This is a genomic window from Rhizobium ruizarguesonis (genome assembly GCF_017357285.1).
Taxonomy (GTDB): domain Bacteria; phylum Pseudomonadota; class Alphaproteobacteria; order Rhizobiales; family Rhizobiaceae; genus Rhizobium; species Rhizobium ruizarguesonis.
Genome location: NZ_CP071680.1, coordinates 339,426 through 683,263 on the forward strand (window position 1 = coordinate 339,426; position 343,838 = coordinate 683,263).

Annotated in this window: 321 protein-coding genes, 8 pseudogenes and 1 riboswitch (1 of these 330 only partly in view); of the genes and pseudogenes, 136 read left to right on the top strand and 193 right to left on the bottom strand. The window is 61.4% G+C overall.

Features of this window, described 5'->3' with window-relative positions; all coding sequences use genetic code 11:
* The 4 genes from J3P73_RS29650 to J3P73_RS29665 all read right to left on the bottom strand — a co-directional run.
* Window positions 1-1,547, bottom strand: the 5' portion of a protein-coding gene (locus J3P73_RS29650) for an ABC transporter substrate-binding protein (protein ID WP_130690562.1). The gene continues 358 nt to the left of window position 1, outside the view; the window shows 1,547 of its 1,905 coding nt (coding positions 1-1,547); the start codon lies at window positions 1,545-1,547; its stop codon lies beyond the left edge, outside the window.
* Between the two features lie 200 nt (window positions 1,548-1,747).
* A complete protein-coding gene (gene arfA / locus J3P73_RS29655) occupies window positions 1,748-3,256 on the bottom strand; it encodes an arabinosylfuranosidase ArfA (RefSeq protein WP_130690563.1) in 1,509 nt (502 codons plus the stop codon).
* 210 nt (window positions 3,257-3,466) lie between these two features.
* Window positions 3,467-4,393, bottom strand: coding sequence for an ArsR/SmtB family transcription factor (locus tag J3P73_RS29660; protein ID WP_011655028.1), 927 nt, complete (start codon window positions 4,391-4,393; stop codon window positions 3,467-3,469).
* Between the two features lie 167 nt (window positions 4,394-4,560).
* Window positions 4,561-5,850 (bottom strand): cytochrome-c peroxidase, encoded by a 1,290-nt coding sequence (locus tag J3P73_RS29665; RefSeq protein ID WP_130774478.1) that lies wholly within the window; start codon window positions 5,848-5,850, stop codon window positions 4,561-4,563.
* A 198-nt stretch (window positions 5,851-6,048) separates the two neighbouring features.
* On the opposite strand from J3P73_RS29665, the gene J3P73_RS29670 reads away from it, so the two are divergent.
* Window positions 6,049-7,593 carry an acid phosphatase gene (locus tag J3P73_RS29670; RefSeq protein ID WP_130774479.1) on the top strand — a complete coding sequence of 515 codons (1,545 nt, stop codon included), beginning with the start codon at window positions 6,049-6,051 and terminating at the stop codon, window positions 7,591-7,593.
* A 53-nt stretch (window positions 7,594-7,646) separates the two neighbouring features.
* Here the strand turns inward: J3P73_RS29670 and J3P73_RS29675 are convergent, their stop codons facing one another.
* Complete coding sequence (locus tag J3P73_RS29675) at window positions 7,647-8,405, bottom strand: IclR family transcriptional regulator domain-containing protein (protein WP_027690255.1); 759 nt, start codon at window positions 8,403-8,405, stop codon at window positions 7,647-7,649.
* A gap of 159 nt (window positions 8,406-8,564) precedes the next feature.
* Between J3P73_RS29675 and J3P73_RS29680 the strand changes: the two genes are divergently transcribed.
* From J3P73_RS29680 to ligD, 9 genes are all read left to right on the top strand, one after another.
* Window positions 8,565-9,272, top strand: coding sequence for a 3-oxoacid CoA-transferase subunit A (locus J3P73_RS29680; protein WP_018071052.1), 708 nt, complete (start codon window positions 8,565-8,567; stop codon window positions 9,270-9,272).
* A complete protein-coding gene (locus J3P73_RS29685; protein ID WP_024319951.1) occupies window positions 9,269-9,973 on the top strand; it encodes a CoA transferase subunit B in 705 nt (234 codons plus the stop codon). Before J3P73_RS29680 ends, J3P73_RS29685 begins: the two co-directional genes overlap by 4 nt.
* Window positions 9,974-9,982: 9 nt before the next feature.
* A complete protein-coding gene (pcaF, locus tag J3P73_RS29690; protein ID WP_024319952.1) occupies window positions 9,983-11,188 on the top strand; it encodes a 3-oxoadipyl-CoA thiolase in 1,206 nt (401 codons plus the stop codon).
* Between the two features lie 76 nt (window positions 11,189-11,264).
* Window positions 11,265-11,747 (top strand): GNAT family N-acetyltransferase, encoded by a 483-nt coding sequence (locus J3P73_RS29695; protein WP_075225846.1) that lies wholly within the window; start codon window positions 11,265-11,267, stop codon window positions 11,745-11,747.
* A gap of 142 nt (window positions 11,748-11,889) precedes the next feature.
* Window positions 11,890-13,104: an MFS transporter gene (locus J3P73_RS29700; protein ID WP_018071056.1), complete on the top strand. Its 1,215-nt coding sequence runs from the start codon at window positions 11,890-11,892 to the stop codon at window positions 13,102-13,104.
* Between the two features lie 199 nt (window positions 13,105-13,303).
* A complete protein-coding gene (locus J3P73_RS29705; protein ID WP_020397468.1) occupies window positions 13,304-14,098 on the top strand; it encodes an SDR family NAD(P)-dependent oxidoreductase in 795 nt (264 codons plus the stop codon).
* A 103-nt stretch (window positions 14,099-14,201) separates the two neighbouring features.
* A complete protein-coding gene (glgX, locus tag J3P73_RS29710) occupies window positions 14,202-16,358 on the top strand; it encodes a glycogen debranching protein GlgX (RefSeq protein WP_130774480.1) in 2,157 nt (718 codons plus the stop codon).
* A gap of 15 nt (window positions 16,359-16,373) precedes the next feature.
* Window positions 16,374-17,381, top strand: a complete 1,008-nt coding sequence (locus tag J3P73_RS29715; RefSeq protein WP_130688807.1) for a DNA topoisomerase IB — start codon at window positions 16,374-16,376, stop codon at window positions 17,379-17,381.
* Window positions 17,378-18,256 carry a non-homologous end-joining DNA ligase gene (gene ligD / locus J3P73_RS29720; RefSeq protein ID WP_024319958.1) on the top strand — a complete coding sequence of 293 codons (879 nt, stop codon included), beginning with the start codon at window positions 17,378-17,380 and terminating at the stop codon, window positions 18,254-18,256. The genes J3P73_RS29715 and ligD overlap by 4 nt, the downstream gene beginning before the upstream one ends.
* 12 nt (window positions 18,257-18,268) lie before the next feature.
* Here ligD and J3P73_RS29725 read toward each other — a convergent pair whose 3' ends face one another.
* From J3P73_RS29725 to J3P73_RS29735, 3 genes are read right to left on the bottom strand one after another with little or no spacing between them, the layout of a single operon-like run.
* A complete protein-coding gene (locus J3P73_RS29725) occupies window positions 18,269-18,994 on the bottom strand; it encodes a glutathione S-transferase (RefSeq protein ID WP_075225848.1) in 726 nt (241 codons plus the stop codon).
* 6 nt (window positions 18,995-19,000) lie between these two features.
* Window positions 19,001-19,291: a DUF3175 domain-containing protein gene (locus J3P73_RS29730; protein WP_018071062.1), complete on the bottom strand. Its 291-nt coding sequence runs from the start codon at window positions 19,289-19,291 to the stop codon at window positions 19,001-19,003.
* 50 nt (window positions 19,292-19,341) lie between these two features.
* Window positions 19,342-19,656: a plasmid stabilization protein gene (locus tag J3P73_RS29735; protein WP_130688809.1), complete on the bottom strand. Its 315-nt coding sequence runs from the start codon at window positions 19,654-19,656 to the stop codon at window positions 19,342-19,344.
* Window positions 19,657-19,809: 153 nt separating this feature from the next.
* Between J3P73_RS29735 and J3P73_RS29740 the strand changes: the two genes are divergently transcribed.
* Window positions 19,810-20,187, top strand: coding sequence for a hypothetical protein (locus tag J3P73_RS29740; protein WP_075225850.1), 378 nt, complete (start codon window positions 19,810-19,812; stop codon window positions 20,185-20,187).
* A 45-nt stretch (window positions 20,188-20,232) separates the two neighbouring features.
* Here J3P73_RS29740 and J3P73_RS29745 read toward each other — a convergent pair whose 3' ends face one another.
* The 5 genes from J3P73_RS29745 to J3P73_RS29765 all read right to left on the bottom strand — a co-directional run bounded on the left by J3P73_RS29745 (window position 20,233) and on the right by J3P73_RS29765 (window position 24,653).
* Complete coding sequence (locus tag J3P73_RS29745; protein ID WP_130688810.1) at window positions 20,233-22,950, bottom strand: hybrid sensor histidine kinase/response regulator; 2,718 nt, start codon at window positions 22,948-22,950, stop codon at window positions 20,233-20,235.
* A 171-nt stretch (window positions 22,951-23,121) separates the two neighbouring features.
* Window positions 23,122-23,295 carry a hypothetical protein gene (locus J3P73_RS29750; protein ID WP_018071066.1) on the bottom strand — a complete coding sequence of 58 codons (174 nt, stop codon included), beginning with the start codon at window positions 23,293-23,295 and terminating at the stop codon, window positions 23,122-23,124.
* 9 nt (window positions 23,296-23,304) lie between these two features.
* The gene (locus J3P73_RS29755) at window positions 23,305-23,475 is read right to left on the bottom strand and encodes a hypothetical protein (RefSeq protein WP_018071067.1); all 171 of its coding nucleotides are present in this window, start codon (window positions 23,473-23,475) and stop codon (window positions 23,305-23,307) included.
* Window positions 23,476-23,614: 139 nt separating this feature from the next.
* Window positions 23,615-23,869: a DUF2934 domain-containing protein gene (locus tag J3P73_RS29760; protein WP_024319964.1), complete on the bottom strand. Its 255-nt coding sequence runs from the start codon at window positions 23,867-23,869 to the stop codon at window positions 23,615-23,617.
* Window positions 23,870-24,011: 142 nt separating this feature from the next.
* Window positions 24,012-24,653 carry a UdgX family uracil-DNA binding protein gene (locus J3P73_RS29765; protein WP_130699131.1) on the bottom strand — a complete coding sequence of 214 codons (642 nt, stop codon included), beginning with the start codon at window positions 24,651-24,653 and terminating at the stop codon, window positions 24,012-24,014.
* A 214-nt stretch (window positions 24,654-24,867) separates the two neighbouring features.
* Between J3P73_RS29765 and J3P73_RS29770 the strand changes: the two genes are divergently transcribed.
* The 3 genes from J3P73_RS29770 to J3P73_RS29780 all read left to right on the top strand — a co-directional run bounded on the left by J3P73_RS29770 (window position 24,868) and on the right by J3P73_RS29780 (window position 28,341).
* Window positions 24,868-26,331: a phospholipase D-like domain-containing protein gene (locus tag J3P73_RS29770; protein ID WP_024319966.1), complete on the top strand. Its 1,464-nt coding sequence runs from the start codon at window positions 24,868-24,870 to the stop codon at window positions 26,329-26,331.
* A gap of 93 nt (window positions 26,332-26,424) precedes the next feature.
* On the top strand, window positions 26,425-27,240 hold the full coding sequence (locus tag J3P73_RS29775) for an endonuclease/exonuclease/phosphatase family protein (RefSeq protein WP_130683164.1): 816 nt from the start codon (window positions 26,425-26,427) through the stop codon (window positions 27,238-27,240).
* Window positions 27,241-27,450: 210 nt separating this feature from the next.
* Window positions 27,451-28,341 (top strand): LysR substrate-binding domain-containing protein, encoded by an 891-nt coding sequence (locus J3P73_RS29780; RefSeq protein ID WP_075225853.1) that lies wholly within the window; start codon window positions 27,451-27,453, stop codon window positions 28,339-28,341.
* A 20-nt stretch (window positions 28,342-28,361) separates the two neighbouring features.
* Here J3P73_RS29780 and J3P73_RS29785 read toward each other — a convergent pair.
* Window positions 28,362-28,565 (bottom strand): annotated as a pseudogene (locus J3P73_RS29785) (LysR substrate-binding domain-containing protein); the annotation flags it as partial.
* Window positions 28,566-29,305: 740 nt separating this feature from the next.
* Here J3P73_RS29785 and J3P73_RS38095 point away from each other — a divergent pair.
* The 14 genes from J3P73_RS38095 to J3P73_RS29855 all read left to right on the top strand — a co-directional run bounded on the left by J3P73_RS38095 (window position 29,306) and on the right by J3P73_RS29855 (window position 44,004).
* Window positions 29,306-31,129, top strand: a complete 1,824-nt coding sequence (locus J3P73_RS38095; protein ID WP_130688812.1) for a HAMP domain-containing methyl-accepting chemotaxis protein — start codon at window positions 29,306-29,308, stop codon at window positions 31,127-31,129.
* A 1,036-nt stretch (window positions 31,130-32,165) separates the two neighbouring features.
* Complete coding sequence (locus J3P73_RS29795; protein WP_130688813.1) at window positions 32,166-32,498, top strand: Dabb family protein; 333 nt, start codon at window positions 32,166-32,168, stop codon at window positions 32,496-32,498.
* A 21-nt stretch (window positions 32,499-32,519) separates the two neighbouring features.
* Window positions 32,520-33,143: an ATP-binding cassette domain-containing protein gene (locus J3P73_RS29800; RefSeq protein ID WP_130699130.1), complete on the top strand. Its 624-nt coding sequence runs from the start codon at window positions 32,520-32,522 to the stop codon at window positions 33,141-33,143.
* Window positions 33,144-33,263: 120 nt separating this feature from the next.
* Complete coding sequence (locus J3P73_RS29805; RefSeq protein ID WP_075225858.1) at window positions 33,264-33,548, top strand: YciI family protein; 285 nt, start codon at window positions 33,264-33,266, stop codon at window positions 33,546-33,548.
* Between the two features lie 48 nt (window positions 33,549-33,596).
* Window positions 33,597-34,658, top strand: a complete 1,062-nt coding sequence (locus J3P73_RS29810) for a maleylacetate reductase (protein WP_207580037.1) — start codon at window positions 33,597-33,599, stop codon at window positions 34,656-34,658.
* A gap of 42 nt (window positions 34,659-34,700) precedes the next feature.
* On the top strand, window positions 34,701-35,615 hold the full coding sequence (locus J3P73_RS29815; protein WP_207580038.1) for an intradiol ring-cleavage dioxygenase: 915 nt from the start codon (window positions 34,701-34,703) through the stop codon (window positions 35,613-35,615).
* A gap of 2 nt (window positions 35,616-35,617) precedes the next feature.
* Window positions 35,618-36,409 carry an SDR family NAD(P)-dependent oxidoreductase gene (locus J3P73_RS29820; protein WP_163884394.1) on the top strand — a complete coding sequence of 264 codons (792 nt, stop codon included), beginning with the start codon at window positions 35,618-35,620 and terminating at the stop codon, window positions 36,407-36,409.
* A gap of 40 nt (window positions 36,410-36,449) precedes the next feature.
* Window positions 36,450-37,247 carry an SDR family NAD(P)-dependent oxidoreductase gene (locus J3P73_RS29825; RefSeq protein WP_130764229.1) on the top strand — a complete coding sequence of 266 codons (798 nt, stop codon included), beginning with the start codon at window positions 36,450-36,452 and terminating at the stop codon, window positions 37,245-37,247.
* Window positions 37,248-37,370: 123 nt separating this feature from the next.
* The gene (locus J3P73_RS29830) at window positions 37,371-38,255 is read left to right on the top strand and encodes a sugar phosphate isomerase/epimerase family protein (protein ID WP_075225864.1); all 885 of its coding nucleotides are present in this window, start codon (window positions 37,371-37,373) and stop codon (window positions 38,253-38,255) included.
* A 14-nt stretch (window positions 38,256-38,269) separates the two neighbouring features.
* Window positions 38,270-39,142: a sugar phosphate isomerase/epimerase family protein gene (locus J3P73_RS29835; protein ID WP_130655451.1), complete on the top strand. Its 873-nt coding sequence runs from the start codon at window positions 38,270-38,272 to the stop codon at window positions 39,140-39,142.
* Between the two features lie 98 nt (window positions 39,143-39,240).
* Complete coding sequence (locus J3P73_RS29840; protein ID WP_130663463.1) at window positions 39,241-39,963, top strand: SDR family NAD(P)-dependent oxidoreductase; 723 nt, start codon at window positions 39,241-39,243, stop codon at window positions 39,961-39,963.
* 458 nt (window positions 39,964-40,421) lie between these two features.
* Window positions 40,422-41,432: a sugar ABC transporter substrate-binding protein gene (locus J3P73_RS29845; RefSeq protein WP_075225868.1), complete on the top strand. Its 1,011-nt coding sequence runs from the start codon at window positions 40,422-40,424 to the stop codon at window positions 41,430-41,432.
* A 29-nt stretch (window positions 41,433-41,461) separates the two neighbouring features.
* The gene (locus tag J3P73_RS29850) at window positions 41,462-42,991 is read left to right on the top strand and encodes a sugar ABC transporter ATP-binding protein (protein WP_130663464.1); all 1,530 of its coding nucleotides are present in this window, start codon (window positions 41,462-41,464) and stop codon (window positions 42,989-42,991) included.
* The gene (locus tag J3P73_RS29855) at window positions 42,988-44,004 is read left to right on the top strand and encodes an ABC transporter permease (protein ID WP_130663465.1); all 1,017 of its coding nucleotides are present in this window, start codon (window positions 42,988-42,990) and stop codon (window positions 44,002-44,004) included. Before J3P73_RS29850 ends, J3P73_RS29855 begins: the two co-directional genes overlap by 4 nt.
* A gap of 251 nt (window positions 44,005-44,255) precedes the next feature.
* On the opposite strand, the pseudogene J3P73_RS29860 reads toward J3P73_RS29855, so the two are convergent.
* The 3 genes and pseudogenes from J3P73_RS29860 to J3P73_RS29870 form a co-directional block, all read right to left on the bottom strand.
* Window positions 44,256-44,993, bottom strand: a pseudogene (locus J3P73_RS29860) (CoA-transferase subunit beta); the annotation flags it as partial.
* A 164-nt stretch (window positions 44,994-45,157) separates the two neighbouring features.
* Window positions 45,158-46,216, bottom strand: coding sequence for a zinc-binding dehydrogenase (locus J3P73_RS29865; protein WP_245483863.1), 1,059 nt, complete (start codon window positions 46,214-46,216; stop codon window positions 45,158-45,160).
* 354 nt (window positions 46,217-46,570) lie between these two features.
* The gene (locus J3P73_RS29870) at window positions 46,571-47,482 is read right to left on the bottom strand and encodes a LysR family transcriptional regulator (protein WP_130683184.1); all 912 of its coding nucleotides are present in this window, start codon (window positions 47,480-47,482) and stop codon (window positions 46,571-46,573) included.
* 136 nt (window positions 47,483-47,618) lie between these two features.
* Here J3P73_RS29870 and J3P73_RS29875 point away from each other — a divergent pair, with 136 nt between their 5' ends.
* The 4 genes from J3P73_RS29875 to istB all read left to right on the top strand — a co-directional run bounded on the left by J3P73_RS29875 (window position 47,619) and on the right by istB (window position 52,162).
* Complete coding sequence (locus tag J3P73_RS29875; protein WP_130655455.1) at window positions 47,619-48,533, top strand: LysR family transcriptional regulator; 915 nt, start codon at window positions 47,619-47,621, stop codon at window positions 48,531-48,533.
* 633 nt (window positions 48,534-49,166) lie between these two features.
* Window positions 49,167-49,742 carry a dual specificity protein phosphatase family protein gene (locus J3P73_RS29880; RefSeq protein ID WP_130655458.1) on the top strand — a complete coding sequence of 192 codons (576 nt, stop codon included), beginning with the start codon at window positions 49,167-49,169 and terminating at the stop codon, window positions 49,740-49,742.
* A gap of 330 nt (window positions 49,743-50,072) precedes the next feature.
* A complete protein-coding gene (gene istA / locus J3P73_RS29885; protein WP_130718813.1) occupies window positions 50,073-51,362 on the top strand; it encodes an IS21 family transposase in 1,290 nt (429 codons plus the stop codon).
* Window positions 51,362-52,162, top strand: coding sequence for an IS21-like element ISSme2 family helper ATPase IstB (gene istB, locus J3P73_RS29890; RefSeq protein ID WP_130693048.1), 801 nt, complete (start codon window positions 51,362-51,364; stop codon window positions 52,160-52,162). Before istA ends, istB begins: the two co-directional genes overlap by 1 nt.
* A 678-nt stretch (window positions 52,163-52,840) precedes the next feature.
* Here istB and J3P73_RS29895 read toward each other — a convergent pair.
* Window positions 52,841-53,107 carry a hypothetical protein gene (locus tag J3P73_RS29895; RefSeq protein ID WP_130688820.1) on the bottom strand — a complete coding sequence of 89 codons (267 nt, stop codon included), beginning with the start codon at window positions 53,105-53,107 and terminating at the stop codon, window positions 52,841-52,843.
* A gap of 126 nt (window positions 53,108-53,233) precedes the next feature.
* Here J3P73_RS29895 and J3P73_RS38450 point away from each other — a divergent pair.
* Window positions 53,234-53,344, top strand: a pseudogene (locus J3P73_RS38450) (non-homologous end-joining DNA ligase); the annotation flags it as partial.
* Window positions 53,345-53,831: 487 nt separating this feature from the next.
* On the opposite strand, the gene J3P73_RS29900 reads toward J3P73_RS38450, so the two are convergent.
* A complete protein-coding gene (locus tag J3P73_RS29900; RefSeq protein WP_018071082.1) occupies window positions 53,832-54,098 on the bottom strand; it encodes a DUF982 domain-containing protein in 267 nt (88 codons plus the stop codon).
* Between the two features lie 398 nt (window positions 54,099-54,496).
* Here J3P73_RS29900 and J3P73_RS29905 point away from each other — a divergent pair, with 398 nt between their 5' ends.
* Together J3P73_RS29905 and J3P73_RS29910 are read left to right on the top strand one after the other, a co-directional pair.
* Window positions 54,497-55,048: a GrpB family protein gene (locus J3P73_RS29905; RefSeq protein ID WP_245002749.1), complete on the top strand. Its 552-nt coding sequence runs from the start codon at window positions 54,497-54,499 to the stop codon at window positions 55,046-55,048.
* Window positions 55,049-55,096: 48 nt separating this feature from the next.
* Window positions 55,097-55,702, top strand: a complete 606-nt coding sequence (locus J3P73_RS29910) for a nucleotidyltransferase family protein (protein ID WP_130688822.1) — start codon at window positions 55,097-55,099, stop codon at window positions 55,700-55,702.
* Window positions 55,703-55,978: 276 nt separating this feature from the next.
* On the opposite strand, the gene J3P73_RS29915 is transcribed toward J3P73_RS29910, so the two are convergent.
* A complete protein-coding gene (locus J3P73_RS29915) occupies window positions 55,979-56,272 on the bottom strand; it encodes a hypothetical protein (protein ID WP_024319978.1) in 294 nt (97 codons plus the stop codon).
* Window positions 56,273-56,456: 184 nt separating this feature from the next.
* Window positions 56,457-56,768, bottom strand: a complete 312-nt coding sequence (locus J3P73_RS29920; RefSeq protein WP_130688823.1) for a DUF982 domain-containing protein — start codon at window positions 56,766-56,768, stop codon at window positions 56,457-56,459.
* Window positions 56,769-57,415: 647 nt separating this feature from the next.
* On the opposite strand from J3P73_RS29920, the gene J3P73_RS29925 reads away from it, so the two are divergent.
* The gene (locus J3P73_RS29925) at window positions 57,416-57,610 is read left to right on the top strand and encodes a hypothetical protein (protein ID WP_003577126.1); all 195 of its coding nucleotides are present in this window, start codon (window positions 57,416-57,418) and stop codon (window positions 57,608-57,610) included.
* A gap of 285 nt (window positions 57,611-57,895) precedes the next feature.
* Here J3P73_RS29925 and J3P73_RS29930 read toward each other — a convergent pair whose 3' ends face one another.
* Window positions 57,896-58,135: a hypothetical protein gene (locus J3P73_RS29930; protein ID WP_064246549.1), complete on the bottom strand. Its 240-nt coding sequence runs from the start codon at window positions 58,133-58,135 to the stop codon at window positions 57,896-57,898.
* Window positions 58,136-58,344: 209 nt separating this feature from the next.
* On the opposite strand from J3P73_RS29930, the gene J3P73_RS29935 reads away from it, so the two are divergent.
* Window positions 58,345-58,905 (top strand): hypothetical protein, encoded by a 561-nt coding sequence (locus J3P73_RS29935; protein WP_185828613.1) that lies wholly within the window; start codon window positions 58,345-58,347, stop codon window positions 58,903-58,905.
* A gap of 48 nt (window positions 58,906-58,953) precedes the next feature.
* Here the strand turns inward: J3P73_RS29935 and J3P73_RS29940 are convergent, their stop codons facing one another.
* Window positions 58,954-59,274, bottom strand: coding sequence for a hypothetical protein (locus J3P73_RS29940; protein ID WP_185828614.1), 321 nt, complete (start codon window positions 59,272-59,274; stop codon window positions 58,954-58,956).
* Window positions 59,275-59,563: 289 nt separating this feature from the next.
* Here J3P73_RS29940 and J3P73_RS29945 point away from each other — a divergent pair, with 289 nt between their 5' ends.
* The 8 genes from J3P73_RS29945 (at window position 59,564) to pepT (ending at window position 67,845) form a co-directional block, all read left to right on the top strand.
* Window positions 59,564-60,286 (top strand): FadR/GntR family transcriptional regulator, encoded by a 723-nt coding sequence (locus tag J3P73_RS29945; protein ID WP_130690094.1) that lies wholly within the window; start codon window positions 59,564-59,566, stop codon window positions 60,284-60,286.
* Window positions 60,283-61,455, top strand: coding sequence for a PLP-dependent transferase (locus J3P73_RS29950; RefSeq protein ID WP_018071089.1), 1,173 nt, complete (start codon window positions 60,283-60,285; stop codon window positions 61,453-61,455). The genes J3P73_RS29945 and J3P73_RS29950 overlap by 4 nt, the downstream gene beginning before the upstream one ends.
* A gap of 35 nt (window positions 61,456-61,490) precedes the next feature.
* Entirely contained in the window at window positions 61,491-62,750 is a 1,260-nt protein-coding gene (locus J3P73_RS29955) for an ABC transporter substrate-binding protein (protein WP_018071090.1), read from the top strand.
* A 99-nt stretch (window positions 62,751-62,849) separates the two neighbouring features.
* A complete protein-coding gene (locus tag J3P73_RS29960) occupies window positions 62,850-63,785 on the top strand; it encodes a carbohydrate ABC transporter permease (RefSeq protein ID WP_024319982.1) in 936 nt (311 codons plus the stop codon).
* Between the two features lie 4 nt (window positions 63,786-63,789).
* A complete protein-coding gene (locus J3P73_RS29965) occupies window positions 63,790-64,620 on the top strand; it encodes a carbohydrate ABC transporter permease (protein ID WP_018071092.1) in 831 nt (276 codons plus the stop codon).
* A 4-nt stretch (window positions 64,621-64,624) separates the two neighbouring features.
* Window positions 64,625-65,683 (top strand): ABC transporter ATP-binding protein, encoded by a 1,059-nt coding sequence (locus J3P73_RS29970; protein ID WP_075225506.1) that lies wholly within the window; start codon window positions 64,625-64,627, stop codon window positions 65,681-65,683.
* 72 nt (window positions 65,684-65,755) lie between these two features.
* Complete coding sequence (locus J3P73_RS29975) at window positions 65,756-66,508, top strand: metallophosphoesterase (RefSeq protein ID WP_130683190.1); 753 nt, start codon at window positions 65,756-65,758, stop codon at window positions 66,506-66,508.
* A 104-nt stretch (window positions 66,509-66,612) separates the two neighbouring features.
* Window positions 66,613-67,845, top strand: a complete 1,233-nt coding sequence (gene pepT / locus J3P73_RS29980; protein WP_130688826.1) for a peptidase T — start codon at window positions 66,613-66,615, stop codon at window positions 67,843-67,845.
* A gap of 146 nt (window positions 67,846-67,991) precedes the next feature.
* Here the strand turns inward: pepT and J3P73_RS29985 are convergent, their stop codons facing one another.
* The 5 genes from J3P73_RS29985 to J3P73_RS30005 all read right to left on the bottom strand — a co-directional run bounded on the left by J3P73_RS29985 (window position 67,992) and on the right by J3P73_RS30005 (window position 72,899).
* Window positions 67,992-68,828: a cell wall hydrolase gene (locus J3P73_RS29985; protein ID WP_018071096.1), complete on the bottom strand. Its 837-nt coding sequence runs from the start codon at window positions 68,826-68,828 to the stop codon at window positions 67,992-67,994.
* A 266-nt stretch (window positions 68,829-69,094) separates the two neighbouring features.
* Window positions 69,095-70,135 (bottom strand): sulfate/molybdate ABC transporter ATP-binding protein, encoded by a 1,041-nt coding sequence (locus tag J3P73_RS29990; protein ID WP_024319985.1) that lies wholly within the window; start codon window positions 70,133-70,135, stop codon window positions 69,095-69,097.
* A 10-nt stretch (window positions 70,136-70,145) separates the two neighbouring features.
* Window positions 70,146-71,018: a sulfate ABC transporter permease subunit CysW gene (gene cysW / locus J3P73_RS29995; protein WP_024319986.1), complete on the bottom strand. Its 873-nt coding sequence runs from the start codon at window positions 71,016-71,018 to the stop codon at window positions 70,146-70,148.
* On the bottom strand, window positions 71,008-71,865 hold the full coding sequence (gene cysT / locus J3P73_RS30000) for a sulfate ABC transporter permease subunit CysT (RefSeq protein ID WP_018071099.1): 858 nt from the start codon (window positions 71,863-71,865) through the stop codon (window positions 71,008-71,010). The genes cysW and cysT overlap by 11 nt, the downstream gene beginning before the upstream one ends.
* Window positions 71,866-71,873: 8 nt before the next feature.
* Window positions 71,874-72,899, bottom strand: a complete 1,026-nt coding sequence (locus J3P73_RS30005; protein WP_018071100.1) for a sulfate ABC transporter substrate-binding protein — start codon at window positions 72,897-72,899, stop codon at window positions 71,874-71,876.
* A 364-nt stretch (window positions 72,900-73,263) separates the two neighbouring features.
* Between J3P73_RS30005 and J3P73_RS30010 the strand changes: the two genes are divergently transcribed.
* Window positions 73,264-74,280 carry a porin gene (locus J3P73_RS30010; RefSeq protein ID WP_018071101.1) on the top strand — a complete coding sequence of 339 codons (1,017 nt, stop codon included), beginning with the start codon at window positions 73,264-73,266 and terminating at the stop codon, window positions 74,278-74,280.
* Between the two features lie 68 nt (window positions 74,281-74,348).
* On the opposite strand, the gene J3P73_RS30015 is transcribed toward J3P73_RS30010, so the two are convergent.
* From J3P73_RS30015 to J3P73_RS30050, 8 genes are all read right to left on the bottom strand, one after another.
* Window positions 74,349-74,804 (bottom strand): PTS sugar transporter subunit IIA, encoded by a 456-nt coding sequence (locus J3P73_RS30015; RefSeq protein WP_018071102.1) that lies wholly within the window; start codon window positions 74,802-74,804, stop codon window positions 74,349-74,351.
* A 57-nt stretch (window positions 74,805-74,861) separates the two neighbouring features.
* Window positions 74,862-75,554, bottom strand: a complete 693-nt coding sequence (locus tag J3P73_RS30020; protein WP_027690231.1) for a response regulator transcription factor — start codon at window positions 75,552-75,554, stop codon at window positions 74,862-74,864.
* Complete coding sequence (locus J3P73_RS30025; protein ID WP_130772924.1) at window positions 75,551-78,259, bottom strand: sensor histidine kinase; 2,709 nt, start codon at window positions 78,257-78,259, stop codon at window positions 75,551-75,553. The genes J3P73_RS30020 and J3P73_RS30025 overlap by 4 nt, the downstream gene beginning before the upstream one ends.
* A gap of 81 nt (window positions 78,260-78,340) precedes the next feature.
* The gene (kdpC, locus tag J3P73_RS30030) at window positions 78,341-78,910 is read right to left on the bottom strand and encodes a potassium-transporting ATPase subunit KdpC (protein ID WP_027690229.1); all 570 of its coding nucleotides are present in this window, start codon (window positions 78,908-78,910) and stop codon (window positions 78,341-78,343) included.
* Between the two features lie 75 nt (window positions 78,911-78,985).
* Window positions 78,986-81,046: a potassium-transporting ATPase subunit KdpB gene (gene kdpB, locus J3P73_RS30035; RefSeq protein ID WP_018483394.1), complete on the bottom strand. Its 2,061-nt coding sequence runs from the start codon at window positions 81,044-81,046 to the stop codon at window positions 78,986-78,988.
* A 44-nt stretch (window positions 81,047-81,090) separates the two neighbouring features.
* Window positions 81,091-81,246: a hypothetical protein gene (locus J3P73_RS30040; RefSeq protein ID WP_018071107.1), complete on the bottom strand. Its 156-nt coding sequence runs from the start codon at window positions 81,244-81,246 to the stop codon at window positions 81,091-81,093.
* A gap of 9 nt (window positions 81,247-81,255) precedes the next feature.
* Complete coding sequence (gene kdpA, locus J3P73_RS30045) at window positions 81,256-82,959, bottom strand: potassium-transporting ATPase subunit KdpA (protein ID WP_027690228.1); 1,704 nt, start codon at window positions 82,957-82,959, stop codon at window positions 81,256-81,258.
* 69 nt (window positions 82,960-83,028) lie between these two features.
* Entirely contained in the window at window positions 83,029-83,118 is a 90-nt protein-coding gene (locus tag J3P73_RS30050) for a K(+)-transporting ATPase subunit F (protein WP_003547774.1), read from the bottom strand.
* Between the two features lie 490 nt (window positions 83,119-83,608).
* Here J3P73_RS30050 and J3P73_RS30055 point away from each other — a divergent pair, with 490 nt between their 5' ends.
* Complete coding sequence (locus J3P73_RS30055; protein WP_018071109.1) at window positions 83,609-84,652, top strand: NAD(P)-dependent alcohol dehydrogenase; 1,044 nt, start codon at window positions 83,609-83,611, stop codon at window positions 84,650-84,652.
* A 125-nt stretch (window positions 84,653-84,777) separates the two neighbouring features.
* Here J3P73_RS30055 and J3P73_RS30060 read toward each other — a convergent pair whose 3' ends face one another.
* The 4 genes from J3P73_RS30060 to J3P73_RS30075 all read right to left on the bottom strand — a co-directional run bounded on the left by J3P73_RS30060 (window position 84,778) and on the right by J3P73_RS30075 (window position 88,485).
* Window positions 84,778-85,347, bottom strand: coding sequence for a DedA family protein (locus tag J3P73_RS30060; protein WP_027690227.1), 570 nt, complete (start codon window positions 85,345-85,347; stop codon window positions 84,778-84,780).
* 43 nt (window positions 85,348-85,390) lie between these two features.
* Window positions 85,391-86,752 (bottom strand): FAD-containing oxidoreductase, encoded by a 1,362-nt coding sequence (locus J3P73_RS30065; protein WP_130688831.1) that lies wholly within the window; start codon window positions 86,750-86,752, stop codon window positions 85,391-85,393.
* The gene (locus J3P73_RS30070) at window positions 86,749-87,207 is read right to left on the bottom strand and encodes a DUF4126 family protein (protein WP_130688832.1); all 459 of its coding nucleotides are present in this window, start codon (window positions 87,205-87,207) and stop codon (window positions 86,749-86,751) included. The genes J3P73_RS30065 and J3P73_RS30070 overlap by 4 nt, the downstream gene beginning before the upstream one ends.
* 90 nt (window positions 87,208-87,297) lie before the next feature.
* The gene (locus J3P73_RS30075) at window positions 87,298-88,485 is read right to left on the bottom strand and encodes an acyl-CoA dehydrogenase (RefSeq protein WP_207580039.1); all 1,188 of its coding nucleotides are present in this window, start codon (window positions 88,483-88,485) and stop codon (window positions 87,298-87,300) included.
* Between the two features lie 163 nt (window positions 88,486-88,648).
* Here J3P73_RS30075 and J3P73_RS30080 point away from each other — a divergent pair, with 163 nt between their 5' ends.
* Entirely contained in the window at window positions 88,649-88,987 is a 339-nt protein-coding gene (locus J3P73_RS30080) for a cupin domain-containing protein (protein WP_024319997.1), read from the top strand.
* A gap of 22 nt (window positions 88,988-89,009) precedes the next feature.
* Here the strand turns inward: J3P73_RS30080 and J3P73_RS30085 are convergent, their stop codons facing one another.
* Complete coding sequence (locus tag J3P73_RS30085; RefSeq protein ID WP_018071115.1) at window positions 89,010-89,963, bottom strand: LysR family transcriptional regulator; 954 nt, start codon at window positions 89,961-89,963, stop codon at window positions 89,010-89,012.
* 197 nt (window positions 89,964-90,160) lie between these two features.
* Here J3P73_RS30085 and J3P73_RS30090 point away from each other — a divergent pair, with 197 nt between their 5' ends.
* From J3P73_RS30090 to mmsB, 18 genes are all read left to right on the top strand, one after another.
* Window positions 90,161-90,301, top strand: a complete 141-nt coding sequence (locus tag J3P73_RS30090; protein WP_018497159.1) for a hypothetical protein — start codon at window positions 90,161-90,163, stop codon at window positions 90,299-90,301.
* A gap of 138 nt (window positions 90,302-90,439) precedes the next feature.
* On the top strand, window positions 90,440-91,780 hold the full coding sequence (locus J3P73_RS30095; RefSeq protein WP_032491765.1) for a polysaccharide biosynthesis/export family protein: 1,341 nt from the start codon (window positions 90,440-90,442) through the stop codon (window positions 91,778-91,780).
* A 116-nt stretch (window positions 91,781-91,896) separates the two neighbouring features.
* Complete coding sequence (locus J3P73_RS30100; RefSeq protein ID WP_018497161.1) at window positions 91,897-92,670, top strand: glycosyltransferase family 2 protein; 774 nt, start codon at window positions 91,897-91,899, stop codon at window positions 92,668-92,670.
* 25 nt (window positions 92,671-92,695) lie between these two features.
* Window positions 92,696-93,856 (top strand): glycosyltransferase family 4 protein, encoded by a 1,161-nt coding sequence (locus tag J3P73_RS30105; protein ID WP_130688834.1) that lies wholly within the window; start codon window positions 92,696-92,698, stop codon window positions 93,854-93,856.
* Window positions 93,843-95,939, top strand: coding sequence for a hypothetical protein (locus tag J3P73_RS30110; RefSeq protein WP_130688835.1), 2,097 nt, complete (start codon window positions 93,843-93,845; stop codon window positions 95,937-95,939). Before J3P73_RS30105 ends, J3P73_RS30110 begins: the two co-directional genes overlap by 14 nt.
* Window positions 95,936-96,823, top strand: a complete 888-nt coding sequence (locus J3P73_RS30115; protein WP_130688836.1) for a DUF6492 family protein — start codon at window positions 95,936-95,938, stop codon at window positions 96,821-96,823. The genes J3P73_RS30110 and J3P73_RS30115 overlap by 4 nt, the downstream gene beginning before the upstream one ends.
* Window positions 96,820-97,650, top strand: a complete 831-nt coding sequence (locus tag J3P73_RS30120) for a hypothetical protein (RefSeq protein WP_207580040.1) — start codon at window positions 96,820-96,822, stop codon at window positions 97,648-97,650. Before J3P73_RS30115 ends, J3P73_RS30120 begins: the two co-directional genes overlap by 4 nt.
* Window positions 97,643-98,644, top strand: a complete 1,002-nt coding sequence (locus J3P73_RS30125; protein ID WP_130683206.1) for a glycosyltransferase family 2 protein — start codon at window positions 97,643-97,645, stop codon at window positions 98,642-98,644. The genes J3P73_RS30120 and J3P73_RS30125 overlap by 8 nt, the downstream gene beginning before the upstream one ends.
* Before the next feature lie 2 nt (window positions 98,645-98,646).
* Entirely contained in the window at window positions 98,647-100,026 is a 1,380-nt protein-coding gene (locus J3P73_RS30130; protein WP_130688838.1) for a polysaccharide biosynthesis protein, read from the top strand.
* A gap of 16 nt (window positions 100,027-100,042) precedes the next feature.
* Window positions 100,043-101,227: a glycoside hydrolase 5 family protein gene (locus tag J3P73_RS30135; protein ID WP_130737130.1), complete on the top strand. Its 1,185-nt coding sequence runs from the start codon at window positions 100,043-100,045 to the stop codon at window positions 101,225-101,227.
* A gap of 465 nt (window positions 101,228-101,692) precedes the next feature.
* The gene (locus tag J3P73_RS30140) at window positions 101,693-102,196 is read left to right on the top strand and encodes a hypothetical protein (protein ID WP_020397476.1); all 504 of its coding nucleotides are present in this window, start codon (window positions 101,693-101,695) and stop codon (window positions 102,194-102,196) included.
* Between the two features lie 474 nt (window positions 102,197-102,670).
* On the top strand, window positions 102,671-103,876 hold the full coding sequence (locus tag J3P73_RS30145) for an ABC transporter substrate-binding protein (protein ID WP_130683210.1): 1,206 nt from the start codon (window positions 102,671-102,673) through the stop codon (window positions 103,874-103,876).
* Between the two features lie 5 nt (window positions 103,877-103,881).
* Window positions 103,882-104,664 (top strand): ABC transporter ATP-binding protein, encoded by a 783-nt coding sequence (locus tag J3P73_RS30150; protein WP_018483414.1) that lies wholly within the window; start codon window positions 103,882-103,884, stop codon window positions 104,662-104,664.
* On the top strand, window positions 104,664-105,365 hold the full coding sequence (locus tag J3P73_RS30155; RefSeq protein WP_020397477.1) for an ABC transporter ATP-binding protein: 702 nt from the start codon (window positions 104,664-104,666) through the stop codon (window positions 105,363-105,365). The genes J3P73_RS30150 and J3P73_RS30155 overlap by 1 nt, the downstream gene beginning before the upstream one ends.
* Window positions 105,366-105,369: 4 nt before the next feature.
* Window positions 105,370-106,257: a branched-chain amino acid ABC transporter permease gene (locus J3P73_RS30160; RefSeq protein WP_018071130.1), complete on the top strand. Its 888-nt coding sequence runs from the start codon at window positions 105,370-105,372 to the stop codon at window positions 106,255-106,257.
* Between the two features lies 1 nt (window position 106,258).
* A complete protein-coding gene (locus tag J3P73_RS30165; RefSeq protein WP_027690213.1) occupies window positions 106,259-107,248 on the top strand; it encodes a branched-chain amino acid ABC transporter permease in 990 nt (329 codons plus the stop codon).
* 133 nt (window positions 107,249-107,381) lie between these two features.
* On the top strand, window positions 107,382-108,977 hold the full coding sequence (locus J3P73_RS30170; RefSeq protein WP_018071132.1) for a GMC family oxidoreductase: 1,596 nt from the start codon (window positions 107,382-107,384) through the stop codon (window positions 108,975-108,977).
* Between the two features lie 9 nt (window positions 108,978-108,986).
* On the top strand, window positions 108,987-109,868 hold the full coding sequence (mmsB, locus tag J3P73_RS30175) for a 3-hydroxyisobutyrate dehydrogenase (protein ID WP_207580041.1): 882 nt from the start codon (window positions 108,987-108,989) through the stop codon (window positions 109,866-109,868).
* A gap of 16 nt (window positions 109,869-109,884) precedes the next feature.
* Here mmsB and J3P73_RS30180 read toward each other — a convergent pair whose 3' ends face one another.
* The 8 genes from J3P73_RS30180 to J3P73_RS30215 all read right to left on the bottom strand — a co-directional run bounded on the left by J3P73_RS30180 (window position 109,885) and on the right by J3P73_RS30215 (window position 117,929).
* Window positions 109,885-110,643 carry a fumarylacetoacetate hydrolase family protein gene (locus J3P73_RS30180; protein WP_018071134.1) on the bottom strand — a complete coding sequence of 253 codons (759 nt, stop codon included), beginning with the start codon at window positions 110,641-110,643 and terminating at the stop codon, window positions 109,885-109,887.
* Window positions 110,644-110,722: 79 nt separating this feature from the next.
* On the bottom strand, window positions 110,723-112,102 hold the full coding sequence (locus J3P73_RS30185; RefSeq protein WP_018071135.1) for an FGGY-family carbohydrate kinase: 1,380 nt from the start codon (window positions 112,100-112,102) through the stop codon (window positions 110,723-110,725).
* The gene (gene rhaM / locus J3P73_RS30190) at window positions 112,099-112,419 is read right to left on the bottom strand and encodes an L-rhamnose mutarotase (protein ID WP_003547822.1); all 321 of its coding nucleotides are present in this window, start codon (window positions 112,417-112,419) and stop codon (window positions 112,099-112,101) included. The genes J3P73_RS30185 and rhaM overlap by 4 nt, the downstream gene beginning before the upstream one ends.
* Window positions 112,416-113,423: an ABC transporter permease gene (locus J3P73_RS30195; protein WP_018071136.1), complete on the bottom strand. Its 1,008-nt coding sequence runs from the start codon at window positions 113,421-113,423 to the stop codon at window positions 112,416-112,418. The genes rhaM and J3P73_RS30195 overlap by 4 nt, the downstream gene beginning before the upstream one ends.
* Window positions 113,420-114,421, bottom strand: a complete 1,002-nt coding sequence (locus J3P73_RS30200; protein WP_017968377.1) for an ABC transporter permease — start codon at window positions 114,419-114,421, stop codon at window positions 113,420-113,422. The genes J3P73_RS30195 and J3P73_RS30200 overlap by 4 nt, the downstream gene beginning before the upstream one ends.
* Before the next feature lie 42 nt (window positions 114,422-114,463).
* Window positions 114,464-115,999, bottom strand: a complete 1,536-nt coding sequence (locus tag J3P73_RS30205; protein WP_018071137.1) for a sugar ABC transporter ATP-binding protein — start codon at window positions 115,997-115,999, stop codon at window positions 114,464-114,466.
* A gap of 73 nt (window positions 116,000-116,072) precedes the next feature.
* Complete coding sequence (rhaS, locus tag J3P73_RS30210; RefSeq protein WP_024320014.1) at window positions 116,073-117,068, bottom strand: rhamnose ABC transporter substrate-binding protein; 996 nt, start codon at window positions 117,066-117,068, stop codon at window positions 116,073-116,075.
* A gap of 48 nt (window positions 117,069-117,116) precedes the next feature.
* Window positions 117,117-117,929 carry a DeoR/GlpR family DNA-binding transcription regulator gene (locus J3P73_RS30215; protein WP_018071139.1) on the bottom strand — a complete coding sequence of 271 codons (813 nt, stop codon included), beginning with the start codon at window positions 117,927-117,929 and terminating at the stop codon, window positions 117,117-117,119.
* A gap of 198 nt (window positions 117,930-118,127) precedes the next feature.
* Between J3P73_RS30215 and J3P73_RS30220 the strand changes: the two genes are divergently transcribed.
* Window positions 118,128-120,224: a bifunctional rhamnulose-1-phosphate aldolase/short-chain dehydrogenase gene (locus J3P73_RS30220; RefSeq protein ID WP_018071140.1), complete on the top strand. Its 2,097-nt coding sequence runs from the start codon at window positions 118,128-118,130 to the stop codon at window positions 120,222-120,224.
* 64 nt (window positions 120,225-120,288) lie between these two features.
* Here the strand turns inward: J3P73_RS30220 and J3P73_RS30225 are convergent, their stop codons facing one another.
* Window positions 120,289-120,447, bottom strand: a complete 159-nt coding sequence (locus J3P73_RS30225; RefSeq protein WP_003547831.1) for a YqaE/Pmp3 family membrane protein — start codon at window positions 120,445-120,447, stop codon at window positions 120,289-120,291.
* A 77-nt stretch (window positions 120,448-120,524) separates the two neighbouring features.
* Between J3P73_RS30225 and rhaI the strand changes: the two genes are divergently transcribed.
* Entirely contained in the window at window positions 120,525-121,817 is a 1,293-nt protein-coding gene (rhaI, locus tag J3P73_RS30230; protein ID WP_018071141.1) for an L-rhamnose catabolism isomerase, read from the top strand.
* Window positions 121,818-121,911: 94 nt separating this feature from the next.
* Here the strand turns inward: rhaI and J3P73_RS30235 are convergent, their stop codons facing one another.
* Window positions 121,912-122,370, bottom strand: a complete 459-nt coding sequence (locus J3P73_RS30235) for a carboxymuconolactone decarboxylase family protein (RefSeq protein WP_026170823.1) — start codon at window positions 122,368-122,370, stop codon at window positions 121,912-121,914.
* Between the two features lie 126 nt (window positions 122,371-122,496).
* Here J3P73_RS30235 and J3P73_RS30240 point away from each other — a divergent pair, with 126 nt between their 5' ends.
* Together J3P73_RS30240 and J3P73_RS30245 are read left to right on the top strand one after the other, a co-directional pair.
* On the top strand, window positions 122,497-123,366 hold the full coding sequence (locus tag J3P73_RS30240; RefSeq protein WP_018071143.1) for a sigma-70 family RNA polymerase sigma factor: 870 nt from the start codon (window positions 122,497-122,499) through the stop codon (window positions 123,364-123,366).
* A gap of 265 nt (window positions 123,367-123,631) precedes the next feature.
* A complete protein-coding gene (locus J3P73_RS30245) occupies window positions 123,632-124,849 on the top strand; it encodes an amidohydrolase/deacetylase family metallohydrolase (RefSeq protein ID WP_018071144.1) in 1,218 nt (405 codons plus the stop codon).
* Between the two features lie 21 nt (window positions 124,850-124,870).
* Here J3P73_RS30245 and J3P73_RS30250 read toward each other — a convergent pair whose 3' ends face one another.
* Window positions 124,871-125,710, bottom strand: a complete 840-nt coding sequence (locus J3P73_RS30250) for an IclR family transcriptional regulator (protein WP_018497184.1) — start codon at window positions 125,708-125,710, stop codon at window positions 124,871-124,873.
* Between the two features lie 315 nt (window positions 125,711-126,025).
* Between J3P73_RS30250 and J3P73_RS30255 the strand changes: the two genes are divergently transcribed.
* Complete coding sequence (locus J3P73_RS30255) at window positions 126,026-126,883, top strand: SDR family oxidoreductase (protein ID WP_026170824.1); 858 nt, start codon at window positions 126,026-126,028, stop codon at window positions 126,881-126,883.
* Window positions 126,884-127,070: 187 nt separating this feature from the next.
* On the opposite strand, the gene J3P73_RS30260 is transcribed toward J3P73_RS30255, so the two are convergent.
* On the bottom strand, window positions 127,071-127,286 hold the full coding sequence (locus J3P73_RS30260) for a hypothetical protein (protein ID WP_024320020.1): 216 nt from the start codon (window positions 127,284-127,286) through the stop codon (window positions 127,071-127,073).
* Window positions 127,287-127,413: 127 nt separating this feature from the next.
* Here J3P73_RS30260 and J3P73_RS30265 point away from each other — a divergent pair, with 127 nt between their 5' ends.
* Together J3P73_RS30265 and J3P73_RS30270 are read left to right on the top strand one after the other, a co-directional pair.
* Window positions 127,414-128,037: a TetR/AcrR family transcriptional regulator gene (locus J3P73_RS30265; protein ID WP_018071148.1), complete on the top strand. Its 624-nt coding sequence runs from the start codon at window positions 127,414-127,416 to the stop codon at window positions 128,035-128,037.
* A 73-nt stretch (window positions 128,038-128,110) separates the two neighbouring features.
* A complete protein-coding gene (locus J3P73_RS30270; RefSeq protein ID WP_018071149.1) occupies window positions 128,111-128,299 on the top strand; it encodes a hypothetical protein in 189 nt (62 codons plus the stop codon).
* Between the two features lie 49 nt (window positions 128,300-128,348).
* Here the strand turns inward: J3P73_RS30270 and J3P73_RS30275 are convergent, their stop codons facing one another.
* Complete coding sequence (locus tag J3P73_RS30275) at window positions 128,349-128,789, bottom strand: DUF1810 domain-containing protein (protein ID WP_207580042.1); 441 nt, start codon at window positions 128,787-128,789, stop codon at window positions 128,349-128,351.
* Window positions 128,790-128,965: 176 nt separating this feature from the next.
* Window positions 128,966-129,244 (bottom strand): hypothetical protein, encoded by a 279-nt coding sequence (locus J3P73_RS30280; RefSeq protein WP_018071151.1) that lies wholly within the window; start codon window positions 129,242-129,244, stop codon window positions 128,966-128,968.
* Window positions 129,245-129,519: 275 nt separating this feature from the next.
* On the opposite strand from J3P73_RS30280, the gene J3P73_RS30285 reads away from it, so the two are divergent.
* A complete protein-coding gene (locus J3P73_RS30285) occupies window positions 129,520-130,890 on the top strand; it encodes an amidase (protein ID WP_018071152.1) in 1,371 nt (456 codons plus the stop codon).
* 66 nt (window positions 130,891-130,956) lie between these two features.
* Window positions 130,957-131,817: a sugar phosphate isomerase/epimerase family protein gene (locus tag J3P73_RS30290; RefSeq protein ID WP_024320025.1), complete on the top strand. Its 861-nt coding sequence runs from the start codon at window positions 130,957-130,959 to the stop codon at window positions 131,815-131,817.
* Between the two features lie 137 nt (window positions 131,818-131,954).
* On the opposite strand, the gene betC is transcribed toward J3P73_RS30290, so the two are convergent.
* Entirely contained in the window at window positions 131,955-133,463 is a 1,509-nt protein-coding gene (gene betC / locus J3P73_RS30295) for a choline-sulfatase (RefSeq protein ID WP_018071154.1), read from the bottom strand.
* Window positions 133,464-133,603: 140 nt separating this feature from the next.
* Between betC and J3P73_RS30300 the strand changes: the two genes are divergently transcribed.
* The 3 genes from J3P73_RS30300 to J3P73_RS30310 all read left to right on the top strand — a co-directional run bounded on the left by J3P73_RS30300 (window position 133,604) and on the right by J3P73_RS30310 (window position 135,722).
* Window positions 133,604-134,506: a choline sulfate utilization transcriptional regulator gene (locus tag J3P73_RS30300; RefSeq protein WP_018071155.1), complete on the top strand. Its 903-nt coding sequence runs from the start codon at window positions 133,604-133,606 to the stop codon at window positions 134,504-134,506.
* A gap of 120 nt (window positions 134,507-134,626) precedes the next feature.
* Window positions 134,627-134,824, top strand: coding sequence for a hypothetical protein (locus tag J3P73_RS30305; RefSeq protein WP_024320027.1), 198 nt, complete (start codon window positions 134,627-134,629; stop codon window positions 134,822-134,824).
* A gap of 106 nt (window positions 134,825-134,930) precedes the next feature.
* Window positions 134,931-135,722 (top strand): HpcH/HpaI aldolase family protein, encoded by a 792-nt coding sequence (locus tag J3P73_RS30310; RefSeq protein WP_018071157.1) that lies wholly within the window; start codon window positions 134,931-134,933, stop codon window positions 135,720-135,722.
* 3 nt (window positions 135,723-135,725) lie between these two features.
* On the opposite strand, the gene J3P73_RS30315 is transcribed toward J3P73_RS30310, so the two are convergent.
* From J3P73_RS30315 to J3P73_RS30405, 19 genes are all read right to left on the bottom strand, one after another.
* Entirely contained in the window at window positions 135,726-136,406 is a 681-nt protein-coding gene (locus tag J3P73_RS30315; protein ID WP_018071158.1) for a spermidine synthase, read from the bottom strand.
* Between the two features lie 70 nt (window positions 136,407-136,476).
* Window positions 136,477-137,376 (bottom strand): ABC transporter ATP-binding protein, encoded by a 900-nt coding sequence (locus J3P73_RS30320; protein WP_018071159.1) that lies wholly within the window; start codon window positions 137,374-137,376, stop codon window positions 136,477-136,479.
* Window positions 137,373-138,176: an ABC transporter ATP-binding protein gene (locus J3P73_RS30325; protein ID WP_018071160.1), complete on the bottom strand. Its 804-nt coding sequence runs from the start codon at window positions 138,174-138,176 to the stop codon at window positions 137,373-137,375. Before J3P73_RS30325 ends, J3P73_RS30320 begins: the two co-directional genes overlap by 4 nt.
* A complete protein-coding gene (locus J3P73_RS30330) occupies window positions 138,173-139,051 on the bottom strand; it encodes an ABC transporter permease (RefSeq protein WP_024320030.1) in 879 nt (292 codons plus the stop codon). Before J3P73_RS30330 ends, J3P73_RS30325 begins: the two co-directional genes overlap by 4 nt.
* 1 nt (window position 139,052) lies before the next feature.
* A complete protein-coding gene (locus J3P73_RS30335; protein ID WP_018071162.1) occupies window positions 139,053-140,030 on the bottom strand; it encodes an ABC transporter permease in 978 nt (325 codons plus the stop codon).
* Between the two features lie 56 nt (window positions 140,031-140,086).
* On the bottom strand, window positions 140,087-141,733 hold the full coding sequence (locus J3P73_RS30340) for an ABC transporter substrate-binding protein (protein ID WP_018071163.1): 1,647 nt from the start codon (window positions 141,731-141,733) through the stop codon (window positions 140,087-140,089).
* 43 nt (window positions 141,734-141,776) lie between these two features.
* Window positions 141,777-142,799, bottom strand: a complete 1,023-nt coding sequence (locus J3P73_RS30345; RefSeq protein WP_018071164.1) for a glycoside hydrolase family 3 N-terminal domain-containing protein — start codon at window positions 142,797-142,799, stop codon at window positions 141,777-141,779.
* Between the two features lie 24 nt (window positions 142,800-142,823).
* The gene (locus J3P73_RS30350) at window positions 142,824-143,303 is read right to left on the bottom strand and encodes a GNAT family N-acetyltransferase (protein ID WP_018071165.1); all 480 of its coding nucleotides are present in this window, start codon (window positions 143,301-143,303) and stop codon (window positions 142,824-142,826) included.
* A gap of 219 nt (window positions 143,304-143,522) precedes the next feature.
* The gene (gene thiD / locus J3P73_RS30355) at window positions 143,523-144,332 is read right to left on the bottom strand and encodes a bifunctional hydroxymethylpyrimidine kinase/phosphomethylpyrimidine kinase (protein ID WP_018071166.1); all 810 of its coding nucleotides are present in this window, start codon (window positions 144,330-144,332) and stop codon (window positions 143,523-143,525) included.
* Window positions 144,329-144,964: a thiamine phosphate synthase gene (gene thiE / locus J3P73_RS30360; protein WP_018071167.1), complete on the bottom strand. Its 636-nt coding sequence runs from the start codon at window positions 144,962-144,964 to the stop codon at window positions 144,329-144,331. Before thiE ends, thiD begins: the two co-directional genes overlap by 4 nt.
* Window positions 144,961-145,764, bottom strand: a complete 804-nt coding sequence (gene thiM / locus J3P73_RS30365; protein ID WP_018071168.1) for a hydroxyethylthiazole kinase — start codon at window positions 145,762-145,764, stop codon at window positions 144,961-144,963. Before thiM ends, thiE begins: the two co-directional genes overlap by 4 nt.
* 50 nt (window positions 145,765-145,814) lie before the next feature.
* Window positions 145,815-145,911: riboswitch (TPP riboswitch) on the bottom strand.
* A 144-nt stretch (window positions 145,912-146,055) separates the two neighbouring features.
* The gene (locus tag J3P73_RS30370) at window positions 146,056-147,744 is read right to left on the bottom strand and encodes an ABC transporter ATP-binding protein (protein WP_018071169.1); all 1,689 of its coding nucleotides are present in this window, start codon (window positions 147,742-147,744) and stop codon (window positions 146,056-146,058) included.
* On the bottom strand, window positions 147,741-148,685 hold the full coding sequence (locus J3P73_RS30375; protein WP_018071170.1) for an acetamidase/formamidase family protein: 945 nt from the start codon (window positions 148,683-148,685) through the stop codon (window positions 147,741-147,743). Before J3P73_RS30375 ends, J3P73_RS30370 begins: the two co-directional genes overlap by 4 nt.
* A 67-nt stretch (window positions 148,686-148,752) precedes the next feature.
* Complete coding sequence (locus J3P73_RS30380) at window positions 148,753-150,372, bottom strand: ABC transporter substrate-binding protein (RefSeq protein WP_164567627.1); 1,620 nt, start codon at window positions 150,370-150,372, stop codon at window positions 148,753-148,755.
* A gap of 25 nt (window positions 150,373-150,397) precedes the next feature.
* Window positions 150,398-151,318: an ABC transporter permease gene (locus J3P73_RS30385; RefSeq protein WP_024320038.1), complete on the bottom strand. Its 921-nt coding sequence runs from the start codon at window positions 151,316-151,318 to the stop codon at window positions 150,398-150,400.
* Window positions 151,318-152,166, bottom strand: coding sequence for an ABC transporter permease (locus tag J3P73_RS30390; protein WP_027690184.1), 849 nt, complete (start codon window positions 152,164-152,166; stop codon window positions 151,318-151,320). Before J3P73_RS30390 ends, J3P73_RS30385 begins: the two co-directional genes overlap by 1 nt.
* The gene (locus tag J3P73_RS30395; protein ID WP_164567626.1) at window positions 152,166-152,747 is read right to left on the bottom strand and encodes an ANTAR domain-containing response regulator; all 582 of its coding nucleotides are present in this window, start codon (window positions 152,745-152,747) and stop codon (window positions 152,166-152,168) included. The genes J3P73_RS30390 and J3P73_RS30395 overlap by 1 nt, the downstream gene beginning before the upstream one ends.
* Window positions 152,744-153,877, bottom strand: a complete 1,134-nt coding sequence (locus J3P73_RS30400; RefSeq protein ID WP_207580043.1) for a transporter substrate-binding protein — start codon at window positions 153,875-153,877, stop codon at window positions 152,744-152,746. The genes J3P73_RS30395 and J3P73_RS30400 overlap by 4 nt, the downstream gene beginning before the upstream one ends.
* Window positions 153,878-154,102: 225 nt before the next feature.
* The gene (locus J3P73_RS30405) at window positions 154,103-154,687 is read right to left on the bottom strand and encodes a DUF1349 domain-containing protein (RefSeq protein WP_024320042.1); all 585 of its coding nucleotides are present in this window, start codon (window positions 154,685-154,687) and stop codon (window positions 154,103-154,105) included.
* A 226-nt stretch (window positions 154,688-154,913) separates the two neighbouring features.
* Between J3P73_RS30405 and J3P73_RS30410 the strand changes: the two genes are divergently transcribed.
* From J3P73_RS30410 to J3P73_RS30435, 6 genes are all read left to right on the top strand, one after another.
* Complete coding sequence (locus tag J3P73_RS30410; RefSeq protein ID WP_018483465.1) at window positions 154,914-156,440, top strand: ABC transporter substrate-binding protein; 1,527 nt, start codon at window positions 154,914-154,916, stop codon at window positions 156,438-156,440.
* A gap of 80 nt (window positions 156,441-156,520) precedes the next feature.
* The gene (locus J3P73_RS30415) at window positions 156,521-157,462 is read left to right on the top strand and encodes an ABC transporter permease (protein ID WP_164034466.1); all 942 of its coding nucleotides are present in this window, start codon (window positions 156,521-156,523) and stop codon (window positions 157,460-157,462) included.
* Entirely contained in the window at window positions 157,462-158,331 is an 870-nt protein-coding gene (locus J3P73_RS30420; protein ID WP_130666324.1) for an ABC transporter permease, read from the top strand. The genes J3P73_RS30415 and J3P73_RS30420 overlap by 1 nt, the downstream gene beginning before the upstream one ends.
* A 50-nt stretch (window positions 158,332-158,381) precedes the next feature.
* Window positions 158,382-158,894, top strand: a complete 513-nt coding sequence (locus tag J3P73_RS30425) for a RidA family protein (RefSeq protein WP_024320046.1) — start codon at window positions 158,382-158,384, stop codon at window positions 158,892-158,894.
* Between the two features lie 68 nt (window positions 158,895-158,962).
* A complete protein-coding gene (locus J3P73_RS30430) occupies window positions 158,963-160,159 on the top strand; it encodes an aminotransferase class V-fold PLP-dependent enzyme (protein ID WP_130699188.1) in 1,197 nt (398 codons plus the stop codon).
* A 35-nt stretch (window positions 160,160-160,194) separates the two neighbouring features.
* Window positions 160,195-162,030 carry an ABC transporter ATP-binding protein gene (locus J3P73_RS30435; RefSeq protein ID WP_207580044.1) on the top strand — a complete coding sequence of 612 codons (1,836 nt, stop codon included), beginning with the start codon at window positions 160,195-160,197 and terminating at the stop codon, window positions 162,028-162,030.
* 31 nt (window positions 162,031-162,061) lie between these two features.
* On the opposite strand, the gene J3P73_RS30440 is transcribed toward J3P73_RS30435, so the two are convergent.
* Window positions 162,062-163,276, bottom strand: a complete 1,215-nt coding sequence (locus J3P73_RS30440) for a polyhydroxyalkanoate depolymerase (protein ID WP_026170827.1) — start codon at window positions 163,274-163,276, stop codon at window positions 162,062-162,064.
* Between the two features lie 123 nt (window positions 163,277-163,399).
* Between J3P73_RS30440 and J3P73_RS30445 the strand changes: the two genes are divergently transcribed.
* From J3P73_RS30445 to J3P73_RS30460, 4 genes are all read left to right on the top strand, one after another.
* Entirely contained in the window at window positions 163,400-164,053 is a 654-nt protein-coding gene (locus tag J3P73_RS30445; RefSeq protein WP_130666327.1) for a glutathione S-transferase, read from the top strand.
* Between the two features lie 115 nt (window positions 164,054-164,168).
* A complete protein-coding gene (locus J3P73_RS30450; RefSeq protein ID WP_207580045.1) occupies window positions 164,169-164,990 on the top strand; it encodes a bifunctional allantoicase/(S)-ureidoglycine aminohydrolase in 822 nt (273 codons plus the stop codon).
* A 19-nt stretch (window positions 164,991-165,009) separates the two neighbouring features.
* The gene (locus J3P73_RS30455; RefSeq protein WP_018071185.1) at window positions 165,010-165,531 is read left to right on the top strand and encodes a GNAT family N-acetyltransferase; all 522 of its coding nucleotides are present in this window, start codon (window positions 165,010-165,012) and stop codon (window positions 165,529-165,531) included.
* A gap of 31 nt (window positions 165,532-165,562) precedes the next feature.
* Window positions 165,563-165,928 carry a type II toxin-antitoxin system RelE/ParE family toxin gene (locus J3P73_RS30460; RefSeq protein WP_020397480.1) on the top strand — a complete coding sequence of 122 codons (366 nt, stop codon included), beginning with the start codon at window positions 165,563-165,565 and terminating at the stop codon, window positions 165,926-165,928.
* Between the two features lie 16 nt (window positions 165,929-165,944).
* On the opposite strand, the gene J3P73_RS30465 is transcribed toward J3P73_RS30460, so the two are convergent.
* From J3P73_RS30465 to mug, 6 genes and pseudogenes are all read right to left on the bottom strand, one after another.
* A complete protein-coding gene (locus tag J3P73_RS30465; RefSeq protein ID WP_018071187.1) occupies window positions 165,945-166,259 on the bottom strand; it encodes a helix-turn-helix domain-containing protein in 315 nt (104 codons plus the stop codon).
* Between the two features lie 630 nt (window positions 166,260-166,889).
* Window positions 166,890-167,230, bottom strand: a pseudogene (locus J3P73_RS37805) (PIN domain-containing protein); the annotation flags it as partial.
* A gap of 73 nt (window positions 167,231-167,303) precedes the next feature.
* Complete coding sequence (locus J3P73_RS30470; RefSeq protein WP_003547964.1) at window positions 167,304-167,522, bottom strand: hypothetical protein; 219 nt, start codon at window positions 167,520-167,522, stop codon at window positions 167,304-167,306.
* Window positions 167,523-167,582: 60 nt separating this feature from the next.
* Window positions 167,583-168,428, bottom strand: a complete 846-nt coding sequence (locus tag J3P73_RS30475; RefSeq protein ID WP_018071189.1) for a pirin family protein — start codon at window positions 168,426-168,428, stop codon at window positions 167,583-167,585.
* Between the two features lie 95 nt (window positions 168,429-168,523).
* Entirely contained in the window at window positions 168,524-170,284 is a 1,761-nt protein-coding gene (locus tag J3P73_RS30480) for an MOSC and FAD-binding oxidoreductase domain-containing protein (protein WP_024320057.1), read from the bottom strand.
* 52 nt (window positions 170,285-170,336) lie between these two features.
* Complete coding sequence (mug, locus tag J3P73_RS30485; RefSeq protein ID WP_018071191.1) at window positions 170,337-170,879, bottom strand: G/U mismatch-specific DNA glycosylase; 543 nt, start codon at window positions 170,877-170,879, stop codon at window positions 170,337-170,339.
* 164 nt (window positions 170,880-171,043) lie between these two features.
* On the opposite strand from mug, the gene J3P73_RS30490 reads away from it, so the two are divergent.
* The gene (locus J3P73_RS30490) at window positions 171,044-171,529 is read left to right on the top strand and encodes a DMT family transporter (RefSeq protein ID WP_018071192.1); all 486 of its coding nucleotides are present in this window, start codon (window positions 171,044-171,046) and stop codon (window positions 171,527-171,529) included.
* Entirely contained in the window at window positions 171,526-171,963 is a 438-nt protein-coding gene (locus J3P73_RS30495) for a DMT family transporter (protein ID WP_018071193.1), read from the top strand. Before J3P73_RS30490 ends, J3P73_RS30495 begins: the two co-directional genes overlap by 4 nt.
* Before the next feature lie 88 nt (window positions 171,964-172,051).
* Here J3P73_RS30495 and J3P73_RS30500 read toward each other — a convergent pair whose 3' ends face one another.
* From J3P73_RS30500 to J3P73_RS30575, 16 genes are all read right to left on the bottom strand, one after another.
* Window positions 172,052-173,212 (bottom strand): amidase family protein, encoded by a 1,161-nt coding sequence (locus J3P73_RS30500; protein ID WP_018071194.1) that lies wholly within the window; start codon window positions 173,210-173,212, stop codon window positions 172,052-172,054.
* Between the two features lie 13 nt (window positions 173,213-173,225).
* The gene (locus J3P73_RS30505) at window positions 173,226-173,933 is read right to left on the bottom strand and encodes an ABC transporter ATP-binding protein (RefSeq protein ID WP_024320058.1); all 708 of its coding nucleotides are present in this window, start codon (window positions 173,931-173,933) and stop codon (window positions 173,226-173,228) included.
* Window positions 173,926-175,683, bottom strand: a complete 1,758-nt coding sequence (locus J3P73_RS30510) for a branched-chain amino acid ABC transporter ATP-binding protein/permease (RefSeq protein ID WP_075225699.1) — start codon at window positions 175,681-175,683, stop codon at window positions 173,926-173,928. Before J3P73_RS30510 ends, J3P73_RS30505 begins: the two co-directional genes overlap by 8 nt.
* Complete coding sequence (locus J3P73_RS30515; protein ID WP_024320060.1) at window positions 175,676-176,509, bottom strand: branched-chain amino acid ABC transporter permease; 834 nt, start codon at window positions 176,507-176,509, stop codon at window positions 175,676-175,678. The genes J3P73_RS30510 and J3P73_RS30515 overlap by 8 nt, the downstream gene beginning before the upstream one ends.
* Window positions 176,510-176,560: 51 nt before the next feature.
* Complete coding sequence (locus J3P73_RS30520) at window positions 176,561-177,709, bottom strand: substrate-binding protein (RefSeq protein WP_024320061.1); 1,149 nt, start codon at window positions 177,707-177,709, stop codon at window positions 176,561-176,563.
* Between the two features lie 29 nt (window positions 177,710-177,738).
* A complete protein-coding gene (locus tag J3P73_RS30525; protein WP_018071199.1) occupies window positions 177,739-178,584 on the bottom strand; it encodes a nitrilase family protein in 846 nt (281 codons plus the stop codon).
* A gap of 188 nt (window positions 178,585-178,772) precedes the next feature.
* Entirely contained in the window at window positions 178,773-179,396 is a 624-nt protein-coding gene (locus J3P73_RS30530; RefSeq protein WP_018071200.1) for an ANTAR domain-containing response regulator, read from the bottom strand.
* Window position 179,397: 1 nt separating this feature from the next.
* Window positions 179,398-180,531, bottom strand: a complete 1,134-nt coding sequence (locus tag J3P73_RS30535; RefSeq protein WP_027687522.1) for a transporter substrate-binding domain-containing protein — start codon at window positions 180,529-180,531, stop codon at window positions 179,398-179,400.
* Between the two features lie 145 nt (window positions 180,532-180,676).
* Window positions 180,677-182,125 (bottom strand): M20 family metallopeptidase, encoded by a 1,449-nt coding sequence (locus J3P73_RS30540; RefSeq protein WP_026170828.1) that lies wholly within the window; start codon window positions 182,123-182,125, stop codon window positions 180,677-180,679.
* 134 nt (window positions 182,126-182,259) lie between these two features.
* Entirely contained in the window at window positions 182,260-183,804 is a 1,545-nt protein-coding gene (locus tag J3P73_RS30545; RefSeq protein WP_018071202.1) for an ABC transporter substrate-binding protein, read from the bottom strand.
* Window positions 183,805-183,829: 25 nt separating this feature from the next.
* Window positions 183,830-184,693 carry a serine hydrolase gene (locus tag J3P73_RS30550; RefSeq protein WP_018071203.1) on the bottom strand — a complete coding sequence of 288 codons (864 nt, stop codon included), beginning with the start codon at window positions 184,691-184,693 and terminating at the stop codon, window positions 183,830-183,832.
* Window position 184,694: 1 nt separating this feature from the next.
* Window positions 184,695-186,323, bottom strand: coding sequence for an ABC transporter ATP-binding protein (locus tag J3P73_RS30555; protein ID WP_024320067.1), 1,629 nt, complete (start codon window positions 186,321-186,323; stop codon window positions 184,695-184,697).
* Window positions 186,320-187,138, bottom strand: coding sequence for an ABC transporter permease (locus tag J3P73_RS30560; RefSeq protein ID WP_017992060.1), 819 nt, complete (start codon window positions 187,136-187,138; stop codon window positions 186,320-186,322). The genes J3P73_RS30555 and J3P73_RS30560 overlap by 4 nt, the downstream gene beginning before the upstream one ends.
* Window positions 187,135-188,079, bottom strand: coding sequence for an ABC transporter permease (locus tag J3P73_RS30565; RefSeq protein WP_027690170.1), 945 nt, complete (start codon window positions 188,077-188,079; stop codon window positions 187,135-187,137). Before J3P73_RS30565 ends, J3P73_RS30560 begins: the two co-directional genes overlap by 4 nt.
* A gap of 178 nt (window positions 188,080-188,257) precedes the next feature.
* On the bottom strand, window positions 188,258-189,163 hold the full coding sequence (locus tag J3P73_RS30570; RefSeq protein WP_024320070.1) for a LysR family transcriptional regulator: 906 nt from the start codon (window positions 189,161-189,163) through the stop codon (window positions 188,258-188,260).
* A 37-nt stretch (window positions 189,164-189,200) separates the two neighbouring features.
* The gene (locus tag J3P73_RS30575) at window positions 189,201-190,175 is read right to left on the bottom strand and encodes a LysR family transcriptional regulator (RefSeq protein WP_197726922.1); all 975 of its coding nucleotides are present in this window, start codon (window positions 190,173-190,175) and stop codon (window positions 189,201-189,203) included.
* 39 nt (window positions 190,176-190,214) lie between these two features.
* Between J3P73_RS30575 and J3P73_RS30580 the strand changes: the two genes are divergently transcribed.
* The gene (locus J3P73_RS30580; RefSeq protein ID WP_027690168.1) at window positions 190,215-191,579 is read left to right on the top strand and encodes an MmgE/PrpD family protein; all 1,365 of its coding nucleotides are present in this window, start codon (window positions 190,215-190,217) and stop codon (window positions 191,577-191,579) included.
* Between the two features lie 79 nt (window positions 191,580-191,658).
* Here the strand turns inward: J3P73_RS30580 and yghX are convergent, their stop codons facing one another.
* Window positions 191,659-192,546: a YghX family hydrolase gene (yghX, locus tag J3P73_RS30585; RefSeq protein WP_027690167.1), complete on the bottom strand. Its 888-nt coding sequence runs from the start codon at window positions 192,544-192,546 to the stop codon at window positions 191,659-191,661.
* 329 nt (window positions 192,547-192,875) lie between these two features.
* Here yghX and J3P73_RS30590 point away from each other — a divergent pair, with 329 nt between their 5' ends.
* The 5 genes from J3P73_RS30590 to J3P73_RS30610 all read left to right on the top strand — a co-directional run bounded on the left by J3P73_RS30590 (window position 192,876) and on the right by J3P73_RS30610 (window position 198,400).
* On the top strand, window positions 192,876-194,033 hold the full coding sequence (locus J3P73_RS30590; protein WP_024320074.1) for a Gfo/Idh/MocA family protein: 1,158 nt from the start codon (window positions 192,876-192,878) through the stop codon (window positions 194,031-194,033).
* A gap of 13 nt (window positions 194,034-194,046) precedes the next feature.
* Entirely contained in the window at window positions 194,047-194,931 is an 885-nt protein-coding gene (locus J3P73_RS30595) for a carbohydrate ABC transporter permease (protein ID WP_024320075.1), read from the top strand.
* Window positions 194,928-195,785, top strand: a complete 858-nt coding sequence (locus J3P73_RS30600) for a carbohydrate ABC transporter permease (RefSeq protein ID WP_018071212.1) — start codon at window positions 194,928-194,930, stop codon at window positions 195,783-195,785. Before J3P73_RS30595 ends, J3P73_RS30600 begins: the two co-directional genes overlap by 4 nt.
* A 73-nt stretch (window positions 195,786-195,858) precedes the next feature.
* Complete coding sequence (locus J3P73_RS30605) at window positions 195,859-197,064, top strand: ABC transporter substrate-binding protein (RefSeq protein WP_207580082.1); 1,206 nt, start codon at window positions 195,859-195,861, stop codon at window positions 197,062-197,064.
* A gap of 202 nt (window positions 197,065-197,266) precedes the next feature.
* On the top strand, window positions 197,267-198,400 hold the full coding sequence (locus J3P73_RS30610; RefSeq protein ID WP_024320076.1) for an ABC transporter ATP-binding protein: 1,134 nt from the start codon (window positions 197,267-197,269) through the stop codon (window positions 198,398-198,400).
* Between the two features lie 312 nt (window positions 198,401-198,712).
* On the opposite strand, the gene J3P73_RS30615 is transcribed toward J3P73_RS30610, so the two are convergent.
* From J3P73_RS30615 to J3P73_RS30625, 3 genes are all read right to left on the bottom strand, one after another.
* Window positions 198,713-199,822: a sulfite oxidase gene (locus tag J3P73_RS30615; protein WP_024320077.1), complete on the bottom strand. Its 1,110-nt coding sequence runs from the start codon at window positions 199,820-199,822 to the stop codon at window positions 198,713-198,715.
* Between the two features lie 393 nt (window positions 199,823-200,215).
* Window positions 200,216-200,593 carry a hypothetical protein gene (locus tag J3P73_RS30620; RefSeq protein ID WP_024320078.1) on the bottom strand — a complete coding sequence of 126 codons (378 nt, stop codon included), beginning with the start codon at window positions 200,591-200,593 and terminating at the stop codon, window positions 200,216-200,218.
* 1 nt (window position 200,594) lies between these two features.
* Window positions 200,595-201,044, bottom strand: coding sequence for a cupin domain-containing protein (locus tag J3P73_RS30625; protein WP_130687767.1), 450 nt, complete (start codon window positions 201,042-201,044; stop codon window positions 200,595-200,597).
* A gap of 100 nt (window positions 201,045-201,144) precedes the next feature.
* Between J3P73_RS30625 and J3P73_RS30630 the strand changes: the two genes are divergently transcribed.
* The gene (locus tag J3P73_RS30630) at window positions 201,145-202,128 is read left to right on the top strand and encodes a LysR family transcriptional regulator (RefSeq protein ID WP_207580046.1); all 984 of its coding nucleotides are present in this window, start codon (window positions 201,145-201,147) and stop codon (window positions 202,126-202,128) included.
* A gap of 386 nt (window positions 202,129-202,514) precedes the next feature.
* Here J3P73_RS30630 and J3P73_RS30635 read toward each other — a convergent pair whose 3' ends face one another.
* The 5 genes from J3P73_RS30635 to J3P73_RS30655 all read right to left on the bottom strand — a co-directional run bounded on the left by J3P73_RS30635 (window position 202,515) and on the right by J3P73_RS30655 (window position 208,027).
* Window positions 202,515-203,708, bottom strand: a complete 1,194-nt coding sequence (locus tag J3P73_RS30635; RefSeq protein WP_130691466.1) for an IS91 family transposase — start codon at window positions 203,706-203,708, stop codon at window positions 202,515-202,517.
* 3 nt (window positions 203,709-203,711) lie between these two features.
* Window positions 203,712-204,620, bottom strand: a complete 909-nt coding sequence (locus J3P73_RS30640) for a tyrosine-type recombinase/integrase (protein WP_130691464.1) — start codon at window positions 204,618-204,620, stop codon at window positions 203,712-203,714.
* Between the two features lie 317 nt (window positions 204,621-204,937).
* On the bottom strand, window positions 204,938-206,038 hold the full coding sequence (locus J3P73_RS30645) for a D-TA family PLP-dependent enzyme (protein ID WP_130665900.1): 1,101 nt from the start codon (window positions 206,036-206,038) through the stop codon (window positions 204,938-204,940).
* Window positions 206,039-207,514: a M81 family metallopeptidase gene (locus tag J3P73_RS30650; RefSeq protein WP_207580047.1), complete on the bottom strand. Its 1,476-nt coding sequence runs from the start codon at window positions 207,512-207,514 to the stop codon at window positions 206,039-206,041.
* Between the two features lie 30 nt (window positions 207,515-207,544).
* Window positions 207,545-208,027, bottom strand: a complete 483-nt coding sequence (locus tag J3P73_RS30655; protein WP_130687761.1) for a hypothetical protein — start codon at window positions 208,025-208,027, stop codon at window positions 207,545-207,547.
* Window positions 208,028-208,138: 111 nt separating this feature from the next.
* Here J3P73_RS30655 and J3P73_RS30660 point away from each other — a divergent pair, with 111 nt between their 5' ends.
* The 5 genes from J3P73_RS30660 (at window position 208,139) to J3P73_RS30680 (ending at window position 212,966) form a co-directional block, all read left to right on the top strand.
* A complete protein-coding gene (locus J3P73_RS30660) occupies window positions 208,139-208,528 on the top strand; it encodes a RidA family protein (RefSeq protein WP_207580048.1) in 390 nt (129 codons plus the stop codon).
* 21 nt (window positions 208,529-208,549) lie between these two features.
* Window positions 208,550-209,413, top strand: a complete 864-nt coding sequence (locus tag J3P73_RS30665) for a MurR/RpiR family transcriptional regulator (RefSeq protein WP_018071221.1) — start codon at window positions 208,550-208,552, stop codon at window positions 209,411-209,413.
* 25 nt (window positions 209,414-209,438) lie between these two features.
* Window positions 209,439-210,215: an SDR family oxidoreductase gene (locus tag J3P73_RS30670; protein ID WP_207580049.1), complete on the top strand. Its 777-nt coding sequence runs from the start codon at window positions 209,439-209,441 to the stop codon at window positions 210,213-210,215.
* A 162-nt stretch (window positions 210,216-210,377) separates the two neighbouring features.
* A complete protein-coding gene (locus J3P73_RS30675; protein ID WP_207580050.1) occupies window positions 210,378-211,577 on the top strand; it encodes an MFS transporter in 1,200 nt (399 codons plus the stop codon).
* 186 nt (window positions 211,578-211,763) lie between these two features.
* Window positions 211,764-212,966 (top strand): ROK family transcriptional regulator, encoded by a 1,203-nt coding sequence (locus J3P73_RS30680; RefSeq protein WP_024320086.1) that lies wholly within the window; start codon window positions 211,764-211,766, stop codon window positions 212,964-212,966.
* Between the two features lie 36 nt (window positions 212,967-213,002).
* On the opposite strand, the gene J3P73_RS30685 is transcribed toward J3P73_RS30680, so the two are convergent.
* Window positions 213,003-213,917, bottom strand: coding sequence for a DMT family transporter (locus tag J3P73_RS30685; RefSeq protein ID WP_207580051.1), 915 nt, complete (start codon window positions 213,915-213,917; stop codon window positions 213,003-213,005).
* A 154-nt stretch (window positions 213,918-214,071) separates the two neighbouring features.
* Here J3P73_RS30685 and J3P73_RS30690 point away from each other — a divergent pair, with 154 nt between their 5' ends.
* Window positions 214,072-214,935 carry a helix-turn-helix domain-containing protein gene (locus tag J3P73_RS30690; protein WP_483408114.1) on the top strand — a complete coding sequence of 288 codons (864 nt, stop codon included), beginning with the start codon at window positions 214,072-214,074 and terminating at the stop codon, window positions 214,933-214,935.
* A gap of 112 nt (window positions 214,936-215,047) precedes the next feature.
* Here J3P73_RS30690 and J3P73_RS30695 read toward each other — a convergent pair.
* Both J3P73_RS30695 and J3P73_RS30700 read right to left on the bottom strand, forming a co-directional pair.
* A pseudogene (locus J3P73_RS30695) lies at window positions 215,048-215,848 on the bottom strand (NADP-dependent oxidoreductase); the annotation flags it as partial.
* 48 nt (window positions 215,849-215,896) lie between these two features.
* A complete protein-coding gene (locus J3P73_RS30700; protein ID WP_207580053.1) occupies window positions 215,897-216,712 on the bottom strand; it encodes an oxidoreductase in 816 nt (271 codons plus the stop codon).
* Between the two features lie 89 nt (window positions 216,713-216,801).
* On the opposite strand from J3P73_RS30700, the gene J3P73_RS30705 reads away from it, so the two are divergent.
* Window positions 216,802-217,278, top strand: coding sequence for a winged helix-turn-helix transcriptional regulator (locus J3P73_RS30705; protein ID WP_130657295.1), 477 nt, complete (start codon window positions 216,802-216,804; stop codon window positions 217,276-217,278).
* An 86-nt stretch (window positions 217,279-217,364) separates the two neighbouring features.
* Here J3P73_RS30705 and J3P73_RS30710 read toward each other — a convergent pair whose 3' ends face one another.
* From J3P73_RS30710 to J3P73_RS30740, 7 genes are read right to left on the bottom strand one after another with little or no spacing between them, the layout of a single operon-like run.
* The gene (locus J3P73_RS30710) at window positions 217,365-219,386 is read right to left on the bottom strand and encodes a beta-N-acetylhexosaminidase (RefSeq protein WP_185828643.1); all 2,022 of its coding nucleotides are present in this window, start codon (window positions 219,384-219,386) and stop codon (window positions 217,365-217,367) included.
* Between the two features lie 55 nt (window positions 219,387-219,441).
* A complete protein-coding gene (locus J3P73_RS30715; protein WP_130657293.1) occupies window positions 219,442-219,912 on the bottom strand; it encodes a GNAT family N-acetyltransferase in 471 nt (156 codons plus the stop codon).
* A gap of 11 nt (window positions 219,913-219,923) precedes the next feature.
* The gene (locus J3P73_RS30720; RefSeq protein WP_185828644.1) at window positions 219,924-220,850 is read right to left on the bottom strand and encodes an ABC transporter ATP-binding protein; all 927 of its coding nucleotides are present in this window, start codon (window positions 220,848-220,850) and stop codon (window positions 219,924-219,926) included.
* Window positions 220,847-221,662, bottom strand: a complete 816-nt coding sequence (locus J3P73_RS30725; RefSeq protein WP_185828645.1) for an ABC transporter ATP-binding protein — start codon at window positions 221,660-221,662, stop codon at window positions 220,847-220,849. Before J3P73_RS30725 ends, J3P73_RS30720 begins: the two co-directional genes overlap by 4 nt.
* A complete protein-coding gene (locus J3P73_RS30730; protein ID WP_024320095.1) occupies window positions 221,659-222,561 on the bottom strand; it encodes an ABC transporter permease in 903 nt (300 codons plus the stop codon). Before J3P73_RS30730 ends, J3P73_RS30725 begins: the two co-directional genes overlap by 4 nt.
* Window positions 222,561-223,541 (bottom strand): ABC transporter permease, encoded by a 981-nt coding sequence (locus J3P73_RS30735; protein WP_207580054.1) that lies wholly within the window; start codon window positions 223,539-223,541, stop codon window positions 222,561-222,563. Before J3P73_RS30735 ends, J3P73_RS30730 begins: the two co-directional genes overlap by 1 nt.
* Before the next feature lie 20 nt (window positions 223,542-223,561).
* Complete coding sequence (locus J3P73_RS30740; protein WP_024320097.1) at window positions 223,562-225,253, bottom strand: ABC transporter substrate-binding protein; 1,692 nt, start codon at window positions 225,251-225,253, stop codon at window positions 223,562-223,564.
* Window positions 225,254-225,563: 310 nt separating this feature from the next.
* Between J3P73_RS30740 and J3P73_RS30745 the strand changes: the two genes are divergently transcribed.
* Window positions 225,564-226,472 carry a flagellin N-terminal helical domain-containing protein gene (locus tag J3P73_RS30745; protein WP_018495121.1) on the top strand — a complete coding sequence of 303 codons (909 nt, stop codon included), beginning with the start codon at window positions 225,564-225,566 and terminating at the stop codon, window positions 226,470-226,472.
* Window positions 226,473-226,739: 267 nt separating this feature from the next.
* Window positions 226,740-228,281 (top strand): DHA2 family efflux MFS transporter permease subunit, encoded by a 1,542-nt coding sequence (locus J3P73_RS30750; protein WP_207580055.1) that lies wholly within the window; start codon window positions 226,740-226,742, stop codon window positions 228,279-228,281.
* 169 nt (window positions 228,282-228,450) lie between these two features.
* Here the strand turns inward: J3P73_RS30750 and J3P73_RS30755 are convergent.
* A pseudogene (locus J3P73_RS30755) lies at window positions 228,451-229,044 on the bottom strand (MFS transporter); the annotation flags it as partial.
* A gap of 461 nt (window positions 229,045-229,505) precedes the next feature.
* Complete coding sequence (locus J3P73_RS30760; RefSeq protein ID WP_207580056.1) at window positions 229,506-230,174, bottom strand: hypothetical protein; 669 nt, start codon at window positions 230,172-230,174, stop codon at window positions 229,506-229,508.
* Between the two features lie 342 nt (window positions 230,175-230,516).
* Between J3P73_RS30760 and J3P73_RS30765 the strand changes: the two genes are divergently transcribed.
* Window positions 230,517-233,804, top strand: a complete 3,288-nt coding sequence (locus J3P73_RS30765) for a GH36-type glycosyl hydrolase domain-containing protein (RefSeq protein WP_185828648.1) — start codon at window positions 230,517-230,519, stop codon at window positions 233,802-233,804.
* A 29-nt stretch (window positions 233,805-233,833) separates the two neighbouring features.
* On the opposite strand, the gene J3P73_RS30770 is transcribed toward J3P73_RS30765, so the two are convergent.
* The 12 genes and pseudogenes from J3P73_RS30770 to J3P73_RS30825 all read right to left on the bottom strand — a co-directional run bounded on the left by J3P73_RS30770 (window position 233,834) and on the right by J3P73_RS30825 (window position 246,408).
* A complete protein-coding gene (locus J3P73_RS30770) occupies window positions 233,834-234,574 on the bottom strand; it encodes a FadR/GntR family transcriptional regulator (protein ID WP_018246116.1) in 741 nt (246 codons plus the stop codon).
* 209 nt (window positions 234,575-234,783) lie between these two features.
* A pseudogene (locus J3P73_RS30775) lies at window positions 234,784-235,121 on the bottom strand (transposase family protein).
* 159 nt (window positions 235,122-235,280) lie between these two features.
* Window positions 235,281-236,996 carry a SulP family inorganic anion transporter gene (locus tag J3P73_RS30780; protein ID WP_027690142.1) on the bottom strand — a complete coding sequence of 572 codons (1,716 nt, stop codon included), beginning with the start codon at window positions 236,994-236,996 and terminating at the stop codon, window positions 235,281-235,283.
* A 23-nt stretch (window positions 236,997-237,019) separates the two neighbouring features.
* On the bottom strand, window positions 237,020-238,423 hold the full coding sequence (locus tag J3P73_RS30785; protein WP_130773950.1) for a DUF2252 domain-containing protein: 1,404 nt from the start codon (window positions 238,421-238,423) through the stop codon (window positions 237,020-237,022).
* 615 nt (window positions 238,424-239,038) lie between these two features.
* Entirely contained in the window at window positions 239,039-239,803 is a 765-nt protein-coding gene (kduD, locus tag J3P73_RS30790) for a 2-dehydro-3-deoxy-D-gluconate 5-dehydrogenase KduD (RefSeq protein WP_274599129.1), read from the bottom strand.
* The gene (gene kduI / locus J3P73_RS30795) at window positions 239,800-240,636 is read right to left on the bottom strand and encodes a 5-dehydro-4-deoxy-D-glucuronate isomerase (protein WP_130773948.1); all 837 of its coding nucleotides are present in this window, start codon (window positions 240,634-240,636) and stop codon (window positions 239,800-239,802) included. Before kduI ends, kduD begins: the two co-directional genes overlap by 4 nt.
* 624 nt (window positions 240,637-241,260) lie before the next feature.
* Window positions 241,261-241,407: a DUF1127 domain-containing protein gene (locus J3P73_RS30800; RefSeq protein ID WP_003548073.1), complete on the bottom strand. Its 147-nt coding sequence runs from the start codon at window positions 241,405-241,407 to the stop codon at window positions 241,261-241,263.
* 167 nt (window positions 241,408-241,574) lie between these two features.
* Complete coding sequence (locus J3P73_RS30805; RefSeq protein WP_130773947.1) at window positions 241,575-242,555, bottom strand: 3'-5' exonuclease; 981 nt, start codon at window positions 242,553-242,555, stop codon at window positions 241,575-241,577.
* Between the two features lie 92 nt (window positions 242,556-242,647).
* Complete coding sequence (locus J3P73_RS30810) at window positions 242,648-244,027, bottom strand: ATP-binding protein (RefSeq protein ID WP_185828649.1); 1,380 nt, start codon at window positions 244,025-244,027, stop codon at window positions 242,648-242,650.
* On the bottom strand, window positions 244,024-244,698 hold the full coding sequence (locus J3P73_RS30815) for a response regulator transcription factor (RefSeq protein ID WP_018071245.1): 675 nt from the start codon (window positions 244,696-244,698) through the stop codon (window positions 244,024-244,026). Before J3P73_RS30815 ends, J3P73_RS30810 begins: the two co-directional genes overlap by 4 nt.
* A 123-nt stretch (window positions 244,699-244,821) precedes the next feature.
* Window positions 244,822-245,421 (bottom strand): class I SAM-dependent methyltransferase, encoded by a 600-nt coding sequence (locus tag J3P73_RS30820; protein WP_130822280.1) that lies wholly within the window; start codon window positions 245,419-245,421, stop codon window positions 244,822-244,824.
* Between the two features lie 96 nt (window positions 245,422-245,517).
* Window positions 245,518-246,408 (bottom strand): haloalkane dehalogenase, encoded by an 891-nt coding sequence (locus J3P73_RS30825; RefSeq protein ID WP_130773944.1) that lies wholly within the window; start codon window positions 246,406-246,408, stop codon window positions 245,518-245,520.
* On the opposite strand from J3P73_RS30825, the gene J3P73_RS30830 reads away from it, so the two are divergent.
* The 3 genes from J3P73_RS30830 to J3P73_RS30840 all read left to right on the top strand — a co-directional run bounded on the left by J3P73_RS30830 (window position 246,409) and on the right by J3P73_RS30840 (window position 249,519).
* Entirely contained in the window at window positions 246,409-246,921 is a 513-nt protein-coding gene (locus J3P73_RS30830) for a MarR family winged helix-turn-helix transcriptional regulator (RefSeq protein ID WP_018071248.1), read from the top strand.
* A gap of 64 nt (window positions 246,922-246,985) precedes the next feature.
* A complete protein-coding gene (locus tag J3P73_RS30835) occupies window positions 246,986-248,257 on the top strand; it encodes a flavin monoamine oxidase family protein (RefSeq protein ID WP_130773943.1) in 1,272 nt (423 codons plus the stop codon).
* Window positions 248,258-248,487: 230 nt separating this feature from the next.
* Window positions 248,488-249,519: an aldo/keto reductase gene (locus J3P73_RS30840; RefSeq protein ID WP_130665878.1), complete on the top strand. Its 1,032-nt coding sequence runs from the start codon at window positions 248,488-248,490 to the stop codon at window positions 249,517-249,519.
* A 109-nt stretch (window positions 249,520-249,628) separates the two neighbouring features.
* Here the strand turns inward: J3P73_RS30840 and J3P73_RS30845 are convergent, their stop codons facing one another.
* Window positions 249,629-251,413, bottom strand: a complete 1,785-nt coding sequence (locus J3P73_RS30845) for a trimethylamine N-oxide permease (protein WP_207580057.1) — start codon at window positions 251,411-251,413, stop codon at window positions 249,629-249,631.
* Window positions 251,414-251,661: 248 nt separating this feature from the next.
* On the opposite strand from J3P73_RS30845, the gene J3P73_RS30850 reads away from it, so the two are divergent.
* From J3P73_RS30850 to J3P73_RS30865, 4 genes are all read left to right on the top strand, one after another.
* Window positions 251,662-254,031, top strand: a complete 2,370-nt coding sequence (locus tag J3P73_RS30850) for a trimethylamine N-oxide demethylase (protein WP_207580058.1) — start codon at window positions 251,662-251,664, stop codon at window positions 254,029-254,031.
* Window positions 254,032-254,301: 270 nt separating this feature from the next.
* Window positions 254,302-254,511: a cold-shock protein gene (locus J3P73_RS30855; protein WP_003548109.1), complete on the top strand. Its 210-nt coding sequence runs from the start codon at window positions 254,302-254,304 to the stop codon at window positions 254,509-254,511.
* A gap of 228 nt (window positions 254,512-254,739) precedes the next feature.
* Window positions 254,740-254,964, top strand: coding sequence for a hypothetical protein (locus tag J3P73_RS30860; protein WP_018071674.1), 225 nt, complete (start codon window positions 254,740-254,742; stop codon window positions 254,962-254,964).
* Between the two features lie 250 nt (window positions 254,965-255,214).
* On the top strand, window positions 255,215-255,595 hold the full coding sequence (locus J3P73_RS30865; RefSeq protein WP_018071673.1) for a DUF6481 family protein: 381 nt from the start codon (window positions 255,215-255,217) through the stop codon (window positions 255,593-255,595).
* Window positions 255,596-255,638: 43 nt separating this feature from the next.
* Here the strand turns inward: J3P73_RS30865 and minE are convergent, their stop codons facing one another.
* The 16 genes from minE to J3P73_RS30945 form a co-directional block, all read right to left on the bottom strand.
* On the bottom strand, window positions 255,639-255,899 hold the full coding sequence (minE, locus tag J3P73_RS30870; protein ID WP_018071672.1) for a cell division topological specificity factor MinE: 261 nt from the start codon (window positions 255,897-255,899) through the stop codon (window positions 255,639-255,641).
* Window positions 255,896-256,711: a septum site-determining protein MinD gene (gene minD, locus J3P73_RS30875; RefSeq protein ID WP_018448670.1), complete on the bottom strand. Its 816-nt coding sequence runs from the start codon at window positions 256,709-256,711 to the stop codon at window positions 255,896-255,898. Before minD ends, minE begins: the two co-directional genes overlap by 4 nt.
* Window positions 256,712-256,796: 85 nt before the next feature.
* The gene (minC, locus tag J3P73_RS30880) at window positions 256,797-257,516 is read right to left on the bottom strand and encodes a septum site-determining protein MinC (protein WP_018071671.1); all 720 of its coding nucleotides are present in this window, start codon (window positions 257,514-257,516) and stop codon (window positions 256,797-256,799) included.
* A gap of 209 nt (window positions 257,517-257,725) precedes the next feature.
* The gene (locus J3P73_RS30885; protein WP_017968473.1) at window positions 257,726-258,328 is read right to left on the bottom strand and encodes a methyl-accepting chemotaxis protein; all 603 of its coding nucleotides are present in this window, start codon (window positions 258,326-258,328) and stop codon (window positions 257,726-257,728) included.
* Between the two features lie 121 nt (window positions 258,329-258,449).
* Window positions 258,450-259,787, bottom strand: coding sequence for an NAD(P)-binding domain-containing protein (locus J3P73_RS30890; RefSeq protein ID WP_018071670.1), 1,338 nt, complete (start codon window positions 259,785-259,787; stop codon window positions 258,450-258,452).
* Between the two features lie 50 nt (window positions 259,788-259,837).
* On the bottom strand, window positions 259,838-260,878 hold the full coding sequence (locus tag J3P73_RS30895) for a heme-dependent oxidative N-demethylase family protein (protein ID WP_018496065.1): 1,041 nt from the start codon (window positions 260,876-260,878) through the stop codon (window positions 259,838-259,840).
* 31 nt (window positions 260,879-260,909) lie between these two features.
* Complete coding sequence (locus J3P73_RS30900; protein ID WP_024321769.1) at window positions 260,910-261,875, bottom strand: PDR/VanB family oxidoreductase; 966 nt, start codon at window positions 261,873-261,875, stop codon at window positions 260,910-260,912.
* Window positions 261,872-262,477: a dimethylamine monooxygenase subunit DmmA family protein gene (locus J3P73_RS30905; protein WP_075224575.1), complete on the bottom strand. Its 606-nt coding sequence runs from the start codon at window positions 262,475-262,477 to the stop codon at window positions 261,872-261,874. The genes J3P73_RS30900 and J3P73_RS30905 overlap by 4 nt, the downstream gene beginning before the upstream one ends.
* Window positions 262,478-262,488: 11 nt before the next feature.
* Window positions 262,489-263,622, bottom strand: a complete 1,134-nt coding sequence (locus J3P73_RS30910; RefSeq protein ID WP_018071666.1) for an aminomethyl transferase family protein — start codon at window positions 263,620-263,622, stop codon at window positions 262,489-262,491.
* Between the two features lie 174 nt (window positions 263,623-263,796).
* Window positions 263,797-264,681 (bottom strand): formyltetrahydrofolate deformylase, encoded by an 885-nt coding sequence (gene purU, locus J3P73_RS30915; RefSeq protein ID WP_003548134.1) that lies wholly within the window; start codon window positions 264,679-264,681, stop codon window positions 263,797-263,799.
* Window positions 264,682-264,775: 94 nt separating this feature from the next.
* Window positions 264,776-266,083 carry a type III glutamate--ammonia ligase gene (gene glnT / locus J3P73_RS30920; RefSeq protein WP_018071665.1) on the bottom strand — a complete coding sequence of 436 codons (1,308 nt, stop codon included), beginning with the start codon at window positions 266,081-266,083 and terminating at the stop codon, window positions 264,776-264,778.
* A gap of 80 nt (window positions 266,084-266,163) precedes the next feature.
* The gene (locus tag J3P73_RS30925) at window positions 266,164-267,492 is read right to left on the bottom strand and encodes an FMN-binding glutamate synthase family protein (protein WP_003548137.1); all 1,329 of its coding nucleotides are present in this window, start codon (window positions 267,490-267,492) and stop codon (window positions 266,164-266,166) included.
* Window positions 267,493-267,506: 14 nt separating this feature from the next.
* Window positions 267,507-268,193, bottom strand: a complete 687-nt coding sequence (locus J3P73_RS30930; RefSeq protein WP_185828650.1) for a GltB/FmdC/FwdC-like GXGXG domain-containing protein — start codon at window positions 268,191-268,193, stop codon at window positions 267,507-267,509.
* Between the two features lie 38 nt (window positions 268,194-268,231).
* Complete coding sequence (locus tag J3P73_RS30935) at window positions 268,232-269,140, bottom strand: class II glutamine amidotransferase (RefSeq protein ID WP_075224577.1); 909 nt, start codon at window positions 269,138-269,140, stop codon at window positions 268,232-268,234.
* 88 nt (window positions 269,141-269,228) lie between these two features.
* Complete coding sequence (locus tag J3P73_RS30940; RefSeq protein ID WP_185828651.1) at window positions 269,229-269,912, bottom strand: helix-turn-helix domain-containing protein; 684 nt, start codon at window positions 269,910-269,912, stop codon at window positions 269,229-269,231.
* A gap of 79 nt (window positions 269,913-269,991) precedes the next feature.
* Complete coding sequence (locus tag J3P73_RS30945; RefSeq protein ID WP_075224579.1) at window positions 269,992-270,951, bottom strand: GlxA family transcriptional regulator; 960 nt, start codon at window positions 270,949-270,951, stop codon at window positions 269,992-269,994.
* A gap of 87 nt (window positions 270,952-271,038) precedes the next feature.
* Between J3P73_RS30945 and J3P73_RS30950 the strand changes: the two genes are divergently transcribed.
* Genes J3P73_RS30950 through J3P73_RS30965 form a run of 4 tightly spaced genes read left to right on the top strand, consistent with a single transcriptional unit; the run spans window position 271,039 to window position 276,075 of the window.
* Window positions 271,039-272,289, top strand: a complete 1,251-nt coding sequence (locus J3P73_RS30950; protein WP_024321764.1) for a sarcosine oxidase subunit beta family protein — start codon at window positions 271,039-271,041, stop codon at window positions 272,287-272,289.
* A gap of 12 nt (window positions 272,290-272,301) precedes the next feature.
* The gene (locus J3P73_RS30955; protein ID WP_027690120.1) at window positions 272,302-272,583 is read left to right on the top strand and encodes a sarcosine oxidase subunit delta; all 282 of its coding nucleotides are present in this window, start codon (window positions 272,302-272,304) and stop codon (window positions 272,581-272,583) included.
* Window positions 272,580-275,537 (top strand): sarcosine oxidase subunit alpha family protein, encoded by a 2,958-nt coding sequence (locus J3P73_RS30960; protein WP_207580059.1) that lies wholly within the window; start codon window positions 272,580-272,582, stop codon window positions 275,535-275,537. The genes J3P73_RS30955 and J3P73_RS30960 overlap by 4 nt, the downstream gene beginning before the upstream one ends.
* Window positions 275,530-276,075, top strand: a complete 546-nt coding sequence (locus J3P73_RS30965; protein WP_185828653.1) for a sarcosine oxidase subunit gamma — start codon at window positions 275,530-275,532, stop codon at window positions 276,073-276,075. The genes J3P73_RS30960 and J3P73_RS30965 overlap by 8 nt, the downstream gene beginning before the upstream one ends.
* 88 nt (window positions 276,076-276,163) lie before the next feature.
* On the opposite strand, the gene J3P73_RS30970 is transcribed toward J3P73_RS30965, so the two are convergent.
* A complete protein-coding gene (locus J3P73_RS30970; RefSeq protein WP_032982691.1) occupies window positions 276,164-277,306 on the bottom strand; it encodes a TadA family conjugal transfer-associated ATPase in 1,143 nt (380 codons plus the stop codon).
* A complete protein-coding gene (locus J3P73_RS38100) occupies window positions 277,306-277,437 on the bottom strand; it encodes a hypothetical protein (protein WP_012763633.1) in 132 nt (43 codons plus the stop codon). Before J3P73_RS38100 ends, J3P73_RS30970 begins: the two co-directional genes overlap by 1 nt.
* A gap of 508 nt (window positions 277,438-277,945) precedes the next feature.
* On the opposite strand from J3P73_RS38100, the gene J3P73_RS30975 reads away from it, so the two are divergent.
* From J3P73_RS30975 to J3P73_RS31025, 11 genes are read left to right on the top strand one after another with little or no spacing between them, the layout of a single operon-like run.
* Window positions 277,946-278,149 (top strand): hypothetical protein, encoded by a 204-nt coding sequence (locus J3P73_RS30975; protein WP_018246152.1) that lies wholly within the window; start codon window positions 277,946-277,948, stop codon window positions 278,147-278,149.
* A 13-nt stretch (window positions 278,150-278,162) separates the two neighbouring features.
* Window positions 278,163-278,726 carry an A24 family peptidase gene (locus tag J3P73_RS30980; protein WP_017968491.1) on the top strand — a complete coding sequence of 188 codons (564 nt, stop codon included), beginning with the start codon at window positions 278,163-278,165 and terminating at the stop codon, window positions 278,724-278,726.
* 5 nt (window positions 278,727-278,731) lie between these two features.
* Window positions 278,732-279,529, top strand: a complete 798-nt coding sequence (locus tag J3P73_RS30985; protein ID WP_018071654.1) for a TadE/TadG family type IV pilus assembly protein — start codon at window positions 278,732-278,734, stop codon at window positions 279,527-279,529.
* Window positions 279,526-281,166, top strand: coding sequence for a TadE/TadG family type IV pilus assembly protein (locus J3P73_RS30990; protein ID WP_018071653.1), 1,641 nt, complete (start codon window positions 279,526-279,528; stop codon window positions 281,164-281,166). The genes J3P73_RS30985 and J3P73_RS30990 overlap by 4 nt, the downstream gene beginning before the upstream one ends.
* Complete coding sequence (locus J3P73_RS30995) at window positions 281,138-281,818, top strand: TadE/TadG family type IV pilus assembly protein (RefSeq protein WP_018071652.1); 681 nt, start codon at window positions 281,138-281,140, stop codon at window positions 281,816-281,818. The genes J3P73_RS30990 and J3P73_RS30995 overlap by 29 nt, the downstream gene beginning before the upstream one ends.
* Window position 281,819: 1 nt before the next feature.
* Window positions 281,820-282,734 carry a hypothetical protein gene (locus tag J3P73_RS31000; RefSeq protein ID WP_018071651.1) on the top strand — a complete coding sequence of 305 codons (915 nt, stop codon included), beginning with the start codon at window positions 281,820-281,822 and terminating at the stop codon, window positions 282,732-282,734.
* A complete protein-coding gene (cpaB, locus tag J3P73_RS31005; protein ID WP_018071650.1) occupies window positions 282,731-283,687 on the top strand; it encodes a Flp pilus assembly protein CpaB in 957 nt (318 codons plus the stop codon). The genes J3P73_RS31000 and cpaB overlap by 4 nt, the downstream gene beginning before the upstream one ends.
* A 20-nt stretch (window positions 283,688-283,707) precedes the next feature.
* Window positions 283,708-285,606, top strand: a complete 1,899-nt coding sequence (locus tag J3P73_RS31010) for a TadA family conjugal transfer-associated ATPase (protein WP_130764164.1) — start codon at window positions 283,708-283,710, stop codon at window positions 285,604-285,606.
* 11 nt (window positions 285,607-285,617) lie between these two features.
* A complete protein-coding gene (locus J3P73_RS31015) occupies window positions 285,618-286,481 on the top strand; it encodes a type II secretion system F family protein (RefSeq protein WP_130720167.1) in 864 nt (287 codons plus the stop codon).
* Window positions 286,481-287,383, top strand: coding sequence for a type II secretion system F family protein (locus J3P73_RS31020; protein ID WP_185828656.1), 903 nt, complete (start codon window positions 286,481-286,483; stop codon window positions 287,381-287,383). Before J3P73_RS31015 ends, J3P73_RS31020 begins: the two co-directional genes overlap by 1 nt.
* Window positions 287,384-287,385: 2 nt before the next feature.
* On the top strand, window positions 287,386-288,261 hold the full coding sequence (locus J3P73_RS31025) for an FHA domain-containing protein (protein WP_130773004.1): 876 nt from the start codon (window positions 287,386-287,388) through the stop codon (window positions 288,259-288,261).
* Window positions 288,262-288,327: 66 nt separating this feature from the next.
* Here the strand turns inward: J3P73_RS31025 and J3P73_RS31030 are convergent, their stop codons facing one another.
* From J3P73_RS31030 to J3P73_RS31075, 10 genes and pseudogenes are all read right to left on the bottom strand, one after another.
* The gene (locus tag J3P73_RS31030) at window positions 288,328-290,256 is read right to left on the bottom strand and encodes an adenylate/guanylate cyclase domain-containing protein (RefSeq protein ID WP_130773177.1); all 1,929 of its coding nucleotides are present in this window, start codon (window positions 290,254-290,256) and stop codon (window positions 288,328-288,330) included.
* Window positions 290,257-290,500: 244 nt separating this feature from the next.
* Window positions 290,501-290,928 (bottom strand): annotated as a pseudogene (locus J3P73_RS31035) (transposase); the annotation flags it as partial.
* 125 nt (window positions 290,929-291,053) lie between these two features.
* Window positions 291,054-291,365 (bottom strand): DUF982 domain-containing protein, encoded by a 312-nt coding sequence (locus J3P73_RS31040; protein WP_011655309.1) that lies wholly within the window; start codon window positions 291,363-291,365, stop codon window positions 291,054-291,056.
* A 270-nt stretch (window positions 291,366-291,635) separates the two neighbouring features.
* Window positions 291,636-294,041: a protein kinase domain-containing protein gene (locus J3P73_RS31045; RefSeq protein ID WP_185828657.1), complete on the bottom strand. Its 2,406-nt coding sequence runs from the start codon at window positions 294,039-294,041 to the stop codon at window positions 291,636-291,638.
* 42 nt (window positions 294,042-294,083) lie between these two features.
* Window positions 294,084-295,268, bottom strand: a complete 1,185-nt coding sequence (locus tag J3P73_RS31050; protein WP_185828658.1) for a serpin family protein — start codon at window positions 295,266-295,268, stop codon at window positions 294,084-294,086.
* Window positions 295,269-295,281: 13 nt separating this feature from the next.
* The gene (locus J3P73_RS31055) at window positions 295,282-297,798 is read right to left on the bottom strand and encodes a trypsin-like serine protease (RefSeq protein ID WP_185828659.1); all 2,517 of its coding nucleotides are present in this window, start codon (window positions 297,796-297,798) and stop codon (window positions 295,282-295,284) included.
* Window positions 297,795-299,411, bottom strand: coding sequence for a caspase family protein (locus tag J3P73_RS31060; protein ID WP_185828660.1), 1,617 nt, complete (start codon window positions 299,409-299,411; stop codon window positions 297,795-297,797). Before J3P73_RS31060 ends, J3P73_RS31055 begins: the two co-directional genes overlap by 4 nt.
* 22 nt (window positions 299,412-299,433) lie before the next feature.
* Window positions 299,434-301,371, bottom strand: coding sequence for a DUF4384 domain-containing protein (locus tag J3P73_RS31065; RefSeq protein WP_185828661.1), 1,938 nt, complete (start codon window positions 301,369-301,371; stop codon window positions 299,434-299,436).
* A gap of 211 nt (window positions 301,372-301,582) precedes the next feature.
* Complete coding sequence (locus tag J3P73_RS31070; RefSeq protein WP_020397511.1) at window positions 301,583-301,960, bottom strand: hypothetical protein; 378 nt, start codon at window positions 301,958-301,960, stop codon at window positions 301,583-301,585.
* Between the two features lie 197 nt (window positions 301,961-302,157).
* Window positions 302,158-302,748 carry a hypothetical protein gene (locus J3P73_RS31075; RefSeq protein ID WP_018071626.1) on the bottom strand — a complete coding sequence of 197 codons (591 nt, stop codon included), beginning with the start codon at window positions 302,746-302,748 and terminating at the stop codon, window positions 302,158-302,160.
* Window positions 302,749-302,898: 150 nt separating this feature from the next.
* Here J3P73_RS31075 and J3P73_RS31080 point away from each other — a divergent pair, with 150 nt between their 5' ends.
* The gene (locus tag J3P73_RS31080; protein WP_130673909.1) at window positions 302,899-304,506 is read left to right on the top strand and encodes an NHL repeat-containing protein; all 1,608 of its coding nucleotides are present in this window, start codon (window positions 302,899-302,901) and stop codon (window positions 304,504-304,506) included.
* Between the two features lie 108 nt (window positions 304,507-304,614).
* Here the strand turns inward: J3P73_RS31080 and J3P73_RS31085 are convergent, their stop codons facing one another.
* From J3P73_RS31085 to J3P73_RS31105, 5 genes are all read right to left on the bottom strand, one after another.
* A complete protein-coding gene (locus J3P73_RS31085) occupies window positions 304,615-305,877 on the bottom strand; it encodes a methyltransferase family protein (protein ID WP_207580083.1) in 1,263 nt (420 codons plus the stop codon).
* A 17-nt stretch (window positions 305,878-305,894) separates the two neighbouring features.
* Window positions 305,895-306,515 (bottom strand): tail fiber domain-containing protein, encoded by a 621-nt coding sequence (locus tag J3P73_RS31090; RefSeq protein ID WP_185828662.1) that lies wholly within the window; start codon window positions 306,513-306,515, stop codon window positions 305,895-305,897.
* A 24-nt stretch (window positions 306,516-306,539) separates the two neighbouring features.
* A complete protein-coding gene (locus J3P73_RS31095) occupies window positions 306,540-309,119 on the bottom strand; it encodes a caspase family protein (RefSeq protein ID WP_024321742.1) in 2,580 nt (859 codons plus the stop codon).
* Window positions 309,120-309,342: 223 nt separating this feature from the next.
* Window positions 309,343-310,620, bottom strand: coding sequence for an L-fuconate dehydratase (locus tag J3P73_RS31100; RefSeq protein WP_168307189.1), 1,278 nt, complete (start codon window positions 310,618-310,620; stop codon window positions 309,343-309,345).
* A gap of 96 nt (window positions 310,621-310,716) precedes the next feature.
* The gene (locus J3P73_RS31105; RefSeq protein WP_018071619.1) at window positions 310,717-311,451 is read right to left on the bottom strand and encodes an SDR family oxidoreductase; all 735 of its coding nucleotides are present in this window, start codon (window positions 311,449-311,451) and stop codon (window positions 310,717-310,719) included.
* 405 nt (window positions 311,452-311,856) lie between these two features.
* Here J3P73_RS31105 and J3P73_RS31110 point away from each other — a divergent pair, with 405 nt between their 5' ends.
* The 3 genes from J3P73_RS31110 (at window position 311,857) to J3P73_RS31120 (ending at window position 314,164) form a co-directional block, all read left to right on the top strand.
* Window positions 311,857-312,642, top strand: coding sequence for an IclR family transcriptional regulator (locus J3P73_RS31110; protein ID WP_018071618.1), 786 nt, complete (start codon window positions 311,857-311,859; stop codon window positions 312,640-312,642).
* Window positions 312,643-312,719: 77 nt separating this feature from the next.
* Window positions 312,720-313,556 (top strand): amidohydrolase family protein, encoded by an 837-nt coding sequence (locus J3P73_RS31115; protein WP_185828663.1) that lies wholly within the window; start codon window positions 312,720-312,722, stop codon window positions 313,554-313,556.
* Between the two features lie 203 nt (window positions 313,557-313,759).
* Window positions 313,760-314,164 carry a helix-turn-helix domain-containing protein gene (locus tag J3P73_RS31120; RefSeq protein WP_018071616.1) on the top strand — a complete coding sequence of 135 codons (405 nt, stop codon included), beginning with the start codon at window positions 313,760-313,762 and terminating at the stop codon, window positions 314,162-314,164.
* A 69-nt stretch (window positions 314,165-314,233) separates the two neighbouring features.
* Here the strand turns inward: J3P73_RS31120 and J3P73_RS31125 are convergent, their stop codons facing one another.
* From J3P73_RS31125 to J3P73_RS31225, 21 genes are all read right to left on the bottom strand, one after another.
* A complete protein-coding gene (locus J3P73_RS31125) occupies window positions 314,234-314,500 on the bottom strand; it encodes a hypothetical protein (RefSeq protein ID WP_018071615.1) in 267 nt (88 codons plus the stop codon).
* A gap of 66 nt (window positions 314,501-314,566) precedes the next feature.
* On the bottom strand, window positions 314,567-315,310 hold the full coding sequence (locus J3P73_RS31130) for a TfuA-like protein (RefSeq protein WP_018071614.1): 744 nt from the start codon (window positions 315,308-315,310) through the stop codon (window positions 314,567-314,569).
* Entirely contained in the window at window positions 315,307-316,569 is a 1,263-nt protein-coding gene (locus J3P73_RS31135; RefSeq protein ID WP_018071613.1) for a YcaO-like family protein, read from the bottom strand. Before J3P73_RS31135 ends, J3P73_RS31130 begins: the two co-directional genes overlap by 4 nt.
* 13 nt (window positions 316,570-316,582) lie before the next feature.
* Entirely contained in the window at window positions 316,583-316,726 is a 144-nt protein-coding gene (locus tag J3P73_RS31140) for a hypothetical protein (protein WP_207580060.1), read from the bottom strand.
* 105 nt (window positions 316,727-316,831) lie between these two features.
* Window positions 316,832-318,778, bottom strand: a complete 1,947-nt coding sequence (locus tag J3P73_RS31145) for an AfsR/SARP family transcriptional regulator (RefSeq protein WP_050566552.1) — start codon at window positions 318,776-318,778, stop codon at window positions 316,832-316,834.
* Window positions 318,779-318,995: 217 nt separating this feature from the next.
* Window positions 318,996-319,223, bottom strand: a complete 228-nt coding sequence (locus J3P73_RS31150) for a hypothetical protein (RefSeq protein WP_244666069.1) — start codon at window positions 319,221-319,223, stop codon at window positions 318,996-318,998.
* Between the two features lie 186 nt (window positions 319,224-319,409).
* Entirely contained in the window at window positions 319,410-320,762 is a 1,353-nt protein-coding gene (locus J3P73_RS31155) for a cytosine deaminase (protein WP_185828664.1), read from the bottom strand.
* A gap of 32 nt (window positions 320,763-320,794) precedes the next feature.
* Window positions 320,795-321,766, bottom strand: coding sequence for a LysR family transcriptional regulator (locus tag J3P73_RS31160; RefSeq protein ID WP_020397509.1), 972 nt, complete (start codon window positions 321,764-321,766; stop codon window positions 320,795-320,797).
* 2 nt (window positions 321,767-321,768) lie between these two features.
* Window positions 321,769-322,764 carry an isopenicillin N synthase family dioxygenase gene (locus J3P73_RS31165; protein WP_024321734.1) on the bottom strand — a complete coding sequence of 332 codons (996 nt, stop codon included), beginning with the start codon at window positions 322,762-322,764 and terminating at the stop codon, window positions 321,769-321,771.
* An 86-nt stretch (window positions 322,765-322,850) separates the two neighbouring features.
* Entirely contained in the window at window positions 322,851-323,645 is a 795-nt protein-coding gene (locus J3P73_RS31170; RefSeq protein WP_018071608.1) for an ABC transporter permease, read from the bottom strand.
* A gap of 4 nt (window positions 323,646-323,649) precedes the next feature.
* A complete protein-coding gene (locus J3P73_RS31175) occupies window positions 323,650-324,423 on the bottom strand; it encodes an ABC transporter ATP-binding protein (protein ID WP_018071607.1) in 774 nt (257 codons plus the stop codon).
* Between the two features lie 5 nt (window positions 324,424-324,428).
* The gene (locus J3P73_RS31180; protein ID WP_130673901.1) at window positions 324,429-325,418 is read right to left on the bottom strand and encodes an ABC transporter substrate-binding protein; all 990 of its coding nucleotides are present in this window, start codon (window positions 325,416-325,418) and stop codon (window positions 324,429-324,431) included.
* Window positions 325,419-325,435: 17 nt separating this feature from the next.
* The gene (locus J3P73_RS31185) at window positions 325,436-325,639 is read right to left on the bottom strand and encodes a hypothetical protein (RefSeq protein WP_163857230.1); all 204 of its coding nucleotides are present in this window, start codon (window positions 325,637-325,639) and stop codon (window positions 325,436-325,438) included.
* Between the two features lie 690 nt (window positions 325,640-326,329).
* Window positions 326,330-327,253, bottom strand: a complete 924-nt coding sequence (gene nadC, locus J3P73_RS31190) for a carboxylating nicotinate-nucleotide diphosphorylase (protein ID WP_130693219.1) — start codon at window positions 327,251-327,253, stop codon at window positions 326,330-326,332.
* Window positions 327,231-328,772: an L-aspartate oxidase gene (locus J3P73_RS31195; protein ID WP_185828666.1), complete on the bottom strand. Its 1,542-nt coding sequence runs from the start codon at window positions 328,770-328,772 to the stop codon at window positions 327,231-327,233. The genes nadC and J3P73_RS31195 overlap by 23 nt, the downstream gene beginning before the upstream one ends.
* Entirely contained in the window at window positions 328,769-329,740 is a 972-nt protein-coding gene (nadA, locus tag J3P73_RS31200; RefSeq protein ID WP_130706813.1) for a quinolinate synthase NadA, read from the bottom strand. Before nadA ends, J3P73_RS31195 begins: the two co-directional genes overlap by 4 nt.
* A 69-nt stretch (window positions 329,741-329,809) precedes the next feature.
* Complete coding sequence (locus tag J3P73_RS31205; RefSeq protein WP_185828667.1) at window positions 329,810-330,808, bottom strand: NUDIX hydrolase; 999 nt, start codon at window positions 330,806-330,808, stop codon at window positions 329,810-329,812.
* Window positions 330,809-330,837: 29 nt separating this feature from the next.
* Window positions 330,838-331,653, bottom strand: a complete 816-nt coding sequence (locus J3P73_RS31210; RefSeq protein WP_185828668.1) for a 3-methyl-2-oxobutanoate hydroxymethyltransferase — start codon at window positions 331,651-331,653, stop codon at window positions 330,838-330,840.
* A gap of 26 nt (window positions 331,654-331,679) precedes the next feature.
* Window positions 331,680-332,906, bottom strand: coding sequence for an NAD(P)/FAD-dependent oxidoreductase (locus tag J3P73_RS31215; protein WP_130764152.1), 1,227 nt, complete (start codon window positions 332,904-332,906; stop codon window positions 331,680-331,682).
* A gap of 11 nt (window positions 332,907-332,917) precedes the next feature.
* Complete coding sequence (locus tag J3P73_RS31220; protein WP_003548266.1) at window positions 332,918-333,232, bottom strand: MocE family 2Fe-2S type ferredoxin; 315 nt, start codon at window positions 333,230-333,232, stop codon at window positions 332,918-332,920.
* 21 nt (window positions 333,233-333,253) lie between these two features.
* Entirely contained in the window at window positions 333,254-334,342 is a 1,089-nt protein-coding gene (locus tag J3P73_RS31225; protein ID WP_185828669.1) for a fatty acid desaturase family protein, read from the bottom strand.
* 132 nt (window positions 334,343-334,474) lie between these two features.
* On the opposite strand from J3P73_RS31225, the gene J3P73_RS31230 reads away from it, so the two are divergent.
* Together J3P73_RS31230 and J3P73_RS31235 are read left to right on the top strand one after the other, a co-directional pair.
* Entirely contained in the window at window positions 334,475-335,503 is a 1,029-nt protein-coding gene (locus tag J3P73_RS31230; protein WP_185828670.1) for a LacI family DNA-binding transcriptional regulator, read from the top strand.
* A 161-nt stretch (window positions 335,504-335,664) separates the two neighbouring features.
* Window positions 335,665-336,477 carry a TIM barrel protein gene (locus J3P73_RS31235; RefSeq protein WP_130764149.1) on the top strand — a complete coding sequence of 271 codons (813 nt, stop codon included), beginning with the start codon at window positions 335,665-335,667 and terminating at the stop codon, window positions 336,475-336,477.
* A 98-nt stretch (window positions 336,478-336,575) separates the two neighbouring features.
* Here J3P73_RS31235 and cobM read toward each other — a convergent pair whose 3' ends face one another.
* On the bottom strand, window positions 336,576-337,334 hold the full coding sequence (gene cobM / locus J3P73_RS31240) for a precorrin-4 C(11)-methyltransferase (RefSeq protein WP_018482258.1): 759 nt from the start codon (window positions 337,332-337,334) through the stop codon (window positions 336,576-336,578).
* Between the two features lie 4 nt (window positions 337,335-337,338).
* The gene (gene cbiE, locus J3P73_RS31245; protein WP_168575054.1) at window positions 337,339-338,571 is read right to left on the bottom strand and encodes a precorrin-6y C5,15-methyltransferase (decarboxylating) subunit CbiE; all 1,233 of its coding nucleotides are present in this window, start codon (window positions 338,569-338,571) and stop codon (window positions 337,339-337,341) included.
* On the opposite strand from cbiE, the gene J3P73_RS31250 reads away from it, so the two are divergent.
* A complete protein-coding gene (locus J3P73_RS31250; protein ID WP_168575053.1) occupies window positions 338,570-339,340 on the top strand; it encodes a cobalt-precorrin-6A reductase in 771 nt (256 codons plus the stop codon). The genes cbiE and J3P73_RS31250 overlap by 2 nt on opposite strands.
* On the opposite strand, the gene J3P73_RS31255 is transcribed toward J3P73_RS31250, so the two are convergent.
* The 5 genes from J3P73_RS31255 to cobF form a co-directional block, all read right to left on the bottom strand.
* Complete coding sequence (locus J3P73_RS31255) at window positions 339,304-340,068, bottom strand: precorrin-3B C(17)-methyltransferase (protein WP_130698974.1); 765 nt, start codon at window positions 340,066-340,068, stop codon at window positions 339,304-339,306. The two genes, J3P73_RS31250 and J3P73_RS31255, sit on opposite strands and share 37 nt — an antisense overlap.
* Window positions 340,065-340,796 (bottom strand): precorrin-2 C(20)-methyltransferase, encoded by a 732-nt coding sequence (locus J3P73_RS31260; RefSeq protein ID WP_024321717.1) that lies wholly within the window; start codon window positions 340,794-340,796, stop codon window positions 340,065-340,067. Before J3P73_RS31260 ends, J3P73_RS31255 begins: the two co-directional genes overlap by 4 nt.
* Entirely contained in the window at window positions 340,793-341,425 is a 633-nt protein-coding gene (locus tag J3P73_RS31265) for a precorrin-8X methylmutase (RefSeq protein WP_027665409.1), read from the bottom strand. Before J3P73_RS31265 ends, J3P73_RS31260 begins: the two co-directional genes overlap by 4 nt.
* Before the next feature lie 2 nt (window positions 341,426-341,427).
* The gene (gene cobG, locus J3P73_RS31270) at window positions 341,428-342,810 is read right to left on the bottom strand and encodes a precorrin-3B synthase (protein WP_130764146.1); all 1,383 of its coding nucleotides are present in this window, start codon (window positions 342,808-342,810) and stop codon (window positions 341,428-341,430) included.
* 70 nt (window positions 342,811-342,880) lie between these two features.
* Entirely contained in the window at window positions 342,881-343,645 is a 765-nt protein-coding gene (gene cobF, locus J3P73_RS31275) for a precorrin-6A synthase (deacetylating) (RefSeq protein ID WP_130698977.1), read from the bottom strand.
* Window positions 343,646-343,838 lie beyond the last annotated feature (193 nt).

Below are 343,838 nucleotides of genomic sequence, written 5' to 3' on the forward strand. Positions count from 1 at the left end.
GGATCGCCGCCCCAGGTCTCGACGCTCCAGGCAATCGCCACCTGGAAATCGCCGGGCTGGAGCGCCGTCTGCCAAAGTTTCGCGGCCGGCACGGCTTTGGCGTCGATGCCGAATGCGGCCCATTGCTGTGCGATCAGCGTCCCGGCGCGGGTGAAGACCGAGCGTGTGTCGCCTTCCACCGTCATCCGGATCTTGAAGGGCTGTCCATCAGGGGTCAGCCATTTGCCGCCGGATTTCTTGAAGCCTGCCTTCTCCAGCAGTTCGCCGGCAGCCTTCGGATCCGGTTTCCACCAGCCATAGCCGAAGGCACCGCTGATTGCCTGCGGGTCGGTCGGGATCTGGTCCTTGAACTTCGGCTGCTTGCGCAGGATATCGGCGATCTGTTGCCCGACCGTCGGGTCATAAGGCTTGATCTTGCTCTTGCCGGTATCGATCTCGAAATTCTTCAGCCAATCCTGCATCGGCGCCTGATAGTCCTCCATCGTGGCCGCCGTCGGCGGCACGCCGAGCGCCGAAAGCGTCGCTGCCCCGCGATAGCTCGCCATATCAACCGCCTTGATGTCGATCAGCAGGGCAAGCGCCCAGCGTACATCGGCGTTGTCGAACGGCGGATTCTGGGTGTTGAAGATCACGGCTGGAAGCGTCGGGTCCGGATGGGCGAAGGGGAAGCCCGGGAACCAGGTTTCGATCGACTTGGATTTCTCCTTAAGGGTGAACATGCCCTCCGGCGTGTTGTCGTGGATGATATCGAGATTGTGCTCGAGCTGGGCGATCGTCCGCTTATCCGGCGGGCCGGGATCGGTATAGGTTACATATTTCGGGGCCGGCTCGCCGAAGCGGGCAAGCGAGGTCCGCTGCCAGTCGTCGCGCTTCTCCCAGGTATACCACTTGCCCTGGGGGTCAAACGCCTTGAGTTTGTAGGCGCCGAGCGAGACGGGATTGGCGAAATCATAACGCAGCGGATCTTCGACTTTCTCGAAGACATGCTTGGGCATGATCCAGGCGCCGTTCCAGCGAACGGTGAAGATGGCGTGGAAGCGCGAATTGGGCTTCTTCAGCTTGAATACGACAGTCGAGGGGTCGGTCGCCTCGACGCTTGCCACCTGCACCGAGAAGGCAGCACTCCAGACCATGCCGGGGTGATCCATCTGCGTCTTGACGGTGTAGACCACGTCGTCTGCCGTGAACTCCACGCCGTCGCTCCAGAAGAGCCCCTTGCGCAGTTTCACGGTCATCTCGGTGAAGTCGGCATTATATTGCGGCTTGTCGGCAGCCAGCGAATTGTCCCAGGTCGCGCCGCCAAGTCCTTGTTCGGGGTCGATATACCAGAGCGTATCCATGGTCAGTTGCTGCAGGCCGGTCGATACGCCGCCCCCGCCATTGACCCAGATGTTGAACCAGCCGGGATTTTTGATCGTCCCTTCCGGATTTTCGACGATGAGCGTCTCCTTGCGCGGCAAGGAGGTGTAGTCATCGGCTTTGGCCGCCGCAGTCAGGCCGAGTGCGGCCAGCGCGACGCCAAATGCGAGCCTCTTCCACTGTTGCATGAACTCCTCCCTAGAAAGCGACGATACGGCGGCCGCAAAGGCACGCATGGGCACGTCGCGGTTGTCGGTTCGCAGAGGCCTCAGGACTTGAACAGTCAGATCCAGAGCTTCGGAGAACCATCTCTCCTGCTCCCTGCCTCCTCGCAGCGAGCCGAATATCTTCAGCCGGGGCGCCCCAATGGGCTACCCGGCGGTAGCTGTCACACTGACAGCCGGATGACGTTGTAGGAGAACGGTTTCAACGCCGCCCTCAGCCGTCCATCCTCGATCTTTGCACTCTCGGCATTGACCGGAACGACCGCTGTCGGCCGCGCAGCCGTATTGACGGCTTCCAGATCGCCATGGGTCATCTCCACCTGCTCGACCACCCGGGCATTTCCGAACCCTTCCAGCCGCACATCGAGATCGAGCGCCGTGCTCGGATGGCGGTTGACGGCAAAGAAGGTCAGCGTCTTGCCGTCCTCGGAATGGACCGCCGATACGTCGAGATAGGGGACGTCGTTCTCTTCGTCGCTGTCATAGGTCGGGCCATCGACGACCAGCTGTAATGCCGAGCCGCGACCATATCTGGAGGCGTAATAGAACGGGTAATAAATAGTCTGGCGCCAGGCCGCACCGCCGTCCTCGGTCATGATCGGGGCGATGACGTTGACGAGCTGCGCGATGCAGGCGATGCGCACGCGGTCGGAGCGACGGATGAAGGTGTTCAAGATGCCGCCGACCTGCAGCACGTCCTCGAAATTGTAGATATCTTCCAAGAGATGCGGCGCATCCGGCCACTCGTCGCGCGCCAGGATCTCCTTGTCCTGCTGGTTGGAATGATACCAGACATTCCATTCGTCGAAGGAAATGCCGATCGTCTTCTTCGAGCGCTTTTTCGCCTTGATGTAGTCGATCACGCCGCCGATCGTGGTGATGTAGCGGTCGAGCTTCGTTGCGCGGGCGAGATAGTTGAGCGTATTTTTCTCGCGGTTGGCAAAATACATATGCAGCGAGATATGGTCGGCGCTGTCATAGCACTGCTCGAGAACCTGGGCTTCCCACTCGGGATAGGTCTTCATGTCGGAATTGGATGAGCCGCAGACCACGAGTTCGAGCGACTTGTCGAAGCCGCGCATGGCCTTCGCCGTCTCATCCGCCAGCCGGCCATATTCATAGGCCGACTTGTGGCCGACCTGCCAGGGACCATCCATCTCGTTGCCGAGGCACCACAATTTGACGTCGTGCGGATTGGACCAGCCGTGCTTGCGGCGCAGATCCGACCAGTAGGTGCCGCCCGGATGATTGCAGTATTCCAGGAAATTGCGGGCGGCATCCAGGCCGCGTGATCCGAGATTGACGGCAAGCATCGGCTTGGTGTTGGCCTTCTTGCACCAGTCGACGAATTCATTGACGCCGATCTGGTTGGCTTCGCGGGTGCGCCAGGCAAGGTCGAGGCGAACCGGGCGCTCCGCACGGGGGCCGACGCCGTCTTCCCAATTATAGGCCGAGACAAAATTGCCGCCGGGATAGCGGCAATATGGCGTGTCGAGCTCACGGACCAGATCAAGGACATCCTGGCGGAATCCGTCCTCATCGGCCGTCGGGTGCCCGGGCTCATAGATGCCCCCGTAGATCGCCCTGCCGAGATGCTCGAGAAATGAGCTGTAGAGCCTGGAGTCAATGGTCGCGATGCGGAAATCGCGGTGGACAACGACGTTCGTCTTCAACGGATCCTCCCGTTTATATATCAGATTTTTTGTTTTCTTGCCTCTAACTTGATATCAGGAATGTTGTTCTGTCAACTGAGTTGCGTTTTTAATCATACTAATGAGGATTTGTGAGAAAATTGTTTTTTTTCAGTATGTTGGCGTATTTTTTCGATCATCAGAACTGGAAAGAAGCGTGATATTTAAATCAAGATTTCCGATTTTGATTTTTCAGACGTGCAGCCGCATGATGATATCGCGTCCGTGATTTCCGAAGCCGCGGCCGAAAATATTGACGCCGCCGGTATGGCCGGCATTCTCGGCGATACCGACCCGGAGCCGGATGGAGGAATGCTGGGCAAGCGCGAGATCGCTGAGCGTGACATTCGATGCGGCGATACCGTCGATGAAGGTTCCGCGCGTGGAGATGCGCCAGGTCTTCATCATCCCATATTGCGAGCCCTCGAGCTTCCACCATGCCGGCGTGAAGGCGCCGCGCTTGTCGCCGTAGTCGCCAGGAGACGTCCAGGTTCCAATGGCCATTCCATTGACCCAGAGCGTTATGTCCGAGGGCCAGTCCGGATTGGTGCCCGGCACCTCGGACGACAGCTCCAGCGAAAACTCGATGGCGCGGATATCCTTGTTCAACACCTTGGCGTTGTTGGGGAATTTATATTCCACATATCCCCTGCCGAACCAGACGAGCCCGGCCTGCATGCGCTGCGGATCCAGGAAATAGTCAGGGACATCGAGCGGGCCGATGACGCTCTCGGTGGAGCAAAGACCGCATGGCGCATGGACGTCACAACTGGTGTAGAGCCCGACCGGCATCTCGACTTCGATAATATTATTGGCCCTTTGGGCGGCACTTTCCTCAAAGCTGATCAGAATTTCGCTGTAGATCGCAGAGCAGATCTTCTGGTTTCCCTTGCGCGCCTTCGTCAGCTGGGAATCCACAAGCCGGGCGTCTTCCAAGATCTGGATCCCGGTGGCGACGGTCGATTGAGGAAGAGAAAGAGCACGCGCGATGTCGTTGATATTCATCGGCCCTTTGGCGCAAAGCAGCTTGAGCATCTCGAGCCGGGCCGGTGCGGAAAGCGCACGTATCGCATCATTATTCTCGCCGGCGGCAATCGTCAAAAACGAGCGTTCCATCATTCCCCCACTATTTCCGATGAAATGATGTATATCGGAAATTATGATACATCAAGTGGGAATACTTCGCCCGTTTGATTGTTATTGTTGAGAAAGACGTCATTGGTCCCTGAGCGCGGCAGATGCCCCGCTCAGTCTCGCGGCGGGCATTTCTTAAAACTCCAGATGTCCTAGTGCCCGGTCGCCTCGGCCTCCAGATCGGCATCGGTCAGGGTCCCCAGGAACGCGACGATGTCGTCGATCTCGGGATCGGCGAGGGCGGGTGCATCGCCCGGCTTCCTGCCGAAGGGCGGATCCTGGTTGACGTTGTCCCAATAAGCCTGCGGCAGGTCGTCATATTTCCGGATCGTGCCGTCTGAATTTTTCGGGTACCAACGGCCGGGATCGCTGTCGCGCGTCGCATAGAAGGAGACGACGTCGCGCAGCGAGTGGAAATAGCCGTTGTGGAAGAAGCTCTTCTTCAGCGCGACATTGCGCAGCGTCGGGGTGCGGAACAGGCCGCAATATTCGCGGCGTCCGGCAAAGTCGGTGCGCTGGGGGCCGCAAAGACCGAGATCGTGATAGGTGGGGTCACTGTTGGCCGGTATCGCCATGTTGCGGGGTGCGGCGAGCCCGAGGAAGCCGAAATCGGAAAATTGCGGCGGCTCGCCGTCATTGGCGGGCTCGCTTAAGTGACAGCTCGAACAGTTGCCCTTGGCGGGATCCTCGAACAATTGTCGTCCGTGCAGCTCCTGCGCCGTCAGCGTTGCCTTGCCGGCGAGAAAGGCGTCGTAGCGGCTGGAATAGGGATAGAAATCCAGGCCGCTCTGTTCGAACGTGGCGAGCGCCTCGGCGGCGGCATCGAAGGCGTCCTCAGGATTGTCGAACACCGTCTCGCCGAAGGCAGCCTTGATATCGCCGGCATAGGCAGCCTTCTGCAGCTTCGCCGCCACCTCGGCTGCATCCTTGTTGCCCATCTCGAAGGGTGAGAGCAGCGGGATCTTCGCCTGATCGGCGCCGTGATCGACCCGGCCGTCCCAGGTCAGGCCGCCCGTCGGGCCATTGTCGACGCTCTCGTCGCCCTCGTCCTCGGAATCGTAGTAATGCTCGGTGAAGGACGGCACCGATTGCAGGTAACGCAGCGTCGGAACGGCCCGCAGCCCCGGCTGGTCCCGATGCTCGCCGCCCATTTCGACCGGCATGGCCGATGCTGGGCCGGAGGCGTGAGCCGGATCATGGCAGGACGCGCAGGCCTGGAGCCCCGAGGCCGACAGCGAGGGATCTGAGAATATCTTGCGGCCGAGCGCGCCGAGCGTTTCGGCCCGGGCAAAGGCCTCGGTGCGCGACATCGGCCCGGGATGAACGCCGGCGGCAGCCGCCGCGCTGCTTTGCCGCAGGGGAAGAAGGGCAAGACCAAGCGCCACGGCACCCATGCTGACGGCCAGGCCGGACCGCACAAGCCAGATGGTCTTCGTCGTCATGATAAGGATTCCAATAAGTTGGGGCCGGTTTGCGCTATGATCGAACCCCGCTGCAACAAATTGATGACGGCCATCCTCCTGCGGCATCACGGCAAGTCCTGATGTCACAAAGTTGATAGACGGCGGGAATAGCGTCAGCGCGCCCCCGAGCGTTCTCCGCTCCCTCTAGCCAACGCCCCTAGCCATGAGGTACTCCCCGTGAAAAGACTGAAACTCCTCCATTCCATCTGTCTCGCCGGATCGGCCATCGTGCCGTTTGCCATGGCGACGGCAGCCCATGCGGCGCCCGCCGGTTACGACAAGATCGACAATGTCGTCGTCATCTATGCCGAAAACCGCAGCTTCGATAATCTCTACGGCAGCTTTCCCGGCGCCGATGGGCTCTCGAACGCGACCGCCGATCGCGCCCGCCAGCTCGACCGCGACGGCCAGCCGCTGTCCGAACTGCCGCCGGCCTGGGGCGGGCTGACCGCCAAGGGTGTCTCGCCTGCCGTCACCGAGGCACAGTCGGCCCATCTTGCCAACGCCTCCTTCGCGATCGACGATCCGAAGGGTTTCGCAGAGGCGCCTTCGGTCATCACCCGCGACCTCTGGCATCGCTTCTACCAGGAGCAGATGCAGATCGACGGCGGCAAGAACGACAAGTTCGTCGCCTGGGCCGATTCCGGCAGCCTCGTCATGGGCCATTACGACGGCTCCATCCTGCCGATGTGGCAGGTTGCCAAGAAATACGTCATGGCCGACAACTTCTTCCAGGGCGCCTTCGGCGGTTCGTTCCTCAACCACTTCGCGCTGGTCTGCGCCTGCGCGCCCTATTATCCGGATGCCGACAAGAGCCCGGCCAAGCCCACCATCGCCAAGGTCGACGCGGACGGCACGTCGCTGACCGTGGCGGAAAACGCCCCGAAGTCGGCGCTGGAGGGCGCACCGAAATTCGTCTCCGACGGCACGCTGACGCCTGACTTATACGCCGTCAACACCATGCAGCCGCCCTACCAGCCGAGCGCCAATCCGCCGGCCAAGGACGGCGATCCGGCCTATGCCGATCCCGCCGCCGCAACGACGCTGCCGCCGCAGCATGAAATCACCATCGGCGATCTCATGTCGCTGAAGGGCGTCAGCTGGGCCTGGTATAGCGGCGCCTGGCAGGCAGCCCTGGATGGCAAGAATGCCACCCCGGTACCGAATTTCCAGTTCCATCACCAGCCGTTCAATTATTTCGCCAATTTCGCGCCCGGCACGCCTGCGCGTGCCGAACATCTGAAAGATGGCGGCCTTGCCGGCGAAGCCTTCCTTAGGGATATCGACGATGGCAAGCTGCCGGCGGTTTCTTTCTACAAGCCGCAGGGCAACCTCAACGAACATGGCGGCTACGCCGATGTTTCGAGCGGCGACCAGCATCTTGCCGATATCGTTTCCCACCTCGAGAAGAGCCCGCAATGGGCCCATATGCTCGTCATCGTCACTTATGACGAGAATGGCGGCTTCTGGGATCACGTCGCGCCGCCGAAGGCCGATCGCTGGGGTCCGGGCAACCGTATTCCGGCCTTCATCATCTCGCCCTTCGCCAAGGGCGGGATGGTCGATCACACCCAGTACGACACGACGTCGATCATCCGCTTCATCACCGCGCGCTACGATCTGCCGGTGCTGCCCGGCATCCTCGCCCGCGACAAGGCGCTTGGCAATAACGACCGGCCGCCGATGGGCGACCTCACAGCTGCGCTCGACCTGACGCATTGACCGATTACGAGCGGCCCCGGCGCTGACTGGGGCCGCTCTGTCCCAATTTGCTGTCAGCGCCGCAGCAGCGGACGCAACGCGGCCTGCGTTTCCTTCAGCAGTGGCAGATAGCGTTCCTTCATCTCCGCCGCCGGGACGAGGGCGGCCGGCGCGCCGATGTTTATTGCCGCGACCGTTTCGCCGCGGTCGTTGTCAACAGGCACGGCAATGGAGCAGAGGCCGATCTCCAGCTCCTGATCGATGATGGCGTAACCCTCAGTGCGGACGCGGCGGAATTCGGCGATCAGCTCGTCCGGATCGGTCTTCGTATTCACAGTGTTTTGCTTCAGCTCGCTGCGGGCAACGATGGCGCGCGCTTCGCTCTCTGGAAGGGCTGCAAGCAGCACACGGCCCATCGAGGCGCAATAGGCGGGCAGGCGGCTGCCGGGGGTCAAGTTGATCGACATGACACGGCGCTGCGAGGCGCGGGCGATATAGACAATATCTGTGCCGTCGAGCACCGAGGCCGAGGCGCTCTGGCCGGCCTTCTCCGAGAGATGATCGAGATGCGGCTGCAACAGCGCCGGCAGCGGCGTCGCCGCGAGATAGGCATGGCCAAGACGCAGGATCTTCGGCGACAGCGTGAAAAACTTGCCGTCATAATCGGCATAACCGAGCTCGGCGAGCGTTAGCAGAGAGCGACGCACAGTGGCGCGGTCAAGCTCCGTCAGCTTGGCGGCCTCGGCGATGGAAAGCCGCTGCCGCGTTTCGCCGAAAGCTTCGATGACCTTCAGGCCGCGGGCGAAGCCGCTGACGAAATCCGTTTCGCGCATGGGTCCAGTCTCCAATGGATTCATTTCATTTTGTGCGATATATGAACAAATGTCAAATATCGCACAAATACATTGCCGGCTGGCACGCCGCCCTTTATGTCTAGGGGAAAGGACGGGATGGAGAGTTCCCGGCCGCATCTAGCCAAGGAGAGATCCCGCATGGACAAGACAGTCGGGAGCACGGCGGAAGCCGTCTCTGAGATCGGGGATGGCGCGACCGTCATGATCGGTGGTTTTGGTGGCTCGGGCGCGCCGATCGAGCTTATTCATGCCTTGATCGACAAGGGCTCGAAGGGCCTCACTGTGATCAACAACAATGCCGGCAACGGGCGCATCGGTATCGCCGCGATGATCGATGCCGGCATGGTCAGAAAGATGATCTGCTCTTTCCCGCGTTCGTCGGATCCGCGCGCCTTTACCGATAAATATCTGGCCGGCGAAATCGAGCTCGAGCTGGTGCCGCAGGGAACGCTTGCCGAGCGCATCCGCGCCGGCGGGGCCGGCATCCCGGCCTTTTATACGCCGACGGCCTACGGCACCGAACTTGCCAACGGCAAGGTCATCGCCGAATTCGATGGCCGTCATTACGTGCAAGAGCGCTGGCTGAAGGCCGACTTCGCGATCGTCAAGGCTGCGATCGGCGACATCCAGGGCAATCTCACCTACAACAAGGCTGGCCGCAACTTCAATCCGCTGATGTGCATGGCGGCGGCGAAGACCATCGTCCAGGTCTCATCCATCGTACCGGCCGGCGGCATCGATCCCGAACAGGTGGTGACACCAGGCATCTTCGTCGACCGCGTCGTCGCTGTTCCCAATCCCCAGCAGGAAGAAGAGCTCATTCGAGCCGGAGTGGCCTACGTATGACCATCGACACTCGCCCCATTAACACCCGTGAAGACATCAAGCTTTCCAATGCGCAGATCGCCTGGCGCGCCGCGCAGGACATCGCCGACGGCGCCTATGTCAACCTCGGCATCGGCTTTCCCGAAATGGTCGCCCGTTATCAGCCGCCTGGCCGTCAGGCGATCTTCCACACCGAAAACGGCATCCTGAATTTCGGCGAGCCGCCGGCGGCAGGCGAGGAAGACTGGGACCTGATCAACGCCGGCAAGAAGGCGGTGACGCTGAAGCCGGGCGCTTCCTTCTTCCATCACGCCGACAGCTTCGCCATGGTGCGCGGCGGCCATCTCGACGTCGCAATCCTCGGCGCCTATCAGGTCGCCCAGAATGGCGACCTCGCCAACTGGCGGGTGGGCACCAAGGGCGTGCCGGCCGTCGGCGGCGCAATGGACCTGGTGCACGGCGCCAAGCAGGTCTGCGTCATCACCGAGCACGTCACCAAAACAGGTGAGCCGAAGCTGGTGGAGACATGCACATTCCCGCTGACTGGCGTCGCCTGCATCACACGCGTCTATACCAGCCATGCCGTCATCGACATCGTCAAGGGACGCTTCGTCCTGCGCGAGAAGCTTGCTGCGATGTCGCAAGAGGAATTGCAGGCGATGACCGGCGCGCCGCTGCATGTCGACGGGCCGGTCGGCGATCTCGTCGTCCCCAAACTCTGAGGAAAAGCCATGACCGAAGCCTTTATCTGCGACTATGTCAGAACGCCGATCGGCCGTTTCGCCGGCTCGCTGTCCCAGGTGCGCGCCGACGATCTCGGCGCAATCCCGCTGAAGGTGCTGATGCAACGAAATGCCGCCGTCGATTGGGACGCCGTCGACGATGTGATCTTCGGCTGCGCCAACCAGGCGGGTGAGGATAACCGCAATGTCGCGCGCATGTCGGCCCTGCTGGCCGGCCTGCCGATCGCCGTCCCCGGCACGACGATCAACCGGCTCTGCGGCTCCGGCATGGATGCGGTGATCACCGCGGCGCGCGCCATCCGCGCCGGCGAGGCCGAGCTGATGGTCGCTGGCGGCGTCGAGAGCATGTCGCGCGCGCCGTTCGTCATGCCGAAGGCCGAGACGGCCTTTTCACGTGCGGCCGAAATCCATGACACGACGATCGGCTGGCGTTTCGTCAACCCGCTGATGAAGAAGCAGTACGGCGTCGATTCCATGCCGGAGACCGGCGAGAATGTCGCTGAGGACTATCATGTCAGCCGCGAGGATCAGGATGCGTTTGCCGTGCGAAGCCAGGCGAAGGCAGCCGCCGCCCAGGCGAACGGACGGCTGGCGAAGGAGATCACCCCGGTGAGCATTCCGCAGCGCAAGGGTGATCCCGTTGTCGTCGACAAGGACGAGCATCCGCGTGCCACGACGATCGAAACGCTGGCGAAACTCGCGACACCTTTCAAGAAGGAAGGCGGCACGGTGACGGCAGGCAATGCCTCCGGCGTCAATGACGGGGCGGCGGCGCTGATCGTCGCCTCCGAAGCGGCGGCGCGGAAATACGGCCTGACGCCGATCGCGCGCATCCTCGGCGGCGCGGCTGCCGCGGTTCCGCCAAGGGTGATGGGTGTCGGGCCGATCCCGGCCTCGCGCAAGCTGATGGCTCGGCTCGGCATGACCGCGGAGCAGTTCGACGTGATCGAACTCAACGAGGCCTTCGCCAGCCAGGGGCTGGCGGTGCTGCGCGCGCTGGGCGTTGCCGATGATGACGCGCGGGTGAACCGCAATGGCGGCGCGATCGCGCTCGGCCATCCGCTTGGCATGTCGGGCGCACGCATCACCGGCACGGCAGCACTTGAGCTTCTGGAGACCGGCGGAAAATACTCGCTGTCGACCATGTGCATCGGCGTCGGGCAGGGGATTGCGATAGCACTTGAAAGGGTTTGAGGTCGGGACGTTTCCAGCTTTTGCCGGAGGCTTTCGACCCGTTGCTCGGCGCGCCCGGTTTCGCTAGAAATCGGACATGCTGATCCGACCCGCAGACAAGAATGATCAAGGCGCCATCTGGAGGATCATCGGTCCGACGATCCGCGCCGGCGAAACCTATGCGCTCGATCGCGATCTGAGCGAAGCCGATGCGCTGGCCTACTGGATGGGACCGGACCGCGAGACCTTCGTCGCCGAAGAGGATGGCGTGATCCTCGGCACATATTACATCAAGGCCAATCAGGCAGGCGGCGGCCGGCATGTCTGCAATTGCGGTTACATGACCGATGCTGCGGCAAGCGGCCGTGGCGTCGCCCGGCTGATGCATGAGCATTCCCTGGACCATGCCCGCTTGCGGGGCTTTCGGGCGATGCAGTTCAATTTCGTCGTCAGCAGCAATGAGCGTGCGGTGGCGCTGTGGCAATCTCTCGGCTTCGATATCATCGGCCGGCTTCCTGGTGTCTTCCTTCATCCCACCGAGGGTTACGTCGACGCATTGGTGATGTTTCGCACGCTTTAGCGGCCACATCGTGCGGCGAAAAAAGATGTGAGCGCGCTGTCGAAATCGCAATCGCCCAAACGTCTTTAGATCGCAGGCGCGAAATGCGGTAGGCTTGCCGCATGCGTCGCGATCACTCTGTCGGCATGGAGGTTATGAAGCCATGAGTGTTTCCTATCGTTGGGTCATCGTCGCTGCGGGCGCATTGATGACATGTGTTGCGCTCGGCGCGATGTTCTCGCTGGCGATTTTCCAGGAGCCGATCGCCACGGCGACCGGCTGGTCGCATGTCGGCATAGCGAGCGCAATGACGCTGAATTTCATCGTCATGGGTTTCGGCGGCTTCTTCTGGGGTGCGGCAAGCGACCGTTTCGGCCCGCGCGTGGTCGTGCTGATAGGCTCCGTTCTGCTCGGCCTGGCGCTGGTCCTGGCGAGCCGCGCCGAGACGCTGCTGCAGTTTCAACTGACCTACGGCATCCTCGTCGGACTGGCCGCCAGCACGTTTTTCGCGCCGATGATCGCGGCGACGACCGCCTGGTTCGACGAAAATCGCGGCCTTGCGGTGTCGCTGGTCTCCGCCGGCATGGGCGTCGCGCCGATGACGATCTCACCTTTCGCGCGTTGGCTGATCTCAACCTATGAATGGCGGCCTGCCATGCTGATCATCGGCGTTGCCGCCTGGGTGCTGCTGGTGCCGGCGGCACTTCTCGTCAGGCGCCCGCCTGCCGAGACCGCCGATACCGGAACCGAGTTCGCGGCCGACGGCGCCCGGCCGCAACTGTCGAAAGTATTTCGATCGCCGCAATTCATCGTGCTTGGCCTGACCTTCGCAGCTTGCTGCGCAGCACATTCCGGGCCGATCTTCCACATGGTGAACTATGCGACAATCTGCGGCGTAGCACCTATGGCCGCTGTCAGCATCTACAGCGTCGAGGGCCTGGCGGGACTGGGCGGCCGGCTGCTCTATGGCAGCCTTGCCGACAGGATCGGGGTGAAGCCGGTGCTGGTCGCCGGGCTGCTGGTGCAGGCGGCAGCGCTGGCGACCTATCTCTTGGTCAGCCAGCTCGGCGAATTCTACGCGCTCGCCATCGTCTTCGGCAGCGCCTATGGCGGTGTAATGCCGCTCTATGCCGTGCTGGCGCGGGAATATTTCGGGCCACGCATCATCGGCACGGTCTTCGGTGCGGCGACGATGCTCTCCAGCCTCGGCATGGCCTTCGGCCCTCTCATCGGCGGCTGGATATTCGACACTTTTGCCAATTATTCCTGGCTGTTCATCGGTTCCGCCATGGTCGGGCTGGGGGCTGCGGCGATAGCGCTGGCATTCCCGCCTCTCGCCCGGCAAAAGCCGCAGCCGGCCTTTGGCGTGGCTCCGTAACGAGACCCTTTTCGGTTCTCGCAGGCAACCGCAGGCGGCCGTCGGTGACGATGGCCGTTTGCATGAAGACCGCCTAACGCTCCTATGGCGATGCAATCTCCCGCTTTCGTGCATTGCCCTTCGTCGATTTCCCCTGATAAGTCTTCTCCTATTCGTTTCATCACCTATGTCTTTGGTTTTTCGGGAGGCAATCGTCGCCATGGTCGAACTTGCGCAATCGCTCGCATCCATCAAGCTGCCGGACTTGTCCGGCAAAGCCGTGCTGATCACCGGCGCCTCGACCGGGATCGGCGCGGCACTCGCCCGCGCCTTTGCGGCTCAAGGGGCCAAGGTCGGTGTGCATTACAATGCCAGCCGCGAACCGGCGGAGAAGCTTGCCGACGAGATCCGGGCTGCCGGCGGCACCGTGCATCTGATCCAGGGCGACGTGTCGAGGGAAGGTGAGACCGAGCGTGTCGTCGAGGAGACGGCGAAGACCTTCGGTCATCTCGACGGGCTCATCAACAATGCCGGCGGCATGCTGGGGCGCAAGCCGACCTCGGACTATACCGATGCGCATTATGCCGCGGTTATGGATCTCAACGCCCGCTCGGTGCTTGCGGCAACGCGTGCGGCGCATCCGTGGCTGAAAAAGCAGGGTGGCTTCATCATCAACACCACCTCGATCGCCGCGCGCAATGGCGGCGGCAATGGCGCGATCCTGTATGCGGCGTCGAAAGGGTTCGTCTCGACGATCACGCGCGGTCATGCCAAGGAATTCGTCGCCGACGGAATCCGAGTCAACGCGGTGGCGCCGGGCGTTATCGCCACGCCCTTCCACGAGCGTTATACCAATGACGAGCAGATGGAGCTGCAGCGCAAATCGATCCCGATGGGTTTCGTCGGCACATCAGAGGATTGCGTCGGCGCCTATCTGTTTCTGGCTTCGCCGACGCTGTCGGGCTACATCACCGGCCAGATCATCGAGGTCAATGGCGGCCAACTGATGCCGTAGGACCGTCCTTCGGCGCGCAACATCGTTCCCTTTTGCCTTTCATGAGGGAACTTTCGAACCGCCGTTACGTTATCCGCTTGGTCTTTTTACCAAGCGGGGCATTATGAGCTACTCATTTTCGGAACTCGACTTCCTCAAGCCGGAGCTCGGGGCGGAATATATTGGCTCGGGCACCCATTTCGCCATCTTCTCGGCCCATGCGGAGCAGATTGAGCTCTGCCTCTTCTCGCCTGATGGAAAGAAGGAGGTCGCCCGGTTGCCGCTGCCAAAGCGCGAAGGCGACATCTGGTCCGGATATATTGCCGGCGTCGGACCGGGCACGGTCTACGGCTATCGCGCTCATGGTCCCTACGATCCTGCCGCCGGCCATCGCTTCAATCCGAACAAGCTGCTGCTCGATCCCTATGCCAAACAGGTCACGGGCGAGCTGATGTGGGACGATGCGCTGTTCGGTTATCAGATCGGCGAGGACGACCTTTCCTTCGACGAGCGCGACAGCGCCCCCTTCATGGTCAAGGGCGTGGTGCAGGATCCGGATTTCGACTGGGCGGGGGAAGAGGCGATCCGCCGTCCCTGGCCCGACACCATCATCTACGAAGCGCATGTGCGCGGCCTGATGATGACGCATCCAAAGGTGCCCGACCGGCTGCGCGGCACCTTCCTCGGCATGTGCAGCGATCCGATCATCGACCATCTCGTCAAGCTCGGCATCTCGGCGATCGAGCTGCTGCCGATCCAGTATTTCCTCGACGATCGCTATCTCCTGGAAAACAACCTCAGCAACTATTGGGGCTACCAGACGCTCGGCTTCTTCGCACCGCAATCGCGCTACATGTCCGGCGACAAGATCACCGAGATCAAGACCATGGTGAAGAAGTTTCATGCCGCCGGCATCGAAGTCATCATGGACGTGGTCTATAACCACACCGCCGAAGGCAGCGAAAAAGGCCCGACACTGTCCTTCCGCGGGCTCGACAATGCGAGCTATTACATTCTCTCCCCCGATGATCCGCGCCATACCTTCGATACGACGGGTACCGGCAATACGCTGAATGTCGCCAACCCGATGGTCATGCGCATGGTGCTCGACAGCCTGCGCTACTGGGTGGGCGTCATGCACATCGACGGCTTCCGTTTCGATCTCGCCAGCACGCTCGGGCGGCAGGATCTGGAATTCGATCGCCAAGGCGGCTTCTTCGGCGCCATCCGGCAGGATCCGATGCTGTCGGGCGTCAAGTTGATCGCCGAACCCTGGGATATCGGCGAGGGCGGTTATCAGGTCGGCGGCTTCCCGCATCCCTTCCGCGAATGGAACGACAAGTTCCGCGACGATGTCCGCCGCTTCTGGAAGGGTGATGGCGGCATGGTGTCGGAACTGGCGGCGCGCGTCACCGGCTCGGCGCCGCAGTTCAACCATTCCGACCGGGGAGCGACCTCCTCGATCAATCTTCTGTCGGCCCATGACGGCTTCACGCTGATGGACACGGTCTCCTTCAACGACAAGCACAACGAGGCGAATGGCGAGGATAACCGGGACGGCCATTCGGATAATCATTCCGACAATATGGGTGCCGAGGGTGCGACCGATAATGCCGATATCAACGCCGCGCGGGCACGGCGGCGGCGCAACATGATGGCGACGCTGATGCTCTCCCAGGGCGTGCCGATGATCCTCGCCGGCGACGAGCTCGGCAACAGCCAGGACGGCAACAACAACGCCTATTGCCAGGACAACGAAATCGGCTGGACCGATTGGGCAGGGCTCGACGATCCTTTCCTCGATTTCTGCCGGCAGGCAGTCGCCTTCCGCAAGGCCCATCCCGTTCTGCGGCAGGAGCGGTTCCTGACCGGCGAAACCGGCGAGGACGGCCGCATCGAGATCGCCTGGTACAGACCGGACGGCGGCTTCATGGATGACGGTGCCTGGAACGATGATGAGCTGCGGGTGCTCGGCGTCTATCTCTCGAAGAGCGCGAATGCGCCCGAGACCGAGACGATGGATGACCTCTTCCTCATCTTCAATGCCGGCGGCGACTGCGAATTCCACGTGCCGGAGGTAAATGGACTGACGAAATGGTCGCGGATTGCCGACACCGGGGCGGAGAGGGATGCCTTTAAGGTTCGCGATCAGGATAATCCGGTCATGGTCTATGCCCAGAGCGTGGCCGTCTTTGCGCCGGAGGGGCAGACCGAGCCGCTGAAGGACATGACCAAGGCCGGGCGCCGGTGGTGGTTTCAGTTCGGCCGCAGGAGCAAGTAACGGGTCGCAGAGAACATGAATGCCGAAGCCATCACCGACCTTGGTCTCGTCTATGTCAGCGATACTGAACCAGGCATCCGCAGACGAAGGAAAGGCAAGGGCTTCAGTTATGTGATGCCCGACGGCACGACGCTGGCCGACGAGTTGCAGCGGGCGCGCATCGGCGCGCTCGGCCTGCCGCCGGCCTACGAGAATGTCTGGATCTGCCTCTACGAAAACGGCCATCTGCAGGCGACGGGCTTCGATGCGCGCGGGCGCAAGCAATACCGCTACCACAAGGAATGGCAATCCTTCCGAAGTGCGGGAAAATTCCATCAGCTGATCGAGTTCGGCCGGGCGCTGCCTCGGATACGCCGTACCGTGTTGCGACATCTCGACACCGGTGCGGAGGATGTCAACGGCGTGCTTGCGGCTTTGACGACGCTGCTTGACGAGGCGCACTTACGCGTCGGCAACCAGGCCTATGTCAGGGAGAACGGCACCTATGGCGCAACGACGCTGCTGAAGCGCCACCTGAAGATCGTCGACGGGCAGATAGAGCTGAAATTCCGCGCCAAGGGTGGCAAGCGCGTCCAGCGCAGCCTCAAGCACCCCAGGCTGCAGAAGATCCTGGAGGAGATAGCGGACCTGCCCGGCCGCCAGCTCTTCGTCTGGAAGGACGAAAGCGGGACGCTGAAGCCAATCGATTCCGGACGGTTGAACGCCTACCTCGCCGAGATATCGGGGGTTCCCATTTCGGCGAAGACCTTCCGCACCTGGGCAGGCTCGCTGGCGGCCTTTGGAGCGGCGCGCGAGGCGATTGTCGGCGGCGGCCGGCCGACGGTAAAGCAGATGTCGGAGGCCGCGGCAGAGGCGCTGCACAACACACCTGCGATCTCGCGCTCGAGCTATATCCATCCCGCGATCATCGCGCTCGCCGGCAACGATCATCCGCTGATCGAGAGCGGCAACGAACCATTGCGGGGCTTGCGGGCCGAGGAAAACAGGCTACTTGATTTCCTCAAAAGCGAGATCGAAGAATGAGCCCCAGACACCCACCGGCATCTGATGTATCGCTGACACATCCCGACCGGCTCTACTGGCCGGACGAAGGCGTGACCAAGCAGGCGCTGGTGGATTACTACATCGCGGTCTGGCCATTCATGGCGCCTTATGTCGTCAACCGGCCCTTAGCACTGCTGCGCCTGCCGGACGGGATAAAAAGCCACCAGCGGTTTTTCCAGAAACATGCCTGGAAGGGCATGAATCCGCATATCGAGGAGATTGCCGACCCAGAGGATCGGGACGGCGAAAAGCTGCTGCGCATTGCCGATTTCAACGGCCTCATTGCGCTGGTGCAGTCGGCCGTGCTCGAAATTCATCCCTGGGGCGTCACGACCGACGATTGGGAACAACCCGATATGATCACCATGGACCTCGATCCCGGGGAGGACGTGGCCTGGAGCGCTGTGATTTCAGCAGCGCTTGAATTGAAGGCGCGGCTGGAAGCACGTGGGCTGGCCGCCTTCGTCAAGACGTCAGGCGGCAAGGGGCTGCATGTGGTGACGCCGCTTGCGCCGAAGGCCGGCTGGGCCGAGGTGAAGGATTTCGCCCATTCACTGGCCGAAAGCATGTCGGCCGACGCGCCGGAAAAATATCTGGCAACCGCGACGAAGGCAAAACGCGGTGGACATATCTACATCGATTATCTCCGCAACGGCCGCGGCAACACGGCGGTCGCGGCCTACTCGACGCGGGCGCGATCGGGTGCGCCGGTTTCGATGCCGCTGGATTGGTCAGAATTGAACGAGGTGAGCGGTCCTGCCGCTTTCACGCTCGGCAACGTGCCGCGGCGATTGGAGACGCGACCGAAGGACCCGTGGGGAAATTTCTTCGAAGCGGCCGTGCCGCTGGAATGAACGGCTCTTGCCTCAGCCCGCACTGTCGAGCTCAGGATAGTGCCTGAAAATCCCTTCCTCGTTGAAGGCGAGGCGGCGGGGGGAGGCGAGATAGCGGACGATATTCGGACGCTTAGCCACCGCATCATGCAGAGCCAGCAGGGCGGGATATTCCGCCTTGCATTTCGTCATGGCTTTCGGAAAGGCGTAGGTCAGGCCCTCGATCACCTGGAAGAGCGAGAGGTCGACATAGGTGAGCGCATCGCCGACCAGATGGTTGAGGCCTTTCGGGTTCTGCCGCAGCACGCGCTCGAAATAGCCGAGGAATTTCGGAATACGTTCGCGGATGAAGGCAGCTGAGCGGGCTTTTGCCTCTGGCTTCTGGTCCTCGTAATAGAGCGACATGTCGATCGGGTGATGCGTATCGTGCACTTCGGCGACGAAATCGGTGACGGTCAGCTGCAGGCCGTTGATGACATGGCGAAGGCCTTCATCCTCGGGCGCAAGGCCGAGCTTCGGACCGAGATAAAACAGGATGTTGGCGACATGCGGGATAGTGAGGTCGCCGTCCTTCAGGAAGGGCGGGGCGAAAGGAATGTGCGGTTCGCTTTCGCTCTCCATGATGTCGAACATGGCGCCGGTGCCGCGCCCGGGCTGGCGGGTGATGTCGACATAGTCGGCGCCGGCTTCTTCCAGCGCCAATCGCACGAATTCGCCGCGGCCTTGAATGCCGTCCCAATAATAAAGTTCGTATGCCATGAGCGCTCAATCCTTCGGTTGACGACCGAAGTCTTTTCGCAGTTCGTCCTTGGCCTTTTCAAGGGTGCCACGCCGCTTTTTCGTCAGCTGTTCGCCGGCGCGGTTGATGTAGAAGGTCAGCATCGACATGGCGGCGCGAAAGGGGCTCGACTTGCGGCGATCGCTCTCCTCGGCGGAGTGCTTGACGGAGCGGGCAATCTTCTTCGGATCGTCCGATTTGAACACGCCTTGCTTCAGGTCCATCGCATCGCTGTGTTCGGTGACATCCTGCGACCATTTCTTCTTCGATTTGGCCATGGGTGAAACTCCCTGTGCGGTTGGCGGAAAGCCTCCGGTCCTATCCCTCGTTAGTGGTGGCTGTGGTGTTCATTGCGCTTACGCGTGGCAGCGGCCTTCTTTGCGGAAGCCGAACGTTCCGCCTTCGAGCGTGCGGCCGATGCCGCGCCGCCGATGCGGCCGCCCTTTTCGGAGGATTCATGCGTGTCCTTCTTGCCGCGGCCGGAACCGGATTTGTTGCCGCCACCGCTTTCCTTGTTGACAGTCGCCCAGGCACGCCGTTCGGCTTCCTTCTCGGAGACGCCGCGATCCTCGTAGCCCTCCTCGATATGCTCGGCCTTGCGTATCTGCTTGTCGGTATAGTCGGATTTGTCACCTTTCGGCATTTTTGCCTCCTCTGGTTTTCAAAGGAATTGAACCGGTAGGGAGGCCAAAAGTTCCGGTCATACGGTTATGGTCTGCAGGCTCCGGATTCGGAACAAAAGCCGATTTTATCAGGTTTCCGATGAGAAAGCCTGATACAGGAAGGAACCGAGAACATGGAAAAACACATCGTCAAAGCCGATGGAAACGGCGCGATCGACGTGAACGGCCAGGGATCGCCGGTCACCTATACCGTCAGCCTCAAGCAAGGGAAGGGGCGTTCCTACGAGGTCGACATCCGCCTGATGGCGCCGCGTGACTGGCTGCTGCAGAGGGGCTTCGAGCGGGATGCCGTGCTGGTCATTCAGAGCGGCGCGCGCATTCTCGTCTATCACGATGGCGGCAGCCATAACGATGATAGCAGTCGTCACGACGTTGGCCGTCTCGATGCTGCCGACACGATCTCGATCGAACTGACGGCGCGCGACGACAGCTGCACCAGCGAGGTGGATCTGATGCGCAAATATCTCGAGTTCAACGGCGCCGACGCATAACGCAGAAGCTGCAGCATTCCGTGACTGGCAGAAAACAGAGATACTCTAGGCGCCAGGCCGCTGCTGGACGGCGTTCTTGACCGCCTGGCCGAGCGCAGCGCTGCTGAAAGGTTTCGACAGCACCACCGAACCGGGGAGACGGTTTGCCTCCGGCAGGCTGCTGTTGCCGGTGGCAAAGACCAGGCCGACCGACGGAAAGGCCTCGCGGGCCTTGGCGGCGAAGGCCTGACCCGACATGCCGGGCAGACCGACATCGGCAACGATGATGTCGACGATGGTGTGTCCGATGATTTCCACGCCCCGTTCGCCGCTATCAGCCTCGATGACGTCATAGCCGAGATCCTGCAGAATCTCGGCAGTATCCATGCGGATGAAGGCGTCGTCTTCCACAAGCAGCAGCTTCAGCTTTTCGCGGGCGATCTCGGGGTGTTTGGCAGGGGCCACTGCGGCATCGCTCGCCCCTTGGCGGCGTTGCGTCCGGTTGGCAAGCACGTGGCGGATCTTGCGGGCGAGTTCCTCGCGCGTATAGGGCTTGGAGAGCAGTTCGAGACCTGGGTCGAGCCTGCCGCCATGGACGATCGAATTTTCGGTATAGCCCGATGTGTAGAGCACGGCGATATCAGGCAGGCGCTCGCGCGCCATGCGCGCAAGCTCCGGGCTCCTCAACGGGCCGGGCATGACGACATCGGTAAAGAGCAGATCGATATGGGCGCCGCTTTCGATAACGGTGAGCGCGCTTTGCGCATCCTTGGACTTCAACACGTAGTAGCCGAGATCCGTCAGCATCTCGACGACAGTCGTGCGCACACCCTCGTCATCCTCAGCGACAAGGATGGTTTCCGTGCCCCCTGTTGCCGGCACGCTGTCGACATTGGTGATGCAATCCTCGCTCTGGAACGAGCGGGGCAGGTAGAGCTTGACGGTCGTGCCTTCGCTGATCTCACTGTAGATCTTCACGTGGCCGCCGGACTGCTTGACAAAGCCATAGACCATCGACAGGCCAAGACCGGTACCCTTGCCTTCCGGCTTGGTCGAGAAAAAGGGCTCGAATGCCTGTTCTATTATCTCCTGCATCATGCCGGAGCCGGTATCGGTGACTGCCAGCACGACATATTGGCCGGCGGTAACTTCAGGATGGGTACGGCTGTAGGAATCGTCGAGGAAAGCGTTGCCGACCTCGATCGTCAACTTGCCGGCGCCATCCATCGCGTCCCGGGAGTTGATCGCAAGGTTGAGCAGGGCGTTCTCGATCTGCGTCGGATCGGCAAAGCTGTTCCAGAGGCCACCGGAAACCATGGTCTCGACTTCGATCTCTTCGCCGAGCGCGCGGCGAAGCATGTCGTCCATGCCGGTGACGAGACGGCCGATATTGACGACCTTCGGTTCCAGCGGTTGGCGGCGGCCGAAGGCGAGCAACTGGCTTGCCAGCCGCGAGCCGCGTCCGACGGCAGCAAGCGCGTTGGATATGCGTTCCTTGGCCCGGCCGTTATCAGCCACGTCCTTGCCGAGAAGCTGCAGGTTGCCGGAGATCACCTGCAACAGATTATTGAAGTCATGGGCGACGCCGCCGGTAAGCTTGCCGATCGATTCCATCTTCTGCGACTGCTGGAGTGCTGCTTCGGCCTGCTGGCGCTCGGCAATCTCGGCCGCGACGCGGACCTCTAGCATTTCATTGAGTTTCCGCAGCTGATCTTCCATATCGCGGCGCTGGTCGATTTCGACTTTGGCGGCACGGAAGAGCCGGATATTGTCGATCGCGACGGCTGATTGGCCAGCAAGGCTGACGAGGCTTGCCTCCGCCGCTTGGGAAAAACGGCCGGGCTGGCCGTGGCCGAAGAACAAGCCGCCGATGACGCTGCCGTCGCGTGATTTCACCGGCACGGCAAGATAGCTCCTGACCGGCAGATGCCCCTTCGGCATGCCTGCATGCGGCGCATTCTGCCCGTAGCGCGGGTCGAGCAGGATGTCGTCGGAGCGCACGATGCCTTCGCCGTTGAAGGTCGGCGCGAAGACCTTGGTATTGCGTGGCATCGGGAATTTCTCGAAGTTCTTCCGATCGACGCCGGACAGCGCATAGAGCATGTAGCTGCCGCGCTCGCCGTCATCGACATTGTAGAAGAAGGCGCCGAATTCTGCGCCGGTCAGCGTCACGCCGGCATCGACGACAATCTGGGTGAGGCGATCGACACTGGGCTCGGCGGTGATCGCGGCACCCGCCTGGTTGACGACCGCAAGCGCTTCCGATTTGGCTCGCAGCTCTTCCAGCGCCGTCTCTTCGCCGCGCTTGGCCGTCACCTGGTCGGTGACATCAAGGGTCGCACAGAGGATGCCGGCGACCATGCCGTCATCGTCGCGCAGCGGGGTGTAGGAGAAGGTGAACCAGGTGTCCTCGGTGCGGCCGTCGCGGCGCATCGGGATGAGCAGCTCTTTGAAGAGCTGCGAACTGCCTTGGAGCGTGGTGGCGATGATCGGCGAGAACTGTTCCCAGATATCCCCCCAGACCTCGCGGAAGGGTCTTCCGAGCGCATCCGGATGCCGCTCCGGGAAAACAGGCACATAGGCGTCATTGTAGAGAAAGGCGAGATCCGGACCCCAGGCGACGAATTTGGGCTGGCGGGAATTCAATACCATTTCGGCGATATGCTTGAGAGAGGCAGGCCAGCTTTCGACCGGACCGAGGCCGACGGCGTGGAAAGCCGGATGCCGTAACAATTCGCCGATTTCGCCGCCACCTCTCGGCCAGCCGTCCCCGACGCTTCCCATTCAAAATCGCTTCCTAGTCGTCCGCCGCACCAGTGTCATTGGTCGCCTCGGGGTTCGAACCTTCCAAACCTCAACATAGAGGCTTCCGATGGGAGGGAAAGGGCGTGGTCGAAATATCCTTAACTGCCGGGTGTTGAACACTTTTAACAGTTTGCCAGGATCACCAGGAGGTTATTTTCGATAGAGTTTTTGCGATGCGGCGAAGGCGCGGCCGATGTAGACGGAGACCAACTGCACCGGCGCGCGCGGATCGCGAAAAACCAGTCCGACGAGGTTATCGACGACAAGGATGAACCCGAGCGCGAGACCGAGGTAAAGCAGCGCGGCGATGATGAGGAGCGACATCTCCATCCCTCACACGATCGCGATCGAGGCGCGGTTGCTGGCTAAAAAGAGGATTTCGGTATGACCGGCGTTCATGGCAACTTCCCCTGTTCCGCCATAAACCGTCATCGTATCTTCTTGTTCCCGGTTATCGGGCGAAGGTACGATTTTTTTTGGAAGCCTCAAAGCTTGCAGCGTCATCCGGCCTCTGTTCACCCCCGCATGGAAGCCCCACCTCTGAAATTCCATAAAGCATAACTAATTCAGAGATATGACAAAGAAGGAGCGAAGGGCGTCGCGACGACGCCCTTTTTAATCGACGTGCTCGGTATTCCGGTATTCAGGACGCCGTTTTACGGCTCGCGGTGCGCTTCGGTGCCGGTGTCACGACGCCGTTCGTCTTGCTGCCCGTGACGCTGCGTTTCGCCTTGGGCTTGACTTCCTTGCCGTCGGAAGACGCAGCAGAGCCCTCGAGCGTTTCGCGCTCGTGCCGTGCCTGTTCCCAATGGATGGAATCTCGCCCCGTCGGATAACCCTCTTCTTCCCAGAGGGCGTATGCACGTTTTTTGATCCACTCTTCCCGAGTTTCTGCCATCGCTGATCTCCAGTCACATGATGCCGTCGTTCGAACGCGATACTGCTTTGATGGTTCCAGAGGAGTGGGGCTCTTTCAAGCGAAATCGCGCCGCAACCGGAAATATTTCGCATCGCAGCATATTAGGGTTGAGAATCGGCACTCATGAAGGCCGAAATGCCGCCGCCTTGTGCAGATCTGATACGAACTCCCGGCGCTGCCGTTGCTGCTCTTCTTTGTCTCGGATGCGCAAGAGATAGGAGGGGTGGATGGTGACCAGGATAGGCGGACGGTTTGCCGGATACAGAATATGGCCGCGCTCTGGCATCAGCTTCGCCTTCGGCCCGAGCAACGCATAAAGCGCGCTTGCGCCGAGCGTCACGACGAGTTTCGGCTGCAGGATGTTGAGCTCGGCGCCGAGCCACCAGGCGCAACGCCTGATCTCGCCGGCATTCGGTTTTGAATGCAGCCGCCGTTTGCCGCGCGACGTGAACTTGAAGTGCTTGACGGCATTGGTGACAAAGCAGCGCTGACGGTCGAGGCCGGCCTCATCGAGGCAGTGATCGAGCAGCCGGCCGGCGGGGCCGACAAAGGGCCTGCCGGTCAGATCCTCCTGGTCGCCCGGCTGCTCGCCGATAAGCACGATCTCGGCTTTGACAGAACCTTCGCCGAAGACGATTTGCGTGGCATTTCTGTAGAGGTCACAACGGGTACAGCCTTCGGCCTGATGCCGGAGTTCGGGAATGCTGTCGGCATCGGCGACTTCGAGCGCCAGGGCAGGGCCGACATTTGCAGCTATGTTCATGATGGTGATCCTCAGTCTTCTTGGGGTCAATCGATCTGTGCCGGCATTGTTCCCGTCGGGAATGGGCAGCGCGCTTTTGAAATCTGCGGGCCCATTCCGGAACCTTTCGCGATCGGTCCCCGAGCCGGCAAAATGGTCACGGTGAAAAATTTCGCGTCATGGGAGAGCGGTGGCGCGATTGAACGCCGCCGTTTCGGGGCTATATTCGCCAGCGATGTTCTATCTCCTGTCGACCTACTGGCCGCATATCCTCTTTGTCGTTTCGATCGCCATGGGGGCCGCGGCGGCGATCCATGCCGCCATGACCAAGGAAGAGGTGCGTGCCGCGACCGGCTGGGTCGGCGTCATCATGCTCTCCCCGATCATTGGCGCGCTGCTCTATGCGATTGCCGGCATCAACCGCATCCGACGCAAATCGCTGAGTGTCCGCCGCGACGCGCTGCTGCTGGCGGCCGAATTCGACGAGTTGGAGACATTCGATGCCGAGGCCGAGACGGTGATCAGCCAGTTCGGCCGCCGCTTTGCGGCGCTGCAGACGTTGGGCGACCGGGTGACGCGCAATCCGATGACGACAGGCAATACAATCGACATGCTGGAGACCGGCGACGAGGCCTATGCGGCGATGAAATCGATCATCGACGCGGCGACGCGCAGTATCCTGCTCGAAACCTATATTTTCGACCGCGATGCGGTTGGCCTTCGCATTGCCGATGCGCTGATTGCGGCGGTCAGGCGTGGTGTGGAGGTCCGGGTGCTGATCGACGCGGTCGGGGCACGTTATTCGGTGCCGAGCATTCTCGGCCATTTCAGGGAGAACGGCGTCACGGTCGCCGTCTTCAACGGCAATGTCATCATGGGCTTGCGGCTGCCCTATGCCAATCTGCGCACCCACCGCAAGATCCTGATTGTCGACGGGAAAATTGCGCTGACGGGCGGGATGAACATCAGGGCGGGCTTCAGCGAGGAGGCGACAGGCGAGAGCTTTGCCCACGACACGCATTTCAGCGTCACCGGCCCTGTCGTTGCCGACCTCTTCGACCTCGCCGCCGAAGACTGGCGCTTTTCGACGCAGGAGTTGTTGAACGACGAGCCCTGGCGCATCGAACCGCCAGAGCGCAGCCCCGGTGATCCCATCCTGATGCGTGTTGTCGCCTCCGGCCCGGACCGCAGCGTCGAGACCAACCATAAGATGCTGATGGGCGCCTTTTCCGTGGCGCGCCAATCGATCCGCATCATGTCGCCCTATTTCCTGCCGGACCGCGAACTCATCAGCGCCCTGGTGACGGCAGCGCGGCGCGGCGTCGAAGTCGATATCGTCGTGCCTGCGGTCAACAACCTCGTGTTGGTCGACCGGGCGATGACGGCGCAATTCGATCAGATCCTCAAGAATTACTGCCGCATCTGGCGCTCCACCGGCAGTTTCAGCCATTCGAAGCTGCTGACGATCGACGGCACCTGGGCCTATGTCGGCTCTTCCAATCTCGACCCGCGTTCGCTGCGGCTGAATTTCGAGGTTGATCTCGAAGTGCTGAACGAGGGCTTTGCCGCCGAGATCGACGAGCATATCGAGGAAACCCTGAAAACGGCAGTGCCGGTGACGCTTGAGGGGCTGCAGGCGCGACCCTTCGCAGTGCGGTTGATCGAAAAGGTGCTATGGCTTGGGTCGCCTTATCTCTGAAGGATTTTTTGTGATCGGACGTGGCAAGTCCGGCTTGCCTGCCTATACTGCTGAGACAAGCCTCTTCGATCAACGGAACAAGTGCGCCTGCCGATGCACGCCAGAAAAGACAGCCTTCCCGCCAGCATTCTTGCCTCGATCCGGAGCAGGAAAAAACGGCTCGATGCAGCCTATACAGAGGCAAGGCCGCGCAGTGCGGGAACGCTGATCGCCTCCTACAACGTGCACAAGTGCATCGGCACCGACCGCCGCTTCGATCCGGAACGCACCAGCCGGGTGATCCATGAAATCGGCGCCGACGTGATCGCGCTGCAGGAGGCCGACACCCGCTTCGGCGAACGCACCGGCATTCTCGATCTCGGCCGGCTGGAGCGGGAGACGGGACTGATCCCGGTGCCGATTGCCGGCATGGCGAAGGCGCATGGCTGGCACGGCAATGTCGTGCTCTTCAAGAAGGGGCTGGTGCATGACGTGCATCAGGTCAAGCTGCCGGGGCTGGAGCCGCGCGGGGCGCTGGTTGCCGAAATCGAGCTCGAGCAGGGCGGGGTGCTGCGCATCATCGCCGCGCATTTCGGATTGCTGCGCCATAGCAGAGCCCAGCAGGCGCGCACGCTCGTCGAACTGATCAACGACAGGCTCGAGATGCCGACCATCCTGCTTGGCGACCTCAACGAATGGCGGCTCGGCGACCGGTCTTCGCTCAACACGTTCCAATCCGCCTTCGGACCGCTGCCGCCCGCTGTCCCGAGTTTCCCCGCCGGCCTGCCGCTTCTGGCCCTCGACCGGATCATCGCCAACCGCAAGGGGATCATTTCGGAGGTGGAAGCGCATGACACGCCACTGGCGCGCATCGCCTCCGACCACCTGCCGATCAAGGCGCTTGTCGATCTGGAACCGGTGCCTGGCTGATGTCATGGCGACAGTGGGTGCCGTCGCCTTTGTCACTTCGCCCGGCGCTTTCACTCAGGCATGGCTGAAACGTTACCAGCCGGATGACGTTCAATATGATCTCGAATATCCGCTTGCGCATTGATATCTCTCCTTCGCGATCATATGCCGCCTCTTGCCTGGCGCCTTCAAACGAGTTTATCGTCGGCCTCGAATGACTTGAGGTTATGGATGAAACGCGGGCGCCTGCCACTGACGGCTTTGCGGAGTTTCGAGGTCGCCGGCCGCCTCGAAAGCTTCACGCTGGCGGCGCAGGAGCTGTTCATCTCGCAGGCAGCGGTCAGCCGGCAGATCCGCGAGCTGGAGACGTCGCTGGGCGAAGCGCTCTTCGAGCGCCGCCATCGCAGCGTCCGTCTCACCGCTTCCGGGGCCAGGCTGCAGGCGATCCTGACATTATCCTTCGACCAGATCGATGAATGCCTGGAGGAGATCCGCGGCCGGTCGACGGCTGCCGCGGTCACAATCAGTGCGGAACCTTCCTTCGCGGCATGTTGGCTCGTTCCCCGCCTGCCGGAGTTTCGCGAGCGGCATCCCGAGATCGAGGTGACGATCGACTCCGATCCACGCCTCGCCGAGTTCCGCAGTGGTCAGGCCGAAATCGCCATCCGCCACAGCGCGGTCGCCACCGCCTGGCCGAGGACCGAGAGCGAGAATCTCGCCGATGTCAGGATGATAGCGGTCGCAGCGCCTGCCTTGCTCAAGATGGGGCCGGCGATCAAGCGGCCGGAGGACATTCTGCGCCATACGCTGCTGCACGAGGAAAACCGGGACGTGTGGTCGAGATGGTTCGAGACGGCTGATGTCGCCAAGCCGGAGACAGCGCGGGGACCGATCTATGCCGATGGCGGCCTGGTGATGCAGGCGGTCCTGCGCGGGCAGGGCGTCGCGCTGATGGACGAGATCTTCGCCGAGGAGGAGATCAAGGCAGGCCGGCTGCTTCGCCTCTTCGATCTTGCCATTCCTCACGGCGCCTACTGGCTCGTTGCGCGCAGTTTCGAACGGCTCAGCCCATCTGCCTCGCTCTTCGTCCGCTGGATCGGGTCCCGGATCGGGGGATTCTGAAGGGGGTGGGCGAGGGCGATCTATTGTCTGTGCCGCTCGACTTCGGTGAGCACCGTGATGAAGGCCCGCAAACCTTGCGGCACGTGACGGTGGCCGGGATAATAGAGACAGAGACCCGGAATGGCGGGACACCAGTCGTCAAGCACGGTGACGAGCGCGCCGCTTTCGAGAAAAGGCCGGGCGGTGCGATCCGAGACATAGGCGATGCCGAGCCCTTTGCCACTCCGCGTGCTTCAAAACAAACGCAATCTACGCTTCCAAAACCTCGGGGCTTCATAGAGCGGAAAATTCCAGTTCAAAATCGCCTAAGTTAAGGTGGGCACGTCACCTTCTTTTCGAAAAGGTCACTGGCTTTTTTAAGCGCTTCTCCCGCGCCTTCCTTGATCGCGTTCGCGTCGTCAACGTCGGCCTTGCCGTTCTACGCGTCCTGGACACAGCCGAGCGCCCGCGACAGAAGACTAAAGGTCGGCACGCCGACCGAGCCATCCCGATCTCTTCACCAAGCCCGATGATCCAAAATTTGTTGGCCCGGTGGGAAAGGCAGAGTGTTTTTTCCTTGAGGGTTTCGGGTGCTACCGCCAGTAACTCGGACGCGATGACGGTCATCAATTCCGATTTCGCCTCGTCGAAGCCCTGATAAAGCCGTGCGTCAAATTCGTGGTTAGCGCAGCTGTGCATAATCACGATTAGGATCCGTGGGTGATTATGGTCACCGGTGACGGGCTCGAGGAATACTCAGCTCGGGTCAATCGAGCTGCGCATAATCCGTCCAGCTTTGCTGGCCGAATTGCCTTCGGCAGATTGCTCGAAACGAGCATTAATACCGCTTTTTGGCGAGCGCCAAAGTCAAGCACACTAACTGCGGGCTTGACGTTTAATTAAACAGAAATCCCTAAAATTCATACAATGCTTACCAAGAGCCAAGTTTGTGACCTGGCCTGACATCGTTCCAAGGAGTGAATACATGCGCAGGCCTACCGTCCGAACCTCCCTGATCGTCATCAATCTGACATTTGCGTCCATTTTTCTCGGCTTCGCATTGTTCTCGCTGAGTAGCGTGCGAGCGGTAAACGAGGACACTACCGCCATCGCCAGGAATTGGCTGCCAAGCGTTTCCGTTGTCAGGAATATTCAACTCCAACTTCAGAAGATGAAGTTCGCATATGCCAATCACATCATGTCCATCAGTGACGAAGCGATCGCGGCCGCTGAAAAACAGGTTACCGTACAGAGGGAGGAACTGGCAAAATCGATCGAAGCCTATAACGCGTTGATATCATCGCCCCACGAGAAAGAATTACTGGAACAGATCGCCAAAGGCGCAACCGACTACGCGGCTGCAGCCGAGCCGATGCTCGAGAAATCTCGTAAGAACGACAACGATGCGGCGAAGGTCATTTTCTACAATGGTATGGAGCCCATCATCCAAGAAGCAGACAAAGACGCTAGCGAGCTGCTTTACATCAACGTGAAGGGTTCGGATGCCTCATACGAGAGCAGCGAGCTAACCTATGGTACGATCCTCTGGAGCACCTGGGGTCTTATTGCCTCAGTCTTGGCGATCGTCGCTGGCGCGATTGTCTACGTTGCCGCACAGATCGCCCGTCCAATCAACGCGATTACGGGTTCGATGACCGGGCTTGCTGCAGGAGACACAGCGGCAATCATACCCTATGTCAGCCGAACGGACGAAATCGGATCGATGGCCGGAGCGGTCGAAGTTTTCAGGCAGACGGCATTGGCTAAGATCAAAGCGGATCAGGAAATCGAGGTAAGTCGCGCGCTTTCAGAAGGTGAACGCCAGAGACGTGAGGAAATTGACCGTGCGCGAGCGGCGGCGATGGCCAAGGCTACGAGCGGATTGGCCGGTAATCTAAAGAAGCTGGCTGATGGCGATCTCACAATCCAGATCAGCGAGCCGTTCGATGCTGATTTCGAGGCGCTAAGAAGTGACTTCAACGGTGCCGTGGCCCAGCTCTGTCGCACACTGGCCAAAGTGGCCGGCTCGACAGTGGGTATCGACAGCGGATCGAACGAGATCGCCAACAGTGCGAATGATCTCGCAAGACGCACGGAGCAGCAGGCGGCGGCTTTGGAACAAACGGCGGCCGCGCTGGATGAAATCACAGCAAATGTCGCCTCATCCTCCAGACGCGCCGAAGAAGCCCGGAAGGTTGCCGCTGAGGCCAACGCCAGCGCAGCGACGTCCGGTCAGATTGTCACCCAAGCAGTCGAAGCGATGAGCCGCATCGAGCAATCTTCCAACGAGATATCGACCATTATCGGTGTCATTGACGAAATCGCCTTTCAGACGAACCTCCTTGCGTTGAACGCAGGTGTTGAAGCTGCACGCGCGGGCGAGGCTGGCAAGGGTTTCGCAGTCGTTGCCCAGGAGGTACGCGAGCTGGCGCAACGCTCAGCAAAGGCGGCGAAGGAAATCAAAGCGCTCATTCAAACATCGAGCGGGGAGGTGGCGTCAGGTGTCGAGTTGGTCTCGAAAACCGGCGCTGCCTTGAAGCAGATCGGTGAACTCGTGGTTACAATGAACCAACACGTCGAAGCGATCGCAGTATCGTCGCGCGAGCAGTCGACGGGTCTCGCGGAGATAAACACGGCGATTAACAGCCTCGATCAGACGACCCAACAGAATGCCGCAATGGTCGAGGAGGCGAGTGCCGCCTCCACGTCGCTAGCGAACGAGACCGTCACGCTACGCGAGCTGATTGGTCAATTCAAAGTGGATGACGCAACGGGACACCAAACCTATGCTTTCCGCAAGACTGCGTAGTTCACCGTCATCGATCGGACTGAAGTTCACTCGATGATTATAACACCGTGAACGCACCGTTGCGTCCGTCAGATCTGGGTTCTGATGCCGATTCTCGGTCAACTGGCGTACAAATGGGCGATTGATGGGTAGCGCTTCCCGCGTGATGTCCAGCCAAGCCGCTTGAGAAGCCCGGCGCGGAAGCGGATTTGAGGCAGAAATCCGCTTATCTATCGTCCGGACTCTCTGGATCATCGTCGACAGCGGGACCGTTGTGACCTTGAAGCCGTCGTGGGAAAGCAACAGGGATCGTCCTTGATCGCGTTCCGGGGCGATCAGGCGTAGCTTCCTGGGGCATGGGGCCGGCCGTTGCGATTGATCGTTATCCGAAGGTAGCACGGCGAAGGTGCCCTTGACGCGAGACCGCACGTCGAGCGCTAACCTATTGTCCGCCCAGTTTTCCAACTGTCCCCAGACGGGCAGGCCACGCGCCGGAAAGTTCTCGCCCCAATGCGAGTACGAACGCCAGCAGGGCGAGCGGGCCTCAGCACGACTTCGGAAGTTGGTCGCCCGCGGCAGTGGCCGGCTGACGAAGGTCGCGCGCGCGTGTAGGCACTGAGGGTGCCGCAAATTTGAACAGTTGGCCGCCGGTGTGCAGGTCGTGGGTAGGGCCAGGCTTTCGCTGGTTCCAGCCCTGATTTCCGTAGACGTAGAAATAGCCCGATCGTCCCACCTGCACTCTCAGAACATAAGCGGCGTCGGTTTAACGGCGCTGCGTAGCGTAGCACCTTTAGCCGAGCTGTTTCTTGCGCAGAGCGCGAAAGTGTTTCCCTTTGTGAGGTCTTTTTCCCGAAGTTCAAGAAGTTAAGTTTCGACCCACGGCGGAGGAAACAGCCGTTGGGAGGATTTCATGAGCTTCAATTTGTTTTGCCGTGTCGGCCTTGTTGAGCCTGCCTAAGCAGGACGTCGAGCCCCTGAGTCGGGAGACGCGGTTTCCCGACCTCAACCGAGCCGGTCCTCCGGCAGTCCGAAACTCAGAAATCAAAGAAGTAGATCGATGATCAAGCATATCGTCATGTGGGACGTCCGTGGGGAAAGCGACGAGGAAAAGCAGGCCGCCGCCTTCGACCTCAAGGCAAAGTTCGAGAGCCTCCGCGGGGAAATTCCCGGACTGTTGTTCCTTGAGGTCGGCATCGACTTCTCTCGGGTCGATTACGCCTGCGATGTCGTGCTCTATTCCGAGTTCACGGACGAAGCGTCCCTTGAGGGCTACGCCACTCATCCCGCGCACTTGCGGGTCAGGGATTCCCTGAAGGACGTCCGGATCGCCCGACACCAAGTCGACTATTCCCCGATTAAGAGCGCCAGCGCGCATGCAAGCGCCGACTGAGGCGTGACGGAGGAGGAACCTATGACCACGACGATCACGCAGTCCCAAGACCTCATGTCGTCGCCCGTCCTGAACGTCCGAGGACTCCGCAAGACCTACCGCGGCGTCGTCGCTCTGAAGGGTGTCGACTTCGACCTGATGCCGGGCGAAATCCACGGGCTGTGCGGGGAAAACGGAGCCGGCAAATCGACTTTGGTCAAGATCCTCGGTGGTCTTGTCGCCCCGACGGAGGGAGAAATCACAGTCGACGGCGCCGCATTCAAGGGCCGAACCGACCCTCGGCTGATCTCGATCGTCCATCAAGAGCTATCGATCATTCCGGACCTCTCGGTGCTCGACAACGTTCTCCTCGGCGACCAATCTATCGGCGAGTTCCTTTTCCGGGGCCGTTACCGCGCTGCCATTCGTCGTCAGCTTGACGACATCGGGCTCTCCCACGTCGATCTCGATCAGCCAGCTCGCGAGCTTGGTCTCGCTGAGCAACAGCTGATCGAGATCGCACGGGGGGGCAGTATGCGAGCGTGCTCCAGTCGCCGATCGACGATGGCGCCTACGCTGCCCAGGCCGTCGCTGACGTCCTCGACGGCAAGACGGTGGAGAAGACCCGCTTCCTGCCGCATGAGATCATTACGAAGGACAACGTGAAGGATTGCTACCCGGCCAACGGGAAGTGATCGACGCAGACTCGGTGGCGGCGTCCGAGCCGCTATCACTCCCTCCGAGCTGACCTTTGAGGGAGAGCGATGACGATGAAAGGAAAAGTCCATGCTTTTTGCGGTTCATTGCCTTGACCATGCGGATGGCCTGCCACGCCGCCTGGCGAACTACGACGCCCACAAGGCGTATCTCTTCGCGGGCGCGGTGAAGACCATAATCTCAGGACCGCTTGTCGCCGATGACGGCGAGACCATGATCGGCTCGCTCTTCGTCTTCGAGGCCGACAAGATCGACGACGTGATCGCGTTCAACAACGACGACCCGTTCGCCCACGCCAATGTCTGGCGGCAAGTGGACATCAACCCGTTCTTGAAGCGCGTCGACAATCGCTAGGAACGCAGGAAGTCCGGTCCGATCGAGGCCGGAATTCGAGGAGCCGACATGCAGTCTTTCGTCTATAACGGCCAGTCGGCCAGAGTGATTTTCGGGTCAGGAACGTTGGCCCAGCTTCCCGCGGAAGTCGATCGTCTCGGGCTGAAGCGGGTCTTGGTACTGGCGACGCCGCCGCAGGCCGAGGATGCGGAGAATCTTTCCGCGCTTCTTGGCGCGCGTTCGGTCGGTGTCTATTCCCGAGCGACCATGCACACACCCGTCGACGTAACCGAGGACGCGATGAGGGTCGTGGCCGACAAGAACGTCGACGGCCTGATCGCAGTCGGTGGCGGATCGACCACAGGGTTGGCCAAGGCGATCGCGCTGCGGACCGATCTGCCTCAGATCGTCGCCCCGACCACTTATGCCGGATCGGAAATGACCCCGATCCTTGGCGAGACCAAGGACGGGCAGAAGGTCACGCAGAGCAGCCCGAAGATTCTTCCGGAGGTCGTCATCTACGATGTGGACCTCACCCTCACCCTTCCCGTCGGCATGTCGGGCACCAGCGGCATGAACGCCATCGCCCATGCGGTCGAGGCGCTCTACGCGAAGGAGCGGAATCCGGTGGTGTCACTGATGGCGCTGGAGGCGATCCGGGCCTTGGCACGGTCGCTGCCGCTTATCCACGACGATCCAGCCGATCGCGACGCGCGGGCCGACGCGCTCTATGGCGCGTGGCTCTCCGGCATCTGTTTGGGTTCGGTCGGCATGGCTCTCCATCATAAGCTCTGCCACACGCTGGGCGGCTCGTTCGATTTGCCACATGCGGAGACCCACACCGTCGTCCTGCCGCACGCGCTCGCCTACACCGCGCCCGCTATCCCCGAGGTGATCGAAAAACTCCGGGACGTACTTGGCCACCACGACCCCGCTGCGGCGCTTTTCGAACTCGCGGGACGGATCGGCGCGCCGAGGTCTCTGAGAGAGATCGGCATGCCAGAACACGGTGTCGAGGTGGCGACCGAGCGCGCACTGGCCAACCCGTACTGGAACCCCCAACCATTGGAGCGCGACGGCATCCGCGCGCTCATCGCCCGCGCCTATGCGGGCGAGGCTCCGGCCATTTGATAGCGAGCAATTCGGGCCGAGGAGGATAGAAAATTGTCTGAGATGAGCAAAACCGAAAGGTCGAAGCCCAAGTATCCCTATTTCGAGGAAGAGACTTCGGTCGACGTCGTCAACGCGAGAATGGGGCCGGCCGTCGATCCACGCCTGCGCGAGGTCATGTCCGTTCTGGTGAAGCACCTCCACGCGGCGATCAAGGAGATCGAGCCCACGCACGAGGAATGGCTCCAGGGGATCAAATTCCTCACCGAGGTCGGGCAGATGTGCTCGGATTGGCGTCAGGAGTTCATCCTGCTTTCCGACACCCTCGGCGTCTCGATGCTGGTCGACTCCATCAACCATCGCCGCCCCAACGGTGCGACGGAGAACACGATCCTCGGGCCGTTCTATGTTCCAGCGGCTCCGCGCTACGCCAACGGGACCAACATCTGCCTGGACGGCAAGGGCGAGCCGATGGTCGTGTGCGGACATGTCGTCGACACCGATGGCAAGCCGATCGCCGGCGCTCTCGTCGACGTCTGGCAAACCAATGACGACGGCTTCTATGACGTGCAGCAAAAGGACGTGCAACCCGACTGGAACCTCCGCGGCGTATTCACCACGGAAAACGACGGCTCTTACTGGTACCGGGCGGTCAAACCCCGCTACTACCCAATCCCCGACGACGGTCCGGTGGGCAAACTGCTGGGTCACCTGGGCAGACATCCCAACCGAGCCGCGCATATCCACTTCATCGTGAGCGCGCCGGGCTATGACCCGGTCATCACCCACATCTTCGAGCCGAGTTGCCAGTACTTGGCCGAGGACGCGGTTTTCGGCGTGAAGGACTCGCTGATCGCGGACTTCGAGAAGGTGACCGATCCCGCACGGGCGTACGAACTCGGCTTTGGAGGCCCGTTCTGGTCGGTCGACTGGGACTTCGTGCTCGCCGCCAAAAATGCCGCCGCCAAGGAGAAATGACGATGCCGCAACTCACCTTCGAGCTTCCCGACACCGTCGTGGTAACAGGGGCATCGTCCGGCCTCGGGCATGAACTTTGCAGTCTGCTCGTCGAAGCGGGTGTGGCGACCGTCGGAGTCGATCTCTCGGCTGCTCAGGACGATCTCGCCGCTCTTGCGGGGTATCACCATGTCGCGGGAGATGTCGCCGGCGAGGCGACCTGGGACAAGGTCGTCGCCCGTCTGAGGTCTTCGGACGCGAAACGCATCGGTCTCGTGACGTCGGCAGCCATCCTAGACGTCGGCACGATCTTGGACGCCACGCCTGCGATCATCTCCCGGGCGCTCAACGTGAACGTCGTGGGCACTGCCCTGGCGATCAAATCCCTGCTGCCGCTGATGATCGAGGCCCATGTTGGGGCGATTGTGGCTGTGGCCAGCGTCAACGCCACTTTGGCAGAACAGCAGCTTGGCATCTACAACGCCACGAAAGCAGCGGTGCGGCAGTTGGCCCGCACGGTCGCGCTCGACCACTCCCGAAGTGGCGTCCGCGTCAATGTTCTCAGCCCCGGACCCATGTTGGCCGGCCTCTTCAAGCGTCACCTCGAATCCGCCACGGACAGCGACAGGTTCCTGGCGACGCGATCAGCGCGCCAGCCCGGCGGCCGCATCCTGGAGGCGCGCGAAGTCGCCCAGGCCGCGATGTTCCTTTTGTCGAGTGGCTCGACGGCGGTTCTAGGCGCGGACCTCGTCGCCGACGGGGGACTGACCACCAGCTTTGATTTCCGAACTGGGGAGGAAGGCGCTTCGATCTGACGCGCCCGCCATATTTGAAACGATCCAAGGGACTAGAGAAATGGAAACTGGACTGAAGGGTAAAATTGTTTTCATCACAGGTGCCGCCAACGGCATCGGTCGTGCGACCGCGGTGGCGTTCGCACGGGAAGGCGCAACGTTGGGCCTCGTAGACATCGACGAGAAGGCCTTGGCCGAGGTCAAGGTCGAAGTCGCCGCAGCGGGCGGCATGGCCCACACCGCGAAAGCGGACCTGTCCACGGGGGCCGGCGTATCGGCGGGCCTGGACGAGTTGCTCAAGGCGACGGGCGGCGCGGTAGACGTGCTGGTGAACAATGTCGGCTCAGGCGCGATCCGCACCTTCGACCAGCTGACCGACGAGGAATGGGAGAAAACCTTCTCCCTCAATTTCATGAGCTATGTCCGGGCTACGCGGAAGCTGCTTCCGATCCTCCGCGAGCGGAAGGGTGTAATCGTCAACAACGGTTCCGATCTCGCCCGTCAGCCCGAGCCCGTGCCGATCGACTACTCGGCGTCGAAGGCCGCCGTGCTCGCCCTCACAAAGGGCCTCGCGCGCGCCGAGGGCAAGGCGGTGCGGGTCAACGCGGTCGCTCCGGGACCCATCTGGACCCCGTTCTGGACCAAGCCTGGCGGCTTCGCCGAGACGATGGGCGCGTTCCACAAGATGGAGCCGCAGGCGGCTGTCGAGCACGAGATGAAGCTGCGGCAGCTTCCCCTCGAACGTCTCGGGACGCCCGAAGAGGTCGCCAACGTGGTGGTCTTCCTTGCGTCCGACCTTGCCAGTTTCGTCACGTCGGCTGTTTGGGGCGTGGACGGCGGCAGCATCCGATCGATCTGACCCCATCATTGTATATCTATAGGATACAATGTTGATCTCCAGCGCGCAATTTATCGCGCCGGCGCTCCAGTATATAAAAAGACAATTCAAACGCATGCGGCGCGTGGCCGCTGGAGTATGGCAATGACTGGGAAAAACGGCATCGAGTTGCTGGCGGCGTTCTTCACTCTCGGAGGCGACGTCTATCCGTTCGGTCCGACCGAAATCAGTCCGATCCCCTTCAAGGATCGCGTCGAGGCGGCCGCCAAGGTCGGCTACAAGGGCATGGGCCTGATCCACGCAGACGTTCAGGCGACGGCCGCCCAGATCGGTCTCAAGGAAATGAAGCGGATCGTCGACGACAACGACATCAAATACCTCGAGTACGAGTTCCTCTCCGGCTGGTATCTCGACGGCGAGCGCCGGGCGAAGTCGGACGTCATGCGGACGGAGATGCTTGAGGTGGCGCAGCGTCTCGGAGTCCGAAATCTCAAGATTGCTCCCGGCCTCGGAAGCGATCTCTACGCGCCGACCGAAGCGGAAATGACGCCCGACGTCGACCGCATGCGCGAGGCATTCGCCGGAGTGTGCCGCGATGCGGCCGAATACGGCGTCAGGGTGGTCATGGAGATCATGCCGTTCTCCAACGTCAGGACGCTGGAAGTGGCGCGCGCGATCGTGGAAGGGGCGGATCAGCCCAATGGCGGCTTGCTCATCGACATCTGGCACATGGCGCGCGGCGGCATCCCCTACAAGGACATCGAGAAGATCCCGTCCAGGTTCATCGGGTCGATCGAGCTGGACGACGCCGACGCCGACGTGAAGGGCCTCCTTTGGGAAGACACCATCTACCATCGCCGCCTGCCCGGCGAAGGTGTGCTGAAACCCAAGGAGTTCATCCAAGCCGTCAAGAACGCCGGTTACGAAGGCCCGTGGGGCGTCGAGATCATCAGCGAGACCTACCGGAAGCTTCCGCTGGCCGAACAGGCCAAGCGTTCCTTCGAAACCACCATGGCCCAGTTTAAGTAAAGAAGGAAGACAAGATGAAATACCCCACCGAAAAGCGGATGCTATGGTTGTCCCAGGTCCGCAGCGTCCCTTATCGGCAGCGCGTGGAGCTTGCGGCAAAGAATGGCTTCGGTTGGCTTAGCACTTCTCCGATGGATTACAAGAACACGCGCGCGGGCGGGCTGTCGGACAAGGACATCCGTTCGATCGCCGCCGACAACGACGTCCGGCTGAGCTACCTTGACCCGCTCACGAGCTGGGTCCCCGACGGCCTGACCCCTGGCGAAGACCCCGACATCAAGCCCTACCTCGAAACGACGCCGGACGACTTCTTCCGGATCGCCGAGGCCTTGCAGGTCGACCGCATCCACCTGATCGGCAGCTTTCCGGAGGGTCGTTACACCCTCGACGAGCTCACTGGCCACTACGCGGCGCTGTGCGACCGCGCCGCCGAGAACGGACTCAAGTGCCTTATCGAGGCAATGCCGCTCTGGGGCCTGAAGACCGTGGACGAAGTCTGGACGATCGTCAGGGACGCCGGCCGGAAAAACAGCGGGATCATCTTCGACACCTGGCACTATGTCCGCGGCGGCCGCAACGATGCGCTTCTCAAGGAAATCCCGGTCGGAACGTTTGACACCGTACAGATCGCCGATGGTCCCCTTGTCTGCCCGCCGGGGCGCTCGATGAAGCGGGACTGCCTCTCCTACCGGGTGCCGATCGGTCAGGGAGAAATCCCCAACCTTGAAATTCTCAAAATCCTCAAGGACGCCGGGCATATCGAAAGCGTAGGCCCCGAAATCTTCTCCGACGCGCTCGACAAGCTCGAAGGCGACGAGATCATGTCGCGCCTGATGCCGGGTTTCGAAGCCCTTCTCCAAGAACTCGCCAGGCATGAACCATTGTAGCCGGCGGCAGGATGTCCCTGCCGCCGGCCCGACGTTTCCCCCGCCGACCAGACATAGCAGTCGGGCGCTCAAACGACACATCACCGAGGAGGAAGAATATGGGTAGGCTTCAAGGCAAGGTGGCAATCGTCACCGGCGCGGCTCAAGGCATCGGGCGCGCCGTCGCCGAGCTGTTCGCGGCGGAAGGCGCGCAGGTTATCGCTGGAGACGTCAAGCAGCAGCCAGTGGCTCTCGCAGGCATCATGAACCAAGACCTGGATGTCTCCGACGAAGCCAATTGGAAGGCCGTCGTCGACTTCACACTCCAGGCTCATGGCCGGATCGACGTTCTCGTGAACAACGCGGGAATCGTCTTCAACTATGGGCAGATACTCGACACTAGCCTTGCTGATTGGAACAAGGTAATCGGCGTCAACCTGACCGGATCGTTCCTGGGCATGCAGGCCGTGCTGCCCGCGATGCGCAAGGCCCGCTCGGGGTCGATCGTCAATTTCTCCTCGATCTGGGGGAATGTGGGTGTTCCCGGTGCTGCCGCCTACAACGCCGCGAAGGGCGGCGTCCGCAACATGACCAAGAACGCCGCGGTGTCCTATGCGCCAGACAACGTTCGCGTGAATTCCGTCCATCCCGGGCTCATCCGCACTCCGCTGGTCACGGCCCAGTCCGAGGAGATGAACAACGGCATCATCAGCAACACGCCGATGGGTCGCATGGGAACGCCAGAAGAAGTGGCTCAATGCTGCCTGTTCCTGGCGAGCGACGACTCCTCGTTCGTCACAGGAAGCGAGCTGGTCGTCGACGGCGGCTATCTCGCTCAGTAGTTTCGCGAACCCGAGGTCACGGAAATGGTGAACAGCCAGATCGAACCAACGATCTACTACGGTGGCAGCTGCAAGACTTCATGGTCCCCAAGGTGTCGATGCGGGCTCTTGCATTCGCGGCGAGTTTCCATTTCTTCCCCGCGCTTCTATCGGTAGGCGTGGTTCACCAAGAACCACGCTCGATGAATTTGCCGAACGCGCCCAAGTGGGCCGCGATGACATCTCGGGTCCTTGATTTGTAAGCATGAAATACGAGCTGAGACCTGAGCATTTACGCGCGATCGGCTTCGAATGCTCTTGATTTGTGGCTGCCCACTTAGCCGTTTCGCGTGGCGCACCAGAACGACCGTACGGCGGACGCCTTTTTCCCACGGAACGCAAAACTGTTTCCCCCAAGCGCGTCTTTATCCCACTTCGCGACACTAGCATAACCATGGCCGAGGGAAGAGGAGGAAAATATGTTCAATACCCTTAGACTAGCTTTCGCCACCAGCATTTCCATTTCTGCCGTTATGATCGGAAGCGCCAGCTACGCCGAAACGATGAAGCTTGGTCTCTCGATGCCGACACTCAATACACCGTTTTTCACGGTATTGGTGAACGCGGCGACCGAACAGGCCAAGTCGTCCGGCGGGGATGTGGTTCAGACGACCAACGCCAACCGCGACGCAAGCCAGCAGGTCACTGACTTCCGTAATCTGATTAACGCAGGTTCCAACGTCATCCTGGCCGGCGTGGTCGATCGTGCCGCTATCAAGCCCGCTCTGGACTACGCGAAAAGCAAGAATGTTCCCGTCGTCATAGTCGACGACAAGCCAGCGGCCGGTGACGTCTACGCAGTGGTGCGGGCCGACAATCTTGCCATGGGCGCGCGTGCCGCGGAAGCACTCGCGGCCGCGATGGTCGACAAGAACGCGACGGTTCTCAACATCACTGGCGGACTGACAACGACCAACGGCCGAGACCGCAAGAATGGTTTCGACGAGGCCTTCAAGAAAATCTCGACCGCAACGGTGATCGAGCAGACGGCCAACTGGGATGGCCCGCAGGCCGCCAATGTCGCCTCGACGGTGATGAGCGGCAATTCAGAAATCGCTGGCATCTATCTGGCGACGGACACACTCTACTATGATCCGGTTGCCGCCGCGTTGAAGTCTCGTGGCCGCCTCGCAAAGGTCGGTGAGGTTGGTCACATTGCAGTCGTCGCAATCGACGGCGGTGCGAGCGCTCTCAAAGCCATCCGCGACGGCTATCTGGATGCGACGGTTTCGCAGCCGGTCACCGATTATGCCAAGTACGGCGTCATGTATCTCCAGGACGCTCTGGACGGCAAGGAGATGAAGGAAGGTCCGACCGATCACGACAGCACCGTGGTCAAGGACGGTAAGTACTTCGTGGACAATCTGCAGTCTCCCGTCGTGACGAAGCAGAATGTCGACGACAAGGGCCTCTGGGGCAACGCCAAATAGTCACAACATTTGTCCTGGAGTGCTGAATTATGCTGGAAAGCCCGTCGGAACAACTTGTCGCAATCGACAGCGCCGTAAAGCGTTTCGGAGGGACCGTTGCTCTGAACGGGCTTTCCATATCGATAAAAAAGGGGGAATCTCACGCCCTGATCGGTCGGAACGGTGCTGGCAAATCTACCCTGGTATCAATCCTGACCGGGTTGCGAGCGATCGATTCAGGGTCCTTTCTCCTGAATGGTGCCGCTCCCCCCGCGTTGAACGATCGAAACGCTTGGCGCGAGGCGGTGGCGTGCGTCTACCAGCACCGAACTCTCGTGCCGGATTTGACCGTGGCCGAGAATCTCTATCTCGGACGGTATCAGGGCAAACAGATGATCTCGTGGCGCGGCCTCAACCGCCAAGCGGCGGCCGCGCTCGAAAGCTGGGATATTCCGATCCTGCCTACCACTCCGGTCCGCGAATTGGGGGTTGGAGAGGCCCAGATGGTGGAAATCGCCCGCGCCCTTAGCCAGGGCTCAAGGTTCGTCATCCTGGACGAGCCGACCGCGCAGCTGATTTCCAGCGAGATCGACCATCTGATCGAGCGGGTGAACGAACTGCGCGCCAAGGGGATCACCTTCCTTTTCATCTCACACCACCTCGACGAGGTCCCGAAGGTTTGCGACGCGGTCACCGTGCTGCGAAACGGGCGCGACGTATTGCATGGCAACGCGAGCAAACTCACGACAGCCGAAATCGTTTCCGCGATGGTGGGCGACGAGGGGGCGGGCAAAGCGCTCACCTCCAGTGAGAAAGTGTGCCGCCCAGCCTTGCCCACGAGCACGCCGGTGGTACTCGAAGCGAACCTGCGGCTTGATGCATGCGAGGACCCTCTCGGTCTCGCGTTGCGGGCGGGCGAGGTCGTGGGTTTCGCCGGACACTCGGGGTCAGGTACCCGTCAAATCGCGCTTGCCCTCGCTGGCCACTATTCAAAATGGTCCGGTGCGATCAAATTGAACGGAAGGGAAATTCCGAAGCCCTGGAAACCGCCAACGGCGGTGAAAAATGGGGTCGCACTCCTACCGGAGGACCGGATAAAGACGGGCCTGGTCGGCGAAATGTCGATCGAAGACAATATGACCCTGCCGAGCCTGAAGGCATTCACCAACCGCGTACTTTTGAACGGCAAGGCGCGTCGGAAGTTCGCGGAGGACAATCGGTCCGAGCTCGGCGTTGTCTGTCATTCCGTCAGACAAAATGTCGGTGAGCTGAGTGGCGGCAATCAGCAGAAGGTACTTCTGGGGTCCGCATTGAGCACGAACCCCAGCGTACTAATTCTCCTGCACCCGACCGCGGGCGTCGACATCGCGTCAAAGGCAACCATTCTCGACATCGTTGAGCAACGACGACGTCGAGGACTTGCAGTCATTCTCGTCAGTGACGAGCCAGAAGAACTCGCGTTCTGCGACCGAGTACAGGTCTGGGTTCGCGGCAAGAAAGTCGTCGAGAAAAGCGGCATGAACGAGGAAGAGCTCGTGTCCGCCATGGAAGGCTTTCACATATCTCGGGAGGAAAAATGACCCACACTCAAACAACAGGCGTCACCGGAACGGACCTCCGTTCCCGCCGGCTCCTCAGCGACCTGTTCCAACCTGAATGGGCGATCGTGCCGGTTCTGGTTGTCGTCATGATCGTAGGCACGCTTCTCAACAACGCGTTCCTCTCGTACGACAACTTTTACGGCGTAGTGCAGCAGGCCAGCGAACTCGGCGTGCTCACGATGGGACTTACCCTGGTTCTGATCGCCGGCAAGTTCGACTTGTCACTCGAGTCGACCTTCGGCCTTGCGCCGATGGTGGGTGTGTACTGCCTCCTCGAAGCAGGTGGCTCGGGCCTCAATCTTGCGAATTCGCCGCTTCTGGCGCTCCTGGTGATCTTCGCTGTGGGTGCCCTTATTGGCGCGTTCAATGGATTGCTGGTGATCTATCTTCGGTTCAACGCCTTCATCGCAACCTTGGCGACGCTGATCCTCCTGCGCGGCATCAGCCTCGGATTGACTCGCGGCGAGACACTCTCCGATCTGCCTGTGCTCCTCACATTCCCAGGAGACTCCACGTTCCTGGGTGTGCCTGTCTCCTTCCTGCTTGCGTTGACCTTGCTCGCCGTTCTTACGGTCCTCCTGTCGCGGCACCGGGTTGGAAGAATGCTTTATGCCGTCGGTGGAAACCAGCAAGCAGCTCGGGTCGCCGGCATCCCGGTGGAGCGTGTCTTGATGGGAGTCTTCATCGTTGCGGGCATCCTTGCTGCGCTGGCGGGGTTGCTGCAGGCGGGCCGGATCGCGTCCATTCCTTCTTCGCTCGGGCAAAACCTGATCTTCAACGCATTTGCGGCCGCGGTCCTCGGTGGAGTCAGTCTCAACGGAGGGCGAGGCACGATCGCTGGTGCGTGTGGCGGTGTGCTGCTGCTTGTCCTCATTCAGGATGTTTTGGTTCTCTCCCAAGTACCCGCCTATTGGATCAACGCGACAACAGGCGGCATCATCCTGATCGCTCTATACATCAGTAAAATTAGTGGGGCGGATAAAGGCAACTGAATAACTCCGCTGGCTCATTCAAGCTTGAAATGGCGGCCGGTTGGCCGCCGTTCTATTTCACACCCTCCGCTGGTCGGAAGATGTGACCGTCCCCTTCAATTATCGCGAGACGAGGTCGACGGTCCCAATACACGCTGCAGCAGCTATCGGATGATCAGCGTCGTCACGCCTTCAACTTCTTCGATGGCGCAGCGACTGCTCAGCTCTCGTCGCTGTGCTGTGGTAGGTAGCGGTGCTGCAGCGATGCTGGACTCGCCCTTGTGGGCAGCGTTGGTTCTGGCTTTGAGATCGCGCAGGGTCTTCAACTCCAGTTCGCTTGGAGCCGGCGTGACATCCAGGTTCTCCGCGAACTGACCTTCCACCGCAAGTCTCCTGCACATTCTCTCTGGTCACACCGGGATGAAGCGACATGACGGTGAATTCCTTGGTCACCAGGTCGGGCCTCCAGATCGCTAGGTCTTTAATCAGCAGCGTGGATCCTTTGGTCGCGATGCCGAGGCGTTCGCGGTGATCGCCACCTTCGCGGGTGTCCGAAGAAGGTAACGAAGTCGATTTTATCGACCACGCCGCGGGTCGACTGAGCCATGGTGATGTAGATTTCGCCGCACGACCTTGCGATCTCGGGCGCTCCGCCGCCGGGCAGCCGGGTCTTCGGTTTTTCGTAGCCGCCGATGACGGTCGTGTTGATGTTGCCGAACTTATCGAACTGCGCCGCACCGAGGAAGCCAATCGTGACGCGGCCGCCCTGAAGCCAATAGCGAAACATCTCAGGGACCGAGACCGTCGTCACCGACGTCTCGCAAAGGTCGCCGTCGCCGATGGAGAGAGGCAGAACGGTGGGAGCCGTCCCGGATCGTACCGGATTCATAAATGGGCGTGATGTCGGGAGCGTGGGTCAGCCGGGCGACGTTGCATGCCGCGGAAGGCGCTCCGGTCCCGACGAAGCAGACGTCGGAATTGGACCGCGCCCTGGCGGCCGTGACGGTCATGGTCTCGTTTGAGTGAATGGCCCGTACATTTGGCGGACCTCAGATGTGCGACGCGTCGTTCGAAGTCTTCGCGCGTCGCCGACAGGACTTCGCCCTTGATTGCGCGATCCCCAAAGCAGGGTTGCCAGCGCTATACCGCAGTGGCGCTTGCGATCGGCTCAGTTTCATTCCATCGACACCAGTATCTTCATCTTTCCGCCGCTTGGATCGAGGAGTTCGCGGAAGCCCTTTTGCACGACGTCTTCCATCGCGATTTCGGCGTCGACGATCTTCTCGGCCGGATAAAGTCCTGTCCTCATCATCTCGAAGATTCTAGGCCAGATGGTCAGCGGGTAGTTCAGCGAGCCCCGCAGCGTGATGTCTCGCATCGTCAGGTCGAACGGGCTGATCTCGGCGGGGCCGCCCATCAAGCCCACCTGGACGACGGTGCCCTGTGCGCGCACCGCCTGGAGGCAGGCGTGCAGCGCGCGGGGATGGCCTGCGCATTCGATGGCGGCGTCAACCCCGACACCCTCTTCGGTGCCGTCCTTGATCGTGGACAGGAAGTCCGAGGAACCAGGATCGAGGATTGTGACATCGTTCGAGAGCGCCGCGATACGCGCCCGACGGTTGGTGTTCGGCTCGCTCACAAAAATCCGGGTGACACCTGCGGCAATAGCGGCGAGAACCACCAGCGCCCCGATCGGGCCTGCGCCCGTGATAAGGAGCGTGCCACCAGGCTTCAAACCTGACCGATCAACGGCATGCACCGCGACCGCTGCGGGTTCGACAAGCGCACCTTGCTGGTCGGTCACGTCGTCGGGCATGCGGATCGCATTGTATTCGTGGACGATGGCGCGCTTCGCCATGCCGCCCCATGGCCAATTAAGGCCGACGACTGAGGCCCTTGGCCCCAGGAAGGAGAGATTGCGGCTGCCGAAATAGTCTGCTCTTGGGCCGATCTGCGGCTGGATCGACACGCGGTCTCCAGGCTTCAGCGTCTCGACGCCAGGGCCGACCGAGGTCACACGTCCCGCGAACTCATGCCCCAGGATTTGGGGCAGGATTGCCCCGCTATAGGCATTCGGCGTTCTTGGCGTGAAGATTGGGCCGGACTCATATTCATGCAGGTCGGTGCCGCAGATGCCGCAGAATGTCGGCTCGACGATGACCTGACCGTGCTGCGGTGTCTGGGGCTCCGGCGCGTCCTCGACGCGGACGTCATGCCTTCCGTAATAGCGCACTGCCTTCAAAGCGATCTCCTGTCGATTGCGACAGCCGCATGGCTTCGCGATCGTGACGTTCCTCGGCCGTCCTTTGCAGAAGGACAGCGACGTCGGGCTTTAATCCTGGGGAGATCGTTCATTCGCGAAAAAGGCAGATGACCTACCTGGTCGAACCTCCCTCCGGCTCCCACTCCGGCGTTGGGTGAGATAATAGCTTTGCCGCAGGCGGCAAAAAGGGATCAAAGCGGAAAACACTTTCCCGCTCGCCGCGAAAATCGACGCGCTAAGGCGGCTTGCGGCGGACTATCCGTCTTGTCCATTTTCAGCCAACTGGTTGGATCACGGAAACCTTGTCGATATAGGGGGCAATGTCTAGTCGAGTTCTCCCTGCCGCCCCTTTTCCGCGAGGAAGTCCACGACCGTCCTGACGCGTGGCAGCAGGTGTCGGGTTACGGGCCAGACGGCATAGACAGACACTGGGACATCTGCGATCTCATCGAGGACCGAGACCAACGCGCCTGTCTCTAGGTGAGCTCTCACGAGCGAACGAGGCATCTGGCACATCCCCAAACCCGCCAACGTCGCCGCTACGATAGCCTCTCCGTCTCCGAACTGGTGCGACACGGGTGGCAAGTAGCGGATCGGGGCACCGTTGGAGTCCTTGATGCGCCAGCTCGCGGAGTTGTCTCGCCCAAATCCGCAAATGCAGTCGTGACGCTGGAGGTCCGCCACGCTCTGAGGGGTTCCTCGTGTTTCCAGGTACGATGGCGCGGCGACCACAACGGATGGCTGCTCGGTGAGCTTCTTCGAAATCAGTCCGGTGCAGTCGCGTGTTTCGCCGAACCGAACCGTGAGATCGACACCCTCTTCGACGGGATCGACGATCTTGTCGGTGAACGAGAGCGACAGCGTCAAGCCCGAGTAGCGTCGCGAAAAGTCCAGCAGTAAGGGCATGAGAATCTGGCGACCGAACGCTGCGGGGGCGTCGATCCTCAACCTTCCGGATATGGCTTGGCTTTTCGACAGCAAGGTGGTCTCCGCCGCCTCGATCTCGCCAAGCGCATGTCGAAGGCTCGCGAAATAGGCCTCTCCGTCCGGAGTGAGGCTCAAGCTCCTGGTGCTTCGATGGAGAAGCTTGATCCCGAGTCGCTCTTCCAGTTTCGTGACGCTTTTGCCGACTGCGGACTTCGTGATGCCCAGTTTGGCGGCGGCTGCCGTGAAGCTGAGAGCTTCAGCGGAATGCACGAATGCGATGACTCCGTTCAACTGGTCGACCTGAGTCATTGTAAACCTGTGTTCCACACACTGGAGAGATATGAAGCCTTCTGTTCCCTGAGGGTTACATTATTCTACAGCGCACGCGCAAGCAAACCCGAACATCGACAATCGCTTTCGCGCCAAACGCAAGATTGTGCGGGTCATGGATCGCCTAACCGAGATCGAAGTGTTCATTCAGATAGCGGAGCACGGCAGCATCACCAAGGCTGCCGATGCGCTCGACATGTCGGTGTCGGCCACAAGCAGAAACCTGCAATCCCTCGAGGAGCGCCTCAATGCCAGGCTGGTGCAGCGCACGACCCGGCAACTCAGCCTGACAAGCGAAGGGGAGCACTTCTACCAGCGGGGCAAGGAGCTCATCACCGGAATGCTCGACGCCGAAGCGAGCGTCAGCGCGGGAGCGATGAGCCCGAGCGGGCTGCTCCGCATCAGCGCCTCGCTATCATTTTGCCTTCTGCATCTCAGTCCTCTGATCCCTTCGTTTACTCAGCGATATCCGAAGGTGAGGGTCGAGGTCGTCGTCTCGAACCGCTACTACGATCTCATTGAAAACGGCGTCGACCTCGCGATCCGCACCCGCCGCGTGGAGGCGGACTCATCGATCACTATCCGTCGGCTCGCGGAGACACGGCGGTTGCTGGCAGCGTCGCCCGACTATCTGGCACGGCGCGGAGTGCCGACCAATCCAGGCGACCTCGCAAACCATGACCTCCTGCTCTATACGCTCGCCGACAACTGGAACCACCTGACCTTCCGGAAGAACGGTGAGGCTGTCACGATTTCGGTGGCTGGCCTCCTGAACTCCAATGACGGACAGATAATAAGAAAGGCCGCCTTGGACGGCCTCGGAATTTTGGCGCAGCCGACATATATCATCAACGAGGACCTCCAGTCCGGTCGACTTGTCCGAATCATGGATGATTGGGATTTGCCGCGCCTGACGATGAATATCGCATATCCGACGCGGCATCATCTCCCAGCAAAGACCCGCCTCTTCATCGATTACCTCGTCAAAGAATTCAAGGACAAGGACTACGAGGCGCTGTGGACCGCGTAGTCGCTTGGAAGCCCATTTTTTGATATCGAAAGTTCAGCGAGCCGCATCAGTGTTTTTCGCGAGATTTCGCAATATTCGCAGCGCCTTGCCATAGCCAGCATTAGAGAGGCGATACCGTCGAATACCTTTCGAGGGATCAAATTCTATCTCGTATGCCCAGGCGATTTCACCAGGTTACCTATCACGAGACATCCCCTGGACTCTGCCAGCGCGCAAATGCGGCGGTATCGATCAATCCTGTGATCTCGGTGCTCAAAGCGATATCTCCCACCCCGGTATTGGGTTGTGAGGTAGATGTCCCAAGAGCGTCCACCGGACTGTGTCAACCCCATGCCGTAACGTGCGAGCGCCATCAATGCATATTGCTGGCAAAACAATGATTACCGGTGTTCGGATAGCAAGCTTCCAGCAGCAGAAAAGGGCCCGGATTGGGACAAATTGTTAAGTCACTGCCCTGAAGCCGACGATCTGCTCAAGGTTATGGTGAGCGCTTAGCAGCGTGCTGACGGCGCTCGCGGCCTGGTCCCAGCCGCCAAATGCCTTAACCGCTCGCGCGGATGCGACATGCCAGTTAGGCTGAAAGTTCGCGCAAGTCGCCGTTCGGCATGAACTCACACAACGTTGGAAGTCACGATGAACCATTTCAGGCAGAACTTGCTATTTACAGCGCTTACTCTCGGGCTTTTGTTTCCGCTGACCGCCGCCGGATTTGCGAAGGAAACGGTGCGAAACGGTGATTGGGCGATGTCGGTTGTGCCGTCGGTGAATCTATATCGCATAACTCCAACCTTTTTTCGCAGCGCGCAGATCCGCAAGAATGATGTGAGAGCCATTCGCTCGCTTGGCATTAAGACGATCGTCAGTCTTCGCGCATTTCATTCCGATCGTAACTTGCCAGGACTTGACAAAATCAAGCTTGTCGGCGTCCCGATGAACACTTGGCATATCGAGGATGAGGACATTATCGCGGCGCTACGCGCCATCAGAAACGCCGAGAAACTCGGTCCCGTACTTTTGCATTGCCAACACGGGGCCGATCGCACTGGAGTCGTCACGGCAATGTACAGGATAGTTTTCCAGAAATGGAGCAAGGAAAAAGCTTTGGACGAACTCCAGAGCGGTGGTTTCGGCTACCACGCAATTTGGGCGAACATCCCACGGTACCTACGTACGGTCGATGTAGATAAGATCAGACATGCAGTGAACTGATTCCTTCAAGGGATGATCTCGCGAAAGCGGGCAAAGCCTCGATTGTAAGGCGGGTGGCGGGTCTCGCAGATCAGCGGATTAGGCGACCCAATGCTAAGGCATTGCCGGCATGACAAAGCCGGCTTTGGGGAAGGACGCGCGGCAAGCGGGAGGGTGAAAGCCCCTCAGCGGACTGACTTGCCTCGGTGAAGGTCTAGGAAATGCGGGTTAATTTCTACCGTGGGCTTCCCATCTCGGCAATACACCCGGTCCCTTTGTCGGGCGAAATGAGAAATTGACCCCCTAACGAAACGAAGAACTGACCCCTCGTATCAAAACGAGGAGAGATGGATGACGAACGAGATTTCGACGCATCCTGCATTGTCGCGAACGATGCAGGACGGGGATATGCTTCAGGCTGATGAGGTGGTGGCAATGTTGCGGCTGCATGAGCTGGGTTGGGGCGCCAAGCGCTTATCGAAGGAATTCGGCTGTGCCCGTAATACGGTTCGGCGATATCTACGAGAGGGCGGCGCAACACCTTTCAAAAGGCCGGTTCGTCGAACTGCTTTCGATGGACTTGATGACTGGCTACGCGAGCGCTTTTTCCGGCACGATGGCAACTCAGATGTAATCCGTCAGGAGTTGGCGAGTGAGCACGGCATCATCATCGGCCTGCGCTCAGTGGAATTGAGAGTTCGTCATTGGCGGCGGGAATTGAAGGCGCAGAAACGTGCGACAGTTCGCTTTGAGACGGCTCCTGGCCATCAAATGCAGATCGACTTTGGCGACACGAAGGTGTGGATCGGGGGCGAGCGGGTTCGCATCCACGTGTTCGTCGGAACGCTCAGTTACTCGCGTCGTTTGCACACGCGTGTCTCGCTCAGGGAGCGCCAAACGGACTGGTTCGAAGGAATGGAAGGCGCTTTCCTGCGGTTCGGGGGAATTCCCGCGGAAGTGCTGATCGACAATGCCAAGGCTCTGGTCGAGCATCATGATGCGGTGACGCGTGAGGTGAGATTCAATGAGCGTCTGCATGCCTTCGCTCGGTACTGGGGCTTCATGCCACGGGCTTGCGCACCATATCGAGCCCGCACGAAAGGCAAGGACGAGCGCGGGGTTGGTTACGTCAAGAAGAACGCAATCGCTGGTCGCCGCTTCGAGAGCTGGGCCGCATTTGAGGCACATCTAGATCGGTGGACACGCGAGGTTGCCGATCAGCGCGAGCACGGGACCACCGGCATCAAACCGGCAGATCGGTTTGGCGATGAGGCGAAGGCGCTACGCCCCCTGGCGGGTCGGGCACCGTTTGGACAGTTGCGGGATCTCGTTCGCAAAGTTCAGTCAGATTGCGCCGTCGACCTCGACACGAACAGCTATTCGGTTCCCTGGCGCCTGATCGGCGAGAGTGTTCAGGTAGTGGTGTTGGCTGGCCGCGTCATCATACGACATGCCGGCCAGGTGGTGGCCGATCATGCGGTTTGCGCAGGACGGCGACAACGGATCGTAGACCGGGCTCATTTTGTCGGCGTGGCCGGAGCAGATGGACTGGTGCGAGCCATCGCACCCGTTGAGCTTCCGCTTCCCGCTCTTTTGCGTCCGCTTGCGGAATACGAAGCTGTCGTCGGAGGAGGATGGTGATGGCAAACGTTGACCACGACTTGCTGATCGCAACTCTCGATCGGCTGAAGTTGACGGCAATCCGCGACCAGCTCGATACGCTGCTGGATGAGGCGGCCCGTTCAAAGATGAACCTGCGTGAAGCGTTAGCGTTCCTGGTGTCGCGCGAAATCGCACGGCGAGATGAGCGGCGCATCTCCATGTCAAGCAAGCTGGCACAGTTCCCTTTCGTGCGTGAACTGGACGGCTTCGACTTCGAGGCGCAGCCATCGCTGGATCCAGGTCAGATCAGGGAACTGGCAACTTGCCGCTGGATCGCCCACGGCGATACGGTTCTGTTCCTCGGGCCGCCTGGAACGGGAAAGACCCATCTGGCCGTGAGCCTCGGCCGCGAGGCGATCCGTCAGAATTACAACGTTCAGTTCGTCACGGCAGCTACCTTGGTGGCGATGCTGGCCAAGGCCCACAGCGACGGCACGCTCGACAAACAGCTGACACTCCTGTCGCGACCGAAGCTGCTGATCATCGACGAACTGGGCTATCTTCCCTTCGAGGCCAACGCCGCCCATCTGTTCTTCCAACTTGTATCCCGGCGCTATGAGAAAGGTTCGGTCCTGATCACCTCAAACCGCTCCGTCGGCGAATGGGGGAGTGTTTTTGGAGACCCCGTCGTAGCCACCGCAATATTGGACAGACTGCTTCACCATTCGACGGTGATGACCATCCGAGGGGACAGCTACCGGCTTCGCGAAAAGCGCCGCTCCGGTCTTCTGCAGAAGACCGGAGCGGCGCTCGAAACCAACGAAACCACAAACAAATGACGGGGGTCAGTTCTTCAATTCGGCAAGGGGGTCAATTCTTCGCTTCGCTTGACACCCTTGAAATGCGTGAGCGTCCAGGGGGGGCCAACACTGTTGATGCTCTTCGTAGCGACGAAAGACACATTCCCTCAGCTGTTTCTTCGACCGGTCATTTGAACGTAATTTCGCGAGGGCAATGATCTGACAGACGTGTCTTGTCTGCCGGCCCCGATGCGATCGGCGTGCCGTCGGGTCAACACTTTCCTGATTTTGTTGAGGACATCTGACGGCTCCATTCCCGGGGACAGAACGAAGTAATCAATCGCTATCCGTTCCTGAGGCGGTTGATCTGACCAACACGCTTTGCCAGTCGCCGTCGTCTCCCCCCGCGGCAGATGGGTTAGTGCGATGTCGTCACCGGCTTTCGCGGTCTCGGAGCCTGTAACGATGGGCCACAGGTCTGGCGATTTGTTATCCAGTAACTCGAGGTCGAGGCGTCTGTTGAGGTCGCCTGCAATGATGAAGTCCTCTCCGGCCGCCGCACAGAAGAGACGAGAAAAGGCCAATGCCTTGACCAAAGCCTGATCAGAAAACCATACTCAGAAGTGGCTCACTTCTCGGTGGAAAAACCGGCTCAGTTCCGCGTGGAAACCAACATGGAAGCCCAGCACCAATCGAGACGAACACTGCGAGAGGTCGTTACTCGCGAACTTCGAGACTGTCTCCGTATTTCAGGGCGAGCCGTCTGCAATCTTCGCAATCAAGCTCGATGCCGTCCAGTGTGACTGTCGCAGCCGCCGTGCTGCAAACAGGCTGATCCAACCTGGCGACACGAAGAATGGCGTTACCAAGCAGCATATCACATGGAGCATGTTCTACTTCAGGGCCGCCGACGCTATGCGTGACAATACCCCGCACCGTGGCAAGCCATTTTCGCTTTCGTATGATATTTCTGTCCTCGACCATGAGCGTGCCTCTACCGGAAACCCGGTTAGCTCACCTCGACCTGACCGAGTCACTGCTAGGAAAACCCGTTTAAGAAATCCTTGTTCCGGGGGCAACCACTCTCGATCAGCTCGATTGAACCATTGCATCGCCGAGATTGAGTACCGCGCCTGGGCACACGATGGGAACCTGCGACACGCCTCGTACAAGGGCTCGCGCGAGCGCCAGAACAGGCCGCCGTTTACACGATTGCGTTAATATCGAAATTGGGGGTCGGGGCAGGGATTCGAACCCCGCGTCACAGCTCGAAGGCTGGAAGCAACCTCGGATACCCGAGGGATGGGGAGAGCGCCGCGCTCCGATTACGCTTACGCCCGACTGAACCATTAACTCGTGGCCCTTGCAATTGTTCCAGATAGGCGGCCAACCCACGAGCCCAGCATTGGCCACCGAGCTTTCCCAGGCTACGTCGCCGAACTTTTGTTTTTTGGAGCAGAGGCGTCAAGGTCGGCGGTCAACATCAATGGATGGTCTGGTCACTGATTGCGCTCGGGTTCCGGGGAGTTATCCTATCGCGTGATCTTGACACCTGTGCATCGGCTGAGCGTGGTGAACCATCCGCTCTCGGGTGCGCCCATAAGCGGATTTCGCAGGCCTACCATTGAGAATGCCGAGGCGCACCAGAGCGACGTTGAGCGTGCCATAGGCATCAATTGGGCCCCGCACCCGCTACTTTTACTCGTTGTCATCGCTGAACGACAGTCAGCGCGGCGATACCTGCCTCATCGGCCGCACGCAGAAACGCGTCCCAAAATTGCTCCGGAGCGATCTGACCACTGATCACGTCGACGCAAGCCTTCACCGCAGTGACATATTCTTCGCCGTCATCGGAAGGCCAGTCCTTGAGCAGCATACATGCGGCGTCGCGGAGGGTGCGGACGATCCTATGAGCTGGCTGACCGCGCAGAGCCAGCCCAACGGGTGTGAATGCAGACGTTGCGTCCCAGTCCATTGTCGTCGACCTCAGGTCAGGGATCGCTATCCCGGAGGGGTAATATACGCGTGTATTCCAAAATCGTAATTGACGATTGGTTACCCGGAGTGACGGGGTGTGAAGGCATGCCGCTGAAAAGGAGTGGGCGCTCTACGACGTCGAATCGGAGCGCCCCAAGCTGCATCGGGCTCGTCTCAATCTTGGGTGACAGCAAGGCTTGCGTCCGGATGGTTGATGGATCATCGTTGATGCTGCGAGAGACAATCCGATGTCGAGGAAAGAACTGCGGACCGCTGCCTATGTGGCCGCAGCTTGGTCGATCTCGCGTCGCGACCGTCCGCCTCTTTGAACCCGAGCCAACAAAGTTTTTGGCACGACCATTGGTTAGCCGTTCTATTGTATCGTTGGAGCAGCCAGTGAAATCGAGTGAGCCGATCGAGATATGTGACTGGTCTGCCGAATGGGCGGAGAAATTCCGCGTGATGGCGGCCCTGATCCGCACCGCGCTCGGTGCTCGCGCGAAGCGCATCGATCATATCGGATCGACTGCCATTAACGGCCTCGCGGCCAAGCCGATCATCGACATTCAAGTATCGGTCGTTGACTTTAACCCTTTGGACAGCCTGGTCGAACCCTTGAAAGCCATTGGTTATGTTTGGCGATCTTCCAATCCGGAGCTGGCAAAGCGATATTTTCGGGAGAGCCCAGGCCAGGAACGGACACATATTCATGTCCGGCGTCTAGGGAGTTGGCACGAGCAGTGGCCGCTGCTGTTTCGAGACTATATGCGCATCCATGTCGAGGAGCACGAACCGTACGTCGACTTGAAGCGCAGACTGGCTGCGCGGTTCCAAAACGACCGGGTGGCTTACACTACAGGCAAAGAGGATCACCTTTGGCAGATTATTCGCCGTGCGGACCGTTGGGCGGCTGCGACCGGGTGGATGTCGCGTGTTTCCGACGCCTAGTCGAGAGAACTTGATTTCCTGAAGCCTTGGCAAACTTCGAGAGATGATATGGAAGAACATCTTCGTTACGCAGATATTGATGACAACCAGCAACGCTCTCGTTTGGTGTCCCTGATATTGCAGGTTCCAGAACTGGTGAAGGTTCTCCGGCACCTGGAGGCGATGAGACTGCCGGACTACCTCGTTGGGGGAGGCGCAATCTACCAGACGGTTTGGAACGCGCTGACAGGACGGCCCCGCTGGTATGGCGTCAAGGATATCGATGTCATCTATTTCGACGATAGCGACCTGTCCTACGAGGCCGAAGACCGTGTTATCCGTGCGGTACTCCCTGTCGCAAGGGACTTGCCGATCCCGGTTCAGATCAGAAACCAGGCGCGTGTCCACCTCTGGTTCGAGGAGCGATTTGGTTTTTCGGTGGAGCCACTAACGTGTTCGAAAGACGCTCTCCTTCGATACTCGACAAAGACGCATTCTGTCGCCGTGCGATTGGCGGACCACGACCAATTGCACATCGAAGCCCCCTTCGGTCTAAATGACATGTTTTCATTCCGGGTCGTGCCAAACTATGCATTGGATAACCGAAACACTCACGAGGAGAAGGCTGCGAGGGCAAAAACACTGTGGCCGGAGGTAAGCGTCCATCACTGGTGAAGAGACTGAACGATTTCAGCTTGTATTTGAGTCGAGTGATCGTAAGCCTCCGTTGAGGCCGCAGGTTCGGCCGCTTGATCGTTGAGCCTAGTGCGGCTGCCAATTCCACGGAGTACATTTGTCGAATGACGGTGGGTTCTCAAGAGGGTTTTCAACCCGGTCGTTATCTCCATCCGATGGAGGCGCGTGAACGAATCTACCCTTTCTCGCGTAAGTGATAACCTTCAGCTAAATTCGAGACGATCAGAATTTCGCTAGAATGCGGACGTATTCGCGCTATGATGAGTCGGTTGGTATTTGGGTGCCAGCTTGGGAGATGTTTACGCTCTCTGCCTCTGTCTGCGGGGGTGGGAATTGGGCCTGCTTTCTGATTTCGCGATTGACATTGACGATCTCGAATTCCTCCAGGAGATACTCGTCGACGCATGCAATGAGCTGAAGATTCCTCCAGACCATCAGGGCTTCGTGGCACGGGTTGTAGACCTGCGCTTCCAAGGTCACTCCCGGGAGGAAATCCTTCGAAGCCTTAGGGCGGAGTTCGCGAGTCTCCCTGACCGTGGGCAGAAACATGCCGCCATTAATCCATGAGGACCTTGACGGCGGCGGACCAAGACGCTTCGCGAACTGATCCAGAGTGCGAGTGGCCGGAGCCGATCATCTAAGGAGGCTGCGCGCAGGGTCTTTGACACTCACAGGGCTCAAGTTGCCCGCCCGTGTCATTGCCAGATAGGTCTTCGACCATGAGGATCGTGGTCTATCTGCGAACCGGTGACGGCAGGTGCGGTCGTCGCGCTCTTACACTCTTCTGGACGAAGTTCAGTGTGACTATGCCTGCCTCATCGGCCGCACGCAAAAACACTTCCCGGAATCGTTCTGGCGCAAGTTTCCCTTCGATTGCATCGACGCAGGCTTTCGCGGCGGCGATATATTCGTCTCCATCATTCCGAGGCCAGTCCCTCATCAGGACACGTGCCGCATCTCCCAGAGTCCGTACGATCTTGCTTGTCGCTGGGTCACGCAAAGCAAGCCCGACCGGCGTGAATGCCGACGATGTATTCCAGCACATGTTCCCGCCCCAACGCACAGGCACGGCGTTTCCTGCCTGCAGTATAACGGCACATTTTATACGTTGAATTTTAAGAATATGTGAGGGGACTGCTTGGCCGCGAAGATTTCCACTTACAGAAGAAGAGCAGTCTGCACGTTATTCGGCCGCGATGAGCTGTGTCGAAGATTGTTGCCTACCAGAAGCGCCACAAGGGGCGCTTTGAAAGCGGTGGCGGCGAAGTTGAAACCATTTCCCAAATCCGATTGCCGTCCGGACCGTATGCTCTCCGTCGTCGCCTTGGCCTTCGACTATGGGGTCGGACGAACGTACATCATTTATTACTTCGCACCTGCGGTAATTGTCATACGATTCAAAACGCTAAATAATAACAAAAATCAGTTGCTTACTCGAACTTTCTCGACTACGTTTTTTAAAGAAGAGTTCCGAAATAACCGGCCCTCGCCGGCGATACTCAGTGGTCGTTTGACTCGCTTGAGGGAGGATGATGACTTTGTTTGTCGGACTTCGTTTCTTCGCAATGGTGCAGCGAGTGCGTGATCTCGTCTCGATCCGATACCGACCTACGACGGCAATCTGACGCGTCGTAAACCCTTTGTTCCACTTTTCTAAGATGGTGCTCCCGTGTGGCGCGCCCGAGGTTTGTTATGCAAAAGCAAGCTGTCGTATTCAACGGTCAGGAAGTCGGGATCGCGGTCCCTGTCGAAAACCGCCTCAAATTCATCGCTGTCCGCTTCAATGTCATCGACTTGGACAACAGGCTCTTCGACACGGTTACCGAAATCCGGCGCGCCATTACCGAGCATCTCGCGTCCAGCGGTCGTGCGATCACCTCGCACTGACTGTCAGGAGATATTCTTCAACGCCACGGCAGAACTGGGATTGCAGGCTCGTTTATGAAACCCTGCAAAGCTGCCGCTTCACAACGCTGCGCGTTTGCGAGAACTCAAAGGTGAATATCGCGCTTGCCCCACCACCCACTGCATCCTGATGCTTAGCGCGATGCGGGTTATCGTGCCGTGACGCGATTGTCGTCGAAGTGGAAAGAAGCTCGACCACAATCCCGATCGAGCTTGTGACGTGCCGAGGACCGATATCGGCCCGTTTGGCGTGACTGCGCGGACGGGTTACCGTGGCGGACGCTTCCCAGAGAGCAGTTCCCAAGCACGACGTATCTTCTCGAGCCTGGAGGAAATCCGCTCCTTTGCGGGAGGAATCAACATGCCGTTGCGGAAATCGGCCAGGGCTTGGGCTTCCAACCTGGTCCTATCGCTTGCCCCCTCACGGTCAGCGATCGGCTTGCCGGTCTGGCGATCCATGACCGACCACATCCCGTTCTCAAGTGCTTGTATTTCGAAGCGCTGCATATTGAAGCCCTGGTGTAAGCGTCCACGTCAGCCTGAAATCCCTTTGAAATCAACTGGGGCGGCGGATTGCTTCACACATATTTCGGTGAGATGGTGAACCGCGGGTTACCCGTGGACAAGCCTGGAATGAATCTCCATACCCGTGTCCGCGACGGTGCCAAGGAGGTGTGCTAGGTCCGTGGCGGCAGCTTCTTTCTCAGGAGAATGACATGATCACTCGACGCTCCGCCCTGATAGTATTTGCGAGCGCTGTGTTCTCCGGCGGCGTATACGCACAGGATCAGGTTACCGACGGCCGGTCTCCAGGGTCGCTTGCCTTCAAGATCACCCAGCTGCCCGTTAAATCGGACACCGATGACCTCGCCTTGATGGCGTCGTATGGTGATGGCGACTACCAAACGAAATTCGCTATCGAACTGCAGAGCGAATCGCGTGGTAGGTTTCTCCATGTTGCAGGCGGCGCGCGACCCACGCATTTCATTTCCGAACTGGCCAAAGCCCTGGAAGCGAGCGATCTTCGCCTTTCAAACGCCAAACAGGACACGCTAGCATTCGATATAGCATTTCTCGGACCACCGACCGTCCGCTCCTCGGGAGGCGGTTTCGGCGGCGGCCCCGGAGACTGGTACACTACCAAGATTTTCTTCGGGGAAGATCAAGCCGAGGTCTACCTTAACTTCAATCTCGTGTCCGGTGAGGCGGAGTTCAGCATCAAGGACGAGAGCTATGGCAACGCTGTCCTCTCCGAACTGTCCAAGGTGATCTGGTAGGGGCAATGCCGATTCAGCGGTTTGCGAGGCCAATGCCGGATCCACCACCTAGGCGCGGGCTGATGGCATATCGGGAATGGCGGGGGTCAAACCTTCCGCCACCGTGGACAGCAGCCGGGAGACATCGTGGAGTTTGCTGTCGCTCTGCTGCCATCTGGCCACAGTCTTGGCAACTTCTTCCGCACGCTCCATTCGCTCAGACAGAAGCGACAGATCGAGTGTGCCATACTCACCATAAGCAATCTGATCCGCCTCAGCCTGTGACTTTGCTCGCATTATCTCGTGAGACGCTTTGTGCATCCGCAGCCTCATCTTGATCGAAAGTTCGCGGAATCGTTCTGAGTGATTGTCTGGCCTGCCATGTTTCATCGCGTGGTTTCCTCGTTTCACAGACAATGCTCCACGAGCTTGCAAGAGACGAAACGGCAAAATCCTCACAACGCTCCCGCTGAATTCAACCCCTCTAATCGCCCTTTCAAGGTGCCGAAAACCCTCTTGGCCACGCCAGACCTCCTTTTGGGACACCAACCCCGCGGTCTGGGCCATGCGAGAGTGCCTTACACAAACAAACACGACTTGACGTCTGTCGCTCTTTGAGAAATGCTAAGATGTCAGACCAATTTCAGGGCCTGACTGCCTGATAAGAAAATGGGGAACCATGAAGGCAAATCGTAGCGACAGGCCGGTGATCCGGCCGCTTCCGGTCATGGACCGCGCGCGTCAGGTGACCGATGCACTGGCGGATTATGTGGAGGAAGCGCGGTTGAAGGCGGGCGATCGGCTGCCGGCCGAGCGCGAGCTGATGGCAGCCCTTGCCGTCGGCCGCTCGACCATTCGCGAGGCGATCCGCCACTTCCAGGCGCTCGGCGTCATCGAGACGCGCAAGGGCAGCGGCACCTATCTGCTGAAGCCGGTTTCCAGGGCGACGATCCACATGCCGCTGTCGCTCGACACGGTCCATTTACGCGACGCGCTGCTGCAGACGCTAGAGGTTCGCCGCGGCATCGAATGCGAGGCGGGCATGGTTGCGGCCCGGCGGCGCACGAGCACGGATCTCGTTGTCATCGAGGAAAAGCTGGACGCGATGGAACGGGTGCACTTGGAGAAGGGCACCTCCGGGCCGGAGGATCTTGCCTTCCATCTCGCCGTCTACGACGCCACCCACAATCCGCTGTTTCGCCAGCTTCTCGAACAGATGCGCGAGACCTTCGAACGCTTCTGGGAACATCCGTTCGACCGGCAGGATTTCGCGCGCCGGTCCTTTCCCTTTCACCGCACGCTTTTCAACGCGATCGCTGCCGGGGATCCCGAGGCGGCGCGCGCCGAAACATTGAAAATTCTCGATATCGTCGAGGAAGACATCAAGGAAATGTCCAAATGAGCAACGGCTCTGAACCGTTCGATCTTGCTTCCCTCATCACGGCGCATGACGAAGGCAACTTCGCAGACGCCGTCGTGCCGCCGATTTTCCAGACCTCGCTTTTCACCTTTTCCGATTACGACGACATGATCGCCTCTTATCGCGGCGAGAAGGTGCGGCCGATCTATACGCGCGGCCTGAACCCCACAGTGCGTGCCTTCGAAGAAATGCTCGCCAAGCTCGAAGGGGCGGAGGATGCGTTGGGTTTTGCAAGCGGCATGGCGGCGATCTCGTCGGCGGTCTTAAGCTTCGTAGAGCCGGGCGACCGCATCGTTGCGGTCAAGCACGTCTATCCCGATGCCTTTCGCCTGTTCGGCACTATCCTGAAGCGGATGAAGATCGAGGTGACCTATGTCGACGGGCGCGACGAGGAAGCGGTCGCCAAGGCGCTGCCCGGCGCCAAGCTCTTCTACATGGAAAGCCCGACGAGCTGGGTGATGGAGGCCCATGACGTCGGTGCGCTCGCAGCACTCGCCAGGCAACACGGCATCGTCTCGATGATCGACAACAGCTGGGCGAGCCCGTTCTTCCAGCGGCCACTGACGCTCGGCGTCGATCTCGTCATCCATTCGGCCTCGAAATATCTCGGCGGCCACAGCGATGTGGTGGCCGGCGTCATCGCCGGCTCGAAGGCGATGATCGCGCGCGTCAAGGCCGAGGCCTATCCCTATCTCGGCGGCAAGCTTTCGCCGTTCGACGCCTGGCTGCTGATCCGCGGGTTGCGCACGCTGCCGCTGCGCATGCGGGCCCACGAGACATCGGCGCTTGAAATCGCCAGGCGCCTGCAGAAGCTCGACGTGGTGGAGACAGTCTGCCATCCGGGGCTTACCAACCGCTTGCCCGCCGGGCTCAACGGCACCTCGGGCCTGTTTTCCTTCATATTCCGCGAAGGCGTCGATATCCGAACCTTCGCCGATCACCTCAAGCTCTTCAAACTGGGTGTAAGCTGGGGTGGACATGAAAGCCTGATCGTACCGGGCGAGGTGGTGCTCCAGCAGAAGGCACAGCCAAATTCCGCACATGCCTTCGGCATCCATGCGCGATCCGTACGTCTCCATGTCGGCCTCGAAGGAACCGAGGCCCTGTGGAGAGACATCGAGGAGGCGCTCGCCGCCGCCTCACAATCCTGAAACCCGAGAGAAACCTAATAAGGGGGAACTGAGCCATGAAAAAACTAATAATCTCGACGCTCTTTGCTTCGATGATGGCGGGTACGGCCTTTGCCGATACGACGCTCAAGCTTGTCGAAGTCATCACCAGCCCGGAGCGCACCGAAACGCTGAAATCGATCGTCGGCAAATTCGAAGCCGCCAATCCCGGCACCAAGGTCGACATCATCTCGCTGCCCTGGAACGAAGCGTTCCAGAAGTTCGCGACCATGGTGTCGGCCGGCGACGTGCCCGATGTGATGGAAATGCCCGATACCTGGCTGTCGCTCTATGCCAATAACGGCATGCTCGAGAGCCTGGAGCCCTACCTCGAAAAGTGGGAACACACCAAGGAGCTGACGCCGCGCGCGCTTGAGCTCGGCCGCGACGTCAAGAATACCGCCTATATGCTGCCCTACGGCTTCTATCTCAGGGCGATGTTCTACAACAAGAAGCTGCTTTCGGAAGCCGGCGTCGCCGCGCCGCCGAAGACGTTGGAAGAATTTACCGCCGCTTCGGAGAAGGTTTCCAAACTGTCCGGCAAATACGGCTACTGCATGCGTGGCGGCCCGGGCGGCCTCAATGGCTGGATGATCTTTGCCGCCTCGATGGCCGGCTCGAACAAGTATTTCAACGATGACGGCACCTCGACGATGAACAGCCCCGGCTGGGCCAAGGGCATCGAATGGATGGTCGATCTCTACAAGAAGGGCTATGCGCCAAAGGACAGCGTCAACTGGGGCTTCAACGAAGTCGTCGCCGGCTTCTATTCCGGCACCTGCGCTTTCCTCGACCAGGATCCCGATGCGCTGATCGCCATCGCCGAACGCATGAACAAGGACGATTTCGGCGTCATGCCGCTGCCGAAGGGCCCTGACGGCAAGTCCTTCCCGACGATCGGCTATGGCGGTTGGTCGATGTTCACGACCAGCGGCAACAAGGATCTCTCCTGGAAGCTGATTGCCACCCTCGAAGGGCCGGAAGGCAATATCGAGTGGAACAAGCGCATCGGCGCCCTGCCGGCCTATACGGCGGCCGAGAAGGATCCTTTCTATGCCGGTGACCAGTTCAAGGGCTGGTTCGAGGAACTGGCGGACCCGAACACGGTACCGACCGTCATGCCGACCTACCTCGAGGAATTCGCCTTCTTCAAGGATTCGCTGGCGATCAAGACCTCGCAGCAGGCATTGCTCGGCGATATCTCGGCAAAGGATCTGGCCGACCAGTGGGCGGACTACCTCACCAAGGCACAGCAGAAGTTCCTCGCCAAGAAATAAGTGACGGACTGACGGCGGCGGCTCTTCGAGACGGGGCCGCCGTCGCTTTTTGGATGACACAGACGGCGCATGAACGCCGCGAATGGGAACTTCTGGCCGATGACCATTTCCGCCGATACGCTCGACATGCGTCGCGACCGCAGGCCATGGCTGCGTCGCGTTGCCGATGCTTCGGAGCCCTATCTCTATAGCGCGCCGTCGCTGATCCTGATCATTGCGGTCATGCTGGTGCCGCTGACGGTCGGCATTTCCTACGCCTTCCGCGATATCCAGCTGCTCAATCCGTTTTCCGGCGGCTTCATCGGGCTCGACCATTTCCGCGAGCTTGCCGGCGATGCCGCCTTCTATGGCGCGCTGAGGAACACGCTCTGGTGGACAGGCGCCTCCGTCGTCCTGCAGTTCGTCTTCGGGCTGATCCTGGCGCTGCTGCTCGACAAGCCGTTTAAAGGCAGAGCAATCGCGCAGGCGCTGGTCTTCCTGCCCTGGGCCGTGCCGTCTTTTCTCGCCGGCCTCAACTGGGCCTGGCTGTTCAATCCCGTCATCGGCCCGATCCCGCACTGGCTCTTCGCCCTCGGGCTGATGCATGAGCCAGGCAATATTCTCTCCGATCCCAACTATGCGATGTGGGGGCCGATCGTCGCCAATGTCTGGTGGGGCATTCCCTTCTTCGCGATTACGCTGCTGGCCGCCTTGCAGGCGATCCCGCGCGATCTCTATGAGGCGGCATCGATCGACGGCGCCGGCTGGTTCCAGCGTTTCCGCTCGATCACCCTGCCGTTTCTGGCGCCCACGATCGCCATCACCGTGCTGCTGCGCACCGTGTGGATTTCCAATTTCGCCGATCTCATCGTCGTCATGACCAGTGGCGGGCCGGCCGATCGCACGCAGATCGTCGCCAGCTATATCTTCACGACAGCCTTCAGGCGGCTCGATTTCGGTTATGCCTCGGCGATCGCGCTGGTGCTGCTCGTACTGCTGCTTGCCTATTCGATGCTGATCATCCTGCTCCGGCAGACGTTGCTGAACAAGGATTGAGATCATGAGACGATCCGTCATTCCCACCATCGCACACCGTCTGGCGATCCTCTGCTATATCGCCTTCGCACTCTTTCCGCTGTTCTGGCTGCTCAAGGTCTCGGTGACGCCGAACGACCTGCTCTATAGCGAAGGCGTGCGGATGTGGCCGTCGCGCACGACATGGGATCACTATGCCTTCGTGCTGCGCCACAGCGCCTTTCCGACCTTCTTCAAGAACAGCCTGATCGTCTCGGCCTCGACGGCAGTGACTGTAACGGTCTGCGCTTCGCTGTCGGGATATGCGCTGTCGCGTTTCAACTTCCGGGCAAAATACTGGATCGTCGCCCTGATGCTGCTGACCCAGATGTTCCCGCTGGTCATGCTGGTGGCGCCGATCTTCAAGATCCTCTCGCCTCTGCATCTGACCAACAGCCTGACCGGGCTCGTCATCGTCTACACCGCCTTCAACGTGCCTTTCGCCACCTTCCTGATGCAGTCCTTCTTCGACGGCATTCCGAGGGATCTCGAAGAGGCGGCGAAGATCGACGGGGCGACGCAGTTCACGGCGTTTCGCCAGATCATCCTGCCGCTGACGCTGCCGGGGATCGCCGCCACCCTCGGCTTCGTTTTCACGGCCGCCTGGAGCGAGCTGCTCTTCGCGCTGATGCTGATCAACGGCAATGACGCGGCGACCTTCCCGGTCGGCCTTCTCACCTTCGTTTCGAAATTCTCGGTGGATTTCGGGCAGATGATGGCGGCGGGCGTCATGGCGCTCATTCCGGCCGGCCTCTTCTTCCTGCTCATCCAGCGCTATCTCGTCCAGGGCCTGACGGCCGGCGCGGTCAAGGGTTAAACAAATGGCATCGATCGATATCCGGAATATCCGCAAAGCCTATGGCCATGTGCAGGTGCTGCACGGCGTCGACCTCGAAATCCGGGACGGCGAATTCGTCGTGCTCGTTGGCCCGTCCGGCTGCGGCAAGTCCACGCTGCTGCGCATGATCGCCGGGCTGGAGGAGGTCACATCAGGTGAGATCCGCATCGCCGGCAATAGGGTGAACGAACTGCATCCCAAGGACCGCGATATCGCCATGGTGTTCCAGTCCTATGCGCTTTACCCGCATATGAACGTCGCCGGCAATATGAGCTACAGCCTCAGGCTCCGGAAGGTGGCGAAGGAGAAGATTGCAAGCGCGGTGGCCGCGGCCGCCGCCAAGCTCGGCCTCGATCCTTTGCTCGAACGAAGGCCGAAGGCGCTTTCTGGCGGCCAGCGCCAGCGCGTCGCCATGGGTCGCGCCATCGTGCGCCAGCCGAAGGCCTTCCTGTTCGACGAACCACTGTCCAACCTCGATGCGCGCCTGCGCGAACAGATGCGCGCCGAAATCAAGAAACTGCATGGCGATCTGAAGGCGACCTCGATCTACGTGACCCATGACCAGATCGAGGCAATGACGCTGGCGGACCGGATCGTTGCCATGCATGGCGGGGTGGTCCAGCAGGTCGGCAGTCCCCTGGAACTCTACGACCGCCCCGCCAATCTCTTTGTAGCCGGCTTTATCGGCTCGCCGGGGATGAATTTCCTCGAGGCCGGCTATGATGCCGGCGGCGTGAAGCTGAAGGATGGCACGATCGTGCCGCTTGCAAAGCCTTTGCCGCTTTCAGACGGCGCAAAGGTGACGCTCGGCATCCGGCCGGAGCATGTGCTGATGAGCGACGGCGGGGCGGGGCTTGCGGCGGATGTGGAACTCGTCGAACCCACAGGCTTCGGCATCATCCTGCACCTTGCCCTGCATGGCCTGCCATTCAAGATCTTCACGCTGAACCGCGACGCGCTGAAAGCGGGGCCGAAGGTCAATGTGGCCTTCCCGGCCCAGTATCTGCATGTGTTCGACGCCGAGGGAAAACGCGTCGACTGAATGGTCGGAGGCCGGTAGCCTGACGCTATCGGTTTCGGCATATTGTCTCCAGCAGAGGCGAGGAGGCAGAATATGCTCGTTGCGCAGATATCCGATATCCATGCAGGGCCAGACCTTTCGTCGGTGCGGACGCTGGAGCGGGCGATAGCGTGGCTGAAGACGTTCCGCCCGGATGTGCTTGTTGTCACCGGAGATCTGGTGGACGACGGCTGGCGGCACGGCTATCGCCTTGTCGCCGAAAGCCTGCGGTCGCTGGACTGCCCTGTCCACCTGTTGCCGGGCAATGGTGACGATGTGCAATTGATGCGTTCCGAACTTGCCGCCGTCGGCCCATGGATCAATGCGACCGGACCGATGCATTTCCGGACAGCCGTCGATGGGCTGACCCTCTTCGGTGTCGATGTAACCGTCGCCGGTCAGAGCTACGGCGACGTCCTGCCGCATCTGCCGTGGCTGATGAGCGCGCTTGCCGACGTGACGACGCCTGCTCTTCTGTTCATGCATCAGCCGCCATTCAAGATCGGCATCGAGACGCTGGACCAGATCGGATGCAGGAACGGCAGTGCGCTTCTCGGCACCCTGGAGACGATGCACAGGCTGCCGCTGGCGATTCTCTGCGGCCATGTCCACCGACCTGCATTCGGTCGGTTGGGATTGATCCCTGTCCAGACCTGCGGCTCCCTCTGCCCGCCCAATCCGCTTCTGCTGGAAGGCCGTGCGGATCTTTCGGTGATCGATGCTCCGTCCTTCCTCGTGCATGAGGTCAGCGATGGCAGGCTTGTTTCACATGTGGTCTCTGTTCCGGTATCCGACAGAGGTGCATGAAAAGGATTGAACGGTCATTCCTCACGTGCTGCGAGCGGAAAAATCTTTTGCCGCATCGCCCGGGAGGGCTATATCGTCCGTGTGATCTTGCTGGACTGGATGCCATGACCGACACTGTTCTCGACCGCTTTCTCCGTTATGTCGTTATCGACACGCAATCCGACCCTGCCTCGTCGACGCAGCCGACCACCGGCAAGCAGAAGGATCTCGGACGGGTTCTGGTCGATGAGCTGCTGAAGATCGGTCTTGCCGACGCGCATCTCGATGAGCACGGCTATGTCTACGCGACCATTCCGGCCAATAGCGACAAGGCGGTGCCGGTCATCTGTTTCTGCTCGCACATGGATACGGCGCCCGATTTCAGCGGCACTGACGTCAAGCCGCAGATCGTCAGGAACTATGCCGGCGGTGACATCAGCCTTCCCGGTGTCACCGGCCGGGTGATCCGCGTCAGCGATCATCCCGAGCTGCAGAACCAGATCGGCAACGACATCGTCACGACCGATGGGACGACATTGCTCGGCGCCGACGACAAGGCGGGACTGGCCGAAATCATGGCCGCGGCTGCGATGCTCGTCGGCAATCCAGATATCAGGCACGGGACGATCAAGATCCTGTTCACGCCCGACGAGGAAGTCGGGCGCGGCGTCAACAAGGTCGACCTGAAGAAACTCGGTGCCGACTTTGCCTATACGATGGACGGCGAGACGGCCGGCCATATCGAGGATGAGACGTTTTCGGCCGACGGCGTCGAGATCAGCATATCAGGCGTGGCGATCCATCCCGGCTTTGCCAAGGACCGCATGGAAAACGCCATCAAGATCGCCGGCGCCATCATCGACCGGCTGCCAAGGGATATTGCCCCCGAGACCACGGAAGGCCAGCAGGGCTTCATCCATCCCACCGGCGTGACCGGTTCGATGGAGAAGGCGTCGCTGAGTTTCATCATCCGTGACTTCACCGACAAGGGTCTCACGGAAAAGGAAACGATGCTCGAAGCCATCGTCAAGGAGGTGATGGCTGTCTATCCCGGCTCGACCTATCGTTTTGAGGTGAAGGAGCAGTATCGCAACATGAAGGTGGTGCTCGATCGTCACCCGGAGATCGTCGACAACGCTATCGAAGCGGTGCGCCGGGCCGGCATGACGCCGGTGCGCGGCAGCATCCGCGGCGGCACGGATGGCTCGCGCCTTTCCTTCATGGGATTGCCCTGCCCGAACATTTTCGCCGGCGGTCATGCCTTCCACTCGCCGCTCGAATGGGTGAGCCGCCAGGACATGGAAAAGGCGGTCAAGACGATCGTGGAACTGGCGAGGGTCTGGGAAGAGCGCGCCTAAAGCGCGTCGCGGCAATCCGGATTCATGCGACGCGCTTCAGATCATTGATTCATGCATGTCGTTATCCCGAAACCGCTTCGCACTTTCGCGTCCGATATTGCGCGGAAACAAAAACATGCTTCCACCACATAACCAGGAAGGGCGGTTTAACCGCCGTTCGCCGGAAGGCTTTCACGCAGCATAACGCTGTCATAGGCGGGGCGGGGAATAGGGATCGCGATGGGCATTCCCGGCTCGGGCTCGACCGATGTTACCGGTGATGTTTCCGGCGCGGTCACCGGCGCCGTTATCCGCATCTGCCCCGTGCTCGCCGTCGCCATGGGATCTGGAGCCGGCAGAGGAACGGGAACTGCCGAGGGTATCAGTGCCTCGAATTGCGGCGGCAGCATGCTTTCGCCGGGCACATAGTTCATCGCCACCTCGTAGGAGGGCAGCGGCGGCGGCGTTTCAAGCATGCCGTTGGAGTCGCGCTTCTCGTAGAAGGCGTTGCCGCCGGCAACCGTCACATAGTGCATGTTGTCGTAAGGGAATTTCAGCCCATCCGTGTGGAAGAACATCGCATCCTTCACCGCAGGATGGCGTGCGCCTTTAACAAGGATTGCATCGGCAGCGCTGGCAAGCTCAGTTTCCGCCTGCGGCTTGACTTCGCGCGTCATCACGCCGGGCGCGAACTGCCTTTTCTGGGCCACGACGCCGCAGATCGATGTGGGATAGGCGCCGGAGGTGAGCCTGTTCATGACGACGGTCCCGACAGCCATGTAGCCGTCTTCGTCCGAATGCTGCGATTCGAAATACATCGCGCGCTGCAGGCACTCGCGGTCTTTGGCCGTATAATTGAACGTGACTTTCGCCGCTTGGCCCTGCTTCGTCTTGGTATTCGCCGCCGTTCCCGCCGGTTTCGATGTCGTTGTGCAGCTTGCTGCTGCCAGTCCTACGAACAAAATCCCGATCAGGGATTTTCCAAAGGAAATCTCCGCCCTCAACGCCAGGTGCCTCCTATGGGATTAGTCCAGCCCTTAATGATTAAGCGAAAACGTTTTACTCGTCATATGACTGAAATACAAACAACCTTAGATAACAAAAACCTTAAGAGACTCTCGCCAAATACGATTCCGGCGGCGAGCCATTGCAAAATTCTTGAGATCGGAATCGATCCAAGGATAAAATTATCCCAGCAATTCAAAGTGTTACAGCGTCTTTTGCGGCTCTCAAAAAGTCGCGGCGCTGTGGGCGGGAGGCCCAATCTCCATCAGCTGCGGAACAGTTTCCAGCGGGTTGGCTTGAAGGCTACCCGGTTGCGGTCAAGCCTTTCAGCTTCGCTCGGCGGCAATTCGATCTCGATATGCGGGCGGTCGTTGCCGATATCCAATTCGATATGGCGGGTGCCTGCCACGCGGCGGCTTGAGACCGGCTGGCCGGCGATACAGTTTTCGGCTGATTCGCAGAGCCTGACATCGTGCGGGCGGAAGTAGAGCTGCGCCGTGCCATCCGGTTCGCCCTCGGCATTGAGGCCGAGCGAGCGGCCTTCGAATCGAATGTCGCCGTCTGATATCTCGACCTGCAGGCAGTTCGACTGGCCGATGAAGCCGAAGACGAAGGGAGAATTCGGATTGTCGTAGACTTGGTCCGGTGTGCCGACCTGTTCGATCGCGCCCTGGCTCATGACGACGACGCGGTCGGCAAGCTCCAGCGCCTCATCCTGGTCGTGGGTGACGAAGACGGTGGTGTGGCCGGTACGGTCGTGGATATCGCGCAGCCATTTGCGCAGATCCTTGCGCACCTGGGCGTCGAGCGCGCCGAAGGGTTCGTCGAGCAGCAGCACGTTCGGCTCGACGGCCATGGCGCGGGCGAGCGCCACGCGCTGGCGCTGGCCGCCGGAAAGCTGGGCCGGGTAGCGTTTTTCGAGACCGGAAAGCTGGACGAGGTCGAGCAGTTCGAGCGCCCGCCTGCGGATATCGGCCTTCGGCGGCCGCCGCGCGCTGTTTCTGACCTTGAGGCCGAAGGAGACGTTTTCGAGCACCGTCATGTAGCGGAAAAGTGCATAGTGCTGGAAGACGAAGCCGATATTGCGCTGCTGCACAGTCTTCTTCGAGGCATCCTCGTCGCCGAAGAAGATCAGCCCCTCCGTCGGGCTTTCGAGGCCGGCGATCAGCCGCAGCAATGTCGTTTTGCCGGAGCCCGAAGGGCCGAGCAGTGCGATCAGCTCGCCGGAGCGGATGTCGAGCGAGACATCGTGCAGCGCCGGAAAACGATCGAATTCCTTGCGAATGTTTTGAACGCGTACTTCCATTCCAATTCCTTCAGTGCCGCCGGCTGGCGGCGATTTCCGCGCTATAGCGCATTTCCAGCAGCGTCTTCAAAACAAGAGTCACGAGCGCGAGCAAGGCCAAAAGTGTCGCGACAGCAAAAGCGCCGGTGAAATTATACTCGTTGTAGAGAATTTCCACCTGCAGCGGCATGGTGTTCGTCTGGCCGCGGATGTGGCCCGACACCACCGAGACCGCGCCGAATTCGCCCATGGCGCGGGCGTTGCAGAGAAGCACGCCATAGAGCAGGCCCCATTTGATATTCGGCAGCGTCACGTGCCAGAAGGTCTGCCAGCCGCTGGCGCCGAGCGAAAGGGCAGCCTCCTCGTCGGCCGTTCCCTGTTCCTGCATCAGCGGGATCAGCTCGCGGGCGACGAAGGGGAAGGTGACGAACATGGTGGCGAGGATCAACCCCGGGACGGCAAACAGGATCTTGATGTCGTGAGCGCTGAACCACTGGCCGAGCCAGGTATTGGCGCCGAACAGCAGAACGAAGACCAGGCCCGATATGACAGGTGAGACCGAGAAGGGCAGGTCGATCAGCGTCGTCAGGAAGGCCTTGCCCTTGAACTCGAATTTGGCGATCGCCCAGGCGGCGACGACCCCGAAGACGAGGTTGAGAGGCACGCTGACGCCGGCAACGATCAGCGTCAGGCGGATCGCCGAGAAGGTCTCGGCGTCTGCGAGCGCTTCGAAAAAAGGGCCGGCTCCCTTGCGGAAGGCCTCGACGAAGACGGCGGCGAGCGGCAGAAGCAGGATCAGCAGCAGGAAGACCAGCGAGAGGATGATCAGGGTGAAGCGCGCGATCCTGTTTTCGGTGGTCACCGACCGCAGCTTCGCCGGTTGAGCGGTCGCATCAAGCGCCATAGCCGTACCTCCGCCTGCTCCAGCTCTGGATGAGATTGATGACGAGCAGCAGGGCGAACGAGAGGACCAGCATGATCGCCGCAATGCCCGTCGCTGCCGCGTAATTATATTCTTCGAGTTTGATGATGATCAGCAGCGGCGCGATCTCCGATTTGAACGGCAGGTTGCCGGCGATGAAGATGACCGAGCCGTATTCGCCAACGCCGCGGGCAAAGGCGAGCGCGAAGCCGGTGAGCACGGCGGGCGCCAGCCCCGGCAGCAGCACGCGGAAAATCGTCTGGAAGCGGTTGGCGCCGAGCGTTGCCGCTGCCTCCTCCACTTCCTTGTCGATTTCCTCCATGACGGGCTGCACGGTGCGCACCACGAAGGGCAGGCCGACGAAGATCAGCGCCACGACGATACCGGCAGGCGTGAAGGCGATCTTGATGCCGAGCGGCGTCAGGAACTGGCCGATCCAGCCGTTCGGCGCGTAGAGCGTCGCCAGTGCGATGCCGGCAACGGCGGTCGGCAGCGCGAAGGGCAGGTCGACCATGGCATCGATGATGCGCTTGCCGGGGAAACGGTAACGGACCAGCACCCAGGCGAGGACGATGCCAAACACGGCATTGACGATCGCGGCGATGAAGGCGCTGCCGAAGCTGATGCGCAGTGCGTTCAGCGTGCGCTGATCGAGCGCGATCGACCAGAATTTCTCCCAGCCGAGCGCGCTCGACCGGACGGCAAGGCCGGAGAGCGGGATGAGGATCAGAAGGGTGAGCCAGGTCAAGGTAAGGCCGAGCGCCATTCCGAAACCCGGAATGACGCTCGGCCGTTTGAACCGCCACCGCGTGGGGCTATGTGCTTTCATGAAGTCTATTATTGGGCCGGCTTGTAGATTTGGTCAAATACGCCGCCGTCGCCGAAGAATTTAGGCTGTGCGCTCTTCCAGCCGCCGAAGTCGTCGATGGTCGCCAGCGTCAGCTTCGGGAAGCGGGCGATGTCAGCCGGATCGGCAGCTTCCGGCTTGATCGGCCGATAGTAGTGCTTGGCGGCAATCTTCTGGCCTTCGTCCGAATAAAGGTAGTTGAGATAGGCTTCGGCGACCTTGCGCGTGCCCTTCTTGTCCACATTGCCGTCGACGATGGCCACTGGCGGGTCGGCGCGGATGGAGAAAGCCGGGGTCACGATCTCGAACTGGTCGGGACCGAGCTCTTTGAGCGAAAGATAGGCTTCGTTTTCCCAGGCGAGCAGCACATCGCCGAGGCCGCGCTGGACGAAGGTGGTCGTGGCGCCGCGAGCGCCGGTGTCGAGAACCGGGACGTGCTGAAGCAGCTTGGAAACGTAATCCTGCGCCTTGGCTTCGTCGCCGCCATTCGCCTGCTTGGCCCAGGCCCAGGCGGCAAGGAAGTTCCAGCGGGCGCCGCCCGATGTCTTCGGGTTCGGGGTGATGACCTGCACGTCGTCCTTGACCAGGTCGCCCCAATCCTTGATGCCTTTCGGGTTGCCCTTGCGGACGAGGAAGACGATCGTCGACGTATAAGGCGTCGAATTGTTGGGGAACTTGGTCTTCCAGTCGGCCGGGATCTTGCCGGTCGCCTTGGCGATGGCGTCGATATCGCCTTCGAGGGCAAGCGTCACGACGTCGGCGTCGAGGCCGTCGATGACGGAGCGGGCCTGGGCGCCGGAACCGCCATGCGAAGCCTGGATCGTCACCGTTTCACCGCTGTCCTTTTGCCACTTGGCGGCAAAGGCGGCATTGAAATCCTTATATAATTCGCGAGTCGGATCGTAGGAAACGTTAAGCAGCGTCTGATCCGCGAACGCCGGAGCAATGCTTCCGATCGCGAAGCTACCTGCCATCACCGCCGCCGCGAGGAGCCGGGTGAGCCGTTGTGTCTGCATGGGGAACCCTCCTGTTTTCTGTCTAAACTCTATCAAGTCAGTCGTATAATGAAACAAAGGTTCTTCCCGTTCCGGCATGGCTGTTAGAATGCCATTCCATTTAACAGGCAATTTGGAAATGGACGTGCCGAAGTTGGCCGCGGCCAATTGGCCGCCATGCCGTACCGCCGCAGAGTAGTCGTGTTTTTTTGGCCACAGTTCCTCCACGAAAACGACATGGTACTGCTGATTTTTGCCAAGATTTTGCCGCGATGGCACTTGCGGATTCCTATATGGCCTCCGTTGCGGTCGTATTCGCCGACCCAACGCGGGGGCAACCCTTGAAGTGCGCCTCGCATTCCAAACCTGTTAAGGGCCATTCAAAATGAATATCAGAACTATCCTTTTTGCCTCCGTTGCCGCCCTTGCCGCGGCCTCCGGAGCCCGCGCAGCCGACGCCATCGTGGCGGCGGAACCCGAGCCCGTGGAATATGTTCGCGTTTGCGACGCCTACGGTACCGGCTATTTTTATATTCCGGGGACGGAAACATGCCTTTCGATCGGCGGTTACATTCGTACCGAAGTGCGTTTCGGTGACCATATTTCCGGCGATTCCGACGTAGACTTCTGGACTCGCGGTCAGGTCACCTTCCAGGCCAAGAACGACACCGAGTATGGCACGCTCACCGGCGTCATCACGTTGCGTTACAATGTCGACGATGCCTCGGACCAGGAAGCATTGCTCGATGAGGGCTACATCGATATCGCCGGTTTCCGCGTCGGTATGCTGTACAGCTGGTGGGACGACGACATGAGCGGCGAGACCGATACGCTCGCCAGCAACGAGACGAACCACAACTCGATCCGTTATCAGTACGAGAATGGCGCTTTCGCAGCCGGCATCTCGGTCGACGAGTTGGAAGAAGACTACGCCACCAAGCCGGGCGACGGCCCGAACAACTATGGTGTCGCAGGCCAGGTCTCCTACAAGGCCGGCGCCATCAGCGCTTACCTGCTTGCCGGTTATGACACCGACACCAGCGAAGTCGCTGTCCGCGGTATCGTCTATGCCGACATCGGCCCGGGCACGCTCGGCATTGCCGGCGTATGGGCAAGCGGCGCCAACTACTACTACGAAGAGTCCGAATGGACGATCGCAGCAGAGTATGCCTTGAAGATCAACGACAAGTGGAAGGTCACTCCCGGCTTCCAGTACTTCGAAAACATCGCTCTCGAGGCTGACGGCAACGGCTTCACCGGCGGCAGCGCCTATACCACCGGTGTCACCATCGACTACCAGATCGTCGATGATCTGCGTACGAAGCTCAGCGTGCAATATCACGATGAGGACGAAGGCGACGACGACGTGTTCGGCTTCCTGCGCTTCCAGCGCGATTTTTAAGACAGTCTGATTGCAGACGAGAGGGCGCGACCTTCGGGCCGCGCCTTTTTTAATTTAGAACAATGCCGTCACCCCCGTGAATCGGCGATGAAATCGGAATAGAATTCGTCGACCGTCCTTGCCTTTCGCATGGCGGCAAGCACACCATCCGATTGCAGCCGCCTGGCGATGGCGGAAAGCACGTTCAGATATTCGCCGCGATTGTTTTCTCCGAAGAGCAGCACGAAGGCGATGTCGGTCGGGATATCGTCGATCGCCTCGAAATCCAGCGGCTGGGCGAAGCGGAGGAGAAGGCCGCGCGGGCTGGTCATGCTGTCGATTGCCGCATGCGGGATGGCGATACCGTTGCCGATGCCGGTGGAGCCGAGCTTCTCACGCGCTTCGAGCGCCTTCAGGATGGTCTGGCCGTCGACGGAGAAAGCCTTGGCGGCCTTGTCGGCGATGGTCTGCAGCGCGCGCCATTTGGTCGGCGCCGACACGCCGATGAAGGTGTGTTCCGGCCGGATGATGTTGGGAAGGTTCATGTCATTCTCGATGCTGTTCGGGCTCGATACTGTTCGGGCAGCGGGAGGGAAGGGAGGTCAGTCCGGTTCCCTGAGCCGGTAGCCGACGCCGGTCTCGGTGGTGATATAGTGCGGCTGGTCCGGAAGCTGCTCGACCTTTTGCCGCAGCTGCCTGATATAGACGCGCAGATACTGCACGTCAGCCGCCGGCCCCCATACCTGCTTTAGAAGAAACTGGTGTGTCAGCACCTTGCCGGCATGCTGGGCGAGCACGCGCAGGATGTCGTATTCCTTCGGCGACAGCTTTATTTCCGTGCCGTCGATCTTGACGATGCGCTTGACAAGATCGATCGACAGTCCGCCGGTCTGGAAGATCGCCTTTTCGCCCTGCTGCTGCAGGCGGTGGCGCAGCGCCACGCGGATGCGAGCGCCGAGCTCGTTGATGCCGAAGGGCTTGGTGACGTAATCGTCGGCCCCGCTTTCCAGCGCCTTGACGATACCGGCCTCGTCGGTGCGGCTGGACAGAATGACGACGGGCATGGAAAGCCCTTCGTCGCGCCACTCCTGCAAGAGGTCATGCCCGGGCGTGTCGGGCAGGCCGAGGTCAAGCACGATGAGATCGGGCATGTCATCGGCGACCGACTGCCGGGCGGCGCTGGCGTTTGGCGCCTCGCGCACCTCGTAGCCCTGCGCGTTCAGGCCGACGCGAAGCAGCTTGCGGATCGGAGGCTCGTCGTCGACGACGAGGATTTTGACGGCTGAACCGGTCATTTGAGTTCATCCAGTTTCGGAATGTCGTTGGGTTTCGGCAGGCGGATGGTGAAGACGGCGCCCGGACGGCCCGTTCGGTTGCCGGCGGTGATCGTGCCGCCCATCGCCTCGATGAAGCCGCGGCAGATGGAAAGGCCAAGCCCTGTGCCGGCGCGCACCTGATCGCCCTTGCGCACGCGGTAGAAGGTATCGAAGACGCGGTTAAGATCGGCCGGCGGAATACCCGGGCCTTCGTCCGAGACCTGCACGACGACGTTGTCGGCATCGGCCCAGCCCTCGATGTGGATGACCGATCCCTCGGGCGCGTATTTCGCCGCATTGTCGAGCAGGTTGAACATCACCTGCTCGAAGAGAACAGGATCGACGCGCACCATCGGCAGGTCGGCGGGAATGCTCATCTCGGCCTTGTGGTGATCGAGGATTTTTGCGGCCCGGCGCAGCGCGCTGCCGACGATGTCTCCGGCATAATGCAGCGCGGAGTTCGGCTCCATCGCGCCGGACTCGATCTTGGTCATGTCGAGCAGGTTGGCGATGAAGCGGTTGAGGCGTTCGGATTCGTCGACGACGGTCGAGAGCAGATCGGCGCGATCCTCCTCCGACATCGAGGCGAAATAATCGCGTAGCGTGCCGGCGGCGCCGAGGATGGCGGCAAGCGGTGTCTTCAGGTCATGCGAGATCGAAGTCAGCAGCGCCGAGCGCAGCCGGTCGGCTTCGGCCCCAAGTCTTGCCCGGTCGACATCGGCGACAAGCTGGATGCGTTCGATGGCAAGGGCCGCCTGGTCTGCCAGCGCATCGAGCAGCCGCTGTTGCTCCGGCGTCAGCAGCGGCCCGTCGCGGCGGTCGCTGTCGAGGCCGATGACGCCGACGGCGGTGCGCCCGGTTCTGAGCGGCACGTAGAGGCGCTTGGCGCCGGGCAGGGTGTCGGCGCCACGGCCGGCGGCGTGATTGTGTTCCCAGGCCCAGCGGGCGGCGGCGATATCGGCATCGTCGAGCGTGTCGTCGGGCGGATAACCGGCCTTGACCGCAATGGTGCCGTCTTCCGGCAGCAGCAGCACGACGCGGACCTTCAGCATCGAGGCGAGCTGGAAGGCGGTCGCCCAGAGCACGTCGTCGAGCGTGCCGGTGCCGGCGAGCTTTTTCGAGAAGAGATAGAGGTCTTCGGTCGTGCGCGCCCGCTGGCGGGCGGCGGCGGCCTGGCGCTGCACGGTTGCGGTCAGGTTGCTGGCGATGATCGCCACGCCCAGGAAGAAGAACAGGGCAAGCACGCTTTCCGGATCGCTGATCGTCAACGTGTAGCGCGGCGGCAGGAAGAAGAAGTTGAAGGACAGCGCGCTGAGGATGCAGCTGTAAAGGGCCGGCCGCAGGCCGTGGAGGACGGCCGAAGTCAGCACCGCCATCAGGAAGACGAGGGCGAGGTTGCGCACGTCGAGCACCTGGTCGAGCACGACGCTAACGCCGAGCGCGATAGCGACATAGCCGGTTGCCAGCAGGTAGGCCCTGAAATCCAGTGGCGGCGGGGTGACGGCGGCCTTGACGCCGCGCGTGGTGGTGCCGTCCTTCTCGTTGCCTGAAATGACGTGGACGCTGATCTCTCCGGCCCTGCGGATCAACTCGTCGGTGATCGAGCGGCTCCACCAGTCGCGCCATGTCGGCTTCTTCGGGGCGCCGATGACGATGTGGGTGACGTTATTGGCGGTGGCGTGACCGACGAGCTCTTCGGCGACCTCGCGGCCGGGAAGGGTGATCGCCTCGCCGCCGAGCTGCTCGGCAAGGCGCAGCGTCGATGCGACCGTGTCACGCTCGGCCTCGCTCAGATTGATCGAGCGGTTGGTCTCGATATAGACGGCGGCCCAGGGCGCGCGCAGGCGCGAGGCCATGCGGGCGGCGTAGCGCACCAGTGACGCTGAGCGCGGATGGTGGTCGACCGAGACGAGTACGCGCTCGCTCGCCGCCCAGGGGCCGGATATGGCATGGGCCTGCATATGGGTGAGCAACTGATCGTCGACGCGCTGGGCAGTTTTGCGCAGCGCGAGTTCCCTCAGCGCCGTCAGGTTGCCGGGGGTGAAGTAGTTGGTGAGCGCCCGCTCGGCCGTGCGCGCCATATAGACCTTGCCGTCATGCAGCCGCTTGATCAAATCATCCGGCGTCAGATCGATGATCTCGACGTCGTCGGCAAGGTCGATGATCGAGTCCGGCACCGTCTCGCGCACGCGGATGCGGGTAATCTGTGAAACGACGTCGTTCAGGCTCTCGACATGCTGAATGTTCAGCGTCGTATAGACGTCGACGCCGCGATCGAGCAATTCCTTGACGTCGAGGTAGCGCTTCGGATGGCGGCTGCCCTCGGCATTGGTGTGGGCGAGTTCGTCGACCAGCACGAGATCCGGCCGGCGGGCGAGGATGCCGTCGAGGTCCATTTCCTCGAGCGGCCGGCCCTTGTAGCTGATTTCGACGCGGGGGATGATCTCGAAGCCGGCGACGAGCGCCTCGGTCTCCTTGCGGCCGTGGGTTTCGACGACGCCGATGACGACATCGAGACCATCGGCGATCTTGGCGCGGCCGGAGACGAGCATCTCATAGGTCTTGCCGACACCGGGGGCGGCACCCAGAAAGATCTTCAGACGGCCGCGCGTTTCAGCCCGGGCTTTTTCGAGAAGCGCATCGGGCGAGGGCCTGCCGGCCTGGTCGCGATTGTCGTCTGGCATGCGTATGGTCTTTCTGCAAATGCCTGCCGGGGCGGGCGCTACCGCGGATGGGAATGAACGGGTGCGCCCAACCTGGCAGGGTCACTGAGTCATAGAAGCATCAAGGGTCTGGTTCAACGCCAGAACATTGACTGTAGGTTCGCCGAGAATGCCGAGTTCGCGGGCTTGAACGGCGCCGTCGACCAGTGCCTTGACCTTGGCTTCATCCATGCTGCGTGCCTTGGCGACGCGCGGTACCTGGAAATAGGCCGCTTCCGGCGAGATATGGGGGTCGAGGCCGCTGCCCGAAGCGGTGACGAGGTCGGCGGGGACTTCGGCCGTCGGGTTCGCCGCCTTGGCTGCCTCGTAATCACCCTTGACGCGGTCGATCAGCTTCTGGCTGGTCGGGCCGAGGTTAGAGCCGCTGGAGGCGGCCGCATTGTAGCCGTCGCCGGCGGCCGAAGGGCGGCCGTGGAAATACTTGTCGCTGGTGAAGGCCTGACCGATCAGCGTCGAGCCGATCACCTGGCCGTTCTTCTCGATCAGGCTGCCGTTCGCCTGGGTCGGGAAGAGGGCCTGGGCAGCACCCGTCATGGCGAGCGGATAGAGAAGGCCGGTTATGGCGGTGGTGGCGACGATCATCACGATTGCCGGACGAAGTTCTTTCAGCATTGTCTTACTCCTTGGAGTGTTCTTTTGCGAAGAGCTCCGGTTCCGATCCTCTCGGAACCGGGATGGCTCCAGGCCTTAGGCGAGGCCGAGGGCTGCGACAGCCATGTCGATCGCCTTGATGCCGATGAAGGGGACGATGATGCCGCCGGCACCATAAATCAGCAGGTTGCGCGACAGCAGCGCGCCGGCGCCGATCGGACGGTAGCGGACACCCTTCAATGACAGCGGGATCAGTGCGATGATGATCAGCGCATTGAAGATGATCGCCGAGAGGATGGCGCTTTGCGGCGTCGACAATCCCATGATGTTGAGCACGCCGAGCTGCGGGTAGAAGGTCAGGAACATCGCCGGGATGATGGCGAAGTACTTGGCAATGTCGTTGGCGATCGAAAACGTCGTCAGCGCGCCGCGCGTCATCAGGAGCTGCTTGCCGATCTCGACGATCTCGATGAGCTTCGTCGGATCGCTATCGAGATCGACCATGTTGCCGGCCTCGCGGGCGGCGACGGTGCCGGTGTTCATGGCGACGCCGACATCGGCCTGGGCAAGTGCGGGCGCATCGTTGGTGCCGTCGCCGCACATGGCGACAAGCTTGCCCTTCGACTGTTCCTCGCGCATCAGCGCCAGCTTCATCTCCGGCGTCGCCTGGGCGAGGAAGTCGTCGACGCCGGCTTCGGCTGCGATGGCGGCTGCCGTCAGCGGGTTATCGCCTGTGATCATCACGGTGCGGATGCCCATGCGACGCAGCTCGGTGAAGCGCTCGCGGATGCCGCCCTTGACGATATCCTTGAGCTGGATGACGCCGAGCAGCCTGCCGTCGCGGGCAACGGCCAGCGGCGTGCCGCCTGATTTGGCGACTTCGTCGGCGATCGACTGCAGTTCGCGCACGACCTCGCTGCCGTTTTTCGAGGATGAATCGCCATTGACATAGGTCAGCACGGCATCGACCGCACCCTTGCGGATCGAGGCTCCTTCGAGATCGACGCCGCTCATGCGGGTCTGGGCGGTGAAGGGCACGAAGGTTGCTTTCAGGCTTGCCATGTCGCGGCCGCGGATCGCGTATTTCTCCTTGGCGAGCACGACGATGGAACGGCCTTCCGGCGTTTCGTCGGCAAGCGAGGCGAGCTGGGCGGCATCGGCAAGATCCTGTTCGGAAACGCCGCGGACCGGACGGAAGGTCGTCGCCTGGCGATTGCCGAGCGTGATCGTGCCCGTCTTGTCGAGCAGCAGTGTGTCGACGTCGCCGGCGGCTTCGACCGCGCGGCCGGACATGGCGAGCACGTTGAAGCGGACGAGGCGGTCCATGCCGGCAATGCCGATTGCCGAGAGCAGTGCGCCGATCGTCGTCGGGATCAGGGTGACGAAGAGGGCGACGAGCACGATGATCGGGATCGAGCCGCCGGCATAGATGGCAAAGCTCGGGATCGTCGCGGTGGCAAGCACGAAGATCAGCGTCATGCCGGCGAGCAGGATGTTAAGCGCGATCTCGTTCGGCGTCTTCTGGCGTTCGGCGCCTTCGACGAGCGCAATCATCCGGTCGATGAAGGTCGAGCCGGCAGCCGCGGTGATGCGGACACGTATCCAGTCGGACAGCACCTGCGTGCCGCCGGTGACGGCCGAGCGGTCGCCGCCGGATTCGCGGATGACAGGGGCGGATTCGCCTGTTATCGCCGCTTCGTTGACGGAGGCCACACCTTCGATCACTTCGCCGTCCGAGGGGATGATGTCGCCGGCCTCGACCAGCACGAGATCGCCGACCTTGAGGCTGGTGCCCGGCACCATGCGGTAGCCACTGCCATTGTTGGCGGTGAGCAGCTTCGCCTGGGTTTCGGTGCGCGCCTTGCGCAGCGAATCCGCCTGCGCCTTGCCGCGGCCTTCGGCGACGGCTTCGGCGAAGTTGGCAAAGAGCACGGTGAACCAGAGCCAGAGATTGATCTGGAACGAGAAGCCGAGATTGCCGTTGCCTGCTACGAGATCGCGCAGGAAGAGGACGGTGGTCAGCACCGAGACCGTGGCCACGACGAACATGACCGGGTTTCTGGCAAGCGCGCGGGGGTTCAGCTTCTTGAAAGCGGCGCCCACGGCCGGAATGAGGATGCGACTATCCATGATACTCGCGGATTTTGCCTGGCTCATAAGAGACTCCAGCTTTGAAACGAGGGTGGCGAACCGGCGGCCGGTCAGCCCTGTAAGATCTTGAATGCGGCGACGATGACGAGGAGGCCTGCCATCATCACCAGGATGATGTCGGAGGCGCGGGCCGTCGGGCCATTCCCTCGTCCCGGCGCACCGGGACGAGGGTGGAAGGCGTTGCGAAGCCTGTGACGGAGGATCATGGCATCACCTCAGAAGGTCTGGCCGGCGATCATGACCAGGTGCTCGACGACAGGGCCGAGCGCGAGTGCCGGGAAGAAGGTCAGACCGCCGACGATCAGGATCGTGCCGACGAGAAGGCCGACGAAGAGCGGACCGTCCGTCGGGAAGGTGCCCGCCGAGGCTGGGACCGTCTTCTTGGCGATCAGCGAGCCGGCGATTGCAAGCGCCGGGATGATGACCAGGAAGCGGCCAGCGAGCATGCCGATGCCGAGAGTGATGTTGTACCAGGGCGTATTGCCGGTCAGGCCGCCGAATGCCGAGCCGTTGTTGGCCGCAGCCGACGTATAGGCATAGAGAATCTCGGAGAAACCGTGCGGGCCGGCGGTGCCGACGGAGGCGACGGCGGAAGGCAGCACGGTGGCGATCGCGGTGAAGACCAGCATGGCGAGCGGCAGGCAGAGGATGGCGAGAACGGCCATTTTCATTTCCTTCGCCTCGATCTTCTTGCCGAGATATTCCGGCGTGCGGCCGACCATCAGGCCGGCGACGAAGACGGCGACGATGATGAAGAGCAGGATGCCGTAGAAGCCCGCGCCGACACCGCCGACGATGATCTCGCCGAGCTGCATGTTGATTAGCGGGATCAGGCCGCCAAGCGCGGTAAAGCTGCCATGCATGGCATTGACCGCGCCGCAGGAGGCGGCCGTGGTAATGACCGCAAACAGCGATGACAGGGCGACGCCGAAGCGGACTTCCTTGCCTTCCATATTGCCGCCGCCAAGACCGAAGGCATGCATCAGCGGGTTGCCGGCAGCTTCAGCCCAATAGGTCACGATGACGCCTGCGACGAACAGCACGCCCATCGTGGCAAGGATCGCCCAGCCCTGGCGCTGGTTGCCGACCATGCGGCCGAAGACGTTGGTCAAAGCCGCGCCGATCGCGAAGATCGAGACCATCTGGATGAGATTGGAGATCGCGTCGGGATTTTCGAACGGATGGGCCGAATTGGCGTTGAAGAAGCCGCCGCCATTGGTGCCGAGCATCTTGATCGCAAGCTGCGAGGCGACGGGGCCGACGGCAATCGTCTGCTGCGCGCCTTCGAGCGTGGTCGCATTGACATAAGCGCCAAGCGTCTGCGGTACGCCGAGATAGACGTAGACGATGGTCAGCACGATGCAGATCGGCAGCAGGATGTAGAACGTGCCGCGGATCATATCGACCCAGAAATTGCCGATCGCCTTGCCCGACGCCCGTGCGAAGGCACGGATGAAGGCGACAGCGATCGCCATGCCGGTCGCGGCCGACAGGAAGTTCTGCACCGTGAAGCCGGCCATCTGGGTCAGATACGACATGGTGCTTTCGCCGCCGTAATTCTGCCAGTTGGTGTTGGTGGGAAAGCTGACGGCGGTGTTGAACGAAAGCTCCGGCGGGACGGCGGCCATGCCGGCCGGATTATAGGGCAGGACGTCCTGCAGGCGCAGGAGCGCGTAGAGGATAAGCACACCGAGCAGGTTGAACATCAGCATCGCGAAGGCATAGGAGGTCCAATGCTGCTCCTCGCGCTCGCTGGTGCCGGCAATGGCGTAAAGCCCCCGTTCGATCGGAACGAGGACCGGGGAGAGGAATGTGCGCTCGCCATTGTAGACACGCGTCATGTAACCGCCGAGCGGTTTGACGAGCACGAGGACGATCCCGCAGTAAAGCAGGATCTGAAGCCATCCGTTGAGGGTCATTTGGGGTAACTTTCAATTCCCGGCTGCTTCTCGGTCGCGGATGCGCGACCTCAGAAGCGCCAGTTCTCTTCAAAAGCGTTCTGGGCGAAGGAGAGCGTAGGTGAGGTAAACGGTGAGAAACACGGTTACGGCACCGCTCAAGACATAATCGAGGGTCATCGTCGTTTCTCCTGTCAAAGCCTGTCGCAGGCTCGGGTGTAGGCAAAGCACAGCGCAAAGAATATGATCGCCGTGCCAAGTAGAATGATATCCATCATGATCGTGACTCCTGTTGTTCTTCTTGGAGTCAGACAAGACAAAGGGCGCTGGGAGGCCGCCTTTCATGCTTTCTGGCGTGGAGATGATCTTTCGATCTCTCGGCCATGAATATGGAGCCGAAGCGCATAAAGGTTCGAGACGGACGACAGGCCATCTATATAAAAATCTTATAAATGCCCTTATGGGGCCGCTCGCCGTCGGATCAGGCTGGTGCAGGTTTCGGACGGGCCGCTGCCGTCACTGAGCCTCGGGAAGTACGAGTGAGCATTTTTTCATTTGTTGAGCAAAAGCCTTCGCAATCTGGTTGAATTGGGAAGGCTTCGGGCTTTATAGTCAGCTGCAACACTGCCCGATGGAGTCATGGGCAAGCCACTAGGGAAGGAAACCGACGATGACCAAAGTCCGCGCGCTTGTCCTCGAGCGCCAGCATGAGCTTGCGCTCCGCGATATCGATCTGCCGCTCGAAACCGGCCCCGGCGAGGTGAAGATCAGGATCCACACGGTCGGCGTCTGCGGTTCGGACGTGCATTATTACACGCACGGCAAGATCGGCCCCTTCGTCGTCAACGCGCCGATGGTGCTCGGCCATGAGGCGGCGGGCACGGTGGTCGAGGTCGGCGCCGGCGTCACCCATCTGAAAGTCGGCGACCGCGTCTGCATGGAGCCTGGCATTCCCGATCCGAATTCCAAGGCAAGCCGGCTCGGCATGTACAATATCGACCCGGCCGTCACCTTCTGGGCGACCCCGCCAATCCACGGCGTGCTGACGCCGGAGGTCGTGCATCCCGCCAATTACACCTTCAAGCTGCCCGACAATGTCAGCTTTGCCGAAGGCGCCATGGTCGAGCCCTTTGCCGTCGGCATGCAGGCGGCGAGCAAGGCGAAAATTGTGCCGGGCGACACTGCCGTCATCCTCGGCGCCGGGCCGATCGGCACGATGGTGGCGATCGCGGCCCTTGCCGGCGGCTGCTCCCGCGCGATCGTTGCCGATCTCGCCCAGCCGAAGCTCGATATCGCCGCACAGTACCAGGGTGTCATTCCGGTCAATATCCGCGAGAAGAACCTGGTCGAAGAGGTCGGCCGGCTGACCGACGGCTGGGGCGCCGATGTCGTCTTCGAATGCTCCGGTTCGCCGAAGGCCTGGGAGACGATCATGGCGCTGCCGCGCCCGGGCGGCGTCATCGTCGTCGTCGGCCTGCCGGTCAACCCGATCGGCTTCGACGTCTCGACGGCATCCACCAAGGAAATCCGCATCGAGACGGTGTTCCGCTATGCGCACCAGTATGAGCGCTCTATCGCGCTGCTCGGCTCGGGACGCGTCGATCTGAAGCCGCTGATATCAGAGACCTTCAAATTCGAGGACTCGATCACGGCGTTTGATCGCGCCGTCGAGGCGCGGCCAAGCGACGTGAAGCTGCAGATCGTGATGGACTAGAGCATGATGCCGAAAAGTGTGATCGGTTTTCGGACGACATCATGCTCCAACTATATAATTTAGAACAGGATTCAGATTTTAGGCCGACCCGGCCTAAAATTATCCTGTTCTAGGACGCCATACCGCTATGAGTGCCTGGCGCTCAGTTTCATCTTGCGAAAGGCAAGAGCCGCGGCTGCGACGACAGCCGCGGCTCCGACTGCGATCAACAGGTGGCGGTGAAGCGGAAGGTGGCCCAATGTCTGTTCGATGCCGTGCCCGAACACATAACCGAGCGCCGTGAACAGCTGCCCCCACACCAGCGCGGCCACGGCATTCAGGATGATGAATTTCCCGGTCGCAATTCGCGTTGTCCCGATGACGATCGGGCTGATCGTCCGCAACCCCACCAGGAAACGAAACGCAAGGATGAAGCCTGTGGGATATCTTTCCAGGAGCCGGGTTGCGCGCGCCAGCGCCGGTGTTTCCATCAGCCGGCGGACGAGACCCCATCGAGCCGCATAGCGGCCGGCGAAGAACCAGAACTGATCGCCGGCGAAGGATCCTGCCGTTGCCGCAAGCGACGCCGACCAATAGGTCAGCAGCCCGCGGTGGGAAATGACGCCGCCAAGGAAGGCGGCTGTTTCGCCTTCGAAGGCTGCACCCAGAAATATCGCCAAAAGGCCGTAGTGCTCGATCAGCAGTTCGATAGACACTCAGCCCGCCTCCAGCTGTCGCTTTCCAAGCATCAATTCATCGCTAAACCGGCTTCAAATCCCCAAGCAGCGTCGGGATCAGCTCCGACACCGTTGGATGGATCGGCACCGACCATTGCAATGCCGGATAGGTCGTTCCCGCATTCATCGCGTCTATGATGCCGTGGATCACCTCGTCGCCTTCGATGCCGAGGATCGCCGCACCGAGGATTTTTTTAGTCTCGGCGTCGGCGATCACCTTCATGAAGCCCTTGGTCTCGCCGCGCTCGTTGGCGCGGCCGACGCGGCTCATCGGCCGGGTCGAGATCATGATCTTGCGTCCGGAGGCACGCGCCTGCTTTTCCGTCATGCCGACGCGCCCAAGCGGCGGGTCGATATAGAGCGCATAGGCCAGGATGCGGCTTGAGACCTTGCGGTCGTCGCCGTCGAGCAGATTGGCGGCGGCGATCTCGAAATCATTGTAGGAGGTGTGGGTGAAGGCGCCGTGGCCATTGCAGTCGCCGAGCGCCCAGATGCCGTCGACATTGGTGGCAAGCCTGTCGTCGACGGTGATATAGCCATGCTTGTCGGTGACGACGCCGGCGGCATCGAGGCCGAGATCGTCGGTGTTCGGCTTGCGGCCGGTGGCGATCAGCACATGGCTCGCATCGATCCTCGCTGAATCGGTGGCGACCGTTATTCCGTCGCTGTTCCTGGAAAAGGCGATGTCGCTGGCGCCGGTATGAATGTCGATGCCCTCCGAGCGCAGGACATCGGCGATCGCATCGGATATATCCTCATCCTCACGCGATGCGAGCTTCGGGCCATGCTCGATGACGCTGACTTCGGCGCCGAAGCGGCGATACATCTGCGCGAACTCCAGCCCGATATAGCTGCCGCCGATGACGGCCAGATGCCGTGGCAGCGTGTCGAGATGGATGATCGAGGTGCTGGTGAGATAGTCGATATCGTTGATCCCGGGCAGGTCGGGGATGACCGGCCGCGCGCCGACATTGAGGAAGATGCGCGGTGCGGTCAGCGTCTCGCCGTTGACGCTGACGGTCTTCGGGTCCTCGAAACGGGCGTGGCCGTAGATTACGGTCATGCCGTCCATGCCGGCGAACCAGCCGATCAGGCCGTTGCGGGCATTCATGGTCACGGTTTCGGCACGGGCCCTGACCACCTTCATGTCGATGGCGATCTCGCCTGGGATATTGACGCCGTAAACCGCGCCCCTTCTTGCGACATGGGCGGCGCGGGCGCTGGCGACCAGCGTCTTCGTCGGCATGCAGCCGGCATTGACGCAGGTGCCGCCGAGGAACTTGCGCTCGATCAGCGCCACCTTCATGCCCTTTTCGACCATGCGGGCGGCGAGGAAAGGGCCGGCCTGGCCGCCCCCGATAACGATGGCGTCGAAGCTCTTCATGACACGACCACGATCAGCAGCGCGCCGATGACGGCGACGGCATCTTCGATGAGAGCGGCCGGCAGGTCCTTGCCGAAGGACGCCGCAAGCCTGCTGCGGACGGCGGCGCCACCATATGTGCCGATGACGGCGCCGATCACGCCGGCAATCAGCCCGCCGAAGAGCAGGCTGCTGGCGGCGCCAATCGTGGCGCCGGCCAGCGCACCCATGACGATGCGGGCGCCGAACTGCACCGGCACCTTGCGCGACGGCGTGGATGGCAGTTGATCGGTGATCAGTTCGACGACGGCGAGGATCGTAAAGATCCACGGCGTCCACTGGTAACCCATGAACGCAAGCGGCGTCTGCGAGACATCGAACGAGCCAAGTGCGGCGCCCCAGGCGATGGCGGCCGGAGCGGTCATGGCGCGAAGGCCTGATATGACACCGATCAGCAATGCAAGAAGCAGAAACATATGCGATCCCTCTTTTGCAGGCTCCTCTGCCGCAGTCGAAAGGTTGCACATTGTCAGGCGCGTGGCAAATCGCCCTTTCGCGCCAAGGGACTAGTTCGCAAAGGCGGCAATGCCTGTGATCGCCCGGCCGATGATCAGCGCGTGGATGTCGTGCGTGCCCTCATAGGTGTTGACCACTTCGAGGTTGACGAGGTGACGGGCGATGCCGAATTCGTCGGAGATGCCGTTGCCGCCGAGCATGTCGCGGGCCGCCCGCGCCATCTCCAGCGCCTTGCCGCAGCTGTTGCGCTTGAGGATCGAGGTCAGCTCCACCGGCGGATGGCCTTCCTCCTTCATGCGGCCAAGCCGCAGGCAGCCCTGAAGGCCGAGCGCGATCTCCGCCGCCATGTCGGCGAGCTTCTTCTGGATCAGCTGGTTGGCGGCTAGCGGCCGGCCGAACTGCTTGCGCTCCAGCGTATATTGCCGGGCTCTCGCATAACAATCCTCGGCAGCACCGAGTGCGCCCCAGGCGATGCCGAAGCGGGCCGAGTTGAGGCAGGTGAACGGCCCTTTGAGTCCTGTCACATCAGGCAGAAGGTTTTCCTCAGGCACGAAGACCCCGTCCATCACCACTTCGCCGGTGATCGAGGCGCGCAGTCCCACCTTGCCGTGGATGGCGGGAGCCGAAAGCCCTTTCCAGCCCTTTTCGAGAATGAAGCCGCGAATGAGGCCATCCTCGGTCTTTGCCCAGACGACGAAGACATCGGCGATCGGTGCGTTGGAGATCCAGGTCTTCGAGCCGGTCAGGCTGTAGCCGCCGTCGACCTTTTTGGCACGTGTGGCCATCGAGCCGGGGTCGGAGCCGTGATCCGGTTCGGTCAGGCCGAAGCAGCCGATCCATTCGCCGGTTGCGAGTTTCGGCAGGTATTTCAGCTTCTGCGCCTGCGACCCGAAGGTTTCGATCGGCACCATCACAAGCGAGGACTGCACGCTCATCATCGAACGATAGCCACTATCGACCTTTTCGACCTCGCGGGCGATCAGGCCGTAGGCAACGTAACCGAGGCCGGCGCCGCCATAATCCGGCGAGATCGTCGGGCCGAGCAGGCCGAGTTCGCCCATTTCGCGGAAGATCTCAGGATCGGTCTTTTCATTGCGGAAGGCGCCGAGAACGCGGGGGGCAAGCTTTTCCTGCGCATAGGCGTGGGCAGTCTCCTGCACCATGCGCTCTTCGCTGGTCAGCTGCTCCACCAGGCGGAACGGATCGGCCCAGTCGAAAACTTCGCGCGTATGCTGCATGGCGGTGTCTCCTCAGCTTGCCTCGCTCAAGTTGGCCATAGACCCGCCAGCCGACCGCGTCAACAGAAGGTGGTCGCACCGAAAAGACGGGCCACGCCATCTTTTCAAAAGCGTCGGCATGATCCACTTTGCCCGCGATCGATTCTGGAACGAGGAGGCGGAAATGTCGTCAAGCGATCTGTTCGTATCGGCCGAAGGCGCCGAATGGGTCAATCCCGAGCCCGGCGTCGTCAGGCGCATCATGACCTATCTGCCCGAGATGATGATGGTGGAAGTGGCCTTCGAAAGCGGCGCCGTGGGTGCGGCCCATTCGCATCCGCACATCCAGGCGAGCTATGTCGCCGAAGGCAGTTTCGAAGTGACGATCGATGGCCGGACCGAGGTGCTCAAGCAGGGCGGCAGCTTCATCGTGCCCCCCAATCTCATCCACGGCGTCAAGGCGCTGGAAAAGGGCCGGCTGATCGATGCATTCACTCCGCACCGGGCCGAATTCCTGAAATAGCTGGCATGATGCCACTCATGATCTAAACGTCCGCTCTTGTCCGGCGCGCCGGGCCGGCGGCAGTGACATAGGGCGGCACGAAGCGTGCATCCTCGCCGCGCACCGCCTCGCGCAGGAAATCGATGACGGCGCGCACGCGCGGCGCCTGTTTCAGGTCGCGGTGGCAGGTGATCCAGTAATGGCGCTTGAGGTCGATCTCGTCTGGCAGCACGCGCACGAGTTCGGGATAACGGCTGGCGAAGAAATAGGGCAGGATGCAGAGGCCGAGGCCGTTTCTCGTGGCGGTCAGCTGCGCAAAGATGCTCGAGCTCTGGAATTGCGGCTTGATGCGCGGGTGCACGTCGCCAAGGTAATCGAGGCCCGGCGCGAAGATCATTTCCTCGATATAGCTGACGAAGGGATGGCTGAGCAGGTCTTCGCGGGAGTTGATGTCGGGCGCCTTGGCCAGATAATCGCGCGAGCCGTAGACCTGCAGGTGATAATCCGTCAGCTTCTCGGCGAAATAAGCCCCGCCCTTCGGTTCGTCGAGCACGACGGAAAGATCGGCCTCCTTGCGCGACAGCGACATGATCTGCTGGATCGTCACCAGTTCGAGCGCCAGGTGCGGATGCTGGGCGGCAAACTGCGGCAAGACGGTTGCGAAGAAGAAATTGGCAAAACCCTCCGGCGCGCTGAGCCGCACGAGGCCGCGCTGCGCCATTGAGCCGTCGGCGAGGTCGGCACGCAGCCGTTCGGTCTCCTGCTCCATCTTCTCGGCCGTCTCGACGAAGCGCGTGCCCATGGCAGTCAGCACGTAGCCGCGCGGATTGCGCTCGAACAGCTTGACCTTGAGGGTGAACTCCAGCCGGTCGATGCGGCGCGAGACGGTGGCATGGCTGGAGCGCAGCTGGCGGGCCGCCGTCGACAGCTGTCCAGTGCGGGCGACGGCTAGAAAAAACTGCAGATCGTCCCACGTAAACTGCGGTGGATTGTTCATCGCGGTCCCCTCTATTCAAAAACCAATAATGAATTGCGCAATTTTCCGCACCTGCCATCCCGTCATCATCGCTATGGCAGAAGGCCGATGCGACGCCGTTCAAACTCGCACAGTAAAAACCCCCGTGGCTTAACAGACCATGGCTAAGACTTCCCCGCGAACTTCTTCGATTATACGAGCAAAAGGAGTTCGCCCCCATGTTTGCGGATAGTACGGTTTTCATGGTTGGTGCCGGGGCAAGCGTTGAGAAAAAATCAACCGTTTCGGCCGAAGCCTGGATCATCATCGCTTACATCAGCATCCTCACCCGACGCCTGGCAAGATACTACATTCATTGAATTCTTTTCGAGGCAGGCTCTGAGGTTTCTTGGAGGATATATTAATTCTGCTTAAGTACTATTGAATATGGTTAATATTATGTTAACCTTAAAGAGATCCGAGGAGATTAGTACCTTTTCAAGCCGGAAATTTGAAACATGAAGCTTTCGCAAATAATATCTCCAGCTATGTCTGAATATAGGCTGAGAAGTGGTTCTCGCCTAAATCAAACAATACTGTGCGTGGTATTTGCGGCAATTGTTCCATTGACGCCGGCGGCAGAAGAGTTACCTGCGCCCACGGAACCGGTCTCGGTTGTGACATCCGGTGAGACTTTGGCCCGGCAGCCGCAATTATTGCGTGACGTTCTTCGCTCAGGCGATAAATTGAATCTCGCATTTTACGAAAGCCTGGCCTCCGTAGAAGATCGCTGGACGGGCTCACAGGGAACGGTTCCCTGGAACTTTTACCAGCGGCCCGAGCTCACTGGCGAATACGTCGTTGAAGCCGACGGAACGATTTCGGTTCCGCTATTGGGACGCTTCCCGGTTCGAGGGCTTCCTCCGGCGGATGTGGAGGCGATAATTCTGCCGTCGTACGAAAGTTTGGTCGGCAGAAAGGGGTTCGTGAATATCGTCAAGATTGAGCACCAGCCTATTTATATTACCGGCCCGGTTCGTAATCCTGGCTCGTTTCGATATGTTGATGGCATGACTGTTCTGCATGCCGTTGCGCAAGCGGGTGGCATGGCGGCGAAGACCATTGAGCCATGGCAGAGTGTGGAAATTACACGCCAGATCGAGCGGTTGAAAGTTGGGCTGGCCGATCTGAAGCGGCTTGCGTCGCGAACCGAGGTGCTCAGGGCGAAGCGCGATTCCGTACAAATTGCCAGCATTGGCACACCTGTTCTCGGTCCCGATCCCGATGCTCAACGGTTGCTGGATGATGAGACATGGCAGCGCCAGTTGGTAACGACGAGCAAGGATGCGCAGAGCAGCGCTTACGTAAAATCTGTTGCCGATGCTCAGACCGATCTCGATCTGCGTCAGGCACGCGTCGGCAATTATGATGCCACCATTCGGGTCCGTCAGGATCGGCTGGCAAGTATCGAGAATTTGGCCAAAAACAAACTTGTCACCAGCATTGAGTTGACAAGGGCACAAAGCGAACTGACCGAGTCGGAAGATCGAAAGCAGCAAGCCGTCATCGATGTCGAGAGTGCAAAGCAACGGCTGGCGGCAGCAAAACAGGACGTTGAGCGCGATCGTATCGAACGCAAGATCGAGATCGAAAAGTCGGCAGCGGATGCTGAAAGAGGCCTATCCACGGCGTTGCAGACGACCGAGAGCGATCTTGAAATTTTCCAGTCCATGGTATCGTCGAACGATAGCGCCGATGTTGAATTCGAAATCGTTCGGCCTGGACCGAATGGTGTCATCGTCGAACCTGCGACCGAAGAAACGGTCTTGCAGCCTGGCGATCTGATCAAAGTACATTGAGGCTTAACCAGATACTCTTCCCGAGTGGGAGAGTTTAGTCCTCCTCTCGGCCAAAGAGCTCAGGGGCATCGTCGATTTGCGATTTGTCACGCGGTCCAAAACGCCATGGAGAGCTTATGTCTACAATCGAAGCTTTAGAATCCTCGCATTCCTCAATGCCGGTCCAAGGTCCGATGTTCAATTTGCCAAGGACCTCACTCGTCATTCCAACCTTGAACGAAGCGGAAAACATTAAGCTGCTTTTGCCCCGCATACCGACATGGGTGCATGAAATCATCATCGTCGATGGGCGATCGACAGACGGAACGCCGGATATAGCGCGAAGCATGCGCGACGATGTCAAGATCGTACTTCAGCCCAAGAAGGGCAAAGGTATCGCATTGCGGACGGGCTTCGAAGCCGCATCTGGTGATATGATCGTGATGCTTGATGCCGACGGATCGATGGATCCTTACGAAATCATCTTGTTCGTCGCGGCTCTTGTTGCAGGTGCGGATTTCGTCAAGGGTTCGCGCTTTATGCAGGGTGGCGGCACCAGCGACATGACGGTCATCCGCCGTTTCGGCAATCTGGGTCTGACCCTGCTGGTCCGGATGCTCTATGGCAGCTCTTTCAGCGACCTGTGCTACGGCTATATGGGCTTTTGGAAACGGCATGTTCCCTTGCTGCGTGCCGATTGCGACGGCTTCGAAATCGAGACGCTGATCAATTTGCGGGCCCTGAAGAACAAGCTCAAAATCATGGAGGTCGCGAGCTTTGAATCGGAGCGCGTCTTCGGCGTCAGCAATCTGCGTGCGCTTCCGGATGGCTGGCGCGTGCTGAAGACGATCTTCCGAGAACGCGTCAGTACACCGACCGGCGTCCAAGTCCTCGAGCAGAGCATTTCCTGAGGTCTGGATTAATTGGCGAGGCCGCATGATGCGCATCTTGATGCTCAGCGCGAGATACCTGCCTTTTGCCGGAGGGACGGAAACCCATGTAAGCGAGGTCGCAACCCGGCTCGTGCGCAAGGGGCATACGGTGACGGTATTGACGGGCAATCCCGACGGCCTTCTTCCGGCAGTGGAAACCCGAGACGGCGTGCAGATTGTCAGGCTGAAGACGTTTCCCCGCGGGCGGGATTGGTGCTTCGCCCCCGGCGTCTTCAGGGCGGTTGCCGAAGGGGATTGGGACCTGATGCATGTTCAGGGCTACCACACCTTCCTGGCACCGTTGGGAATGGCCGCCGCATCGCGCAAGGGGCTTCCCTTCGTGGTGACCTTTCACAGCGGTGGCCATTCGTCACGATTTCGGTCCTCGGTCCGGCGCTTCCAACATAGAATGCTTGCGCCTCTGGCTGCTAGGGCTGCGCAACTCATTGGCGTGTCGCGATTCGAAGCGGATCTATTCAGCCAGAATATGGCAATCGCGAGAGACCGGTTCATCGTTATCCCCAATGGCGCGCGCCTGCCGGAAACGTCCGGGCGGCGACCGGCTTCACCTCACGACAGGCCGCTGATTGTCTCGCTCGGCAGGCTGGAGCGTTATAAAGGTCATCATCGGGCGCTTGCTGCATTTAATGTGCTGGCAACAAAATTCCCCGATATGCGCCTTCGGATCCTGGGAGAAGGGCCCTATGAGGCGAAGCTGCACCAGCAGGTGGCCGAACTCGGGCTCGGCAACCGTGTCGAGATCGGGGTAATTCCGCCGACCGACCGGTCCGCAATGGCCGATCTTTTGTCTTCAGCCGCTCTTGTCGTGCTCCTCAGCGATTATGAAGCTCATCCCGTGGCCGTTATGGAGGCGCTTTCGGTCAAGGCTCCCGTACTGACCACCGACACATCCGGCTTTCGGGAGCTGGCTGAGGAGGGCCTCGTGCGATCCATTCCGCTCAACGCTTCGCCAGACTTCACCGCGCGTGAAATGCTCGCCGCCATGGACGCGGGGCCGATCTCAATTGAGACGAGATTGCCGGACTGGGACGATTGCACGGACCGGCTGCTGATGGTGTACAGGCGCGTACTTTCGCATCCGCAGCCTGAACTGCGAACCGGTCCAGCACTGCTTGGAGATTTGAAGCACGATGACCGTTGTTAAGGGGCGGACTTCTCCAGATGAGCAGAAGGCCTACCAGGACGAAGCTTATCGTCATGGCTATACAGGAAGCGTTGCCATTCCACGTGTCGATCTGTGGATCGCCGCGTTTCTGGGCCTGCGCAGGCAGGACAGCGCGGTTGGAGGTGTTGCCGATCCTTCGTCGCTGGGGATGTCGCCGGTCTTTGCCTTCCTATGCAGCTGCGCCCTTGTTGTGGCCGCTCTTGCTGCAAATGCCAGTCGGCTGGGAGAGGGCTGGGCGGTTCCGACGTTCTATTGCGCAATCGCTGTGATCTTTCTCCCCGCGGCGGCGCGAATCATCCATCCGCGCGCCAGCCGCCTGGAGCGCCTGGCGCTCATAGTGATCGTGACCTCAGCCCTCTTCGTGGTGCGCGTCATCCGCGCGCCCGTCGCCTTCATAGACCATGACGAATTCCTGCACTGGGCGACGGTGAACGACATTCTGGAGGCGGGGCGACTGTTCCTGCCCAATCCCCTTTTGCCGGTCAGCCCCCTCTATCCCGGGCTAGAGCTCATAACGTCCGCCTTGGTCAACCTGTCTGGACTGTCCGTCTTCGCGGCAGGCCTCATCGTGTTGGCGACGGCACGGATGATGCTGATGCTTGCGCTATTCCTGCTCTTTGAGAAGATCACGGATTCTGCACGGATCGCCTCCATCGCCTGCCTGATCTACATGGGCTCGTCCACGTTTTTGCTGTTCGACGTCCACTACTCCTATGAAAGCCTGGCGATCCCCATGCTTGCGGCGGTGCTGTTGGCTTCGGAAAGCCAACGCATGGAGCCAAGCGACGCGGCAGGCTGGCCGACGGTCGTCGCCACCGTGGTCCTGATCCTGGCGCTCGCGGCTACTCATCATCTCACCTCCTATTTTTGCACGGCCCTTTTGTGCGGCACGGCGGTGATGGAATGCCTGAGACAGGGTGCGTCCGCTATGCAGAAGCGGCGGGCGATCCTGCTGGCCTCGATCGCCGTGATTGCTCCGGTCGCCTGGTCGAAGATCGTCGGGAACCCCACCGGCAGCTACATCCTTCCCGTCCTGGAAGGCGGCATACACGAGGTAGCGCAACTCGTATCGAGTTCGACCTCGACGCGTAAGCTTTTCGTGTCGGACACGGGAGCCTTGGCGCCTGCCTGGCAACGTTACCTGACGATGGCGGGCGTCGCGCTGATCTGCCTGGGACTTCTCACCGGCTTTCTCCGCTCGCTCGTTTTCAACGGGCAGCACCGGAATGCGAGCATCCTCTGGCCGCCGACCAGATGGCGCCTATGGCGGTCAAGCCTTCTCCAGATCCTCGTTTTGGTGACGCTGGCCTATCCCGTCAGTATCATCTTCCGCCTGACGCGCAGTGGGTGGGAGATTGGCAACCGCATCGGCTCGCTATCCTTCCTCGGCGTCGCAATTGTCGTCGCAGTGGCCGTCGCGGCGTTCTGGCACGGCACGTCGCGTGGCTGGCTGCGCGCAACGGCGCTTGCCGCCGCCGCAACGACGGTGCTGATTGCTGGCGTCATCAGCTCCGAGGGACCACGTATCCTAGTTCCGGCCGGCTATGAAGTGTCGGCCGACTCCTCGTCGATAGAACCGATGGGCATCAGCGCCGCAAGGTGGACCAGGCAATGGTTGGGCGGCCAGCATTTCGCAGCCGACCGGATCAATCGCCTGCTCCTGTCCACCTATGGCCGGCAAAGGGTCTCGACCACGCTTGAGAGTGGGCAGGATACAAGCATGGCCATCACCGCAGCCGATCTCGGCCCGATGGAACGCAAGCTGCTGATCGGCTCGGGCGTCGGTTTCGTCATGGTCGACCTGCGCTTGACCACCGGCCTGCCCGGCGTCGGCGTCTATTTCGACGGCGGCGCGCAGGACCGAAACCACACGGTCCCCCTCCAGTCATCGTCGCTGCTCAAGTTCAATTCCGAGCCCGATGTCGACCGCACCTTCGACAACGGCTTCATGGTCATTTTCGACGTCGGGCGGCTCGGGAAAGCACGGCAGCCCGCCGTCCCTCGTAAGCGGACCGGAGAGCCGGTGCAATCCTTGGAACGAACAGACGGAGATTTGCAATGATCGATAGCCGTATCGACGCTTTCATGTGCGTCCATTCGCGGGACATCGAATATTTGCTCGAAGCGTCCCTTCGCTCCTACCAGCAGCATTTCCCCGACAAGGGAAACCTGACCATGGTCACCGACAACCCGGCCGCTTTAAGAGCCTTCCTCGACGCGAAGGGTCTCGTGCCTGGCGCCGCCGTCACCGGCGACAACGACTGGCTTTCGGCCAGCGAACTGGAACTTCCCGGCTGGTTTCGGCAGCAGATCATCAAGCTGCGCGCCTTCGAATTCTGCCGGACCGAGCATTTCTGTAATCTCGGTGCGGATACACTGCTGCTGCGGCCCATCGCGACGACCGATCTCATCGACCGGCGCGAGCCGGTTCTCTATTATTCCAGCCACAGGCTTCCCGATCTGCACTACCGTTTCGAGAAGCAACGGGTGCGCAATGTTGCAAAGATCCTCGGCGTCGAGCCGGCCCGGTCTTTTCGCTACGTCGATTTCATCAACGATTTCTTCTGCTTCAAGCGCGAATGGCTCATCGCGCTGAATAACTACATCGCGTCGAAATACGGCTCAAAACCCTACGTCGAGCTGCTCAAGGGTCTGAGCGCGTCAAAAGACCAGACACGGTTCGGGGAATGGACGCTCTATTCCGTTTTTCTGCTTGATGTGATGCACCAGTCGCCGACGATGCGCGATGCGCGCGGGGCCTATCTGACCCAGATCCATAGCCGCCTCGGCCTCACTCTGAGCCGGCTGGACAGCAAGATCGTTCATCTCGTCCAGAAATCCTTCGACCCGAACGTGATCCGCCAGAAGCTCATGAAGGTGAACCCGGGCGCCGCTCAGATCATCGGCGCAACGGCATGGGCGGATGCAGGAGCTCGTCCCCGATGATGGCCCGCCGTGTCTTTCTGGGAATCCTTCCGCTGTGGGTTCTTGCCGCTGCCTTGGCCGTAACGTGGCTGCCCGAAACCTTTTCGACCTGGGAGAAGGCGGTCCGCCTGGCGCTCTGCGCGCCGCTGACACTGTATCTCCCGGGCCGCATGCTGGTGGATACCCTGCGCATAGAGGGCGATATGGTCACGCGGGGGACGCTCTCGGTGTTCCTGAGCTTCGCGGCCTGCATTTTTTGTGGGCTTCTGCTGCATGTCGTCGGGCATCTCGATGCGCGAGGCTGGGTATACGCGCTGGGCCTGACGACTTTCGCCGTTCGGTGGCTGAATGTCGTTTTGCAGCTCGCAAGGCCGGTTCCGGCCATTCCCTGGGCTTGGCCCGGCCGCCGTTTTTTGACCTTCGCAGCTTCCATGATCTTGGCGACGAGTTCCGTCCTCGTGGCGCGCCCGGTCGCGCTCGAACGCAAGCCGTTTCATTTCACCGAGCTTTGGATGGTGCCCAAATGGAACTGGACGAACAATGTGGTAACGGTCGGCGTGCGCAATTCGGAAGACGCCAAGACGGTTTACAGTCTTGACCTTGTTCTGGGCGGCACGCTGATTGGAAAGATGCCAACCTTCGAACTGGCGCCTTCCTCCAGCCAAACCTTCGAATTCTCGGTACCGACAAAAACGCGCCCTCCCGCACGGCTGGAAGCCTGGCTCTTCAAGGGCGGCGACAGGGGAACGATCTACCGCAAAGTCTGGATGACCATCGACCCACTCCAGTCCCCGGCATCCACCGGAATAAGGCTGCAATTCGCCGATCCGGAGATGAAAAATGGATAATTTCCAGCACCCCGTGCCCGGCAAGCTCACGACGGCAATCGTCATCTGCTGCTATTCCGACAAGCGCTGGGACATCCTCAACAAAGCAATCGAGGCGGCAGCGCGCCAAGTCCCGGCCGCGGACGAGATCGTCGTCATCGTCGATCACAATCCGGCGCTCGAGCTGCGTCTGCGCGCCAAGCGCTTCGAAACCCCGCTCAGGATTGTCGAGAATATTCATCCGCCCGGTCTCTCCGGTGCCCGCAACACGGGGATTTCTGTCAGCCGCGGCGAGGTCATCCTGTTTCTCGACGACGACGCCGTGTCGGATCAAGATTTGCTGGCGACCCTGGTGCGGCAACTGGAGGATCCCTCGGTTCTGGGCGCCGTGTCCGCTATCCGCCCGTTGTGGGAAACAGACCGTCCGTCCTGGTTTCCCGACGAATTCCTGTGGACCCTCGGCTGCACCTATCGCGGCCTTCATCCCGGGCCGGTGCGCAATCTCATCGGCGCGTCGATGTGCATCCGCCGAGACGTCTTCGATCATACGGGCGGCTTCGATTCCGGCCTGGGTCGAACAGCCAAGGCTTTGCCGCTCGGATGTGAGGAAACCGAACTCTGCATCCGTGCAACCAAGGCCTTGCCGCATGGCCGTTTCGTCTTCGAGCCGTCGAGCGGCAGCGATCACGCCATACCCGCCGATCGCGCGACGTGGAAATATTTCCTTCACCGATGCTGGGCCGAAGGGCTTTCAAAGGCCAGCCTATCGTTGATGGCAGGCTCCGGCGAGGCGCTGGCGTCGGAAAAGACCTATATGACGAGGACGTTGCCCCAAGGGGTTATGCGGGGATTCGCGGATGTGTTGCTTGGCCAGCCGAGCGGCCTTCTGCGGGTCGTGGCGCTGGGCGCCGGCCTGGCGGCCACCGCAGCCGGCTTCGCTCTCGGCCGGACCCGCGCTGCCCTTAAGCGACCGTTCACCTCCGTTCCTGCTCGCGCTCTCGAACCGGTGGAATAGGCATGATGACCGTCAGCGCCGCCATTGCCAAGGTCCGCAGTCTCCTGATGAATCAGGCGGTTTTGCTCCTCAATGCAGGCATGCTGGGCCTTGGAACGCTGATGACGGCCATTCTCGGCTTCGTCTACTGGTGGTTGGCGGCGCGATCCTTCTCGGCCGAAGCTGTCGGGCTCGCCGCCGCCGCCATATCATTGATGAATCTCCTCGCGAATCTCGGTGAAGTCGGTCTCGGGCCCTTCCTGATGGGCGAGATAGGCCGTCAGAAGAGAGCAGGCCCTTTTCTGACGGGCGCCCTCCTGGCCTCGTTCAGCGCCTCCATCGTCGTCGGGCTGATCTATCTTGTTATCGCAGCCCGTACATCGACGCAGCTTGGCTCGATCGTCGGTTCCTCCGCGAGCGATCTCTTCTTCGTCGCTGGTTGCGCTCTGACGGCCGTGACCCTCGTGCTCGACCAAGCCCTGGTTGGCCTTTTGCGCAGCGGCCTTCAACTGACCCGGAATGTCGTCTTCGCCGCCAGCAAGCTTCTTTTGCTGATCGCTCTCGGTCTGACACTTGGCCGGGCGACCAGCGGACTGGCGATCTTCACCACCTGGTTTGCCGGGCAGCTTGTCTCGCTGGTCGTCGTGGCCGGGCTTCTTGTTTATGCCGGCAGGCGCGTTTTCCACCGGCCGGAGACCCACGCCTTCCGACCGGTGCTCGGCCAGGTTTTCGGCCATCATGCGCTCAGCATGGCTGTTCAGGCGCCAGCGCTGCTGCTGCCCGTCGTCGTCACCGTGATGCTGTCGGCTGAGATCAACGCCGCCTTCTATGCCGCCTGGACGGTGCTGAACGTTGCGCTTCTCGTCCCTGCGTCACTCGCCTCGGTGTTGTTTGCCATCGCTGTGCGGGAGCCGGAGCTATTTCCTTCGCGCCTGCGCCTGTCGCTCGGCTTGTCGATGCTCGTTTGCGCTGCGACCGCCTTGGCGTTCCTCTTCCTGTCACGCTTCATGCTCTGGATATTCAATCCGGCCTATGCTGCGATTGCAGGAAATGGCCTCCAGTTTCTGGGCGTTGCCGCTTTCGCAATGGCGTTGAAGTATCATTATCTGGCGGTTCAACGTGTCCGACGGCGCCTGGGTTTTGCCACCCTCGTTCTGATCGGCGGGGCGGTGCTGGAGATCGTGGCCGCCGCAGGTGGTACGCAATTCGGGATCGCGGGCACAGCCAACTTCTGGGTCATTGCTGTTTCACTGGAAGGCCTGTTTCTGTGCCCGGCATTGTATTGGGCCACACGGCGCATTGCGACGCCGTCCACCACCGTGCCACCAGCGGCTGCCGGTGTCTCGACATGTGGCAATTCCCTCGACGAGACAGACCAAATCGGAATTGCGTCACGGGCTTGAAAGGGAGTTTCTTCGCATGAGACGTATTCACCGTTTTAGGAATTTCGCTGTCGGCGCTGTGGCGCTGGCGCTTTGTTGGTCTGCTCAACTCGGATCTGCGGACGCCCAGTCATCTTCGCAGCAATCTTTCGTCACGACGAAAGAGGGGGGCTTCCTGCTGGACGGCAAGCCATTTCGCGTGGCCGGCGTAAACAACCATTATCTGACATTTGGCTCTTCAGCCGAGGTCACCCGCGTATTGGACGACGCCACGGCAATGGGTGCCAATGTGGTGCGCACCTTCCTGCAACCGGTCATAGGGTCGCTGGACGGCCAGGTGCCGACGATCTGGAATTCAAAAAGCAAGGCCGATTCCAGCAATCTGGGAACCAAGGGCATCTACATGATGAGTTGGGATCCGATAACCAACAAGATGGTTCCCAACGACGGACCTGACGGCCTGCAAAAGGTCGATTTCCTCATCGCGGAAGCGGCGAAGCGCAAGCTTAAGCTGATCCTCGCTTTCGTCGATTTCTGGGCCTACACGGGCGGTGCCCAGCAGATGAACGCCTGGTACGGGAGTTCGGACAAATACACCTTTTTTGCCGCTGATCCGCGAACCCGACGCGATTACAAGGAATGGGTTCGGCATGTTCTGTCGCGCGTCAACACGATTACTGGTGTGCGCTATTCCGATGACCCCACCATATTTGCCTGGGATCTGGCCAACGAACCTGACATCCATCCCAAACCGCTCCTTCATGACTGGGTGTCGGAAATGTCAGCCTATGTCAAATCCCTGGCACCGAAACAGCTCGTAACGACCGGCCATGGGAATATGGATCAGAAGCTGTCGGATATGAACATTCCGAGCGTCGATTTCGGCACGTGGCATGGCTACCCATCCTACGCCAAAATGAGCCATTCCGATTTCGATGCCCGCATTCGCGAATATTGCGCGATCGGACGAGATGTCGGGAAACCCGTAATCCTGGAGGAATTTGGAGTTCCGCGATCCGATGCCGATCAGGCAAATGCCTATGGAACTTGGCTGAACACGATCGCCACGTCGGATTGCGGAGGCTGGGTGGTCTGGCGGCTCGTCAGCACACAGGACTCGGGCCTCTATCCCCAGGACGACTACGACAAATTCGACATCCATAATGATGGAAGCCCCGCTTGGCAGGCTCTGCGCGACGCCGCCCTCAAGCTACAAAATTAGGCCGACCGAGCCATTCCGCCGTCCAGCACTCGTCGTCTCGGGCGTGGACCGGGGTATAGCACGGGGTGTTGTCATTCGAATTGCTGGCCGCCGACAACATGTAGCATGTTGCTCAAGACGAAAATATGCGTGACACGAAGAGCGGAAGCGCCTGCGAACCGGGATGGTTACGCGTTCTTTCCCCTAGGGGCATTGTCTGCAACATCGTCGCATACTAACAGACGACTGAGAGCGATCTCAACACGTCAGAGTATTGACCTAAATGCCTCCATATTTTCTTGCGATCTAAACTGGGTCTCCAGCTTCGCCAAACATTCGCGGTATATCCAGGATATCGGGGACAAACCGGAGATTTTCGCAGGTCGGCATTTGGTAATATGAATAATGCGGACGGCTCGCTCCCAGATGCGATATTGTAAATTGAATGATCATCGGGCTACCCGATTCAAAACAGGGATTGCGGCAGTGAACTCTTCACGCTTTCTTCAATCAATCGCTGAAGCCGAATCCGATGATACGCGGTTGAATTTCGCCCGCGCCGCGATTTTTCAGCTTTATAGTGCTTGCCTGCCAACCGGTTCTGCGCCGGCTCAGTTTTCCGTCCAACTCTCTCTATCTGAAGGAGAAGCGGTCACGCTTGTCGTGCGGCCGTTCGTCAATAAAATCGAAGCACTTGGCGGCCTTGTGAAATCCCTGTTTTCGACAAAGGCGGAGACCGTACTGCGAGTCCTGCCATGCAGGGTGGAGGATAAGATTGGATCCGGCATTGGATTGATACTTTTCGTCGACGATGAGCCGATGATTACCATCGGATCTCTTGCAGATGATAGCGGACTGTTTCTTCGCCAAATCGAGTCCGCATCCAGGAATACTTCCGGGGCCCCGACAATCGGTACTGTGGTAGGCAAACGACTTGCCAGCGTGGTTCCTCTTCCGACTGGATCTCTCGATCTGCGTAAGCCGAAATAACTGTCGCTTGCACCTTCGCTTGTGTGGTGCGGATCAGCTCTGCCGCAAATCGCACGCTCGATCGCCTTCCGGCGGTTGATCTGACCTTCGCCTGGTCGTTGCGCCGCTGTGGCTTGACGCCATTGCGAGCGGGCTCTCGCGCAGAACGCGAGCAAAACGCTCGACGACGGGAAGACCCGATCTCATGCGATTGGTCTTTTGTCTAATGCTGTCAGGCCTGCCGAAGCTTCGAAACTGCCCTAGTTATAACGGTAAATGCTTACCACTTCGCGCTTTTTAGGAGCGCCGACTAGAATTGTCTAATTCACCCTCTGTTCAAAAATGCACAGATGCTGTTTGGAATTAGTTGTAAACCACCCGTTGCCTCAGGGCGGGATTTCCGTGATCGTAAGGTGAGGGTCCGCCGTCCTGAGGAGTGCGGCTGGCCAAATTTGAACAGATCCGCAATCTGGCCAATCTCTGGGAGGAGATCATATGCGAAAGAATCTCATTGCATCAGTTGCATTTCTGCTTGCAAGCAGCACAGCGGTGCTCGCGCAGAGCGCGACCGACGGCAAGGTCAAGATCGGCATCCTGAACGACCAGTCGGGTGTCTATGCCGATTTCGGCGGCAAGTCCTCCGTCGAGGCCGCCAAGATGGCAGTCGAGGATTTCGGCGGCAAAGTGCTTGATGTGCCGGTCGAGATCGTCGATGCCGACCACCAGAACAAGGCGGATATCGCCTCCAACATCGCCCGCCAGTGGTACGACACCGAGCAGGTGGATGCGATCATGGAACTGACGACCTCGTCGGTGGCGCTTGCCGTGCAGGCGATCGCCAAGGAGAAGAAGAAGATCGACATCGTCACCGGTGCGGCGACGACGGATCTGACCGGCAAGGCCTGCTCGCCTTATGGCTTCCATTGGGCCTATGACACGCATGCGCTCGCCGTCGGCACCGGTGGCGCGCTCGTCAAGCAGGGCGGCGACAGCTGGTTCTTCCTGACCGCCGACTATGCCTTCGGCTACTCGCTGGAGCAGCAGACCAGCGATTACGTCAAGGCGAGCGGCGGCAAGGTCGTCGGCGCCGTGCGCCATCCGCTGTCGACACAGGACTTCTCGTCCTTCCTGCTGCAGGCGCAATCGTCCGGCGCCAAGGTGATCGGGCTTGCCAATGCCGGCCTCGACACGTCGAACGCCATCAAGCAGGCGGCCGAATTCGGCATCACCCAGGGCGGCCAGCATCTGGCGGCGCTGCTCTTCACATTGGCCGAAGTCCACGGCCTCGGCCTTGAGGCGGCACAGGGCCTGACGCTGACGGAAGGCTATTACTGGAACCGCGACGACGAAAGCCGCGCCTTCGCCAAGAAGTTCTTTGCCCGCACCGGCAAGATGCCGAACATGATCCATACCGGCACCTATTCGGCGGTGACGCAATATCTGAAAGCGGTGCAGAAGGCCGGCACCGACGAGACGGAAGCCGTCGCCAAGCAGCTGCATGAAATGCCGGTCGACGACGTCTTCGGCCGCGGCGGTACGGTCGGCGCCAATGGCCGCATGATCCACGATATGTACCTGCTGCAGGTCAAGAAGCCTGCCGAAAGCAAGGAGCCGTGGGATTACTTCAACGTGCTCGCCACCATTCCCGGCAAGGAAGCCTATATCGATCCCGCCAAGAGCGGTTGCGATCTGGTGAAGTAAGCACGATGGCGGTTTCCGCAATTGAAACTCAGGAAAAGCCGCGGGTGGTGTTGTCCGCCCGCGGCCTGCGCCGCGATTTCGGCGGCTTCACGGCCGTCAAGAACGTCGATCTCGATGTGCATGACGCAAGCGTGCATGCGCTGATCGGCCCGAACGGCGCCGGCAAGACGACGGTCTTCAACCTGCTGACCAAGTTCCTGCAGCCGACATCAGGCACGATCACCCTGATGGGCGTTGACATCACGAAGACGCCGCCCGACAAGGTGGCGCGCATGGGGCTTGTGCGCTCTTTCCAGATCTCGGCGGTCTTTCCGCATCTGAGCGTTCTCGACAATGTGCGCGTGGCGCTGCAGCGGCCGAACAATCTTTCCACACAGTTCTGGCGGCCGCTTTCGGCACTCGATCGGTTGAACGAGCGCGCCGAGCAACTGCTCGCCAGTGTCGGGCTTTCCAAGGAGCGCGATCACATCGCCGCCGATCTTTCCTACGGCCGCAAGCGCGTGCTAGAGATCGCCACCACGCTGGCATTGGATCCGAAGGTGCTGCTGCTCGACGAGCCGATGGCCGGCATGGGGCAGGAGGATGTCGGCGTCGTCTCCTCGATCATCCGCGAGGTCGCCCGCGACCGCGCCGTATTGATGGTCGAGCACAATCTGTCCGTCGTCGCCAATATCTGCCAGCATGTCACCGTATTGCAGCGCGGCGAGATCCTCGCCGAGGGCGATTATGCCACCGTCAGCCAGGACGAGCGCGTGCGTGTGGCCTATATGGGCACGGAGGAGCATTGATGGCCGCTCTCCTCGAAGTCCAGGGGCTCAATGCCTGGTACGGCGAAAGCCACATATTGCATGGCGTCGACATGCGTGTGGCCGAAGGCGAGACGATCACCATTCTCGGCCGCAACGGCGTCGGCAAGACGACGACGCTGCGCACCATCACCGGCATCGTGCGAACCCGCAAGGGCAAGATCAGCTTTGCCGGCAGCGACATGATGCAGGTGCCGCTGCACAAGACGGCGCGTCGGGGCATCGGCTTCGTGCCGGAGGAGCGCGGTATCTTCTCGACGCTTACCGTTTCGGAAAACCTGCTGCTGCCGCCTGTCGTAGCCGAAGGCGGCATGACACTCGACGAAATCTACGAGCTCTTCCCCAATCTCTACGAGCGCCGCGGCAGCCCGGGCACCAAACTGTCAGGCGGCGAGCAGCAGATGCTGGCGATCGCCCGGATCCTGCGCACCGGCGTCAGGCTGCTCATTCTCGACGAACCGACGGAAGGGCTTGCCCCCGTGATCGTCCAGCGCATCGGCGAGGTGCTGAAGACGCTGAAGGAGCGCGGCATGACGATCCTGCTCGTCGAGCAGAATTTCCGTTTCGCCAGCCGTATTGCCGATCGCTTCTATCTGATGGATCATGGGCAGATGGTGGCGGAATTCCCGGTTGGTGAACTGCCGCAGCGCATGGACACGCTGCACAAGGTTCTGGGAGTGTGACCAGATGACGATGATCTTCGGCATTCCCCTGCAGGCGCTGTTCGGCCAGCTGCTGATCGGTCTGATCAACGGCTCGTTCTACGCGCTGCTCAGCCTCGGCCTCGCCATCATCTTCGGCCTGCTTAGGGTGATCAACTTCGCCCATGGCGCGCAATATATGCTTGGCGCCTTCGTCGCCTACCTGCTGCTGACCTATGCCGGCATCGGCTACTGGCCGTCCCTGATCGTGGCGCCCGTTATCGTCGGCCTTGCAGGGGCTGTCATCGAGCGGCTGTTCCTGCGCCGGCTCTATGATCTCGATCCGCTCTACGGCCTGCTCTTCACCTTCGGGCTGGCGCTCGCGGTCGAGGGCACCTTCCGTTATCTCTACGGCTCCTCCGGCCAGCCCTATGCGACGCCGGCAGCGCTCGCCGGCGGGGCCAATCTCGGCTTCATGTTCCTGCCGATCTATCGCGGCTGGGTGGTCGTCGTCTCGCTGGTCGTCTGCCTCGGCACATGGCTGCTGATCGAGAAGACCAAGCTCGGTGCCTATCTCAGGGCCGCCACCGAAAACGCCGTGCTGGTTCAGGTCTTCGGCGTCAACGTGCCGGTGCTCCTAACGCTCACCTATGCGCTGGGCGCCGGTCTCGCCGCCTTTGCCGGCGTGCTGGCGGCGCCGATCTACCAGGTCTCGCCGCTGATGGGATCGAACATGATCATCGTCGTCTTCGCCGTCGTCGTCGTCGGCGGCATGGGATCGATCATGGGCGCGATCATCACCGGGTATGTACTCGGCATCGCCGAGGGCCTGACCAAGGTCTTCTATCCCGAGGCTTCCAACATCGTGATCTTCGTCATCATGGCGATCGTGCTTCTCATCAGGCCCGCGGGCCTCTTCGGACGGGATGCCTGACATGGCTGACATCACCGAAACCATCCGAACAGAAAAAAACCGCACCGCCCTTTCGGTGCAGGCGGGTTTCCTGCTCGCGGGGCTGCTGCTTCTGCTGCTGGCGCCGTTTTTCTTCTATCCGATCTTCCTGATGAAGCTGCTCTGCTTCGCGCTCTTTGCCTGCGCCTTCAACCTGCTGCTCGGCTATACCGGCCTGCTTTCCTTCGGCCATGCCACCTTCTTCGGCGGGGCGGCCTATTTCACTGCCTATACGGTGAAGGCATGGGGCCTGCCGCCGGAACTCGGCATTCTGATCGGGGTGGTGGGTGCGGCGTTTCTCGGCCTCGTCATGGGCTTCTTCGCCATCCGCCGCCAGGGCATCTATTTCGCGATGATCACGCTGGCGCTGTCGCAGATGTTCTTCTTCTTCTGCCTGCAGGCGAAGTTCACCGAAGGCGAGGATGGCATCCAGTCCGTGCCGCGCGGCCATCTCTTCGGCTTCATCGATCTGAACAGCTCGACCAACATGTATTATTTCGTGCTTGCCGTGTTCATCATCGGCGTGCTGATCATCTGGCGCTTCATCAATTCGCCCTTCGGCATGATCCTGAAATCGATCCGCGAAAACGAGCAGCGGGCAATCTCGCTCGGTTATTCCGTGGCGCGTTACAAGCTTGGCGCCTTCGTCATGTCGGCAGCCCTTGCCGGGCTTGCGGGCGCGGTGAAATCGATCGTCTTCCAGTTTGCAACGCTGACCGACGTCGCCTGGCAGATGTCGGGCGAGGTGATCCTGATGACGCTGCTTGGCGGCATCGGCACGCTGATCGGTCCGCTCTTCGGCGCCGGGCTGGTGGTGGCGCTGGAAAACTACCTCGCCACGTCGGAATTCCCGGTGACGATCATCACCGGCATCGTCTTCATGGTCTGCGTGCTGATCTTCCGCCGCGGCATCATCGGCGAATTCTACGCCTCTCGGCTGGGGCGGAAACTGGGCTTCGTCTATCGCCGCTGAACGGGCGGACCTCTCTCTTTCCGGAAGGAAACCCTCTTTCCCGGGAAAAGAGACGGGCGGCGGCGCTGCGACTGTCCCTCTCCCCGTGCTGCGGGGAGGGGGAAGCGGCAAGCATCTGGAGTCTCGTCGGGGCATGGATCGTTACGACTACATCATCATCGGGGCAGGCAGCGCCGGCTGCGTGCTCGCCAACCGGCTGTCGGCCGATGGCAGGAGCCGGGTGCTGCTGCTCGAAGCCGGCGGCAGCGATAATTATCACTGGATCCACATTCCGGTCGGTTATCTCTATTGCATCAACAATCCGCGCACCGACTGGTGCTTCACCACGGCGCCGGAAGCGGGGCTGAACGGCCGGGCGCTGAGCTATCCGCGCGGCAAGGTGCTCGGTGGCTCCTCGTCGATCAACGGCATGATCTACATGCGCGGCCAGGCACGCGATTACGATCTCTGGCGGCAGATGGGCTGCACCGGGTGGGGCTGGGACGATGTTCTGCCCTTCTTCCGCCAGTCCGAGGATTTTTATCGCGGCGAAGACGAGATGCATGGTGCCGGCGGCGAATGGCGCATCGAGAAGGCGCGCGTGCGCTGGGCCGTGCTCGATGCCTTCCAACAGGCGGCCAAGGAAGCCGGCATTCCGGAGACCGCGGATTTCAACCGCGGCAGCAACGAGGGTTCCGGCTATTTCGACGTCAATCAGCGTTCCGGCATCCGCTGGAACACCTCGAAGGCCTTCCTGCGCCCGGCGATGAAACGCTCCAACCTGACTGTGCTGATCAAGGCACAGGTCCGGCGGCTGCTGGTGGAAGAGGGCGCCGTTGCCGGCGTCGAGTTCCAGCACGGCGGTGTGGCGAAACGCGCCTATGCCGCGAAAGAAACCGTCCTTTCGGCCGGTTCGATCGGTTCGCCGCATATCCTCGAACTGTCAGGCATCGGCAGGGGCGAGGTTCTCAGCCAAGCGGGCGTCGATGTCGTCACCGAGGTGAAGGGTGTCGGTGAGAACCTGCAGGACCATCTGCAACTGCGTCTGGCCTATAAGGTGACAGGCGTTCCGACACTGAACGAGAAGGCGACCAAGCTGATCGGGAAGGCGGCGATCGGGCTCGAATATCTCGTCCGCCGCTCCGGGCCGATGGCGATGGCGCCGAGCCAGCTCGGCATCTTCACCCGATCGGGTCCGGACCGCGAAACGCCTGATCTGCAATATCACGTGCAGCCGGTGTCGCTGGAGAAGTTCGGCGATCCCGTCCATCCTTTCCCGGCGATCACCGCGAGCGTCTGCAATCTGAGGCCGGAAAGCCGGGGTTCGGTGCACCTGTCGAGCCCGGATTTTGCTGCCCAGCCGACGATCAGCCCGAAATACCTCTCGACGCAGCGCGATCGTGACATAGCTGTCCGTTCAATACGGTTGACGCGCAAGATCGTCGCGCAGCCTTCATTTGCCCGTTTCAGGCCGGAGGAATTCAAGCCGGGGCCTGCCTATCAGACGGAGGCCGATCTGGAACGGGCGGCGGGCGACATCGGCACGACGATCTTCCACCCTGTCGGCACCTGCCGCATGGGCGCCGACAGGGATAGCGTCGTCGATCCGAGGCTGAGATTCAGGGCGCTCGGCAAGCTCAGGATCGCCGACGCCTCGGTGATGCCGTCGATCACCTCGGGCAACACCAATTCGCCGACGATCATGATCGCCGAAAAGGCGGCAGCGATGATCCTCGAAGACAATCGATAGGAGAAGACTATGGCAAGGATCGCATTCATCGGGCTTGGCAACATGGGCGGGCCGATGGCCGCCAATCTGGTCAAATCAGGTCATGAGGTCTTCGGCTTCGACCTCGCGGCTTCGGTGCTGAAGGCGGCCGAGGAGAGCGGCGTCAAGCCGGCAAGCCATGCCAGCCAGGCGGTCAAGGATGCCGAGATCATCATCACCATGCTGCCGCAGGGCAGACACGTGCTGACAGCCTGGACCGATATCCTGCAGACCGCGGCACAGGGCACGCTGGTCATCGATTGCTCGACCATCGATGTCGAAAGCAGCCGCAAGGCGCATGAAATGGCCAAGGCCTCAAGCTGCCTGTCGCTCGATGCCCCCGTCTCCGGCGGCACGGGCGGGGCAACCGCGGGTACGCTGACCTTCATGGCCGGCGGCTCGGAAGACGCCTTCGCCAGGGCAAAGCCGATCCTCGAGGCGATGGGAAAGAAGATCGTCCATTGCGGCGAGGCCGGCGCCGGCCAGGCAGCGAAGATCTGCAACAACATGATCCTCGGCATTTCGATGGTGGGCGTCTGCGAGGCCTTCGTGCTCGCCGAAAAGCTTGGTCTCTCGCATCAGGCGCTGTTCGACGTCGCCTCGACCTCGTCTGGCCAGTGCTGGTCGATCAATGCCTATTGCCCGGTGCCCGGACCGGTCCCGACCTCGCCGGCGAATAATGACTACAGACCGGGTTTTGCCGCAGCCTTGATGCTGAAGGATCTCAGGCTTTCGCAGGAGGCGGCGCTGGCGAGCGGCGCCTCCACCCCGCTCGGCGCGGAAGCAGCACAGCTTTATGCGCTTTTCGAAAAACAGGGCAATGGCGGGAGGGACTTTTCCGCCATCATCGAGATGTTCCGCGAGAAGGCGTGAGCACCGCGGCGCCGAATCAACCCTTCGACACCGAGAAGCTGAGCCTGCTATTGCCGAGTTCGATGTCGATCTCGCCGGGTTCGGTCAGTTCGATCGCGCCGCTCAACGTGCCTGTGGTGATGAGCGCGCCTGCCTTCAGCGATGTCTCCGGGCGCAAGCCGTCATTGGCGTAATCGACAAGCCAGGTGAGAACGTCGCCCTTCGGATGCTGTGCCGGACCATCATAGATCGTGCGGGCGGCATGGGTGACCTTGAGCGGCGTGCCGCCGACGGTGTCGACGACGCTCTTTTCGAGCTTCGGACCGAGCACATAGCCGCTATTGCCGAGGCGGTCGGCGACGAACAGCAGAAACGAAACGTTGCCGCTTTCCCTAACGGCACTCACCAGCAGCTCGGCACCGAGATGGACAGCGGAGATTGCCTCGACCACCTCAGTGCGGCTGTAGGGAGCGCCCGTGCGGACCGGCAGGTCACTGCCAAGATGGACGGCGATCTCGGTTTCGAATTTCAGGCCCGGATACCAGGGAATGTCAGCGCCCGAGATGGCTTCGACATAGGGATGCAGCGGAGCGGTGACCGCCTGGCCCTGCGGCGAGACCGTCACTTTCCAGGCATTGCTCGAAATACTGTCCGCGGCGGCAAGCAAATCCTGCGCCTCCATCGCCTGATGGAGATCGGCTGGCAGCGCGAAAGTGTCCGTTGCCTCCTGCCGGCCGGCCTGTCGCAGGCTGTGCAGCCCGGCTGCAATGGCGCGCGGATCGAATGTCTCTGTCATGCTATCTCCTCGACCTGATTTTCGAGGAGCCACACTAACGAGAAGGCAGGGACGAACAAGGTCGCTTTTGGAAAGACTCCTATTCCATCGCCGCGTACCAGCGAGTGCGATAGGCGGCCAGCCCCGGGATATTGGTCGGCGGAACATGCGTCTCGGCGCCCGACACCGGCCGGATGCCGGTGAGAAGGGCCGCACCCTGGCTGGTGCCGGTCGACCCCGGAAGGGCCATGACCCCGCGACTGGTTAGGGCGGCAAGCAGCTTGAGATAGGTCTCATTCAGCGCAAAAGGCCCCTCGACGATCACAGGGCCCTTGGCGCCGATCAGTCCGAGGCAGGCATCGGTCATCAAAGCGAGATAGAGGCAGGCAGCGGCAGAGCGCTCCTCGCGGCTTGCCTCTTCGGCACCGATCCAGCGGCTTTCCTTTCCGGGAAAGGGCCCGGAACCGGGGGCAATATTCGGCAGCAGCATCATGCCTTTGTCGATGACCGAGCCGATTGCCGCCTGGGCGGCTTTTTCGTCAACGGGGCCGATCTCGGCCGAAAGGATCTCGAATTCACGGCCGCCCATGAAGCGGGAGGAGGGGACAGCCCGGCCATAGGCATCGACATTGGCGAGCGCATCGCGTTTCGGATCGAGATGGGCAAGATCGCCGCCGACGCCGAAATTGATGACCCATGTGCCGGTGGAGACGACGGCGAAGGGTGCGGCCCGATGAACCAGATGCGGCAGCAGCGAAGCATTGGAATCGTGAATGCCGCAATAGACCGGCACGGGTGCGGCAAGGCCGAGCTCAGCGGCGATATCCGGCAGGACCGGGCCGAGCGCATCGAAGGCAGAACGGATCGGCGCCATGAGGTCGCCGATGGCGAGCCTGTCGACGAGCGAGGAATAGCGACCGGCCCTCGGGTTCCAGAGGTCGGTGTGACAGCCGAGCGAGGTCAGCTCATTGGCGGCAACACCCGTCAGCCGCGCCGTCCAATATTGCGCATAGGTGAGGATGGTCGCCACCTCGGCGAATTCCTCGGGAAAGGCGCTCTTCTGGTAGTGCAGCTGCGCGCCGACATTGAGACCCATCGCGAGGCGCGGCGAGAAGGTTTCGTCGAAGGAGGGGCGCAGTGCCGTATAGGCATCGCGGATGTCCTGCGGATATTCGTGTTCATAGTCGATGACAGGCATGGCAAGCGTGCCGTCCCGGGCAAGCAGTGCTGCGGAGGCGCCATGGGTGGTGATCGAAATGGCGTCGAAGCCGGGCTCGCGCGCAAGGCTCTTCAGCGCATCGAGCGCAAAGGACCACAGAGCCTCTACGTCGTAATGCGGATAGAGACCGGTTTTGATCGCGATATTCGGCCGTTTCAACACGGCGATCTCGGCGCCCGTCTCGCTGTCGAGCACAACGACCTTGGCATTGGTCTTGCCGATGTCGAGGACGGCGATGCGGCGATAGGAGGTGGCGTTCATGGCATATGGAAGACGGTGACCAGGTCGCTCTGGACCGGTGAATTGTCGGGATTGGTCGCCATGATATCGGCCATATAAGCCCACCATTTTTTCACGACGGGATGCTCCGGCAGGCTCGCCATCGTATGGTCGGCGGGCCGCGTCAACACGCCGAACAGCGTGTTGGTCTCGCGGTCGAGATGAATGGAATAGTCGCTGGCGCCTGACTTGTGCAGGAGATCGACCAGTTCCGGCCAGATCTCGTCATGCCGCCTGCGGTATTCGGCTTCCATGCCGGGATTGAGCTGCATTTTGAAGGCGTGTTTTTCTAAAGTCATCGGGAGCTCATGACCTTGATGCGGCGGGCGATGATCGGGATGGCGATGGTGATGATCAGAAGCAGGCCGATGAAGATCGACATGACGATGCCGGGCACGTTCAACAGGCCGAGGCCAAAGGTGACGAGGCCCATGACGAAGGCGGCGATGACGACGCCGACGATCGTGCCGGAACCGCCGAGGATCGAGATGCCGCCGAGCACGACCATGGTGACGACCTCGAGCTCCCAGCCCTGAGCGATCGACGGCCGGGTCGAGCCGAGGCGTGAGGTCAGGCAGACGGCGGCGATGCCGCTCATGATGCCGGTCAGCAGGAATAGGATGAATTTGACGCGCTCGACCGGAATACCGGAAAAGCGGGCGGCGAAGTCATTGTTGCCGATCGCATAGACCTGCCGGCCGAAATTCGTCGCATGCAAGAGGACGGCGAAGAGGATCGCCAGCACGATGAAGAGCACGAATTCGAAGGAGAATACCCAGGCGACATAGCCCTGGCCGAAATAGGCGAAATCAGCAGGGTATTTGCCATAGGCCTGATCACCAAGCACGATATAGGAAATGCCGCGGAAAAGGCTCATCGTGCCGATGGTGACGACGATCGACGGCAGTTTCAGCACCGAGACCAGAACGCCGTTGAAGATGCCGCAGGCAAGGCCGGTGCCGATGCCGATCACGACCAGGCCCGGTGTGCCGATGCCGACCTGGGCTGCCGCGCCCATTGCCGTCGAGGCGAGCGCGATGATCGCGGCGACCGAGAGGTCGATCTCGCCTGATATGACGAGCAGCGCCATGGCGAAGGCAATCATCGCCTTTTCAGTGAAATTGAAGGTGGCGTCCGAAAGGTTCCAGGCATCGAGGAAATAGGGCGAGGCGAGCGAATTGAAGATGAAGATCAGCACGGCGACGGCAAAAAGCAGCACCTCCCAGCTGGCGAGAATGCGGCGGAAGGGTGTGCCGAGGCGGTCCGGGATGATCCGCTTTTCGTGAGTGGACACGGTGCTCATGCTGCGGCCTCCGTTCTGATCTCGGCTGCGGCGCGGTCGCGCAGGATGATGCGGCCGCGGTTGCGTTCACGCCTGGCGTTGAAGGCGACGGCGAGAATGATGACGGTTCCGGAGATCGCCATCTGCGTGAAGGGTGAAATGCCGATCACCGGCAATGCATTCTTGATGACACCGAGGAAAAGCGCGCCGAGCACGGTGCCGGCGACCGAGCCGACGCCGCCGGCAATCGAGATGCCGCCAATGACGCAAGCCGCGACGCTGTCGAGTTCGAAGCCGTTGGCGATATCGACATAGGCGACGGCATAGCGCGACACCCAGAGATAGCTTGCAAGACCGGCTAAGGCGCCCGACAGAACGAAGGCCAGGAATTTCGTCCAGCCCGTATCGATGCCGGCATAGACGGCCGCGGTCGGATTGCCGCCGGTCGCATAGGCCGAGCGGCCGAACTGGGTGTATCTGAGCAGGACATACATCAGAAGCACGATGACGATGCCGACCCAGCCGAGAACCGGCAGGCCGAGGATCGGCGTGCGCGGCACCGACAGAAAGATCGGCGTCATCTGGTGGGCGTTGACCCATGCCCCGCCCGAAAGCACGAAGGCCATGCCGCGATAGATGGTCAGCGTGCCGAGTGTCACGACGATCGGCGGGATTTCGAGCGCCCAGACGAGAAAGCCGTTGATGGCGCCGAGGCAGGCGCCGATGACGATCGCGGCAAGGATGAGCACGACGAGCGGCAGGTCGGGATAGGCGGCATTCATCATCGCGATCGCCATGCCGGTGAAGGCGAGGTTGGCGGCAACCGACAGGTCGATCGATTTCGTCAGGATGACCGTCATCTGCGCCAGCGCCAGGATGATCAGGATGGAGGTATCGTTGAAAATGCCGGCGAGATTCTCTGGCGTTGCGAAATCGGCAGCGCGTGTCGAAAAGATCGCGATCATCACGACGATGATGAGGAACAGCAGGGTTTCGCGTTTTCTGATCAGTCTTGCCATGCTCTTACCTTATGAATTGCTGGGCCTTATGCATTGCGGGCCTCATGCATTGCCGGTGGCGGCGCGCACCAGCGCTTCCGGCGACAGCTCGGCGCGGTCGAAAATTCCGGCGGCGAGACCCTCCTTCATCACCAGGACGCGGTCCGACATGCCGATGATCTCGGGCAGTTCGGACGAGACCATGATGATCGACAGGCCCTCGGCGGCGAGTTCGCTGATGAAGCCGTGCACGGCTGCCTTCGAGCCGATGTCGATGCCCTTTGTGGGCTCATCGAGAATGATGACCTTCGGCGCCGTCGCCAGCCATTTGCCGATGACGACCTTCTGCTGGTTGCCGCCCGACAGCGTGCCGACCGGGACGGAAAGGGCGGCCGCGCGCAGGTCCAGCCGCTCGGCATATTTGCGGGCGAGCGCGAATTCTTCTGCCGCCCTGAGGAAGCCCCGGCGCGAGGTGCGGGTAAGCGAAGGCAGCGTCATGTTCTGGAAGATCGGCATCGGCAGCGCCAACCCGTGGCGGCCGCGTTCCTCCGGCACGTAGACGATGCCGGCGCGGATCGCATCCTGCGGCGAATGGATGGTGATTTCGCGGCCGTCGAGCATCATGGTGCCGGACAGTGGCCGGGTGATGCCGAAAAGCGATTGGGACAGTTCCGAACGCCCGGCGCCGATCAGACCGTAAATACCGAGAATTTCGCCCTGGCGCAGGGTGAAGGAGATGTCGCGAAATTCGGTGCGATGGCTGTAGTTGCGGATCTCCAGAACCGGGCCGCCGATGGCGACATCGACCTTCGGAAAGGCATTCTCGACGTCGCGGCCGACCATCATGCGGACGATCTCGTCCTGCGGCGTTTCCTTGAGCCGGCCCTGGCCAACGGCGCGGCCGTCGCGGAAGACAACGAAATCGTCGGCGATCTCGTAGACCTCGTCGAACTTGTGGCTGATGAAGAGGATCGCCTTGCCCTTTTCCTTCAGGCCCCGGACGATGCGGAAGAGATCGTCGATCTCCTTGCGGGAAAGGGCTGCCGTCGGTTCGTCCATGATGACGATGCGGGCCTCGATCGACAGAGCGCGCGCAATCGCCACCAGATGGCGCTGCGCGATCGAGAGGTCCTTCAGCCGGATCGTCGGATCGATATTGCTTTCAAGCGCGGTCAGCAGCGCCTTCGCGCGGCTGTTCATCACCTGCCAGTCGATGGTGCGCAAACGCGTGCGCGGCGCATGGCCGAGGAAAATGTTTTCGGCAACCGTCAACTCGTCGAACAGCACGGTTTCCTGATGGATGGCGGTAACGCCGGCATCGATTGCGGCCTGGGCGTTGGCAAAGGTCACCGGCTGGCCGTCGACCAGGATCTCGCCTTCGTTCGGCCTGTAGATGCCGGTCAGGATCTTCACCAGCGTCGATTTGCCGGCGCCGTTTTCGCCGATCAGCGCAGTCACCGTGCCGGGATGCAGCGCGATGCTGACATTGTCGAGCGCCTTCACGCCCGGAAAGATCTGGGAGATGCCGCGCATTTCCAGAATGGCGGGCGCATCACCGGTTTTGCTGTCCGTGGCGGTTTGTTGAAAGGCGGCGTTCATCGAGCTTCTACCAGTGTCGAATGAGAATCCCGGCGGCCATCAGGCCGCCGGGCTTTTATGCGTCGGCTCCAGATCAGAAGACCTTGGAGAACTGGTCGATATTCGAAGCATTGTAGACGAAGGGATCGGCCATGGCGGCTTCACCGTTGTCGCCGACCTTGATCTTGCCCATGCGGCCGACTTCGATCTCGCTGCCCGGCTTGCCGTCGGTCTCGCCCTTGACGAGGCGATAGGCGATCTGCGTTGCTGAGTAGCCGAGATCGATCGGGTTCCAGATGGCGAATTCCTTCGTGGCGCCCGACTTGATCGCGCCGGCCATTTCCGACGGCAGGCCAAGGCCGGTGACGTAGACCTTGCCGACAAGGCCCTTGTCTTCGACGACCTTCGACGCGGCGAGAACGCCGACCGTCGTCGGAGCGACGATGACCTTGATGTTCGGGTTGGCCTTCAAGAGGCCCTCGGCTTCACGATAGGACTTGTCCGAGAGGTCGTCGCCATAGACCGTGGTGACGAGGTTGAGGCCCGGGAAATCCTTGAGCTGCTTCTTCATCTGGTCGATCCAGATGTTCTGGTTGGTCGAGGTGGTCGTGGCCGACAGGATGGCGAAGTCACCCTTGCCGCCGTCGAGATGGTCCTTGACGAGCGTCAGGCACATCTTGCCGATCAGTTCGTTGGACGACGGGTTGAGCTGCAGGATACGGCCTTCAGGTGCGACGCCGGAATCCCAGGAGATGACCTTGATGCCGCGCTGTGTCGCTTTCTTCAGCGCCGGAACGAGCGCGTCGGGATCGTTGGCCGAAACGGCGATGGCACTGACGCCCTGGGCGATCAGCGAATTGATGACTTCGATCTGGCCTTCGGCCGTCGTCGTCGTCGGACCGGTATAGATGACCTCTACGCCGCCGAGTTCCTTGGCGGCTTCCTGCGCACCCTTGTTGGCAGCATCGAAGAAGCCGTTGCCGAGCGACTTGACGACGAGACCGATCTTGATGTCGGCAGCACTGGCTGTCCCGGCCATCATGGCGACGGCAAATGCCACGCCGATTGCGAGTTTCTTTGCGAGTTTCATGCTTTCATCCTCCCACTTGATTGACACTCTTCACACCTCCCCGGCGCCTTATGCGACCGACGAGGAATCCTCCTTGATTGCCTGGGTGACCGGGCTCGCGACAATGAGCCTGATGCCGGCATTCTCGATCATCCTGACGGCTTCCTCTGGAATGCCGTCATCGGTGATGATTGTAGACACACGCTCGAGCGGGCACAGAATGAGGCTCGACCGGCGATGGAACTTGCTGGAATCAGCCATGACGACCAATTCGTCGGCCTGATGCATCAGCTTCTGTTCGCTCTGGATGATCAGCGCGTCGGCTTCCATGATGCCGAGCGGGCCGATACCCTGCGCGCCGATGAAGAAGCGGCGGGCGTAGAAATTGCGGATAGCATCATTGTCGAAAGGGGAGAGGATCAGGCTCTGTTCGCGATAGATCGCGCCGCCCGGCACCGTTACCGTGTTCTTCGAATGCTTGACCAGATGTTCGGCGATCGCGAAGGAATTGGTCATCACCTGCAGGCGGTGCGCCGCCATGAAATGCACCATCTGGAAGGTGGTCGTGCCGCCGTTGATGATGATCGCGTCGCCCGGATCGCATAGCTCGACGGCCTGGCGGGCGATTGCGCGTTTCTTGTCGATATTGACCGATTCCGAAACACGGAAGGGGCGGCCGGCGAGATTGCCGAGCTGCGGCGGATGCACGGCCTCGGCGCCGCCGCGCACACGCCGGATCTTGCCCTGGACATGAAGAGCCGCGATGTCGCGCCGGATCGTCGCCTCGGAAGCCTCGGTCAGTTCGGAAATATCCTGAACCGTCACGACGGACTTTTCCTGAACGGCGCTCAGAATGATGCGATGGCGTTCGCGTTCGTGCATGGGGCTCCTCCTTGGACCGTTTATTTCGCACATATGACAATGTGTCAATCAAAAACGATCATAAATTTTCATATTGCGCTGCACAATAATCGAATTTGATCGTTTTCGATTGACAACCTCCATTTTGATGAGCGATACCGTCAGCGAAAAGGGGCGCGAACTTTGTGTCTCGATGAAGATTTCATATGGGAGGATGACATGGCGGCGAACGTCCGGCTTCTGGAAAACCGGTGGGATGATGCTTACGCGGCAGGCCTCGATGAGCCTGGCAAGCTGCTCTATCGTTCCAACCTGCTCGGCGCCGACAAGCGCATCACCAATTATGGCGGCGGCAACACCTCGGCGAAGGTGATGGAAACCGATCCGCTTACCGGCGGCAAGGTGAAGGTACTTTGGGTCAAGGGCTCGGGCGGCGACGTCGGCACGATCAAGCTCGACGGTTTCGCGACGCTCTACCAGGACAAGCTGGAATCGCTGAAGGGCATCTACAAGGGTGTCGAGGACGAGGACCGCATGGTCGGCTTCCTGCCGCACTGCACCTTCAACCTGAATGCCCGTGCCGCCTCGATCGACACACCGCTGCACGGTTTCGTGCCTTTCACCCATGTCGACCACATGCATCCCGACGCGATCATCGCGATTGCCGCGTCGAAGAATTCGAAGGAATTGACGCAGCAGATCTTCGGCGACGAGATCGGCTGGCTGCCCTGGCGCCGTCCGGGCTTCCAGCTCGGCCTCGACCTTGGCGCTTTCGTTGCAGCCAATCCGAATGCCAAGGGTGTCGTGCTCGAAAGCCACGGCCTCTTCACCTGGGCGAATGATGCCAAGGCCTGCTACGAGCTGACGCTCGATATCATCAACAAGGCGATCGTCTGGTTCGCTGAAAAGACCGACGGCAAGACGATTTTCGGCGGCGCGGTCGCTCAGAGCCTGGCCGTTGCCGAACGCCGCGCCATCGCCGCCCGGCTGATGCCGGAGATCCGCGGCCGCATCGGCAAGCAAGAGCGCAAGCTCGGGCATTTCGACGATCAGGACGCCGTGCTCGAATTCGTCAATTCCGGCGATTTGCGTCCGCTCGGCGCGCTCGGCACCAGCTGCCCCGATCATTTCCTGCGCACCAAGATCCGCCCGCTGATCGTCGATTTCGACCCGGCCAAGCCGGATGTCGACGCGATCGTCGCCGGTCTCGACAAGGCGCTGGAGGACTACCGCGCCGACTACGCCCGCTATTATAACGACTGCAAGCATGACAATTCGCCCGCCATGCGCGACGCCAATCCCGTCATCTTCCTCGTTCCCGGCGTCGGCATGCTGTCCTTTGCCCGCGACAAGGCGACGGCTCGCATTGCCAGCGAATTCTACGTCAACGCCATCAACGTCATGCGCGGCGCCTCGACGGTCTCCGAATATCAGGGCCTGCCCGAGCAGGAAGCCTTCGATATCGAATATTGGCTGCTCGAAGAGGCGAAGCTCCAGCGCATGCCGAAGCCGAAGAGCCTTGCCGGCCGCGTCGCCTTCGTCACCGGCGGCGCCGGCGGCATCGGCCGGGCGACGGCCGCACGCCTCGTCGGCGAAGGTGCCTGCGTGGTGCTTGCCGATATCGACCAGGCAGCGCTCGAAGGCACCGAAGCCGATTTCGTCAAGAAGTTCGGCGCTGACGCCGTGCGCAGCGTCCGGCTCGACGTCACCAAGGAAGATGCGGTGATCGCCTCCTTCGCGGAAGCCTGCGTCGAATTCGGCGGCATCGATATCCTCGTCTCGAATGCCGGCATTGCCTCCTCCGCACCGATCGAAGCGACCGAACTGTCGACGTGGAACCGCAATATCGATATTCTGGCGACTGGCTATTTCCTCGTCTCGCGCGAAGCCTTCCGCCTGTTTCGCCGTCAGACGCTCGGTGGCAACGTCGTCTTCGTCGCTTCGAAGAACGGTCTGGCCGCTTCGCCGAATGCGGCTGCCTATTGCACCGCCAAGGCTGCCGAAATCCATCTCGCCCGCTGCCTGGCGCTCGAAGGCGCGGATGCCGGCATCCGCGTCAACACCGTCAATCCGGATGCCGTCCTGCGCGGCTCGAAGATCTGGAGCGGCGAATGGCGCGAGCAGCGCGCCGCCTCGTCCAAGATCGAGGTGGACGATCTCGAGGAACATTACCGCAAGCGGTCGATGCTGAAACTCAACGTGTTTCCGGAAGATATCGCCGAGGCGATCTATTTCCTCGCATCGGACCTTTCGGCAAAATCGACCGGCAACATCATCAACGTCGATGCCGGCAACGTGCAGAGTTTTACGCGCTAGAGCAATTCCAGCAGCAGTGTGCAGGGGTTTTGCGTCCGGAATTGCGTAGAGCAAACGGAGGGAGCTATTTCCGGAGGATCACCCATATCGCGTGGATGATCCCCGGCACATAGCCGCAGAGTGTCAGCAATATATTGAGCCAGAAATGCAGGCCGATCCCGACCTGCAAAAATACGCCAAGGGGCGGCAGGATGATCGCAAGAAGAATGCGGACAACGTCCATCGTCGCTCCTTAGTTTAAAGACATGTAAGCGTTTGAACGCGAACCGTGCCCTATGGTTCGCGACCAGGGAGGAATAGATGACAGAATCCAGGATTGCGCCAGATCTGGTCGCGACGGACAACGACAAGCGGGCAATCGCGCTGAAAGCCGATTACGAGGCGCTGGGTGCGACGCTTGCCCGTCGCGACGTCGATATCGAAGCAGTCACCCGGAAGGTTGGGGAATTCTTCGTTGCCGTTCCCTCCTGGGGCGTCGGCACCGGCGGCACGCGGTTTGCCCGTTTCCCCGGCACCGGCGAGCCGCGCGGCATCTTCGACAAACTCGACGATTGCGCCGTCATCAACCAGCTGACGCAGGCGACGCCGAACGTCTCGCTGCACATTCCCTGGGACAAGGCGGATGCCAGGGAGTTGAGGGCCAAGGGTGATACGCTCGGCCTCGGCTTCGATGCGATGAATTCCAACACCTTTTCCGATGCGCCCGGCCAGGCCCATTCCTATAAATACGGCTCGCTCAGCCACACCGACGTAGCAACACGGGCGCAGGCGGTCGAGCACAATCTCGAATGCATCGAGATCGGCAAGGCGCTCGGCTCCAAGGCGCTGACAGTGTGGATCGGCGACGGCTCGAACTTCCCCGGCCAGAGCCATTTCACCAAGGCTTTCGAGCGTTACCTCGCCTCGATGGCTGACATTTACAAGGCGCTGCCCGACGATTGGAAGCTCTTCTCCGAGCACAAGATGTACGAGCCGGCCTTCTATTCCACAATCGTGCAGGATTGGGGCACCAACTACCTGATCGCCCAGACGCTCGGCCCCAAGGCCTATTGCCTCGTCGATCTCGGCCACCATGCGCCGAACACCAATATCGAGATGATCGTCGCCCGCCTGATCCAGTTCGGCAAGCTCGGCGGCTTCCACTTCAACGATTCGAAATATGGCGATGACGATCTCGACGCCGGCGCGATCGATCCCTACCGGCTGTTCCTCGTCTTCAACGAACTGGTCGATGCCGAGCAGCGCGGCGTCAACGACTTCAACCCGGCCCATATGATCGACCAGTCGCACAACGTCACCGACCCGATCGAAAGCCTGATCAACAGCGCCAACGAAATCCGCCGCGCCTATGCGCAGGCGCTGCTCGTCGACCGCAAGGCGCTCTCCGGTTACCAGGACGACAACGACGCGCTGATGGCGTCGGAAACGCTGAAGCGCGCCTATCGCGCCGATGTCGAACCGATTCTGGCCGAAGCCCGCCGCAGGGCCGGCGGCGCAATCGACCCGATCGCCGTCTACCGCGCCAGCGGCTATCGCAGACAAGTGGCGGCCGAGCGTCCGGCATCCGCTGCCGGCGGCGGCGGCATCATCTGAACGACTGATTGTCTCGCATGGCCTGAAGCCATGCTGATCAGGGATGAGGGTTGCCGGCAGCGCAGGGGTGACGCGCTGCCGGCAACCTCGCCGTTTACGGCTTCCAGGCCCCGGCGATCTGGCGGGTGGCGATGTTCAGCCGGTTCCAGACATTGATGTTGGCGATGGCGATGACGAGTGCCGCAAGGCTCTTGCCGTCATAATGCCGGGTCGCCTCGTCCCAGATATCATCCGGCACCGGGTCGGCGCGGTCGCTGATGCGGGTCACCGCCTCGGTCAGCGCAAGGGCTGCCCGCTCGGCATCGCTGAAATAGGGCGAGTCGCGCCAGGCGCCGATGGCAAAGAGCCTTTCGTCGGTTTCGCCGAGCTTCTTTGCAATGCGGGGATGACCGTCGACACAGACGCTGCAGCCGTTGATCTGGCTGGCGCGCAGGTTGACGAGTTCGAGCAGCTTCGGTGAAAGGCCGGTTTCGGCCGGCACCTTGCTGAGAGCATTGAGCGCCTGCATGGCTGCGGGAAGGACGAGGGCGGGATTTCCCATTCGCTCCTGCATGACCATTTTTTCCTGCATGGTATGTCTCCTTGATGCGTTTATGGTTCGACGATCCGCCGGCGTTGTCACATCGGCCGGGTTTCATTCGTCATGGCCTTGACGGAACGCAGCGGAGGAATGTGACAAATGGACGAGAAAAAATGGCTGGCCGATGAGTTCGAGGCAAACAGAGCGCATCTGAGGGCCGCAGCCTATCGCATGCTCGGCTCGCGCAGCGAGGCGGAGGATGCCGTTCAGGAGGCCTGGCTGCGGCTCAGCCGCACGGACACGACAGGGGTCGGCAATCTCGGCGGCTGGCTGACGACGGTGGTGGCGCGCATCTGCCTCGACATGCTGCGCACCCGCAAGACCCGGCGCGAGGAGCCGCTGGAGGCGCCGGTTCATGGTGGGATCGCCGATCCCGCGAACGATCCCGAGCGCGAAGCCGCCTTTGCCGATTCGGTCGGTCTGGCGCTGCTCGTCGTGCTGCAGACGCTGGCGCCCGCCGAACGTGTCGCCTTCGTGCTGCATGACATGTTCGATCTGCCCTTCGACGAGATCGCGCCGATCATCGGCCGTTCGTCCGGTGCCACCCGTCAGCTCGCAAGCCGCGCCCGCCGCCGGGTGCAGGGGGTGGACGAAGCGCCTGATGTCGATTTCGGCCGCAAGCGGACGATCGCCGAGGCCTTTCTGACGGCCTCGCGCAACGGCGATCTGGAAGGGTTGCTCGCGGTGCTTGCCCCTGATGTCGTCTTCCGGCCGGATGCGACGGCGGCCCGCTTCGGCACCATTGGCGAAACGCGCGGCGCGGCTCACGTGGCCGAAGCCTTCAAGGGTCGGGCGCAGGCGGCAGAAATCGCCATCGTCGACGGCGAGCTCGGATTCGTCGTGCAGATCAAGGGCCAGCTCCGCGTCGTGGTGGCGCTGACGATCGCCGATGGCAGGATCGCCGCGATCGACGCCATCGCCGATCCAGATCACCTGGAACGGCTTGACTATTCGATTCTTCGGGATTGAAAACAAAGGCGAATTTGCCGGATCTTCGAGACAGGTGCGCTTCGCAAGGAGCGCACCGCTTACGTTTCCTCGATGGCGACGACCGCGTCATTTTCCTTGACAGCTTCGTCTTCGGCTTTATTCTATTATAAAGCCTTATGTATCATAGTTATGGAATTTCCGGTACGGCGCCCTGAGAGGCCATCTCTAGCTTCCCCATTACTCTTCCATAATGACCCGCAGACGGATGGCCGAGGAGTGATCCCGGTCCGAGACTTCGAAAGGAATGCATGTCATGCCCGGCGACCAGACGAAGAAGCCGCTTCTCCTCACCAATGTCAAACCGATGGCTTTTGGTGCGGGCACACAAGAGGGGGCAATCGACATTCTCGTCAATGCCGACGGTAGGATCGCCGAGATCGGTCCGTCGCTCGCGGTCTCGCAGGATGTTGCGCGCATCGACGGCAAGGGCGCCTTCATTTCGCCGGGCTGGGTCGATCTGCACGTGCATATCTGGCACGGCGGCACCGATATTTCCATCCGTCCGTCCGAATGCGGCGTCGAGCGCGGCGTCACCACGCTGGTCGATGCCGGTTCGGCCGGGGAGGCGAACTTCCATGGCTTCCGGGAATATATCATCGAGCCCTCGCGCGAACGCATCAAGGCCTTCCTCAATCTCGGCTCGATCGGTCTTGTGGCCTGCAACCGGGTCGCGGAATTGCGGGATATCCGCGATATCGATCTCGATCGCATCCTTGAAGTCTATGCCGAAAACAGCGAGCACATCGTCGGCATCAAGGTGCGCGCCAGCCATGTCATCACCGGGTCCTGGGGCGTCACGCCGGTGAAGCTCGGCAAGAAGATCGCCAAGATCTTGAAAGTGCCGATGATGGTGCATGTCGGCGAGCCGCCGGCGCTCTATGACGAAGTGCTCGAGATCCTCGGCCCCGGCGACGTCGTCACCCACTGCTTCAACGGCAAGGCCGGTTCGAGCATCATGGAAGACGAGGACCTCTTTGCTCTCGCCGAGCGCTGCGCCTCCGAAGGCATCCGCCTCGACATCGGCCATGGCGGCGCCTCCTTCTCGTTCAAGGTCGCCGAGGCGGCGATCGCGCGCGGGCTTCTGCCGTTCTCGATCTCGACCGACCTGCACGGCCATTCGATGAATTTCCCGGTCTGGGATCTGGCGACGACGATGTCGAAGCTGCTCAGCGTCGGCATGCCCTTCGACAAGGTGGTGGAGGCCGTCACCCATGCGCCGGCATCCGTCATCAAGCTGTCGATGGAGAACCGACTTTCGGTTGGCTCGCAAGCGGAATTCACTATTTTCGACCTGGTCGATTCCGATCTCGAGGCGACGGATTCCAACGGCGACGTCTCGGTCCTCAACAAGCTGTTCGAGCCGCGCTATGCGGTGATGGGCGCCGATGCCTTCGCCGCCAGCCGCTACGTGCCGCGGGCGCGCAAGCTGGTGCGCCACAGCCACGGCTATTCCTACAGATAGGATCGGCTGACGCGGCAAGCGTCAGCGGTTGCGCCAGCCCATCAGCTTTTCGATCCGTTCCGCTGAACTGCGCACATGCGCCGTATAGTGGTTCTCGTCGGAAAAGGCCTTCTGTTCCGGCAGCACGATGGAAATGGTGGCGACGCACTGGCCGTCGCGATCGCAGATCGGCGAGGCGATGCAGGCAACCGCGTAATCCGATTCCCCCGCCTGGATCGACAGGCGCGATTCGAAGGCCTTGCCGGCGGCTTCCGACAGCGTGCCCGGATCGATCTCGGCGCGGCCGGTCGGTGAAGAGCGGGCGCACCGCTTGAACAGTTCGATGCGCTCTTCCTCGGCCAGGTGACCGACAAGCAGGCGGCCGGAGGCCGTCCAGTTCAGCGGCACCCTTGTGCCGACGCGGGACGCCACCTGAAAATGGCTCGGGCCGTCAGCCATGGCCAGTACCAGCATATAGTCGCCGTCGCGACCGCAGACCTGCACGGTTTCGCCGGCCTGGCGGCAGAGATCGTGCATCTCATGGGTGGCGATGCTCATGAAATCCAGCGACCGCGCATAGGCGAGGCCGTAATGGTAGAGCCGGGCGCCGAGCCAGATCGAGCCGTCCGCCTGGCGCGTCAGCATGTTCTTCTCGACGAGATCGTCGACGATGACGTAAACGGTCGACAGCGGCGCCTTCACCGCCTTGGCGATCGCATAGACGCCGGCGGGCGATCCGGTCTCGTAAAGATGGTCGATCACCTGAAGCGCCCGGTCGATGCCGCTGACGCGAGCGCGACGCGCACCCTTGCCGGCGGCTTCGTCGGCAACGCCCTGATCTTCGGAGTAAACTGCGGATGATGTCTTTCCGTCCAATTCCAGCACCTCATGAAAACTGCGATCATGTTACATTACTATGGCATAGCCGTCGCCGTGGCAAATCGCAACATTTTGCGGGTTGATAGTGTCGGGTGAATGCGACAGCGGCATGTAGGCCAATTGGGCCGACCAGGTGAGCAGGCTCCGTTTTCCAATAATCAGCCAGGGCAACGCGCCGACAATGAGGGGAAATTCGGGTTGCGGCGACGGCCGTGAGCGTGCTCCGCGAGCGGCGATTGACCAAGAAGTCACCCCGTCGAAAGGCGTGGAACAACAAGCTTCAGCCCGAGTTTGATCTCTGAAACCCAGGAGGTCATGATGACGAATTACCCGACACCCCCTTTCCCATCCCAGAAACAACCGATGCCGGGTTTTACCGCGCAGATGGACCCAATTCCCGATCACGGCGAGGAGAGCTACCGCGGCGCCGACAGGCTGAAAGGCAAGCGGGCGATCATCACCGGCGGCGATAGCGGCATCGGCCGGGCGGTGGCAATCGCCTATGCCAGAGAAGGTGCCGACCTGGTGATCTCCTATCTCGACGAGGATGAGGATGCCGATGAGACGAAACGGCTCGTCGAGCAGGCCGGACGCAAGGCTGTCCTTGTCAGCGGCGACATCCAGGATCCGGCCCATTGCAGGCAGATCGTCGAGACGGCGGTCAAGGAACTCGGAGGTATCGACATTCTCGTCAACAACGCCGCGCACCAGGCAAGCTTCAAGAGCATCGACGAGATCAGCGATGAAGAGTGGGAACTGACCTTCAAGGTCAATATCCATTCGATGTTCTACCTGACCAAGGCAGCTGTCGCTCATATGAAACCCGGCAGCGCCATCATCAACACGGCCTCGATCAATTCGGACAGTCCGAACCCGACGCTGCTTGCCTATGCGACGACCAAGGGCGCGATCCAGAATTTCACCGCCGGTCTTGCCCAGCTTCTGGCCGAGAAAGGCATTCGCGCCAATGCGGTGGCGCCTGGCCCGATCTGGACACCGCTCATCCCTTCGACACTGCCTGAAGAAAGCGTCAGCAATTTCGGCAAGCAGGTGCCGATGAAACGGCCGGGACAGCCGGCCGAGCTGGCGACAGCCTACGTGATGCTGGCCGATCCCTTGTCGAGCTATGTCTCCGGCACGACAATTGCGGTCACCGGCGGCAAGCCGATCCTGTAAGGCGCGTCGCGATCTTTCAGATTCGCTCCTTGCGCTTTAGGTCTTTGTTTTTACGCAATGTCGTTAGCGCAAAACCGCTGCACAGTTTTGAGCGACATGCCTGAAAGCGGCAAGGGCCGCCGTCTGGTTGTGACGGCAGCCCTTGACGGGGGCAGGGAGAGATCCCCAAGCTGGTCAGGCGGCTTGTTCAGCCGAAGCAGGGCATCGCCGGCAGATTGGCGCGGTTTGCGAGTGCTCCGATCATATTGCCCACCGAATTCGAACGCGGTTCGCGTTTGCGGGCGGCCGTCTCCAGGAGTTGCTTGAAGTCTTCAAGCTTTACGCCGTCGGCGCGCAACACCATGGCGATCAGGGGGTCGCGAAGGGCTTCGGATATCGTCAGGTCTTCTCTGGTCTTTGTCATGGTTGTCCTCCTTTCGTGGGCGGTCGCCCGTGTTCCACTTTCCGCTGTCATGCCCTCGGCATTGACTTTCGCGTTTCGTGGTGTTACCGGTAAGTAACAATGCATTTGTTACCGATCGGTCACATTGATGTCAAGGACTACGTCCGCAAAAAAATCAGAAACTTCGAATGAAATCTCCGCAGCCGTTCCAGAAGATCGCATCCCGCCGCGGGAGCGTATCGTCTCGACCGCCTCGGAGCTTTTCCGCGAACGCGGCATCCGCGGCATCGGCGTCGATGCCATTGCCGACGCGGCTCTGACCAACAAGATGACGCTCTACCGGCATTTCGGCTCGAAGGATGAACTGGTCTGCGAGACGCTGCGCCGCGCTTCCGAAAAGGCGGGTACCATCTGGCGCGATCTGGAAGCAGCCTATCCCGGCAATCCGCGCGCCCAGCTGGACGCCTGGGTGGAGATGCGGGCGCAATGTCTGAACGGCGAGCCCGCCGGTTGCGATCTCGCCAATGCCGCCATCGAGCTGAAGGGCGAGGGCCATCCCGCCCACGAAATGATCGAGCGGCACAAGGCCGAACAGCGTGATCGCTTGGCCGAGCTCTGTTCGGCGGCCGGCGCGCGCGAACCCCAGCTTCTTGCCGATACGTTGACGCTGCTGCTCGAAGGCGCGCGCGTCAGTCGCCAGGCCATGGGCGCTGCCGGCTGCTGCGGTCATTTCGCCAAGGCCTGCCACGCGGCGATCGCTTCTTTCGCCTGATCGCCTCTTTCGGGGGAACCTTTACCGCTTCCATGCCGTTTTCCCATGACCGGGGCGATGTGGAGGCAGGGAGATGAACTACGTCTATCTCAAGCGCCTATATGACAAACGCGCCGAGCTCGAAGCCAAGCTGGAGCTTCATGATGCGCGCTATTGTTTCGGCGAGGAAGAGGTCGATGATGGCACCGACAGCGATCTGCGTCAGCGGTTGAGCGAGATCTCCGAGGAAATCGCCACGCTGGAGAGCAGGCCGGGCCGCTAACTGTTTCATTTGGGAACGGGTTCAGATTTCAGGCCGGCCTGGCTTAAAGTCATCCTGTGTTGGCACTGAGGATTTCCATCGTCCGTTCGTCGAATTTTCCCTGATAGAAATGCTCGATCACCCGGTGGAAGGGCGAACCGTGATCGCCGATCGCGGCAAACAAGGTCATCGACGAGCGCAGCTTGAGGTCGTCGGGCGAGCCCAGGATTTCGTGCGCCGATCTGCCGCCAACAGACAGGATCGCCTCGACGCAGCGCAGCAGCCGGCTTGAGAGAATAGGATCGGCGAGATAGGCGGTGGCTTCCTCGGCCGAGCGGATCGCATATTTTTCGGCCATCACCGACGTGCCGAGACCGGCGATCTGCGGGAAGATGAACCACATCCAGTGGGACGTCTTGCGTCCCGCTTTCAGCTCTGAGAGCGCCTGTTCATAGACGCCGTTCTGGGCATCGATGAAGCGATCGAGATTATAATCGATTTCACCGGCCATGGTCCTTTTCCCTTTTCCTGCTGTCGATGCAGCCTGGGCCAAGGTCTCCATGCCCGGCGAGCTACAGCGCCGCGCGTCTTTTGAGACGCGCAAAGGACGCTGTAGCACTTTAAATTACCGCATAATTTTATCCTTAAATCGATTCCGATTTAAGGAATTATGCGGTGGCTTTCCTGTTAGCAGACCCTCTCAGCGTAGGGGCTGCTGTCGCGGCAATGGCCGTAAGCCGGATGCGGCGGCGTGTTATCGCCGGCGGGGGCGGCAATGGCCGATGTCGTCATCGGGTCCGTATTGCCGGAAGAATAGGCGGCAAAACCCGCAAAGCTCAAGAGAACCAGCGCTCCGACCACGACAATGCGCTCGAAGGCCGAAAGTTTCTGGGCGCTGACATGGTCCACATAATCGCGCTCGCCTAAACCGGCGGTTTCATCCTCTTTTACATGGAGGGTCACCATATCCTGGCGACGGCTTAAAGTTTCACAATCTGTCATTTCAATTACTCCTGCAACACATGCGGCGACGGTCTCTCTAGAGCAAACTCTCACCCTCGTGCCGAACCGCGTCCGCATGCGAGCAGCATGTGTGTCTTCGATCGTGGCAATTGAAGGGGCGATATTCAAACTCAGTGTTCAAAAAATCGTACCAATAAATGCAAAATATCGTGAAGCTCTGGTTCACCGGAATGATCCGGGGTAGTCCAGAGAGGAACATCTTTCTTCTGGATAGTCCCATGAGCAAATCCTTCGGCGCGATGTCGGTCGCGCAACTTTCCGCCCTCATTCAAGCTGGCGCGGCCGATCCGGCCGAGGTGGCCGAGGCGATCTTCGAGTCCATCGCGAATTATGCCGACAAGGCGGTTTTCACGACACTGCTCGAAAGCCGGGCGATGGCAGAGGCGCGTGCCTCTTCGCGACGTCTGCGGGAAGGGCGCTCGCTTGGATTGCTGGACGGCATTCCGATTGCCTGGAAGGATCTTTTCGACATTGAAGGCCTGCCAACGACAGCGGGTTCCGTCGTTCTGGCAAAGGACATGCCGGCCAAGCGCGATGCTGTTGTCGTCGCTTTGCTTAGGCAGGCCGGCATGGTCGCCGTCGGGCGCACCAATATGAGCGAATTCGCCTTTTCCGGCCTCGGCATCAATCCGCATTACGGCACGCCGGTAAATCCGCGCGGCGCCGATCTCCCGCGCATTCCGGGCGGCTCGTCCTCAGGTGCTGGTGTCGTCGTCGCGGCTGGGTTGGTTCCGGTCGCGATGGGCACCGATACCGGCGGCTCGGTGCGTATTCCCGCCGCCTTCAACGGCATCGTCGGCTACAAGGCGACGCGCGGCCGCCACGCAATGGCTGGCGTCTATCCGCTGGCAAAGAGCCTGGATTCGTTGGGACCGCTCTGCCGCAGCGTCAGGGACGCGGTCTGGATCGATGCGGCGATGCGCGGCTTGACGGCGCCTGATGTCGCCACGCGTCCCCTGCAAGGGCTGGAACTCATCGTGCCTGAAAACGTCGTCTTCGACGGAGCGGAACCCGGCGTCGTCGCCGCGTTCGAGGCAGCTTTGGAACGTCTTCAAAAGGCCGGCGCGCATGTTGCCCGCACCGTCATTCCCGCCTTCGACGAGATATTCGATCTGATGACGAAATATGGTCCGCTGGTCACGGCGGAGGCTTTCGCACTTCACCGCGAACGCTTGGCCGGACCGGACGCGGACAGGATGGATCACCGTGTCGTCATGCGTACCCGTCTCGGAAGCAAGACGACGCTGCCCGATTACCTGGCAATCCTCGAGGCGCGTAGCCGCCTGATCGCCGATGTCGAGCGCCTCGTCGGCGACCGGCTGCTCGCCTTTCCCACCGTTGCCCATGTCGCGCCGCCGATCGGGCCGCTTGCGCAGGATGACGAGCTGTTCTTTGCGACGAACAACAAGACGTTGCGCAACACCGCGCTCGGCAATTTCCTCGACTGGTGCGGCGTTTCCATTCCCTGCGGCAGCGGCGAGGCTGGCATGCCGGTCGGCCTGCTGCTTTCGGCCACCGCCCATCGCGATGAGGCGCTGCTGGGGATCGCCCTTGCCGCCGAGCCGGTCATCCGCGACGATTTTGGCTGAATTGGCAATTGAACCGCCGGGATTTAGTTGCCATTGATGGCATGAGGAGATCCCGGAGGAAAGCAAGTGCAGGTTTTGCAAAACGGACGTTTCGCGGTTTCGACATGGTCGCTGCATCGGCTGCTTGGCGCCGTTCATGCCTATAGTCCCGATCCTGACAAAAGCGCTGCGCCGAAAGAACCCTATGGCCCGGGTGCTGCGGCACTGATCGACGTGCCGGCGGCGCTTGCTGCACGCGGCGTCAACCGGTTGGAGGTCTGTTCCTTCCATCTGCCGAGCCTTAATGCCGCCTATATAAGCGAATTGCGCGAGGCGATGGCGGCCTCGAACGTGTTGTTCCAGACGCTGCTCGTCGAGGACGGTGATCCGAGCCATCCGGAGACGGCCGAACGCGACGTCAAATGGATGGCGGAGTGGATCGACATCGCCGCAGCCCTCGGGGCTGAGAGGATGCGCGTCATTGCCGGCAAGCAGAAGCCGACGGAGGAAAACCTTACCCGCGCCGCCCGCCATCTGAACTGGCTGGCCGGAAAGGCGGAAGGCAGCGGCGTGCGTGTCGTCGTCGAGAACTGGTTCGACCTGCTGCCGTCACCGGTCGAAATGAACTGGCTGCTGGACCGGCTGGACGGCAAGGTCGGCCTCAACGGCGACCTCGGCAACTGGGCGGCGCCAGCGAAATATGAGGGTCTTGCCGATATCATGGGCCGGGCGGAAATCTGCCATGCCAAAGCCGATTACGGCGTTACCGGCCTCGATGCTGAGGATTACCGCACGTGCCTGGAGATGTGCGAGAGAGCCGGTTATGCCGGTCCCTTCACGCTGATCTATGACTCACCCTTCTTCCCTGATGAATGGGACGGCATCCTGCTGCAAAAGGCGTTCATCGAGGATTTCCTGCGCGAGGCGCCGGCGCGCAAGATGGCTTAAATCAGAAGCGCTTCTTGCTCATTCCTAGAGCATGATGCCGAAAAGTGTGAGCGGTTTTCGGACGACATCATGCTCTAACTATATAATGGAGAACAGGATTCAGATTTTAGGCCGACCCGGCCTAAAATCATCCTGTTCTAGCGCGGGAACCTTTGGTTTTCCTCCAGCACGTTCAGATCCATGTGGTTGCGCATATAGCGCTCCGAGGCTTTCTGCAGCGGCTGATAATCCCATGGATAATAGGCCCCATTGCGTAGCGCCGCATAGACCACCCAGCGGCGCGCCTGGCTTTCGCGCACGGCTGCGTCGAAATCGGAAAGGTTCCAGCGCCGGCCGGCCTGTTCGACAAGTCTTGCCAAGGTCTCGGCATGCGCCGGGCCGTCCGCCAGATTGTCGAGTTCTTGGGGATCGGTCTCGAGATCAAACAGCATCGGCGGGTCCTTCTCGCAGAGCGAGAGTTTGTATCGTCCGTCCCGGATACAGACGAGCGGCGCCTCGGAACCCTCCGCGGCATATTCCATCGGCACCGGGCTGCGGCTGCCGGTGCCTTCGGCAAGCGCTGCCAGATCCTCGCCCTCGGTCCACGGCTTCAACGAGGCGATATCGATCCCGGCAAGGCCGGCAAGCGTCGGCGTCACGTCGAGGGTAGAGACAGGCTGGTCGATCCGTTTGGGCTTCCAGCCGGGTGCCGCGATCATCAGCGGAACGCGGGCCGATCCTTCGAAGAAGTTCATCTTGAACCAGAGGCCGCGATCACCGAGCATGTCGCCATGGTCGGACGCAAAGAGGATGATCGTGTTTTCGGCCATGCGGGTCCGGTCGAGGACGCCGAGAATGTCGCCGATCTTCTCGTCGACATAGGAGATATTGGCGAAATAGCCGCGCCTTGCCCGCCTGATCTGCTCATCGCTGATGTTGAAAGCATCGTGGTCGCAGGCTTTCATCAGACGCTGCGAGTGCGCGTCCTGCAGCTCGAAGGCAATCGGCGCAACCGCCGGATCAAGCGCCGGGCAATCTTCATAGAGATCCCAGAATTTGCGGCGCGCGACATAGGGGTCGTGCGGATGGGTGAAGCTGACGGTCAGGCACCAGGGGCGCTCGTCGTGTCCGCGCGACAGATCGAACAGCTTGCGGCCGGCGTGGTAGGCGACCTCGTCGTCATACTCCATCTGGTTGGTGATCTCGGCAATGCCGGCGCCGGTGACCGAGCCCAGATTGTGATACCACCAGTCTATGCGCTCGCCGGGCTTGCTATAGTCCGGCGTCCAGCCGAAGTCGGCCGGGTAGATGTCCGTCGTCAGGCGCTCTTCGAACCCATGCAACTGGTCGGGGCCGACGAAATGCATCTTGCCGGAAAGTGCGGTCTGGTATCCGGCCGCGCGCAGATGATGCGCATAGGTCGGAATGTCAGAGGCAAATTCCGCCGCATTATCATAGACGTGGGTTCGGCTCGGCAATTGTCCGGACATGAAGGAGGCCCGCGCCGGTGCGCAGAGCGGGCTTGCGGTATAGGCGTTGGTGAAACGCACGGAACGCTCCGCCAATGATTTCAGATGCGGCGCATGCAGAAAATCGGCAGGGCCGTCGGGAAAGAAAGTGCCATTCAACTGATCGACCATCAGGATGAGGATATTCGGACGCGCCATGTGAAATTGTCTCCTGTGGTCTCAAAGGCCGGGGGGCCGATGAAGGGAACGTCCCTCTTGCTATTTGCAGATCTTATCAAAGCCAGTATCATCGTGCCTGTAAAGCTGGCTTTTTTCGATGGTTGTCAAAAGGAATTTTTATGCCAGACCGCCCGCCTGAGCTGGGATGGATGCGCATTTTCGCGGAGGTCGCAAGGCTCGGCAGCTTTTCGGCCGCGGCGGCAGGTCTCGGCCTTACGCAGCCGGCCGTCAGCTATCAGATTCGGCGGCTGGAAGAGCAGTTCGGCGTCGCCCTGCTGCGCCGCCAGCACCGCGGCGTCGAGTTGACCGCGGAAGGAGAGCGGCTTTTCCAGGTCGCCGCCAAAACGGTCGGTGATATCGATGCCCTGGCGCGCAGTTTCCGCACTGAGGCTCAAAGGCCGGTCGTCAGACTGAGAACCGACTATGCCTTTTCAGCGCTTTGGCTGATCCCGCGCATGCACGGCTTTCGCCTGCTTCACCCGGAAGCGGATATACAGATCGTCGCGACCCAGAGGCTTGAGCCCGGCTTTCGCGACGACGCAGATGTGGTGGTGGTTTTTGGGACGCGGGCGGAATTCGGCGCTATCGGATCGCTTCTGCTGCAGGAAAAGGTCGTGCCCGTCTGCACGAAAGGCTTTCTCGATCGCAACGGCCCGTTCGACGATCCGCAGCTTCTTGCCAAGGCGGTCCTGATCCATCTCGACTCGCCGACGCCACCGCCCTGGTTCGATTGGCGAAGTTATCTTGCCGAATTCTCCGTTACTCGCGATCTCCATGCCGGCCGCGGTGATGTCAGTTTCAATACCTACTCGCTGGTCGTCCAGGCCGCTCTCAGCGAGCAGGGCGTGGCGATCGGCTGGATGGGGCTGGTCGATACGCTTCTCTCCACACATATGCTGGTGGAAGCCGGGCCGCCGCTCGAGGCACCCGACCGCGGTTACTGGCTGATACCGCCGCGATCGGCAAATATTGATAGCGAGAGGCTCAGCACCTGGCTGGTGGATGAAGTCGGCAGGACCTGACATTCGGACCGAGGCCAGCGCGCCGTTGCATCCGGAATATGTTCGCGCTCAGGAGAGAAGCCTTGTCATGACCGACGCCGATCGACATTGTGGCATCGATTCATAGGGAAGGGCCGAAGCATGTCGCGAACCGTCGGATACGTCGTTGGACTGCTCATGATCTTCTTGGGACTGATCTGGATCGCACAGGGAAGCGGCTATTTTCCCTATCCGTCATCCAGTTTCATGATCAACCAAAGCATCTGGGTTCTTTGGGGAGGCATCATGGCTGTGGCGGGGATCGCCGTGACGGTCATTATTTCGCGGCTGCGCCGGTGAGGATGAGCCGGCAACCCGTGCATGGCTTTGAGGGAATTCGACATCGACGAGTTCCTCGAGGTGAAATCTCTGGCCGCTGGCGGCCTGTCGAACTGAGGAGAATGGCATGAGCGCAGCTGAAATCGACGGCTTTGCGGACCGGATCAGGCAGCACCGGGGTGGCATGATCTCCGCCTGGATCGGTATTCCCGACGCCACGCTCGCCAACCACCTGGCGCAGGAGGCCTTCGACACCATCGTGCTGGATATGCAGCACGGCATGTGGGACATGCCCTCGGCAGCGAACGCCGTCGCCCAGGTGCGCCTTGCCGGCAAGCCAGCGCTGGCACGCATACCGGTCGGTGATTTCGCGTCCGCCTCGCGCCTGCTCGATGCCGGAGCCTCCGGCATCATCGCGCCGATGATCAATTCGGCCGAAGACGCCCAAGCCTTCGTCAAGGCCACCAAATACCCGCCTCTCGGCGAACGCAGCTGGGGACCGTCGCTGGCGCTGAACCATACCGGCCTGTCGGCCGATGATTATCTGAAGAACGCCAATGCGCTCACCGTCGCCATCGCCATGGTCGAGACCCGGGCAGCACTCGAGGCGATCGACGACATTCTCGGCGTTGCCGGCATCGATGGCATTTTCATCGGTCCCTCCGACCTTTCGATCGCACTCTCGAACGGCGACCAGGTGGCGCCGAACGCCGCCGAGATCGACAGCGCCATGCAGCATGCGGTTTCGCGCTGCCGCGCCCACGGCAAATTCGCCTGCGCCTTCGCCGGCGACGGCGAACGGGCCGGCGAGCTGCTGAAATTCGGTTTCGATCTGGTCATTGCCGGTGCGGAGACCGCGCAACTGCGCTCCGGCGCTCGCCGCGCCATCAATGCCGCCCGCCGGATCGCTTCGGCTTGAACGTCATTTCACCGGCTTGACGGCCAGCCAGATGACGTGGCGGGCGCCGCCGCGTTTGCCGTTGGCGCGCGTATTGACGGCGTCAACGGAAAAACCGCTGCCCTTGAGACGTCGCGTGAAATCGGGATCGGGACCGGACGACCAGACGGCGAGCACGCCACCGGGGCGCAGCGCGTCGCTGGCGGCGCGAAGGCCGGCAAAATCGTAGAGCCGGTCGTTGGATTTGCGGGTCAGGCCGTCCGGGCCGTTGTCGACATCGAGCAGGATCGCATCATAGGCGCCTTTACCGGAACGGATCGCTTCGCCGACATCGCCCTGATGGATGCCGACCCGCGGATCATCGAGACAACCCTTGAAGACCTCGGCCATCGGCCCGCGGGCCCAGGCGATTACGGCTGGCACCAGTTCGGCGACGGTGACGCCGGCATCTTCCGGGAGGACGGCGAGAGCGGCGCGCAGGGTAAAGCCCATGCCGAGCCCGCCGATCAGCATTCTTGGCTTCCGGTGCGACTTGATGCGATCCCAGGAAAGGGTCGCCAGCGCTTCCTCCGAACCGCTGAGACGGCTGTTCATCAGCTCATTGGCGCCAAGCATGATCGAGAACTCGCTGCCGCGCTGCTTTAGCCGCAATTCGCCGTTTTCACCGGGAATGGTCGCGGAATCGAGCTGGATCCAGGGCAGCATGACGGCTTCGCCTCATATGAAAGGGACCGTCCCCTAGCATAGGGCACGCGACGAGGCCAGCAAGCCGGCCTCAGATCATCCGCATGAAATGGTCCTGCTCGAATTCGACGATGTCGTCCTGCGGCACGGCCGAACGGCGGCGGATATCTTCCACCTCGTCGGGCCTCAGCCGGGCCTTCGGGTCGTCGAAGCGGACATCCGGATCGGGCACGGCCGAGAGCAGCAGCCGGGTATAGGGATGCAGCGGATTGTCGATCACCTTGGCGACGCTGCCCCATTCGACGATCTGGCCGGCATACATCACGGCGATATCTTCCGCGACGTAACGGGCGGTGGCGATATCATGGGTGATGTAGAGCAGGCCGAGATTCAGCTCCCGCTTCATCTCGTTCAGGAGGTTCAGCACGCCGAGGCGCACCGAGACGTCGAGCATCGAGGTCGGTTCGTCGGCGACGATGACCTCCGGCTTGACGGCCAAGGCGCGAGCGATGTTGACGCGCTGGCGCTGGCCGCCGGAGAGTTCATGCGGATATTTCGGCGCGACGAGATCGGGATCGAGCCTGACGCGCTGCAGCAATTCGCGGACCGCGACGTCGATCTCGGCTCCCTTGATCTCCGGGCGATGCAGCTTCAGCGGCCGCCTGAGATGATGGGCGATGGTGTGGGCGGGGTTCAGCGAGGCAAAGGGGTCCTGGAAGATCATCTGCACCGAGCGGCGGTAGCGGGCGATCTCGGCGGATTTCGCCGCCTCGACAGGCCGGCCCTTGTAGAGAATCCGGCCCGATGTCGGCAGATATTCGCGCATCGCCATGCGGGCGCAGGTGGTCTTGCCGCTGCCGGATTCGCCAACCAACGCCAGCGCCCGGCCGGCATGCAGCGAAAAAGAGATGGCGCGCGCCGCATGCACGACCCCGGAGCCATGGCCGAAGGTCTTCGTCACCTGGTCGAGTGCGAGAATGGCGTCGGTCATAGCAGCACTCCTCCATGCAGCGAGGGGAAGGAGGCCCAGAGCTTCTTCGTGTAGTCGTGCTTTGGCGTCCTGTAGATCGCCTCGGCCGTGTTCTGCTCCACCAGCCGGCCGGCAAGCATGATGCCGATGCGGTCGCAAAACTGCACCATCAGCCCGAGATCATGGGTGATGAACAGCACGGAAAAGCCGAAGCTGCGGCGCAATTCGTTGATGCGCTGCAGGATTTCGCGCTGGACGACGACGTCTAGCGCCGTCGTCGGTTCGTCCATGACGACGAGCTTCGGATCGAGCGCCATGCAGATGGCGATGACGATGCGCTGGCGCATGCCGCCGGAAAACTGGTGGGGATAGTCGCGCATGCGATCAGGCGCAATGTCGACGAGCGTCAGCATCTCGGCGGTGCGCTCGCGGGCTTCCGCACGGCTCATGTTCTTGTGGGTGCGCAGCATGTCGTAGAATTGCGCCTCGATGCGCAGCACCGGGTTCAGCGAGTTCATGGCGCTCTGGAACACCATGGCAACCTCGCGCCAGCGGAAGGCGCTGAGCGCCTGCCGGTCGAGGCCGAGCACGTCGCGGCCATCGAGCAGGATGCGGCTCTCCTTGCGGATCAGCGCCGGCGGCTTGTGCAGGCGGCTGATGGCAAACGCGATGGTGCTCTTGCCGCAGCCGGATTCGCCGGCAAGGCCGAAGACCTCGCCGGGCGCGACGTCGAAGCTGACATCGTTCACGGCGCGAAAATCCTTCTCCTCGCCGATATAGTCGATGGTGAGGTTCCTCACCGACAGCAGCGGCTGCGTCACAGGCGGCCCTCCCCGGAACGGACGAGCAGGGACCAGCGCTTCAGGTGATTGCCGGTGCGCAGCCGCGGATTGGCGATCTCGTCGACGGCGAAGTTCAGCAATGACATGCCGATGCCGAGGAAGGCGAGCGCGAAGCAGGGGGTGAGGATATCCCACCAGGCGCCGACCGAAAGAGCCGAGGCCTTCTGCGCGTTGTAGAGCATGGTGCCCCAGGAGATCGCTCTCGGATCGCCGAGACCGAGGAATTCCAGCGTCGCCTCGGTAATGATCGCGAAGATGACGCTGCCGATGAAATTGATGCCGACGATTGAAATCACGTTGGGAAAGATCTCGAATGTCATGATGCGCCATTGCGGCTCACCCATCATCTCGGCCGATTTGACGAAATCCTTCTGCTTGACGGAGAGCGTTTCGGCACGGGTGACGCGTGCGCCCCAGGCCCAGGAGGTGGCGCCGAGGATGAGGGCGATGACGAGGGGGCTTGCCTGGCCGATGAAGGCGGCAAGCACGAGCAGCAGCGGCAGGTTCGGGACGACCAGCACCATATTGGTGAAGAAGCTGATGATCTCGTCGGTCTTGCCGCCGCGATAGCCGGAGATGATGCCGAGCGCGGTACCGACGAGCGTGATCAGCAGGCCGGCGCCGAAGCCGACGGCAAGCGAGGTGCGGGCACCGTAGATCAGCCGGGCAAAGACATCCTGGCCGATGCGGGTCGTGCCGAGGATATGGTCTAGCGACGGCGGCTGGTGCGGTCGTCCGGTGCGGGCGGCGGGATCGTACTGCGTCAGCAGCGGCGCTGCGATCGCGACGAGGACGATGAAGGCGATGATGACGAGACCGACGAGCGCCTTGCGGTTTCGAAGCAGGGTCTTCATCTCACGCTCCCTTCAGCCGCGGGTCGAGCATGACATAGCTGACGTCGACGATAAAATTGGCGATCAGCATGGTCGCGGTCATGATGAGGAGCTGGCCCTGAATGACGGGGTAATCGCGGGCGAGGATCGCCTGGTAGAGAATATTGCCGAGGCCGGGGTAGTTATAGACGACCTCCGTCACCAGCGAGCCGCCAAGGATGGTGCCGATGGCGATGGCAAGGCTGGAGACGGTCGGCAGCAGGGCGTTGCGCGCAGCGTACCAGAGCATCACATGCCGGTCCGAAAGGCCCTTGGCGCGGGCCATGACGATATAGTCCTCGCCGAGCAGGTTGATCATGTTGTTGCGCATGGTGACGGTGAAGCCGCCGATCAGCACAGTGCAGAGCGTCACCATCGGCAGGATGCCATGATAGGCGAGGCTACCGACATATTGCAGGCTGAAGGCCGGATCGAGCGACGGGTCGGCGGCATAACCGTTCGGAAACCAGCCGAGCGTGAAGCCGAAGATGAAGAGCACGATCAGCGAGGTGACGACGGCCGGTACCGAGGTGGCGAAGATCGCGCCGACGGAGACGACGACATCGAACCTGCTGCCGCGGCGCCAGGCGGCGACGATGCCGAGGAAGGTGCCGAGCGCGAAGCTCACGATCGTCGCCGTGCCCATCAGGCCGACGGTCCAGACCAGCGCATGGCCGAGCACCGATGTGACCGGCAGCGGGAAATATTTGATCGAGCGGCCGAGATCGCCGGTGAAGATGCTGCCGAGATAGGTGAGGTACTGTTGCCAGAGCGGACCGTCGACGAAGCCGAAGGTGAGCTTCAGCGCCTGCAGGCTTTCCGGCGGCAATTCGGTGCCGGCGCTGGAGAACATGATCTGCACCGGATCGCCCGGCATCAGACGCGGCAGGAAGAAATTGATCGTCGCTGCCGCGATGAAGGCTGCCATGTAGAAGACGAGGCGGCGAAGCAGGAAAGCCATGGGAACTCCGTCGTGACGGAAGCGGCGCTTTACGCCGCTCCCGAGGATTGCGATGCTTACTTGACCGGCTCGAGGGCCAGGAGGTTCAGCAGGCGTGCCGGATTGGTCCGCGAGATCGACGGATTGACGAAGGGGTTTTCCTTGGTCGACCAGCCGGTGAAGCGCTTGGTGTTGTACTGATACCAGTTCGGATTGTTGAACACCGGAATCACAGGCATGTTTTCGGCGACGATGCGCTGCGCCTTGTTCATCGCGTCCTTCTGCTTGGTAAGATCGGCGGTCTGGGTGAACTCGGTGACGAGTTTTTCGACCTCCGGGTTGAACCAGCGCTGCGCGGTGAAGCGGGTCTTGCCCTTGTCCGAGGCGCTGAAGGCGCGCTTGTAGGGGTAATAGGGCGAAGCCGATGCCGGCAGGCTGTTGATCGCCGCATCGAAGGTGCCGTTGATGAGGTTGCCGGTCCAGACGGCTTCCTCCGGCGTTTCGATCTTGGCGTCGATGCCGACCGCCTGCATGCCTTCGACGGCGAGGTTGACGGTGTCGATCCAGTCCGTCCAGGCGCTCGGGACGATGATCGAGAAGGAGATCTTGGTGCCGTCGGGATTGTCGCGGAAACCGTCGCCGTCCTTGTCCTTGTAGCCCGCCTCGTCGAGCAGGGCCTTGGCGGCATCGGCATCATAGGTTGCGAATTTGCCGAAGTCGGCCTTGACGGACGGGTCCGCCCAGCTCTTGTAGAGCTCGCCCATCAGTCCGGGGTCTTCGTTCAGCGTCGGATAGCCGTAGCCGGCGACATCGATCATCGTCTTGCGGTCGAGCGCCATCGAGACAGCCCGGCGGAACTTCAGATCGTTGAAGGCCTTCTTGTTGTTCTCGTTCGCCGTTTCCAGGTTGAACAGGAAGGCAACCATGCTGCTTGGCGAATACCAGTAGTGGAAATGCGCCGGATCCTTGGAAACATAGACATTGTCGATATCGGGAATGAAGGAGACGCCCCAGTCGAGCGTGCCGTCGGCCGTTGCGGTCAGCATCTGGTTGTTGTCGGCAAGCTGCGGGAAGCGCATGCAATCGACCTTCAGGTGCTCGTTATCCCAGTAGTTCGGGTTGCGGCACTGGTCGTAGGTCTGGCCGGTGAAGCGCGGCACCTCCGTCAGCGGACCGCTGCCAACCGGGGTCTCGTTGGCGAAGGTGACGGGATCGGCAACGTCCTTCCAGACATGTTCGGGAACGATCGGCAGCTGCGAGATCTGCTCGGCGGCAAGCGAGCTCGGATTGGCGAGCGTGAAGCGGACCGTCTGGCCGTCGACGGCCTGGACATCGGTGATGAAGGTCCAGATGCTGACGAAATCGAGCGCCGGGAACTTCTTCAGGTAATCATAGGTGAACTTGACGTCGGCTGCTGTCAGCGGCTTGCCATCCGACCATTTCAGGTTCGGACGCAGCTTGAAATCGATGCTCTTCAGGTCGTCGGAGAGTTTGAAGCTTTCAGCCAGGCGATAGACCGGCTTGTTGCTGTCGAAGCGATTGAAGACGACCAGCGGCTCGTAGATGAAGTCGAGCGTCGACTGGCGCGACGAGGTCTGGTTGAACGGGTTGAAGTTGCGAACCCAGGTCGTCGCCGGTTCGATATTCACTGTGAGGATCGTCTGCGCCACGGCGGATCCCGAAAGCAGCGTTAATGCTGCGGCTGCAAGAAGATATTTTTTCATGTCTTATTCCCCTTTTTTTATCCGGTGAGAGATGAGGCGCTGGTCAGGAGACCAGCGCGCTTGCAAACATGTCTTCGACTTCTGCATGAGCGGCGCGGACATCGATCTTGAGATTGCCGAGGCGGGCCTTGCCGGCAGCGATCCGCTTGAGGGCGGCTTCCGTCAGCGGGCGGGCGGCCTTGGCGGCTGCTTCGCTTTCCGGGATGTCGCCGTGGCTGTGGAGCGCGATGTCGAAGCCTGCGTCGAGCACCTGTTTGACGCGTTCCGGCAGGGTGCCGGAGAGCGACTGCATGAAGATGCAGTCGGAAATCAGCACGCCCTCATAGCCCATGTCCTTGCGGATCACGTCGTGCATAACAGGCGAGACGGACGCCGGCAGCTCGGCGTCATAGGCCGAGTAGACGACATGGGCGACCATGGCCCAGGGCGTATCCTTCAGCGCCACGAAGGGCTTGAAATCGGTCGCGGTGAGCGTCTCGCGGCTGGCGTCGACCACCGGACGCTCCTTGTGGGAGTCGAGCGTCGCGCGGCCATGGCCGGGAATGTGCTTGATAACAGGCATGTTGCCGGTCTCGAGCAGGCCATCGACCACCTCGCGGCCGAGGGCAGCGATGAAATCGGGATCAGGGCCGAAGGAGCGGGCGCCGATGACCGCGCTCGTCGTCTCGAAGACGAGGTCGAGAACGGGCGAGCAGCCGCTGGAAAGGCCGAGTTCCGTCATCATCGCGCCCATGGCCTGGGAGGAAAGGCGCAATGCTTTTTTGCCGAGATCGAAATCGCGGCGCGCAAGTTCGGCGAACTGGCCGAAGCTGCGAAAGAGCGGCCAGGGGCCGGCATCGAGATGCTGGACGCGGCCGCCTTCCTGGTCGGTGAAGACGAGCGCGTCGTCGCGGCCGACGGCTTCGCGGAAGCGGTCGATCAGCCGCCTCGTCTGCTCCGGCTCGCGCTGATTGCGCCGGCCGACGAACAGGCCGAGTGGATTGGTTTCGCGAAAGAGGGCGAATTCATCATCCGAAATAGTGGGATTCGGAAGGCCGACGAAAAGAGCGAGCGGGGTCGAGGACAATTCTGTAACTCCGGGATCAGATGGTCATTTCGGCGTGCTTCTCAGCATGCCTTCGTAGATGCCCTTGTCGGGGGCGGGGATGGCGATTGCGGCTGCGGTCTTGGCGTAGAAATCGACCGGGCCGGCATCGCCGATGAAGGCATAGGCGTGGCCGAGCGTCTTCATGGTCTGAAGGCAGGCGGAAAAAAGGGCGAGCCCGATGCCCTTGCCGCGCGCTTGCGGGTCGACGCCGGTCGGGCCGAAGAAGCCCCGCGCCGTCGTGTCATAACAGGCAAAGCCCAGGAGCTTGCCGCCTTCAACGGCGATCAGGCAGGCAACGGGCTGGCGGGAGAAGGCGACTGTGACTTCGCTTGCCCAGTTCTCGCTGAACTGTTCGCGAACCCAGTTGGCGATGAGATGCAGTTCCGGGGGGAGGGCCGGACGGATGGTGATGCCGATATCGTCGGCTTTCTGTTTCAGGTCGGCGAGCTCAGTGGAGTATAAGCTCACAAGCAGGTCTGGCACCTGTCACTCCTCCAGTTATTCCGTTATTGCGGAATGTATCCCCTTTTAGTGTCATAGACTTGGCCATCTGGCCGGGCTTGTCAACAGGGTTTTTCAAAGGGGCAAGGGGACGACCCGACGCAGTCGCCGCGGTTTCAACGCAAAGTAGGTGCCGAACGCAAAAACGGCCCGGGAAGGCCGGGCCGTTTTCGATTGGCGGCATGTTCGCTGAGCGAGCGCTTATATGCCGTGTTTCCAGAGCGCATGAAAATGCTGCACCGGGCCGTGGCCGGAGCCGACGGTGAGGCTTCCGGCAGCCGCGACCGCGCCGGCGAGGTAGTCCTTCGCGATGGCGACCGCCTCCTGCGCCGAAGCGCCCTTGGCGAGTTCGGCCGCCAGCGCGCTGGACAGCGTGCAGCCGGTGCCGTGGGTGTTTTTGGTCGGCACGCGCCTGGCTTCGAACCAGTGCAGGCCGGCGGCCGTGGCAAGCACGTCAGGGCTCTCGTCGCTGTCGAGATGGCCGCCCTTGACCAGCACCGCGACCGGGCCAAGTGCGCGCAGGCGCTCGGCCTGCGCCGCCATGTCAGCGCGGTTTGTCGCCACCGGCTGGTGCAGCAGGGCGGCGGCTTCGGGCAGGTTCGGGGTCAGAAGTGTGGCAAGCGGCAGCAGCCGGCGGGTCAATACGTCGACCGCTTCGGGCGCAAGCAGGGCGGCTCCACCCTTGGCGATCATGACCGGATCGATGACGATCGGAATGTCGCGGTGGTCCGACAGCGCACCGGCAACGGCATCGGCGATGCCGGCATTGGCGATCATGCCGATCTTGACGGCATCGACGCGGACATCGGCAAAGACGGCATTGATCTGGTCGGCGACGAATTGCGGCGGCACCAGATGCACGCCGCTGACACCTTGCGTGTTCTGCGCCGTCAGCGCGGTCAGCACCGCCATGCCGTAGACGCCGCGGGCGGAAAAGGCCTTGAGATCGGCCTGGATGCCGGCGCCGCCCGAGGGATCGGAGCCGGCGATCGAGAGAACGTTGCGGATCATGCGCTGACCTTTCGAATTTCTGCGGCGATGCGGCGCGTGGCCGCTTCCGGGTCGGGCGTGCCGCAGATGGCGGAAACGACGGCAAGCCCCTTGGCGCCGGCGGCGAACACTTGGGCGACATGATCCGCCTTGAGCCCGCCGATCGCGACCGACGGCACTGGCGAGGCCTTCACCAGCTTGGCAAGACCGTCAAAACCGATCGGCTGCTTGTGGTCGGCCTTGGTCGGCGTCGCAAACACTGGCCCGACGCCGGTGTAGTCGATGAGATCAGGATCGACGGCACCGGCGAGCGCCTCGTTCTCGACCGACAGGCCAAGGATCATGTCGGGGCCGATCATCGTCCGCGCTCTCATCGCATCCATGTCCTCCTGGCCGATATGCAACCCGTCGGCGCCGATGGCGATTGCCGCCTCGACATCGTCGTTGACGATGAGAAGGGCGCCGGTCCCATTCAGCGCCTGTTTCAAGGCACGGCCGGTCTCGATCATCCCGATGGTGCCGGCATGTTTGTCGCGCAGTTGCACCATGGTGGCGCCGCCGGCAACGGCAAGGCGCGCGGTTTCGACCATGCCGATCCCGGCGCAGAGATCGGGGTCAAGGACGAGATAGAGCGAAAGGTCGAAGGCCTTCATGCGGCCGATATCCTTGCCCTGGCGTCAAGCGTTTCGGCGTCGAGCGCGGCCAGCGCATCGAGGAAGCGCCAGGAGAAGGAGCCGGGGCCGGCCGCCCCAAGTGCTGCCTCCTCGCCGGCGATGGCAAAGGTTGCAAGTGCCGCAACCGTCGCGCCGAAGATATCCTCAGGTGCCGTCGCGGCAAAGGCGCCGACGAGGCAGGTGAGCGAGCAGCCGAGTGCTGTGACTTGCGGCATCAAGGCCGAGCCGCCTTCGATGCGCACGGCCCGCTCGCCGTCGGTGACGAAATCGACGGCGCCGGTAACGGCGACGACCGCCCGCTGACGCTCAGCGAGCCATCGCGCCGAACCTTCCGCCTGTTCGACCGGATCGCGGCTGTCGACCCCCTGGCCACGGCTCTCTCCGCCGGCCAACGCGATGATTTCGGAAGCGTTGCCGCGGATGATGGCTGGACGGAGCGCCAGGAGGTCGGCGACCGCGTTGCGGCGGAAGGCAGTGGCATAATGGGCGACCGGATCGAGCACCCAGGGTTTGCCGGCTGACGTCGCCGCCTTCGCCGCCGCCTGCATGCCGTCGATCCATTGCGTCGACAGCGTGCCGATATTGATTGTCAGCGCACTGGCGATCCCGGCGAACTCGCCGGCTTCTTCTGCGGCATGCACCATGGCGGGCGAGGCGCCTGATGCAAGCAGAACATTTGCGGCGATGTTCATGGCGACGTAATTGGTGATGCATTGAACGAGCGGCGGCTTCTCGCGCATCGCCTTCAGCATCGCTCCTGGTGTGGTCTTGGTCTGCATGTGGCCCCTTTCAGGCGGGGGCGGGCACGGGGCGGTTCGTGCGGGCTGTGCCGCGACCCCGAGCGACTCCCTCCGCCGGCATTATCCGGTTCAGGTTCGAAGGGTGCTTCTCAGCCCGTCGGTCGACGAACGCCCCTGTCTCTCATCGCGCTCTTTTTCGCAGAGAACGGGGCTGATGTCACCTCGAAAATGACAATCCTGCGACCGGCGCGGCGGCGCGTCTCTTTTACGAAACGCGGTCAGCCGACGAGGCGCTCCTCGTCGACATTCTAGTCAGTCTCAAACCTTCAATCACGCATGCGCTTCCCTGCCGCGATAGACCTCCGGATCGGGGATCGGAACCGCGGCGATCAGCGCGCGGGTATAGTCATCCCTCGGGTTCTCGAAGATATCCCGCCGCGTGCCGGTTTCGATGATGCGGCCGGCGCGCATGACGGCGACGTTGTGGGACATGCGCTCGACGACGGCCATGTCGTGGGAGATGAAGAGATAAGCGAGCCCCATGGTTTCCTGCAGTTCGAGCAGCAGGTCGAGCACCCGGGCGCGGACGGAGACGTCAAGCGCTGCGACGCTCTCGTCGGCGACGATCAGCTTTGGCTCCAGTGCCAGCGCCCGGGCGATGCAGATGCGCTGGCGCTGGCCGCCTGAAAACTCGTGCGGATAGCGCGTCGCTGCATCAGGCGTCAGGCCGACCCGGCGCAGCAGTTCGGCGACGCGGTCTTGCCGTTCGCTGTGGTTGCCGATGCCGTGGATGAGCATCGGTTCGCCGATCGCCTTGCCGACGGCCATGCGCGGGTCGAGCGAGGCATAGGGATCCTGGAAGATCATCTGCGCCGAGCGGCGCACGGGCCGCATCTCGCGCTGGCTGAGGCCGGCGATATTGCGGCCGTCGATCAGGACATTGCCCTTGAAGGGGATGAGGCCGAGCACGGCCTTGCCTGTCGTCGATTTGCCCGAGCCGCTTTCGCCGACGAGACCTAGCGTTTCACCCGGCAGGATATCGAAGGAGACGCCGTCTACGGCTGCAACCGGCGGCTTGCCCTTGAAAAACCGGCTTGCGGCATTGCCATAGGTGACGGTGAGGTCGCGCACGTTCAGAACCGGCGTGCGGTCCGGATGCAGCGTCTCGACGGCGCGCTGCGTGATGCGCGGTGGATGATCGGTGCCGGCAAGCGCGCCGAGCCGCGGGACGGCGGCCAGCAATTGCTGCGTATAGGCTTCCTTCGGCCGCTGGAAGACGGCGAGCGCCGTTCCCTGCTCGACGATCCTGCCATTCTGCATGATGACGACGCGATCGGCCATTTCGGCGACAACGCCCATGTCGTGAGTGATCAGGATGATCGAGGCGCCGAATTCGCGCTTCAACTCGCGCATCAGCCTGAGGATTTGCGCCTGCACGGTGACGTCGAGTGCCGTCGTCGGCTCGTCGGCAATCAGCACCTTCGGCCGGCAGGAGAGCGCCATGGCGATCATCACCCGCTGGCGCATGCCGCCGGAAAGCTCGTGCGGATATTGCTTCAGCCGCCGGGCCGGCTCGGTGATCTGCACGGCATCGAGCATCTTCAGTGCCACCGCCTCGGCATTGTCGCTGCCCTGGTGCGCGCGGATTGCCTCGGTCAGCTGGTTGCCGACCGACATGACCGGGTTCAGCGAGGTCATCGGCTCCTGGAACACCATGGCGATATCGCCGCCGCGCACGCTGCGCATCGCCCGGTCGGAAAGCCTGAGCAGGTCGCGCTCGCCAAGCAGCACGCTGCCGGAGGCGACCTTCAGCGAGGCCTTCGGCAAGAGCCCCATGATCGACAGCGAGGTGACCGACTTGCCGGAACCGGATTCGCCGGCAATGCAGAGCGTTTCGCCGCTTGCAAGCGCGAAGCTGACATCCTGCAGCACCGGCTTGCGGCCTTCGGGTGTGCGGGCATCGACGCTCAGATTGCGAAGGCTGAGCACCGGTGCTGCGGCGGGCATGGCTTCGTTCACGCGAACACGATCCTCGGGAAGTAGAAGGAAACCACCCAGTTCGGCTGGTCGACGATCTCGCTGATGCGCAGATCGCCGCAGACCGAGCAGAGCAGATAGGCATCGATGGCGCTCATGCCATGTTCGGCGCCGAGAAGATCGATCATGCGCATGACGCTTTCGCGCGCCCCGGTCATCAGGTCAGGGCCGATGCCTGTCGTGACCTCGTAGCCGGCGCCGTCGAGATGGCGCGTCACCGGTTCGGTCGTGGTGAAGCGCGGCGTCTGCAGCCTGGCGTCCTTGACGAGCTCGATCGTCGCTTCGACGTTCATCTGGCTTTCGATCGCCGTGCCGCAGACTTCGCCATCACCCTGGGCGGCATGGGTATCACCGATCGAAAACAGCGCGCCGTCGACCTCGACGGGCAGGTAGAGCGTTACCCCCGCCGTCAGGTCGCGGATGTCCATGTTGCCGCCGACGCGACGCGGGGGAACGACGGAGTGGGTGCCGGGCTCGGCGGGTGCGACGCCGATCGTGCCGGCAAAAGGCTTCAGCGGCACGCGGCCGCCCGGACCGTAAAGGGCTGGCACCATGCTGTTGGCGTCATAAGACCAGACATGCAGCGCCGGGTCCTTGAACTGGTCGGCAAGCAGGCCGAAGCCCGGGATATTGGCCGTCCAGCCGACGCCCGAGGGAATGAACTTGCGTAGCGTCACCTTCAGCGCATCGCCGGGTTTCGCGCCTTCGATATAGACCGGGCCGGAGACCGGGTTGATCTTGCCGAAATCGAGCGCGTTCAGCGTTTCCAGCGTCGCGTCGCTTCCGATCTGGCCACCGGATGAATCCATGCACTCGAAGTGGATCGTCTCGCCAGGCTTGGCGACGACGGCGGGGGCGAAATCCTTGTTCCAGCCGAAATTATGCTGGGCGCGGTGGATGGTGTGGGTGCAGGCGATGCACATGTCATATCTCCCTCGATTTTATGACGCCTTCCCGGCGTGGACCGGGAAGGCTTTGTTTCTTCAGGGCTTATTGCTTGACGTAGATCGCGTCGTAATTGATGACGCGGGTCGGATCGATGTAGATGTTGTCGGCACCGCCCATGCGCAGCGACTTGGCGACGACGCGGCGTTCGTTGATCACAGGGATCCACGGCGCATCGGCCATGATGTCGGTGAAGACCTTGCCCCAGGCGGCAGTACGCTCGGCTGCCTTTGCCGGGTCGGACATCGAGTCAGCGGCAACGGCGCGCTTGTCGAGATCGGCGTTGCAGTACCATGACCAGTTCCAGCCGCCCGGAACCGCGCCGGCGCAGCCGAGGATCGGGCCGTAGAAGTTGGACGGGTCCGGGAAGTCGGCGATCCAGGCCATGCCGCCCGACCAGATCATCGGCGCTTCGCCTTCCGTGCCGCCGGCCGAGATGACGTTTGCCTGGGCGAGCGCCCGGACTTCGGCCTTGACGCCGACAGCGGCCAGATCCTGCTGGATCGCCTGGGCGATACGCGGCTGCGGGTCGGTGTTGGTGGAGTAGAGCACGGTTTCGAAGCCGTCGGGATAGCCGGCTTCGGCAAGCAGCGCCTTGGCTTTTGCCACGTCATAGGCATAGCCGGTGAAGGCCTTGTCGTAGCCCGGCATCAGCGGCGGCAGCGGCTGGTTGGCAGGCGTTGCGCGGCCGTTGAGGATGCGGGTGATGCGGTCCTTGTTGATTGCCATGTTCAGCGCCTGGCGAACCTTGACGTTGTCGAAGGGCTTCACCTTGGTGTTCAGCGTGATGTAGCCGGTGTGCAGCTGTTCGCCGTCGACGATCATCTGTGCGCCGTCTGCCGAGTTCTTGATTTCGAGGAATTTCGCCGGCGGAATGCCGTCGCCGGCAATGTCGACCTCACCCTTCTGCAGGCGCAGCAATGCGACGAGCGGCTCCTGGCCGACCTCGACCTTGAAGCTGTCGATATAGGGAACGCCCTTGACGAAATAATCCTTGTTGCGCTCGAAAACGAGCTGCTGGCCGATCGTCCAATCCTTCAGGATGAAGGTGCCGGAGCCGACGGGCTTCTTGCCGAAGTCGCCGGCGGCCGCCTCGACGGCTTCCTTCGGCACGACCGAGGCGAAGTTGATGGCAAGCACGTGCAGGAAGGTGGCGTCGGGACGCGAGAGATTGAAGATGACGGTGCTGTCATCCGGCGTCTCGATGCCGGAGAGCGTCGTCGTCTTGCCGCCGGTTTCATCCTCGAAGCCCTTGATGGCGCCGAAGAAGCCGGCGCCAGGCCCCTGCGTCTTCGGGTCGACGGCGCGTTCGATCGAATATTTCACGTCGGAGGCGACGACCTCGCGGCCGTTCGAGAACTTCACGCCCTTGTGCAGCTTGAAGGTATAGATCAAGCCGTCGGGCGAAACGGTGAAGCTCTCGGCAAGCGAGGGCACCGGGTTCGGCGTGCCGGGCGCATAATCCATCAGGCGGGAATAAAGGCTTTTGATCATCGACCAGTTGACCCAGTCGTAGCCGACCGCGGGGTCGAGCGTGGTGATGTCGTCCTTGTAGGTGACGACGATATCGCCGCCCTGCTTGGGCGTTTCCTCGGCCATGACGGACAATGGGGCGAGCGCCACCATCGTTGCCATGGTCGTCTGTTGCAGCCAGCGTTTGAACATCTTGGTTCCCCTTCTTTGGTTGCTGTCAGCGTGTGCGGATGCGCGGATCGATGACCGGCGCGACGAGGTCGGCAAGCAGGTTGCCGATGATGATGGCCAGCGCCGACGTCAGCGTGACGCCCATGATGATCGGGATATCGACCTGCTGGATCGCCTGCCAGGCGAGCTGGCCGATGCCGGGCCAGCCATAGACCGCTTCGACCACGACCACGCCGCCCATGAACTGGCCGATATCGATGCCGATCATCGCGATGATCGGCAGCACGGCATTGGGCAGCGCATGCCGCAGGATGACGCGCTTCGAGGAAAGGCCCTTGGCGCGCGCCGTGCGGACATAATCCTGGTTCAGCACGTCGATCATCGACGAGCGCACCATGCGGGCGTACCAGCCGGCGCCGCAGATGCCGAGTGTTACAGCCGGCAGGACGAGATGCGAGAAGCTGCCGTAGCCGCTCATCGGAAACCAGCCGAGCGTTGCCGCCAGCAGGTAGAGCAGCAGCAGGGCAACGAGGAACTGCGGCGCCGAGGTGCCGACAAAGCTGGCCATCATCACCAGCCGGTCGACGAAGCCGCCGCGCCGCACGGCGGCGATGGTGCCGAGCGTCAGGCCGAGCACCACCTCGACGAAGATGCCGGCAAGCATCAGCGTCAGCGTCGCCGGCAGGCGGGCGGCGATCAGCGTCCAGACATCGGTCTTCTGCGCATAGGAGCGGCCGAGATTGCCGTGCAGCAGATTGCCGAGATAGGTGCCGAACTGGACCAGCAGCGGCTGGTCGAGGCCGAGCTCATGGCGGATGTTGGCGACCGTCTGGGCGGTGGCGCTGCGGCCGGCGATCATGCGGGCCGGATCGGCCGGAAGGGCGTAGAGCAGCACGAAGGTGATGGCAGCGACGCCGAGCAGGATGAGGGCCGCCTGCGCCAGCCGGCGCAGCATGAGTGACGCCATCAGCCCCTCCCGCGCTGGGTCGGGTCGAGAATGTCGCGCAGCGCGTCGCCCACCAGATTGAAGGAAAGCGCCGTCAGAAGGATGATCGCGCCCGGAATGAAGACCAGCCAGGGAGCGGCCTGGAAATAGCTTTGGCTCTCGAAGATGATGTTGCCCCAGGAGGGCTGCGGCGGCTGGACACCGACGCCGAGGAAGGAGAGTGTGGCCTCGAGCAGCACGGTGGTGGCGATGCCGAGCGTTCCCCAGACGATTGCCGTCGGCATGAGATGCGGCAGGATATGCATGAAGAGCACGCGCATATGGCCGGCGCCGAGCGAGCGTTCGGCCATGATGAAATCGCGCTCCACCAGGCCGCGAGTCTCGGTATAGACGATGCGGGCGACCTGCACCCAGTTGACCAGCGCGATCACCATGGCGACGATCCAGAGGCTCGGCTTCAAAAGGGCCGCCAGCACGATGGCGAGCAGCAGCGCCGGAAAGGCCATCATCAGATCGGTGAAGCGCATCAGGATGTTGCCCGGCAATCCGCGGAGATAACCGGCAACGATGCCGACGAAGAGGCCGATTGCTACCGCGATGCCATTGGCGACAAGGCCGATGATCAGCGAGGTGCGGGCGCCAAAGAGCAGGCGCGAGAAGAGGTCGCGGCCGAGTGTGTCGGTGCCCAGCAGATAGGGACCGCCCGGCGGCAGCGGCGCGCCTTCGAGCGAGAGGCCGTCAAACATCTGCTCGTCGGGGCTGAACGGCGCGATCCACGGCGCTGCGATGGCGAGCCCGATGACGAGTGTGACGACGATCAGGCCGAAGAGGGCCGTCGGCTGGCGGATCATCTGTTTCAGCACATGCATCAGCCCGCCTCCGGCAGGGGTTCGGCACCCGCCAGGATGAAGGCTGATATCTGCTCCATCGGCAGGCGGCGGCGCATGGCGCAATTGCGCAGGATTGCGTAAGCGCTCTCCTCGTCGATGCCGTGTGCGGCCTGCAGCTTTTCGACGGCGGCGTGAACAAGCGGCCGCAGCCGGACGCGCTCTTCGAGATATTGCAGCTTTTCCGCAGTCGCCCTGCGCTCCTGATGAATGGAGACGGCCATGACAAGCGCCGGATAGACGGCCGATGTGGCGATCGGCTTGGCGATGATCGCGCCGGCACCCTGTCCGAGCGCCCAGGCGATGCGGCCGGGCGCTTCCGAACCAAGCAAGGCGACGACGGGGCAAGCAGGCGTTTCGCCGTTCCAGGGCAGCAGATCGTCCCAGCCCTGGTCGGCATCGACGATGACGAGATCGGGCAGTGCCGCAGCCGAAAGCGGCGCCCATTGCAGCGTTGCATGGATGCCGAGCAGGCGAAGCTGGCGGATCAGCTTTTCGGTGTTGCCGTCCTCGCGATGCAGGACCATCGCCTGCCAGCCGGTGAAATTGGGTGTCTCTCTCATGACACCACCCTTAGCCGTGGAAAGGCCTGGCGGTTGCGGCCGGTCAGATAGGGGTCGGCAGCGAGCGGCGGCCGTGAGGCGACGACATCGAAGCCGTTGTCGGCGTTGATCCGGCCGAGATGGAAGGGCAGGGCGGCATGATTGGTCTCGCGGTCGATCGAAAGCGTGCCGAACGGGGTCGGCCAGGATCGATTGTAGAGCTCGCGCCGGACGGCGTCGGGCTCGTCACCGCCGGCAGCGACGATCGCGTCGACGCAGAGCCGGACGGCCGTATAGGCGCTGGCAAAGACGCTGGAGACACGCCGCTCGGCGCCGTGACGCTCAGTGACACGGGCCTTGAAGGCGGCATTTTCGGGGGTCGCGATACTGTCGAAATAGGAAGCGGCGCAAAGCTGGCCGGCAGCAGCTCCGGCGGCGATATCGTCGAGTTCGCATTCCATCAGGTCGCAGCTGACCACCGGGCAGTTTTCCGCGCGGAAGGCCGGGTCGCGATCACCGAGGGCCTTGATCGCCTCCAGGAAGGCGTAGCTCGAGGGGCCGATCAGATTGTTGAGGATGAAGCTCGGGCGGCGTTGTGCGATCTCGGCGACAATGCGCTCGACGGCGGTCTCCTCAAGCGGAAGATAGCGTTCGCCAAGTATTTCGCCGCCGGCATTGGTAATGAGTTCGCGGCCGAGCCGGTTCATCTCCCAGCCCCAGACATAGTTTGCGCCGACGAGATAGGGCCTTGCGCCGAAACGCGGGATCAGGTGCTCGAACAGCGGCAGCAGATGCTGGTTGGGACAGCCGCCGACATAGATGACGTTCTCGTTGGCCTCGAAGCCTTCATAGGGGCACATGTACCAGAGCAGGCCGTCATGTTTCTCGACGAGCGGGATGACTTCCTTGCGTGCCGCAGAGGTGATCGTGCCGACGATATGGCGGCAGCCGGCGCGCAGAAGATGGCGCGCGCCATCGAGATAGGCGGCAAGATCGGCATGCGGATCGAAGAAGACGGGTTCGATCGCCAGCCCTTCGACGCCGGCATATTCGGCCATCGCGAAATCGGCGCCGTCGCGCGCGTCGCGGCCCATCGAGCCGTAAGGCCCGGTGGTCGAATAGAGGATGCCGATTTTCAGCGTGTCGTTCATGAAGTGACCACATCAAAAACCCCACGACGCTGGTCCCATCGAGCGATGAGGCGTCATGGGGCGAAACTGCCCAGAGACTATCGGAGTCATGTCAATGCGGCCGGCCTTTTGCCTATTCCGCAGGCTTGAGTAAAATACAGGCAGCTTGTCTTTGTCAAGTGTGCTGCGCTGCACTCGCAGTCATTTGATCTTGTTCTTTCGGTAGAGCCGTGAAGGGACGCTCTTCTAGCTCAAATCATGCAGATCCCTGGTAATTGCCGGCCCAATCGAGAATTCGGAGAAGCGGACTGCCAACCCGCTGCGCTCAGGCGTGCAGGCCGTGGGTCCGACCTCGTAGTGATCGGCAGCCGGGAAGGGGGCGAGCCGCAGCAGCGGCCAGAAACTGCCATCGCGCGAAGCCTGGATGCGCATCGCGCCGTTGGCGACGGTGACGCGGATGTAGAAATCCTCCAATTCCCTGAAAGGCTGCGCCACGGACCAGTCGGACTTGCCGTCGGTGACGACGGTGCTGAGGAAGGCTTCGCCGTCGGTGAACTCGACGCCTGTTTTCACCCAGCGTTTCTCGTCGATGCGCACCATCAGGCCGGCCTGGTCGTAGAGGGTGCGGAATTCGCCCTGGACGCGGATCTGCGCGGTGAAGCCGTCGGTGGTGGGAAAGGCGAGGAAATGGCCGCTGTCGCGGGTGAAGCCATAATGGGTTTCCCGCCAGAAATCGGTATTCTCGTCGGTCGTCAGGGTGAGACCTGCGTCGGCCGCCCGCCATTGAGCCGGCTCGTTCAGCCATTTTCCGTCGTTGAAATCGATGCTCATCCTGTTCTCCCGTTCCCTTGAAGCTTGACTCAGGGCGATCGCCTCACCTTGGCACAATGCGCGGCCGTGGTGCAGGCGGGCGCAGCCGAAGATTGTGTATTTTTCCGGCGTCCGGGTATCCGCCCCAGGCATAATCCGTCGCTCGTGCTTGACAGGATCGATCCATCTCCTATTCTGTTACAAAAAGATGAATTACATAATTGTGGAACTAAGCGGGAGCCATCACATGAAAACACTGGTCGCATTCCTTCTCGGCACTGCGCTCGTCGCCCTGCCTTCGACACTCCTTGCCCAGGAAAAGGGTGGCGTCATCAATGTCGCGACGATCGGCGAACCGCCGACGCTCGATCCGATGTCGTCGACGGCCGATCTGGTCGGCATCGTCACGCAGCACATTTTCGAAACGCTCTACACCTTCGACAAGAGCTGGAACGTCACGCCGCTTCTGGCCGAAAGCCTGCCTGAGATCAGCGCCGACGGCAAAACCTATACGATCAAGCTCAGGACCGGCATCAAGTTCCACGACAATACCGATATGACCTCGGAAGATGTCGTCGCCTCGCTTGGCCGTTGGATGAAGATCGCCTCGCGCGGCAAGCAGGTGGCCGGCTTCATCGAATCCGTTACCGCCGTCGATCCGGCGACCGTCAAGATTGCGCTGAAGCAGCCCTATGCGCCGCTGACCTCGCTGCTCGCCTTCAACAATTCGGCCGCGATCATCATCCCGTCGGAAAAGCAGGACGAGCCGATGAAGGACTTCATCGGCACCGGTCCCTATATGCTGAAGGAGCGCAAGGCCGACCAGTATATCCAGCTCGTCCGTTTCGATGGCTATAAGTCCCGCGAAGGCGACAGCAATGGTTACGGCGGCGCCCGTCATCAATATCTCGATGAGATCCGCTTCGTGCCGGTGCCGGATCCGAACACCCGCGTCGAAGCCGCCGTTTCCGGCCAGTATGATTATGTTGACTCGATCCCTGTGGAATCCTACGACAAGTTGAAGGCCTCCACCGCCTCGCAGCCGATCATCCTGAAGCCCTTCGGTTATCCCGTCTTCGTCTTCAACACGAAGGAGGGGAGTGCTGGGAATGTCGAGGTTCGCAAGGCGATTCGCCAGGCGCTCAGCATGGAAGACATGCTGGCCGCGGCTTTCGGCAGCAAGGATTTTTATGCGCTCGACGGCGCCATCTATCCCAAGACCTTTGCCTGGTCGACGGATGCTGGCGTCGAGGGCGCCTATAACGTCGCCGATCCGGAAGGGGCGGCGGCTGCCGCCAAGAAGGCCGGCTACAATGGCGAGCCGATCCGTATCCTGACCAGCCGCCAGTACGAGTTCCACTACAAGATGGCGCAGGTCGCCGCCGAATATCTGAAGCTTGCCGGCTTCACCGTCGATATGCAGGTTGTGGATTGGGCGACGCTGACGCAGCGCCGCACCGATCCGAAGCTCTGGGATATCTACATCACCCATAGCCCCTTCCTGCCGGAGCCTGCCCTCATCGGCTCGCTCTCGACCAGCTCGCCGGGCTGGTGGGATACGCCGGCCCGCAAGGCCGCTGTCGATGCCTTCACCTCGGAAGTCGATCCGAAGAAGCGCGTGGCGCTCTGGGCCGATGTCCAGAAGGCGATCTATGCCGACGCCCCCTTCATGAAGATCGGCGACTTCAACGCCGTTTCGGCGGAATCGACCAAGCTTGAAGGCGTCGATCCGGCTCCGTGGCCGTATTTCTGGAATGCTTCGATCAAGAAGTAAGCATCGCCACCGGTGCCGGCCATCCCTGGCCGGTACCGGTCTTCTTTTTTGCAGCATCTGCAAGGGTTTGCCAGGCATTCATGATACGCTACATCCTCCAGCGCCTGTTCGGCATGATCGTCGTGATGTTTCTCGTCGTCACGATCGTCTTCGTCATCGTGCGCGTGACCCCGGGCGATCCGGCCGCCGTCATGCTCGGGCCGGATGCGACGCCGCAGGATATTGCCGACCTCAGGGCCCGGCTCGGCCTCGATCAGTCGCTCGCCCTGCAATATGTCTATTATATCGGCCAGATGCTGAGAGGTGATCTCGGCCAGTCGATCTTCCTCAACATGCCTGTCACCTCGGCTCTGCTCGACCGGGCCGAGCCGACCTTTTTCCTGACTTTATTTTCGCTCGCAATCGCCAGCATCATCGCCTTGCCGATCGGTATTTATGCCGCCTATCGGCGCGGCTCCTTTGTCGACCAGGCGGCAACGACGCTCGCGATGTTTGCCGCCAGCATTCCAAGCTTCTGGCTCGGCCTGATCCTGATGCAGTTCTTCGCCGTCAGGCTGAACCTCTTCCCGGTCTCGGGCTATGGCGGTCCGGGCTCGACCTTCTTCGAGCGCATGTATCATCTGACGCTGCCGGCCTTTGCGCTCGGCATCGTTTCCTCCGCGCTGATCCTGCGTTTCACCCGCGCGTCGATGCTCGACGTGCTCGGCGACGACTATATCCGCACCGCCCGCGCCAAGGGGCTGATCGAGCGCCGGGTCATCCTCAAGCACGCGCTGAAGAATGCGCTGATCCCGATCCTGACTGTGATCGGCCTGACGGCGGCGGTGCTGATTTCAGGCGCCGTCGTCACCGAGACCGTCTTCGGCCTGCCGGGTGTCGGCAATCTCGTCGTCTCGGCGGTCCTGCGCCGTGACTATCCCGTCATCCAGGGCGCGCTGCTCGTCATCGCCGCCCTCTATGTGCTGATCAATTTTGCGATCGACATGCTCTATCTGCTGATTGATCCGAGGGTGCGCTACTGATGGCCGATATTGCAATCAAATCAGCCGAAGGCGAGGGCAGCAAATTCGCCAGGCGCCTCCTGAAGCGCAAGACGGTTGCCTGCGGCCTGTTGATCCTGACGATCTTCGTGCTTCTGGCAGTCTTTGCGCCTGTTGTCGCGCCCTATTCGCCGTCGAAGCTTTCCATCGTCAACCGGCTGAAACCGCCGAGCGGCACCTTTGTCTTCGGCACGGATGAGTTCGGCCGCGACGTCTTCTCACGCACCATCTTCGCCGGCCGCCTGTCGCTGCTCGTCGGTGTTGCGGTCGTGACCTTGTCGGCCGTGATCGGCGTGACGCTCGGCCTGCTTGCCGGCTTCTTCCAGAAGCTCGACACGCCGATCGCCCGGCTGATCGACGCGATGATGGCGTTTCCGGATATTCTGCTGGCGATCGCGCTCGTTGCTGCCCTCGGCCCGTCGCTGACCACTGTCATCATCGCGCTATCGATCGTCTATGCGCCGCGCCTTGCCCGCATCGTTCGCGCTTCGACGCTGGTCATTCGCGAGCTGCCCTATGTCGAGGCGGCGAGGGCGCTCGGCATCTCGACCTTCCATATCATGACGCGGCATGTGCTGCGCAATCTGCTGTCGCCGATCCTTGTGCAGGCGACGTTCCTCTTCGCCAGCGCCATGCTTGCCGAAGCCGGCCTGTCTTTCCTCGGCCTCGGCGTCAGCCCCGAAATACCGACCTGGGGAACGATGATCGCTGCCGGCCGCCAGTATATCGGCCAGGCGGACTGGATGACGCTGTTTCCGGGCGTCGCCATCATCCTCTCCGTGCTGTCGCTGCAGATGGTCGGCGATGGCCTCAGGGACATGCTCGATCCAAGACTTCGCAAGGATCTTTAATCCGCCGACCAAGCGTTGGCCCAATCGAAATTCGCTAAATCGAAAATTGCATGACAGGAGTTTGCGTGAATCAGTTTCCCACCGCCGCCGGCAAGGTCGAGAACTCGCCTTACGAACGGCTTGCCGCCCTCGGTATTGCGCTTCCGCCGCCGCCGCCGCCGATCGCCAATTTCGTGACGCACGTAATCGAAGGCAACATGCTCTACCTCTCCGGCCAGGGACCGCGCGAGGCCGACGGCCTCATGCATGCCGGCAAGGTCGGCGCCGGCATCAGTGTCGAGGAGGCCTATGGCCATGCGCGGCTGACCGGCATCAACCTGCTTGCCGTCATGCAGGATGCGCTCGGTGATCTCACCCGGGTCAAGCGGGTGGTCAAGCTGCTCGGCATGGTCAATGCCGTGCCTGAGTTCGAGGATCATCCGAGCGTCATCAACGGCTGTTCGGATCTGCTGATTGCAGTCTTCGGGCCGGCCGGCGAACATGCCCGCTCGGCCGTCGGCTTCGGCTCGCTGCCCGGCAACATCACCGTCGAGATCGAGGCGATCGTCGCCTTGCACGGCTGACGGGAACTCGACACACTTGATCGACCGCCCCATGTTTCGTTTTTCGACCCAGAATCCTGGAGATCTCCATGTCCACTGATATCCGCCCGTCGCTTGGCCTTCGCCCTGTCATCAATGTATCGGGCACCATGACCAGCCTCGGCGCCTCGATCGTCGTTCCAGAAGCGATCAGCGCGATGGCATCGATGCTGCCGCACTTCGTCGAGATCAACGATCTGCAGCGCAAGGCAAGCGCCGTCATCGCCCGGCTGACCGGCGGCGAGGCGGGCTTCGTCACCGCCTCCTGCTCGGCCGGTATTTCGCTCGCCGTTGCCGGCGCAATCACCGGCAACAATCTGCTGGCGATCGAGAGGCTGCCGGATGTCGTGTCGGAGAAGAACGAAGTGCTGGTGCAGATGGGCCATGTCGTCAGCTACGGCGCCCCGGTCGACCAGGCAATCCGGCTTGCCGGCGGCAAGGTCGTTCTTGTCGGGCAGGCGACCTCGACGCATCGCTTCCACGTGGAAAACGCCATCACCGACAAGACCGCCGCCGCCGTCTATATCGTCTCCCACCATGTCGTCGACTACGGCCTGTTGAATCTCAAGGAATTCGTCGAGATCGCCCATGCCAAGGGCGTGCCGGTCATCGTCGATGCGGCCTCGGAATATGACCTGCGCATCTTTCTCGAACAGGGCGCGGATATCGCGCTTTATTCCGGCCACAAATTCCTCGGCGGCCCGACCTCGGGCATCGTTGCCGGCAGGAAGGAGCTGGTGCGCCATGCCTTCCTGCAGAATATGGGCATCGGCCGCGGCATGAAGGTCGGCAAGGAGAGCATCTTTGGCGTCATGGCAGCACTCGAAGCCTGGGAAAACCGCGACCATGCCGGCATCCGGGAACGCGAGACCGGCTATCTCAACTTGTGGAAGCGCACGCTCGACGGCCGCCCTGGCCTCACAGCGCTGATCGAGCCCGATCCGACCAATAATCCGCTCGATCGGCTGCGCCTGATCGTCGATCCCGAGCAAGCCCATATCACCGCCTGGGATCTGGCCGATGCGCTTGCCAAGGGCAGCCCGCCGATCATCGTGCGCGATCACGAGGTGGAGCACCGCTATTTCTACCTCGACCCGTGCAATCTGCACCCGGGCGAGGAGAAGATTGTCGCGGAGCGCCTGGCGCAGGAACTCGACAAGGCGCGCGCCTCCAACGAGATCATCGCAACGCCGATCGAGAACCGCAGCAGGCACCGCTTCGACGGTGCGCTGCGCTGGCCGGATTGATCCGCCGACGCTCATCTGTCGCTAGAGGAACCACCATGGCCAGTGTCCAAACCCAACCGATCCAGACGACGACCGACGTTCTTTCTGTCGAAGGTCTGACGACCTCCTTCCTGGTGGACGGCGTCTGGAAACCGGTCGTGCGCGATGTTTCCTTCACGGTGGCGCCGGCCGAGACGGTGGCGATCGTCGGCGAATCCGGCTCGGGCAAGAGCGTCACCTCTCTCTCGATCATGCGGCTGCTGCAGGCGGATACCAGCCGCGTCGAGGGCCGCGTCATGCTCGGCGGACGCGACCTCCTGGCATTGCCGGAAAATGCCATGCGGCAGGTGCGCGGCAACGAGGTGGCGATGATCTTCCAGGAGCCGATGACATCGCTCAATCCGCTCTTCACCATCGGCGACCAGATATCCGAAGCACTGCTTTGCCATTCCGATATGAGCAGGGCCGATGCCAAAGCCGAAACGATAAGGCTGCTGGAAAAGGTCCGCATTCCCTCGGCTGCCTCGCGCTTCGGCGAATATCCGCATCGTTTTTCCGGCGGCATGCGCCAGCGGGTGATGATCGCCATGGCGCTCGCCAGCCGGCCGAAGCTGTTGATCGCCGACGAGCCGACGACGGCGCTCGACGTGACGATCCAGGGCCAGATCCTCGATCTCATCAAGATGCTGCAGGACGAGGAGGGGACCTCCGTTCTCTTCATCACCCATGACATGGGTGTCGTCGCCGAGATCGCCGACAGGACGGTGGTGATGTATCGCGGCGAACAGGTGGAAAGCGGCGCCACCGCCGATATCTTCCACCGCGGCAAACACCCCTATACGAGAGCGCTACTTTCAGCCGTGCCGGTGCTCGGCTCGATGCAGGGCAGGCAAAGGCCGCTGCGCTTTCCCGTGGTCAATACCGCAACGGGTGAATCGGACATTCCTGCCGAGGTTGCCGATACCGTCGCTGCAACACCGGTCCTGCAGGTGAAGAACCTCACCAAGCGCTTCGACATTCATTCCGGCCTGTTCGGCCGGCTGACCAGCCGGGTGCATGCCGTCGAAAACGTTTCCTTCGATCTTCATGCCGGCGAGACGCTGTCGCTCGTCGGCGAATCCGGCTGCGGCAAATCGACGACCGGGCGCGCCATCATGCGGCTTATCGAGCCGCAGGCCGGTTCCGTTCTCGTCGAGGGCAGGGAGGTGCTCGGCCTCGACAGGAAGGATCTGCGCGAGATGCGCAAATCCGTGCAGATGATCTTCCAGGATCCCTTTGCCAGCCTCAATCCGCGCATGACAGTTGGTGCGGCGATCGCCGAACCCTATCTCGAGCACAAGATGGGCAACGCGAAACAGGCAAAGGATGTCGTCGCCGATCTGCTGGTGAAGGTCGGTCTGTCCTCGGATATGGCCGCGCGCTATCCGCATGAATTTTCCGGCGGCCAGCGCCAGCGCATCTGCATCGCCCGCGCGCTTGCCTTGCAGCCGAAGGTCATCGTCGCCGACGAAAGCGTCTCGGCGCTCGACGTCTCGATCAAGGCGCAAGTCATCAACCTGATGCTCGACCTGCAGCAGAGCCTCAACCTTGCCTTCCTGTTCATCTCGCACGACATGGCCGTGGTCGAGCGCGTCAGCCATCGCGTGGCGGTGATGTATCTCGGAGAGATCGTCGAGATCGGCCCGCGGGCCGCGGTCTTCGAAAATCCGCAGCATCCCTATACGAAGAAACTCATTGCGGCAGTGCCCGTGCCGGATCCCGACCGTCGCCACGAAAAGCGGATGGTGGCGAATGACGAAATCAAGAGCCCGATGCGTGCCGTCGACTATCAGCCTGCAAGCACGTCTTATCGCGAAGTCGGACCTGGCCACCTGGTCATGGCCGATCGGTAGACTTGCCATCGCGTTTCGGATCTGACGGGCGCTATTCCATCGCCAGGATCATGTTGCGCACGACGGGGTAGATTTCCCCCTCCCAGCGGCGGCCGCTGAAGACGCCGTAATGTCCGACATTGGCCTGAAGATGATGGCGCTTCAGATGCGGGCGCAGTGCACGACAGAGATCGTGCGCGGCCGACGTCTGGCCGAGCGCGCAGATGTCGTCGCGGCCGCCCTCGACGGTCAAGAGCGCCGTGTTGCGGATCTGGCCCGGGTCGACCTTGCGGCCATGGTGTGTCAAGTCGCCGGTTGCGAGTTCCGCCTTCTGGAAGACGCGTTCGATGGTTTCGATGTAGAATTCTTCGGTAAGGTCGAGCACGGCGAAATATTCGTCGTAGAACTTCTTGATCTTGCCGGCTTCGGCCGTCTCGCCCTTCGCCAAATGGTCGTAGAGCTTGCGATGGGCGTCCTGATGGCGCTGCATGTTCATCGACATGAAGGCGACGAGCTGGAGGAAGCCGGGATAGACCCGCCGCCCGGCGCCCCGATAACGCCAGGGAACGCCCGTGATCAGCGAGTTCTCGAACCAAGCGAGCGACTTCGATACGGCAAGTTCGTTGACCTTCGTCGGGCTCTCGCGCGGATCGATCGGCCCGGCCATCAGCGTCATGGTGCGCGGGGTGGCGGGATGCCGCTCTTCCGACATCACGGCAACGGCGGCCAGCGCCTGGACGCAGGGCTGGCAGACGGCGAGGATATGAGCGCCGGGGCCGATTTCCTCCAGGAAATGCATGATATAATCGACATAGTCGTCCATGCCGAAGCGTCCGGCCGACAGCGGCACGTCGCGGGCGTTCGCCCAGTCGGTAATATAGACGTCGTGATCGCGCAGCAGGGTCTGCACCGTGCCGCGCAGGAGTGTTGCGAAATGGCCGGACAGCGGGGCGACGACCAGCACCCGCGGCCGCTTTGTATCGGTGTCCGTTGCAAAGCGCAGCAGCGTGCCGAAGGGCATGTCGAGTACGGTCTCGACGGTGACGGGCACCACGCGATTGCCGATCATGACCGAGTCTATGTCGAAATCCGGACGTTGGTGGGTGATCTCGAAGCGTGAGATCATCTCCAGCGCGGCGGCGAAGTGCCGTCCCATTTCGCTGCCGGATCCCCAGAGCGCTGTCGCGGAGAAGATTTGCAAGCGCCGCGCCAGATCGCGGAGCGGCGCGATGAGATCATCCTGGAACTGGTAGGCCTGGTAGAGCATGCCCGAAATCTCCCGCACTGCCGCATCGATGCGGCGGTGCAAAAAATGCTAGTGGAATATGTCCTGCCATGCGAGAAGATTATCGAGGAAGAAGCAACATTGTCCGGCAAGGATACGAGCGCGATGTCGCAAGCTGCACTGACGATTTCCTCGAAGAACTACTCCTCATGGTCTCTGCGCGGCTGGTTGCTGTGCCGGATGGCCGGGCTGGACTTCGCCGAAGTCCTTGTGGAGATGGATGACGAGGCGCGTCAGGAACTGCTTCTGCTTTCACCATCGGTCCTGGTGCCGAGGCTGACCCATGACGACGTGACTGTCTGGGACACGCTGGCGATTGCCGAATATCTCCATGAGGTCGTGCCGGATGCCAGGCTCTGGCCCACTGAGCGCGCGGCGCGCGCCCGCTGCCGGTCGGTCTCGGGCGAGATGCATTCGGGTTTCCATAACCTGCGCTCGGCATTGCCGATGAACCTCAAGGCGCGGCATGCGAGCTTCAAGATATTTTCGGGCGCGCGGCCCGATGTCGAGCGCGTCAAGGCGATCTGGACCGAATGCCTCGAGGCAAGCGGCGGGCCCTGGCTGTTCGGCACCACGCCGAGCGTGGCCGATGCGATGTATGCGCCGGTCTGCACCCGGTTCCGCACCTATGCGGTGGAGCTCGAACCGCAGCTCGAAGCCTATGTGGAAACGGTGCTGTCCTGGCCGCTGATGGGCGAATGGACGGAAGGGGCGATGGCCGAGCCGGACGAGATCGTCGAGTTGGAAGTCGAGTTCTGAAGGGAACGCGGCGGTGCGGCTCCGTATCGACTTTCACGCGACGAATTAAGAGTTGCCTGGAAGGTGAGCGGCGCATAAATCAGATGCAGTGCCACATGCCGCGAAATCTGGACCGATGAACAATAACGACTATTATTCCAAACTCGGCGGACTGCCGCCGCAGACCGAGCTGCTTTCCAGCAAGGCCGTTTTCACCACAGCCTACGCGGTCATCCCGCGCAGCGTCATGACCGATATCGTCACCAGCGTCCTTCCTCACTGGACGGGGACACGGGCATGGGTTCTCTCCCGGCCGCTTTCCGGTTTCTCCGAGACCTTCTCGCAATATGTGATGGAGGTTCGGCCCGGCGGCGGAAGCGATCGGCCGGAGCCCAACAAGCGGGCCGAAGCGGTCCTGTTCGTCGTCGAAGGCGAGATGACCGTGGAGCTCGACGGCAACAGCCATGCGCTGCGCGCCGGTTCGTTCGCCTATCTTCCGGCGGGCTCGGTCTGGCGCCTGAAAAATAGCGGCTCGACCGCGGCAAAATTCCACTGGATTCGAAAGGCCTTTCAGGAGGTCGAGGGGCTGGAGCCGCCGCCGGCGATCTTCACGCATGAGGACCAGCATCCCATCTCGGCAATGCCCGATACCGATGGACGCTGGGGGACGACCCGGTTCATCGATCCGGCCGATGTCCGCTACGATATGCACGTGAATATCGTGACTTTGGAGCCGGGTGCCGTGATTCCCTTCATGGAGACCCATGTCATGGAGCATGGTCTCTACGTGCTGGAGGGCAAGGCCGTCTATCGGCTGAACCAGGATTGGGTCGAGGTCGAGGCCGGCGACTTCATGTGGCTGCGCTCCTTCTGCCCGCAGGCATGTTATGCCGGCGGCCCCGGCCGGTTCCGCTACCTGCTCTACAAGGACGTCAACCGTCACATGACGCTCTGGTAGGATCTGTCGCAGAGGAACGATGCAGCTCGAAACTGAACGCCTGATTTTGAGACCCTGGCGACAGCAGGATCGCAAACCCTTCGCTGCGATCAATGCCGAGCCCGACGTCGTCAGATATCTCAATCCTCTGACCGACGAACAGTCGGATGCGATGCTCGACCGCATCGACCGGCACTTCGAGGATCATGGCTGGGGGCTTTGGGCGCTGGAGGAGAAGGCAAGCGGCCAGTTGATCGGCATGTGCGGCCTCGCCAAGGTTTCGCCGGCTATGCCATTTGCCCCGGCAGTCGAAATCGGTTGGCGGCTTTCAGCGTCGCGGCACGGCGCCGGATATGCGCGCGAGGCCGCGGAACGGTCTCTCGACTTTGCGTTCAACGATTTGAAGCTTGACCGCATCGTCAGCTTCACGGTGCCCGCAAACAGCAATTCCTGGGGTTTGATGAGACGACTGGGGATGAACCGGATCGGTGAGTTCGATCATCCCAATTTGGCCGAAGGGCATCCGTTGCGCCGTCACGTCCTCTACGAGAAGGTCAGCTAGAAAGAGGGCTATCCTGAAGTGATGAGGGAAAATGTCCAAAAAAATGAATTTAGAGTACGTGAATAACTCCGCGATGAAGGCGATGAAGGCTCTCCCAAAGGAGATCGCACTCCAATTTGCGACGGACCTGCAGAGGGTACAAGAAGGCAAGAGCCCCCTGTCGGATTTTAAACATTTAAAGGGTATCGGGCAGGGCGGGGTAATCGAGTTAATCGAAAACGGCAGCCCGGCTTATCGAGCAGTCTACTGCGCCAAGTATGAAGATACGGTCTTCGTATTGCACGCATTCACCAAGACCACGAACGGGGTCGACAGGACCGCAATGAAGACGGTGGAGGAGCGCTACAAGGCCATGATGGCCGAGGTTAACGCGCGAAAGAAGCAAAAGAAGAAGTGAGACAACTGAGGCCGCGTTAGGCGGCCTCTGTCATTTCCACATCACATATGATTCTGTGATGTTCAAAGGATGGTTTGAAGCGAACGCCGAGGCGAGCCAGGTAGCCTATGAGCCGATCAGCGGAGAACAGATGAACCTTCCCTCGCATCAGCTCACTAACTCGTGGCTGTGGAATGCCTAGTGCTTCTGCCACATCTGCTTGCTTCCAACCGCGATCCTCGAAGAGATCGACGAGAGCGGAGATCAACGATGCGCGGAAGCTCAAGTCGGCGGCTTCATCCTTGTCGTCAACGAGTGACTCGAAGACGTTATCGTAGACAAGCCGTTCCATATGATAACCCCTTTATACAGGTTCCAGTATATAGGTCGAAATGACGGGACCGTCAAGCGGTTCGGTTCATCGCTTTTCACCCTGCCTAGGAAAAGCTGATGCGTCATCGCACAGTCAGCTGCACGGTGCCGGCAAACATCAAATTCTGAGGGTTATGAGACGACTGGGGATGAGGATCGGTCAGTTCAATTATCCCAATTTCGCCGAGGGGCATCGGTTGCGCGATCACGCGCTACGAACTGCGATTATCAAACGGTATTGACCCCACGCATCCAAAGCAACCGAAGAGAGCACTATCATTAATTAGCAATCGCTAGTGGCAAAAGTGGCGTAATCTATCTTATGGAACAGATGGAACTATAGGCGCTGCGTGGTTTTGGGTTATCCGCAGTCCTGTGACATTTGCCTGCTCCACGGCCGCCGTCGGGGATCTGGTTTAATGTAGGTCGAGGGACGTACGCGGCGCGCGACCGCGATGATCCAATGCGCCGGCGCTCAACATCGAGGCTGATACCTTCCATCCGTGACCAATGATTCTTTTGGTTGGTCCGGAGTGCAAGGCCGGATCCCAGGTAAGAAGGAACACGCCAGGACAAATCGGCATTGAATTTCCAAAATGGCTTATGGCAATCAAACCAGCCAGTTTTCGACCCGCAAGGCGCGAATAGGCATGAACTCGCCAACGTTCGCCGTCACTAGAACCGCTCCGAGGGCAGATGCGTGGGCGGCGATGAATAGGTCATTCGGACCGATAGGCTTGCCAGCGGCCTCCAGTTCAGCCCGGATGCCGCGGTAGCAGCATCGGCGGGCACATCCAGCGCAAGCACCGGTACCTTGCCAAGGATGGCTTCGATCTGGGCGAGTAGTTTTGGTGATCCCTTCTTGGCGCACCCGTAGCGCAACTCCGATGCCGTGATAATGCTGACGCAGATTGCATCGGGCCCAACTTCGGCGATGCGTTGGGCGACTGCCTTGTTGGTTTCCTATCTGATAGAACCGGAAGGTGCTTTGCCAACCTCGCAGCCGATCTTGTCGGTTTCTCGGTCAGGCCGTTCGTCCAAGCGTGGAAAGTGCATCCTGCAGTCTGAGCGCCGCCAATGCCTCGGTTGCCTCATCCGAAGACCATCCCGCTTCCAGCGCCGCAGACAGGACCAGCGATTCCGTTTGAAGCTCGAGCTTCTCATATAGCGGCTCGATGGCTTCGCGGGCTGTTACAACGTGCTGGTCTGGTGGGGTGATGGGTGTGGCGGCAACCGTAGGCATGAAATGCTCCTCCTATTGAACGCTAAGGTTCGAAACCCATTCAGGGCATCCTTGTTCCATTCATATCGCCTTTTCGGTCTTCGAGCGGCGATGCGAAAGATGACGACGCCACATATGGCGAAATTTCCTCCATCGCAGGAACGCGCGAATGATGATTGCCGGCGGGATCTTCTTGTGGTCGCCGACAGTCCCCTGCCTGGTGATAGATGCGTTCGGGTCGAGCAGAAACGCGACCAACGTGCTTGCACTCTGCGCCTCTACTTCGAGCTTGTCATCCGATAAATGCAGCCCCTGCTCGCCTTCGGCGAACGTCTGCCTATTGACGACAACGGAACCGCTAAAGACATAGAAATAGAGATCTCGGCCTTGTTTCTGCGGGAATTCCACCCGTACGCCCGCGTCCAGCCGCATGTCGAAGACGTCGATTGCGCTGCGGACATAGAAGGGCGCGCCCTCCCCTTCCGGCCCGACCAGGTGTCGCCACACGTTTGCCGCGGCAGCTGGCATCGGCCCGTGCTGGATCTTCGGCTCGAGATCAACCGCATAAGGGCGAACGAGGATCTGCAGCATTCGCAGAGGCGGATCGGATGCCAGCGTCTCTTCGGAATGCCAAAAGCTTGCTCCGGCATTCATCACCATCAGATGATCGCGGTCGATCACCAGTCGGCCAGCGGCTTTGTCGTCGTGACGCATGACACCTTCGGGCACCCAGGAAATAATCTCGTCATTCCTGTGCTCGTGCATGGCGATCAAGCGGCCGGGATCGAGGATGGATTCAACGACCATGGCGAGAGGGCCTTGGCCGTGATCGGTCGGCTTCGGCTTCAACCAGCCCGGCATGTTGAGATGTGCGACGAAGCCTCCCATATCCCGCACCACGAATGTTCGTTCGCCCTTGAGCAGCATCGCATCCTCCATGCTTGCAAGGCAGTGACGACACCAGGCCATTGCCGCGCCGCGCATCATGAGCAAGAATCACGGTCGGCGCGTTCGTCCAGGCATTACAAATCAATCACGATGTCGCCCTTAGGTTTTGCGCAGCAAATCAGCACATTGCCATCCGCCGGAGCATCGACAGGGTCCGGCCGGTAGCCCACACTGCCCTCCACAAGTCCGGTCTCGCAAGTGTGACAGACGCCGGTTCGGCACGACCATCGCACTGGCACGTCGCAGGCCTCGGCCAGTTCGAGCAAGCTCTGGAATGTCGGCTCCCAGCGTACATTGAGACCCGTGCGGGCAAACGACACCATCGGCCCAGAGCCTGGAAGCCCTGCCGGCAAATGTGGTGGCCGGCGGGGCGAAGCTGCTATGCCGGGGGTCATCGCAGGACCAGCGCCGAACATCTCGGTGTGGATGCGATCCGGCGCGATACCCAACGCAACAAGGCCGAGGGTCAGATCGCTCATGAAGCTCGATGGTCCGCAGACATAGACGTCGCAATCGCGCGGCAGGTTGAGCGACTTGAGCGCCTGCGCATCAAGATGGCCGCGAGCGTCAAAATCGATATCGGGCCGATCCTTGGGGTCGGGAGAGCTGTAGCAAATGTGGCTGTGATGGTGAGCGAGCGCCTTGAGCAGGCCGCGCGCCTCCTCGGCAAACGGATGTTCGCGGCCGTTGCGGGTTCCGTATAACCACCAGACTTCCCGGGTCGATGCTTTGGCGGCCAAAACATGAAGCATCGCGAGCACCGGCGTCACTCCGATCCCGGCACTCAACAGAACAACCGGCGTATCGCCTGGCCGTAATGTGAAACTGCCGCGTGCCGCACTTGCCTGCACGATGTCGCCGACCTGCAGCTCGTTGTCGATGTAGCCGCTGGCTGCGCCATGGACCTCCCGCTTGACGCTGACGCGATAATGCGTGGCGCTGGGCTCGCCCGACAGCGAATAGCTGCGCATCAGCGCCGGCGCCGAATCCCGTCCGAGCCGCAGCACCACGAACTGCCCGGGGAGTGCGGCGGCAACAGGCTGGCCATCCGCCGGTTCGAGCACGAGGGAAACCACGCTGCCGCTTTCGCGCACCTTGCGGGACACACGCAGCGGGCGGAACCCGCGCCATGCCGGAGGCAGGCCGGGAGCAGCTGTCAGCCCGGCATTTCCTGTCGTCGCGCCCTCCTTCCGCTCCTGCTTGAGCAGGGCCTCGAAAGAATGACGCCAGCCTGCGCTCAGCGCCGGGAGGCGCAGCGCGCGCTCCAACTGATCGCGCGGGTGACCCGGCATATAAAGCAGCGCGTTGATCTCGAAAACGCTCATACCCTCAGGCCCGGACGCCACCTTCGTGATCTCGTCGCCGGACTGCACTTCCCCTTCCTCCAGCACACGGAAATAGAAACCAGGTCGACCATGTTTGACCACCAGTGCGGCCATCTCCGGCTCGTCCATGCGTATGCCGAGCCGGTAGCAGGTGACGCGCGGTTGCGTCACCTCGAACAAAGCGCCGCCGATCCGGTAACGGTCTCCAATGCAGACCTCTGCATCCGGCAACCCATCGACGGTGAAATTCTCGCCGAACTGTCCGTAAACGAAGTCGTCTCGGCGCAATTCCTCCTGCCAGTACCGATAGGAATCGATCTGATAGACAAAGACTGCGCGGCGTTCGCCGCCGTGGCCAGCCAGATCGCCCTGTCCATCGCCGTCCACGTTCAGGCGCCGCACCATACGCGGGCCGTCGACCGGCGTCTTCCAAATGGCAGTGTTGACGATCTTGCCTTGCCAGGTGACGTCGCGTGGCAGGCCCACATTGACCGAAAGCAAGCGTACCATGACATTTCTCCCGAATGACGATGATCGCAATTTCGAGATCGACGCAGGATGACTACAGCGTCAATCTCAGTTCGAGATAGTGTTCGGTCAAAGTCGTCAAGGTGAAGGCTCTGTTGAGGCCGCTCGGATTTGGCAACAGCCAGACGCACGCGCCGGCAAATTCCTCGGGCTGCCGACCCCATTCAACATTGGCTCGAAGACTGATAGCCGCGTATGCCGCCTTTCCAAGAAAGGCCAGATTGGCTGGCGCAAACTTTCGTATCTTGTTTTCCAGGACGGGCGCGGCGCTGAGATAATCCTGCCTCTTGAGCTCGCTTGCGCTTTTCGTGGGGCGTGAAACCGCCGATGTCAGACCACAGCCATATTGCAATAGCGCGCGCTCTTCATCGGCCCGCAGCAGACGCGGTGTAAATCCAGCCAGATGCAATACCCGCCAAAAACGGTTGCTCGGGTTCGAGAAATTATGCCCGTCGCGAACGGCAGATAGAGCCGGATTCAATCCGCAGAAAACCACGGAAAGGCCAGGAGCGAGGATTTCCGACAATCCGGCTTTCGGCATCGTGGAGGCGTCTGGACCATCGAGTTCCGCGGACATGGCATCATCTTGCATTATGGGACATCGCTCGAATTTAGCCTGTCAAATACACCAACCATGCGTCGATCGGACGGTGCTAATCATCTTGCTGAAAATGCCGATGAATGGCCTTAGTGGCAATTTGAAAAATATCGGGCGCAATCGATTCTTTGACGGGATCTACAATGACCACCGAAGCAGCGCGTAATTCGCATCCCATCTATTTCATCGGAGCTTTTGCCACGGGTGGGCTCCTGACGTTCATGGTGCACCTCAATGGGGAGTTGGCCCGTTATGGGAATCCCCTGTTCTCATCGTGGACCGCTCACGGCACAGGCATCATAGCAGCCGTCGTTCTTCTCCTGGTGGTCCACCGCCGACGCACGCCGAGGCCAGAAAAAGCCCCTAGCGCGCCTTGGTGGGCTTACTTCGGTGGGATATCCGGCGCGGCAACGGTCATTCTGACTTCGACCGCGGTCAACTCACCGCTCGGGCTCTCCGGCACGTTGGCTTTGGGTTTGGCAGGCCAGGTCGCTTTCAGCGTCGCGGCCGACAGTTGGGGATTGTTTGGTCTGCCAAAGCGGCATCCGGATACGCAAGACATCGTAGCACTCGGCTTGGTCGTCACGGGGGCTGCACTCATTATCCTGTTTGGCCGAGGTGCGGCGTGACGGTGTTCATTCTCCTGGCTTGCCTGGGCGGTGTGCTCGTCGGCCTCAGTCGTCAGCTCAATGGGCGGTTGAGCATATCCACCACGCCGCTGATCGCATCTTTCTGGAATCATGCCATAGGCTTTGCTGTCCTCACCTGCCTTGGTCTCTTTGCCGGGGGCCTGCTCCCTGCGGGCGCTGCCGAGGCGCCTTGGTATGCCTATCTGGGCGGCTCGATCGGCGTTATTTTCGTGGCGGCGGGCAGTTGGGTCATTGCCCGAATAGGTGCGGTTAATTCGGCTCTGCTGATCATCGGCGGCCAGATGGTAACAGGGGTAGCGTTTGATTATATCAGCGCCGTTCCAGCGTCATTTTGGGCGAACGCGGCCGGAATTGTTCTCATCGTCGGCGGAATGATGATCAGCCGCCGACGCAAAGCCGGCGGCTCGCAATAGCCAAGCGCTGCGTTGCTATTCTGGTGCCATCGCTGGCCGAACAATTTCATCGGCCGGTCGCAAGCCACGGGACGGCCGCATTTTCTCTTCACTCAGCCCTTAGTCGCCGGGCGACATTCATAAGCATCCTGTCGGCGCTCCTTGCGCCCAACAAGGAAAGCGAAACGTTTCCCGCACAATTGACAATGGGAAAAGCCAGTTGCGGGCAGCCGCTAAGGCCTGAGAGACACAGAAGCTTGATGCAGGCGGAACGAAATACGGCGAAGCTTTCCGGTTCAGCATCGCGCCTTGGCGGGCTCTTGGCCAAGGTCGGAAGAGCGACAATCACGTTTTCGCAGAGCAATCGGTCGATCTGCTGGGAAAACAGGGCGGCGATCCTGCGTGCCTCGCGCACCTCCTCGTCCTCCACGCGAGATCCTGACAGAAGACGCTCAGCAATATCGGGCGCGATGGCTTCAGGGCTCCGCTCGAAAAGTGCTTTATTGCTTTCCCAGGCTTCTCTTTGCAGGATGGTGATGAACGCCAAAGCAAGATCCGCGAGGCTGAACGAGGCGATCGCATCGGTCCTGCGAATAGGCATGGCCACTGATTGGAGGCTGGCGATCATCTCGTCGGCGACCGCGTCGTCGATGGTTTCGAAGACATTCTCGGCAATGAGAATAGATGGCGGTCGGTCATTTGCCGCGGGCATGCCGACGGCGCTCATCACCGCGGCCATTGGTTCCAGGCTTCTCGTCATGAAGCCCGGCACATCAAAGCTTGGCGCCAGCGGACGCAATGTGTTGTTGTCGAGGTTTCCATGTGTCGGCCGCCAGCCGATGAGGCCGTTGACGGCGGCGGGCAGCCGGATGGAGCCGGACGTATCTGTTCCAAGGCCGATATCCGCCAGGCCAGCGGCAACCGCGACGGCCGAGCCCGACGACGATCCGCCGGGGATGAGGTCGGGATCGCGCGGATTGATCGGCATTCCGAAATGGATGTTGCCGCCGATCAGGGAATAGGCGAGCTCATCCGTATTGGTTTTGCCGACGAAACAGGCGCCGGCATCGAGCAGCGTCTGGACCAGGGGCGCCGTCGATGTCTTGATGCCGGAGGCTGCGAGCACCGCGGCATTGCCGGCTGCGGTCGGATAGCCGGCAACGTCGAAAAGGTCCTTGACCGCCAGGCGAAGGCCGGAAAGCCGGCCGATGGCCGCGTGCCCGACATCCGCATCCGGATAGGGCATGAAAGCGTTCCATGGGTCTCGCACTTGCCCCGGCTCCCTAGATCTTCAGATGTTGCAGCACACGGCTGCGACTATCTGGACCATTGGGGCTTTCGTCTTCGATCGCCCCCAGTTTGAGAATGGCCCAGCGGTCTGCCACCGAAAGGGCGAAATCCAGGTTCTGTTCGACCAGCAGAATGGTCGTGCCGCGCCTTTCGCGGTCGGCCCTTAATGCTTTGGCGATGTTCTGAACGACGGAGGGCTGCAGGCCTTCGGAGATTTCGTCGATCAACAGTAGTTTTGGCCGCAGCATCAGTGCCCGCGCGAGGATCAGCATTTTCTGCTCCCCGCCCGACAAGGTGCCGGCCTTCTGTGCGAGCCGGTCTTTGAGGAAAGGGAAATAACCGTAAACCCGCTCCAGGGCGGATGCCAGATCCCGATCGCCCTTCAGCGCGAGGCGCAGATTGTCGCGGATGGAGAGATCCTGAAACAACGGCAATTCCTGAGGGGCATAGCCGATGCCGGAAGCGATCAACTCGGCGGGTTTCCTGTCGGTGATGACAGCACCGTCGACCTCGATCTTGCCTTTGCCGACACGCAGGAAGCCAAGGATCGTCTTCAGCAGGGTCGTTTTCCCCATGCCGTTCTTGCCCATGAGGGCGAAGATTTCGCCCGGCCGGATGGCGAGCGACACGCCATTGACGACATCGACCGCGCCATACCCGCTCGATACGGCGCTGAGCTTGAGTTTGAACGCGTCAGCCATGGGCGCCTCCTGCGTAGATGGTGCGAACCGTTTCGGAATTGACCACGTCATTCACCGTGCCGTCGAGAACGAGCTTGCCCTGGTGGAGAACCACGATGCGGCTCGATATGTCGCGCACGAAATCCAGATCGTGTTCGACCAGGATGGCGGCGAAACCCATCTCGTCCGTCAGCTTCTTGAGGATGGTTCCGATGGTCATGCGCTCGGTCTTGGTAAGACCCGCAGTCGGCTCGTCGAGAAGAATGATGCGTGGTTCCAGAGCGACGACCATCGCCAGTTCGAGGGCCTGCCTTTGACCGTGCGACAGCAGCGACACCGGCTTGTCCAGCATGTCAGCCATGCCGGTGAGCGTCAGGATCTCGGCCGCAGCGGCCGGCAGCATGATCTCGGCGAGCGATCGCATCGGGTCGGGCCTCTCGCGGCTGAAACGCGCCATCTTGAGGCATTCGCCGATGGTCATGCTGTCGAAGATGCTGGCGACCTGGAATTTTCGGCCGACGCCGAGGGCGACGATCCGTTCGGGTGCACGACCGGCAATATTCGTGCCGATGATATCCACTTGACCTTCGATCTGCTGGGTACCGTCTGACAGACAACGCATCAGCGTGGTCTTGCCGGCGCCGTTCGGGCCGACCAGGCTGACGAGTTCTCCGGCGCCGATTTCAAGGTCGATGCCCTTGAGGACGGAAAAGCTGCCATAGGACTTGCCGAGACCGCGGATCGACAACAGGCTTTTGCCTGCCAATGCACCATCCTTGGCGACGATACGCGTCGGCAAGGATTTCAGAGTGCTGCTGGAGTTCGCCGACTGCAGGGATCGCGTCAGCAGGGAGGCGAGGCCGCCCGGCAAAAGGATGATCATGGCGACGAAGAGCGCACCGATGATCAGTTGCCACAGGAAGGGCAGATCGCCCGAAAGACTGGCGCTCAGGTAATCGATGCCGATTGCGCCGAACAAGGGTCCGATGATCGTTCCCCGGCCACCGAGCGCCGTCCAGACGACGAGTTCGGTTCCGAATACGAAACCGGTGTTTTCAGGCGCGACGACACCGGAGGCGTTGGCATAAAGGAAGCCTGCCAGGCCGCATACGCCGGCGAGAACGCCTGTCAGGACGATCTTCAGCCGAGCGGGGTTCATGCCGAGATAGGCGATGCGGGCTTCGTTGTCGCGGATTGCGACGAGCAGACGGCCGGCGTCCGACCGGACGAAGACGATGGCAAGAACGGCCAAGACCAGCAGGCACGCGCCCGACAGGCGGAAATAGCCGGGAAGCCCGAGCGGGAGGGTTTCGTAACCGACGAGGCCGCTCGAGGAACCGGTCCAGGTACCGCCTGAAAAGATGAGCTGTGTGATGACGATCGGCACGACGAGTGAGATCACGGTGGCATAGAGCGCTGTCGATCCGTGATAGAACGACAGCCAGCCGACGGCGAGACCAAGCGCGAGCGGAACGAGCACGGCGGCGGCAAGGGCGACGACGAAAAGCGCCGGGCTTGCGCCGATATGGGTGAGAACCATGGCGGTGGCATAGGCGCCCACGCCAAAGAATGCCGCCTGCCCGAAGGTGAGAACACCCGTATAGCCCCAAAGCAAGTCGACGGTGATCGCCAGCATGGCGTAGATCATCGAACGCGTCAGTACGTTGAGGCTGAAGCGACCGAGAAACATCGGCCCGAAGACGATCAGCAGGAGAGCTGTGAGCGCCAGCGCCAGAAGAAGGACAAGCCGGAGTTTTTGTCTGTCAGGCACGGGCAAATCCCTTCGGACGTATGCGCAGTGTGATTGCGCAGAGGACGGCTACGGTGATGCCGCCGAGGATTGGACTGAAATAGGTGCTGACGAGCACCTGAGCGGCCCCGAAGATGAGACAGGCGGCAGCAAGCGCGGCGAAAGAAGAGCCTGCGACCATCACCAGCATGAAGGCGCCTGTCAGCCAGGCGACGCCCATATTGGGATCGACGCTGGTCAGCGGCGCGAGCAGCACGCCGGCAAGGGCGGCAAGGCCCGTGCCGATCATGAAGGTCGCGAGCCGAACCTTTTCGGTATCGATACCGAGTCCGCGCGCCAGCGTTTCATTCATGATGACCGCCCGAGCGGAAAGACCAAGCCTTGTCCCATCGAGCAGCAAGGTGAAGCCGAGCCCCATACCGACGGCGGCGACAATGGCGAAAAGACGGTAGGCCGAGTAGCCAGTCCCAAAGAGATCGAAGGTGCCGGGCAGCAGCGCCGGCGTGAACTGGACATCACGGCCGAACCAGAGCGTGATCAGCTGGCCGATGACGATGCCAAGGCCCCAGGTTGCAAGAATGGCGTCGAGCGGGCGGCGATAGAGAGGCCGCACGATGAACCGTTCGGCAACACCGCCGAGGATCGCGCCGACGAGAAACGCGAAGGGAATGGCAAGCCACGGATTGAGGCCGAACCCGCTGACGACGACAGCGCAGTAGGCCCCGATGGTCAGCCATGCGCCATGCGCGAAATTGATGATCTTCAGCACGCCGAAGATCGCAAGCAGCCCGGCGGCAACGATGAAGAGAATGGCCGCAGTGCTGACAATATCGAGAAAGAGCGTCATTTCTAGAACTCCGATGCTGGAGGCGGGGCGCCCTGCCCCGCCACGCTGGTTTCAGAGATTCGGGCACTGATCGCCGGGATTGACGTCCTTGAAGCTATCGACGACTGCAACGCTGCCGCCGTCCTTGACCTGGCCAAGATACATCGTCAGCGGCGCATGGTGCTGCTTGTTCATGGAGATCTTGCCGCGCGGACCGGTGAAGGACACGTCAGGAAGGGCTTTGAGCACGTCCGCCGTATCGGTGCTGCCGGCCTTTTCGACGGCTGCCTTGTAAAGGTAGATCGCTTCATATTGGGGCACGGAAAGATCGTTCGGCGTGCGCAATTCCTTGCCGAACTTCTTGTCCATGGCCGAGAGAAAAGCCTTGTTTTCCGGGCTGTCGATGCCGGTGACGTAGGATGCGGAGAGGAAGATGTCCTTGGCATCCGCGCCCATGCTCTTGGCGGTGCCTTCGTCGACCGCGAGATTGCCGTAAGGCAGGGTGACGCCAGACGAGCGCAACTGCTTGGTCAAGGTCACGTTCGGTGCGCCGCCGGCCGTCGAGGTGATAATGGCATCGGCGCCGGAGGAGCGGACCTTGGAGATGATGGCCGTCCAGTCGCTGCCATCCATCGGCAGATATTCTTCGCCGACGATCTGAGCGCCGGCCTTTTCGATATAGCCCTTGGCGAAGGTCAGCATGCCGCGTCCGAAAGCGTAATCCGAACCGATCAGGAAGAACTTCTTTGCGCCCTGTTTGCTGATGAAATTGTCGACGACAGGCGGCACCTGCTGTTCCGGAACCCAGGCATCGACGAAAAGATTGGCATTGCAGGATTTGCCTTCATAGAAGGACGTGTAGATGTATGGCACGTCACCCTTGGAAATGATCGGCAGCCCGGCATTGCGCGCAGCACTCGTCTCCATCGAGATGACGACGTTCACCTCCTTCTGGAAAACCAGGGAATCGAAGGCCTTTTGCGCGCCGGCCGCCCCTGATGCATCGTCGGCGATCTCAAGCTCCAATGGCCGCCCGAGCACGCCGCCTTTGGCATTGATTTCTTCGACGGCGAGCTCCGCAGCTTGGACGACGGACGGCGCGACCACGCTGTTTGCGCCTGACAGCCCCACGGGTACGCCGATTTTGATCGGGTCTTCGGCGAAAGCTGCGGTGGCGAATGCTGCAGATGCCAGTGTAAGAATTATGGTTTTCATTTGCATTTTGTTCCCCTTTCTTGAGTGGGTCGATGTTACCCGTAGACATCGGCTCGGCGGTCGCCGAGCAGATGATTGAAGCTGTTGAGTGTGCGGGTTTCCGTCACGCTCGACAGATCGATTTGCGCCAGGAGGATTTCCTCGCGATCGGCACTGGCCGGACCAGATATCGGCCAGCCCTGCGGGCCGACGATCAGGCTGCGGCCGATGAAGGACTGGCCGCGCTCGACGCCGATCCGATCGGCGCAGACGATGTAGAGGCCATTGGTGTGGGCCGCCGCCTTGTGGAGGATATTGGCCATCGGCTCGGCAATACTTTCCGCACCGGCCATCGGTACCCAGTTCGTGGGCACGCAGACCAGTTCGGCGCCGGCCAGCGCCAACTGACGAAACGTTTCCGGAAACCAGCCGTCGTAGCAGATGGCAATGCCGATACGGCCGAAGGGCAGGTCGAATACCGGCAGCCCGAGATCGCCTTTTCTGAAAAGACGGTTTTCGTTGTTCCACAGATGAAGCTTACGGTATTTGCCGATATATCCCCCGGGACCGCAAAGAAGAGCGCTGTTGTAAAACCGGTCGCCATCCTGCTCGGCAACGCCGCTGACGATGTAAAGGCCAAGCTCCTTGGCAAGGCGGCAGAGCGTCTCGGCACTCGGGCCGCCGGGTACCGGGCCGGCCAATGCGGCGACCTCGTCGCCGTCACGGAAGCTATAGCCGCTATCGGCCAGTTCCGGCAGAACGACGATCTCCGCGCCCCTGGTCTTTGCCGACCTCACCAGCCGCTCGATAGCCGCGAGATTACCGGCGCGATCACCGACGATCGGTTCGAATTGGACGGTTGCGACGGTTACCGTCCGTGCGGCTGAGGTCTTGACGGTCAATCTTGTCTCCAAACGCAAAAAACCTCTGGCACGGAATTCAATCCGTGAACCAGAGGCTACATAGCCATGATGTGAATGCGGCAGCCCTGCCGCCGAGCAAACCTGCTCGTTGTCTTTAGGCTTGCACGAAAGAATGTGACCGTCAAGCGGCTTTAGCAGGCATCTTCAGGGCGCACAGGTTCGGCGACCTAAGGTTGAGTTTCTGCGCCGATGGAAAGTCCGAGGCTTTTCATCGTGTCTTGCGCGGCAATTATGGATTCGGCGATCGTCGCCATCGGAACGCGCTTCGACGTCGCCTGATCGCGCAAGAGCTTATAGGCCGCCTCCTCGTCGAGACCATTCATGACCCGCAGCGCCGAAACGGCTTTTTCGACCAGCCGGCGACTTTTCAAGGTTTCCTCGAGTTTCTGCACCTTGCCGGCGAGCCGTTTTTCGTAGCTATGCCGATAGCGTGCAAGCGCAAATTGCGTCAGGATGCCGAGCGGCCGCAACGGTTTGCTGATAACGCCGTGAGCGTTGAGATCGATGATCGCCTGGAGCGCTGTCGGGCTCTCATATGTGACGATCGCGATGATCGCCGTCTGCTGGAGGTCGATAATCTGCAGCGCGTGCTCGACATGCACATCCTCGACATGCAGGAAGACGGTGTCTACGTCGGGAGGCAAAGCTGGCGGAAGCGGCCAAGTGGCCCGAACCTCGCAGCCAAGGCGCTTGAGATGGGCGATCAACACGTCGCCGTCCTCGTCGCGCGGATGGACGACCAGAACGCGTGCACGCCGCAGATCCTGAACGATCCTGCTCGGTCCCGCCATCTCAGGCCTCCAGCCAAACGTCTTCGAACCGCGACGCCGTCAGGTACGGGTCCGGCCGGATCGGGCCAGGCGCCTGCCAGGCAATGTCGAAAAGCCCATCGGCCCGCGCCACGCCGATGCGGGGATGCAACCAGAGATGACGGGTATCGGCGTCGAAGTTGATCCGGCCTTCCGGAGCCAGAAAATCTTCCAGGAGAATTTCTTCGGAAATGCGATGGGTCTCGAGCGAGCCGGCCCGGGCAAGCGCGCGGGCAAAAAGGTGAACCTGCGCATAGGCCGGCTGCGACCAGACGCTCGTGGTGAACTCCTGGCCGAAACGGGCTTTGAATGCTCCCACGAAGCGCTCATTTGCCTCGTTCTCGACCGTCTGGAAATAGGTCGCCGAGAGAATATGGCCGGTGCAAGCGTCGGCTCCGATCTCGCGAATCTCGCTCTCGGCCATGGTCAGACTGGCAATCGGAACCCGCGTTCGATCGATTCCGGCCTCGGCATACATGCGGTAAAAACGCTGCGCCGGCCGGCCGATGATTGTCGAGAAAATGGCATCAGGCTTGAGACGAACGATATCGGAAATAACCGAACGCAAGGTTTGTTCGTCGGCATGAAGAGGAAGATATCGCTCGCTGACGACTTCACCGCCCTTTGCCTCTACCACATCGCGCATGACCCGATTGGATTCGCGCGGATAAATATAATCCGCACCGACGAAGAAGATCCGGCGTCCATGGTGGCGGAGAAGGTATTCTGCGAGCGCGAAAGTATTCTGATTAAGGGTGGCGCCGGTATAGACCACATTTTCCGAATATTCGAAACCTTCATACATCGACGGATAAAACAGCAGTCCGTTGTGCCGCTCGACGATCGGCAGCACCGCCTTTCGGCTGGCTGACATCGACGCACCGAAAATGATGTTGACGTCGTCATCGGCCAGAAGGCGCCGTGCCAGATTGCGATAGGCGGTTTGATCGCCGCCCGGATCATAGGCAATCGGAACGATGGGCTTGCCAAGCACGCCCCCCGCCGCATTGACTTCCTCGATCGCAAGTGCGGTGCCAAGAAAGTGCTCGGTTTCCGTAATTTCGCTAATTCCGCTTCTGGAAAACAGCACTCCCACCCGCCATTCGGAGCTTGTCATCTTTGCCTTTTCCGACGTGTTGGAGGTTCGAAAGCGGTGAATGCCTCAGTTCCGCGCTTTCGACTTCCATACCCTTAGTGCTTTTTCATGGGATCCTGCAAGCGGGTGCGATGCAGGTCGCTCTCACAGCAGACTGAGACGGGAACTACCGACTGTGAGCCGTTGCAGGCATCACATCGTCGGGGATCGGGCACACATAGGCTTTGCCGCTGGTCTTTTCCCGCCACTCTGCCGTCGCGGCTGCCAGGAGGTCGGATGACGACATCAAGGCGAGACCCGTGGTCGCAAGCGTCTTGGCCGCATGCGCCATGGCTTTGTGCGCGGCCGGGCTCTTTCCCTGCGCGACGACCTGCCAGGTGTGGGGATTGGTGCCGATCGCCCAGGCTGGCGCCCAGCATTGCGCGGTCGGCGTCACCCAGCTGACGTCGCCGACATCGGTCGATCCGGCCCGGAAATGCGATTGTCCCTCGAAATCGCGCAGACCGGTGTGCAAGGGCGTCGAGCCATCGACCTTGGCGTTGGAGAATACGTCGCCCTTGATCTGGTAGAGGCGGATGCTGCTCCTGATCGCTTCCTGCGAGAAGGTTTCCTGGATCTTCCGGGCGAAGGCCATGTCGGCATCGTCGAAGGCTATCGGCCCGAGCGTGACCATGTTCTCGTGCATTGCCGTTTCGAGCGTGATGTTGGGAAGAAGGTTCGTCGAGGCGGTGTCGAACACGATCTCGACCGCGGTTTCGGTCATCATCGCCGCACCTCGTGCAACTTTCTCGACGCGCCCTGCAAGCTCAAGCGCCTGTGGCATGTCAGGCGCCCTGATCAGATAGAGAACCTCGGCGCTGGCCTGCACGACATTGGCGGCCCTGCCGCCGGTGTCGGTGATCGCGTAGTGAACGCGACAATCCTGCGGCATGTGTTCACGCAGGAAATTGACGCCGACATTCATGAGTTCGACCGCATCGAGCGCCGAACGGCCGAGATGGGCGCTGTTGGCAGCATGTGCCGCGACACCCCTGAAGCGATAGTAATATTCGAGAACGGCAAGATTGTTCGTTGAACGAACACCGTTGAACGGAGCCGGATGCCAGGTCAGGGCGGCATCGACGTCATCGAATGCGCCGGCGCGAACCATGAAGGTCTTGCCGGAGCCGCCCTCCTCCCCCGGGCAGCCGTAATAGCGCACCGTTCCGGGCAGGTTGTTCGCCTTGAGGTGGCCGGCAAGCGCAACCGCCGCCATCAGCGATCCGACGCCAAGCAGATTGTGCCCGCAGCCGTGACCGGTTGCTCCCGCCGCCTCGGGAAGAGGCTCGGCCACGTCGGCGGTCTGGCTCATTCCGGCCAGGGCATCGAATTCGCCGAGGAAAGCAATCACCGGCTTGCCGCTGCCGGATTCGCCGATGAAGGCCGTTTCCATGTCTGCGACGCCGCGGCGCACGGCAAAGCCGTTTTCCTCGAGTGTCCTAGCCAGCGATTGCGACGAGCGCCGCTCCTCGAACTTCAACTCCGCGAAATCCCAGATACTGTCGCTGAGAGCGATATAATCCGGCTTCATCTTTTCGATCGTCGCGGCAATGGAGCCGATCGCGTCAAGATTCATGGCATTTCCTCGCTGTCTGTCCTGCCGCCACAGGGACGTGTTGCACCGGATCCGGCAGGATTGCCTGCCGGATCTCCTGTTGACTGTCGAAGCGGGATGGCGGCGCCCGACCTACCGGGCCCGGCAGTTCAGGCTCAATTGTCGAGCGAAACTTCCCAAAGACGGGCATTCGATTGCCAGACGGGCTGGCCCTTCAGCTTCTTGGTCGCGCCCCAGACATCGACCATGTCATAGAGGAAGATGCCCGGCATTTCCTTGAGCATCAGCGTGTGAAACTCGTCGAACATCGCCTGACGCTTTGTCTGGTCGGCTTCCGCATAGGCGGCCTTCATCAACTCGACGGCCTTCGGGTCATCCCACATCAAAGAAGCGTTCTTGTCCTTGTTACCGACATAGAAGCCGTACATCAGCGCCGGATCGAGCCGCGGTGCGACCGATTGCGAGATGATCTGGTAGTTGCCGGACCGGCGGCGATCGACCTGCGTCGCATAGTCGAGCACCTCGATCTGCACATTGAGACCTGCCTGCTGCATCATGGCCTGCGCCATCACCGCGGCCGGGAAGCTTGGCACGTTGCTGCGCTTGTTGGCGATGATGGTAATCGGCTCGCCCTTATAGCCGGCCGTCGCAAGCTCTTTCTTCGCGGCCTCGATGTCGTAGGGCAGACGCTCCTTCTGGACATCGTCGAAATAGAGCGAGTCTTGCGAAACCATCGAACCGTTGGCTGCGCCGGTGCCATTGGAGGCGGCCTCGACGAGCTGGTCGAGATCGAGTGCCATCGCCATGGCGCGACGCACGCCGGGATTGCTCAGAACCTTGTCGCGCGTCTGGATGTAGAAGAGGTTTTTGCCGTTGTTGCGCGCCACGATCAGCTGCATCGTGTCGCTCGTCTTGAATTCGGGAATGAGATCCGGCGAAATCTCGGCGGTGTCGAGCACGCCGGACTGAAGGCCGGCCTTTACGGTCGAAGCATCGGGAATGACCATGAACTTGATGCCATCGACGAGAGGGCGCTTGGAACCGACCATGCCGTCGGGCTTGCCGTCATTCTCTGGCGAGACATAATCGTCGAACTTGGCGAGATGGATATACTCGCCCTTCTTCCATTCATCCCATTTGAAGGGACCGGTGCCGATCGGCTTGATGAAGCTTCCGTCCGCGCCGACCGATTCCGGGGAAATCATCCCGGTGTAACCGCATTCCGGGCGCGACATCAGGCCAAGGAAAACTGCGGATGGCTTTTCCAGCGTGATGCTGACTGTGGAAGCATCGACTGCCTTGACCCCCGTAACATGCACGCTGCCGCTGCCGTCGAAGTCGGGAAGGCAGGTCCATTTCGTTTCGGGCTTGAGATAACGGTTCCAGTTCCACACGACGTCATCGGCGGTCAATGTCTTGCCGTTGTGGAATTTGACGTCGTCACGCAGTTTGAAGCTGTAGTTCAGCCCATCGGCCGAGACTTCAAAACTCTTTGCCAGCAGCGGCTTGACCTCGCCGTTGTTGGCATAGCCGACGAGCCCCTCGACGATATGCAGGATGACGCCATCGGTATTGCCGTCGCGATTGACGCCCGGATTGTTGCTGCGCAGATCGGAACTTTGAGCCACGACGATGTCGCGGGCGTTGACCACGCCGGTCATCGCCATCAACATGGTGCCTGCAAGAAGAAGCTTGTGCATTGTTCTACCCTCTTTTTATGGATTGTTAGGATCGGAGTTCATCCCAGCAGGCGCGCGAAAGCCTGCCGATGGTTTCAAGCGCGACCGTGTAGCCAGGGGTGCCGTCCGGCATTTCCTGCGGCACCTCGTCGGTATAGGCGGCGATGATGTAGAAGGGGGAACCCTCGCGATAGACGATACCGGCATTCATGCGGCCGCGCTTTCCTGTGCCGCCCTTGTGGGCGACGAGCACACCGAAGGGTAGCCGGGAGGGAATGGCATAACGCAGGATCTGGTTCTTCAGGGTTTGAAGCGCGTAAGCGCTGAGCGCCTGCGAGCAGCCGAGCCGGTCTGCGGCTTCCCGCGAATCCTGCGCATCCAGGATGGTCTGCAGCAGATAGACCTGATCCCGCGCCGTCGTCGTGGTGACGGCCTTCAATGAATGATCGGGCGACAGCGCCAAGGGAGGGATGAGGAAGCGATGGTTGGTGCCCGTCATGCCGATCGACTTGCAATAGCTGTCGACCTCTTCGAGCGTCAGCCTTTCGAAGACCATCTTGGTGCAGACATTGTCGCTCAGCACCATCATGCCGGTGATGGCATCGCGCAGCGATATGACGATACCAGGCGTCAGATAGCGGAACATCCCGCTCGCCACTTCCTCAGCGAAACGTTTTTCGTAGGTGATCTGTTCGTCCAGGTCCAGGCGGCCTTCATGGGCGGCCTTCAGGGCCGCCATCATGATCGAGGTCTTTCGGGTGCTGGCGGAAGGGGTTTCCTCGTCCGCGCCTCTGCCGATCGTTTCGCCGCTGCCAAGTGCACGCACCATGAAGCGCGTCACGAACGGCTGGGTATCGCAGATCGCGTTCAATCGCTCCGCGAGCTTTGCGGATTCAATCATCGTCGTCATGTCAGTTCTCCAGGCGCCATTTGAGGATCACGCCGCCCTGAGCATTGTGGTCCAGAGCGGGGATGGCCGAGAGAAGCCTTTGCGTATAGGCCTCCTTCGGGCTGTCGAAAACCGTATCGCGGTCGCCCTCTTCGATGATCCGGCCGTCCTGCATGACGACGACGCGATCGGCCACCTGTTCGACCACGCCGAGATCGTGGCTGATGAACAGGCAGGAAAAGCCGTAGCGTTTTTGCAGATCGGACAGGAGTTCGAGCACCTGCGCCCGGACCGTCACGTCAAGCGCCGATACCGGCTCGTCGGCGATCAGGAATTTCGGCCGGCGCGCAATGGCCCGGGCAATCGCCACGCGCTGACGCTGGCCGCCTGAAAGCTCATGCGGATAGCGCCCGGCGTAGTCGGCCCCAAGGCCGACCTCCTCCAGCGTCTCCAGGGCGCGCTTGCGCTTAGCCATAGCGTCGAGATCGGCAACGAGCCGCAGCGCTTCTTCCACAAGCGCGAGGATGGTCATGCGCGGATTGAGCGAGGAATAAGGATCCTGAAAAACCATCTGGCAATTCAGCCGATAATCCATCCAATCGTCGTTGCGGCTGCGTCCCTTGAACCGGATATCGCCTTCGCTCTCGCGGACCAGCCCGGCAATGGTGCGGCCGAGCGTGGTCTTGCCGGAACCCGAACCGCCGACCAGTGCCACGACTTCGCCCTCGTGGATATCGATGCTGACGCCATGCAGCGCCCGTTTCGGCGTTGCCTTCTTCATCAGCGACCGCCGGCCCGCATAGTCGACGACAATATCCCGCGCCGAAACCATCGGCGCCTTGGTCTTGTCGATCGTCCGCGTCTCTCCGCGGAACGGCAGGGAGGAAAGCAGCTTCTTCGTATAGGCACGCTGCGGTGCGTCGAGCAGATCGGCGGTGCGCCCTTCTTCGACGATCACGCCCTTTTCCATGACGACGATGCGGTTCGTGTAGCGGGCAACCATCGGCAGATCGTGACTGATCAGCAGCACGGCGGTGCCTTCCGCCTGCGTCAGCTCCACCATCAATTCCATGACATCGCGCTGGATCACGGCATCGAGCGCGGTCGTCGGCTCGTCGGCGATCAAGAGCGCCGGTTTCAGCAGCATGACGGATGCCAGCATGATGCGCTGGCGCATGCCGCCCGAGAATTCGTGCGGATAGGCAGTGAGCGCCCCGGCGGGATCGTGGATTCCGACCCGGTTCAGCATGTCGAGGATCCGGCTGCGCCGCTCTTCCTTCGAAAGTTTCGTATGCAGCTGCAGCCCTTCTTCGAGTTGGCGGCCGACGGTCATCGAGGGATTGAGCGAGGTCATCGGCTCCTGGAAGACGACACCGACTTCTGCACCACGCAATTGGCGCAATTGCGCGCCGTTCATGGAAAGCACGTCGCGTCCCTTGTAGGCAACGGAGCCGCCGATCACCTTGATGGGCGCCGGCAGCAGCGAGATCAGGGCGCGTGTTGCCAGCGTCTTGCCCGATCCGCTTTCTCCGACGATGCCGAAGATCTCGCCGGGCGCGATGTCGAAGCTGACGTCCTTGACAACCTGCACACCGGTTCCGGTGACCTGAAGCGACAGGTTGCGGACATTCAAAAGCGTTCTATTGGTCATTTCAGCCCCCTCATCCGCGGATCAAGCTTGTCCCGAAGAGCGTCGCCCAGAAGATTGATGCCGAGGAGCGTCAGGGCGATCGCCAGGCCCGGGAAGAGACCCAGCCAGACCGCCTGCTCGATGAATGGCCGGCCGGCGGCCAGCATGTTGCCCCAGGTCGGTGCCGGTGGCGGAACGCCGAGGCCGAGAAAGCTGAGCGCGCTTTCGGAAAGGATCGCCCAGCCGAACATCGAGGTCGCCAGCACGGTGATCGGAGCGATGCAATTGGGGAGGATATGGCGGAACATGGTGTAGAGCTCGCCATTGCCCATCACCTTGGAGGCCTCGATGAATTCCCGCTCGCGCAGTGACAGGACGGCACCCCGGACAACGCGGGCCATGGAGGGAGAATAGGCAATGCCCAGCGCGAAGATGATGCCATATTGGTTGGCGCCGAAGACGGCGAGCAATCCCAGCGCCAGAAGGATGCCCGGAAAGGCAAGAAGCGCATTGTTAACGGCCATGATGACCGCATCGATCCAACCGCGGGCGTAGCCGCTGACGAGACCGATCAGCGTGCCGCAGACCGTCGCGAATGTGACCGTCAAGGTGCCGATCCAGACGCTCGCCCGGGCGCCGACGATCAGGCGGCTGAGCACGTCGCGGCCGAATTCGTCGGTTCCGAGCCAGTGGGCGCTGCTTGGTGCCGCCAGCCGTGCCGTGAAGCCGAGCTTCATCGGATCATAGGGGGTCCAGAAAAGGCCGATCGCAGCGGAGATCAGCAATGCGGCAATCAGAATGCTGCCGATGAAGCCGTTGAACGTGACGTTTTTCATTCGGCGACGACCCGCGGATCGAACAGGGGATAGAGCAGGTCGACGACCAAATTGACCAGCACATAGGATAGCGAGACGAACAGCAGGCAGCCCTGGATCACGGGGTAATCGCGGGCAAAAATGCTGTCGACCATCAGTCGCCCGAGCCCCGGAATGGTGAAGACCGTCTCGATGACGGCAATGCCGCCGAGCAGATTGCCGAGGATCAGACCGATGACTGTCCAGGTCGGGCCGAAGGCATTCTTGAAGGCGTGCCGCCAAAGGACGGCGCTTTCGGAAAGACCCTTGGCCCGGGCGTGGGTGATATAGTCGAGGCGCAGCACTTCCAGCGTCGAGGCGCGTGCCATGCGGATCAACACACCCATCTCGTGAACGACCAGGGTCATGATCGGCAGCACGAGGTAGACCAGGCCGCCGGTAACGTTGCTGCCTATCGAGACATAGCCGAGGACCGGTAACCAGCCGAGTTTCAAGCCGAAGAAAAGCAGAAGCAGGAGTCCGAGCCAGAATGTCGGGATCGACAGCAGGATCGTGGCCGTGCCGACCAGCGCCAGGTCCGTCAGACTGTTCTGCCGCCAGGCGGCGATGACACCCGCCGGCACGGCGATGAGGCTCGCCAGAAGGACGGCGACGACAACGATTTCGGCGCTGACCAGAAAGCGTGATGCGACGAGCGGCAGAACCGGCTCGTCATTGACGATCGAGCGGCCGAAATCACCCTGGACGACATTGGCGGTCCAGATCAGGAACTGTTGCGGCAGCGATTTGTCGAGGCCGAGTTCCGAGCGCATCGCCGCGATCTGCTCCGGCTCAGCCATATCGCCCAGCATCAGTGCCGCCGGATCGCCGGGTATGAAGCGGATCAGCGTGAAGACAGTCACCGAGACGAGGGCGATCGTCGGCAATGCCATCAGCAGGCGGTTCAGAACGAATTTCAGCATTTTTGTTCCCCGCGATGGGCAACGGACAGTACCCGGCGCCATCGGTTTCGTTGCTGCAGACTATGATCGAATGAAGAAATATCCGCAATATTATGCGATTCTGTCATAAGTCTATGCGGAATATGACCGCAACCAAAGCGGCTGCGTTGGTGTAAGAGTTCAGGCTAAAAATTTGATTTTAAATGTCTTTTTGCGAAAGCTTAATCTGTCGCTTTAAGGCATCGCTCAGAGCATGGGCGGCAATCGAGAGTGGCGTCCCAACCGCCCTCGCCAATCCGAATTCCTGGGTCGCGCGTGGCACGAAAGGACGGTGGACCACCGGCAGATGGCGATAGAGATTTGCATAAAAGCTGCTGATGATCGTGACCCCGAGGCCATGCGCGACGTAGGAACAGGCGGAACTGTTGGTATGCGTCTCGATCTTGACGATCTGCTTGATGCCGGCCCGTCGGAAGGTCTGGTCGAGCGCCATGCGGTTCGGCCGTTGGCGGCCGATCAGAATGAGAGGAACGTCGCGCAAATTCCTGACCGTGATTTCCTCCAGTTTCGCAAGAGCATGATCCTTCGGAACGACGCAGACGCTTTCGCCGGTGGCGACGCGCTCGACCTCGATGCCCGGTCCGCTCTCGCCCTCCATGCGCAGAAAGCCGAAATCGATCACCCGCTGCTCGACGAGCTTGTTGATCGCGGTCGTCGTCTCGAAGAAGGTTTCGATCCGCACACCTGGGAAATCGCTGATGTAATCGGCCAGCATTGCCGGCGCGAAATGCTCCCACATGCTGCTCGGCAGGCCGATGCGGACGATCTCCGGGCCGGCGGCGCCGCTTCTTAAGTCCTCCGCGTGGCCCGACATCCGATCGACCGCGAGCAAGATGTTTTCGGCATCGCGGGCAAGAAGCAGGGCCTCGGGGGTGGGGATGAGACGGCCTTTGTCGCGCACGAAAAGCGACATCGAAAGGTCCGCCTCGAGCTGCTGCAGGAGGCGGCTGACGCCGGACTGACTGAGCCCCATCGTCTTTGCCGTGGCAATCGTCGACCCTGTCGCCAGAAGCGTGCGCAGGACTTCCAGTTGCTTGATATTCATGTGTTTGCGATCCCCCGGGACGGTTCAGGCACCGTCATCATGCCCAGTCCGAAATGCTTTGAAGGAAGAGGCTGGCGGCCTTGGGCATCGGAAATTTCTCGCCGCTGATCAGCGCGTAGGCAACCGGCAGTTCCGGTTCGAGCGGAATGAACTGCAGCGGCAGCGTCGCATATTCGCGGGCGATGATCTCGCCGACCAGCGCAATGCCGAGCCCCTGCGTGGCCAGCGCGCAGGCACTCGCCACCGAATGCGCTTCGAGCAAGGGGCGTTGGCGGATGCCGTCCTTGTAGAACAACGCCTCCAGCTCATGGCGAACCGGTCGCTCCCTGTTCAGCATGATCAGATCCTGCCCCTTCAGATCGCCGACCGACAATTGCCGGCTGCCGGCGTTCGGATGATCGTTGTGCAGGACGCAAATGATCCGCGACGACAGGATCTTCTCCTGTTTCAATCCCGGGCTCATCAGCGGCAGACGCGCGAAGCCGAGATCGGCCTCGCCGTCGGCCACCATCCGTTCAATTGCGAGATAGCTGCCGGATGCGACTTCGACGCGCATCGGACCATTCGCTGCAAGAAAGTTCTTCACCAGCTTCGGAATGCGCGTCGAGGAAAGACTGGAGGGAAAGGCGAGCCGCAGCATGATCTCGCGCGATCGACCGCTCTCGAGCTCCATCGCCGCCGTTTTCAAGGCGCGCAGCCGGTCTGAAATGGCACGGATTTCCGGGCCGAGCTGCAGCCCCTCGCGGGTCGGTTGAAGCCGGTTCTTTTCCCGGTCGAAAAGCCGGACGCCGAGATAGTCTTCCAGTTGCTGCAATAAGCGGCTGGCATTCGATTGCGAGATACCAAGCTCGACGGAAGCGGCGATCGTCGAGCCTGTCGCGGCGATGGCGTCATAGGCTTCGATATGCTTCAGGCTGATCGCCGCACTCGTGTCGCGCGCCATTCTATCTCCAATGTCGATAGCCCTACCCGCAAACCGCATAAGATTGCGGACCTGCGGAAAGTTGAACATTTTCCGCTGAGAACCAAACTCACGGAAAGACTTTCGTCAATGGCCACCATTCTCCGGAAGATCGCGGAACAGGTCCTGTCGCGAACGACGTTCTCGAACGTCGCCATGGACCGGGCAAGAGATGCTGTGGTGGACACGATCGGCTGCATGATTGCAGGCAGTGGCGATGAAAGCGTTGCTGCGCTCACCCGCGCCTTCGACCGGGAAATCGCCGGAGGCGGCAAAGCGCGGCTTATCACCGGCGGCTCCGCCTCGCCCTCTTTCGCCGCACTCATCAACGCAACGGCGGCTCATGCGCTCGATTTCGATGACAATTTCCATCCGGCAAGGGCGCATGCTTCCGCGGTGCTGGTGCCGGCGCTGCTGGCGGTTCTGACGAGCGGCAAGGTGACAAGCGGAAGACGGTTTCTCGAGGCCTACCTGGCCGGGCTGGAAGCGCAGGCGGCTGTCGGCTTTGGCGTCAATCCCTCTCACTACAACAGGGGCTGGCACGCGACGGCGACGGTCGGCAGCATCGGGGCCGCGGCTGGCGTGGCACGGCTTCTCGGCGCCGACGAAGAGAGCCTAACCGCGGCGATGAGCCTCGCGACGAGCTTCGCCTGCGGCCCGAAAGGGCAATTCGGCACGAGCGCCAAACCGCTTCATGCCGGCATTGCAGCGCGCAATGCCGTGGACGCGGCGCGCATGGCGCTTGCGGGCATGAGCGGACGGGCGGATATCCTCGAACGGCCGCAAGGCTTCCTCGATCTTTTCGGGGGCGATGATGCCAAGGGCTGGGACGACCTGACATTCGAGAAGGAGCATATCATCGAAAGCCGGGGCGTGGTGACCAAGCGCCATCCCTGCTGCGCCTCGACCCATCGCGCAATCGACGCGCTTCTGGATCTGAAGCAGGAGCATGGGCTTTTGGCGGGCGACATTGCCAGGATCGAGGCGAAAGTCGGCATATCCGCTGTCCGCAACCTCGCTTATCCCGACCCTGCCGACGAGATGCAGGCACGCTTCTCGATGCAGTATTGCCTGGCGACAGCTTTCCTCAAAGGCTCCCTTAGCCTTTCGGATTTTACACGGCAGGAGATTGGGCGGCCGGAAATCCGGGAATTCATGCCGCGCATCGACATGCGGTCCTATTCGGCTGATGAGGAAAAAGGCGTGGAGCGCCTCCCGCATGTCGTCACGGTCATGATGCGCGACGGGCGCATTTTGAACAAATCCCGCTTGCATGCGAAGGGATCGCTCGAAGCGCCGATGAGCGTTCATGAACGTGAAGTCAAATTCATCGACTGCTTGCGCTGGGGAAGTCGGACTGCGTCCGGCGCCTCTTTCCTGCAGCTTCGCAAGCTTGCCGATGTTGAAAACCTGTCTGGCGACGATCTCTTCTGGAGCCTGATTGCAGACCGTTAGTCGCCTTGACAAGCCGTGGGGACGGACAGGCGGCGGGGAACGCCTCCCCGGCCGCATCATCGTTCAGGCGGCAGCCTTCTCAGGCGAGGTATTTCGTAAACCAGTCGACCGTTCGCTGCCAGGCGAGCTTGGCTGCTGCTTCGTCGTAGCGGGGCGTGGAATCATTGTGAAAACCGTGATTGACGTCAGGGTAGATGTAGGCCTCAAATGTCTTTCCAGCTGACTTCAGCGCAGCTTCATAGGCCGGCCAGCCTTCGTTGATTCCCTTGTCCAGCCCGGCATAATGGAGAAGCAACGGCGCCTTGATCTTCGGCACGTCTTCGGCGCGCGGCTGCCTGCCGTAAAAGGGCACGGCTGCGGCAAGTTCCGGATAGGCCACCGCCGCGGCGTTGGCGACGCCGCCGCCATAGCAGAAGCCGGTGATGCCGACCTTGCCGGTGGTGAGATCGCTGTGCATCAAAAATTCGACCGCCGCGAAGAAATCGTTCATCAGCTTTTCCGGGTCGACCTTCTGCTGGAGTTCCCGCCCCTTTTCATCGTTGCCGGGGTAGCCTCCGACCGACGTGAGCCCATCGGGCGCAAGGGCTATGAAGCCTGCCTTTGCCACGCGCCGCGCCACATCCTCGATGTAGGGGTTCAGACCTCTGTTTTCGTGAACGACCACCACGGCCGCGACTTTGCCGGCGGCTTTTGCAGGGCGGACGAGATAGCCGCGGACATCTCCATTTCCTTTTGGCGAGGGATAGGTGATGTATTCGGCTGATATATCGGGATCGGTGAACTCGACCTGGGTCGCCAGCGCATAGTCGGGGCTCAGTGACGCAAGAATGGCGGCTGCCGTGACGCCGCCGACAGCGAATTTGCCGGCCCGGTCGAGAAACTCGCGCTTGGTAATTCTCCCGTGCGCGTAATAATCGTAGAGTTCGAGAAGTTCCTGAGGGAAATCCTTGGCTGTCATGCGGGTCATGATGGCTCCTCCTTGCCTTCGGGTCTCGCACTATCCTACACACGTAAACTCGCGGCTCTTTTCAACATTTCGCGAGTTCTGCGTGAGCTTGCCGGGGCGATCGTTGGCTGCGCCAACAGTCGCTGAATTCGCCGCCCCGGCGTCAAGAGATGCGGCCTATTCCCTTTGGCAATCGGCGTCCGGCCGGTCGCAGCCAGCAATCGACCGCCGGCTACCGATCTATGAAAATTAATTTCATGCTCGCGCTTTGAGGCCCGTTTTCTATTGACGCCTCGCGATTTTTGTCCCAACTTAAAGAAAATAAATTACTAAATGGGAACTTGATCGGCATGAAAGTGGGAATCATCGGGCTAGGATTCCGGCTCGGCTATCTCGGCTATGTTTTCAAGGCAATCGATAGCAGCTTCGACATTGTAGGCTATGTGGATCCGGAACCAGCCGGACTTCCCGGATTGACGGAAAAGGGAATTTCGGTCGGCAAGGCCTATGGTTCGCCGGAGGAGCTCCTTGCCTCCGAAAAGCTCGATCTCCTGATGATCGGCTCCCCCAATCACCTGCATCTCGACCACATCAGGCTCGGGCTTCAAGCCGGTCTCAAGGTCTTCTGCGAAAAGCCGATCGTCACCACGATCGCTGAAAGCATCGAACTTGCCCATCTGATGGCAAAATTCGGCCACGAGCGACTGATGGTCGGTCTCGTCTTGCGCTATTCTCCTCTTTATAAGGATCTCCGCGCTATCCAGGCCGAGGGCAAGCTTGGTCAGATCGTGTCGATCGAGGCCTCCGAACATATCGAGCCTTATCACGGTGCCTTCTTCATGCGCGACTGGCGCCGCTATGAGCGCTATTCCGGCAGCTTCATGCTGGAGAAATGCTGCCACGACCTCGATCTTTACAATGGTGTCGCCGGCGCAAGGCCGGAACGCGTCGCAAGTTTCGGTGGCCGCAAGAGCTTCATTCCGGCAAACGACCCGGCGCGCGAGGGCATCAACGACCTCGAGCTTTTCCACCGCAAGCCGAGCGGGTGGATGGGATCGGACAAGGTCTTCGACAGCGATGCCGATATCATCGACTATCAGGTGGCGATCGTCGAATATGCCAATGGCGTCGGCATGAACTTTCACACCAATCTGAATGTGCCCGATCAATTCCGCCGTTTTGCCATCATGGGTTCGCGCGGCATGGCCGAAGGCGATTTCGTGCGCGGCTATCTCGACGTTCACGAACAGCTGACCGGCAACAAGATTGTCGAAAACAAATATGCCGCCACGGAGCTCTCCCAGCACTACGGCGCCGATGAACAGATGGCGAGCGATCTGCTTGAAAGCGTGCGCACCGGGCTCGAACTTCCTGTTTCCACGCTGAATGCGCTCGAAGCCGGTATCCTCGCCTTGGCGATGGACGAAGCGAGGATGAAGAAAGCGGTCATCGATCTGCGTCCCATCTGGGACCGCTTCGACGAAGCCCTTCACGCAAGAGCGGCTTGAGGAGGGCGGCAAGATGAGTGTTCAAAGAAGCACCTTCATCTTCGCTTGCATCCTTCTTCTTCCGGCTGTGCTCTATGTTCTGGCGATCGTCGCCTATCCGCTGGTCGATACCTTCATTCTCTCCTTCACCGATGCATCCCTTAAGAAGACCACCAATTGGGTGGGCTGGGTCAACTACGAGAAAATCTTCAACGAGCGGTTTGCAGAAGTCATCATCCGTACGTTCATCTGGACATTCTTCTCGGTCGCCCTGAAAATGGTGATCGGCACTTTCGGTGCGACCATGTTGAATGCCGCGGTCCCCGGCCGCTCGCTGTTCCGGCTTTTGACCATGCCGCCATGGATCGTGCCGATGGCGATCGGCATCTTCATGTGGGGCTGGATGTATAATGGCCAGTTCGGGATGATATCAGGCATGTTGCAGCGCTTCGGTCTCGTCGACGGTCCGGTCGCCTTCCTCGCTTATGGAAGCACCGCTTTCTGGGCAACGATCGTCACCGACGTGTGGATCGGCGTGCCGCTGGTGACGATCTACTTCCTGGCCGCGATCCAATCCATTCCGAAGGATCTCTACGAGGCCGCCTGGACCGACGGCGCCGGCCGCTGGTACCGCTTCCGCCGCATCACGCTGCCGCTGATGGTTCCGGCGATCATCACCATGTCGATGCTGTCGCTGATCGCCACCTTCAACTCGTTCGACATCATCTGGATCCTGACGCAGGGCGGACCGAGCGGCGAGACCACGACGATGATCATCGATACCTATCAGACCGCGATCGGCTCGAAGAAATACGGTGAAGGTGCCGCGCGCGCCGTTTTGATCTGCATCTTCCTGTCGCTCTTCTGCTTCGCCTATTTCCGCGTCACCCGCCGTCTCAACCCGGAGAAGCGCGCATGAGCAATGCAGCCATGATCGACCGTTACCGCTGGTGGGAAATCATCCTGATCTATTGCGGCATCGCGCTGTTTCTTTTCTTTGTGCTGTCGCCCTTCGTCGAAGGTTTCCTGGTTTCGCTGAAGCCGCTCAGCCAGCTCTTCTCTTCGCCCTACCGCTTCTGGCCGGAGAACGGCTCGTTTGAAGCCTATCGGACGATGTGGATCAGCGTGCCGGGCTTCGGGCGCTATATTTTCAACTCGTTCTTCATCTCGATCATCGTCACGCTGATCGTGCTCTGCCTCGTCATTCCGGCGGCCTATGCCTTTGCGAAGTTCGAATTCAAGGGCATGGGGATCCTGCTCGGCGCGTTCCTGACGGTGAACATGTTCTCCGGCGCCGTGCTGTTGATCCCGCTCTTCCGGCTGATGCGCAGCATCGGCGTGCTCAACACCTATCTCGCCATGATCGTGCCGGGCGTCGCCTTCTTGATTCCGTCGGCGATCTGGCTGCTGCGCACTTACATGATCCGCATTCCACAGGAACTCAACGAAGCGGCCTACATGGATGGCGCCAGCCATTTCTATACGCTTCGCCGTGTCATCCTGCCCATTGCGATGCCGGGGATTATCGTCGTCGCCATTACCACCTTCATCGGCGCTTACGCTCAGCAATTCATCTTCGCGCTGACGTTCAACTCGAAGACCGAATACATGCCCTTGCCGGTGGGGCTCTTTGCTTACTTCGGCAAGCAGGAGGTCATCTGGAACGAACTGATGGCGGCTTCCTTCGTCGGTATCGCGCCGGCAATGGTCGTCATCTTCTTCCTTCAGCGCTACCTTGTCGGCGGGCTGACCGCCGGTGCGGTGAAACAATAAGACCAAAAAACGAGTGAACAGCTAACACAAGAATGGGAGTCACGACGTGAGCATTACCATCAAGACAGGCCTTATGGCGCTCGCCCTGCTCGGTTCGACGGCACTGACCGCCGTCACTGCCCAGGCGGCCGACAAGGAAATCAGCTGGATCTATTGCGGCGACACGATCGACCCGGTCCACACCAAATACATCAAGCAGTGGGAAGAAAAGAACGCAGGCTGGAAGATCGCCCCCGAGGTCGTCGGATGGGCGCAGTGCCAGGACAAGGCAACGACGCTCGCCGCCGCCGGCACGCCGGTGGCGATGGCCTATGTCGGTTCGCGCACGCTGAAGGAATTCGCGCAGAACGACCTCATCGTTCCGGTGCCGATGACAGACGACGAGAAGAAGACCTACTATCCGCACATCGTCGACACGGTCACCTTCGAGGGCTCACAGTGGGGCGTTCCGATCGCCTTCTCCACCAAGGCGCTCTACTGGAACAAGGATCTCTTCAAGCAGGCCGGCCTCGATCCCGAGACGCCGCCGAAGACCTGGGCTGAAGAAATCGCGATGGCAAAGACCATCAAGGAAAAGACCGGCATTCCGGGCTACGGTCTCTCCGCCAAGACCTTCGACAATACGATGCACCAGTTCATGCATTGGGTTTACACCAATAATGGCGCGGTGATCGATGCCGACGGCAAGGTCACGCTCGACAGCCCTGAGATTCTTTCTGCGCTGAAGGCCTACAAGGATATCGTTCCCTACTCCGAAGAAGGTCCGACCGCCTACGAGCAGAACGAAGTCCGCGCCATCTTCCTCGACGGCAAGGTCGCCATGATCCAGGCAGGTTCGGGTGCGGCCGACCGCCTGAAGAAAACGAAGATCAGCTGGGGCATCACGACGCTGCCGCTCGGTCCCGACGCTAAGGGCCCCGGCACGCTGCTGATCACCGACAGCCTGGCGATCTTCAAGGGTTCGGGGGTCGAGGACAAGGCGACGGAATTTGCCAAGTTCATCACCTCGCCCGACGTGCAGTCGGAATACGAACTGCAGGGCGGCGCCGGTCTCACTCCCCTGCGTCCGTCAGCCAAGGTCGACGAGTTCGTCGCCAAGGATCCTTACTGGAAGCCCTTGATCGACGGCATCAGCTATGGTGGTCCCGAGCCGCTCTTCACCGACTATAAGGGCTTCCAGAACTCGATGATCGAGATGATCCAGTCCGTGGTCACGGGTAAGGCCGAGCCGGAAGCGGCGCTCAAGAAGGCTGCTGGCGAAGTCGAGGCGTTCAAGTAAGCTTTTTGGGCCCCTGGGATCGCGGACGGCAACAGCCCGCGATCCCTTCCCTACAGCCCCGTGCGTCTGTTCCACAGCCGCAAGGGAACGTTGTAACACTTTGAATTGCTGCATAATTTCATCTCTAAATCGAATCCGATTTAAGGAATATGCAGGAACGATGATCGAATGTGCGACGAAGGCCGCCGGTGGAGACAGATTTTTGGGACAGCTCTTTCTCAACAAAGTTCAGAAGTTCTATGGCGACTACGAAGTTCTGAAGGGCGTGCAGCTCGATGTGAAGAACGGCGAATTCGTCGTCTTCGTCGGCCCGTCAGGCTGCGGCAAATCCACCCTGCTGCGCATGATTGCCGGTCTCGACGCGACGAGCGCGGGCGACATCGTTATCGATGGTATCAGGGTCAATGACCTGCCGCCGGTCAAGCGCGGCATCGCCATGGTGTTCCAGTCCTACGCGCTTTACCCGCACATGACAGTCTTCGAGAACATCGCCTTTCCGCTTCGCGTCGAAAGGATGGAAGAGGAAAAGCTCAAGGCCAAGGTAGAAAATGCAGCGCGCATCCTTCACCTCGAACAGCGGCTGCAGCAGAAACCCGGTATGCTTTCCGGCGGCCAGCGCCAACGCGTCGCGATCGGCCGCGCGATCGTGCGCGAACCCAAGATATTCCTGTTCGACGAGCCGCTGTCCAACCTCGACGCGGCGTTGCGCGCCGACATGCGCATCGAGCTTGCCAAGCTGCACAGGCAGTTGAAGGCGACGATGATCTATGTGACGCACGACCAGGTCGAGGCGATGACCATGGCCGATCGTATCGTCGTGCTGGATTCCGGCGATATCTCCCAGACGGGGGCGCCGCTGGAGCTTTATCACAAGCCCGCGAACCAGTTCGTCGCCGGCTTCATCGGCAATCCGAAAATGAATTTTCTTCCTGTGACCTGTAAAAGCGTCAGCGCCAATGGCGTCGAGGTGGATTATCAGGGCCAGACAGCCCTTTTGCCCGTGGCGCCGCGCGACGGCATTGTCGGCAAGGCTTTGACGCTCGGCATCCGGCCGGAGCATATCCAGCTTAACGGCGGCGATATCGTCTTTACCGTGACGCCGACGGTTATCGAGCGCCTCGGGGCAAATACGGTCGCTTACGCCTCGCTCAACGGAGAGGCCGAAAATTTCTGCGCCATGCTGCCGGGCAGCGTCGGCATCCGCGCGGACGTGCCGGTTGCAACCGGCATCAATGCCGCAGATTGCCACCTCTTCGACGAGGCGGGCATAGCTTTCGAGCGGCGCGTGGAACTGACCGAAATCGATATGAACGTGATCAATCCGACGGCGGCCTGAGCCGACTGGCCCTGTTTCGGCGGTTGGTCCTGCCAGGGGTCGGATTCGGCTAGGCGCGAATGACACCCTAAGCAATTACGCCTGCCCGCCGGCATGATTTCGGGGTGCTTCTCACTCCACGAACGTCTTTGGACAATCTCCTGCAGATAGCAGAGTCCGGCCCTCGAAGGTGCCTGTTGCTCCAGTTGCTGCTGGTAAATCCAAGATCGGTGGTAAGCGGTAGGATCAGCCTTCCGCCATTGTTGAGCCGGTCCAGCCAGATACCTGCTGGTCGAGTTGCGCCGGCCTTCATGTTCCACCCCATGCGGGTGATTAGATCACGAATTCCTCCTCGTACGTCTGTGGCTCGGGAACGACCGTAACCTCCACCGGAACGATCCAATTGGCTGCGTAGCTCTCGCAGTCAGAACGCTGGAGCTCGGGCTGCACGCACCCCGCCCCATCGATCGCGCGACATCGCAGTATATATTGCCCCACTTCTTCAGGGGTCCACATGTACTCCCACAAGCGCCATGCAAAGGGACGTTCTGTTTCGAGGAGCCTTCCCTCGCGCCAGCCCCTGCCATCTCCGGTGCACACCTGCACCTGCCGGATAACAGCCTCTCCGCTCCAGGCGGCTCCGAAAATCCGGTACGGTTGGCCGGCGATGAGACGCGCCCCCTGTACGGGACGCGCGATCTGCGCTTTGACCTCCATCTCCGCAAGGGGGACCAGCCTGGGTTCCCCGAGGCTGCGCTCCCAACGGAAATAGTCGCGCGCCTGCCAGTAGCCAAGGAACGGTTGCTCCACAACCGTGATATCAGTGATCCACTTGACCCAAGCCATGCCGAACCAGCCACCCACGACCGCGCGTAGCGGGTAGCCGTGATCGCGCGTCAACGGCTCCTCGTTCATCGAATAGGCAAGGATCGTGCTGTCAGCGATGGCCTTCTCAAGCGGTAAACTGCGCGCAAAAGCGATGGGGCCGGGAGAAGCCGTTTTCTTGTTTGTGTCGACGACGCCGCTGTCGGCGCCTGCGAGAAGTACCTCACGTGCGGTTCGTTTAACGCCCGCCATTTCCAAAATCTCGCGCAGAAGAACACCTGTCCACGCGGCATTGCCGACGGCTCCGTTCTGCCACTGCAACCCCTCCTTCGGCGGCTCATAGTAGACGCGCCCGTTCCCTGCACACTCGACGACGGCGGTGAAAGTCGTGCTCCGCATCGCCTTGATGCTGTCGAGGTCAAGTTCGATCGGCCGCTCCACCGCCCCGCCAACGCGCAATCTCCAGTCTCGCGCATCGAGGTCCGGCGACGGGAAATGGTTTCGCACGAAGAACAGCTCGGTTGGGATCAGCCAATCGGAGAGCGACGCAAACGGAAACTCGATGTTCTGTGGGGATTTCTGTCGAACTATTAGACTGGGTTGCTGTGGTGTCGGCATCGTCCTCGTCTCCCCTTTCAAGAGCACAACGTCGGCTCTCGGTTGCGCGAATTCCGGTACGATCACACCGTCCCTCGCAGTGCGTCCGTCGCATTCCGCCTTCAGGCCGCATTCTAGCACATACCGCACGTTCCTCGGATCGACCTCGAACGGCAGCAAAGGGGCCGACGGCGGTCTTGACCGCTTTGCGCCCTTATGTCGGACATTGAGATTTTTTAGCCGCACCCGCAAAGCGGACATTTGCCCGAACTGGCGAGACAGCAGGTGATGCGGCCACAGGACCTCTGGCAATCGGACGGCAGTTCTCGCGGCGTTCGGTCCGCTTCTCTTATAATGCCCGGAGGCTAAACCAAGCCTTTTGACCGCGGGCGTTGCGAAGCCCGCGGTCAGTCGTCACGCCTCTGCACCAAATCCGTGGCGGGCAACGGTCACCAGAAACAGCAGCATCGAGGCCAAAGTCAGTATCGCGCCGGCACTCGCCAGAGCGGGCGGACCTCCGGCCATGACCATGGCAATACCTGGGACCATGAGAGCGACACCGAGGATGGCAAGTCCGGCGTGAACGCGGGGAAGTATCCCCCGCGCTGCAGTGGGGGTCAGCCGGTAGTACAGGCCAAACAACGCCAGCGTCGTCCATCCCACCAGGTTGAGATGCGCATGGGCCGGCGCCAGCAAGTGGTCCTCGCTGATTGCCATCTGGATCCCCCAAACCATGCCAGAGGTGACACACACGACCGCCGCGAGAAAAAAGATAAAGGCGATGTCACGCATATCAGCCTCTCTGCGCCAGCCCGGGGCCGGTAAACTGCGAGCCATAGCGTGCCGCACATTCGGCAACCGCGGCGATGTCACGCGGTATTTGAAAACCGGCTGCGGCGACTTCTTCGAAAAAACCTTCAAAGCCACCCGGCGTCAGCACGGCGATGCAAACAGCGCCGTCGGGACCGGTGCGGAAGCTATGACGCTTGCCACGTGGGATATGCGCAGTCTCCATCGGACCGCGCCGAAACACGGTACCCTCAAGTTCGAAATCAATGACGCCTTCCAGCACAAGGAAAGTTTCGTCCTCGGCCTCATGGATGTGCGAAGGCGGGCCCTCAAGCGGGCCGGCAACGCCGTGGACGATGGACATGGCGCCTTGCGTTTCGGCGGAGGACAACAGGATGCGATGGGTGGTGCCGTTCCAGCTATGAGACTGCTGTGGCTGGGTATATACGTTCATGATACAGGGACCTTCGTGGTTGGTTGATCGGAAGGCCCCCGAAATAGCGCACCGCCGGGCTTGTGATAAATTGGATGATTATATCGACTGAATTGATCCCATGAATTTATCCGCCTTCGACCTTAACCTATTGAAAGTGCTGGATGCCTTGTTGCGCGAACGGTCTACCGTGCGCGCCGGGGAGCGGATTGGCCTATCGCAGCCGGCCGTGTCGGCGGCCCTTGGGCGGTTGCGCGCCGCCTTCGGCGATCCACTGCTGATGCGTGATGGCCAGCAAATGCGCCCGACCGAATTTGCACTTGCTTTGGTGTTGCCGCTGACGCAACTGCTTGAGGATTCAAGCCGCCTCTTAAACCCGGCAAGCTTCGATCCAGCGAGTGCGGTGCAGACTTTCCGCATTGCAGCGTCGGATTTTTTCACCGAGATGATGCTACCCGGCCTAATGGCTAACCTGGAACAGCGGGCACCGGGCATTTCGCTGCGCTATACCGACTCGCTCAATCTTCAGACCATGGACGACCTACGAGAAGCCAGGCTGGATCTGATCTTGTTGCCTGCGGGCAATTTTTCGCCCTGGGTCGATTGGCGACCGATCTTTCATGCCAGTTACGTTGTTGTTGCGCGGCAGGATCATCCGGTTCTACGCCAGCACGGTGTTACGCCGGCGGCGGCGATGCCCGTCGAACTGTATTGCAGTCTGCGCCACGCCGCCTTCCGCGTCATCGAGATGGCGCCCGATCGAGAAACTGCCGCACTTGCTGCATTGGGCCTGCAACGTGAGGTCGTCCTCTCGGTACCGACCTTTACGGCCGTCTTGCGGTCTGTGGCCGCGACAAACCTTGTCGGAATTGTACCGCGCCGGATGGCCGTGAAAGTGGCCATCGCAGAGGGGCTTGCCATTCATCCGCTGCCCTTTGCTTTGCCGCCAACACTGTTGGCAATGATTTGGCACCGGCGCAATTCGGCCTCCCGTGCACACACTTGGCTGCGCGATCAGGTCTCCGAAATACTCACGCCACTCGATGATCTTGAACAATCCAGCGTCGGTAGTTTGGTATTGGGAAGCGCTGGCAATCTCGATTGATTGCGGGCTAGGTTTGCGTCCCGTATCGGGTGCTATGGAACGGCTGCTCTCTCAATACTTAGAAGCCGAAAACCGACCGTCAGTTTCCGTGAAGAGTTTCGGGCGCCGGCAGGCGTACGAAAGTCCCCGAGGAAGGAACCCGCGGGCCACAGTCGGAGGCTATGGGGATTTCGATCTGGGGCTGATATCGGCGATGGCGCGACCGCGGCCAGGAAGTGGGGTGCTGGATGCGGACAGGCCGCTTCGTTGCGCCTCCGCGCGGTTTAGCCGGCCCGGCAGCCGGCTCGACGCGACCCTGTTGGCGGCGATAATCACCATGAACGCGCGTGGGTCGGTTGCCGGAGGCGGGGCGCCCGCGGCTGAGGTCTGGATCATGCCATGCCGGGTCATGAAGCAGTCTCCCGGTTCGTCGCCGTCGCATCCGGCGGTCCGCGCGGCTGCCTCCGGCGTTCGAACACCTCGATGACGATCATTCGTCCGCCGCAGCAGGGGCATGGCGGGCGGAAGTCATCCGGTTCGCCTGGTGTGTTGTCATCGGCCGGTGCGGCGACGTCCAGGAGTTCGCGGGCGAGCGCCAGATTGGCCTTGCGGGCGGAGCCGGCGAGCAGGCCGTAGTGCCGGATGCGATGGAAGCCGCGCGGCAAGACATGGAGCAGGAAGCGGCGGATGAACTCATCGACCGCGAGCGTCATGATCTGCTGCCGGTCGCGGCCGTCGCGGCGGTAGTCCTTATAGCGGAAGGTGACGCCAGTTTCGTCGAAGGTGATCAGGCGGCGGTTCGAGATTGCGACCCGGTGGGTATAGCGCGACAGATAGGCAAGAACGGCCTCAGGACCCGCGAACGGCGCCTTCGCATAGACCACCCAGCGTTTCTTTCGGACCGGCGATAGATGCCGCAAGAATGCCTGCCGCTCGGTGAGATGAGCAAGTGCGCCAAAGAAGCAGAGCCGCTCGGCGTCGTGCAGAGCGACCAGCCGGGTGAGGAACAGTCGTCGGAACAGTTTGCCGAGTACGCGTACGGGAAGCAGGAAGGCCGGGCGCGACGAGATCCATCGACTTCCGTCTGGCGTGATGCCGCCGCCCGGAACGATCATGTGCACATGCGGATGGTGCGTCATCGCCGATCCCCAGGTGTGGAGCACGGCGGTGATGCCGATGCGCGCGCCGAGATGCTTGCGATCGGCCGCGATGGTCAGCATCGTCTCCGACGCCGCCTTGAACAGCAGGTCGTAGACGAGCGCCTTGTTCTGGAACGCTATGTCGGCGACCTCGGCCGGCAGGGTGAATACGACGTGGAAGTAGCCGACCGGAAGCAGATCGGCCTCGCGTTCGGCAAGCCATGTCCGTGCCGCCGCGCCCTGGCACTTTGGGCAGTGCCGATTGCGGCAGGAGTTGTAGGCGATCCGCCACTGGCCGCAGTCCTCGCAGGCCTCGACGTGACCGCCGAGGGCCGCAGTGCGGCAGTTCTCGATCGCCGACATCACCTTCAGTTGCGGCAGGCTCATATGTTCAGCATGCGCGCGCCGGTACGCCGCGCCGGCAGCACGGAAGATGTCGGCGACCTCGATCGAGGCACGCAAGGCTCAACCGTCGGGGAAGGCTTCTTCCGGCTTGAACAGGCCGAGTTTGTCGAGCGGACTCGTAACTGTGCGGACCGTCCTGGTCGCCACCTTGGCGTAGAGGGCGGTGTTGTTGAGTTTTGCGTGCCCGAGCAGGACCTGGATGATCCGAATGTCCGTGCCGTCCTCCAGCAGGTGGGTGGCGAAGCTGTGGCGCAGCGTATGCGGCCCGACCCGCTTGGCGATGTCGGCGGCCTGGGCCGCCTCAACGACGATCCGATAGAGCTGCCGCGTGCTGATCGGCTTCATTGCGTGTTGGCCAGGGAATAACCAGCCGTCGCGATGCATCACACCCTGCTGCCGGCCCACCTTCCACCACTGGCGCAGCAGGGTGAGCAGGTCCTCCGAAAGCATGGCATTGCGATAGCGCCCGCCCTTGCCACGCTCGACGCGCAGCAGCATGCGCTCGCTGTCGACGTCGGCGACCTTCAGCATCGACACCTCCGCGACACGTAGGCCCGCGCCATAGGCGACCGACAATGCCGCCTGGTGCTTGAGGCAGGTGGTGGCATTGAGCAACCGGGCAACCTCGTCGCGGCTCAGCACCACGGGCAGGTTACGCGGATGCGCCAGCCGGATGAGCCTGCGCGCCAGGTCCGGGCGGTCGAGGGTCTGGGTGAAGAAGAAGCGTAGCGCCGACACGACGCTGTTCATCGTCGGAACGGGAACGCCATCCTCCTGCTGCTCGATCTGGAACCGGCGCAGGTCGTCGGCGGTCGCCGTGTCTGGTGAACGCCCGAGGAAGGTCGCCAGGCGTCCGATGTCGCGGAGATAGTTGCGTTGCGTTTCGCGTGAGAAACGCCGCATGTTCATGTCGTCGATCAACCGCTGGCGCAGCGGGCTGACGGGCGTATCGAGATGGGGGTGCTGCATGGTCAGGCTCCTTGTTGAAGAAGCCCGTCATGCTCTGCCGTTGCCGGACGACGCTCAATGCAGGCGCAACGTCCGGCCTGTGCCCTCTACCTCAACCGCAGGCGCCCTCCCGCGCAGCGGGTTCGTTCTCCGGCCCAAATCGGTCATCCGTCGGTGCTGAGCTGATGTCTGTTATTGGCGCAACGAAATCATCCGCCACGCGCATGTCTTGCGATATCAGCGACTGCATTCTTGCTGATACCGAGACCGCGAGCAATCAGCCAATCACTGCGGTCGTCGGTGATCAGGGCCACTTCGCCTTCAATCGGAACCGACCCCTACCAGACGAGGCCGCGGGCGGCGACTTCCTCGACGCGGGTGACGATGCCGCCCCGATGGAAGACCATCGTATCGAACAGATTGGACACGACGCATGTGTGGTTCGGGATGATGAAGAGCTTCTGACCGATCTGCGGCCGGGGGCCGGTGCAGTTCGACAGGTCGATCACGCCGTGTTCTTCCGAGAGGCTGCTGATCCGCGCCTCGGGATAACCGACGATCAGCCCGTAATCGCTGAAACCCTGAAGATCCGATGTCAGCGCCTTCGACCCGGCATCGATGACGGCGCGGTCGGCGTTTGGCCGCGACACGACGGTCGCCAGCACATGCATGGCGCAATCGTCCTCGGTGCAATGGCCCATGCGCACCATCTGGCGATCATTATAGATATAGGTGCCGGCGCGGTGTTCCGTGGCCGATTTGACGAGATGCGCCTCGAAGAGGCTTGGCGTTCCGCCATTGCTGACAATCGGGCAGGTTATGCCTTCCGTTTTCAGCTGTTCGAGCGTCTCGGCGATGAAGGCTTCGACGGCGGCAGCCGATTGCGGTTTCGGATAGGTCACGATGCCGCCGAAGGTGAGGCCGTCGGCAGCGGCGATGCGCTTGGCGAGCGAAGCCGCTTCTGCCGGTGTCTGCACGCCGCAGCGGCTGCCGCCGGTATCGCATTCGACCAGCACGTTCAGCGGCTTGTGGCCGGAGAAATGTGCTGCGAGCCCGTCGACCGTCACTTCGCTGTCGGCGACGACCTTGAGGGCCGAAATTCTCTCGTTCAACTTGGCCAGCCGCTCGAGCTTCTGCGGTCCGAGGATGTTGAAGGTGATGAGGATGTCCTCGAAGCCGGCTTCGGCAAAGACTTCGGCTTCCGTCACCTTCTGGCAATTGATGCCCTTGGCGCCGGCGGCAACCTGCGCGACGGCGAGAGCCGGGATCTTGTGCGTCTTGATATGCGGGCGGAAGTTCAACCCGTGCTGATCCATATAGGATTGAACGCGGCCTATGTTTGCAGCCAGCCTGTCTTCGTCGATCACAGGACGCGGCGTCGAGAGATCGGCGATCCTGTCTCCTGCCTTGGCGATGACGGCAAACCGGTTGTCATGCATCTAGGCGGCTCCGCGTTCTGGTCGGTGTGGATCGGCGACGATCGGCCATATGGTCTTCGGTGCGCGCCGGTACGGCGTCGTCGCCGGATTATTGGGATAGGGCGTTCCGGCGGAGCAGTAAAGGATCTCTGCCGCGATCTTCGAGAAGGACGCGAAGAAGTGGTTGGTGGATTTGATCACCAGGATCTTCTGCCTGGCGGGATCGATGCCCATCGCCGAGAAAAGGCTCGGATCAAAGCTTTGGGCGCGCGTCGAATTGAGGATGATGTCGAGGCCGTCAAGCACGATATGTACGGCATCGCCGAAAGGTGCGAGGCTCTCGCCGAACTGCATCTCGGCATTCTTCACGAGCTTGACGATCTTGACGGTGCCATCGACGGGATTGCCGGTGCCGGGCGCCGACTTGGCGCCGAAGCGCAACGGAATTTCCGCCCCCTCGCCCGCCGCAAAGCAAATCTGGACGGCCACCGGATCCCAGATGGTGCCGATCGCAGCACTCGTCACGCCGCGGGCCATGAGTTCCCCGAGGATGACAGTCGCGTCCCCTGCCGTGCCGCCACCCGGATTATCCCAGACATCGGCGATGACAACCGGCCATGCGGTTGCGGCAAGCGCGCGCGTGACGGCTTCCTTCTCGTCGATCTGCGGAACCATGAAGGTGCCGCGCTTCGAAAACAGCTCGAGGCCGAGTTCGCGCGCCAAAGCCGCGCCCTTCTCCGGCTTATTGTCCGTCACGACAAGCAGCTTCGTTCCCATTTCGGGAACGTCGCCCACCATGAAACCGTGGATCACCGAGATCGACAGGATGTCAGGATCATCCGTCTCGATCTGCATGATCTTGTCGACGAAGGAACGCATGGGCTCGCGCGATGTCGGGAAGACGTCGATCATCTTGCAGTCGAACACCGACATATCAGGCTTGATCCGGCCTTCGAGCGTTTCGACCGTCATGCGCCAGAGATCCTCGGCGCGGTCGACGAAGTCCGTATGCGGAAACTCCTTGAAATAGACAGCGAAATCGAGCGCAGCGACGCGTTTTGCGGTGAGATGGCTGTGCGGATCGAGTTCGGCGCAGATGAGGACATCAGGCCCGACGATCTCCCGCATGCGCGAGAGAAGATCGCCTTCAGTATCCTCGTATCCGGCAGCCACCATGGCGCCATGCAGGCCCATGACAACGGCGTCGACAGGCATTGCCGCGTTGAGTTGCCCGAGGATTTCGTCACGCAATTCCTCGTAGGTCCCCCGGTTGACGAGGCCTGCGGGATCGGCCCAGGTGGCGGTTCCCTCAATCAGTTCCCAACCCTTTTCTCGGGTGACGCGCCTTCCGACGGTGATCGGCGCGGTGCAGAGCGTCGGCGTCTCGGGATGCTGGCCGGGCGGAGCATAAAGAGAGGCTTCGAATGCGCGACGATCCACGCAGATCGGGGAAAAGGTGTTGGTCTCGGTCGCCAGTGCTGCCGTGAAAATGCGCAAGAAAGTGGCCTTCGTATTGTCGGCCCCGCGTCAACCCATCGGGTTCGGCAGGTAGCCGGTGAAACCTGAGATCTTCCAGCGTCCTTCGTGAAGCCTGCAATAATAGAGCGTCTGCCATTGCATGACGTCTCGGGTGCCGTCAGGCTTGGAAATGCCGCCATCGAATTTCTTGCGAACAAGCGCCATGTCGCCTTCGATTTCGATATCGTCCAGCGTCGTCGTGGTGAAGATCGCCGTGCGCGCATCTTCTGCGAAACTCTGTTTGGCGAAATCCTCTGCCTGCCTCAGCCATTCCTGGCGATAGGCCGACAGCGTCGGAAATGCGAGGCGCCACTTGTCGGGGCTGACTTCCTTTCGGCCGTCGATGCCGATGAAACCCTCTTCCACAAAGTCATGCTCGACCATCGACCAATCGGCGGCCAGAAAGGCATCGATATCGCGCGAAACGAGCATCTCCCAGATAGCGTGCCGGGCGCTGTCGGACGGGAAAGGATTCTTGAAAGGATCGCGCATATCTGCCCCGGATTGAAATTCTTTTCATAAAACGTGTTTTTCACTAGTCAAATTCTGCTTTCTATGGTCACTTGTCAACTTATCAAGAAAATAATTTGCAAGGACTTCAGCATGCCCATCAAGCGCTATGGCACTGTTCAAACGGGCGCCGGCGGCAAGGCGCTGCCTTTCGCGCGGGCGGTCGAAGCCGACGGATGGCTGTATGTTTCCGGCCAGGTTGCGATGGAAGATGGCGAAATCATCGATGGCAACATCATTGCCCAGACCCACAAGACGATTGCCAATGTCCTGGCGATCCTCGACGAGGCCGGATACGGCGTCGAAGACGTCGTGCGCGTCGGCGTCTGGCTCGATGATCCGCGCGACTTCTGGACCTTCAATAGAATCTACCAGGAGTATTTCGGCGAACATCCACCGGCCCGCGCCTGTGTGCAATCGTCGATGATGGTTGATTGCAAGGTTGAGATCGACTGCGTGGCCTATAAGAAGAAGGATAAATAGAGAACCATCGGGGGGACGGGCTTGGATATCTTTTCAACGCTGCAGGAAGACAAGGGTCGGCTCTCTCCCTCCGAGGGCCGCATCGCGGAGATCATCGTCAACGATTTCGAGTTTGCCGTGAATGCCTCGATCATCGAGCTCGCGGAACGGGCCAAGGTATCGCCGCCGACCGTCACCCGTTTTTGCCGGCGGCTCGGTTGCGAGAGCTTTTCCGACTTCAAGGTGCAGCTCGCTCGCACCGCCCATATCGGCGTGCGGTATCTGAAACCTGAATCGAAAAGCACTGATCCGGCTGATGTCGCACAGGATATCATCACCAAGGCCCAGAACGCGCTCTTTCTCCTGCATCGGTCGCTCGATCTTGCCGCGATCGAAGCCGCCGTTTCGCATATCGCCAAGGCCGATATGATCTATGCGTTCGGATCGGGCGGCAATTCGTCAATGATCGCCGACGAGCTCCAGAACCGCCTCTTCCGTCTCGGGCTTCGCATCACGGCAAGTTCCGACCACAGCATGCAGTTGATGATGGCTGCCGCGGCAAAGCCGGGCGACGTGTTGATCGGCTCGTCCTTCTCAGGGCGCAATATGGAGCTGGTGCGGGCCTTCGAGCTTGCCCGCCAGACCAAGGTGAAGACGATCGCGCTCACCCAGACGGACAGCCCTGTTGCCAAGGCTGCCGAAATCGTCGTGCCGATCGATCTTCCCGAAGGCAGCAATATCTATCGCCCGACCTCGACGCGCATCGCCTACATCGCGACGGTCGATATCCTGTCGAGCCTGGTCGCCTACGCCGTTCAGCCAAAGGCGACGACCACGCTTCGGCGCATCAAGCAACAGCTGGTCATTCACCGCGACGGCGACGACCGGCAATTGCTTGGAGATTGAGGTTCATGAACGGGAGCGACAGAAAATGACGCAGTCGATAGCCATCGTTACCGGCGCTGCAGGCGATATCGGCGCGGCGATCGCCGCACGGCTCGCCGATGACCACGACATCGTGTTTCTCGCCGACATCGATGCTGCGGCTGCGGCTGCCGTGGCATTGAAGCTCGGGCCGGGCAATCGCTTCGTCGCCGTCCAATGCGATGTGACCAGCGAGACGAGCATTGCCGAATTGGCAAGACGCGCAGCAGACGTCGGCGTGGTTCGAACCCTGGTCAACAATGCGGGTGCTGCCCGCGCCACCAGCCTGCACGACACGACGCCCGAGATCTGGCGGGCGGACAATGCGCTTAATCTCGAAGCGGCATTCTTATGTTTCCGCGCATTCGAGCCCATGCTGACGGTTTCCAAGGGTTCCGTCGTCAACATCGCCTCGGTCAACGGCATGCATGTCTTCGGACACCCGGCCTATAGCGCCGCCAAGGCAGGCCTTCTGCATTTCACCCGGCTGGTCGCCGTGGAATACGGCAAGTTCGGGATCCGGTCCAACGCCGTCGCACCCGGCACGGTGAAGACGCAGGCCTGGGAAGCCCGTGCGAGCGCCAATCCCAACGTTTTCGAGGAAGCACGCCGCTGGTATCCGCTACAGCGGGTCGTCGACCCGAAAGATGTTGCCAATGCCGTGGCCTTCCTCGCCGGTCCCCAGGCCGCCTCTATCACCGGCGTCTGCCTGCCAGTCGACTGTGGCCTCACGGCAGGCCAGGCCGAGCTCGCGCGGACCTTCTCGCAATCGGAACACTACTGAAATCCAGAGCGGTTCAACTTTTCATGGAACCGCAGAACCGCTCTAACTTTTTGTTTTTACGCAATTCCGGACGAAAAACCGCTTTGCACTTTCCTGGAATTGCTCCAGAGGAAGACGAGAGGAGCAGGTTGTGAAGCCGGCTTACTTCTGATCGATGACCGCATGAGCCGACTTTTTCCCGACGTCTTCCGTAATCCGGCGATCCGCGCCAGCATGATCGCTATTTTCACCTTCGGAATGGCGGGGGCGATGACGGCTCCCTATCGTTCGGTCGTGGGTATCCGCGAATTGGGCTTGAGCGACGGCGTCTATTCCTTCCTGAGTTTCCTCTCGGCGGCGGTGAACGTCGTCATCAGCATCCTGCTCGGCAATCTCGCCGACCGGCTGGGCGAGTACCGGTCGACGATGATCGGCGCCTGCCTGTTCGGCATCGTCGGCTACGGCATGGTCTACGCCTTTCCCAGCGCCGCCGTCTTCGTCATCGCCGGCTTGCTGCCCCTGCCGATCTACGGGGCGCTGAACTCGCTGCTATTTGCCAATGCGCGTGCGGCGATGCACGGCATGAACCGAAGCGACATGGTGACGGCCAACTCCGGCGTACGCGCCATGATCTCGCTGTCCTGGGTGTTGATCCCCGGCATCACCGGCCTGGTTCTCTCGGGCGCATCGAGCATGCTGCCGGCCTACCTCTTTGCCAGCATCTCATGTCTGCTCTGCCAGGGGATCATCGTCTTCGCCCTGCCGAAGCGGACGGGAACGGAGATGGCAGCAGTTCATCATCTCAGCTATCTCGGCGCGCTTCGCCAGGTGGTTTCGCCGCGCATCTCGGCGCATATTTGTGGGGTAGCGCTGATTACCAGCACGCTGCATCTCAATGACGCCCTTCTGCCGTTGATCGCCACCGGTGCTGCTCATGGTTCGCTGAGCGACGTCGGCATTCTTGTCGGCATCGTCGCATTGCTGGAAGTCGTCTTCATCATTGTCTGGTCGCGGATCGCACGGAAGGCCGGCCAGATGACGGCGCTTGCCGCCGGCACCATCATCTATGCCGTGTTCCTCAGCCTTCTCGGCTTTGCCTCTGAGCCGTGGCACCTCTATGCGCTCACCCTGCTTGCCGGCATCGGAGCGTCGGCGATCATCACCATTCCGATCACCTATCTGCAGGATCTGATCGCCGACCGGCCGGGCCTCGGCAGCGCACTGATCTCCGTCAATATCTTTGCCAGCGCCGGGATCGGCGCGCTGGTCTTTGCCGCCGGCACCTATGTGACTGGCTATTCGGGAACCGCGATCCTGAGCGCCGTCACCGGATTGTCGGGGATCGCGATCATCGGCCTCTTGCATAGGGGCAAAGCCCGCTAAAGCGCGTCGCGATCGTTCGGATTCGCTTGTCGCGCTTTAGGTCTTTGTTCTTACGCATGTCGTTGTCGCAAAACCGCAGCACAGTTTTGCGCGACATGCTTTCGTCCAGGGACGTGGTGAAGAATGTGGCTTTCATCGGTGTTCGTCTTGTGACAAGGGTGACGCACCATTTCCTTTGAAGGCGACATGAAGGCAATCTCCGGCACGAATCTCGAGCAGGCCAAGTCTCACAACCGGCGTGTGGTGATCGAGGCTGTCCGCACGAACGGTCCCTTGTCGCGCGCGGCGATCGCCCGGATGACGGCGCTGACTGCCCAGACCGTATCGAACATCGTCGAGGAGCTGGAGCGATCGCACCTTCTCGTTCCGGCCGAGGCGCAGAAGCTGGCGCGCGGCCAGCCGATCATCCCCTACTCCATCAATCCACGCGGCGCCTATTCGATCGGCCTCGAACTTGGTCGCCAGCGCGCCAGCGGGGTCCTGACGGATCTCTCCGGCGCCGTCTGCGCACGCATCGAGCGCCACGTCGAACATCCCGATCCGCAACGGGCGATGCCGGCTCTCCAGTCCATCGTCGAGGATCTTCAGCAGGCCTTCGCATTCGACCGGAACAGGTTGCTCGGCGTCGGGATGGCCCTGCCCGGCCGCTATGCCGATGGCGGCACCACGTCGCTCAGTCCGCTGAACCTGCCCGGCTGGCAGGGTTTTCCCGTCGGGCATGAGCTGGAACAGCGGGTAAAAGTGCCGGTGCTTGTCGAAAACGACGCGACGGCAGCGGCGATCGGCGAGCGCCTGCATGGCGTCGCCCGCGGTTTGGGCAGCTTCGTCTATCTGTTTCTCGCCGGCGGCGGCGGCATCGGCGCCGGGATGTTCCTCGACGGTCACCTCTACAAGGGTAGCCGCAACAATGCCGGCGAGATCGGTCACATCATCGTCGAACCGCATGGCAAGCTCTGCAGTTGCGGCAAGCGCGGCTGTCTGGATCGCTACATCTCGCCGGCCGTTGCCTACGAATTCATGGGCATTGCCAACGCCGAGGAGCTGTCGCCCGACGATCTCGATGCGCTGATCGCCAAGGGCGGCGAAGGTCTCGATACCTGGCTGGATCAGGCCGTCCAACCGCTGCGGCAGACCCTCGATTTTCTGGAACTGGCCTTCGACCCGCAGACCATCGTGCTTGGCGGCAGCATATCGACATCGCTGATGCTTCGGCTTGCAGAGCGGCTGGAGCCGCTGCACACCCCGATCGATCCCAACCAGCAGCGGACGGTGCCTCGCGTCATGATCGGCATGACCGGCAAGGATACGGCAATTCTCGGCGCCGCCGCCCTGCCGATCTTTTCCGAAACCAATCCGCGCTTCGACGTGCTGCAAAAGCCGCTCGGCTAGTGCACCTCTGCCCGGGAGATTGCCTGGGCCGGCCTCTCATCCGCCTGCCGGCAACCTCGCATCTGACTGCGGCGGGCGACGGGCCAGAGGTCGCGCAAAGATGACCACGTTGCCGAGAAGCGTCAGCGCCAGGCCGATCAGGCCCAGACCGGTCCAGTGGTAGCCCTCGAAGACCGTCGACAACGACAGGGCGACGATCGGGAACAAGACGGTGGCATAGGCAGCGCGTGAGGAGCCGATGCGCGACACCAGCATCAGGTAGGTTGTGAAGCCGATCACCGATCCGATTGCCGCGAGATAGAGCATGGCGGCAAGATAGGTGATGTTGGGCGGTGCGACGATCGGCGTTTGCGTCACGGCAATCAGGACGAGGAGGACGATCGCGCCATAGATCATGCCCCAGGCATTAGCGGTCAGCGGTGAGATTCCAACCGCGCTGTTTCGACGCGATGCCATATTGCCCAGCGAGAAGAACAGCGTGCCAAGCGCTGCGAGCCCGATCCCTTTCAACGTGCCCATATCGAAATCGACGACGACGTCCTGTCCGAAAAGGAGGAGAAGGCCGGTTGCTCCGAGCGCCGCTGCGAGAAGCGTGCGGCCGGTAATGCGGTCGCCGAAGAAGAGACGCGCATTGACGGCATTGTAGATCGTTGCGAGCGAGAAGATCACGGAGATCAGCCCGGACGGGATAGAGGCGGCGGCGTTGTAGAAGCAGATGAAATTGAGGCTGAACAGGCAGAGCGCTTGCGCAAGGATGAAAGGCTGATCGCGCAAGGCAGGGAGCTTGAGCCGCCGCATGACGGCCAGGATGGCGACGAGGATCACTGCTGCGACCGCAAATCTGTAAAAGACCGAGACCAAGACCGGCACGGGACCGACCTGCATCGCAATGGCGATCCAAGTCGTCCCCCATATAAGGACGGTGGCGATGAAGAGAGCGGCATTTGCCATGGAGTGATCCTCGTTTTCCCGACCAATAGGCGAACCGCGAGCAGGTCTCTTGCAGATTCTTGCTATGAAATCGATTTGCCCGGACTTCCGGCTCGCCATGCGGGTCGTCCGCCGGTATTGTTCGCGCGGCATGGTCAGGTGTGGGGAAGAATTGGTGAAATATAGTCACCCCTCGGTTTTCAGGTTTTTGTCCGCATCTCCCACTGCGCGGATGTCACAGTCCATCGATTTGGGGTTCGGGCGATCAGCTGCCATCTGGAGCAATGCACACGACAGGATGAGCTATCAGCGGCCGAACGGCCATACGTTCAGTCTTTATCTCAGGGGCGGCGCCGGAACGCGACGTCTGGATGGCAGCCCCGCCGCGCGCGGCCGTCCGGGAGTGCTGTGCATCATGCCACAGGAGCACTGGTCCGAATGGGAAATCACCGACTTCTCCCAATTCGTCCATCTGTATGTTCCCGATGATGAGTTGCGCCGGATGTTTGCGGAGACGTTTGACCGCGATGCTCGGCTCATGGCTCTTCCCGAAGTGACCTTCGCAGATGCACCCCCCTTGGCGCGCACGCTTCGGCAGATGACGCAAGCGATCGTGGCGGGCAGTCATCTGCAGGCTGAAGAAGCGATGGCACAGACGATCAACGATTTCTTCGTTGATCCGCGTTATGGCGGGACGCGTCCCTGCGCGATCAGCGGCGGGCTCGCTTCTCATGTGCGGCGCCGGAGTCTGGAGTATATCGAGGCCCATCTCGGTGAGACAATCCGCTTGCAGGATCTGGCGGCGATCGGGCAGCTCAGCGCCTTTCATTTTCAGCGGATGTTCCGGGCAAGCTATGGTGTGTCCCCACATGGCTGGGTGGCTCACCGGCGTATCGAGCGCGCCAAATCGATGTTATCAGGCATGGACCCGATCGCGCAGATCGCTTCGGCCTGCGGCTTCAGCAGCCAGAGCCACATGACACGGGCATTCAAGTTGGGCACAGGCGTCACACCCGCTGCCTACCGGCAAAGACAGTGAAACCCGTCGCTCGACCGCACTTCTCCTTTCCGAAACCAATCCGTGCTTCGACGTCCTGCAAAGCCGCTCGGCTAAACCGAGGGCTATTCCGGGCTATTCGGCCTTCCAGACCTCACTTCACCGCGATGACGACTTTGCCCTTCGCGCGTCCCGTTTCCACATAGTCCAGTGCCTCGTTGGTCTTCTCGAACGGGAAGGCCCGGTCGATGACGGGGCGGATGGCGCCTGCCTCGATCAGCGATGTGATCTTGCCGAGCTGGGCGCCGTTTGCCGTCATGAAGAGGAAGGAATAGCCGATCCCCCGACGTTTCGATTTCCGCCGGATGCCGAAGCTCAAGAAGCGCATGACCTGCTGCAGCAGCCAGCCGAAGCCGTTTTCCCGGGCGAAATCGGGATCGGGCGGACCCGATATCGAGATCAGCTTGCCGCCGGGCTTCAGGACGGCGAGCGATTTTTCCAGCGTATCCTTGCCGAGGCTGTTCAGCACGACGTCATAGCCCTTCAGCACCTTTTCGAAGTCGTCCTTCTTGTAATCGACCACCACGTCGGCGCCGAGGCTTTTCACCAGATCGATACTTGCCGTGCTCACGGTCGTCGCCACGTGGGCGCCGAGATGTTTGGCAAGCTGGATCGCGATGGTGCCGACGCCGCCGGAGCCCGCATGGATCAGCGCCCTCTGCCCCTTCTGCAGCTTGGCGCGCTCGACCAGTGCCTGCCATGCGGTCAGCGCCACAAGCGGAATGGATGCGGCCTCTTCCATGCTGAGATTGGCGGGCTTCAGGGCGATATCGGCAGCGTCGATGGCGATATACTCGGCGAAGGTGCCGATGCGATCCTTGCCGGGACGCGCATAGACCGCGTCGCCGGGTTTGAATTGCCGGACATTGGCGCCGACCCGGACCACGACACCAGCGGGCGAACTTTCGTTTTTGCGATGAGCCGACAATGCGGCAAGCCAGGATCAATCGGGAAGTTTGTTGAATTTCCGGAGGCTCTTGTCGACAAAGGACTCGGGCAGGAAGCGGCGGATGAAACGCACTTGTCCTGCTGCTTTCCCGGCTGTGTAGCGTCTCTTCGGCGATGGCGCATTGGCGGCCTTGACGACGGTTGCGGCGACCACCTCGGGCGCATCGCCTTTTGAGACGATCTCGCGCATCAGCTTCTCCGCATCGGCGCGCACTGCGTCATAGACGGCAAGCGGCCGGTCGGGGCGCGTGATGTTCTCCTCGAAGGAGGTGCGGGTGACACCCGGTTCGACGAGCACGACGCGGATGCCCTGTGTGCGCACTTCATGATCGAGGGATTCCGAATAGCCTTCGATCGCGTGTTTGGTCGCTGCGTAGAGCGCGTTGAAGGGCGCCGGGATCAGCCCGAGGATCGAGCTCAGGTTGATGATCCGGCCGCTGCGCTGCCGCCGCATCACCGGCAGCACCGCATTGGTCATGCGCATCGTGCCGAAGACGTTGACGTCGAACACGGCTTTGGCCTGCGCCGTCGTCGATTCCTCGGCGCCGCCGAGCAGGCCGATCCCGGCATTGTTGACCAGCAGATCGATCCGTCCCGTGCGTTTCAGAACTTCGTCGACGACGCTCTGCACCGATTGATCGTCGATGACGTCGCAGACCAGCATGGTGATGCCGTCGGCAGTGTCGGCCATCGGCTTTCGGCTGGTGCCGAACACCCGGTAACCGTCGCGCCGCAGCGCCTTCGCCGTCACCAGCCCGATGCCGGAGGAAGCCCCGGTGACCAGGGCAATGCCGCGTTCTGTCTTGCTCATTGCGTATGCCTTCGTTTTTGTCGTGGAACATCCATGCGCATTCTGTTACTATCAAAAAGATAGCAAGTCACTACTAAAAAGATATCGACATGAAGAATCTTTCCGAACAGCCCTGCCTGATCGCCCGCAGCCTGGCGCTCGTCGGCGATGCGTGGAGCATGCTGATCATGCGCGACGCCCATGCGGGGCTGACCCGCTTCGATGAATTTCGCAAAAGCCTCGGCATCGTCCCGACAATGCTGACGGGGCGGCTGTCATCGCTGACCGAGGAAGGATTGCTGGAAAAGCGCCGCTATTCCGAGCGTCCGCCGCGCGACGAATATGTGCTGACGGAAGCCGGCCGCGACTTTCTGCCGGTGCTGTTTGCAATCGGCGCCTGGGGCCGCAAGCACCGCAGCGGCGGTGCAGTCACCCGCTTCTTCGACGCCGAGACCGGAACCGAGGTCGATCCCGTCACCATCGACCGCGCGACCGGCGCGCCGATTGGAACTCGTCCTATTCGTATCGCCGCACCCGAATGCGAGCTGCCCGCGGCAGATGAAGCGGCACCTGACACCGCCCTTTGAAAGCGATGTCAGTATCCCCCGCCATCACCGCCTCCGGCGATGGCGAGGGTGATCCTCAAATCAAAACCCGCGGCCCGATCCGGGCGCTACGACTGCTGCAGCCCGTAGAGCAGCGGCATCAGTCCTGCCAGCGCCCTGAAGCGCTCCCACGACTTGGACGACGGCTTCGTCCAGCCGGTTTCAGCAAGTGCGGAAATGCGCGGAAAGACGAGGCGGTCGAAAACGGCACGATCCGTCATCGGCTCGGACCAGATGCAGGCCTGGATGCCGAGGAGTTTCTGCTTCTGTGCTGCCGTCCAGCCGCCGATGGGGTCGAAATTGTAGAGCTTCTCCGCGTCGGAGGTGCCTGCCCAGCTGGCGCCGGGTTCATCCCAGTCGGGCCTGAGCGCCATGTCGAGGTAGTAGACCTGTCCCGGGCAGACGACGATTTCGTAGCCGCGCTCGGCAAGTTCGGCCGAGACCTCGACATTGCGCCAGCTGCAGAGATAGCTCTTTGATTTGTCGATGACATCGCCGTGGGCCGCCTCTTCCCAGCCGCCGGTGATGCAGCCCTTGCTCGCAAGGAAGCGCTGGACACGGTTCAGGAACTCCGCCTGCAGGATGGCGGCACCCGAGCCGTGGATATCGTCGGCGCCATGGGTATTGGTCACGACGTTCAGCCGCTTGGCATGCGCATCGGCAACCTCGTCGCCCGCGACGCTACGCAGGCGCTCGAGCGCTTCCGGCGAGCCGGACCACGCGCCGAGCGGAACTTCGTCAGCGCCGAGATGGATGGTCTTGAACGGAAAGAGCTCGATGAGTTCCAAGAGGATCGTCTCGATGATCTCATAGGTCTTCTCGCGGGCCGGATTGATGCAATTGTCGGGAAAGCCCTGAACCGAATAGTAGCTGCCGACCTCGGCTGGATCACGCAACTCCGGGATCGCCTGCAGCATGGCGTAGCAATGGCCGGGGACATCGATCTCCGGCACGATCTCCACGCCGAAGCTCTTGGCATGGGCGACGATCTCGCGGATGGCAGCCTTGGTGTAATAACCGCCGGTGCGGGCCGGGCTCGAACCGAGCAGCGGCGGAACGGCCAGACCGTGGCCGCGCCAGGCACCGACCGCGGTCAAATCAGGATAGGCGTCGATCTCGACGCGCCAGGCTTCATCGTCGGAAAGGTGCCAGTGGAAGCGGTTGAGCTTGTTCCAGGCAAGCACCGCCACCAGCTTCTTGACCTCGGCCGCACCGTAGAACTGGCGGGCAACGTCGAGGTGCAGGCCGCGCCAGCCCATCGATGGCTCATCGACGATCTCGCCGGAAGCCGGAAACTGGAAGACCTCGGGATGCAGCCTTGCACCGCGCCAGATCTGGCCGAGCGTGACAAGGCCGTAGAGGAAGCCGGTCTGGCTGCTTGCCTCGATCGTGATCGTCTCACCCTCGAAGCTCAGCCGATAGGCCTCCGGCCCGAAGCCGGCGGCATCCTTCAGGGCAACCGGAACCGCGCCTTCCGCCTCGCTCCGCACGATGCCTTCGACGGCGAAGAGATGCTCGACCAGCGCTGCGAAGCCGCGTGCTGCCGCCTCCCCTGCAGCGCTCCGCGCCTGCGGCGCAAAACCGGCCGGCAGCGGACGTCGGGAAGTGACGGACACATGGTTCGGCCAGGGGATGATCGACACCTGAACGGGCGCATTGGCGGGAACCGGATAGATCTCGGCGCCACGCTTCAATGGCGCGTTGCTGACCGAAGATCGCGTCGGCTCGATGGTGAGCACGATCGTGCTGCCGTCGGAAAGCGCGAGATAGCCGCTCGTCGCGCCGTCCGTCCAGTGGCGGAACTGCCAGCTCAGCGCATAGACCGATATCGTCCACGTCTCGCCGGCGCCGAGAACGAAATTGGCCGGCGGCTGGAATTCGGTGAAATTCGACAACCGCTGCGAAACCGTGGCGCCTTCGACGCGCCCGGCCGGATCGACACGACCCGGGCCGCTGACGCACAGCGAGAAATTCGAAAGCGGTTCGGTGCCGAGGTTCTTGAGGCGCAGGACGTAGGAGAATTCCTTGCCGTCCGCAGGCGGGTTCCAAAGGGTTTCAAGCCGCAGGGCTTTCGGTCGTGATGTGGACATGGTCACTCTTTCCTTTTGAAGATCTGGCCTTTTTGACGATCGGGCCTTTTGAAAATCAGCTCTTGAGCATTCCGGCGTAAATGCCGGGAGCGGAATTGGGGATCGGCATGGCCCCGACCGCCTTTTCGTAAAAGGCAGAGGGGCCGACGTCGCCGATGATCGCATAGGCATAGCCCATCGCTTTCAGGTCGTTCAGGCTGGCAAAAAGCAATGCCCGGCCGATGCCGAGCCCGCGAAGGCCTTCGTCGACGCCGGTCGGTCCGAAGAAGCCGCGCGCCGTGGCTTCATGGCAGGAAAAACCGACGAGCTTCTGCTCGCGTGTGGCGATGAAACAGCTCGGCGGCTGGCGGGTCATCGCGACGGAGGCCTCGCTCGCCCATCCCTCGCCGAATTGTTCTGCGATCCAGCCGGTGATCAGCCGGAATTCCGGCGGCAAGGCCCGGCGGATCGTCACGCCCTCGCTGGCCATTCGTTCGGCCGACTGCGTGTCTTGCGGCAGGGTGGAGAGGTTGACGAGATAATCCATTTTGCCATCCTTCAGCTGGAAGCGCCGAGTGCGCGCATGAAATGGTTGGAGCCGACCTGCTCGATGACAGTCGATTCAGGACGGCTGAGCGAGCGTACCTTTTCCGCCTGTTCGAGGAAACGTGCGCTTCCGCCGGTCACGAAGGGTCTGCTGCCGTCCGGAACGGCTGAAAGCAGCAATCTTGTATAGGGATGGCGCGGATCGGACAGAACCGTATCGGTGTCGCCCCATTCGACCATCTGGCCGGCGAACATGACGACGATCTCTTCGGCCACGTGCGCTGCCGTTGCGATGTCGTGCGTGATATAGAGCATGGCCAGGTCGTTTTCGCGTTTCACTGTCGCGAGCAGATGGAGAATGTCCTTGCGGATGGAAACATCGAGCATCGAGGTCGGCTCATCGGCCACCAGCACGCTCGGCGCAACGGCTAGCGCCCGCGCGATATTCACCCGCTGCCGCTGGCCGCCCGAGAGCTCATGCGGGAATTTCTGCCTGGTCAAATCGGGCTCCAGCCCGACGCTTGTCAGCAGGCGGGCAATCTCTTCGGCAAGATCCGTCCTGGAGCCGCTCTGTCGATGCAATTGCAGCGGCCGCGCCAGATGATGGCTGACCGTAAAGGCCGGATTGAGCGACGAGAACGGATCCTGGAAGACCATCTGTACCGCCCTGCGGTACTGATGCTCATCCTTCGCCTCGCCGCGGGCGGTCAGGTCCTGCCCGCGGAAAAACAGCCTGCCGCCCGTCGGCTTGTCCAAGCGCGCAATGATGCGGGCGCAGGTCGTCTTGCCGCAGCCGGATTCGCCGACCAGCGCCAATGCCCGACCGGGAAAAAGCGAGAAGGACACACCTTTCAACGCGTGTACCGGGCCGAAATTACGCTGGATATTTTCGAGCCGGATCACGGCGTCGGTGACAACAGGATTTGCCTCCGCCTTCATGCCAAGACTCCCGAGTGATGCGGATTGCCTGGAAGCTGGGGAATGGCATTCCAAAGCTTGCGGGTGTAATCGTGCAGCGGCGCCTCTGCGACCTGGCGCACCTCGCCGACTTCGACGAGTTCGCCCTTCAGCATGACGCCGATGCGCTGGCAGAGCTGCGCCATCAGATGCAGGTCATGGGTGATGAAGAGCACCGAGAAACCATAGGTCCGCTGCAGGTCGAGGACCTGCTCGAGGATCTCCCGCTGCACGACCACGTCGAGGGCGGTCGTCGGCTCGTCCATGATGATAAGCTCGGGCCTCAGCGCCAGGCAGATGGCGATGACGATGCGCTGGCGCATGCCACCGGAGAACTGGTGCGGGTAATCGCCGATGCGATGCGTGGGAATGCCGACGAGGCGGAACATCTCCTTAGCCCGAGTCCTTGATTCCTCATGCGAGCAACCGGTGTGCCGGCGCAGAACGTCATGGAACTGCGCCTCGACCCGCATCAGCGGATTGAGCGAATTCATCGCGCTCTGGAAGACCATGCCGATGCGCTTCCAGCGGATTCTCTGCAACTCGCGTTCCGGCAGCCTCAAAAGATCCTGTCCATCGAGCCTTATGCTGCCGCCGCTGATCCAGGCGGGTGCCTTGGAAAGACGGGTGATGGCATAGGCAATCGTGCTCTTGCCGCAACCGGATTCGCCGGCGAGCCCGAAGATCTCGCCGCGGCCGATATTGAAAGAGACATCCTTCACGGCGCGGAACTCTCCCTTGTCGACGAGGTAGTCGACGTTGAGCTTGTCGATTTCCAGAAGATTGTCGCTCATCGGCCGAGCTCCAGTTCCCGGTTGCGGGCGCGGGTGAGACGGAACCAGCGCGTCAGCGCCGGGCCGGAGCGAAGCTGCGGGTTGGCGATCTCGTCGAAGGTGAAATTCAAAAGCGCAAGGCCAAGCCCCGTCACCGCGATGCCGAGCGCCGGCACGCCGATATCCCACCATGCGCCGACCATGATTGCCGAAGAATTCTGGGCATTGTAGAGCATCGTGCCCCAGGAGACTTTCAGGGGATCGCCGAAGCCGAGATATTCAAGCGTCGTCTGGGCAACGATGGCGTAGATGATGCTGCCGACGAGATTGATGCCGATCAGCGTCGTCAGGTTCGGCAGGATTTCCACGAAGATGATACGCCAGGCCGGCTCTCCGATCATCTGGGAGGCCGTGACGAAATCGCGATTGCGAAGCGCCATCGTCTGCGACCGCGTCATGCGGGCGCCCCAGGGCCAGGAGGTCAGCGCGATGATCGTCATGATGGTCATCGGCCCCACGGTGCCGGCGAAGGAGGCGAGCAGGATCAAAAGCGGCATGTTCGGGATGACCAGGACGGCATTGGTCGCAAGGTCGAGCACCGCATCGGTTCTGCCTCCGACATAACCGGCGATGAGGCCGATGGCCGTGCCGAGAACGGTGATGGCAATGCCCGTGGCAAAACCGACGGAGAGCGAGCTGCGAGCGCCCCAGACGAACTGGCGATAGACATCCCGCCCCATCTTCGTCGTGCCCATGACATGTTCGATCGACGGTGGCTGATGCGAGCGACCGACACGCGCGCCGGGCTCGCCGGGCGCAACGACCGGCGCAAACAGCGCCATCAGCCACAGGACCGCAATGATGACGAGGCCGGCCAGCGCCTTCTTCTGGTTGAGGACAGACCTTAGCCCGAAGTTCATTAGACCGCCTCCCGCAATCTCGGATCGACGAGCCCGTAGATGATGTCGACGAGGAAATTGGCGCCGAGCGTTGCGAGCGTCATCAGCAGCAACTGTCCCTGGATGACGGGGTAATCGCGGGCGATGCTCGCGGTATAAAGCGTTAGCCCCAATCCGGGATAGTTGAAGACGATCTCGGTGACGATCGAACCGCCGAAGACGGCGCCGAGCATCAGCGCCAGGTTGGTCAAAACGGGAAGCATGGCATTGCGCGCGCCGTAGCCGAACATGACCTGAAGGTGGCTGAGCCCCTTGGCACGGCCCATGGTCACGTAATCTTCGCCGAGCACCGAGATCATCGACGAGCGCATCGTCGTCTGGAATTCGCCGATCAGGAATGGCGAAAGCGTCAGGACCGGCAGGATGGCATGCATGAACACGCTGCCAACGAAGGTGAAATTGAAGGCGGGATCGAGGTTCGGATCATAGGCGTAGCCGACCGGAAACCAGCGCAGCGAGACCGCAAAGACGAACAAAGTCGTCAGCGCCACGATAACGGGCGGCACCGAAATCATGATCACGGAGAGCGGCGAGACGATCGTGTCGAAGCGTCCGCCGCGACGCCAGGCCGAGATCGCGCCCAGCACGACGCCGACGCAGAGCGAAAAGATGATCGCGGTGGTGACGAGGAAGACCGTCCAGAGCGTCGAACGGCCGAGAACCTGGACGACGGTCTGGGGGTAGTATTTGACCGAGACGCCGAGATCGAGGGTCGCCAACCCCTTCACGTAATCGACGAACTGCCAGAGCATCGGCTGGTCGACCGCGCCGAAGCGCGCTTTGATCGCCTCGATCGCGGCCGGGGTTGCCCGCGGGCCGAGTTGGGCAACCATGGCATCGACGGGGCTCCCCGGCATAAGCCGGGGAAGAATGAAGTTCACGACGATCGCAAACGCCAAGGCGACTGCATAGACGCCGAGGCGCCGGCCCGAAACACGCATGTCTGCACCTCCCGCGAGGTTTATTGGACCGGGGTGAGGCGCAGCAGATGCATCAGGCGCATGCGGTTATTGTCATGATCCTCCGGATTCATGACGGGATCCTTGTCGGTGACCCAGCCGGTGAAGCGCTTGCTCGAGAACTGATACCAGGTCGGCCCGTTGAAGACAGGCACAACGGGGAAGTCGTCGGCGACCAGCAGCTGGATGTCGTTGAAGATCTTCTTGTGATCGTCCTCCGACGTCGCCTTCAGATACTGATCGAAAAGGGCGTCCAGCTTCGGGTTCGAATAGCGCGAGGGCGCGCCGGTGATGCGCCCGCCATAGGCGGTCGAAAGGTTCTGGTAATAGCCGCGGAACGGCGTTGCGGCATCGGCGCGGGAGTTCATGACGACCTCGAAGCTGCCGTCGAGGATCTGCTTGCGCCACTGCTCATATTCGGGCGTGGTGACGGATGCGTTGATGCCGGCGGCACGCAGTCCTTCGACGGCGATCTGAACGGCGTCGATCCAGTCCGTCCAGCCATTCGGAACGATGATCGGGAAGGCGATCGGCTTGCCGCTCGGCGTCGCGCGGAAGCCGTCGGCACCCTTCTTGTAGCCGGCATCATCGAGAATCTTGTTGGCTTTCTCGGTATCGAAGCCCATGAAGGCATCCTTGTCGCCCTCGGCATCCTTGTTGCGCCAGCTCTCAAAACGCGGCGGCAGGCCGGACGCATGCTCATTGACGACGGGATAGCCGAAGCCCGCGATATCGACCATCGACGTGCGGTCCATGGCAAGGCTGAAGGCATGGCGGAAGTTCAGGTCCTTGTAGGCTTCGAGGTTGCCTTCATTGCCGCTCTTGAAGTTCATCTGGAAGGCGACGGTCTCGGCCGGCGGCTGCCAATAGCCGTTATGATCCGGATCGAGGGCAACGAAGGTCTTGTCGATTTGCGGAATGAAGGAGCCGATCCAATCCATGTTGCCTTCCGGCAGGATGGCAAGCATCTGGTCGTTGCCGGAGATCTGCGGCAGCCTGAGGCAATCGACATGCAGCGAGGCGGCATCCCAGTAGTTCGGGTTGCGGCATTGCTCGTAGACCTGCGGCGTGAACCGGCGCAGCTCCGTCATCGGCCCGGAACCGACCGGCTTCTCGTTCTTGAAGGCGACCGGATCGGAAACGTCCTTCCAGACATGCTCGGGAACGACGGCGAGGTCGGCAAGCGATTCCGGGAAATCGGAGTTCACGGCCTTCAGATTGATCTTGACCTCGGTCGCCGACGGCGCCTCGACGGAGGCAACGGTCTCTCCGACGCCGACAGTGTCGAGCGCGGCGTTCTTCAGCATCAGATCGATGGTGTATTTCATGTCGGCCGAGGTCAGCGGCTGCCCGTCGGACCATTTGACGCCGGGACGAAGCTCGTAGGTGATCGACTTCATGTCATCGGAGAATTTATAGCTGGTCGCCAGGCGAAACACTGGTTTGCCACCATCCTCGGCATTGAAGATCACCAGGGGCTCGTAGATGAAATCCATCGTGCTCTGCCGGCGGCCGGCAAGGTCGAACGGATTGAAGTTCTGAACCCAGCTGCTCTGCTCCTCGATATGCATCGTCAGCACCGACTCTGCGGCTGCACCGCCGGCCGCGAAAGCGACGAGCGCCGTCAGAGCGGTTGCCGCCGCCAAGCCAGCGCGCATGGAATTGTTGCGGATTGCACTCTTGCTCAATCTCATTCCATCGTTCCCCTTGTTGTTTATTTTTGAAGTCAATCAAATTGATTTAATATTGATAGTCAGTTTCCTGCCGACACGTCAATTGGCGATCTCAAACTTTTTGCACCGGCCTCCTGGCCGGTTCACTGCGTTGTTTTATAAAGATAATTCCGGCGTTAATAATTAATGTACCTTTAAGTACCATAATTGTTTCAACGATGGCGAATCGACCTGCTCGAACATTGGTCGATAAGCATGAGGCTGCTCGCCACGGCCGGGATGCCACCCGGGATGCAACACATTCAACTTCTAAGAGCGGGTCGAATTTCCCATGACGAGCATCAATACGAACAATTCAGCGATGTCTGCCCTTCAGACGCTGCGTAGCATCAACTCCAATCTCGAAACGACACAGAATAGTGTTTCTACCGGTTATCGGGTCGATACAGCATCCGATAACGCCGCTTACTGGTCGATCGCAACCACGATGCGGTCCGACAACAAGGCGCTCTCCGCCGTGTCCGACGCCCTTGGCCTCGGCGCAGCAAAGGTCGATACTGCCTATACGGCGATGGACAATGCGATCGACGTCGTCGACGAGATCAAATCCAAGCTCGTCGCAGCGACCGAAGACGGTGTCGACAAGTCCAAGGTCCAGGAAGAAATCAGTCAGCTTCAGGAACAGCTGCTGAGCATTGCCCAGTCGGCGTCATTCTCGGGTGAAAACTGGGTCGCGGGCGCGGATGGCACGAAAAGTGTCGTATCGTCCTTCGTTCGCGACGGCTCCGGCGCCGTTTCCGTTAAAATGACGGAATACGCTCTGGATACCAGCTCCACGGGCAATGTGTTGTTCGGCATGAGCAGCGGGACGATCGATACCTCGGCCGGCATCCTCGGAACGGCCGATGCAAATGGCGATTCCGTCTATTCGCTTGATATCACCGACTTCACCACCGGTCAGATCCAGTCGGCGCTGTCGACCATCGAATCCGCACTGTCGGCAATGACCTCCGCCGGTGCGCAACTCGGTTCGATCTCGACGCGCATCGATCTGCAGGAAGACTTCGTCAGTGCGCTATCCGACTCAATCGACTCGGGTGTGGGCCGGCTGGTCGACGCCGACATGGAGGAGGAGTCGAGCAAACTCTCTGCCTTGCAAACACAACAGCAGCTTGCGATCCAGTCGCTGTCGATTGCGAATTCGTCGTCGCAGAATATCCTGTCGCTCTTCCGCAGCTAAGCGCAGGTCAGATAGGACGCTCGGACCAAATCCGTTGACCACACGATCGAGCCTGGCCTTCCCGGTCAGGCTCGATCGCGTTCAACTCACTCCTGCAAATTTGTGCCGGCGGGTCCCTATCGCTTCCGTCCTCATCCGAACTATGGTGTCGCGATCGACGAAATCGCGGTTCACTTCTGAGCCATGCTGTCCGTCGTCTCGATCGCAACCACGATCGGCCTTAGTCTTCGCACCCGAGGCGGAGAACGCAGCGCGCGGGATCATCGCATGTCGGAACGACTTGAATCTGCCCGTCCTGACGAAACGCCCGCCATCGTCTGGCTCGGCTTTATGGCGATGTGCGTCGGCATGTTCATGGCCATCCTCGACGTCCAGGTGGTGGCGACCTCGCTGCCGACCATCCAGTCCGCGCTGGGCATCGATCCGGATCAGATGAGCTGGATACAGACGGCCTATCTCATCGCCGAAGTGGTCGCGATCCCGCTCACCGGCTTCTTGACGCGACTGCTGACGATGCGGTGGCTGTTCGTTACCGCCATCAGCCTGTTCGTCGCAGCCTCCGCCGGTTGTGCGGCGAGCGGCAGCTTCGGTGAGTTGGTAGCCTGGCGGGTGCTGCAGGGTTTTTCCGGCGGAACCCTGATCCCATCGGTTTTTTCAGCCGTGTTCATCCTTTTCCCGAACGAGCGGCAGGCGCTGGCGACGACGATTGCCGGCGTTCTTGCGGTGCTGGCACCCACCGTCGGACCGATCGTCGGCGGATGGCTGACGCAGACCTATTCCTGGCACTGGCTGTTCCTGATCAACATCATCCCCGGCATCGTCTCGGCAATCCTGGCGGCACGGTCCTTGCCGCGGCAGGCGACCGATCTGTCCGAACTCAGGCATCTCGATGGCCTGTCGCTTCTTCTGATGGCGACCGCGCTGACGAGCCTGGAACTCAGCCTCAAAGAGGCGCCGACGAGCGGCTGGATCTCGGCCTATGTCCTCAGCCTGCTAACGGTCTGCCTTGCATCGGGAGGCGTCTTCGTCTGGCGAACGCTGCGCAGAAACCGGCCGATCGTCGATCTTGGCAATTTCGGCGATCGGAACTTTCTCGTCGGCTCGGTTCTGAGCTTCGTGCTCGGCATCGGCCTCTTCGGCTCGGTCTATCTCATGCCGGTCTTTCTCGCTTTCATCAGAGGACACGACGCTCTCCAAATCGGCATGACGATGCTGGTCACCGGCGTCGCGCAATTGATCACGGCGCCGATCGCGGTCGCGCTGGAGAAGCGCATGGACGCGCGATTGCTGTCGGCTGTCGGTTTCGCGCTGTTTGCGATCGGTGTCGGGATGAGCGCCTTTCAGGATCCTCGCACGGACTACGACGCGATGTTCTGGCCGCAGATCGTGCGCGGCGTCGCCATCATGTTCTGCCTGCTGCCGCCGACGCGGCTGGCGCTCGGCACTCTGCCGCCAGACCGCATTCCCGATGCGAGCGGACTTTTCAACCTGATGCGCAATCTCGGCGGGGCCATCGGCATCGCGCTGATCGACACCATCATCTACACGCGCTCGGAACCGCTCGGACAAGCCCTTTGGACCCGTCTTCAAACCGGCGACATCGAGGCTGCGACATTCGTCGGCGCACCTCTTCAGACCATATCGGGGCATAGCGGCAGCTTCGATGCGGATACAACGGCGCTACTCGATCCGCTGGTCCAGACAGCGGCAAGCGTCCAGGCGATCAACGAAGCCTGGATGGTGATTGCCGTCCTGACCGGCTGCGCCCTGCTCTCAGTGCCCTTTGCCAGGCGGCCAACGTCAACTTGAAAACCAGGGTTGACGAAACCGCTCTAAAGAGAATCAACTAAGTTGTTGAAAAACCTGGAGCCGAGACTGCACTAGCGCCACCTTCGCCACAAAAATCTATTCTGCGACAAGGTCAGAACCCTACCCCGCGATCCTGAGATGGAAGCCCAACGCATCGGCCAAACGGCTTCTAGGCCAGCTTAGCACTGCGCGTCTCGGCATCGATGAAATAGGCTGCAGCACCTGCCAACAGCAGCAAAGCAGCGAAAATCCCGATGACCAGGCCGAAATCTTTCGTCACAAAAAGACCGATCAACGATGGCGCAAGCAGCCCTCCAAGCCGAGCCATAGCACCGGCGGCACCCATTCCTGTTGCCCTAGACGCAGTAGGATAAAGCTCTGGTGTATAGGCGTAGAGTGCACCCCACGTACCAAGTAGCGCGAAACTCATAATTAGCAGTGACGACGCTACCAAGAGTGCGGATGAGCCGACGACAAACAAAATGGATCCCATCGCGGAAAGGATGCAAAATGCCACAAGCGTTGGACGCCGCCCCCACTTTTCGACGCCGTAGGCAGCGAGCGCATACCCAGGAATCTGGGCAAGCGCGATCAGCACAAGAAAACCGTAGCCTCGAACGAAGCCAAAGCCGTCCCCGGCAAGTTTCGGAGGCATCCAAGTGAAGACACCATAGTAAGAAATGGACACCAGAAACCAAACCGCGAGGATCAGAAGGGTTCGACGCCGCAGAGCGTGGGAGAATATTCCGATACTACGCGTCGGTGTCGCCATGCATAAACGACCATTGGCAGCGCCACTTCAAATCGCCTGCCGACTCGTTGGTTTTGGCGCTTTGAGCAACAAAAGGGGCGCTCCCCGGGGAATTGGAGCCGGTCAATCAAACCCGGCGGCAACGCGTGATTTTCGCAGACAAAAAAAGAGGGCCGACGGAGAACCGTGGCCCATTAATTGTGAAGGTATAAACCTCCAGAGGGGAACAGCTGAAACGACGGAACTGGGAGGAAAGCCGCCGTGTTGCATCAGCTGTGATCGCTATGCTCCTTTTTTGACCAGTTGGAAAACATTTTTTGTGCAATGCAGCTATGCAATAGCGGACCATCCAGCCGAAAGTAGTCCGTAGAGGATCTGCGGACTAGGCCGCAATGAAACGAGCCATCCAGTGGAGAAGAGGCCATGCGTGAGGACGCGATGCCTTTGATCGGGTTCGACGATTTCGCTTGATTTTACTCGGCGTCGTCGTTCGCCTTTGGGAACAGTTGCAGCACATTTGACCCACTCGGGTGCGCGAGAGTGCGCGCCTTTGGGCGCCGCGGGTTGTTTTCTCCAGCCTTTTGGACAGCTGAAACGAGACCTTCCCGCTGGCGATAATAATCTGGCTTGGGAGGCAGGGTGAGGTCAAACTCTTCGAGCATACGCTCAATAATGTCCATCGCTTCAGCCGCCAGACCAGCATAACCTTCTTGGCGTCGCTCGAAGAAGCCATCGTATCCGGGCCTGGAAAGGTCGAGACTATCCAACGCATAAGAAAGGGTCTTCACTCGGTTCGACAACCACAAAATTTCTTCTGAAAGCCCGGTACTAAAAAGCCCCCAGTTTGCGTCCTGCGGAAGTGCAAGGGTTGGATCGCGAACGTGAAACGCGAATTCGCCTTCATCCATGGGATTGAATTCGGGCATGTCGTGAACGGCCGCATAGCTGGCTCCGACAAAATCGTCTAGGGCCAGTACCGTCAGCATCGCTAGGTTTCTAACCTCGGCTTTCGGGCGCCGGTTGATCCCAGACTTCGCAAGTCGAATGACGATGGGAAGCAAGGAGCCAGCGGCTAAACCGCCAGCGCCGATGAACGCTCCCATTGCCATGATCCCTCGGGTGGTTTCGAAGGAGTGCGTCAATAGTCACCTCGTTGAATGGGAGCTGCGAGTTGCGTCAAGAAGCATGCACAGACGGAATCAGCGCTTTCCGTCCCAGTTTGCCTTGAACTTAAATGATAGGGAACTCCGTTCCCGCCGTGTGGCGCCATTGAGCAACCTGACGGCATCATCGTCACCGGCGACCTCAGTTCCTTTGACGCCTTGGCAATGACCTCTCGGTGCAACTTTCGAATTAAACACCAAGTGATATCGGCTGGCCTGTCTTTCAAGGACCTAATCGAGAACCGGCGATTGTGGTAAGATTACTCTCAATCATTTTGCGTCATCCTCCAGTTCCCTCTGAAGCCAATCGACGAGATCTCAATGGCCCCGGTCCTCACGCGCAGTTTTCAAATGCCCCGACGCGAAGAGCTTGGCCTCTTCACGATCAGCAACGGTTCCGGCCTGTCGATATCGGCCTTGCCGAACGGCACGCTGTTTGCCATCGAATATGCCGACGCTCTGGGATCGGTGCAGATCAACCAGATCCAGGGCTCTCCGCTCGTCGGCGGCATCGGTCGCCTCTATCTGCGCGTTGGCGGCGCGAAACCTGACGTCGTCGAGATTGTCGGGCCTCGCGCGAATGGCAGTTTCGGGCACGATGCGACGACCCTCTCCTGGAGCGGCAAGACCGGGCATCTCAGCTATAACGTCCGCCTCGAACTCCATCCTGTCGAAACAGCCTGGTTCTGGCGTGTGTCAGTCCAGCATCTGAAGGATGGAACACTGCCGGTCGATCTGGTGCTGATCCAGGATATCGGCCTCGGTGACCGGGGCTTCCTCATGAACAGCGAAGCCTATGCCTCGCAATATGTCGATCATCACATCGCCGATCACCAGACATTCGGTCCCGTCGTGATGAACCGGCAAAATCTCAAGCAGTCGGGTGCCCGCAACCCCTGGCTCGCGCAAGGCTGCCTCGATGGGGCGGCTGCCTATGCCACGGATGCGATCCAGCTGGTGCAGGCGAGGGACCGCCTCGGCGATCTGCTGGTCGGGCCTTTCGGCACCAGCCTGCCGAGCAAACGGCGGCAGCAGGAGACGGCATGTCCCGCCATCCAGTCGAGACCGCTCTCCGTGCCGGCGAGCGGGGTGACCGCGACCTTCTTTGCCGTCTTCGCCGCCGAACATCCCGAGGCGTCGAGCGATGCCGATCTTTCGCGGCTCGACGGGCTGGTAACGATAAAAGTTGCGGCAGCCGATATAGCAGAGGCGGCGCCGGTCCGCAGCCTGCTGCAGGATGCCCCTCTGCTGAAGGCCGAGGCGCTTGATAAAAAGGCGATCGGCCAGCTTTATCCGGAGCGGAGCCTGGAAGAGCGCGCTGAGGGAAAGCTGCTTTCGTTTTTCGTCTCCGACGGCGCCTTGAACCGCCATGTGGTCCTGCGCGAAAAGGAACTCCTGGTAGCGCGCCGTCACGGCGCGATCGTCCGCAGCGGTGAGAATATGCTGCTCGATGATGCGACGCTTGCCGCGACCTGCTGGATGCAGGGCATTTTCGCGGCCCAGCTGACGATCGGCAACACCTCCTTTCACAAGCTCTTTTCCGTCTCCCGTGACCCCTACAATCTGACGCGCGCCAGCGGGCTGCGCATCATGGCGGATGTCGGCGCCGGCTGGCAGCTTCTGGCGGTGCCGTCGGCTTTCGAAATGGGGCTCAGCGATTGCCGCTGGATCTATCGCCTCCCCGAACGCACGATCATCGTGTCGGCGGTCGCCTCTGGCGAGGATGCGGCGATGCAGTGGACCGTCTCCGTCGAGGGAAAGCCGTGCCGCTTCCTGGTGTTCGGTCACGTCGTCCTCGGCGAGCGCGAATATGACGCGGGTGGGCAAATCGAATTCGATACGGCAGGCAAACGCATGCTTTTCCGGCCGGACCCGGCCTGGCTCTGGGGCGAGCGTTATCCCGATGCCGGCTATTGGCTGGTGAGTTCGACGCCCGATGCCATCGATGAGATCGGCGGCGACGAACTGCTCTACAGCGATGGGATTGCGCGCAACGGCGCCTTCGTCGCGCTCAGATCCCGGCCGACACAGGCGCTCTCTTTCGCCGTCGTCGGCTCGATGACCGATGCGGCGGAAGCCGAACGACTGGCGCAACATTATGAGGCCGGCGTCACCGATGAAGCCATGCTTGCACCGGCATCAAAATTCTGGCGGAACGCCGTGCGCGGTATAACGATCGGCAGCACCTCGCCCGACCTTGCCGCGCAGATGACCCTGCTGCCCTGGCTCGCGCATGACGCGATCGTGCATCTCAGCGTACCGCACGGCCTCGAGCAATATACGGGTGCCGCCTGGGGCACACGCGACGCCTGCCAGGGCCCGATCGAATTCCTGCTCGCCTACGAGCATGACCGCGAGGCCAAGGAGGTGCTGAAGACCGTCTTCAGCGAACAATACCTTGACAAAGGCGACTGGCCGCAATGGTTCATGCTGGAGCCCTATGCCAACATCCGGGCGGGCGATAGTCACGGCGACATCGTCGTCTGGCCGCTGAAGGCGCTCTGCGATTATATCGAATCGACCGGCGATCTCGCCATTCTCGACGAGAAAGTCTCCTGGCGCGATGAAAAGACGATGGCCAGGGCGCCGGAGCCCGACACCATCGCAATCCATGTCGAGAAGCTGCTCGATACCGTTCGCGAAGCTTTCATCCCGGGAACGCATCTGATCCGCTATGGCGAGGGAGACTGGAACGATTCCCTGCAGCCGGCCGATCCGCATCTGCGCGACTGGATGGTCAGCAGTTGGACCGTTGCCCTGCTCTACGAGCAGATCGTCCGTTATTCCGCGATCCTGCGGCGCCTCGGTCATGGCAACAAGGCCAAGGGCTTGAGGAAGATAGCAACGGCGATGCGCCGGGATTTCAACCGCCATCTCGTGCGTGACGGCGTCGTTGCCGGCTACGGTATCTTCGATCCCAGCCATGACGGCGTCGAATTGCTGCTGCACCCGAGCGACCAGCGCACCGGCCTGCATTTTTCGCTGATCTCGATGACGCAGGCGATGCTTGGCGGGCTGTTCACGCCGGCTCAGAGACGCGATCATATGAAGCTGATTAAAGAGCATCTGCTCTTCCCCGACGGCGTGCGCCTGATAGAGAAGCCCGCGACCTATGCCGGCGGCCCCGAGACGCTGTTTCGCCGCGCCGAATCCTCCTCCTTCTTCGGTCGCGAGATCGGGCTGATGTATGTGCATGCGCATCTGCGTTATTGCGAGACGTTGGCGCTCCAAGCCGAGGCGGAAGAGCTCTGGAAGGCGATCGCCGTCGTGAACCCGATTTCAGCCACATCAGCGCTGCCGCATGCATCGCTGCGCCAGCGCAATACCTATTTCAGCAGCAGCGATGCAGCGTTCCATGACCGTTATCAGGCAATGGCCGAATGGGAGCGCGTCAAGGCGGGAGAGATCGCCGTCGACGGCGGATGGCGCATCTATTCAAGCGGCCCCGGGCTCTACACCAGAAGCTTCGTCGAAAATATCCTGGGCTTCAAACGGCGCTTCGGCCGGCGCAAACGCAAACCGCTTCTTCCCGCGATCCACGCCTCAGCCGATCTGCACACCGACCATGCCGCTTGGCGGCGGCTGATGAAGCCGAAGCTTGAGGTGTAAAGCGCGCGCGTGCCCCGCGCACTGCTGCATCATGCGGTAGCGTCGCGTAGCTCCTCGAACCGTGCGGCACTTTTCGACAGGTGGCTTCGGATGGCGCGGCGCGCGGCAGGCTCGTCGCGGTCGCGGATTGCCGCGAATATGGCATGGTGTTCCCTGCGCATGCGTGCCGCATGGCGCTTGCGCTCGGCTGATGTCATCTTGTCCAAACGCGCCCATTGCCGCGGCACCATGATGTTGCCGAACGTGTCGAAGAGGCGGCCGTAATAGGAGTTCTGCGTCGCGACCAGGATGGATCTGTGGAAGGCGTAGTCCTCTTGCGCGCCATATCCACCCTCCTCGAGCGCCTTGTCGAGGGCATCGAGACGGTCCTGCATGCGGTCGATGTCCTCCTGCGTGCGCCGCAGCGCGGCAAGACCGGCGGCTTCGTATTCGATCCCCATGCGCAGCTCCAGCACGCGCAGAACCTCGTCGATCGACTGCAGGTCGTTCGGAATAATCGAGAAGGATCTGGGCGTCGGATCGTTCGAGACGAAAGCCCCAAGGCCTTGCCGCGTGGTGATCAACCCCTTTGCGCGCAGTGCGGCGAGTGCTTCGCGAACGATCGTCCGGCTGACGCCGGTCGCCGTCATGATCGCCTGCTCGGTCGGCAGGCGCTGGCCGGGCTTCAGGTCACCGGACTCGATTTGCGCCGTCAACATATCGGCAAGGTTGCTGCGCAGGTTCGGCGCCTGCTGAATGGTATTGAAGACTGCGTTGTCCTTATCTGCCATCCGGTTTCGAAATCCTGGTGTCGAGGTGGCTGCGCCGACCCCGTTTCCTGTTCGCATTCCGTATCCACGCCGATGCGGTGGGCAGCAGCCCTAGCGCATAACCCCGAAAACCGGAATCGATTTTCGGGGTTATACGGAAAATCAAAGCGATACAGTGTCCTTAGCGCGTCTCAAAGGACACACGGTGCTCTAGGCTCAGGACTCATCGATCAAAGCCAAAAGATGACGGTTGGAGCGATGCATATTGCCGAGAAGAAGGTGTGTGCGCATCGGTCGTAACGGGTTGCGGTGCGCCGCCAGTCCTTGAGCTTACAACGCGTGGAGAACGAGCCGTGCGCCTTTGTGGTCGCTCATCTGGCCTTCACTGAGCAGCATGACGATTGGGCGGCCGCGGGCCGTAGTCCTTTGGCGCATCCTTCCACTGCAGGCCGTGCTTGATGGCGCTGGTCACCCGACGGTCGTCTGCCTGCGGACTGCCATGCACCAGGGGGAAGTGCGGCTCGATCCGAGCCATCTGGCGCTCGCTCAACAAAAACATATCGCTCATCCCGGCCTCCTGTCGGAAACGGTGAATCACAGCTCAATCCAAATTAATAGGTCCCGAGCCTAGTCTCGGTCTCCGCTTACACCGCAGACATGAGCTCTTAGTTTGGATTGTGCATTTTGTTCATCGTTTTCTCCACTGTCTAACGGCGTCAGGGTGCATTCATTGCTTGATGCTTGGGTTGGCTGCGCCAAAGCTCTTGAGCAGGTCGTCGAGGGAACGGCCTTCGACGCCGCCGAGCTTCTCTTCGAGGTTGTCGGCTTGCAGGAGATCCCTAGTCCGGCCGCGGGCGCCCACGACACGCAATGGAACCTTTTGCGTTGCGAGCTCGGCATGGAGCTTGTGAAGCATACCCGAGCCAGCCAGATCCAGCAGGGGAGATGCCGAGAGGTCGCACACGACGAGCTCGAGGTCGTTGACCTTTTCCGCCTCGACTCGTTCGAGGACAGCTTGCAGGACCGTATCCGCATTCACGTAGATCAGGTTGCTTTCCGGGCGGAACGCGATGGCATGACCCAGCGGTTCATTTTCCGGATGAAGGTCGACGTCCGAGTAATCACAGGTGCCCGGAATACGTCCCAGGAAGGCAACATGCGGCCGGGAGGCGCGGATCAACAGCATGATGATGGATGCGAGAGCCGCAAGCAAGATTCCCTGCAGGATGCCGAGCAGCAGGACAGCAACCAGCGCAATGGTGGCCGCATAGAAATCGACCCGGCTGACGCGCGACATCCGACGAAGCTCCGGAAAGTTGATCAGGCCTGCGACCGCGGTGAGAACGACGGCAGCGAGAACCGCCTTGGGCAGGTTTTCCAAGAGGCCGGTGAGAAAAAGCAGGCAGATCGCAAGCGTAATCGAGGCAAAGACGAGCGCAAGCGGACTGCGGGCTCCCGCCTTGTCATTGACCGCGGACTGGGACAGTCCGCCGGCCACCGGATAGCCCTGTCCCAGCCCGGCAAAGAGGTTGGCGGCGCCGATGCCGAGGAACTCCTGTCGCGGATCCAGCGCATAGCCGTGTTTGGCGGCAAAACTGCGGGCAGCGGAGACGCCTTCGATATAGGCCAGCAGCAGGACCCCACCCGCCAGTGGCACAATTCCCTCGACGTCGCGGAGTCTCAGCGAGGGACCGTGGAGTGATGGCAGACCCGATGGAATTGCGCCAGTGATCGGCACGCCCATGCCGGGGAGGCCGAGCAGCGTTGCGGCGGCGATCGAGATGCAGACGACGGCCAGTGCAACCGGCCGTCCGGGAAACAGTCGATCGCCCGCGACGATTGCCAGTATCGCCGTTAGGCCGACAGCCAGAACGATCGGGTTCGTTCCGCCGAGCTGACCCAGGATCAGCAAGAGGCGCTCGAAGAAATTATGGCCTCCGCCTGTCACGCCGAACAGGCTTGGAAGCTGTGTCATGGCAATGGTGAGGCCCGCACCTGTCTTGAAACCGACCAGAATACTGTCGCTGATCAGCCTGACCAGGACACTCAACCGAAGCGCCCAGGAGATGAGGGCAAGTCCGGCGACGGTGAATGCCGCAAGGCTTGCGATCTGGGCGTAGCGCAGCGCATCGTCACCCGCCATCAACGCGATTGAACTGGCGATCATCAGCGAGATGGCCGACGTCGGTCCGACCGCCAATTGGCGCGACGAGCCGAGCAGGGCGTAGCCCAACCCGCCAAGGAGATAGCCATAGATGCCGACCTGCGGCTGCAACCCCGCGAGTGTCGCGTAAGCCAGCGAAACCGGGATGGCATAGGCTGCAAGCGTGATTCCCGCTACCACATCAGATCCCAGGTAGGATGGGCTGTAGTGCGGCAGCCATTGCGTCGGAGGCAGGAAAGAGAGCCACTTCGGCAGGCCGTGATTTTCCGTCTTCTCCATGATGCTGAGATCCCCAGAGGTGGCTAGGCCTCCGTTAACACATTGATCTTGCCCTTCTTCACAGCCGACTTGAGGGCTGCGTGGTCACGCTCCGCCTGGTCGGCATAGGCGATCGCGAAGCCCGCTATTGCCTTGTCGAAGACATCGTTCGTTGCACCGAGATAGCCGGCTATCGCCGTCACGTTGCTTCCTTTGGAATGGGCGCGGGCAAGGACCCAGCCGCAGGCCTTCGCATAGGCCTCCATCCACTCAGCATCGAAACTCTCGATCAGCGGCTTGATCTTGGCGTCGCGGAGCTGGCGGACATAGAACTGCCGGCCGTTCGGTGCCGTCACCCAACCGAGGAAGATGTCCGAGACGGGCTGCATCAACCGTTGGCCCATGACGACCCGCTGGCCCGAATGGCCATAGGCACTCTCGCCGGCAAAACGCTCAAGCGCCGATGGTCCCGCCTCTTTGAACTGTAGGAACAGCGGATCGTTGCTCGCCGACATCAGGAGGGCAATCCAGCATCTGCGTCCGACACTGCCTATACCGACGACCTTGATGGCCGCATCGATGACCTGGTGCCGGTCCAGAAGGACGCGCAGGTCGTCAGACAATGTCTTGCGATAGTCGTTGAAGACGGCCTCGAGAACGCTCTGAAACTCGGGCGCTGTGGCCTGCTCGGGGTGAAAGATCAGGGGCGGCTGTTCGCGAATGCGGACCCTGCCGCCGACGGTGCCGGCGAGCTTCGGGAAGTCGAGTTCCGATCCGCTGCCTGCGGCAACCTTGTCAATGCGATCTCGGACAAACTTTTGCACGCCGGGAGGCAGGCTCTGTATCACGTCCGTGTCGGTGACTTTCTGATACCATGCTTCCAACGGACCGAGTTCCGAGAATTTGCATAGGCGTTTGCGATAGCTGCGGGCACTGGCCTCGGCACAATTTTGCGCCTTGATATCCGACAGGCCGATAGAGCGGGCGGCCAGAACGACGGAGGCTGCCAGCCGCTTGACGTCCCATTCCCATGGCGCAGGCAGGGTCTCATCGAAGTCGTTGATGTCGAAGATGATGTTGCGCTCCGGTGTGGCAAAGCCCCCGAAGTTTGCAAGGTGACAATCGCCGCAGCACTGTACCTTGAGCCCTGACGCCGGCGTGTGCGCCAAGTCGGAGGCCATGACCGCGGCGGCGCCGCGATAGAAGGCGAAGGGCGACTGCAGCATGCGGCCATATTTGATGGGTACCAGCTCTTCGAAACGATCCGCGTCCGTTTCCTGCAGGATGGAGATCGGATCCGGCCGGTCATGCTGCGCCTTCCATAGACGATGATCGGCACGCTGCACTTTATCGCGCAGAGCCTTTCCGGCTGCCAGCCGGTCCTCCCGAGAGGAAATGCGTGCGATGTCAATTGACGCGACGGCCTTGGAAGATTGAACGTCATTCATGACCTAACCTCCGCCCTGCATAAGTTGCCAATACCGCAGATTGTAAATGTGCCTCTAAGTACGGCAGTAGATAACGTCGGTCGCAACAAGGGCCTATTATAGCACCTTTGTCGCTTCAGGGTGCGTAGCATCACGTAGCATCACGTAGTATCTGTGGTACTTAGTGGCGGCGGCGCCGTCTCAATGAACCTGACTGAGGCCGACCCTGTCTCCGCAAGGGACACAACGACGTTTAGCGGCGGAGTGGTAGCATGGTATGCGGGCAGGGAACGGGTGGCCGAAGGCCTTGCCGCCTGTCTCGTGATTCGCCTGTCGTTGTACTAACGCCGCCCCGGCTTCTGCCCGGGGACACCAGAATCCGTAACTCATTTCCCACTTTCGTCGTTTGCGCGCCGTTTCAACGACCGACACCAACGCCTGAGGTCAGGTATGCCCCGACATCTAACTCTCCGTCACAAGGACTTAATGCGGGAAATGCGGCGATATCCGCGCCATCTGGCGCTCGCTAAGCAGGAACAAATCACCCATCACGGCCTCCTTCTCAGAAACCGTGAATCACATCTTAAAGCAAATTAATAGGTCCTGAGCCTAGGCCTGATCGGTTGGTGAGACCGATCAGCGCGCCAGCCAACCGCCATCGACGGGCAGCACCGTTCCATGCACGTAGTCGGATGCCGACGATGCCAGGAATACGGCCGCACCGCCGAGTTCGGAGGGCGTTCCCCAGCGCCCGGCCGGGATGCGGGCAAGGATGGCGCCACTGCGGTCGGCATCCTCGCGCAGCGCCGTGGTGTTGTTGGTCACGAAGTAACCGGGGGCGATGGCGTTGACGTTGACGCCTTTGCCGGCCCATTCGCAGGCAAGCAGCTTGGTCAGTCCAGCGAGGCCACTTTTCGAGGCAGTATAAGACGGGATCCGGATGCCGCCCTGGAAGGATAGCAGCGAGGCGATGTTGATGATCTTGCCCCTGCCCTTGTCGACCATGTGGCGGCCGGCTGCCTGCGACAGGAAGAAGGCGGTCTTCAGGTTGACGTCGATTACCGCGTCCCAGTCTTCCTCGGTGAAGTCGAGCGCATTGGCGCGGCGGATGATGCCGGCATTGTTGACGAGGATGTCGAGGCCGCCGAAGGTCTGGATGGTCTCAGTGACGATCCCCTTGACCGGTTCGATGCTGGCGAGATCGGCCTTGACGACATGAAAGCGGCTTCCCGCTTCCTTCACCAGCGCCTCGGTTTCGTCCATCGAGGAGCGTCCGACGGCGACGATCGACGCACCGGCCTGCGCCAACGCTGCCGCGATGGCCTGGCCGAGCCCTGTATTGGCGCCGGTGACGACGGCGACCCGGCCGGAAAGGTCGAAGGGATTTGCCACGACGCTCACCTCAGATCCGCAATGGCGATATGGTCCATGTCGGTGAAGCTCTTATTGTCGCCCGCCATCGCCCAGATGAAGCTGTAGTTCTTGGTGCCGGCGCCCGAATGGATCGACCAGGGCGGCGAGATGACCGCCTGTTCGTTGGCGACAAGCATATGCCGGGTCTGCTGCGGCTCGCCCATGAAGTGGAAGACACGCTGCTCCGCTTCCAGATCGAAATAGAGATAGGCTTCCATGCGGCGGTCATGCGTATGGGCCGGCATTGTGTTCCAGACGCTGCCCGCCTCGATCATGGTGAAGCCCAGGGTGAGTTGGCAGGACTGGCAGACCTCAGGATGGATGAACTGGTAGATCGACCGTTTGTTGGCTGTTGCGGCTTCCCCCGGCGTCAGGTGACGGGCCTTTTCGCGGGTGAGCAACACGGTCGGGTGCGCTTGATGCGCCGGCGTCGAGACCAGATAGAACTTTGCCGGATTGGCCGCATCCGCACTCTCGAACCTGATGTCCTTGGCACCCTTGCCGACATAGAGGCAATCATATTTGGCAAGATCGTAGTTCGTGCCGTCGACGATGATGCGGCCGGCGCCGCCGATGTTCAGGGCGCCGAGTTCGCGCTCGGCAAGGAAGGTTTCCTGTCCGATTGCCGTCGGCGCGGTCAGCGTCAGCCCGGGGCCGAGCGGCGTCGCGCCGCCGATGACCATCCGGTCGTAATGCGAATATGTCAGCCGGATCTCGCCGCTCGCGAAGACGGTTTCCACCAGAAAGTGACGCCGCAGCGTCTCCGTGTCGAAATCGCGCACGGCCTCGGGATGGGAGGCGTGCCTCACGTCGATCAGCATGTCAATTTTCCTTCCGCTTCATTGTCGCCAGGGGTCGTCGCTATTGCGGAAGCCGATCTTGTCCGGCCTGTTCCGCCGCGGCGGTATCCATCCGGTTACATAGTTGTACGACAAGTTTGGTGTCAACAGGTTTGTCGGTGCGCGCTTGAGGAGACGCAAGGCCCGCAAGAGCACGAAATAAAATCTGGGTATCGACAGGAGAATTTCCGGAGATGACGACGCCATCATCAAGCGATGATCGCAAGTGGTCGCTTCGGCGCGGTCCGGAATTTTCTTGGGCCAAAACGAAAAAGCCTGCCGCGGGAGGAGGTGCGGCAGGCTTTCGAAAAAAACCGAACGACAGCTGGGAGGAGGAGTGCTGTCATTCCACAGACGACCCTGGGAGGAGGATGGGGCGCCTGTACATCGAAGGGATGCGGGAGGAGGTGCATCGCTTCGATAGAAATAATCATACTTATTTCTTGCTCAGTTGATAGGCATTTCTTTGCAGGGCAGCTATGCGTTATGCGAAAAGCGGGCGGCTTGATCAGCCTGCTCCATCTGCCGCAGACACAAAAGCAAAGCGCCCGCTTGGGAGGAAGCAGGCGCTGGCATAGTCTCGAAGATGCTTGATCTAAGCTGCCGTTAGCGGGCGATGGCTGCGCGGGCGACGTTGCGGATTTCGCTGCGGCCGATGCCGAGGTCGTCCAGTTCGCGTGCGGACATACGACCCAGTTCAGCGACCGTCTGACGATACTTGCGCCAGTTATTAAAAGAGCGTGCTACGTTCATGATGATCCCCTTTCGTGGGCTTTCGAAGCTTAGCTGCCAGTCCTTGGCGCTTCGTTCGCTTCGATGAGCTGTATATAGTATGAGACCCCTGACTATTGCAGCGCCAATGCATCACTGCACCTATGCGGCAATTGCATGGATCATCAAATCTGGTAGCGATTTCCCGATTATGCTTTGAAACGATCGAAGGCCGTCAGCCGCACGATCGGCGGCTCCGCCTCGGCCCAGCGGTAAATATCCGAGCGCAGATAGGAAAGCTCGTCGTCGAGATCCTCTTCGCCGACTTCGATCCACCAGGACTTCAGGCGGCCGTCGCTTCCGTCCGACCAGCGATAACCCCTCGCCTTCAGATGATCCTTCATCTCGAACGGGCTGTGTTCGGCAAAGATACGGATGCGTGAGCGCTGGCTGGCGCGGTAAAGCTCGGTGAACGGGCTTTCACCGTCGCGCTGCTCTCGATCGAGGATTTCCAGCAGTGCGTGGCAGTCGTCCACGGCGCGATGGCCTTCGTGGAAATACCCAGCCTGGCCGACGAGATAGCCGAGCTTGGTACCCTCGAAGCCGCGGTCGCTCCAGTCGATCTCCGAAACCGAGCATGCCCAGGCCTTGCCGGTGAAAATCTTTGAGAAAGCCTCGCAGAACGGCCGGTCGAACCCAGCATTATGGGCAATGATCAGATCGGCCGGCTCGATCAGAGTTCTCAGCGATTGGATATCGATGAGCTGTCCTTCGACCATCGCATCGTTGATACCCGTCAGCCGGGTGATCTCGGGCGGGATCGGCCGGGACGGCTGTTGCAGGCCGCCGTAAATGCCGACGATATCGCCGATCGCGCCGTCATCGTTGAAGGTAAAGGCGACGGCGCCGATTTCGATGATCTCGTCGCTGCGGTGGTTGAGACCGGTGGTCTCCGTATCGAGAATGACGCCGAGCCGCGAAAACTCCGGCCGTCTGACTGATGCAATCGGCCGGGCCGCCAGTTTTCTCAAGATGCGATAGTTGCCGCTCTCTTCCAGCGTCCGCGCCATGTCTTCATCAGAGTAGGCGGTCGGTTGGGAAGGTTGCCGGCGCGATGGAACGCGCACCTTGGCAATCGCGGGCGATGCCTTGGCAAACATGTCGAGTTGCGAATCTCTGTGCACGCTCATCGGATCTATATGTCACGGAGACGCGATTTAATCCATCACGCGACAACGCCGAGCGTCCGTCAGATGCGCAAAGGACGCTATAGCCCTTTGAATTACGCAGTCGCCAGGCGCGGCGGCGTGTGAACGCCTGCCGTTTTGTCCGGTGGGAAGCTCAGCCGGCAGATCGCGCCGGGATTGCGGTTGTCGATCGTCACCTCGCCGCCGTGCATGCGCAGGATGTCACGAACGAGATTGAGGCCGAGGCCGGCGCCGCGTCCGTCGTGATGGCGCTTGAAGAACGGCTCGAATATGCGATCCCGCATACCGGCGGGGATACCCGGTCCCTCGTCGCTGACCTCGATCCAGTGGCAGCCGGCGGTCAGCGAGATGATGCCTTTCCTGCCGCCGTGGTTGATCGCATTTTGCAGGATGTTCATCAGGGCGCGCTGCAGCGCCAGAAGATCGCCCTCGATCTCGCCGGCACCCTCGACATCGAACTGCACCGTATAACCGGCGGCAAAGGCCAGCGGCGCCATCTCGATGATAACCTTCCTCGCCAGCTGCCCCAAATCGACCTTGGTGAACTGGACCTTGCCCTGTTTCAGCCGCTGAAGATCGAGCATCTGCTCGGTGAGAACGGCAAGCCTTGCGGCATCTTCCAAGAGGTCGGTCTTGATCGAACTGTGCGGCAGGGATCCAATTCGCGTATTCAGAATGGCGATCGGCGTGCGCAGCTCATGGGCAGCGTCGGTCAAAAACCGTTCCTGCCGCTCATAACCCTCGTCGAGACGGCCGAGCGCGCGGTTGACGGCGTGCACCAGCGGCGCGATCTCTTCCGGAATATCGTTTTCCGACAACCGGCCGCCGCGCTGGTCGATATCGATCGTATCGGCCTGGAGTGCCGCCTGGTCGATCCCGACCAGCGACCTTCGCACGACGAGCGGCGTTGCGATCAGCGCGCCCAACGCCATCACTGCGACGATGGGGATAACAATTTTCATAAGGATCAATGAAACGCGAAACAGAATGAAGGCGAGTGAGTTCGGGCCGTCGGTGCCCGTCAGAAACTGCACCTGTCCCCAATCCATCGCAATCCACATCATCCGGGCAGCCGGACGGTCGTGGTCGCCGAGATCCGAGCCGAACCTTGCCTGGCCGACATGATCGAGCGTATTGCCGATGGTGGCATATTCTTCCGGAATCCGGCCCTCGGTCAAAACATGTCCCTGCATGTCGCGAATGGTGTACCAGAGATCGGGCTCATCTTTCCGCAGCTGTCGCAAATCCTCGGTCTCCCTCAGGCTCAACTCTCCGGTGGGCTGGCGGAAGACGGCCTGGCGCAGGATCTCGATCGTACCCTCTGTCGACCTGTAATCGGTTATCTTGCCCACCGAAATCAGTACGATCATCACCAGGATGAGCACGACCGACTGTACGGCAAGAAGCCGCCAGAGCAGGCGCTTGCGCAGCGAATAGGAGCATCGTTTGTTCATGATGCTTCACGCAGGAGATAACCCACGCCCCGGATGACGTTGATGACCACGCCCGCATGCGACGCTGCCAGCTTGCGCCGCAGCCGCGATATATGGGAATCGAGCGCATTCGACTGGATCTCGTCGTCGAAGCCGAAAACCGCTTCCATCAGGGCCGGCCGCGGCACCATGCGACCGGCCCGCCGCACCAGGCATTCGAGCACCAGTGCCTCCCGGCGCGGCATCTCCAGACGCTGGCCGGAGACGATGATGTCGCAATAGGTCGGATCGAATAAAAGCCGGCCCACCGAGATCAGCGCCGGGCGCAAAGTTTCGGAGCGGCGCATGACGGCACGCAGCCGCGCCAGAAGTTCGTCGAAGACGAACGGCTTGGCGAGGTAATCGTCGGCGCCGGTCTCAAGCCCAGTGATCCTGTCTGGAACCTCTCCCTTGGCGGTGATGACGATGATTGGCAGCGTCAACCCCTTTTTGCGGATCTTCGGAATGAGTTCAAGGCCGTCGCCGTCCGGCAGTTGCCGATCCAGGAGGACGGCGTCGTAGGCGCCGTCGCCGATCACCAGCTCGGCGTCGCATAGGGTCGAAACATGGTCCATCACCATGTCGTGCCGGGTCAGGGCGCCCCTGAGCGCCACGGCCATTTGAGGTTCGTCCTCGATCAGTAATATACGCATCTCACATTCCTATCGGGGCCGTCGATCCACAGGAGGAGACCATATCACCTCATCGACGCCCGCAGCAGCGGTAGCGCATCGAACGCCGGATTGCTGCCTCGAAGCAAAGGATCCTATCTCTCATCATGCGTGGCGCTGCTCGATCAGAGCCATTGGCTGGTACCTGCGGCTGATGCGATAAACCGCAGCCGGCGGGATATTGCGCAACGTCCAGCCGATCCTCTTTGAGGCTAGACCGAGGGAGTCGAGGATTTCGACGGGCACTGGGCATTTTGGGCCGTAGGTGAATTGATAGAAGGCACCATGCGGTCTGAGGTTGGAAAAGCAGCCCTCGAGCAGCGCCTGAACATCGTCCGGCCGCATGGCAAGAAGCGGAAGGCCGCTGACGACGCCACCGAAGAAACTTCTGGAAAGCGCCGTCTTCCACATCTCCCGCACGTCCAGCTGCAGCACCCTGGCATCGGGAAAGCGATCTTGAAGCAGCGTGGCGAAATCCCGTTCGTATTCGATCAGAGTCAGATCGCGCTCTGCAATGCCGCGTTCCAAAAGGGCCGCGGTGAAAACCCCGGTGCCTGGGCCGAGTTCGAGAATCGGCCCGGTTAGCGTAGAAATTTCCTTGGTCATCAGGCCCGCAAGGCGGGGGCCTGACGGTGTGATCGAGGCGATGCGCAGCGGCGCGCGAAGCCAGGCAAGAAGAAAGCGTCGGCGATCGAAACGTGGCATGGGACCTTCACGGTGGCTGATTGTTCCCACCCATGAACCGGCTCAACATTGCAACAGTCTGTCATGTCGCAGTCACGGTGCCGCAGACGCAGATTTTTATGCCTGAGACGCGACCTTCCGGTGCGCTGCTCTCAGCCCCCTCCTGTCGATCCAGCTTTTGATTTCGGCGGCAATCGCCTCGGGCTGGTCCTCGGGGGCAATGTGGCGCGCCGGCCCACAACCCCTGATCTCCAGGCCGGCGACGTTGTCGCGGCACCACGAAATCATCTCGCTGCCGATCAACAGCGTTTCGGAGGGACCGTCGAAGGTCAGCAACAGCTTGGGAGTCAAAGGACTGGCGGAAAGCCAGCGGTCATAGGCCTCGATTCTGGTGACCACGTCGGCCGGCTCCCCGTTGATCGGCATGGCGCGCGGCCATTCCAGCAGCGGGCGTCGGCTGTCACGGTCCGGATAGGGTGCGCGGTAGACATCCCAGTCGAAATCGCTGAGCCCTTTCAGCGTGGTCGCGCGCAAGGCCTGTTCGATGAAGAAATTTTCGTCGAGGACCTTGGCCTCGCCGGTTCCCGCACCCCGCAACAGCTCATAACGCGCCTTTCCTCCGCCCGGCAAATCCTCCCAGCCCATCGGCCGCAGGATGGTTTCCATGAAGGCGATGCCGCGCACCCGCTCGGCGTGGCGCGAGGCCCAGTCGAATGCCAGCGCGCCGCCCCAGTCGTGGCCGACGAGCACGACGTCGTCGAGGTCAAGCGCATCGAACCAGGCGTCGAGATAGGCGATGTGATCGCCATAGCGATAGCCGATATCGGGTTTGCCGGAGCGTCCCATGCCGATGAGATCGGGCGCCAGGCAGCGGCCGGCCCCGATGCCGGGCATGATGTTCCGCCAGAGATGCGATGAGGTGGGATTGCCGTGAAGGAAGACGATCGGGTCGCCCTCCCCCAATTCCTCGTAGGAGATGAACGAGGTGAGGATATCGATGGTCGGCATATGGAGCTCCACGCTTTCGTGCTATATAGGCAGGCGACTGTCCATTTATCATATAGACAGGTAACTGTCTATATCGCTGCGCGGGGTTTCATGTCGTCTTCTTCCCTTGGCCTGTTGTTGCGTCTGGTCCATCAGCATTGGACACAGGCCGTCGAAGCGGCACTCGATGAGGCCGGCTACGGCGATATCCGCCCGCCGCACGCCAATGTCTTCACCTTCGCGCGGCCCGAGGGCATCCAGGTCAGCGAGCTGACCAAGCTCGCCCGTGTTCGCAAGCAGACGATGACGCAGGCCGTCGAAGAACTCGAGCGCTTGGGTTATGTCGAGCGCCGGCCCGATCCGAATGACCGGCGCGGCCGGCTGGTGTTTCTGACGGAAAAAGGCCAGGGGGTCAGGCCAATAGCGATGGCGGCCGGCCGGCGCGTCGATGAAAGCTGGGCCGCCCTGACCAGCCAGCAGCAGATGGACGATCTGCGGACAGCACTCCGGCGGCTGCTGGAACAGCTGCAATAGCAAAGCGGGGCTGGCATGAGAGCAACTCTTTCCACTTAACCATCGCGCGACCGAAGGAGAATGTATGCCTGGTGACAAAAGCAAGGGCGCCAAGGAGGATGTCGTCGTCATCGGCGCCGGTGCCGCCGGCATTGCCGCCGCCCGCCGCCTGCAGGCAATCCGTCCGGATCTTTCCATCCTCCTGCTTGAAGCCGGCGATCGTCTCGGCGGTCGCGCCTGGACGGCCAGCCTGCCTGAAGCCGCCGATATCGGGCTCGATCTTGGCTGCGGCTGGCTACATGGCGCGCAGACCAATGCCTGGACTGCGATCGCCGGCGAGGTCGGACTGGCGGTCGACCGCACGCCTGCACCCTGGAACGATGGCGGACGGCGGCTTCAGCGGGATGACGCGGCGGCGCGTGCCGCAAGGGAGGCGATCGGCGCCTATTTCGAGCGCCTCGAGAGCCACGAAGGGAATGACGCAGCCCTGGCCGATATGCTCGAGCCCGGCAATCCCTGGAACGGCCAGATCCGGGCAATCGGCACCTATATCACCGGTGCCGAACTGGAGCGGTCGTCGGTCGTCGATTACAACAGATACGATCCCGGCCCTGGCCCTGACTGGCGGGTGCGCGAGGGCTATGGGACGCTGGTCTCGCTTTACGGCAAGCCGGTTCGGGCAAGGCTCGGCACCGAGGTCACGCGCATCGACCATCGTCATGCCGGCCGTATCGCCATCGAAACGAACCAGGGTGTGCTCAGTGCCCGCGCCGTGCTGGTGACCGTTTCGACGAATGTGCTTGCCGCCGGCAAGATCGCCTTCGACCCGCCTTTGCCTGACAAGATCGAGGCAGCAGCCCGTTTGCCGCTCGGGCTTGCCGACAAGCTGTTCTTGAGGCTCGTAAATCGGGAGGCGTTGCCGGCGGATACGCACATGCTCGGCTCTACCCGTCGCGGCGCAACCGGCACCTATCAGCTCCGGCCGTTCGGCGCTCCTGTTGTCGAGGCCTATTTTGCCGGCGACCTCGCGCATGATCTGGAGGGGCAAGGCAGAGAGGCTGCCTTCTCCTTCGCTGGAGACGAACTGGCGGCACATTTCGGCGCGGATATCCGCAAGGAATTGTCGGTGGCGGCAATGTCGGCCTGGGCAGCTGCGCCGCATATCGGCGGCTCCTATTCCTACGCCGAACCTGGCGCCTCCGATCTGCGCGGACGTCTTGCCGCGCCGCATGACGAGCGGATCTTCTTTGCCGGCGAAGCCTGTTCGACGTCGCGTTATTCGACGGCGCACGGCGCCTACGAGACCGGCGTCGCTGCAGCTGAGCTGATCGCGGGGTCGTTCTCGCAAAGTCCGTGATCCTCGCCGGCTGCGATGGCAGGCAGGAATATTTTTTTCTCACTTGGTAGCGCGGGCGGGATTGGTTATGCTGCCCTCGCCCCTGTGCTCCCAGTTCAGGGCGCTACACGTCATCCGGCGGCGAGCGGCCGCCTCAAGCACAATATTGTCATTGTCATTGATTGCAGGAGCCCCGGCTTCTACCCCGGCGTTTGCACGTCGGCTGCGGGTATCCGCATGAGGAGGAAGAAATGGATTATCGCAAGCTCGGTCCCAGCGGGACCGTCGTCACCGCCTATTGCCTCGGCACCATGACCTTCGGCGCGGAGGCCGATGAGGCCGCCTCGCACAAGCTGCTCGACGATTATTTCGCCTGGGGCGGCAATTTCATCGATACCGCTGATGTTTACAGCGCCGGCAAGTCGGAAGAGATCATCGGACGCTGGCTGAAGGCGCGCCCGACCGAGGCCCGCCAGGCAATCGTCGCCACCAAGGGGCGCTTTCCGATGGGCAACGGCCCCAACGACATCGGCCTGTCGCGCCGGCATCTTAGCCAGGCGCTCGACGATTCGCTCCGCCGCCTCGGCCTCGAGCAGATCGACCTCTACCAGATGCATGCCTGGGATGCGTTGACGCCGATCGAGGAGACGCTGCGTTTCCTCGACGATGCGGTCTCATCCGGCAAGATCGGCTATTACGGCTTCTCCAATTATGTCGGCTGGCATATCGCCAAGGCCTCGGAGATCGCCAAGGCGCGCGGCTACACCCGCCCGGTGACGCTGCAGCCGCAATATAACCTGCTGGTGCGCGACATCGAGCTCGAGATTGTCGCGGCCTGCCAGGATGCCGGCATGGGCTTGTTGCCGTGGTCGCCGCTCGGCGGCGGCTGGCTGACCGGCAAGTACAAGCGCGACGAGATGCCGACCGGCGCCACCCGCCTCGGTGAAAACCCCAATCGCGGCGGCGAATCCTATGCGCCGCGTAATGCGCTGGAACGAACCTGGGCGATCATCGGCGTCGTCGAGGAGATCGCCAAGGCGCATGGCGTCAGCATGGCGCAGGTGGCGCTCGGCTGGACTGCTGCGCAGCCGGCGATCACATCCGTCATCCTCGGCGCCCGCACACCGGAACAGCTCGCCGACAATTTGGGCGCCATGAAACTCAAGCTCTCCGATGACGACATGGCGCGGCTCAACGAGGTGAGTGCGCCCCAGCCTTTGGACTATCCCTATGGCAAGGGCGGTATCAACCAGCGCCATCGCAAGATCGAGGGCGGCCGCTGAGCCTTCCTTCTATAACCGGATGAGTCGTCTCGCCCGGTCTGCAACCACCAATGAAAAAGCCGCCATGTTTCCATGGCGGCTTAGCGGCCTTTCTGCTTGGGAGGCGATTTTAGGCCGGAAGCTGGAAGATGACGTTGGCGATCAGGACGATCGCCAGCCCGCCGGCGAGCGCGAGATAAGGCAGGATGCCGGCTTTCTTGACGCCGAGATCCTGGCCGACGAGACCGAGATCCTCCATCGCGCCGGCCGGGAATTTGCCGCCGTCGCGCACATAGTGGCGATAGGCGAAGACCGGCAGGATCAGGGCGGCGAAGATGAAGCCGACCCAGAGCGCATTGGAATAACCCCAGACCTTGGCACCCGCACCGAGGAAGAGCGCGTTGACGAAGGCCAGCACGGTGTTGAGGCCGATCAGCCAGGTCGGCGCCTTCCAGGGGCGTTCGATATGACCGGAATCCATCCGGTGGATCCAGCCGGAATTGAGGTTCAGGAAGTTGAAGATGATGTAGCCGACATTCGAGACGGCGAGCACGAAGAAGTAGCCGCCGACATCTGAGGCGATCGCCAGCAGGAAGAGATTGAAGGCGAAATCGGTCCACATCGCCCGAGTCGGCGCGCCGTGCTCGTTGACGTGGTCGAGATATTTCGGCAGCCAGCCGTCCTTCGAGCCCTGGTAGAGCGTGCGCGAGGAACCGGCCATCGCCGTCATGATGGCGAGGAAGAGCGCCATGATCATCAGTACGACGAGCAATTGGGTGACGACGCGGCCGGCGCCGATCAGGCCGCCGAGCGCTTCGGCAACACCCGTGCCATCAACGATGCCGGGGGCCAGCATGCCTGCATGGCCGAGGACGCCCTGGAAGGCGAAGGGCACGAGGAAGAAGAACAGGCAGCAGGCAAGGCCGGAATAGAAGATCGCCTTGAAGGTGTCGGTCTTCGGGTTCTTGAGTTCGCGGGTGTAGCAGACGGCCGTCTCGAAGCCATAGGTCGACCAGGCGGCGATATAGAGGCCGCCGAGGAAGAGTGTCCAGCCGCCGTTGCTCCAGGTGCCGTCGACAGCGGCATAGGCGGCTGTCGGCGGCACGAGACCGGTGACGTTGGTGGCAAGGATCTGGCCGCTGACGATCGGGTAGAGGCCGATGATGAGCAGCGGCACCAGCACGATGATGGCCAGCCACTTCTGCACGCTTGCCGTTTCGGAAATGCCGCGATGCTGGATCGCGAAGATGATCAGCATCAGGATGCCGCCGATGAAGAAGGTGGCGTTGATATTGGCGGTGGCAAGGAAGGGAATGTTGAAGCTCAAGAGCGACCAGCTGCGGATCGCCGGCGTCAGGGCGGCGATACCGTCGGTGCCGAGCAATGCCTTGACGGCGTCATCCGGCGTCGTGCCGGCATGGGCTGCGATATATTCGGCGACGCGGGGGCTGTCGGCCGTGATGGAAGCGGCATGCGCTGAGATCCAGTCGAGGACCATTTGCGAATCGGCTGCAGGAATCGGGTAGAATGCGTTGAGGATGTAACCGGCGGCGATGGCGCAGCCGAGCGACAGCACCGGCGACCAGGCAAACCAGTTGCACCAGACGGACAGCGGCGCGATGAATTTCGAATAGCGCAACCAGGCGGTGGCGCCGTAGACCGAAGCGCCGCCGGATTTGTTGGCGAACATGCCGGCGATCTCGGCATAGGTGAAGGATTGCAGGAAACCCATCACCATCGAGAAGATCCAGACGACGAAGGCAAGCTTGCCCGTCGTGCCCGCAATGCCGCCGATGGAGAAAAGAACAAGCGGCGGCACGCCCGCAGCCACCCAGAATGCGCCCTTCCAATCGAGCGCGCGTACAAGCTTACCTTCGGTGCCGGATGCAATCCCGGCCTCCACAATGTCTGTCATCAGTGAAATTCCCCATTCTATTTGTTCCGGACGTATCTTTGTACGTCTCCCTGAACGTGTCTCCCTGACAGTCTCAAGCCCGCCCGGATGATTTTGGCGATCCGTGTTCCCGACGGATTCCCGAGTCTGAACTCTTTATGCATAGTGAAGATATTTTCTTTTTAGTCAACATCACTTTACTTTCCACAGCCATTTTGTAAACCTGTGTCCGCATGCCTGAGGGCATGCCCGATCCCCATGAGGGCAGAATGCGAGAACTTCATCCTGCTATGACAGGCCTGCGGCCGGCCGCTCCGAGCCTCGTGCATTATCCCGGCATTCCTACCCTGCCGGAGGGAACCGAGCGCTACAGGGCAAAGGGCGGTGGATCGGTCGTTATGCGCGTCGAGCCGGGCGACCGGGTCAGTGTCATCGACAGCGAGGGCGGGCAGGTCTGTGAGATCTCGTTCCTCGATGAGAAAGGCCGCTTCCTGGCCGCCGGTCTCGGAACGGCATTCAGCAATTCAGCCGAGGGTTTGAAGGCCATTCTTCAAGCGGAGGATGAGAGTGCTGCCCGCACGCGTGCAGCGCTTCAGCGTCGCGGCGCCGATCTGGCAGTGGCCGGTGCGCTCTGTATCTTCGGGGCGGGTTCGACCCCGGGCAGCCGGGCGGATTTCACGATTTCCATGAAGGGCCTGCTGATCGTCGCAGCACCCGCCATCGCCATGTCGCCGGAGGCACAGGATACGGCGACGCCGATCGAGATCAGGATCAAGCGCAGCCTGCTGATCCGCGATTACGCTTCCGCCTTGCCGGAACCGGCCGCCGATCCGGTCGAGGATATCCGCATCCGGGCGGCGACCGCGGCCGCCTATTTCGTGCGTGCCGGCGAATTCATCCAGATCATCGACGTCTATGGACGCCAGTGCACCGATTTCCAGGCTTTTGCCGCCCGCAAGGTCGACAAGGGTCTCGACCTCGCGCTTGATTCCACCGTCACCCGCACGCTGCTCGGCCGCAGCTATCCGATGCCGGGTCTCCCCTCCAAGGCCTTCGACCGCGACTTCGAACCGCTGGTCGAAATCGTCCAGGATACGGTCGGGCGTCACGACGCTTTCGCGACTGCCTGCAATTCGCGCTATTACGACGACATGGGTTATCCCGGCCACGTCAACTGTACGGATAATTTCAACGCTGCGCTGGCGCCCTACGGCATTGCCGGCCGCAAGGGCTGGGAAGCGCTGAACTATTTCTACAACACCAATATCGACCACAACAACCAGCTCTATCTCGACGAGCCCTGGTCGCGCCCTGGTGATTACGTGCTGATGCGGGCGCTGACCGACCTCGTCTGCGTCTCCTCGTCCTGCCCTGACGATATCGACGCTGCGAACGGCTGGGATCCGACGGATATCCACGTCCGCACCTTTTCCGGAAAAGAGAAATTCTCACGAGCGGTAGCCTATCGCATGACCCCAGATGCTGACGCCGAACTGACACGCGAAACCGCCTTCCATCCCCGCCTCTCCGCGTTGACGCGGGACTACACCGAATATCGCGGCTACTGGCTGCCGAACCGCTTTTCCAGCGAAGGGCCGGTCGAGGAATACTGGGCCTGCCGCGAGCGCGCTGCCGTCATCGACCTCTCGCCCTTGCGGAAATTCGAGGTGACGGGGCCGGATGCCGAGGAACTGCTGCAATATTGCCTGACGCGCGACGTGCGCAAGCTGTCGACCGGCCAGGTCGTCTATTCGGCCATGTGCTACGAAAACGGCGGCATGATCGATGATGGCACGCTGTTCCGGCTCGGCGACAAGAACTTCCGCTGGATCGGCGGCGATGATTTCAGCGGCATATGGCTGCGCCAGCAGGCGGAGAAGAAGGGCTTCAAGGCCTGGGTCCGCTCTTCGACCGACCAGATGCACAATATCGCCCTGCAAGGTCCGAAGAGCCGCGATATCCTGAAGGAGATCATCTGGACGGCGCCGCGCCAGCCGACGATCGGCGAGCTCGAATGGTTCCGCTTCACCGTCGGCCGCATCGGCGGCTTCGAGGGTGTTCCAATCGTCGTCTCGCGCACGGGCTACACAGGCGAGCTCGGCTACGAGATCTTCTGTCATCCGAAGGATGCGCTGACGGTGTTTGACGCCGTCTGGGAGGCAGGCCAGCCGCACGGATTGAAGCCGATGGGGCTGGAGGCGCTCGACATGGTCCGCATCGAGGCGGGCCTGATCTTTGCCCATCACGAGTTCACCGACCAGACGGACCCGTTCGAGGCCGGGATCGGCTTCACGGTGCCGCTGAAATCCAAGCAGGACGATTTCATCGGCCGCGAGGCGCTGATCCGGCGCAAGGAGCATCCGCGCCATCTGCTCGTCGGCCTCGATATCAAGGCGAACGAAGCGGTCGGTCATGGCGATTGCATCCATATCGGCCAGGCCCAGGTGGGCGTTATCACCAGCGCCACGCGTTCGCCGATCCTCGGCAAGACGATCGCGCTCGCCCGCATCGACGTCATGCATGCAAGCCCCGGCATCGAGGTCGAGATCGGCAAGCTCGACGGCCACCAGAAGCGCCTGCCGGCGACGATCGTCCCGCTTTCGCATTACGACCCGCAGAAGACGCGGCCGCGCTCGTAATGCCTGCTTTTGTGGTCGAGGCCGGCGATTGGGTGTCCCGGCATGCAAGGCGACCGAGATGCAACCTGATGATGAGTGAGCGGCCCTGAAAAACTAAAAGTTGACAAATTCGGGTTGAGTGTCTATATCTCGATAGTCGATATTGCTTGTTTGACTTTTGTTATCGCACGCTGGCAACGTGCCCTGGACGAACTTCCCTCTTCAAAATCGAGATCATCATCCGTCGTGCTTCCGCACGTGCGGTCGTCAATTGCTATGAAAGGGTTTGTTATGACCACTGGCACAGTTAAATGGTTCAATTCCACCAAGGGTTTCGGCTTTATTCAGCCTGATGACGGCGGCGCTGACGCCTTCGTCCACATCTCTGCCGTCGAACGCGCCGGAATGCGCGAAATCGTCGAAGGCCAGAAGATCGGCTACGAGCTTGAGCGCGATAACAAGTCGGGCAAAATGTCCGCTTGCAATCTCCAAGCTGCCTAAACTGAAATCTGCTTTCCTTTGACCGCGGATGTACCGGCACTGTCGAAAGTATGATACTATTAAGGTCAGGCACGTTGCCTGGCCTTTTTTGCTGAGTCGGCCAGCGGGCTGCTGCATAATTTCCTAAACGCGGAATCGCTTTAAGGAATTATGCAGTAATTCAAAGCGTTACAGCGTCCTTTGCGCGTCTGAAAGACGCGCGGCGCTGTGATAAAATCCAGGATTGATATGACAGAGTCACACAGCAAATCACGCAAGCAGGCGGAGATTGCCTTCGGAAACGCGCAATCGCAGTTCCTGGCGCGAAGCCGCGCGGTCGAAGAGATCGATTCGACCGTACGTGCCCGCGAGGAAAAAACCTTGCGGTTACGCGAAGCGCGTGAGGCCAAGGAATTGCAGGATCGCTTGACAGGGGTTACTGCTCCTGCCGCGAAGCGAAAAAAGAAAATCTGACCCCTACTGCATAATTCCTTAAATCGGATTCGATTTCAGGATAAAACCATGCAGCAGTTCAAAGTATTACAGCGCCCTTTGCGCGTCCGATGACGTGCGGCGCCATAGAACAGGATGATTTTAGGCCGGATCGGCCTAATCTCTGAGTCCTGTTCTAAATTAAAGAGTTGGAGCATGATGTCGTCCGAAAACTGCGCACAGTTTTCGGCATCATGCTCTAGAGTCGAAGTCAAACAGTCAGGAAACAGATTTGAAAAACGCCAGAAACAACGAGCTTTCCGATCGCCGCAGCGCCGCTGCCGAAGCCAAGGCGGCTCTCCTCAATGCGTATCGTAACGCCAAGGATTCAGCCGAACCCACAAGGCTGGCAAAGCAGGCGGAGCGTCAAGCCATTGCCGCGGCCAGGGAAGAACGTCGCGCTCAGCGAGAACGGGTCAAGCTCGAGGAACTGGAGCGGGCTCAGGCTGCAGAAGCCGAACGCCAGGCTGCCGCCGAGGCCGCAGCACGCGCCGATGCCGACGCGCGCGAAGCGGCTGACAAAGACCGGATCGCTCGCGTGATTGCCGATGAAGCCGCCCGAAAGGCCGAACGCGACCTGCGTTACGCCAATCGCAAAGCCAGAAAGTCCTGATCGTCAGCGCTGCCTGTTGTCGCAACAGGCAGCGCGTTGTCGTTCACGCGGCCTGCACGGCTGCATTCAGCGGAATTTCGACGTCGATCTCGAGCGTCGAGACGTACTCGTTGCGATCGATCGTCACCTGCACCTTGTCGTGGTCGAGCTGCACGTGCTTTGCGATCACCGCAAGGATTTCCTCGCGCAGCAGGGAGACCAGGTCCGACCCCGCCGAGGAACGTTCATGGGCGAGAAGGACCTGCAGCCGTTCGCGGGCGGCCGGTGCGGTTCTGTGCTTGTTGAAAAGACGGAAAATATTCATGCCGCCCTCCGTCCGAAGATCTTGCCGAAAATATTCCTCTTTTCCTCTGGGATCGCGATCGGCACCGTCTCGCCCGCAAGCCGGCGAGCGGCATCGAAATAGGCCATAGCAGCCGCGCTGCGGCTGTCTGCCAGAGTGACCGGCGCACCGATGTTGGATGCCCGCAGAACATCCATGCTTTCGGGTATGATACCGAGGAGCGGGATGGAAAGGATTTCCAGGACGTCGTCGACCTTGAGCATGTCGCCGCGTTCGGCGCGGTTGGCGTCGTAGCGGGTGAGCAGCAGGTGCTTTTCCATCCGTTCGCCACGTTCGGCCTTGGCGGTCTTGGCATCCAGCAGGCCGATGATGCGATCTGAATCGCGCACCGACGAGACCTCGGGATTGGTGACGACCACGGCAACATCGGCGTGGCGCATGGCGAGCGTTGCCCCACGCTCGATCCCGGCGGGGCTGTCGCAGATGATCCAGTCGAAATAACGCTTCAGGTCGTTGATGACGCGCTCGACGCCCTCGGCCGTCAGGTTGTCCTTGTCGCGCGTCTGCGAAGCCGGCAGCAGGAACAGCGTCTCCAGCCGCTTGTCGCGGATCAGCGCCTGGGTAAGCTTGGCGTCGCCCTGGATGACATTGATCAGGTCGTAGACGACCCTGCGTTCGGCGCCCATCACGAGGTCGAGATTGCGTAAGCCCACGTCGAAATCGACGACGACGACTTTTTCATTGCGTTGCGCCAGCGCCGCTCCCAACGCGGCGGTCGAGGTCGTCTTGCCAACCCCGCCCTTGCCTGACGTGACGACGATCACTTTCCCCATCATTGTCTCTCCTTTGCCGTGGCCCCAGTAATTCAAGGTGTTAAAGCGTCCTTTGCGGCTCTCGATGAGGCGCGCGGCGCTGTCGTCAGATCAGTTTCTCTGCCATGATCGCGTCGTCTTCGAGCCAGAGCTGAACAGCCTGTCCGCGAAGATTGGGCGCCATGTCTTCCGCCATTTTGTAGATGCCGTCGATTGCAACCAGTTCGGCCTCGAGCTTGCGGCAAAAGATCCGCGCCGATGCGTTTCCGATGGACCCCGCCATGGCTCGGCCACGCAAGGCGCCATAGATATGGACGGACCCGCCGGCGATGACCTCGGCACCCGAGGCGACCGAACCGATGACGGTGACGTCGCCTTCCGGAAAGATTACCGATTGCCCCGAGCGCACCGGCTCCCGGATGACGATCGATTGCATTGGCGGGCGGGTCTCCGCCACTGCCGGTTTGCCGGGCGGATCGGCAGGCTCCTTTGCCTGAACCTCGATATCGGAAACCGACCGACCGCCTTTGAGGGCGGGCGGCATGCCGGAGCCGAGGATCGAAGGCCGAGCGCCCTCGATGCCCATGATGCTGACATTGCGCTTGGCAAGTTCGGCAATCAGGTCCTTCAACTGCGAGCGGTCGATTTGCAGGTCCGTCAGGTCGAGCACGACAGGCCGTCCGAGGAAGAAGCCGGCCGAACGCGCAGCCAGATCGTCCAGCCTGATCAACCAATCATCGATCGGAAGATCTGGAGACAGCATGACCGCGAGGAAAGAGCGGCCCTTGATGCGGATAGAGCGAGCGTCTGTTAGCACTTTGGTCATCTATGTGAAGAAATCGTTGACCATGTCTACCGCTGCTATGGTTAACAAAAAGTTAACGCGGCCCTAATATTACCCACAATCACAGGAGATTCTTCAGACACAGGATTGCCGCAAGCCATTGGAAAGGCCGTGCAATTTCCGGAAGAACGGAACGGTTAATAATGCGGCTTCGAACGTGAGCCGCAAATCTGCCGCTGCTTGGGCAGCGCTCAGCCTTCCGCCTTGCGTTGCGCGTTGGAAATGGCGCGTGCGGCCTCTTCAGACGAGTTGGCGAGCGTGCGCATCTCGGCGGCAAGCACCGCAAAGCCCGATCCGGCCGTGCCGGCGCGGGCGGCCTCGATGCCGGCATTGACGGCCAGCAGCTTCAGGTAGCGCAGCGATTGCAGGATTTCATTGGTCTTCGAGGCGGTGATGCGCATATCGGCGGTCTGGTCATCGATTCGCTGATAGAGCGATTCGATGTTGATGATGCTGCCTTCGAGATAGAGAAGCTCACCCTTCTCGTCCCAGATGCCGCCGCCCGTCTCGGTCACCCAGATGAGATGACCCATGGCATGGCGGATGCGGTACTCCATCGTCCAGTCCGTGCGCTTCTCCAGCGCCCGTCCGACGATCTCGTCCATCAGAGGCACGTCTTCCTCGTACATGATCGAGGTAAAGGTCCGCGTGCGGTTGCCGATGATTTCGTCGACGGGATAACCGAAGATGCGCTCGATGCCATTGGTCATCTCAAGCATCGTATAGTTTTCATCGGCACGGCAGCGATAGAGAAAACCACTCATGCGCCCGAGAATGCTCGTTTGAAAATCCATGAAGGCCACATCCGAAGAGAAGAGTTGCAGATGGATTTATGTCGTCTCATTTAAAAAGGCGCACGTCACAATGCCGGAAGAGAGCATGAATACCCTCCTCCGGCAATGCAGGTCCGCCTCATCAGTTGCGCAGATATTCCTCCATGGAATCGTCGAGCGCCTCGACCCAGGGCGTGTGGTGCGTCGGCGACATGTTGCCGGTCATCAGCGATCGATAGGCATGATCGCGGAAGCCCATGATGTTGTGGGCCTTGTGATGCTCCCACTCCATGAAGGTCTGGTTGGTCCCCTCGATGTCAAAGCTCGGATAATCGGTTTCGGCAAGCAGTTCCTTCACATAGTCGCCCTGATACCAGATCATCTGCTCGGCATCTTCGAGCGTCTCCTCGCGGGCGCGCCACATGTCAAAATTGGCCTTCAGCTCCTCTTCAGGCGGCAGGGTGATGCGGCCCATCATCACGTCGCGCGCCCACCAGGCCTGCACATCGAACATGTTGAAGGTGTAGAACTGGTCCTGCATGCCGATATAGAAAAGCTGCGGGTTCTTGTCGAAGATCACCCCCTTGTAGAGGCTGTCAGCCCAGAGGCGGTTGGCCGTCTTCAGCCGGAGATCGTCGGGCAGGAAGGGGAAATGGTGCTGGTATCCGGTGCAGAGGATCACGGCATCGACCTCCTTGGTCGAGCCGTCGAGGAAATGCGCCGTGCGGTTTTCGAGCTTGGTCAGCAGCGGCCGCTCCTCGAAATTCTCCGGCCATTTGAAGCCCATCGGCTTCGAGCGGTAGCTCGTGGTTACCGATTTCGCGCCGTATTTCCAGCATTGTGAGCCGATGTCCTCGGCCGAATAGCTGCGGCCGACGAGCAGGATGTCCTTGCCCTTGAACTCAAGCGCGTCGCGGAAGTCGTGGGCATGCAGCACGCGGCCGTTGAAGGTCTTCACACCCTCGAAATAGGGCACATTCGGCGTCGAGAAGTGACCTGATGCCACGACGACATAGTCGAACTCCTCGTCATACATCCGGTCCTCGACGCGGTTATGCGCCGTTACCGTGAATTTCTTCGTCTGATCGTCGAAACGGACCATGCGCACCGGCGTGCTGAAGCGCACCCAGTGGCGGACATTCGCCTTCTCGACGCGGCCCTTGATGTAATCCCAGAGCACGGCGCGCGGCGGATAGGAAGCGATCGGTTTGCCGAAATGCTCCTCGAAGGAATAATCGGCGAATTCGAGGCATTCCTTCGGGCCGTTCGACCAGAGGTAACGATACATGCTGCCGTGGACCGGCTCGCCATATTCGTCGAGCCCGGTGCGCCAGGTATAGTTCCAGAGCCCACCCCAGTCCGACTGCTTTTCGAAGCAGACGATCTCCGGGATCTCGGCGCCCTTCTGGGCGGCCGATTGAAAGGCGCGCAGCTGCGCCAGTCCGGAAGGACCGGCACCGATGACGGCTACTCTAGTCATGAAGCATTCCCCTCTTGATTATATCGCATTGCCTGACGCATCGCTGCGCCTCAGTCCGGATAGATGCCGGGGCTGGTCGGCGCCCCGTCGTCATATTTGGAAAACCAGTCGATCGTCGTCTCACGGAAGCGGGTGAGGCCCTTGTAGTCGATGAGCTCAGGCGGCAGCGTCTTCAGCACGCGCGGGAAGCGTCGCGCCCATTTCGGCACGGTGGCGAGCTCTTCCATGTTCATCAGGTAGCAGCGGATGACGAAAAGGATGGCGTTGGAGCGCGGCAGGCGCCAGAGGCTCTGCAATTCGACGCGCAGATGCACCTTCTCGCCAACATTCTCCGGCGTCACCGTGGTGCGGTCAGGACCCCATTTGTGATAATTCTCCGGGCTGGTGTCGAGCCGCGGATTGATCGTCATCGTCCAGTTGAAGCGCCGTGTCGGCTTGCCCTGCTGCAGGTTCAACAGGAATTTCAGCGCCCGGTCGAAGACGCCGATCTGGTGGGCGAGCGGCACCGGTCCGTGCCATTCCATGAAGTTCATGCCGATATCGAAATCGAGCGACCAGTCGGCCTGCGTCGTCACCATGCCGGCATCCATCCAGAGATTGCCGTCGCGTTGGTCGACGATGCAGAAGTCGCCCTGGGCCTGGCGGGTGATATATTCGAAGGGCTCATAGGGCAGCGTCGAGGCATCGCCAAAGGTGAAGCTGTCGTCGATGCCGAGCGGGCGGTTGATCCAGCGCCACTGGTCGCCGTTGCGGATCAGGGTGAAATGGTCTGGGTAACCCGCCGCCTGCTCTTCCATCAAAAGTTCGAGCGTGTCCCATTGGGCGCTCATCATGTGCGGCAGCGCCTGGTAGCGCAGCGGATCTTCCTTCAGGACCAGCGCCCGGTCGTGCATCTCGGCGACGTAATGCTCGTCGACGTCAATCAGGCTTTCGTAGACGGTTCCCGCCCGGCCGTGCACATGCGGCTCCATATTGACCGAATACATGTATTCGTCGCGGTCGAAGGGAAACGGGAAACGCCGGATGTTTTCGGGGCTGTTCCGATAGCTGAAATCGTTCCGGAAGGTTTCCTGCTTGAAGACGATTGCCATGTCCGGTCTCCTTGTTCCGCTTCCGATGCCGCTAGAGATCAAGATGCAGCGTGTTTCCCTCGAAGCGGGAAACGCAGATCATCACCTTGCGGCCGGATGCTTTTTCTTCGTTCGTCAGATAGACGTCATGGTGCAGCAGCTTGCCGTCGCAGGTGACGACCCCGGTCTCGCATTGACCGCAGGCGCCGCCGCGACAGAGGAAGGGCGCGTCGACGCCCGCCGCCTCGATCGCCTCCAGCATGCTTTCGTGATGACCGACCTTCACGGTCTTGCCGGACCGCAGGAGTTCGATCGCGAAGGGCTTGCCGGGCAGCGACGACAGGAACCGTTCCGAATGCAGGTTCTGCTCCGGCCAGCCGGCGTCCAGCCCCGTTTTCAGCACGCCGTCGATCATCCCGGATGGGCCGCAGACATAGAGATGCGTGCCGAGCGGCTGGCTGTCGAGCAGGCGCGGCAGGGGGATGGCGCCACCTTCGGCGTCGCAATAGATCTTGATGCGATGTCTGCCATAGCGCTCGACGAGTTGCTGCCAATAGGCGCCGCGGTCGCGCGTGCGGATGGCGTAATGCAGCTCGAAATTGGCGCCCTCGCGGGAAAATTGCTCCATCATCGCGATGAAGGGGGTAATGCCGATGCCGCCGGCGATCAGAAGGTGCTTGCGCCCGCGCCAGTCCGGCTGGAACAGGTTGACGGGATAGCTGACCTTGAGCTCGTCGCCTTCGCTGAGCTTCTCATGCATGAAGGTGGAGCCGCCGCGCGAATCCTCGACGTGCAGCACGCTGATTTCATAGGCTGCGCAATCATGCGGCGGCGACATCAGCGAATAAGCATTGCGGCGCATATGGCCGCCATCGTTCATCAAAACGATGACGTGGGCGCCGCCGGAAAAATAAGGCATCGGCTTGCCGTCAAGGCGCTCGAAACGGAAGCGCTTGACGCGCTCGGCGATCGGCGTGATCCGCGTCACGCGGACAGGAATTTCAGTACCACCGCTCAAAGGAACAACTCCTCCGGATCAGGCGCGCTACCCGGTTCTTCCGCATCGATATTGACGCCCTGGAAGGCGGCGAGCCGGCGCGAATAATGGTCGCGCACCAGAAGCGGCAGCCCGCAATGGCTACAGGTGAAAGGGCTGGTGGTGACGTCGTCGGTGATGCCCTTGCAATGGACGCATTGCACACGCCGGGCCAGCGAGCCGCGATGCTCGGTGATGACGGAGGCATGGTCCATGCCGTAATCGAGCGCCACCAGCATTGCCTGGCCGATGAAACCTTCCGTGCCCGACAGATAAAGCCGCGTGCCCATGTGGGCGGTGGCGAGCGAACCCTTCAATCGGAAGAGCAGCGTGGCAATCGTCGGCGCCGTGAAGAACATGTCGGCGCCGAGGCGGGCGAGCGCCTCGTCCAGGCCGGTACCCTGCGAGCCGCGGGCGACATAGAGGATCTCGCTGCGGGAAAGAGCCGTTTCGTCCAGCCCCGGCTGCTGATCGAGCAGAGCCTTGGCGCCCTCCCCTTCGAGCGCGAAAATGTGCCGCCGGGCGCGCGGCTGGATGGTCAGGCCCGTGTAGACTGGTCGGCTCTTGATGCCTGCAACGAGCATTTGCGTGCTCCTTAACCTACGGCAATCCTCTTCTTCTTCTCCGGATCGTCGAAAGGAAGCGTGTGGGCGGTGGCGCCTGCCTTCACGGTCTTGCCGCGGACCTCGAGTTTCGTCCCATGCACCGCCTTGTCAACGTCCAGACGGGCAATCGCCATGGATTTCTTCGTCAGCGATGAATAGCTCGGGCAGGTAATGACGCCGACCTTTTTGCCGTCGGCAAAGACTTCGTCGCCAAGATCGGCCGGTCCGTCGGCATCGATCAGCATGCCGAAGATCTTGAAGCGTTCCTTGCCTTTGAGGCGGGCATGTTCCTCGGCGCCGCGGAAGCCCGTCTTGCCGGGGCTGACGGTGAAGTCCAGGCCGAGTTCCCAGAGGCTGTCGCCGGGCGGCTGATCGGCGAAGGGATACATCTGCGAATTGTCGTAGGGGTAGAAGAGCAGGTAGCTTTCGACCCGCAGCATGTCGAGAACCGAGAAGCAGCAGGGGATGATGCCCATCTCCTTGCCTTCCTCGACGATCCGGTCCCAGACCATGACGGCGTCCTGGCCGCGCACGAAGATCTCGTAGCCGCGCTCGCCGGTATAGCCGGTGCGCGAGATCATCACCGGTGCGCCGAACAGTGTCGTCTGCATATGATGGAAATATTTGAGGTCGCGGATGCCGGGGACATATTTGGCGAGATAATCGACCGCGATCGGCCCCTGCAGCGACAGGTCATGCAGGTCGTCGTCGAAGAGCACCGCGCAATTGCGGCCTGCCGCCTGCTTGACGAGTTCCTCGTGGCCGGAGCCGGAGCCATGCACCAGCATCCAGGAATTCGGGCCGGTGCGATAGACGATGCAGTCGTCGGTAAAGTGGCCGCGCTCGTTCAGCATGGTCGCGTAGACCGACCGGCCGGGGTAAATCTTCGTCAGGTCGCGGGTGGTGATGGAGTCAAGCACGGCGATGGCGTGCGGGCCGACCAGGTGCACCTTCTTCAGGCCCGAGACATCCATGATGCCGGCCTTGGTGCGGACGGCGACATGTTCTTCCGACATGTCCTTGTCGTAGGTCCAGGCGGTGCCCATGCCGCTCCAGTCCTCGAGCTTCGATCCCAGAGCGCGATGCCGATCCGCCAAGACGGAGAAACGCCATGATAAAGCCATTGTCCGTTCCCTTTTGTTTCCTCTACGGAATATTTATTTCCTGACTATATAAGTCTTTCGCGCCGTGGCAACCCCGCCCGGCATGCATTTCCCAAACTTTTGACGGCGCTTGCTGCAACCTTAACCATCTGAACAACGGATGCGGCTACGTTTTTGCCGTCCCCCAAGCCGTCTCTAACCCATGCGTTCGGAGGCGTAGCTGCCGGGGCTTGCCGGGAAGACCACGGTGCGATTGCCGTTGATGAAAGTACGGTGATGGATATGGGCGTGGATGGCACGGGCCAGCACCTGGCTTTCGACGTCGCGGCCGATCGAGACATAGTCGTCGGGCGACTGCGCATGGGTGATGCGCGCCGTGTCCTGCTCGATGATCGGGCCTTCGTCGAGATCGGCGGTGACGTAATGCGCGGTTGCCCCGATCAGCTTAACGCCGCGGCCGTAGGCCTGTTTGTAAGGGTTTGCGCCCTTGAAGCTCGGCAGGAAGGAATGGTGGATATTGATGATCTTCCCGGACATTTTCTGGCACATCTCGTCCGAGAGGATCTGCATGTAACGCGCGAGCACGATCAGTTCGGTGCCGGTCTGCTCGGCCACTTCCATGATGCGGGCCTCGGCCTGCACCTTGTTGGCCTTGGTGACCGGAATATGGTGGAAGGGGATGTCGTGATTGACCACGACCTTCTGGTAGTCGAAATGGTTGGAGACGACGCCGACGATGTCGATCGGCAGCGCGCCGATCTTCCAGCGATAAAGCAGGTCGTTGAGGCAATGGCCGAAGCGCGACACCATCAGCAGCACCTTCATGCGCTTCTCGCTGTCGTGAAAATCGTAATCCATTTCGAAAGGAGCGGCGACGGCTGCAAAACCGGTGTCGATATCGGCGCCCGAAAGACCCTCTTCCGAAATGAAGCTGACGCGCATGAAGAACTTGCCGGTATCGAGATCGTCGAACTGCGAGCTGTCGATGATGTTGCAGCCCTTGTCGGCCAGATAGCTCGAAATCGCCGCCACGATGCCGCGCGTCGACTTGCAGGATACGGTGAGTACGAAGTTCTTCATGCTGTCACTTTCTTCGCCATATCAAGTGCAGGGGACCCGATCACGCCGGAGCCTGTTCGCCCCGGCGCGTCAGTGATTGGAGGCGTCCAGCCACTCAGATGTCGAGCGTACTGTCGCGTTCCCACTGGGTGAAATGCGAGCAGTAGGCATTCCATTCCTGGTGCTTGAGCTTGAGATAGGCGGCGGAAAACTCAGCCCCGATCGCTTGCTTCAATCCCTCGTCGGCATCATAGGCACGCAGCGCGTCGAGCAGGTTGAGCGGCAGACGCGGCGCGTCCTTCACCAGATGCCCCTCGGCATACATGTCGATATCGTAATGCCGGCCGGGATCGGCCTGGCTGCGGATGCCGTCAAGGCCGGCCGCGATGATGATCGCCTGCAGCAGATACGGGTTGACCGCACCGTCCGGCAGGCGCAGCTCGAAACGTCCCGGTCCCGGCACGCGCACCATGTGGGTGCGGTTGTTGCCCGTCCAGGTGACCGTGTTCGGCGACCAGGTCGCGCCCGATGTGGTGCGCGGCGCGTTGATGCGCTTGTAGGAATTGACCGTCGGATTGGTGATCGCGGCCAACGCGGAGGCGTGTTTCATGATGCCGCCGAGGAAGGTCTTACCCTGAGCGGAGAGCCCAAAGGCCATTTCCTTGTCCGCGAAGGCGTTGACCTTGCCATCGATGTCCCAGACCGAGATATGGGCATGGCAGCCGTTTCCGGTCAGGCCTTTGAATGGCTTTGGCATGAAGGTGGCGCGAAGGCCGTGCTTTTCGGCGACCGACTTGACCATGAACTTGAAGAAGGAGTGCTTGTCGGCTGTCTGAAGCGCGTCGTCATATTCCCAGTTCATCTCGAACTGGCCGTTCGCGTCCTCGTGGTCGTTCTGATAGGGCTTCCAGCCGAGCTCGAGCATGTAGTCGCAGATCTCGGCGATGACATCATAGCGACGCATCACGGCCTGCTGATCGTAGCAGGGCTTTTCGGCTGTATCGAACTGGTCCGAAATCACCGAGCCGTCCGAGGAGATGAGAAAGAACTCGGGCTCTACGCCGGTTTTGACCCGGAGCCCTTCTTTCGCAGCTTCAGCGACCAGTCTTTTCAGCAGCACACGCGGTGCCTGTTCGACAGGCCGATCGTCCATGACGCAGTCGGCAGCAACCCATGCGACGTCTTTCTTCCAGGGTAGCTGGATGACGGAGGAAGCATCGGGAACCGCAAACAGGTCGGGATGGGCAGGCGTCAGATCGAGCCAGGTTGCAAAGCCCGCAAAGCCGGCGCCATCTTTCTGCATATCGGCGATGGCTTCTGCGGGGACCAGCTTGGCGCGTTGGCCGCCGAACAGGTCGGTATAGCTGATCATGAAATATTTGATGCCTTTGTCTCTGGCAAAAGCAGCAAGGTCCAGTGTCATTCTCGTTCCCCTTTGGATTTCTTGGAGACACTTTGGTTATGGATGCGAGACGGCCGGGACGTTTGCCCGGCCGGTAGAAATCAGTAGCCTCCCTTGCCGGGATACCAGTTCGTGCCGGCGAGCGGGATCTGGGCCATGGCGGCGGCCTCCATCGTCAGCGCGCAAAGATCTTCCGGTTCCAGGTTATGCAGGTGGTTCTTGCCGCAGGCGCGCGCGATGGTCTGGGCTTCCAGCGTCATAACCTTCAGATAGTTGGCAAGACGGCGGCCAGCGGCGATCGGATCAAGCCGCTTCATCAGCTCCGGGTCCTGCGTCGTGATGCCAGCCGGGTCCTTGCCTTCGTGCCAGTCGTCATAGGCACCGGCCGTCGTGCCGAGCTTTTGGTATTCTTCTTCCCAGTGCGGATCGTTGTCGCCGATCGCAACAAGCGCCGCCGTGCCGATGGCAACGGCATCGGCGCCCAGCGCCAGTGCCTTGGCCACGTCGGCGCCCGAACGGATGCCGCCCGAGATGATCAGTTGCACCTTGCGATGCATGCCGAGATCCTGCAGCGCCTGGACAGCGGGGCGGATGCAGGCAAGCGTCGGCATGCCGACATTCTCGATGAAGACATCCTGTGTCGCGGCGGTTCCGCCCTGCATGCCGTCTAGCACCACCACGTCGGCACCGGCCTTCACGGCAAGCGCTGTATCGTAATAGGGACGCGCGCCGCCGACCTTCACATAGATCGGCTTTTCCCAGTCGGTGATCTCGCGCAGTTCCAGGATCTTGATTTCGAGGTCGTCCGGGCCGGTCCAATCCGGATGGCGGCAGGCCGAGCGCTGGTCGATGCCCTTCGGCAGATTGCGCATGTTGGCGACGCGATCGGAGATCTTCTGGCCGAGCAGCATGCCGCCGCCGCCGGGCTTTGCGCCCTGACCGACAACCACCTCGATCGCATCGGCGCGACGCAGGTCCTTGGGATTCATGCCGTATCGCGACGGCAGATACTGGTAGACCAGCGTCTGTGAATGGCCGCGCTCTTCATCGGTCATCCCGCCGTCGCCTGTTGTGGTGGAGGTTCCGGCAATCGTCGCGCCGCGTCCGAGCGCTTCCTTGGCATTGCCGGAGAGCGCGCCGAAGCTCATGCCGGCAATGGTGATCGGCGTCTTCAGGTGAATGGGTTTTTTGGCGAAGCGCGCGCCGAGGACGACTGACGTGTCGCACTTCTCGCGGTAACCTTCGAGCGGATAGCGCGAGATCGATGCGCCGAGAAACAGCAGGTCATCGAAATGCGGAACCTTCCGTTTGGTGCCGGCGCCACGGATGTCGTAAATGCCGGTCGCCGCAGCACGGCGGATTTCCGCCAGCGTGTAATCGTCGAAGGTCGCGGACTTGCGCGGCGGGGTATAGGGGTTGTGATAGCTCATGATGGTCCCTCGCCTTAATATGCGTCAGCGTTGTCGATATTGAAATTGTAAAGCTTGCGGGCGGAGCCGTAACGCTTGAATTCCTCGGGCCGCACTTCGGTCACCCCCGCCCTTTCGAGAAGTTCGGCCAGCTTCGTCAGATGCTCGGGACGCAGCTCCTTTTCGATGCAATCGGCACCCAGGCTCTTGACCGAACCGCGCACGAAGAGCTTCGCCTCGTAGAGCGAATCCCCAAGCGCGTCGCCGGCATCGCCGAGCACCACAAGGTGGCCGGACTGGCCCATGAAGGCGGACATGTGGCCGATATTGCCATGAACGACGATGTCGATGCCCTTCATCGAGATGCCGCAGCGTGACGCCGCATTGCCCTTGATGACAAGGAGGCCACCGCGGCCGGTTGCGCCGGCATACTGGCTGGCATCGCCCTCGATGACGACTGTTCCAGACATCATGTTTTCCGCAACACCCGGACCTGCCGAACCATGAACGGTGACGGTCCCGCCGTCGTTCATCCCGGCGCAATAATAGCCGACGGACCCCTTCACGTCGACCGTGACGGGTGCATCGATGCCGACGGCAACCGAATGGCTGCCACGCGGATTGACGACTTCGAAGGAAAGATCGTTCGAAGCGTTCTGGATGTTGTGCAGGGCGCTGTTGAGTTCACGCAACGGCGTAGTGGCAAGATCAATGACAGGCATGTTTCGATAACCCTTGGAGAATGCGCATGAGGTGCCGGTCAAGCGACCTTCTGGTGATCCCAGAAATAGACGGTTGCAGGCTCCGGCTCCCAGACCCGGGCATTCTCGATGCCGGGCAGATTGACGAGCGCCCTGTATTCCGAACCGAATGCGACATACTGGTCCGTTTCGGCCATGACAGCGGGCTTGCAGGCAATCGCGTCGCGCACGACGCCGAAGCCGGACTTCGTGCCGACGACGAAGGTGAAGAAGCCGTCGAGGTCATCCACCGCGCCTTCCAGCGCCTGGCCGAGATTCTTGCCCTTGGCCATCTCTGCCGTCAGATAGGCGGCGGCGACCTCGGTGTCGTTTTCCGTTTCGAAGGTCATGCCTTCGCGCTTCAGCTCGCGGCGCAGATTGTTGTGGTTGGACAGCGAGCCATTATGCACCAGGCATTGGTCGGAGCCGGTGGAAAAAGGATGGGCGCCGAGCGTCGTGACGGCCGATTCCGTCGCCATGCGGGTATGGCCGATGCCGTGGGTGCCGGCCATTGAATTGACCGCGAAGCGGGAGACAACATCCTTCGGCAGGCCGGTTTCCTTATAGATCTCGATGGCGTCGCCGCTGCTCATGATGCGAACGTTCGGACGCAGTTCCGCAACGGCTGCCTTGCCCGCGTCGAGCAGGTCCCTCGCAAGCGTGATGACGGCATGCGTGCTCTTCACCTGGATGGCGACCCGTGCGCCAACCGCCTGGCCGAGTTCGGCCTCGAGGCCGGCGAAATCCTTCTTCGGATTGGCCGACTGGATGGTGATCTTGGCATTGCTGCCGCTGGCGTCGCCATAGATCGCGATCCCGGCGCTGTCCGGCCCCCGATCCGTCATCGTCACCAGCATGGAGGACAGCAGCGCGCCGAGCTCCGGTTCGAGACTTTTATCCTTGAGGAAGAGACCCACAATTCCGCACATGACCAGACCTCCGTTCGTGTTGAGAAAGAACTAGCAGGTCTGTTTTGGGATTTCAACTCGGAAGAAAGATTTTTTCTTTTAAGGCAAGTCAGCCTTTCGAGCTGCGCTGAGGATAGGTGATGATCGAAAGGTACTTGCTCGGGAGTTTCACCAGTTGTTCCGGCCCATGCGGCGCATCGGCATCGAAGAACAGGCTGTCGCCCGGCTGCATCTGGAAAAGCTGGTCGCCGTGACGGTAGACCACCTCGCCTTCGAGCATGTAGAGGAATTCCATGCCCTCGTGCTGGAAGGTCGGGAAGATGTCGGAATCGGCCGTCAGCGTGATGAGATAGGGCTCGACGATGACGCCGCTGGTATTGTTGTCGATATGGCCGAGCAGATTATATTGATGGCCGGCGCGCGTGCCGCGCCGTTCGAGCTCGATGCCCTGCCCCGCCTTGACAAAGACGGCATTGCGCGGTTCCTCGAAGCGGCGGAAAAACGCGGTCAGCGGCACGCCGAGCGCCCGTGATAGGGATTGCAGCGTCGTCAGCGACGGCGAGATGTTGCCGTTTTCGATCTTCGACAGCATGCCGAGTGAAATGCCGGTCGCGGCCGCCAGATCGGTGACCGTGATGCCGAGTTTCTTGCGGTAGGCGCGCACCTCGTGGCCGATCGCCATTTCGAGGTTGTTTTCCTTCGGCTCGCGGACGGCGTGCGGATCCTGGGAAAGGGCCGCGCGTCCACTATGGGCCTGTTCCGGTTGCTCTGCCGCTTCACGCTTTAATTTCATGGGTTTTCCACTGCCGCCTTGTCTTTTGTCTGAAGGCAACCCTATCGTCATAGTGAAAATTTCTCAACCGTGAAGAAAACTATTCCCGCCGCGCCGCGCGCGGAGCGATGCCGTAGACCGCGCGGAACATCCGGGAAAAATGGCTCAGACTGGAAAAACCGGTGGCCACCGCGATTTCCGAGACGGAAAGCGGGCTCTGTTTCAGCAGGCGATGGGCATGCTGCAGCCTGATCCTGCGGTACTGATCGAGGAAGGTGGTATTGAGCTGGGCAGCAAAGAGCCGGTCGAGATGGCGGGTGGTGACGCCGGCGATGCGCGCCATGGCGGCACGCTCGAGCGGCATCTCGATCGTCTCCTCCATTCGTTCGAGAACGCTGAGCAGGCCTGGATGATGGACGCCATAGCGCTCCGCCAGCGAGGCGCGCTGCGGGGCTGCGGGTTCGTTGACCTCTGTATGAAGATACCAGTCGCTGACGCGGCGGGCGAAATCCGGCCCCATGCGCTCGGCGATCAGCACGTGCATCATGTCGAGCGGTGCGATGCCGCCGCCGCAGGTAATCCTGTTGCCGTCGATCATGAAGCGCGCCTGACGCGGCGTGAGGTCCGGGAAGGCTTCGAGAAGCGCTGAGGCATGCTCCCAGTGGATGGTGAAGTCGCGGCCGCCAAGCAGTCCGGCGGCGGCCATCAGATACGGACCGCCCGAGATGCCGCCGATCCTCACACCTTCGCGCGACAGCTGCCTCAAACAGGAAAGGACGCCGGGATACCGCCAGTCCCGGGGCAAGCCGCCGGCGCAGACGAAGGCCGTTCCGAGCCCCGCGCCCCTGACGGGCAGAGGTTCGGCCGGGACGCTGACGCCCGAGGAGGAAAGCGCCGGTGCGCCATCCGGCGAGAAGATCTGCAGCCGATAGATCTCACGTCCCGCCAAGAGATTTGCCGCCCTGAGCGGTTCGGTCGCCGAGGCATAGGACATCAGCGCAAATCCCGGGATAAGGATGAAACCGATCGTCTGGGCATTTCTGCTATCAAGGGAGGACATGTCTCCTTCTTAGCCATTTATGTCCCTAACGTGCAAGTCTGTCCGCTTCTTTCTGGCATCATGCAGCTGTTCATTTCGGATTGACCCATGCGCTATTCCGCTCTTTCGATTTTCCTGAACGGCCTTCGCGGCAACAAAAGCTGGTCGCCTGCCTGGCGCGACCCGGCGCCGAAGCCGCATTACGACGTCATCATCGTCGGTGGCGGCGGCCATGGTCTTGCCACCGCTTATTATCTTGCCAAGGAATTCGGCGTCACCAATGTCGCCGTCCTCGAAAAGGGCTACCTCGGCTCCGGCAATATCGGCAGGAACACGACGATCATCCGCTCGAACTACCTGTTGCCGGGCAATAATCCCTTCTACGAGTTGTCGATGAAGCTGTGGGAAGGGCTGGAGCAGGACTTCAACTTCAACGCCATGGTCTCGCAGCGCGGCGTGCTCAACCTCTTCCATTCCGACGCGCAGCGCGACGCCTATACGCGCCGCGGCAATGCCATGCGGCTGCACGGCGTCGACGCCGAGCTTCTCGACCGGCAGGCGGTGCGCAAGAAATTGCCCTTCCTCGATTTCGACAATGCCCGTTTCCCTGTGATGGGCGGCCTGTTCCACCCGCGCGGCGGCACGGTGCGTCACGATGCGGTCGCCTGGGGTTATGCGCGCGGCGCCGATCAACGCGGTGTCGACATCATCACCCAGTGCGAGGTGACCGGCATCCGCAGCGAAAATGGTCAGATTACCGGCGTCGAGACCAGCAAGGGCTTCATCGGTTGCGGCAAGCTGGCGCTTGCGGCCGCCGGCAATTCCACCGTCGTTGCCGATATGGCCGGCCTTCGCCTGCCGATCGAAAGCCATGTGCTGCAGGCCTTTGTTTCAGAGGGGCTGAAGCCGTTCATCGACACGGTCGTCACCTTCGGCGCCGGGCATTTCTACGTGTCCCAGTCGGACAAGGGCGGCCTGGTCTTCGGTGGCGATATCGACGGCTATAATTCCTATGCCCAGCGCGGCAATCTCGCTTCGGTCGAACATGTCGCCGAAGCCGGGCTGGCGATGATCCCTTCCTTGTCGCGCGTGCGCTATCTGCGCTCCTGGGGTGGCGTCATGGATATGAGCATGGACGGCTCGCCGATCATCGACCGCACCCATATCGACAATCTCTATCTCAACGCCGGCTGGTGTTACGGCGGCTTCAAGGCGACACCCGCCTCCGGCTTCTGCTACGCCCATCTGATTGCCCGCAATGCGCCGCATCAGACCGCCCGCGCCTTCCGGCTCGACCGCTTCGCGCGCGGCTACCCGATCGACGAAAAGGGCGTCGGCGCCCAGCCCAATCTGCACTGAGGACATTTGACGATGGCAAGCCTGATTTCCTGTCCTCATTGCGGCGCCCGACCGAAGGAGGAATTCTCGATCCGCGGCGATGCCGGCCTTGCTCGGCCGGCGCCGGATGCCGGTGCGGAGGCGTGGTTCGATTATGTCTATCTGCGTGACAATCCGCGCGGCCGGCACAGCGAATACTGGCACCACTCTTCCGGATGCCGCCGCTGGCTGATCGTCGAACGCGATACCGTCACCCATGCGGTCCACGGCGTCAGGGATGCTGCCCTTTCCAAGCTCGGCGGAGAACCGGCATGACGAGCTTCCGTCTTTCCTCCGGCGGCCGCATCGATCGCACCACGTCGCTCGGCTTTACTTTCGACGGCAGGCCCCTTGAAGGCCATCCGGGCGATACGCTTGCCTCGGCGCTGCTTGCCAACGGCGTCCAGCTCGTCGGCCGCAGCTTCAAATATCACCGCCCGCGCGGCATCCTGACGGCGGGGGCCGCCGAACCGAACGCGCTGGTGACGACAGGCAACGGCGGGCGCACCGAACCGAATACGCGCGCGACGATGATCGAGCTTTACCAGGGGCTGACAGCAAAGAGCCAGAACCGCTGGCCTTCGCTCGGCTTCGATGTCGGCGCGGTCAACGGGCTGCTGTCGCCCTTCCTCAGCGCCGGCTTCTACTACAAGACCTTCATGTGGCCGGCGGCGCTTTGGGAAAAACTCTACGAGCCGGTGATCCGCAAGGCGGCGGGCCTCGGCAGGGCGTCCTACGAGGCCGATCCCGATAGCTACGAGAAATGCTGGGCGCATTGCGATCTGCTGGTGATCGGCGCGGGCCCTGCCGGTCTTGCCGCAGCGCTGACCGCCGGCCGCGCCGGTGCGCGCGTCATCCTCGCCGACGAGGGACCCGAACTGGGCGGCAGCCTGCTTTCCGACAGCGGTTCTATTGACGGCAAGCCGGCAGACGCGCTTCTCGGTGAGCTGCTTGCCGAACTGGAGGGTCTTCCGAATGTGCGGCGTCTGCCGCGCATGACGGTGTTCGGCTGGTACGACGACAATGTCTTCGGCGCGGTCGAACGGGTGCAGAAGCATGTGGCGATGCCCGATCCGGAACGCCCGGTCGAAAGATTGTGGCGCATCGTCGCCCGCCAGGCGATCCTTGCGACCGGCGCCGAGGAGCGGCCACTCGTCTTCGGCGGCAACGATATTCCCGGTGTGATGATGGCGGGCGCCATGCGCAGCTATCTCAACCGGCAGGCGGTAGCACCTGGCAGAAGCACGGTCATCTTCACCACTAACGACACCGGATACCGCACCGCAGCCGATCTTGAAACAGCCGGCCTCGCGGTCGCGGCGATCGTCGACAGCCGCGGGGATGCGGCCGCGAGCTGGCAGGGCCGCGCCGAGGTGCTGAAGGGCGCCAGGCTCATCGATGCTTTCGGCGGCAAGCGCCTGCGCGGCGTCAGCGTCGAGGCAGCAACCGGCACCCGTCGGATCGAAGCGGATGCGCTTGCCATGTCGGGCGGCTGGAGCCCGATCATTCATCTTGCCTGCCATCGCGGTGCAAAACCGCAATGGTCGGACGAGGCATCGGCGTTTCTGGCGCCTGCTCAGCAGGAAGGTCTGATCGTTGCCGGCTCGGCCGCCGGCCTTGCGCAAACGGCGACCTGCCTCGGCGATGGCGCCGCAAAGGCAGCTGCCGCGTTGAAGACGATCGGCTTCGCGGCGGCGGAACCGGCCTTTACTGTGGCCTCCGAGGCGGCTGCACAGGCAAAGCCGCTCTGGTCGGTCAAAGACTCGAAGGGCAAGGCTTTCGTCGATTACCAGAACGACGTGCATCTCAAGGATTTGGGCCTCGCCGTCCGCGAAGGCTACGGCCATGTCGAGCTCGCCAAGCGTTACACCACATCAGGCATGGCGACCGACCAGGGCAAGCTTTCCAACATCAACGCCATCGGCATCCTTGCCGAGGCGCGCGGCGTGTCGCCGGCCGAGGTGGGAACGACGACCTTTCGGCCCTTCTACACGCCGGTTTCCTTCGGCGCCTTGACCGGGACATCGCGCGGCAAACATTTCCAGCCGGCGCGCAAATCGCCGCTGCATGGCTGGGCCGAGAAGAACGGCGTGGTCTTCGTCGAAACCGGCCTCTGGTACCGGTCCTCCTGGTTTCCGCGTGCCGGCGAGACGACGTGGCGCGAAAGCGTCGACCGCGAGGTGCTGAACATCCGGAAAAATGCCGGCCTCTGCGACGTCTCGACCCTCGGCAAGATCGAGATTTTCGGGAAGGATGCCGCGACCTTCCTCGACCGCATCTATTGCAACGGCTTCGCCAAGCTTGCTGTGGGAAAGGCGCGTTACGGCATCATGCTGCGCGAGGACGGCTTCATCTATGATGACGGCACCACCAGCCGGTTCAGTGACGAGCATTTCTTCATGACGACGACGACCGCACTTGCCGCCGGCGTGCTCACCCATCTCGAATTCTGCGCCCAGACGCTCTGGCCGGAACTCGACGTCTGCTTCGCCTCCTCGACCGATCAATGGGCGCAGATGGCCGTTGCCGGGCCGAAGTCGCGCGCCATTCTTGAGGAGATCGTCGACGAGGACTTGTCGGATGCGGCCTTCCCCTTCATGAGCGCCCGCAAGGTCTCCCTCTTCGGCGGCCGCCTCGAAGGCCGGCTCTTCCGGATCTCCTTCTCCGGTGAACTCGCCTACGAGCTTGCAGTACCGGCCGGCTACGGCGAAGGTGTCGCCGATGCGATCATGGCGGCGGGCGAGAAACATGGCATCTGCGCCTATGGCGCCGAAGCGCTCGGCGTCATGCGCATCGAAAAGGGTCATGTCACTCATGCCGAAATCAACGGCACGGTAACGCCCGGCGATCTCGGCTTCGGCCGCATGGTTTCATCCACCAAGCCGGATTTCATCGGCAAGGCAATGCTTGCCCGCGAAGGACTGCAGGACCCTGAGCGGCCGCGCCTCGTCGGCGTCAAGCCGCTCGATCCGGCAAGCGGTTTCCGCACCGGCTCGCATATTCTTGCCGACGGCGTTGCGGCGACGCTCGAGAACGACCAGGGCTACGTGACATCAAGCGCCTTTTCGCCGGGGCTCGGCCATACGATCGGCCTGGCGCTCGTCAGGCGTGGGCCGGAGCGCATCGGTGAAAAGGTGACGGTCTGGAACGGCCTGCGCAACGAATTCACCGATGCGGTGCTCTGCCATCCCGTCTTCATCGATCCTGAAAACGAGAAGCTCCATGCCTGATCTTCCGCAGCACAAACCGGTTCTGGCCGGCACGGCATATAACAGCATCTCAGGGGCAGGCGTCCGGCTGGAAGCCTTGCCGGAGGGCCATCTCATGCTTGTGCTCGGCGCAATCGAGCCAACCGCGCTCGCTGCGGAATTGCTGAAAGCAGGCTTTGCGAAAACTTCGATCCGCAAGGCGGGTTTCCGGCAATGGTTCGTCGCCGGCGACGAGCCGCTTGTCCCTGCCAACCTCGATGCTCTCGCGGCAGCGCTTGCGGGAAAGGCCTTCGTCATGGACCAGAGCCACGGGCGCGTGCGGATCGGCGTTTCCGGCCGTTCTTCGCGGGCGCTTCTCTCAAGGGGTACCGCCGTCGATCTCGATCCTTCCGTCTTCCCGGACGGCCATTCGGCGATGACGATGGTCGGTCATCTCTCTGTGCAGATCGTCCGCACCGGCAAAGACAGCTTCGAGCTTACGGTTCTGCGCAGTTTTGCCGAAAGCCTCTGGGACGATCTCACCCATATGGCGGCGAGCGCTGAAAAGGATAGCGTCTGACAGAGCATGATGCCGAAAAGTGTGAGCGGTTTTCGGATGATATCATGCTCCAACTATAGGATGTTCTAGAGGCAGGTTTCGATCGTTTTTAAGCTGTATGCAGCGCGGCGGCACCGACCCATTCGGGGCGCTCCGCGCCTTGCAGCTCTTCCACCGCATCGGCGGCAAAGCTCGGCACGACACCGGTCCAGAGCAGTGCGCCGTCGGGATTGGAATGACCGTCGCCCTCGAGCTTGTAGATGCTTTCGACGATATACTGGCCGTCATTGTTCAGGCCCTTGATCTCGGAAATCTCGATCACCCGGCGCCGGCCGGTGCGCTTGAAGCGGGCGATCTGCACGACGACGTCGACTGCCGAGGCGATCTGGGCGCGCAGCGGCCGAAGCGGCATGTCGATATCAGACATCAGCGCCAGCGTTTCCAGCCGGTGCAGGGAGTCATAGGGGGTGTTCGCGTGCACCGTCGAAAGGCTGCCGCTGTGGCCCGACGTCATCGCCTGAATCATATCGAGCGCCTCGCCGCCGCGGCACTCGCCGACGATGATCCGGTCGGGCCGCATGCGCAGCGACGAGCGGAACAGGTCGCGGATGCTGGCGCCGCCGCGACCGAAACGGTCGGGTTTCGTCACTTCGAGATAGACCACGTGTTCCTTGCGGATCTGCAGTTCGGACGTGTCCTCGATGACGATGACGCGCTCGTGGTCGGCAAAGGCTTCCGACAGCGCGTTCAGCATCGTCGTCTTGCCGGTGCCGGTGCCGCCGGAGATGATGACATTCTTCTGCAGCCCGACGGCCGCCTGCAGCAGCGACAGCGATTCCTCCGTCAGGCTGCCCTGGGTGACGAGGTCGCGGATGCTGCGATGTTCTTTCAGGAAGCGGCGAATGGAGATGCAGAGCCCGGTGCGGGCGGCCGGCGGCTGGATCATCTGCACGCGCGAACCATCCGGCAGACGGGCCTCGATGCTCGGCTCCTCGGGCGTCAGCCGCTTGCCTGAGAATTGCGCGATGCTGCGCGCGGCCGATTCCAGGTCCTCGCGACTGGCAAAACGCGTATCGGCGCGTTCGAGCTTGCCTCGCCTTTCGACGAAGATGTCGGATGTCCCGTTGATCAGGATTTCGGACACGCTCGGATCGTCGAGGAGAAAACGGATCGGCCCGAGCAGTTTGTCCAGCGCCCGGGTCAGGACCTGGAAGGTTGCCTGTTCGGCAGCGTCGTCGGAAACGGCTTTCATCAGAGCGGCATCCCGACCAGGACCGTGCTCATGCCGAACAGTGTCGCCATCATCTGAACCGCGGTCGGAAAGAACATCATCAGTGGAATAAGGACCAATCCAAGTATCAAGATGCTGCTCATCGTTTCCATCGTTCTCTCTCCGGATCGACCGGCGGGCGATACCCACCATTTGACGAAAGCTTAATCCAGATCGCCAAACAACGCCATGGCCGGGCCTCGCGCAGGCAGTCATTATGATCGCCACACGCCGTTTCTTCTATCGCGTTGAAAGAATTGACCAATTATGGAGCAGTAGACGAGGCCTTGCCAGGTTGACAAAAACTTCGGCCATTCAGCTAAAATCTTAGCCTGTTCAAGAGGTTAGTTGAAAAAACATGACGTCAACTGCGATCGTGCCGGCGACGCCTCCAAGACAATTGGAACCCTTCGTTTCGTTTGCTTGACGGAGGGCTGGCCTTGGGCGCACTCTTGGGTCTTAATGGTGTTGTTCAACAAACGTTGGCAGCCGGGGAAGATAAGCTGAAGCAGAAAATATCATTGGATCGAGCAACATGCTCATTCAGATCGATAGCGTATGCTTGGTTCATCTTCACCAGGGCTTCGAACCGAAACAAACCTGGGAATGAGGAGTAATCACATGTTTGGTAAACTCAAGACTCTCGCAATTGCACTTCACAAGGACGAGCGCGGCGACATGGCCCAGATCGTCCTGGCCGTCGCCCTGATCGTCATTCCGCTGATGCTGCTTCTGCTCGCATTCGGCAAGCAGATCGGCGAATGGTTCAACGAAAAGAACACGGCGCTCTCGGATGCCGAGAGAATTCCTGAGCCGGGTCAATAAGCGGGTCGGGATCATGGATACGACCTATGATCTGACCCTGATGCCTGCAGCGGCGGCTCTTGCCGTCGCCTGCACCATGACCGCGGCGGTGCTCGACCATCGCCACGGTCATATCCCGAACGCCGTCACCTATCCCTGCCTGCTTGGCGGGTTCATGTTGGCGGCAGTCAGCGGCGGTCTCGCAGGAATAGGGCTTGCCTTCGCCGGCCTCCTTGCAGCCGGCCTGATCTTTTTCATCGCCTTCGCAGCCGGAAGCTGCGGCGGCGGCGACGTCAAGCTGATGGCGGCGCTCGGCGCCATTCTTGGCCTCTGGCCCGCCATCGACGTCACCCTTGCATCGCTCATGGTCGGCGGCGTGATCGCCGTTTTCTCCATGGCGCGGCGTGTTCAGTGGAGCGTGCTGGCCCGAACGGTCGGACTGTTTGCGCTTCTCCTGCCCGCCGGTTTCCGCGACGCCGCTTCGGTGCTGAAGCCGCGCGAGACACATCATACCGTGCGCTTCGGCGTTGCCGCTGCACTCGGACTTCTCTGGTGCCTTTTCATGCCTGATTTCACCCCTCTTTCACTCGTGAGGTAACGGCAATGCGCGCGGAACTCGAACGCCCCATCTTCGACGGTGCCTTCTGGAGTTCGATCCTGCACTCACGGACCTTCTGGTTCCCTGAGGATCACGGCGCGCTCCTCGGTACCTTTGCGATCGCCATGATGCTGCTTGCCTCGATGCTGCTGCTGCCGCGGCTTTCCGCCCGCCGGCGCCGGATATCGGAGCTGCACGGCGATACCTCCGGCAGCACGACGATGATGGATTTCGTACTTGTCACGCCGGTCTTCGTCTTCTTCATGTTCGTGGTCTTCCAGTTCACGATCCTGGCCAAGAACCACCTCTTCACCCACTATGCAGCCTATGCGGCGGCCCGCAGCGCCCGCGTCTATTTCTGCCCGGCTTTTCCGATCACGCTGCGAAGCATCATCGACGTGAAGACCTGCGATGACGATGCTGCCGCCGGCAAGGCCGATCTTGCCGCCCGCCTGGCGCTGATCCCGGCCGCACCCTACGACCAGCTGAAATGCGTCGGCGCCTGCCAGCCGCCGGAAGATGCGCTGAAAAGCCTTGCCGACGCTTCCGGCCTTTCGAAGAACTGGCGGGCGATGCGCAACCAGGCCCGCTACATGTTCGATCCGCAGAACGTTACCGTGACCGTCGATCGCGCGCCGATGGCAATCTATGCCGCCATCAACCGTTCGCCGCATGTGCCTGTCACCGCCAAGGTGGAAGCCCGCTTCCTGCTGCTCGAATATGCCGGCTGGGTCTTTGCCCGCGGCCAGAGGAAGGACGGCCGCTACTACACGATCTCGACGGCGGAGGTGAACCTGCTATGACACCGACCCTCATTAAGCGCCTGCACCGCGACGAACGCGGCTTCCTGTCGCCGATCATTCTCTACATGACGATCGCGCTCGCCCTGATGATCGTCTGGATCCTGAATACGGGACAGATGATCTACGACAAGCAGCGCACGCAGGATACGGCCGATGCCGCAGCACTCGTCCATGCCGACTGGGAAGCGCGCTATCTCAACATCATGGCGATGAACAATGTTGCCTCGTCGCAGGCAACCGTCGTCATGGCGACGTCGGTCGCCTTCCAGCTGACGACGGCCGAACTCGCCCTGCGCTCGGGCGTCATTCTGGCGAAACTCGCCGAATATTCTTTCACGGAAGGCTTCGGCCCGGCGTCGCTCGTGCCGCCGATGCCGCCGATGCCCTATTGCCCGGGCTGGCAGAAGATTCCGATCGTCGGCGGCATCATCTACGGTGCTTGCCTGGCGTTCCAGGGAGTCCGGGCGATAGGAGCCACCAAGGCGCTTGCATATACGGTAAAAGCACAGATCGATTACGATCCCTGGGGCCTCATCGTGAAGTCCAGCGACATCATCGACGCCATGAATGATCTCAACGACTACCTCGTCGAGAGCTTTCCGCAGCGGGTCGGCAATGAAGCCTTGCATCTGGTGCGCCTGAACAAGTCGGACCATGTCGTCTTCCACCCGCCGTGCGAATCCTGCGACGACGCCGGAGAAGGTGCGGGCGGTAACCTGCCGGTCGATCGTGACGGCGTCAATCCCGCTGCGGCCTATGCTGAAATGTGCCTGGCGATGAGCAATGGCACGCAAGGGCAGGACCCGTTTCTCATGCGCGGCGAGTTTGCCAATCGCGGCTTCCCCAACGGCAAGGGTCCGTTGACCGCAGGCGGCGTCGACGGCAGCCATATCCGCGACTGGGTCAACCACGAGAGCGGCATCGACGATGCTTTAGTGGACTTCTACATCTTTTATGAAGCCTTCGGCCCGGCCTATTTGAGCAAGGTTCCGTTCAAGGCGATCATCGAGCAATTTGGCGATCTCAGCTGGTGGCAGGAACTGGTCCTCGATGGCAGCTTCTTTGTCGCCGAGGAATTCTTCGGCATCGAGTTCGGCGTCGTGAACCCCTTCCAGCTGCCGATCGACGTGCCGCCGCGCTATTCCGACAAGCAGACAAAAGACGAGAACGATTTCACCCGCAAGTTCGACATGATCTGGAACCAGGTCTGCGGCCCAGCCGGTGGCGCGATTTCCGTGGCGGGTGCTCCCCTGCCCGTCATCTCCTTCCCGAAGCCTTACTGGCTGAAAGGACGCATACCGTTTAACTTCACGCCCTTCGGCGGCGAGCAGCTCGACGACTACCAGACGCTGGCGATCGTTTCGCGGGCCCCGCGCGCCAGGCTGCAGATCCGCATCTTCAAGGACAAGACACCCTCCGCCTATGCGCTCGCGCAGAGCTGGGTCCACAATTACACGGCCTTCGACCTCTACACCCAGGACTGGCTGGCATCGCTTGCGCCCGCCACGCTTGCCGACGATATCGGCGAGGTTTCCAACACCATCAAGCAGAGCCCTGCGGCCGACAGTTTTACCGGCTTGACCCGCGTCTTCGACCGAGGAGGAGCCAATGCCTGGGCTGCCGTCAACACACACTGAGCCTATGGGTGGTCCTCCAGGCCGCGGGCTGCTGATGCGGCTGCACCGCGACAGGCGCGGTCTTGCCTCGATCGAATTCGTGCTCGCCGCGCCTGTTATCTTGCTGATCGTGATTTTCGTCATCCACGCGAACAAGATTTCCACCAAGAAGGTCGGAACCATGCTTGCGATGCGCAACGCCGCCTTCGCCGAGGCAAATGGGCTGGACTGCACGTCGGATTTCTCGAATGTCTTCCCGATCCCGGCTCTGCCGGCACTGCCCGGGGGCGACGCCATCAACTGCTCGCGCACACCATCGCATGAAGGCGATGGCGACCCGCAGCGCACCTTTGTCTGGGACGATGTTCAAAATACCTTGAAGAGCGACGGCCGCGACTTCGGCGACATGGTCGGCGACCTCGCCAATGAGAAGCCGCAGCTCGTCACCGCGACAGCCGACCGCGTCTACAAGTTCAGGGATTCCGACGATCTCGATACGATCAGGAGCCTCCGCTGGAAGGATGCGTTCACGGTTGATGATTCGACGCTGTTTGCCTCGCACAACAATGACACCACGAGCCACGGCTACGATCCGACGCTGCGCCGGGAAATTCGCGATGTCGCCGACGATTCCGGCGATCTCTTCGACGGCGTCTTTCCGGGAGCGAAATAAGATGAGACAAGGGCCCCGCATCTCTGTTCATCTCGCCGGTTTGGCGCTCGTCATCGGGTTCGCCGCCGCCATGGCCACACCGGGCCGTGCCGAGATCTACAAGGACTTGAGAGTGACGCTGAATTCGATGCTGGCCGGTATCGTCGGCGCGCCGGAACGGGCGCCGCGCGATCTCGTCATCAACGGCCAACCGCTTGAATTCACGCCCTATCAGAGCGATCGCAGCATTTCCGATATCACCGACGAATGGCTGCGGGTGTTGGCCGTCAATACCCGCCCTGCCCTGCCGAAAGCCAACGACAGGCAAGAGCTGACTGCCGTCATTGCCGCCAATATGCTGATCGTGCCAAAGACCAGCCGCATCCGCGACGATCTTGCCGTGGTGGTTCAGTTCTTCGACGGCGACGGCGAGGCAGCCCTCGACTATCTCAGACGCCAGGACCCGACCAATCCTTCCGCGAGAGCGCCGATTCCCGGCGTCTCGATCATGATCCGTCGTCCGGCCGATGCGCCGATGACCGAAGTGCTGATGAGCCGCTTTGACGATGTCGCTTCGACGCTTCCGGCCTTCGCGGCTCCAGCCGATGTCAGCAAGCTGCCGATGTCGCTGCGTCCGCCGGCCGGTGTCGAGGTGCTGAGCGATATCGGCGATCGCGACAAGGGCCACACCTCGCGCACGGTCGTGTCGAAAGGCACGCTGTCGGCCACGCGCTGGTCGGATCAGCGCGCCGATCTGCTTGTCCGCGATGGCTTCACCATCGAGACACCGCCAGCGCAGCACGGCCGGGTCACAGCACTTTATGGCCGCCGCGGCAGCGTCGAGGCCAATGTCTTGTACACCCGCAGTAAAACCGACGGCCGGACCGTCGAAGTCATTCAAATCAGGCAACCCTTCGTCGAAGGAATAACACCATGAACTGGAAGCTCATCGCGGCCGTCATCGTCGGGCTCATCACCGGCGTTCTGCTCTACTTCTGGACCGAGAGCGTCAAGAACGAGCAGGTGGCCTATGCCTTCATGCGGCTCCAGCCCGACAGGAAGGTGACGCGAGGTCAGGCGATCACGCCCGACATGCTCGCCGAACCGGTGATGCTGCCGGAAAGCTTCGGGGCGCTCGCCAAGCTCGCGGTTCCCGCGGCCAGCGCCTATCAGGAATGGCTGAAGGACAGGACGGCTGCCAGCGACATTCCGGCCGGCTCGGTGCTGCTCTTTCAGTATTTCGACGATACCGATGGCGGGCGCCTGACGACGATGATCGCACCCGGCAAGCGGGCACTGACCCTTCCCGTGAACGCCGCCTCGGCTGTCGGCCATTTCGTCGAGCCGGGCAGCTATGTCGATATCCTCGGTACGGTCGACGAACCGGTCGAGCCCGTGGCGCCGGCCGCAGCAGCCCAGCCGGGAGCCCCCGGCCAGCCCGCTGCCGTGCCAGGTCAGCCTGCGGTCCCGGGCCAGGCGCCGGCCGCAGCCGGACAGCCGCAGGCTCCAGCCCAGCCGCAGTCGCCGGTCGAGCAGATGCTGAAGAACTATCTCACCCAGTATCCGGGCGCCGACGAGAACGATGTCAACGCCTACCGCAAACAAGCGCAGGACTATAAACTCGGCATCAGCTCGCGCACCCGCGTCGTCACCCGCACCTTCCTGCAGAATGTCAAAGTGCTGGCCGTCGGCGCGGCGACGACGGCGGAGGGTGCAGTCACCAAGGCCAACAGCACCTACAACAATGTGACCGTCGAAGTGACACCGTCGGAAGCTGAGATGCTGATTTTTGCCATGGGCCAGTCGAACGGCAGCCTGAACCTGGTGCTGCGCAATCCGGCCGACAATACCGTCGAGGACCTGCCAAGCATCAACTGGACGCGCATGTGACCGTCGCGGGGGAATGAGCCATGCTGTTGAAGATTTCCTATGAGGACGGCAGCGGTCGGGAGGTGATCCCGCTCTCGGCGAACGAGACCTATTTCGTTGGCGAAAGCAGCACGCTGACGCTGCCCGCCGGCGCGGGCGTCGTGCGGCTGCGCGGCAGCCACGTCTCTTCGCCGCAATTCGTGCTGCGGAAATCGGGCCAGGGATGGTCGGTGCAGCATCACGGCCGCAACCCGACGCGCGTCGACGATCAGCCGCTTCGAGCCGGCACGCCGGTTGCGGTATCGGCCGGCATGTCGATCTGGGTGCCGAACGTCACGATCGAGCTCGTCGAGCCGGCCGCGGCCCCCGTAGCGGTCACGCAGTTTCCCGATCAGGAACGCGTGCTCGCCCTGCAGATGGAAATTCACGAGCGCCTGCTGAAGGACACGCAGTATGACCGGCTGGTGAAATCCGCCGATTTCGGCCGCGAGGAGACGCGCACCCGCATCCGCGAACGCCTCGATATGTTCATCAAGGAGGCGCTCGACGCTGCGCCGCAGGATCTCGTCATCCTTGTCATCAAGAACGCCGTCTATCGGTGGCTGGCCAAACGCATTGCCCGTACGGGGCGTCGTGACGCCTCGTCGAATGCAGCAAGCCTCGCGCGCGAGGAGCAGGACAATCGCCGCCTCTTCGACGTCGGCAAGGCGCTGATTTCGGCGCTGCAGCTCAAGCTCAACTTCGAATCCACCCGCTCGGACTTCGCCCAGCTCGATACGCGGTTCAGCGCCGCCTTCCAGTCCCGGCAGGCCCTTTTCAACGCCGGCGACCGCTATGAGATCGCCCATATGCACCTGCGCTCCAGCATCGAGGAGCTGATGTATCGCTGGGGGACGATCTCCGAGCTGATGGATCTCGACGTCATCTCGGAAATCATGGTGACGCGCTACGACGAGATCTACGTCGAAAAATTCGGCCTACTGGAGCGGTATCCTTTCGCCTTCGCCAATGAGCGGCAGCTGATGAAGGTGATCGAGCGCATCGCCGTCGATTCCAACCGCTCGATCAACGAGAGCGAGGCGATGGCCGACTTCCGCATGCCGGACGGCTCACGCGTCAACGCCGTCATTCCGCCGCTGGCGGTCAAGGGCGCCTGCCTCACCATCCGCAAGTTCGGCGGCAAGTCGCGGCTCGATATCAGCAAGCTGGTGACCGCCGGTGCGCTCAGCGAGCCGATGCGCGCCTTCCTCGAGGCGGCCGTCCGCTCGCGCAAGAACATCGTCGTCTCAGGCGGTACCGGCTCCGGCAAGACGACGCTCTTGAACAGCCTGTCGCAGTTCATCCCGATCGGCGAGCGCGTCGTTGCCGTCGAGGATACGTCGGAACTGCAACTCGACGGGATCCATGTCGTCTATCTGCAATCGCGGCCGAAGACGGCGGAGTCCGAGACCAGTGTCACCATCCGCGATCTCGTGCGCAACGCGCTGCGCATGCGGCCCGACCGCATCATCGTGGGCGAGTGCCGCGGTGCGGAGGCGATCGACATGCTGCAGGCGATGAACACCGGCCATGCCGGCTCGATGACGACGGCGCATGCCAACACACCACAGGACATGATGACCCGCCTGGAGGTGATGGTGCTGCAGGGGCAGAGCTCTCTGCCTGTCATGGCGATCCGCCAGCAGATCGTTGCCGCCGTCGAGCTCGTCGTGCAGCTGAACCGCCTGGCGAACGGCCGGCGCGCGGTGACCGAAATATCCGAGGTGATCGGCATCGATCCGGATAGCGGCCTCATCATTGTCGAGCCGATCTTCAATCTCGTCGGGCGCGCCGGCGGACAGGCCGTGCATGCCTTCACCGGCTATCTGCCGAGCTTCGTCGCCGAGCTCGTCGAGTTCGGCGAGGACGGCGAGATCGAAAAACTGGACATGTTCGTCTGAGGGGGGAAGCGATGAATATCAGCATTCTGCAGATCTTTACGGTCGCCCTCGGCGCAGTGACGGCCGGACTGCTCGTCTGGGGCGCGCCGGTGCGCTGGCCGGCGCCGCTCTTACGCGCAACCGAACGTGACATCGCGCTCGCCAGCGAGGCAGCGCAGGTCTTCGGGCGCGATGCCGTTCCGCCCTATACGATGATCCTCGCCTACGGCATCACGGCGATCGTCGTCTTCATCGTGGTCTCGCTGATATTCGGGCCGATCTTCGGCTTCGTCGTCGCCATCCCGGTCGCCGTCTTCCTGCCCAAGGGCGTGATCCGTTATTTTCTGCAGCGCCGCTGGCTGCAGATCGAATCCCAGCTTCCCTATGCCGTCGACCAGATCGTCTCGGCGGTGCGCACCGGCAAGCCGCTTGCCATCGCCGTCAATGCGGTGGCCGATACCGGCCAGATGCCGGCCTCGCGCGAGTTCGAGCGCATCGCCCGCGAGCAGAAGCTCGGCATCGGCCTGGTGGAGGCGCTCGATCGCCATGGCCGCAACGTACCGAGCCTGCATTTCAAGATGGTCGACGCGGCCCTTGGTCTTTTTGCCCGCCAGGGCGGCGACATTTCCGAGCCGCTGACGGAAATGTCGAAATCCTTCAAGGAAATCTGGAAGCTCGATCAGAAGATCACGACCTCGTCGTCGCAGGCGCGCATGAATTTCCGCGTCGTCAACGGCGGTGCGCTGTTCATGATCCTGATGATCTTCTTCGGCCAGCCCGAACTGATCGACAAGGTGTTCGGCAACGCCATCGGCATCGTCATCGCGATCGTCGGCGCCATACTTTACGCCACCGGTTTCTTCTGGATGCGCTCGATGATGAAGGTGTCGGTCTGATGTCTCAGATACCCCTTGGCCTCATCGCCGTCGTCTTTGCCGGGATCACCGCTGCGCTGTTCGTCTGGTGGATCGGCGACATGCTCGGCAGCATTCAGGTGGTGCGCCGGTCCGCAGGCGGCGATGGTCCGCCGCCGAATATCGTCGACAGCATCGGCATGCGCACGCCGGTCGAATTTGTGCTGACGCATTTCGAGACCCTCCTGGCCGATTACGGCGCACAGCTCGAGCAGAAGTTGATCTATGGCGGCCGGCCGTTCGGCGGCGTGACGGGGCGGGAATATATCGCGCTTCTCGTCGTTCTGAGCCTCTTCGGTTTCGTCGTGCTCGGCCTGCTGTTCGGGATTGCCAGCGGCAGCGTGATCGGCGGGCTGGTGGCCGGGCTGATCCTCGGCCTGATCCCCGCCATCTATTTCTGGGTCGTCGCCGACGACAAGGCGCAGGATCGCAAGGAACGCATTTCGCGCGAGTTTCCCTACTTCCTCGATCTTGTCGTCATGACGCAGCAGGCGCAGGCGACCTTGCCGGAAAGCCTGAGGCTCTATGCCGAGGCGGCACCCGGCACCGTCATGAGCGAGGAGATCGAACAGACGCTGAAGGACGTGGCGCTCGGCACCGGCATGATCGAGGCGCTGCAGCGGCTGGAGCGCCGCATGACCGCCGAAGAAGTCATCCGCGTCATCCGCGCCGTGATCCAGGGTGAAGTCGAGGGCAGCAACCGCGTCGAGCTGTTGCGCGAACATGCGCGCGACCTGCGCTTCCGCCGCTGGGAAAAGGCCGACAGGGCCAGTGAAAAGCTGAAGGCCAAGATCGTCATGCCGGCGATGATGATCGTCGTGTCGATCCTGCTTCTGGTGCTGGCCCCGGCAATAGTCGAGATGATGTCGAGTGGGATGTTCTGATCATGGTCTTTTCCTTCTTTCGCGGAAACAAGCCAAGCCTTCTGCAGACCGGTCCCGGCGGCCAGAGCCGCAGTCATGTGCTCGACCGGCCAGAAATGTCGATCGGCCGGGCTTCCAATGCCGATATCGTCGTCGACGATCCGTTCCTGGCGCCGATCCATGCGCGCATCGAGCGTCAGAGCGACGGTGGCTTCATCATTCGCCGCATGGGACTGAACCCGATCATGCTGCGCGGCGAAGCGCTGTTGCAGACGGCGTCGCTGAAGGCCGGCGACAGCTTCCGTCTCGGCAAGGACGTCGAATTCCAGTTCGTCGTCAAGGCCGCCGCCAAGGAGGCGCCGAAGAAGGAGGCTTCCAAGGTCGGTGACGACAAGCCGAAGAAGTCGTTGCTCAAACAGCCGGCCTTCCTGGCCGGCATGGGGGTCGCCTATCTCGCCATCGTCGGCATCATCGGCTACGTGATCCTGTCCGGCGGCGGCAGCGCGGAAAGTGGCCCGACGGCAGAGCGCATCAATGCGGAAGCTGGCCGCATTCCGACATGCATCAAGAATGCCAGGCGCATGCGCCAGGTCTCCGAGCAAAGTTTCAACGGGGCCGTCGGCGGCCGTGTCGGCAGGGATGGCGAGGCAACCTATGCCGCCCTTTCGCTTGCAGCCGAACCGGCTGACGACGCCGCGCTGGCAAAGGCCGCCGAGCCGATCGTCGAGGCCTACAAGCGCACGGCACTCGCAGCCCTTGCCTCGGAAAACCGCGGCAACAACACACTGGCGCGGAGCCTCTACCAGCAGACCTACGATCTCGTCCCCGACATCAACTGCTCGGCCGCGCGCTTCGCGCTGCAGCGCCGTGCCGCCACGAAGCCGATTGCTAGACGGTGAGCGCAGGCCTGTAGCAGGCAATGCTCGCCGGTGCTGGGGTGATCAGCCGCGCGCGCGTTGGCTGCTCTATCGCTGCCCGAGGGGCTTGGCCTTCCCCGCCTCGCATTCCGGCAGTCGCACAGGTTTGGCGAGGTTCGCCAGCGCCTCGGGCTTGGCGCATGCCGGGAAGCCAGCGAGCGGCATTGTCTCTATGAACCGATTGCGCTCGATTATGCTTAGGCCGGGTTCACTGATCATGCTCTCGACAGTCACCTCGGGGTGCTGCTTGAGAGTTTCCATAGCTGAAGCATGCGCCTCATCAGTTCGACCCAGTGCCGCAAGCGAGCTGCTACGGACCACCCAAGTCCACCTTTGGTAGTTGTTAGGCGTCATGCGCTCCAACATCGTCACCGCGTCTTCATACCGCCCCGCCATAAAATAGGCAGGTGCGAAGAAGTTGGACGCCCACATCGGATAATTCGGGTCGAGCCGCATGACCTTGTCGACCATTTGAGCACCGCGTTCTGGTTCGCCGAAGCGTGCTGCATAGCCGCTGTAAAAAGTCAGGATTTCGGACGAACCCGGAGCGAGACGAAGGGCCGTGTCGAATTCGGCCTTCCCGCGGCCCATATCGCCCCTATTGGCAAGGCTCATACCAAACACCGCATGGGCTTCAGCGTCGCTCGGATCAAGCCGCACCGCGCGTTCGGCCACATCGGCGGCCACCTTGCGGTTGCTCTCGGGATTGACGCCAAACACACCCATCAGATCATGAGCATGGTAAAGCTCTACCCAGGCCCGTGCCAGCCCCGGGTCCAGCTCGACGGCGCGGTTGAGAAACGTGATGGCCTCCTCGTCATCGGCTTTGGTGAGCTTTTCGATCTTCTCGGACCCGAGTAGATAGTAATCATAGGCATTCAGGTTTTCAGGCCGCTTGCGTTTGGCTGCAGCCCGCCCGGCCTCTTGAATCAGTCCCACTCCGCCGCCGAGGCGGTTGGCGACCTGTTCTGCGATTTCGGTCTGAACGGCGAACACGTCCTCGGCGGGCCGGTCCCAATTCTCCGACCAAAGATGGTGGCCGGTTTTTGCATCGATCAACTGTGCTGTGATCCGTACCCGGCCACTCTGCCGCTGGATCGAGCCTTCCAGCACAAAGCCGACATGGAGCGCGCTTGCGACCTGGCGGGCATCCACGGGCTTGCTTTTATAAAATTCCGTCGAATTCCGCGCCACCACCTCGAATTCGGGAAACCGCGCGAGGTCGGTGATGATGTCCTCAGTCAGGCCATCGGCCAGACGCCCGCTGGCCTCGTCGCCGCCATAATTGTTGAAGGGCAGCACCGCCACCGAAGGCTTGCCACTCAAAGGTTCCGGCTGCAAGAACCACCAGACCCCGCCGCCCGCCAGAGCAAGCGCCACGATCGACGCCGCAGCCGTTTTAGCCCAGCGCGGTATCATTTTGAGAAGGGGCCGACGCGCCCGTTTGCCGTCGAGTCTCAGCCGATACATCCGTACCGGGCGGCTGATGTTCTTGACCTGCTGCTCTCCGGCGAAATCGAGCGGCCAGTCGAGTTTGCCCTGGAGATGATCGTATGCCGTGCCCGACACCACCACGCCGCCCGGCTCCGCCAAATGCTCCAGCCGCGCGGCGACATTCACCCCATCCCCATAGACATCGCCATCCACCAAGGCCACATCGCCCAGATTGATCCCGACGCGAAATACGATGCGCTCAGGCTCCGGTAGGTCGGCGTTGCGCGCCGCCACGACATTCTGAAACTCCGCGGCGCAGGCAACCGCATCAACCACGCTGTCGAAGGCGACGAGCGTGCCGTCACCCATCAGCTTGATAACGGTGCCATGGCGCTGGGAGATGGCGGGATTGATCAGTTCGGCGCGGATGGCCTTCAGTCGCTTGATGGTGCCGGCCTCATCGGCCTCCATCGCCTTCGAGTAGCCGACCATATCCGCCGCTAGGATCGCGAGCAGCTTCCGGTCAAGCGTGGGGGTACCCATCATCATTGCCTTGCATGAACATGCAATAGTGTCCGCAGTCTACACCCATCGACGCGCCGCAACTAGCACACCGCCAAAACGGCATGTCTGCTTGTGGTGCTATCCGGCCCAGAGCCGAAGCAGACCTCACGCGTCCCAAAGGGACGCTCCGCATCCGCACAACGACGCTGCCATAAATGATCTTCATCGAGGGAGGCATGATGATGCAGAAGAATGCGGCGGACTTCAGCCTTGAGGGCGAGGTGACGGCGAACCCTTCGGCTTTGACCAGTCCCTGAGAAAGGCAGCGCTCCGCCACCGTTTCGAATATATGTCGCAGGATATCGCTTTGGCGGAGTCTACCATGCCGGTTCTTAGAGAAACTGGAATGGTCCGGCAGCCTGCCATCGGGGCCAAGTCGGCAAAAACCAACGATGGGCGAGATTGAGATGCACCTCCTCGCACAGCCGCCGCTCGGAACGGATGCCCATGCAACTGCCAATGATCAGCATTCGCATCATCAACTCGGGATCAACGGACCCACGCCCTGTGTTGCCGCAGAACGGCCTCAACTGCCCTCGAACGCTATCGAGATCGAGGTGTCTATCAATACCACGCAGCAGAGGAAGGGACATGATCACCGAGGCTGAAGTCGTAGAAGAGCTACGCCGGAGTCTCCTGACATCCCATCATGGCTCAATCCTCCGCAAATCGATGCGATGATTTAATCACGGTCCTGCTGCACGACAATCCTGAGTTTTTCAACGCTATCGGCGCAAACGTGACGTCGAAAGGCGAGTAGCCCCTCGAAATTCGGACTATCTTTGCGCGCTTGAGGGCAGGTCCGGTCGTCGCTCTCCAACTCCCTGCCGGACGAGACTTAGAGCTGCGATACCCGCCTCATCGGCCGCACGCAGAAGCGCTTCCCGGAATTGTTCCGGGGCAATCTTCCCGCTCAACGCGTCGACGCAGGCTTTGACGGCAGCCACATATTCCTCGCCGTCATCGCAAGGCCAGTCGTTGATCAGGAGACGCGCCGCGTCGCCCAGCGTCCATACGATCTTGCGAGACGCCGGGCCTCGCAAAGCAAACCCAACCGGCGTGAATGCTGATGATGTATTCCAGCACATTGTCCTCGACCCCTCAAGGCACGGATACCGCAGTTCCCACGTTCAATATACGCGCGTAATTTGTAATTTGGAATTGAAAAGTGTTGAGGTGTGCGGCTTGAACGCGAGCAGCCGGATGAAGAAGAAGGGGCGCCTTGGAACCTTATGTCGGAGCGCCCTGCGCTCCGTCGAAATGTTGCACTGATGGACGCATTCCGGGTTCGCAGCAGTTTACCCCGCCCGGGTGTCAGCGGCGCACGCTTCCCTATTCGGTCCCACGTTTCGCTGCGCTCACCGCAATTCGGCGGTGACGCGGAAGATGCCGCCAGCGGAGGCGTCGGAGCAGACGACGAAGGTCGAGCCCTCTTGCGCCATGAAGGCGACATTGCCGCCGGCCTCGCAGGGAGTGGCGCTCCATTGCAGGATGATATCGCCATTGTCGGGCAGTTTCTCCGGTGTGATCTTCGCCGCACTTGCCATCCATTCCGTCGCCGACGGCAGGTGGACGGGCGCGTTCAACTGCTTCGACAGCCAGGCCGTATAGTTCTGCGCCACGGCAAGCGGCACGTCGTCGGCCGGCTGCTGCGGATTGTCGGCATAGGCCTGTGCTGCGGCGGGATCGGCATTGGCGGTGTAATATTCCGCCATCTCCGCACGGGTGACCGCCTTCGTCTGCATGCAGAAGGACTTGTCGATCTTCACGGCGTCATTGGCAACGCCAAGCATGCCGCCGAGCTCCTTCATCGAGGAGGTCATCAGCCGGACGTTCTCCAACGAATAACTCCCCGCCGGGACGGTCTCGAAGGCAAGCGTCTGCGAAACCGGGCAGAAGCCGCGCGCCGACAACGCCTCGAGATCGGCAAGGATCGGCTGGTAGGCAACGACCGCCAGCTTATAGGCCTCCGCGCTGTAGCGGCCGTCGGCTTCGCCGATCTTCGGGGCGAGGGCTGCAAGCGTCGGCTCCGCAGCGCCTGCGCGTGTCGCGATCGAGGCGCTGAGATCGGTGACTTTCTGCTTCAGCGCCGTCGCCTCGTCCTTTGCCGCCATGACGTCGGCGATGACGACGTCGAAAAGTTTGGCGGCGTCGCCATAGCCAGACGTCGCGGCCGGCATCTGCCATTGCTCGGCCTTGGCCTTGGCATCCGTCATCAGCCCGCTCGCCTTTTTGACGTCGGGACTGTCGCCGGCGCCGATGCGATCGACTGTTTCGCGTTTTGCCGTCGCGTCCTTTTCGGCCGCGGCAAGTGCGGTGAGCGCCTTGGCGAGATCGTCAAACGTCGTTTTCGATGCGTCGTAGGCGTCGACCGCAGCATGCATCTGCTTGGCAGTGGCGGCGTCGGCGGCAGTCTTCATCTTGGCGTCGGCCTCGGCAAAGCCTGGCGCCTTGTCGCCGCCTGCGGCAGACGCGGCAGCCTTCGCCTTCTCGGCATTCTCTTTCGAGATGCCGATCAGCGCATTGCCGAGATTGATGGCGGCCGTCTGGAAACCCGGAAGCGCCTTTTCGTAATCTTCGTCCTTGAGCAGTGCATCGGCAGACGTCAGCGCCGCGGCACCCGTGTCATAAGCAAGCTTTGCCTGGTCACCGGAAGGGCGCTCCGGCGCCTTGGCGGCGATCGCCTTCTGCTTGCGGCTTTCGGCCTCCTTCTTCCAGGTGCCGACATCGGCGACAAGCTTCGGATCCGGGCGAAGAAGTTTCGGAATGGTGACGACACCGACGCCGATGCAGATGAGGAGCAGTGCGCCGATCATGGAGAGCTTGGCAAGCGTCCACTTTTTCGGTTTCGGCGCCTCCTGCTGCTGTTGCATGCCGCCGCGCGGATCCCACGACATCGGCTGGATGCCCGTGGTCACCCGGGCGAATTCGCCCAGCGCATCGGCGCCCATGCGCGGTCGCTGGGCCGGGTCGCGGCTCAGCATCCTTTCCACCAGGCTTGCAAGGCCCTCGGGAAAACCGGGGATCAGCACGTCCAGGCGGGGAAAGACGTTGGAAGGGTCGAGATGGATGTTCTTCCAGCTCTGCTCGCGCTGGTGCTCGTCTTCCCAGACCATGACGCTGTCGAAGACGCTGGCATAAGTCTGCCGCGGCAGGAAGAGCTTGTAGGCGATCATGCCCATGGCATAGATGTCGAGCGCCGATGAGGCGGAGAAAGTGCCGCTGGCATAGATTTCCGGCGCCCCGAATTCCGGCACGTAGGGCGGGATGATGTGCTCGCCGATCGTCGAGATCAGGTGCAGGTTGCCGATCCGGACAGAGAGGCCGGAATAATCCTCGGAGACATAGATGCACTGGTCCGTCAGCGCATTGTGGGCGTAACCGGCGCCGTGCAGCGTCGCCAGCCCCTCGAGGATGTGGCGGCCGATCTCGACGGCGCGCTCGTAAGCCACCATTTCCGTTTCGTCGAGATATTGGTGCAGCGTTTTCGATGGCCGCTTCTCGACGATATAAAAATTGTCGTCTTCCGGCGACGGCGGAATGAGGTCTTCGATTTCGACGAAGCGCCGCGCCGTCAACGATTTGGCCTCGTTGATGGAGGTCCAGACCCGCTCGAAACGAGCTTTGTCCAGTTTCAGCGCCACATCGGGCGTGACGATGAAGACCGCATGGTCCATCCGCTTGTCCTGAGCGGGATAGACGATGAACTCGTTTTCATAGATCGGCTCGCCGATCGTGTAGCGGGCGATCAGATCACTTCTCATGCACGTGTCCCCCTGCATTCATTACATTCATGAAACCGAATTCTATTCGCCTGCCAGTAATGGATCGCCGATCAGGCCTGCAGCGAGCAGCAGGCCACTTCTCGTATCGCGAAGCGCGAAGGCAAAACGGGCATCGGCGACCACGCGAACAAGCTTCGGATCGATGCTGCGTTCCGTGATAACAGCCGTGGCTGCCGCCGCCTCCGTCCCGTTTTCGTCAACCTTGATCATCGTCTTCTGCAGGACGCGCGACAAGCGGATGTTTTCCTTGGTGAAACTCGGGAACCCCGCATCCTTGGCCTTCTCGGGCGCCACTCCCATCGCATTGAGTACCGGCATCAAATCACGCCCGTCGTTCAGGGAAAAGCGGGGCAGGAAGATTTCGCCCTTGGCCGCTTCGAATTTCTCGCCCTGAAGCCAGGAAGCGAGCGTCTTCAGGTCCGCGCCGCCCACACCCTTGCCGGAGCGCGCCGCCACCACGACCATGCTGTAGCCCTCGCCGGCATAGGCGAGATCGACGGCCGAGAACTTCTCGTCGGAGCGGAACCTCTGCCCGTCACTGGCAAGATGCATCATCGGTACCGAAATCGTCGAGCCATCCGGCCGCTGAAAGGGGCTGGCCGGGCTCTCCTTCTCGAACGACGTCTTCCAGCGCGCCTTGAAGGAAAGCGCACCGAGGCTGACGAAGCCGCCGCCGGGCGGTGCGTCGAGGATTGACGGAATGGCGCCCCTCGTTGCGTCCTTGACCCAGCCGTTGATGTGCTCGACCGATTTCGGTCCGTCGAGATCCTCGATCGAAGGCTTGATGTGGTGACCGGCGAGCATGGCGAGTGCGTCGGGGACGAGCACCAGCTTGTCGTCGAAGACGATCGCGACCGCCGTCGCCAAAGGCGCATCCGCCGCTGCCGGCTTTTCCGGGGACATTGCCTCAAGCGCCGTCTCCGGTCCCTTTACCGCACCGCCGAAGCCGAGGCCTTTGGCGATCGAGGCCTTGCCCGCATCGGAGGCGCCGAGGCCTGCGAGACCGAGTGCTGCGGCAAGGCTTGCCGGCGACACCATGATATTGGCAGCACCCTCCTTTGCCAGCGTGCGATCGATCAGTTCGGCGGCAAGCCCGGCTTGTGCGGCAAGCATCGCCTTGCTGTCGCCGGAGTTGCCGGCATGGGCGGCCGGGGCAAGCGTCATCAGGGAAGCGGCAAGACCCGCCAGCAGAGTGGATTTCGGCATGGTTCGCTCCTGTTCAGCGGACGCGATAGAATTTGGAATCGAACGACCATTTGCCTTGGGCGCCGGTCTCGTCGTCGCCGACGATCCTGAGGCTTCGAGCGAGATCGTAGACATAGTTGAAGGCGGCGCGCTGGCCGACGAGCGGCGTCGGCACATCGGGCAGATCGAGCACTTCGATCGGCTTGTCGCTGAGGATGGCAACGACCATGCCGACGCCCGCCGGTCCCTCCACCACATATTCGAAGCCGGTATAGGGATTGCGCGCATCGGGCACCACGACCGGCCTGGCCGGATCAAGCCGGTTGTCGCCGCTTTTGGCGGTCGGTTTCAGGCCCATCGAGCGCTTGTTCGGGTAAAGCTGCGTCAGCTTGCCGGAGGCGTCGATATCGACCAGGATCAGGTAACCGGACTTCTTGGTGGAGACGCGCATCGCCACCTTGTCGCCGATGCTGACCGCGGTGCCGGGCAGCACGTCGACGGCAACGCCGGCCTCATTGTCGCTCTTCAGCGTATTCTCGACGGCGGCGACCGCCGTCTTCGCCTCCTCGCCGGTAATCACATCCCGGCCGAGCGCATCCGGCTGGCCATAAAATTGCGGCACCGGCGTGAAGCGGCAATCCTCAGCATGCGTCCGGCAATATTCGTCCGATTTGCGCCGGACATAGTCGAGAAGGGCGGCATTGCTGACATTCGGCTTGTCGGCGGCGCGTGCCACGCCATCCTGCACGCCTTCGATGAAGCGGCGGGTGAAGACGCCGACCGGCGGCTTGGCTTCGCGATCGACAAGGGCCCACTGCCCCGCGTTGACGGCCGACCAGACCATGGCGCTTTCGCCGCCGAAGGAGAATTTCGCTTCCTTGCCTGACTTGTTCGGCGGTTCGAGCGCTGCCAGCGCCGGGCCGAGGCACCGCACCGTGCCGGAGGGCGCTGCCACCGCGCTGCGGCTGCCGGGCCCGACATGGCAGGCATCGATCAGCAACGTGACGCGGCGATCCTTGAGGCTGTTCAGCCGTGCGGCGATTTCGGTTTCGCGGATCTGGTTGGTGACGGTCACCTTGCCGGCCTCGCGCACCAGCTTGGCATCGACTGCCACCAGCGTCGGGCTGGTCGTTTCCTCGGCGCCCATTTCTTCCGACCCCTGGCCGCTGAAATAGAGGAAGACGCGGCTTCCGGGCGTCGACTGGCGCACCAGCCAGTCGTCGATCTCGGCAAGGATTGCTTCGCGGGTCGCCTTGCGGTTGGTCAGCGTGTGGATCTGTTCCGGGCGGTAGGCGAGCGTCTTGACGAGGAAGACCTGCATCGCCTTCACATCGGTGGCGGAGCCGGTCAGTTTGGCTTCACGCATTTCGTAATCGTCGATGCCGATCAACAGCGCACGGTCGCCGGGCGAGCTTTCGATCACCGGCGTCTTGACAACAGGTGGCTGAACGGCGGGTTCGTCGGCGACGGGCTTGTCAGCCGGCGGAGTATCGTCAGCAGCAGGAGCGTCGGTGGTGCCGGCCGGCGCTGTATCGCCGGCAGGCGGCGTGATGGCGAGATTGGCCTCTTCCTGCCCGGACTGCCTCTGCTTCGTCCCGCCACCGCTCGTGGTGGACGCGACCTGATCGTCGGCAGCAGGCTCTTCAACGTTTGGCACGTCGCCATCGGTCTTTGCGGCGATCCAGTCGCGGAAGGCGGCAACACGGGTATACACACCGTAATGTTCGGCCTCGGCGCAGCCGGCACCCCAGCTGACGATGCCGAGCTGGATCCAGCGCTTGTCGGGACGCTGGGCGACGAGCGGTCCGCCGCTGTCGCCCTGGCAGGCATCCTTGCCGCCCTCGGCGTAGCCTGCGCAGACATTGCGCTCGTCGATCGGGTTCATCCGCATCGAGCTGTCGCGATAGGCGGCGCGGCAGTCCTCGCGCGGGACGATCGGCAGCTCGACTTCCTGCAGCTCGGTCGGCAGGTATTTGTCGTCCCAGCCGTGATCGGCTTTGGTGTAACCCCAGCCGGTGACGACGGCCGGGTGGCCGGCGGCCTCCACTTCGTCATCCGAGGCCGAGGCAAGGATCGCCGGCTTCGATTTGGCGGGTTCGCTCAGCTTGATGAGGGCGATGTCGTTGGCGAAGACCTTGCGATCGAAATCCTCGTGAATGATCACGTCTTCGACGGCAAGACCCGGCTTGTCGGGCCCGTCGACGGAGATCACCTTGTCGATCTTCGACTTGCCCTCGACGATCAGCAGGTCGCGGGCGAAGAGATCCTGCTTGCCGGAGCGGCCGCTGGTGACGCAATGGGCGGCCGTCAATATCCAGCGCGGTGCGATCAGCGAGCCGCCGCAATGGCCGCCGAAGCGGCCGCGCTGTTCGGGGTCGGGCGCCAGGATCTTCACCTGCCAGGGCCATTCGCCCTTCTTGGCCGCCTGGCCGCCGATGACACGCCCGCCATCCTCGCCGGCAAAATCGGTGTCCTGCTGCGCCAGCACCGGAGCAGCCAGAAGCAGCATGACGGACGCAATATTGAGGACCCTGCTGATCGACGTGCTCATAGCTTGGCTCCGGCGGAGGTATAGAGGACCGTAAATCCGACACGTGCGCCCTCGGGCAGGAATTCGCCGAAACGCTTGGCGATATTGCCGGCGGTGCGGCGCCTGTCGTTCTGTTTCAGGAATTCCACAAGTTCGGGCATCGGGGTTTCAGAGGTGACGGCGACGAGCAGGTCCGTGCCGAAAGGTGCGACGACGGAAAGATCGAGATCGAAGGTCTGAGACATCGCAGCATCGACCTCCTTCTCGTTGGGATAGAGGAACTGTACGGTTCCATCGCCGGTGACGTCGAAGAGCACCAGCTTGCGATTGGCAATATCCGAAACCGTGACGCCGACCCGCTCGCTTTCGCGATGGACGGCGTCGGAAGGCGTCACGCGCACGGTTTGCGGGTTTGTCTCGGACAGCCGCTTGAGGGTATCGAGCGCGGCCATCCGGTCGACGACGAAAGGCATGTCGCCGGCGCCGATGGCGGATGCGACGACATCGCCGCCGGCGATCGCCTCGCGTTTTTCCGGATCGAAGACGAGTTCGGCATCAGCACCCTCCGTCAGCTTGAACGGCGTGACGGCAGGATCGATCCCCTGCAGCACCGGCTCGGAGCCGAGGGCGGCAACGCTGATCGGCGCGGGCTCGGCAGGCAGCGGAGCGTTTGATTTCTCCGTCGCCGCCTGCGCTCCCGCCCCTTCGTAATTATAGACAACGGCGCGATCGAGATCGGTTCCCGGCGGGCTTTCGGTAAAGATGTTCTGCCGCTGGTCGGTGAACTGGTAGACCGCCTGGCGCACATATTCGAACAGCTCGCGGCGGCTGACGGCGCCGTCGCCGTTGCGATCGGCCGCCCCTTCGAAAGCGCGGGCGGTGGCATAGCTCAGCGCGCCGCGTTTTTGCGGAATTCCGGGAATTGATATCTCGGGGGACTTGGTGTTCTCGTCAACGGCGGCAAGAAAGGTCAGCCGCTTGAAATCGAAGCCGGTGGACAGTGCATCCGCCGTGGTCGAGATCGGCGCGAGGTCGTCCTCCTCGATCGTATAGGACGGCGCCTGGCGCCAGGTGATCTCGGCGCCGCGCGGATCGACGTCGCGGGTCATGCCGCCGGCATGGCAGGTATCGGCGATGAAGACGACATCGGCGCCCTTGGTCTCCAGATTGCGAATCAGCGCCTTGAACTCGTCTCCGAAGATGCGTTCCCGTGATCCGGGCAGCCGAGTGTCGAAACCGGCAAGCACATAGACCTCGTCGCGGCCGCTCGGTTTCGAGCCCTTGACGCGTTCCGGCTCACTCGACCCGTGGCCGGCAATGCCGAGCACGACGAGGTCGCCAGGCCCCGCCCTTTCCGTCACGGCCTCGATCGCATTGAAGATGCCCTCGCGGTCGGCCGCACCATTTTTCAGCAGCGTCATGTCCTCGACGCCGACCGAGCGCAGTGAAAGCGAAAGGTCCTCGGCATCGGCGACGGCGCCATGCAGCGGCGGAACGTTGCGGTAGAGGTCGATGCCGATCAGCACCGCCCTGACCGCGCCGCGCTCCGGCGCTTCGATCACCCTTGCCAGGCTATCGGTGGCCGCCATGGTGAGGAGGGCAAGTGCTGCGGCCATGGAAATGGATGCGGACATGGCCAAACTCCCCTCGCCCCAGCTATTCGCGGCGCCATTCGACGCGGCGGTTCAGCGCATCGACGTCGTCTTCGGTGAGGTTTGCGGTTGCCGTCACGTCCACCGGCTCGGATGCGCCGCGGCCCTCGGCGTCGATTGTCGCGTCGATGCCGTTGCTTTTCAGGAAATCGGCGACGGCCTGGGCGCGGCGTTCGGAAAGCTTCTGATTGTAGTCGTCACCGCCGCGCCGGTCGGTATGGCCGATGAGGATGACGCGTCCGGGCTTCTGCTCCTTCAGCGCCTCCAGCAGTTCCTCAGCGGCTTCGGTGCCGATCGAGGTGAAGCTCGACTTGTTGAAATCGAAGGTGATCGGAACCGGAATGGAGACCGGCACGATGCCGCGCACATTCTCGGAATAGATGCCGCCGAGCACGCCGCTGCGGTGATCCTTCTCGGCCGGCACGAAGCTGCCTTCGGGATGGTCGCTGGTCGGGTTGGCGGCAAGGATGCGGGCCTGGGCGGCGCGCTGGATGAGATCGGAAATCGTCTCGGCCGGCGGCGCCTTCGGCGTGCGGGTCTCGTTCTTGATGATCTCGATCGCCTGCTGGTAGTCGGCAGCGGCATCGGCGAAGCGGCGGGCGGAGAAATAGATCTCGCCGAGCGTGGCGGAAGCCTGCCAGAGCACCTGCGGGCTATCGGCGGCGATAAGCAGCGGCTCGTAATCGGCGACCGGCTGGTTGGCGGCCATCATCTCCTGGGCAGCGGAAAGCCTGAGGGCTGCCACGCGGCGCTGAGCGTTCACCTGGAACTGCCCGCAATCGGCGCTGACGGCGATCGTGTCGGCTTCAGCGGCGGCAGCCGTGATATCCTTGGCGGCAACGGCCGTGTTCAGCTTGTCGAGAAGAGCGGTGCAAACCGGCGTATCGGCATTTGCCACCTCGATCTCTTCGCCGGCACCGGCGGCTTCGCCAGGTTCGGCCGAACGGCCGAGGTTCAGCTGCGGCATCTTGATGCTGAAGCCGCCGGGCAGCTTGAATTGCGGCATCTTGATCTGCGGCATCGGCAGTTTCGGCATCTTCGTCTGGGACGTCTGGGCCGGCTGCTTATACTGCGTGGTCGGCTGCTTGTATTGGGTCGGCTTGGTGGATGAGGTGGTGTCGGCTGGACCGATCAGTTGCAGTTCGTCGGCGGCAAGCTCCTGGCCGGGCGCCAGATTGGTGACGATCTTGTATTTCTTCGGCGGCTGTTGTGTTGCCTGCTCGACAGGCTTCGGCGCCACCTTTTTCGGCTTTTCCACCACCGTTTCCGGCTTCTTCACCGGCTTTGGCTTCGGCGTGACCGCAGGCTTGGTCGATTCGACTGGCTGTTTTGCCGCCTGCTCGACCGGTGCCGGTTTTGCCGTGGGAGCGGCTGCGACGGGCGGGGCGGCGGGCAAGCTGTCGACCGTCGTCAGCGTCAGCGTCTTGCTGCTGATCTTGGTGCCGAGGCTGCGGGCTTCTTCGAGACTGCGGGAGACGGCTTCCATGCCGCCGTCGACGGAGCGGAACATGCCGGCGCCGCTGCCGCCGAGATCCGCGAAGATCGTCAGCGGCTTGGAGGAATAGAAGACCTTGATCTGCTCCTGGCCGACCGGGCCAGAAACCTGCAGCCTGGCCCCGCTTGCCGGATCCGGCACCTGCACGCGCTTGCCGGCGCCAACGAGCGCGTCGGTCTGATATTTGTTCGGGAAAAGCTTCACCACAGAACCGTTCGGCGAGACGTTCAGCACCGTGACATAGCTGTTCTCGGTCGATTGGATGAAGAGGCCGACAACTTCGCCGATGGCGTATTTGGCTTCAGCGCGATCGAAGGTGATGCTGACAGGCCCGGTTTGTGCCGGCGCTTCGGTCAATGTGCGTTCGTTCTGCGCCTCGACGGCGGGAACCACCGAAAAGAACGAAAGAAAGGTGGCTGCGGCTAGGATGGCTTTGCGGTTCGGCATTGGAAAACCTCCTCTTCGAACAATCTCACACTGTGTTGAAGATGAGAATAGCACTGACCGGCGAAATTGGGATGGCTTTGCCTGTCTTGCTTGAGGGAGGGTTACAAATTATTTGGAGCCTGGAAGAATCCACCAAGGCAAAGACGTGAGCAAGACTCACGCTCGGCAATATCCGGCGCCTTTTATAGTCCGTTCGACTGCAAGGTGACGGTTAGTTCTTGGGTTTTTGCCCGGCCGATTTCAAAATCGAGATCAGGTCGCTCATTCCTTCGGGCGAGGAATTGTAGAGCCAGAGAATATCCGGATTGTCGACCGTGAATTCCTTGCCGGGGCCTGAACCCATGTCGCGGCCGGGCGAGGTCGCGTCGGGCAGCTTGTCCTCGCCGGGTGCCAGCCCCTTGGCGGTTTCGTGTTTGGCGATGATCGCAGTCGCCGCAGCAAAGGCCTTTTCGTCATGTTGGCGCAGCGCTGCCAGCGACGGGTTTCGCGCCGCAAGCGCGTCCTCAGCCGGGCCGGAATAGGCAAGCCGGGGTATCTGCAGTGCCAGCAGAAGGCCGATCGACAAGGTTATGAGCCAGGATTTCGTCATCGTCGTCAAATCCGTTATCAACCTGATGCGCCGCAATAGGGCAAGCAGCACGACAATAGGGAGGGGCCGGAAGGATGGCAACGGCGCTCAGTGCCAATCGATTGGGAGGGTTGAAATCGACTGGCCAAGGCGCTTTCGCTCCTTGTTTTATGCATGTCGTTAACCCGGAACCGCTGCACACTTCCGGGCGACATGCATCAGAGGATCTTCAATTGCTGCAGGCTAAGGCGCAGGTCGCGCAGCATCTCGCCGAAGATCTCCTCGATCATTCCCGTCGACCAGACGACCATGGTGCCGTAGGGCGAGCGCTTGCGCTGCATGAAGCCCGCCGTCTCGAAATCGATCAGCGTCTTGCGGCAGGTCTCGCTCGACATCACGGCGACCAGGAAACGGGCGAGATTGGACTGGTCGATCGCGCCGGCTTTCTCCGCCCAATTCTGGATCAGCCGCGGCTTGGTGTCGGCGGTGAACATCGAGGCGAGCGCCCGATCCTGCGAGAGCCCCAGGCGCTGCAGCTTGGCCGGATCGCGGGTGAGCGAAACCACATAGTCATTGTGCAGATCGGCGAAGCGTTCGATATCCTCGGCGGTGCTGATGCCGAAGACCTTCATCGAATAGAGGAACTCGGCCATCAGATAGGTCGGCTCCGAGCGCAGCTGCGCCAGATGCTTGTCGTCCTTGCTGGCCGAGGCCGCGCAGACGCGATCGGAGAAGTTGATCCTTGCCGCGCGAACCTGCTCCAGCAAGCTTATATCGAGCGCCAGTTCGTCACCGTTCCATTCCAGCATAAGCATTCCCTGCCGACAAATCTTCGAGACGATGTTCTTGTACTATCGCCGGTGCAGATCTCCAAATCGTTTGGAAAGCAACGGCTTGCTGAGAAGCCATATCTAGCCTACCATTTTTGAAAGGCATGACGGTCCTTGGGGGTCGAGGCAATGCGTAGTTTTGGGTCGCATATTTTGTTTGCCGCGACACTTGCGGTCGCCTCGCCGGTTTTCGCCAAAGACACGACGATCATAGAGCTTCGCGGCGGCGACGGCGCTCGTTCGGTCGGCATCATTTCTTCCAACGAGGAGGTCGAGGCATCCGGGCCGGCGGCGATCACCGTGGGGGATGACGGCACCATCTACATCCTCGACCAGAACAACGGCCGCGTGCTCGCCATCGATGCCGAACGCTCGCAGGCAGAGCCTGAGATCCTGCCGCTGCCGGAAAATGCCGCGCCGGAGGATCTCGCCGTCGTCCACAACGAACTCTACCTCTGGTCGGACGGTGTCATGCCGCTCGAGCGCTCCACCGATGCCGACGGCCGGTCGCAGACCCTGCGCGCCGTCGACGGCGGCGATGCCGACGACTACACCCGCTCGGTCTTCGCCTCGATGGGCTCGGTATCGCCCGGTCCGCTGAACAGCATCATCGACGAGATCGGCCGCAGCACCAGCCGGCCCGAGGCCCGCCCGCCGGTCATTCAGTATGTGCCGAGCCGCGGGCTCGGCGATATCGTCGCCGAGGTCTCGGCTGCTGCAAACGACAAGGCGGAAATCCTGCTGCGGCGCAGCAGCTCGGAGGAGAATTTCCTCTCGCTACAGCTCGCCTCGGAAGGCCGCATCGGCACCGTCGAGCTTCTCGACATCGACACGACAGGTAGGCCCTATGCGCTGGTCGAACTCGTGCCCGCCGACCGGCCCGAGCGCACCGGCATGCTGGTGGTGCGCTTCACGCCGAATGGGGCGATGGACCGGGTCTACGACCTGCCGATCGAACCGGGAACGGTGTTCTCCAGGCGCTTCGTGGCAATCGGCCCACGCGGCGACGTGCTCTATCTGCGCTCGCAGGAAAGCCGGGCGCAGGTGCTGCGGCTCGACGGCCGGGAGCCCGGCCGCAAGCTCGCCGCCGCCCTGCCCGCGAAACAGTTGAATGCTGGTAAGCCCGGCAAGACGCCGAAGGTGGCGATCGTGCCGAAATCGCGCAGCGACGTCATCGAGCGGGCCATCGGCTTCGAGACGCTGAACTGGCTGGTGACGCCGGCTGCTTACGGCAGGGATCCGGGTCCGGGCTGCGTCAACATGAACCGGCTGCGCCGTCCGATCTATCTGATCGGTAAGCGCGGCCAGACGGTCAAGGGTGTTCCCTATTGCTGGGGCTGCAAGACGCCGCTCGAGAATTTCATCGGCGGCGTCGAAAAGGGCCAGACCGCCGGCAATGTCTGCACCAAGAGCGCGCCGCAATCCAACGTCCTCGGCGTCGACTGCTCCGGCTTCGTCAGCGACGCCTGGGGCCTGAAGATGCATGTCTCGACGCGCGCCATCCCCGGGATCACCAAGCGGCTCTCCGACCCCTGGTCGATGCGGCCGGGCGACGCGCTGAACAAGCCGGGCTCACATGTGCTGTTGTTCATGCGCTTCACCGATGATCGCAAGGTGGAAGTGATGGAGGCCTCGCCGAATGCCTGCAAGGGCCGCGTCTGCCGCAATACCTATTCGCTCGGCAGCCTGTTGATGCGCGGCTACCAGCCGGTGCGCTTCAAGGGCCTCGACGGCTGAACGCTCGGAGCCTCACGCCGCCGGCCCACTGCATAATTCCTCAAATCGGGATCGATTTAAGGAATCATACAGCAATTCAAAGCGTTACAGCGTTCTTTTCGCGTCTTTTCAGAGGCGCGGCGCTGTCGACGCCAACCGCCGCTTCGCCATTGCCAAAAGCCCGTGTGCCGCGACGCTCTCGGCATAGTCCCGATAAGCGGGATCCCGGCTCAGCATGCGTTCTTCGGCGCGGGCGCGCATGACGTAGATAAGACTGACGATCGCCAGCATCCCTGCCCGGGCAAGCCCTTCTGCAAGGCCACTGGCGATGAAGCTCGGAGCCGCAAACAGCCACCAGGCGATGTTCTTCGAGACATAGGCCGGATGTTTGATGAAGCGATAGGGGCCTGATGTGATGATGCCGCGATGGGTAAGGTTGGAAAATCGCGGCCCGAAGGCGACAGTCGCCCAGACATAGATCACGGTGCAAAACAGCGTCGCGATGCTCCAGAGGATGAAGACGGCCGAACCTTCCTGGATCACGGTCTCCCAACCCGGCCCCTCGCCATAAGGCACGAAGGCGTGCGAGATCGCAGGGAAGAACGGCTCATAGCAGATGAGGCAGACAAGCCAGCCGAGTGCTGTCGTCTCCGTTGCTCTGACATGCCATCCGAAAAGCTTGAAGGTGGCGATATAACCGCCGGCGGCAAGCACGGTGTCGAGAAGAAAGGCAAGCCGCAACAGGCCTTCGAACCAGGCAGCCGAGAGCGGAGGAAATGCCCAGGCCGCTTTGTCGGCGAGATCGGAAAGCGCCGCCATGCCGCCTGAAAACATCAGCACGAGAAAGAAGCATTTGATTGTGAGCAGGCGCAATGCGAACAGCGCGTCCTCCTCGCGAAAATCCTGCATCAGCACCGCACGCCCGACCTGATTGAGATAATCGTCGGGCTCTTCGGCGACCAGATCGGTGACCACAACGTAGAGAATGGTGGCGCCGGCAAGCGCGATGAAGATCGGGATGGTCGTGTGGCCGGCCTCGATTATCCATTGGACTGCCGACGACTGTGTGAAAAACGGAAAGACCGAGCAGGCGATGACGACCACCCCAAAAAGCGCGGCGAGACCGACAAGTTTGGTTCCGATGCGCCGCCAGAAGATGGCGGGAGCCTCGTCTCGTCTCGCTCTCGATGCCCATCGCCAACGAGCAGCGAGCGTGCCATCGACGACGATCCACGCCAGGAGAAGGCAGAACACCGCAAACGCCATTGCCTTGCCGGGCTCAAGCTGCAGATAGGTCGGGAGTGCAATGCCGACGAGAACGCCGACAAGGGTTGCAGCCTGACTGACGAGAGGGCTCCCGGTCACGGTATCCCTGTCCTGCGATATCGGCACGCGCTCGGCTTTCTCGATCACATTGCCAGCTGGACGGAGCCCCGAGAGCGTATCCGTGTCGCCTGCGCTGCAAGCGCCAACGCTGCTTCAGCCGTCAGCGGAGACACATCTTCCGGCAGCGAGACCATCGCAATATCGAGCTTGTCGTAATCGACCATGTAGTAACCCGATTCGGTTTCGATAACTGCCTCGGGCCTGATCGCCAGCAGATCCTGCGCCATCGTGCCGACGAACATCGGGCCGCCCCAGATGTAGCGGAAGGCATAGACCGGTATGCCCTGAGCCGAGGTGCCGAGCCGACGAATATCGGTCTTCAAGCGGCGATCGGACCAGCCCCCGCTGGAGCTCGAGGAACTGCTCGAACCAGAAGAACCGCTAGAGCCAGAGCCACCGCCCATGCCGCCGCCAGAGTTGGAATTCCCACCGGAACTGTTCTCAGAGCGGGCGAAAGCCGGTTGATTGCTCTTTGCCGCCACTTTTTTGACGGTGGGCGTGGGTTTCCTGGCAGGCGTGGCCGGCTCTTCAGTGGCGAACAGTGTTCTGGCGCCTGGGTCGAAGATGCAGCTCTGCAGGATTGCGCCTGAGCCTGCGATGAATGTCGAGCACAAGAGAATACGGATGATGAGCTTGCTGTTCATGTAGGGCGCCCCCAGACCGCCGTTTTAGAAGAGATCGTACCTCGGATTTCGCTTTACCCATGTCGCCTTGGCAAGTTGAACGAGCCTGTCGTCGAGCGACTTGGTCTTCGGAAGCGCCTTTTGCTCCTGAGTGGTCAACTCGGCAACGAAGGTTTTTTCCGCTTTCTTCTTTGCAGCACTAGGCAAGGTCTTGAGTGCCGCCTTTGCCTGGTTCTTCGGGTCGCCGCTGCCCGGCATATTGATGGCGGTCGCCAGCGCGAAATAACGCGCCGCCGTTGCAAGGCTGTCAGCGTCCGCACCCTCTTCCTTCGCCAGCATGGCGCGGTCGAGCGCACCCCAATAGTCGCCGCGTTCCGCGCCCATCTCCAGCCACTTCACCGCTTCGGCTTTGTCCGCGGCAACGCCGACGCCGTCGCGGTACATGCGTCCGAGATTGGTCGGGGCATAGGGCTGACCGCCCTCTGCCGCCCGGGTGAAAAGGTCGAGCGCTTTCGGGAGATCCTCCGGAGCGCCTTTTCCGAAACGGTAGACGAGTGCAAGATTGTTCAGCGAGTAGATGTCGTTGCGCTGGACACCGGCTTCGTAGAAGCGGATAGCGCGCTCGGGGTCGGCCGGAACGTTGATGCCGTTCAGGAAGATATAACCGAGCTCGTTCATTGCATAAGTATGACCGAGATCGGCCGCCTGCAGCATCAAGCGCAACCCCAGTTGCTGGTCGCCCTTGGTGCCGCGGCCGTAGTAGAGGGCCTTGCCGTAGCTGTGCAGGGCAAAGGGATCACCCTTGGCCGCACCACCCTTGGCGATCTCGCTTGCCTTGGCGGCGTCGCGTGGGACAGAGGCGCCGAACTCGTAAAGGCTCGACAGTTCATAGATCGCCCGGACATGCCCGGCATCCATCGCCTTCTTGATCGTCGCAAAAGCTGTTTTCGCGTCACGGTTGGCAAGCTGGGCTCGGCCGAGCTGATAAACAAAGCGCTCGACCTCGGGATAGGCCTTTATTGCCTCCGTGCAGGCGGGCAGTGCAACATTCGGGTCGATCTCGTTCGGCAGTTTGCCCGATGTCACGCCCTGCAGGTCGAGGGGGGCTGCGGCTGATGTGTCGCAGGCGTCGAGCACCGGTTTGAAGGTGACGGTGGCCGGCGGCAGATCGTCATTGGCGGCTTGCAGCGTCAGGGCGTAAGGCTGGTTTTCCGTGCCGATCTGCGGCTCGTAGGAAAGGGCCGGAATATCGGCTGCTTCGAGCACGTGACCGAGCCCGATCACCCGGTCTCCGGCGCGTAGCGTGCCCTTGTCGGGCAGGGCTGCGACCTTGAAGGTCATCTCCGCAACCGATGCCGGCACGACCGGCAGACTGGCTTCAACAGGGCCGACGCCGATCGTCGTGCTCACGTCACGCGGCAGGGTCTTCAGATAGGCGTCGGCATCGGCCAACCGCACCTGCTTTTCCTGTTCGAGCTGGGCGAGCTTGGCGCCGGCATCCGCCGAGACGGTGATCGCGACGACGCCCTGCGTCGCCTGACCATAGGGGTCGCTGACGGTATAGCCGATCAGGCCGACGGTTCCGGCGGCAACGCCTGATGAATCATAGGTCAGCGCCGTCAGTGCCGCGACGGGCATCTTCGCGCCTTGCTCGACCGGCTTGCCGTCGAAGCTGAGCTTGCCGGTCTTGGGAAGCTGGTTGAGGGTGACGAGCAGCGCCGAGCCGGTTTCGTCATGCGGCGGGGCGATCGGCAATTTGGTCGTGGCCGCACCCTCCGGCACGCTTACCTGCTGCATCGATTCGACACTTGGCGGCGGCGGCGCCGGAATGAAATAGAAGCTGTCCATCAGTGAGGAATTTTCCCAAGGGACCTGCTTGCCGCCGGTCATGGCGATCACATCACGGCGCACGTCGGTCAGCACCTGGCGGATTTCCTTGTTGGGTTCGCTCGCCCGCTTGATGAAGGATTCGGAATAGGGGCTCAGCGCCCCGGTGCCATCGAGCGCCACCTGACCCGGTTCTGTGGAAAAGGCGATCAGACTGCCGAGGTCGCTATCGATACGCGCAAGTCCGCGTGTGGCGCCGACCGGTTCCAGCTTTTCCGCCATCCAGAACTTCTGGGCGTTGAAGGGATTGTTGCGGCAGGCGTCGAGGAAGATCAGCTGCACCCGCGAATTCTGCTTGAGATGGTTCAGAATGAGGTCGAGCGGCATGGTCTGCGTCTCGACGTCATAAGGCGTCTCCAGTGTCGCATCGACCGGTACAAGGAAATTCTGACCGCCCACCTGGATGCCGTGGCCCGAATAATAGATCAGGCCGGCCTCGGCATTGCTGGTCGAACGCAGGAAGCGGCGCACCGTATCCTCGAGCCCGATGCGGTCGACATTGACACCGATCGTCACATCGAAACCGGCCGCACGCAATGTGCTGGCGACCTCTTCGACATCATTGGCAGGATTGGGAAGCGAAGGCAGCGTCTTATAGACCGAGTTCCCGATGACGAGGGCGACGCGGCGTCCGCTCTCTTCTGTGATGGCGGCAAATGCCGTGCCGATCGATAGCAGCATTGCCGCGACGATCAGCAGATAAGCGCACAGTCTCTTGACGTGGTGAAACTTGGGCATGGCTCGATCGCAAACATTCTATTGTCTAAGTTCAATAAAATTTGCTGGCCTGCTGGTGCTCGGCCCCCTCCGCATTCACAGTCCAAAACTATTCCTCGGCGCTTTAAAAAGCAAGCTTCGCCGCCTCCAAGTCAATTGGAGCAGTCCCGTCAGATTGGAAGCCCGTCGCCGACAAGAAAGACTGTCGAAATCAGGAATTTAACATGCGCCCGGCGAAGTTTCCTTAACCTCGAAACGTATAGTTGCTGATCGAGGCCGGTTTCATCTCGATGGAGAAGCCCGGCAGGGTCGGCGGCATGTAGGCGGCGTTCTCGATCAGGCAGGGGTCGAGGAAGTGTTCGTGCAGATGATCGACATATTCGATGACGCGGCCGTCCTTGGTGCCCGACACCGCGACGTAATCGATCATCGACAGATGCTGCACATATTCGCACAGGCCGACGCCGCCGGCATGCGGCCAGACCGGCAGGCCGAACTTGGCGGCAATCAGCAGCACGGAGAGGACCTCGTTCAGCCCGCCCATCCGGCAGGAATCGATCTGCACGATGTCGATTGCGCCCTCGGCGATGAACTGCTTGAACATGATGCGGTTCTGGCACATCTCGCCGGTCGCGACCTTCACCGGACCGATCGCCTGGCGGATCTTGCGGTGGCCGGCGACATCGTCGGGACTTGTGGGTTCCTCGATGAAGAAGGGCTTGGCGAAGGAGAGCGCCTTGACCCAGTCGATCGCCTGGCCGACGTCCCATACCTGGTTGGCGTCGATCATCAGGTAACGATCGGGACCGATCACCTCGCGGGCAATCCTCAGACGGCGGATATCGTCTTCGAGATCGCGGCCGACCTTCATCTTGATATGGTTGAAGCCGGCGTCGATTGCCTCCTGGCAAAGGCGGCGCAGCTTTTCGTCGCCGTAGCCGAGCCAGCCGGCCGAGGTCGTGTAGCAGGCGTAGCCCTCCTTTTCGAGGATGGCGATGCGTTCCGCCTTGCCCGCCTCGGCGCGCTTCAGGATCTCGACCGCTTCAGCGCGCGTCAGCACGTCGGTGAGATAGCGGTAATCGACGATATCGGCGATCTCTTCCGGCGACATCTCAGCGACGAGGCGCCAGACGGGCTTGCCGGCCTGTTTGGCGAGCAGATCCCAGACGGCATTGACGACCGCGCCGGTCGCCAGGTGAATGGCGCCCTTTTCCGGGCCGATCCAGCGCAGTTGGCTATCGCTCGTCAGATGCCGCCAGAACGCGCCGGGATGGGCGAGAACCTCGGCGAGGTCGGCGCCGACGATGAGGTGGCGCATCGCTTCGATCGCCATGCAGCAAATGTCGTTGCCGCGGCCGATGGTGAAGGTCAGGCCGTGGCCGGCAAGATCAGGCGCATCCGTATCAAGAATGACGTAGGCGGCCGAATAATCCGGATCGGGATTCATCGCATCGGATCCATCCAGGCTTTGCGACGTGGGAAAGCGGAGATCGAAGACACGAAGGTCGGTGATGCGGGTCATGGTTGTTCCTCCCGATTATATGGGCCGATTATATAGAGCCGATTGCAGTGGCCGGGACGGCCGGCAAGACTGCCGGGCCGGCCGCACCAGCTGAAATCAGATCGTCCAGCCGCCGTCGATGGCGATCGCCTGGCCCGACGTGTAGGTCGCTCCGGCGAGATAGACGGCGAGATCGGCGATCTCCTCCGGTGAGCCGAGCCGGCCCATCGGCTGGCGGGCGATGAAGGCGGCGCGCGCCGCATCGTAATCGCCCTGCGCGCGCATGCGGTCCTGCAGCGACGGGCTTTCCACCGTGCCGGGGCAGATGGCGTTGCAGCGGATACCTTGGCCGACATAATCGGCGGCGACGGCTTTGGTGAGCCCGATCACCGCCGCCTTGGTGACGCCGTAGGCGAAGCGGTTCGGCACGCCCTTGATGCTGGAGGCGACGGAGGCCATGTTGATGATCGCTCCGTCCTTGCGTTCGATCATGCCCGGCAACACGGCGCGGATGGTGCGGATCATCGCCTTGACGTTGAGGTCGAAGGCGAATTCGAGATCGGAATCCTTCATCTCGAGGATCGAGCCGGCATGGACGAAGCCGGCGCAGTTGAACAGCACGTCGACCGCGCCGATCTCGGCGACGAGGGCCCTGACCGCATCCTCTTCGAGCACGTTCAGCTTATGGGTGGAAACGCCGGTTTCGGCGGCAAGCGTCGCCAACGCCTCGGTGTTGATATCCGTCGCGTGGACCTTGGCGCCGATCGCGGCAAAGGCTGCCGCCGTCGCCCGGCCGATGCCCTGACCGGCGGCGGTGATGAGAACGGTCTTGCCGGAAAGTCTGTTTGTCATGTCACGGGCCTTTTCTGAAATTGTCTACGCTGGACGATGGAGTGTACCGGTCTGCTTCCGCAGGTGCGCGGCTCTCTGCGTTAAATGGAGGAGTTGGCGCTGTTGCACAGGCAGATCAGCGGGAGATTCAGCCGATTGGCTGCGATTTTGGCGATCTCCGCCGGCGGCAGGGCCGATGACCATTCCCATACGCTGCACGGTCTTCCTCCCTGTCCCCGGCTTGCTTATGATCCTGCCGCTCGGGGCGCCTTCGGTCCTTCCGTCGTTCGCTTTCGATCGACCTTTTTCAGTGATGATTTGTCTGTTTATAGACAAACAGACGATTGGCCAAGGGTCAAGTGCGAAGTTTTCCTTTTCCGGCTGCGGTTCTGCGTATATGCAGAATAATATTCACAGGAGGAAGGAATGGAGACCGACGAGTCCGACCGCTACCGCGCTCCTGCCCTCGACAAGGGCCTCGATATCCTGGAATTGCTCGCCGGCGTCGACAGTGGCCTGACCCAGGCCGAAATCGCCAAGCGACTCGACCGCAGCCCCAACGAATTCTACCGCATGCTCGACCGGCTGGTGCGCCGCGGTTACGTCACCCGGCTGGATGGCGACCGCTATTCGCTGACACTGAAGCTCTTCGGTCTTGCCCAACTGCACGCGCCGGTGCGCCGGCTCGCCTCCTATGCCACGCCGCTGATGCGCGATCTCGCCCAGCGCACGCGCCAGGCCAATCATCTTGCCGTCTTCGATCGTGGCGCGGCTGTCGTCATCGCCCAGCAGGAGGCGCCGGACTATTGGGGATTCTCGATCCGCATCGGCGCCCATATCAGCCTCTTCGACACCGGCTCAGGACATGTGCTGCTTGCCTTCCGTAGCGAGGAGGAGCGGGAGATGATGATCTCGGAACATGTGCGGAGCCGCTCGGAGATCGAACTCGGGCCCGAATTCTACGATCGTCTCCACCAGATCCGCGAGCGCGGCTACGAGATGATGGCGAGCGCCCAGACATCAGGCGTCTACAATCTTTCCGCTCCTGTTCTTGGACCGGACCGCCGCTGCATCGCCGCCCTCACCTGCCCCTTTATCGCGCTCGTCAATGCGCCGTCCGCTCCCGACATCACGCAGGCGATCACACTGGTGCAGAAGACCGCCGCCCAGCTTTCGCTGCTTGCCGGCGCCGATGTCGTTAACCCCGACTGAGGCCTAAGAATTTCTATTTGAACAATCCATTCACCAGGAATAGGTTTGCCATAAAACCACTCTGGGAGGAGAAGAGCGTGTTCATCGACACCCATCTGCACATCATCGATCGATCGGCCCTGCCTTATCCCTGGCTCTCTGGCGTGCCCGCTCTCGATCATGATTTCCTCTACGAGACCTATGCGGCTGAGGCCGGGCGCTGCGGCATCACCACGGCGCTGCATATGGAGGTCGACGTCGATCCCGCCGCCATGCAGGCCGAGACCAATCACGTCGCCGGCATCGCCAACAAGGAAGGCAGTCTGATTACCGGCGCCATCGTCTCCTGCCGGCCGGAAGAGGAAGGCTTTGCCGCCTATCTCGAGCGGCAAAAGGCCGATCCCTTCGTCAAGGGGTTCCGCCGCGTGCTGCATGTCGTGCCTGATGATGTCTCCGAAGGCGCCCTGTTTCGCGAAAACATCAGGCGCATCAGCGGCAGCGGCCTGACCTTCGACCTTTGCACATTGCCGCATCAAGCGGGCCGTGTGACCGCCCTCGTCGATCTTGCGCCCGACGTGCAGTTCGTGCTCGACCATTGCGGCGTGCCGGATATCCGCTCTGATGCCTTCCAGCCATGGAAGGCCGGCATATCAGAGATTGCCCGGCGGCCGAACGTCGTCTGCAAGGTCTCCGGCGTGGTCGCCTATGCCGATGCGAAGACATGGACGGCGCAAACGCTGTGGCCCTATATCGAACATGTGATCGCAAGTTTCGGCTGGGACCGCGTCGTCTGGGGCAGCGATTGGCCGGTCTGCACGCTCGGTGGCGGCCTCTCTACCTGGGTCGCGGCAACCCATGCGATGCTTTCCGGCGTGAGCGAGGCAGAGCGCTCGAAGTTGCTTTTCGCCAACGCACAGCGCCTCTGGTCGCTCTGACGTCACAAAATAAAGCGACCGGTCTCCTGGTCGTGCCATTTCGGCATGTTTTTTGTACCATTCCGGGACAAAAAACGCCCGTTTTTCGGCCTTAACGCTATCTACATGCAAGCAATTGCTAGCCTTATTTATCTCGGCTAAAAGTTGTTGACACGGATATGGCGAATACCCCCTTGTCCGCTGCCTTCAGAAGGGAAAATGAGATGAAAGAAGCACCGCATTCCGTCGATGTTCACGTCGGAAAGACGATCCGTATCCAGCGTCTGTTGAGGAAAGTTTCTCAGACGGAACTGGGCGATCGTGTCGGCGTAACGTTCCAGCAGATCCAGAAATACGAAAAGGGTTCCAACCGCGTTTCCGCCAGCATGCTGGTCGAAATCGCCGGCGCGCTGAAGGTCGACGTCAGGACATTTTTCGACGACATGTCGACTCCTGATACGGCCAACGACAACCCCGCTCCGAGCGAGGAATTCGTTATTTCGCGTGAAGGCGTGCTTCTCAATGCGGCGTTCTTTTCGATCAAGAACGAAGCGCTTCGCAAGAAGATCCTGAAGCTCGTCCAGGCGATTGCCCACACCGAACAGTTGGACTCTGAAGCGGCTGAGTAAAGTCCTTCACGCGATCCAAACGGACCGCATGAGGCATCAGGCATGAGGATCAATAGCAATCGATCGGGCTCAATGGCGATCGATCAGGATTAGATTCTCGCTGGCATCCTTCATTGCGATCTTGGCTTTGCTGCCGAGCAGTTTCTCGAGATTGACGTCAAGCTCCCTGTCGGGATCTAAGCCGTCCCAATCGATGACGACCTGCAGCAGCGCCATGTTCGTCAGGTGCATCAGGTTACGCAGCTGAAGCTTTTCAGCCTCATCCTTGGCTGCCGACAGCAGCCGGAAGATCCTTGCGTATTCGCTGCCGGTACCCTCGTTGTATTGATCAAACATCGTTCCCGCCTCTTTGGTCGTGGAACCCTACGATTCCAACTGTGCTGCATCTTTCCGCCGCGACCGTTATTCAAGCGTTACAGGAACCGAATTGCGCGTGACTTCGGCATGCAGAAGCTCCCAATGTGAGGTCGCGGCAAAGCGCCAGTCACGGTTGACGGGGAGGAATTTATCCCGGCGCAGCCAGTCCAGCACCAGTCGCGCGTCGTTGCGCTTGCGCTCGACGCGGCTGCCGCGGATGGCGGCGAGGATATGGTCGCGGCGCGGCTTGCGGAAATGGCACTCGTCGGCCACCTTCGCATAGGTGCGCTCGGAGAAATGCAAAAACCGGCCGGCCAGCAACAGCTTCTTGCGCTCGCCGGGCGTAATCTCGCCGCTGGCGTAAAGCGCATCGATCGTCGGCTCGAAATCGACCCAGGGAACGGAAAGCGGCAGCCAGCCGAGCTCCTGCGGCGCATGCACCAACGCGACGGCCTCATCGTCGAGCAGCCGTCCGGACTCGTAATCTTCGAAGATCGAGCCGAGCCCGACCATACCGAAGGGGGCGCATTCTGCTGCCCGCAACGCCCCCATGCTGGCCCCGCCGGCAACGGCGACATCATGTTCGAGTGCGTACAATATTTCCTTGTGCCAGACCGAAGGCAGATCGCCGAAATAGCCGTCGACGAGGCCGATCGCGGTGGCGCCGTCCCGAACGGCCTTCAGGATGTCTCCGGCGGCGGCCGGCGGCCGGAAATCGATGCAAGGAGACATGGCTCTCGCCGCGGCAAGATCACTGCCAAGGCTCGGGCCGACGAACAGCACCTTCATGATTCAGCTCCTCTGATGGTGTTGACCGCGCGCATGCCGAGCTGAATGTATTGGCCTGATATATCGACCTCCAGTCCCGGCACGATCACTCTGACGACCGAGATCGGCAGGGCTCGATGCGGAAACGGCACGACGACGATTTGCTCGATGCCGGTCGCCGTCAGCCGATCGGCAATATGGCCGATGGATTCCTGGATCGTCGCCGGGCGGCGATGGCGGGCCTGGAACGAGCGCATCCGGCCATCGCCCTCGCAGAGTTCGACCACCTGCTGCATCGCCGCACTCCGGTCGAGCCGCTGATAGATGCGCGGCGAGAAATCGTCGCGGCTGCCGGCGATCGCGGTCAGCCGGCTCTGCGCCGCTTCGGTGATGGCACGCAGCGCGGCGCGCACGGGATCGGGGTGGCAGCCGCAGCCACCGCAAACATGCGACCAGCGCGCGTCGACACGGTCGGAAAGATTTCCTGGCATGATGACGGCCAGAAAGGCGGGAACGCCGATATCCGTCGTCATGTCGAGCAGCAGCAGTTTCATGCCGGCGCGCGTGATCCGGTCGGTCATGACGTCGATGACCGCATCGCCGAAGGAGGCGGGGTCGATGCGGCTCTCCCTCAGCCGCTCAGGCGATTTCAGCTGGGTCAAGGCCCAGGCGTCGCGCTCCACCAGCTCACAAAGCCCATGCAGGACCGCTTCGGACGGCGTGTTGCCGGAGGCGAGCCCATCGCTCGACTGCTCGAAGCCCGCCGGCCTCTCGCCGCGATGGTCGAGTCCGACGAGCCACCACGGCACGAAGACGCTGCTGCCGGAAAGGATGTCGAGCCCCGTGCACCAGGCAATAGGACTGCTGCCGATCTCGTCGGGCGCGCAGCGTGCGACATTGTCGAGATCGACCATCGCCGCATGCTCCGCCCGCATGCTGTCGACCGTCGCCTGCGTCAGGTCGGCGGGGGCAATTTCGGCGATCCGCGTCTCGACCGCTTCCATCGCCGCCGAGGTCATGGCGGCATCATTGTCGATACCCTTGCCCTGAAACACCGAGAGCGTATGGCTGTTCGGCCTCGTTGCGAAGGCGACGGGGATGTTCAAGACGTCGAGTGCTGTCAGCAGACCGACGCGCGTGATGCCGAATTCGCGCAGATGCGGCCTGATGGCCGCGAGGGTCTGAGCCGGCGTGACCGCGCGGTCATGATAATCGCTGACACCGGCCGATGATCGTTTAAGGTCACCGGCAAGCGTTTCAAGGTCGGTGAAAGCGGACATAACGATCTGTTCCTTAGCGGAACCTCAGCGCATGCGTCAGGCTCTCGAGCGCATTGGCGGAAACGTTGAGTTCGTCCTGCTTCAGGGCTGCCCTGGCGGCGGCAGTAAAGCGCAGCGACTGTGTCTGAGCTGCGGTGGTTTCAGCATTCGTCTTCATGTTCCATCTCCGATTGGTTGGGCAGCGCCTTGCTGCCGTTAACCATCGGAAAGAAACATTGCCTCCGTCATTTAAGCGTTACAGGCTTCGTTAAAAGGCCGTGCATCACGGAAGACCAGCAAGTTGCAGGCCCTTTATCAGCGGTTCCGTATAGGCGGGATCGCGATCGGGGACGAAATGGCGGATCTCCTCGCTGCGGAAATCGGGGAAGTTTTCCAGCACCACCCTGGCGTAATTCCTGGCTTTGCCCGTATCGCCTGCCATGGCATGCGACGCGGCGAGCAGACGGGCTGTTGCCTGCTTCGCCTTCACCGGCTCCAGCGCCTCGATCGCCATTTCATATTCTTCGCGCATGAAGTGGATGCCGCCGAGGTTCCAGTAATAATAGTCTGGCGGCAGCGGATTGAGTTTGAAGGCAGCACGGCTGAGCTCCAGTGCTCGATCGAAATCGCCATCATGGGATAGCGCGTCGGCGAAATCGGCGAGGATATCGGCATCGTTTGGATTGAGATCCTGGGCCTGCTGGAAATATTCCAGGCTTTCGTCGAAGCGGCGGCGATAAAGCGCCACGAAGCCGAGCTCGCGGTAAGCCCGGCCGCTGTTCGGGTCGGATTGCTGCGCCTGCCGGGCAGCACCGTTCGCCTCGTCGAGCAGTTCCTTGTCCCGCATGCCGCGGATCAGCCATTCCATGCCGAGCGCGCGCGACATGCCGGCATGGGCGGCAGAGAAATGTTCATAACGATTGAGCGAGGATTTGAACCATTTGCGCGCCTGGCGCAGATGCTGCAGATCGGTCTGGGCAATCAGCCGCTTGCCTTCCAGGTAGAGACGGTAGGCGGACGGCGGCGCCTCGCCGATCGGTATCGCCAGTTCGTGACGCTCGATCGTGTCGGCGAGCGACGAGACGATCCGCCGCGTCAGATGCGCGAAGGATTCGCTGATCTTCTGCATGACCAGCGGCAGTTCGATGGCCCAGATTACCTCAGATGTCGTTGTCCGCGTCAGCCGGCAGGTCGCAAAGACATCCTCGTCGCGGCCCTGGATGGTGACGTAGACCGCATAGTCGAAGCTGAGGTCGAGCGGACCGGGCACGGCACGCGACGGATCGATCGAACGGCTGAGGATCTCCAGGCTGGTATGCGCCGCGATCACCTTGAAGCCGCGCTGCTGGCTAAGGCCGATGGTGACGTCTTCGAGAAGGGCCCTGCCGACGCGCTCCATCAGCGGATCTGTGAAAATGCTTTCCGGCGGCAGGATGATGATACGCGGCTGACCAAGCGGACCGACGGAAAGGTTAAGCGCCGACTGAGGATGTCCCGACGTCGCCTGTGCTGCCGGCGCCAGGTTAAGTTCGCGGGCAAGAGCGGTAGTGCTTTCTTCCGGCTCGGTGTCGAAATCGTCCTTCAGCTGGCTCTTGCACTTCAGATAGGCCTGACGCGCCGCTGCCGGATCGTTCATCCTGACATAGGTGCGCATCAAGGCGCGATAGGCCGTCTCGCTGGCAGGGTCGAGTTCCAGCAGGCGCCTGGCAAGCGTGACCTGCTCTTCATCCGATCTGTCTTCCGATATCTCGACCAGCCGGGTGAGATGGGTTGAGCGCAGTTCACCGACACGCTGGCGCTCATAGGTCAGCCAGTCCTCGGCGCCCTGCGTCGGCGATTTGACGCCTTCGAGCAATTCGCCGTTCAGCAGGCCGCCGTCTTCGGGTGCAAGCGGCCCTTTCTGTTTCAGGATATGAACGTCGACCTCCCAGCCATCGGCAAGGCCGATATGGGTACGGGTCGCGGCAAGCAGCGGTGGAAGGCCGGCGGGAACGCTCTGCTCGATGCGCGCCAGCAGCTGGCGCAGGCTGCCGGCTCGTTTTTCCGGCAGCTCCGATTGCCAGAGCTGTCGCCTGACGGTTTCGCGGTCGAGTTCGAAATTGGGTTCGGCGGCGAGCATGGCGAGGAGAAAATAAGACTTCTCCGGCAAGGGGAGTTCCTTCCCCGCCGCCAGCAATCGCGGTCTTCCGAGCAGGCACAGCCTGTTCGTCAGCATCTTCCGGATGTCCATCGCATCTCGGTTCTCACCCCTGAAAGCCAAGGCGCACAAGCGCACCGACCAATCAAAGACATGTTAGAGCCATAAGAGCCCGGCGCATAGCGGTTTTGCTTTAAAAAGCAGAAATTTCGTCGAATATTTGCATATTCGCGTGTCACTCGCGCGGGGGATGCTTGATCAACACTGTCATCAGGATACGGTTTGCGTTCCCTGGCGGCAGGTTATTGAGCTATTGACGGTCCGTATCACGGGCTGTTCTCGACCAAATTGCAGCCACCGTGTAGTCCGAGCGCTTTGATGGCTCGATCGAAGGCCGGGCGAAGCGGCGCCAATCGGCCGGATTGTCATGCTCGGTGACGATATGCTCAGCCTTTATCTCGCGGGAAAGTGGTACGAGCATCGTAAACTTAACGATCTCACAGCGAAGTCCACCCTTCGTTAAGTTGACGATGCCCATCAACGCGATCCTGGTCGGCCAGTACATCAAGCTCTATTTCTTCCTGTTCAGGAAGATCCAGGCACGGAAAGCGGCCCCAGCACCGGGAGGTCTGGTATCGGCGGTCATTAGCGGACATCGGGACTGAACAGACAAGGGGGACCGGTGGGCTTCGCCAGTCCCTTTTTTTGCTCCCTAGAGAGCGGCTCACGCGGTCTGGAAATCTGTGAGCATGCTGTAGGAGGGCAATGTCCTGTTGGCGAAGATCCCCTTGCGGAGGAGGACGCGGTCGGAGTGCGGACGGGCGATAACCTGGTCGAGGCTCCAGGCTTCCAGGATCATCAGGTCTGCCGGACGATCGACGCCGATCGTACCGGCGTCGATGCCCATGATGCCAGCGGGAGCCGGGCCGGCAAGAGCGGGCGCATCCGCGTAAGGGTGGTCGAGATGCAGGATGCGCACCGCTTGCCGCCAGGTGTCCAGCATGTCGTGATCGCCATAGGCAAAGAACGGATCGCGGCAATTGTCGCCGGCCGCAGCGACCGGAATGCCAGCCGCCTGCAATTCCTGCACGGGCGTGACCCCGCGCCAGCGCGGCGTGCGGCCGTTTTCGCGATCCTGGAGATACATGTTGACGGTTGGCAGCGTGATGATCGAGAGGCCGGCATCGGCGATCAGCGCGATCGTGTCGCGCAATTCTTGCTCGCCCAGAAGCGCAAGCGAACAGCAGTGGCCGCACGTCACGCGCCCCTCGTAACCGTGGCGGATGGCGGCACGCGCCACATGCGGCAGGGCATCGGCCTGTGCCGCCTCGTCGACATGTAGATCGACATCCAGTTCCCGTTCCTTTGCCAGCGCAAACAACCGGTCGAGCAGCAGGTCGATGTCGTCGAGGCCTGACCCATGGGTGCCCCCGGAGGCGCGGGTGACGCCGCCGAGCAAGCCGCCGTGGACGGCAACGATATCGGCAAGGCGGGTGCCATAGTCGTCGCGATAGGCATCGAGCGGCACGAGGCCGGCAGCCTGCAAGGTGATGCAGCCTTTCCAACGTTCGCGCGTTTCGGCAAACGCGCTCCAGGTGATTTCCGCCTGCCCCTCGTGACTGTCGAGATGGGTGCGAATAGCGGCCACGCCATGGGCGTCAGCCGTTGCAAGAGCGAATTCCATCCGCCGCAGGAGGTCGTCGGCATTCCAGTGGGCAAGCCGGTCCGCCGTCGTCGCGGCGCGCGCGCCGGGATGCGTGCCGCCAGAATCGGGCGCACGTCCCATGGTGTGGCCCTTGTCGAGATGGGCGTGCGCGTCGATCAGAAGCGGCCAGACATGGCGGCCGTCGAGCGCGACTGCATCTTCGCCACCATCGGCAAGGGCCGGCGTTATCGCTGCGATCCTGCCGTTCTCGACCAGAATATCGACGAGGGCGGAACCGTCCCGGTCTACCTCCCCACCACCAGGCACGTCAGCTGCAAGCAGCGCGACCGGGACGCGCGCCTTCGCAAGACGAACGCGCTCCTGTCTCGCCAGACGGGCGGCAAGGGTGGGAAACAGGGAAAGATCGTTCATGGTGGGTCTCTATCGGATGGCTTGCCGAGCGGTCAGCTCTCGTCGAACGAGGCGAGCAGACGCTCCTGCGCGAATTGCATAAAATGGCTGCCGGCGGGTGAAAGCGAGCCGCGGGCGCGGTGGAGGATATTGAGCCGTTGCAGCGAGCCGGTTCCCGTCAGCGGAATGAAGACCAGGTCGCCGGTCGCCATTTCGCGGTCGACATCGAGCCGGTTGAGGAAGGTTATGTGAGGCGTTGTCCGGGCAAGGCGCTTCATCAGTTCCATCGAATTGGTCTCGACGACGGGAACAAGGGTGGCACGCGCCGGGGCAGTCGCCTCGACGACCTCGCGCAGCGACAGCGATCGATCCGCCAGAACCAGCGGATAGAGCAGGCAATCGGACATGCGCACGGTCTTGCGGTTTGCGAGGGGATGGGCGGGCGCGACGACGGCTCCCAGCGCATGGCGGAATTCGGCGGCGCGTTGCAGCCGGGTATCGTCCGGCAGGTTGTAGGCAATGGCGAGATCGGCCTGGCCGAGCGCAACCATCTCCGCAACAGTCGTCCGGTCGCCGACCATGATCCGCAGGCTGACCTGCGGATGTTTTTCTCGGTAGGCGGCAACGATCTCGGCAACCCGGCCCGCAGCGAGCGTTGCCATGGTCGCCAGCACCACCTCGCCGCGATTGAGCCCCTTGAGGGACTGGATCTGCGCCCGCATCCGCTGATGCGCCTGCAGTGTCTCGCGAATGTGCTGGATGAGGATCTCGCCGGAACTCGTCAGTTTCAGGCCGCGCGGCAGGCGCTCGAAAATGGGTGCCTGCAGCTCTTCCTCAAGCTCCAGGATATAGCGGTTCACCGCAGAGGCGGCGACATGCAATGTCTTTGCCGCCTTGCGGATGGAGCCCTGTCGGGCCACCTCGTCGATATAACGCAGCGCGCGTCCATGAAGCATGATGGGTCCGTTGCCTGACGGGAGTCGGATTGACTGTTCCACGATGTCACCGCAACGGACCATCTTCAACGTTACTTCTTGGCGAAATTGGCGTTGATGCGCCGGGTCAGGTATTCGCCGGCGGTGATCGCCTCGTATTTGCCGAGCGGACCCTGCATGACGGCATCGCGGTTTGCCTGGCAGAAGAAGGGCAGTGACAGTCGGCGGCCCATGTACTCATTCTCGCGCGGCATGCGCACCCGGTGCAGCGTCGACTGCAGCTGGTCGTCCGACCAGCGCATCAGCATGTCGCCAATGTTGCAGGTGATGTAGCCCTTGCGCGGTGGAACATCCGTCCATTCCTTCAGGGCTGCATCCTTGCCCGGGCACACCTGGAGCCCGCCTTCGCCCTCCTTCTGGTGAAGGATGGTCAAGCAATCGAAGTCCGAATGCGCGCCGGCACGCCACGACGAGAAGTCTTCCGGCTTGGCGCCTTCCATCGACATGTAATGGATGAGGCGCAGCGTCGATTGATACTGGTCCGAAGACGGGTCATGCGCCTTGGTGAAGAAATCCTCGGCAAAGCCCATCTTCAGCGCGAAGCAGGAGAGGATGCGCATGCCGAGTTCCCAGTTCTGTCGCTCGAAGCGGAGCATCTTTTCCCGGAAGCCCGGAAGATCGTCTTCGCTCGGCCACAGGTTGAGGCGGATCATGTCCGGCCGGGTGAGCTGGAAGCTCTCCTTGTTATCCGGCGTACCGGTGGAGGGGCGGACCTGCGCCTTGAATTCCCAGCCGGCATTGATGCCCTTCGGCATCGGGGTTTTCGCCTTAACCTCCGCCGGCAGTGCGAAGAATGTCCAGGCCGTTTCGAAGGCCGCGTCGATATCGTCCTGGGCGATGCCGTGATTGTAGACCTGGAAGAAACCGATATCGACCGAGGCCTGCCAGAGTGCATCAGCGATCTCGTGCTTGCGGATGTCGAAGTCAGAAAGGTCGATGACGGGGATTTCCCGGTCAACGGTCGTGCCCATGCCGCCGATGGTCGCTTCCTTGGCGAGTTCCGCGAGGGTGTCTGTCTGGATATTCATATCATTCTCCTTACGTGAATGCCGGCGAACCGGCGGTTGAGGAGCAATGTCCGGGCAAGGCCGGACTGCTTCTACTCCGGATGGGTTCAGCCGTTTTTCGGCAGACTCCAGGGAAAGAGGAGCTTCTGCGTCAGGACCACGGCCTGAAACAGCAAGAGCGACATGGCGGCGAGCACCAGCAAGCCGGCCCAGGCCTGTGGCAGCTTGAACAGGGAGGTCGACAGCTGGATGAAATAGCCGACGCCGGCTTCGGATGCGCAGAACTCCGCAACCACGGCGCCGATGACGGCAAGCGTGATCGAGATTTTCAGCGCCGAGAAGATGTAGGGCACCGCAAACGGCAGGCGGATCTGGGTGATCTCGCGGAAGCCCGAGGCGCGCAGGCTTCGCGACAGCTCGATCAGCTCCGGCGGGGTTGCCGCAAGGCCCGTTGCGGTGGATACGACGAGCGGAAAGAAGGTGATGAGACAGGTGATAACGATGCGTGGCGCATCGCCGGCCCCGAGCACGACGATGATGATCGGCGCAATCGCCACCACCGGCGTCGACTGCACTACGACGAGCAGCGGATAGAGCGTTCGCGACAGGAATGGCGATCGCATCATGACCACCGCGAGTGGAATGGCGATAACGATGGACATCGCATAACCGATCAGCGCCACCCGCAACGTCGCGGCGATGTGACCCATCCAGCGCTCGAAGCCGATGGAGGAGAACGAGCCGAGGATCGCGCTTGGCGGCGGCAGCAGATAGGTCGGGATCGACAGGAGCCGCGCCGCCGCTTCCCATAGCAGCACCGTGCCGATCAGGGCCGCGGCGGTCGTGATGCCCGGCAATGCCAGCAGCTGCTTGAGGAGCGCGACCGGCGTACGGCTCTGCATGGCCTCACGCCGCATGACGGGTGAGGAGGAGATCGCGGAGGTAATCGGAGAGGTCATGGATCGCCTTGTCCTTTGCAGTTTCAGGGCCGCGTGGCCGGCCGACGGGAACGGTGACTTCGGTCAGGATCGAGCCCGGCCGTCCGGTCATCACCAAAACGCGGTCGGACAGAAGCGCCGCCTCGCTGACGGAGTGGGTGATGAAGACCACGGTCTTCGGACGTTCGGAGAAGATGTGCAGCAGATCGAAGCCCATCACCTCGCGCGTCAGGGCATCCAGCGCCGAGAAGGGTTCGTCCATCAGCAGGATATCCGGGTCCATCAGCAGCGCGCGGGCGATGCCGACACGCTGCTGCATGCCGCCGGACAGTTCGTCCGGCAGGCGCTTCTCGAAGCCGGCAAGCCCGACCATGCTCAGCAATTCACCCGCCCGCCCGCGCTCCTCTGCCGTTACCCGGCCGGTCTTGTGGCGGGCGGGAAACACGACATTGTCTTCCACAGTCGCCCAGGGAAGCAGCGTCGGCTTCTGGAAGACGATTCCGATGTCGTCACGCGGGGCCGTCACCGGCAGACCGAAGACGTCTACCGAGCCGGACGTGGGCTTCAACAGGCCGGCGATCATGCGCAGTAGGGTCGATTTCCCGCAGCCCGAAGGGCCGAGGATCGAGACAAACTCATGCCGGGCCACATCGAAACTGACGTCGCGCAGGGCTTCCGTGCGCCCGGATCGGGTTTCGAAAACCTGTCCAAGCCTGTCGAAGCGGATAGCGGGCATCGCCATGGCGGTTACTCCGCTACGGCGAAGGTGCGGTTGACCGTGGTTTCCGGATCGAGCTTGGCCGGATCGATGTCCTGCGCTTCAGAGACACGGCGCCAGGTTTCGGCGAGGCGGGCGGTTTCGAAGGCACCGAGGCCGTCCTTCTCCGTCACCTCGTTGAAGATCAACGGCAGCGTGTCCTTGAGGGAACCCTGGACATCTTCCGAGCCGAGTTCCGGTACGATGGCGGTGACAGCAGCGGCAGCCTTCTCCGGATTCGCCTTGGCGAACTCGACGGATTTCTTGTAGGCGGCGATAAAGCGGGCGGCGACCTGCGGACGCTTGGCGAGGAAATCGTCGCTGGCGATGAGAGATGCGGAATAAAGCTCGAGCCCGGCTGCCGACCATGGCAGGGCAACGATCTCCTTGCCAGCTTCCTTGCCCTGGTTGCTATAGCGCGTCAGGTCGGTCATCCAGGCGATGATGCCATCGGCGTTGCCGGTCATCAGCATCGGGCCGAGTGCGCCGGGATCGGCCTTGATAAGCTTGATATCCGCCATGTCGATGCCGGCATCCTTGAGCACCAGCGGCAGGTAGACATTCGAGGATGTGAAGGGCGAGGTCGCGATCGTCTTGCCCTTGACGTCAGCGACACTTGCGATCGAACCGCCCTTGGCGACGTAGAAGGCATGCGGCCCCTTGTTAAACAGCGACATGACGGCGGTTACCTTCACGCCTTCATTGGCGCGGGCGGCCATCAGGGCGCCGATATCGGAAACACCGATGTCGGAGGACGCGGCGGCAAGGCGCGAGATGGCGTCGGTCGAGCCGCGACCGGAGGCGATCTCCACCTCAAGGCCGGCGTCCGAACAGAAACCTTCCTGGATGCAGACGTAGATCGGCGCCTTGTCGCCACCCGGCAGCCAATCGAGCTGAAAGATCACCTTGTCGGCGGCGGAGGTGGCGCCGGCAGAAAGGGTTGCGGCAAGTGCATAGAAGGCAAGCTTGGTGCGGGACATGGGTCGACCTTTCGCAACTAGTGTTCGGTTTTTAAGGACGGATAGTGATTGGCGACGCGCTCCGGATCGAAGCCATCCGCGACGAGCCTGGCAATTGCGCAATCGCGTTTTTCAGAACGCTTGCTGCTCAGGCATGCAAAGCAACGATGCGCGCGAAGGTGACCAGCTCCAGCGTCGATCTCTGCGGATTTCGGGGCGAGATCACTGGTTTTTCCCTGCATTAGGACATCTCCTCGACAGATTTACCCGTCGAGCAATGTCCAGAACCGAGGCTCAGACCGCTTCTACTCGCAGGTCTTTTGTCTCATGAATTTCCGGCGTTCTGCAAGATTTTAAACGCTTCAATTCTCGTGCTGAAAAAACAGGCGAAATTCACAGCATTGAGGTTGAGGTGGGCAGGCACGTCATCTATTGGATTGAAATCAAAGCATAAATTCCTCTGCAGCCGAGCGGGGCGGCGGCTGAAGAAATAAGCGTTCTAATATTTAGAGCGCTTAGCTCGTAATTTTCTTGTCGCACCTTCAGCTTGCATCTGCGTTTTCCGGCGCATTTTTTCTTGTGAGCGACCCGCATCTGGACGGTTTCCAATGCCTCCTTCGTATGCAGGCGATCGCCCATTGCCTTGGGCCGTCAGCATGTCTGAAGTTGAACTCGAGCATATGCCGAAGCGCACGAGATCGCCCAGATGATCATGAATTGGCGTTTCAGCCGCAGTCGAGAAGGGAACTTTGGGGCCGTCACCTTTACGATTCAGCTGTTTCAACGGCTGAGGGACCCGCATATCTCTAGCGACGGCATCGTCAGTCCACGGACGCTATGCCTATTACGACACGGTGCCCGATCTCGCCGTGATGATCGAACTGCTGGAATTCGACAGCGACAAGGAGGTCCAGCCGAAACACGCCTGAGGATTACAGCACCTGTGCAATCCGTCTTGGGCTTACTTCCGTAGCGGTTGTGGCCTCTACGAAATCAAGCCCGATATCCAGCACCGGCGCACTGTGCGTCAACCAGCCGACCGAAATGAGGTCGACACCGGAAGCCGCGATGGCGGCGGCCGTTGCCGGCGTGACGCGGCCGGACGCTTCGGTGATGGCCCGGCCGGCGACGATGGCGACGGCCTCGCGCAGTTGATCCGGCGTCATATTGTCGAGCAGCACGGCGTCGACGCCGGTCTCCATCGCTTCATGCAACTGATCGAGGGTGTCTACTTCGACCTCGATCTTTACCATATGGCCGACGCCTGCCCGCGCCCGGCGGATCGCCTCAGTGACGCCGCCGGCGATGGCGACGTGATTATCCTTGATCAGCACCGCGTCATAAAGCGCGAAACGGTGGTTCATACCGCCGCCGGCCCGCACCGCATATTTCTCCAGCGCCCTCAGCCCCGGCGTCGTCTTGCGCGTGCAGGCAACGGAAGCCCTGGTGCCCCGAATGGCAGCGGCAACCTCAGCCGTCACAGTCGCTATGCCGGAGAGGTGGCCGAGGAAATTCAACGCGGTGCGCTCGCCGCTCAGCAGGCCACGCGAGGGCCCCTCGATGGTGGCGATCACATCGCCGGGCTTGACCGCATCGCCATCCTGAAGATGGCGGCGCATGACGATCTCGGGATCGACGAGGGTGAAGGCGAGTTCGGCGGCATCGAGACCGGCGATCACGCCCGGCTGACGGGCCGCCATCACCACCGTGGAACGGTGATCGCGAGGAATGACCGAGGCCGAGGTGATGTCACCGGCAAGACCCAGATCTTCGAGCAGGGCCGCCCGCACCAGCGGCTCGACGATCAGGCGCGGAAGGGGAACGAGGCTCATCTCAGGCACTCCTTGCAAGGGCATAGGGCGGCGTCGCGCGGGCGATCTCCAGAACATCGGAAAGGCACATCCGGCGCCGGTTGGCATTGGCGAGCTTCAGCGGAAAATCGGTGCGGGCATGGGCGCCGCGCGATTCCATCCGCAGGCTGGCAAAGACGGCGATCAGCAGCGCGACGATGGCCGGATCGGCGGCAGGGCCGTTGCCTTCGGCAAGCGGCAGCAGTGCGGCGATCGCGCCATGAATGGCGCCGGCATTGCGCAGCACGCCGAGATGGCGCGAGACGATCGGCCGGACGAGCGATGCATCGGCAGCCGCCGGCAGTCTCTCGGCGAAGCTGGTGCTGATGGCACCTGCGGGCACGCCTGATATGTCGCGCGCCGCCCGCATGCCCATGACAGCCGCCTCCAGCAGCGAATTGCTGGCAAGCCGGTTTGCGCCGTGCAGGCCGGTCGAAGCCGCCTCTCCGGCGACCCAGAGACCTGGAACCGAGCTGCGGCCATTTGCATCCGTGGCCACACCGCCCATGTGATAGTGAACGGCCGGACGCACAGGAACGAGGTCTTTCGCCGGATCGATGCCGGCCTCGCCGCAAAGGCTCGAGATGACAGGAAAGCGTGTGGCAAAGCGGCTGCCGAGAGCATCGCGGGCATCGAGAAAGACTCGTCCGCCGCGGGCGATTTCGGCGCTGATCGCACGCGCCACCACGTCACGCGGTGCAAGCTCGGCGCCGGATATGCGGGCCATGAACCGTTCGCCGCGTTCGTTGACGAGCAAAGCCCCCTCCCCGCGCACCGCCTCGCTGATGAGCGCCAGCGGCCTGCGGCGTGAATCGAGCGCGGTCGGGTGGAACTGGACGAATTCCATATCGGCGAGCGCGGCACCCGCCCTTGCTGCGAGCGCGATCCCCTGGCCGAAGTTACCCATCGGATTGGTGGTCGCGTCGTAAAGCCCGCCGATGCCACCAGTGGCGAGCACCACCTTCGAGGTCGGCAGAATGGCGGCTTCATTCGCGGTCGCGCAAAGCAGGCCGGCGACTTGCTCGCCGTCCATCAGAATCCGCCGCGCCTCGAAACCTTCGAGCACTGATATGGCCGGCGTTTCCATCACCGCCTTGATCAGCGCGGCGATGATCGCCGCACCTGAGCCGTCGCCTTCGGCATGGACGATACGGCGGCGATTATGGGCTGCCTCCAGGCCGAGCGAGAGGTCTCCTGCGGTATTCCTGTCGAAACGCACGCCGGCTTGCTCCAACGCGGCGATCGCCGCCGGGGCCTCGGCGATGATGCCGGCGGCAATGGCCGGATCGCAGAGCCCGTCGCCGGCCGCAAGCGTATCGGCAAGATGTAGCGCTGCGCTGTCGTCGGCGCCCATGCTGGCGGCGATGCCACCCTGCGCCCAGGCGCTCGATGTCTCCGCGCCAAGGGCCGCGCGGGTGACGATGATGGAGGGTTCAGGCGCCAGTGTCAGCGCGGTCATCAACCCCGCAATGCCGCTGCCGACGATCACCGTGCGTCCAGTGAGATGCTCGAGTATCTCGGTCATATCGCCAGCATCCTCTCGACGGCGCGCCGCGCGGCCACCGCAATTGCCGGATCGACCGTGACCTCGTGGCGATTTTCCTCGAGTGCGGCGCGGATATTGGCCAGCGTGATCCGCTTCATATGCGGGCAGAGATTGCAGGGGCGAATGAACTCGACATCAGGGTGATGCACGGCGACATTGTCGCTCATCGAGCATTCGGTCAGCAGCACGACGCGCGCCGGCTTCTGCCTGCCGACATAGTCCGACATCACGGCGGTGGAGCCGGCGAAATCGGCTTCGGCCACCACCTCGGGCGGGCATTCCGGATGGGCGAGTACTGTGACGCCCGGATGGTTTTCGCGCAGCTGGCGCACATCCTCGGCGGTGAAGAGTTCGTGCACCTCGCAATGGCCATGCCAGGCGATGATCTCGACATTAGTTTCGCGGGCGACGTTGCGTGCCAGATATTCGTCCGGGATCATCAGCACCTTCGGCACGCCGAGCGATTCTACTACCTGCTTGGCATTGCCCGAGGTGCAGCAGATGTCGGAGGCAGCCTTCACCGCGGCCGAGGTGTTGACATAGGTGACGATGGGCACGCCGGGATGGGCCTGGCGCAGCAGGGCGATATCCTCCGGCGTGATCGAATCCGCCAGCGAACAGCCGGCGCCGAGATCGGGGATCAATACTGTTTTCCCGGGGTTCAGCAGCTTGGCGGTCTCGGCCATGAAATGCACGCCGGCAAGCACGATGATATCGGCGTCGACCTCGATCGCCTTGCGGGCAAGTGCCAGGCTGTCGCCGACAATATCGGCCACGCCGTGGAAGATCTCCGGTGTCTGATAGTTGTGCGCGAGAATGACGGCGTTGCGGCGGCGCTTGAGCTCGAGGATCGCGTCGACGTCATTTTCGAATGTCATCCATTCGGCTTTGGGAATGACGCGGCTAACGCGCTCGTAGAGCGAGGATGCGGAAACAGGATAATTCATGACCGGCTCCTAATTATGCTCCACTTGAGCATATCATAGGCCAAGAGATATTCTCACGGTGAGCATATGTCAATTGCGGGAGAGCGGTAATTTCGTTCCTGCCAGCGCCCGTTCTTCGAGAACGGTATGGCGAAAGCGGAAGAGCTTGGCCGGCCGGCCGCCGGTTTCGCTTTCGGTTCCGCCGGTTTCCTCGACGAGATCCTGCTGTTCGATGAGGCGGCGGAAATTCTGCTTGTGCAGCGTCAGCCCTGCCAAGGCTTCGATGGTGCGCTGCAGCCTCAGCAGCGTGAAGTTCTCCGGCATCAGCTCGAAGACGACGGGGCGGTATTTAATCTTGGCGCGCAGCCTGGCGATGCCGGTCGCGAGAATGCGGCGATGATCGGCAAACATTGCCCGGCCGAGATTGGCCTCCGCCCCGCATCCGGCTTCCGCGACGAGCCCCGCCTCGTAAAGAAGTTCGTAGCGCTGCAGGGCCAGATCCTCGTTCCAGCCGCCGCCATCAAGGCCGAAGGTGAAATCCGCCCGGCGATGGCGATGGTCGCGTCTTGCCGGATCGGCATCGGCCCAGCTCCCCAGACGCGCCATGATCTCGTCAAGCACGGCCGGCCGTCCCTGCCGATGGTCTTCCCAGGGGAAATATTCGTACCAGCCGTGCCATCCCGGCCGGCCGGCGCCCGACTGCTCGTTGACGAGGCCGAGATAGCTGATCGAGATCGTCCGCCCGCCGGGGATGTCGTTGTTCCGGTCGCGGTCAGCGAAGGTATAGAGCTGTTCGAGATAGCCGACGGGATGTTCCGTCTGCTCCTGCACCCATTCGCGCAGGCCCGATTGCAGGGTGCGATGCCCCATCTCGAAAGGGCCTGATGGCAGCGCGTTGCCGGAGCGGATGGTCATCACACGCGGTTCGTCCCCCGTCACCGCGACGAGCACCGCAATCAATTCCGCATGCGCAAAGCCGATCGTCACAGGGGACCGAATACTCCGTTCCGAATGAATCGAACGGATAATTCCTGACACAGGCCGGGACGGAAGCCAATGGTGAGGAAGCGCCTTTGCGGCGCTTCCCACATCATCGAGGCAATGGAGCGCGTTTGCCTTCAGCTGTTGCCCGTCTCGCTTTTCAGCCCCTGCAGGAAGATTTCCAGTTCCGCATCATCGATACCGACAAGATGGCGCTTTTCCGGATAGGCGCCGGTCCTGACATCCTCGGCAAATTCGGTGAAGGCGGCGATGCGCTCGCGCTGCAGCCGGTCGTGTTCGGCGGCGAAGTCGCGATAGATCTTGGCATGGCGCGGAGTGTGGTCGCGATTGGCGCCGAGCACGTCGTCGGCGAAGAGATATTGGGCGTCGCAGCCGCTGCCTGCCCCCATCGAGATCATCAGCATCGAGGTGTTGCTGTTGATGGCGGCAGCGACATCCCCTGGGACGACTTCGATTTCGGCGGCGAAGGCGCCGGCCTCTTCCAGGGCCTTGGTCTGCCGCCAGATTTCGGCCGCACTCGCCGCCGTCTTGCCGACGGCACGGAAGCCGCCCGTCCAGGTCGCTTTTGAAGGGATCAGCCCGAGATGGCCGCAGACGGGAATGCCTTCATCGCGCATGCGCCGGATCGTCTGCAGGCTTGCGGCGCAATAGACCGCATCGCCGCCTGCCTTCAGTGCCGCGAAGGCCGCACGCAGATAGTCCTCGGCTGAGACATGGTCGCCATATTCGAGCCCCGGAATGGCAAAGAGAGTGGGGGCGATTTCGCGAAAGACCGGCCCGAGCAGCGAGGGCGGCACCGAGGCGATGTCGATCCCCGCTTTTTCGGCGGCGTCCGCCTCCTCCAGCGAGGTGACGCGCAGCATGGTGAGCTGGCGCTTGCCTTTTTCCGCAAGCAGATCGGCGACGGTTGCGCGTCTATGTTTCTTCATCATCAATTCCTTTGAAAATATCGGAGAGCTCAGGCGGCCAGCAGGGATTTCAGCTTGATGTCGCTGGCTGCCAGTGCTGCCGGGTTCGGATGGGCGCGCGCTGCGATCAGCATTTCGGCGAGCCTGATATCGCGCGCCACCGCATTGCCCGGTCCGATGCCGCTTGCGGCGATCAAGCGTCCGTCGGCGTCGAGATGGAAAAGAATGAAGGCGCCTGCGCCGAGATCGCGGCGCTGATGCATGGCTGCCCCTTCGGCAAGGCCCGATATCTGCAGCGTCATGTCGTATTGATCCGACCAGAACCACGGCACTGATGAAACGGCTTCGTTAAAGCCGAGCATGTTGGCCGCGGCCAATGTGCCCTGCTCCTGGGCATTGCGCCAGGATTCCAGCCGCACCCGCCGGCCGCCATAGATCGGCAGCGGAAAGGAGCAGCAGTCGCCGGCCGCAAAGACATCAGCTGCTGAAGTCCGGAGATAAGTGTCGACGGCAATGCCATTGTCGATGGCGAGGCCCGCCCTTTCGGCGATCTCGACATTCGGCCGTGCGCCGATGCCGACGAGGACGAGATCGGCTTCGATCACCTCTCCGGTCGACAATCGGATCATGGCTTTTCCGGTCTCCTCGGTCAGCGCCTCGATGGAGACGCCGCAGCGGATATCGACGCCCTCGGCGCGGTGGCGCTCGGTGATGAGATGGGCGATCTCCTCCGGCACGCCGCGCTTCAGCACGCGTTCCAGCCCTTCGATTACGGTGACCTCGGCGCCAAGCAGCCGCGCCGTTGCCGCAAGTTCCAGTCCGATGAACCCGCCGCCAATGATGGCGATATGCCGGCCCGGCTTCATTGCTTCGCGCAGCGCCGCGGCATCGTGATGCGTCCTCAGCGAGCGAATATGCCGGCTGCCCTGCGGCGCACCGGGGAGCGAACGCGCGGCCGCACCTGTTGCAAGCAGAAGCTTGTCGTAGGAGAGCGCCGTCCCGTCCGAAAGCGTGACGGTCCTGGATGCGGGATCGAAATGCCTGGCCTCCAGGCCGGTCAGCAGCCGGATGCCGTTTTCGGTATATTTTTCCGCCGCGGCGATGAATTTCGGATCGCTTGCATCGGTGGAGCCGGCCTTCGAAAGCGGCGGCCGTTCATAGGGCGGAAGCGGCTCGGCGCCAACCAGCGTTATCTCGCCGGCAAAGCCCTTTTCCCGCAAAGCGAAGGCGGCGCGCGCCCCGCATTCGCCCGCTCCCAGGATGACGTAGTGAGCCATGCCGGCCTCCGTCAGAGCGAGATGAAGACGGCACCGTCTTCGATCTTGACAGGATAGGTCTTGAGATTGACGCAGACCGGCGCCCCCTTGGCTTCGCCCGTCTTGTAGTTGAAGCGGCCATTATGCTTTGGACATTCGATGATCTCATCCATGACAAGCCCGTCGGCGAGATGGATATGTTCATGCGTGCAGAGCCCGTCGGTTGCGAAGAATTCGTCGTCCGGGCTGCGATAGACTGCGAAGGTGCGCCCGTCGTGATCGAAGCGGATGACATCCTCTTCGTCGATCTCGTCCTTGTCGCAGACCTGGATCCAGTTTCCGCTCATCTTGTCCTCCCTCGATTGTCGTTATTGCGCGGCCGGGGCCAGCTCGTTGTGGAATTCCTCGCGATAGGGCCGCGCGGTGGCCGGCAGGTCGCGCTTCAGGAAATAATCCTCGTTGCGCAGCTGGCGCAGGAAGGCCGGGATCATCTCGCGATAGCCGGACCAGATCGACGGGTTCGGGGCCGGCAGGTCGTGCTTGATCATCGCGTGCAGCTTGGGCAGCGCGTGGTAGGGCACCATCGGGAACATGTGATGTTCGACGTGATAGTTCATGTTCCAGTAGATGAAGCGGCTGATCGGGTTCATATAGACCGTGCGGCTGTTCAACCGATGATCGATGACATTGTCGGCAAGGCCGCCATGCTGCAGCAGTCCGGTCAGCACATGGTGCCAGGCGCCATAGAGGCGCGGCAGGCCGATCAATACCAGCGGCAGGATCGAACCCATGGCGATCGCGGTTGCGATCGCCACCAGATAGATCGCCAGCCAGATGCGGGCAATGCGGATCGCCTTCGGCTGCTCCATCTCGGGAATGAAGGTCTTTTCCGCCGCGCTGACGACGCCGAAGGCATTGCGCAGCATATCGACGATCGCATGCCAGGCATCGAGGATGCCGAAGAAATTAAGCACCACCCGGAAGAGATCCGGCGGCCGCATCACGGCGATCTCGGGATCACGGCCGACGATGACCGTATCGGTATGATGGCGCGCATGGCTCCAGCGCCATGTCACCGGGTTGCGCATGATCATGAAGCAGGCGATCTGATAGACGACATCGTTCATCCAGCGCGTCTTGAAGGCGGTGCCGTGACCGCATTCGTGCCAGCGGCTGTCGGTGGCCGAGCCGTAGAGCACGCCATAGGCAAGGAAGAAGGGCACGGCCACCCAGGAGCCCCAGAAATAGATGCCGAGCCCGGCAAAGATTGCCATGGCGCCGAGCCAGATGATCGTGTCGCGGATCGCCGGCGCATCGGAGCGCTGCATCAGCGCCTTCATCTCCTTGCGGGGAATGTCGGTGTGATACCATTCGGCTGCCGCCAGTCCCGTCTCGACGGCGGTGCGGCCGCTTTCGCCGAGAAGGTCGTAGTCACGTTTCTTCGTCTGGGTCGCCATTATCCGCCTCCCGTTATGCCCTTGCCAGGAGAATAGGTTGACTTTGGAAAGCGCTCAATGCAGGCTTGATATAATCTATCAAAAGCCATCATGAATGGCTTGCATTCATGATTGAATCCATCAGGAACGCCGATGCGCCGTCCCACCATCTCCGATCTCGCCCGCGCCTCCGGCGTCAGTGTCGCCACCGTCGACCGCGTTCTCAACGCGCGCCACCGGGTGCGCGAGGAAACGGCGCGACGGGTCTATGATGCGGCGCAGTCGATCGGCTACCACGCTGTCGGCTTGATCAAGCAGCGCGTCTTCGAAGATCTGCCGCAATACAGGCTCGCCTTCCTGCTGCAGAAGCCGATGCAGCCCTTCTATCAGAGCTTCGTGCGTGAGATCGAGACCGCAGCGCGCGCGTTGACGTCCGCGCGCATCCAGACGCAGATCGACTTTCCGTCAGCCGCGACACCGGCAGCGATCGTCGAAAAGATCAAGGCGCTCGGAGCCCGCAACCAGGCCGTTGCTCTCGTTGGCCCGGATTATCCGGCGGTGACGACGGCGGTCGAGGAGTTGAAGGAGCGCGGCATTCCGGTGTTCTCGCTGCTCTCCGACCTCGCCACGGGCGTGCGCGACGCCTATGTCGGCGTCAACAACCGCAAGGTCGGGCGCACCGCCGCCTGGACGATTGCACGCACGGCCGGCAGGCCCGGCAAGGTCGCCTGTTTCGTCGGCAGCCACCGCTTTCATGGCCATGAGTTGCGGGAAATCGGCTTCCGCTCCTATTTTCGCGAGAATGCGCCTGATTTCGATGTCGTCGACACGCTGATCAATCTCGAGACCGCCGAGATCACCCATGAGGCGACATTGACGCTGCTGCAGAAACATCCCGATCTCGTCGGCCTCTATGTCTGCGGCGGCGGCATGGAGGGGGCAATTTCGGCATTCCGCGAAGAAGGTGTCGGTGGCAAGATCGTCCTGGTGGTCAACGAGCTGACGCCCGACAGCAAAGCCGGTCTTGCCGACGATATCGTCGCCATGGCGATCAGCACCCCCCTGCCCGCTCTCTGCAAGGAGTTGATGGTGCTGATGACCGGTGCCATCGAAAACGGTGAAACGGCTGTTCCCGGACAACTCTTCCTGCCTTTCGATATTCATATTTCGGAGAACATCTAAGCAATGATGGAATTCCATCATTTCGTTCGAAATTCTCTCAGCAATGAAAGCGGACGCCGGCGATGACGGATGGATTGCGACGCGAATTCCGATAGAGATTCGCCGACCCATTCACGAGAACCGCTCCGCCCTGACGCGGAGATCAGGAGGAGATACCGATCATGACTTCGATCCGTTTTGCGCTCAATCATATGGCCGCGCCGTCGCTTACCATCGACGATTTCTTCGCGCTGGCCCGATCGCTCGGCATCGATGCCGTCGAGATCCGCAACGACCTTTCCGGCAATGCCATTCTCGACGGCACCAAACCCGAGGTGATCAGGGAGGCCGCCGCCCGCCATGGCGTGACGATCATCTCGATCAACGCCCTGCAGCGCTTCAACGAGTGGAATGCGACCCGGGCCGCCGAAGCGCAGGAGTTGATCGATTATGCCGGCGCATCCGGCGCCAAGGCGCTCGTCCTCGTGCCGAAGAATGATGGCACCGGCTGCGCCGATGGCGAACGGCAGGCCAATCTGCGCCAGTCGCTGGCCGCGCTGAAGCCGATGCTCGAGGAGGCCGGCATTATCGGTCTCGTCGAGCCGCTCGGCTTCGAGATCTGCTCACTGCGCTCGAAGACCGAGGCGGCCGAAGCAATCAGGGAGCTCGGCGCGGAATCGACCTTCAGGCTTGTCCACGACACCTTCCACCATCACCTTGCCGGCGAAGCGGCGACCTTTCCTGAGCTGGCCGGCCTCGTCCACATTTCCGGGGTCAGCGATGCTTCCGTTTCCGTTGCCGATATGCGCGATTCCCATCGCGTGCTCGTGGACGGCGACGACCGGCTCGATAATGCCGGGCAGATCAGGGCGCTGCTGCAGGCGGGCTATCAGGGTCCGTTCTCCTTTGAACCCTTTGCCGCGGAAGTTCATGCGGTCAAGGACCCGGCCGGTGCGCTTCGTGCCAGCATGGATTACCTCAGCGCGCGGGTTTGAGACCTGGGCGAAACGTCGCCTGATGCCGCCATCGGCGGTGGGACTGGACGGGGACGATTGTCACGATTGGCCGCGCTGGCGCGGCCAATTGCCTGACGTTATTCCCTGCCTCTGAAGCGGCGTTGATAGGCCGGATCATAGAGTGAGCTCTCGCGAAAATCCTCGGCCGCGAGCGAAGGGCCGACGAAGATGATTGCCGTGCGTTCGATCGGTTCGGCTGCAACCTTTGCCTCGATATCGGCAAGCGTGCCGCGCAGGATGCGCTCGTCCGGCCAGGAGGCCTTGACGACGATCGCGACGGGGCAGTCGACGCCGTAAAGCGGTGTCAACTCTTCGACCACTTGCTTCAGCGCGTGGATGGCCAGATGGATCGACAGCGTGGCGCCCGTCGCGCCGAACTTCGCCAGTGTCTCGTCGTTCGGCATCGGTGACGCGCGGCCGGACACGCGGGTCAGCACCAGGCTTTGGGCCACGGCTGGGATCGTCAGTTCTCGGCCGAGCGCTGCGGCTGCGGCGGCAAAGGCCGGAACGCCTGGCGTCATCGTATAGTCGATGCCGTGTTTTTGAAGCCGGCGCACCTGCTCGGCGACCGCACTCCAGACGGAGAGATCGCCGGAATGCAGCCGGGCGACATCCTGGCCGGCCGCGGCGGCGCGAAGATATTCCGCCTCGATCTCATCGAGCGACATCGGCGCCGTATCGACGATGCGTGCGTCCGGCGGGCAATATTGCAGCAGTCCGGGCGAGACGATCGAGCCGGCATAAAGGCAGACCGGGCATCGGGCGATGAGATCGCGGCCACGCACCGTGATCAGATCCGCAGCACCTGGTCCCGCGCCGATGAAATGCACCGTCATCTCGTCATCCTTTCGTCCAGCGCCACTGCGTCACCGGCATCGCCGGCCGCCAGCCGCTCATGCCGCCGACAGGCTGGGCGCGCGATATTTCGATCCGCGTGAGGAAACCGCCGCGTTTGCCATGTTCGGCGAGCAGTACCGCTTCCATCTCCAGCGTCACGGCATTGGCAACGAGCCGCCCTCCCCGTTTCAGCACGGCAATCGCAGTATCGATAACACCCGGCTCGCTGCCGCCACCGCCGAGGAAGATCACATCCGGCTCCGGCAGGCCTTTCAGTGCATCGGGCGCCGTACCCTCAATGACGGCGAGATGCGGCACCCCGAAGGCGGCTGCGTTGCGGGCGACCCGTGCGGCCCGCTCCGGCGATTGTTCGAGGGCGATTGCCTTGAGGCTGGGATTGGCCAGCATCCATTCGATGCCGATCGAGCCCGAGCCCGCGCCGATATCCCAGAGCAGTTCGCCGTGACGCGGCGCGAGCGCCGAAAGCGTCATCGCCCGGATTTCACGTTTGGTGATCTGCCCATCATGCTCGAACAGCTCATCCTCGAGCCCGGCGGCAAAAGGCTGAACGCGCGCCCCCTCCCCTGCTGCGATATCGAGTGCGCAGACATTCAGGGGATCGATGTCCAGGAGGTCGAAATCCGTCGCCGCTACGCTTCTTTGCCGTTCCCGAGCGCCGCCAAGCGCCTCGAGCACGGTAAGCTGCGACTGACCGAAGCCAGCAGCAGTCAGCAGGGCTGCCAGTTCGCCAGGCCCCTTCTCGTCCGAAGTCAGCGCGAGGATGCGCCGCCCGGGGTGCAGATGCGGCCGGATCAGATCGATCGGCCGTCCATGCAGCGAGATCGTCGCGACCTCCTGCAGCGGCCAGCCAAGGCGGGATGCGGCAAGGCTGAAGGCCGAGGGCGCCGGGATGGTGCGCATCTCTGCCGCCGCCACATGGCGGGCAAGCGTTGCGCCGACGCCATAGAGAAACGGGTCGCCGGAGGCGAGCACGACAACAGGCGTGCCGCGCCTTTCGAGGATAGCCTCGACCGAGCGCTCGAACGGGCTCTGCCAGGAAAGCCTTTCGCCCGTGATCAGCGTCGCGGCAAGCGCGTGGTGCCGTGCGCCGCCGAAGACGGCAGGCGCGGTCGCAATCAGCCTCTTCGCCTCCTCGCCCAGCCCTTCTGGACCATCTTCGCCGATGCCGATAATAGTCAGCCAGCGCTGGCCGGACGCAGGAGAGACATCAGACATGGGAAGACCCCGCATCCTGATCCTTGGCGGCACCAGCGAGGCGCGGCTGCTGGCCGAGGCGCTCGCGGCGCGTGGTGATTGCGATGTTTTGTTGTCGCTTGCCGGCCGCACCGATAAACCGGCCGCGCAGCCTGTTCCGGTCCGGATCGGCGGTTTCGGCGGCGCCGCCGCACTTGCCGATTTCCTCAAGGCCGGCGGATATGATCTGTTGACCGACGCCACGCACCCCTTCGCCGAGCGCATTTCGGCCAATGCCGCGTTTGCGGCCGAGACCACCGGCATTGCTGCCATCGCTCTGCGCCGTCCCGAATGGCACCGCCGGCCGGGCGATCGCTGGCGGGAGGTGCAGAGCATTCCGGCTGCCATCGAAGCGCTCGGGCCCTCCCCCCGCCATGTCTTCCTGGCGACGGGCCGTCAGGGTGCCCATCATGCGGAAGCCGCCCCTCAGCATCACTACCTCGTCCGCAGCGTCGATCCCGTCGAACCGCCGCTTGCGCTTGATAATGTCGACTATGTCCTCGAGCGTGGTCCGTTCACGCTGGACGGTGAATGCGATCTGCTGAGGCAGCACCACATCGACGTCATCGTTGCCAAGAACAGCGGTGGTGCCGCCACCTATGCGAAGATCGAGGCAGCCCGCCTGCTTGGTATCGAGGTGATGATGGTCGCGCGCGCCCCGGCCCCGATCGTCAAGGCGGTCGACACTGTCGAGGCGGCGCTGGCGGTGATCGATCACCTGTTCCCCCCCGCCATGAAGCGCGGCGTATAGACGAGGTCCAGCCGGCCTGGCCGCGTGACGATGCGTGTCTCGGCCGAGCCGATGATGATGCAGGTCGCCATATCGGCAATCGACGCATCTGCCTGCGACAGCTGCTGGACGGCGATGCGTTCGTCCGGGCGCCCGGCAGCACGCCCGAAAATAACCGGTGTTGTGGCAGGCAGATGGTCGCGCAACAGCTTGAAGGCTTCGCCGAGCTGCCAGGGCCGCGCCCGGCTGATCGGATTATAGAGCGCGATGACGAAACCTGCCTTTGCCGCCAATACAAGGCGGGTTTCTATTATATTCCAAGGCTTTAGGTTGTCAGACAGCGATATGGCGCAGAAGTCGTGGCCAAGTGGTGCTCCGGCTCTTGCCGCCACCGCCAGCATCGCCGTGATGCCGGGCAGGATGATGAGATCGACTGCGCGCCACGCGGCCGGCCCGTTCTCGATCGCTTCGCAGACCGCGGCCGCCATGGCAAAGACGCCCGGGTCGCCGCCGGAGACGACGCAGACCTGGACGCCATCCGCTGCCATGGCGAGTGCTGCCCCTGCCCTGCCGAGCTCCTCGCGATTGTCCGAGGCATGCCGCAGCTGATCGTGGCGGAGCTGCAGTCTGTCGAGATAAGGTCCGTAGCCGAAGAAATCCGTCGCCGCATCGACGGCAGCCAGCGCTTCCGGCGTCATCTGCTCGGGGTTGCCGGGACCGGTGCCGATCACGAAAAGCCTGCCGCTCATCGGCTGCCCTCCCAGCCCGGCACCAGCACGAGCGAAAAATACGGTGCATCGCCGTCGGTCCTGTCGGCAAGCTTTTCCATCGCCGCATTCGCCATGGTGCCGCGCTCGACATAGACGGCTTCCGCAAGCCGGCCGGCGGCCGCCAGTGCCCGGCGGATCTTCGGCAGATTACGGCCGACCTTCATGATGACGGCGGCCTGCGTATCGGCAAGGCGGCGCGTCAGCTCGGCCTCGGCCATCGTACCGGGCAGTACGGAAAGCACGTCGTCGCCTTGAACGATCGGCATGCCAGCCAGCGACCAGCAGCCCGACATGGCGCTGATGCCCGGGATCACTTCCGTCGGGTAGCGTGTGGAAAGCCTGACATGCAGATGCATATAGGAGCCATAGAAGAGCGGATCGCCTTCGCTGAGAACGGCGACAGTCAGCCCGGCATCGAGATGCCCGGCAACAGCTTTGGCAGACAGATCGTAGAATTGGGTGATCAGCCTCTGATAGCGTTCGTCGTTCTTGTCGATTTCGGTCGTCACCGGATAATAGAGCGGCAGCAGCGTCACGCCGGATTTCAGCAGCGGCTCGACGATCGCCTTGCCGTTGCCGCCCCTGCCCTGCTTGGCGAAATAAGCAATCACATCCGCGCCTTCGATGGCGCGGACGGCCTTGAGGGTCAGGAGCTCCGGATCGCCGGGACCCGTGCCGACGCCGATGAGACGGCCGCTTGTGGTCATAGGCCTGGCCTCGCCAGTGCATTGATGGCGGCTGCGGTCATCGCGCTGCCGCCGAGCCGGCCGCGGACGATGGCAAAGGGGACGCCGTAGGAATTCTCCGCCAATGCATCCTTCGATTCCGCCGCGCCGACGAAGCCCACGGGCATGCCGAGGATCGCTGCGGGTTTCGGGGCGCCGTCGCGCAGGAGTTCGAGCAGATGGAAGAGCGCTGTCGGTGCATTGCCGATCGCGACAACGCTGCCGCCGAGCCGATCGAGCCAGAGATGCATGGCGGCGGCAGAGCGCGTATTGCCGGTCTCGCGTGCAAGCTCGGGTGTCGCGGGATCGCGCAGCGTGCAGATCACCTCGTTCAGCGCCGGCAGCCGCGCCCGGGTCACACCCTGGGATACCATTTCCGCGTCGCAGAAGATCGGCGCGCCGCCTTTCAGTGCATCGCGCGCAGCGCTGACGAAATCGGCGGAGAACAGGAAATGCTCGGCCGCCTCGACCAGCCCGCAGGCGTGGATCATGCGCACGGCGATTTCGGCTTGATCGTCGGTGAAGCGCGAAAGATCGGCCTCGGCACGGATAATGGCAAAGGAACGCTCGTAGATCGCATCGCCGCTGCGGATATAATCGTAGTCTGGCATTCCTATTCCTGTCGCAGCGCCTTCGAAACGCCGGTTGCGCCAAGCCGTGTAAGGCAGGCGGCGGTCGATTCGCCAGCGTCTTTGTTGTCTTCGATGGACCGGGCGAGCCTCTCTATAGCGAAATCGATCCGACCGCCAGCGATCCGTTCGTCCGGCTGATCCGCAGCAAGCCCATTGAGGATGAGGCCATAACCTTCCGCCGAGCCCGTCAGGGTCAGTGCCGGCCGGGCATGAGCGCAGCCCTTGGCGCAGCCGGACAGATGCAGCGTCAGCGAACCGTCGAAGAGGGCAGGTGCCGCGGCAATGATACGGCGGGCCAAGGTCCGCGTCTCGTAGAAAGCCGAGCCGCAGGCACCGGCGCCGGCGCAGGCGGCGATATGCTCGTTATTCTCGTCAGGCTGGGTGCTGAAGCCATGTCCAGCGGCGGCGATCTGCATAGGCGGCACTGTGTCTGCTGGAAGCCCGATGAGGAAGAAACCGCGACCGGGTGCAAGCCGGATGGCGGTTGCGCCCAGGGCCTTTGCCAGGTCAAGCAAAGCGATCAGATCAGACGCTCTCATCTGCCCGAATTCCGGCCTGACGCCGAGTATGATTTTGCCGTCCTCAAGCCTGTGCGTGCCGGCAAGCGGTATCCCTGCTGCGCGGGACGGATTGAACGGAATGCCCTCCATCGCGGGAAAACGCGCCCGCAAAAGTGTAGGATCGATATCCCTTGTCCGTCTTCCCTGCCCGAGGGTCGCCAACAGGCTCAGAATTTCGCCGACGGCCGATATCGCAGCCTCTGCAGGACCGATCGCGACTGGCATTGCAGTTTCACCGTCGCCATTGATCGCGACAAGCCAATCTGTGGGGGATTGAGCAACGACACGAATATCGGCGGAAACTGCTGACAAGCTGAACGATCCGCCGCCATCGACGACAAGCGAGAGTTTCGGGGCGAGCCGCGCCGAGGCGAGCAGATCGGAGAGCGTGCTGCGTAAGGCCACTTCCATTGCGGCCGCATCGCTTATTTCTTCCGGGTCGATGCCGTGCAGCGGCGATGTCTCGATCACTGGTCCGTCCGGCACGGTGATCCCGGCGGCATCGATATCGGCAGCGAGCTGTCCGACGGTCTCGGCGCGCAGCCCGCGGATCTGCAGATTGCCGCGCGCGGTGATTTCCAGAATGCCGTTTCCATGGACCGCGGCCGAACGAGCAAGGCTTGCGAATTGTGATAGCGTCAACGCGCCACCGGCCGGCCGCAGCCGGACCAGCAAGCCGTCGCCGGTCGGCATGGGCGCGGCAAGGGCGGGGCAGGTGCCGCGCCTGCGCATCTCCGCAGCCGGGCGATCGTGCAGATCCGCCTCGCCTGTCTTCTCGCTCGCCTTTGCGGCCTTAACGTTCATTCTCGATCCTCTGATCATTTCTTACATGATCGCGGCCGACCCGGCAAAACTGATGGAAAGGCTCGAACCGCTATTCCTCGAAATCCCGTCCCTTGCGCAGGAGATAGATGTCCATGATCCAGCCGTGCCGTTGCCTGGCTTCGGCCCTGAGCGTCAGAATGTCGGTGGCCATGTCGCCAAGTCGCCCTGCTCTGACGATCTCGTCCTTGGTGCCGAGATAGGCGCCCCAGAAGATCTCGGCATCGGGATCGTCGATCTTGGCAAAAGCCTGTTCGCCGTCAAGCATGACGACTGTGCTGTCGGTCAGAAGCCCGTCCCGCGCCAGCCTGCGCCCTGTGGTGATCTCGATCGGTTTGCCGACGAGGTTGACCGGGATTTTATGGCTGGCCGCCAGCGCTTGGATGCTGGTGATGCCGGGGATGACGCTGTAATCGAAATCCAGGCTGCTTTCCCGCCGCACGCGTTCGATGATGCGGATCGTGCTGTCGTAGAGACTGGGATCGCCCCAGACGAGAAAGGCGCCGCTGCCATCATCCGGGAGACCGGAGATCAGCTCTCCATAGATGCGGGCGATCTCGCCGTGCCAGGCATCGACGCTCTGCACATAGGTCTTGTCTGCCGTCTGCCTTTGCGGCACCGCGAATTCTGAAATCCTGCCAGCAGGCCGCGTGATATAGCGTTCGCAGATATCCCTCCGGATCTCCGCGAGCTCTTCCTTGCCGGCGCCCTTGACCGGCAGGAAAACCACGTCGGCGGCGTTCATCGCATTGATCGCCTGTATGGTGAGATGCTCCGGGTTGCCCGTACCGATGCCGATGATATGGATATGCTTCACGCGGATACTCCCCGTTGAGTCCTGGCGGTCTTGCCGAAAAAGCCTCGTCGTCGCAAGGGCAGAACGGGAGTTGGCCGCGGCCAACCGGGCCTGTGGACGGCAGCTGAGCCCTATTGTTGCTGCAAATCCCGAATCGTGTCACTTTCGATACGCTTTTTGACGCTATGTTGAAAGAAAAGCGCATCGAAAAGGA

Excerpts from the sequence above, each read along its gene's own strand:
- cysT (WP_018071099.1), bottom strand. The coding sequence starts at position 71,865 with ATGAAAGCACATAGCCCCACGCGGTGGCGGTTCAAACGGCCGAGCGTC.
- J3P73_RS30780 (WP_027690142.1), bottom strand. The coding sequence starts at position 236,996 with ATGGAGAAGACGGAAAATCACGGCCTGCCGAAGTGGCTCTCTTTCCTG.
- J3P73_RS30960 (WP_207580059.1), top strand. The coding sequence starts at position 272,580 with ATGACGAGCTTCCGTCTTTCCTCCGGCGGCCGCATCGATCGCACCACG.
- J3P73_RS29960 (WP_024319982.1), top strand. The coding sequence starts at position 62,850 with ATGACCATTTCCGCCGATACGCTCGACATGCGTCGCGACCGCAGGCCA.
- J3P73_RS30765 (WP_185828648.1), top strand. The coding sequence starts at position 230,517 with ATGGCCCCGGTCCTCACGCGCAGTTTTCAAATGCCCCGACGCGAAGAG.
- J3P73_RS30985 (WP_018071654.1), top strand. The coding sequence starts at position 278,732 with ATGCGCGCGGAACTCGAACGCCCCATCTTCGACGGTGCCTTCTGGAGT.
- J3P73_RS31155 (WP_185828664.1), bottom strand. The coding sequence starts at position 320,762 with ATGAACGATCTTTCCCTGTTTCCCACCCTTGCCGCCCGTCTGGCGAGA.
- J3P73_RS30075 (WP_207580039.1), bottom strand. The coding sequence starts at position 88,485 with ATGCAGCATACGCGCGAAGTTTTCGACTGGGCCGATCCGTTCCGCCTG.
- pcaF (WP_024319952.1), top strand. The coding sequence starts at position 9,983 with ATGACCGAAGCCTTTATCTGCGACTATGTCAGAACGCCGATCGGCCGT.
- kdpC (WP_027690229.1), bottom strand. The coding sequence starts at position 78,910 with ATGCTGAAAGAACTTCGTCCGGCAATCGTGATGATCGTCGCCACCACC.
- J3P73_RS30700 (WP_207580053.1), bottom strand. The coding sequence starts at position 216,712 with ATGAGCAAGACAGAACGCGGCATTGCCCTGGTCACCGGGGCTTCCTCC.
- ligD (WP_024319958.1), top strand. The coding sequence starts at position 17,378 with ATGAGCCCCAGACACCCACCGGCATCTGATGTATCGCTGACACATCCC.
- J3P73_RS29815 (WP_207580038.1), top strand. The coding sequence starts at position 34,701 with ATGAGCAAAACCGAAAGGTCGAAGCCCAAGTATCCCTATTTCGAGGAA.
- J3P73_RS30725 (WP_185828645.1), bottom strand. The coding sequence starts at position 221,662 with ATGAGCGACAATCTTCTGGAAATCGACAAGCTCAACGTCGACTACCTC.
- J3P73_RS31140 (WP_207580060.1), bottom strand. The coding sequence starts at position 316,726 with ATGAAGACGAATGCTGAAACCACCGCAGCTCAGACACAGTCGCTGCGC.
- J3P73_RS29735 (WP_130688809.1), bottom strand. The coding sequence starts at position 19,656 with ATGCCGAAAGGTGACAAATCCGACTATACCGACAAGCAGATACGCAAG.
- J3P73_RS30655 (WP_130687761.1), bottom strand. The coding sequence starts at position 208,027 with ATGCGCGATCCTTTCAAGAATCCTTTCCCGTCCGACAGCGCCCGGCAC.
- J3P73_RS30620 (WP_024320078.1), bottom strand. The coding sequence starts at position 200,593 with ATGCGTGACATCGCCTTTATCTTTTTTCTCGCGGCGGTCGTGTGTGTC.
- J3P73_RS30680 (WP_024320086.1), top strand. The coding sequence starts at position 211,764 with ATGAAGGCAATCTCCGGCACGAATCTCGAGCAGGCCAAGTCTCACAAC.
- J3P73_RS31040 (WP_011655309.1), bottom strand. The coding sequence starts at position 291,365 with ATGTGCTGGAATACATCATCAGCATTCACGCCGGTTGGGTTTGCTTTG.
- J3P73_RS31015 (WP_130720167.1), top strand. The coding sequence starts at position 285,618 with ATGAATATCAGCATTCTGCAGATCTTTACGGTCGCCCTCGGCGCAGTG.
- J3P73_RS30555 (WP_024320067.1), bottom strand. The coding sequence starts at position 186,323 with ATGACCAATAGAACGCTTTTGAATGTCCGCAACCTGTCGCTTCAGGTC.
- J3P73_RS30465 (WP_018071187.1), bottom strand. The coding sequence starts at position 166,259 with ATGGAACGGCTTGTCTACGATAACGTCTTCGAGTCACTCGTTGACGAC.
- J3P73_RS31255 (WP_130698974.1), bottom strand. The coding sequence starts at position 340,068 with ATGAGCGGCAGGCTTTTCGTGATCGGCACCGGTCCCGGCAACCCCGAG.
- J3P73_RS30145 (WP_130683210.1), top strand. The coding sequence starts at position 102,671 with ATGCGAAAGAATCTCATTGCATCAGTTGCATTTCTGCTTGCAAGCAGC.
- J3P73_RS30205 (WP_018071137.1), bottom strand. The coding sequence starts at position 115,999 with ATGAACGCCGCCTTTCAACAAACCGCCACGGACAGCAAAACCGGTGAT.
- J3P73_RS30160 (WP_018071130.1), top strand. The coding sequence starts at position 105,370 with ATGACGATGATCTTCGGCATTCCCCTGCAGGCGCTGTTCGGCCAGCTG.
- J3P73_RS30455 (WP_018071185.1), top strand. The coding sequence starts at position 165,010 with ATGCAGCTCGAAACTGAACGCCTGATTTTGAGACCCTGGCGACAGCAG.
- J3P73_RS29855 (WP_130663465.1), top strand. The coding sequence starts at position 42,988 with ATGACCCACACTCAAACAACAGGCGTCACCGGAACGGACCTCCGTTCC.
- J3P73_RS30895 (WP_018496065.1), bottom strand. The coding sequence starts at position 260,878 with ATGGCAATCGTCTTCAAGCAGGAAACCTTCCGGAACGATTTCAGCTAT.
- J3P73_RS31180 (WP_130673901.1), bottom strand. The coding sequence starts at position 325,418 with ATGTCCCGCACCAAGCTTGCCTTCTATGCACTTGCCGCAACCCTTTCT.
- J3P73_RS30925 (WP_003548137.1), bottom strand. The coding sequence starts at position 267,492 with ATGAGCTATCACAACCCCTATACCCCGCCGCGCAAGTCCGCGACCTTC.
- J3P73_RS31130 (WP_018071614.1), bottom strand. The coding sequence starts at position 315,310 with ATGAAGGTGCTGTTCGTCGGCCCGAGCCTTGGCAGTGATCTTGCCGCG.
- J3P73_RS30155 (WP_020397477.1), top strand. The coding sequence starts at position 104,664 with ATGGCCGCTCTCCTCGAAGTCCAGGGGCTCAATGCCTGGTACGGCGAA.
- J3P73_RS30235 (WP_026170823.1), bottom strand. The coding sequence starts at position 122,370 with ATGCAGGAGCGAATGGGAAATCCCGCCCTCGTCCTTCCCGCAGCCATG.
- cpaB (WP_018071650.1), top strand. The coding sequence starts at position 282,731 with ATGAACTGGAAGCTCATCGCGGCCGTCATCGTCGGGCTCATCACCGGC.
- J3P73_RS30390 (WP_027690184.1), bottom strand. The coding sequence starts at position 152,166 with ATGCATGTGCTGAAACAGATGATCCGCCAGCCGACGGCCCTCTTCGGC.
- J3P73_RS30275 (WP_207580042.1), bottom strand. The coding sequence starts at position 128,789 with ATGGCCGGTGAAATCGATTATAATCTCGATCGCTTCATCGATGCCCAG.
- J3P73_RS29895 (WP_130688820.1), bottom strand. The coding sequence starts at position 53,107 with ATGGTCGAGGACAGAAATATCATACGAAAGCGAAAATGGCTTGCCACG.
- J3P73_RS30070 (WP_130688832.1), bottom strand. The coding sequence starts at position 87,207 with ATGTTTCTGCTTCTTGCATTGCTGATCGGTGTCATATCAGGCCTTCGC.
- J3P73_RS30705 (WP_130657295.1), top strand. The coding sequence starts at position 216,802 with ATGAAGAATCTTTCCGAACAGCCCTGCCTGATCGCCCGCAGCCTGGCG.
- J3P73_RS29750 (WP_018071066.1), bottom strand. The coding sequence starts at position 23,295 with ATGTCGCTCCTCATCATCGCCGCGCTGCTTTACCTCGGTCTCGCGCTC.
- J3P73_RS30860 (WP_018071674.1), top strand. The coding sequence starts at position 254,740 with ATGACAGAGTCACACAGCAAATCACGCAAGCAGGCGGAGATTGCCTTC.
- J3P73_RS30440 (WP_026170827.1), bottom strand. The coding sequence starts at position 163,276 with ATGCTCTACCAGGCCTACCAGTTCCAGGATGATCTCATCGCGCCGCTC.
- J3P73_RS30855 (WP_003548109.1), top strand. The coding sequence starts at position 254,302 with ATGACCACTGGCACAGTTAAATGGTTCAATTCCACCAAGGGTTTCGGC.
- J3P73_RS30470 (WP_003547964.1), bottom strand. The coding sequence starts at position 167,522 with ATGCCTACGGTTGCCGCCACACCCATCACCCCACCAGACCAGCACGTT.
- J3P73_RS30615 (WP_024320077.1), bottom strand. The coding sequence starts at position 199,822 with ATGCCGACACCACAGCAACCCAGTCTAATAGTTCGACAGAAATCCCCA.
- J3P73_RS31095 (WP_024321742.1), bottom strand. The coding sequence starts at position 309,119 with ATGCCCAAGTTTCACCACGTCAAGAGACTGTGCGCTTATCTGCTGATC.
- J3P73_RS30580 (WP_027690168.1), top strand. The coding sequence starts at position 190,215 with ATGGCCACCATTCTCCGGAAGATCGCGGAACAGGTCCTGTCGCGAACG.
- thiM (WP_018071168.1), bottom strand. The coding sequence starts at position 145,764 with ATGCAGACCAAGACCACACCAGGAGCGATGCTGAAGGCGATGCGCGAG.
- J3P73_RS30955 (WP_027690120.1), top strand. The coding sequence starts at position 272,302 with ATGGCAAGCCTGATTTCCTGTCCTCATTGCGGCGCCCGACCGAAGGAG.
- J3P73_RS31230 (WP_185828670.1), top strand. The coding sequence starts at position 334,475 with ATGCGCCGTCCCACCATCTCCGATCTCGCCCGCGCCTCCGGCGTCAGT.
- J3P73_RS30130 (WP_130688838.1), top strand. The coding sequence starts at position 98,647 with ATGATGACCGTCAGCGCCGCCATTGCCAAGGTCCGCAGTCTCCTGATG.
- J3P73_RS30980 (WP_017968491.1), top strand. The coding sequence starts at position 278,163 with ATGGATACGACCTATGATCTGACCCTGATGCCTGCAGCGGCGGCTCTT.
- J3P73_RS30745 (WP_018495121.1), top strand. The coding sequence starts at position 225,564 with ATGACGAGCATCAATACGAACAATTCAGCGATGTCTGCCCTTCAGACG.
- J3P73_RS30395 (WP_164567626.1), bottom strand. The coding sequence starts at position 152,747 with ATGAGAGAGACACCCAATTTCACCGGCTGGCAGGCGATGGTCCTGCAT.
- J3P73_RS30740 (WP_024320097.1), bottom strand. The coding sequence starts at position 225,253 with ATGAGATTGAGCAAGAGTGCAATCCGCAACAATTCCATGCGCGCTGGC.
- yghX (WP_027690167.1), bottom strand. The coding sequence starts at position 192,546 with ATGACCCGCATGACAGCCAAGGATTTCCCTCAGGAACTTCTCGAACTC.
- minE (WP_018071672.1), bottom strand. The coding sequence starts at position 255,899 with ATGAATATTTTCCGTCTTTTCAACAAGCACAGAACCGCACCGGCCGCC.
- J3P73_RS30450 (WP_207580045.1), top strand. The coding sequence starts at position 164,169 with ATGAACAATAACGACTATTATTCCAAACTCGGCGGACTGCCGCCGCAG.
- J3P73_RS30150 (WP_018483414.1), top strand. The coding sequence starts at position 103,882 with ATGGCGGTTTCCGCAATTGAAACTCAGGAAAAGCCGCGGGTGGTGTTG.
- J3P73_RS30005 (WP_018071100.1), bottom strand. The coding sequence starts at position 72,899 with ATGCAGACACAACGGCTCACCCGGCTCCTCGCGGCGGCGGTGATGGCA.
- J3P73_RS30415 (WP_164034466.1), top strand. The coding sequence starts at position 156,521 with ATGATACGCTACATCCTCCAGCGCCTGTTCGGCATGATCGTCGTGATG.
- J3P73_RS31145 (WP_050566552.1), bottom strand. The coding sequence starts at position 318,778 with ATGGACATCCGGAAGATGCTGACGAACAGGCTGTGCCTGCTCGGAAGA.
- purU (WP_003548134.1), bottom strand. The coding sequence starts at position 264,681 with ATGAAGAACTTCGTACTCACCGTATCCTGCAAGTCGACGCGCGGCATC.
- minC (WP_018071671.1), bottom strand. The coding sequence starts at position 257,516 with ATGACCAAAGTGCTAACAGACGCTCGCTCTATCCGCATCAAGGGCCGC.
- J3P73_RS29715 (WP_130688807.1), top strand. The coding sequence starts at position 16,374 with ATGAATGCCGAAGCCATCACCGACCTTGGTCTCGTCTATGTCAGCGAT.
- J3P73_RS30970 (WP_032982691.1), bottom strand. The coding sequence starts at position 277,306 with ATGAAAGCCGTTTCCGACGACGCTGCCGAACAGGCAACCTTCCAGGTC.
- J3P73_RS30255 (WP_026170824.1), top strand. The coding sequence starts at position 126,026 with ATGACGAATTACCCGACACCCCCTTTCCCATCCCAGAAACAACCGATG.
- J3P73_RS30515 (WP_024320060.1), bottom strand. The coding sequence starts at position 176,509 with ATGACGCTCTTTCTCGATATTGTCAGCACTGCGGCCATTCTCTTCATC.
- J3P73_RS31105 (WP_018071619.1), bottom strand. The coding sequence starts at position 311,451 with ATGACAAACAGACTTTCCGGCAAGACCGTTCTCATCACCGCCGCCGGT.
- rhaS (WP_024320014.1), bottom strand. The coding sequence starts at position 117,068 with ATGAAACTCGCAAAGAAACTCGCAATCGGCGTGGCATTTGCCGTCGCC.
- J3P73_RS30165 (WP_027690213.1), top strand. The coding sequence starts at position 106,259 with ATGGCTGACATCACCGAAACCATCCGAACAGAAAAAAACCGCACCGCC.
- J3P73_RS30090 (WP_018497159.1), top strand. The coding sequence starts at position 90,161 with ATGTTTGCGGATAGTACGGTTTTCATGGTTGGTGCCGGGGCAAGCGTT.
- J3P73_RS30100 (WP_018497161.1), top strand. The coding sequence starts at position 91,897 with ATGTCTACAATCGAAGCTTTAGAATCCTCGCATTCCTCAATGCCGGTC.
- J3P73_RS31010 (WP_130764164.1), top strand. The coding sequence starts at position 283,708 with ATGCTGTTGAAGATTTCCTATGAGGACGGCAGCGGTCGGGAGGTGATC.
- J3P73_RS30965 (WP_185828653.1), top strand. The coding sequence starts at position 275,530 with ATGCCTGATCTTCCGCAGCACAAACCGGTTCTGGCCGGCACGGCATAT.
- J3P73_RS30630 (WP_207580046.1), top strand. The coding sequence starts at position 201,145 with ATGAATTTATCCGCCTTCGACCTTAACCTATTGAAAGTGCTGGATGCC.
- J3P73_RS30460 (WP_020397480.1), top strand. The coding sequence starts at position 165,563 with ATGTCCAAAAAAATGAATTTAGAGTACGTGAATAACTCCGCGATGAAG.
- J3P73_RS30305 (WP_024320027.1), top strand. The coding sequence starts at position 134,627 with ATGTCGCGAACCGTCGGATACGTCGTTGGACTGCTCATGATCTTCTTG.
- J3P73_RS29945 (WP_130690094.1), top strand. The coding sequence starts at position 59,564 with ATGAAGGCAAATCGTAGCGACAGGCCGGTGATCCGGCCGCTTCCGGTC.
- mug (WP_018071191.1), bottom strand. The coding sequence starts at position 170,879 with ATGTCCGCGGAACTCGATGGTCCAGACGCCTCCACGATGCCGAAAGCC.
- cobM (WP_018482258.1), bottom strand. The coding sequence starts at position 337,334 with ATGACGGTGCATTTCATCGGCGCGGGACCAGGTGCTGCGGATCTGATC.
- J3P73_RS30840 (WP_130665878.1), top strand. The coding sequence starts at position 248,488 with ATGGATTATCGCAAGCTCGGTCCCAGCGGGACCGTCGTCACCGCCTAT.
- istB (WP_130693048.1), top strand. The coding sequence starts at position 51,362 with ATGGCAAACGTTGACCACGACTTGCTGATCGCAACTCTCGATCGGCTG.
- J3P73_RS30025 (WP_130772924.1), bottom strand. The coding sequence starts at position 78,259 with ATGCCAGACGACAATCGCGACCAGGCCGGCAGGCCCTCGCCCGATGCG.
- J3P73_RS29850 (WP_130663464.1), top strand. The coding sequence starts at position 41,462 with ATGCTGGAAAGCCCGTCGGAACAACTTGTCGCAATCGACAGCGCCGTA.
- rhaI (WP_018071141.1), top strand. The coding sequence starts at position 120,525 with ATGACAGAATCCAGGATTGCGCCAGATCTGGTCGCGACGGACAACGAC.
- J3P73_RS30225 (WP_003547831.1), bottom strand. The coding sequence starts at position 120,447 with ATGGACGTTGTCCGCATTCTTCTTGCGATCATCCTGCCGCCCCTTGGC.
- J3P73_RS30670 (WP_207580049.1), top strand. The coding sequence starts at position 209,439 with ATGACGCAGTCGATAGCCATCGTTACCGGCGCTGCAGGCGATATCGGC.
- J3P73_RS31020 (WP_185828656.1), top strand. The coding sequence starts at position 286,481 with ATGTCTCAGATACCCCTTGGCCTCATCGCCGTCGTCTTTGCCGGGATC.
- cobG (WP_130764146.1), bottom strand. The coding sequence starts at position 342,810 with ATGAACGTTAAGGCCGCAAAGGCGAGCGAGAAGACAGGCGAGGCGGAT.
- J3P73_RS30420 (WP_130666324.1), top strand. The coding sequence starts at position 157,462 with ATGGCCGATATTGCAATCAAATCAGCCGAAGGCGAGGGCAGCAAATTC.
- J3P73_RS31125 (WP_018071615.1), bottom strand. The coding sequence starts at position 314,500 with ATGTTTGATCAATACAACGAGGGTACCGGCAGCGAATACGCAAGGATC.
- J3P73_RS30940 (WP_185828651.1), bottom strand. The coding sequence starts at position 269,912 with ATGAAATTAAAGCGTGAAGCGGCAGAGCAACCGGAACAGGCCCATAGT.
- J3P73_RS30430 (WP_130699188.1), top strand. The coding sequence starts at position 158,963 with ATGTCCACTGATATCCGCCCGTCGCTTGGCCTTCGCCCTGTCATCAAT.
- kdpB (WP_018483394.1), bottom strand. The coding sequence starts at position 81,046 with ATGAGCCAGGCAAAATCCGCGAGTATCATGGATAGTCGCATCCTCATT.
- thiE (WP_018071167.1), bottom strand. The coding sequence starts at position 144,964 with ATGAAGGCCTTCGACCTTTCGCTCTATCTCGTCCTTGACCCCGATCTC.
- J3P73_RS38100 (WP_012763633.1), bottom strand. The coding sequence starts at position 277,437 with ATGGAAACGATGAGCAGCATCTTGATACTTGGATTGGTCCTTATTCCA.
- J3P73_RS30660 (WP_207580048.1), top strand. The coding sequence starts at position 208,139 with ATGCCCATCAAGCGCTATGGCACTGTTCAAACGGGCGCCGGCGGCAAG.
- J3P73_RS30340 (WP_018071163.1), bottom strand. The coding sequence starts at position 141,733 with ATGAAAAAATATCTTCTTGCAGCCGCAGCATTAACGCTGCTTTCGGGA.
- J3P73_RS30570 (WP_024320070.1), bottom strand. The coding sequence starts at position 189,163 with ATGAATATCAAGCAACTGGAAGTCCTGCGCACGCTTCTGGCGACAGGG.
- glnT (WP_018071665.1), bottom strand. The coding sequence starts at position 266,083 with ATGACACTGGACCTTGCTGCTTTTGCCAGAGACAAAGGCATCAAATAT.
- cysW (WP_024319986.1), bottom strand. The coding sequence starts at position 71,018 with ATGGCGCTTGATGCGACCGCTCAACCGGCGAAGCTGCGGTCGGTGACC.
- J3P73_RS29875 (WP_130655455.1), top strand. The coding sequence starts at position 47,619 with ATGGATCGCCTAACCGAGATCGAAGTGTTCATTCAGATAGCGGAGCAC.
- J3P73_RS29730 (WP_018071062.1), bottom strand. The coding sequence starts at position 19,291 with ATGGCCAAATCGAAGAAGAAATGGTCGCAGGATGTCACCGAACACAGC.
- J3P73_RS30730 (WP_024320095.1), bottom strand. The coding sequence starts at position 222,561 with ATGAACTTCGGGCTAAGGTCTGTCCTCAACCAGAAGAAGGCGCTGGCC.
- J3P73_RS30595 (WP_024320075.1), top strand. The coding sequence starts at position 194,047 with ATGAGTGTTCAAAGAAGCACCTTCATCTTCGCTTGCATCCTTCTTCTT.
- J3P73_RS31070 (WP_020397511.1), bottom strand. The coding sequence starts at position 301,960 with ATGACGAAATCCTGGCTCATAACCTTGTCGATCGGCCTTCTGCTGGCA.
- J3P73_RS31260 (WP_024321717.1), bottom strand. The coding sequence starts at position 340,796 with ATGACCACAAGCGGCCGTCTCATCGGCGTCGGCACGGGTCCCGGCGAT.
- betC (WP_018071154.1), bottom strand. The coding sequence starts at position 133,463 with ATGGCGCGTCCGAATATCCTCATCCTGATGGTCGATCAGTTGAATGGC.
- J3P73_RS30770 (WP_018246116.1), bottom strand. The coding sequence starts at position 234,574 with ATGGCAGATAAGGACAACGCAGTCTTCAATACCATTCAGCAGGCGCCG.
- J3P73_RS29880 (WP_130655458.1), top strand. The coding sequence starts at position 49,167 with ATGAACCATTTCAGGCAGAACTTGCTATTTACAGCGCTTACTCTCGGG.
- J3P73_RS30750 (WP_207580055.1), top strand. The coding sequence starts at position 226,740 with ATGTCGGAACGACTTGAATCTGCCCGTCCTGACGAAACGCCCGCCATC.
- J3P73_RS30020 (WP_027690231.1), bottom strand. The coding sequence starts at position 75,554 with ATGACCGGTTCAGCCGTCAAAATCCTCGTCGTCGACGACGAGCCTCCG.
- J3P73_RS29675 (WP_027690255.1), bottom strand. The coding sequence starts at position 8,405 with ATGCGCGAAACGGATTTCGTCAGCGGCTTCGCCCGCGGCCTGAAGGTC.
- J3P73_RS29805 (WP_075225858.1), top strand. The coding sequence starts at position 33,264 with ATGCTTTTTGCGGTTCATTGCCTTGACCATGCGGATGGCCTGCCACGC.
- J3P73_RS30520 (WP_024320061.1), bottom strand. The coding sequence starts at position 177,709 with ATGCAAATGAAAACCATAATTCTTACACTGGCATCTGCAGCATTCGCC.
- J3P73_RS30335 (WP_018071162.1), bottom strand. The coding sequence starts at position 140,030 with ATGGCTTTCCTGCTTCGCCGCCTCGTCTTCTACATGGCAGCCTTCATC.
- J3P73_RS30195 (WP_018071136.1), bottom strand. The coding sequence starts at position 113,423 with ATGAGCACCGTGTCCACTCACGAAAAGCGGATCATCCCGGACCGCCTC.
- J3P73_RS30550 (WP_018071203.1), bottom strand. The coding sequence starts at position 184,693 with ATGACGACGATGATTGAATCCGCAAAGCTCGCGGAGCGATTGAACGCG.
- istA (WP_130718813.1), top strand. The coding sequence starts at position 50,073 with ATGACGAACGAGATTTCGACGCATCCTGCATTGTCGCGAACGATGCAG.
- J3P73_RS29825 (WP_130764229.1), top strand. The coding sequence starts at position 36,450 with ATGGAAACTGGACTGAAGGGTAAAATTGTTTTCATCACAGGTGCCGCC.
- J3P73_RS29910 (WP_130688822.1), top strand. The coding sequence starts at position 55,097 with ATGGAAGAACATCTTCGTTACGCAGATATTGATGACAACCAGCAACGC.
- J3P73_RS30590 (WP_024320074.1), top strand. The coding sequence starts at position 192,876 with ATGAAAGTGGGAATCATCGGGCTAGGATTCCGGCTCGGCTATCTCGGC.
- rhaM (WP_003547822.1), bottom strand. The coding sequence starts at position 112,419 with ATGACTTTAGAAAAACACGCCTTCAAAATGCAGCTCAATCCCGGCATG.
- J3P73_RS30280 (WP_018071151.1), bottom strand. The coding sequence starts at position 129,244 with ATGGTGACCCTCCATGTAAAAGAGGATGAAACCGCCGGTTTAGGCGAG.
- J3P73_RS30385 (WP_024320038.1), bottom strand. The coding sequence starts at position 151,318 with ATGGCGTCACTCATGCTGCGCCGGCTGGCGCAGGCGGCCCTCATCCTG.
- J3P73_RS29970 (WP_075225506.1), top strand. The coding sequence starts at position 64,625 with ATGGCATCGATCGATATCCGGAATATCCGCAAAGCCTATGGCCATGTG.
- J3P73_RS29745 (WP_130688810.1), bottom strand. The coding sequence starts at position 22,950 with ATGGGAAGCGTCGGGGACGGCTGGCCGAGAGGTGGCGGCGAAATCGGC.
- J3P73_RS30565 (WP_027690170.1), bottom strand. The coding sequence starts at position 188,079 with ATGCTGAAATTCGTTCTGAACCGCCTGCTGATGGCATTGCCGACGATC.
- J3P73_RS31055 (WP_185828659.1), bottom strand. The coding sequence starts at position 297,798 with ATGAGCACGTCGATCAGCAGGGTCCTCAATATTGCGTCCGTCATGCTG.
- J3P73_RS30135 (WP_130737130.1), top strand. The coding sequence starts at position 100,043 with ATGAGACGTATTCACCGTTTTAGGAATTTCGCTGTCGGCGCTGTGGCG.
- J3P73_RS29965 (WP_018071092.1), top strand. The coding sequence starts at position 63,790 with ATGAGACGATCCGTCATTCCCACCATCGCACACCGTCTGGCGATCCTC.
- J3P73_RS30950 (WP_024321764.1), top strand. The coding sequence starts at position 271,039 with ATGCGCTATTCCGCTCTTTCGATTTTCCTGAACGGCCTTCGCGGCAAC.
- J3P73_RS30315 (WP_018071158.1), bottom strand. The coding sequence starts at position 136,406 with ATGCTGCCCTGGATCCAGCTCGATTCCGCGACCATTCCCGGTGAAAAC.
- J3P73_RS29900 (WP_018071082.1), bottom strand. The coding sequence starts at position 54,098 with ATGGACTGGGACGCAACGTCTGCATTCACACCCGTTGGGCTGGCTCTG.
- thiD (WP_018071166.1), bottom strand. The coding sequence starts at position 144,332 with ATGATCCGCAACGTTCTCTCGATCGCCGGCTCCGATCCCTCGGGCGGC.
- J3P73_RS30850 (WP_207580058.1), top strand. The coding sequence starts at position 251,662 with ATGCGAGAACTTCATCCTGCTATGACAGGCCTGCGGCCGGCCGCTCCG.
- J3P73_RS30380 (WP_164567627.1), bottom strand. The coding sequence starts at position 150,372 with ATGTTCAAACGCTGGCTGCAACAGACGACCATGGCAACGATGGTGGCG.
- J3P73_RS30545 (WP_018071202.1), bottom strand. The coding sequence starts at position 183,804 with ATGCACAAGCTTCTTCTTGCAGGCACCATGTTGATGGCGATGACCGGC.
- J3P73_RS30040 (WP_018071107.1), bottom strand. The coding sequence starts at position 81,246 with ATGATCCTCCGTCACAGGCTTCGCAACGCCTTCCACCCTCGTCCCGGT.
- J3P73_RS31235 (WP_130764149.1), top strand. The coding sequence starts at position 335,665 with ATGACTTCGATCCGTTTTGCGCTCAATCATATGGCCGCGCCGTCGCTT.
- J3P73_RS29920 (WP_130688823.1), bottom strand. The coding sequence starts at position 56,768 with ATGTGCTGGAATACATCGTCGGCATTCACGCCGGTCGGGCTTGCTTTG.
- kduI (WP_130773948.1), bottom strand. The coding sequence starts at position 240,636 with ATGCTGATCGACGTGAGGCACGCCTCCCATCCCGAGGCCGTGCGCGAT.
- J3P73_RS29915 (WP_024319978.1), bottom strand. The coding sequence starts at position 56,272 with ATGTTTCTGCCCACGGTCAGGGAGACTCGCGAACTCCGCCCTAAGGCT.
- J3P73_RS30785 (WP_130773950.1), bottom strand. The coding sequence starts at position 238,423 with ATGAATGACGTTCAATCTTCCAAGGCCGTCGCGTCAATTGACATCGCA.
- J3P73_RS30530 (WP_018071200.1), bottom strand. The coding sequence starts at position 179,396 with ATGGCGGGACCGAGCAGGATCGTTCAGGATCTGCGGCGTGCACGCGTT.
- J3P73_RS29695 (WP_075225846.1), top strand. The coding sequence starts at position 11,265 with ATGCTGATCCGACCCGCAGACAAGAATGATCAAGGCGCCATCTGGAGG.
- J3P73_RS31195 (WP_185828666.1), bottom strand. The coding sequence starts at position 328,772 with ATGACCGAGATACTCGAGCATCTCACTGGACGCACGGTGATCGTCGGC.
- J3P73_RS30010 (WP_018071101.1), top strand. The coding sequence starts at position 73,264 with ATGAATATCAGAACTATCCTTTTTGCCTCCGTTGCCGCCCTTGCCGCG.
- J3P73_RS30085 (WP_018071115.1), bottom strand. The coding sequence starts at position 89,963 with ATGAACAATCCACCGCAGTTTACGTGGGACGATCTGCAGTTTTTTCTA.
- J3P73_RS30260 (WP_024320020.1), bottom strand. The coding sequence starts at position 127,286 with ATGACAAAGACCAGAGAAGACCTGACGATATCCGAAGCCCTTCGCGAC.
- J3P73_RS31025 (WP_130773004.1), top strand. The coding sequence starts at position 287,386 with ATGGTCTTTTCCTTCTTTCGCGGAAACAAGCCAAGCCTTCTGCAGACC.
- J3P73_RS29705 (WP_020397468.1), top strand. The coding sequence starts at position 13,304 with ATGGTCGAACTTGCGCAATCGCTCGCATCCATCAAGCTGCCGGACTTG.
- J3P73_RS30400 (WP_207580043.1), bottom strand. The coding sequence starts at position 153,877 with ATGAACGACACGCTGAAAATCGGCATCCTCTATTCGACCACCGGGCCT.
- J3P73_RS29845 (WP_075225868.1), top strand. The coding sequence starts at position 40,422 with ATGTTCAATACCCTTAGACTAGCTTTCGCCACCAGCATTTCCATTTCT.
- cbiE (WP_168575054.1), bottom strand. The coding sequence starts at position 338,571 with ATGTCTGATGTCTCTCCTGCGTCCGGCCAGCGCTGGCTGACTATTATC.
- J3P73_RS29800 (WP_130699130.1), top strand. The coding sequence starts at position 32,520 with ATGACCACGACGATCACGCAGTCCCAAGACCTCATGTCGTCGCCCGTC.
- J3P73_RS31225 (WP_185828669.1), bottom strand. The coding sequence starts at position 334,342 with ATGGCGACCCAGACGAAGAAACGTGACTACGACCTTCTCGGCGAAAGC.
- J3P73_RS31110 (WP_018071618.1), top strand. The coding sequence starts at position 311,857 with ATGGAGACCGACGAGTCCGACCGCTACCGCGCTCCTGCCCTCGACAAG.
- J3P73_RS29660 (WP_011655028.1), bottom strand. The coding sequence starts at position 4,393 with ATGATGGAACGCTCGTTTTTGACGATTGCCGCCGGCGAGAATAATGAT.
- J3P73_RS31150 (WP_244666069.1), bottom strand. The coding sequence starts at position 319,223 with ATGGGCATCGTCAACTTAACGAAGGGTGGACTTCGCTGTGAGATCGTT.
- J3P73_RS29955 (WP_018071090.1), top strand. The coding sequence starts at position 61,491 with ATGAAAAAACTAATAATCTCGACGCTCTTTGCTTCGATGATGGCGGGT.
- J3P73_RS30910 (WP_018071666.1), bottom strand. The coding sequence starts at position 263,622 with ATGGCTTTATCATGGCGTTTCTCCGTCTTGGCGGATCGGCATCGCGCT.
- J3P73_RS29930 (WP_064246549.1), bottom strand. The coding sequence starts at position 58,135 with ATGCAGCGCTTCGAAATACAAGCACTTGAGAACGGGATGTGGTCGGTC.
- J3P73_RS30110 (WP_130688835.1), top strand. The coding sequence starts at position 93,843 with ATGACCGTTGTTAAGGGGCGGACTTCTCCAGATGAGCAGAAGGCCTAC.
- J3P73_RS30410 (WP_018483465.1), top strand. The coding sequence starts at position 154,914 with ATGAAAACACTGGTCGCATTCCTTCTCGGCACTGCGCTCGTCGCCCTG.
- J3P73_RS30600 (WP_018071212.1), top strand. The coding sequence starts at position 194,928 with ATGAGCAATGCAGCCATGATCGACCGTTACCGCTGGTGGGAAATCATC.
- J3P73_RS30285 (WP_018071152.1), top strand. The coding sequence starts at position 129,520 with ATGAGCAAATCCTTCGGCGCGATGTCGGTCGCGCAACTTTCCGCCCTC.
- J3P73_RS29795 (WP_130688813.1), top strand. The coding sequence starts at position 32,166 with ATGATCAAGCATATCGTCATGTGGGACGTCCGTGGGGAAAGCGACGAG.
- J3P73_RS31215 (WP_130764152.1), bottom strand. The coding sequence starts at position 332,906 with ATGGCTCACTACGTCATCCTGGGAGCGGGCGAATGCGGGGCGCGCGCC.
- glgX (WP_130774480.1), top strand. The coding sequence starts at position 14,202 with ATGAGCTACTCATTTTCGGAACTCGACTTCCTCAAGCCGGAGCTCGGG.
- J3P73_RS30560 (WP_017992060.1), bottom strand. The coding sequence starts at position 187,138 with ATGAAAAACGTCACGTTCAACGGCTTCATCGGCAGCATTCTGATTGCC.
- J3P73_RS30220 (WP_018071140.1), top strand. The coding sequence starts at position 118,128 with ATGGCGGCGAACGTCCGGCTTCTGGAAAACCGGTGGGATGATGCTTAC.
- J3P73_RS29780 (WP_075225853.1), top strand. The coding sequence starts at position 27,451 with ATGAAACGCGGGCGCCTGCCACTGACGGCTTTGCGGAGTTTCGAGGTC.
- J3P73_RS30890 (WP_018071670.1), bottom strand. The coding sequence starts at position 259,787 with ATGACTAGAGTAGCCGTCATCGGTGCCGGTCCTTCCGGACTGGCGCAG.
- J3P73_RS30735 (WP_207580054.1), bottom strand. The coding sequence starts at position 223,541 with ATGCGTGTTTCGGGCCGGCGCCTCGGCGTCTATGCAGTCGCCTTGGCG.
- J3P73_RS30320 (WP_018071159.1), bottom strand. The coding sequence starts at position 137,376 with ATGACCGACGCCATTCTCGCACTCGACCAGGTGACGAAGACCTTCGGC.
- J3P73_RS29760 (WP_024319964.1), bottom strand. The coding sequence starts at position 23,869 with ATGGCAGAAACTCGGGAAGAGTGGATCAAAAAACGTGCATACGCCCTC.
- J3P73_RS30065 (WP_130688831.1), bottom strand. The coding sequence starts at position 86,752 with ATGAAGAGCTTCGACGCCATCGTTATCGGGGGCGGCCAGGCCGGCCCT.
- J3P73_RS29740 (WP_075225850.1), top strand. The coding sequence starts at position 19,810 with ATGGAAAAACACATCGTCAAAGCCGATGGAAACGGCGCGATCGACGTG.
- J3P73_RS31120 (WP_018071616.1), top strand. The coding sequence starts at position 313,760 with ATGAAAGAAGCACCGCATTCCGTCGATGTTCACGTCGGAAAGACGATC.
- J3P73_RS30820 (WP_130822280.1), bottom strand. The coding sequence starts at position 245,421 with ATGCCACGTTTCGATCGCCGACGCTTTCTTCTTGCCTGGCTTCGCGCG.
- J3P73_RS30170 (WP_018071132.1), top strand. The coding sequence starts at position 107,382 with ATGGATCGTTACGACTACATCATCATCGGGGCAGGCAGCGCCGGCTGC.
- J3P73_RS31075 (WP_018071626.1), bottom strand. The coding sequence starts at position 302,748 with ATGCTGGAATGGAACGGTGACGAACTGGCGCTCGATATAAGCTTGCTG.
- J3P73_RS29820 (WP_163884394.1), top strand. The coding sequence starts at position 35,618 with ATGCCGCAACTCACCTTCGAGCTTCCCGACACCGTCGTGGTAACAGGG.
- J3P73_RS30265 (WP_018071148.1), top strand. The coding sequence starts at position 127,414 with ATGTCAAGGACTACGTCCGCAAAAAAATCAGAAACTTCGAATGAAATC.
- J3P73_RS30810 (WP_185828649.1), bottom strand. The coding sequence starts at position 244,027 with ATGAACAAACGATGCTCCTATTCGCTGCGCAAGCGCCTGCTCTGGCGG.
- J3P73_RS30055 (WP_018071109.1), top strand. The coding sequence starts at position 83,609 with ATGACCAAAGTCCGCGCGCTTGTCCTCGAGCGCCAGCATGAGCTTGCG.
- J3P73_RS31175 (WP_018071607.1), bottom strand. The coding sequence starts at position 324,423 with ATGGCGATGCCCGCTATCCGCTTCGACAGGCTTGGACAGGTTTTCGAA.
- J3P73_RS30930 (WP_185828650.1), bottom strand. The coding sequence starts at position 268,193 with ATGCCTGTCATTGATCTTGCCACTACGCCGTTGCGTGAACTCAACAGC.
- J3P73_RS31185 (WP_163857230.1), bottom strand. The coding sequence starts at position 325,639 with ATGCAGGGAAAAACCAGTGATCTCGCCCCGAAATCCGCAGAGATCGAC.
- J3P73_RS30185 (WP_018071135.1), bottom strand. The coding sequence starts at position 112,102 with ATGAACGCCACCTCCTATCGCCGCATCGCCGTCCTCGACATCGGCAAG.
- J3P73_RS31060 (WP_185828660.1), bottom strand. The coding sequence starts at position 299,411 with ATGTCCGCATCCATTTCCATGGCCGCAGCACTTGCCCTCCTCACCATG.
- J3P73_RS31030 (WP_130773177.1), bottom strand. The coding sequence starts at position 290,256 with ATGGGTACCCCCACGCTTGACCGGAAGCTGCTCGCGATCCTAGCGGCG.
- J3P73_RS30835 (WP_130773943.1), top strand. The coding sequence starts at position 246,986 with ATGCCTGGTGACAAAAGCAAGGGCGCCAAGGAGGATGTCGTCGTCATC.
- J3P73_RS29685 (WP_024319951.1), top strand. The coding sequence starts at position 9,269 with ATGACCATCGACACTCGCCCCATTAACACCCGTGAAGACATCAAGCTT.
- J3P73_RS30115 (WP_130688836.1), top strand. The coding sequence starts at position 95,936 with ATGATCGATAGCCGTATCGACGCTTTCATGTGCGTCCATTCGCGGGAC.
- J3P73_RS29830 (WP_075225864.1), top strand. The coding sequence starts at position 37,371 with ATGACTGGGAAAAACGGCATCGAGTTGCTGGCGGCGTTCTTCACTCTC.
- J3P73_RS30685 (WP_207580051.1), bottom strand. The coding sequence starts at position 213,917 with ATGGCAAATGCCGCTCTCTTCATCGCCACCGTCCTTATATGGGGGACG.
- J3P73_RS30270 (WP_018071149.1), top strand. The coding sequence starts at position 128,111 with ATGAACTACGTCTATCTCAAGCGCCTATATGACAAACGCGCCGAGCTC.
- J3P73_RS29665 (WP_130774478.1), bottom strand. The coding sequence starts at position 5,850 with ATGACGACGAAGACCATCTGGCTTGTGCGGTCCGGCCTGGCCGTCAGC.
- J3P73_RS30245 (WP_018071144.1), top strand. The coding sequence starts at position 123,632 with ATGCATGTCATGCCCGGCGACCAGACGAAGAAGCCGCTTCTCCTCACC.
- J3P73_RS30480 (WP_024320057.1), bottom strand. The coding sequence starts at position 170,284 with ATGGTACGCTTGCTTTCGGTCAATGTGGGCCTGCCACGCGACGTCACC.
- J3P73_RS30815 (WP_018071245.1), bottom strand. The coding sequence starts at position 244,698 with ATGCGTATATTACTGATCGAGGACGAACCTCAAATGGCCGTGGCGCTC.
- J3P73_RS31135 (WP_018071613.1), bottom strand. The coding sequence starts at position 316,569 with ATGTCCGCTTTCACCGACCTTGAAACGCTTGCCGGTGACCTTAAACGA.
- J3P73_RS30905 (WP_075224575.1), bottom strand. The coding sequence starts at position 262,477 with ATGCTCGTTGCAGGCATCAAGAGCCGACCAGTCTACACGGGCCTGACC.
- J3P73_RS30240 (WP_018071143.1), top strand. The coding sequence starts at position 122,497 with ATGGACGAGAAAAAATGGCTGGCCGATGAGTTCGAGGCAAACAGAGCG.
- pepT (WP_130688826.1), top strand. The coding sequence starts at position 66,613 with ATGACCGACACTGTTCTCGACCGCTTTCTCCGTTATGTCGTTATCGAC.
- J3P73_RS30885 (WP_017968473.1), bottom strand. The coding sequence starts at position 258,328 with ATGGATTTTCAAACGAGCATTCTCGGGCGCATGAGTGGTTTTCTCTAT.
- J3P73_RS30095 (WP_032491765.1), top strand. The coding sequence starts at position 90,440 with ATGAAGCTTTCGCAAATAATATCTCCAGCTATGTCTGAATATAGGCTG.
- J3P73_RS30080 (WP_024319997.1), top strand. The coding sequence starts at position 88,649 with ATGTCGTCAAGCGATCTGTTCGTATCGGCCGAAGGCGCCGAATGGGTC.
- J3P73_RS29950 (WP_018071089.1), top strand. The coding sequence starts at position 60,283 with ATGAGCAACGGCTCTGAACCGTTCGATCTTGCTTCCCTCATCACGGCG.
- J3P73_RS31165 (WP_024321734.1), bottom strand. The coding sequence starts at position 322,764 with ATGAATATCCAGACAGACACCCTCGCGGAACTCGCCAAGGAAGCGACC.
- J3P73_RS30445 (WP_130666327.1), top strand. The coding sequence starts at position 163,400 with ATGTCGCAAGCTGCACTGACGATTTCCTCGAAGAACTACTCCTCATGG.
- J3P73_RS30645 (WP_130665900.1), bottom strand. The coding sequence starts at position 206,038 with ATGCATGACAACCGGTTTGCCGTCATCGCCAAGGCAGGAGACAGGATC.
- J3P73_RS30050 (WP_003547774.1), bottom strand. The coding sequence starts at position 83,118 with ATGACCCTCGATTATGTCTTGAGCGGTGCCGTAACCGTGTTTCTCACC.
- J3P73_RS31220 (WP_003548266.1), bottom strand. The coding sequence starts at position 333,232 with ATGAGCGGAAACTGGATCCAGGTCTGCGACAAGGACGAGATCGACGAA.
- J3P73_RS31210 (WP_185828668.1), bottom strand. The coding sequence starts at position 331,653 with ATGATGAAGAAACATAGACGCGCAACCGTCGCCGATCTGCTTGCGGAA.
- J3P73_RS30715 (WP_130657293.1), bottom strand. The coding sequence starts at position 219,912 with ATGGATTATCTCGTCAACCTCTCCACCCTGCCGCAAGACACGCAGTCG.
- J3P73_RS30015 (WP_018071102.1), bottom strand. The coding sequence starts at position 74,804 with ATGAACCTTCCCAACATCATCCGGCCGGAACACACCTTCATCGGCGTG.
- J3P73_RS30435 (WP_207580044.1), top strand. The coding sequence starts at position 160,195 with ATGGCCAGTGTCCAAACCCAACCGATCCAGACGACGACCGACGTTCTT.
- J3P73_RS30425 (WP_024320046.1), top strand. The coding sequence starts at position 158,382 with ATGACAGGAGTTTGCGTGAATCAGTTTCCCACCGCCGCCGGCAAGGTC.
- J3P73_RS30720 (WP_185828644.1), bottom strand. The coding sequence starts at position 220,850 with ATGAAGGCGGAGGCAAATCCTGTTGTCACCGACGCCGTGATCCGGCTC.
- J3P73_RS30405 (WP_024320042.1), bottom strand. The coding sequence starts at position 154,687 with ATGAGCATCGATTTCAACGACGGAAAATGGCTGAACGAGCCGGCTCAA.
- J3P73_RS29725 (WP_075225848.1), bottom strand. The coding sequence starts at position 18,994 with ATGGCATACGAACTTTATTATTGGGACGGCATTCAAGGCCGCGGCGAA.
- J3P73_RS29810 (WP_207580037.1), top strand. The coding sequence starts at position 33,597 with ATGCAGTCTTTCGTCTATAACGGCCAGTCGGCCAGAGTGATTTTCGGG.
- J3P73_RS30830 (WP_018071248.1), top strand. The coding sequence starts at position 246,409 with ATGGAGCTCCACGCTTTCGTGCTATATAGGCAGGCGACTGTCCATTTA.
- J3P73_RS30200 (WP_017968377.1), bottom strand. The coding sequence starts at position 114,421 with ATGGCAAGACTGATCAGAAAACGCGAAACCCTGCTGTTCCTCATCATC.
- minD (WP_018448670.1), bottom strand. The coding sequence starts at position 256,711 with ATGGGGAAAGTGATCGTCGTCACGTCAGGCAAGGGCGGGGTTGGCAAG.
- J3P73_RS30710 (WP_185828643.1), bottom strand. The coding sequence starts at position 219,386 with ATGTCCACATCACGACCGAAAGCCCTGCGGCTTGAAACCCTTTGGAAC.
- J3P73_RS29975 (WP_130683190.1), top strand. The coding sequence starts at position 65,756 with ATGCTCGTTGCGCAGATATCCGATATCCATGCAGGGCCAGACCTTTCG.
- J3P73_RS30375 (WP_018071170.1), bottom strand. The coding sequence starts at position 148,685 with ATGTGCATCGCCTGCACCCACACCATCCACCGCGCCCAGCATAATTTC.
- J3P73_RS29680 (WP_018071052.1), top strand. The coding sequence starts at position 8,565 with ATGGACAAGACAGTCGGGAGCACGGCGGAAGCCGTCTCTGAGATCGGG.
- J3P73_RS30995 (WP_018071652.1), top strand. The coding sequence starts at position 281,138 with ATGCCTGGGCTGCCGTCAACACACACTGAGCCTATGGGTGGTCCTCCA.
- J3P73_RS29835 (WP_130655451.1), top strand. The coding sequence starts at position 38,270 with ATGAAATACCCCACCGAAAAGCGGATGCTATGGTTGTCCCAGGTCCGC.
- J3P73_RS31170 (WP_018071608.1), bottom strand. The coding sequence starts at position 323,645 with ATGCAGAGCCGTACGCCGGTCGCGCTCCTCAAGCAGCTGCTGGCATTG.
- J3P73_RS29940 (WP_185828614.1), bottom strand. The coding sequence starts at position 59,274 with ATGAAACATGGCAGGCCAGACAATCACTCAGAACGATTCCGCGAACTT.
- J3P73_RS30105 (WP_130688834.1), top strand. The coding sequence starts at position 92,696 with ATGATGCGCATCTTGATGCTCAGCGCGAGATACCTGCCTTTTGCCGGA.
- J3P73_RS29775 (WP_130683164.1), top strand. The coding sequence starts at position 26,425 with ATGCACGCCAGAAAAGACAGCCTTCCCGCCAGCATTCTTGCCTCGATC.
- J3P73_RS29755 (WP_018071067.1), bottom strand. The coding sequence starts at position 23,475 with ATGACGCTGCAAGCTTTGAGGCTTCCAAAAAAAATCGTACCTTCGCCC.
- J3P73_RS30975 (WP_018246152.1), top strand. The coding sequence starts at position 277,946 with ATGTTTGGTAAACTCAAGACTCTCGCAATTGCACTTCACAAGGACGAG.
- J3P73_RS31265 (WP_027665409.1), bottom strand. The coding sequence starts at position 341,425 with ATGCCAGACTACGATTATATCCGCAGCGGCGATGCGATCTACGAGCGT.
- J3P73_RS30675 (WP_207580050.1), top strand. The coding sequence starts at position 210,378 with ATGAGCCGACTTTTTCCCGACGTCTTCCGTAATCCGGCGATCCGCGCC.
- J3P73_RS29935 (WP_185828613.1), top strand. The coding sequence starts at position 58,345 with ATGATCACTCGACGCTCCGCCCTGATAGTATTTGCGAGCGCTGTGTTC.
- J3P73_RS30125 (WP_130683206.1), top strand. The coding sequence starts at position 97,643 with ATGGATAATTTCCAGCACCCCGTGCCCGGCAAGCTCACGACGGCAATC.
- J3P73_RS30605 (WP_207580082.1), top strand. The coding sequence starts at position 195,859 with ATGGCGCTCGCCCTGCTCGGTTCGACGGCACTGACCGCCGTCACTGCC.
- nadC (WP_130693219.1), bottom strand. The coding sequence starts at position 327,253 with ATGCCCTTGCAAGGAGTGCCTGAGATGAGCCTCGTTCCCCTTCCGCGC.
- kdpA (WP_027690228.1), bottom strand. The coding sequence starts at position 82,959 with ATGACCCTCAACGGATGGCTTCAGATCCTGCTTTACTGCGGGATCGTC.
- J3P73_RS30800 (WP_003548073.1), bottom strand. The coding sequence starts at position 241,407 with ATGAACGTAGCACGCTCTTTTAATAACTGGCGCAAGTATCGTCAGACG.
- J3P73_RS31080 (WP_130673909.1), top strand. The coding sequence starts at position 302,899 with ATGCGTAGTTTTGGGTCGCATATTTTGTTTGCCGCGACACTTGCGGTC.
- J3P73_RS31065 (WP_185828661.1), bottom strand. The coding sequence starts at position 301,371 with ATGCCGAACCGCAAAGCCATCCTAGCCGCAGCCACCTTTCTTTCGTTC.
- J3P73_RS30475 (WP_018071189.1), bottom strand. The coding sequence starts at position 168,428 with ATGCTGCTCAAGGGCGAACGAACATTCGTGGTGCGGGATATGGGAGGC.
- J3P73_RS30845 (WP_207580057.1), bottom strand. The coding sequence starts at position 251,413 with ATGACAGACATTGTGGAGGCCGGGATTGCATCCGGCACCGAAGGTAAG.
- J3P73_RS38095 (WP_130688812.1), top strand. The coding sequence starts at position 29,306 with ATGCGCAGGCCTACCGTCCGAACCTCCCTGATCGTCATCAATCTGACA.
- J3P73_RS30330 (WP_024320030.1), bottom strand. The coding sequence starts at position 139,051 with ATGAAGACCCTGCTTCGAAACCGCAAGGCGCTCGTCGGTCTCGTCATC.
- J3P73_RS31050 (WP_185828658.1), bottom strand. The coding sequence starts at position 295,268 with ATGCCGAAATCCACTCTGCTGGCGGGTCTTGCCGCTTCCCTGATGACG.
- J3P73_RS30945 (WP_075224579.1), bottom strand. The coding sequence starts at position 270,951 with ATGTCCTCCCTTGATAGCAGAAATGCCCAGACGATCGGTTTCATCCTT.
- J3P73_RS30300 (WP_018071155.1), top strand. The coding sequence starts at position 133,604 with ATGCCAGACCGCCCGCCTGAGCTGGGATGGATGCGCATTTTCGCGGAG.
- J3P73_RS30640 (WP_130691464.1), bottom strand. The coding sequence starts at position 204,620 with ATGCAGCACCCCCATCTCGATACGCCCGTCAGCCCGCTGCGCCAGCGG.
- J3P73_RS29770 (WP_024319966.1), top strand. The coding sequence starts at position 24,868 with ATGTTCTATCTCCTGTCGACCTACTGGCCGCATATCCTCTTTGTCGTT.
- J3P73_RS30215 (WP_018071139.1), bottom strand. The coding sequence starts at position 117,929 with ATGCACGAACGCGAACGCCATCGCATCATTCTGAGCGCCGTTCAGGAA.
- J3P73_RS31100 (WP_168307189.1), bottom strand. The coding sequence starts at position 310,620 with ATGACCCGCATCACCGACCTTCGTGTCTTCGATCTCCGCTTTCCCACG.
- J3P73_RS30310 (WP_018071157.1), top strand. The coding sequence starts at position 134,931 with ATGAGCGCAGCTGAAATCGACGGCTTTGCGGACCGGATCAGGCAGCAC.
- J3P73_RS30490 (WP_018071192.1), top strand. The coding sequence starts at position 171,044 with ATGACCACCGAAGCAGCGCGTAATTCGCATCCCATCTATTTCATCGGA.
- J3P73_RS30540 (WP_026170828.1), bottom strand. The coding sequence starts at position 182,125 with ATGAATCTTGACGCGATCGGCTCCATTGCCGCGACGATCGAAAAGATG.
- J3P73_RS30180 (WP_018071134.1), bottom strand. The coding sequence starts at position 110,643 with ATGACAGAGACATTCGATCCGCGCGCCATTGCAGCCGGGCTGCACAGC.
- J3P73_RS31090 (WP_185828662.1), bottom strand. The coding sequence starts at position 306,515 with ATGAACAGCAAGCTCATCATCCGTATTCTCTTGTGCTCGACATTCATC.
- J3P73_RS30805 (WP_130773947.1), bottom strand. The coding sequence starts at position 242,555 with ATGAGCGTGCACAGAGATTCGCAACTCGACATGTTTGCCAAGGCATCG.
- J3P73_RS29765 (WP_130699131.1), bottom strand. The coding sequence starts at position 24,653 with ATGAACATAGCTGCAAATGTCGGCCCTGCCCTGGCGCTCGAAGTCGCC.
- nadA (WP_130706813.1), bottom strand. The coding sequence starts at position 329,740 with ATGAATTATCCTGTTTCCGCATCCTCGCTCTACGAGCGCGTTAGCCGC.
- J3P73_RS30935 (WP_075224577.1), bottom strand. The coding sequence starts at position 269,140 with ATGTGCGGAATTGTGGGTCTCTTCCTCAAGGATAAAAGTCTCGAACCG.
- J3P73_RS30575 (WP_197726922.1), bottom strand. The coding sequence starts at position 190,175 with ATGTTCAACTTTCCGCAGGTCCGCAATCTTATGCGGTTTGCGGGTAGG.
- J3P73_RS30625 (WP_130687767.1), bottom strand. The coding sequence starts at position 201,044 with ATGAACGTATATACCCAGCCACAGCAGTCTCATAGCTGGAACGGCACC.
- J3P73_RS30120 (WP_207580040.1), top strand. The coding sequence starts at position 96,820 with ATGATGGCCCGCCGTGTCTTTCTGGGAATCCTTCCGCTGTGGGTTCTT.
- J3P73_RS29990 (WP_024319985.1), bottom strand. The coding sequence starts at position 70,135 with ATGGAAGTACGCGTTCAAAACATTCGCAAGGAATTCGATCGTTTTCCG.
- J3P73_RS30505 (WP_024320058.1), bottom strand. The coding sequence starts at position 173,933 with ATGGCTGACGCGTTCAAACTCAAGCTCAGCGCCGTATCGAGCGGGTAT.
- J3P73_RS29840 (WP_130663463.1), top strand. The coding sequence starts at position 39,241 with ATGGGTAGGCTTCAAGGCAAGGTGGCAATCGTCACCGGCGCGGCTCAA.
- J3P73_RS30825 (WP_130773944.1), bottom strand. The coding sequence starts at position 246,408 with ATGCCGACCATCGATATCCTCACCTCGTTCATCTCCTACGAGGAATTG.
- J3P73_RS31000 (WP_018071651.1), top strand. The coding sequence starts at position 281,820 with ATGAGACAAGGGCCCCGCATCTCTGTTCATCTCGCCGGTTTGGCGCTC.
- J3P73_RS29870 (WP_130683184.1), bottom strand. The coding sequence starts at position 47,482 with ATGACTCAGGTCGACCAGTTGAACGGAGTCATCGCATTCGTGCATTCC.
- J3P73_RS30535 (WP_027687522.1), bottom strand. The coding sequence starts at position 180,531 with ATGACAAGCTCCGAATGGCGGGTGGGAGTGCTGTTTTCCAGAAGCGGA.
- J3P73_RS29700 (WP_018071056.1), top strand. The coding sequence starts at position 11,890 with ATGAGTGTTTCCTATCGTTGGGTCATCGTCGCTGCGGGCGCATTGATG.
- J3P73_RS31250 (WP_168575053.1), top strand. The coding sequence starts at position 338,570 with ATGGGAAGACCCCGCATCCTGATCCTTGGCGGCACCAGCGAGGCGCGG.
- mmsB (WP_207580041.1), top strand. The coding sequence starts at position 108,987 with ATGGCAAGGATCGCATTCATCGGGCTTGGCAACATGGGCGGGCCGATG.
- J3P73_RS31045 (WP_185828657.1), bottom strand. The coding sequence starts at position 294,041 with ATGAGAAGTGATCTGATCGCCCGCTACACGATCGGCGAGCCGATCTAT.
- J3P73_RS29925 (WP_003577126.1), top strand. The coding sequence starts at position 57,416 with ATGCAAAAGCAAGCTGTCGTATTCAACGGTCAGGAAGTCGGGATCGCG.
- J3P73_RS30990 (WP_018071653.1), top strand. The coding sequence starts at position 279,526 with ATGACACCGACCCTCATTAAGCGCCTGCACCGCGACGAACGCGGCTTC.